The sequence below is a fragment of the Streptomyces sp. NBC_01314 genome, assembly GCF_041435215.1.
In the GTDB taxonomy this organism is placed as follows: domain Bacteria; phylum Actinomycetota; class Actinomycetes; order Streptomycetales; family Streptomycetaceae; genus Streptomyces.
In genome coordinates this window covers 4,023,107-4,484,479 of the sequence record NZ_CP108394.1, presented here as the reverse complement: position 1 = coordinate 4,484,479, position 461,373 = coordinate 4,023,107, and the positions used below count along the sequence as shown (strand labels likewise).

Sequence of the window (461,373 nt, the reverse complement as noted above, 5' to 3'; positions counted from 1 at the left end):
CGACCTCGGGCTGCGCCCGGTGATGCGGCTCAGCGCCTCGCTCGCGCTGGTCAAACACGTCTCCGGGGGCCACGGCGTCAGCTACGGGCATCACTACGTCACGCCCGGCGCCACGACCCTCGGCCTGGTCCCCGTCGGCTACGCGGACGGCATCCCCCGGCACGCCTCCGGCACCGGGCCCGTACTGGTCGGCGGCAAGTGGCGGACTGTCGCGGGCCGGGTGGCCATGGACCAGTTCGTCGTCGACCTGGGCGGGGACGAACCCGCCGCCGGGGACGAGGTCGTGCTGTTCGGGGCCGGTGACGGCGGCGAGCCGACCGCCGAGGACTGGGCGCAGGCGGCCGGGACCATCGCGTACGAGATCGTGACGCGCATCGGAACCCGCGTTCCGCGCGTCTATGTCGACACGGGTGAGTGAGCGGGCGCGTGCGACCCGGGCCCGTGAGTGAGTATGTGACCCCGGGACCTGAACACGAGTAAGCGCACGAGCGTACGAGCCAGTACACGAGCCAGTGCACGAGTAAGTGAAAGACGAACCAGACGGGTAACTCCGTACAGGTGTGCGGAGCGACAGCGAGACCGGACATGTCGGCGATGAGGAGCGGGATGTGAGCGAGAGCAGCGCGGAGGCCGTGGAGGCCGTCGCGAGCGCGGCCGCCGCCTCGGCCGCGTCCGGCGACGGGATCTGGCGCAGAGCCGGTGTCGCGGGAGCGGCGATAGGCGTGGTCGCGGCGGGAGCGGCGGCCGGCGTCGCCATAGAGCGGCTCACCGTCGGGCGCGGCATGCGCAGGAAGGCCCAGCTGGCGCTCGACTCCACCGGCCCGTACGGGGCGCTGCGCGGCACCCCCGGCAAGGCGTACGCCGACGACGGCACCGAGCTGTACTACGAGGTCGACGACGTCGAGCCGGAGGCCGCGCTCTCACCCCGCAGGCGCCGGCTCTTCGGCCGCAAGGCACCGGCCCCGGTCACCGTCGTCTTCAGCCACGGCTACTGCCTCAACCAGGACTCCTGGCACTTCCAGCGGGCCGCGCTGCGCGGTGTCGTACGGACCGTGCACTGGGACCAGCGCAGTCACGGCCGTTCCGGCCGGGGCGCCCAGGTGCAGAACGGGCTGCCGGTCACCATCGACCAGCTCGGGCGCGACCTCAAGGCCGTCATCGACGCGGCGGTGCCCGAGGGGCCCGTCGTGCTCGTCGGCCACTCCATGGGCGGCATGACCGTCATGGCGCTGGCCGCGCACGACCCGGAGCTGATCCGCGAGCGGGTCGTCGCCGTCGCGCTGGTCGGTACGTCGTCGGGGCGGCTCGGCGAGGTCAACTTCGGGCTGCCGGTCGCCGGCGTCAACGCGGTGCGGCGGGTGCTGCCGGGTGTGCTGAAGGCGCTGGGGCAGCAGGCCGCGCTGGTGGAGCGGGGGCGGCGGGCGACCGCCGAGCTGTTCGCCGGGATCATCAAGCGGTACTCGTTCGCCTCGCGGGACGTCGACCCGGCGGTCGCGCGGTTCGCCGAGCGGATGATCGAGGGCACGCCGATCGACGTGGTCGCCGAGTTCTATCCGGCGTTCACCGAGCACGACAAGACCGAGGCGCTCGTGGCCTTCACCGAGCTGCCGGTGCTCGTGCTGGCCGGGGTCAAGGACCTCGTCACGCCGAGCGAGCACAGCGAGGCGATCGCCGATCTGCTGCCGGACGCGGAGCTGGTGCTCGTACCGGACGCCGGGCATCTGGTGATGCTGGAACACCCCGAGGTCGTGACCGACCGGCTCGCCGACCTTCTCACCCGCGCGGGGGCCGTTCCGGCGGGGGCTACCGTAAGTGGTTATGGAAGCGCCAGCAGCACCGCACGTCCCGGGTGAGTCCGGCACGTCTCTGCGGATCACCGTAAATTCGCCCGACCAGATGCTGGAGCTGGGCCGTCGCCTGGCCAAGCTCGTGCGCGCGGGCGATCTCGTGATGCTCAACGGGGAGTTGGGCGCCGGGAAGACGACCCTGACCCGGGGGCTCGGGGAGGGGCTGGGGGTGCGGGGTGCGGTCACCTCGCCGACCTTCGTCATCGCCCGGGTGCATCCCTCGCTGGTGGAGGGGCCGCCGCTCGTCCACGTCGACGCGTATCGCCTGGGCGGCGGGCTGGACGAGATGGAGGACCTCGATCTCGACGTCTCGCTGCCGGATTCGGTGATCGTCGTGGAGTGGGGCGAGGGCAAGGTCGAGGAGCTGACGGACGACCGGCTGAACGTGGTCATCCATCGGGCTGTCGGGGACACCACGGACGAGGTACGGCAGGTGACCGTCACCGGGCTGGGCGAGCGGTGGGCTTCGGTGGAGCTGGGTGTGCTATCGGCCTGACCCGGTCCTGATCCGGTCCTGTGTGGGTTCCGACAAGGTGTCGGCAACGTGTTGCGTTCGGCGTTCCGGCGTGGTCACATGGTAACCAGTCCTTGGTTAGGTCTACCTAACTTGGCTCGCCGGTGGCATCAGGAGGCGTCCATGTCGACAGCGGAACGTAAGCCGACGCCGTCCGGGGCGGGCGGGGTGTCGATGCGGGATCTTCTGGCTTCCTGTGCGGCGGCGAAGGCGATTTCCACGCCCCCGGCTCCGCCCCTGGCTCCGCCGGTGAAGGTGGAGGGGCGGCGGCCTGCGGGTGATCGGCGCTCCAGGGCTGCGTAGCGCCCCGGGAGGGGTGCCTGGGGTTGTGTCGGCGGCCGCAGGTGGGTGGGGGCTGGTCGCGCAGTTCCCCGCGCCCCTGAAAGACCATCGTCCCCGGTGCCCTGAAGTGGCCCCTTACTCGACCACGACCACCTTCGTGCCGATGCCGGCGAACTCCCACATGGCCTTGCCGTCCTTGCGGGCCTCGCGGATGCCGCCCGTTTTGGTGGTGGGGTCGGGCTCGGGGGTGGAGCCGTCGACCGCCGCGCTGAAGCCGATGGAGACGCCGTCGACCGTGGCGAAGCGGACGACGTTCTCGATGGGGGTGCCGTCCGAGCCGGTGACGGCGGCGGAGCGGGACGAGACCGTGTAGGTGGCGGGGGTGGGGTCGACCGTGCTGGGGGTGACCTCGAAGGTGCGGGTGACCTTCTCGTTCGCGCCGACCAGCCAGACGCGGTCGTCGTCGAGGGAGTAGACGACGCGTTCGCCGGCGCCCGAGTCGTCGGGGAGGACCTCGTCGGTGTCCTTCTCCCGATCGCCGGGGGCCTTGGACTTCGGAAGTGCCGAGGACTTGGAGGGGGACGGCTTCCCGAGGTCGTCGGGCACGTGCGCCGATGCCTGATAGGTGAGGAAACCGACTGCGGCGATGGCCGCCGCGGTGAGCCCGGCCACGAATACCGAGCTGCTACTGGCCACCTTCTGAGTCCACCTCTCGTACCCACGTACGCCCTTGAAGCACGTCTGTGCTGTGACGGTAGCAGCAGAGGGGACCTGCACCGGGTCGGCCGTGGCCCGGCCCGAAGCGCCGTAGGCTGTTTGCGTGCTCTTGCTCGCTCTGGATACCGCCACCCCCGCCGTCACCGTCGCGCTGCACGACGGGACGGACGTCGTCGCCGCGTCGAGTCAGGTGGACGCGCGTCGCCACGGGGAACTGCTGCTGCCCGCCGTCGACCGGGTCCTCGCCGAGGCGGGCACCCGCCTCGACGCCGTCACCGGCATCGTCGTGGGCATCGGTCCCGGCCCGTACACCGGGCTGCGCGTCGGCCTCATGACCGCCGACACCTTCGGCCTCGCCCTCGGGGTCCCCGTCCACGGCCTGTGCACCCTCGACGGGCTCGCGTACGCGGCCGGTGCCGAGGGAACGGTCGGGGGACCGTTCGTGGTGGCGACCGACGCCCGGCGCAAGGAGGTGTACTGGGCGCGGTACGAGGACGCGCGGACGAGAGTCACCGAACCGGCCGTCGACCGGCCCGCCGACATCTCCGACGCGGTGGCCGGGCTGCCCGTGGTGGGAGCCGGGGCGGTCCTCTATCCCGACGCCTTCCCGGACGCCCGCGCGCCCGAGCATGTCTCCGCGGCCGCCCTGGCGGCGCTGGCCGCCGAACGGCTCGCGGCGGGCGGGGAACTGGAGGCGCCCCGGCCGCTGTATCTGCGCCGGCCCGACGCCCAGGTGCCCAAGAACTACAAGGTGGTCACCCCCAAGTGACGACTCCGGTGCTGCGCGAGATGCGCTGGTGGGACATCGAGCCCGTCCTGGAGCTGGAGAAGGACCTCTTCCCCGAGGACGCCTGGTCCCGCGGCATGTTCTGGTCGGACCTCGCCCACGCGCGCGGGCCCCAGGCGACCCGGCGGTACTACGTGGCCGAGGACGTCGGCGGTGACGGCGGGGGCAGGCGGATCGTCGGCTACGGGGGCCTGGCCTCCGCCGGGGACGTCGCCGACGTCCAGACCATCGCCGTCGCCCGGGAACACTGGGGCACCGGCCTCGGCGCGCTGATCCTCACCGAGCTGTTGCGGGTCGCCACCACGTTCGAGTGCGCCCAGGTGATGCTCGAATGCCGGGTCGACAACGTCCGCGCCCAGAAGCTCTACGAACGCTTCGGCTTCGAGGCGATCGGCTTCCGCCGCGGCTACTACCAGCCGGGGAACGTGGACGCCCTCGTCATGCGCCTCAACGACCCTTCCGCATCCGTACAAGGAACCGAGATCAATGGCTAGGTCAATGGCTGACGAACCGCTGGTCCTGGGGATCGAGACCTCCTGCGACGAGACCGGCGTCGGCGTCGTGCGCGGCACGACACTGCTGGCCGACGCGATCGCGTCGAGCGTCGACGAGCACGCCCGCTTCGGCGGTGTGGTGCCCGAGGTCGCCTCCCGCGCGCACCTGGAGGCGATGGTCCCGACGATCCACCGCGCGCTGAAGGAAGCGGGGGTGAGCGCGCAGGACCTCGACGGCATCGCGGTCACCGCCGGGCCGGGGCTGGCGGGTGCGCTGCTGGTGGGCGTCTCGGCCGCGAAGGCGTACGCGTACGCGCTCGGCAAGCCGCTGTACGGCGTCAACCACCTCGCCTCCCACATCTGCGTCGACCAGCTGGAGCACGGGGCGCTGCCCGAGCCGACGATGGCGCTGCTGGTGTCGGGCGGGCACTCGTCGTTGCTGCTGTCCACGGACATCACGTCGGACGTACGGCCGATGGGTGCGACGATCGACGACGCGGCGGGCGAGGCCTTCGACAAGATCGCGCGGGTGCTGAACCTCGGGTTCCCGGGCGGCCCGGTCATCGACCGGTACGCGAAGGAGGGGGACCCGAGCGCGATCGCGTTCCCGCGCGGGCTCACCGGGCCCCGCGACGCCGCCTACGACTTCTCCTTCTCCGGTCTGAAGACCGCCGTGGCCCGCTGGATCGAGGCCAGGCGGGCGGCCGGGGAGGACGTGCCGGTGCGGGATGTCGCCGCGTCCTTCCAGGAGGCCGTGGTGGATGTGCTGACGCGCAAGGCCGTGCGGGCCTGTCGCGACCAGGGGGTGGATCATCTGATGATCGGCGGTGGCGTCGCCGCCAACTCCCGGCTGCGGGTGCTGGCTCAGGAGCGGTGCGAGGCAGCCGGGATCAGACTCCGGGTGCCCCGGCCCAAGTTGTGCACGGACAACGGCGCGATGGTGGCCGCGCTGGGCGCCGAGATGATGGCACGGGGGCGGGCCGCATCGGACTGGGACCTGTCTGCGGACTCGTCGCTGCCGGTGACGGATCCGCATGTGCCGGGGCGCGCCGCCGGGCACGGCCATGGACACGGTCATGCGCACGACCACGATCACGTGCACGAGCCGGCGAAGGACAACCTGTACTCGTGACGACCGTCGCGTTGATGTGGGAGGCGCGGGCGGTGGCCGGGCGCGGGGAGGAGCTTCTCGCCTGGGCGCGGACCCAGGAGCTTCCCGTACGGCCGCTGCGGCGGGAGACGCTCCGGGCGCCGCAGGACCGGGTGCTGGTCATCACGTGGTGGGACGCGGAGTGCGACGCGGAGTTGCCCGAACTTCCGGAACCCGGCGGGGAGTTGGTCAGTCGGGCGGTGCACCGGTGGAGGTTCGAGTCACTGGGTGGGTGAGGCGGCGGTTGCGACTCTCGCCGACGCGGTCCAGGACGAGGAAGAAGACGGCGAGGCAGAGCAGCGGGACGCCGCCGAGCAGCAGGAGCGTGTGCGTCGGCCGGTCGGTGAAGACCAACCCGGTGGTGAGGACGAACATGACGGCCGCGACGACCAGGCTCGCACGGCCCGCCCGCCGCACAGCGCTGCGCCGCCGCGTTCCTCGGGCGATGCGCTCCTCCACCTCGGGCCGCGTCTCCAGGGACGTGAGCCCGAGCCCCAGGGCCGTGGCGCACAGGTCGGCGACCTCGGCGATCGGGTCGGTCAGCTGGTACTCGTCGAGGTGGGGGAGGCGGACCCGGCGGCCGTCGGTGGCGTAGAGATACCCCGACCAGTGAGGGGTGCTCCCCTTGTTGTCCTCGACCCGGATGCCGTAGATGTCGGACCAGGCCCAGCTGCGGGTGCGTATCGTTCCGCGGACGGTGACCCCGTCGGCCGTGACGAACGTACGCGCCCGCAACTGCTCCAGCGCGCCCCGGCCGGCGACGGTCAGCCAGGTCGCCACGGCCAGCACCTCCCAGCCCGACGGCCCGAGCGTCGCCATCGCGTCCAGCGCGCCGGCGGTGACCAGCCCCGCCGCGGCCAGCGTGATGAGGAACGCGGGCGGTACGCCCCGCCGTCTGCCGTACTCCCGCTCGATGCTGTCGCTCATGGGGCCGTTATAGACCGTCTCGGTGAACGTGCGGTAAGGGCGCTGCGGCGCGTACCGAGGGGGGAGTACGTGGCTGCTCGCTGGACCACGGGTGGACACACCACCCGCCCCCACCTCCACCTCGGACCCTCCGCCTGGACCGTCTTCGTCGCGCGCGCGGCGGCCCAGGCGGACTGACCGAACGGCTCAGCTCTCCACGGCCTGGACCTCCGTCTCGCAGTGCAACCGGCGGTCCGGGCCGACCTCGCGGACAGGGCCCGCGAGTGTCAGCCGCACCCGGTGGCGTACGTCCACGCTCGACGCGGCCAACCGCAGTTCCAGGGCCCCCGGTTCGACCGTCCGCCGCCCCGAACGGTCCGTGAAGGACGACACGTCCGGGTGGAAGCGGAAGGTCACCCGCCGCGCCTCGCCCGGCTCCAGTTCCACGCGCCGGTAGGCGATCAGGCGTACGTCCGGGCGGGTCACCGAGGCCACCGGGTCGTGCAGGTAGAGCTGGACGACCTCCGCGCCCGCCCGCTCCCCCGTGTTGCGGACGGTCAGCGAGACGTCGTACGTGTCGTCCCCGTCCGTGGCGATCCCGGCGCCCTCTTCCTCCGCGTCCGTGAAGTCCGTCCACTCGAACGTCGTGTACGAGCGGCCGTGCCCGAAGGGATACAGGGGGGTCGGGTCGAGGTTGCTCGCGGCGCCCAGAAGACCCAGCGGCGGCTGGAGGTACGTCCACGGCTGGCCCCCGGGCCGGTGCGGGACGCTCACCGGGAGGCGGCCGGACGGGGAGACGCGGCCCGACAGCACTCCCGCCACCGCCGGGCCGCCCTCCTCCCCGGGGAAGAACGCCTGGACCACGCCCGCCAGTCGTCCGTGCCAGCGGCCCAGCGCGTAGGGGCGCCCGGTGAGCAGGAGCGCCACCACCGGTGTGCCCGTGGCGATCAGCGCGTCCAGGAGTTCGGACTGGACCCCCGGCAGGCGGAGGTCCTCCGCGTCGCAGCCCTCACCCGAGGTGCCCCGGCCGAAGAGGCCCGCCCGGTCGCCGAGCACAGCCACGCAGACGTCGGCCTCGGACGCCCGCGCCACCGCCTCCGGGAACCCTCCGGTGTCCGCGCCGTCCACGTCACTCCCTGCCGCGTACGTGATCTTCGCGTCGGGAAGTTCGGTGCGCAGGGACTGGAGGACGGTCGGGATCTCGATGCCCAGCGGGGTGCCGGGGTGGGCCGGGAGGACGTGGGAGGGGAAGGAGTAGCAGCCGAGCATGGCGAGGGGGTCGTCGGCGCGGGGGCCCACCACGGCGATGCGGATGTCGGGGGCCAGCGGCAGTACGTCGTCCGGGTTGTCCAGCAGCACCACCGACTCCTCGGCCAGGCGGCGCGCCAGGGCGCGGTTGGCCGTCGAGTCCAGGGAGATGCGGTCGACGGCCGGTTCCGGGTCCCAGCCCTCGTCCAGCATGCCCAGCTCGCACTTCTGGAGCAGGACCCGGCGGGCGGCCCGGTCCACCAGGGACTCCGGGATCCCGCCCGCCCGTACCGCCTCCAGGAGGGGCTTGCCGTAGCAGCGCAGGGTCGGCAGTTCCACGTCGAGGCCCGCAGCCAGGGCCGCGTGCGCGGCCTCCGCGCGGCTTCCCGCCACGCGGTGGTTCGTCTCCAGGAAGCCGACGCCGAAGTAGTCGGAGACGACCGTGCCGGTGAAGCCCCAGTCCTCGCGCAGGAGTTCGGTCAGCAGATGCGGGTCCGCCGAGACCGGGACGCCGTCCGTCTCCGTGTAGGCGGCCATGACCGAGCGCGCGCCGCCCTCGCGCAGCGCCATCTCGAAGGGGGGAAGCGTCACGTCCGCGAACTCCCGTACCCCGGCCCGCACGGGCGCGTGGTTGCGGGCGCCGACGGACGCGGCGTACCCGGCGAAGTGCTTGAGCGTGGCCACGATGCCGGCCGACTCAAGGCCCCGTACGTACGCCGTGCCAACCGTGGCCACCAGGTACGGGTCCTCGCCGATCGTCTCCTCGACCCGCCCCCAGCGCGGGTCGCGGACCACGTCCAGGACGGGGGACAGGCCCTGGTGGATGCCGACGGAGGCCAGGTCGTGGCCGATCCGCCGGGCCATCTCCTCCACGAGCGCGGGGTCGAAGGTCGCGCCCCAGGCCAGGGGGACCGGGTAGGCGGTCGCGCGCCAGGCGGTGAAGCCGGCCAGGCACTCCTCGTGGGCGACGGCGGGGATGCCGAAACGGTTCGCGGCCATGATGCGGCGCTGGGCGCGGGCCAGTGCTCGCGCGCCCAGCGCCGGGTCCACGGGGGCCGTGCCGAAGACGCGGGTGAGCTGACCGAGGCCCCGGGTGATCAGCTCGTCGAAGTCGAACGACTCCGTCATGCCCTGCTCGTCGGGGGCGATGTCCTCGCCGTTCGCGTCGCTCTTCACCCACACGCCGTACAGCTGGGCGGTCTTCTCCTCCAGGGTCATCCGGGAGAGAAGGTCGTCGACCCGGGCCGCTGCGGGCAGGGCGGGGTCACGCCAAGGGGCCGTGGTCATGAAACTCCTGTCATGGGTTGGTGAGTTTCAGTGGCAACGATGTGGTGAGGTCTCACTTGCCTCCCACCCCCATCAATCCGCCCACCAGCGCCCGTCGCGCCACCAGGTACACGGCGAAGATCGGGATGCCGGAGAGGACGACCGAGGCGAGCAGGGCGGGGATGTTGATGCCGAACTGGCTGACGTAGTTGAAGAGTCCGAGGGTGAGGACGCGCGGCTCGTCGGACTGGGTGAAGATCAGCGGGAAGAGGAAGCCGTTCCAGGCCTGGAGCGCGGAGAAGATGACGACCGTGCTGATGCCGCCCTTGGCCAGCGGGATCGTCAGCTGGAAGAGCATCCGGAGCGGGGACGCGCCGTCCAGCGCCATCGCCTCGTACAGGTCTTCGGAGACGTCCCGGAGTGTGCCCACCAGGACCAGGACCGAGACCGGCATCGCGAAGGCGGCCGTCGGGAGGATGACGGCCAGGAGGGTGTCGTAGAGGTCGAGTTTCGCGATCAGCAAATACAACGGGACCACCACCGCCTGCGCCGGGATCGCCACGCCCAGGAGGAAGAGGCGGAAGGCCGCGTTCGACCAGCGGTCGCGGGTGCGGACGGTGACGTAGGCGAGCGGGATGGACAGGGCCAGGACGATGCCCACGACCGATACCGCGACGATCGCCGTGTTGCTCAGCAGGTGGCCGAAGCCGGTGGTGAGGACGGTGTTGTAGTTGTCGAGGGTCGGGTCCGAGGGGGGTTTGAGGGGGTTGCCCGTCAGGGCCTTGTCGGCGCCCGTGAGGGAGGCCGACAGCATCGCGTAGATCGGGATCAGGACGATGACCAGCCAGATGAACGCGCCCAGGCCCGCTACCGGGTTGGGTCGTCTGGTCCAGTGGCGTCGGCGGCGCGAGGCGGTCACGCGCTCGCGCGAGGGCTCGTCGGTCTTCGTGGGGCGCGCCAACGTGTCGTGTGACATTCCGGCCCGTCACATCCCTTCGCGGGTGCTGCGCATGGCGCCGAATCCCGTCAGCCGGACCAGGATGAGCGAGAGGCCCGTCGCGGCGATGACCAGGAAGGACGCGATGGCGCTCGCGTAGCCGAAGTCGTACGTCTTGAAGCCCGCCTCGTACATCAGGTAGGGCAGGATCGCGGTGTCCGTGCCGGGGCCGCCCTTGGTGAGGATCAGGACCGTCTCGAAGTACGTCAGGGAGCCGACGACCATCAGGACCGTGGACGTGGTGATCGTGTGGCGCAGCTGCGGGAGCGTGATCGAGAAGAACTGGCGGTAGCGGCCGGCACCGTCGATGGCGGCGGCCTGGTAGAGGACGTCGGGGATCTGGCGGGCCCCGCCCTGGTAGATCAGGGTGTGGAAGGGGATGAACTGCCAGCCGCCGACGAAGACGATCGCGAGGAACGCGCCGCTCTGCGAGCCCAGGGTGTCCTTCTGGATGATGCCGAAGTTCGGGTCGAGGAGGGCGTAGAAGAGGATCGCGATGGCGGTGGAGGAGAGCAGGAACGGGACGAAGAAGACCGCGGAGAGGATCGCGCGGTTGCGCTGGCGGCCCGCCGCCCAGACGCCGAGCAGCAGGGCGACGACCGTCTGGAAGACCCAGCTGGCGACCGTCAGGACGACGGTCAGCCACAGGGACTGCGCCATCCGGGGGTCGTCGAGGAGCTTGCGCCAGTTGTCGAGGCCCACCGGCCGCGGGTCGCCGAGGCCGTCCCAGCTGGTGAAGGAGAGATAGAGGGCCAGGGCCATCGGGACGACCGCGAAGAAGGTGAAGAAGAGGACGCCGGGGAGGGCCCAGGCGGCGTGCGGGCGGCCGGTGCGGCTCGCGTGGTGCGCCGGCCCCTTCCGCGCCGTCGGGGTCTTCTCGACCGTGACGGTCATTTCAGGCCCTTGCACGCCGTCACGAAGTCGCTCGGCGAGGACTGGCCCGCGAACAGCTTGCCTATCTCCGTGTGCATCTTGGTGCCGAGGCCGTCGCCGAGCGCCTGGTCCCAGGAGAGCGTGAACGCGGGGGCCTTCTGCACCATGTCGTACTGGAACTTCGCGTACTCGGGGTTGGGCGCGGACGTGAGGAGGTCGGCCGCGTTCGAGGTGGTCGGGACGTCGCCGTTGTCGACCAGGGCCTGCGCGTACGCCTGGGAGGCGCAGTCCTTCAGGAAGCCGACCGCCAGGTCCTTGTTCTTCGTGCGGGCGTTGACGGACCAGTAGTTGGTGGGGTTGCCGACGACGTTGCGAACGTCGCCCGTGCCGCCCTCGACGGTCGGGAAGGGGGCCCAGCCCAGGTCCGCCTTGGCGAAGTCCGGGAATTTCCCGAGCTGTGTGGAGTACTCCCAGGAGCCCATCAGGTGCATGGCGGCCTTGCCGCGCGCGAAGACCGCGGGGGCGCCGCCGTTGACGTACGACACCGAGGTGAACTTGGAGCCGAAGGCGCCGTCGTCGATGAGTTCCTTGACCAGCTCGGCGGCCTTGAGGACCGTGGGGTCGCCCCAGCCCTCGGCGTCGCCGTCCTGGATGCGCTTGAAGACCTCGGGGCCGCCGATACGGTCGACCAGGTACTCCAGCCACATCAGCTCGGGCCAGACGTCGGAGCCGCCGAGGGCGAAGGGGGTGATCTTCGCCTTCTTGAGCTTGACGTTGTTGTCGAGCAGCTGGTCCCAGGTGGTGGGCGGTTGCAGCTTGTGCTCGGCGAAGACGGCCTTGTTGTAGAAGAGGATCACCGGCTGCATGCCGCGCATCGGGATGCCGTAGTGGCGGCTCTTGAGATCGCCGGCGGCGAGGACCGAGGGCAGGAAGCCGTCCTTCAGGACCGGGTCGCCCTCGATGATGTCGGTGAGGTCGACGAGCTTGCCCGCCTCCTCGTACGGCTTGATCGAGCCGCCGCCCCAGTTGAAGAAGACGTCCGGGGCGCTGGGGGAGCCCATCGCCGTGCGGAGCTTGGGGGAGTAGTCGGAGCCGGGGACCTTCTGCAGCTTGATGGTGCCGCCGGCCTTCTTCGCCGCGGCCGACTTGTTGAACCGGTCGACGCCCGCCTGCTGGACCTTCACCGCGTCGTCGCCGTAAACGAACGCGGTGAGCGTCTTGCCGTCCCCGCCGCCCGCTCCGCCGCCGGAGCCGCAGGCGGTGAGGCCGGTGCCGAGTCCCGCGGTGAGCAACGAGGCGGAACCGGCGCCGAGGAACCAGCGCCTGCTGAACGGCCGGCCGCCCGCGCCGCCGCCGGTGACCTGACCTCTACTCGACTCCATGACAGCACCCTTCACGAATGTTCGGACGTACGAATGTTTCGGATGGCACTTCGAATGTTCCGGGAACGTATGGCCGTCGAAAGGGTTCGTCAAGAGGTCGCGCAGGGATACGATCCCGCTCATGAAGCCCGCGAAGCCAGAGGAAACCCAGACAAGAGCGCGTACGCCGCAGTCCACGCAGACCGCGACGCTCGCCGAGATCGCCCGTCAGGCCGGCGTCTCGGCTCCGACTGTTTCGAAGGTGCTCAACGGCCGTGCGGACGTCGCACCCGCGACCCGCACCCGCGTCGAGGATCTGCTGCGCGCGTACGGCTACCGCCGCCGGCGCGCCGAGGCGACCCGCTCCCCCCTCATCGACCTGGTCTTCCACGAGCTGGAGAGCGCCTGGGCGATGGAGGTCATCCGGGGCGTCGAGAACACCGCGCGGCAGGAGGGCCTGAGCGTCGTCCTCTCCGAGAGCGCGGGCCGGCTCACCCCCGGCCGCACCTGGGCCGACCAGGTCGCCGCGCGCCGCCCGCACGGTGTCGTCCTCGTCCTGTCCGGGCTCGACGAGTCCCAGCGCGCGTTGCTGACCAGCAGGTCCATCCCGTTCGTGGTGATGGACCCGGCCGGCGACCCCGGCGACGACGTGCCCTCGATCGGTGCCACCAACTGGCAGGGCGGCCTGGCCGCCACCCGCCATCTGATCGAACTCGGCCACCGGCGCATCGGCGCCATCAGCGGGCCCTCGCGGATGATGTGCAGCCGCGCCCGGGTCGACGGCTACCGGGCCGCGCTGGAGACCGCCGGGCTGCCGGTCGACCCGGGCCTGCTCAGGGCGGGCGACTTCCACCACGAGACCGGCTACCGGCTGGGCCTGGAGCTGCTGCGCCGCCCCGACCGCCCCACGGCCGTCTTCGCCGGCAACGACCTCCAGGCGCTCGGCCTCTACGAGGCCGCCCGCGAACTGGGCCTGCGCATCCCGGAGGACCTGAGCGTGGTCGGCTTCGACGACCTGCCGGTGGCCCGCTGGGTGGGGCCGCCGCTGACGACCGTACGGCAGCCGCTGATGGAGATGGCCGAGGCGGCGGCCCGGCTGGTGCTCGACCTCGGACGCCAGGAGGGTTCCTCGGCGGCGACCAGGGTGGAGCTGGCGACGAGCCTGGTGGTGCGGAGCAGTACGGGGGCGCCGCCGGCCGCGCCACTCTAGGGGCGCGGGGCCGTACCGACGTGCGGCTCCGCCGCGTGGGTGCGGTAAGCCACGGGGAGGCGGCAGTCGGCCCCGGACCGAACCCGGCGGACGGGTGTCCGGCACGGTCGGGCGCCGCCGGCGACGCACATGGCCGGAAGTTGATGTATTGACGGGTGAGGCAACCCCCTCCACACTCCTCCGCAGTCAATCGGTTGCACAACCGAAACTTTCGGAGGCCCCCGCAATGAGAACCTCCAGATCCCCCCTGCGTTCACGTCTCGCTCGCCTGTTCACCGGCGTGGCCGCCCTCGCCGCCCTGCTCGTCGCCGCCCCCGCCGCCCATGCGGCCGACCCGCCCCTGCGTGACCTCGCCGCCGCCAAGGGCAAGGGCATCGGCACCGCGGTGACCGGCTCCAAGCTCACCGGCACCTACGGTGAGATCGCGGGCCGGGAGTTCAACTGGCTCACCCCCGGCAACGCCATGAAGTGGGGCTCCGTCGAGCCCACCCGCGGAACCTTCAACTGGACCGAGGCCGACCAGATCGTCGACTTCGCCGAGGCCCACGACCAGGACGTACGCGGACACACCCTGGTCTGGCACAGCCAGAACCCGAGCTGGCTGGCGAACGGCACGTGGACGCCGGCGCAGCTCAGTCAGCTGATGAACGACCACATCGCGCTCGAAGTCGGCCGCTACAAAGGCCGGTTGGCCGCCTGGGACGTCGTGAACGAACCCTTCAACGAGGACGGCACCTACCGCCAGACCCTCTGGTACAACGGCCTCGGCGCCGACTACATCGCTCAGGCGCTCACCGCCGCCCGCGCCGCCGACCCGGCCGCCAAGCTCTACATCAACGACTACAACGTCGAGGGCGTCAACGCCAAGAGCACGGCCCTCTACAACCTGGTCAGGGACCTGAAGGCACGCGGCGTCCCGATCGACGGGGTCGGCCTCCAGGCGCATCTGATCCTCGGTCAGGTCCCGTCCACCCTCCAGCAGAACATCCAGCGCTTCGCCGACCTGGGCGTGGACGTCGCCATCACGGAACTCGACATCCGGATGCAGCTTCCGGCCACCGAGGCCAAGCTGGCCCAGCAGCGCACCGAGTACGACGCCGTGGTGAAGGCCTGCGTGGCCGTGACCCGCTGCACCGCCGTCACCGTCTGGGGCTTCACCGACTCCGACTCCTGGATCCCGGACACCTTCCCGGGGCAGGGCGCGGCGACCCCGTACGACGAGAACTACGCACCGAAACCCGCCTACCACGGCATCGTGACTGCGCTCGGCGGCACGGTGACCGAGCCGCCGGTCCCGGCCGGCTGCTCGGCGGTGTACAGCGTCGCCAGCCAGTGGAACACCGGCTTCACCGGCAATGTGACGATCCGTTGTGCCGCCGGGTCCTCGCTCTCCTCCTGGCGGGTCGGCTGGACGTTCGGTGCCGGACAGCAGGTCGGCCAGGCCTGGAACGCGACCTGCACCCAGACCGGTACGACCGTCAGCTGTGCCAACGCCTCCTGGAACGGCGGCGTGTCGAGCGGTGGCTCGGTGAGCTTCGGCTTCAACGGCACCTGGAGCGGGAGCAATCCGGTCCCGAACGTGACGATGGGCTGAGAAGTCTGAGAATTTCCGAAGGAAAGCCCGCAGGTTATTTCTCGCCGTAACAATTCGGACGTACGTTCATTCGTGTGACTGGTGAAGGAAACGCGTGCGGGGACGACAACGGGGGCGCGGGCAGACGGCGGCGGCTGAAAATCGCCGGGTTCGCGCTCGCCGGCGTCCTCGTACTCGGGGCGAGCGGGGCGGGCTGGGCGTTCTGGCGGCTGAACGACAACATCAAGAGCGTCGACATCAACAGCGCGCTCGGTGACAACCGCCCCGCGAAGATCCAGGCGACGGCGTCGCCCGAGGCGTCGGCCACCGCCGAAATCCTGCCGAGCGGCGCGCTGAACATCCTCGTCCTCGGCTCCGACTCCCGCAGTGGCAAGGAGAACGCCGAACTGGGGGGCGGCGGTGAGGACTCGGGCGCCCGATCCGACACGGCGATGGTCGTCCACATCGACGAGGGCCGCACCGAGGCGACGGTCGTCAGCATCCCCCGCGACACCCTGGTCACCCGCCCGTCCTGCCCGCTGGAGTCGGGCGGTTCGACGACGGTGGCGTACAACGTGATGTTCAACAGCGCGTACGCGGTCGGCGGCCCGATCTGCGCGGTCAAGACCGTCGAGTCGATGACGGACGTCCGCATGGACCACTACGTCGAGATCGACTTCTCCGGCTTCGCGAAGCTCGTCGACGCGCTCGGCGGTGTCACGGTCACGGTGGACGAGGACATCGACGACGACGATTCGCACCTGAAGCTGGAGGCCGGCACCCACCACCTCGACGGCGAGCAGGCCCTGGCCCTGTCCCGCACCCGCCACGGCATCGGCGACGGCAGCGACCTCGGCCGCATCGGCCTCCAGCAGAAGCTGGTGAAGGCCCTGCTGGACCAGATCTCCTCGACCGACCTCCTCACCGACCCCGCCCAGCTCTACAAGGCCGCCGACGCGGTCACCGGCAGCCTGACGACGGACACCGGCCTCGACTCCCTGACCGAACTGATGAGGCTGGGCCGGAGCCTGAAGGGCCTGTCCTCGGACGGCACGAAGACCGTGATGATGCCGGTGGGCACGGCCCCCTACGACAGCAACCGGGTGGTGGCGGACGAGCCGGAGGCGAGCGAGCTGTGGGAGTCGCTGAAGTAGCGGCGAAAAACTTCTCCCAGAAATCCGGCGACCGTGTCGATCCGGGGTGCGGCCGTTCGACGCATGGGTGAGAGTCGGGGAGAAGCCCCGGCCGCCGACGCACCTGGAGTCACCATGCCGCGCTATCTGTCGATGGTCCGGATCGACGAGACGACCGCGCCCGCCGAGGGCCCGAGCCCCGAGCTGATGCAGCGGATGGGGGATCTGATCGAGGAGATGACGAAGGCCGGGGTGCTGCTGGACACCGCCGGGCTGACGCCGACCGCGCAGGGCACGCGGGTGCACTGGGAAGGCGGGAAGATCTCCGTCACCGACGGGCCGTTCACCGAGTCCAAGGAGGTCGTGGGCGGGTACGCCATCGTCCAGGCCAAGGACATGGCCGAGGCGATCGAGTGGACCAAGCGGTTCCTGAAGGTGCACGAGGAGCACTGGACGGTGACGTGCGAGGTGCGGGAGATCATGGAGGGCTGAGCCTGCTTGGCCGGGGGCGCGCTCCGGGTGTCTGATGGTGGGCTGTGACCCCACAGCCCACCCCGGCATCAGATCCCGCTCCCGCAGCAGACCCCGCACCCGACTCGGGCACGGCCATCGCAACCGGTACGGCCACCGACTCCGGCACGGCCATCGAAACAGTCTTCCGCATGGAGTCGCCCCGGCTCATCGCCGGGGTCGCGCGGATCGTGCGGGACGTCGGGATCGCCGAGGAGCTGGCTCAGGACGCGCTGGTGGCGGCGCTGGAGCAGTGGCCGAGGGACGGGGTGCCGGACAACCCGGGCGCCTGGCTGACGGCCACGGCCAAGCACCGGGCGATCGACCTCGTGCGCCGCCGGGAGCGGTACGCGCGCAAGCTCGCGGAGGTGGGCCGGGATCTGGAGGCGGCGGGGCCGTATCTCGATCAGCCGTCCGACCCGGACGACATCGACGACGACCTGCTCCGCCTCGTCTTCACGGCCTGCCACCCCGTGCTCTCCGCCGAGGCCCGCATCGCCCTCACCCTCCGCCTCCTCGGCGGCCTGACCACGCCCGAGATCGCCCGCGCCTTCCTGGCCCCCGAGACGACGATCGCCCAGCGCGTCGTCCGTGCCAAGCGCACGCTCGCGACGAGGAACGTCGCCTTCGAGGTGCCGTACGGCCCCGACCGCGAGGCCCGCCTCGACTCCGTCCTCGAGGTCATCTACCTGGTCTTCAACGAGGGGTACGCGGCCACCGCCGGCGACGACCTGCTGCGCCCCGCCCTGTGCGAGGACGCGCTCCGACTGGGGCGCGTGCTGGCCCAGTTGATGCCCAAGGAACCCGAGGTGCACGGCCTGGTGGCCCTGTTGGAGCTCCAGGGGTCACGGGCCGCCGCCCGCACGGGCCCGACCGGCGAACCGGTCCTGCTGAAGGACCAGGACCGCCGCCGCTGGAACCGCCTCCTCGTCGCCCGGGGCTTCACCGCCCTCGGCCGCGCCACCGCCTGCGCGACGGGCGCCCCGGGCCCGTACGCCCTCCAGGCCGCCATCGCCGCCTGCCACGCACAGGCGTACGCCTATGAGGAGACGGACTGGCCGAAGATCGCCACCCTGTACGCCCTGCTGGCCGCCCGAGCCCCGTCCCCCGTGGTGGAGCTGAACCGCGCGGTCGCCGTCTCCATGGCCGAGGGTCCGGGCCCCGCCCTGGAGATCGTGGACGGCCTCGCCGCCGAACCCGCCCTCCGCGACTACCACTTGCTGCCCAGCGTGCGGGGGGATCTGCTGCGCCGGTTGGGCCGTACGCAGGAGGCCCGCGCCGAGTTCGTACGGGCGGCCGGGCTGGCGCGGAACGAGCGGGAGCGGGCGTTGCTGCTGGCGAGGGCGGAGGAGGGGGAGTGAGACCAGGGGGCAGGCGGCGCTAGACCGGGTGCCCGATCAGCATCGTCGGGGCTCCCGCGACGCGGGTCAGGAAGACCGTCGCCGAGTTGCGGCCCTGAGGCTTGACCTTCCTGCGCAGTTCCTCCGGCTCGACGGCGGACCCCCGCTTCTTCACGGTCAGGATGCCGACCTCGCGTTCCCGGAGCAGGGCCTTCAGCTTCTTGACGCCGAAGGGGAGCCGGTCGGTGATCTCGTAGGCGGTGGCGTACGGGGTGACGTGGTGTTCGTCGGCGGTGATGTAGGCGATCGTGGGGTCGATCAGAGCGCCCTCCAGGTCCTCGGCGACCTCGGCGACCAGGTGGGCGCGGATGACGGCGCCGTCGGGCTCGTACAGATACCGGCCGACCGGGCGGACCGGCGGGTCGGGCAGCATGGTGTCGGGGGTGGCCCGGATGCCGGCCTCCGCGGGCAGCAGCATCGCGCTCCGTGCCCCCGGTGTCCCGTTCTCGCGGAACCACAGCACGGCCTCCTTCACGTCCCCGCCGTCCGAGATCCACTCGGCCTCGGCCGCCGGGGGGATCGCCTCGTGCGGGATGCCTGGCGCGATCTTCAGCGCGCCGAGGGGGGCCTTCAGCGCGGCCGACACCGCCCAGGACAGGGGCGGGGAGTAGGCCTCCGGGTCGAAGATCCGGCCGCGCCCGGAGGACCGCCGGGCCGGGTCGACGAACACGGCGTCGTACCCGGCCGTGTCCACCTCGGTCACATCCGCCTCGCGCACCTCGATCAGCTCGGCGAGGCCGAGCGCGTCGGCGTTGGCGCGGGCCACCGCCGCCGTCAGCGGGTCGTGGTCGACGGCCAGCACGCGGATCCCGGCGCGCGCCATCGCGACCGCGTCCCCGCCGATCCCGCAGCACAGATCGGCGACCGACCGCACGCCCATCGCCCGGAAGCACTCGGCCCGGTAGGTCGCCACGGTCGTCCTGGTCGACTGTTCGACGCCGTTCGGCGTGAAGAACATCCGCCCCGCGTCCGCCGCGCCGAACTTCGCCGCCGCCCGCTGGCGCAGCCGCGCCTGGGCCAGGGCCGCCGACACGAGGGCCGCCGGGTGGTCGCGGCGCAGCCGGGTCGCCACGGCCAGTTCCCGCGCCGGTTCGGTGTCGCGCACCTCGTCGAGGAGGGCGCGGCCCTCGGGGGTGAGCAGAGGGGCGAGGAAGACGTCGGGGTCCAGGGCGTTCACCGGGCCATTGTCGGTCAGGGGGAGGGGGCGTGGGCCAGTCGGTGGACGGTGGGGGCCGGGTGGCGGTGTCGGGGCCGTGGGCCGGGGCTCCCCTGCGAGGATGTGGCGCCATGCGACTCGTACGACAAAATGATGGAAAGAGTGCGAAGCGGGCGAGTTTCTGGAGAGGGAGCGGCGGTGTCCGGTGCGGCGTCGCCGTGCTCGCCGCCGCGGTCATCGTGTCCGGGTGTGCTGGGGGTGGCGCCGAGGAGGCGTCGGAGAGGGGATCCGAAGAGCGGCGGGGCACCGAGGAGCCGGTCCACGGCCAGGAAGGCGGTCAGCGGCTCCTCGACGCGCCCGGCGCCCGTGCCCTCGACGCGTACGCCGGGAACCTGCGCCGGGCGCACGCCGCGCGGGTCGCCGCCGCGAAGCGCTGGGGGCTGGCCGAGGTGCCGCTGCTCGCGCCCGCGCCTCCGGAGGAGAAGCCGGTGCTCAGGACGCGTAAGGGATTCGAGGTCGACCGCCACGAGCAGGACGGACTCCCCCCGGTCTTCACGACCGTCCCCACCCGCCACAAGGTGGTCTTCCTCACCATCGACGACGGCGCCGAGAAGGACCCCGCGTTCCTGCGGATGACGAGCGAGCTGAAGATCCCGTACACCGCCTTCCTCAGCGACTACCTGGTCAAGGAGGACTACGGCTACTTCGCTCGGATGCGGGACCGTGGCGTGGTCCTCAACAACCACACCCTCCACCACCGCCACCTGCCCGCGCTCTCCTACGCCGCCCAGAAGCACGAGATCTGCGGCATGCAGGACGTGATCGAGAAGCGGTACGGCAAGCGGCCCACGCTCTTCCGGCCGCCGTACGGGAGTTACGACCGGGACACCCTCCGCGCCGCCAAGGCCTGCGGCGTCAAGGCCGTCCCCCTCTGGAACGAGGAGGTCTTCGTCGACCGCTGGGACTACCGCGAAGGGGACCGCGAACTCCGCCCCGGCGACATCGTCCTCAGCCACTTCCGGGGCGAGTCCGACTGGAACGGCTCCATGCCCGACATGGTCCGCCGCTTCCTGAACCTGGCCACCGCCGAGGGCTACGCGGTGGCGAGGCTGGAGGACTACCTGTGAGGGCCGCCGCGGGGCGCTGGGCGCACGGGAGGGGTGAAGCGCGGGGACGGCGGAGGGCGCGGCGTGACGCACGCCGGGGGGCACGGGTCGACGCACGCCGGGGGGCGCGGGTTCCGGCGGCCCGTACCTCGGCGGCCCGCGCCCTGGCCGCCCTCGCCGCTCTCGCGGCCCTCGCCGTGCTGCCCGTCGCCGGATGCGCCCCCGATCACCCCGAGCGGGCCCGCCCCGCCGACGGCACCGCCCGCGCCCTCCCCCCGCCCCCACACCGCCGCTGGGGCCTCGCCACCCCCCTCGCCCCCGCGCCCGATCGTCCCGACAGGCCGTCGAAGCCCCGCGCGTCCGGGCCCGGACTGCCGCCCGTCGTCGACCGCGTTCCGACCCGGGACAAGGTGGTCTTCCTGACGTACGACGACGGGGCCGAGAAGGACCCGAGGTTCGTCGACATGGTGCGTGAGCTGCGGCTGCCGGTGAGCATGTTCCTGACGGACAGTGTCGTGGGGCCGGGATACGGCCACTTCGCGCGGCTGCGGGCCGTCGGCGCGACCGTGCAGAACCACACGCTCGACCACACCGCCCTGCGCGGCCTGCCGTACGCCGGACAGCGCGCCGAGATCTGCGGCCAGCAGAACAAGCTGAAGCGGCTCTTCGGCGTCCGGCCGACCCTCTTCCGCCCGCCCTACGGCGTCTACGACACCGCCACGCTCCGCGCCGCCGCCGACTGCGGCATCACGGCCGTCGTCCTGTGGCGCGCGTCCATACAGATCAACGACCTCCGCTACGCCGTCGGCGACCGCCTCCGCCCCGGCGACATCGTCCTGGCCCAGTTCCGGGGCCCGGACCAGCTGAAGGGCTCCACACTCACGGAGATGACGACGCGGCTGCTGCGCCGGATCCAGGAGCAGGGCCTGACGGTGGGCCGCCTGGAGGACTATCTCTGAGCACTCGCCCTCGGGTGCGCCCGACGTCCGACACCCCCGCGCGACGCCTTCGCGATCGGCCGCGCGACGACTCGCCGCGACTCACGCGATTAGCAGTCCGCTTGACCGAGTGCTAATCGCGGTCATAGTCTCAGGTCTGGCACTCCCCCCTGGAGAGTGCCAACTAGCGACGGGCAGGTCCGGCACCCGCGACGACGGATCCACCTGGTCGCCACCTCAGACAGTTAACCCCGTGAGATCTCCGAAGGGGGAGGTCGGATCGTGACGACCACCAGCTCCAAGGTTGCCATCAAGCCGCTCGAGGACCGCATTGTGGTCCAGCCGCTCGACGCCGAGCAGACCACCGCCTCTGGCCTGGTCATCCCGGACACCGCCAAGGAGAAGCCCCAGGAGGGCGTCGTCCTGGCCGTGGGCCCGGGCCGCTTCGAGAACGGCGAGCGCCTGCCGCTCGACGTCAAGACCGGCGACATCGTGCTGTACAGCAAGTACGGCGGCACCGAAGTGAAGTACAACGGCGAGGAGTACCTCGTCCTCTCGGCTCGCGACGTCCTCGCGATCATCGAGAAGTAAGGGGCTCCGGGGGTCACCCCGGAAATCCTGCACCCGCTTCCACGGAAGCACATTGCATGTGAGCTGCGCCCCGGGCCCCCGCGACCTTATGAAGCCGGGCGTTCGGGGCGCAGTTCGTTTCACCCACGTTTTCCGAGAGGGCTGAACCGCTCCCATGGCGAAGATCCTGAAGTTCGACGAGGACGCCCGTCGCGCCCTCGAGCGCGGCGTCAACAAGCTTGCCGACACGGTCAAGGTGACGATCGGCCCCCGCGGCCGCAACGTCGTCATCGACAAGAAGTTCGGCGCCCCCACCATCACCAACGACGGTGTGACCATCGCCCGTGAGGTCGAGGTCGAGGACCCGTACGAGAACCTCGGCGTCCAGCTGGTGAAGGAGGTGGCGACCAAGACCAACGACGTAGCGGGTGACGGTACGACCACCGCCACCGTGCTGGCCCAGGCGCTCGTCCGCGAGGGCCTGCGCAACGTCGCCGCGGGTGCCTCCCCGGCCGCCCTGAAGAAGGGCATCGACGCCGCGGTCAAGGCCGTGTCCGAGGAGCTCCTCGCGACCGCCCGCCCCATCGACGAGAAGTCCGACATCGCCGCCGTCGCCGGTCTGTCCGCCCAGGACACTCAGGTCGGCGAGCTCATCGCCGAGGCGATGGACAAGGTCGGCAAGGACGGTGTCATCACCGTCGAGGAGTCCAACACCTTCGGTCTGGAGCTGGACTTCACCGAGGGCATGGCCTTCGACAAGGGCTACCTGTCGCCGTACTTCGTCACGGACCAGGAGCGTATGGAGGCCGTCCTCGACGACCCGTACATCCTCATCCACCAGGGCAAGATCAGCTCCATCCAGGACCTGCTGCCGCTGCTGGAGAAGGTCATCCAGACCAACTCCTCCCGGCCGCTGCTGATCATCGCCGAGGACGTCGAGGGCGAGGCCCTGTCGACCCTGGTCGTGAACAAGATCCGCGGCACCTTCAACGCGGTCGCCGTCAAGGCCCCCGGCTTCGGCGACCGTCGCAAGGCGATGCTGCAGGACATGGCGACGCTGACCGGCGCCGAGGTCATCTCCGAGGAGGTCGGCCTCAAGCTCGACCAGGTCGGCCTGGACGTGCTCGGCTCCGCCCGCCGCGTCACCATCACCAAGGACGACACCACGCTCGTCGACGGTGCCGGTGACTCCGGTGCCGTTCAGGGCCGAGTCGCCCAGATCAAGGCCGAGATCGAGAACACGGACTCCGACTGGGACCGCGAGAAGCTCCAGGAGCGCCTCGCGAAGCTGGCCGGCGGCGTGTGCGTCATCAAGGTCGGCGCCGCCACCGAGGTGGAGCTGAAGGAGAAGAAGCACCGTCTGGAGGACGCCATCTCCGCGACCCGCGCCGCGGTCGAGGAGGGCATCGTCTCCGGTGGTGGCTCCGCGCTCGTCCACGCCGTGAAGATCCTCGAGGGCAACCTCGGCAAGACCGGCGACGAGGCCACGGGTGTCGCCGTCGTCCGCAAGGCCGCCGTCGAGCCGCTGCGCTGGATCGCGGAGAACGCCGGCCTGGAGGGCTACGTCATCACCTCCAAGGTCGCCGAGCTGGACAAGGGCCAGGGCTTCAACGCCGCCACCGGCGAGTACGGCGACCTGGTCAAGCAGGGCGTCATCGACCCGGTCAAGGTCACCCGCTCCGCCCTGGAGAACGCCGCCTCCATCGCCTCCCTCCTCCTCACGACCGAGACCCTGGTCGTCGAGAAGAAGGAAGAGGAGCCGGCCGACGCGGGCCACGGTCACGGCCACTCCCACTGACGTTCACACGTCGGTAGGCCACAGGTGAGGCCCGGCACCCCCGTTCGAGGGGAGCCGGGCCTTCCCGCGTCGCTGCCCGCTCCGGCGGATGCTTCAGGGCGCGCCGCCTACTTCTCCAGATCGTCGAGGGCGCCCAACTGCCCCATCAGCCCGAGCCGGTCGTACTCCCACCACCCCTCGGTGATCTTCCCGTCGGAGGAGCACCGGTGAATGATCGTCCCCGTCATCCGGACCGACCGTCCGCTGGCCGGGATCCCGAGAAAGTCCCCCTTGTGGGTCGCGTTCCAGGTCCACCGCGTGCACACCCGGTCACCCTGGGCGATCTGGTCCTCCACGGTGAACTCGAAGTCGAACCCGCCCCGCCACTCCTCGACGGTCCGCCTGAACGCGTCCATCCCGATGGCGTCCGGCTCCTCGGAGGGAACGTGGTCGTGGTAGCCCTCCGTGAGCAGATCGTCGAGCGGCGGCAGCTCGCCCTTGGTGGCGATGGTCGCCAGGAACCGTCGCGCCGTCCCGGCGTACAGCTGCTCGTCCCGCACCACATCCAGATCCGTGAACGTGGGCATCGCGTCGCACAGCGCCACCATCTCCTGGAAGATCCGCTCCGTCTCCGGCAGCCCGGAATTCCGCATCGCCTCCTCGTACGACGGGAACTCCACGATCTCCACGAAGTGCGAGCCGTCGGACCGGTCCTTCCCGATCACGCTGTGCGTCGCCGTCCGCTTCCCCTTGGTCTGCTCGACCCATGTGTCCATCAGCCGGTTCATCTCGTCGAACCGACTCGTCCTGCAGTCGATGAGCTGCACGAATGTCATGAGACCGCCTCCGGCCCCCCTGGCTCGGGTGGAACAGTTCCATTGTCCCCCGCCGCCCGCTCCCTCTCACCCTCAGGCGCCGCCGCGCCCACGGCTACCGCGGCCCGTACTTCCGCCCCGTCTTCGAGCTGATCCCGCCCAGCAGCCCTCGCGGCACCACCTTCACGACACCCATCAGGGCCTTGTACCGCGGGTCCGGGATGGAGACGGTCCTGCCGCGGGACAGGTCGGCCAGAGCCGCCGCGACCAGCTTGTCCGCGTCGAGCCACATCCAGGACGGGACGCCGTCGGTGCCCATGCCGGCCCGGTCGTGGAACTCGGTACGGACGAAGCCGGGGCACAGGGCCATGAGGCGGACGCCGGTGCCGGCCAGGTCGCGCGCGGCACCCTGGGTGAACTGCACGACCCAGGCCTTCGACGCCCCGTACGTGCCGCGAGGCAGGAACGCGGCGACCGACGCCACGTTCACCACGCCGCCGCGACCGCGCTCGCGCATGGCCTCGGTGGCCGCCGAGGTGAGGCGGAGAACCGCCTCGCAGTGCACCTTGAGCATCTTCAGCTCGTCGGCCATGGAGACGTCGAGATAGCTGCCCTTGTTGCCGAAGCCGGCGTTGTTGATCAGCAGGTCGACCGGGCTCTTGCGGTCGGCCAGCCGCCGCGCCACCGCCTCGATGCCGTCGTCCGTCGCGAGGTCCGCCGTCAGCACCTCCGCCTCGATGCCGTGCCGGTCGTGCAACTCGGTCGCCTGGTCCCGCAGCCGCTTGGTGTCCCGCGCCACCAGCACCAGGTTGTGCCCGTCCGCCGCCAGCCGCCGCGCGAAGGCGGCACCGATCCCCGCGGTCGATCCCGTAATCAGAGCCGTTGTCATGGCGCAAGCGTAGTGACCGGGACTGTGCGGGCCCGTCCGCTCCACCGCACGTTCACCAGCGGCTTCGCCGACACCTCGGTGAACACCCGCACCGGCGTGGCACCTTCACGGGCACCCTCCTGCGGACCCGCCCGTCACCCCTGCGCCGACACGTACTTCCGCGCGGTCTCCAGCACCTCCGGATGCAGCGCCTCGCCCGCCGCCAACAGCCGTGGCAGCAAACCGTGTTCGTTCATCGTGGCGCGGAAGGCGAGGGACACGGTGATGTCGTGGTCGGGGCGGTGCACGATCTCGATGGGGTCGCCCGCACGGATCTCGCCGGGCCGGATCACCCGGAGGTACGCGCCGGGCGCGCCCTCGCGCGTGAAGCGCTTCACCCAGCCCCGTTCGCCCAGATGCCGCTGGAAGTTGAGGCAGGGGATACGGCCGGACGTGATCTCCAGGACCACCTCGGAGCCGATCCGCCAGCGCTCGCCGATGAGGGCGCCGGAGACGTTGAGGCCCTCGGTGGTGAGGTTCTCGCCGAAGACTCCGCTGGGCAGGGTGCGGCCCAGCTCGCGCTCCCAGCCGTCCAGGTCCTCGCGGGCGAACGCGTAGACCGCCTGGTCGTCGCCGCCGTGGTGCCGCGTGTTGCACACCGCGTCCCCGGCCACCCCGCTGCCGCCGACCCCCTTGGGGCCGGGCGCCGCCACCCGCACCGGCCCGTCCACCGGCCGCTTGTCGATACCCGAGACGCTCTTCGACTCCTCCGCGACGTCGACGGCCTCGGCCCGCCCCACATTCAGTGAAAGAAGCTTCATACAGGCACGGTAGGCGGACCGGGGTCAAAGCGTCGACGCGATATTCGGCACCCTGCCCAAGCCCCGCTTATGCTCGACGCCGTGATCGAGGCCCGTCATCTCCGTGTCCTGCGCGCCGTCGCCGCCACCGGATCCTTCTCGGCGGCCGCACGCGAACTCGGCTGCACCCAGCCCGCCGTCAGTCAGCAGATGAAGGCGCTCGAATCCTCCGTCGGCACCCCGCTGCTCGTCCGCGGCGGCCGCGAGATGCGGCTGACACAGGCGGGCGAGGCCCTGGTGCGGCACGCGGCCGGCATCCTTGCCGGGCTCACCGCGGCCGAGGAGGAGGTCGCCGCGATCGCCGGTCTGCGCGCCGGCCGGGTCCGCCTGGTCTCCTTCCCCAGCGGCAGCTCCACCCTCGTCCCCACCGCCCTGGCCGCCCTGCGCGCCGCGCACCCCGGCACCCGGGTCTCTCTGGAGGAGGCCGAACCGCCGCGCTCGGTCGAGATGCTCCGCGAGGGCGACTGCGACATCGCGCTCGCCTTCCGCTACGAGGGCGCGGCGGGCGCGGAGGAGGGGGAGTGGGACGACCTGGTCGTCCGGCCCCTGCTCACGGACCGGCTCGTCGGGCTCGTGCCGCAGGGACACCGGCTGGCCCGTACGGGGTCCATCGGCATCGGGGAACTCGCCGGGGAACCCTGGATCGCCGGCTGCCCGCGCTGCCGGGGGCAGCTGGTGCGGGTCTGCGAGAGTGCGGGCTTCACGCCCCGCATCGACTTCGCGACCGACGACTATCCGGCGGTGGTCGGCCTGGTGGGCGCGGGCCTCGGGGTCGCCGTCCTGCCGGAGCTGGCCATCGAGTCCGTACGCGCCAAGGGGGTGCGGACGGTGATGGTCGAGCCCGCGGTGCGCCGGGAGATCGTGGCGCTCACCCTGCCGGACCTGGCCCGGGTGCCCACGGTCGCGGCGACGCTGGACCGGCTGGCCGGAGCGGCCGCGCGCTGACGCCGGACGGCCCCGAAGCGGTGCCGCACGGTTCGGTGAAAAGATCTTGAAGAAACGTTCCTTCAGGTGTTCGCGCCGGTGTCGTCCCCCGGCGCGGACGCGGACGCCGTCACCAGTCGGTGGCGCGCCCTGCCCATGAGCTCCTCGCGCTCGTCCTCGGTCAGCCCGCCCCACACGCCGTACGGCTCGCGCACCGCGAGGGCGTGGGCCGCGCACTGTGCGCGGACCGGGCATCTCATGCAGACCTCCTTGGCCGAGTTCTCACGAGCGCTCCGTGCCGCACCGCGTTCTCCTTCGGGGTGGAAGAAGAGTGAGCTGTCGACCCCACGGCAGGCCGCGAGGAGCTGCCAGTCCCACAGATCAGCGTTCGGTCCGGGAAGGCGGGAGAAATCTGCCATTACGTGTCCCCTTGTTGCCGTTCTGGGCGGAGATGTTGCCCATGACCGTACATCGACTATCTAAGGAGATGAAAATATGACTCATTGCGAATCTAGCCTCAGACACCAATAAATGGGAAGAAAAACGGCTGAATGGGGCATGGGTTGTGGTGAAACATTGAGGGTCCGTTGTGCAGGTCTGCACCGTGTGCGCGCCCTCACGTAGAGTGCCGAAGGTAGCCAGCCATCCCGTAACTCTTTCGAGTGACCGTCGTTGAGACGGGCGGAGGCGGTTGAGAGAAAAGCGCTCGGGCAGGTGTTCGTGTCCGCTCGTGAGTATCGACCGCACAGGTGACGATTTCGTACCAGCCTGGAGGCTCAAGGTGACGCGCATCAGCTGCGGAGGGCGGCCATGACATCCGTCCTCGTCTGCGACGACTCCCCGCTTGCCCGAGAGGCGCTGCGCCGCGCGGTGGCGACCGTGCCCGGCGTCGAGCGCGTGACCACGGCGGCCAACGGCGAGGAAGTCCTCCGCCGCTGGGGGGCCGACCGCTCGGATCTGATTCTGATGGACGTACGCATGCCCGGACTGGGCGGCGTCGAGACCGTACGGCGGCTGCTGTCCGCCGACCCCGGGGCGCGCATCATCATGCTCACCGTGGCCGAGGACCTGGACGGCGTGGCCCTCGCGGTCGCCGCCGGCGCGCGGGGCTATCTGCACAAGGACGCCTCCCGTGCGGAGCTGCGCGCCACGGTGACGCAGGCCCTGGCCGACCCGACCTGGCGGCTCGCCCCGCGTCGGCTGCGCTCCGCCGAGATGGGCGCCGCGCCGACGCTCACCGCGCGCGAGATCCAGGTGCTGGAGGGCATGAGCCACGGTCGTTCCAACGCCGAGATCGGTCGCGAGCTGTTCCTCTCCGAGGACACCGTCAAGACCCACGCCCGGCGCCTGTTCAAGAAGCTCGGTGCCTCGGACCGCGCGCACGCGGTGGCGCTCGGCTTCCGCTGGGGCCTGGTTCGCTAGGTGAGCCGCGACGGGGGCTCGGGAATCCCCGCCTGCCGCGAGGCGGGCGGGGGCGCTTACCGCCAGGTGAGAGGGGTCGAGCGGGTGCCCGCTGCTCGTTTCGCCGCGGATGCCGCATCCTTGAGGTGTGGAGTTCCTCGGGGAGCAGTCGAACGAGCGGGAGGGGAGGGCGCAGGAGATGAGTTCCGGCGCACCTGCTCATAACGCTTCGGTGCACAACCATGGACGTGGCGCCACGGACCGGACGGCCGCAAGGCACCATGGACCGATGCGCGACGACGAGACGACAGTGATCGGTGCGCTCGTGCATCGCGCGGTCGACGGGGACGAGCAGGCCACGCACGATCTGCTCGCCCATGTCCACCCCTTGGCGCTGCGCTACTGCCGCACCCGTCTGTCCCGGCTGCCGGGTGACGCGCGGCACTTCGTGGAGGACCTGGCGCAGGAGGTCTGCGTCGCCGTCCTCCTCGCGCTGCCGCGCTACAAGGACACCGGACGGCCGTTCGAGGCGTTCGTCTTCGCCATCGCCGGCCACAAGGTCGCCGACCTCCAGCGCGCCGCGATGCGCCACCCCGGGTCGACGGCCGTCCCCTCGGACGAGATGCCGGAGCGCCCCGACGACTCGTTGGGTCCCGAGGAGCGCGCCCTGCTCAGCAGTGACGCCGAGTGGGCCAAGAAGCTCCTGGCCAACCTCCCCGAGAACCAGCGGGAGCTGCTGCTGCTGCGGATCGCGGTGGGGCTCACGGCCGAGGAGACCGGACAGATGCTGGGGATGTCACCGGGCGCGGTCCGCGTGGCACAGCACCGGGCGCTGAGCAGGCTCCGGGCGCTGGCGGAGCAGTAGCCGTACGGGCTCCCAGGCACCCCGCATGAACACGCGGGGTGCCTTTTCCGTACGAACATACGAAGCCCGGTATCACTTCGTACCGTGGAATGTGTGCCCCACGCTTCCCGTTAGCATGGACATCCGCACCGATCAAGGCCATTTGGGGAAGGTGTCATGACTGCAAACGTCGACGGAGTGCCCGACAAATTCGCGACGCTCGGGCTGACCTACGACGACGTGCTGCTGCTGCCGGGCTCGTCGGACATGGCGCCTGACGAGATCGACACCGCCTCGTACGTCTCCAGGAACGTGCGGGTGAACATCCCGCTCCTCTCGGCCGCGATGGACAAGGTCACCGAGTCCCGGATGGCCATCGCCATGGCCCGCCAGGGCGGCGTGGGCGTGCTGCACCGCAACCTCTCCATCGAGGACCAGGCCAACCAGGTCGACCTGGTGAAGCGCTCCGAGTCGGGCATGGTCGCCGACCCGATCACCGTGCACCCGGACGCCACGCTCGGCGAGGCCGACGCGCTGTGCGCCAAGTTCCGCATCAGTGGTGTGCCCGTCACCGACGCCAACAAGAGGCTGCTGGGCATCGTCACCAACCGTGACATGGCCTTCGAGTCGGACCGCTCGCGCCAGGTCCGCGAGGTCATGACGCCGATGCCGCTGGTCACCGGCAAGGTCGGCATCTCCGGCGTCGAGGCCATGGAGCTGCTGCGCAAGCACAAGATCGAGAAGCTTCCGCTGGTCGACGACTCGGGCATCCTCAAGGGCCTGATCACGGTCAAGGACTTCGTCAAGGCCGAGAAGTACCCGAACGCGGCGAAGGACGGCGAGGGCCGGCTCCTCGTCGGCGCGGCCGTCGGCGTCGCCGGTGACGCCTTCGAGCGCGCCCAGGCCCTCATCGAGGTCGGCGTCGACTTCATCGTCGTCGACACCGCCCACGGCCACTCCCGCCTGGTCGGCGACATGGTCGCCAAGATCAAGTCGAACTCGTCGGGCGTCGACGTCATCGGCGGCAACATCGCCACACGCGACGGCGCCCAGGCCCTCATCGATGCCGGCGTGGACGGCATCAAGGTCGGCGTCGGCCCCGGCTCCATCTGTACGACCCGTGTCGTCGCCGGCATCGGCGTCCCGCAGGTCACCGCCATCTACGAGGCCTCGCTCGCCGCCAAGGAGGCCGGTATCCCGGTCATCGGCGACGGTGGCCTGCAGTACTCCGGCGACATCGCCAAGGCCCTGGTCGCAGGTGCCGACACGGTGATGCTGGGCTCGCTGCTCGCGGGCTGCGCCGAGTCGCCGGGCGAGCTGATGTTCATCAACGGCAAGCAGTTCAAGTCGTACCGCGGCATGGGCTCGCTGGGGGCCATGCAGTCCCGCGGCGACCGCAAGTCCTTCTCCAAGGACCGCTACTTCCAGGAGGGCGTCGCCTCCGACGAGCAGCTCGTCCCCGAGGGCATCGAGGGCCAGGTGCCCTACCGCGGCCCGCTCTCCTCGGTCGTCCACCAGCTGGTCGGCGGCCTGCGTCAGTCGATGTTCTACGTCGGCGGCCGGACCGTCCCGGACCTCCAGGCCAACGGCCGCTTCGTACGGATCACCTCCGCGGGCCTCAAGGAGAGCCACCCGCACGACATCCAGATGACGGTCGAGGCGCCGAACTACAGCCGTAAGTAGACAGCGGACCTCGTCACGCTGCGGCCAGGGCGGCCCCGGTGCATCCGGGGCCGCCCTCGTCGTGCCCGTCGGCGATACTGGTAGACGCTGAACGCATCAGGGAAAGGCCACAGACGTGACTGAGATCGAGATCGGGCGCGGCAAGCGCGGCCGCCGGGCGTACGCCTTCGACGACATCGCCGTCGTCCCCAGCCGCCGTACGCGGGACCCGAAGGAGGTCTCGATCGCCTGGCAGATCGACGCCTACCGCTTCGAGCTGCCCTTTTTGGCCGCTCCCATGGACTCGGTCGTCTCCCCGGCCACCGCGATCCGCATCGGAGAGCTGGGCGGCCTCGGTGTCCTGAACCTCGAGGGCCTGTGGACGCGGTACGAGGATCCGCAGCCGCTGCTCGACGAGATCACCGGGATGGCCGACGAGGCCGCGACCCGCCGCCTCCAGGAGATCTACGCGGCTCCCATCAAGGAGGAGCTGATCGGGCAGCGCATCAAGGAGGTGCGCGACTCCGGTGTGGTCACCGCCGCCGCGCTCTCCCCGCAGCGCACGGCGCAGTTCTCCAAGGCCGTCGTGGACGCGGGCGTCGACATCTTCGTCATCCGCGGGACGACCGTGTCGGCGGAGCACGTCTCCGGTTCGCACGAGCCGCTGAACCTGAAGCAGTTCATCTACGAGCTGGACGTGCCGGTGATCGTGGGCGGCTGCGCCACGTACACGGCCGCCCTGCACCTGATGCGCACCGGCGCGGCCGGCGTCCTCGTCGGCTTCGGCGGCGGCGCCGCGCACACCACACGCAATGTGCTGGGCATCCGGGTCCCGATGGCCACGGCGGTCGCCGACGTCGCCGCCGCCCGCCGCGACTACATGGACGAGTCCGGTGGCCGGTACGTGCACGTCATCGCCGACGGCGGTGTCGGCTGGTCCGGCGACATCCCCAAGGCGATCGCCTGCGGCGCCGACGCGGTGATGATGGGCTCCCCGCTGGCCCGTGCCACGGACGCGCCCGGCAGGGGCAACCACTGGGGCATGGAGGCGGTGAACGAGGAGCTGCCGCGTGGCAAGAAGGTCGACCTCGGGACCGTGGGCACCATCGAGGAGGTCCTCGCCGGGCCGTCTCACACGCCCGACGGCTCCATGAACCTCTTCGGTGCGCTGCGGCGGGCGATGGCCACGACCGGGTACAGCGAGCTGAAGGAGTTCCAGCGTGTCGAGGTGACGGTGGCGGACTCGCAGCACATGCGGTGACGCCGCGCTCGGTTTGAGCGTGGGTCGGGGCTCGGTTGCCTGAGGGCGACCGGGCCCTTTTCTGTGCCCAAGTGGACTGGTGGGGGCGTGAGTTGTGGGGGTGGGGCGCCTGGTTGTGTTTGGGGCGAATGTGGGCCGAACGGGCGGATCCGGGCGATAGCGTTCGTGTTCGGCGCCCCAGTTCGGCTGGGAGCCCCCTTCCAAGGACATGGTCCGGACCCCGCCCTCGGGGCCCGGCCCGATTTCCAACGGACCGCCTACCGGGCTATCGGCGGCGTCGTGGAAGGGGGCGCCCATGGGACGTCACCGCAAGCCCACCCGCTGGGACCGACTCCGTCTTCGGATGGTGCAGTGCCGGAGGAGGTGGATCTTGCGGTTTTTCGGATGGTGAGCGGCCGCCCCCACACCAACTAGGGGCGGACACTCCGTGAACCATCCAGGAGCCTGCCGCAGTATCCCGCTGCGGTGGGCTCCACCTTTTTTTGTACGGTACCGGATTCGCCGTGGGGCGGCCCGGTGCCGGAGGAGGTGGATCTTGCGGCTTTTCGGATGGTGAGCGGCCGCCCCCAAGCCAAATAGGGGCGGACACTCCGTGCACCATCCAGGAGCCTGCCGCAGTATGCCGCTGCGGTGGGCTCCACCTTTTCTGGAACCCGCCGCACCGCCGGGGCGGCAGCGGCGGGTTCCGCTTCGTACGCTACTGACGTACGGCAGCCCGGCGCCACCATCCCCCGAGGCCCAGCCATCCACGCGCCCCCCTTCACAACCGATGCGCCGCCCCCGTAGGCGTGGCCCCCCGGGTGTCCAGCAGGAGTTGGGCCTTCACCGACAGGCCCTGGAGGTCGTAGGTGCGGTGCTGCTGGAGCAGGATCGTCAGGTCGGCGTCGGCGGTGGCCTCGTAGAGGCAGTCGGCCCGGGGGATGGGGCGGTCGAGGACGCTCCAGGTGGGGATGTGGGGGTCGTGGTAGCTGACGTGGGCGCCGAGTTCGATGAGGCGGCGGGCGATCTCGTCGGCGGGGGTGCCCTGTTGGTCGGGGACGTCGGACTTGTAGGTGACGCCGAGGAGGAGGACGCGGGCGCCCCGGGCCGACTTGCCGTGCTCGTTGAGGAGGGTGGCGGCGCGCTGGACGACGTACTGGGGCATGCGGTTGTTGACGCGCTGCGCCAGTTCGACCATGCGGAGCGAGCGGGGGGCGTGGCCCGACAGGTCCTGGGGGAGGGCGTGGCCGCCGACGCCGGGGCCGGGGCGGAAGGCCTGGAAGCCGAAGGGCTTGGTCTCGGCGCAGCGGATGACGTCCCACAGGTCGACGCCGAGGTCGTTGCAGAGCGCGGCCATCTCGTTGACGAGGGCGATGTTGACGTGGCGGTAGTTGGTCTCCAGGAGGTGGACCGTCTCCGCCTCGCGAAGGCCACGCGCGCGGACCACCTTGTCGGTGAGGCGTCCGTAGAAGGCGGCCGCTGATTCCGTGCAGGCGGAGGTGAGGCCGCCGATCACCTTCGGGGTGTTGGCGGGGCCGAAGTCGCGGTTGCCCGGGTCGACGCGGGCGGGGGAGTAGGCGACGTGGAAGTCGCGGCCCGCACGCAGGCCCGAGCCCTCTTCGAGGAGTGGGCGGAGGAGTTCCTCGGTGGTGCCCGGGGGGACCGGGGACTCCAGGATGACCGTGGTGTGCGGGCGCAGCCGGGCGGCCAGGGTGCGGGCGGCCTCCTCGACCTGGGAGAGGTCGAGGGAACCGTCGGCGCTCGGTGAGGTGGGGGCGCAGATGACCGCCGTACGGACGCGGCCGAGTTCGGCGGGGCTGGTGGTGGGCTTGAAGCCGCGGGCGAGCATGCGGCGCAGTTCGCCGGGGGTGAGGGAGCCGGAGTCGGGACCGATGCGGTAACCGAGCGTGGGGATGCCGGCGGCGACGGCGGCCTGGGCCAGCGGCAGCCCCAATTGGCCGAGTCCGATGACGGCGAGATCTGCGGGCATGGCTTGTGGCCGTCCTTCCCAATAACCGAAGCGGGACAGGCGCGCAAGCCCTGTGGACTGGACGAGCGAGCGCAATGTAACACTAGGAGTAAATATGACCGATATGCGGGATTGGGAAATTGTTTTTCTGTGCGCGTCCTGCGGAGTTATCCACAGGCTGGGGGCTGGTGGTGGCCGAAGTCGGGCAACACGGTCAGAATTTCGGGCAGGGGGATGTGAACCGGGTCTTGCCTGACGGGCATGGACAGGTGAGGCCGGCGCGACCGACAGCAGGAGGCAGCGGTGAGGACAGCGGCACTGGGACCGGCGCAGCGCGCCGAGTCACTGGCGGGTATGGCCGAGCGCGAGCTGGATGTGCTGGTCGTGGGTGGTGGCGTGGTCGGTGCGGGCACGGCCCTGGACGCCGTGACACGCGGTCTGTCCACGGGCCTGGTCGAGGCACGTGACTGGGCGTCGGGCACCTCCAGCCGGTCCAGCAAACTGATCCACGGCGGTCTGCGCTATCTGGAGATGCTCGACTTCGCCCTCGTCCGGGAGGCGTTGAAGGAGCGAGGGCTGCTGCTGGAGCGGCTGGCCCCCCATCTGGTGAAGCCCGTGCCGTTCCTCTATCCCTTGCAGCACAAGGGCTGGGAGCGGTGGTACGCGGGCTCGGGCGTCGCCTTGTACGACGGGATGTCGATGGCGCGCGAGCATGGCCGGGGCCTGCCGGTCCATCGTCATCTGACCCGCCGCCACGCCCTGCGCATCGCGCCCTGTCTGAAGAAGGACGCCCTGGTCGGGGCGTTGCAGTACTACGACGCGCAGATGGACGACGCCCGTTATGTGGCGACGATGGTGCGCACGGCCGCGTCGTACGGGGCGAAGGTCGCCAACCGCGCGCGTGTCACCGGCTTCCTGCGTGAGGGCGAGCGGGTGGTCGGGGCCAGGGTGCAGGACGTCGAGGGCGGCGGGGAGTACGAGATCCGCGCTCGGCAGGTGGTGAACGCCACCGGGGTGTGGACCGACGACACCCAGGCGATGGTGGGTGAACGGGGGCAGTTCCACGTCCGGGCGTCCAAAGGCATCCATCTGGTCGTACCCAAGGACCGGATCCACTCCACGACCGGGCTGATCCTGCGGACCGAGAAGTCCGTGCTGTTCGTGATCCCCTGGGGGCGGCACTGGATCGTGGGGACGACCGACACCGGCTGGGACCTCGACAAGGCGCATCCGGCGGCGTCCAGCGCGGACATCGACTATCTGCTGGAGCATGTGAACTCGGTCCTGGCCGTGCCCCTGACCAGGGATGACGTGCAAGGGGTCTATGCCGGGCTCCGGCCGTTGCTCGCCGGGGAGTCGGACGCCACGAGCAAGCTCTCGCGGGAGCACATCGTGGCGCATCCGGTGCCGGGGCTGGTCGTCGTGGCCGGTGGCAAGTACACGACCTATCGGGTCATGGCCAAGGACGCGGTGGACGCGGCCGTGCACGGGCTGGATCAACGGGTCGCGGAGTGCGTCACCGAGGATGTGCCGCTGCTGGGGGCGGAGGGGTACCGGGCACTGTGGAACGCGCGGGCGCGGATCGCGGCGAGTACCGGGCTGCATGTGGTGCGGGTGGAGCACCTGCTGAACCGGTACGGGTCGGCGACCGAGGAGTTGCTCGAGCTGATCGCGGCCGATCCGTCGATGGGGGAGCCGTTGCAGGCCGCGGACGACTATCTGCGGGCCGAGGTGGTGTACGCGGCTTCGCACGAGGGGGCGCGGCATCTCGATGACGTGCTGACGCGGCGGACGCGGATCTCGATCGAGACCTTCGACCGGGGGACGCGCAGTGCGCGGGAGGCGGCGGAGCTGATGGCTCCCGTGCTCGGGTGGGACGAGGACCAGATCGAGCGGGAGGTTCAGCACTACGAGAAGAGGGTGGAGGCGGAGCGGGAGTCGCAGCGGCAGCCGGACGACCTGACGGCGGATGCGGCTCGGTTGGGGGCGCCGGACATCGTGCCGTTGTAGGGGGCTGGGTGTGGCCGCCGGGTGCGGCGGGGCGTTGTTCTCGCCCCCCGCCGCGCCTACCCGGTCCCCTCCCCTGGGGGCTGCGCCCCGGACACTCGCTGTCGCCCTTCGGGCTCGTCCGCGAACGCCGGAGGGGCTGAATGTCTTCGGGCTGTGTGTCCCTGAACCCGCCTCAGCTGCCGGCGTGGCTGGTTGAGGGGGGCCCTGGGCGTGGGGCGGTTGGCGGGTGGGTGACAATGGAGACTCTGTCAGGGCGGGTTGCATGAGGGGACGCATGTCGGAGGCGGAGCGGGCTGGGGAATCCCGTCAGGACAAGGACGCACGTCTCCTCGCCGGGCGGTACCGGCTGGGAGGGGTGCTCGGTCGCGGCGGCATGGGCACGGTGTGGCGTGCCAAGGACGAGACGTTGGGCCGTACGGTCGCCGTCAAGGAGCTGAGGTTCCCGTCGAGCATCGACGAGGAGGAGAAGCGGCGGCTGATCACGCGCACGCTTCGCGAGGCCAAGGCCATCGCGCGGATCCGTAACAACGCCGCGGTGACGGTGTTCGACGTCGTGCACGAGGACGACCGGCCGTGGATCGTGATGGAACTCGTCGAGGGCAAGTCGCTCGCCGAGGCCATCCGTGAGGACGGGGTGCTCGAACCGAGGCGGGCCGCCGAGGTGGGGCTCGCCATTCTCGACGTGCTGCGGGCCGCGCACCGCGAGGGCATCCTGCACCGGGACGTGAAACCGTCGAACGTGCTCCTCGACAAGCACGACGGCCGGGTCGTCCTCACCGACTTCGGTATCGCGCAGGTCGAGGGCGACCCCTCCATCACTTCGACCGGCATGCTTGTGGGCGCGCCCTCCTACATCTCGCCGGAGCGGGCGCGCGGCCACAAGCCCGGGCCCGCGGCCGACCTGTGGTCGCTCGGCGGTCTGCTCTACGCGGCGGTCGAGGGGGTGCCGCCCTACGACAAGGGGTCGGCCATAGCCACGCTGACCGCGGTGATGACCGAGCCGGTGCCGGAGCCGAAGCGCGCCGGGCCCCTCAAGGACGTCATCTTCGGGCTGCTGACCAAGGACCCCGAGCGGCGGCTCGACGACGCCGGTGCGCGGGCGATGCTCAACACCGTGATCCACGCGCCCGACCCGAAGGACGTCGAGCCGGTGGACGCGACGCGGGTCGTGCCGTTGCCGCCCGTGCCGGAGGAGCGCCCGAAGAAGGGTGGTTCCGGCGGTGCCGGGGCCAAGGCGAGCGGCGGCCAACGGTCGCGTGCGCCTCGGTGGTCCATGCGGAAGGGCGCGGCCGCGGCGGGTGCCGGAACCGTGGGTGCCGGTGCCGGTGCCGGTGTCGCGCGGGGTGCGGCCGGTGGGACTTCCGGTGGGGCCGGCCCGGCGTCTCCGGCCGCGGCTCCGGCGGTGGTGACGACGAGGTCCGCCTCCGTCGGGGTGGCATCGGGTGCCGATGCCGCGAAGGCCGGCAGTGGCTCGGGACAGACCGCGGGCACGTCGGCGCCGGGGGTGCCGGGGCCGCGCGCCGCCGGTGGCGGTGTGGGCGCGGGCGACGGGACGGGGAACCCCGTTCCGGCGAAGCGGACTTCCGGGTGGCCCCAGGTGCCGCCGCCGGATCTGCCGCCGCGGCCGGTGCCCAGGGCGCCGATCACGGACGTGGTCTCGCGGCGGACGCTGGCCGTCATCGCGGTGGCGGTGGTGCTGGCCGTCCTCGGGACCGTCCTGGCGCTCACCCTCGGCAATGACGACGGCAGTTCCAACAAGAGCAAGGGTGCGGACGTCAAGGCGGCGGCGTCCAGCGGGTCGGCGTCGGGGAGCGACGCCGACAGCGAGGACGCCGACGCGGACAAGGGCAAGAACACGGACAAGGGGTCCGACCCCGTTCCGGACGGTGACACGACGGAGAAAGCCGACGGTTCGAGCGGGTCCGGGGGCAGTTCGCCGAGCCCTTCGGGCAGGTCGAACGGGTCGGTGAACGGTGACGGCTCCGGCGGCTCGGGGAACATCGCGACCGAGACGTACAAGAGCGGTCAGGGGTTCTCGATCGGGCTGCCCGACGGGTGGAAGTACCAGTCCACGGGCGCAGCGGGCGCCCGGTTCTCCGGCCCCGACGGGCAGCGGCTGCTCGTCGGGTGGATCACCACGCCGAAGAACGACCCGGTCGCGGACTGGAAGAACCAAGAGCAGTACATGGCGCGTTCGCAGTACAAGCGGATTCGAATAGAGGCGGTGAGCTACCGGGGCTGGAACGCGGCCGACTGGGAGTTCACCTACGTGGAGAGCGGAACGAAGTACCGGTCGATCGACCGCGGATTCGTCGTCGACTCTCAGCAGGGATACGCGCTGATGTACACCGCGAAGGCGTCGAAGTGGAGCGGTGAGCTGCGCAAGGACACGTGGCGGACGTTCACGAAGACGTTCGAACCGAAGTCGTGAGGCGCCGGACGCCCCACCCGTGACGCTGTGCGGGGGCGCGCGCGGGTGGGGTGTTGTGCGCCGGTGCGTTCGGGGCTGTGGCTGTGTGCGGTGTCGTGCCTCGGCTCGGGGTGCCCGACGGGGGCGTGAGGGGGCGTTGGTCGGGGTGCGTTCCCTCGACGTGAGCTCGGCTTCGGGAGTTGTGCCCGCCTGGTGAGTTCGGGGACGTGCCTTCCGGGGAAGATCGAGAGCGTTCGAGCGCATTCGAGACGAACGAGATATCGCATCGAGTCAATGTGAGTTGCCTCCGGCACGTATCGTGTAGGGCTGCGGACCGTATGCATCCAGACCGGAACGGGACGCAAGGCGAACGGAATTGACCGACCGGGCGGCTGGGGGAGGGCATCGTGGACGCATACGCGGGGCGTGTACTCGCCGACCGCTACCGCCTGCCGCTGCCGCCTTCCGACGAGTACGAGATCGCCCCCGAGAGCCGGGCGTTCGACACCTACAGCGGGCAGGAAGTCCTGATACGGCAGGTGCCGTTGCCCGAGGTCGTCGAGGCGGAGATGCTCGACGCGGACGGGCTGCCCGAGGGTTATGTGGCACGGGACGGCGGAGGGCGCCGGAGTGCGGCGCGGACCACGCGCCGGTCCGCGGACCCGGCCGTACGGCGGGCCATCGAGGCCGCGCAGGCCGCCGCGCAGATCCCCGACCATCCACGGCTCGACCAGGTCTTCGACGTGTTCGCCGAAGGCGGCTCGCTGTGGATAGTGAGCGAACTGGTGTCCGCACGGCCCCTCACGGCGCTGCTCGCGGAGCAGCCGCTGACCCCGTACCGGGCGGCCGAGATCGCCTCCGACGTGCTCACCGCCCTGCGAGCGCTGCACGCCCACGGCTGGGTCCACCGGAACATCACCGCCCGCACGGTGCTGGTCTGCGACGACGGCCGGGTGATGCTGACCGGGCTGGCGGCGGGGGCGGCGGAAGAGGCGTTGTGCGGATACGACCCGGTACCCGCGCGGGAGGTCGAGGACAGTCCGCCCGGGGCACCCGGCGGCGGCACGGGAGTGCCCGCCGTGGGGCCCGGTGGAGGTCGGGTCTCGCGCCATGACCCGGTGCCGCCCGGTGGTGTTCCCGCGGCGCGCGGGGCGTCGGCGCCCGGGAGCGCTCTGCCCCGGGGCGCGGACGGGGGCACGTTCGGCGGTTCCCGTGGCGGCGGGCCCGGCGGCGCGGTCGAGGACCCCGAAGCCGCCCGGCGGGCCGCGATAGAGGCGCGGGCGGGAAGCGCGACGGCGCCGGGCGCGGACCCCTCCGGGGGGCAGCGCGCGCTGGAGGCCGGCGGGGACGCTCGGGCGGCACGGGCGGGTGCGATCGCCGCGTACCGGGCGGGCGCGCGGGCCGCGGCCCGGGTGCAGGACGACCAAGGGGGCGGGCCGGGTGCGGGGTTGCCCGCGCAGCGGCCGGCGCCGCAGGACGGTACGGCGGCGGGAGCGGGACGGGACGGCGACCCGGCTTCCGGCGCGGGTACGCGCCCGGTGCCGCTCGGCCAGATCGCCGACCCCTACGGTGTCCTCGCGCACGGCGGCGCCACGAGCGCCTGGCACGGCGCACTGCCGCGCGGCGGGACGGCCGCGCCCGGCGGCAACGACCGGGGGACTTCGGCGCCCGGCGACTCCTCGCCGTACGGCGGCGGTCCACTCGGTGGTGCGCCAGGTGAGGTGGGCGGTCACGGCGACACCTTCGACGCCGACGGCACCGGCACCCACCCGGCACCAGAACACGGCGCGCGGCGCGACCCCGGGTACGGCGACTCCGCCTACGACCCCGGTACGCACGACAACCCCGCGTACGGCCGCGGCGGGCACACCGGCTCCGTGGGAAACACGTCTGCCCCGCACCCCACCGGCGTCGCGGACGCAGACCCCTGGGACGGCGCCGGCGGCGGGGCCGTACCCCGGCGAGGGCCCGCGACCGCGCTCGCCGCCGAGCGGGCGCGACAGGCGCGGATGGCTGTGATCGGGCCGGTCACCGAGCGGTGGGCGCCGGAGCAGGCCGGGCCGGTGCACGAGAACTGGCAGCTGGCGGCGCCGATCGGGCCGTCGACGGATCTGTGGGCGCTCGGGGCGCTGCTGTTCCGGGCGGTGCAGGGGCACGCGCCGTATCCGGAGGAGAACACCGCCGAGCTGGTGCAGATGGTGTGCGCGGAGCCCCCGGCGTTCGCCGAGGAGTGCGGGCCGCTGCGGCCGGTCGTGGAGTCGCTGCTGCGTCAGGACCCCACCGAGCGGCTGGACTTCGAGGAGCTGCGCGGCTGGCTGCGCTCCCTCGTGCGGTCGGCGCCCGAGCCCGAGGCCGGTGCGCATGTCGTGCCGGCGCCGCCCGTGGACGCGAGCCGGCTGCCGATCGTACGGCGGCGGGGCGAGCTCGTCCGCAGACGCCGGGCCGGGCTGCCCGCGACGAGCGCGCACGCCCGTCACAAGCGCACCCGGGAGAAGCCCCCGCAGCCCCGCAAACTGGGCCGGAACCTGATCCTGCTGATCCTGCTCGCGCTGGTGGCGGCGGTCACGTACGCCATGGTGTTCATGCCGAAGGCCGCGCCGAGCAGTGAGGGCGGTGACACGAGCAGCCGTACGGACCGTGCCGGGCAGCAGAGTTCGGCGCCGGCGGCGAGCAGTGAGCCCCGGCCCGACCGGAACTCCACCTCGCCCGACGGCGGCGAGGAGGGGCAGAGCGGGGCGAGCCCGTCGAAGTCGTCCGGTGCGACGCAACCGCAGACCGGTGACTCCGAGGTCGCCCAGGGGTTCACCCTGCGCAAGGACCCCGAGGGGTTCCAGGTCGCCGTCGCCACTGGCTGGGACCGCGCCGCCAAGAACGGGCGCGGCCAGATCGTGTACTCCCAGGGCGACTTCGAGCTGATTCTCGTTTCCGGGCGGGACAGCACGGCGACGTACGGCAGCGATCCGCTGAAGTACCAGCGGGAGGACGAGCGCGAGTTGCAGCCGTTCCGTGACTCCTCCTGGGCCACGTCCACCGGGATGCGGTTGATCGAGGTGGGCGGGGTGACCTCGGCCGAGGGGCAGTTCACCTGGCAGGACTCCGAGGGCCGCGGCGTCTACGTACGAAACCTCGTCATCCTCCTCGACGGGCGGTACCACGTGGTGCAGTTGCGCGGGCCGGAGGCGGAGCGGGACGAGGTCACGCGGCTGTACGAGCAGGCGGCGGACACGTACAAGGCGACCGGCTGAGCGGCGGTTCGGTCCGGCGGCGGAAGGTTGCGCTCCGGTCGCGGAAGCGAGAACCGTCACAGTGCTGTCCCTGTGCGGCCCGGCCGGTTCCCCGGGCGGCGAGCCGCTCCCTAGTCTGAACCTGTCAAGAACATTGCGGGGCAACGTGAATCAGATGCAGGGGCTGCTCCTCGCGGGGCGCTACCGGCTCGTCGACACGATCGGCAGCGGTGGCATGGGACGGGTCTGGCGTGCGCACGACGAGGTGCTGCACCGGGCTGTCGCGATCAAGGAGTTGACGGCCGCGCTCTATGTCTCGGAGAGCGAGCAGGCCATCCTGTTGCGGCGGACCCGGGCGGAGGCGCGCGCGGCGGCACGGATCAACCACTCGGCCGTCGTCACCGTGCACGACGTGCTGGAACACGACAACCGGCCGTGGATCGTCATGGAGTTGGTCGAGGGCGTCTCGCTGGCCGACGCGGTCAAGGAACGGGGGCGCGTCGAGGCACGCGAGGCGGCGCGGATCGGGATGTGGGTGCTCCGCGCGCTGGGCGCCGCCCACCGGGCCGGTGTACTGCACCGCGATGTGAAGCCGGGCAACGTACTGCTCGCCGAGGACGGCCGGGTCATGCTGACCGACTTTGGCATCGCGCAGGTCGAGGGTGACACGACCATCACACGGACCGGCGAGATCGTCGGTTCCGTCGACTACATAGCCCCCGAGCGGGTGCGCGGCCACGACCCAGGGCCCGCCTCCGACCTGTGGTCGCTGGGCGCCACGCTGTACACGGCGGTCGAGGGCAAGTCGCCGTTCCGGCGCACCACACCGCTCACCACGATGCAGGCCGTGGTGAGCGAGGAGGCCGCCGAACCGGTGGACGCCGGGCCGTTGGGGCCCGTCATCACCGCGCTGCTGTGCAAGGACCCGGCCGTACGGCCCGCTGCGGACGAGGCGGAGCAGATGCTCGCCGAGGCGGCGGAGGGGCGTCGGCCACGGGTGGCGCAGGCGTATGTGCCGACCCGGCAGCAGCAGGGGGGCGCGGGGGACGGTACGGGTGGTGTGGCCGGCCCCGGTGGTGCGGGTGGTGGGGGCGAGCGTGGCGCAGAGGGCGTGCACGGTGGACGTGGTGCGCGTGGTGCGTATGCGGGTGACGCGCAGGTGCCGGGGCACCCCACCGGGGGTGCGGCCTTCGCCGGGGGCCACGTGTCCGCTACCGGTGGCTTCGGCACCCCGGCTGCTCCGATGGCCACCGAGTATCAGCCCGCCTCCGTTGCCCCCGTCGTCCCCGCCGAGCCCACCGCCAAGCGGCGCCGGGGGCGTACGGTCGCGCTCGTCCTCGCGCTGGCCGTGCTGGTTGCCGGTGGTGGTGCCGTCGCTGCGCACTACGCGGACGTCTGGCGTGCGGGGAACGGCTCCGCCACGGGTGGGGCGGACGGGGCGGACGAGTCGGCGGACACGGTGCCCGAGGGGTGGGAGCGGGTCGAGGACCCGGAGGGTTTCAGCCTTGCCCTGCCCAAGGGGTGGAAGCGGCAGGTGAAGGGGACACAGATCGACTACACCCCCGACAACCGTGAGCACTTCCTCCGGGTCGCCGTGGACGACTCGCCCGACTTCGACAGCCCGTACCACCACCAGCTCGACCTGGAGGAGCAGGTGCGGACGCGACCCGAATACCGGCAGGTGAGCTTGGAGGAGAACATCTACCGCGACCGGCCGGGCGCCCTGTGGGACTTCACCTGGACCGCGCCGGCGAAGGACACGGACTTCCCCGGGCCGCGCCGGGCGATCGAGCAGATGTATCTCTCCCGGGACGGTGTCGAGTACACGATCTACATGTCCGCGCCCGCGGCGGACTGGGACACGGCGGAGAAGCAGTTCTACGCGGTGCTGCGCAGCTGGAGGCCGGCGCAGCGGTGAGCCGACGGTGCGGCATCGGTCGCCGATGGCGCGACAGTGGTGACCGGTGCGGCGCCAGCGGTGATCAGCGGCGCGCCAGCGGTGACCAGCGGCGCGGCATAGGGCAGGCGCCGGTGAGGCTTCGGGGAGGCATGGGGAAAGGCGGAGTGCGGCGGGGCTGAGGCGGGACTGAGGGCGGGGTGCCTCAGGCGTGAACCGCGAAGAACCTCGCCGCCCATACGCGGGCCCACGTGGGGCCTCACGCGTGAGCCTTCCGCACGGCGCTCGTGAGGCGCCCGTCAGTCGTGCGTACGTCGCTTGTCGGCCAGGCCGTCACGCGGCACCGGAGGGTTTCGGTCCGGTGCGGCATGATGGGGCGTATGGGGACCGAGGGGGAGAACGTCCGTCTCATTGCGGGGCGTTACCGGCTGGAGGCCAGGATCGGCCGCGGCGGGATGGGGATCGTGTGGCGCGCCACCGACGAGCTCCTCGGTCGGCAGGTGGCGGTCAAGGAGCTGGCCCTCGACGACTCGCTCCCGGAGGAGCGGTCCCGCCTGCGGCGCGAGCGCACCCTGCGGGAGGCGCGCGCGGTCGCCCGGCTCAGCCACCCGCACATCATCGTCGTGCACGACGTGGTCGAGCAGGACGAACGCCCGTACATCGTCATGGAGTTGATCGACGGCGGCTCGCTCGCGGAGCGGATCGGGGCCCAGGGGCCCGTGGACGCGCGGGAGGCCGCGCGGATCGGGATCGATCTGCTGGGCGCGCTGCGGCGGGCGCACGACGCCGGGGTGCTGCACCGCGATCTCAAACCGGCGAACGTCCTGCTGGAGACCGGCACCGACCGGGTCGTCCTCACCGACTTCGGCATCGCCCAGGTCGCCGGCGCGACCACGCTCACCGAGAGCGGGGCCTTCGTCGGCTCGCCCGAGTACACCGCGCCGGAGCGGATGTCCGGGGACCGCACCGGGCCGGAGTCCGACCTGTGGTCGCTGGGCGCGCTGCTGTGTGCCGTGCTCAGCGGGGAGTCGCCGTTCCGGCGGGACTCCTTGGGCGGCATCCTGCACGCGGTCGTCGTCGACGAGATCCGGCCGCCCCCGCAGGCCGCGCCGCTGCTCCCCGTCGTACGGGGGCTGCTGGAACGCGATCCGGACCGGCGGCTCGACGCGGCGGAGGCGGAGCGGCTGCTGAGGGCCTTCCGGGAGACCGGGCGCACACCGAGGACGACGAAGACCCCGCGGACGTCGACCGGGTACACCCCGACCCGGCGGGACGTGCCACGCCCGGGCCGGGACGCGCAGCGTACGGCCGCTGCCGGGGCCGACGCCCAGGACGCGTCGGCAGCCGGGCAGCCGCGGTCGGGGCCGCCCGCTCCAGGTCCGGAGTCGGCCCTGCCGGAGCAGCCCGCGCAGCAGGGGCAGCCGCGTTCCACCCGGAGCGTGCTGGTCGCCGCCGCGCTGGTGGCGGCGATGGCCGGGGCGGGCGTCTCGGCGGCGGCGCTGCTGATGCAGGACGGAAGCGGCGGCGGTGGCGGCGACACGCCGAGCAGTTCGGCACCGCGGACGCCGGGCGAGTCGCGTACGACGGGTGCTCCGACCCCCTCGGGCGCATCCGGCCCGTCAGGCGGCGCGTCCGGCACGTCGACGGACGACACACCCGGCACGTCGACGGACGACACGCCGGGTACGTCGGCCGACGCCACGCCCACCGTCACACGCTCACGGGCGGCCACCGCGCCGACCGTGCCCTCGGGGTACCGGCTCGCCGAGGACGACCAGGGCTTCAGCCTCGCCGTGCCGGACGACTTCACGCGGGAGCCGCAGGGGGAGCGGGTCTTCTACATGTCGCCGGGGCACGTGATCCGCATCGGTATCAAGCTCGACGACCCGGAGGAGGGCGGGCCGGCCGGGGTGATGCGGCGCGCCCATGAGAAGGGGCCCTCCACGAACCCCGGCTACCGCGACGGCCGGGTCGCCGAGACCACGCACGACGGGGCGCCCGCCGCGCTCTGGGAGTTCACCTGGGACGGTTTCAGCGCGGCGGAGGGGCCCCGGCACACGTACGACCTGTGCTGGGAGCAGGACGGGCGGCTGTACGACGTGTGGGTGTCGGCGCCGGTCGGGAAGGTGAGCGAGGCGAAGGAGTACTTCGACGTGGCGGTGGATACGTTCGTTCGTAACTAAAGCGGAGATAAGTGGTGTTCCGCGTCACGGGTCTGTGACCGGAAAGCGACGGGGGTGGATGCCGGAGCGCTTGCCGCGATACAGATGAACGTATGAGCAGCAACGGGGGCGCCCCTTACGGAACCGGCCAAGGTTCCGGTCAAGGATCTGGTCACGGATCTGGTCACGGATCTGGTCAAGGGTCCGGCTACGGGCCGGATGAGCCGACGAGTTTCGGACTGCAACCGCCGCAGCCGAGTGTGCCGTACCCGGGGAACCCGTACGCGCAGCCCACGCGGGTGGTGGCACAGTCGGCGCCGTCATCACCGGCACAGCCGCCGGCGCGGCAGCCGCAGGCCTCGCAGGAACCCGGCACCGGGCGGCTGATCGCCGGTCGGTACCGGCTGCTCGCCAAGCTCGGCCATGGCGGTATGGGTACGGTGTGGCGGGCGAAGGACGAGACGGTGGATCGTGAGGTCGCCGTCAAGGAACCCCGCGTACCGGACCATCTTCCCGAGCGTGAACGGGACAACGCCTTCGAGCGGATGCGCCGCGAGGCCCGTGCGGCGGCCCGGCTCGACCATCCGTCGGTCGTCAACGTGCACGACGTGGCGGTCGTGGACGGTCAGCCGTGGATCGTGATGGAGCTGGTGCGGGGGCGTTCGCTGGGCGACGCGCTTCAGGAGGGCACCCTCGGGGTGCGTGACGCGGCGAGAATCGGGCTCGACGTGCTCGGCGCGCTGGAGGCCGCGCACGCGGCGGGCATCCTGCACCGTGACGTCAAGCCGGACAACGTCCTCCTCGGCCGCCACGACCGGGTCGTCCTCACCGACTTCGGCATCGCCCAGATCGAGGGCGAGACGAACCTGACGGACACCGGCGGCTTCGTCGGCTCGCCCGAGTACATCGCCCCCGAGCGGGTGCTGGGCCAGCGGCCCGGCCCCGCGTCGGACCTCTGGTCGCTCGGTGTCGTCCTCTACGCCGTCACGGAGGGCGTGTCGCCGTTCCGGCGCAGCAACACGCCGGCGACCCTGCAGTCCGTCCTCAACGCCACGCCGGCGGCGCCCGCCTCGGCCACGGGCCCGCTCGCCGAGGCCATCGACGGCCTGCTGCAGAAGGACCCGGCGCGCCGCCCGACCGCCGCCCGCGTTCGCGAGCTGCTGGAGACGGCCGCGAACCCGCCGGTGCCCGCGCCCACCCAGGTGGTCCAGCGGATCGCCGGGCCCCCGGCCGGAAACTCCAAGGGCATCCGCGTCGGCGCCAGGACCTTCGCCGGGCTCGGCGCGGTGGTCGTGGCAGCGGCGGTGACGGCGTACCTGGTGATCGCCGACCCCTTCGCGGGACCCCTGCCGGACGGCTGGAAGCAGCGGGACCTCGGTTCGAAGGTCGCCGCGAGCGTGGGGGTGCCCGGGGACTTCGTGAAGGACACGTTCGAGCCGGACGTCACGGACGGCACGTTCGCGCAGTACAGCGACCCGAGCGGGCTGATCCGGATCAACATCGACCGGGACGTCAAGAAGGACGACAAGGAGAACGAGATCCCGGGCGTCGCGCTGGACGAGGCGTACGCCGACTGGGAGCTGGTCAAGGACGGCGAGTACACGCTGGACATCGCCGACGATCCCGCGCCGAAGGGGCGGCCGCAGGAGACCAAGTTCGAGGACCGTGAGGCCGCCGGGAACACCATCGTGTACACGACCACGAACAGCCAGGCCCCGCGCCTGCGTGAGGCACGGGTCCTGTACTACAGGGCGGGCAACGGCGACATGTACCGGGTCTGGATCGACTATCCGGGCAAGGGGCACTTCACCGAGCAGGGCCGCGAGATCGCCCGTACGGCCATCGCCAACCTGGAGTTCGACCACATGTAGGCCCGCCTCAGGAGCCTCAGGAGCCTCAGGAGCCTCAGGAGCCTCAGGAGGGCGACGGCCGGGTTCAGGGCCGAGCGGGCGGTGGCGGGCGCGTGGTGGAGCGGGGAGGGGCGATCTTCGTGGCGCTCAGTACGTCCTCTCGGCGATCCAGGCCAGGACCCGGTCGGCCACACCCGGCTCGTCCAACAGCGCTCCGCCGTGCGAGGAACCCGCCACCGTCTTCACCGTGACCCCGTTGGCGGGCATGTTGTGGTCGGCCTCCTCGGCCGCTTCGAGGTCGAGCGAGTGCCGAACGGGCACGGGGTCGCCCTTGGAGTGGAGCAGGTACATGGGGGCGTCGTCGGCACCGGAGGCGCGGCTGTTGGCCGCCATGTCGTTCCAGGTCTCCCGGCAACCGGGGGGCGTGACGGCGTCGGTGTCCGTCGCGTCGGGGGCGCAGCGCGCGAGAATGACGGCGTTGTCGCGGAGCCGGCGCTGCCCGTCCGTCGCGGTGCCGGCGTTGCCGTCCTGCCAGGCGCGGTACGGGGAAACGACGGGAGACAGCGCCACCACGCCGTCGAGTCCGTAGGCGCCGGAGCGGTAGGTCGCGACCGTGGTCGCCAGCTGGCCGCCGGAGGACGAGCCCAGGAGAACCAGCCGGTTGGTGTCGAGGTCGAAGTCGGTGGCGTGCTCGCGTATCCAGTCGAGCGCGGACAGGGCGTCGGTCCGCTGGGCCGGCCACGGGGCGTCGAAGTTCAGCCGGTAGTCGACGGCGAAGACGGCGTATCCGGCGTCCGCGAAGGTCCGTGCCCAGGTGGCCCAGCCGGTGTCCTCGGACCAGTGACCGCCGTGCAGGATCACGATGCCCGGCTGTGTCCCGTTCCGTTCCTCGCCGGCGGCGTTCCAGTAGGCGTCGAGGGTCTGCCGGGTGTGCGAACCGTAGGAGTACGTGGCCTCGTTGCGGTCGGCCGCCGCGCTGTCGCGCGTGTCCGAGATGAGGAGGGCCGCGACTGTCGCAGCGCAGATGATCAGACAACCCCAGAGCCGACGCACGGCCACCTGTCCTTCGAACGATCCGACGGCAGGCGATTGTCGTCCCCGGGCGTGGGATCCGGCCGGAACGTCCGCGACGGGGGAGCGCCCGCACGGCCTGCTCGCGCGAGCAAGCCGGACTATAGGCGGCTCGCTCTAACAAATGCCAAGCGGGGTAAGGCAGTTGGGGAGAAATGACCGGATCGAAAGCATTCATGGGATTTTCTGGCCGTGTGTCGCCCTTCGCTGTGTGGTGAAGACGGCCGAGGGGGGACGTGGCCGGTGTCCGGGAGCCATCGCCTTGTGCGGCCTCTTGCGCCTAACATGCCGTGTCAAGTGCATGATCGGCGCGAAGGGCGAGCGAGCGTGGGCATCGAACACCTGGACGTGCGGGCTCACGCGAGACAGCGCTGGGCGGCCAGGGCCGCACTCGGCTGCGCCGTGCTCGCCGTACTGCTGCCGCTCGGCTCCGCACGCGAGGCGAGCCTCCTGCTCGTCGCCGGCGTCGTGCTGGGCGCCGGCCTCACCGTGGCCGCGCTGTGGTGGGTCCTGGTCCACCGCGGCGCCGTCCGGATCGCGGCGGGCGCGCTGGCCGTGGCCGCGCCGGTCGGCGTCATCTGGTGGTTCGCCGCCGTCAACCTGCTGTGGGTCGTGATCGTCTCCGCCGCCCTGTGGGCCGTCGCCGTCTGGTCCGGCAAGTTCGCCCTCAGCAGCACCAAGTCCCACCAGGTGCACGTGCCCGAGCACCGCACCCCCGCCCCCACCCGCCCCTTCCTCATCATGAACCCCAGGTCGGGGGGCGGAAAAGTCGGGAGCTTCCGGCTGAAGGAGAGGGCCGAGCGACTCGGCGCCACGGTCCATCTGCTCGACCCCGCGCACCACGAGGACGTCGCCGTACTGGCCCGCGACGCCGTCAGGAACGGCGCCGACCTGCTCGGCGTCGCGGGCGGCGACGGCACCCAGGCCCAGGTCGCCGCCATCGCGGCGGCGTACGACGTCCCCCTCCTCGTGATCTCCGCCGGCACCCGCAACCACTTCGCCATGGACCTCGGCCTCGACCGCGACAACCCCGCCGCCTGCCTCGACGCCCTCACGGACAAGGGCGTCGAACTCCACGTCGACCTCGGCTACGCCAGCGGCCATCCCTTCGTCAACAACGCCTCCTTCGGCGCGTACGCCGCCGTCGTGCAGAGCCCCGCCTACCGCGACGACAAGGTCCGCACCACCCTGCAGCTGCTGCCCGAACTGCTCACGCACCAGCGGGGACCGCGGCTCACCGCCCGCATCGGGGATGCCGTCATCGACGCGCCCCAGGCCGTCCTCGTCAGCAACAACGTCTACCGCAGCGACGACCTCGTCGGCCTCGGCCGCCGCGAACGGCTGGACGCCGGGGTACTGGGCGTCGTCGGCGTCCGTGTCGACAGCGCCGCCGAGGCCGCGGGGCTCGTGCTCGGTCCGAACGCTCCAGGGCTCAGCCTCCTCGTCGCCGACGAGATCGTCGTCGAGGCCGACCGGCCCGAGATCGAGGTCGGCGTCGACGGCGAGGCGCTCCTCCTGCCCACCCCCGTCCACTGCCGGGTCTCGGCGAAGGCCCTGCGCGTCCGCGTGCCCCGCGACCGCCCCGGCGTCCCCGAGCCCAAGCCGCCCCTGGACTGGCGACGGCTGCGCAAGCTCGCCGCCGCGGTCGGCCGCACGGCCCTGCCCAAGCACCGCGAACGGTACGGGTGGGCCCAGCGGTTGTGGGACCGGTGGCGTTAGCCGTCCGGTCCACCGGCCGGCGGTGAGGGGCATGAGCGACGACGGCGAACAGCCGCACGACGCGCATCGGTACGACAGCGGGGTGTTCGCGGGCGCGCGGGCCGGCCGAAGCTCCGTGAGCAGGGGAGCGGCCGAAGTTTCGAACGGGGTGATCGACGCCGCATTCGCGCCCGCACGGCACCGCCCGCCGCGCTGATCAGCGACTTCGTTGCCAGCGATCACTGGCGCGGTGTGTGCGCCCGGCGAATCCCTGTTACCGCCGGGTACCCAAAGTCGTCCGGTCCGGAATACCCTGCGCGTCATGACGGACTCGCAGGCCCCCGAAAAGACCGGCACGGCACGGACGACCGGCACCAACCCCCTCGCGGCGGCGCCGCAGGGCGCCCGTACCGCCGCCGACGTGGTCACTCCGGAACTGGTCGCCCAGCTCACCAAGGGCGTGGCCGGCTCCGGCCGGACCGCCAACCACACGCCGTTCACCGGCGAGAAGCTGGCCGACCTGCCGGAGTCCACCCCCGAGGACGTGGAGAAGGCCTACGAGCGGGCCCGCGCCGCCCAGGCCGTCTGGGCCCAGCGTCCCGTGCGCGAGCGGGCCGCCGTCCTCCTCCGCTTCCACGACCTGGTGCTGGAACGCCAGGCCGAGGTGCTCGACCTCATCCAGCTGGAGACCGGCAAGGCCCGCCTCCACGCCCACGAGGAGGTCCAGGCCGTCGCGGTCGCCGCCCGCCACTACGGGCGCAAGGCCCCCTTCTACCTGAAGCCGAAGCGGCACACCGGCGCCGTACCGACGCTCACCAAGGTCACCGAACTCCGCCACCCGCGCGGTGTGATCGGTCAGATCGCCCCCTGGAACTACCCGCTCGAACTCTCGGTCGGCGACGCGATCCCGGCCTTCGTCGCGGGCAACGCGGTCGTGATGAAGCCCGACACGGAGACCTGCCTGACCGCCCTGTGGGCCCGTGACCTGCTCATCGAGGCCGGGCTGCCCGCCGATGTCTTCCAGGTCGTCCTCGGCGAGGGCCCCGTCATCGGCCCCGAGGTCGTCAGGCACGCCGACTACGTCTCCTTCACCGGCTCCACCCGCACCGGCCGCGAGGTCGCCCAGGGCGCCGCCGCCCGACTCGTCGGCGTCTCCCTCGAACTCGGCGGCAAGAACGCGATGCTGGTCCTTCAGGACGCCGACATCGAGAAGGCGGCCGCGGGCGCCGTCCGCGCCTGCTTCTCCTCCGCCGGCCAACTCTGCATCTCCATCGAGCGGTTGTACGTCCACGAGTCCGTCGCCGACGCCTTCCTGGAGCGCTTCGCCGCCCGTACCAAGGCCATGCGCCTCGGCAAGTCCCTCGCGTACGGCGCCGAGATGGGCTCCCTCGTCGGCGAACGCCAGCTGGAGACCGTCACCCGCCACGTCGACGAGGCCGTGGAGAAGGGCGCGAAGGTCGTCGCGGGCGGCGTGGCCCGCCCCGACATCGGCCCCTACTTCTACGAGCCCACGATCCTCGACGGCGTCACGGAACCCATGTCCGTGTGCACGGAGGAGACCTTCGGTCCGGTCGTCTCCATCTACCGCTTCACGGACGAGGACGAAGCCGTCGCGGAGGCCAACTCCACGGCGTACGGCCTCAACGCCTCCGTCTGGACCAAGGACGGCCGCCGCGGCCGCGAGGTCGCCTCCCGCGTACGCGCCGGCACCGTCAACGTCAACGAGGGCTACGCCTCCGCCTACGGCAGCGTCCAGTCCCCGATGGGCGGCATGAAGGACTCCGGCCTCGGCCGCCGCCACGGCTCCGAGGGCATCCTCAAGTACACCGAGGCCCAGACGGTCGCCCAGCAGCGCCTGCTCCCGATGGCCCCGTCCCTCGGCATGGACGACGAGAAGTACGCCCAGTTCATGAGCCGCAGCCTGAGGGTGATGAAGGCACTGAGGCTGCGCTGAAGGCGCGCCCCCTTTCGGGGGCGCGGCACGGGGAACGGCGCGAGCGACCACGGACGGCCCGCACGGACACTCAACGAGGAGCAAACGTGCCTCAAGACGCTTACGACTACGACGTCATCGTGGTCGGATCGGGCTTCGGCGGTTCGGTCACCGCCCTGCGCCTGACCGAGAAGGGTTACCGAGTCGGCGTCCTCGAAGCGGGCCGCCGCTTCACCCGCGCCACCCTCCCCAGGAACTCCTGGGACCTGAAGAACTACCTGTGGGCCCCGGCCCTCGGCATGTACGGCCTCCAGCGCATCCACCTGCTCGGCAACGTCATGGTGCTGGCGGGAGCCGGCGTGGGCGGCGGCTCCCTCAACTACGCCAACACCCTCTACGTACCGCCGAAACCGTTCTTCGAGGACCCGCAGTGGAAGGACATCACCGACTGGCAGGAGGAGCTGAAGCCGTACTACGACCAGGCCCGCCGCATGCTCGGCGTACGGCTCAACCCGACGATGACCCCCTCGGACGTGCACCTGAAGGCCGCCGCCGAGCGGATGGGCGTCGGTGACAGCTTCCACCTCGCCCCGGTCGGCGTCTTCTTCGGCGACGGCGAGGACGCCGACGGCAAGGCGAAGGCGGTCCCAGGCGACCAGGTGGCGGACCCCTACTTCGGCGGCGCGGGCCCCGCCCGCAACGCCTGCACCGAGTGCGGCGAGTGCATGACCGGCTGCCGCCACGGCGCGAAGAACACCCTCAACGAGAACTACCTCCACCTCGCCGAGAAGGCGGGCGCGGTCGTCCACCCGATGACCACGGTCGTCGCCCTCACCGAGGACTCGCAGGGCGGCTACGCCGTCACGACCCTCCCGACCGACAAGCGCCGCAAGGGTGCCTCCCGGGTGCTGAAGGCCCGCCGCGTCGTCCTCGCGGCCGGCACCTACGGCACCCAGACCCTGCTGCACCGTATGAAGGCGAACGGCCAACTGCCGCACATCTCGGACCGGTTGGGCATGCTGACCCGCACCAACTCGGAGGCCCTGGTCGGCGCCCAGACCGACAGGCGCCGCTACCGCAAGGCCCACGGCGCGCCCGAGGTCGACTTCACCCGCGGCGTGGCGATCACCTCCTCCATCCACCCCGACGAGAACACCCACATCGAGCCGGTCCGCTACGGCAGGGGCTCCAACGCGATGGGTGGCCTGTCGATCCTCCAGGTCCCGTACGCGGGCGGCACCGCGTCGGACGCCTCCCGCGTGCTCGGCTGGCTGGCGCACGCCGCGAAACACCCCTTGCTGGTGGCCCGTTCCCTCTCCAATCGCCGCTGGTCGGAGCGGACCATCATCGGCCTGGTCATGCAGTCTCTGGACAACTCCCTGTCGACGCATCTGAAGCCGAAGGGCCTGGGCAAAGGCCTGTTGACGGCACGTCAGGGCCATGGCGCGCCCAACCCCAAGCAGATCGAGGCCGCTTCGACGGCCGCCTCCACCATCGCCGCGGAGATCAACGGCTTCGCCGGCAGCAATGTGGGCGAGCTGATGGGCACCCCCCTCACCGCGCACTTCCTCGGCGGCTGCCCCATCGGTGCCACCGCGGCCGACGGCGTCATCGACCCGTACCACCGCCTCTACGGCCACCCCGGCATCTCCGTCGTCGACGGCGCGGCCGTCTCCGCGAACCTGGGCGTGAACCCGTCCCTGACCATCACCGCGCAGGCCGAGCGCGCGATGTCGTACTGGCCCAACAACGGCGAGCCCGACCACCGCCCCGCCCCCGGCGCCGGCTACGAACGTCTCGGCCCGGTGGAGCCCCTGCACCCGGCGGTCCCGGCGGACGCCTTCGGCGCGCTGCGGCTGCCGCTGGTACCGGTGCCGACGGTGCCGCCGCGATCGGCACAGGAGAAGTGACAGCGGAGAAGGACCCGCACCCCCCTCCGAGTGCGGGTCCTTCTCTCGTGTGCCAGGTGTGACTGGTGAGTCGTGTGAAGGGTTGCCCTTGCGATCACAGTTTTTTCGCGTGACGTGAGTCACATGTCGCTGAGGCTGAAGTGATACCCGAAACCGGTTGTGGCACCCCGTCGCGCACATGATCTGATGTGGCCTGTGAGGCCTCTGTGGGGCATGTGATGAAAGCCGTAAGGGTGGGGGACGTGAAGGTGGGGGACATGAAGTCGAAGATGTCGCGGGCGGCGGTGGCCGTCTCGGTCGCGGCCGCGCTGGGGTTCACCGCGGCCTGTGGTGGGGGCGGCGACGAGGGCGCGGACGCGAAGCCGTCGGTCGCCGGCACCGCCTCGGCCGCCGGGGACGCGAAGGACGAGCAGGACGGGGCCGGGAAGGCCGCGCTGACCGAGGCCCAGCTGAAGGAGGCCGCCCTCACGAAGGGTGACGTCAAGGGCTACAAGATCAGCGACATGTCCGCGGAGGAAATGCCCGCCGAGGCCGTTCCCGCGGAGCCGGCCGCCTGCCAGCCCCTCGCGAACATGTTCTTCTTCACCTCCGACCCGCAGGCGAAGGCCCGCGCGGGACTCCGAGTCACCTCGGTGGACGAGCTCTCCGCCAGCGTCATCGCCCTCGCCCTCGCCGCGCACGAGCAGAGCGACGCCGAGAAGGTGATGGCCGACCTGCGCAAGGCGACGGAGAGCTGCGACGGATACGAGCACGTCGGCAACAAGTACACCGAGATCGAGACTCTCACCGCCCCCGAGCAGGGCGACGAGGCCGTCTCGTACAAGCTGAAGGGCGACATCGAGGGTGCGAAGATCCCGATGTCCTTCACGGTGGTGCGCGTCGGCTCGACGCTCATCGAGTTCTCCTCGATGAACATGCTCGACGCGGACAAGGCCGAGGTGCCGGCCGAGATCCTCGACGCGCAGGTCGCGAAGGTGGAGAAGCTCGCCGGCTGAACGGGCCACGGCGTGACGGAGGGCCCCGCGGGACGGAAGCCGCGGGGCCTTTCCGCGTCAGCACCGACGTCAGGGCGGCGCCGGTGCCTCGAAGCGGCGCCGGGGGATCGCGCCGCTGGTCCGGAAGGTGGATCCGGGGTCGGCGCCCCGGTGCACCGGGGGCGGGCGCCCGGTGTCGGCCCCAGGGCGGTCGGTCGCGGACCGTTCCGCGTCGTGAGGGACGGCCACGGCGTCCGTAACCGCTTCGACCGCCCCGGAACAGATTCCGCCGGCCGGCCCCGGGCGTCCCCGGAGCCGACCGTTCTCTCGCGTGACCGGGCCGCTGTCCCCTGCCGTCCGGTCACAAGCCTGGAGCGAGGTCCCACGGCGCACGGCACGATCCGTACGCCTCATCGCTCCAGCGGAGCCACGCGTGGTTCTTTCGGGCCCGGACCTGGCCGGCCCGGACACCGACACCAACGAAGCGTGTCGTGCGACGGTCACGCGCCGTGCGGGTGAGAAGGCGGACGTACGTACGCGCGCCGGTCAGATGCGACCCCGGCACAGCTCCAGCAGGGTCATGGCGAGCGCGGTGCCGGGCTTGCCGAGGGCGTCCCTGTAGTGGGCGAGGATCTCCATCTCGCGGGAGAGGTTCACCCGGCGGCCGCCGGAGTCGATCCGGGCCTCCTGGATCACGGCGGAGACCGCCACCCGTTCCTGGATCAGGCCGATGATCCGGTCGTCCAGCGCGTCGATGCGCTCACGGGCACCGCTGATCACACCGGCCGCCTCGGAAGTTCGGGCGCCGGTCTTCTCGGTGGAGGTGATGGTCATCTCTGGGCTCCTCGTCAAAAGTCTGCGGAAGCTCCCCGAAGCGGCAAGACCCGGAAAACGCCAGACGCCCCGGACCTTGTCGGCCCGGGGCGCCTGGGGAAGTCGCTAGTCAGTAGCTCAAGCAACACGACCATGGCAGCCGGTGGGCCGGTTGCCATAGGTAAAGACGAAGGTCGGGTGCGTGAGCATGGGGGTCAGTATGCCATGGCTTTCCAGCGGTGTTCTCTCCTCCTCCGAGAGAGTCGAACGGCGGTGGGCGAAGGTCCTGGGGGCCGGGCGCGGAGCCGCCAGTGGCCCGCCCCACGTGACGGCACCCCGGTAGACTCGACCGCACAGACCCCCGCCCGACCGCCGGAAGGCACCCCGTGTCATCAGCGAACCCCGCTGCCGCCGTCCCCGACACCGTCCTGGTCGTCGACTTCGGCGCCCAGTACGCCCAGCTCATCGCCCGACGGGTCCGCGAGGCCCGGGTCTACAGCGAGATCGTGCCGAGCACCATGCCGGTCGCGGAGATGCTCGCCAGGAACCCGGCGGCGATCATCCTCTCCGGCGGCCCCTCCTCGGTCTACGCCGAGAACGCTCCCCGCCTCGACCGCGCGCTCTTCGAGGCCGGTGTCCCCGTCTTCGGCATGTGCTACGGCTTCCAGCTGATGGCCACGACCCTCGGCGGCACGGTCGACAACACAGGGGCGCGCGAGTACGGCCGTACGCCCCTGCACGTCTCCAAGGCCGGCAGCACCCTCTTCGAGGGGACCCCCGACGAGCAGTCCGTGTGGATGTCCCACGGCGACGCCTGCTCCGCCGCCCCCGAGGGCTTCACGGTGACGGCGTCCACCGACGTCGTACCGGTCGCCGCCTTCGAGAACGACGAGAAGAAGCTGTACGGCGTCCAGTACCACCCGGAGGTCATGCACTCCACGCACGGCCAGCAGGTCCTGGAGCACTTCCTCTACCGGGGCGCGGGCATCACCCCGAGCTGGACCACCGGCAACGTCATCGAGGAGCAGGTCGAGGCCATCCGCGAGCTGGTCGGCGACAAGCGCGCGATCTGCGGCCTGTCCGGCGGTGTGGACTCCGCGGTCGCCGCGGCCCTCGTGCAGAAGGCCATCGGCTCCCAGCTGACCTGCGTGTACGTCGATCACGGTCTGATGCGCAAGAACGAGACCGAGCAGGTCGAGAAGGACTTCGTCGCCGCGACCGGCGTCCAGCTGAAGGTGGTGGACGCGGAGGAGCGGTTCCTCACGGCGCTCGCCGGGGTCTCCGACCCCGAGCAGAAGCGGAAGATCATCGGCCGCGAGTTCATCCGCGTCTTCGAGCAGGCCCAGGCGGAGATCATCGCCGACGAGGGCCCCGAGGTGGCGTTCCTCGTCCAGGGCACCCTCTACCCGGACGTCGTCGAGTCCGGCGGCGGCACCGGCACGGCCAACATCAAGTCCCACCACAACGTGGGCGGCCTGCCGGAGGACCTCGAGTTCAAGCTGATCGAGCCGCTTCGCCAGCTCTTCAAGGACGAGGTCCGGATGGTCGGCCAGGAGCTGGGGCTCCCGGAGGAGATCGTCCAGCGCCAGCCCTTCCCCGGTCCCGGCCTCGGCATCAGGATCGTCGGCGAGGTCACCAAGGACCGGCTCGACCTGCTCCGCGAGGCCGATGCCATCGCCCGCGAGGAACTGACGGCCGCCGGCCTCGACCGTGACATCTGGCAGTGCCCGGTGGTGCTGCTGGCGGACGTCCGGTCCGTCGGTGTCCAGGGCGACGGCCGCACCTACGGCCACCCCATCGTCCTTCGCCCCGTCTCCTCCGAGGACGCCATGACCGCCGACTGGTCCCGGCTGCCGTACGAGGTCCTCGCGAAGATCTCCACCCGCATCACCAACGAGGTCGCGGACGTCAACCGGGTCGTCCTCGACGTGACGAGCAAGCCCCCGGGGACGATCGAGTGGGAGTGAGCCTTTAGAGGCTCAGGTCCGCTAGAGGCTCAGGTCCGCTAGAGGCTCAGGTCCGCTTGAGGGTCCGCACCGGCTCTCCGGGCTTCCAGACTTGGACCACCAGGTACTTGTCGTCCTCGACGTAGGTCCGTACGACCTCCGTCAGCTCGGTGCGGAAGAGGTGGAACGGCTCCGGCGGTTCCACCTCTTCGCCGTACGCCGCCTTGACCGCGGGGTCGTCGACCTCGACCGCCCGCCCGCTCACCCGTACGTCACCGCCGCCCATCCCCGTTCCGGGACCCGGGTTGGCCTGCAGCGAGAAACGGGGATCGCGGCGCAGATCGCGCGCCTTGCGCGAGTCCGGCATCATCCCCAGCCACAGCTCCCCGTTCACGAACCGGACCTCCAGCCCGGTCGTACGCGGGAAGCCGTCCCTGCGGAGGGTGGCGAGGACGTGATGGGTGAAGGCGCCGAAGCGCCCCTCGACAGTCTGCGCGAGCTCGGGTTCGGCGGCGACGAACGCGCCCCAGTTCGAAAGTTTCTCCGGCATACGTCGAGTCTCGCGCGGATACCCGACAACCACTGTCCGGTTACCCCGAGCGACGTACGGCGAACAGTTCGACCCCAGCGAACGGCATGCGGCGTGGCGCGCTTCCCTGACTTGCGTAACGGTTGCGCACTCTCTTCACGGGACGGGCCTGTTCTGCCAGGCGCACCGACGGTAACTTCCGCTTCGTAAAGGAAGTCACTCTGGAGGACACATGCACGGGCCCACACCGCCCCTGCCCCTACCCACCGACCAGCTCCGGTTCGCCATGCCGCCGATGCACGAATCGGCGGAGGACGAGCGGCGCCACCGCAAGGAACGGCTGGCCGGAGCCCTGCGAATCTTCGGGCGGCAGGGGTTCGAGGAGGGCGTCTCGGGGCACATCACCGCACGCGACCCGGAGTACAGCGACTGTTTCTGGGTCAATCCGTTCGGGATGCCGTTCAAGCACGTCACGGTGAGTGACCTGGTCCTCGCCAACCAGGACGGCCAGGTGATCGAGGGCCGCTACCACGTGAACCAGGCCGCCTTCACCGTCCACGCCCAGGTGCACGCCGCCCGGCCCGACGTCGTCGCGGTCGCGCACTGTCACTCCGTGCACGGCCGCGCGCTGGCCGCGCTCGGCGACCTGCTCGACCCGATCACCCAGGAGTCCTGCGCGTTCTACGAGGACCAGGCGCTCTACGACCACTACACGGGCGTCGCGGTGGACGCGGACGAGGGCCGCCGCATCGCCGGCGTGCTCGGCAGCCGCAAGGCGCTCGTGCTGCGCAACCACGGCCTGCTGACGGTCGGCGACTCGGTCGACGCGGCGGCGTGGTGGTTCCTCTCGATGGAACGCTCCGCTCAGGTGCAGCTCACCGCGAAGGCCGCGGGACGGCCGCTGTTGATCGAACACCGGCTGGCGGCGGCGACACGGGAGCAGGCGGGCGGTGACCTGGTGGCGTGGATCAACTATCAGCCACTGTGGCAGGACATCAGCAGGAGCGAGCCGGACCTGCTGAGCTGACTGCGGGAATCCGACCGCGGGAATCCGACCGCGGGAATCCGACTGCGGAGGTCTGGCCGCCGCGCCTGGTCTTCGGCCGCTGGCTCGTCGTGGCCGGTCGCGCCGTTCCACACCCCTTTCGGGGCGCCGATGCCGGTCAGAAGTCGCGAAGTACGGCCGCCTTCGTGGTGGCGAACTCCTCGTCCGTCAGGACACCGTCGCGGTGGAGTTCGCCCAGCTCACGTAGGCGGCGGAGAGGATGTCGTGGTGGTCAGGGGCGGGTGGTGGCTAGACGGCGGGCTCCGCGCACCGGCGGGCGCCCGGGTCGTCGGCCGTGCCGCGGGTGGACGGATGGGGGAGCCGCGCCGTGACCGCTGTGGCGAGGAGGGCCGTGAGGAGGTCTCGGCGGGTGCTGCCCCACAGGCCGAGGGCGAACGGGTCCCGCTCCGGCGGCAGCGACAGCGCCACGGAACGGTGCAGGCCCGGCGTGATCCGGACCGTGCTGCCGTCGAAGGCCCAGCTCCCGTCCCGCTGGATGATCTCGGCCATGAGGAGATTCCCGAAGCCGGGTCAACACGGGCACCGGGACATCACCCCGCGCTTCTCTTGCACGGAGTGGACCTGCCGGACGCGGGCCGTGTTCCGTACGGCACAATTCGCTGTCATTACAGTGCACTTGTACGGCCGCACGGCTGTGGTAGTGAGCGGACATACTTACGACGCCCGGCGACGACTGCGAAGTCGTCCACGAAGGTGCCGATGACGGCACTGACAAGGCACTGACACGGCACTGACAAGGCGCGCTGACGAAGGCGTCTACGACGGCCATGACGACGGCAATGACGACGACGGCAATGACGACGACGGCAACGACGATGGCGGCGATGCCGATGGACGCGGACGCGGTGGCGGACGCGCGCGGGAAGGCGGGACCGGGCGTGGCGGTGCAGGAGGCGAGAGGGGGCATGGGCGCGGGCGCCCATGAAGGCAGGTGCACGTGCGGGGACTGCCCGCACGGGGCGCGTGCGGGACACCGGCGCGCGGTCGCCGAGTTCCTGCTGAAGCGGGAGGCGTTCGCGTCCGGGCAGGGGCTGCCGGCGGCCGTCGCGCACTCCGCGTCCGCCTCCCGGCAGTGGGTCTCCGACGAACTCACCCAGTCCGCGGCCCTCGTCGCCGAACGTGGCCGGGTCGAGGGCGAGGCCTGGCTGGCCCGCCTGTGGCTGCGCACGGCGATCGTCGTCTGGATCGCCGTCGTGACCCTCCTCCTCGTTCAGTCCCTCACCGCGATCGGCGCGGGCTGGACGGCCGCCCGCACCGCAGGGCTGCTCGCCGCCCTGCTGGTGGCCGCGGCGCTGACGGGCGCCGGATATCTGCACCGCGCACGCGGCGGCGCCCTCGCCCCCGTCATCGGCGAGGACAACCGTCTCTCCACCTCCCGTGCGATCGCGGCCGGTTGGGTGCTCTTCGTCGTCTTCGCGATCCTCGTCCTCGTCGGCCGGCTGGCCGCCGCCTCCGACCACCGCGAACGCGACACCCTCATCGCCGGCCTCGACCTCGCCCGCGGCGCGGGCATCGTGACGGTCCTGGCCGTGGTCTGCGGCATCGCGGTCCTGGTTCGCCGCGTCGTCGGCCTCCGCGTCCTGTCGCAACGCCTTCAGAAGGTCCGCGCCCACCGTCCCCGCGCCGCCGACCTCCTCACCGACGACTCGGGCCGGGGCAGCTTCACGGACATCCAATACGTGATCATCTGCGCCGTCGCCCTCACCTTCGCGGCGGTCCGCTTGGCTCGCCGCCCCGACCAACTCCCCGACCTCCCCTGGGGCCTGGCCCTCCTCGTCCTCGTCTCCGCCGCCACCTACGTCGCCGGCAAATACGCCGAGGGCGGCCGCCCCGTCATCCTCTCCGTCGTCCGTGCCCGTGAGGCCGGCGACCTCGACGCCCCCATCCGCAACGGCGACGACATCGAGATCCGCGGCGCCGGCTTCGTCCCGCCCGGCGCCCAGACCGCCGACAGCCTCTCCCGCATGGTCGTCCGCATCGGCCCCGTCCACGTCCACGTCCCCCTCGTCCCCGTCGCCGGCGGCTTCAACAACCCCACCGACGCCGTTCTCACCGCCCCCGTCCCCGCCGACGTCGAACCCGGCAAGGTCGACGTCCAGGTCGTCACAGCCGCCGGAGTAGAAACCAACCGCTACACGATCGAGGTCTCAGCGGACTGAGCGACCGCCACACGGCGGGGGGCCTCGGCGACACCAGCTGGGGCGACGGCACGAAGTCGATCGTCCGGGGGCTGGGGGTTGGGAACAGGGGGTTGGAGGCCGGGGTCGGGGGCTTCGGTTCGGGAGGCCTGAGTCCGTGGGGAAAGGGCGGGGCTCGGGAGGCCTGAGCCTGAGGGAGAGACTTGGGTTCGGGAGGCCTGAGTCCGCGGGGAGAGACCCGGGCCGCCGGGGGGCCTGAGTCCGCGGGAGAGGGACATGAGTCGGGAAGCTTTGGGAAGCTCGCACCTCGGGGCCACGGCCCGACCACCGAAAAGGCACTCCAACCCGGAAAAAACACGCCCGACCCATTGAGCACCCCCACCCCTCCGAACGTATCGTCTGTCGAGGGGTCAACGGCACGGCGGACAAGAGGCGGCGCAGACCATGACTCACGACATTCGCACGGGCTCCCACACTCCCTACCTCGACGATGGCCCCGACTGGCGGGACACAGCCACCCGCTACGCCCTGCTGCCCCTACGCGTCTTCCTCGCCGTCACCTTCATCTACGCCGGCCTGGACAAACTCACCGACAGCGCGTTCATGGCGGACTCCGGCTCCGGCTCCATCGGCGACATGATGAGCGCCGCCCGAGACTCCTCCGCCATCCCAGCCATGATCGACATGGCCCTCAACAACCCCGTCGGTTTCGGCTACGCCATCGCCCTCGGTGAACTCGCCGTCGGTATCGGCACCCTCCTCGGCCTCCTCACCCGCCTCGCCGCCTTCGGCGGCGCCCTGATTTCCCTCAGCCTCTGGCTGACAGTCAGCTGGGCGGCTTCCCCGTACTACTACGGCAACGACCTCCCCTATTTCATGGCCTGGATCCCCCTGATCCTCGCCGGCGCCCCGGTCCTGTCCGTGGACGCGGCCATCCGCTCCCGCCGCCACGGCGGCAGCAGGCACCGCGCGGGCGCCTACCGCTGAGCATCTGCAGGCCCGCACCGCTGAGCCCCTCCGGGCCCGCACCGCTGAGAGGCCTCGTGGGCGTCCTTGGCCGAGCCCCCACAGCGCCCCGACCACGGCTCATCGCCGCCACCCGTCACAGCTATGCAGTACAGCTATCTGGGGCAGCTACGCAGCACAGCTCGGCCACGACGGCCTCAGCCACAGCGCCTCTGTGATGTCGGCTGATCCCGCGCCTGTGCCATGCGTCCGGGCCTCGCCTCAGGGCAGACCCCGGCCGGGCTCCCGATGGAGGTCAGCCCTCGAAGTCCCCCCGCAGCGACAACCACCAGGGCGCGCCCCTGCCCGCGTAGCCCTACCAGCCGGTAGGCGCCCAAGCCGCGCGTCCCGCCCCAGCCGTCGGGCAGCTCGTCCCCGTCCCGCTCGCGCTGGCACTCCAGCTCATCCCGCCGCCCCGCTGGGCCCTCGGCCGCTCCAGCTCATCCCGCGGACCCTCTCGGTCCTGTCACCCCCTCCGAGCCCGTCGCACCCGCATTCCCCGCCGCTCCTGTCGGTCCCGTCGCATCCGCTGGCCCTGTCGGCCCCGTTCGTCCAGACGCCCGGAGTCCACGTATCGCGTGGTCCAGGAAACCCACCGCCCCCGCCAGACACAGCCCTCCGACGACGAGCGGTATCACGACGAACCAAGGAGTCTCCCAGGCGTCTCCCGCGTCGCCGAGATACGCGACACCGGCGGCGCTGAGGGAGAGGCCGGCTATGAGCTTGCCCGGACGGAACTCATGACGCAGCACGGGCCACCTCCGCCTGTCCCAGACCGACTTCGAGGTCGATGGTGAGCACGCCGCCACTGTCCGAGCCCTTTTCGGGGGACAGCGTCAGCCGATCGCTCTTGTCCGGTGCCACGTCCACGTCCTCCTTGTCGTCACCCGGCAACTGGATGTCACCGAGGCCCACTTCGACGTCGAGCCGCACGGTGACGTCATGCGGGACCACCACCTTCACCTTGCCCGCGCCCACCTCCACGCTCGTCGTCAGCGTTTCCCCCTTCGGTATGTCCACTTCGGACAGGTCCAGCGTGCCCACACCGGTCCCCAGCTCGTACCGGGCCGCCACACTCTCCGCGTTCCTCGGTGTCCACTCCGTACGGACCCAGTCGGTCGTGATGCTCGTCGGGAGCGCCGCCGCGCATGCCAGGAGTCCAGCCGTGACCACGGCCAGGAAGATCGATCCCGCTCCCGTACGGCCGAGGAAGGCGCTCAGTGCTATGCCCAGGCCGAACACGGTCAGCGCGCAGGCCAGGCCGGTCTGCAGGCTGGTGGCGAGAGTGCGGTCCTCCCAGGTCACGCCGGTGCCGAGACCGCCTGCGAGTAGCGCGAGCAGGAAGATCCAGCCGCCTGTCCAGCGCGGGCCTCGCGGCTTGGGCGGGCGCCCGGCGTATTTGTCCTGGCGGGAGGGCGGCACGCCCCGGGCGATGTTGACGGCTGCCGCTATGTCGCGGTCGCGGCTCCCCCACGGTCCCCACAGATAGCCCGTGCCGCCCACGTGTGTTCCGTCTTTGATGATCGGGTCGCGCCACCAGGAGGGGTAGGCGGAGGCCACGGGCGGCGCCTGGGCCTCCGGTGGGGCGTCGGCCACGGCCTGTGCGGCCAGCGGATCGGGGTCGGGGGCGCCGCGCTGCTGCGACCAGTACCCCGCGCCGGCCAGGAGCAGGGAGACGACCACCGAGAAGGTCAGGACGGTCGTGTTGCTCAGCATGGTGAGGAAGACGCCGCAGCCGACCAGCGCGAAGAGCACGGCCGTGAGGGCCTGGCCGTCGACCCGGCCGGTCAGCAGCTTGCGTACTTCGTTCTCCTCCTCGTCGTCGTACGGCACGAACAGCCAGGCGAAGCCGTAGAAGAGGAGGCCGAAACCGCCGGTCGCGGAGAGGACCGCGAGCACCACCCGGAAGATCACCGGATCCATGTCGCACTGCCGCCCGAGCCCGGCACAGACACCGCCCAGCATCTGGTACCGCCGGTCGCGGCGGAACTTGTGCGGGGCGGCGGGCCCATCGGCCGGATCGTCGGAGGCCGGGTGCCCCATGGCACCGGGGGTGGATGGGTCTGCCGCGCCGGGCGAGCGACGGCCGGGAGCTCCGGCGGGGTCGGTCGTGGCCGCTTGATCCGCGGGTGGGCCCGCGTCCGCCTGCGGGCGCGTGCCCGCACCTGTGTGCGTTCGCGGGCCCGGCCGCGTCCCCGCCTCCGTGTGCGGGTGTGCGCCCGCGTCCCCGTGCGCGCGCGGTTCCTCTGCCCCCGTGCCCGGTGGGGGCACGGCGTCCTGCGGCTCGGTGGTGGGCCGCAGGGCGTCCGGACCCGAGCCGGGGACCGGCTCCGCTGCCGCGTGCTCGTGATCCGTCATGCGTCCATCGTGACGGCCGAGCCGGTCCGATGGCAGTCGGGATGACCCTGGTCGAACCCTGATATCCGCCCGGGGATGTGTTCGATCATGGCTGGGCCGGAGATCAGGGGCGTCTCGGGGGTCGACCCTGATGCCTCGATCCGCCGTGCGTGTGAACATCGATGGCATGCCGGAAGCCGCAGCACTGCCAGTCGACACTCCGCGGCCCCCGCGCAAGCTCTACCGCAGCAGCGACGGACGCTGGCTCGGGGGCGTGGCGCGAGGGCTCGCCGGACATCTCGGCCTGCCCGTGACCTGGGTGCGGCTCGTGTTCGCCGGCCTCTTTTTGGCGGACGGCCTCGGCGCCCTGGTCTACGCGGCCTTCTGGTTCTTCGTCCCGCTCGGTGTGGGAGGCGTCGACAACCAGCGGTCCCCGTCCATCGCCACCGAGACCTCTCCCGACGGCCGCCGCAGACTTGTGGCCCGCAAGCCCGACCGCGGCCAGATGGTCGCTCTCCTCCTCATGGTCGTCGTGGCCATGGTCTTCGTCGGCAATGTGGACCTCGGCGAGGCCGCCAGGGCCTATCTCTGGCCGACCGTGCTCGTCGCGGCCGGCGTCGCCCTGGTCTGGCGTCAGGCGGACAACGCACGGCGGGCCCGGTGGGCCGAGGTCGGCCGTCGGCGGCGCACGATCACGCTGCTGCGCTCCGTGGCCGGTGTCCTGCTGGTCACCGCGGGCGTGTCCGGGATATTCGTCCTGCAGGGCTCGGCCGCCCACCTCGGCTCGGTACTGCAGGCCGCGCTCGCGGTCCTCGTGGGCATAACGCTGCTGGCCGGCCCGTACCTCGTCCGTATGACCCAGGACCTCTCCGAGGAGCGACTGATGCGCATCCGCGCCCAGGAGCGCGCGGAGGTCGCGGCCCACGTCCACGACTCGGTCCTGCACACGCTGACGCTGATACAGCGCAACGCGGACAGTCCGAACGAGGTCCGCCGCCTCGCTCGCGCCCAGGAGCGCGACCTGCGGAACTGGCTGTACAAACCCGAAGGCACCGGAAAGGACGAGGACGACGAGCCCGGCACCCTCGCCGAGGCCGTGCGGCGGAACGCCGCGGAGGTCGAGGACAAGCACGGCGTCCCGATAGAGGTGGTGGTCGTCGGCGACTGCCCCCTCGACGAAGGACTGACCGCGCAGATGCAGGCCGCGCGCGAGGCGATGGTGAACGCCGCCAAGTACGGTGGCGAGGGCGGCGCCGTACAGGTCTTCGCCGAGGTCGAGGGAAGGACGGTCTTCGTGTCCGTCCGCGACCGCGGTCCCGGCTTCGACCTCGACGCGATACCCGCCGACCGCATGGGCGTCAGAGAATCGATCATCGGTCGCATGGAGCGCAACGGAGGTACGGCACGACTCCGCGCCGTACCGGACGGCGGCACGGAGGTCGAGTTGGAGATGGAGAGGGCGGAGACGACGTCATGAGTGACGCGAACGGGGCGAACGACCTTGCCGCACAGAGCGGTTCGGGCACTGGCCCGGACAGGGACCAGCGAGGTCCGACCGCGCGGGGCACGGATGCGGCCGAGGGCCTGCCCAACGAGTCCGGGAGGTCCGATGCGCCCGACAAGGCCACCACGTCCGGCGATGCCGGCGTGACCGTCGTACCCGGGAAGTCCGCCACGGCCGGCCCGGCCGCTGCGGCAGGGGCTGAGGCCGATGCCGGTGTCTCTGGGCCCGGGCGGCACGTCCGGGTCGTGCTGGTGGACGATCACCGGATGTTCCGTACGGGAGTGCGGGCCGAGATCGGGCAGACGGACCATACCGGCGTGGAGGTCGTCGGGGAGGCGCCCGACGTCGACCAGGCGGTGTCGGTGATCACTGCCGCACGGCCCGAGGTGGTGCTCCTCGATGTGCATCTGCCCGGCGGCGGTGGTGTCGAAGTCCTGCGCCGCTGCTCGGCGTTGATGGCGGACGCCGAGCAGCCCGTCCGGTTCCTCGCCCTGTCCGTGTCGGACGCGGCGGAGGACGTGATCGGCGTGATCCGGGGCGGAGCGCGCGGCTATGTCACCAAGACGATCACCGGTTCCGACCTCGTCAACTCCATCTTCCGGGTGCAGGAAGGCGACGCGGTCTTCTCTCCGCGCCTGGCCGGCTTCGTCCTCGACGCCTTCGCCTCCACCGACGCCCCGCCCGTCGACGAGGACCTCGACCGGCTCACCCAGCGCGAGCGCGAGGTGCTGCGTCTCATCGCCCGCGGCTATGCGTACAAGGAGATCGCCAAGCAGCTCTACATCTCGGTGAAGACGGTGGAGTCCCATGTCTCCGCCGTGCTGCGGAAGTTGCAGCTCTCCAACCGGCACGAGCTGACGAGATGGGCGACGGCACGACGCTTGGTGTGAGGGTGGGCACTGGTGCCGATGCCGGGTCCCTGGTGCTGCCGTCGGGCAGCGGCTGATGTGTGCTGGTCGGCCCGAGCCACCCGGCTTCGGACAGCCGGCCACCGTCACCCAGCTCAAGGCGCCCGGCCTAAGGCACCCAGCCCAAGGCCCAAGGCGCCAGACCGATGCACCCGCAACCACGGCACCCGCGGCCACGCCGCCCGGTTCAGGCCACCCGTGTGGCCCCCACGTACGGCATCTCGTCGAGGGGTGCCACGCGTACCGGGGCCGAGGGGTTCGGGGCGTGGATCATCTGGCCGTTCCCGATGTAGATCCCCACGTGGCTGATCCCGGAGTAGTAGAAGACGAGGTCGCCGGGGAGGAGTTCGGAGCGGGCGACGCGGCGGCCGGCGTTGATCTGGGAGTAGGTGGTGCGGGGGAGGGAGACGCCGGCGGCGCGGTAGGCCGCCAGCGTGAGGCCGGAGCAGTCGAACGCGCTGGGGCCGGTGGCGCCCCAGACGTACGGGCTGCCGAGCTTGGAGTATGCGTAGGAGACGGCCGCGGCGGCTCGGGAGTCGGGGGCGTCGGCGGTGGCCGAGGCGGGGGAGACCGGGCCGGTGAGGCTGCGCCGGGACGAGGTGGAGGAGCGGGAGGCGTGCCCCGCGGTGCCCCCCGCGACGTCATACCGCGCGCGGTCCTCGGTGGTGAGCAGGCCGAGCAGCTGCCGTGCGTCGGTCAGCTTCGAGGTGACGGTCTTCTTGTGCCGCTTCAGCTCCGTCTGCCGGGTCTTGAGCGTGCCCAGTTCGACGCGGGCGGCCCCGCGCAGCCGTTCGATTTCCAACAACTGCTTCCGGACGCTCGCCACGTCCGCCGACTGTCGGCTGCCGACGCGCTCGGCGAGGGCGGCGCCGTCCAGGTACTGGTCCGGGTCGGCGGAGAGAGCGAGCTGCCAGGAGGGGTCCATGCCCCCGCCCCGGTACTGCGCCGCCGCCAGTGAACCGAGTTCGTCCCGCGCCGAGTTGAGTCGTTCGGTGCGGCGGGCGGCCTGGTCGCGCAGCTCTTCGAGGTTCTCCCGCGCCTTGTCGGCCTTCTCCTTCGCGCCGTTGTACTTCTCGGTGGCGACCTCAGCCTCTTGATACAGCTTGTCCACTTTCGCCTTGACCTGGTCAGGCGTGAGCTGTGGATCGGCGTGGCCGGTGCCGTCGAAACCGGTCGCGGTCGCCGCGCCCGCGAGGGCGAATGTCGCGGCCGTGCGGACCGTGTGGCCGCCGAGTGAGCGCTGTCTGGGCTTGCGGTGCGCTGCCACGTGGAGTCCATGTCCTCTCCGTACGACCGCCGTCCGCAGTACGAACATCGTCTGTCCGTACGGGCCGCCTGGGGGGAGCGGTGACGCGTCCGGCGACGGCCCGCACAGGGGGGAGCGGGACGCCGCCGGACCTTCTCGGCGGTGGTGTCCGACTGCCGCCCCTGGCCAGGGCGGCGGTGGGGAGCCGGTCACCTGAGAGGACGCTAAACCTGGCCGTGACCGCACCGTAACGCGTTGTGCGGAAGTGGCGGGCACCGACCGCGAGGTGACCGTATGTGACCGCGATCCCGTCCTGGCGCCGCCGACTTCACGCTGCGCTATGACCGATGCGGCCATTTCGGACCGGAAGAGGGTGCGATGGTGCTATACGGCGCATATATGCAAGATCATCACGGGTTTCTCCGGACGCCCGGGGCGCTCCGAAGCCCCATTCACCGGCCCCGCGGTTCGCTGCTGCGCTCGCCCCCGGTACCGGCGGAACGCAGGCCTCTCATTAGGCTCCGCGCATGGACGTACTCATCCACATCCTCGTCGCCCTCCACATCATCGGCATCGCCTCCCTCCTGGGCGGGTTCCTCACCCAGATGAAGGCCATGGGCCAGGGCACCGCCCGCTTCGTCCCGGCCATGCTCCACGGTGCCTTGACCATGCTGGTCACCGGAGTGCTCCTGGTCGGCCTCAACCAGGCCGACGATCAGCCCGTCGACAACATCAAGATCGGCGTCAAACTCGCGCTGCTGATCGTGATCCTGGGGCTCGTCTACGTGAAACGGGACGAAGAGACGGTGGAGAAGCCGCTGTTCGGCCTGGTGGGCGCGCTGACCGTCGCGAACATCTTCATCGCGGTGCTCTGGACCTGACGGAAGCTGGGGTGTGAACGCTCGGTGGCCGCGATGATGAGGAGATGCGGTACGGGGGGCGCCTGAGATGGCTTCTCATGGGTTTGTGGGTCTTGGCTGCCATCGCGTTGGGCTATGGCGTATGGACGGGCGGGCCGGCCCAAGTGGGTCGGGTTCTGCTGGCGCTGGTGGCGGTGCCGCCCTCCGTCGAGATGATCCGAGCCCTTTCGGGGGCTGCTGGGGGGAGTCCGTCCGGAGACAGGCCGGCTCCACCGTCGAAGCCGCCTCGATACTCTGCGCGCCGCGTGGACCTCCCGGCTGCGGTCGGGAGACGGGTTGGGCGGCGCGGGGCGGTACTGGCTCGGAACCCTCGGGCTCGCGAGTTGCTGGAGCTGCGGGGAGTGTGGTTGCCGGAGCGGTTCCTGTGGCTGTGCCAGTTGCTCTCCGGCGGGCTGCCCCATGATCTGTTGCGCGTGGTGATGAGCCTGGTGACCGCCAAGTCGCTGCGCGGGCTCAGCCGGCTTCCCGATCTCACCCTGGAGCTGATCCGTACTGACGCGGCCGCCGTGCTCACCGCGCAGACCCGCTTCACCTCCTCGCTCGGTGGAGACGGGGCCCGGGAGGCCCTGCGCTGGATGGCCGGGGCCTCCCAGGCGCCCGTGCTCCCCGACAACTGGGAGCGGTTGATCCGCCGGGCGCCCGACCTGTCGACCACGGCCGAGTACGGGACGGTGCGCGCCGTGGAACAGGTCCGGGCCTACCGGTACCTCGGCGCGACTGTGCTGCGCACCTGCACCGGACCCGCCGCCGACACCGCCCTCACCCACCTGTGGGAGACCTCCCCCGAGTGGCTGGACCGGCCGGCACCCGCCCGCGCGCAGCCGGCGACCGAGCCCGAGGTGGCGTGGGCGGCGGTGCACCAGTTCCGTGAGGGGGTACGAGGGCTGGAGCCGCTGGTGCTGTGAGGGTCTACGCCGGCCGCACCACGCTGTGGATCGACGACTCCCCGTCGGAGAAGACCGACTCCTCGCGGACGTACGCTCCCGGCTTCGGGGAATGGATCATCATGCCGTTGCCGATGTAGAGGCCGACGTGGCCGATGTTGTCGTAGAAGAAGACGAGGTCGCCCGGTCTGGCGTTGGCGAGGGAGACGGTCGCGCCCGCGGTGGCCTGCTCGTAGGTGGCACGGGGGAGGTCGACGCCGGCGGCCTTCCAGGCGGCCTGGGTGAGGCCGGAGCCGTCGTAGGAGCCGGGGCCGGTGGCGCCCCAGACGTACGGCTTGCCGATCTGCGCGCGGGCGAAGGCGAGGGCCTTGGCGGCCTTCGAGGCGTAGGTGGAGTCCTCGGCCGGGGCGGTCGTCCTGACGGCGGTGCCGGTGGACGTCTCGGTGCCGGAGGAGGCCTCCTCCCGGGTTCCCTGGCCTCCCTGGGTGCCCTGAGCTTCCTGGGTCTCCTGAGTCTCCTGGGCTGCCTGGGGCGCCGTCTGTGCCGCCTGCTGCCGCGCGAGTTCCTCGGCGGCCTCGCGGTCGGCCTCCTCCTGCTCGCGCTGTTCGATCGCGGCGAGCCGGGCCTTCTCCTCGGTGGTGAGGGTGGAGAGCAGGGTGCGGGCCACGGCGAGCTTCGCCTGGACCTTGGCCTTGCTGCTCTTGAGGGTGTTCTGTGACTCGGTGAGCTGTTCGAGGCTGTCGCTCGCCCCCTGACGCTGCTCCGTCGACTCGGCCTGCTGGGTGACGTACGTGTTGTCGACGGCGTCCTGCCGGCGATCGGTCAACCGGTCCGTCAGCTGGTTCTGGTCGAGGTAGCCCTGCGGGTCGTCCGCCAGGAGCGGCGAGGCCTGGTCGGGGGCGGCGGCGCCCGCGAGGTACTGGGCCGCGGCGGACGAACCGAGTTCCCCCGGCGCCCCGTCGGGTTTCCCCGTGCGCTTGGCGACCCCGTCGGGGAGGGTGTCGACCTGTTTCTTCGGCCTGGTCGTCCTCTCCTTGGCCGCGCTGTAGTTCTCGGTCGCCGAACCGGCCTTGCGGTAGAGGTCGTCGACCTTCTTCTCGACTTCCTCCAGGCTCGGCTTGTCGTCGGTCGAGGGCGCGGCGGCGGCCGTCTGGGAGAGCAGGGCCACGGAGGTGAGGGCGGCCGTGGCGAGAGCGGGGGTGCGTATGCCCGCGCGCGTTCCGGCCGGACGCGGCTTGCGGTGCGGCGCCATGGTTCGGCGTCTCCTTCCGTTGTCCGCCTACCGGGTTAGCTGTCGGGTTCGGGCGCAAGCTTCGGAAGGTTTGCCCTACGACCCTTGCCGCGTGCGGCGGTCGGGTCGATTCACCCCAGAGATCGGTGGGTCCCCGGCTCCGGCGGCCTCGGGAGGCATACCGGACTCGGCGGAGGCTGTGCGGCCCGGCGACGTTCGCCGGTTGGGTCGTACGGCCCTAAGGAAAAAGCTAGCCAACTCGTGTGGCCCGTGTGAAGGTTGATGTGCGATATGCCCGATACGTTTTCGTGACCTTAGCCTCTTCGGCGCGACAAGCGGTACGCTCGATGGCTCACCGTCGCACGGCGGTCGCGGTGAGTGTCGGGTGCGGACTTCCCGGGGCGGCCTCTCGCTGTCAGTGGGGGCGCCTAGACTCGGAGAGCGATGAGCAGCCTCTTTGACGACAGCTTCCTGGCGGACCTCCAGGCCCCTCGCGGCCACGCGGAGGAACCCCCGCCGCCGCCCGAGGACGATCACGTACCGGAGCCGCTTCCGGACGATCTGTTCGGTGGGAAGTTCGACGCGCCTCCGGACCGGGACGCCTACTACCGCGACGGCGCCCCCCGCCCGGCGATCGACGCGGCGGCGCTCCTGGACGGGCTGAACGAGAACCAGCGCGCGGCCGTGGTCCACGCGGGCTCGCCCCTGCTCATCGTGGCCGGTGCCGGCTCCGGCAAGACCCGGGTGCTCACCCACCGCATCGCGCATCTGCTCGGCGAGCGGCAGGTCCACCCGGGCCAGATCCTCGCGATCACCTTCACCAACAAGGCCGCGGGCGAGATGAAGGAGCGCGTCGAGCACCTCGTCGGACCGCGCGCCAACGCGATGTGGGTCATGACCTTCCACAGCGCGTGCGTACGGATCCTGAGGCGCGAGTCGAAGAGACTCGGCTTCACGTCCTCCTTCTCGATCTACGACGCGGCCGACAGCAAGCGGCTGATGGCGCTCGTCTGCCGTGACCTGGACCTCGATCCCAAGCGCTTCCCGCCCAAGTCCTTCAGCGCCAAGATCTCGAACCTGAAGAACGAGCTGATCGACGAGGAGGACTTCGCCGCCCAGGCCTCCGACGGTTTCGAGAAGACCCTCGCGCAGGCCTACGCGCTCTACCAGTCCCGCCTCCGCGAGGCGAACGCGCTCGACTTCGACGACCTGATCATGACGACGGTCAATCTGCTGCGTGCCTTCCCGGACGTCGCCGAGCACTACCACCGCCGCTTCCGGCATGTGCTCGTCGACGAGTACCAGGACACCAACCACGCCCAGTACGCCCTGGTCAGAGAGCTGGTCGGTACCTCCGAGCACCCCGTTGGCGTACCGCCCGCCGAGTGGGACGTACCCCCCGCCGAGCTCTGCGTCGTGGGTGACGCGGACCAGTCGATCTACGCGTTCCGCGGCGCGACCATCCGGAACATCCTCCAGTTCGAGGAGGACTACCCGGACGCGACGACGATCCTGCTGGAGCAGAACTACCGCTCCACCCAGACCATCCTGAGCGCGGCCAACGCCGTCATCGAGCGCAACGAGTCCCGCCGCCCCAAGAACCTGTGGACGAACGCGGGCGCGGGTGCGCAGATCACCGGCTATGTCGCCGACACCGAGCACGACGAGGCCCAGTTCGTCGCCGACGAGATAGACCGACTGACGGACGCGGGCGACGCGAAGGCCGGCGACGTCGCCGTCTTCTACCGGACGAACGCCCAGTCCCGAGTCTTCGAAGAGATCTTCATCCGCGTCGGCCTGCCCTACAAGGTCGTCGGCGGTGTCCGCTTCTACGAGCGCAAGGAGGTCCGGGACGTCCTCGCGTACCTGCGCGTTCTCGCCAACCCGGAGGACTCTGTCCCGCTGCGCCGCATCCTCAACGTGCCCAAGCGCGGCATCGGCGACCGCGCCGAGGCCATGATCGACGCTCTCTCGCAGCGCGAGAAGATCAGCTTCCCGCAGGCCTTGAAGCGCGTCGACGAGGCGTACGGCATGGCGGCCCGGTCGACGAACGCCGTCAAGCGGTTCAACACGCTGATGGAGGACCTGCGGACCGTCGTCGAGTCCGGCGCCGGACCGGCCACCATCCTGGAGGCGGTCCTCGAACGCACCGGCTACCTGGCCGAGTTGCAGGCGTCGACCGACCCGCAGGACGAGACCCGCATCGAGAACCTCCAGGAACTCGCCGCCGTGGCACTGGAGTTCGAGCAGGAGTCCGGGGCCGCGGAAGGTGAGGGCGAGGCGGCGGCCGCGACTCCCGTCGGGCTCCCCGCCTTCCTGGAGCGGGTGGCGCTGGTCGCCGACTCCGACCAGATCCCGGACGACGAGGAGGACGGCTCGGGCGTCATCACGCTCATGACCCTCCACACCGCCAAGGGCCTGGAGTTCCCGGTCGTCTTCCTGACCGGCATGGAGGACGGCGTCTTCCCGCACATGCGCGCCCTCGGCCAGGCCAAGGAACTGGAGGAGGAGCGTCGCCTCGCGTACGTCGGCATCACCCGCGCGCGTGAACGGCTGTACCTCACCCGGTCCTCGCTCCGCAGCGCCTGGGGCCAGCCCTCGTACAACCCGCCGTCCCGCTTCCTGGAGGAGATCCCGGCCACGCACCTGGAGTGGAAGCGCACGGGCGCCTCCGCACCGGTGTCCTCGGGGCCGGCCGCCGGGATCGCGTCCTCACTGTCCTCGTTCCGTTCCCGCTCCTCTGCCTCCGGCGCGTCCGGCTTCGCGACCCGCCGCACCAACGAGAAGCCGGTGGTCTCGCTCGCCGTGGGCGACCGCGTCACCCATGATCAGTTCGGCCTCGGCACGGTCGTCGGCGTCAACGGCACGGGCGCGAACGCGGAGGCGACGGTCGACTTCGGCGACACCAAGCCGAAGCGGCTGCTGCTGCGGTACGCGCCGGTGGAGAAGCTGTAGCGAGCCCTGCGCGGCGAGCGTTCCGGCCGCGGTGAGACGGAATCGGGCCCCTGCTCGGCAGGGGCCCGGTCTTCGTTCTCCGTGTCCGCGACGGGAGGCGTCGCGGCGTCGGCTACGTCGGGTCCAGCCCGTGGCTGCGCAGCCACGGCAGGGGGTCGATGGCGGAGCCGCCCGCCGGGTGGACCTCGAAGTGCAGGTGCGGGCCGGTCGAGTTGCCCGAGTTGCCGGAGAAGGCGATGGTGTCGCCGGCCTGGACGGTCGTACCGGAGGCGACCTTGTACGTGGAGAGGTGGCAGTACCAGGTCTCGGTGCCGTCCTTGGCGGTCACGATGACCATGTTGCCGTAGGCGGGGTTCCACTGCGTGCGCACGGTGCCGTCGGTCGCCGCCATCACCGTGGTGCCGTACGAGACCGGGAAGTCTATGCCGGTGTGCAGGGACATCCAGTTGACGCCGGACTGCCCGTAGTACGCGCTGAGTCCGTGCCTGGCGACCGGCAGCGCGAACTTCGGCCGCAGTCGCTCCTTGCGGGCCGCCTCGGCCGCCGCCTTCTTCTGCTCCAGCTCCTGCTGGGCCTTGAGGTCGATGCGCTCCTGCGTCCGGCTCGCCCGGTCGGCGAAGTCGTCCGCCTCGGCGGAGAGGCTCTCCAACTGGGTGTCGAGCTGGTTGTTGGCGGTGGACGGCTTCACGGCGGTGGCGTCCGACTTGACCGACGCCGTCGTCTCCGTGTCGTCCGACGTGGCGCCGACCGAGGCCGCGGCGATGCCCGCGACACCCATGACGCAGGCCGACGGAACGGCCACGGTCAGCAGGGCGGAACGTTTGGCCGGAGCCTTCCGACGCGACCGCGAGGCCGCACGGGTGGCCGCCCGACCGGGGCTCGTGCTCCCGGTGGCCGCCGGAGTGGCCTCCTCCTCGCCGTCGAGGAGCGCCGCGCGGTCCGCGCCGTCGGTCTCGAACTCGCCGTCCGAGGGGAGGTGTTCGTCCTGGTCGTACGGGGCGATCTGCTCGAAGGTGGCCGTCGCCTGCTGGTGGAAGTCCGAGGCCTCGGCCGCGGAGAGGTTCACCACCACGGTCTGCGGATGCTCGTGGGAGTCGTAGGACTCGTGGGCGCTGCCGCCGTGTTCGTACGAGTCCCCGGCGGAGCCACCGTGCTCGTCGCCGACGGGGGTGCCGTCGCTGTTCCACTGCGTGGCGTCGAACGCGCCCGTTTCGAAGTGCTGGGTGCCGACCCACTGCTGGGTCTGGTCGGACTGCCCCGACTGGCGTGCCTCGTCGGCCTGTTCGGCCTGCAGCCACCCGCTCGCGTCCCACTGTCCGCTCGCGTCGGAGCCCGTCGACTGCGTCGGGACCTGGGAGAGGTGTTCGTAACCGGCCGACCAGGACGTCGTTTCGTAACTGCCCGTGTCGTACGCGGCCTGGTGCTGCGCGGCGTACGGGTCGTAGTTCAGCGTCTGGTGGCTGCCCGTCGACCACTGCGAGGCGTCGTAGGAGCCGGTGCCGGCGTCATTACCCGGCAGGTCGCCGAAGAGGGGGTCGGTCGCGAAGGTTCCGGTGGCGGCGTGGGCGCCGGTGCCGGAGTCGAAACCGGTGGCGGGATAATCGCCGTACGTGGTGAAGTCACCATGGGTGGCTTCCTGGTGGCCGTACGACGCGTAGTGCGCCGGGTCGGCTTCGGAAGCCGGAGCCGGGGGTGTTGCGGTCCCCGACGGGTGACGATCGTTCACCAACTTCTCTTTCGCCTCGACGACAGGGGCTGGCAGAGCAGTGCGGTGACTGTACCCGGCGGTATGCGGGCGCGACAATCTTCAACGGGTTTCACGCGCGCAGGAAACGGGCATTCGAGCGTCTTTCGGCGGTCTGTGGGTACGACTTTGGCCTTGCGTTCGAAGGTTGTTCGATAGTGGGCCGCTGTGTGGGGGTTGTGGGACGCCCGCGCCGGCAGGGGTGAGTCGTTTTCGCGGGGTGATGGCATGCCGGGGGTGGGGCGCGTTGTCGCCGTCGGGAGGGTGTCGCGAGCCGGGTGCGTGACGGGGGCGCATGGGTGTGCGCCGCGTTTACCGCCTTACGTCCTGGTTTCGCCCCCTGTGGCGAGCGTCACTGGGCTGTCGTCGGCGGTCGCGGGCTCACGCCACGGTCAGGCCGCCGGGGCGGGCGGCGGCGCGTGCCCCTGTCCGCGGGGTGTCGAGGGCCTCGCGTATTCCGGTGGCGACGGCGGGGTGCACGGGCAGGGCGAGGTGGCCGATACCTGTGACCCGGATGTTCTGTGCCATCAGGTCCGGGTGGTCGACGCAGGCGGTCTCCGGCGGATCCATCACGTGGTCGAGGTCGCTCCAGAACGCCACGAAGTGCGTGCGGCAGCCCGGTGCCGGCTCCCGCAGTTCCTCCAGCACCTTCGAACCCGGCCGCATCTGGCGGACGATCGGGTGCGCGTCCGCCAGTGGCACGGCCCGGGTGCCGCCGTGCGGGGTGCCGAGCGTGACGAGCGTACGGACACGCTGGTCACCGCCGAGCCGCTGCACGTAGTACCGCGCTATCAGTCCGCCGAGGCTGTGGCCGACGACGTCCACCTGCTCCTGGCCCGTGCGCTCGCAGATGTCCTCGATGTGCCGTCCGAGGAGCTCGGCGGCGGCGCGGATGTCACAGGTGAGGGGCGAGTAGTTGAGCGACTCGATGTGCTGACCGCCGTGCTGCGCCAGAAAGCGGCGCAGCAGGACGAAGACCGAGCGGTTGTCGATGAAGCCGTGCAGCAGGACGACCGGGGGCTTCTGCTCGGTGGGGAGCCTGGGGGCGTCGGCCGGGGGGAGCGGGGGGGTGATCCGGCGCTCCTGGGTCATTCCGGACGGATAGAGCAGCAGATGCCCGGCGAGGATCGCCAACTCCAGCGCCGTCGCCTTGAGTAGGGCCACGGAAAGGCCTGCCAGGCTGGTGGGCAGGAGCCGCTCACAGAGCGGAAGAAGGGGCGTGACCGCCCTGGTGACCTTCATGCCCGACCTCCCGTCGGCAGACGGGTGGACGCCTCTGTCCCCCGTGTGCCCTAGTGGCGAGCCGCGGATGCGACGGCGGACGGCGGGTGCGATGCGACGTGACGCGATGCGCGTGGCGTGCGTGACGTGCGATGCGTGTACGACGCGTGAGGCGCCGATCGCGCGACGGGGGTTCGGCACTCCTGACTCCCCGCTGCCCTGCCCTCTGCCGTCCGCGGTGCCGATCCGTCCCGTCGCCGCGGTCTCCCTCGGCGGTGGGTCGGTGCGGCGTCCTTCCGACGACTCTCCTTGCGCACGCTACCCCGTGGCGCGCACACCGCGAGGGCCTGTGGCAGGCGACCCGGAAACAGTCCGGATGCCGCGATCACCTCCGTGATCACCTCGGTCCCCGCGACGCGTGAGCCGCGGAATCCGGGAGCAGTGCGCGGCGAACGTGTCCCACCGTGTGATTTCCCCCTCGCTCTCCACCGCGAAACTGCCGGTTACGGGATGCTGGAGATAACGGTCGTTCACTTTCCCGGCGCGCGGTGTGGGTAGGTGTTCTATGGGCCTGAAGCCGTGATGTGCGTGGTTTGCGCGATTCGCGCGACATGTGTGGCTGTGTTCTGTTACGGGTTGGTGTAGTCGTTTCATGGAGGCAGTGATGGGTGTGGCAGCCGGTCCGATCCGCGTGGTGGTGGCCAAGCCGGGACTCGACGGCCACGATCGCGGGGCCAAGGTGATCGCGCGGGCGCTGCGCGATGCCGGTATGGAGGTCATCTACACCGGCCTCCACCAGACTCCCGAGCAGATCGTCGGCACCGCGATCCAGGAGGACGCCGACGCGATCGGCCTCTCGATCCTCTCCGGCGCCCACAACACGCTCTTCGCCGCCGTCATCGAACTCCTCAAGGAGCGCGACGCCGAGGACATCCTCGTCTTCGGCGGCGGCATCATCCCCGAGGCGGACATCGCGCCCCTCAAGGACAAGGGAGTCGCCGCGATCTTCACGCCGGGGGCGACGACGACGTCGATCGTGGAGTGGGTGCGGGCGAACGTCCGGCAGTCGGCGGGGGCGTAGGCCGGTTCCCTGGCGCCGGGGTTCTGGGACAGCCGCCCCCCGACCCCGCCCCCCGACCCCGGCCCCTGGACCCCGCCGGGTGTTCGGGGGCGGTTCGGTGGGTTGTTCGGCTGCGGGCGCGTGGGGAGCTGCGCGAGCGATCACGACGCACCCGCACTCGCCGCCGAACCCCCAACCCCCCGAGTCTCACGCGGCCTCCGGTGGCGCCGCCCCCGGCGGTTCCAGCTCGCCGCGCATAGCCGCCCGCAGCCGCAAGGTCGTTGCGAGCCGCTGAAACGCCTCGGCCCAGTACCCCCCGGCCCCCGGCGCCGAGTCCTCCATGTCCTCCGGCGTCGCCGTGAGCGGCTGGAGCCGCACCGCCTCCGCAGGGTCCAGACACCGCTCGGCCAGCCCCATCACCCCACTGAAACTCCATGGATAACTCCCCGCGTCCCGAGCGATGTTGAGCGCGTCCACCACGGCCCGCCCCAGCGGCGGAGCCCACGGCACCGCGCACACCCCGAGCAGCTGAAACGCCTCCGAGAGTCCGTGCGTGGCGATGAACCCCGCCACCCACTCGGCCCGGTCCCCGCCACCCAACGTCGCCAGCAGCTTCGCCCGCTCGGCCAGCGACACGGCCCCCGGCCCGCCGGCCTCCGGTATGGAGGGTGCCCCCAGCAACGCCCGTGACCACTCGGGATCCCGCTGCCGCACGGCCGCCCGACACCACGCCCCGTGCAGCTCACCCTGCCAGTCGTCCGCGACCGGCAGCGCCACGATCTCCTGCGGCGTACGCCCCCCGAACCGCCGCGACCACGCCCCGAGCGGCGCCGCCTCCACCAACTGGCCCAGCCACCACGACCGTTCGCCCCGCCCGGCCGGGGCCTTGGGCAGCACACCGTCGCGCTCCATGCCGGGGTCGCACTCGGGCGGGGCCTCGACCACGAGCGTGGGTGTTCCGGCAGCCGTCGACGTGCCGCCGGGGCGGTCGACGGCCACACACGCGGTCGCCCGCTTCGCCATCCGCCCCGCGAGCGCCGAGTTGGGCAGGGCGGACAGCAACTCCGCCGCCGTGGCCCGCACATTCCGGCTGCGATCGGCCAACGCCGCCTCCAGGAAGGGTTCGTCCGCCGCCTCCAGCCCCGTGCGGAGCGTGTCGAGGAACATGAGCCGGTCCTCGGCCCGCTCCGTCGACCACGTGGCTGACAGCAACTCGCGTGCCGAGGCGGCATCCCGGGCCCGTATCGCCGTGAGCAGTGCGACACGCTCCGCGAACAGGCCCTCCCGCCAGAGCCGCTGGACCCGCTCGGGATCGTCCGGACCGGGCAGGGCCGCGCCACCGCCGGGCGCGGCACGCAGCGCGAAACGCCAGTCCGTGTTCAGCCGGGCCAGCCACAGCGCACGGGCGCCCGCGAAGGCCAGGACGGCGGGACGCAGATCGGTACGGCCACGCGCCGCGTCCAGCAGTGCGGGCAGGACCTCCGGGGGCGCCGCGTAACCGTGTGCGTTGGCCAACGCCAGCCACTGGGGCAGCAGTTCCATCAGATCGGGCGCTGTGCCCCGGCGCCCTCCACCGGTGCCGGGCCGGTCGGCCAGCAACGTCGTCAGTCTCCGCCTCGCGGCGGGCGGCAGCATCGCACGCCGGTCCGGCGCCACCGGCTCCGGCCGCGCCACCGCCCGCACCGGCCGAATCCCCGCCCTGCGCCGTACGGTCTCCGCGGCCGCCGCGTCCAGCAACGTCACGGGCGCCTCCCGGCCCGGCACCGGACCGGCCGGCGTACGACGATCCGTCCCGAGCAACGCGGTCGTGACCAGCTCCTCCCAGGAGAGGCCCGACGTGGCCGCCGTAGCGGATGAAGTGCCTGAAGTACTGGTCACGCGGGGTTCCTTCCGTTCAGGGACGATCGCGGGTGACGAACCGCCGCTCCAGGAGCCGCCTCGCCGGCCGCCGTCTCTCCTCACCACAGCGTCACCGCCTGCCCGGCCGGTCCCCGCACACCCTGTGGCTCATCAGCCCACGCCGTCAGCGGTGTGAAGCCCCGGTGGCCGCACTCGCCGAAGACCGTGACGGGTGTGCCGCCGGAGAGGGCCATGAGACGCCACAGGCCGGGGCGGGAGCGCGCGGACGGGGTGAGGGGGAGCGCGAGGTCGCCGTCGGCGTCGGCCAGTTGCCAGGAGTCGCCGTCCGGGCAGGGGACGACACGGGTGAGGGTGACCGGGACGGAGTCCAGCCAGGGGTCGTCCTGGAGGGCCGCGCCGTAACGGGCCGCCGCTTCGGACGGAGTGATCCCCGGCGGTCGTACGGCGGTGGGCTCGGGCGCGGTGAAGCGCTCGCCCAGAGCCGCGCGTAGCTGACCCGCGCCCGGGTGGGCCGACACCTTGGCTTCGAAAGCCAGCCCGACCGGCAGCGACAGCTCGGGCGCGCGGCCTGCGGCCCCGTAGGAGAGGAGCAGCGCCGTACGGCCCGACTCGGTGCCGTGCAGCCAGATGCGGCGGGTGGTGAGATGGGCGTCGGACGTGTCGTACTGGGCGAGGGTGAGCCAGCGGTCGCGGACCGGTGGGCTGTCCGGGGAGCCGGGCAGGCCGATCCGGGAACGAACCGTGGCCGCGAGGCCGTCCGGGAGGTGATCGCGGCGCAGCCAGCCCTGGTCGAGGAGATGGAGAAGCGCGCACTCCTCCAGGAGGCGGACCGGCCAGCCGGGGCCCGAGCCCGGTATCGCGCCCAATTCCCTTACCCGCGCCGCCAGTCCGGGGGCCTGGGCGTCGACCATGCGGGCCGCCGTCTCCTCCCACAGCCCGTACCCCGCCTGTTCCGCGGCGGCCAGGCCGCCGCGGAACAGGTCGGTCAGGCGCTGTTCGAGCTCTGCCGCGCCCGCGGTGATCCGGTCGGCGCGCCGCTCCGCCCGGCGACGCGCCGCCTCGGGGTCAGCGGACGTGGCCCCAGATGCCGCGTCCGTCCTCGTCGTCCTCTCCGCTGCGCGCGTGCGGCGGCCTGACAGCCACTGCTGCGCCCAGTCCGGAGCCTGTCCGGTCGGCACCGCGGCGTCGTCGCCCGCCCAGAGCAGGAGCAGCCCCAGCGCGTGCTTGCACGGGAACTTCCTGCTCGGACAACCGCACTTGTACGCGGGCCCGGTGGAGTCCGCCACGTCGATGATCGTCTGATACGGCTTGCTGCCACTTCCTTTGCACAGTCCCCACACCGTCCCCTCGTCCGAACTGCCAGCACCCGACCACGGCCCGGCCGCGGCGAGTTTGCTTCCGGCTTTGCGCGACGCTGCGTCAGGTGCCAATGCCAGCACCTGCTCAGCCGTCCAGCGCACCCCCTGCTGAGTCATGTTCTGAAGGTAGATCCCACCACTGACAATTGGCTTGCGCGATCCAATTTCCGCAGGTCAGACTGGATTGTCAGTGGCGTGGTGCAGTGTGGTCACCAGATCCGAACCGGCCGAGCTGGAGGGGGACTCAGCCATGCCTGCGTCCGTTGGAACGACCACTGTCGACCCGAGCCACAACCAGTCCGCGCCCGCGAACACGCGTACGGGCGGAGAGGTGCTTCGGGCGCATGCCGAGCACGCCTTCGCCGATGAACTGGCCCTGCTGGCCGCCCAGGACGACCGGCCCCGGCCGGCCCGCTGGAAGCTCTCGCCGTGGGCCGTCGCCACGTATCTGCTCGGCGGGACACTCCCGGACGGCACCGTGATCACACCGAAGTACGTCGGGCCGCGCCGCATCGTCGAGGTCGCCGTCACCACTCTCGCCACCGACCGCGCCCTGCTCCTGCTCGGCGTGCCCGGCACCGCCAAGACCTGGGTGTCCGAGCACCTGGCGGCGGCAGTCAGCGGCGACTCCACGCTGCTCGTGCAGGGCACGGCGGGCACCCCGGAGGAGGCGATCCGCTACGGCTGGAACTACGCGCAGCTGCTCGCCCACGGCCCGAGCCGCGACGCCCTCGTGCCCAGTCCCGTCATGCGGGCCATGGCGGAGGGCATGACGGCCCGCGTCGAGGAGCTGACCCGGATCCCGGCCGACGTCCAGGACACGCTGATCACGATCCTGTCCGAGAAGACGCTGCCGATACCGGAGTTGGGGCAGGAGGTGCAGGCCGTCCGTGGCTTCAACCTCATCGCCACGGCCAACGACCGCGACCGCGGTGTGAACGATCTGTCGAGTGCCCTGCGCCGCCGTTTCAACACCGTGGTGCTGCCGCTGCCGGAGAGCGCCGACGCCGAGGTCGACATCGTCTCGCGCCGCGTCGACCAGATCGGCCGCTCCCTCGACCTGCCGGCCGTGCCCGACGGCGTCGACGAGATTCGCCGCGTCGTCACGGTCTTCCGCGAGCTGCGCGACGGCGTCACGACGGACGGCCGTACGAAGCTGAAGTCGCCCAGCGGCACACTGTCCACCGCCGAGGCGATCTCCGTCGTCACGGGCGGGCTCGCCCTCGCCGCCCACTTCGGCGACGGCGTCCTGCGCGCATCCGACGTCGCAGCCGGCATCCTCGGCGCCGTCGTCCGCGACCCGGCCGCCGACCGCGTCATCTGGCAGGAGTACCTGGAGGCGGTCGTCCGCGAGCGCGACGGTTGGACGGACTTCTACCGCGCCTGCCGCGAGGTGAGTGCGTGAGCGGGAGGGCGCCCTCCGGAGCGGAGATGTACGGCGGGGCGGATGCGATCGGTGCTGCGGAAGCGAGCTGTGGTGCGGAGGTGCATGCCACGGCGCACGTTGCCGGCGGGGTGCGGGTGCCCGGTGGTGGGCCGTTGCTGCTCGGTGTGCGGCATCACGGGCCGGGGTCGGCGCGGGCCGTGCGGGCCGCGCTGGACGCGGCCCGGCCCCGCACCGTGCTGATCGAGGGGCCGCCGGAGGCGGACGCGCTCATCCCGCTCGCCGCCGACGAGAACATGCGGCCCCCGGTCGCCCTTCTCGCCCACGCCGTCGACGAGCCCGGCCGTTCCTCCTTCTGGCCCTTCGCCGAGTTCTCCCCGGAGTGGGTGGCCATCCGCTGGGCCCTGTCCCACGGCGTACCGGCCCGCTTCATCGACCTGCCCGCCACGCACACGCTGGTCTGGGGGAGGGAGGAAGCCGCCGCCGAGCCGGGCGGTCCGACCTCGCAGCAGCACGAGGTGACCGAGGAGACGACACCGGGTGAGGAGGCGGTCCTGGCCGAGGGGGTGGCGGAGGAGGCTCTTCGGGGTGATCCGCTCGCCGCGCTCGCCGAAGCCGCCGGGTATGACGACGCCGAACGGTGGTGGGAGGACGTGGTCGAGCACCGGGGGACGGGCGGGGACGTCTTCGCGCCGTTCGCCGTGCTGGAGGAGGCCATGGGGGCGCTGCGGGAGGTGTACGGGGCCGGGGGGCGCGACCGGGATCCGGTGCGCGAGGCGTACATGCGGTTGCAGGTGCGGGCCGCGCAGAAGGAGTTCGGGGACGACCGCGTGGCCGTCGTGTGCGGGGCCTGGCACGTGCCCGCGCTGAGGGAGAGGCGGACCGTGGCCGCCGACCGGTCGTTGCTGAAGGGGCTGCCCAAGGTCAAGACCGACATGACCTGGGTGCCGTGGACGAACCGGAGACTGGCCCGGGGCAGCGGTTACGGGGCGGGGATCGACTCGCCGGGCTGGTACGGGCATCTGTTCGGCGCGCCCGACCGTCCCGTGGAGCGCTGGCTGACCAAGGTGGCGGGGCTGCTGCGCGAGGAGGACCGGATCGTCTCCCCCGCGCATGTCATCGAGGCGGTACGGCTGGCCGAGACGCTCGCCGCGATGCGCGGGCGCCCGCTGCCGGGGCTCACGGAGACCACCGACGCCGTACGCGCGGTGATGTGCGACGGATCGGACGTACCGCTGTCGCTGGTGCAGGACCGGCTGGTGGTCGGCGACGTCCTGGGAGAGGTGCCCGAGTCGGCGCCGGCGGTGCCGTTGCAGCGGGACCTCACGCGGCTCCAGCGGCGGCTGCGGCTCAAACCGGAGGCGCTGCAGCGTGAGCTGGAGCTCGACCTGCGGAAGGAGAACGACGCGGAGCGCAGCCGTCTGCTGCACCGTCTGCGACTGCTCGGCGTCGAGTGGGGCGAGCCGACGACCTCGCGCGGCAGCACGGGCACGTTCCGCGAGACCTGGCGGCTGCGCTGGGAGCCGGAGCTGTCGGTACGGGTCGCCGAGGCCGGGGTCTGGGGGACCACCGTGCTCTCCGCGGCGACCGCCAGGGCCGAGGCGGACGCCGTCACGGCCGGGTCGCTCGCCGACATCACCGGCCTCGCCGAGCACTGCCTCCTCGCCGAACTCCCCGACGCCCTGCCCGTGGTGATGCGCGTGCTCGCCGACCGCGCCGCTCTCGACGCGGACGTCGGCCACCTCGCCCAGGCACTCCCGGCGCTGGTCCGCTCCCTCCGCTACGGCGACGTCCGCGCCACCGACACCCGGGCACTGGCCGAGGTCGCCGCCGGCCTCGCCGAACGGGTCTTCGTCGGACTGCCGCCCGCGTGCGCCGCGCTCGACGCGGAGGCGGCACAGGAGATGCGCCGCCATGTGGACGCCGTACACGGGGCGGTGGGCCTGCTAGGCGATACGGCCCCGGGGGAACACACGGCACGGAGTGGCGAAAGCCGGACCGGGATACGGGGCCGTTGGCACTCGGTGCTCCACGTCCTCTCCGGGCGGGACACCGTGCCGGGTGTGATCCGGGGGCGAGCCGTACGACTGCTGCTGGACGACGGGGAACTGGCGCAGGACGAGGCGGCACGGCTCATGGGGCTCGTGCTGTCGCCGGGGACGGCACCGGCGGACGCGGCGGCGTGGATCGAGGGGTTCGTCGGCGGCGGTTCCGGCGGCGGAATGCTGCTCGTGCACGACGAGCGACTCCTCGGCCTGGTGGACGCCTGGCTCACGGGCGTGCCCGGGGACGCGTTCACGGACGTACTGCCGTTGCTGCGGCGGACGTTCTCGGCGTACGAGCCGGGGGTGCGCCGGACACTCGGCGAGCAGCTGCGGCGCGGGCCCGGGCGACGGGGAAGCACGGCGGCAGGCCGGGTCGGCATACCCGGCTTCGCCGACGACCTCGACACCGACCGCGCGGACGCGGTGCTGCCGGTGGTGCGGCTGCTGCTGGGCCTGGACGGCGACGGTCGGCCGGCTGCCGACGACAACGACCTTGTGGGGGTGGCGGGATGACGACCGACGGACTGCGCAAGCCGAGACGGGTCGCCGAAGCGGTGGCGGCCAGGGACGGGCACGGGCACGGCCATGGACACGGGTCACGGACGGGCGACAGCCCGGCGTCCGTGACGGTGATGCCTCTCTGGGCCCGGCCTCGTGCGGGGGTGCGTGGATGACGACGACAGAGGCAGAGGCAGAGGTGGACGCGGGCGGGCGCGTCGCCGACGAGCGGTTGCGGCGCTGGCGGCTCGTGCTCGGCGGGGACTCGGCGGACGGTACCGGGTGTGCGCTCGACGGGCGGGACGCGGCGATGGACCAGGCGTTGAGCGCGCTGTACGGGAAGGGGGACAAGGCGCGGGCGGGGCAGGACCGTTCGGCGGGGCTCGGTGCGTCGGCGCCGTCCGTCGCGCGGTGGCTGGGGGACATCCGGACGTACTTCCCGTCCTCCGTCGTCCAGGTCATGCAGCGGGACGCCATCGACCGGCTCGGACTGTCCGCGCTGCTGCTGGAGCCGGAGATGCTGGAGGCGGTGGAGGCGGACGTCCACCTCGTCGGCACCCTCCTCTCGCTCAACAAGGCCATGCCGGAGACGACGAAGGAGACCGCGCGAGCCGTCGTACGGAAGGTCGTCGAGGATCTGGAGAAGCGGCTCGCGACCCGCACCCGGGCCACCCTCACCGGCGCCCTCGACCGCAGCGCCCGCATCAACCGTCCGCGCCACCACGACATCGACTGGAACCGCACGATCGCGGCCAACCTCAAGAACTACCTGCCGGAGTACCGGACGGTCGTGCCCGAGCGGCTCATCGGGTACGGGCGGGCCTCGCAGTCGGTGAAGAAGGAGGTCGTCCTCTGCATCGACCAGTCGGGGTCGATGGCGGCGTCCGTCGTCTACGCGTCCGTATTCGGGGCCGTGCTGGCGTCCATGCGGTCCATCAGCACCCGGCTCGTCGTCTTCGACACGGCGGTCGTCGACCTCACCGACCAGCTCGACGACCCGGTCGACGTGCTCTTCGGCACCCAGCTCGGCGGCGGCACCGACATCAACAGGGCCCTCGCGTACTGCCAGTCGCAGATCACCCGGCCCGCGGACACCGTGGTCGTGCTGATCAGCGACCTCTACGAGGGCGGGATACGGGACGAGATGCTGAAGCGGGTGGCGGCGATGAAGGCGTCGGGGGTGCAGTTCGTGACGCTGCTCGCGCTCTCCGACGAAGGGACGCCGGCGTATGACCGCGAGCACGCGGCGGCCCTCGCGACGCTCGGCGCACCGGCGTTCGCCTGCACGCCCGACCTGTTCCCGGAGGTGATGGCGGCGGCGATCGAGAAGCGGCCGTTGCCGATACCCGACAGTTCGTGAAGGGAAGGGCAGAGAAGGGAAGGGCAGGGGCGGAGCGTTCGGCCGTGCCCTGGTGTGCCGTTCTCGGCCGTGCCGGTTGGGTGGCTCGGCCGGGGCGCAGGTGATGGTGACCGCGACCGTCGCGGGAGTCGGTAACCGGACAAGGGGGGTTGAAAAGAGGACATGACCACGCGTCGGTAACAGGGGGCTTGCGCGACGGCGGGAGTCCCGTGCGAGGATCGGCACCGCTTCACAGCCTTCACACGGGTGTTCGCATTTCGCGCATCTTCGACCCATACTCCGCCGTTCCGCCGCACGGGAGGGTTCTCCCCGTCTTGACTTCAGCAGCCGCGCTTCCCGGTGCCGGTGCCGTCCTGCGTGTGGTGCGCGGGGCTGCCACCGGGCGCCGTCTGGTGCGGGTGGCGCTGTTGGCGGGCGGGCTCTTCGTGCTGGGCGTTCTCTGCGGGGCGCGGGCGAACGCGGCGGACCAAGTGCCGACTTCGCCGCCCCTCCCGTATGCCGTCACCGCTGCTGTCACCGAAGTCACCGAAGTCACCGGTACGGTCGGCCACGCGGTGCCGCCGCTCGACGGACATGCCGTCGAGCCGGTCGCGCGGGACGTGGTCGAGCCGATCGCCGAACGGGTCGCACGGCCGGCCACCGACCAGGTTGCTGGGCCGGTCGTCGAACATGTCGTGCAGCCGGTCACCGATCCGGTGCTGCGGCCTGTCACCGAGCGTGTCGTCGTGCCGGTGGGGGATCTCGTGGAGTCGGTCACCGAGGGATTGGCCGGGGTGCCGTCGCAGCTTCCGCCGGTGAGCGGGGTGCCGTCGCCGCCCGGGATGCCAGGGCTTTCGGAGTTGCCGGAACTGCCCGGGTGGATCACGTCGCCGGTGGAGACGCCGCCCGTCGCTGTGACGCCGCAGGAGCCGGGGCGGGCGGGGGCCGCGAGGCCGGGCCCGGCCGTGGACGGTGACGGCGGGAGTGACGGCGAGCGGGCTACTGGCCCGGCTTCCGTCGTGTACGGGCCGGATGTCGCCGTGTACGGGCCGGGTGCCGCCGTCGGCGGTGCGGTGGCCGTATCGGCGCCGCACCGGGACGCCGGTGTCGGGGAAGCGCCCGTCGTGCTGGTGCCCGCGCAGCAGAACCCCGACGGTCTTCCGGCGAGCGCCCTCGGCCGGCACCGCGCCGTCGACAACGGCGGGCCTCGGCACGCCGAGCCGCACGCCGTCGTCTTACTCGACCGGGCGCCGCCGAGCCTCGTGCCCGGCGCCCCCGCGGCCGACTCCGCGAACGGGACCCGGGACCGACGCGGGAGCATCCCGGAGTTCCCTGGCTAGGCCGGTCGGCCTTCTTTCCCCGCCGGACCTGTGGCGCGGGGGCGGACCAGGTCTGCCCGCCGTCCGGGTGCGCCTCGGACTGCCGGACTGCCGGACTGTCGGAGGCCCGGTTTCCGGAGGCGCACATCAGCCTCCCGGAGCCGTATCCACGACCTCGCCGCGGTGACGGCTCGCGGTAGGGACACCCGGACCACCCAGTCACGGCACGGCCGCTCTCGTGACGGCCGCTCTCGTGACGTCGGTCTCGCGACCGTCGCGCCGACGCCCGGCCGTGCCCATGTGTCCTCTGAGATCGAACCCATAGGGGCGGCGGTCACGGACAACCGACCCACCGGCTGAAACCCGGACGGCCGAAAGCCGTCGGCCCGGTCCGGGCGGGAGTCGGGGGGCGGTGGCGGGTGGTCTCCCCTGGGGAGGAGATCACCCGCCGGGGGCCCTTCGCAGGCAGTGAAGGGCCTCGCAGGGACCTCACCGGACGTACCCCCGTCCGGTGAGGTCCCGCATACGCGGCACGCGGTGCCAGTGAGCACGGCATCATGTGACAGGTATCACCGCTCAGGTGTGACCCGCGATTTAGGGGCCTCCGGGTAGCAGCGATAACCTGCGGGACGGACATGCCGCGCGCTCGGACACCGTGTGCGCCTCCCTTGTGACTCACGGCGGACGTCACGTTGCCCTTCGCGGCACGCCCACGCATCCAACGAACCGCTAGCTCACTGATAGGGACGGACGCGCGTGGACCTGTTCGAGTACCAGGCGAGGGACCTCTTCGCCAAGCACGATGTACCGGTGCTGGCCGGTGAAGTCATCGACACGCCTGAGGCCGCCCGCGCAGCCACCGAGCGTCTCGGTGGCAAGTCCGTAGTCAAGGCCCAGGTGAAGGTCGGCGGCCGTGGCAAGGCCGGTGGCGTGAAGCTCGCCGCCACCCCGGACGAGGCCGTCGCCCGTGCGACGGACATCCTCGGCATGGACATCAAGGGCCACACGGTCCACAAGGTGATGATCGCCGAGACGGCCCCGGAGATCCTGGAGGAGTACTACGTCTCCTTCCTCCTCGACCGCACCAACCGCACCTTCCTCTCCATCGCCTCCGTCGAGGGCGGCATGGAGATCGAGGAGGTGGCGGCCACCCGCCCCGAGGCCGTCGCCAAGACGCCGATCGACGCCAACGAGGGTGTGACCCCCGAGAAGGCCCGCGAGATCGTCGAGGCCGCGAACTTCCCGGCCGAGGTCGCCGACAAGATCGTCAACGTCCTGGTGACGCTGTGGAAGACCTTCATCGAGGAGGACGCCCTCCTCGTCGAGGTCAACCCGCTGGCGAAGGTCGCCTCCGGCGAGGTCATCGCCCTCGACGGCAAGGTCTCCCTGGACGAGAACGCGGACTTCCGCCACCCCGACCACGAGGAGCTCGTCGACCACGCGGCCGCGAACCCCCTGGAGGCCGCGGCCAAGGAGAAGAACCTCAACTACGTCAAGCTCGACGGTGAGGTCGGCATCATCGGCAACGGCGCGGGTCTCGTCATGAGCACCCTCGACGTCGTCGCGTACGCCGGTGAGGCGCACGGTGGGGTCAAGCCCGCCAACTTCCTCGACATCGGCGGTGGCGCCTCCGCCGCCGTCATGGCGAACGGCCTGGAGATCATCCTCGGCGACCCGGACGTCAAGTCCGTCTTCGTCAACGTCTTCGGCGGCATCACCGCGTGCGACGAGGTCGCCAACGGCATCGTGCAGGCGCTGCAGCTGCTCGCGGACAAGGGCGAGGAAGTCTCCAAGCCCCTCGTCGTCCGTCTGGACGGCAACAACGCCGAGCTGGGTCGCAAGATCCTCTCCGACGCCAACCACCCGCTGGTCCAGCGAGTGGACACCATGGACGGCGCGGCCGACAAGGCCGCCGAGCTCGCGGCTGCGAAGTAAGGGAAGAGGGACAGAACAGCCATGGCTATCTTCCTGAACAAGGACAGCAAGATCATCGTCCAGGGCATGACCGGTGCCACGGGCATGAAGCACACCAAGCTCATGCTGGCGGACGGCTCCAACATCGTCGGTGGCGTGAACCCGCGCAAGGCGGGCACCTCCGTCGACATCGACGGCACCGAGATCCCGGTCTTCGGCACGGTCGCCGAGGCGATCGAGAAGACGGGCGCGAACGTATCGGTCCTCTTCGTACCGCCGGCCTTCGCCAAGGCCGCCGTGGTCGAGGCGATCGACGCGGAGATCCCCCTCGCGGTCGTCATCACCGAGGGCATCGCCGTCCACGACTCGGCCGCGTTCTACGCGTACGCCGTGTCGCAGGGCAACAAGACCCGGATCATCGGCCCGAACTGCCCCGGTCTCATCACCCCGGGCCAGTCGAACGCCGGCATCATCCCCGGTGACATCACCAAGCCGGGCCGTATCGGCCTGGTCTCGAAGTCCGGCACGCTGACGTACCAGATGATGTACGAGCTGCGCGACATCGGCTTCTCGTCGGCGGTGGGTATCGGTGGCGACCCGGTCATCGGCACCACGCACATCGACGCTCTGGCCGCCTTCGAGGCCGACCCCGACACCGACCTGATCGTGATGATCGGTGAGATCGGTGGCGACGCGGAGGAGCGGGCCGCGGACTTCATCGCGAAGAACGTGAAGAAGCCCGTCGTCGGTTACGTCGCCGGCTTCACCGCGCCCGAGGGCAAGACCATGGGCCACGCCGGTGCCATCGTCTCCGGCTCCTCCGGTACGGCCGCCGCCAAGAAGGAGGCCCTTGAGGCCGCCGGCGTCAAGGTCGGCAAGACGCCGACCGAGACGGCGAAGCTCGCGCGCGAGATCCTCGGCGGCTGATTTCAGCTCGGCCGAGCCTTTTGCGGGCCCGTTCCCCTTGTCTGGGGTGCGGGCCCGCTGGCGTTTCCGGGGTAAGGCTCGGCTGTGCGGCGCCCGGCGTGTGGTCTGGGGTAAGGCTCGGCCATGCGACGCCCGGCGTGTGGTTCTGGGCGGGGGTTTCGCTCACCGGCGCTTGCCGGGTGCCGCCGCGCCCACCCGAGCCGCCCTCAGCGGCCGGCACGACGCCCCCAGGTCAGGACCGGCCTCAGCGGCACGACGGCCCGCAGCCTTGAGGGGCGAAGCCCGCGACGGCGTGCGGCTCAGTGGGCTTCCGGGTGCAGGCGTTCCGGGCCGGCGGCTGTTTCCGATCGCAGCTTGGCGCGGAGTTTTTGCTGGGGTTGGGAGAGAGGGCCGGGGGCCGCTCTCGGGGGGATGCCGTGGATCGGGCTGCCTGCGGGGATCGGGGGTTCGTAGTGGTCGGGGGCGGTGTGGAGGGTGAGGGCGGTGGTGGTGAGGAGGAGGGCGATGAAGGCGATGGCGGCGTGGATCCAGCGCCGGGCGCGCAGGTCGGCTCGGGCGCGTAGGGCGGGCGGTTTGGTGGGGCCCGGGCGGATGTCGGAGGGGAGCGCGGCCAGGAGGCGCCTGAGGTCGTCGGCCGCGACCGGCTCCGGGAGGCGCTCGGTGACGATCGCGCGGGCGTAGAGCAGCCGGCCGGCCGCGGCGGGCGTGCTGGACTCCGTCTCCGCGGCCGTGTCGGGCAGATTGAGGCCGACACCGTCGTAGAGGAGCAGGGTACGGCGGTACGGGGGCGGCAGTTCGAGCAGCGCGGTCAGCAGGGCGCGGCCGGTGGGGTCGGCCGGCTGCCGTTCGTGGTGCCGACGGGGGAGGGGGCGCAGCCGGTGCCAGGGGGAGAGGGCGTACTCGTGGGCCGCCGCCCGCACCCAGCCCGCGGGGTCGCGGTCGGCGGCCACCTCCGGCCAGCGATGCCAGGCGAGCTGGAAGGCGTGCTCCACCGCCTCGCGCGCGAGCCGACGCCGCCCGGTGAGCAGATAGGCCTGCTGTACGAGGGCGGGGGCGCAATACGCGTAGAGGGTGTCGAAGGCCTGGCCGGGTGTCAGGGGTGGTGGGGTCGGATCCGGACCGGCGGCGTCGGCGTCCGCGTCGAGCGGCTGCTGGTACCACTCGGTCCCGCTACGGGCGGATGGCGCGCCGGACGTCTTGGCTCCGGCGCCGGTTCGGGCTCTGGTTCCGGCTCCGTTTTCGTCTCCGTTTTTGTCTCCGGCCCCGGCCCGGGCCCCAGGCCCGGTCACAGGATCGCCTCCCGCAACAGCGAACTCTGTTGGACCAACCTTCCTACAAAAAAGCACATAAGAACATATTGGGCGACACGTGCATGAATCCTCCGTTACGCCAGTAAAGCGCGTGTCGTTGGGAGCATGGCCGACGTGACACACGCGACCGACCCGAACGACCCGAACGCGGGCCCCGGCCGGCACCCCGCCGACCATGGATGGCCGGCATCCCCCACGGCACCCGGGGCGCCCATGAGGCCAGTGGCGTCCACGCCTTCCCTGTACTCGTCGTCGCCACGTTCTCCGCTGTCGCCGCTGCTCAGGCGGGCGCGCCGGAGGTCCTCCAAGCTCGTCGCCGGGGTGCTGGGCGGGGTCCTGGCGGCAGGGCTCGGACTCGGGGCTTTCGTCGCCCTCGTGACGATGCTGTGGATCAGTTCGCCGTACCCGGACAGCGGGCCCGGCGGGGCACTGCACTTGGCGGCGGCACTGTGGCTGCTCTCCCACGGCGTGGAACTCGTCCGCACCGACACGCTCTCCGGCGCCCCCGTCCCGGTCGGCCTCGTCCCTCTCTTCCTGCTCGCCCTGCCGGTGGTCCTGCTGCACCGATCGGCCCGCGACCACGCGGGCGACGGTTCCGGGGTGAGCGCCCGTGCGACATGGGCCGGGCTCGTCATCGGCTACGCGACCGTCGGCGCGGCGGTCACGTCGTACGCCTCGGGTGGGGTGCTGCGGCCGTCGTGGTGGTGGGCCGCGCTGTGTGTACCGCTGCTCGCGGCGCTCGCGGCGGGTACGGGGGTGTGGGCGGCCCGCGGGCGCCCCCGGCTGCCCCTGCCCGCGCTCCTCGGCGGCGCCCCGAGGACGGAAGGCCGGCGGCACGTCGCGGCCGCCGCCGCACGGGCCGCCGGGGCGGGTGTGCTCATGCTGGCCGGCGGCGGCGCCCTGCTGGTGGCCGTGTCGCTGGTCTGGCACGGAGGCGCGGCCCGCGACTCCTTCCTCCAGCTCACCGAAGGGCTGTCCGGGCGCTTCGCCGTACTGCTGCTCTGTCTCGCCCTCGTCCCGAACGCGGCGCTGTGGGCGGCGGCCTACGCCCTCGGCCCCGGCTTCGTGCTGGGCGCCGGACACACCACCGCACCACTGGCCGCAGCCGCTCCGGCCGCCCTCCTGCCCCCGTTCCCCCTGCTCGCGGCCGTCCCGGCGGGCGGGGGCACGCCGGTGTACTGGGCGGTGGGCGCGGTGCCGCTCGCCGCGGGGGTGACGGTCGGCTGGTTCACCGGGGTGCGGGCCGCCGCCGACCGTACGGCGCCGTGGTCCGCGTGGCGCACGGTCGCCGCGGCCTTCCTCGCGGCCCTCATGGCCGCCACCGCCTTTGGCCTCCTCACCCTCCTCTCCGGCGGGCCCCTCGGCGTCGCCGCCCTGACCGCTTTCGGACCGGTGTGGTGGCAGGCGGGCGGCGCGGCCGGGGCCTGGGTGGGTGTGGTGGGGATGCCGGTGGCGTTGGTGGCGCGGTGGTGGGGGATGTGGGCCCGGAAGCGAGCGGAGGTCGGCCAGGGGGCCGGGCGGAAGAAGGCGTCGGCGGCGCCTGTGGCCAGGGAAGCCGGCCGGGGGACGAGGTCCGGGATGTCCGTGGGCGAGGGGACCGGACAGCGGAAGCGGTCGATGGTGGCCAGGGTGTTCCGGCGTGGGGCGAGGGCGACCGGGGGTGGCGAGGTTCCCGGCGACGTGCGGAAGGGAGTCGCCAAGGCCCCCCGGGGCGCGTCCGGCGGCCAGGACGTGACGACGGGCGGCACATCGGGCGGGCCCAGAACCGGGTCCCGAGCCGCCGAGCCGTCAACGGCGCAGACCTACCGGGCGCAGCCTCAGCCTCTCCCGAAACGCTCCCGCCGCGTCCCCGCGTGGCTGTCCATCGCGAGGCGGCATCCGGTCGAGCGGCCGACCCCGGCAGGCTCCTCGCCCGCCGCCAACGCCAACGCCGGTACCGGATCCGGCATCAGAGTCAGCGCCGCTCCCGGCCCAGTTCACGGCGCCGGCGCCGGCCTCGGCTCCCGAAGTGGTCCCGCCGACGCCCGCGCACCATACGACGCCCTCGACCCGTACGCCTGCCGGTCCACCGCCCCCGTACCCCCGCCCGTCTGGGACCCGGACTCCCGCGCGGCACGCTGGGCGGCGTTGCGCGAGGCGTCTGCGACGGACCGGGACGAGCGCGAACGCACCCCCCGCTCCGGCTCCGCCTCGGGCCACAGCCCGGCTCCCGGCCCCGGCCACACCCCCGACGCCCCTTCCGGGGAAGCCGTCTGACGGCGCGAAGGCGCGCCGCCGGTGGTATCGGCGACGCGCCTTCACTCTCGTTTTGCCGCGACGCCCCTACTGCGCGCCCAGTACGTCCCGCAGCAGCCCCTCCGGCAGAAGCTCCTTGCAGGACTTCGCGGAGGTGGTGGTGAGGGAGTCGTTGACGCAGGTGTAGTAGTCGCGGTAGACGAACTGGGCCGTGAAGGTGATGGCGACGATGGCGAGGGCGATCGTGGAGGTCACCAGGCCGCTGATGGCCGCCGTCTTCTGGGGACGGCCACTGGGCGCGGGGGGCGCCGGCCGGTCCGGGTCCGGGGCGCCGGGCTTGGCCCGCAGGGCGCTGACGGCCCAGTACACGGCCAGGGAGCCGAGCAGCAGGGCGACGTACGGCCAGGCGAAGAGGGCGAAGAAGAAGGCCCACATGCCGCAGAGCAACGAGTACCGCGCACGACGCTGGGAGGGGTCCGTCGGGTCCCAGCGAAGTCCGCTGCCCGGACCGCGCTCGGGGCCCTGGCCGGCACCGCCCGGTCCACCCGGTCCGCCCTGGCCGTTGGGGCGCTCGCCGAAGGGTCCGCCGGACGAGCGGCCGGGCTGCCGGTCGCTCCACTGACTGCCCCATGGCGAATGACCACCACCGCGCCCCGCCTCATCGTCGGAACCCCGGCCGTCGGGCCGGCGCGGCCGCCACGGCCGGTCAGGTGTGCCCTCGGGCGGGGGCGCGAACGGGTTGTCGTCCGAGGAGTCTGATCCCTGGCCCCGCCCGGGCTGCCCGGGCTGCTCGGGGGTGTCCTCGCTCTCGCGCGGAGGCGTGTGCGGGGAACTCCGCTCGCGCAGCAGGAGCGAAGGAAGGCGGAGGCTGCGGTCCGGCATCAGGTGTGCGTCTTCCCCTTGGTGATTACGACGGTGATTACGGCGGTGAACTCGACGATGAGTTCGGTCGTGATCCCGGGCGTGACTCTGCGGTGTTCCCGTAGCGATCCCGGCGGTGAAATCTACTGGTAGCCATGAGCTGTCACTCCGTGAACGCCCCACACACCGACCGCGTTCCCGAGCCCGCTCCTCGCAGACGCTACCTCCCGGCCACGCCCCCGTCCCACGGGGGCCGTCCGGTGTGCCGGTATCGTTGCTGACGGTCGGCCGCTTCGTAGACTTCCCCGTATCGGGGGACGCGAAGCATTTGTATGAATGCACAAGTGCACATTCGGCAGACCTGAACGTTCCCCGTAGAACCCGTAGAACCCGTAGAACCCCTAGAACCCGCAGAACCCGCAGAACCACGTAGAAAGGGCCTCACCGTGGCCGCCAAGCCCGTGGCCAAGCGCCTCGTCGTACTGGTCTCCGGATCCGGCACCAACCTCCAGGCGCTGCTGGACGCCATCGGCTCGACCGGCGTCGAGGCCTACGGCGCCGAGATCGTGGCCGTCGGAGCCGACCGCGGTGGCATCGAGGGGCTCGCCCGTGCCGAGCGCGCCGGGCTGCCGACCTTCGTGTGCCGGGTCAAGGACCACGAGACGCGTGACGAGTGGGACGCGGCGCTCGCCGAGGCCGTCGCCGCGTACGAACCCGATCTCGTCGTGTCCGCCGGGTTCATGAAGATCGTGGGGAAGGAGTTCCTGGCGCGGTTCGGTGGGCGGTTCGTCAACACCCACCCGGCCCTCCTCCCCAGTTTCCCGGGGGCCCACGGGGTGCGGGACGCGCTCGCGTACGGCGCCCGGGTCACCGGCTGCACCGTCCACTTCGTCGACGACGGCGTCGACACCGGACCGATCATCGCGCAGGGCGTGGTGGAAATCCGGGACGAGGACGACGAGAGCGCTCTGCACGAGCGCATCAAGGAAGTCGAGCGAAGGCTGCTCGTCGATGTCGTGGGGCGGCTCGCCCGCAACGGCTATCGCATTGAGGGACGAAAGGTAGTTATCCAGTGACCGCCGACAGCACTGTCACGGCCGAGAGCGGCAAGCGGGGCATCCGTCGCGCGCTCGTCAGCGTCTACGACAAGACGGGCCTCGAGGACCTCGCGCGCGGCCTGCACGAGGCGGGCGTCGAACTCGTCTCCACCGGGTCCACCGCCGGGCGCATCGCCGCTGCCGGCGTCCCCGTCACCAAGGTCGAGGAGCTGACCGGCTTCCCCGAGTGCCTGGACGGCCGGGTCAAGACCCTGCACCCCAAGGTGCACGCGGGGATCCTCGCCGACCTCCGGCTGGAGGACCACCGGCAGCAGCTCGCCGAGCTGGGCGTCGAGCCGTTCGACCTCGTGATCGTGAACCTCTACCCGTTCCGGGAGACCGTCGCCTCCGGGGCCTCCCCCGACGAGTGCGTCGAGCAGATCGACATCGGCGGCCCGTCGATGGTCCGCGCCGCCGCCAAGAACCACCCCTCCGTCGCGGTCGTCACCAGCCCGGCCCGGTACGCCGACGTGCTCGCGGCCGTGCAGAACGGCGGCTTCGACCTCACCACCCGCAAGCGGCTCGCGGCCGAGGCCTTCCAGCACACGGCCGCGTACGACGTCGCCGTGGCCTCCTGGTTCGCGTCCTCGTACGCGCCCGCCGACGACTCGCAGTTCCCCGACTTCCTCGGGGCGACCTGGGAGCGCGCGCACACCCTGCGCTACGGCGAGAACCCGCACCAGCCCGCCGCGCTGTACGTCTCCGGGACCGGTGGCCTGGCCGAGGCCGAGCAGCTGCACGGCAAGGAGATGTCGTACAACAACTACACGGACACGGACGCCGCGCGCCGTGCCGCGTACGACCACGACGAGCCGGCCGTCGCGATCATCAAGCACGCCAACCCCTGCGGGATCGCGGTCGGCGCGGATGTCGCCGAAGCGCACCGCAAGGCGCACGCGTGCGACCCGCTGTCGGCGTTCGGCGGTGTGATCGCGGTCAACCGCCCCGTCTCGAAGGAGATGGCCGAGCAGGTCGCCGAGATCTTCACCGAGGTCATCGTCGCGCCCGACTACGAGGAGGGGGCTCTGGAGGCCCTCGCCAAGAAGAAGAACATCCGGGTGCTGAAGGCGGCGGGTGCGCCCGCCGCCCCGGTCGAGCTGAAGCCTGTCGACGGCGGTGCGCTCCTCCAGGTGACCGACCGGCTGCAGGCCGACGGCGACGACCCGGCCAACTGGACCCTCGCGACCGGGGACGCCCTCTCCGCGGCCGAGCTGGCCGAGCTGGCGTTCGCCTGGAAGGCCTGCCGCGCGGTCAAGTCCAACGCCATCCTGCTCGCCAGGGACGGCGCCTCGGTGGGCGTCGGGATGGGGCAGGTCAACCGCGTCGACTCCGCGAAGCTCGCCGTCGAGCGTGCCGGGGCCGAGCGCGCGCGGGGCTCGTACGCTGCCTCCGACGCGTTCTTCCCCTTCCCGGACGGGCTGGAGATCCTCACCGGGGCCGGCGTCAAGGCCGTCGTGCAGCCGGGCGGATCGGTCCGTGACGAGCTGGTCGTCGAGGCCGCGCGGAAGGCGGGCGTGACGATGTACTTCACCGGGACGCGGCACTTCTTCCACTGAGCCGCACCACCGATGACGTAGGACGAAGGGCCCGTCGGACACACCGACGGGCCCTTCGCCGTACGCGTCCCGGGCGGGGCCCGCGCGGGCAGCTCTCTACGTCGTACCGCGCAGCGCCGCCCAGGTGTCGGGGCCGACCTGGCCGTCGACCTCCAGCCCTTTGGCGCCCTGGAACTGCTTGACCGCCGACTCCGTCTTCTTGCCGAACTTGCCGTCCACGCCCGTGCCGCCGACGTTGTAGCCGCGCCTGTCGAGCATGCACTGCACCTGAACGACCCGCTGGCCCTCGTCGCCGCGGTCGGTGAGTTCGGTGCCGGAATAATAGGTGCACTGGGAGATCCAGGCCGGCGTGGCGGGCTTTGTCGCCGCCTCGGTGGGTGTAGGCGTGGAGGTCGTGGCGCTGTCGCCGCCGTCCGATGAACCGCCGTCGTCGGAGGTGGGGTCGGCCGTGCCGCTGGGGCTGGGACCGGCCTTCTCGAGCGTGGGCGAGGCCTCGGCGGACGGGCTCTCGTCGCCCCCCTTCTTCTCACTGGCGGAGGGGGACGCCGAGCCGGAGGGTTCCGGCAGTGGCGCCGCCGCCTTCCCGTCGGGCGCCGTCGTGGCACCGGCCGTGGGCGTGGCGGACGCCGAGTCGTCGGCCGCCGGACGCGTGGCGAAGAACGCCCCCACGGCCACCGCACACACCGCCAAGGCGGCCACGACGACGAAGTACGGCGTCTTCCGCCGGGCCTTGACCGAAGAAACCTGCACCCCACCCGCCCAGGGAACCGACGGTGCCCCATGGGCGACCGGCACCGGCACCGGCGCCCCGTACGCCCCAGCCGGTGTGGACACCCCAACCCCATACACACCGGCCGCCGTCGAAGCTCCATACCCACCCGGCGGTGTCGGCGTGCCCTGCTCGCCCGGCGGTTGCGACGCCCCGTACGCCCCCGCCGGTGTGGCAGGGCCGAAGCCCGGGGGTGGGGGCGTGGCTTTCGCGTGTGGTGCGGGTGCGGGTGCGCGGAAGTGGGATGGCTGGTGGGTGGTCGTGCGGGCCAGTAGGTCGCAGGCCTGTCGGCGGCCGAGGAGGCGGGAGTCGAGGGGGGTGGGCCAGGGGGCGTTGGGGGTGGGGGCGGCCTCGGTGAGTCGGGAGGGGGTGGGGCGGGCGGTGGGGTCCTTGGACAGGCAGGTGGTGAGGAGGGCGGCCAAGGCCGGGTCGGCCGAGGCCACTTCGGACATCAGGGACGGCTTGGGCTCCTCGAAGGCGACCCGGTGCATGACGTCGACGCCGGTCCCGTCGCCGAAGGGCGCGTGGCCGGTGACGGCGTACACGAGGGTCGCGGCGAGGGAGAAGACGTCCGAGGCGGAGTCGCAGCGGCCGTCCCGGAGGTACTCGGGCGACATGTACGCGGGAGTGCCGACCCGGTTCCCGGTCGTCGTGATGGCGCTGCTGTCCACGGCCTGAGAGATGCCGAAGTCGATGACGTGCACGCCGTCGGAGGAGAGCAGGACGTTGGAGGGCTTGAGGTCGCGGTGGACCACTCCCGCGGCGGCCAGTGCCGACAGGGCGCGGCCGAGTTCGCCCACCAGGCGCCACGCCCCCGCCGGCGGCAGCGTGCCGCACTCGCGGACCGCGTCGGTGAGATTGAGTCCGGGCAGGTACTGCGTGGCCATCCACAGCAGTTCGTGCCCGGCCTCGTCCTCGGGCTCGAAACCGGTGCCGAGCAGCCGTGGCGCGTACGGCGTACGGACCCGGTCGTGCACCCCCGCCTCACGCTGGAACCGGCGCCGGAACTCCGTGTCCTCGGCGTACTCCGGCCGGATCACCTTCACGGCCGCGAGCCCGGGGACGTTGTCGGCGGACCGCGCCAGATACACCCGGCCCATTCCGCCGCTGCCCAGCAGCCCCAGCGGTACGTACCGCCCGAGGCGTCCGGGGTCCGAGGGTCTCAGCGGGGCCGCGCCCGCCTGCTCCAGGGCGGCGTCATGCGACGCCCGGGAGTACGGCGGCGGTTCGGGCCGCTGGTCTGACATGGGTCCCCCGGGTGGTGTTCTCTCTCGTCGTGCGCTGCCTCAACTGTCCCCTTGGCAACACAAGTTGACGAGAGACTACCGTGCGGCGAAATCGGGAACGGCCCGCCGGAAGAAGGCCCTCATTGCGGCGAGAGCGTGCGGAATGGCCGATATCCCGGTGCAGAGGCGTGCGTTCCGCTGCGAGGGTCGAGGGGTCCACCCAATCGACAGGGACTCAGGGGGTCGGTCATGCGCAACAGGTCGAGTCGGTTACGCCGGATCGCGGCCGTCGGGGCGGTGCTCGCCGTCGCGCTCGGTACGGGATGGAGCGGCGCGGCGAGTGCGGGCGCCGCCGAGGACGAGGCGGTGGTGTCCTGTCTCCACGGGTACGTGTGTCTCCAACCGTTGTTCGGCGCTCAGCCGGTGCTGGTGAAAGAGGGGGACCGGGCCACCTACAGCCCCGCTCTCCGTGTCTCCGCGGTCGTCAACGCCACGAACACGGCCTACTGCATCGGCGGCAGCCTGAGCTATCCGCTCGGACCCGGCCAGACGCAGACCTGGGACCACGGCGTGAACTACGTGTCGCCGGCCACCGGGGGCTTCTGCCCGCTGTGACACGCCGAGGGCCGTGCCCCCTCGTAGGGAGGCACGGCCCTTCGGGTGCGGTGCTCGGTCGCTCAGTAGCGCTGGCGGTTGAACCACTGGCCGGCGTCCTGCTTGGAGCAGAACACGATGATCATGACGCCGAGGGCGAGGCTGATCAAGGCGAAGAGATTGGCACCCAGGATGCTGATCGCGCTGAACAGCGTGACGAACGAGGCGTAGACGATCGCAGAGATCCGGATGCCCCCGCGCCCGGTGGAGAACTTCGCCGCGGTGAGGATTCCCCAGACCGCGAAACCGATGGTGAGCACGCCGAAGGCGATGAACACGCCGGCGCCGACGTTCGCGATGGTGTCCGCGTCCGCCGAGGAGACCGAGCCGTCGGACGTGGCACTGTCCGAGAGGTAGTCGGCGAACCAGGCGCTGGCCACCATCAGCGCCACGCCACCGATCGCCTGGAAGGCGCCCAGCACGTACAGCATGATGCGCGAGGCCTTCACCCCGCCCGGGATGACCGCGGGCGCGTCCGGGTAGCCGCCGCCGTATCCCTGGGAGACCGGCGGGGCGGCCGGGTAGCCGTACCCCGGCTGCTGGGGAGGGGTCTGCTGCGGGTAGCCGTAGCCCTGGGCGGGCGGCTGCTGCTGGGGCGGGCCGTACGGGTTGTTCGGGTCGCCGAAACTCATGGCGGGGTTTCCTCCGTTGCCTGGTGCGGGGACGCGCGGCACGGGTCGGAGGAATGCCCTGGATCTTTGGAAATGGTCACGCCCCCCGGCAGTGCCCGCGGCACTGTGACCCAATCGTTTTATACGTCCGGCCGGATGTCCAGGGAGATTCATCGGGTGTTGTGCAAGTGCAACACATCCGATCTTGTCGGGCGCGGGTCGCCGCCCTGTCGGGTACTGCCTTTTAGGGCAGGGCCCTGTCGGTACGGCGCTGTCGGCACGGCACTGTCGAGAACGACCCGCCGCGTGTCCGGAAGCGGGCGGAGGGCGTGCGGAAGTGGGCGGAGGGCGTCCGTCAGGTGACCGGATTGGAACCCGGCGCCGGTCATCCGCGAAGATTGGGGCCATGAGCGCCCAGATTCTCGATGGCAAGGCCACCGCAGCCGCGATCAAGTCCGAGCTGACCGCCCGCGTGGCGGTGCTGAAGGAGAAGGGCGTCACGCCCGGACTCGGCACGATCCTGGTCGGCGAAGACCCCGGAAGCCAGAAGTACGTCGCGGGCAAGCACCGCGACTGCGCGCAGGTCGGCATCGCCTCCATCCAGCGCGAACTGCCCGCGACCGCGACCCAGGAGGAGATCGAGGCGGTGGTGCGGGAACTCAACGAGGACCCCGCCTGCACCGGCTACATCGTTCAGCTCCCACTCCCCAAGGGCATCGACGAGAACCGCATCCTCGAACTGATGGACCCCGACAAGGACGCGGACGGTCTGCACCCGATGAACCTCGGGCGCCTCGTCCTCAACGAGCCCGCCCCGCTGCCCTGCACCCCGAACGCTGTCCTGACCCTCCTCCGCCAGTACGGCGTCGAGATCAAGGGCGCCGACGTCGTGGTCGTCGGGCGCGGTGTGACGATCGGGCGCCCGATGCCGCTGCTGCTCACCCGGCGCACCGAGAACGCGACGGTGACCCAGTGCCACACCGGCACGCGTGACCTGGCCGCGCACCTGAGGAAGGCGGACATCATCGTCGCCGCGGCCGGCTCCGCCCACCTCGTCCGGCCCGAGGACGTGAAGCCGGGCGCCGCCGTCCTCGACGTCGGTGTCTCCCGCTCCGCCGAGGGCAAGATCGTCGGCGACGTCCACCCCGGCGTCGCGGAGGTCGCCGGATGGATCTCCCCCAACCCCGGCGGCGTCGGCCCGATGACCCGTGCCCAGCTGCTCGTCAACGTGGTCGAGGCGGCGGAGCGCAGTGCCGGCTGACGGCAGGGCGGAGGGCGCTTCGAGGGTGCCGCGGGCGTCGGGGGCGTCCGGGGCGTCGGGGAAGGTGACCGGGCCGGGAAAGCCGGAGGGGTCGGTGAAGCCCGGGGCTTCGGGGGCGCCGACGGGTTCTTCGGCAGCTGCCGGCGCGGGGGAGAAGGGCGAGCCGCCCGGGGAGACGACGACTGACGGGCCGGAGGCCGCGGAGCGGTCCGGGACGACGGACAGGGCTGCGGACGGGGCTGCGGCGTCGGAGAGGGCGAAGATGTCGAGGTCCGCGGGGACGACCGGGACGGCCGAGGCGGCTGGGGCTGCCGGGACGGCCGGGGCGCCCGAGGCTGCTGGGGCGACTGAGGTGGCTGGAGCTACCGAGGCTGCTGGGGCGACCGAGGCCGCTGACGGGATCACGGTGCGGGATCACATCAGCGTGCCCGATACCGAGGGCAAGCCCGTTCGCGGTACCCGGCGGTTCCCGATGTTCACCAAGGACACCGCGCGGCCCGAGGGTGGTGGCCGGGCGGCGCGGCGTGAGGCGCCCGCGCCCGTCCGCCAGTGGCCGATCCTCGCCGTGCTGTCCACCGTGGGGCTCGGGCTGCTGCTCACCGCGCTGGACGTGTTCCGGGTCGGCACGATCCTGATCGGGGCCGCGCTGCTCGCCGGCGCGGTGCTGCGCTGGGCCGTCCGGGACGTCGGCATGCTCGCCGTCCGCTCCCGTTTCACCGACATGGCCACGTACATCGTCCTGGGCACCGCCATCGTGCTCCTCGCGCTGATGGCCCAGCCGAACCCGTTGCTGGAGATCCCGTTTCTCAAGGACACGCTCCACTTCACGGTGGGCGACGAGGCGGGCTGAGGCCGTTCCGCCCCGCCCCCGGTCCCGAGTGCACGCGACGGCGGTCCGTCCCCTCCCCCGAGTAAGGACGGACCGCCGTCGCACTCCACGGTCCAACACGGCGAACGCCCCGTTCAACACCTGTCAGCCCGCTGTGGCACGGAAGTGACCATTCCGCCAAGGTGTCCGCACCGGGCGACGACGACGGCACCCGGACGTCATCACGGCATGCTGTCAAGGCATGCCGTCATGGTGTTCGGGTGACACTCGGAGGGCATCCGGAAGCCGGGGCGTGGGCGCCTGCAAGCGGGGGTGCGGGTCGCCTCACGCGCCCCCTCGTCGCACCCTTCGCTTCGCCTCACGAAGCCGTCCGCGTCACTCCTCGCGCTGTCCGCCCGCCCACGCCGCCGGCGTCCGTACCGGCGGGAACCGGATCACCCACGACCGTCGTCACCTGCTCAGACCCGCTCCTGAACCGAGGAGGCAGCCGATGAGCGCCTGGCAGCCGCTGCCGGACGAACTCCCCCCGGAGGTACAGCATTTCGTCGAGCAGTTGCGCCTGCTGAAGGACCGCACGGGACTCAGTCTCGTCGCGCTCGGCGCGCGCACCGCGTACAGCAAGTCCTCCTGGCAGCGGTACCTCAACGGCACCCAGCCCCCGCCCCGGCAGGCGGTCGCCGCCCTGTGCCGGGTCGCAGGGGAGGACACCGAGCGCTTCGGGGTGCGCTGGGAACTGGCCGTACGGTCCTGGCCACGCCCGGCACCCCAGACGGTGCCCCCGTCCCGGCCGCCGCACCCCGTGGGGGCCGGGGCAGGGGAGCGGGCCGGGGCGGAGGCCGACTCGGAGGCGTACGAGGACGACCCCACGCTCCCCTGGTGGGACACCCCCGCCGACGAGCCGAACCCCCGCCCACCCGGCCGCATCGCCCTCTACGCCGCCCTCGCCGTGCTGCTCGCCCTGGCCCTCGTCGGCGCCGCGCTGATCGGGGCCGTCACGCTGCCGTGACGGCCCCTCGCCCAGCCCTCGGTCCTACCGGTCGCCCCGGCCGGGCGACCGGCGTCGGCGCCATCCGCCGTCACCGGCCGGAGCCGACGCCGACATGCTCCTCAGCCGCGCCAGTCGTACGCGGCGACCTTCCACGTCGAGCCGACCTCGACGTAGTACTCGCCGTCGAGCCGCTTGAAGGTCACCTCGTGCTCCAGGCCGGTGTAGGTGACCTTGCCGTCGCTGTACGGCCCGTCCAGGAAGCCGTCGGCCTGCCCGAAGGTCTCCTTGCCGACGATCCCGTCGACGTCCTCCAGATCCTCCTGCGCCTGCCAGTACTTGGTCGCGGAGCGGGTCTTCCAGCCGAAGATCCCGTCGATGTCCCCCTGACCGAAGGTGTGCGGATTCCCGCTGGAGTCCTTCCACTTGGCGCCGTCGGCGTACAGGACGCTCTGCCACAGCCGCGTCGCGTTGCTCTTGGAGTGCGAGTTGACGGACAGCGTGCCCTCGTCGCCCCAGTCGTTGTGCGCGGCGCCGGAGCCGTCCACGACGTACGGCCCGGAAGCGGTGGCGAGCGGAGCGGCGACGCCGAGCGCGAGCCCGGCCGAGGCCGTCACGGCGACGGCCCCGAGCAGCAGCCTGGCCTTGAGTTGCATTTTTTGATCCCCCTGGTCCCCGTTGACCTTCCGACATTCACTGACGCACACGGTCCGCACGGCCCCGGCCGATCCGACGAGCGGGCGAGCGGGCGAGCGGGCGAGCGCCGTGGCGCTCGCCGAGGTGTACGAGGTGTACGAGCCCCTGTTCGACTCGCGTGACTGTGCGTGTGTGGCCGTTGTGTCGATGTGTTGACAAGTTCGAGGATTTGCCATCGGCCCGCTCAACACCAGGGCTAATGTGAGTATTTGGGACGGTCCGGGATGTCCCGCGTGTGGACCTGCCATTGCGCCCGGCAATCCGGGATCCCGATGGGACACTGGACCGCAAGGCTGTTGGGGGGCGCGCAGTGGCGCGCGATCGCGCCCGAAATGCTCCCACACGCCCCTTTCCAGGGAACTGGCATCCCGACCGGGCGCATCCCAGTGGGTAGGCCAGAACGGGGCTCCGGAGCGGGCTTCGGGCCAGGTCCCGGACCAGGATTCAGCGAGGGCATCATGCGTGGCACAGGCACAGGCACAGGCACAGGCACAGGCACAGGCGCGGGCACGGACATAGGTACAGACACAGACGCAGGCATAGGCATAGGTACAGGCATAGCGGGCGCGGGGGGAAAGTGCAGAGTCGTACGGGGGGAAGAGGGGGGAAGTAATGCCTCGTTGGAGGGCCTTGCCCGATGAGCTCGATCCACAGGTCAGGGAGTTCGCGGGCCAGTTGCGCCGGCTCGTCGACCGCGGTGGGCTGAGCATCGCCGCGGTGGCCGACCGCACGGGCTACAGCAAGACGTCCTGGGAGCGGTATCTCAACGGCAGACTGCTCGCGCCGAAAGGCGCGATCGTCGCGTTGGCCGAGGTGACCGGTACCGATCCCCTTCATCTGACCACCATGTGGGAGCTGGCCGAGCGTGCCTGGAGCCGTTCGGAGATGCGCCATGACATGACCATGGAGGCGATCCGTATCTCCCAGGCGCGCGCCGCCCTGGGGGAGACGGGCGGTCAGTCCACCGTCAAGGGCGGCAGGAACGGCAGGGGAAGCCGGAGCGCGACCGCGACACCGGGTGTGGCGGGCCCGGCGGGCGTCTCGCCGTCGGTCCCGGTGCAGCCGCGCTCGTCGGGCGGCGACCGCGCCTCGCGTCCGCCGTACGGGGGTTCGGCCACGCCGTCCACCTCGTCACCGTCCTCTTCCTCCTCCTCGTCCCCCTCTTCCTCCGTCCCGCCGTACGGCGGTGGCGGTGCGGGGGCGATCGCCGGCGGCGCGTCGCGCATCAGTTGGGGTACCACGCCTTCGTCGGCCCCGTTGACGCCGTCGCCGTCGCCTTCGTCATTGGGCCTGGCCGGCGGGTCGCCCTCGTCGGTTTCCTCGACGTCGTCGGCGTCCTCGTCCCGCGTAGCGGCCGGTGCGTCGGTCTCCGGTGGTGCCCAGGGTCCCGGTAGCGCCTCGATGCCGTCCGGAGTCTTCGGCCCGCCGCCGGGCGGCGGCGGGCGTTCCGACGACGGCGATTCCCAGCCGAAGCGGCGCGTGACGATGTTCCTCGCGGGAGCCGTCGGTGCGCTCGTCGTGATCGCGGCGGCCTTCTTCCTCATCAATGGTGACGGGAAGGGCCAGGCGGAGGACAAGCCGCCGACCTCCCCGTCGACCTCGATCGGTACGAACCCCGACCTCCCGGCCGGAGTGAAGTGCAGCGGCAAGGACTGCGACGGCAAGGACCCGGAGACCATGGGGTGCATCGGCAATCTCGTGCGGACCGCCGACGAGGCCACGGTGGGCACGACGAGGGTCGAGGTCCGCTACAGCAAGACCTGTCAGGCCGCGTGGGCCCGCATCACCGGCGCCGCCCAGGGTGACGAGGTCCAGGTCGCGGTCGGCAGGACCAAGCAGACCGCCGCCATCGAAGCGGTCGGCGACAACATCGCCTACACCCAGATGATCACGGTGAAGGACGCGGGCGAGGCCACGGCCTGCGTGACCCTGGCCTCGGGCCAGAAGGGCTGCACGGGGTAGGGGAGTCGGAAGGGCGGTGGGGGCGCCCCGGCGCGCGCGCCCCCACGGGGGTTCGGTGCACTGCGCGCCCACCCCCGCCGGCCGCCACGTACATGACGCACCGTGATCGCCATTTCGTAAAAGTAATCACGGCATAAGTGGAATGCCCGCCGAACTCCGGGGCATGCGGACAGTACCCCCACGGGAGACCGGTCCGCCCGGGAGATCGACACCCCCTCCCTCCCGGCCCGGCACCCCCACAGAGGCGGCCGTCGGTCCTCCCCCCGGACCGGCGGCCGCCTCTTCATGCCGCCCTCTCCGTGGAGCGGCAGCGCGGAGCAACTTGTGGGCTGGGCCACACGAACCCCGGCCGTCCGGGATCCCGGATGCGCGATAGCCTGACCACCGATCTCTCTTGACGCCAAGAGATCGATCATTTGTACGTCCCACGGGGCGGGGACGCCCCACCGCCAGCTGTCATACGGAGAACGCCATGACCCGCACTCCCGTGAACGTCACCGTCACCGGCGCGGCCGGCCAGATCGGTTACGCCCTGCTCTTCCGCATCGCCTCCGGCCAGCTGCTCGGCGCGGACGTGCCGGTCAAGCTCCGCCTGCTGGAGATCACTCCGGCACTGAAGGCCGCCGAGGGCACCGCCATGGAGCTCGACGACTGCGCCTTCCCGCTCCTTCAGGGCATCGACATCACGGACGACCCGAATGTCGCCTTCGACGGCGCCAACGTGGGCCTGCTCGTCGGCGCCCGCCCCCGTACCAAGGGCATGGAGCGCGGCGACCTCCTCGAGGCCAACGGCGGCATCTTCAAGCCGCAGGGCAAGGCCATCAACGACAACGCCGCGGACGACATCAAGGTCCTCGTCGTCGGCAACCCGGCCAACACCAACGCCCTCATCGCCCAGGCCGCCGCGCCGGACGTCCCGGCCGAGCGCTTCACCGCGATGACGCGCCTGGACCACAACCGCGCGCTGACCCAGCTGTCGAAGAAGACGGGCGTCCCGGTCTCCGAGATCCAGAGGCTCACGATCTGGGGCAACCACTCCGCGACCCAGTACCCGGACATCTTCCACGCCACGGTCGCCGGCAAGAACGCGGCCGAGGTCGTCAACGACGAGAAGTGGCTCGCCGAGGACTTCATCCCGACCGTCGCCAAGCGCGGCGCCGCCATCATCGAGGCCCGTGGCGCCTCGTCGGCCGCCTCCGCCGCCAACGCGGCCATCGACCACATCTACACCTGGGTCAACGGCACCGCCGAGGGCAACTGGGCTTCCATGGGCATCCCGTCCGACGGTTCGTACGGTGTGGCCGAGGGTCTCATCTCCTCCTTCCCCGTCACCGTCAAGGACGGCAAGTACGAGATCGTCCAGGGCCTGGAGATCAACGAGTTCTCCCGCGCCCGTATCGACGCCTCGGTCCAGGAGCTGGCGGAGGAGCGCGACGCGGTCCGCGCGCTCGGCCTCATCTGAGCCGTCCCGCCGTCGACGTCCGCAGAACCGATGTCGTGCTGACGCATGCATAGGTGACGTTCTGCCGACGTCTCGGAGCTGACGTCCTGCTGACGCCTTATAGCTTGCTCTCGCAGGCCCTGTCCCGGTTTCGACCAGGACGGGGCCTGTTCGGCGTGTACGCCGCTATCGTCGGTGCACGCACGTCGTGAGAACGCCGACGGCGGCAAGGGGGGCAACATGACGAGCTGGGACCCGCACCAAGGACGCTGGGTCGACGACCCTCCCGGAACTCCCGGAACTCCCGGAACTCCCGGAACTCCCGGGCCTCCTGGGCGCGGCAACCCGTGGTCGCGCACGACCGCCGTCATCGTCCTCGCGGCCCTGCTGGGCGGCGCCGCCGGTTTCGGGGTGTGGACCCTGTCCCGGGACGACGGCACGACCCGTACGACCTCCAACAGCTCCTCCCCGTCGACACCCCCGCCCTCCGTCTCGGCGGCGGGCCCGGAGGACGACGGGAACACCGGCCCGGCCACACCGAAGCAGTCGGGCACGGACGCGGGCCCGAGCGGCGCCCCCGGCTATGTGCGCTCCGACGATCCGGCCGGCTTCACCGTCGATGTCCCCTCCGGCTGGAAACGCACCGCGAAGACGCCGAGCGACAAGCCCACGGTCGTCACGTACGACTCGCCGGACGGCAGCCGGATCCTCCAGCTCTTCCTGGTCAGCGAGGGCACCCCCGCCGAGTCCATGGACCTGGCCGAGAACGAGAACTACGGCTTCGCCCGCCTCCCCGGCTATCGCGTCCTCGACCGTTCCGCCCCGGACGACAGCTACTCGGAGGTCGTCTACCGCTTCGACGGCGAAGGCGATCTGGGCCCCCGTCAGGTCATCGACCACCGCTTCCGCACGGCCGACGACAAGATCTACGGAGTCCGCCTCAGCGCCCCCGAGTCGACCCCGGTCGACGATCTCCGCGAACCGGTCACGATGGTGGTCACATCCCTGTGCCCGACAGGGGCGACCTGCGTACGGGGTTGAGCGCGCTCGCCGTACGAGGCCGACCCGGCGTCGACCCTCGACCGATGCCGATGCCGATGCCGATGCCGATGCCGAAGACGAACCCGGGGACGGGTGCGGGCGCAGACCGCGTTACCGCCGCCTCCACCGTCACCGTCACCGTCATCGTGGTGTCGCGAGCCTCTTCTCGAAGAAGTGCGCCCCGTACACGTCGTCGTTGTACCGGGGGATCTCCGTGTACCCGCACGCCCGGTACATCGCCCGCGCCTCCGTCAACGAGGCATGCGTATCGAGCCGTACGACGCCGAAGCCGCGCTCGGCGGCCTCCCGCTCCAGCTCGCCGAGCAGACGCCGGGCGAGCCCGAGCCGTCGGGCCCCGGGGTGCACCCACACGTGCTTGATCTCCCCGACCCGGGCACCGGGATCGAGCGTGCGCAGCGCCCCGCACCCCACGGCCCGTTCCTCCTCGTAGGCGATCAGGAAGGCCCCCGAGGCCCCTGAGACCTCATGGGGTGGCACGAGGGTGGCCGGGTCGTACCCCTCGGGAAACCGCTCGTCGATGTCGGCGGCGTAGGCGTCGAGGGAGGCGCGGGCGTCCTCCGATCCGCCGTCCACGGCCTCGACCCGGATCGCGGCGAGCCGCAGCAGCCGCCGCGCGGACCCCAGCGCATCCGTCAACTCGCCCCGCTGCGCCGGACTCAGCCCCCGCAGCAGCCCCTCGGCCAGCGCGTCGGCCCGCCGGTTCTGCTCCGTGACCTCGGAACGCCCCGCCGACGTCAGCGCCGCCACCCGTACCCGGCTGTCCCCGCCATGCACCCCCACCCGGACCAGCCCCTGCCCCTCCAACGCCTTGACCATCCGGCTCAGATACCCGGCGTCCAGCCCGAGCCGGGCCCGCAACTCACGAAGCGAAGCCCCCTCCCCGCCTTCGCCGGCCTCCCCGATCTCGAAGAGCAGCCGCGCCTCCCCGAGCGGCCGGTCCTGCCCGAGGTACTGATCGTCCAGCGCCCCGATACGGCGAGTGAAGTACCGGTTGAATCGCCGCAGGCTCCGTACATCCCGCACGGCTACCGGGTCGGACTGCTGCCTGGTCTCCATAATTCTTTGACTTTAGTCAAAAGAATGACGGGTGTCGATGGCTTCCTGAGGCGAACGGGAGCTCAGGGTCTTCTCCGGCTCGGTGCTGTGCCCCTCCCTCCGCAAGCCGCCCGCCAGGGTCTTCAGCGACTCCGCCATCCGGCGTGATCACCCGTTCGCGTCCCCTACCCCGCCCCCGAACCCACCGCCGCCCTGTGTGCCCGGGCGCCCCGCATTCTGGAAGCGATCCGCCGTCCGCAGCCACGCCTCCGCACCCGGTTGGCTCCTTCGGAGAGTCGATCACTAGTCTGAGCGCCGATAAAGCGCACATAAGGCGGCGGCCGGTCATCGCGTACCGCATCGCGAACCGCATCGCGAACCGCATCGCGAACCGGCCCCGATACAGCAGGGCCTGTGGGCCCGACGGGGGAGCACACATGGGAGAACAGCGCAGGCGGCTGCGGTCCAGCACGGTCGTACTCGGTGGGATGGGCGTCGTCGCGGCAGCCCTGACCTCCTGCGGATCCGATCCGGACCGGCGTTGCGTGGACCGCGACAGCTATGACTACGCCAACGGGTACAAGATCATCGCCGATCGGAACTGCAATACGAGCTCCGGCTCCTCGTCGTACGGAAAGAAGAGCAAGAGCAACAGCAGCGGTAACCGTCAGCAGGCCGGTTCGGTCGACGCCGCCTGGTACTACGACGCGGACGTCAGCGGCAGCTGGGCCGACGACGGCACCTTCAGCCGCAGCGAGGCCGTCGACCGGGACGGCTTCGGCTGCTCGGGTGACGGCGACGGCTCCGGCTCCAGCGGCGGCTGACCCGGCGGACGAGGCAGAACCATGGAACGCCGCACCATCGAACCCCGGCCGGGCTGGCAGGAGACCGTCGAGGGTCAGGGGCTCATCTACCCGCTGACGCGCCACCCGGACGGTTCCCTGCGCCCGTACTGGGACGAGAGCGCGTACTACGTCTTCTCGCTCCCCGAGGTCGAGGCACTGGAGGAGGTCGTCGAAGAACTGCACGGCATGTGTCTGGCGGCGGCCGCGCACATCGTCGAGCAGGACCGCTTCGCCGACCTCGGCATCACCGACCCGCGCCTCATCGGCCTCGTCGCCGAGGCGTGGCGCCGACGGGCTGAACTGCCCTCCGTGTACGGCCGCTTCGACCTCCGCTACGACGGGGCCGGCCCCGCCAAACTGCTGGAGTACAACGCCGACACCCCGACCTCGCTCGTCGAGGCGGCCGGCCCCCAGTGGTTCTGGATGGAGGAGCGCTTCCCGGGTGCTGACCAGTGGAACTCCCTCCACGAACGCCTCGTCGACGCCTGGAGGAAGCAGTCCCCGCTCCTCCCGCCGGGCAGCCCCCTCTACTTCGCGCACTCCGCAGGTGACGAGCTCGGTGAGGACCTGATGACGGTCGCCTATCTGAAGGAGACCGCCGAACAGGCCGGCCTGGAGACCGACTGGATCTCCATGGAGGACATCGGCTGGGACCGCCTCTCCGGCCGCTTCGTCGACAAGAAGCTCCGCTTCATCCGCAGCATCTTCAAGCTCTACCCCTGGGAGTGGCTCACCACCGACCGCTTCGCCCCCCACGTCCTCGCCACCCTCGACAACGGCGGTGGCACCGGGACCACGATGTGGATCGAGCCCGCCTGGAAGATGCTCCTCAGTAACAAGGCCCTCCTCGCCGTTCTCTGGGAGCTGTACCCCGGCCACCCCAACCTCCTCCCCGCCTATCTCGACGGCCCCCGTGAACTGGCCACCACCACCGGCTACGTCGCCAAGCCCCTCCTCGGCCGCGAGGGCGCCGGCGTCACCCTCCACGAACCGGGCACCGACCCCGTCCTCCGCGAAGAACCATGCTGCTACCAGGAGTTGGCCCCCCTCCCGGCCTTCGACGACCACCACGTCGTCCTCGGCGCCTGGGTCGTCGAGAACGAGTCGGCGGGCCTCGGCATCCGCGAGTCCTCGGACCTGGTCACGGACGAGTACGCCCGTTTCCTCCCGCACGTGATCCTCTGACGTCCGCACTCCCTTCCTCCTCTCGTCCTCCTCCACTCTCGTCCTCCTGCTCTTCTCCTTCTCCTTCTTCCGTCCTCTCCTCGTCGTTTCGTCGTTCGTATGGTGGACGCCCGGGCGCGGGCGTCCACGGCGCCCGATAGGGTGACCGGCGGGCCGTGACTGGCGCGCTGGGATGGGACGGACCATCGGGGAGCGGCTCGGGAAAGATGAGTGCCGTGCGCCTGGGCCGTACCGTGAACGCTGAACGCAACGTCCGGAGGTCCCCATGTCAGCCGAGCCCCTCTCCCACGAGTCCACCGCCTTCCGTGCCGCCCTCGATGTGATCCGCGCCGTCGAGCCGCGCGTGGCCGACGCCATCGGCCAGGAGGTCACCGACCAGCGCGAGATGCTCAAACTGATCGCCTCCGAGAACTACGCCTCCCCGGCCACCCTCCTGGCCATGGGCAACTGGTTCAGCGACAAGTACGCCGAGGGCACCGTCGGCCGGCGCTTCTACGCCGGCTGCCGCAACGTCGACACCGTCGAGTCCCTCGCCGCCGAGCACGCCAGGGAACTGTTCGGCGCCCGCCACGCCTACGTCCAGCCGCACTCCGGCATCGACGCCAACCTCGTCGCCTTCTGGGCCGTCCTCGCCGACCGCGTCGAGGTCCCTTTCCTGGAGAAGACCGGCGTCCGCCAGGTCAACGACCTCTCCGAGGCCGACTGGGCCGAGCTCCGCCAGGCCTTCGGCAACCAGCGCATGCTCGGCATGTCCCTGGACGCCGGCGGCCACCTCACCCACGGCTTCCGCCCGAACATCTCCGGCAAGATGTTCGACCAGCGGTCCTACGGCACCGACGCCGCCACCGGCCTCATCGACTACGAGGCCCTGCGCGCATCCGCCCGTGACTTCAAGCCGCTGATCATCGTCGCCGGCTACTCCGCCTACCCCCGTCTCGTGAACTTCCGGATCATGCGCGAGATCGCCGACGAGGTCGGCGCCACTCTGATGGTGGACATGGCGCACTTCGCGGGCCTCGTCGCCGGCAAGGTCCTCACCGGCGACTTCGACCCGGTGCCGCACGCCCAGATCGTCACCACGACCACCCACAAGTCGCTGCGCGGCCCGCGCGGCGGCATGGTCCTGTGCGACGACTCCCTCAAGGACCAGGTCGACCGCGGCTGCCCGATGGTCCTCGGCGGCCCCCTCCCGCATGTCATGGCCGCCAAGGCCGTCGCCCTCGCCGAGGCCCGCCGGCCCGCCTTCCAGGACTACGCCCAGCGCATCGTCGACAACTCCCGGGCACTGGCGGAGGGCCTGATGCGCCGGGGCGCCACCCTGGTCACCGGCGGCACCGACAACCACCTCAACCTGATCGACACCACCTCCTACGGCCTCACCGGCCGCCAGGCCGAGGCCGCGCTGCTCGACTCAGGCATCGTCACCAACCGCAACGCCATCCCGGCCGACCCCAACGGTGCCTGGTACACCTCCGGCATCCGCATCGGTACGCCCGCGCTGACCACGCGTGGTCTGGGCACCGCCGAGATGGACGAGGTCGCCGGCCTCATCGACCGTGTCCTCACCACCACGGAGCCCGGCACCACCAAGTCGGGTGCGCCCTCCAAGGCCCAGCACGTCCTCGACGCGAAGGTCTCCGACGAGATCTCCCGCCGGGCCACCGACCTCGTCGCCGGCTTCCCGCTGTACCCGGAGATCGACCTCGGCTGACCACCTCGGCGCAGCCGGTCAGGCGTCCAGCAGTTCCTGACGAGGCTCCCGCGGCGGTCCGGACTCGTGCCGGGCCGCCGCGCGGCGCAGCAGGAGCGTGGCGCCCCCGGAGCCGAGGAGCAGGCCCAGGGCCAGGGCGGGTATCGCCCAGCGGGCCCGGTCGGTCAGATCGGGTGCGTCTGCCCCGGCCCGTGCGTCGGCAGCCGTCTCATCGGCGTCGACCCCAGCCCCTGAGAGCGCGTCGGCCGAGGACGGCTCGCTCTGCTCCGGGCTGCCGGAAGCCTCGCCCAGCACCCCGAGTCCTTGAAGCAGCCCGCGCAGCTCCTCCGATTGCTCCGCCTTGTTCCAGACGCCGTCGTCCGAAGCACCGGTGTCCTTCGCGATGTCCAGGTCCGTATGGATCCAGACGTCCTTGGTGTCGGGCGAGGCCGTATACAGCTGGTCCACCCGCCAGGGCGTCACGTCGTGGATCATCCACGTCACGGTGACCATCTCACTGATCTGATCTCCCGCTGTGTCCCCCCTCGCCCACTCCGGAGCCTCCTCCCCGTTCGCGTCGAGGGCGGAGCCCGTGGGGGCCAGGAGCTTCACCAGACGGTCGTACTGCTTCTCTGTGGCGTACAGCGAAGCCGTCCGCCGGCTGGTCGGCGAGACCAGCAGCACGCTGGTCGGCCCGCCCGCCGCCGATGGCGGAGCCCCCAGCAGGAGCAGGGCCAGAGCGGTCATCAACGCGCCCACCGTCGCCGCCAGTTGTCGCAGTTCACGCATCATCCGACATCCCCGATCGATCCCGGTGCGGCCCGTCCGCACTCGCGGTGTCACTCCTGGTACACCGCTCGGACCGCCGGGGTTCCCACCCCGACGGGACCGATCAGTCCAATGACTCCGCGATCTCCCGCGCCCGCGCCTTCGACGCCACGCCCTCCAGCCGCAGCGTGAACTCGTCGTCGTGGACCCACAGCAGGGTGGGCCCCGCGGTGCGCTCGGAGCGGGTGAAGCGGGAGCCGTCCTCGGAGGTCATCCAGAAGCGCAGGAGGTGCGGCTCCGGGAACCACAACGCGTCGTATGCGCCCCCGCCCAGATCGACCCACTCGACGGCCTGCGCACCCGCCACGGTCTTGCCGTACTCGGGTGCCAGCCGAGCGGCGTACTCGTCGAGGCGGACGGTGTGTCCCCGCTCGTCCCAGCAGAGGGTGATCACGAAGCGGTCCTTCGGCGCACGCGTCACGGACACCGCGTCCGGGGCGCCCAGCGCACGCGGCACGAGCGGAGCGAACCCCGCCCGCCGCCCGGCCTCGGCGAGCGGAACCGGGTCCGGGCAGCCCGGCACCCCGGCCCCGGGCGAAGGTGCCGCCGACGGGTCGTACCGCACCTCGACCCCGCCGAAGCTGAACCAGTCGGCCACGGCCGCCCGCACCGGAGGGGTAAGGACGAGCACCGTGAGCAGCCCGCACAGCGCGGTCGTCAGCGCGCGCCAGCGGAGCCCGGCCCACCGGCGCACCGCCCGCAGCCGCTCACCGGCACCCGGCGGCTCGGCCACCGGGGTCGGCACCCTCCCCCACTGCCTGGAGGGCGTGGGTGGTACCCCCACGGCGAGTATCTGCTGCAGGACCCGCTCGACCATGGTCTCGTCCCCGTCGGCCCCCGGCCGGTCAAGCGCCCGCCCGAGCGCCCGCAACTCCTCGGGCAACCGGCCGTCACGACCCTCACCCTCCGTGATCCCGCCGCTCCGGTCTCGCTCCGGCCCCTCGTTCCCGTCAAGCCGGTCCGGCTCACTCACCCCTCTCGCCTCCTCTCCCCTTCCCAAGGGCTTCGCCCGGCTCGAACTCCGGCAGCAGACGGCCCAGCTTGCGCAGTGCCCGGCTCAGGCGGGACTTCACCGTGCCCCGGGGCCAGCCCAGGGCGGCGGCCGTCTCGGGCTCGTCCATCTCCAGCAGGTAGCGGTAGGTGACGACCAGCCGGTGTTCCTCGCTCAGCTTCTCCAGGGCGCCCAGGAGCGCGACGCGGCGCTCTATCTCCAGCGTGGCGACCGCCGGGTCCGCCGAGGGCGGTATCAACGGCTCGGCCTCGACGAAGGCCGCCTCGCGGTCGGCCAGGGACCGCTGGCGCCCTGCTGTCCGCACTGTGTTCCTCGTCTCATTGGCCACGATCGACAGCAGCCACGGCCGGAACAGGGCGCCGTCCCGGAAGCGGCCCAGTGAGCAGTACGCCTTGAAGAAGGCCTGCTGCACCACGTCCTCCGCGTCCGCACCGGCGCCGAGTGCCCGGGCCGCCCGCAGCGCGATGCCCGTGTGGGCGCGCACCAGCTCCGCATACGCCTCCGGCTCCCCGGCGCGTACGCGTGCGATCACCGCGGCCTCATCGACGATGCGGCCCCCCTCCCGCGTTCTCACAAAATTGGTACACCGCCCGAGCCGGATCGGTTCCCGTCCGTGGCAGATCCGTTTACGGTCGGGTTCCGGAGCGGGCCCGGATACCTGAGAGAATGGTGAGCATGGCCTCTGATCGCCCTCGCGTGCTGTCCGGCATCCAGCCCACCGCCGGCTCGTTCCACCTCGGCAACTACCTCGGCGCGGTCCGCCAGTGGGTGGCTCTGCAGGAGTCCCACGACGCCTTCTACATGGTCGTCGACCTGCACGCGATCACCGTCGCGCAGAACCCCGCGGACCTGCGCGCCAACACCCGGCTCGCCACGGCGCAGCTGCTCGCCGCCGGTCTCGACCCGGAACGCTGCACCCTCTTCGTCCAGAGCCACGTCCCCGAGCACGCCCAGCTCGGCTGGGTCATGAACTGCCTCACCGGCTTCGGCGAGGCCTCCCGCATGACCCAGTTCAAGGACAAGTCCGCCAAGCAGGGCGCCGACCGTGCGAGCGTCGGCCTCTTCACGTACCCGATCCTCCAGGTCGCGGACATCCTGCTGTACCAGGCGAACGAGGTGCCGGTCGGCGAGGACCAGCGCCAGCACATCGAGCTCACCCGCGACCTCGCCGAGCGCTTCAACGGCCGCTTCGGCGAGACCTTCACGATCCCCAAGCCGTACATCCTGAAGGAGACGGCGAAGATCTACGACCTTCAGGACCCCGCGATCAAGATGAGCAAGTCGGCGTCGACCCCGAAGGGGTTGATCAACCTGCTCGACGATCCGAAGGTCACCGCCAAGAAGGTCAAGAGCGCGGTCACCGACACCGACACGGTGATCCGCTTCGACACCGCGGAGAAGCCGGGCGTCAGCAACCTCCTGAGCATCTACTCGACCCTGACGGGTACGGGTATCGGGGAACTGGAACAGAAGTACGTCGGCAAGGGCTACGGTGCGCTCAAGACGGACCTCGCCGAGGCCATGGTCGAGTTCGTGACGCCTTTCCGGGAGCGCACCCAGCAGTATCTGGACGACCCGGAGACACTCGATTCGATCCTGGCCGAGGGGGCCGAGAAGGCGCGCGCCGTCGCCGCGGAGACGCTCTCCCAGGCGTATGACCGGGTGGGCTTCCTGCCCGCCAAGCACTGAGCCGCACCACCTCTGCCCCCGAGCGCCGATCGCACCACCCGTCGCACCACCGACAGCGCCGCACATCACTCCCGCTGCGCCTGCCCGGAACACCGCCGTGGCCGTACAGTCGATAGCTGGTGCGACGGACCGCGCCGCCAAAAGGACATACGACAACTCGCATGACACGACGACAGGAGACGACGTGGGGACCGTAACGATCGGTGTGTCGATCTCGGTCCCGGAGCCCCACGGCAGCCGGCTCCAGGAGCTGCGCGCGGGCTTCGGCGACGCCGCGGCTCACGGCATCCCCACCCATGTCACGCTGCTGCCGCCGACCGTGGTCGAGGGCGCCGAGTTGCCGGCGATCGAGACGCACCTCGCCGAGGTCGCGGCGGCCGGCCGGCCCTTCCCGATGCGGCTGTCCGGCACGGGAACCTTCCGCCCGCTGTCGCCCGTCGTGTTCGTGCAGGTCGTCGAGGGGGCCGAGGCCTGCACCTGGCTGCAGAAGCAGGTCCGGGACGCCTCGGGGCCGGTGGCGCGCGAGCTGAACTTCCCGTACCACCCGCATGTCACCGTGGCGCACGGCATCGCCGAGGAGGCGATGGACCGGGCGTTCGAGGAGCTCGCCGGGTACGGGGCCCAGTGGCCCTGCACCGGCTTCGCGCTCTATGAGCAGGGTCCCGACGGGGTCTGGCGCAAGCTGCGCGAGTTCACGTTCCGCGGATCCGTCGTCCCGCCGCAGGCGGGGGCGCCGGTGGGGGACACGGCGACGCTGCCGCTGGGTGGGGCGGGCGCCTGACAGCTCGGAGGTTCGGGCTGTTCGGCGAGTGCGGGTGCGGGTGCGGGGAGGTTGCTTGCGCAGTTCCCCGCGCCCCCTAAAAACGAGGTGCCCCGCCCTCTCAAAGCGGCAGGCGGCGGAAGACCGGCCTCGGTACGTGCCTCAGAGCTGCCATCACCAGGCGCAGCGAACCCGGGACCCAGACGGTTTCCGAGCGTCGGCGCAAACCCAGTTCGATGGCGGCGGCCACCGCCTCCGGGGTCGTCGCGAGGGGGGACTCCGGGCGGCCCGCCGTCATGCTCGTGCGGACGAAGCCGGGGCGGACGAGCATGACGTGCGCGCCGGTGCCGTGGAGGGCGTCACCGAGGCCCTGGGTGAAGGTGTCGAGGCCGGCCTTGCTGGAGCCGTAGATGAAGTTGGAGCGGCGGGCGCGCTCGGCGGCGACGGAGGACAGGACGACGAGGGAGCCGTGGCCCTGCGCCTGCAGGGCCCGCCCGCAGACCAGGGCGGACGAGACAGCGCCCGTGTAGTTGGTCTGGGCGACGCGTGCGGCGGCCACCGGGTCGCGTTCGTCGTTCGCCTGGTCGCCGAGTACGCCGAAGGCGAGCAGGACCATGTCGATGTCGCCCTCGGCGAAGACCTTGCCGAGGATCGCCTCGTGGGACTCGGAGTCGAGCGCGTCGAAGCTGATGGTGTGGGTCTCCGCGCCGAGTCCGCGCAGGTGGACGGCGGCGTTCTCCAGGTCCTGCGAGGGGCGTCCCGCCAGCCACACCGTGCGGGTGCGGCGGGCGATCAGACGGCGTGCCGTGGCGAGCGCGATGTCCGACGTACCGCCGAGGATCAGCAGGGACTGGGGGGTGCCGAAGGCGTCCTTCATGACAGCTCCTGGATGTGGGTGTGGGGACAGGGGATTCGGGGGTCTTCCGCCGGTCTGTGGCCGGTCGGCGGTCGGGGTTCAGCCGGTCGTCGCGGGTGTCTCTACAGGCCCAGGCGGCGGGCCAGGTCCGACACGAAGACCCCGTCAGGGTCCAGCTCCCGCCGCAGCGCGCGGAATTCGGGCAGCCGGGGGTACATCGCGGCCAGCAGGTCCGGCCGCAGCCGGGCGTCCTTCGCCAGGTAGACGCGGCCGGCGGCGGTCGCGACCTCCTCGTCGAGCGTGTCCAGGAAGGCGCCGAGGCCGGGCAGCCCGGCCGGGATGTCCAGGGCGAGGGTCCAGCCGGGCATCGGGAAGGACAGCCAGCCGGGGTCGCCCTCGCCGAACCGCTTCAGGACGGCGAGGAACGAGGCGCAGCGGCGTGCCGAGATCCGGTTCACGATCCCGCGCAGGGCCTCCTCATGGCCGTACCCGACGACGAACTGGTACTGCACGAAGCCGGACCGGCCGTAGATCCGGTTCCAGTGCGGGACCCCGTCGAGGGGGTGGAAGAAGGTGGAGATCCGCTGCAGTTCGCCGGTGCGGCGGTGGGGGGCCCGGCGGTACCAGAGCTCGTTGAACAGGCCCACGGCCGTACGGCCGATGAGGCCTTCCGGGACGAAGGCGGGGGCGGCCGGGAGGCGGTGGGTCCGGAATTCCAGCGGACTGGAGGGCGCGTCTCTCCGGAGTCCGTTCCCACGTGAAAAAGGCCCTCCACGCGCGCGCGTGGACGAGGATCTCGACGGCTCCAGCGCTGCCAGGGGCGCGTGGTCGCCGCGGGTGAGGACCGCGCGGCCCGTCGACGCACCCCTGGCGAGCAGGTCGATCCAGGCGACGGAGTAGCGGTAGTGGCGGTCGGTGGCCGTGAGGCGGCCGAGGAGGTCGTCGAGGTCGCGGGCGCGTTCGGTGTCGACGGACATCCAGGACGTCTCGACGGGGAGGAGCCGTACGGTCGCGGTGAGGATGACGCCGGTCAGGCCCATGCCGCCGGCCGTGGCGTCGAAGAGGGGGGTGCCGGGGACGACCGTACGGATCCCGCCGTCCGCCGTCAGCAGTTCGAGGGACAGGACGTGCCGGGCGAACGATCCGCGGACGTGGTGGTTCTTGCCGTGGATGTCGGCCGCGATGGCGCCGCCGACGGTCACCTGCCGGGTCCCGGGAGTCACCGGCACGAACCAGCCCAGAGGGAGCAGCACCTCCATCAGCCGGTGCAGCGAGACGCCCGCGTCGCACAGGACCGTGCCTCCGTCCGCGTCGATGGCGTGGACCCGGTCGAGGCCCGTCATGTCGAGGACGGTCCCGCCCGCGTTCTGCGCCGCGTCCCCGTAGGCCCGTCCCAGCCCCCGGGCGATCCCGCCGCGCGCCCCGCACGCCCGTACGGCGGACGCGGCCTCGTCGTACGTACGCGGGCGGAGCAGTCGGGCGGCGGTCGGGGCGGTGCGGCCCCAGCCGGTGACGGGGACGGTGCGGCCCCAGCCGGTGACGGGGACGGTGCGGCCCCAGCCGGTGACGGGGACGGTGCGGCCGGGGCTGGCGGGCACGGGACCCGGAGGGGCTGCGGCGGCGTCGGCTGGCATGCTCGCGACCGTATCGCCGTGTATGCGAAGGAATCGGGCGAGTCGGCCCGGCCGCTCTGCCGCCTCACCGAAATGGGTGATTAATGGGATGTCGTTCAAGATTGCCGTAGTTCTTGGATCGCCGCCTAGAAGAGTGGCATCGCATGGATGAAGTTGACGTCGTCGACGGCGTGCGCGGCCTGGACCGGCGGTTGCTCTCCGTGTTCCACGCCCGTGGCGCGGACCCCCGCGTCGCGGCCGCCGCGCGTGGACTGTCCTGGGTGGGGGAGCACGGCCTGCTGTGGCTCGCGTCCGGGCTCACGGGCGCCGCCGTCGACCGGGAGCGGCGCGGCGTATGGCTGCGCGGCACCGCACTGACCGCCGGGGCGCACCTGGCCGGCATGGGCGTCAAGAGAGTCGTACGACGGCCCCGCCCCGCGCATGTCGAGCCCCTGGTCCGCACGGCCGGACGGCTCTCCTTCCCCAGTTCGCACGCGAGTTCGGCGGCAGCGGCGGTGGCCGTCGTGGCCCACGGGACCTCGGGCACCCCGCTCGTGCTCGCTGCCGCCGCCCCGCTCGCCGCCGCGATGTGCCTCTCCCGGCTGGTCGTCGGCGTGCACTACCCGTCGGACGTGGCGGCGGGCGTGGTCCTCGGGGCACTCACGGCGCGGCTGGGCGCACGCTGGGTGGTGAACGGCCGTGGCTGAGCGCACGGTCGTACTGGAGCGGCGGACGGACCCCGGGCAGGCGCCCCCGAAGGCCGGTCTCGCCCTCGGCCTCCTCCGCACCGCCCGCCCCCGCCAATGGATCAAGAACACCCTGGTCGTCGCCGCGCCCGCGGCCGCCGGGGAGCTCTTCACCCCCCGAGCGCTCACCCAACTCCCTCTCGTCTTCGTCCTCTTCACGGCCTGCGCCGCCGCCGTGTACCTCGTCAACGACGCCCGGGACGCCGAGGCGGACCGCGCGCACCCGGTCAAGCGCCACCGCCCGGTCGCCGCCGGGCAGGTGCCCGTACCGGTCGCGTACGGCGTCGGCGGCGCCCTGGCCGTGCTCGCGCCCGTGGCAGCCGCGTGGCTCTGCTCGCCGCACACCTCCGCGCTGCTGACCGCGTACCTGGGACTCCAACTCGCCTACTGCCTCAGCCTCAAGCACGTACTGGTCGTCGATCTGGCGGTCGTCACCACCGGGTTCCTGATGCGGGCGATGATCGGCGGGCTGGCGCTGGGCATCCCGCTGTCACGCTGGTTCCTGATCACCACCGGGTTCGGCGCGCTGTTCATGGTCGCGGCCAAGCGGTACTCGGAGGCGGTGCAGCTGGGCGACCGGGCCGGTGCGACCCGTGCGCTGCTCACCGAGTACACGCCCGGATACCTGCGCTTCGTCTGGCAACTGGCCGCCGGCGTCGCCGTGCTCGGCTACTGCCTCTGGGCCCTGGAGGAGGGCGGCGTACCGACCACGAGCGTCCTGCCCTGGCGCCAGCTCTCCATGGTCGCCTTCGTCCTGGCCGTCCTCCGCTACGCCGTCTTCGCCGACCGGGGCACGGCGGGCGAGCCCGAGGACGTCGTCCTGCACGACCGTGCCCTCACCCTCGTCGCGGCGGTGTGGTTGACGATGTACGGGCTGGCGGTGGCGGACCTTTGACGCGGCGGCCACCACGTCGGGGGTGGTGACAGCCGGAGTGGGCTGTGCGGGCCGGTGCGGGGTACTCGGTATCGGTCGGCGATGAGTGGGGCAGAGTTCGGATCATGGACTGGCTGAAAAAACTCCCCGGGATCGGTCCCCTGGTCGAGCGTCTGATGACCACTCACACATGGCGGTCGTACGAACGGCTGGACCGGGTGAAGTGGACCCGGCTGGCCGCGGCGATGACCTTCATCAGCTTCCTGGCGCTGTTCCCGCTGCTGACCGTGGCCGCCGCCATCGCCGCGGCGACCCTCGGCAAGGACAACCAGCAGGACCTGGAGGACCGGCTCGCCGAGCAGGTGCCCGGCATCTCCGACCAGCTCGACATCGCCGGTCTCGTCGACAACGCCGGCACGGTCGGGATCATCGCCGGCACGCTGCTGCTCCTCACCGGCATCGGCTGGGTCGGCGAGATGCGCGGCTGTCTGCGCGCGGTCTGGGAGAAGCCGGACCCCGACGAGAACCCCGTCCTCGCCAAGGCCAAGGACGCGGGCGTCCTGGTCGGCCTCGGCGGCGCGGTCCTCGTCTCCCTGGCCGCCTCCACCGCCGCCTCCTGGGCCGTCGGCCGGTTCGCCGACCAGCTCGGCATCGACCGCGACGGCTGGGGCGGCATCCTCCTGCGCGTCGCCGCGTTCGCCGTCGCCGTCCTGGCCGACTTCCTGCTCCTCCTCTACGTCCTCACCCTGCTCCCCGGCGTCCATCCACCCCGCCGCCGCCTTATCGTGGCCGCTCTCATAGGTGCCGTGGGATTCGAACTCCTCAAACTCCTGCTCAGCGGCTACATGCAGGGCATCGCCTCGAAGAGCATGTACGGCGCCTTCGGCGTCCCCATCGCCCTGCTCCTGTGGATCAACCTCACCACCAAGCTCCTGCTGTACTGCGCCGCCTGGACAGCGGAGAGCAGCAAGGAAAGCGGGGATACGGAGAATCCTGACCCTCCGCCCGCCGAGGACAGCGCCCCGTAAGGGGCGCGGGGAACCGCGCGATCAGCCACGACGTATCCGCTCCCCGCAGCCGCCATCCACCACGCGGACGCTCCCCGACCGCCCTACTTCCGCAACCGCAGAGGCCACTTCCGGTTCACCAGGAATACCCCACCGGCCAGCAACACCAGCACACCCCCCGTGATCCCCAGCGCCACCCCGATCCCGCTGGCCCCGCCGGACGCACTCGCCGCCACGGACTTGCCCCCCGACCCAACGGGGGCCGTCGCCGTCGCCGTGGCCCCCGCCCGCGCACTCGGCTCAGCATCCCCGCCGGAGGTCTCCGTCCCCTTGGGCGCCACCAGCTCGCCGACCGGTGTCACCTTGCCCGCAGCCTTGAACCCCCAGTCGAGGAGGCTCGCGGTCTCCTTGTAGACCTGGTTGTGCTCGTTCTTCTCCGGGTGCATGACGGTGACGAGGAGGACCCGGTCGCCCCGCTCGGCGACCCCGGTGAAGGTCGCGCCCGCGTTCGTGGTGTTGCCGTTCTTCACACCCGCGATGCCCTGATAGGAGTCGAGGCCGCTGTCCCCGGTGAGCAGCCGGTTGGTGTTCTGGATCTCGAAGGACGAACGGCTCTTCTTGCCGTTCTTGCCCTTCTTCGTCTCGCCCGGGAATTTCGCCCGAACGGTGGAGCAGTACCTCCGGAAGTCCGGATTCCGCAGCCCTGACATGGCGAACAAGGTCAGGTCGTACGCGGACGACACCTGCCCCTTGGCGTCGTAACCGTCGGGGCTGACCGCGTGCGTGTCGAGGGCCTGGAGCTCCTCGGCGTGCGCGTTCATGTCCGCGACGGTCTGCTTCACGCCACCGTTCATGGCCGACAGGACGTGCACCGCGTCGTTGCCGGAGCGAAGGAAGACACCGAGCCACAGGTCGTTGACGGTGTACGTCTCGTTCTCCTTTATGCCGACCATGCTGGAGCCCGCACCGACGCTCGCCAGGTCGGAGGTGAGGACCTTGTGCTTGTCGTCCTTGTCGAACTTCGGCAGCAGCGTGTCCGCGAACAGCATCTTCAGAGTGCTCGCGGGGGCCAGTCGCCAGTGCGCGTTGTGCGCGGCCAGCACCTCGCCGGACTCGGCGTCCGCGACGATCCAGGAGCGCGCGCTGATGTCCTTGGGCAGGACGGGCGCGTCGCCGCCGAGGGTGGCCTGGGTACCCGATTTGCCCAGCAGCTCGCCGCCGACGGTCGACATGGTCGCCGGGGGAGACGCGGACGGAGTGGCACTCGGACTCGGTGACGGCTTCGCCGCGAAGGCCGGGGCGGCCGTCAGCGTCGACAGCGATGTCAGTGAGAGGGACAGCAGGGTGGCTGAGGTGACCAGCAGGGGGCGTCTGGCGGTCTTCTTGGAGGCGGGCACGATCGAGAAAGTACATGGCTCCGACCGGTAAATCCCACCGGAGCGCGCCGTGGCTTGCTCTCTTCTATTCGCGCCCCCGCTCGCACCCCGGCGCGAGGACCCTGCGGGCGGCGGCGATACTGAACGCATGAAGCTGAGCCGCCCCCTCTCCTGGTTCCTGCTCGCCTTCGGGGTGTGGAGCTGGATCATCTGGATCACTTTCATCAAGAATCTGTGGCAGGACGGCAGCGGGCTCGCGTTCGACGACGCGGGTGATCCGACGGCGTACTTCTGGGTGCATCTGACGCTCGCCGTCGTCTCCTTTGCCCTTGGGACGGCCATCGGAGCCATCGGGTTGCGTGGAGTGCGCGCCCACCGCCGGACCGTTTGACCTGGAGTACGACGTGATGATCGTTGTCTTTGTCCTCGTTGCTCTGCTGGTGCTGTGCGCCTTCGGGGCGCTGCACTGGTACGCGTGGCGCCGCCTGGTGCGCGACACGACACGGGGGCCGGGCCTAGCCAGACGCGTGGGCACGGTGGTGTTCATCGCCGGGCCGGTGCTGATGTTCGCCGGCTTCGCGGCCGAACGCGGCGGTGCCCCCTTCTGGCTGCAACAGACGCTGACGTGGCCGGGCTTCATGTGGCTCGCCCTCTCGCTGTACCTGCTGCTGGCCCTGTTGGCGGGGGAGCTCGTACGGCCCCTCGTGCGCCGCCTGGTGGCGCGGCGCGCCCCTGCGCCCGCGCGGCAGCCGGAGCCGTTGGTGCGCGAGCCCGAACCCCAGCCGGTCCCGGCGGGGGCGCAGCCCGCCGAGGCCGCCGAGGCCGGGCAGCCGACATCGCCCGCCGCGACGGAACCCCCGCCCCCGCCCGCCCCCGCGGCCTCGGCCGACCCCTCCCGCCGTCTCTTCGTCTCCCGTGTCGTCGGCGGGGCAGTCGCCGCCGCGGCCGTAGGCACCGTCGGCTACGGCACCTACGGCGTCGTACGCGGCCCCAAGCTCAAGCGGGTCACCGTGCCGCTGGCGAAACTCCCGCGCGCGGCCCACGGTTTCCGCATCGCGGTGGTCAGCGACATCCACCTCTCGCCGATGCTGGGCCGGGGCTTCGCGCAGAAGGTCGTCGACACGATCAACTCGACGCAGCCCGACCTGATCGCGGTGGTCGGTGACCTGGTCGACGGCGACGTGGCCGATCTCGGCCCGGCGGCGGCGCCGCTGGCCGGGCTGAAGGCGCGTCACGGCAGCTACTTCGTCACCGGCAACCACGAGTACATCTCCGGCGCCGAGCAGTGGGTCGAGGAGGTACGTCGGCTGGGCCTCACCCCGCTGGAGAACGCCCGTCGTGAGCTGCCGTATCTCGATCTCGCCGGGGTGAACGACATCGCGGGTGAGGACGAGGGTCAGGGCCCCGACTTCGCCAAGGCACTCGGCGACCGGGACACCTCGCGGGCGGTCGTGCTCATGGCGCACCAGCCCGTCCAGATCCACGACGCCGTCGACCACGGCGTCGACCTCCAGCTCTCCGGGCACACCCACGGTGGCCAGATGTGGCCGATGACGTATGTGGCCGAAGCCGCCAATCCCACCCTCGCGGGCCTGGAGCGCTACGGCGACACCCAGCTCTATGTCAGCCGGGGCGCGGGCGCGTGGGGGCCGCCGGTGCGGGTCGGGGCGCCGTCGGACATCACGGTGGTGCAATTGGCGTCGAAGCAGGCATGACGGGGCGTCAGCGTCCTTTCTCTAACCGGTTCTTAAGCTTTTCGGAAACGTATGGGCAATGCACTTACTAAGTTCTTTCCCAACTGAACAAAACCTGTCTTCCGTCAACACAGCTGACTGTGGTTAGGTGATCCGCGCCACCGCGAAACCACTGTGTGTAGTGGGCCGGGTGGGGTTCTTGGGAGGGGCGTCGATGCGGTCGGTTCGCTTGCGGATTCTCGCGTCGCTGCTGGTACTGGCGGTCGCGGCGATCGGTGGCTGGCAGTTGCTGCCGACCCAGCTCGGCGAGAACAGGACGATCACCGTCGGCACGACCGACACGGTCACCTCGCTCGACCCGGCCGGCGCCTACGACGCCGGCTCCTGGGCCATGTTCAGCAGTGTGTTCCAGTCGCTGCTGACCTTCGAACCGGGCGGCGCCGCACCCGTGCCGGACGCCGCGCGGAGCTGTGAGTTCGTCGGCAACGCCCTCATGGTCTACCGCTGCACCCTGCGCCAGGGCCTGACGTTCCCCAGCGGACGCGAGGTCACCGGCAAGGACGTCAAGTACTCCTTCGACCGGGTCAAGCGCATCAACTCGGACGTCGGCCCCGCCTCGCTGCTCGACACCCTGCAGTCGGTCACCGCGAGCGGGCTGTCCGTCGACTTCCTCCTCTCCTCGCCGGACGCCACCTTCCCGTTCAAGGTGGCCACCGGCGCCGGGTCGATCGTCGACCGCACGAAGTACGCGACGAGCCGACTGCGCACGGACGGCGGCGCCGACGGCACCGGCCCCTACTCCCTGACCTCGTTCACGAACGAGCAGGCCGACCTCACACCCAACGTCGGCTACCAGGGCGTCGCCCGAGCAACCGGCAGTCCCGTCCTCATGCGCTACTACAAGGACTCGGCGGCGCTGCAGAAGGCGTGGAAGGCGCGGCGGGTCGACGTCGTGACACGCACGCTGCCGCCCGCCACACTCGCCGGGCTGTCGCCCAGCGATCCCGACCAGCGGGTCACCGAGGCCGACAGCACCGAGACCCGCAACCTCGTCCTCAACGTGCGGGCGAACTCGCCCTTCCGCGACCGCCAGGTGCGGCAGGCACTGGCCGCGCTGATCAACCGCGAGAAACTGGTCGCCGACGTCTACCAGGGCACCACCGACCCGCTCTACTCGCTCATCCCGGCCGGCATCACGGGCCACACCACCTCGTTCTTCGACGCCAACCCCAAGCCCGACCCGCAGCGGGCCCGCGAACTCCTCGACGAGGCCGGCGTCGGCATGCCCGTGCGCTTCACCTACGGCTACGCCGAGGGCCGGGGCTCGTCCGCCGCCGAGGCCGCCGAGCTGAAAGAGCAGCTGGAGGCGAGCGGGCTGTTCTATGTCACGACCAAGGCGTACGAGTGGACCGCCTTCCAGAAGCGGTACGCCGAGGGCAAGCTGGACGCGTACGGGGTGGGCTGGGTGGCCGACTACCCCGACCCCGACACCTTCGGCGGGCCCCTTGTCGGCACCGGCGGCTCCCTGAACAACGGCTACAGCAACGAGCAGGCCGACCGGCTCATCCAGGACAGCCAGCGCTACGCGGACCGCAGCCGGGCCGCGCCGGACTTCAAGGAACTGCAGGAGGTCGTGGCCCAGGACGTGCCGATGATCCCGCTGTGGCAGCGCAAGGAGTACGTGCTCAGCAGTCAGGAGGTCGGCGGGGCGCAGTACCTGACCGACGGGACCGGGGTCTTCCGGCTGTGGCGGCTGGAATGGATATGACCGTGGACCCGGCCATGACCCGGCCATGACCCGGCCATGGATATGACAGACGCCGCGTGACAGCTGACGCGAACTCGTGGGCCGCATGGGTGTGGGAGTGACACGACGCACTCGCTCCCCGCATCGTCTTGTGCCGGGGGTGTGTTCGGGGTGAGGAGCGAACGTGTTGAGACGCGACTCCTTCCGACTGCCCCGCCATCCGGCGTCCGTGGGCCTCGCCCGGCGCCGCGTACGGGAACATCTGGCCGCCTGGGGGCAGGGGGAGGACTCCCCGGCCCTGGAGGACATCGTGCTCGTCGTCTCCGAGCTCGCGACCAATGTCGTACGCCATGGCCCCTTGCTGGAGAGGGAGTTCGAGGTGGCGGTGACCGCGCTGGCGGACGGGTCCTGCTTCATCGAGGTGTCGGACGAGGGGATGGCCGTGCCCCGGCTCAGGGAGGTGGGGGAGTGGGAGGAGACGGGGCGGGGGCTGTGGCTCGTGGAGCACATCGCGGAGACCTGGGGGGTGTGGAGCCGGGGGCGCCACGGGAAGACGGTCTGGGCGTTGGTGGGGGTGTCGTAGCGCCCGAATGGGCAGAGGCCGGAGTGGGTGGGCGGCCGTGGGTGGTGCGTGGCGGCTCGCGCAGTTCCCCGCACCCCTTCGGCAGCGGCAGCGGCACCGTCACTTTCGAGCCATCGCGCGGGCCGTGGATGCGGAGATCGGGGTACGCGCCCCCGGCAGGGGCCGTGAGGACGTGGCGGCGCTGGTGGCGACGACAGTGATCAGCCCGCCGTTCGTCCCTCGCCCCCCGGATCCGGCAGCACCTTCGTCATTCCCGGCAGGAAGTCCGTGAGCAGTTCGTGGACCTCGCGGACCAGCGGGCGCAGTGCCCGGAACCGGGCGAGTGAGACGCCCCGGGTCGTCAGCCGGGCGCCGCGTTCGGCGAGCCGGTAGCTGCGGGCGCGCCCCTCACTCCGGTCGAAGACCCAGTACAGGACGAGCCCCATCAAAGAGAGCCACATCAACTCGGGGAGGATTCCGCGGAGTTCGTCCGGGACCTTGGCCCTGGACCCGGCGAGCACCTCGCGGTGGATGGCGATGGACTCCTCGCGCGGCCCCTCCGACTCGGGAGAGAAGGGGCTGAGCGGGCTCTGCGGGTCGGCCGCGTTCTTGAAGAACTGCGCCGCGAACTCGTGGTACGGCTCCGCCACGTCCAGCCACGCCTTCAGCACCCCGGCGATCCGCGCCTCCAGATCCTTCTCCCGCTCCAGCACCGGCCGCACCGCCACCAGGTGCTCGGCGCCGATCCGGTCGTAGAACCCCTGGATCAGGTGCTCCTTGCCGGCGAAGTAGTAGTACGCGTTGCCTACGGAGACCCCGGCCTCCTTCGCGATGGCCCGCATCGTCGTCTTGTCGTACCCGCGCTCCTGGAAGAGCCGCAGCGCGGTCTCCAGGATCAGCGCGCGGGTCTGTTCGGACTTGGCGGAGCCCTTGGGGCCGGGTTGCCCGGACCCCGGCGAGGGTTCGGCGCCGGGCTCGTCGGCGCCGGGCTGTGAGCTGGGGACGCCGGGCTGCGGGCTGGGGTCGTCGTTCAGTGCGGGCACGGGCAGAGCCTAACGAGTCGCGCAGGTACCGCTGTCGCAGCCGTCGGCAGGGCGGTGCACCCACCCGTACCGCCGGTCGTACACCCACCCCTGCGACGCGGCCCCGCTTCCCGTGCCGGCCCCGCCCGGCCGCCATTGGGCGCCCCGCCACTTGGCGGCGGCGAGCACGGCGCCGCGCGCGAGCCTGGCCCCGGCCGGCGTGCTGAGCCGGTGAGCGAGCGGCCGGTGCTCACGCAGCGCCCACAGACACACGATCCAGGCGGCGGCCCCCCGGTACACCTGTCCGCCGTCCCCCACGACCGTGATCTCCTCCAGCGTCCCCCCGTGGTCGAGCGAGGGGAACAACCGCCGAGCCTCCTCGGACCCCGCCGCCACGAACTCCAACGGGACCAACTGCCGCTGTCTGCCCAGCCACTCCCGCAGGAAGGCGCACAGCCCGCACCGGGCGTCGTACAGCACGGTGAGCCCGCGGACCGGGACGCGCTCGGCGCCCCGGTCCACGGCGGCCGGCTCGGCCGTGGTGCTCACGCGTGCCCCGTCGGGGCGGCCCAGCCCTGCGGTCCGACCGGCGGTACCTGCTGCTGTTCCATGACGCCCCGCCGCCGGAACTTGTTCAGCACGAACACGTTCCCCAGGTGCAGCGCCCCGAGCACGAGCAGGACCACGCCGAGCTTCGCCGACACCGCTTCGAACACCTCACGCGGGCTGGTGATGGCGCCGTCAGCGTTCAGATACAGCGCCACGAAGCCCAGGTTCACGAGATAGAACCCGACCACCAGCAGGTGGTTCACCGCGTCCGCGAGGTTCTCGTTCCCCCGCAGCACATCCGAGAGGAAGATCCGCCCGTTCCTGCTCAGCGTCCGAGCCACCCACACCGTCAGCCCCACGCTGACCAGCGAATAGACGACATACGCGACGACCGTGAGATCCATGTCTCCACCCCTTACCGACATTCTTGAACGCGTTCAAAGCGTCCTGGGGGAGACTGTAGCCCTGTTTTTGAACACGTTCAAGCGGGGGTCATCCGATGCGGGCCAGCTCCGGCCGCTTGCTGTAGTCCGTGAGCCCGACGACGTTCCCCCAGGGATCCGCGAACTCGACGGTCCACCCGGTGGCGACGGAGAACGGCGCGTCGAGCGAGGCCACGCCCGCCGCGGCGAGCGCACGCGCGGCGCCTCGCGCGTCGGGCACCTCCAGCCACACCCTCGCCGACGCCCACAGGGGCGGCCGGTGCCGCAGTTCCTCCTCCAGCCGCAGCAACAGTCCCGGCGTCTCCTTGCCCACCTTCAGGCCCGCGATCCCGGCCTCGTCCAGCCGGAAGGCCACGGCGAATCCGGCCCGCTCATAGAAGGCGACGGCCTGGGGGAGGTCGCCGACGGGGAGGAGGATGTTGTCGAAGCCGAGCAGTTCGTACGACTCGTGCGACTCGTACGACTCGTGCGACACATGTGACTCTTTGTCTGACATGCCGTCAGATTAGAGCGTCGGTCGGTGTGACTGCGGGAGCGACAGCACGCGCATGCGCGGTCGGGGGACGGCGGGCCCGGGGGCATGGAAAAGGGACCGAACCGCGGCTTTCCGCGGCCGGCCCCTCCCCGTGTTCCGGTCAGCCGATGGCGATCCGGGTCTTCCAGTAGCTCGCTGGTGCGACGATCTCCGTACCCGAGCCCGACAGGACCGTCTTGCCGCCGGCGTAGAACCGGACCGAGCCGTCGGAACGCACGGTCCAGATGTCGGGGATGCCGTCCCCGTTGGCGTCCGGCGTTCCGATGAGCAGCGGGATGCTGGCGTTGGACCAGCCGGCGGAACCGTATTCCAGGTCGGTGCCGCCGGAGGAGTCGGCGCCGGACGACAGGGAGTCCAGGTCGGTGCCGCCGCCGCTCGCCGCGATGCCCTTGCGGAGCATGAGCTGGGAGTGGACGTCCGCGCGGTACACCATGTCCGTCACTCCGTCGCCGGTGATGTCCAGGACGGTGACGATGTCGCGCTCGGTCCAGGCGGAGGCCGACAGGCGGATCGCCTGGTCGATGGTGGCGCCGTGGTAGCCGGTGAGAGCCCAGAGTTCGTCGCCGACAGTGGCGAAGAAGTCGGTGCGGCCGTCGCCGGTGGCATCACCCGTGGACACGATCTGTGTGAACGAGGCGGGGCTGGGAGCCCCCTCGGGGAGCAGGACCTCCACGCGCTTGTCGATGTTGACGGCACCGTAACCGTCGCCGGGATACACCCACAGCTTGCCCCCGACGCGCACCACCAGATCCTGGAGACCGTCACCGCCGTAGATGTCCCCGTTGTGGGTGATCAGCGCACCCTTGAAGTGGCCGGAGGGGGCGCCGACATACGGTGGCAGGTCGTCGCCGTTCGGATCCTTGGCCGGGTTGGACCGGTAGGCGCCGGTCATCGAGTAGTCCAGGTCACCGGAGCCCTTGTCGAGGTCGTTGGTGGCCTGGGAGGGGTAGAGGGCCAGGTTGCCGGCATCGGTGACGACCATCAGGTCCGGGAGCTTGTCCCCGGTGAAGTCGCCGGGTGAGTCGGCCTGGTCACGGGGGCTGACGTAGAAGAAGTACTTCGTGGGTTGTGACACGTTGCCCGCGCCGTCCACGGTCCGCACGTACAGAACGTTGGGTCCGGCAGTGGGCGGCTTGGCGTTGGTCAGAGTTGCGCTGACGGTGGTCGCGGTACCGGCCTTCCGGTCCAGATGGAAGGGATAGCTGGGCGAGTTGAATCCGTACTCGTACCGCACGACGTCCGTGTTGAGGGCGCGCACGGTGAAGGTGCCCGCCGTGCCGAACTTCTTGGTGCTCCACTTCGAGTCGTCGGCGCCGCTGCCGAAGCCGTTCTCGTCGCTGTCGGCGTTGGGGAAGTCGGCGGAGCTGACCCTGGGCAACTTCGGCGCGGCGGTGTCGAGGACGAAACGGCACGGTGTCTTGGCCGGGGAGAACGGGGAGGACGAATCCGCGTCGTCCCAAGCCCGCACCCGCCAGGAGTAGAGGGTGCCGTTGGTCAGCTTGCTCGTGGAGAACTCGTCCGTCGTCCTCAGCGCGGTGCCCTTGTCCTCTCCCACGGTCACTTTGCCGGTCTTGCCGAGAAGATCACCCGTCGTCGCCCATTTGCCGTGCGGCCACAGGTCGAAGTCGAGGTATTCGAGATTCTTGTCCTTGTCGGACGCCTTCGCGGTGAACGTCAGGCTTCCCGATCCCATGCGGGCGTACGGCTGAGTGGTGGTGCATTTGGCGTCGGGGCCGAGGTCGAGCGCGGTGGGAGCGGTGGGCTTGCGGTTGTATTCGAGTTCGAGCACGGGCGGATAGTCCCCGTTGGCCATGAACTTCTTCCACGCGTACTGCGAGTTCTCGTCCCGGGCGCGCATTCCGAACGTGATGGTGTCCCGGCCCTGGTCGGCCTTCTTCTGGGCGGCCGTACGAACGTTGAAGCCTTCCCACGCATCCCGGCAACCGGACTTGTAGCCGTGCGCGAAGCTCTTGGTGGTGATCTTGTTTCCGTCGTGCAGCTTGGGCGCGTTCTTCCAGTTGGTGCGTCCGCTGACCTTGCCGGTGAGATGCACGCTCATCGAACGGGCGCTGCACGACCAGGAGTACGTCTCCAGCATGTACAGCTTCGCCGACACGATCTTCGTGCCCTTGAGGTCCTTGTCGAAGTCGATGTTGAAGTACGAGCGCGAGGTGCCCCAGGTGTCCGACTCGAAGCCGACCCGGGCCTCGTGCGTACCGCCCTTGTTGAAGCCCTTGCCGTTGTAGAACGTGGCGTTGGGGTGCCGGCTGTACGCGGTGGTCCAGTTCTGGACGTGCTTCTTGACCGACGGGTCGACGAAGACCGGGTACGTGGTGGCCGGGTCGCGAAGGAAGTCCTGGTCGGGAGTGAGCAGCCAGTTCGCTCCGGACAGGTCGGTCTCGACCAGCTCGCCGCGGGAGTCGGGGGAGGGGCCGTCGAGACCGGGCAGGCTGAGGGTGGCCGCCGAGCCGGTCTGGGAGGGCTCGGGCGTCGGCTCGGCCGGGGCCGCCGGCAGGGGAGAGTCCGACGGAGTGGGCGCGGGGCCGTCGGTGGCCACCGGGAGTTCTTCGGGGTCCGGATCGATCTGCTCGTCCGTCTCGACGAGCTCTTCCTCGGTGGGGCTCGCGTCGTCGCTCGGCGTGGGGCTGGACGAGTCGACGGGGTCCGGGCTCTCCGCGTCGGTCGGCTGGGCGGAGGCGCCGACCGAGCCGTCGGTGACTGCCGGAGTACCGCTGCTGTCCCACATCAGCGGGGTCGGTGACAGCGCGACCTCTTCACCGTCCGCGTCCTCGGCGGCGAGGACGCCGGTGACCGGGTTCAGACGGAACGACAGGCTCGCCGAAGTGATGCCGTACGTGAGCTGCTTGGCGCGCGGGTCGGCCGCGGCCTGCCGGTTCTTGAGGACCAGCAACTGCGCGAAACCGTCGTCATCGGCCGTCAGCACCAGGTCGGCACCCGGGAAGATCTCCGGGTACAGAGCGCGCGAGCCGTCGATGATCGGAGCGGGGACGGCTCCCGGCCAGGTGAGCTGGATGTCGTGGCCGTCGACGGTGAGGGTGACGAGGGTGCTCGCGTCGGCGGCGGTGGCTGCCTTGAGGCCCTTGATCAGTGAGACGCGGTGCACAGCGGACCGGGAGGTGCGCTGCTTGTCGTCACGCGTCCCCTTGGAGCCGGCCGAGAACACCATCTCGGTGTTGGTGGCCTTCGGCGCCCAGCCGTTCTCGGTGCGGTGGAGGTCGTAGTCGATGTCCTTCCACTTGCCGCCGACCTTGGCCCGGACCGGGGAGGAGTAGAGCTTTTTGGCCATCAGGCCGTCGGGTCGCGCCCATGTGGTGGAGCGCGTGGTGCGTAGCGCTGTGACCTCGACGGACTTCCCGGATTTCGCGGCCCGCGAGAGCGCGGCGGCTTCGGTGACCGGCTTCGCCTTGCGGTCGCCGTTCGACTTGTCATGTGAACCGGACTCGTCCAGGCCGAGTCCGACGAACGTGATGCCGGTGGCGGCGAGCGCCGCGGTGATTACAGCGGCGGTTGTCCGTCCGCCGGGCACGCGACGCCGGTTGCGCTCCTTGCGCGTCATCGGGCGAGTTCCCCTTCCCCCCTTGGAACCGGCGCGGGACAGGGCTCGGCCGGGCCAGCCGATGATGGCTCAAGAGGGCGCTGCCGTCACGCTTCGCAAACGGAGGGAGTCGAATGAGTCGAGCAACAGCGGGAACCGTAAAGAGAGTTGCGAGCGGTCGTCGACAACTGTCCTGGTGAAGAGGCTTCTTGGGGCAAAGTGTTGCAGATCAGCCGCTAACTGCCGTGATTTCATGGGTGTTCGCGGCGGCTCCTGATCAATTGCGTAATTGATCGCAGACGAGTTGCTGCTTCCGGTAAAGCACAGGTAAATGCGGAATAAACTTCACTGACCGTTACCTTGTATTACGCGCCGTGGCGATCATCACATCCCCACAGTCGATCTAGCGGAACTCCACAGAGTCGACACAGAATCTCCGACATCTGATACGCCATCACGCGTGGTCCATTCCTGGCCCCGCCTCGAATGGTCCGGGGGGACCTCGCCGTGTTCGGTCGCTTCTTGCCTGTCCGCTCGCGCCGGCTGCGCCGGGTGCGCGCAGCCGTCGTGCCCACTCTCGGAGCGGCGCTGCTCGTAGGTCTGCTGCCGGCGCAGTCGTTCGCGCTGCCGCCCGACCCGGCCACGGCCGAGAAGGGCCGCGAGACCCTCAAGCTGGAGACCCTCGACCAGGACGAGATCGTCGCCGGAGCGGTCTCCGAACCCGACCTGGAGACTCTGAAGGTCGACGTCCCACCGGACCAGCAGCAGGCCCCGACGGGCACGGTCACCACACCGGCGGCCGGCACGGAGCCGGTCAACTTCGGCTCGGCCGCGAGCACTACTCCCGCATCGGCCCGTATGACCGCGACCGCGCAACAGGTCGGCATGACCCCCGCCGGAAATCTCCCCGTCAGTCTCGGGCAGGCTCCGGACCAGGCCGCGCCCACCGGCACCTGGCAGGTCCAGGTCTACGACCGCGCGGCCGCCGTGTCACAGGGCGTCGACGGCACAGTCGTGAAGGTCCAGGCACCGGCCACCGGATCCGTGCCGATCTCGGTGAAGCTCGACTACGCGAAGTTCAAGAACCTCTACGGCGCCGACTGGGCCTCCCGCCTGCGCTTCGTCCAGTTCCCCGAGTGCTACCTGACCACGCCCGATGACGAGGCCTGCCAGGAGTACGAGGAGCTGGAGACCACCAACGACATCCAGACCCAGTCGATCACCGCCACGGTCGACACGGCGGCGGACGGAACCGTCACGCCCGCTTCGGCGCGGACGACCACGCCCGGCGGACCGTCGGTCGCCCAGGCGTCCTACCGCACTTCGGCCACCGGGGTCACGCCGGTCGCCGCGACCGGCGACGCCGCTGTCGTCGGGGCGGTCGACTCCGGCGGCGGGGCCGGCGGCACGTTCAAGGCCACGCCGCTGGCCTCCAACGGCAAGTGGTCGGCGGGCGGCTCGTCCGGTGCGTTCACCTGGACGTACCCGCTGACGATCCCTGCCGCCCCCGCAGGACCGGCCCCCAACGTCGAGTTCAACTACAACTCCCAGAGCGTGGACGGCCGTACGGCTGTCGCCTCTCCCCAGTCCTCGTGGATCGGTGAGGGCTGGGAGTACGACGCCGGTCACATCGAGCGCCGTTACCGCGCCTGCCAGGACGACCGCAAGAAGATGAAGTCCGGCACCGCCAACAACACGGCCAAGAAGGACAAGACGTCCGACCTGTGCTGGGTGTCGCACAACGCGGTGATGTCCCTGGGCGGCAAGACGACAGAGCTGGTGCGGGACGCCGCCTCCGGCAGCAACCCCGAGACCGACACCGAGATCTACCGCCCCGAGAGCGACGACGGCACCCGCATCGAGCACCGCGTCGGCGGCACCAACGGCGACAACAACGGCGAGTACTGGATCGTCACGACCACGGACGGCACGAAGTACTACTACGGCCTCAACCAGGTCGGCGGCGGTCACGCCGACACCGACTCCGTCTCCACCGTCCCCGTCTTCGGCAACCACCCGGGCGAACCCTGCCACGCCACCGCCTTCGCCGACTCCCGCTGCGGCGCGGGCAAGAAGCAGGCCTGGCGCTGGGGCCTGGACAAGGTCGTCGACGTGCACGGCAACACCCTGGTCGTCACCTGGAAGCAGGAGACGAACCACTACGCCGTGAAGAAGAAGTTCAAGTCCCCGGAGCAGTACGACCGTTACGCCTACCCGAAGACCATCGAGTACGGCATGCGCTCCGACCTGACCAAGCCGTCCGCGACCGTCGAGTTCGGCGTGGCGCAGCGCTGCCTGAAGTCGGCCACGGCCTGCGACGCGGCGAACTTCGCCAAGACCTCCGACCCGGGCGCGTACCGCCCCTGGTGGGACACCCCCGGCAACCTCAACTGCAAGTCGACGTCGAAGCTGTGCCCGGCCTTCCCGTCCTTCTGGACCCAGCTGCGCCTGGACTCGGTCACGACGAAGGCGGCCCGCGCCGGCCAGACCGGCCTGGGCAAGGTGGACACGTACGAACTCCACCAGTCCTTCCCCGAGGACTGGTACTACACCTCCCCCGGCCTCTGGCTGAACTCGATCACCCGCCGCGGCTTCGCCCCCGGCGACACCACCGGCACCCTCCAGCACAAGGACGGCATCAGCTTCGGCGAGTACACGGTCGGCTCCTCCTCACCCCTGAAGGGCCGCCTGAGGGACCGTCAACTCCCCAACCTGGTGCTGAGCGGGCCGAAGGACCAGCGCCCGCCCTTCACCCGCCCCCGCATCGGCACGGTCGCCACCGAACACGGCGGTGACATCGAGATCGAGTACAAGGGCGGCTGCGCGAGCGAGCCGTCGGAGGACAAGGGCAAGAACAACGGCACCTGCTACCCGGTCCGCTGGTCGCCGGACGGCGACGAGAAGAAGCCCGCGAAGTCCTGGTTCAACAAGTACGTCGTCCACTCCGTGACCGAGAACGACAAGGTCACCCCGCGGGGCAAGATCATCCGCACCACGTACGACTACACGGACCCGGCCTGGGCCAAGACCGACGACGAGTTCACCCGCCCGTCCCTGCGCACGCACAGCGTCTGGCGCGGCTACCGCCAGGTGGCGGTCACCAAGGGCAGCAAGACAAGCTCCTCCGCAGCAGTGCCGCAGGCACAGTCGTACTCCGAGACGCGCTACTTCCAGGGTGTCGGCGGCGAGGTCAAGGACTCCACGGGCAAGTACACGCTCGTCACCGATGACGAGCCGCAGTACGCGGGCATGGCGGCGGAGAGTCTCACCTATCTGAACTCGGACAAGGGGACGCCGAAGAAGCGCTCTCTCAACTACCTCTGGTCGAAGCAGACCGCGTCCCGGTTCCGTGAGGCCGAGGACGGCGCGGACATGGATCCGCTGCTCGCCTTCCGCAGTGGTGTGAAGCGTACGGACGAGATCCAGAAGGTCGACGACAGCTGGCAGGCCGTCCGGACCCTGACGACCGTCGACGACACCTACGGCATCCCGGTCCAGGTCGAGACGGCGGTGGTCAAGCCGGACGGCTCCGGCGAAGCCTTCTCCGACCAGATCTGCACCAAGACGTCGTACGTGCACAACACTTCGGCCTGGCTCATCGGCCTGCCCAAGCAGCAGCGCACCACGGGCACCACCTGCGCCGATCACGACAGTGCCGACCCTGCCACGAAGCTGATCAGTGCGAGCCGCACCACCTACGACAACCTGTCGTACGGCGATGCCCCGACGAAGGGGCTGGTCACGGCTGCCGCAGGTGTGGACGGCGCCGGGACCTCGTACTCGGTCGTCACGAGGACGACGTACGACCCGCTGGGCCGGGTCCGTACCGTCGCCAAGCCGGGCGCCGGTACGACGGAGATGCAGTACACCCCGGGCGACTCGGGTGGTCCCGTCACCTCGGTGGATGCGATCAACGCCAAGGGCCACGCGGTCACCACGACCTTCGACCCGGGCCGCGGCCTGGCGCTGACGGTCAAGGACGCCAACGGTCGGGTCAGCCGTAGCGAGTACGACGCACTTGGCCGCTTCGTGAAGGGCTGGTCTCCGTCCCGCTCCTCGGGTGGCAAGTCACCGAACGTCGAGATCGAGTACCAGCCGGCGATCGCCACCTCGAACGAGTCCCGCCCCGCCGCCGTCACCACCAAGTCACTCAAGGACGACGGCACTTACAGCCGTCAGGTGACGATCTACGACGGCCTGATGCGCCAGGTCCAGACCCAGTCGCAGGCACACGGCCCCGGCCGCGTCGTCACGGACACCACCTACAACGACCACGGTCTCGCCGACGAGCAGACCAGCGCGTACCTGGCGAAGAGCGAACCGGCCGCCGAGCTCTTCGCGCCCAAGTCGAAGTCGCTCGTCCCGAGCCGGGTCAAGTTCCGGTACGACGGCCTGGAACGGCCGGTGAGTCAGTCGACGTACCACGACGAGAAGATGGTGCACGAGGCCAAGTCGGAGTACGGCGACACGAGCACGTATGTGGACCCGCCCGGCTCGACTTCGCCGCGGGCGCGGACGTTCACGGACGCGCTCGGCCGCGTCACCTCGATCCGCCACTACAAGGACGACGGGAGCACGGACCAGGGCCGGACGACCGGCTACGAGTACGACGCCCGTGGCTACCGCACCGAGGTCACCGATCCCGCCGGCAACGAGTGGACGTACGAGTACGACGCCCGGGGGCGGGTGACCTCCACCACCGACCCGGACGTGGGCAAGACGGACACCTGGTACGACGAGGCCGACCGGCCGTACAAGGTCACGGACGCGGAGCAGCGGACGACGTACACGGAGTACGACGAGCTGAGCCGGGTCAAGTTCGTCCGCGAGGGCTCGCAGACGAGCAACCCCGTCAAGTCGTTCACGTACGACACCCTGTCAGGCGCCCTCGGCCAGCCGGTCGCCTCCACCAGGCACACCGTGAACGGCGACTACATCAGCCGCGTCACGGGCTACGACACCGAGTACCGTCCCACGGGCTCCGAGACGGTGATCCCCGCCAACACCATGACGACGGGTGTCTCGGGCACGTACCCGTCCAAGTACACGTACACACAGACCGGAAAGCCGCAGACGGTCACGCTGCCCTCGGTGGGCGGCCTGGCCCAGGAGAAGGTCGTCACCCGCTACAACAGCGACGGCCTGACCGAGTCGACCTCGGGTCTCGCCTGGTACACGTCCGACGTCACCTACTCCCCGTACGGCGAACCCCTTCGGACGGTGTCCGGCTCCCAGCCGAACCGCGTCTGGACGACCAACTTCGTCGACCCCTACACCGGACGCCTCCAGCGCACGGTCGCCGACCGGGAGACCGCCGGCCCGCACCGCATCTCGGACAGCTACTACGCGTACGACAAGTCCGGCGTCATCACGTCGAACGCCCGTCAGCTGTCGGATGCTTCGGGCGACACCTGGGACACCCAGTGCTTCACATACGACGTGATGGGGGAGCTGGCCAACGCCTGGACGTCGAACATCGCTCCCGCGGGCAACGGCACGGGCTGCAAGTCTGCGAACGGTACGACGTGGGGCCCGCGCACGGACTACGCGGCTTCGTCGGGCCCGGTGGCCGACGCGCCGGACACGGCGACGGACGGGTCCAGCCCGGACGCCTCCCTCAAGTCGACGCTGGCCGCCACCGCCCCGGCCGCGAGCACCGTCTCCACGGGCGCCACCGCCTACCACCAGTCCTTCACCTTCGACTGGCTGGGCAACCGGGCAACCCTGACCGAGGCCGACCCGGCGGACGCGACCAAGAACGTCACCTTCACGTACGGCTACAACACCTCCAAGCAGCCGCACACGATGACGTCGATCGGCTCCAGCCCGGCGGGGCAGAGCAGCGCCTACACGTACGACGCGGTGGGCAACACGACGGACCGTGACCTGGCCTCCGGGACCCAGGACCTGAAGTGGACCTCGGAGAACAAGCTCGACACGATCACGGTCGGCACCAAGAAGACGACCTACGTCTACGACGCCACCGGAAACCGCATCCTGGAGAACTCCCCCTCCGGTTCGACGCTGTACCTGGGCGAGACGGAGGTGACGACGGGCAGCGCGGGTGCGGTGACCCGTGCCTCCCGGTCCTACGCCCAGCCCGGCGCCCCGATGGTGACCCGCACCGCGACCAGCGGCGCGACGACGGGGCACCAGCTCTCGGCCCTTCTCGCGGACCACCTGGGCACGGCGAACACGGCGGTGGCCCTGGCGAGCGGCCAGGCGGTCACCCGCCGAGCCGCCAAGCCGTACGGCGAACTCCGCGGCCCGAAGCCGGCGTCCTGGCCCAACAAGCGCGGCTACATCGGCGTCGGTATCGACGACACCACCACCGGCCTGACCCACATCGGCGCCCGCGAGTACGACCAGAACTCGGGCCGCTTCATCTCGGCGGACCCGATCATCGACATCGCGGACCCGTTGCAGATGAACGGATACGCCTACTCCAACAACAGCCCGGTTTCGAATTCCGACCCCACGGGGCTGTGCCTGACCTGCGGCGAGGGATTGCCGATCGGAGGAACGGGCTCCAACGGGACCGAGAAGCGTTATGTGGGTGCCCGTCAGGGTGCTTCTCAGGGAGGGGGAGGGGTCGGCGAGCCGAGCCGTACCCCAGAGGCGGAATGGGTAAGGGCCCATACTGTCAGCTCGAACGACGCGCGCCGGGTGGCCGGTCAGTACTTCGGTCACGGAAGCAACAATTTGACCAGCGCCGCGGGTGGCTACTGGTACCCCCAGACCAATGTGTTCGGTAGTCCGGAAACAGTCTGTTTCGGTCGCCTCGGCTGCAATAACGCACGCGCCTACTTTCTCGACCACCCGGATGATGTGGCCGGCGCGAAGAAAATCGCCGCCAACTACTGCGTCGACAATCGGGACAAATGCGTGAAGGACGCTCGTGTCTGGGAGCGGGGGATGGCGCTCGGGGACGAGTTCGTCATGGCCCTGAGTATGGGCCTAGGCCGTCTGGTCGGTGCGGCTGGCCGGAAAGCCGGAGATTGCACGCAGTGCTTCCTCGCCGGTACCGACGTCCTCATGGCCGACGGCACCACCAAGGACATCGAGGACATTGAACTCGGCGACAAGGTCCAGGCCGCCGACCCCGAAACCGGCGAGACAGGAGCGCGTGAAGTCACCCGCCTCATCGTCACCGAGGACGACAAACACTTCAACGAACTCTCCATTGCCACGGAAGACGGCATAGAACAGCTCACAGCGACCTACGAGCACCCCTTCTGGTCGCCATCAGAGAACGACTGGATCGAAGCCGGCGACCTTGATTCGGGCATGACCCTGCTCACCGACGAAGGCGACACAGTCCTCGTCACCGGCAACCGCGCCTACACACAGCACGCCCGGACGTACAACCTCACCGTCGACGACTTGCACACGTACTATGTGCTGGCGGGGGCCACGCCCGTACTCGTCCACAACTCAGGTCGCTGTGAATTCCCGTGGTCGAGCGGTCGAGTGTCAGGAAGCATTCGAGCAATCAATGAAGGTCGAACCAGCGTTACGGTGGGCTCGCGCTCGGAAGCTGAGGAAATCCTCCTGGGAATGTTCCAGGGTGACGGTTACCGCAATGCCGCCGGATTCGATGGCAAGGGCACGCGGCAGTACTTTGGATCGAAGAGTGGAACGTATCATTGGGATGATCAGCTTGGTGCGGACGGCCGGGTGCTAGGGCATGGCGCCGGTAACAGGGACGGCGATCTTCCTCATCTCCAGATTCACACATTTGAGGATTCGAAGTACGGCGGCTCAATCATTCGAATCTTCTGGAAAGGTTAGGTCGTATGCGCACCGAGGTCGCAAACCGCCTCGTAATGACAAGGGCTCTGGTGTCGGCGCGCCGCCATCCCGGCACTCCAGATTCTTACGCCTGGGTGTGGGCCTTTCCTATGAGGGACGGCAAGTTCAGGATCTCGACGGTTGAAATCCCCAAGCTCATCGTGGATGAAGATGCTTGCTTCGGTGAAGAGGACATTGAACGCGTCCATGTGGCTACGGTTGAGACCGTCGAAGAAGTCGATATGGTGGTGCGGAATCTTGGTGTTGATCCAGAAACTCTCGACGCTCCCTGGAAAAATGACTTCCCGCTTTAGGGGGTTTACCACTTGCGTGAAAGGTGGTCGACTTGGTTGCTCCGTGTGGAAATTCCTGCGGTGTATTTTAGCGGTTCGACCGCCTTTTAGGGGAAATGAGAAATGGTCCTGGAGGTCCGTGGGATAATTCCTGCGAGGCCTCCGTTTGATGGCAACGGTGCCGGCCAGTGGACGGCTGCCGTGGCGGGTAGGTCGGAATTGTGGTCGTTGCCCGCGGTAGCGGACGGCCTTGTGAATTTCTGACGGGTGAGGTCAACAACTCGATGCGAGTGATCGTTTGAGGTGGGAGATATGCCTCGCCGCGTCGTGTGGAGCAGGGCGGTGAGTTCCCGGGGCTGGAAGTTCAGAGTGACCGTCGGGTCGTCGGACTCGCGGAGAAGGATCGTTCCGTCGGGGGTGGGGGCCAGCTCTATGCAGTTGCTGGCCTCGCTGCTGAACGAAGACTTCTGCCAATGGGGTTCGGGCATGAGGTGGCCTTTCAGAGGTTTGCGATCAGGGTGTGGATGAAGTCGCGGGAGGGGCCGGGGCCGAGCGACAGGTTCTCCATGCGGCCCATGATCGTCCGGTACTTTACCAATTGAGCCTCTGCGTGCAGGAATTCGGAGCCGTGTTCCGTATCGAGTTGCACGGTGTCCAGCCGGGGATGCGGTCCTTCGGCGATGACCACGGTCTGACCTGCACCGGGGAAGATTCCCGCTGCGAACGGGAGCACGAGGACCGTTACATGCTCACGCTCGCTCATCTCCGCGATGTGCGCCAGCTGTTTGCGCATGACTTCAGGGCCACCGAACTGCATGCGCAGGGCCGCCTCGTGGATGATCCCTGTGTACGGCTTCGGGCCGTCAGCGTAGAGGACGCCTTGGCGCTTGATGCGGTGGGAAAGGCGGTGCTCGATCAAGGGTGGCGATAGCGCCGGGACGTTCTGCTGGAAGATGAGGCGGCCATAGTCTGGCGTCTGGAGTAGCCCTGGCAGGTGTGTGAACTGGACCGTGCGGAGTGCTGTCGCGTGCTCCTCCATTTCCGACAGGTCCAGCAGGACCGGCGGCAGGAGGTCTCGGTAGTCGTCCCACCAGTTGCGGGAGCGGCCTGCGGTCATGGCGGCCAGTGCCTCGACATACGGCTCGTCGTCGCAGTCGTACCCAAGTGCGAACGCTCGAACGCGATCGGCGCTGACGCCGAATCTCCCGGACTCGATGTTGCTGATCCGGGCTGGATCGACGCCCAGTTTCTGACCCGCTGCACGAGTGGACAGGTCGGCGCGCTCGCGTAGTTTGCGCAGCTCAGCGCCTAGTCGTTGTTGCCTGGCGGTTGCTGTGGGCCTTGGTGGCACATCTGCTCCTATTCAGGAAGTTTCCGTGTTCGGTAGCAGTATTGTAGTCGCCTGCTTTACGGTTGGTATCACACCAACTACCTACCGTGACATGACGTTCCCGGAAGTGCACCGCCCCTGCCTGCCCATGCAGAGCAGCGACTCGGCGGCAGAGCCACCGCACGCGTCGCCCGACTGCCGTTTCTCTGTCCCCTATCCAACCCCCGTATCTCAACGAGGAGTTACGGTCATGACCGAACTCGCCCTGAACGCCCACTGCTCAGACTCCCCGCTCGACACCGACTGGGAGTACGCCCTCCGAATCCCCCACTCGCCTCTCGGCCCTGGCATCGTCCGCGCCCATGTGCGAGACGTACTCACCCGCTACCGAGCCGACCCCACCGTCCTCGACAACGCCCAACTCGTCGCCTCCGAGCTGGTCACGAACTCCCTTGTTCATACGAGGGATTCGGTCGCTGTACGGCTTCTACGCGCCGACGGGCGGCTACGGCTGAGCGTGTGGGACAGCAGTCCGTGTCTGCCGCGCGAAAGGCCGGGGCCAGGGCTCGACGCCGAAAGCGGGCGGGGGCTGTTGCTGTCGAGGGCGTGCGCCGACGAATGGGGGCATTACCTCGTCGTCAACGGGCGGCGTAGTGGCGGTGGCAAGGAGGTGTGGGCGGAGTGGCGCGTCCAGGGCGTATAGGCGACGGGGCCGCCCATTCGCGGAGAACGGGCGGCCCCCTCAGGAGCTATGGCTTCGAGATCGGGAGAAGCGTGGTGCTTGGTCCGCTGTGTCAGGTCTCGCCGCCACCCACCCGGCGGCTGCTCACGGCGATGTCATCTATGGGCGACTGGATCGAAGCGGCGACCTTGAGCCGGGCATGACCCTGCTCAGCGACGAAGGCGACACAGCCCTCGTGACCGGCAACGCTGCCTACACGCAGCACGCCCGGACGTACAAGCTCACCGCCGCTGATCTGCACACCTACTATGTGCTGGCTGGGGACACACCGGTCCTGGTCCACAACTCCACTTGCCCGGCGATCTCGATGGACGAAGCCGGGTCGAAGGTGGCCGCCTTCGACGGCGGGAAGGACGGGTTGTCATCTCCGGAAGCGGCGGCCGATCCGCATATTCCGATCGACATGAGCACCGTCAGACGTGGGGACATTCCGTGATTCAGTTTCAGTCGCAGCTCGTCGTCCGCTGTTCCGCGGAACCCGGTGAAGTGGAGGTCTCCGGGAGCGTGCACTCCCTGGAGGAATGGGCGAACGCCCTGACCGGGGGCGACGTGGAGATCAGCACCAGCCCGGGGGATGATCCTTCCCCGTACTCCCGCTGCCTCACGGGCATCCGGGTGCGGTCGACCGCACCCGGGCTGGTGAAGATGTCCGTCGACGCGGACCGGCAGGCCCTGACCTTCACGGGTTCCGGGGAATCCATGAAAGTCCTGGCGGAGAACATCCTGGGCCTGTGCCGGGAAGGCGTGCCGGGGGAACACCTGCACATCGAGTACTTCCCCGACGACTTCTACCTTGCGGAATCGAGGATCTCCCTCGTCGTGGAACGCGCCGACTGACGGTACTGACCGGTCAGGAAGAGCACCCCTCCACCCGCCGGGTGCTCACCGCGATGTCGTCCATGCGCATGTCGTACGACGACGGGGTGGGGCCCGACTGGTACAGCTGCCAGCCCAGCTTCAGCTTGTCGAAGGTGGGGAAGACGAAGTCGTCCGCTGTGCCGCCGTGGTTCTTCGTGGAGACGGTCAGGTCGGGTTGGGGTACGCCGTCGAGGTAGACCGTGACCCGGTTGTCCGTCGCGTCCAGGTGGAATTCCACGCACTGCCACTTCCCGGCGACCGCCGGAGCCGAGGTCTTCCAGTTGGTCCAGTCACCCGTGGGGCCCAGGTCGGAGCCCACGCCCAAGAAGTTGCCCTTGTCGGTGGGGGCGTACTGGCCGCCGAGGGGGCGGACGAGGGTGGGGGAGTCCGCGCCGGAGGCTTCCGCGAGGGTCCAGTGGGCCCAGTCCGGGGCCGTGGGGAACTCGGTCACCCGCAGCCGCATGCGAGCCCAGAAGCTGTTGCCGGCCGGGGCGAGGTCGGACAGGACGACGAAGGCGCGGCCGTTGCCCTCGGTGCGGACGCGGAGTTCGCGGCCGTGGCCGCCCGGGCTGGGCTCGACGGTCAGGGCACCGTTGGACGTGTCGGTGGTCCAGCCCCGGCCCTTGGTCACCGGGCCGAGGGGGAGATGGTTGAAGTTCTCCCGGACGAGCGTGCCGCCGTAGGTGTCCTGGGCGGCGGGCGTTGCCGAGGCTGTGGGGGGTATCGCGATCAGGATCGCGGCCGCGGCTTTCCTCAGGATGATCATGGGGGTCATTTTGTGATCAACGGGCCCCATCAGTCACACAAGTTGGATGCGATCCAGCCAAGCGGCAACGCTCCACGCGTGCGCCCCGGCTACTGCGGGAACCTCGGCTTCAGGTTCAGCTCCGTCACGGTGCCCGTCGTGATCCCGGATGCGCTCGCCCGGAAGAACAGGCTCGTCTCGCGGTTCACGCTCCCGGCGAGGAGGTCCTTGTCGCCGTCACCGTCGCAGTCACCGGTCTCCAGCTCGTTGCCGAAGCTGAGATGGGACTTCGCCTTGATGGGGAGCCGGGTCGCCTTGCTGCCGAGACCGGACTTGGCGCCCCACATGATGGTGACCGCGCCCGCACTGGCCTTCCCGCTCACCTTCTCGGAGCGGTCGGCGACCGCCAGATCGGCGTAGCCGTCACGGTTGAGGTCGGCGGCGGCGAGATCCTTACCGAATCCGTCGCCGTAGCCGCCCGCTTCACCGGCCTCCCCGGGGACGCCGGCACTGTTCTGCGTGAACGTCTTGGTGATGCTGCCAGGTCCCGCGGCGGTGCCGTACGTCACGGTGAACTCACCGTAGCCGGGGGTTTGGAGCTGCTGGCGCTGGAGTGCGTTCAAGGGCGTTCTGGTGAGTGTGGGTGGTCGGTGTCGTGTCGCGTAGCCCGGGCGTGGGGTCCCTATTCAGCAGGGAACTGACGTTCTCTCATCGAATGCGTGACCTTCCTGGGTGGTACTCGTTTCCCAGAGCGACAGGGTTCTTCGGGTGGCATGGGGCGGGGGTGTCGGGATGGGTGAGCTGAGGAGCGTGGCGGCGTCGTTCGTCGCGTCCGGCCCGAGCGGTGTGGCCGTTCGGACCCGCCTGAAGCAGCTGACGCCGGACGATGAGAAGGTGCTGCGTCTGGTGGGCGCGCATCTGGGGTCGCTGGCCTCGAAGGACCTCAAGGTCCGTTGCCGGGACGGCCTGGAGCATTCCGGTGAGACGTGGGCGGTGCGTAAGCAAAAGCTGACGGCGCTGTCGTCGTCGCGATGGGCGGGCAGCATCACCAAGGCCACGCACGACCAGTGGGCGCTGGCCCGCCGTTGCCAGTTGGCGCACATCCAGAACCTGGAAGCCGGAGTGCGCACCATCGAGGACCGGCTGTCCCAGCCGGTCGGGCAGAAGGGCACGAGGAAGGCGCCCGGGGGGTATCGGTCCCGGCGGGAATGGCACGCGAAATCTCGGCGTCTGCGGGTGCTTCAGGACCGGCTGGCTGCCGCGCGGGCCGACCGTGAGGCCGGCCTTGTGCACGTCGTGCGCGGCGGCAAGCGTCTGGCCCGCACCCGCCACCACTTCGACGAGGCCGGGCTGACGGAGTCGCAGTGGCGTGGGCGGTGGGAGGCGGAGCGCTGGTTCTGCCAGGCGGACGGTGAGTCCGGCAAGCGCTACGGCAACGAGACCATCCGCATCAGCCCGGACGGCGAGGCGAGCATCAAGCTTCCCGCGCCGCTGGCGCATCTGGCGAACTCCCCGCACGGCCGGTACGTCCTGGCGTGCCGGGTCGCGTTCGCGCACCGGGGCGGCGAGTGGGCGGACCGCGTCGCGGCCAACCGGGCCATCGCCTACCGCATCCACCTGGACACCGGCCGGGACCGCTGGTATCTGACCGCCTCCTGGCAGATCCCGCCCACCCCCGCCATCCCGTTGGAGGCCGCTCTCGCGCACGGTGTGATCGGTGTGGACATGAACGCTGACCACCTGGCCGCCTGGCGCCTGGACACCCACGGCAACCCGACCGGCAGCCCGCGCCGCTTCTCCTACGACCTGACCGGCACCACCGAACACCGCGACGCCCAGATCCGCCACGCCCTGACCCGCCTGCTGCACTGGGCCCAAGCGTGCGGTGTGAAGGCGATCGCGGTGGAGGACCTGGACTTCGATGCGGAGAAGACCCGGGAGAAGCACGGCCGCAGGAAACGCTTCCGGCAGCTGATCTCCGGCATGCCCACCGGCAGACTCCGCGCCCGACTGGCCTCGATGGCCGACGCTACGGGGATCGCGGTCATCGCCGTCGACCCGGCCTACACCAGCCGCTGGGGCGCCCAGCACTGGCAGAAACCCCTGACTACCACCACCCGTAGGACCACTCGCCACGATGCTGCTGCCGTGGCGATCGGAAGGCGCGCCCAGGGATACCCGGTCCGGCGACGGACGGCACCGCCCCCTGCTCACCGGAGCGATGAGCAGGGGCATCGGACCGTCCAGGCCGGACCAGGCGTCCCTGGGCGTGAGGAACCCCGCCCCCGCATTCCCGGACCACGGACACGATCCGTGCCGCCCGGACGCGGAGCGAACGCGGGCAACCAGAACGCCCAACACCGTCCGGGGCGTTCGGCCGAGCATGAGACCTGGCAACAGGACTCACTCCCGCTCAGCCTTTAGGAACGGTCGCGTAGTCCCGGTACCCGTCGCCGTTGAAGTCGTCGGCGTACTTGGCGGGGGCGGCGCTCGCGGTGCTCGTCGAGAGGGTGAGCAGTCCGCCGGTCAGCGACACGGCAGCGGCCGTCGCGAGCACCAGGCGGGTATTCCTGCGCGTGAACATGCGTCTCCTGCGGTGTGCGCGGGGGCTCACTGGGCGGCCCCGCGCTGGTATGGGTGCCTGCGAGGGCAGAGCGCGTATGAATGATGTCGGGCCCGTGATTCGCCCGAGTCATCGGTGTATCCATGGCTATTGCCGAACAGACGTACAGAAGAGACACGCGTCGAGGCACGAGGGTTGTACGGGACGCCTGGGATTCAGGAATCCCGGACTACGCCACCACGACCCGGGTCCCATTGAAGTTCGCGACGATCTCCAGCTCCCCGCCCAGTGCCTCCACGTAAGCCGCGACGGTTCCCACCTCGGCGGACTGGGTCCTGCCGCGTTCGATGGCGGACACCCGTTCCTGCCGTACGTGCATACGGTCGGCCACCTCACGCTGGGTGAGGCCGAGTTGCCTGCGCATCTCGGCCAACCGGTGCGCACGTGCCTCGGCGACCATTCGCCGGGCACCCGCCATGATCTCGTCCAGGTCCTCGGTGTCGAAGACCTCTTCCTTGACCTCGTCCCATGAGTGGAAGCTGGTCATCGCTTTGTCTCCTTGTGACGGCGTCGGGCCAGGTGGTCCAGCCACTCGGTATAGCGTTCCTCGGCCAAGGGGATCGCGCGGCGGTACCACGCCGTCCATCGCCCCGCCTTGTCGCCCGCGACCAGGAGTACCGCGCTGCGCTCGGGATCGAAGGCGAAGAGAATCCTGATCTCGGTCTCTCCTGCCGAGCCAGGCCGCAGTTCCTTGAGGTGGTGCAAGGTGGACCCCTTGATCCGGTCCACCAGGGGGCGTCCCAGGTCCGGGCCCTCCTCTGCCAGTGCCTGAATCGCCTGGCCCACCAGCCGTGCCGTGGTGCGGTCGTCCTTGCGCAGTCTGTGCAGCCAGTCGCGCACCTCGCCGGTCATTTCAAGATGCCAGGCCATCAGCGATCACCGTGTAGTACGTGTACATACTAGTACTCTGGTGTACTGGCTGCCATCCGGCCCGACAGTCCGGCGCGGATCACCCGATGGAGTGGCCCCTCTCTCGCAGGCCGCTCCCGCCCTGCCTCCATTGCCACCCTCCGGGGCAACTCCTCCGCCGAGCTCAGGGGTTGGTGCAGCTGGCTCCGGCTGTCCGTCGACTGCGTGGCGTCGCCCGCGCGCGGGCTGCCGCAGTGGGGTTGCGGGCGGAGCGCTGGATCCCACGCCCTCTGCCGGGCCTGCGCCTCGTCCCCGAGTCGGCCGTCGGCAACGCGAACGGAAGCCGGAACGGGGGCGGTACGGGGAACGGAACCCCGCAGACCGGCTATCTCCCCTACGAGGGCGACCGTATGCTCGTTGTCATCCTCAGCAAGGCGATGCTGCTCGCCAAGGGCACGGAGATCACGGACCTACGATCCTCGGCCAACTGTGATCGCCGGACTGTGACTCCGCCCACATGCGGGAGTCGGGCCGGGCCCGGCCGAAGTAACAACTTCTCTCCGGGCCCTTCCCTCCTGCAATATGACGGACAGCCCATATTCAGCTAGCCAGCCGCTCAAGCAAACAACACGCAGGAGTCAGTACCGTGACCGAGCAGCCTCAGCAGCCCGCTCAGCCCCCGCAGCCGCCGCAGCCCGGATACGGGTACCCGAGCGCCGCCCCCGGCCAGCCGGGCGCCAACCCGTACGGGGCTCCGCAGGCCGGTGACCCGTACGGCGCTCCGCAAGGCGGTTACCAGCAGCCGGGTGCGGGCCAGCCCGGCTACGGCTACCCGCAGCAGGGCGGTTACCCGCAGGGCGGCGGCTACCAGGTGCCTCCCACGCCGGGCGGCGCGTACACGGGTGACCCCAACGCCCCCTACGGCTACGACCCCTACGGCCGCCCGTACTCCGACAAGTCCAAGATCGTCGCGGGCATCCTCTCGCTGTTCCTGGGCGCCTTCGGTGTCGGCCGGTTCTACATCGGTCACGTCGGCCTCGGCGTCGCGCAGCTCCTCACCTGCGGCGGCCTCGGCATCTGGTCGCTGGTCGACGGCATCATCCTGCTGACCGGCAGCAACACCACGGACTCCAACGGACGTGTCCTGCGTGGCTGAGCGCGGCCTCATCGCTCTCCGGCATCCGGCGGCGGCCCCCTTCGCGGTGGCCGCCGCCGGGCTGGCGGGCGCCGCGTACCTGTACGGCACCAACCCGCACGAGCCCAGCCATCTGCTGCCCCAGTGCCCGTTCCGCTATGTCACGGGGCTGCTCTGCCCCGCCTGCGGTGGCACCCGCATGGTGTACGACCTGATGCACGGCCAGTTCAGCGCCGCCTGGCATGACAACCGCGTGCTGCTGCTCGCCGCGCCCTTCGCGCTCGCACTGCTCGGCCGCTGGGCCGTCGAGGGCCTGCGAGGCCGCCGCTGGCGGCCCGAACTGAAGCCCCGCACCCAGGCCTTGATCCTGGGCATCGCGGTGACGTGGACGATCGTCCGCAACCTTCACTGAGCGCACTGAGCGCACTGAGCGATCCCTGGGCGACCGCTGAGTGGTCGAGTCGGCGCCGCCGAACCCTCCTTTCTTCCCTCGCCCCGCCCCCGTAAATCCCTTACGCCCGCTTTATGTTGCCCAGTTGTCGCAAGTTGGCTGGAATCGGATCACGGAATCGGAACGATCGCTTGGTTCCCCTCCCATCCGCCCCCTGCGTCTCATTACGCTGCAACGGCTACAGGGGGGATGACGGGGGACTACGTCGTGCTCGATCGCTGGCCGGTATTTGCCGTGCCCGATCGCTGCCGGTTCTTGCCGCGCCTTCTCTCCTGGACTCCCCCCGGAGCAATCCGCTTCGGTTATTCAGTCAGTACATCCAGGAGTTACTTCCATGACCGTCCCCACCCCTGACGCTCCCTTCGGCCACGACCCGCAGGGGCGCCCGTACTCCGACAAGTCGAAGATCGTCGCCGGCGTTCTGCAGCTCTTCCTCGGCACGCTCGGCATCGGTCGTTTCTACGTCGGTTCCGTCGGCGTGGGCGTCGCCCAGCTCCTCACCTGCGGTGGCCTGGGCTTCTGGGCCCTGATCGACGGCATCCTGTTCCTCACGAGCAACGACCGCACCGACGCGCAGGGCCGCGTCCTGCGCGGCTGATCGCGCTGAGGATCACCGCCGAGGTGATCGACCGAAGGGCCTCGTCCGCCGCGGAGCTTCCCTCTGAGCTCCGCACGGGGACGGGGCCCTCGTGCTTGGGGCGTGAGGCCTTGGGGCGGTGAGGCCTTGGGGCGTGAGGCGTGAGAACGCCCGCGTACGCCGGGCATGAGGAAGGCCCGCAGGTGAACCTGCGGGCCTTCCTCATGCGTTGCGACGGCGGATCAGAAGCGGCGCGTGATGAGCGCCCGCTTCACCTCCTGGATCGCCTTGGTGACCTCGATACCGCGCGGGCAGGCGTCCGTGCAGTTGAACGTCGTACGGCAACGCCACACGCCGTCCTTGTCGTTGAGGATCTCCAGGCGCTGCTCGCCCGCCTCGTCACGCGAGTCGAAGATGAAGCGGTGCGCGTTGACGATGGCGGCCGGACCGAAGTACTGGCCATCGTTCCAGAACACCGGGCACGAGGACGTGCACGCGGCGCAGAGGATGCACTTCGTGGTGTCGTCGAAGCGCTCGCGGTCCTCGGCGGTCTGGAAACGCTCGCGCGTCGGCTCGTTGGTGTCCTTCGTGATCAGGAAGGGCATCACGTCCCGGTACGCCTGGAAGAACGGCTCCATGTCCACGACGAGGTCCTTGAGGACCGTGAGGCCCTTGATGGGCTCGACCGTGATCGGCTTCTCGGGGTTGATGTCCTTGATCAGCGTCTTGCAGGCCAGACGGTTCCTGCCGTTGATCCGCATGGCGTCCGAGCCGCAGATGCCGTGCGCGCAGGAGCGGCGGAACGTCAGCGTGCCGTCGACGTCCCACTTGATCTTGTGGAGGCCGTCGAGGACGCGCTCCTTGGGGTCGATCTCCAGCTGGAAGTCTTCCCAGGTCGCCTCAGCCGAGACTTCGGAGTTGAAGCGACGGATGCGGAAGGTGACCGTGATGTACGGGGAGTCGGCGAAACCGGGCTCGGGGCTGCCTGCCGCGTCCGTCTTGTCCAGGGTCGGGGTTGCCATCAGTACTTACGCTCCATCGGCTGGTAGCGGGTCTGGACGACCGGCTTGTAGTCGAGACGGATCGACTCGGTGCCGTCGTCGCCGACCTCGCGGTACGCCATGGTGTGGCGCATGAAGTTGACGTCGTCGCGGTTCGGGTAGTCCTCGCGGTAGTGACCGCCGCGGGACTCCTTGCGGGCGAGTGCGGACACGGCCATGACCTCGGCCAGGTCGAGCAGGTTGCCCAGCTCGACGGCCTCCAGGAGGTCGGTGTTGAACCGGCGGCCCTTGTCCTGGATCGCCACGTTCTTGTAGCGCGCGCGCAGCTCGGCGATCTTCTCGACGGCCGTCTTGATCGTCTGCTCGGTGCGGAACACCATGACGTTGGCGTCCATGGTCTCCTGCAGCTCGCGCCGCAGGTCCGCCACGCGCTCGTTGCCCGTGGCCGTGCGCAGCCGCTCGATCTGCTCGACGACCAGCGACTCCGGGTTCTCCGGCAGCTCGACGAAGTCGGCCGTCTGGGAGTAGTCGGCGGCCGCGATGCCGGCCCGCTTGCCGAACACGTTGATGTCGAGCAGTGAGTTCGTGCCGAGACGGTTGGCGCCGTGCACGGAGACACAGGCGACCTCACCGGCGGCGTACAGGCCCGGAACGACGGTGGTGTTGTCGATCAGGACCTCACCCCGGACGTTCGTCGGGATGCCGCCCATGGCGTAGTGCGCGGTCGGCTGGATCGGGATCGGGTCCGTGTAGGGCTCGATGCCGAGGTACGTCCGCGCGAACTCGGTGATGTCCGGGAGCTTGGCGTCGAGCTGCTCCGGCGGGAGGTGTGTCAGGTCCAGGTAGACGTGGTCGCCCTCGGGACCGCAGCCGCGGCCCTCGCGGATCTCCGTGTAGATGGACCTCGACACCACGTCTCGCGAGGCCAGGTCCTTCATCACCGGCGCGTACTTCTCCATGAAGCGCTCGCCGTCCTTGTTGCGGAGGATGCCGCCCTCACCGCGGGCGCCCTCCGTCAGCAGGATGCCCATGCGCCAGATGCCGGTCGGGTGGAACTGGAAGAACTCCATGTCCTCCAGCGGCAGACCCCGGCGGTACACGGCCGCCTGGCCGTCACCGGTCAGCGTGTGCGCGTTCGACGTCACCTTGAAGAACTTGCCGGTGCCGCCGGACGCGTAGATCACGGCCTTCGCCTGGAAGATGTGGATCTCACCGGTGGCGAGTTCGTACGCGACGACGCCCGCCGACTTCTTGACGCCGTCGACCTCGGTGATCAGCTGGTCCAGGACGTAGAACTCGTTGAAGAACTCCACGCCGTGCTTGACGCAGTTCTGGTACAGCGTCTGGAGGATCATGTGGCCGGTGCGGTCGGCCGCGTAGCAGGAACGGCGGACCGGGGCCTCGCCGTGGTTGCGGCTGTGACCGCCGAAGCGGCGCTGGTCGATCGTCCCGTTGGGCGTCCGGTTGAACGGCAGGCCCATCTTCTCCAGGTCGAGGACGGAGTCGATGGCCTCCTTCGCCAGGATCTCGGCGGCGTCCTGGTCGACCAGGTAGTCACCGCCCTTGATCGTGTCGAAGGTGTGCCACTCCCAGTTGTCCTCCTCCACGTTGGCGAGCGCGGCGGCCATGCCGCCCTGCGCGGCGCCCGTGTGGGAGCGGGTGGGGTACAGCTTGGTCAGCACGGCGGTACGGCTGCGCTGCGTGGACTCGATGGCCGCGCGCATACCGGCGCCGCCGGCGCCGACGATGACGGTGTCGTACTTGTGGATCTTCATGATCGGTTGCCTCAGCCCCGTGCCTAGCGGATGTTCGGGTCGAAGGTGAAGATCACCAGCGTGCCCAGCAGGATGGTGAACACCGTGGCGGTGTAGAGCAGACCCTTCAGCCACAGGCGGGTGTTCGGGCGCTCCGCGTAGTCGTTGATGACCGTGCGCAGGCCGTTCGCGCCGTGCAGCATCGCGAGCCACAGCATCAGCAGGTCCCAGGTCTGCCAGAACGGGGACGCCCAGCGGCCCGCGACGAACGCGAAGCCGATCTTGGAGACGCCGCCGTCGAGGACGAGCTGGATGAGCAGGTGGCCGATGACCAGGACGACCAGGACGATGCCGGACAGGCGCATGAAGAGCCACGCGGCCATCTCGAAGTTGCCGCGGGTGGACTTCGGGGTCTTCTTGGTGCGCTTGCGGGGCGGCTCGATGAAGGGGGCCGGGTTGTCGGGGCTGTAGCCCGACAGCTCCCCGGCGCCCTCGACGGGGCCGATGCCGGATGCGGTGGTTTCAGTGGCGGACATCTGTCTCAGCTCCCGAAGACTTCACGGACGGCGTGGCCGAGGACGGGGTACAGGGCCCCGACCATCAGCACGAGCCAGATGCCGACGACGGACCAGAGCATCGTCTTCTGGTGACGGGGGCCGTTCGACCAGAAGTCGACGGCGATGACCCGAAGACCGTTGAGCGCGTGGAAGAGGATGGCGGCGACGAGGCCGTATTCCAGCAGCGCGACGATCGGCGTCTTGTACGTGGCCACGACCTTGTCGTATGCGTCGGGGGAGACGCGGACGAGAGCGGTGTCCAGCACGTGTACGAACAGGAAGAAGAAGATGAGGACGCCGGTGACTCGATGAGCCACCCAGGACCACATTCCTTCCCGGCCGCGGTACAGCGTTCCAGCCGGCACGGAAGAACCCTCCGGGAGCGGGGATTGGGGCCGGCCGGCTTGCTTGTCGGTCTGACCCGGCCGGGTACGGTCCACCGGCCCCGGCCATGGTAGCGACGTCGTTGCACTTGGCTTAAGCCGGGATGGTTGGTGTGATCAAACTGGCATACAAAGGCGCACGTAAGGGTGAGTAGCGGGTGGCATCCGGGGTGGGTGCCGCGTGCGTTGCCAGGCTAGAGGCGGGGCTTCGGGCCGGTCAGGTGGGTGGTGAGGCGTTCCTTGGCCAGGCGGCGCAGTTCTTCTGCCACCACCACCCGTTCCTCCTCCGGGTCGTTCGTGAGGCGGGAGCGGATGCCCTCCAGGGTGCGGTCGAGGAGTTCGTCGGGGTGGGCGCCGGCCTGGGAGATCACGAAGAGGTGGCCGAAGCGGGCCTCGTAGGCGGCGTGGGCGGCGTTCAGGGCGGTGTGAGCCACGCCGTAGGTGTCGTCGGGGAGGGCGGGGAGGGTCTCGCCGGCCAGGGCCTCCGCCAGGTCGGCCGCCGTGAGGTCGTACGCGGCCTCGTCCGACGCGGCGAGGAGCGCGTCGAGGTCGGGGTAGGGGCGGTGGTCGGTGAGGCGCTGGGCCCAGCGGAGACTGCGCAGGCAGGTGAGGAGAGCCTGCCGGGTGAGGTCGGCCGGGGTGTGGTTGAACCGCTCCAGGGCCGACGGGCCGGGGGTGCGGACCTGCTCCGGTATGGCGACCTGGCCGGGGAGGTGGGGGAGACGGTGCGGAGGCAGCGTGGTTCCTCGGCGGTGCGTAGGGGTCGGCTGGGCAGGCTGTGCGAAATGTGCCACCACGTTATCGAGGCGGGTCATGAGCTGTCCGTTCGATGCCCGAAATTCACCCGAACGGGAGAGTTTCGGAACCTGTGGTGGACGGATGGGACGGTGGGACGTCGTAGGTTCGACAAGGGGGCTCGGAAGGGACCGGGAGAAGAGCGGAAGAAGACCGGAAGAAGACCGGGGGAAGGTGCGGGCGAGAGGTGCGTGAGATGTCGTGGATGCTGATCGGGACCGGGACCGGGACCGGGGGCGCGTCGTGAACCGGGGTAGGCGCAGGGCGCCCCGCAGGAAGACGGCGATCACGTCGAAAGGGTTGCTCCTGGGTGCCGGGGTCGTCCTGGCGGGCGGCGCGGTGGCGGCGGCCGTGACCGTGTGGCCGGGCGACGGGAAGCGCACACCCGGCGGGTCGGAGCCCTCGCCGGCGCGGTCGTCCGTGAGCGCCGCCCGGAGTTCGCCGTCCGCGTCTCCGTCACCCTCGCGCTCGTATCCGCTGTCCCAGCAGCCGCGCACCATCCCCGCCGTACGGCAGCACGAGGCCGCCCGTGGCCCCGGCTGGAAGCCCGCCGACGGGGGTCGGGTCGTCGTACGGAACGCGGCACTGGCAGACGAGGGTCGGCTGACCGCCGGGGAGCTGGGGCTGGCCTTCGCGGGGGAGGCGCGGCCCCGGGACGGGGACGTGGAGCTGGCGCTGACCGGGGCGGACGAGCCGAGGTCGGAGGCCTACACGCTGACGGTGAAGGACCGGCGGGTACGGATCGCCGCCCCCGCCGAGGCGGGCGTCTTCTACGGGACGCGCACCCTGAAGCAGGAGGTCCGCGGCGGCGGTACGGCGCCGGAGGGCGTCGTCCGGGACGAGCCGGCCAAGCCGCAGCGCGGGTTCATGCTCGACATCGCGCGCAAGCACTTCACGGCCGGCTGGATCGAGGACCGCGTCCGTGAGCTGGGCGACCTCAAGTACAACCAGCTCGGGCTGCACTTCTCCGACGACCAGGGCTTCCGGATCGAGTCCACGAGCCACCCCGAGGTGGTGTCGGACCAGCACCTCACCAAGGCCCAGGTGAAGAAGATCCTGGACCTCGCGGAGAGCCGGCACATCCAGGTCGTACCGGAGATCGACTCCCCCGGGCATCTGGGCGCCGTGATCGCGGGCAATCCGGGGCTGCAGCTGAGGAACGCCCAGGGCGTGGCCGCGAGCGGAGCCGTCGACATCGCCAACCCGGAGTCCGCCGAGGTCGTGGACGAGCTGCTGGACGAGTACGCCGGCCTCTTCGACGGCGCGTACTGGCATCTGGGCGGCGACGAGTACCGGGCGCTGATGGTGTCGAACCCCGAGGCGTCCTACCCGGGGCTGGCCGCCGCCGCGCGGGCGAAGTACGGCTCCGGCGCGACCGTCGCCGACCTCGCGACCGGCTGGCTGAACGACCGCGCCAAGGTGATGCGCGGCCACGACCGGACCGTACGGGCCTGGAACGACGGGTTCTTCCGGGGCGGGTCGGTGCAGGCGGACAAGTCGATCCAGGTCGCGTACTGGACGGGCAAGGAGATCGGGGCCCGGCCGCCGGTCGAGTATCTGAGCGCCGGGCGGCAGGTGATCAACTACAACGACGAGTACCTGTACTACGTCCTCGGCGAGCCCAACCAGTTCGTCTACCCGACCGGGCAGCGCATCTACGAGTCCTGGACCCCCCGGGTGCTGCGGGGCACGACCGCCGTCCCCGCGCAGTACGACGACCAGATCCTCGGCGGTGTCTTCGCCGTCTGGTGCGACCTCGCGAACCGGCAGACCGAGGCGCAGGTCGCGGCGGGCGTCCGGATGCCGCTGCGGGCGCTGTCGCAGAAGCTGTGGGATCCGGGGAAGCCGGCGCTGAGCTGGGCGGAGTTCCGCGAGCTGGCGGCGAAGGTGAGCTGACCTGCGGGCGGGGACCCGCGCAGGCGCAGGGCTGGGCCGCGCCGAAAGCGAGTGGACGGGGAAACCCAGTGGACGGCGAATCGAGTGGACGGGCGGGGCGGGCGAACCGTATGTTCCGCCTGTTCTGATTGCCGAGCGTGAAGGTCTGGGGAGGGCTTGGCTCGGGTGCGACCACAGGGGGCTCCATCATGTTCTGTACGCGCTGTAGGCATTCCGAAGCGGCGCCCGACGGCATCCTGTGCCGCTCGTGTGAGGCCGGGGGCTACGGAGGTCCGGCCGCCGGCGGGGGCTCGGCAACGGGTTTTCCCGTGGTGACGCCGCACGGGACCGCCTGGCTGCGGTCGCCGGTGGGGCTGGGGCGGGCGGTGGTGATCCTGCTCGGGGCGGTCGCCGCTGCCGACCTGGTCGCGGTGTGGGCGGACCTCTCGCTCCTCGATGTGATGAACCGGATGGCCGCCGACGACTGGGGCGTGGCCCTGGAGCGGGACTACGACCGGGCGGACCGGCTCATCGTCCTGGCCGGTGTCCTCCAGACGCTCACCTACGTCGCCGCGATCGTCGTCTTCCTGATCTGGTTCCACCGGGTGCGGGTCAACGCCGAGGTGTTCGACCCCTTCGGGCATCGGAAGAAGCGGGGCTGGGCGATCGGCGCCTGGTTCGTTCCCGTGGTGAACCTGTGGTTCCCGCGCCGGATCGCGATCGACTGCTGGGACGCGAGCAGTCCGTGGGAGAAGCCCCGGTCTCACGCGCTCGTCAACACCTGGTGGACGCTGTGGCTGCTCAGCCTCTTCGCGGGAGAGGCCGGGGACAGGGCGTACCTCAGGGCGGAGGAGGTCGAGGAATACCGGCTGGCCGCCCAGTGGATGCTGTTCGGGGACTCTCTCGAAATCGTGTCCGCATTGTTCGCTGCCCTCTTCGTCCTCGCGCTCACGCGCATGCAGGACGGCAGGGCGCGGACCGGTCCGCGTGAGCCGGAGTCCGTCAGCGTCTGAGTCCGTCACCGCGTGAGACGGAGTCCGTGACCGTCTGAGTCCGTCACCCTCTGAGACCGTCAGGCTGTGGGCCGTCTTCACGCGACCGTGCGGATTGCCTCATTCCGGGCGCGGACCGCCGTACGGATGTGGTGTATTCCCGGTATGGGGTACTGGGGGTACTACGTCGTGGGCAGAAGCGGGCGGCCCCTCGCGGAGCTGGACGCGCTGGACAGGGCCGAGGGTTTGACGCTGTGTGTGACGGCGGCCGGCGGCTGGCAGGTGTGGGCGTATCCGACGGGCGCGCCCGGTGGCGAGGCCGCGGGGGGCACCGGCGACATCGGGAACATGAACGCGCTGGCCCGCGAGACGGGGGCGCCCGCGCTGTTCGGTTACGTCATGGGCAGCGACTGCGTGGTCGTCGAGGCCGCCGGGCCGGAGAGCGGGGCGTGGACCACGTGTCTCGCGCGGCGTGCGATGGCCGCGTACCTGGGCGACGGCGAAGGGCTCACCGTCGAGGACTACTTCCTCGAACCGCGCGACGCCGCCGAGCGCGCCGTCGGCTGGGCCGCGGAGGCCGGGCGGGCCGTCGGCGCACGGTCGCTGCTCGATGTGTTGAGCTCAGAGCCTGGACCGGCGGACCCCCTGGCTGAAAACATTCTGTTCCGGTTGCTCGACCGGCTCGGGGTCGTCCCTCTGTGACACTCCTGAGTTGTCGCACGCAGTAAGGGGAAGTGCGTGCTCCGTATAACCGGGGTGTGGTCGAGCGGGAGAGAGGGGAGGCGTGATGAGTCTGGTGGAGCTGATCGCCCAGGCCGACGAACGTGGTCTGGCGGCAAGTGGGTTGGCTTGTTTGGACCGTTGCGTACCGCTTCTCGGGGGTGACGACGAGGTTCTGCGTCCGCTGTGGGCGGGTCTGGTGGACGACGGGGAGGGGTGGGGGGAGAGAGTGGCGAAGGTACGGGGCGAACTGGCCCCGGCCGACGCAAACGCCGACGCCGTCTCCGACACGCGGTCCGACGCGCGCTCGGGCTCCGGATCCGACGCGCGTTCCGGATCCGGATCCGACACGCGGTCCGGATCCGGATCCGACACGCGGTCCGGATCCGGATCCGACACGCGGTCCGGATCCGGATCCGGTGGGGGCGAGGAGATCGTCCTGCTGGCCCGTCGGATGCTCGACGGGGTGCCTGTGGAGCGGTCCGGTGACGCACTGCGCGAGTGGGCCGACGTGTGTTCGGTCTCCGCCCTGCGGATCCATCAGCTGCTCGACCCGTTGGACGCCGGGGGTCACGACTCGGTGGCGGCCTGCCGCGCGGGTCGTACCGAGGGCGCCTCCCATCTCGTCGCCGCCGAACTGCGCCGTCAGGTCGTGGTGCTGGAACTGCTCGCCCAGCACGGCGTGGCGGGGGTGCGGCAGGCGCTCGGTGTCTCCACGGAGGGGCGGCGGGTGCTGCGGGCGGTCGTGTCGCGGCGGGCGCGTGGGACGCGGCGGTAAACCTCGGTTTCCTGGCGGGTCCTGTGGGTGTCCTGAGGCTGGTGTGGGGGTCCTGCGCCGGTGTCGCGTACTTGCCGGAAAACGCGAAACGTCTCGCGCGGGGCGGGCGCTTTCCCGAGTGTGAGCGCACAGCAGACATTCAGTTCGGGCAGTGCCCCCAGCATGTCGGGGAACCTCGGGAACCGGCCCGGGAGTGCGGCGAAGCCCCTTCGGTGGGCGGCCGACGCGGTGGCGATGATGCGGGAGGGGGCACGGGTGCGTCTCGACTACTCGACGCAGAGCCTGTGGCGGGTGGACCGGATGATCGAGGAGATACGGCAGGAAGGGGCGCCCTACGCCGCCGTGGAGGGGGCCCTGCGGGGGTTCGGGGCGTACGGGGGTGAGGTCGTCGTGCGCTCGGCCGGGGGTGAGTGGGTCGAGTCGGGCGGGGGTTACTGGGTGCGGACCTGGGACGGCCGCTTCTGGGATCCGCTGGACGAGGCCCGGCGGTGTTTCGCGGGGGACGGGTCGCTGCGGCTGCTGTGCCACGACGCGATGGCCTCCGGCTGACGTAGGGAATTCCTCGCCCCCGCCGCCCTTGCCCGTCCCTCACCAGGGGCTGTGCCCCTTCGACCCCCGTCCGCGCCGTTCGGTGGTGGCTGGTCGCGCAGTTCCCCGCGCCCCCGAAACGCAAGGCAGGGGCTGCGCCCCGCCTGACGGACTGTGACACTTCCGCGGAGCGCGGCGCAGATGACCATGGGGGCTTGGCGGCGGCCGGGACGGTCCCCGGGAACGTGATCCCGGCACTGACTTGGCACTGTCCCGGACAGTTTGTGGCCAGGGAGGGGAACCTCGGCGCGTGCAGGCGTACGACGGGGAACTGGGCGCGGCCGTCGCGCGGGCCCAGGCCGGGGACGAGGCCGCGTTCGCGGTGGCGTACCGACTCGTGCAGCCCGGACTGCTGGGGTATCTGCGTGGCATCGTCGGGGACGACGCGGAGGACGTCGCCTCGGACGCCTGGCTGGAGATCGCGCGTGACCTCGGGCGGTTCAAGGGCGACGGGGCCGGCTTCCGGGGCTGGAGCGCGACCATCGCCCGGCACCGGGCCCTGGACCATCTGCGGCGCCAGAAGGTCAGGCCCCGGGCGACCGCCCTGGAGAACGACCTGCTGGAACTGCCGGGTACGCACAGCACCCAGGACCAGGCCCTGGAGGCCCTCTCCACCGAGCAGGCCCTCGCGCTCGTGGCCCGGCTGCCTCGCGACCAGGCCGAGGCCGTTCTGCTGCGCGTGGTCGTAGGCCTCGACGGCCCCGCCGCCGCCCGTGTCCTCGGCAAACGCCCCGGCGCGGTCCGTACCGCCACCCACCGGGGACTGAAGCGACTCGCCCAGCTCCTCCGGAGCGAGGGTGTGACGGATGACGGCCCCCGGACGCTGGGGGAATCGAGATGACCGACAGCGGCGACAGCGGCGACAGCCTCGGCCGCGACGGCGGAGACGGTGACCCGCGCGGCCATGACAGCAGTGGGACGGACGGCGACAGGGAAGGGCACGAGATGCCTTCGGGCAGGACGGAGCCGGAGAAGGGCGAACGGCGCGACGGCGAACGGCGCGACGGGGAACGCCGCGACAGTGCATGGCGGTGTGGCAGCGGGGGGTCGGACGACGGCCGCCGGTTCATGAGTGATGTCGCCGACGACGACCGCGCTTCCGATGCCCCCGTACCCGATGCCCCCGCCGCCCCTGCAACCGATGGCGCCGCCGGTTCCTCCGTCGATTCCCTTCTCGCCGCCGCCGTACGTGGTGGTACGTCGGCCCACAGTGCGGGCGAGGCGCGGGCAGTGGCCGCCTTCCGGGCTGCACGGGAGATGGGGACGCGTACGGCCCGTACCCGGCGCCGCGACGACTGGCGGCCGAACGCGCGGCGCCGCGTCCAGCTCTCGATACGCACCACCCTGGCCGTACTGCTGGCCAGCCTCGCCCTCGGCGGGGTCGCCTTCGCGGCGATCGGCTCGGCCACGCACGACGACGAGGGCGTCGGCGGGGACCGCGAGGGCCATGGGGGCCAGGACCGCCGTCCCCGCACCACCGACGGAGCTCCCGCCCGCCCCGGCCCCTCGACCGCCCCGCGCACGAATCCCTCGACGGCCGACCGCCTCGACCGGGACGAGGAAGCCCCCGCGTCCCAGCAGCCGGACAAGGCCGACCGGCGGGCCGAAGGCAAGGGCAACAACGGCGGCAGCAACAACGGCGGCAGCAACATCGGCAACGGCAACGGCAAGCACGATGACCAGCCCGGCGGCGGCAGCGACCGCGAGGGCAGTGGCACCGGCGACAGGCAAAGAGAGGCACCGCGTCCGAGCGAGCCGAACGCGTCGAGGCCGAGTGAGTCGCCGAGTGAGTCGACGGCGCCGAACGAACCGGGTGGACCGGGAGCGCCGGACGCCCGGCCGAAGCGAACGGGCGAAGCCCAGGAAACGCGGAACGGAACCCGGGCGCCGTAGAACGGAACCCGTGAAACACGGAACGGAACCCGCGAGGCGCGGAGCGGAACCGGGAGGCGAAGTAAAGGGCCCCGGAAACGAAGTGAGGCCGGCGTGCTCGCAAGACCCCCGTACTCGCAAGACACCCGGCCGACTCCGCCGATGGCAACGGCCGGGGCCGCCACCCCCCACAGGAGAGGCCCCGACCGTCGCGCGGCACGGGCCGCGCGGCGACCCGTACTACCTACAGCGCCGCGCCTGCGTTTTCTGTCACACCTCTGCGCATCACGAGTTAGTTGCATGTTCTACGGACATGGACGGTCAGTGGTTTCAGGCCGTAACGTGCCTTTCGCGCCGGATCGAGGTTGGCGGAAGACCACCGCAACCACAGCGGTCCCGAAGACCGCAACCGTCGATTGAGGAAGCACAAACGGCGAGAACCCGGACCGCGAGAGCGGCACCGGCTGAGGCGCAGAGGGGCGCGTGGGTGCTGGGGGACGACGCGGAGCTGACCGCCGCGGTGCTTGCGGCACAGGACGGGGACGAGACCGCGTTCCGGACTGTGTACCGCTCGGTGCACCCACGGCTGCTCGGGTACGTGCGGACGCTGGTCGGTGATCCGGACGCGGAGGACGTCACCTCCGAGTCCTGGCTGCAGATAGCCCGTGACCTGGAACGGTTCGACGGAGACGCCGACCGGTTCCGCGGCTGGGCCGCGCGGATCGCCCGCAACCGGGCCCTCGACCACATACGCATGCGGGGCCGCAGGCCCGCGATAGGCGGCGACGAGACCGAGCTGACCGGCAAGGCGGCCGAGTCCGACACGGCCGGCGAGGCGATGGAGGCCCTGGCGACCGGCCGCACGCTGTCGCTCATCGCGCAGCTGCCGCAGGACCAGGCGGAGGCGGTGGTCCTGCGTGTCGTGGTCGGCCTCGACGCGAAGACCGCGGCGGAGACGCTGGGCAAGCGTGCGGGTGCCGTACGGACGGCCGCGCACCGGGGGCTGAAACGGCTCGCCGAACTGATCGGGGAGAATCCGGAGACGGCTTCGGAGGCCGACCCGGAATCCGGCGACCCGCTGGACGCCGTACCCCCACCGAGAGGCGCGCGGGTACGCGCGGCCACGTCCGCCGGTGTGACGCATACGCGTTCGCGGACGCAGAAGGATGTGTGATGGCCGACGAGCAGTACAGGTGGCTGAACCGCGACGCTGCGGAGCGGCTGCTGCGTGGGGAGCCGCTCGAAGCCGTCGACGCCGACACCCGCGCCCGTGCCTACCGGCTCACCGAGGCGCTCGAAGCCCTGGCCGCCGAGGTCGTGCCGACGCCTTCCCAGAATCCCGAACTGCCGGGCGAGGAAGCCGCGTTGGCCGCCTTCCGTACGGCCCGCACGGCTCGCTCGGTCCATACGGCCCCCTCCGGTGAGAACGGCCGGGCCGCGGAGCCCGGCCGCGGCAGCCGAACACACACCACCGCGGTGCCCGCCGCCGACGCGGGTCTCGTGCGCCTGGGACGGCCCGCGCGTCCGTCCGCCGTGCCGGTCCGCCGCCGGGCCGGCTGGGGCCGGCCGGCGCGGTTCGGGCTGGTCGCGGCCGTGACCGCCGGGATGCTCGGCGGGGTCACGGTGCTGGCCGGCGGCGGTGCGCTGAGCGCGTTCCGCGACGGCGAACCGGAACCCTCCGCCGGCATCTCCGCCGCCCAGTCGCCGGACCGGCCGCTGCTGTCGCCGTCGCCGAACGCCGAGCAGGGCGAGGGCAGCAGGCGCGGGGCGTGGGGCGAGGAGACGCCCGGGGTCTCCCCGGACACCTCCTCGAAGGGCGACGACCCCACCGGCGGCACCGATGGGGACGAGCAGCCCGGTGACACCGGGCAGAACGAGAACCGCACCCAGGAGTGGTGGGACAACGTGCTCTCCACGTGCCGTGACGTCCGCGACGGCAAGGAGCTGGACGCCGACCGCCGACGCGGCCTGGAGGGCGCGGCGGGCGGCAAGGGCAAGGGGCTGCTGAAGCGGTACTGCGAAGGCCTCCTGGCCGGCGGTGCAGCCAACCCCGGCACGGCGAAACGGCCGGGCACGGGCAACGGAACCGGGACGGGCAAGGGCACCGGGACGGGCAAGGGCACGGGGACCGGCGCGTCGGACTCCAGCGGTCCCGCCGGCGGTGGTGACAGGAACACGCGGTCCGGAAACGACTCCGACGAGGACGACGACTCGGACAGGGGCCAGGGCCGCCGCAACGGCCACGGAAACGGCAAGGGCCGCCACGGGAACGGCAACGGCCCTGGACACGGGAACGGCAAGAACACGGGCGGCAAGAACCAAGGCGACAAGGGCGGGAAGGGCGACAAGGGCGGCAAAGGCAGCGGTCACCGCGGTCGGTTCGCGGCGGTTGACCCGGTCGGCTTCGGCGCCGGCGGTGGCACCGCACCCTCCGAGCGGATGCTCACGCACCCATCCTGACCTGCGCTTTCGCCTCCATTACGAATTCTTTCGCGGAACGGGTAACACTTTCAGCCGCCGCGGCGCAGTAATGAGTGAGCCGACTGGTCATCGGCCGTCGCACAGAGCCGGGGTTCCCCCCGTACCTACGGCTCGTGCACCTCGGCGCGGGCGGGACACGTTCCCCCGGTCCCGCCCGCGCCCCATACCCCGTGATTCCCCCGTGGTCCCCCGTGACCCCGTACTCCCACTGACGCGCCGGACGCCTTCCCGCTATGCGTCATGTGACGCACGTCACTCCACTTGCCGTCGTCACCAGTACACGACCACCTTGTCGCCGTTCCTGACCTGCCCGAACAGCTGCGCGATCTTCGCCTCGTCCCGGACGTTGACGCAGCCGTGCGAGGCCCCGTAGTAGCCGCGGGCCGCGAAGTCGGAGGAGTAGTGGACGGCCTGGCCGCCGCTGAAGAACATCGCGTACGGCATGGGGGTGTCGTACAGGGTCGACACGTGGTCGCGGGACTTGAAGTAGACGCTGAAGACGCCCTCGCGGGTCGGTGTGTACTCCGAGCCGAACCGCACCTCGACCGTCGTCAGCGTCCGGCCGTCCACCATCCAGCGCAGTGTGCGGCTGGTCTTGCTGATGCACAGCACCCGGCCGGTCAGGCAGCGCGGGTCGGGTGACGCCGCCGGCTGCCCGCCGTACGCGTACAGGTCCCACTTGCCGGGCTCCCGCGTCATGTTCCGCAGCCGCGCCCACGTGACGCTGTCCGTCTTGCCGGTCCGCGGCAGCCCCCGCTTGCCCTGGAAGCCCCTGACCGCCTGGACCGTCGGATCGTCGTACGTCCCCGTGGGCCCGGTGAAGAGCCACGCGATCTGCCGCAGCCGGGCCTGCAACTCACGTACGTCCAGCCCTTCGTCACCCTGGGCCCAGAGGACCGTGGGGGCGACGGTGGGGGTGGGAGAGGCGTCGGGCGGCGGGGTCTGCTCGCGGTCCCCCTTGTCGTCACTGTCTCCGTCGGCCTTGTCGTTGTCGCCGCTGCCACCGGCGGCGGCCTGGCCGCCGGCCTCCTGCTTCGGGGTGCCGCTCGGTGTGGCGGTCCCGTCGATGCGCACGGGCTGACGCTGGCCGCCGTGCACCTCGATCCCCTGGGCCGTGCAGGCGCCGGCCATGGCGAGTGCCGCGAGCGCGGCCACTGATCTCCGCATGTCCTTGGTACGCATCGGGGCCCCCGTCGTCTCATGATCCGCCGTGTCCGGTCGCTCTCCCGGTCAGGTTTCCCTGACATGACCCGTCGCGAACAAACAGGCATGGTTATGAGCAAGGTCCCAGCCGAATGCGCTCCATCGGGCGCAGACTCGCCGCTACAGTCCGCCGCGAGGGTCATATTACCGGCTGGTAACAAGCGGGCATCCGGGGCAACCGGGCAAGACGGAGGGCACACACCATGGCGCGCGAGTCGGAGTCCGGACTGCCCATCGAGCAGGTGTACGGGCCGGAGGCGCTGCGGGACTGGGATCCGGCGGACCGGCTCGGCGAGCCCGGCGGGTACCCCTACACCCGTGGTGTCTACCCGTCGATGTACACCGGCCGCCCCTGGACCATGCGCCAGTACGCCGGTTTCGGTACGGCGGTGGAGTCCAACGCCCGCTACAAGCAGCTCATCGCCAACGGCACGATGGGTCTGTCCGTCGCCTTCGACCTGCCCACCCAGATGGGCCACGACTCCGACGCCCCGATCGCGTCCGGTGAGGTCGGCAAGGTGGGCGTGGCGATCGACTCGGTCGACGACATGCGGGTGCTGTTCGGCGGCATCCCGCTGGACCAGGTCTCGACGTCGATGACGATCAACGCGCCCGCGGCCCTGTTGCTGCTGATGTACCAGCTGGTCGGCGAGGAGCAGGGCGTACCGGCCGAGCGGCTCACGGGCACGATCCAGAACGACGTGCTGAAGGAGTACATCGCGCGCGGGACGTACATCTTCCCGCCCAAGCCCTCCCTCCGCCTGATCGCCGACATCTTCAAGTACTGCAAGGCCGAGATCCCCAGGTGGAACACCATCTCGATCTCCGGTTACCACATGGCCGAGGCGGGCGCCTCCCCCGCGCAGGAGATCGCGTTCACCCTCGCCGACGGCATCGAGTACGTCCGTACGGCGGTCGCGGCGGGCATGGACGTCGACGACTTCGCCCCCCGCCTGTCCTTCTTCTTCGTGGCCCGGACGACGATCCTCGAAGAGGTCGCCAAGTTCCGGGCGGCGCGCAGGATCTGGGCCCGGGTGATGAAGGACGAGTTCGGGGCGCGGAATCCCAGGTCCCTGATGCTCCGCTTCCACACGCAGACGGCCGGCGTCCAGCTGACCGCCCAGCAGCCCGAGGTGAACCTTGTCCGCGTCGCCGTCCAGGGCCTGGCGGCCGTGCTGGGCGGCACCCAGTCCCTCCACACCAACTCCTTCGACGAGGCCATCGCGCTCCCGACCGACAAGTCGGCCCGCCTGGCCCTGCGTACCCAGCAGGTGCTGGCCTACGAGACGGACGTGACGGCGACGGTCGACCCCTTCGCGGGTTCGTACGTCATCGAGAAGATGACCGACGACGTGGAGGCGGCGGCGGTCGAACTGATGCGGAAGGTCGAGGATCTGGGCGGCGCGGTGGCCGCCATCGAACACGGCTTCCAGAAGAACGAGATCGAACACTCCGCCTACCGCATCGCCCAGGAGACGGACTCCGGCGAGCGCGTCGTGGTCGGCGTCAACCGCTTCCAGCTCGACGCGGAGGAGCCGTACGAGCCGCTGCGCGTCGACCCGGCCATCGAGGCCCAGCAGGCGCAGCGGCTCGCGAAGCTGCGCGCCGAGCGCGACCGGGCGGCGGTGGACGCGGCCCTCTCCGACCTGAAGAAGGCCGCCGAGGGTACGGACAACGTCCTCTATCCGATGCGCGAGGCCCTGAAGGCCCGCGCCACGGTGGGCGAGGTCTGCAACGCGCTGCGCGAGGTCTGGGGAAAGTACGTCCCCAGCGACGCGTTCTGACCGACACGCAGGTCCGGAATGTCATACCCCCGTGCGACACTCCTTCTCATGTTCGGCGTCACTGACCTTCCCACCTATCTGGCAGGACTCGTCCTGATCGTCCTCCTGCCCGGACCCAACTCCCTCTACGTGCTGTCCGTGGCAGCGCGGCGTGGGATACGGACGGGGTACCGGGCCGCCGCCGGGGTGTGGGTCGGGGACACCGTGCTGATGACCTTGTCCGCGGCGGGGGTGGCCTCGTTGCTGCAGGCCAACGCCGTGTTGTTCGGGATCGTGAAGTACGCGGGCGCGGGCTATCTGTCGTGGCTGGCGGTGGGGATGCTGCGGGCCGCGTGGGCGATGTGGCGGAGCCGGCGTGAGCGGGTCGTCGAGGGGCCGGGGGGCGAGGTCGTCGAGGGGGAGCGGCCGTTCCGCCGGGCTCTGGTCATCAGTCTGCTCAACCCCAAGGCGATCCTGTTCTTCGTCGCCTTCTTCGTACAGTTCGTGGACCCCGGGTACGCCTACCCGGCCCTCTCCTTCGTCGTGCTCGGTGCCTTCGCCCAGGTCGCAAGCTTCCTGTACCTGAGCGCGCTGATATTCAGCGGCACGAGGCTGGCCGACACCTTCCGCCGCCGGAAGCGGCTGTCGGCGGGTGCCACCTCGGCGGCGGGGGCGATGTTCCTGGGCTTCGCCCTCAAGCTGTCGCTGGCGAGCGGCGCCTAGGCGAGACCCACTGCGGTCGCGTACGCGGCGAGTCCGGCCGGACTGTCGCCCGCCCAGCCGACGTAGCCGTCCGGGCGGATGAGGAAGACACCGGTGCCGTAGGCCTCGTACGGCGGGATGTGAGCCGGGCGTACGTTCTTCAGTCGCCGCAGGTCTGACGGTTCTGACGGCTCCGGCAGGCTCGGCCGGGTCGGTATGGCCGTCGGCGCTTCGGTGCCGACCGTGAGCAGGGTCCAGTGCGGGCCGCGGAAGGCGTCGAAGAGACGTACGCCGCCGCGTCGGCCGTCGGGGGCGCGGTCGCCGGCGTGGAGGGCGTCCGGGGGCAGGTTCTCGCGGGTGTCGACGGAGAGGGAGGAGTCCCGGTAGCCGAGGCCGAGTTGCTGGGTGGCCCGGCCGCGGCGTTCCTCGCCCCGGTGGACCCGGGTGGACAGGCCGAGCATGGCCGCGGCCACCGGGCGCCGCTCCTCCTCGTACGTGTCCAGCAGCGCGTCGTCCGTGTCGCCGCTCAGCACCGCGCCCAGCTTCCAGCCCAGGTTGTACGCGTCCTGGACGCTGGTGTTGAGGCCCTGGCCCCCGGCGGGCGAGTGCACGTGCGCCGCGTCCCCGGCGAGGAACACGCGTCCCTCGCGGAAGCGGTCCGCGAGGGCGGCCCGGGGCCGGAAGTCCGAGGCCCAGCGCACCTCCGTCACGTCCTCGGGGGCGAGGTGGGAGCGGGCGGCGACGACCTTGCGGATGGCGTCCGGAGAGAGGTCGACCACCGTGTCCGGGTCCGGGAAGTTGGCGGTCAGCTGGAAGTCCTCGGTGCCGGGGAGGGGGCAGAGAGCCATGAAGCCGTGTTGGCCGGCCGGCGGGAACAGGTGCCAGTTGTCGCGGTCGAGGGCCGGGACGCGGATGTCGGCCACCAGGGTCGGGCTCGGGTCGACGGTCTCGCCGGTCATGCCGATGCCGAGGAGGCGCCGCACGGTGGAGCGGCCGCCGTCGGCGGCCACGGCGTAGCGGGCGTGGACCTCGGGGCCGGTGGTGAAGGACGCCGTGACGCCGTCGGGGTTCTGGGCCAGACCTGTCAGCTCGCGGCCGAAGGCCACATCGCCGCGTAGTTCCCGCAGGCGGGCGAGCAGGATCTCCTGCGTCCGCCACTGGGGGATCAGCCAGGGGCCCTGGTGCGGCTCGGCCTCCGTAGGTTCCGACACGTCGAACATCCGGTGCTCTCCCTGTCGGCTGCCGTCGCTCCAGACCATGCCGACAGGGGCGGGGCCGCCGGCGGCGCGGACCGCGTCGAGTACGCCGAGGTCGTCGAGGACCTCGCGGGTGCGGGGCTGCATCCCCTTGCCGCGTGAGCCGGGGAACAGTGCGGTGGTCCGCTCCACGACCAGGGCGCCTACGCCGCGCCGGGCCAGGTCGATGGCCAGGGCGAGACCGGTGGGGCCTGCTCCGACGATCAGGACGTCGGTGGTGGTGGGGGTGGTGGGCATGGCTTTGCTCATGGGTTCCCTCGCTCCTTAACGGTGTTAAGTGACCCTTGTGCGGCAGCATGCGCTTAACGCCGTTAAACTGTCAACGTGGTTCCCAGAAAATCCCCGAAGCTGGACAAGGCGCAGGTCGTCGAGGCGGCCCTGCGGTTGCTGAACGAGGTCGGCCTGGAAGGGCTGAGCCTCCGGCTGATCGCCAAGGAGCTCGACGTCCAGGCGCCCGCGCTCTACTGGCACTTCAAGAACAAGCAGGACCTGCTGGACGAGATGGCGACCGAGATGATGCGGCGCATGGCGGCGGACTGGGCCGGGATGCCGTCAGGGGGAGACGAGGGCGCCGACTGGCACGAGGCCTTCCGGGCGCGGATGCGGGGGCTGCGCGAGCATCTGCTGCGGTACCGCGACGGCGCGAAGGTGTACAGCGGGACGCACTTCACGGATCTGTCGTACGCGGCGCCCATGGAGGCGAATCTGCGCATGCTGACGGCCGCGGGGTTTTCGTCGGCGGGGGCCGCGCGGGCCTGGTTCACGGCGTACAGCTACACGATCGGGTACGTCATCGAGGAGCAGGCGACGGGGGGTGGCGGGGCCGAGGGGGCGCGGGGGGCAGGGGGCGGCCAAGGGTACGACCTTGATGCGCGGGCCGAGCGGTTGGCGGGGTATCCGTTGGCTGTGGAGGCCGGGTGGGAGATGTTCCGGGATCAGGGGCGCGGGTTCGATGTGGGGCTGGAGGCGGTGCTGGTGGGGATCTCTGTGACGCTGCGGGGGAGTGGCGGGAGCTGAGAACTCGGCGGGGCAGGTGGCCGGGCGACTGCGGGCCGTGTGTGGCCGGCCGCGCAGTTCCCCGCGCCCCTTGCGGGGCCGAGCCCCTCAGGGTGGCGGCCTCTGGGCGCGGGGATGGCCGGCTTCGCGCCGCCTGTCGGCCCTGCGCCGCCTGTCGGCAAATGCGCCGCTCAGGACCTGTGTCGCTACCAGCTCTGCGTCACGACCAGCCGTGCGTCTCAACCGATCCTGTCGTCGTCGACCGATCCTGTCGTCGACCCGGCGTCACGACCGACCCGGCGTCACGACCGACCCGGCGTCACGACCGACCCGGCGTCCCGAGCGACTCGGCGTCACGTTGACCCCTGGGGCCAGACGGGCCCTGCCTGCGTCTCGACCGACCCGGCGATCATGACCCAATTCTCCGGCACGGCCGGTCTCTCTTGTTGTTGTCGCGCCGCTCAATTTGTTGGCCTCTTTCCTGCCCTCGCCTTCCTGATCGCCCTTGTCACCAGTGGTGGGAGGAGGTCCGCGGCCAGTTTGCGGGTGTTGCTCCGTGGGGGCCTGGGCGGGCGGGTCGGGGGCTGCGGGGCGGGGGGCGGAGGCTGGGGTTCTGTCCAGTGGCGGGACTTCGGGAACGCCGGCGCCTTCATGCCCTTGGACTTGAGGCGGATGATGCGGTGGCCGGCCGCCCGCTGCTTGCTGACGTGGCAGTCGTCCCGCTCCCCGACCATCTCCAGGAGGGCGTCCTGGATGGGCCCCGGGTCGTCCCAGGTGCCGTAGAGCTTCTGCGTGCTGAGGCAGACGGGGTTGAGGCCCCGGTTGAGGACGGCCTCCCACGCGGCGATGGAGACACCGGGGGTGTGCTCGGAGCGGAAGTCGTCGAGGACGACCAGACCGCCGGGGAGGAGTGCGTCCCGCGCGGCGGTGATGTCGCCCTCGACATGCTCGTACAGGTGCGAGGCGTCGATGTGTACGAAACGGCAGGAGCGCGGCTTGACCTCGCCGGGAACGACCGAGCTGGGTCCCTGCAGGACACGGGGCAGCTCGTCGTGGAAGGAGAGGTAGTTCGCCTCGAAGGCCCGGCGGGTGAGCGTGGCGCGGTACGACTTGGCGGCCTCCGCCGCGTTGGCGTCGTCCGGTGCGTCGCTCTCGAAGAGGTCGCAGACGGTGTAGGCCTCGCCCTCCCGGAGATGCCGGCCGAGGAAGATGGCGCTCTTGCCCATGTAGACGCCGACCTCCAGCAGGTCGCCCCTCTCGCCCGCGACCTCCTGTCGGCTCAGGAACCAGTCGAAGAGCAGTTGGTCGAGCACCGGGAACCAGCCGGGAACGTCGTCGAGTTCACGGGGAAGTCGGATCGTGCCTTGTTCAGTGGTCATTTCAGAGGTCATTTCAGTGGCCATGAGGACAGAAGACTCTCTTGCGTCGACGAGGCGAACAGGCGAGCAGATGAACGGGCCAGGAACCTATGAGATGGCTTTGGCCTGGTCAAGCATGGTGCGGAGCCTCTCCGGGGAGGTGCTGTCGAATCCTCGGGTCGGATGAACAGTGGGCCAATTTCGCGTTCAACCACGGCGTCCCCCGAGTTTCTGAAGCGATCGTCGAACTCCTCGAACTCCTCGAAGTCATCCCGGGGCTCACCCCAAGGTCGCTCGCTTGAGGGACCGGGCCCGCCGCGCGACTCTTCGTACGGTCGCGTTGCGCGGGATGAAGGCGAGCTGGACGGGGATGCCGCCGGGCAGCCCCAGCGAGGTCAACCGGCGCCGCTTGAAGTACCGCAGGGTCTGTGTGCTCAGATGCCTCGTCAGATACGCCTCGGTGTCCGCGTGCAGCGACGGGTAGATCTTCGGCTGCATCGCGAAACCCACCGCCCGGACCAGGCCGTCGAGGTCCGCCACCGTCGTGCCGGGCCGCTGTGAGGTGACCGCCGCCCGGTCGCCCAGCTCCGGCAGCAGCGCGTCCACGATCGTGACGGGCACCCGGTTGCTGTTCTCGTACGGGGCGAGCCGGTCGAGCAGGGTGCCGGTGCCGACGCGGGCGACCGGCAGGCCGTACAGCGCGGAGGCGGTGAGCAGGGCCGTGGAGAAGCAGCCGACGACGAGAGTCGGACGCATCCGCTGGTACAGCACCTCGGCGAGGACCGGCGTGTCCAGCACGGTCAGGTCGGCGCCGAGCCGCTCCGCCTCCTTCTCCAGGCCGCGCGACCAGCGGGCCGGGGCGCTGGGGTGCGGCTTGAACACGACCTGGGTGTGCCCGAGCGCGACCGCGCCCTTCAGCATCCGTACGTGGAGGTCCTCCTCCTCCTCGGCGGTGAGGATGCCGAGCGCGGAGAGGTACTGGCCGAGCAGCAGCGCCGGCTCCTCGATCGCGGGCAGTGCGCCACCGGTGTCGACGAGTTCCGCCAGCACCTTCACGAAGGCGTCCGTGGGCACGATCTCCGCCTCGACGCCGAACTCGGTGAGCAGCAACGGCTTCAGGTCCGGGACCAGGTCCAGGTGCAGCAGCCGGTCGATGCGGGTGCCGACCAGCGGGTCGATCTTGTTGCGGGTGGGGCCGTAGCTCATCAGGCCGTCCGCGTACACGGTGACGGGGGCGCCGGTGAAGATCTGGGTGAAGCCGAGCGCCGGGTGGACCTGGATGGACTCCACGGCCAGCTCGACGTCGTCGTCGCCCAGGTTCCACAGCAGTCGCAGGTGCCGCTCCCACAGGGGGACGTCGTCCGTACGCGGGGACCAACCACCGGGGTGGAAGGGGGAGATGGTCTCGTTCCAGGAGATCACCTCGTCGAAGCGGCCGCGCAGCCGCTCGAAGCCGGGCATCTCGTCCAGGGCGGGGGCCGTCTCCGGCGTCGCCGCGTTGTTGGAGATCAGCAGGATGCGGCGGGCGGCGGGGCGGAAGCACTCGGTGTCCAGGGCGGCGGCCAGCGTGGCGGTGCCGTACAGCGTGGACGCCATGAAGATCTGCGTGGTCACGCGGCGACCCCCGCGGCGGCGGGACGGCGGCGCAGCCGGCGCAGCCGGGTGGCGCGCTGGACGTCCATGGAGTCGAGGGCCTCGTCGAGCACGTCCTGCGGCATTCGGCGCAGCGCGACCGCGCTCATCGACTTCAGTTTCCGTGCCACCGCCGGCTCGAACCTTTCGATGGATCCCAAATGGTGGGAGATGATCGCGCAATATGTGCGCACGGCCTTGGGGAGAAGTCTGTCCGCGTCCCTGTCCTTCGCCGTTTCCTCGATGACCTGGTCGAATGCGCGAATGAAATCGAGCTGACGTACGTCGCCGATCTGGGTCAGGGAAGAAGCCACCCCGCGCCGGTAGAAGACGCCCAGCAGCCCCACCGTGGCGAAGGAATCGGCCTCCCGATGGAGCTTCCAGATCCACGGCCGGTCCTCCGCCGTGCGCAGCCCGGGGGTGAAGTGCAGCACACCCTTGTCGACCAGCCGGCGGTGGTAGATGCCCGCCCAGGCGTAGGCGTAGTCGACGGAGGTCGAGCGGTCGGCGGGCAGGATCGCGTCCCGCGGGTCCATCACCACGCCCCGGCGCCCGTTGGGCACCCGGTGGACGGAGCGGGCCCGCGCGGTGCACTGGACATGGTCCGTGCGCACGAAGTCGCAGCCCAGGTCCTCGATGGCGCCGAGCAGGCGGGGGTAATGGCCGCGGGCGAGCCAGTCGTCCCCGTCGAGGAACGTCAGGTATTCGCCGCGGGCCCTGTCGATGCCCGTGTTGCGCGCGGTCGCCAGTCCTCCGTTCTTCTCGTGTCTGACATACACCGCCCCCGGCAGCTCGCGCTCCGCGCGCGCGAGGATGTCCGGAGTCCCGTCGCGAGAGCAGTCGTCGACGAGAATGAATTCGAAGTCCTCACGAGCGTTGGCTCTGAGACTCTTCAGGGTGTCGGGCGCGTATTGCTGCACGTTGTAGAACGGCACGATGACGGAGAGCTTGACCACCCCCGTGACGTTAGGGGGCCCTCCGGCATTCGTCTTGACCACCTGCTTGATGTCAGGTGAACGACGCGTGGCGGTACCGTGAACCAGGCTCTTTCCTGTGCCTTTCGCACCCCGATTCGCCATTCGGCGATGTGCTGTTAACCCTTTGTTGCATTCAGGTTGGGCCGCTCAACGGAATCGCTTCCTAGCGTCTTCGGTGTGCCAGCAAGTGCAACGAACGGCCTGCGAGTCGCCGTACTCGCGGATTCCGACACCCGGTGGAAATGGGGCGCGCTCACCGCGAACCGTCTCGCTCCGGAGGGCTCGGACATCCGCCTGGACGGCTTCCTCCTGCGTGGCCGAGCCACCCCCACAGCCCGCCAGCTGCAGGAGATCGGGGTCCGCCCCGACTCCCTGCGTGAGGTGACCGGCCTCGAATTCCTGCGCGCCATGAAGGAGGACACGAAGGAGGACGCGTACGACGTCGTCCTGCTCTCCCTCGTCGGCGGGGGCGTCCAGGCGATGCTGCACGGCCTGCGCCGGGCCTGGGACGGGCGTACGAAGCGGCCCGTGGTCGTCACCGGGTACGTCGGTGTCGTCTACGAGAAGCTCGCCGACGGCCTGCTGCTGCGGCACGGCGCGGACCTCGTCCTCGCCAACTCCCGCCAGGACGCGGACCGTTTCCGGGCCGTGTACGAGGGCGTGGGCGCCGACGCCTCCTCGGTCACCGAGGTCGCGCTGCCCTTCCTCGGCGGTAGGCCCTACGCCGGCGCCGAGGACCCGTACACGGTCGTCTTCGCCGTACAGCCGTCCGTCCCGGACCACCGCGGGGACCGTACGTACCTGCTGAACCGCCTCGTCCAGCACGCGAAGCTGCACCCGGACCGCCAGGTCCTGCTGAAGCTGCGCTCGAAGCCGGGCGAGCACACCACGCACATCGAGGAACTGCCGTACCAGAAGCTGGTGGAGCGGCTCCCCGGCGGCGCGCCCGCCAACTTCCGTCTGGTGTACGGGAACATGGGCGAGGTCCTCGACACCACCGACCTGCTGGTCACCATCAGCTCCACGGCCGCCCTGGAGTCGCTGCACCGCCGGATCCCCACTGTCGTCCTCACCGACCTCGGGATCCGCGAGACCCTCGGCAACCACCACTTCGTGGGCTCCGGCTGCCTCGCCTCCTGGGACCAGCTGGACGCCGGCTACGAGCCGGCGCCGGACCCCGAGTGGGTGGCACGGCAGGGCGTCGTCGCCGGGGGCACCTCCCGGACGAAGTCCGGGGAAGGCTCGTACGCCACCGCCTTCGACGCCGCCCGCGACCGCATCGCCAAGCTCGTCGCGGCCGACGGACTGCCGCCCCTCGCGCCGTACTACACGCCCGTCACCGCGCCCGGCTATCTGCCCGGCATCCTCGCCCGCCACCACCTCGGCCCCGACGGCGAACCGCTGCCCGGGGCGCCCGACGCCGACCGGCAGGCCGGAGCCGTACGGCAGATCGTGCGGCGGGCGGCGCGCGGCGCCTACCGCCACGGAGTGCAGCGCGTGGCGCCCGTCATCCGCCGGATGGGGGAGCTGTGAGCCACCGCCCGACCTCTTCGCAAGCACCGCAAGGAGTCCCACCCATGTCCAACCCGGAAGCGGGCCGCGTGACTTCAGCACGCCGCGTGCTCGCCGTGATCCCCGCGCGCGGCGGCTCCAAGGGCGTCCCCGCGAAGAACCTCGCCCCCGTCGGCGGCGTTCCGCTGGTGGCCCGCGCGGTGCGCGAGTGCCTCGCCGCCCGGCTGGTGACCGACGTCGTCGTCTCCACCGACGACCACGCCATCGCCGCCGCGGGCCGGGAGGCCGGAGCCGAGGTCGTCCTGCGCCCCGCCGCCATCGCGGGCGACACCGCGACCTCCGAGGCCGCCGTCCTCCATGCGATGGACGCCCACGAGGCGCTCCACGGTGCCGCTGTCGACGTCGTGATGCTCGTCCAGTGCACCAGCCCGTTCATCCTCCGCGAGGACATCGACGGCGTCGCCCGCGCCGTCGTGGAACACGGCGCCGACACCGCCCTCACCGTCGCCCCGTTCCACGGCTTCGTCTGGCGGGACACGGCGGACGAGTTCACCGACGACGGCCACGGCGACGGCGACGCGAGCCGCGTCGGTGCGGCGCCCGGTGGAGCCGTGGCGGCGGCAGACACCGGTGTGGCCACGGCCACCGGCACTCCGGCGGGCGCGTTCGGCGGCAACGGCAACGGCAACGGCAACGGCAACGGCAACGGCAACGGCAACGGCAACGGCAACGCGAGCCGCGTCGGTGCGGCGCCCGGTGGAGCCGTGGCGGCGGCAGACACCGGTGTGGCCAGGTCCACCAGCACTCCGGCGGGCGCGTTCGGCGGTGGGAGCGCGGTGACCCGCGCCGACGCGCCGAGGGCCGACCGCGCGTCGGCGGCGCAGGGCGCGCCCGCGTATGCCGCCGGTGGCGTGCGGAGCGGGGCCGGCGCGGCCCGGGCGGCCACCCGGCTCGGCGCCGCTCCGGCGGACGAGTTCGGCGGGGCGGGTGCGGTGACCCGCGCCGATGTGCCGGCGGACGACCGCGCGTCCGCGCCGGGCGGCCCCGGCGGACCGGGCGAAGCAACCGCCACCGCCTCGTCCGTCGCCCTGGCGGGCGACAGCCACGCCACCCCCGGTCCCACCGCCGGAGGCTACGGCGTCAACCACGACAAGTCGTTCCGCCCCCGCCGCCAGGACCGCCCCCAGGACCTGCTGGAGACCGGCGCCGCCTACGCCATGGACGCGGCCGGCCTGCGCAAGCACCGGCACCGCTTCTTCGGCCGTACGGAACTCGTCCGCACCGACCCCGCCCGGGTCCTGGAGATCGACGACCCGCACGACCTCGCCCGCGCCCAGGCACTCGCGCCGCTCTTCGACGCGAACCGGCCGGGCGCCCTCCCCACCTACGACGACATCGACGCCGTAGTCCTCGACTTCGACGGCACCCAGACCGACGACAGGGTGCTGATCGACGCCGACGGACGGGAGTTCGTCACCGTGCACCGCGGCGACGGACTCGGCATCGCGGCCCTCCGCAGGAGCGGCCTGACGATGCTCATCCTGTCCTCGGAGAAGAACCCGGTCGTCGCCGCACGGGCCCGGAAGCTGCAGATCCCGGTCCTCCACGGCATCGACCGGAAAGACCTCGCGCTGAAGCAGTGGTGCGAGGAGCAGGGCATCGCGCCGGAGCGCGTGCTCTACGTCGGCAACGACGTCAACGACCTCCCGTGCTTCGCCCTCGTGGGCTGGCCCGTGGCGGTAGGCAGCGCCCACGACGTCGTACGCGGCGCCGCACGCGCGGTCACCACCGTCCCCGGTGGTGAAGGCGCGATCCGGGAGATCGCCGGCTGGATCCTCGGTCCGTCTCTCGACTCTCTCGACCCCCTCGACAAGTAAGGAACTGGTCCCACCATGAGCACCAACTCCCGTCTGCGCACGTTCGGTTCGAAGACCGCCGGCCCCGGCCACCCCGTCTATGTCGTCGGCGAGATCGGCATCAACCACAACGGTGAGCTGGAGAACGCCTTCAAGCTGATCGACGCCGCCGCCGACGCCGGCTGCGACGCCGTCAAGTTCCAGAAGCGCACCCCCGAGATCTGCACCCCCCGCGACCAGTGGGACATCGAGCGCGACACCCCCTGGGGCCGCATGACCTACATCGACTACCGCCACCGTGTGGAGTTCGGTGAGGACGAGTACCGCCAGATCGACGACTACGCCAAGTGCAGGAACATCGACTGGTTCGCCTCCCCGTGGGACACCGAGGCCGTCGCCTTCCTGGAGAAGTTCGACGTCCCCGCCCACAAGGTGGCCTCCGCCTCCCTGACCGACGACGAGCTGCTGCGCGCCCTGCGCGCCACCAACCGCACGGTCATCCTCTCCACCGGCATGTCGACCCCGAGGCAGATCCGCCACGCGGTCGAGGTCCTCGGCAGCGACAACATCCTGATGTGCCACGCCACTTCGACGTATCCGGCGCAGGCGGAGGAGCTCAACCTCCGCGTCATCAACACCCTGCAGGCCGAGTACCCGAACGTCCCGATCGGCTACTCCGGCCACGAGACGGGCCTGCAGACCACGCTCGCCGCCGTCGCCCTCGGCGCCACCTTCATCGAGCGGCACATCACCCTCGACCGCGCGATGTGGGGCTCCGACCAGGCCGCCTCCGTCGAGCCGGGCGGCCTCACCCGCCTCGTCCGCGACATCCGCACCATCGAGGCCTCCCTCGGCGACGGCGTCAAGAAGGTCTACGACTCCGAGCTCGGCCCCATGAAGAAGCTGCGCCGTGTCTCCGGCATCGTCGCCGAGGCGGAGATCGCGGCGGCGGCGGGCGAGCCGGTCGCGGTCTGAGCCTCCTTTTATCCCTGACCACGGGTCTCCCTCACTACGGGACGGTCACACGTCGATGAGCCCCCGCGCCGGAACCGCCGGCCCCCACACTCTCGCCTTCGTCGAGAGCCCGGTACAGCTGTTGAACGTGCTGGAGTGGGCGCACGCCCATGCCCTCGGCACGCCCGAGGACCCCGGCGCGGGGCCCTTCCGTACAGGCGGCGCGGGACTCACCCTCGTGGTCCTGTCGCCCAACGACCCCATGACCCGGGGCCAGTTGCGCCGAATGGCGGAGCTGGCCCGGGACGAGGGCCACATGGTGCGCTGGGAGGAGGCGCGCGGCGGCACCGCCGCCCCCTTCCGCACCATCGGCGGCCTCGCCCCGCTGCTGCGCGCCGCGAGCCGCATCGTCCTGGGCGACCCCTTCTCCCGTTACGTCCAGCTCCTGCTGACCATCACCCGGGCAGCGGACGTCGTGGTCGTCGACGACGGCACCGCGACCATGGAGTTCGTCTCCCAGCTGGCCCGCGGCGAACGCCTCGTCCGCTGGCACCGCAAGGGCGGCCGTCCCGGCCCCCGCGACCTGATCTTCGCCCCGGTCTCCTCCAAGGCCCGCAAACGCCTCACCCCCACCGCCGGCCGACGCGTCGAGGTCTTCTCCTCCATGCCGATCGACGAGATCCCCGAGGGCGTCTTCGTCACCGCCAACGACTTCGCCTGGACCCGGGCGCGCTTCGGCCCGCCCCGCATCACCAAGAGCGCCGACCTCGTGGGCACCTCCCTCGTGGAGACCGGCGTCGTGGACGGCGGCCGCTACCTCGAAGCCGTCCGCTCCCTGGCGAAGACCCACGGTGCCACCCGCTACTTCGCCCACCGCCGCGAGAGCGCCGACAAGCTCCACACCCTCGCCGCGGAGACGGGCCTGGAGATCGTCCGCCCCGACCTCCCCCTCGAACTCATCGCCCGCCGGGGCCCCATCGGCCGGACGATCCTGAGCTTCCCCTCGACGGTGGTCCACACCCTGCCCCTGGCCCTGGTGGGAACGGACGTACGCGTGGCGGTCTGCGACATCGACCCGAGCTGGCTGACGGAGAACGCCTCCCCCCGCGCCCAGGGCTTCCTGTCCGGGGTCACGGGCACGGCACGGGACGTCCACCGTCTGTCGTCGGTGGCGCCGATCTGAGCCGTCGACCCGAGCCGTCGATCCAAGCCGCGAGCCGTCGATCCAAGCCGTCGATCCGAGCCGTCGAGGTCTTCGCCCCGGGTGTTCGCTCTGGGAGCATCCGGAGCTGTCGCTTCCCCGGGCGGCCCGCGCCTATCGTGCCGCGTGGCTGGGGAAGGTGAAGTGCCCTCCCCGAAGGGGGAGTTGTGACGACGCACGGCGAACGCACCCGGCTCACACCCACGGCGGACGACCACAGGGTCACACCCGCCGAACTCTTCTTCGGCTTGCCTTGGATGGATTCGTCTACGCCATCACCCAGGTCACCGCCCTGATGGCCGCCGACCCCACCGCCCTGAGCCTGCTCGGCGGCATGGTCGTCCTCGCCCTCCTGTGGTGGTGCTGGTGCTGCTTCGCCTGGCTCGGCAACGTCGTACGCGCCGACTCGGGCGGGATGTTCGCGGTGCTGGTGTCCGTGATGGCGGTCCTCCTGATCGTCTCCCTGACGGTCCCCGATGTGTACGTCGACGCCCCGGGCGGCCTGTCCGCCCCCTGGCTGTTCGTGGCCTGCTACGGCGCGGTCCGCGCCCTGCACCTGGTGACGTACTGGCTCTCCGCCCCCGACGACCAGGCCCTGCACGCCACCCTCCGCCGGACGGCCCTCCTCTCGGTGCTCCCGCCACTCGCCCTGCTGCTGGTGGGTGCGGCCTTCGACGGCGTGACCCGGATCCTGATCTGGCTGGCCGCGGTGACCATCGACTACGCGGGCATCTTCGTCACCGGCAGATCGGGCTGGCGGGTGGCGTCCCCCGCCCACTTCTCCGAACGCCACGGCCTGATCGTCATCATCGCGCTGGGCGAGTCCATCGTCGCGATGGGCGTCGGCGTGAACCGCTACCCGGTCTCCGTCCCGGTCGTGGCCGCCGCGGCCCTCGGCCTCCTGGCCACCGCCGCCCTCTGGCGCCTGTACTTCCACGGCGTCAGTGAACCGGCCGAACACCGTCTGGCCCAGCTCACCGGCGACGACCGCACGGTCCTGGCCCGCGACACGTACACCTTCCTCCACCTGCCCCTGGTGGCCGGCGTCGTCATCACCGCCCTCGGCATGAAGAAGACCCTCCAGCAGGTCGCCGACACGGGCCACTACGGCCTGGCCGAGCCCCTCCACGGCATGCCCGCCTGGGCCCTGGCCGGCGGCACGGGCCTGTTCCTGCTCGGCGCCGCCGCGATCCTCCTCCGCACCACGGGCCACCGCGCTCCGGTGCTGATCATCGGAGGCGTGGCCTGTGTGGCGGCGGGCCCGCTGATCGCCCTCGTCCCGGCCCTGGTGGCGCTCGCGGCCCTGGCCGCCACGATCACCACCCTGCTGATCCTGCACGGGCGCACATCGCGCGGGGGTGTGGCCCGCACGGCCGCCGCCGACTGAGGGGGCGCCCGGACGGCGCCCCTGCGCCGGACGCCCTCCGGCCGGCCCCGCGCCCCGCACCGCTCCCGTGATCCCTGTCACCACCGCCACCCCCGCGGCACCCGCCCGCGTTCCGTGGCCCCGACGCCCGATTCACCCGAGCAACCGCAGGCCACCGCCGTCCTGACTCCTGATGCGCCGCCTCCCCGGCCACCCCGGCCAACACAGAGCGTGGCCGGACCGACGCGCGGCGGTGATGGTTCCGAGGCAGTGAGACGGCGCGGACGTGGTATCCGTGGAGTGTGGGAATCGTCCGGGCACCCCTGGACGTTTGAACGATGGGATTCGCGGGCAACCCCGGCACTCCCTTCTCCGAGGTCCGACCCGCCCGCGAAGAGGCGTACGGGTATACCCATCCCTGCCAATACGTATGCGTTGTGCGACCGGAAATCTTCCCCTCACGGGCTGATTTTTGTTGATCGAGGGTGAGAAGGTCGCCCGATCGCCCTACCCTTCAGAGGGTGAACCAACTGATGTCCCGAGAGTCCGAGGCAGATCTGCCAGGGGAAGCCGAAACATCGCTCCCCGGCGCGTTGCCGGAAGCCCTGCGTGCCGAACTCGTCGCCTTCCGCCGCGACTTGCACATGCACCCGGAGCTCGGCAACCAGGAGTTCCGTACGACCGCCGCGATCAAGGCCCGCCTGGAGAAGGCAGGCCTCCGCCCGCGCGTGCTCGACAGCGGAACCGGCCTCATCTGTGACATCGGCGACTGGAACGGCACCGACAGCTCCGCGCTCGCCCTGCGCGCCGACATCGACGCCCTCCCCATCCCGGACACCAAGGTGGACTGCGACTACCGCTCCACCGTCCCGGACCGCGCCCACGCCTGCGGCCACGACGTGCACACCACCGTCGTCCTCGGCGCCGGCCTCGTCCTCGCCGACCTGCACCGCGAGGGCCGGCTGCCCCGTCCCGTCCGGCTGATCTTCCAGCCCGCCGAAGAGGTCCTGCCCGGCGGCGCCGCCGACGTGATCAGGACCGGCGCGCTCGACGGTGTCGGCCGGATCATCGCCGTGCACTGCGACCCGAGGGTCGACGCGGGCTTCATCGGCCTCCGCCACGGACCCATCACCTCGGCCTGCGACCGGCTGGAACTCTCGCTGGACGGGCCGGGCGGCCACACCGCGCGCCCCCACCTCACCACCGACCTCGTCACCGCGGCCGCCCGGGTCGTCACCGACGTGCCCGCGCTGGTCGCCCGCCGCTTCGACGCCCGTGCCGGGCTCGTCGTGACCTGGGGCCGTATCGAGTCGGGCCACGCCCCGAACGTCATCCCGCAGCACGCCGAGCTCTCCGGCACCGTCCGCTGCCTGGACATCAACGCCTGGCGGCAGGCCCCCGACCTGATCCACGAGGCGGTCCAGGAGGTCGCGGTCATGCACCGCGCCAAGCCCGAGATCAACTACATCCGGGGCGTCCCGCCGGTCGTCAACGACCCCGTCGTCACCGAACTGCTGCACGACTCCATGGTCGCCCGCCGTGGCGTCAAGTCCGTCGAGGACACCGAGCAGAGCCTCGGCGGCGAGGACTTCTCCTGGTACCTGGAGCACGTCCCCGGCGCCATGGCCCGCCTGGGCGTCCGCCGTCCGGGCGATCTCACCGTCCGCGACCTCCACCAGGGCGACTTCGACGCCGACGAACACGCCATCACCGTGGGCGTGGAACTCTTCACGGCGGCCGCCCTGCTGGACGCCCGCATGCGCGTCCTCGACGCGGCCGGCCGGTAACCCGCTCCGGTTGCGCCCCGTCCGGCCTCGCGGCAGCCTGGTGCGCGTGTCCGTACGATCACCGTACGGAGCGCGCACCTTCACGCTGAAGTCACCCCATGTGCACGGAACGCGAGGGACGTGAGAGGCGGTGTGTCCCACACATCCCTTTCGCTCCCATGGTTCACGAGGACGTAACGGCCACCGGCACGAATGGATAACGGCCAGTCGAAACCCCGTTCCCAGGAGGGTCTACGCGCGTTAATGTGCGCCGAACTGAGCACCCGGTCGCGGGGCTTTGCAGAAGATGGGGAACTTCAAGATGCGTCGGATTTCCAAACTGACCCGCGTCGCGGTGGGGGTCGCGTCGCTGGCGCTCGCCGCCACGGCCTGTGGTGGTACCAGCAGCGACAGCAACAGCAGCGGTAGCGAGACCAGCAAGGGCGAAAAGGGCCTCGCGCTCGCGTACGACATCGGCGGCAAGGGCGACCAGTCCTTCAACGATGCCGCGTACGCCGGTCTGGAGAAGGCTCAGAAGGAATTCGGGTACAAGACCGAGGACATCGAGCCCACCGAGGGCGAGACTGACGCCGACAAGCAGCAGCGTCTGGAGTCCCTGGCCAAGCAGGGCTACAACCCGGTCATCGGCGTGGGCTTCGCCTACGGCCCCGCGATGGAGGCCGCGGCCAAGAAGTACCCGAAGACCAGCTTCGGCATCGTCGACTCGGTCGTCGAGGGTGACAACGTGGCGTCCCTCGTCTTCGCCGAGCAGGAGGCCTCGTACCTCGCCGGTGTCGCGGCCGCCAAGGCCACCAAGACGAACACCGTGGGCTTCGTGGGCGGCGTGGACATCCCGCTCATCCACAAGTTCGAGGCCGGCTACAAGCAGGGCGTCGAGGACACCAGCGGCGGCAAGGTCAAGGTTCTCTCCCAGTACCTGACCCAGACCGCCGAGGAGGGCGGCTTCTCCAGCCCCGACAAGGGCAAGGCCGCCGCCGAGGGCCAGATCGAGAAGAAGGCCGACGTCGTCTACGCGGCCGCCGGTCTGTCCGGCCAGGGTGTCATCGAGGCCGCCGCCGCGGCCAAGGTCTGGGCGATCGGTGTCGACTCCGACCAGTACAACCAGGAAGCCCTTGCCACCTACAAGGACTACATCCTGACCTCCGCCCTGAAGGACGTCGGCGGCGCGGTCTACGCCCTCGCCAAGTCCGTCGAGGACGGCAAGCCCCTCACCGGTGTCCAGACCTTCGACCTGAAGGTGGACGGCGTCGGCCTGGCCGACTCCAACCCGAAGATGGGCGAGATCGCGGGCCTCACCGACGCGGTGGCCAAGGCCAAGGCGGGCATCACCGACGGCTCGATCAAGGTGAAGACCGAGTAGTCGTCGATCTCCGAGCGCCGCGAGGCCTCCGAGTGACAAGAAGCGGGCGGGTGCACCTGTGCACCCGCCCGCTTCACTCGTATTACGCCGGTTCAGGGCCGCGCCGTCCGCCTTCAGGGGCGCGGGGCCGGCCGCCTCGCGGCTCCGCCGCGCGGGCGCGACCAGCCACAACGAACCCGCGGCCACGACTCGACCGATATCGCCCCGCCCCCTGCGCCCCACACCCCAGCCCCACACCTCCGCCCCACGTTGCAACACGGCCCCATAACAACCCGGTCCACCAGGCTTCACCCAGAGGGTCTACGCGCGTTACTCTGCGGCGAAAGCCATAAAGGCGCCGACGCAGTGAGCATTGCTGAGCAGTACCCCCGGCGCTGTACGACAGGAGCACCAACACATGCGCCGGGTTTCCCGCACAGCGGTCGCAGGCGCAGCGACCGTTTCTCTCGCCCTCGCTCTCTCCGCCTGCGGCGGCACCTCGACGGAGGCCTCGTCCTCCGCCGACGCCAAGGGCGACATGGGCCTCGCCATCGCGTACGACGTCGGCGGCAAGGGCGACCAGTCCTTCAACGACGCCGCGTACGCGGGCCTGGAGAAGGCGGAGAAGGAGTTCGGGTACGAGACCGAGGACATCGAGCCCACCGAGGGCGAGACGGACGCGGACAAGGAGCAGCGCCTGGCCTCCCTGGCCAAGCAGGGCTACAACCCGGTGGTGGGCGTCGGCTACGCGTACGCGACGGCCGTGAAGGCCGCCGCCGAGCAGTACCCGGACACCACGTTCGGCATCGTGGACGACTCCACGGTCCAGCTGGACAACGTCGCGGACCTGGTCTTCTCCGAGGAGCAGGCCTCGTACCTCGCGGGTGTCGCCGCGGCCAGGAGCACCGAGAGCGATGTCGTCGGCTTCGTCGGCGGCGTGGACATCCCGCTGATCCACAAGTTCCAGGCGGGCTTCGAGCAGGGCGTCAAGGACACCAACCCGAAGGTCACGGTCCTCAGTCAGTACCTGACCCAGACGGCCGAGGAGGGTGGCTTCTCCAGCCCCGACAAGGGCAAGACGGCCGCCGAGGGCCAGATCGAGAAGAAGGCCGACGTCGTCTACGCCGCGGCCGGTCTTTCCGGCCAGGGCGTGATCGAGGCGGCCGCCGCGAACAGGATCTGGGCGATCGGCGTCGACTCCGACCAGTACAACCAGGAAGCCCTCGCGAAGTACAAGGACTCCATCCTGACCTCGGCGACGAAGGACGTCGCCAAGGCGGTGTACAACCTGGCGAAGTCGGTCGAGGAGGGTAAGCCCGGGACCGGTATCGTCAGGGGCGATCTGAAGACCGGCGAGGTCGGGCTCGCGGACTCCAACCCGAAGTTCAAGAGCGACACCGAGCTCCAGAAGGCCATCACCACGGCCGAGGAGAAGATCATCAGCGGCGAGATCAAGGTCAAGACCAGCTGATCCAGATCGAGGCCTGCTGACCCAGCTACACCACGAGCAGCCGGGCGGCCCCGGGGGAGTTCAGGCAAACCCGAGGCTGCCAGTAACCGCGGGGTTACGTCCGCTCAACGGGGTACGGGGAGTATCGCTCCCTGTACCCCGTTGTCACGGTGCGTCGCCGCCCGCTTCCGATGCCGTAGGGGCGCTACGCGCGTAGACGACCCCCTTTCCCAGGAGAGTGCGCCATCAACGCGTCCAGCAGCCCTCCGGCCGACGTGGCGGTCAACGGTCAGGTGACCGCCGTCGAACTCGCCGGGATCACCAAGCGATTCCCCGGCGTCGTGGCCAACCACGACATCCACCTCACCGTCCGCAAGGGCACCGTCCACGCCCTCGTCGGGGAGAACGGCGCCGGCAAGTCGACCCTGATGAAGATCCTCTACGGCATGCAGAAGCCGGACGAGGGCACCATCGCGGTCGACGGCGAGCAGGTCTCGTTCTCGTCCCCGGCCGACGCCATCACCCGCGGCATCGGCATGGTGCACCAGCACTTCATGCTCGCCGACAACCTCACGGTCCTGGAGAACGTGGTCCTCGGCAGCGAGAAGCTGTACGGCATCGGCGCCAAGGCCCGCCGCAAGATCAAGGAGATCTCCGACCGGTACGGCTTCGGGGTCCGCCCCGACGTCCTGGTCGAGGAGCTGGGCGTCGCCGAGCGCCAGCGCGTGGAGATCCTCAAGGTCCTCTACCGAGGCGCCCGCACCCTGATCCTGGACGAGCCGACCGCCGTGCTCGTACCGCAGGAGGTCGAGGGGCTCTTCGCCAACCTGCGCGAGCTCAAGACACAGGGCCTGGCGGTCATCTTCATCTCGCACAAGCTGGGCGAGGTGCTGTCCGTCGCCGACGAGATCACGGTCATCCGACGCGGCACGACGGTCGGCACGGCCGTCCCCTCCGAGACCACCCCGCGCCAGCTCGCCGAGCTGATGGTCGGCAGCGAGCTGCCCACCCCCGAGACGGCCGAGTCCACGGTCACCGACCGCCCGGTCCTCACCGTCAAGGACCTCCGCCTGGAGGCCGTCGGCGGCAAGGCGCTGCTCGACGACATCACCTTCACCATCCACGCGGGCGAGGTCCTGGGCCTCGCCGGTGTCGAGGGCAACGGCCAGACCGAACTGGTCGACGCCCTCATCGGCATGAAGTCCGCCGACTCCGGCACGATCGCGCTGGCCGAGGACGACATCACCACCTGGCACACCCGCAGGCGGCGCGAGCAGGGCATCGGCTACATCCCCGAGGACCGCCACCGGCACGGTCTGCTCCTGGAGGCCCCCCTCTGGGAGAACCGTATCCTCGGCCATGTGACCGAGCGGCCCAACGCCAAGGGCGTCTGGCTCGACCCGAAGGCCGCCCAGGAGGACACCCGCCGGATCGTCGCCGAGTACGACGTCCGCACCCCCGGCATCGACGTCACCGCCGCCTCCCTCTCCGGCGGCAACCAGCAGAAGCTCATCGTCGGCCGCGAGATGAGCCACAAGCCGCGCTTCCTGATCGCCGCCCACCCCACCCGCGGTGTGGACGTCGGCGCGCAGGCCCAGATCTGGGACCAGATCCGCGAGGCCCGCCGCGAGGGCCTGGCCGTGCTGCTGATCTCCGCCGACCTGGACGAGCTGATCGGTCTGTCCGACACCCTCCGGGTCATCTACAACGGCAAGCTGGTCGCCGACGCCGACCCGGCCACCATCACCCCCGAGGAGCTGGGCTCGGCCATGACCGGCGCCGCCACCGGCCACCTCGAACACGAAGAGACCCCGCAGCCTCCGGCCGGCGGTCCGTCGAAGACCCTGGACGCCCCGGAAGACGAGGCCCGTTGATGAAGAAGTTCGACAAGGAGCGTGTGCTCCTCGCGGTGGCCGGCCCGGTCCTCGCGCTCGCCGTGGCCTTCGCCCTCACCGCGATCGTGCTGCTCGCCTCCGGGAAGAACCCGGTCGAGCCGTTCACGATCATGTTCGAGCAGGCCACGTTCTCCGACATCCAGGTCCGGATCATCAACCAGGCCTCGCTGTACTACGTGGCGGCCCTCGCGGTGGCCATCGGCTTCCGGATGAACCTGTTCAACATCGGTGTCGACGGCCAGTACCTGCTCGGCGCCATGGCGGCGGCGATCGTCGGCGCCCACGTCGACCTGCCGGCGTTCCTCCAGATCCCGCTGCTGATGCTCACCGCGATCCTCACCGGCGCCTTCTGGGCCGGCATCGCCGGTGTCCTCAAGGTCACCCGGGGCGTTAGCGAGGTCGTCGCGACGATCATGCTGAACGCGATCGCCACCTCCGTCATCGGCTACCTCTGGCTGCCGAACGTCTTCGGTGTCAAGGTCGGCAACAACAACACCACCGGCGAGATGGCCGAGTCCGGCTGGGTGCCCGGCATCGACATGGGCGCGGCCGGTGAGATCTACGGCATGGTTGTCCTCGCCGTCCTGCTCGGCATCGGCTACTGGATCGTCCTCAGCCGTACCCGCTTCGGCTTCGACCTGCGCGCCTCCGGCGCCTCGGAGACGGCCGCCGCGGCCAGCGGTGTCGACCCGGGACGCATGGTGCTCACCGCCATGCTGATCTCCGGCGGCATCGCCGGCCTCGCGGGTCTGCCGATCCTGCTCGGCGACACCCACACCTACAGCCTCAACTTCCCCACCGGCATCGGCTTCCTCGGCATCGGTATCGCCCTGCTCGGTCGCAACAGCCCGGTCGGCATCGCCTTCGCGGCCCTGCTGTGGGCCTGGCTCGACAAGGCCTCGCCCGAGCTGGACTTCCATGACTACGACAAGGAGATCGCGGTCATCATGCAGGGCCTGATCGTGCTCTCGGTCGTCGTCTCGTACGAAACCGTGCGTGAGTGGGGCCTGCGCCGTCAGCAGCGCCGGGTCGGCGCCGAACTCGCCGCGGGCAACGTCCTGGGCGCGGACTCCTCCGACAACCACAACGTCAAGAAGGAGGTGTCGGGCCGATGACCACGAGCACCACCGCGACCGACGTCAACCAGCCCTCGCTGCAGCCGGCCGCCCCGACCGGCCGCAAGCTGTCGCTGCCCGTGCTGTTGCTGGTCATCGCAGGCGTCCTGGCACTCACCTCGATCGTCCGCATCATCACCGGCGCCGACGGCATCACCAACGTCAGCCAGATGTCCACCGCGCTGGAACTGGCCGTACCGATCGGCCTGGCCGGTCTCGGCGGTCTGTGGGCCGAGCGCGCGGGCGTCGTCAACATCGGCCTCGAAGGCATGATGATCCTCGGCACCTGGTTCGGCGCCTGGGCCGGTTTCCAGTACGGCCCGTGGACCGGTGTCCTGGTCGGCATCGCGGGCGGCGCGATCGGCGGCCTGCTGCACGCCTTCGTCACCGTCACCTTCAACGTCAACCACATCGTCTCCGGTGTGGCCATCAACATCCTCGCCCTCGGCGCCACCCGCTACCTCGCCCCCCTCGCCTTCGAGGGCCACCAGGGCGGCTCGGCCAAGCAGTCCCCGCCGGTCGACTCCCTCGGCCAGTTCACGGTGCCAGGGCTCTCGGACGCGCTCCAGACCCTCAACGAGAAGGGCTGGTTCTTCGTCTCCGACCTCGCCGGCCTGCTCGGCGGACTGGTCACCGACGTCTCCTGGCTGACCCTCGTCGCCGTCGCCCTGATCCCCGCCACCTGGTGGATCCTGTGGCGCACCGCCTTCGGTCTGCGCCTGCGCTCCTGCGGTGAGAACCCGGTCGCCGCCGAGTCCCTCGGCGTCAACGTCTACAAGTACAAGTACCTCGCCGTGATCATCTCCGGCGGCCTGGCCGGCCTCGGCGGCGCCTTCCTCGCCATCGTCGCCAACCCCTTCTACCTGGAGGGCCAGACCAGCGGACGCGGCTACATCGGTCTCGCCGCGATGATCTTCGGCAACTGGATGCCGGGCGGCCTCGCCCTCGGCGCCGGCCTCTTCGGCTACACCGACAGCCTCAACCTGCGCGGCGGCTCCGAGAACGTCCACGCCCTGCTGCTCCTCGGTGCACTGCTGCTGGTCATCGGCGCGATCTGGCAGGCCGTCCGCAAGAAGTACGTCTCGGCCGCGATCACCTTCGTGATCGGTGCCCTGGTCTTCACCTGGTACGCGACGACCAACGAGGTCCCCAACCAGGTCGTCGCCGCCACGCCGTACGTCATCACCCTGATCGTCCTCGCGCTCTCCGCCCAGCGACTGCGGATGCCGAAGGCGGACGGCATGCCGTACCGGAAGGGACAGGGCAAGTGACCGCCGTCGACTGGGCCGGGCTTCGTACGGTGGCCCGGGACGCCATGTCCCGGGCGTACGCCCCGTACTCCGGTTACCCGGTCGGCGTCGCCGCCCTCGTCGACGACGGCCGCACCGTCTCGGGCTGCAACGTCGAGAACGCCTCGTACGGCCTCGGCCTGTGCGCGGAGTGCGGCCTGGTCTCGGAGCTGCACCGCACGGGCGGCGGCCGTCTCACGCACTTCACCTGCGTGGACGGCAAGGGCGAGATCCTTGTCCCGTGCGGCCGCTGCCGGCAGCTGCTCTACGAGTTCGGCGGCCCGGACCTCCTGCTGGAGACCCCGGCGGGAATCGTCCCCCTCTCGGAGATGCTGCCCCAGGCCTTCGGCCCGGACCATCTCACCAAGTGACTCCCGTGCGGCCCCTCTGAGTTGCTCAGGGGGGCCGCACACTTTCGGAACCCTCGAAAAGGAAAGCCATGACGTCTCTGTCGATGGATGCCATCTCCGTCATCCGCACCAAGCGGGACCGCGGCGAGCTCAGCGACGAACAGATCGACTGGGTCATCGACGCGTACACCCGGGGCGAGGTCGCCGACTACCAGATGGCCGCCCTCAACATGGCGATCCTCCTCAACGGCATGGACCGCCGTGAGATCGCCCGCTGGACGGCCGCGATGATCGCCTCCGGCGAACGCATGGACTTCTCGTCCCTGTCCCGCCCCACCGCCGACAAGCACTCCACGGGCGGCGTCGGCGACAAGATCACTCTCCCGCTCGCCCCTCTGGTGGCGGCCTGCGGCGCGGCCGTCCCCCAGCTCTCGGGCCGCGGCCTCGGCCACACCGGCGGCACCCTCGACAAGCTGGAGTCCATCCCGGGCTGGCGCGCCCTCCTCTCCAACGAGGAGATGCTGGCCGTCCTCGACGAGGTCGGCGCGGTCATCTGCGCGGCGGGCGACGGCCTGGCCCCGGCGGACAAGAAGCTCTACGCGCTGCGGGACGTGACGGGAACCGTGGAAGCGATCCCCCTGATCGCCTCCTCCATCATGTCGAAGAAGATCGCCGAGGGGACGGGCTCCCTGGTCCTGGACGTGAAGGTGGGCACGGGAGCCTTCATGAAGACCATCGAGGACGCCCGTGAGCTGGCGTCGACGATGGTGGGCCTCGGAACCGACCACGGCGTGAAGACGGTCGCCCTCCTGACGGACATGTCGACGCCCCTGGGCCTGACGGCGGGCAACGCGCTGGAGGTCCGTGAGTCGGTCGAGGTCCTGGCCGGCGGCGGCCCGGCGGACGTCGTCGAGCTGACGATCGCCCTGGCCCGCGAGATGCTCGACGCGGCCGGCGTGAAGGACGCCGACCCGGCGAAGGCGCTGGCCGACGGCTCGGCGATGGACGCCTGGCGCCGCATGATCACCGCCCAGGGCGGCGACCCGGACGCCGAGCTGCCGACCTCGCGCGAACAGCACGTGGTGAAGGCGAGCGCCTCCGGCGTCCTGACCCGCCTCGACGCGTACGACATAGGCATCGCCGCCTGGCGCCTCGGCGCGGGCCGCGCCCGCAAGGAGGACCCGGTCCAGGCCGGCGCGGGCGTCGAGATGCACGCCAAGCCCGGCGACACGGTCACGGAGGGCCAGCCCCTCCTCACCCTCCACACCGACACCCCGGAGCGCTTCGCGTACGCCCTGCAGGCCGTGGAGGGTTCGTACGACATCGCGGACGCGGGTACGCCGTTCACGGCGGCGCCGGTGGTGCTGGAACGCATAGCCATGGCCTGAGCTCGCGTGGCGGAGTACGTGCGCAGGGGGCCGGAACCTTCGGGTGCCGGCCCCCTGCCGCGCGGCCGGGGTCAGCCGAGTGGCCGGAGTCAGCCGAATGGTCGGCGTCAGCCGAGGAGTGTCGCGACCACCACCAGCACCGGCACCGACAACACCGTCGACAGCAGGATCGAGTCCCGGGCCAGCCGTTCGGCCACGCGGTAGCTGGAGGCGTACGTGAAGAGGTTCTGGGCGGCGGGGAGTGCCGAGGTCACCACCACGTCGAGCAGTTGGTGCCCGCGCAGCCCGAAGACGCCCACCGCCAGCGCCCAGGCCACCGCGGGCTGGCCCACCGACTTCAGCGCGACCGACAGCAGTACCGGGTGACGGTCGGGGCCCCGGCCCGGCATCGTGCTGCCGCACAGGGAGATACCGAAGGCGAGCAGGACCGCCGGCACCGACATGTTGCCGATCAGTGTCAGCGGGTCCATGACGGGCGCGGGGACGCGCACGCCGATCGCCGAGACCGCGACCCCGGCCAGCGAGCCCACCGCGATCGGATTCCTGAGCGGCGTCAGCAGTCGCCGCCACAGCGAACCCTTCGCACCCTCGCCGGTCAGGTCCAGGACCGTCAGCGCGATCGGGCTGAGCACGATCAGCTGGAACAGCAGCACCGGTGCGACGAGCGAGGCGTCGCCCAGGACGTACACCGCGATCGGGATGCCGAGGTTGCCGGAGTTCACATAGCTGGAGCAGAGCGCGCCGATCGTCGTACGGCCCACGCCCCAGCCCCGCACGACTCCCACCGCGACGAAGACCCCGGCCACCGCGGCTGTGCTCAGCGCGGTCACCAGCAGCCGGCTGGAGAAGACCGTCGAAAGGTCGGCCCCCGCGAGCGTGGTGAACAGCAGCGCCGGTGACGCGACATGGAAAGCGAGCTTGGTCAGCACCTCGCGACCGTGCTCGCCGAGATGACCGGCGCGTCCGATCGCGTACCCCACCCCGATGACGACCGCGATGACGGCGAAGCCCGTCAGTACCCCCTGCACGACGCCACCTCGACGACGGGCCCGAGGTGGCAGTCGGGTATCCAGGGCGGTGCAGATGCATGGGGCATACAGGCAACCCTCCGGGGCGGGAGGGGCACGGGTCAAAACGGTCCCGACGGGCGGACACCTGAGCGGGCTTCCGTCGTGGGCCGGTACCGATGAGTTACAACCGCCCGGCGGGTCTACCGTTCGTGGACGCCAAGACACCCGCTGTACTCGTGCCGGCCGGCCCCGTCACCCGTGACGAGGTGGCACGGCTCTGCGAAGACGTGCGGGTACTTCTCGACGCGACCGGGACCGGGGTGGTGGTGTGCGATGTCGCCGGGATCGGCCCACCGACTCTGGGCGTCATCGACGTACTGGCCCGGTTGCAGCTGGCGGCGAAACGGGCCGGGGGCCGGATACGACTGCGGGACCCCGGCCCGGCGCTGTGCGCGCTACTGCGCCTGGTCGGGCTTGCCCTCGATGTGGAGGGGCAGGCCGAAGAGGGGGAACCAGCGGGCGGTGTCCAGGAAGCAGTGGAATCCGGCGATCCGGCCCTCTGAGATCTCCAGCGCCTGCACGGCCCACGCGCTGAAGCCGCCCTTCTCCGGGTCCGGCTTGTACTGGGCGAAGCCCGGCAGGCCATTCACCGCGACCGGCACGAGGTGCGAGCCGGCACAGGCCGCGCCGAGCGTGGTCATGAACCCGGTGATGTCGCCCGTCCCGGTCAGCCACAGGTCGAACGGCGGCATCGTCATGACCGCGTCCTCGTGCAGCAGAGCCGTCAGCGCCGCCATGTCGTACCCCTCGAAGGCGGCCACATAGCGCTCCAGGAGCTTCTGCTGCTCCTGGTCCAGCGGGTCGGAGACATCGGCCGCCGCGATCTGCCCGTCGCCCTCGGCGAGGGTCGCGCGGGCCCGCTGCAGGGCGCTGTTCACCGAGGCGACGGACGTGTCGAGCAGCTCGGCGACCTCGCTCGCCCGCCATGCCAGCACCTCACGCAGGATGAGCACCGCACGCTGCTTCGAGGGCAGCTTCTGCAACGCCGCGACGAACGCCAGCCGCACGGACTCCTTGGCCACTGCGGCCTCCGCCGGATCGTCGGTCGTCGGCAGCACCCGGGCGTCCGGCACCGGCTCCAGCCAGGTGTTGTCGGGCCGGGGGGAGAGGGCGGCGTTGGCGAGCGATGTGGACTCGGTGAGGTCCATGGGCCGGGCTCTCTTGTTCCCCGCGGTCAGCATGTCGAGACACACGTTCGTGGCGATGCGGTACAACCACGATCGCAGCGACGATCGCCCCTCGAACTTCTCGTAACTCCGCCAGGCACGGATCATCGTGTCCTGCACGGCGTCCTCCGCCTCGAAGGACGAGCCCAGCATCCGGTAGCAGTACCCGGTCAGCTCGACCCGGTGCCTCTCCAGCCGGACATCGAGCTCCGCCGTCGCTGTCGCCGTACCGTCACTCATGGCCAACCCACCCCTGTGGCGTACCTGTGCGTACCAACACCTCGGAAGCTACCGCAGCCCACTGACAATGGCCTGCGGGAGGAAGGAAGGGGCAGGTCAGGGGCGGCGAGGGCGAAAAGCGAGCTCAGTGAACCGGTACCGGCCCACGCCGAGCCGCATGGGACCCCACCACGGTGATCCCCATCACCCCCAGCACGGCCAGCAGCCCCATCGACACGGTCCCGCCCCAGCCCCCCGCATGGAAGGCCACCGCCCCGAGCGTGCTTCCCGCGCTGGACCCCACGTAATAAGCCGACTGATACAGGGCGGACGCCTGCGCCCGCCCCTCCTTCGCCGTATGACTCACGGACGACGAGGCGACCGCATGCCCGGCGAAGAACCCGGCGGTGATGAGCACCAGCCCGAGCAGCACCAGTACCAGCGAGTCGGACAGCGACACCACCAGCCCGGCGGTCGTCGTACCACCCGCGAGATACAGCGCACCCCGCCGCCCGAGCCGCCCCACCAGCCTGCCGGCGGTGGACGCCGACACCGTACCCACCAGGTACACGAGGAAGATCGACCCGATGACCCCCTGCGGAAGGGAGAAGGGGGCGTCGGTCAGCCGGTAGCCGATGACCGTGTAGACGCCGCCGAAGACCGTCATGAACAGCGCGCCGATCGCGTACAGCCGGCACAGCAACGGATTCCCGAGGTGCGCCCGCACCGTCCGCGCCAGCACCCGCGGCCGCGGCGACCCCGCCGCGAAGTGCTTCGGGGCCGGCAGCAGCAGCCGGAAGGCCACCGCGCACCCCACCGCGATCACCCCGAGCACCGCCAGCGCGACGCGCCAGCCCCACTCCTGGGCGACCCACCCGGTGACGACCCGCCCGCTCATGCCGCCGACGCTGTTGCCGGCGACGAAGAGACCGATCGCGGTGATGAGCGCCTTGGGCCGGACCTCCTCGGCGAGGTACGCGGTCGCCGAGGCCGGCACCCCGGCCAGCGCGGCGCCCTGCACGGCCCGCAGTACCACCAGCGCCCCCAGCGAGGGCGCGAAGGGGATCAGCAGCCCGACCGTCACCGCGACCGCCAGCGACGCCGTCATCAACGTACGCCGCCCGAACCGCTCCGACAGCGCGCTCATCGGCAGCACGAACAGCGCCAGCGCACCGGTCGCCGCCGACACCGTCCAGCTCGCCGCGCTCGCCGTACTTCCGAAGCCGTCCGAGATCAGCGGCAGCAGAGCCTGTGTGGAGTACAGGAGGGCGAAGGTCGCGACACCCGCGAGGAACAGCGCCAGACTCATCCGGCGGTAGCCGGGCCCACCGGGGGCCACTCGGGAGTCGGCGGCGGACGAACGGTCGGAGGTGGCTGCTGCGGCGCCCACGGTCGTGGACGCCTCGGTACTGGCGTAAGGCATGCCTCGAAACTACGTACGCCGCAACTCATCCGTCCAATGCATGGAACCCCCATAATCGTTCCCGTGATGCATGAGCAGAGGTCAGAGCCGTACCTGTCACCGTCCGGTGACACAGAAGACATCGAGGACATCGTCCTGAGCCTGGCCCCCCGCCTCGCCTACTTCGCCGGAGTCGCCCGCACCGAGCACGTCACCCGGGCCGCGCGGGAGATGCGGGTCCCGCAGTCGACGCTGTCGCGGGCGATGGTCCGCCTGGAACAGGACCTGGGCGTCGACCTGTTCGCCCGCCGGGGGCGCACGGTCTCCCTCACCCACGCCGGACGCACCTTCCACGCCTCCGTCGAACGCGCTCTCGCCGAGATCGAGCGCGCCGCCGACGAGGTCCGCGCCGACGCCGACCCCGCCACCGGCAAGGTCGCCTTCGGCTTCCTGCACACCATGGGTGCCGAGACCGTACCCGGCCTCCTCCAGGCCTTCCGCGCCGAACACCCCCGCGTCCGCTTCAGCCTCGTCCAGAACTACGGCGAGGCCATGCTCGAACGCCTGCGCGCGGGCGAACTCGACCTCTGCCTCACGTCCCCCGTCCCGGACGCCCCCGACCTGGTGGCCCGCCGCCTCGACGAGCAGAAGCTCCGCCTGGTCGTCCCCGCCGACCACCGCCTCGCCGCCCGCAAACGCGTCCGCCTCGCCGAGGCCGCCGACGAAACCTTCGTCACCCTGGAACCCGGCTACGGCATGCGCCGCATCACCGACGACCTGTGCAAGGAGGCCGGCTTCAAACCCCGCATCGCCTTCGAGGGAGAGGAGGCGGAAACCCTCCGGGGCCTGGTCGCGGCAGGCCTGGGCGTAGCCCTCCTGCCACCTCCGGCCGTCCCCAGACCAGGAGTCGTCGAACTGACGGTCACCTCCCCGAGAGCAGCCAGGGAAATCGGCGTGGCCTGGCTCGACGGCCACCCGGACACACCCCCGGTGGCGGCCTTCAAGAAGTTCCTGCTGTCGAGAAGGGGCAACCTGCTGGGCAGCTGAGCCGCAGCGACCCAAGGGACGCGGGGAACCACGCCCAGGGACGCGGGGAGCTGCGCCCAGCGACCCAAGAGACGCGGGGGGAACTGCGCGACAAGCCCCCACGCACCCGCAGCGGCGATACGACGCCTCAGACGCCCCTCCGTGAGCGAGCCATCCCGAACCCGGAAGCGAGCGGCATACGCAACCCCAACGGCGGCGGAGCGGCCAGCGCGTCCTCCACCGGCCGCGCGAACGCCCTCCCGAACAGCACCCCCATCACGAAGTCCGAAGCCAGTGCGTGCACCTCGTCGCGGTACTGCGTCAACCCGTGCCGGTCCGCGTGCACCTCGAACCGGCAGATGTCGGGGTTGGTCTTCTTCGCCCGCGCCGCGAACCGGAACGACAACTCGGGATCCACCCGCTCGTCATTCGTCCCGTGCACGATCAGCACCCGCCGCCCCGACAACTGCTTCACCGGTTCGGGCGGCGCCGCCACATCCTCCTCGGGCAGCCAGGGAGCGATGGCCAGCACGGAGTTGACAGCCTCGTGCCCACCCGCGTGCAGCGCCGCCCGCGCCCCCATGTGGAGCCCGGCGAGACACACCGGCACGTCCCCGTAGCGCCGGACCACCTCGTCCACCGCCCACTCGGCGTCCCGCGCGAGCCGCGCCTCCGTGCCGTTCCAGCCCCGGTAGCGGTAGTGCACGACATGGGTCGCCAGCCCCTCCGTACGGCCCGCGCGGGCGAGCCGGCGGCCGAGGGTGCGCACCGAGGCCGTGGCCATCATGGGAGAGGGTCTGCGGGTGGATGCCTCGTCACCGGCAGGGAGCAGCAGGACGACCCCGCTGACCGTGCTCGGCTCCGGGCCGAGCGTCCGCCCAAGTCGGGGCGTACGGACCGGCATTGCTTGCTGCGCCATGACAGAACAGTGTCAGAAGAGAGGGTGTACGCCACCCGTCCTGTGGGTCACCGTTGGATATCGACGGGATCACCCGACAGGCGCTCTACGCGCGTAGGCGTTATCGTGCGAAAATGACGAACCAGACCGACCCGACCGGTAGCACCCCGGACTCGGACCAGATCCGCCGGGCGCCCAAGGTTCTGCTGCACGACCACCTCGACGGCGGGCTGCGCCCCGGCACCATCGTCGAGCTCGCCCACACCTCGGGCTACGCCCCCCGCCTCCCGGAAGTGGACCCCGACCGGCTCGGAGTCTGGTTCCGCGAGTCCGCCGACTCCGGCTCGCTGGAGCGGTACCTGGAGACCTTCTCGCACACCGTCGGCGTCATGCAGAACCGCGACGCGCTGTTCCGGGTCGCCGCCGAGTGCGCCGAGGACCTCGCCGCGGACGGCGTCGTCTACGCCGAGGTCCGCTACGCCCCCGAACAGCACCTCGAAGGCGGGCTCAGCCTCGAAGAGGTCGTCGAGGCCGTCAACGAGGGCTTCCGGGAGGGCCAGCGGCTGGCCAGGGCCGACGGCCGGCGCATCCGCGTCGGCGCCCTGCTCACCGCCATGCGGCACGCGGCCCGCGCCCTGGAGATCGCCGAACTCGCCAACCGCTACCGCGACCTCGGCGTCGTCGGATTCGACATCGCGGGCGCCGAGGCCGGCTACCCGCCCACCCGCCACCTCGACGCCTTCGAATACCTCAAGCGCGAGAACAACCACTTCACCATCCACGCAGGGGAAGCCTTCGGGCTCCCCTCCATCTGGCAGGCGCTGCAGTGGTGCGGCGCCGACCGGCTCGGCCACGGCGTCCGCATCATCGACGACATCCAGGTCCACGAGGACGGCTCCGTGAAGCTCGGCCGCCTCGCCTCCTACGTCCGCGACAAGCGCATCCCGCTGGAAATGTGCCCGAGCTCCAACCTCCAGACCGGCGCAGCCCGTTCGTACGCCCAGCACCCCATCGGGCTGCTGCGGCGACTGCACTTCCGGGCCACCGTGAACACCGACAACCGGCTGATGTCGCACACGAGCATGAGCCGTGAATTCGAGCATCTTGTCGAGGCTTTCGGCTACACGCTCGACGACATGCAGTGGTTCTCGGTCAATGCTATGAAGTCAGCATTCATTCCTTTCGATGAACGACTGGCCATGATCAATGACGTCATCAAGCCCGGTTACGCCGAGTTGAAATCCGAATGGCTGTTCCGGCAAACGGCTTCCACCAGCGGTTCTGTCGACGAACGGAGCTGAACGGCGACTTCGGGAAGCGGTCACGCGGACGGCGCGCGGCCGCTTTTCGATGTTTGCCTCCGGCGGGACTTTGGTGTTTACGTTTCGACACCGCTCTCCACCCGTCAAACGCATTCCAAGGACGCATTCAACATGAAGCAGTCTGCTGCCAAGACCCTCGGTGTCGCCGTCGTCGGCGCCGCCATCGCCGCTGCGGGCGCGGGCGCCGCGAACGCTGCCCCGAGCGCACCGAGTGCCCCCGAGGCCTCCCAGGCCCTCGGCACCGTCACCGGCGCTCTCGCCCAGGGGCAGAGCACGCTCGGTGCCGGCCTGAAGGCCGCGCAGCCCGCCGCCCCCAACGTCCTCGCGGAGGGACCCACCGCCCCCGTCGCCGGACTGCTCGGCGGCCTCCCCGTCGGCAAGACCCTCCCCGCCAAGGGCCTCGGCGTCAGCGGCCTGCCCCTCGGTGGCGGCGCCTGAGCCACACCACGACGTCAGGACGGGGCGCACCCCTGGAGGGTGCGCCCCGTCGCTGTGCGCGTCATCGGCCGTGCGCGTCACCAAGCCATGCGGGCCTTGCCCTCCGAGGGGAACAGGATCCAGAGGGCTATGTAGAGCAGGAACTGCGGGCCCGGAAGCAGACACGACACGAGGAAGATCACGCGCATCGTGGTCGCGGAGGTGCCGAAGCGCCGTGCCAGCGCGGCGCACACTCCGCCGATCATCCGGCCTTCGGTGGGGCGGGCAAGGCGGCTCATGAGGGCTCCTTCGTCAGCGTAGAACGCCGGCCGCGGGCCGACGGTGGGGTGGGGCCTCCTGACGGCCACCGCTCTCGTTTCCACACCTTCGACGCTACGGTGACGAAGCGGACGAAGCGTCCCTCTACGGAGCCATCCCGACCCTGGGAATCGTCGGGGTCCGACCCTGAGACAACTCCTCCCGGCGCAGACGCGCCGCCCGCACCCGGGTCTCCGCCCTCCGCCGCAGCGCCGACCTGACCCCCGGTACCACCGCGATGTGGGCGAGGCCCACCCCGACCGAGTTCAGCAGGATCGAGTCGATGTCGACGACCTGCCCCGGCACCCCGGTCTGCAACAACTCGATGGCCAGCGACAGCAGCGCCCCGGCCGCCACCGACCGGGCCAGCGACGCGAGCGGCGACACGGCCAGTCTTCCGTTCACCATCGGCAGCAGGACGCCCAGCGGAGCGAGCAGCGCCAGCCCCTCACCGATCCGGTGGGCCGCCTCCGGCCACCCCAGGGTCAGATCCGCTCTGATCCCTGCGAACGGCCGCAGATTCGCGGGACTCATCCAGGTGACGTCCAGCGGACGCAGCGTGATCCAGGCAACGACCGCGAGATGTACGGCGAGGAGAACACCCCCCGCCGCACGGACACGGACCTCGGCGCTACCGCCGTTCGTACCTTGAGGCTGCACGCCCCCCAAGACGCGGCCCCCGGCACGATCGGTTGCAGTCTGTTTTTTTGGGCTCGGTTCGCCTCCGGGGCGCAGAAGCCTGGGCCGGGAGCGCGACCGTGCTCGACCCCTCCTTCGTCGGGGCCTCCGCGCTCCCCCACTCTCGGCTTCGCTCGAGCGGGAGGGACCCCCATGCGCTCCCGGCACAGGCGCGCCCCTTCGGCTCACTCGCCGGCCCTGTCGCGGTGGCCCGGGTGGTGGGACCTCGGCCGTGAGGCGCCGGGCTCAGGAACCCTCGGCCGCCCGGCTCAGGAGCCGTTGACCCCCGTCGAAGGCGGGCCGCCCGCGCCCGGGGACGACTCGGTCTCCGGGGTGCACTCGTAGCGGCGTAGCGACTCGGCGCTCGTGCCGCCCAGTACCACCGAGCCGTTGTCGCCGGCGGCCGTGGAGTCTGCGAAGGTGCAGACGATCTGGGCGAGGGCGTCCTTGGGGAGGGTGTCCGGGGCGGTGGACAGGCGGAGGGTGTCCTCGGGGTCGCCGGGGGTGGGTCCCGTCACCGTGAGGCCGGCCGGGACGGCGGTGCTGTAGCCGGCCTCGTCCTCGACGTCGGTGGGGTCGCCCGCCAGGGCGTCCAGCAGGCCCTGTGCGACGCGGACGCGCCGCTGGGCCTCCTCGGTGCCCTCGGCGACCTCCACCGAGCGGTTGACCCGCACGAGCGCCCCGGAACAGAGGAGGAACACGTCGACCGGCATGCCGGAGGGGGTCGTCTGTGTCGCGATGTCCGTCACCGACAGCTCGCAGGGCACCATCGAGGGCGCCGGGCCGAAGTCCGTCGGCACCTGCGTGGCCCGGATGCCGCAGCCGGCGAGCAGCCCGGCCAGCGCCCCGGTGGCGGCCAGGACCCGTATGCCTCGCGCGCGTGAGCCCCGTATGTGTACGTCCGGCACTCGCACGCCCCGTGCTCTCCCGTCTTTCCGTCCTCGTGCGCCTCGTATCGTCACTGACCGGCCCCTTCGGTGCCCTGCGGGCCGTCGTCGCCCTGGTCGCCGTCCCGTTCCTCCGCGATCAGCGAGGCCGCGTCGCGAGGCAGGCGGAGGGTGAAGACCGCGCCGCCCTCGGGGGAGTTGGCGGCGGTGATCCCGCCGCCGTGGATGTGGGCGTTCTCCAGGGCGATGGACAGGCCGAGGCCGCTGCCCTCGGAGCGGGGGCGGGAGGCGCTCGCCTTGTAGAAGCGGTCGAAGACGTGCGGGAGGACGTCCTCGGGGATGCCGGGGCCGTGGTCCCGCACCTCGATCAGCAGGTCCGCGTCGTTCTTGTCGCCTTCGCGCACCGAGACGCGCACCGGCGAGCCGCCGTGCTTGAGCGCGTTGCCGATCAGGTTCGCCATGATCACGTCCAGGCGGCGCGGGTCGAGGTTGGTGATGATGCCGCGCTCGGCGTTCAGGTCCACCGCGTCCAGCCAGGCGCGGGCGTCGATGCAGGCGGTGATCTGGTCGGCGATGTCCACGTCGTCGAGGACGAGGCGGGCCGTGCCCGCGTCGAAGCGGGTGACCTCCATCAGGTTCTCGACCAGGGTGTTGAGGCGCAGGGTCTCGCTGACGACGAGCCGTACGGCCGGTTCGATCATGGGGTCGAGGCTGCCCGTGTCGGCGTCCAGCTCCTCCTCCAGCACCTCCGTGACGGCGGTGATCGCCGTCAGCGGCGTACGGAGCTCATGGGACATGTCGGCGACGAAGCGACGGGACGCCTCCTCGCGGGCGCTCATGTCGTGGACCTTCTTCTCCAGCGACTCCGCCGCGAGATTGAACGTCCGTGAGAGGTCGGCCAGTTCGTCCGTGCCGGAGACGCGCAGCCGGGTGTCGAGCTTGCCCTCGCCGAGACGCCGGGCGGCGACACCGAGGCGCTGCACCGGCTTGAGTACGGTCGTGGCGGCGGCCTGCGCGAGCAGCGCCGAGCCGATCAGCGACAGACCCGTGGCGATCCCGAGCGACCAGGCCAGCGAGTTGAGGTCCTTCGCCTCCTCCGCGAGGGACTTGCGTACATAGCCGGTCGGCCCGCCGCCGATCATCTTCGCGCCGCCCACCAGATACGGGGTGTCGCCGTCGATGACCCGCTGCCAGTACACGTGGTACGCGTGCCGGTTGCCCGAGGTGATCTTCTGCCGCTTGTTGACGGCCTTCTGGAGGGACGCAGGCACGTCGTCCAGTGAGAAGCCGGTCAGCGCGTTGTCGGCCGAGGAGCCGGAGACCGTCCGGCCGTCGGCGCCCTCGGCGAGGAGCAGCACGCTGGAGCGCTCACCGCCGTCCGCCATCTTCCGTGCCGCGATGCGCAGCTGGTCCTGCGTCGGGGTCGGGCGGAGCGTGCTCACATGGCTCTGCATCTCCCGCTCGAAGTCGTTGAGCGCCGCGTCCTGCGCGCGCGTCTGCACGGCCTCGCGGTTGAGCCAGTACGCGATACCGGACGCCGACACGGCGGCCGTGAGCGCCACCAGACCGAAGACGACCACCAGACGCAGTCGCAGACTGGTGAAACGGATCCGGGACTGCACTGCCCTGCGAGCCGCGGCCCAGCCGCGGATCCCCCCTTGAGCCTTCGTCACTGAGGAGTGTCCAACCGGTAGCCCACGCCGCGAACGGTACGGATCAGGGTCGGCGACGACGGTACGTCCTCGACCTTGGCGCGCAGCCGCTGCACACACGCGTCCACCAGGCGGGAGTCGCCCAGGTAGTCGTGCTCCCACACCAGACGCAGCAACTGCTGCCGGGACAGGGCCTGTCCCGGGCGGCGGCTCAGCTCCAGGAGCAGCCGCAGCTCGGTGGGCGTCAGCTGGAGGTCCTCGCCGTTCTTCGTCACGGTCATCGCCGCACGGTCGATCACGAGGGAGCCGAAGGTCGCCGCGTCGTTGGCCTCGCGCTCACCGCGCCTCAGCACCGCGCGGATACGGGCGTCCAGCACCCGCCCCTGCACGGGCTTGACCACGTAGTCGTCCGCGCCCGACTCCAGGCCCACCACGACGTCGATGTCGTCGCTGCGTGCCGTCAACAGGATGATCGGCAGCTGGTCGGTGCGCCGGATCCGTCGGCACACCTCGAAGCCGTCGATTCCTGGCAGCATCACGTCCAAAACGATCAGATCCGGCCGCTGTTCGCGCAGCAGCTTGAGACCATCCTCGCCGGTGGCGGCGGTGGCGACACGGTGCCCCTGGCGCGTCAGTGAGAGCTCCAGGGCCGTGCGGATGGCGTCGTCGTCCTCGATCAGCAACAGGGAAGGCACGGGCTCATTCTGGCCCATGGCATGGCGCCGAATCGACCGTTGGAGCGCTCCCATCCGACACCCGCACACGATCGTGCCGTTCGCGTAGCCGTACGACTCTTCTCTGTGATCAACCTGTGCCCCGACTGGGCCCGATCCCTGTGACAGGTCTGTGACAGTCGGCGGACACGGCCATGAAGGTGAACGGGCAATCTTCTCGGCACAGGCAAGGAAACGCCGCCCGACAGCACGAAGGGGCGGAGCCGGGGAAGTACGAACGAGCACCACGGCACAGCACCACAACCGGAACTCCACGACGGGGGGCGCGAGATGAACACGCTGCACAGCACCAGCACTAGCGCAGTAGTCACGCGGCTCCATGACGTCGTCCGGAACACGGAGAAGTCCGGTGCAGTGAGCGGGCGGGGGTGCGCTCGCGGCACCGGGCGTCAGCACACCACATTCATGTCGGTGGTCGACGCGCATGTGGGGGGAAGCAACACGGGGGTAACGGGGGTCACCCACGGGGGAACGGGGGCCGCGTACGGGGAGGGCACGGGGGAACGCCGGTCTGTGTCGGAGGCGGAGTTCACCGCCTACGTCCAGGAGCGTCGTGCCTCCCTGTACGCAACCGCCTACCACCTGACCGGGGACCGCTTCGAGGCCGAGGACCTGCTGCAGAGCGCGCTGTTCTCGACCTACCGGGCCTGGGACCGGATCAGTGACAAGGCCGCGGTGGGGGGCTACCTCCGCCGCACCATGACCAATCTGCACATCAGCGCGTGGCGCCGCCGCAAGCTGAACGAGTACCCGACCGAGGAGCTGCCGGAGACGGCCGGCGACACGGACGCGATGCGCGGCACCGAGCTGCGCGCCGTCCTGTGGCAGGCGCTCGCCCGGCTCCCCGAACTCCAGCGGACGATGCTGGTCCTCCGTTACTACGAGGGCCGCACCGACCCGGAGATCTCGGAGATCCTCGACATCAGTGTCGGCACGGTGAAGTCCAGCATCTGGCGGTCGCTCCGCCGGCTGCGTGAGGACGAGGTCCTCAGCTTCGGCCGTGACGAGGAGGAGTCCTTCGGGGAGCTTGTCGCCTGAAGGTCTGTGGGGGGAAGTAGGTAACGGGGGAAGGGAAAACGGGGGGAGCACGGGGGAGCGGGGGACGTCACGGTGGCGCGGGGGAGCGCCTATGTGACGGCCGGGGGGAAAGCCGACGGGGGTCCGGGGGGACCACGACGGTGCTGCACGGGGGATCACGGGGGAAGCGGGACTGGAGGGCCGGGGGGTCCGTCCAGTCCCGTTTTCATGTCCGCCTTCAGGCGGTCGTCCTCGCGCAGTGGCCCGCGGTGGCCGCCGCCAGACGGCCCAGCGCCTCGTCCCTGTCACAGGGGTGGGCGCCCAACTCCGTCTGCCGGGCCACGATCGAACGCTCCAGACGCATCAGCCGCCAGCCGCGCCGCAGCAGGAACGGCACCGACTTGCGGCCCTCCCTCAGATCGCGCAGGAAGCGCCGGCGGAAGGTCTTCACCGGACCACGGGTCAGGCACAGCGCGTCCGCCAGAAGGCCGAGTTCACGGCAGCGCCCGACGATCTCGGCGGCGAAGATGCCCTCGGCGATGAACACCGGTGTCCGCCCGATGTGCAGGGCCTCCGCACCGGTACGCGCGCTGAGCGAGATGTCGTACGCCGGGACGGTCGTACGGCCCGTGCGGCACAGCTCCTCGATCGCCGCGACGGCGGTGTCCGCGTCCCACGACAACGGGTGGTCCCAGTCGATGTCCGTACTGCCCGCCACCTGCGGCAGCGTCGGGTCGTCGCCCTCCTTGTAGAAGTCGTCGAGCCGCAGCACGGGCAGGCCGGAGCGGGCGGCGAGGAGGGATTTGCCTGAGCCGGAAGGACCGGAGAGCAGGACGACCCGGGTCGGTATCGGAGGATGCGCACTCACGAGAGTCCAGTGTGCGGCATCGAGCGGCTCCAGCCGAGTCGGCGGGTCGCCCTTGGAGTGCACATCACACCTCAACTACCGTACGTATCTCTATGATTACTTTCCGAAGTGGAAACGCATAGGGAAAGGCGGCATCACTGATGGCTCGACACGCGGCCCCCCAGACCTCCGGCGCCCGGCGCGCGTTGCTGGCCGTCACCACCGCGGCGGCGGACGGCGCCGCCCCGGTCGTCGACGTGCTGCGCACCCGGCCCACCTCGCTCGGCCAGGTCGACCCCCAGGCCGACTTCCAGCCGCTGACGTCGACGGCCCTGACGGGGCCGGTGGCGCAGGCGCCTTCGATCGGGAGCATTCCGGTGGTGGGGTCCGTGGTGGGCGGACTGAAGGGCTGAGGGAGTGAGGGACTGAGGGGCGGCGAGGGTTTCGGGGGCTGCGCGGTCCGTGCGGAGGGCGTGGGCCGTCCGTGGCCGGTCGCGCAGTTCCCCGCGCCCCTTACGGAGCGCTTGTCCTCAGCGGTCCTCAGCGATCCTCAGCGGTCCTCGGTGATCTTCAGTGATCCTCAGTACGAGGAACCCGACGCGCCCAGCGATCCCGTCGGGTGCCACACCGTCTTCGTCTCCAGGAACGCCGTCATGCGGTCGATGCCCGGCGTGGCCGACCAGTCGTCCACAGGCTGTGGACGGAGGACGCGCTTGAGGTTGTCGGCCGCGGCGATCTCCAGCTCCTTCGCCAGGACCTCGTCCGCGCCGGCCAGGTCGATCGCGTTGACGTCCTGGTGGGCGGCGAGGGGGGCCGCGATCTCCGCCGTACGCCCGGAGAGGACGTTGACCACGCCGCCGGGGACGTCGGAGGTGGCGAGGACCTCGCCGAGGGAGAGGGCCGGGAGGGGGGACTTCTCGCTCGCGATCACGACCGCCGTGTTGCCGGTGGCGATCACCGGGGCGACGACCGAGACCAGGCCCAGGAAGGACGACTCCTGGGGGGCCAGGACCGCCACCACGCCCGTCGGCTCGGGGGAGGAGAGGTTGAAGTACGGGCCCGCCACCGGGTTTCCGCCGCCGACCACCTGGGCGATCTTGTCGGTCCAGCCCGCGTACCAGACCCAGCGGTCGATCGTCGCCTCCACCACGGCGGCGGCCTTCGACTTCGACAGGCCCTCGGCGTCGGCGACCTCGTGCACGAACTGGCTCTTGCGGCCCTCCAGCATCTCGGCGACGCGGTAGAGAACCTGTCCGCGGTTGTACGCCGTCGCGCCGGACCAGGCGCCGAGGGCCTTGCGCGCGGCGACGACCGCGTCACGGGCGTCCTTGCGGGAGGAAAGGGGCGCGTTCGCCAGCCACTTGTCCCTTGAGTCCGTCACCTCGTACACCCGGCCGCTCTCGGAACGCGGGAACTTCCCGCCGACGTACAGCTTGTAGGTCTTCAGCACGGAAAGTCGGTCAGACATCGAGGTACCCCTCCAGGCCGTGGCGGCCGCCCTCGCGGCCGAAGCCCGACTCCTTGTAGCCGCCGAACGGCGACGTCGGGTCGAACTTGTTGAACGTGTTGGACCAGACGACGCCCGCGCGGAGCTTGTTCGCGACGGCCAGGATCCGGGAGCCCTTCTCGGTCCAGATGCCCGCCGAGAGGCCGTACTGGGTGTTGTTGGCCTTGGCGACGGCCTCGTCCGGGGTGCGGAAGGTGAGCACGGAGAGGACCGGGCCGAAGATCTCGTCCCGCGCGATCGTGTGCGCCTGGGTGACGTTCGTGAAGAGCGTTGGGGCGAACCAGTAGCCCGCGGAGGGCAGTTCGCACGCCGGGGACCAGCGCTCGGCGCCCTCCGCCTCGCCGCGCTCGACGAGCGAGGTGATGCGGGTGAGCTGCTCCTCGGAGTTGATCGCGCCGATGTCCGTGTTCTTGTCGAGGGGGTCGCCGAGGCGGAGCGTCGACAGGCGGCGCTTCAGCGAGTCGAGCAGCTCGTCCTGGATCGACTCCTGGACCAGGAGGCGGCTGCCCGCGCAGCAGACCTGGCCCTGGTTGAAGAAGATGCCGGTCACGATGCCCTCGACGGCCTGGTCGATGGGGGCGTCGTCGAAGACGATGTTCGCGCCCTTGCCGCCCAGTTCGAGGGTCAGCTTCTTGCGGCTGCCCGCGACCGTCCTCGCGATCTGCTTGCCGACCGCCGTGGAGCCCGTGAAGGCGACCTTGTTGACGTCCGGGTGCGCGACCAGGGCTGCGCCCGTGTCGCCGTAGCCGGGGAGGATGTTGACGACGCCCCTCGGCAGGCCCGCCTGGCGGCAGATGTCCGCGAAGAACAGCGCCGACAGGGGAGTGGTCTCCGCCGGCTTCAGGACGACCGTGTTGCCCGTCGCGAGTGCCGGGGCGATCTTCCACGCGAGCATGAGGAGCGGGAAGTTCCAGGGGATGACTTGGCCCGCCACGCCGAGAGGCTTCGGGTTCGCGCCGAAGCCGGCATGGTCGAGCTTGTCGGCCCAGCCCGCGTAGTAGAAGAAGTGCGCGGCGACCAGGGGGAGGTCGGCGTCCCTCGTCTCCTTGATGGGCTTGCCGTTGTCCAGGGTTTCGAGGACGGCCAGTTCGCGGCTGCGCTCCTGGATGATGCGGGCGATGCGGAAGAGGTACTTCGCGCGCTCCGCGCCGGGAAGCGCGGACCACTTCTCGAAGGCCCTGCGTGCCGCCTTCACCGCGCGGTCCACGTCCGCCTCGCCCGCCTGGGCGATCTCGGAGAGGACCTCCTCGGAGGCCGGGCTGACCGTCTTGAAGACCCTGCCGTCGGCGGCCTCGGTGAACTCGCCGTCGATGAACAGGCCGTAGGAGGGGGCGATGTCGACGACCGCCCGGGACTCGGGGGCCGGTGCGTACTCGAATGCGGAAGCCATGGGGATCAGTCCACCGTCACGTAGTCGGGGCCGGAGTAGCGGCCGGTGGCCAGCTTCTGGCGCTGCATCAGCAGGTCGTTGAGGAGCGAGGACGCGCCGAAGCGGAACCAGTGGTTGTCCAGCCAGTCCTCGCCGACGGTCTCGTTGACCACGACGAGGAACTTGATCGCGTCCTTGGTGGTGCGGATGCCGCCGGCGGGCTTCACGCCGACCTGGACGCCGGTCTGGGCACGGAAGTCGCGGACGGCTTCCAGCATGAGGAGGGTGTTGGCGGGGGTGGCGTTCACCGCGACCTTGCCGGTCGAGGTCTTGATGAAGTCCGCGCCCGCGAGCATGCCGAGCCAGCTGGCTCGGCGGATGTTGTCGTACGTCGAGAGTTCGCCGGTCTCGAAGATGACCTTCAGACGGGCCGCGGAGCCGCATGCTTCCTTCACGGCGGTGATCTCGTCGTGGACCTTGAGGTAGTTCCCGGAGAGGAACGCGCCGCGGTCGATGACCATGTCGATCTCGTCGGCGCCGGCGGAGACGGCCTCGTGGACGTCGGCCAGCTTCACAGCGAGGGGGGCGCGGCCGGCCGGGAAGGCGGTGGCGACGGAGGCGACCTTGACGGTGGAGCCCGCGACGGCGGCCTTGGCGGCGGGCACCATGTCGGGGTAGACGCAGACCGCGGCCGTCGAGGGGGCCGTGCGGTCGCTGGGGTCGGGGAGGACCGCCTTGGCGCCGAGGGACCGGACCTTGCCCGGGGTGTCCGCGCCTTCCAGCGTCGTCAGGTCGACCATGGAGATGGCCAGGTCGATGGCGTACGCCTTGGCGGTCGTCTTGATGGAACGGGTGCCGAGCGAGGCGGCGCGGGCCTCCAGGCCGACCGGGTCGACGCCGGGCAGCCCGTGGAGGAAGCGGCGCAGCGTGCTGTCGGACGCGGTGACGTCGGCGAGAGCGTGGGGTGCAGCTGTGGACATGGTCACCAGACGAGCATATCTACGCGCGTAGCAGGTGTACAGCCCCACGATTGTTTGCGCGGAGAGCGGGAGGCGCGCTGTGGGCCGGGCCCCGCCCGGCGCCGGCGGGTTCGGGGCGTCGGGCAGAATCGGACGTATGAGCACCTCGGATCAATCGTCGCCCGAGCCGGAGCACACGTCGGCGGCTCGCAAGCGTACGGAGGCTGGGACGGCTTCGGAGACCCCGAAGGCCGAGCAGGCTCCGGTGGCTGCGGCGGCCTCCGCGTCGAAGCCCGACAAGCCCGTGTACAAGGACCGGGTGTACCGGTCGCCCGCCGGGCTGATGGGCGGGGCCCTGCTGCTCGGGCTGTTCGCGTGGCTCGGTGGGGACGCGGTCGTGTCGGGGGAGGGCAGTACGCCCTGGCTGGCGTTGGCCTCGATGCTGGTGGCCGTGCCGGTGGTGGTGGCCTTCTCGGTGCGGCCGGCCGTGTTCGCCAATGACGACCGGTTGCGGGTGCGGAATCCGTTCCGGGTGATCGAGCTGCCGTGGGCGAGCGTCGTGTCACTGCGGTCCGGTTACACCAACGAGGTGATCGACGGGAGCGGCGCCAAGTACCAGCTCTGGGCGATCCCCGTTTCGCTGCGTGGCCGCAAGAAGGCCGCTCGGCATCAGGCCCGGGAGGCGCATCGGGCGGCCAAGGGCGAGCGCGGGGCGCGTACGGCCTCGGCCGAGCGGCCCGCGCGGGCGGAGACCGATCAGATCATGGCCGATCTGCGGGATCTGTGCGAGGCACGGGCGAAGGCGGTCGATTCGCAGGGTGAGCCCAGCGTGCGGTGGGCCTGGGAGATCGTGGCGCCCGCGGCGGCGGGGGCCGTGTTGCTGCTGGTGCTGATCGCGCTCGGCTGACCTCGCTCTGCCGGGCTCTTTCAGGAAACGGCTCAGGACATCTGTTCTATGGTGGCCTGAAACGCGCCGGACGAGACGTCCGGGAGCATGCGAGAACCCAAACCGCCCTTGACCAAGGGCTCGTTGGGCCAGAACGTGCCCGTGCGTCCCGCCTTCACAGCTTGGTCCGCTTGGATCGCGTCGGATCGCGCGCGACGAACGGCGTAACCACGACGGCGGCCGGAGTGTCCACAGAACGATGAGTACGAACCTTGAGCCCCGGCCTCGGCCCGGGTCCCCGCTCCCACCCCCGCGCCGGCTGCCCGCGACCGCCGTGCCCGAGGGCTGCGTCGCCTGGACCGGGGAGAAGCTGGAGGCCTGGGCGCGGACCCGGCCGCCCGTCTGGGTGCCGACCCGGACACGCCCCCTGCACCTCCTCGCCGTGGTCCCGGGCGGCCTGATCGTCGGCTTCTGGCTGGCGAACTTCGCGGAGGTGCCCGCCGCCCTCGCCGTGCTGGTCCCGCTGCAACTGGTGTGGACCCTGGTCAGGCCCGAGGTCGTACGGTTCTCGGCGCCCGCGCTCCTGCTCCTGCTGAGCTGGTACGGGAAATCGCACGATGTGCCGACCCTGCTGGGCCTCACCGCCGTGACCTGCACCTGGGCCGTGGCCGAAATCCGGCTGAGCAAGCGCAGGCTCCAGCGGCAGTGGGCCCTGGCGGCTGCCGAGGGGGCGACCGCCACGGTGCCGGACGAGGCGGGACCGTTGCGGCGAGGCCGCTTCCTCATGGGGCTCGGCTTCGTGCTGACCGCACTCGGAGCGGGGCTGCTCTCCCTCGCCTCCGGCTGGGACGTCGCCACCGACCGGCACGAGGTCACGCTCGTCGGATGGTTCGTCGTCGGCTGGGGGCTCACCACACTGCTCTCCGGGTGGCTGGGGCGCCGCCGGGCCGCCGCGCTGCGGGGCGGCCCCGTGCCGGTGCTGCGGGTGCTCGTACGCGACGGCGCCGACGGGGACGCCGAGGTCTTCGCCGCCGACGACGCGGACGCACTGCGGCCGCTGTTCACCGTCGCGGCCGAGGAGTGGTACGACGACAGCGACGAGGAGGTCGAGGAACGCATCGGCCGGGAGGAGCGGGACGAACTCCTCGACGCCGTCGAGGACGTCGGCGATGACGACGAACAGCCCGGCCCTCTGCGCGAGGCCGTGCTGTACGGGCCGCCCCACGAGGGCGCCGAGATCGTGATCGTCAGCGCGGCGGAGAAGCCGGAGGAGACGGAGTACCAGGGGCCGGTGGACCTGGAGAAGCCGGGAGAGCCGGACGGCACCGACGGGGCCGAGGACGCGGGTGGTTCGCCCGCGGAACTGATCGTCGAGTCGTCGAGCGGGCCGGTGCGACCCCTGTCCGACCGGGCCGTACGGCGTTGGGGCGCCGCGCAGCGGGTCAGGGCGAGACGGAGCACGGTCCACGAGGAGCTGCGTGCCAGGGCCGTCACGGAGAGCAGGGCGCGGCTGGGCGACGAGCCGGTAGCCGTACGGCGCTGGCGGGCGGGGTGGGCCGACTGGACCGCCGCCCTCTTCATGATCGCCGCGGTCGCCGCCGTCGGGCTGTACCCGGACGGGCTGACGCAGTACGTCCTCGGTGGCGCCATCGGCGTCTTCGGAGTCCTGGTGCTGCCCCAGATGCTGGCCTGGCGCATCACGGCCGACCGCTCGGGCCTGTGGCTGAGCGGCTGGAGCCGGACCCGGCACATCGAGTGGGACCACCTCATGACCGTCCGGTGCGCCGGTACCGTCCTGACGGTGGACAGCAGCCAGGAGTCGTTCACGGCCTGGTCCGTCCGGGCGGAGCGCTGGCGAGGGCTGGAGCGGAAGCTGCGCCTGGTCCACCCGTACGAGAGGACCGCCGCCGAGATCACCGCCATGTGGCGGGAGCCCGCGCTGCGGCCCGAAGGGGAGTACAGCGGCCGGGGGAGGCCGCTCTGGCCGCTGGGTGTGGTGCTGGCCGTGGTGTGGGCGGCGGCGCTGGTGCTGTTGCCGTAACCGGTCTCCGGTCCGCACATCCGCAGGCCCCGGCCGGTGATCAGTGGTGATCCGGCCAGGGCCTCCGTGCGTACGGAAGGGGTGGGGAGCGGTCAGATGCCCGCCGCCGCCGACAGGTCCCGCTTGATTCCGGCGAGCAGACCGGCCGCCTTCGTGCGGGCCTCCGGGAGACCGGCGTGGTCGGCGACCGGCACCACGACCTCCAGGTAGCACTTCAGCTTGGGTTCCGTGCCGCTGGGGCGGACGATCACACGGGCACCGTCGAGGGTGTAGCGCAGGCCGTCCGTGGGCGGGAGCCTGTCCGTGCCCCGCGTCAGATCCTCGGCCCTGGTGACGGCCAGGCCGGCGAGGGCGGTCGGGGGCCGCTCGCGGAGCCGCTCCATCGCGCGGGCGATGAGGGAGAGGTCCTGGACGCGGACCGAGAGCTGGTCGGTGGCGTGCAGGCCGTGCTCGACGGCGATGTCGTCCAGCAGGTCGAGGAGGGTGCGGCCCTCCTCCTTCAGCTGCGAGGCGAGTTCCGTGATGAGGAGGGCCGCCGTGATGCCGTCCTTGTCGCGGACGCCCTCGGGGTCGACGCAGTAGCCGAGGGCCTCCTCGTAGCCGTAGCGCAGGTTCTCGACGCGGGCGATCCACTTGAAGCCGGTGAGGGTCTCCTCGTAGGGGAGGCCCGCCTTCTCGGCGATACGGCCGAGGAGGGAGGAGGAGACGATGGACTCGGCGAACGTGCCCCGCACTCCGCGCGCGACCAGATGGGTGGCGAGGAGCGCGCCCACCTCGTCGCCGCGCAGCATCCGCCAGTCGGCGCCGTCCTTGACCGCCGCGGCGCAGCGGTCGGCGTCGGGGTCGTTCGCGACGATCAGGTCGGGGTCCGTCTCGTGGGCCTTCGCGAAGGCGAGGTCCATCGCGCCGGGCTCCTCCGGGTTGGGGAAGGCGACCGTCGGGAAGTCCGGGTCCGGGTCCGCCTGCTCGGCGACGAGGACGGGCTCCGGGAAGCCCGCGCGCGCGAAGGCCGCGAGCAGGGTGTCCCTGCCGACGCCGTGCATGGCCGTGTAGACCGTGCGGGCGGTGCGGGGGGAGCCGGGCGCGAGGACCGCGTCCGTACGGGCCAGATAGGCGTCCAGGACGCTGTCGTCGAGGGTGTCCCAGCCGACGTCGGGGCGGGGGACGTCGTCGAGGGACCGTACGGCGTCGATCTCGGCCGCGATCCCGGCGTCGGCCGGGGGCACGATCTGCGAGCCGTCGCCCAGGTAGACCTTGTAGCCGTTGTCGCGCGGCGGGTTGTGGCTGGCGGTGACCTCCACGCCGGCGACCGCGCCCAGGTGCCTTATGGCGAAGGCCAGGACGGGCGTGGGGAGGGGGCGGGGGAGGACGGCCGCGCGCAGGCCCGCACCGGTCATCACGGCTGCCGTGTCACGGGCGAAGTCGGCGGACTTGTGGCGGGCGTCGTAGCCGATGACGACGAGGCCGCCGGTGGCGCCCTTCTTGTTCAGATACGCGGCGAGGCCCGCGGCGGCGCGGATGACGACCGAGCGGTTCATCCGCATGGGGCCGGCGCCGAGTTCGCCGCGCAGGCCCGCGGTGCCGAACTGGAGGGTGCCGGAGAAACGGGCGGTCAGCTCCGCCGTGTCCGCCGCGTCGATCAGCCTGCCGAGTTCGTCCCGGGTCTCCGGGTCGGGATCCTCGGCCAGCCACGCCTTGGCGCGGGCGATCAGGTCGTCGTGCACGGGGGTCAACCTCTCGTTCTTTGTTCGTGCGGGTCCCTGAGGACCCGGGAGGTGCGGGGTGCGGGTCCGATTGTCCTCGCCCCCGCCGCCCCTACCCGTCCCTGTCCCCAGGGGCGCTGCCGCTTCGACCCCGGGGGTATTGGCTGCTTGCCAAGGAGTGCGTGTGAGGTCGAGTCGGCTCGATGGTGTGGTGGTCGGTTTCCGGGCTTGCGGTGTCCTGGGCCGTTCGGGTTGGTGTGATCGTGCGATCTGGGACGCCCGGGCCCGGACCACGCACAGGATGCGTGTCGCCAATCGGGGTCGAATACGCCGGGGACCAACTCGCCCAGGACCGTTCGGGGCGCGCGGCTGAACGGACTCACTCCCGCTCGGTCCACAGGAACGGTGAGTTCTTCGTCCGCGGGTGGGCGGGGGCTGGTCGCGCAGTTTCCTGCGCCCCAGAAGACGAAAAGCACGGGGCACAGCCGCTGCTTTTCAGGGGCGCGGGGAACTGCGCGAACCACCACGACGAACCCGCACTCGCCAACGAACCGAACTCCCGGGCTCGTGGGTGCTACAGCCGGTCCAGCACCTGCGTCAGCAGCGCGCCCATGCGCGTCGCCGAGTCGCGGCCCGCCTGCAGGACCTCTTCGTGGTTCAGGGGCTCGCCCGTCATACCGGCCGCCAGGTTCGTCACCAGGGAGATGCCCAGGACCTCGGCGCCGGCCTCGCGGGCCGCGATGGCCTCCAGGACCGTGGACATGCCGACCAGGTCCGCGCCGATGACGCGGGCCATGCGGATCTCCGCCGGGGTCTCGTAGTGGGGGCCCGTGAACTGCGCGTAGACGCCCTCCTCGAACGAGGGGTCGATCTCCTTGCACAGGGCGCGCAGGCGCGGGGAGTAGAGGTCCGTGAGGTCGACGAAGTTCGCGCCGACGATCGGCGACGCCGCCGTCAGGTTCAGATGGTCGCTGATCAGGACCGGCTGGCCGGGACGCATGCCCTCGCGGAGACCGCCGCAGCCGTTGGTGAGGACGATCGTCTTCACACCGGCGGCGACGGCGGTACGGACCCCGTGCGCGACGGCGGCGACACCGCGGCCCTCGTAGTAGTGGGTGCGGCCCAGGAAGACGAGCGCGCGCTTGTCACCGATCTTGTACGAGCGGACCTTGCCGCCGTGGCCCTCGACCGCCGACGGCGGGAAGCCGGGCAGCTCGGTGACCTGGAACTCGGCCTCGGGGGCGCCGAGCGCGTCCACGGCCGGGGCCCAGCCGGAGCCCATCACAAGCGCGACGTCGTGGGTCTCGGCGCCCGTCAGCTCGCGCAGGCGCGCGGCGGCGGCGTCGGCGGCGGCGTACGGGTCGCCCTGGATGTCGTCCGGAAGAAGAGATGCGTTCACGCGACGAGGGTATCCGGTTCCAGCCTACGCGCGTAGATGATGAGCTCACCGGATCGGGATCGTTGTCTTGTCGTTTCCGACAGCGGGTCCGGGCGCGCGACGTGCCTCGCAGCCCCCTGACCGACTCCCTCAGCAGGGGCGTTTGCGCAGTTCCATCACGTAGTCGTGGGGCGCGCCCGCCGACTCCGCCGCGTCCGCGACCTCGCCCAGGTAGCGGGCCGAGGGCAGGCCGCCCTCGTAGCCGTTGAGGACGTAGACCCAGGCCGCTTCCTCGCCGTCCAGGGTGTGTACGCGGACCCGCATCCGGCGGTATATGTCCAGACCGACGCCGACCCAGCGGTCCATCGCGTCCTCGTCCATGGGGGCGATGTCGTACAGCGCCACGAAGACCTGCGAGCGCGGCGCCTCGACGACCGTGGCCAGCGCGCCCTCCCAGCCCATGTGTTCGCCGCCGAAGGTCAGCCGCCAGTCGTTCAGCCAGCCGGTTGCGCGCAGCGGGGAGTGGGGGGCCCGGCGGGACATCAGGCGCGAGTCCATGTTGCCAGCGTAGGCGGCGTAGAGCGACATGGGGAGAGGGTACGGGAGCGCTCCGCCCGCAGGGCCGGGCGTCTGATGGCTCCGGGGCTCGGCGCGTTGGCGGGTGCGCGTGTGTCGTGGCTGGTCGAGCGGTTTCCCCGCAGCCCCCTGCGGGACCCCGTACCCCGGCGCGGTGGCATCGGCCGTCGTACGGGACAATGGAGTACGTGACTCGGATCGTGATCATCGGTGGCGGACCCGGCGGCTATGAAGCGGCGCTGGTGGCCGCGCAGCTCGGCGCGGAGGTGACCGTCGTGGACTGCGACGGTCTGGGCGGGGCGTCGGTGCTGACCGACTGCGTGCCGTCGAAGACCCTCATCGCGACGGCCGAGGTGATGACGACCTTCGACTCCTCGTACGAGGAACTGGGGATCATCGTCGCCGACGACACTCCGCACATCGACACGCCCGCGCGTGTCGTCGGGGTGGACCTCGGCAAGGTCAACCGGCGTGTGAAGCGGCTCGCGCTGGCGCAGTCGCACGACATCACGGCCTCGGTGACGCGCGCCGGCGCGCGGGTCATGCGCGGGCGCGGGCGGCTGCAGGGGCAGCAGGATCTCGACGGGTCGCGCAAGGTCGTGGTGCGCGCCGCCGACGGGTCCGAGGAGACGCTGACCGCCGACGCCGTACTCATCGCCACCGGCGCTCATCCGCGTGAGGTGCCCGACGCGCAGCCCGACGGGGAGCGGATCCTCAACTGGACGCAGGTCTACGACCTCGACGAGCTGCCCGAAGAGCTGATCGTGGTCGGGTCCGGTGTGACCGGTGCCGAGTTCGCCGGTGCCTATCAGGCGCTCGGGTCGCGTGTCACGCTCGTATCCAGCCGTGATCGCGTGCTGCCGGGTGAGGACCCGGACGCTGCCGAAGTCCTGGAGGACGTGTTCCGGCGGCGTGGCATGAACGTCATGGCGCGCTCCCGCGCCCAGTCCGCCAAGCGGGTGGGGGACCGGGTCGAGGTGACGCTCGCGGACGGACGGGTGATCAGCGGCTCGCACTGTCTGATGGCCGTCGGCGCCATCCCCAACAGCGCGGGGATGGGCCTGGAGGAGGCCGGGGTCAAGGTCAAGGAGTCCGGGCACATCTGGACCGACAAGGTTTCCCGGACGAGTGCGCCCGGCGTGTACGCCGCAGGTGACGTGACCGGTGTCTTCGCGCTCGCCTCCGTGGCCGCCATGCAGGGCCGTATCGCCATGTACCACTTCCTCGGCGACGCCGTGGCCCCGCTGAACCTGAAGACCGTGTCGTCCAACGTCTTCACCGACCCCGAGATCGCCACCGTCGGCTACACCCAGGCCGACCTGGACGCCGGGGCCATCGACGCCGTCGGGGTGAAGCTGCCGCTGCTGCGCAACCCGCGCGCCAAGATGCAGGGCATCCGGGACGGCTTCGTCAAGATCTTCTGCCGGCCGGGCACCGGCATCGTGGTGGGCGGTGTCGTGGTCTCCCCGCGCGCCTCGGAGCTGATCCACCCCATCTCGATCGCGGTCGACAACAACCTGACCGTCGAACAGATCGCGAACGCGTTCACCGTCTACCCGTCCCTGTCGGGTTCGATCGCCGAGGTCGCGCGCCAGCTCCACACCCGCAAGTCCGGCGACGGCGTCTGACGACGGCGTCTGACGACGGCGTTTGACGACGGGGTTTAGCGACGGGGTCGGACGACCGACTGGCGGCTTCCGTCCCGGATGGCCCCTATATCACTTCTCGCCTCACCGTGCGAACAACTTCTGCTATTCGGCGCAAACTGCTGAAAGCAGATGGTCGTTGGCGTTACTGTCAGTTTCGTGTTCGCTGCAGAACGTCGTCAATTGATCCTCGAAATGGTGCGGGCCAACGGAGCCGTGTCGCTCCGTGAGCTCGCTCGCGTCGTCCAGACCTCCGAAGTGACCGTACGGCGGGACGTGCGCGCTCTGGAGGCAGAAGGACTCCTCGACCGCCGGCACGGCGGTGCGGTATTGCCGGGCGGGTTCACGCGAGAGTCCGGCTTTCCGCAGAAATCTCATCTCGCGACCGCCGAGAAGACGGCCATCGCCGACCTCGCCGCGAGCTTCGTCGAAGAGGGCGAGGCCATCGTGGTCGGGGCGGGGACCACCACGCAGGAGCTGGCACGCCGGCTCGCGCGGGTCCCCGGGCTGACCGTCGTCACCAACTCCCTGTTGGTGGCCCAGGCGTTGGCCCATGCCAACCGTGTGGAGGTCGTGATGACCGGCGGCACCCTGCGCGGTTCCAACTACGCCCTGGTCGGCTCCGGCGCCGAGCAGTCCCTCCAGGGGCTGCGTGTCTCCAAGGCCTTCCTCTCCGGGAGTGGACTGACCGCAGAGCGCGGCCTGTCCACGTCCAACATGCTGTCGGCGTCCGTCGACCGCGCGCTGGTCCAGGCCGCCGCCGAGGTCGTCGTCCTCGCCGATCACACCAAACTCGGCACCGACACGATGTTCCAGACGGTGCCGACCGACGTGATCACCCGGCTGGTCACCGACGACCCGCCCGGCCACGACGACCGCGCGGTCACCGAGTTGCAGGCCCTGGCCGATCAGGGCGTGCAGATCGCGGTGGCCGGGGCGGCGAGTGGCGGTGGTACGGGAGGCGATCCCGTCCCGGCGCGCCACTCGCGCCGGGACGTGCCCCTTCCGGGACCCCGCCGCAACCAGGTCCACGGCACGGCGCCACAGTTGCGCACCGCCACGGTCCTGGGGGAGCAGCCGTCGGCCGGTGACCGGGAGCGGGAGCGAGCGGCCCGCGTCGCGGACCTGCGGCGCCGGTAGCACCGCGCACGTACGTCCGGGTAGCGCCGCGCGTACGTTCGCTGCCTGGGTAGCGCCGCGCGTACGTCCGCCGTTCGGGCAGTGCCGCGCGTACGTCCGCCGGGGTTTCTCGGCGGTCATGTCGGCCGGTTGCCCGCCGGTCAGGCCGGCAGGGGCTTCGCGCCCGTCACGGCTTCAGGCCGCGCACGGTCAACGTCAGCAGGCGGTCGGCCAACTCCGGGTCGTCCGGGGTTTCCTCGGCCGCCAGCGCGATCGCGTGGGTGAGCTGGAGCAGGTCGCCGATGGACACGTCGTCGCGTACGGCGTGGGCGTGCTGCGCCCGCCGGAGGAGGGCGGTGCCCGCCTCTCGGATGGGGGCGCAGCACCGGGCCAGGTCCGAGGGGTCCTCGTCCGCGGCGCGGGAGTCCGCGTAGGAGACCGTCATCAGGGCCTGGGCGAGGCCTCGGTATTCGCCCGCGTGGGTGATGATGTCGCGCAGCCAGGAGACGAGTGCGGTGCAGGGTCGGGCCGCTTCGAGCTGCTCCCGCGCCCGGGCCAGCAGGTCGCCGACGGCTTCCTCGAAGACCGCGCTCAGGAGGGCCTGGCGGTTGGGGAAGTGGCGGTAGAGGGTGCCGATGCCCACGTCCGCTCGGCGGGCGATGTCCTCGAGCGAGGCGGTGGTGCCGTGGGCCGCGAAGGCGAGGCGGGCCTCTGTGAGCAGGCGGTCGCGGTTGCGGCGGGCGTCGGCTCGCATCGGGCGGGGCCCTGCCGGGGGCTGGGCCGGGATGGGGCTCACCGTGGTGTCACCTGCTCTCTTTCGCTGGGGGCGTTCTCAGCCTAAGAGCTCGGGTGATCGCGGGAGTTGCGCGGGTACGGTCGATACAGCCCCGCGCCCCTGAGAAACGTCGGGGCGCGGGGGTGCTGAGCGTGGGTCAGTCCTTGATCTCGCAGATCGCCGCGCCCGAGGTGATCGAGGCGCCGACCTCCGCGCTCAGGCCCTTGATGGTGCCGGAACGGTGGGCGTTGAGGGGCTGTTCCATCTTCATGGCTTCGAGGACGACGACGAGGTCGCCCTCCTTGACCTCCTGGCCCTCCTCGACGGCGACCTTGACGATGGTGCCCTGCATCGGGGAGGCGAGGGTGTCACCCGAGGCGACCGGGCCGGACTTCTTGGCGGCGCGGCGCTTGGGCTTGGCGCCGGCGGCGAGACCGGTGCGGGCCAGGGTCATGCCGAGGGCCGCCGGGAGGGAGACCTCCAGGCGCTTGCCGCCGACCTCGACGACGATCGTCTCGCGGTCCGTCTCGTCCTCGGCCTCGGCGTCGGCGGGGGCCGCGAAGGGCTTGATGTCGTTGACGAACTCGGTCTCGATCCAGCGGGTGTGGACCGTGAAGGGGTCCGTGGAGCCGGTGAGTTCGGGGCCGAACGCCGGATCCCTGACCACCGCGCGGTGGAAGGGGATCGCGGTGGCCATGCCCTCGACGGTGAACTCGTCCAGGGCGCGGGCCGCGCGCTGCAGGGCCTGCTGCCGTGTGGCGCCGGTGACGACGAGTTTGGCCAGCAGGGAGTCCCAGGCCGGGCCGATCACGCTGCCGGACTCCACGCCCGCGTCGAGGCGGACACCGGGACCGGTGGGAGCGGTGAACGTGGTGACCGTGCCGGGGGCGGGCAGGAAGCCCCGGCCGGGGTCCTCGCCGTTGATGCGGAACTCGAAGGAGTGGCCGCGCAGCGGCGGGTCGTCGTAGCCGAGCACCTCGCCGTCGGCGATGCGGAACATCTCGCGGACCAGGTCGATACCGGTGACCTCCTCGGTGACCGGGTGCTCGACCTGCAGGCGGGTGTTGACCTCGAGGAAGGAGATCGTGCCGTCGACACCGACCAGGAACTCCACCGTGCCGGCGCCGACGTAGCCGGCCTCCTTCAGGATGGCCTTCGACGCCGCGTACAGCTCCGCGTTCTGCGCCTCGGACAGGAAGGGGGCCGGAGCCTCCTCGACCAGCTTCTGGTGACGGCGCTGCAGGGAGCAGTCACGGGTGGAGACCACGACCACGTTGCCGTGGGAGTCGGCCAGGCACTGGGTCTCCACGTGGCGGGGCTTGTCGAGGTAGCGCTCCACGAAGCACTCGCCCCGGCCGAACGCCGCGACGGCCTCGCGGACCGCCGAGTCGTACAGCTCGGGGACCTCTTCGAGGGTGCGCGCGACCTTCAGACCGCGGCCACCGCCGCCGAAGGCCGCCTTGATCGCGATCGGCAGACCGTGCTCCCGGGCGAACGTCACGACCTCGTCGGCGCCCGAGACCGGGTCGGGGGTGCCCGCGACGAGCGGGGCACCCGCGCGCTGGGCGATGTGGCGGGCCGCCACCTTGTCACCCAGGTCACGGATCGCCTGCGGGGGCGGGCCGATCCAGATCAGGCCGGCGTCCAGGACGGCCTGCGCGAACTCCGCGTTCTCCGAGAGGAAGCCGTAGCCCGGGTGGACCGCGTCGGCGTCCGCGTCCTTCGCCGCCTGCAGGACCTTGCCCATGTCCAGGTAACTGGTCGCCGGCGTGTCACCGCCCAGGGCGAACGCCTCGTCCGCGGCCCGCACATGCAGCGCGTCCCGGTCCGGATCGGCGTACACGGCCACGCTCGCGATCCCGGCGTCCCGGCACGCCCGGGCGACGCGGACAGCGATTTCGCCTCGGTTGGCGATCAACACCTTGCGCACGATGGCTCCCTCTCCTTGAAACAAGCCGAGTTTAGGGACTGCCGACACGGCGTTTCGACCCGTCCACAGTGGTGAGCTTGCCCACACGGAGCGTGAACCGAGGCTCGCTCAACCCGTGAAATCCCTTGTCGCACAGCATTGCGCAGGACTCCATGCGGAAACCCTAGCCCTCTGATGTGGTCAAGGTCTCTGTGCGGCCGTGCTGCGGCCGGTCGGGTTTCTTTGTGGAGTCCCTACTAATGGCCCAACGATTCTTTGCTCTCGTGAGAACCCTTGTCCCGGGGTTTACCCGTTAGTAGCGTTCGCGATGTCTCGAACGCCTACCTGGGGTAACGACGTGGGCGTGCGTGGCGCTGAGAGCAGCAGGACGAGAACGGAAGTGGGTGGGGCCGGTGATCCGCAGACCGGTGGCGGTGGTCACGGCGATCGTGCTGTTCGCGGAGGGGCTCGGGATCGCCGGGCTGCAGTGGTTCCTCGGCACGGTCGTCGACCGGCAGAAGATGTCACTCGCCGGGCTGGATCCGGACGCGATGTCCGTCTCCACGAAGGCCGGGGGTGTCGTCTTCGGCCTCTACTTCGTCTTCTGCGGGGTGATCGCTCTGCTCGTCGCGCTGCGCAACCGGCCCGCCGCCGGACTCGGGAGGATCCTGCTCATCAGCGTGGCCGTCGTGCACGGGCTGCTCGGGGCGCTCACCGTGGGGCTGGTCGGGTGGGGCGCGTTCGCGTTCATGATGGTCGTGCTGGGGCTCGTGCTGCTCACGCTGATGACGTACGACGGGCAGGACGGGGTTGCCGACGCGGTGCCGGGTGGGTCCGGTGGGTCCGGTGCTGCGGGTGGGCCCGGTGGGCCGGAGCAGGCTGCTCCGGCCGTTCCTCCGGCGCCCAGCGCTTCGTGACGGTGCCCGTCACTTCAACGGGTCGGGTCACTTCTCGCGGGGCGTCCACAGCTCTGTGATGCCTACGCCCAGTTGGGCCAGCAGGCGGCGGAGCAGGGGCAGGCTGATGCCGATGACGTTGCCGTTGTCGCCCTCGATGCCGTCGATGAACGGGGCCGAGCGGCCGTCGAGGGTGAACGCGCCCGCGACGTGGAGGGGCTCGCCCGAGGCGACGTACGCGGCGATCTCCTCGTCGGTGGGGTCGCCGAAGTGGACGACGGTGGAGGCGGTCGCGGAGGTGTAGCGGCCGGTGGCCGTGTCGTAGACGCAGTGGCCGGTCTGGAGCGTGCCGGCGCGGCCCCGCATGGACTTCCAGCGGGCGGTGGCCTCCTCGGCGTCCGCGGGCTTGCCGAAGGCCTCGCCGTCCAGGTCGAGGACCGAGTCGCAGCCGATGACCAGGGCGCCCTTGACCTCGGGCTTCGCGGCCACGACCGAAGCCTTGGCCTCGGCCAGGGCGAGAGCGAGGTCGGCGGGGGTGGGAGCGGTGACGGCGTCCTCGTCCACCCCGCTGACGATCACCTCGGGGGCGAGGCCGGCCTGCCGCAGCAGGTTGAGCCGGGCGGGGGACTGGGAGGCGAGCACGAGGCGGCGGGGCTGTGGGGCGGTCATGGGGTCAGGGTATTGCCTCCGGCGGTTGGCCGGTTCGGGTGCGGGGGCCCTTCGGTGGTTGGCCGGTTCGGGTGTGGGATCCGGGTTTTCAGGCGGCCTGGATTGGTGTGGTGCGCCTGTTCGCCGTGGGGGCGCGAGTGGTGTGGCGGGTGCGGGTGGTGTGTGGTTGTTCGCGCAGTTCCCCGCGCCCCTTTGGGGCGGGGCCCCGGCTGGTTGTGGGTCGGGTGCGCGTCGGGGGGTCCGCCCCCTTCTCGACTTACGCGGCTGTCTCGCCGTCGGGCATCTCGTCCGTGGCGGTCAGAGGATGCCCAGGACGAGCATGGCCAGCAGCATGGCTACGGCCAGGAGCACGCTGAGCCGCCGAAGCATGGCCTGCGTGTCGCGCAGTTCCTTCGGCGGCTCGTTCTCAGGGTCGGACCAGAGCATGGTGCGATGGTGCATCGCCCAGGGGGTCGGGCGCCTGAGTACGCGTACTCAAGTCGGTAGGAGAGGTTCCGCTCAGCCGGGCCAGTAGGTGCGGCCCCAGGTGGTGGGGCCCGGGGCCGGCAGGCGGTGGGCGGCGATGCGGGACGGGTCGGACCACGAGTCGCGGGGTGCGGGCGCGCCGGGCGGCTCGGTGGCCGCCGCCGCGGCGCGGGCCCGGACCACCGCCAGGGCGGCGGCGAGCTCCTCCGGGGTCGGGTTGCCCCGTACGACCTTGATGGTCATGTCGGCTCCCAGCAGGCTAGAGGTGGCTAGAGGGGGATGTTTCCGTGCTTCTTCGGGGGGAGGGATTCCCGCTTGGTGCGGAGTTGACGCAGGCCGCGGATGAGGTGGCGGCGGGTTTCGGAAGGGGTGATGACGGCGTCGACGTAGCCGCGTTCGGCCGCGGTGTAGGGGTTGAGGAGGGTGTCCTCGTACTCCTGGATGAGGCGGGCGCGGACTGCCTCGCGTTCGTCGTCGGGGGCGGCGGCGATGGTGCGGCGGTGGAGGATGTTGACCGCGCCCTGGGCGCCCATGACGGCGATCTGGGCGGTGGGCCAGGCCAGGTTGAGGTCGGCGCCGAGGTGCTTGGAGCCCATGACGTCGTAGGCGCCGCCGAAGGCCTTGCGGGTGATGACGGTGATGAGGGGGACGGTGGCCTCGGCGTAGGCGTAGATGAGCTTGGCGCCGCGGCGGATGATGCCGTCGTGTTCCTGGCCGACGCCCGGGAGGAAGCCGGGGACGTCGACGAAGGTCAGGACGGGGACGTTGAAGGCGTCGCAGGTGCGGACGAAGCGGGCGGCCTTTTCGGAGGCGTCGATGTCCAGGCAGCCCGCGAACTGCATGGGCTGGTTGGCGACGATGCCGACCGGATGGCCCTCGACGCGGCCGAAGCCGGTGAGGATGTTCGGCGCGAACAGGGCCTGGGTCTCGAAGAACTCGGCGTCGTCCAGGACGTGTTCGATGACCGTGTGCATGTCGTACGGCTGGTTCGCGCTGTCCGGGACGAGGGTGTCCAGTTCGCGGTCCTCGTCGGTGACGGTGAGATCCGCCTGTTCCGGGAACGCGGGGGGCTCGCTGAGGTTGTTCGAGGGGAGGTAGGACAGGAGTTGCTTGACGTACTCGATCGCGTCCTTCTCGTCGCCCGCCATGTGGTGGGCCACGCCGGAGGTCGCGTTGTGGGTGCGGGCCCCGCCCAGTTCCTCGAAGCCGACGTCCTCGCCGGTGACCGTCTTGATGACGTCCGGGCCGGTGATGAACATGTGCGAGGTCTGGTCGACCATGACCGTGAAGTCGGTGATCGCGGGGGAGTAGACCGCGCCGCCCGCGCAGGGGCCGACGACCAGGGAGATCTGGGGGATGACGCCGGAGGCGTGGGTGTTGCGGCGGAAGATCTCGCCGTACATGCCCAGGGCCATGACGCCCTCCTGGATGCGGGCGCCGCCGGAGTCGTTGATGCCGATGAAGGGACAGCCGGTCTTGAGGGCGAAGTCCATCGCCTTCATGATCTTCTGGCCGAAGACCTCGCCGAGCGAGCCGCCGAGGACGGTGAAGTCCTGGGAGAAGACGGCGACCGGGCGGCCGTCGACGGTTCCGTAGCCGGTCACGACACCGTCGCCGTAGGGGCGGTTGTTCTCCATGCCGAAGTCGGTGGAGCGGTGGCGGGCGAACTCGTCGAACTCCACGAACGAGTCGTCGTCGAGGAGCAGTTCGATGCGCTCACGGGCCGTCAGTTTGCCCTTGGCGTGCTGCTTCTCCACCGCGCGCTCGGAGCCGGCGTGCGTCGCCTCGTCGATACGGCGCTGCAGGTCCGCGAGCTTCCCCGCGGTCGTGTGAATGTCGATCTCTTCCGGCTCGGACATCGGGATGCGGCTCCCTGCCTGCTCATGGGGACGTGACGGATCAGTACGTGCTTCTCGGTGCGTACTTGGTCGTGCTTGGCCGTGCTGGGTACGTGCTCAGAAGTGTGTGGGGTTACTCATCCGTAGCGTAGTGCTGCGCCTATGGTTCGGCAGTGCGGCGTTTACCACATCTAGGCTGGGTTGCATGACGCCGCGAGATGCCTCAGACGACGCTGACAACGCTGACGACAAGCCAGGCAGCCGGTGGTCCGACCTGGACCGGCCACCCCTCAACTCCGCCTCCCTGCGGCGGGCGCTGATCCGGGAGGGCGGGCTGTGGAGCTCCCTGGACGTGGTGCCGGTCATCGACTCCACCAACACGGACCTCGCGGGGCGTGCCGACCGGCTTCCCGAGGGCGCGGTGCTCATCGCCGAGGAGCAGAAGGCGGGCCGCGGCCGCCTCGATCGCAGCTGGACCGCGCCCGCGCGCTCCGGCCTGTTCTTCTCGGTGCTTCTCAAGCCGGGCGAGGTGCCCATCGAGCGCTGGGGCTGGCTGCCCCTCCTCTCCGGCGTGGCCGTGGCGACCGGGCTGTCCCGGGCCGCCGGGATCGATACGGCACTCAAGTGGCCCAATGACCTGCTGGTGACTGTCGGTGGGCAGGAGCGCAAGGCCGGCGGCATCCTCGCGGAGCGAGCGGGTGCGGACGGGGTGGTGATCGGTATCGGTATCAACGTCAGCCTGCGGGAGGACGAGCTGCCGGTGCCCGCCGCCGGGTCCCTGGTGCTCGCCGGAGCCGTGAGCACGGACCGTGATCCGCTGCTGCGGGCCGTGCTGCGGGCGCTGGAGGACTGGTACGGGCGGTGGCGTGCGGCCAAGGGCGACCCGTCGGCGAGCGGACTCCAGGAGACCTACGCCGCCGGGTGCGCGACCTTGGGGCGGAAAGTGCGCGCCGAGCTGCCCGGGGACCGGTCGATCGTGGGGGAGGCCGTGGCGGTGGACGGGGACGGCCGGCTGGTTCTCGCCACGGAGGACGGGGTGCAGGAGCCGGTGGGGGCGGGGGACATCGTGCATCTGCGGCCTGTGTGACGTGGCGTGACGTGTGACGTGTGGGGGTGGTGGGGCTTGGGCACTCGGGGCGCGTATACGGATTCCAAGCCCGTCCGGCGTTTGACGACGAGCCCGGAGGACGACAGCCGGGGTCTGGTGGGCGTGCCCCAGGGGTGCGCGCCCACCCCGGGTGCCGTCCCCCGGACGGGGTACGCACCCTTCGGCTCACCTCACGGAGTGAGCTGGCGCACACCTGCCGTAGAGTTGAGGCCGGTCGAGTACGTGACCGCGGGAGATCGGAAGGGCAGCAGGAGTGAGCGTCGAGGACACGGGCTCCGGCACGGACGCGGATGACCGCGTGGAGCCGCCCCCCCTCTCGGCTTCGCTCGAGCGGGGAGAGCCCCACGGCGTGGACGCCGAGGAGGAGGACCCGCTGGCGCTGCGGCTCGAAGGGCTGATCCTCGGGGCCGAGCGCCGGTACACCCCCTTTCAGGCGGCGCGCAGCGCGGGCGTTTCCATGGAACTGGCGTCCCGTTTCTGGCGCGCCATGGGCTTCGCGGACATCGGCCAGGCCAAGGCGCTGACCGAGGCGGACGTCCTCGCGCTGCGTCGGCTCGCCGGTCTCGTGGAAGCGGGGCTGCTGAGCGAGGCCATGGCGGTGCAGGTGGCCCGTTCGACCGGGCAGACCACGGCGCGGCTCGCCGAGTGGCAGATCGACTCCTTCCTGGAGGGGCTGACCGAGCCGCCGGAGCCGGGGATGACCCGGACCGAGGTGACGTATCCGCTGATGGAGCTGTTGCTGCCGGAGCTGGAGGAGTTCCTCGTCTACGTCTGGCGGCGTCAGCTCGCCGCCGCCACCGGGCGGGTCGTGCAGGCCGCGGACGACGAGGAGATGGTCGACCGGCGGCTCGCGGTCTGCTTCGCCGACCTCGTCGGGTTCACGCGTCTCACCCGTCGTATGGAGGAGGAGGAGCTCGGCGAACTGGTCGAGGCCTTCGAGACCACGGCGGCGGACCTCGTGGCGGCGAACGGTGGCCGGCTCATCAAGACCCTGGGCGACGAGGTCCTCTACGCCACGGACGACGCGGGCGTCGCCGCCGAGATCGCTCTTCGGCTGATCGAGACCATGGCCAACGACGAGACCATGCCCGAGCTGCGTGTCGGCATGGCCTTCGGCACGGTGACGACCCGGATGGGCGACGTCTTCGGGTCGACCGTGAACCTCGCGAGCCGCCTCACCTCGATAGCGCCGAAGGACGCGGTTCTCGTCGACGGAGCCTTCGCCGAGGAGCTGACCCGTACGGCCGAGGCCCCCGCCTCCGAGGCCGACGCCGCCGAAGCCGCGGCCGCCGCGGAGAAGGAGGGCGAGGAACCCCCGACCTACCGCTTCGCCCTCCAGCCGATGTGGCAACGCCCGGTGCGCGGCCTGGGCGTGGTCCAGCCGTGGCTGCTCACGCGGAGGCCGGGCAAGGCGTGAGGGCACGCCGCCTCAGGTAGTCGGTACGGGGCGTGGGGCTCTGTGGTGCCTGGGTCTGCGGTGCGTGACAGCCGTGCCGCCGCCTGTGTGCTTATGCGGCTACCTGCCCAGGGCGTCGTCGACGCAGAGGCCGACGATCGGGACGCACAGGCCCGGCTTCGCGGGGGCTGTCGAGTCGCCGGGGGCGTTCGGTGAGTCCGGGGAGTCGGGGGTGGTCGGCTGCTGCGGGGCTGCCGCTGGTGGCTGAGTGGGCGTGGGTGGCGTGGAGCGGGGTGCGTCCGAGGTGCGGGCCGCTGAGGGCCTGTCCGGGGTGGGCGGGGTCCTGGGGAGGTCGCGGGCGCCGGCGTCGGAGGGGAGCTCGACACCGATGGCCGGGGCGGGCGGGAAAGTGGAAGGGCTCGGCGTGGGGGCGGTGGCTCCCGGTGACGGTGGCCGGGTCGATGCGGTGTTTCCGCCGCCCATGGGGGCGTCGGCGGTCGGGGTCCCCGCGTCGGCCGAGGGCTCGTCTCCCGCCGTCGCGCCGGCGTCGGTCGCCTCGTCCGTGACCTCGTCCGCCGCGCTCGGTGCCGGGCCCGCCGTACTGGCGCCGCCGCCGGCCGGGTCCGACGCCACCCGCAGGAGACTCAGCGCCCCCGCCGCCAGCGCCATCCCACCCACCGCGAACAGCAGCTTCCGGGGGCGGGGCCGCCGGTGCCGACCTCGCGGCCGGGGCGCGGGCTGGTCGGATACGCCCCCGGCCTGGTCCGAAGGCCCGGATACGAGGGGTGAGAACGGCATGTCCGGCCGCACCGGGGTCGTCGACGGCCTCCAGGGAGCCGAGGGCGTCCCAGACCCCGTCGGAGTTCGCGAGGTCTGCGACCTCGGAGACCCCGTCGGTGTGGAAGCCCCGGAAGCCATGGGTGCCATGGGCGTCGTAGGTGTCGTCGGTGGCTCCTGTGGCGCTCGTGGTGTGGTCGGCGTTGGCCTGGTGGCCGTGTTCGTCGTCATGCTCTTCCCTCCCCTGTGCGCCCGTGTTCCCCGTGCGCCTGTGGCGGAGCGCAGATTATGCGCCGGGGTGGGCGGTGTGGCCGGAGAAGGCCTGGATGTCACCCGTACGTGGAAAAGGTCGCCGGGGTCTGTCAAGGGACCACCTTTCGGGGGCTCTCGTTGGGGTGGGCGAGGGGCGGGCGGATGACGCCGCCGTCAGGCGCTGCCGGCGCACGCTTTCGCCGAACTCGTCCGCCGGTCTGGGCCCGTGGCACGGCCGCATGGGCCCACGTGTGATCCCGCCCACCCGCGAACCGTGCGGCAGTGGACCGGCGGATCGGCTGTGGCCTGCCCGGGGTTTCGTCGGCGGGGAGTGGCTGCGATGATCGGGGCGGCAGGAGTTAACCCGCGTTAACCGGGAGGGTTCTATGGGCGACGGTGCGGCAGTGGAGCGGCGGTTCGGGGAGTTCGTTGTCGTGCGGCGGCACGGGTTCGTCGCCGAGCTCGCGCTCGACCGGCCCAAGGCCATGAACGCCGTGTCGACCGACATGGCCCGTTCCGTCGCGACGGCGTGCGGGGCGCTGGCCGCCGACCGGGACGTACGCGTGGTCGTGGTGACGTCGACGCATGAGCGGGCGTTCTGCGTGGGGGCGGATCTGAAGGAGCGGAACTCGTTCAGTGACGCCGACTTGATGCGGCAGCGGCCCGTCGCGCGGGCGGCGTACACCGGCGTACTGGAGTTGCCGATGCCCACGATCGCCGCCGTGCACGGCTTCGCGCTGGGCGGCGGCTTCGAACTCGCCTTGTCCTGCGACCTGATCGTGGCCGACCGTACGGCGGTCGTGGGCCTGCCCGAGGTGTCGGTGGGGGTGATCCCGGGCGGCGGGGGTACGCAGTTGCTGCCGCGTCGGGTGGGGGCCGCGCGAGCCGCCGAGCTGATCTTCACGGCGCGGCGGCTGGAGGCCGAGGAGGCGCGGGAGTTGGGGGTGGTCGACCAGGTGGTGGAGGAGGGGCGGGACCGGGCGGAGGCGCTGGCTCTGGCCGCGCGGATCGCCGCGAACTCGCCCGTCGGGCTGCGTGCGGCCAAGCGTGCGCTGCGGCTCGGGCAGGGGCTCGACCTGCGGGCCGGGCTGGAGGTCGAGGACGCGGCCTGGCGTTCGGTGGCGTTCTCGGGGGACCGGGCGGAGGGCGTGGCCGCCTTCAACGAGAAGCGGAAGCCGGACTGGCCGGGGGAGTGATCCACGGGGTTCGCCCCGGCCGGCTTCGGGCGGCTGGGGAGGAAGGGCCGCTCCCGGGCCCCCGGGCGGCGCCCCACCGGGCCGGGCGACGCAGGGAACCCGTCGCGAGCCCTGGGGGAGGGAGGGTGGCTGTGGTGCCCCCGCCGTCGGCGTCCTGTGTGCCCGCGCCCGCTGCCGGGGCCTGTACCCCCCTGTTCGCTCCACCAACGTCCCAAATCGTCTCAAAGCTCCCTAGCCTGGGGTGATGGGAGAGGACAGGCGGCTGAGGGCCGTGGTGGCGTTGGCGCGCGGGATGGCTGGGGCGCGTACGTCGCGGGAGACGTGGTGGGCGGCCGCGGACGGGTCGTGTCGGGCCCTGTCGGGCAGCTTCGCCGCGCTGTCCGTGTGGGAGCGGGAACGTGGGCTGCTGCGGGTGCTCGTCAACGTGGGGAACCGGACGGCGGACGAGGACGAGTTCCCGGAGGACGAGACGTACCCGGTGTACGAGTTCCCGGAGATCGCGGAGTTTTTGCACGAGCGATGGCTGGAGGGCGGTGAGCCCAACGCCTGGGTGGAGACGGCGGCCGGGCCGGTCGCCGGGCGGCGTCCCGGCGGCTACTGCCACCAGCGGGTCGCCGCGCTGCGCCGGCGAGGCCGCGGCTGCTGTGTGGTGGCGCCCGTCGTGCTGAACGGCCGGGCGTGGGGCGAGCTGTATGTGGCCCGGCCCGCCGGGGCGCCCGTCTTCCACCGCGACGACGCCGCGTTCGCGACCGTGCTCGCCTCGGTCGTGGCGGCCGGACTCGCGCAGTCCGAGCGGCTGGAGGAGGCCCGGCGCCTCGCCTTCACCGACCCTCTCACCGGGCTCGGCAACCGGCGCGCGGTCGATCTCCGGCTCGACGAGGCGATGGAGGCACACCGGCGCGACGGCACGGTGATCAGCCTCGTCGTCTGCGACCTCAACGGTCTGAAGAAGGTCAACGACTCCTTGGGGCACGCGATGGGCGATCAACTGCTGGAGAGGTTCGGTTCGGTGCTGTCGAGGTGCGCGGCCGAGCTGTCCGGGGTGCTGGTCGCGCGGCTCGGCGGGGACGAGTTCTGTCTGCTCGCGGTGGGGCCGTCGGCGGACGAGGTGGTACGGGTCGCCAGTGATCTCTGTGTGCGGGCGAGGGAGCTGGAGCCGGGTGACGGGGTCGCCTGTGGCGTCGCGTCCACCGGGGATCGGATCGGGCCGTTGCGCTCGGCCCGGCGGCTCTTCCGGCTGGCCGACGCGGCGCAGTACCGGGCCAAGGCCGCGGGCTCCGTCGAGCCGGTCGTCGCGGGGCGTGAGGGGGAGGAGGGCGAGGACCCGGTGGTCAGTCTCGCCGACCGGCCGCCCGCGCCGGTCGATCCCGCGCACCCGGGGGACCGGCGCCGCATTCGAGGGCGCCGGTCCTAGGGCGGGCCGCGCTGCGGGTCGAGTCGCGCGCGTCCCTGGGCTGCCCACGGCCAAGGGGGGAGTGGGCCGTGGGCCGGTCTGGGGTCCGGAAGGGGCAGGGAGGGAGGGCGGGGGAGGCTCTGGTAGGAGCGCGGTTCCCGCCGTCCGGTATATCGACCCTACGCGCGTGTACGGGCCCCCAAGTCTCTGACCTGGTGATTCTGATCAACCTCGGATGGTTCTCTGATCGTATTCTGATCAGTTTCTGATCTACGCGGATAGCTGCGGGCCCTGTTGGTGGGGGTTCGTGGTCGGTTCTCGGTGCGGTCGTGCGGCGAGGTAAGGAGCTCCTCCCGTCCGCGGTCGTGACATTCGGCGATTCAGTCCCTACGATCCTGAATATGGATATGCACTCTGTGGACACGGTGGTCCTCGGGACGTCCGGGGTCACCGCGGCCGACGTCCTCGCCGTGGCGCGCGCCGGCGCCCGGATCGAGCTCTCCGACGAGGCGGTGGCCGCCCTTGCCGCGGCCCGCGAGATCGTGGACGCGCTGGCGGCCAAGCCGGAGCCCGTCTACGGGGTCTCCACCGGCTTCGGCGCCCTGGCGACCCGGCACATCAGCCCGGAGCTGCGGGCCCGGCTCCAGCGCAACATCGTCCGCTCGCACGCCGCCGGCATGGGGCCGAGGGTGGAGCGCGAGGTCGTCCGCGCGCTGATGTTCCTGCGGCTGAAGACGGTCTGCTCCGGCCGCACCGGCGTACGGCCCGGGGTCGCGCAGACCATGGCAGACGTCCTCAACGCCGGAATCACCCCCGTCGTCCACGAGTACGGCTCCCTCGGCTGCTCCGGCGACCTGGCGCCGCTGTCCCACTGCGCGCTCACCCTGATGGGCGAGGGCGACGCGGAGGGTCCGGACGGGGTCGTACGGCCGGCCGGTGAGCTGCTCGCCGAGCACGGCATCGCCCCCGTCGAGCTGCGCGAGAAGGAGGGACTGGCCCTCCTCAACGGCACCGACGGCATGCTCGGCATGCTGGTCATGGCGCTGGCCGACCTGGACATGCTGTACACCTCGGCCGACATCACCGCCGCGATCTCCCTGGAGGCCCTGCTCGGCACGGACAGGGTCCTCGCGCCCGAACTGCACGCCATCCGCCCGCACCCCGGGCAGGCGGCCTCCGCGGCCAACATGCTCGCCGTACTGAAGGGGTCGGAGCTCACCGGGCACCACCAGGACGACGCACCCCGCGTGCAGGACGCGTACTCCGTGCGGTGCGCTCCGCAGGTGGCCGGGGCCGGGCGCGACACTCTCGCGCACGCGCGGCTCGTCGCCGAGCGGGAGCTGGCGGCGGCGGTCGACAATCCTGTGGTCCTGCCGGACGGGAGGGTCGAGTCCAACGGGAACTTCCACGGTGCGCCGGTCGCCTACGTCCTCGACTTCCTCGCCATCGCGGTGGCGGATCTCGCGTCGATCGCGGAGCGGCGGACGGACCGGCTGCTCGACAAGAACCGGTCGCACGGGCTGCCGCCGTTCCTCGCGGACGACGCCGGGGTCGACTCCGGGCTGATGATCGCGCAGTACACGCAGGCGGCGCTGGTGAGCGAGCTGAAGCGGCTCGCCGTGCCGGCGTCGGCCGACTCGATTCCGTCCTCCGCGATGCAGGAGGACCATGTGTCGATGGGGTGGTCGGCGGCGCGGAAGCTGCGGACCGCCGTGGACAACCTCACGCGGGTGCTGGCCGTCGAGTTGTACGCCGGGACGCGGGGCGTCGAGCTGCGGGAGGGCCTGGTGGCCGCGCCAGCGACGCGGGCGGTGGTGGAGGCTGTGCGCGGGGCCGGGGTGGAAGGACCGGGGGCGGACCGGTTCCTCGCGCCCGATCTGGCGTTGGCCGACGCGTTCGTACGGGACGGGCGGTTGGTGGCCGCGGCCGAGTCCGTGACCGGGCCGCTCGCCTGAGGGCTCTCGCCCCCGTGGAGCCTGCCCGTTCCGACCTCAGGGGCGGTGCCCCTTCGACCCCTGAGGGTGCGGGTGGGCGGGCGGGTGCGGGTTGTCGTGGTCGCTCGCGCGGTTCGCCGCGCCCCTGAAAGCACAGAACCCGCTCACCCACAGAACCCGCTCATCCGCGGACGACTACGCGCTCTCCAGCATTTCGTAGTCCTCGCGTTCGCGGCGGATCGAGTAGGCGACGAAGGCCGCGCCGAGGCCGAGCATCGCGGTGCCGCCGATGACGTAGGGGGTGGTGTTGGGGCTGCCGGTGTCGGCGAGTTCGCGGTTGTCGCCGGTGGTCGTGCCCGCGTCGGTCGTCGTGGTCGTCTGCTCGCGTATGGCCGCCTCCTGGGTCGCGTTGGCGGACGGCACGAACCAGAGGGCGCCCAGCAGGGTGCCCGCGGCGGTGGCGGTCAGCAACGATCGGCGGGCGGTGGACGACGCGCGACGTGCGACGGACACGGAATATCGATCCCCTTGTGACGCTGGCGAATTGGTTGTAGAGAGCGATGCTAATGAAAGGCGCGGGTCGTGGGAAAGTCACGTGACCTGTGAGCCGTACGCTCCGGAGCATGAGCACAACGGAGACATCACAGTTTGTCCGGCTTCGCGTTGAATTGGTGGTGGAGGTCGAGAACGTGGAGGCCATCACCGGGGCCGCTCTGCGGCGGATCGCGAACGACTCCGATATGCCCGCCGATGAGCGGGTACACGCTGAGAGCGCGGTGGCGGAGGACACGGCGGAGGCCCTCGCCTATCTGGTCGACCCGTTCGACCTGGTCGGAGAGGTGCCCGGGGTCGAACTGGCCCAGGCCTCCTGGAGCAGTGAGGGAATCGACTACGACCCCGATTCGCCGGAATGGGGTCTCGACGAGGATGATGAGGGCGAGGACGAAGAGGAAGAAGAGGAAGACGCGCGCGGCTGAGCGGCTGGGGAAATTGATTGCCCCGGGCGGCAACCGCCGCCCGGGGTTCTTTCGTCTCACGGAGCGCACCAGTCACTTGTGCACCGCCGCCGGGTCGCAGTCGATCCGTTGCGGGTGGAGTGGCGTATCCCACATATCCGCGAGAGCGGAACGGCTCAGTGTCGTAGTGGTGTTTAAGTGCTTACGGGGATCTTCGGGGTTTTGGGGATTCGGCAACGATGGAGAAGCGTGTGATGACGAACAGTAAGCGGCGCAGGGGCCTGACGGTCGCGTCCGCACTGCTCGGCGGGGTGCTGGTGCTCTCTGCGTGCAGCGGAGGCGACGGCGACAACGCGTCCGGGAACGACGGCGGGGACTCCTCGCAGGCCAAGGTCGACGAGGCGGCAGCCGAGAAGACCTCCGAGGCCGATATCAAGATCACACCGAAGGACGGCTCCGACAACGCCTCCATCAACAACTCGGCCAAGGTCACCGTGAGCAAGGGCACGCTCACGGACGTGAAGATGACCACCTCCGAGGGCACCGCCGTCACGGGTGAGATATCCGCGGACAAGAAGAGCTGGGCGCCGAGCACCCAGCTGGAGCGGTCCACCGGCTACAAGATCACGGCCGCCGCCGAGGACTCGGAGGGGCGCGAGGCCCACGAGAACGCGGCGTTCACGACGGTCTCGCCCGCCAACAGCTTCATCGGCAACTTCACGCCCGAGGACGGCTCGACCGTCGGCGTCGGTATGCCGGTCTCGATCAACTTCGACAAGGCGATCACCAACAAGGCCGCCGTGCAGAAGGGGATCACCGTCTCCAGCACCTCCGGCCAGGAGGTCGTCGGACACTGGTTCAACGCCAACCGCATCGACTTCCGCCCCGAGGACTACTGGCAGGGGAACTCCACCGTCACCCTGAAGCTCGCGCTCGACGGGGTCGAGGGCGCCGAGGGTGTCTACGGTGTGCAGCAGAAGACCGTGACCTTCAAGATCGGCCGCAACCAGGTCTCGATCGTCGACGCCAAGACGAAGACGATGAAGGTCACGCAGGACGGCAAGACCGTCAAGACCATCCCGATCTCCGCCGGCTCGCCCGAGAACAAGACGTACCAGGGCGTCATGGTGATGTCGGAGAAGTTCAAGGAGACGCGCATGAACGGCGCGACCGTGGGCTTCACCGACGACGACGGCAAGGGCGAGTACGACATCAAGGACGTGCCGCACGCCATCCGACTCACCACCTCCGGGACGTTCATCCACGGCAACTACTGGGGCGCCGACTCGGTCTTCGGCAACGTCAACACCAGCCACGGCTGTGTCGGTCTGAACGACACGAAGGGTGCCAACGACCCCGACACCGAGGGTGCCTGGTTCTACGACAACTCGATCGTCGGTGACGTCGTGGACATCCGGAACACCGGTGACAAGACGGTCGCCCCGGACAACGGCCTCAACGGCTGGAACCTGAGCTGGGCCGACTGGACGGCCGGCTCGGAGGCCTGATCGGCCGTGACCGACCGTCAGCCGTGATCGACCGTCAGATGTGACCGGCCATCAGCCGTGACCGACCATCGGCTGTGATCCACCGTCAGTTGCGAATCACCGATGCCGCCCCTGTGACACTCAGGGGCGGCATCGGTGTTTCCGGGGCTGAGCACAGGGTTCTCATCAGGCTCTCGGCGGGGACTTATCCCTTCATCGAGAACCTCCGAGGAAAGCCCGGCCTTCAGGCCGGGGAGGATTCGGACTCCTGCGGAGCAGGACGGGGGTAGTAGGGGAGTCGCCGTCAGGGCGTTTCGCCGTCCGCCGCCAACGACCTGCCAGGAAGTCACAAGCTGATGTGATAGTTCGTGAATCATGGCCACTCACGTGAAGCGGGCGTTCAAGTACCGCTTCTATCCGGACGATGCGCAGGCGGCGGAGCTGTCGCGCACGTTCGGGTGCGTGCGCAAGGTCTACAACCTGGCTCTCGAAGCCCGGACCATCGCGTGGTACCAGCGCCAGGAGCGGGTCAACTACAACGTGACCTCGGCGATGCTCACCGCGTGGAAGAAGACCGAGGAACTCGCCTACCTCTCCGACGTGTCTTCGGTGCCGTTGCAGCAGTGCCTGAGGCATCTGCAGGGCGCGTTCACCCACTTCTTCGAGGGCCGGACGAAGTACCCGCGGTTCAAGTCGCGCAAGAAGTCCCGCCGTTCGGCGGAGTACACCAGCTCCGCGTTCCGTTACCGCGACGGTGCCCTGACACTCGCCAAGATGCGCGAGCCGCTGGACATCGTGTGGTCGCGTCCGCTGCCCGAGGGCGCCCAGCCGTCCACGGTGACCGTGTCCCAGGACGCGGCGGCGCGCTGGTTCGTCTCCCTGCTCTGCGACGACACGATCCTCCCGGCACCGGCCACCGCCTCCGCTGTCGGGATCGACGCGGGGATCACCTCCCTGGCGACCCTGTCCACGGGGGAGAAGATCACCAACCCCCGGCACGAACGCCGGGACCGGGCCCGCCTGGCGAAGGCCCAGCGGGAGCTGTCCCGCAAGGAGAAGGGCTCGAACAACCGGGCCAGGGGCCGGGTGAAGGTCGCCCGCATCCACGCCAGGATCACCGACCGCCGCCGCGACTTCCTGCATGAACTGACCACCCGTCTCGTCCGTGAGAACCAAACGGTCGTGATCGAGGACCTCAGCGTCCGCAACATGGTCAAGAACCACACCCTGGCTCGAGCCGTCTCGGACGCGGCGTGGACCGACATGCGGTTGATGCTGGAGTACAAGTGCGCCTGGTACGGGCGCGAACTCGTCGTGATCGACCGCTGGTTCCCCAGCTCCAAGCTGTGCGGGTCCTGCGGCGCGGTTCGGGCGAAGCTGCCGCTGCACGTCCGTGAGTGGACGTGCGGCTGCGGTGCCGTGCATGACCGCGACGTGAACGCGGCGAAGAACATTCTCGCGGCCGGGCTGGCCGTGTCTGCCTGTGGAGGCGGTGTAAGACCTCAACGGGAGTCCTCCCGGACGGGGCGGTCGTCGATGAAGCAGGAACCCCAGCGGGCGACTGCTGGAATCCCCCGCCCTTAGGTGGGGGAGGAAGCCAACATGGTCACCCATGACTTCGGCGGCGCTGGCGAAGAAGGCCCCTCGGGTCGCGACGATCCGCAAAGGGCGGATCTCGGTGAAGGAGAACGCCGGGGCGTGAGTGCCCAGGGGTGATATCCGGTGCGAGCCCCTGGGCGCGGAGGCGGGGACGGGGCGGGGCGCGTTGGTGTGGAGTCCGGGCGCGTGTGGGTCGTGAGTGGCCCGGCGTTCGCCGCTTTGCGCCCAGTCGCGAGGTATGTGACACGAGTTGACCCCCGGTCATACTGCGTAGACCGGGGGAAATTTACGTGTATGTGTGCGGAAACTCCCCTGGCCGGATGAACCGGATCAAGGGGGAGACTTGCGCAGACATGCGAAAAGCGCGTGCACGGCCGGGATCGCCATGGTGTCCGCCCTGGCACTGACGGCGGGACCGACCAGCCCGGCGTCCGCGATATCCGAGCGCGCGACCGGCACCCTCGGCATCACCGGCACCCTCGGCATCACCGACACCACTGGCATCACCGGCGTCACCGACCCCGCCGGCGCGACCGTGGCGGACCTCAAGGGCCTTACGGCCGGCGGTGGCGCGGGTGTCACGCCGAGCCACCGCATCACCCTCGTCACCGGTGACCGCGTGCTCGTCGACGCAGAAGGCCGTGTGCTCGGTCTGGAACGGGCGAAGGGCCGTGAGGGTGTCCCGGTGCAGCTCCGCGAGGCCGATGGCCACACCTATGTCATACCGGCCGACGCGGCCCGGCTGATCTCCGCCGGCCGTGTCGACCAGCGGCTCTTCGACGTCACCGTGCTGAACAGGTCGGCGACCCGCACCTCCCACAAGCAGGGCCTGAAGCTGATCGTCGGCTACGCGGGAACCGCCGCCGACGCCCGGGCCGACGTACGGGACGCGGGCGACACCAAGGTCCGCCGCACCCTGAAGATGCTGAACGCCGACGCGGTGCTCACCCCCGGGGACGACGTCGCCGCGCTGTGGAAGGCGATCACCGACGCCGACGGCACCACCGCCACCGGGGTCGCCCACATCTGGCTGGACGGCGTCCGCAAGGTCAGCCTCGACAGGTCCGTCGCGCAGATCGGCGCCCCGAAGGCCTGGAAGGCCGGCTTCGACGGCAAGGGCGTCACCATCGCCGTACTGGACACGGGCGTCGACGCGACCCACCGGGACCTCAAGGGCCAGGTGAAGGCCGCCAAGAACTTCTCCACCTCGCCCGACACCACGGACAAGTACGGCCACGGCACGCACGTCGCCTCCATCGCGGCGGGCACCGGAGCCCGCTCCAAGGGCACGTACAGGGGCGTCGCGCCCGGCGCCAAGCTGCTCAACGGCAAGGTGCTGAGCGACGAGGGCTACGGCGACGACTCCGGCATCATCGCGGGCATGGAGTGGGCCGCCGAGCAGGGCGCCGACATCGTCAACCTCAGCCTGGGCGGCGGCGACACCCCCGAGATCGACCCGATGGAGGCGGAGATCAACAAGCTCTCCGCCGAGAAGGGCATCCTCTTCGCGGTCGCCGCCGGGAACGAGGGCGAATGGGGCGAGCGGACCGTCGCCTCGCCGGGCAGCGCGGCCGCCGCGCTCACCGTCGGCGCGGTCGACGACAAGGACGGACTCGCCTCGTTCTCCAGTCGGGGCCCCGGTACGGACGGCCAGATCAAGCCCGACGTGACCGCGCCCGGTGTCGCCATCACCGCCGCCGCGGCTCCGGGCAGCGTCATCGAGCGGGAGGTCGGCCAGAAGCCCGAGGGCTACCTGACGATCTCCGGCACGTCGATGGCCACCCCGCACGTCGCGGGCGCCGCCGCCCTCCTCAAGCAACAGCACCCGAAGTGGACGTATGCCGAGCTGAAGGCCGCCCTCGTCGCGTCCGCCAAGGGCGGCACGTACACGCCGTTCGAGCAGGGTGCCGGCCGTATCCGCGTCGACAGGGCGATCAGGCAGACGGTCGTCGCCGACCCCGTCTCGGTCGACTTCGGCGTCCAGCAGTGGCCGCACACCGACGACAAGCCGGTGACCAGGAAGCTCACCTACCAGAACGTCGGCACCAAGTCCGTCACCCTCGACCTCGCGGTGACCGGCATCAACCCGAAGGGCAAGCCCGCCCCGGCCGGCTTCTTCAAGCTCGGCGCCAAGAAGGTCACCGTCCCGGCGGGCGGCAGAGCCACCGTCGGCCTGATCGTGCACACCAGGCTCGGCGGGAACCTCGACGGCGCCTACTCCGCGTACGTCACCGCCAAGGGCGGCGGCCAGGGCGTACGCACGGCGGCGGCCGTGCAGCGTGAGAGGGAGTCGTACGACGTCACGCTCAAGATGGTCGACAGGGACGGCAAGCCGGCCGTCCACCACATGCTCGACCTCACCGGCATCTCCGGGCTCGCCGACGGCGAATGGTTCACGCCGTACGACAAGGACGGCACGGTCGAGCTGCGGGTGCCGGAGGGGACCTACATCTTCAACGCCGGGATGGTCGTGGACCCGGAGGACTACAGCAAGGGCACAGACTGGCTGTCCCGGCCGACACTCACCGTCGACAGGAAGATCTCCCTCACGCTGGACGCCCGCACGACGAAACCGGTGGACATCACCGTGCCCGACACCGCCGCCGAACCGGCCCTCGCGGCACCGGAGTTCGCCCTGACGGTGGGCGAGAACCGCTACTCCTTCGGCTGGCTGCTCGACACCTACGAAGGGTTCCGTACCGCGCACCTCGGCCCGAGGACCACCGGCGGCAGGCTCACCCAGAACTGGGCCGGCCAGTGGACCAGGGGCGACGCCGCGCAGTACGCCACCGCCACCGGCGGCGAGGTCGAGAAGCTCGCCACCGGCTACGCCAAGCGCTGGAAGAAGGGCGAACTGGCCACCGTGAAGACCGGCCTGGGCGCCTCCAGCACCGGAAGGAAGGGCGCGGTCCTCGCCTGGGCCCAGCTCCCCGGCAGCTCCGGCTCACTGGCCGTGGGCGTCCCGCAGCCGTTGCCCGGCGAGCGGACGCTGTATCTGTCCGCGACGAACGCGGTGAAGTGGACCCTCGACTTCGAGCAGTACGGCGCGGAGGACGAACAGGGTTTCCCGGTCCTGGACGCCTACTACACGACAGGCGACAGCCGGACCTTCAAGGCGGGCAGGACGTACGCACAGACCTTCAACGTCGGCGTCTTCGGCCCGCAGATCGCCGGGTTCTACGGCATCCGGCGTGACGGCGCCCACCTGTACGGCCTGCTGCCGATGTTCGCCGACGGCCGGGGGCACGCCGGGGCGTCCTTCTACGACAAGGTCACGACCACCCTGTACCGCGACGGCGAGAAGTTCGCCTCGGGCGAGGACGCGTTGGACGGGTCGGGTCAGTTCAAGGTCCCGGCGGGCCTCGCCACCTACCGTCTGACGACGTCCATCTCCCGGTCCGCCGAGCTGGCCAGGGCCTCGTCCCGGATCGACGCGAGCTGGACCTTCAAGTCGAAGAAGACCGGGAGGGACAAGAAACTACCGGTCTCCACGGTCCGCTTCGGAGCCCCGTTCCTGGGCCTCGACAGCACGGCCCCGGCGGGCCGGAAGGCCACCGTCCGCGTCACCGTGCAGGGCGCGGCGGCCGGCAAGAACCTCAGGTCGCTGTCCGTGTACGTGTCGGGCGACGGCAAGAAGTGGACCGAGGTCGCCGTGAAGAAGGGCAGCTTCACGTACGGGACTCCGGCGAAGGGGAAGAGTGTGTCGCTGCGTGCCGAGGTGACCGACAAGAAGGGGAACAGATCGACGGTGACGATTCACGACGCCTACTTCGGCAGGTGAGCCGAGGGAGCCTCGCCGGGCGTTGTGCCGGGCGTCGTTGAGCCGGGCGGGCGTCAGGGCGTGAGTTCTGCCGGGCGTCCGTGACTACGACGGCCCGCCGGGGTGCTGTCTCCCTCCGGCGGGCCGTCTCGCCTACGGACGCACCGACGGCGCGCGGGTCGCGTCCGTGCCCCAGCTGGCCAGGAGGCGGAGGGCCTCGGCGGAGGGGGAGCCCGGTTCGGCGTGGTAGGTGATCAGGGTCTGCTCGTGGTCGTCGGGGAGGTGGAACGTCTCGAAGGAGAGGGTGAGGTCACCGACCAGGGGGTGGCGCATGTGCTTCAGCCCGTGGCTCTTCTCCTTCACGTCGTGCGTGGCCCACAGCCGCCGGAACTCCTCGCTCTTCACCGACAACTCGCCCACCAGCGCCGACAGCAGCGGATCGTCCGGATGGCAGCCCGCGTCCATCCGCAGATAGCTGACGATGTCGGCCGCCTTCTGCTCCCAGTCGACGTACAGGTCCCGGTACTCGGGCCGCAGGAACACCATCCGCGCCCAGTTCCGCTCGTTCGCCGGCAGCTCCGACCAGTCGCCGAACACCGCCGCCGCCATCCGGTTCCAGACGAGGATGTCCGAGCGTCGGCCGGTGACGTACGCGGGGAGGCCGTCCAGGGTGTCGATCAGCTGCCGCAGGGCACTCCGCACCTGCTGGGGACGGGCCGACCGCTTCTTCTTGTGCGCCTTCGGCTTCGCGAGGTGGGTGAGATGGGCGTGCTCGGCGTCGTTCAGCCGCAGGGCGCGCGCGATGGCGTCGAGCACCTCCGCCGACACATTGCGCCCGTTGCCCTGCTCAAGCCGCGTGTAGTACGCCACGGACACACCCGCGAGCTGCGCCAGCTCCTCCCGGCGCAGCCCGGGAACCCGCCGGTGCCGCCCGAACGTCGGCAGCGCCACGTCCTCCGGCTTCAGCCGGGCCCGCCGGGTCCGCAGGAACTCGCTCAGCTCGGCACGCCGGTCCAGGGCCCCCGCGGTTCCGGCCTCGCCGAGGGGCGGCTCTCGCACTGCTTCGGGCTGTTCGTCCATATGGCAAGTATTCACGGTCGTACGCCTGGGAGCCTGACCCCGCCAGTGGTAGGACCAGCGGACGTACGCAGAACCGTGACCTGGGTGAACCCTGTGACTTCGGGCAGGCTGGTAGGCGCACCCGGCCGGAAGGCAGGCCGGATGCGGGACGACGATCAGGAGAATCCCGGCATGACCACCACTGTTGCCGCCTATGCGGCGCCCGCCGCCAAGGCTCCGCTGGAGCGCACCACCATCGAGCGCCGCGAGGTCGGTGAGTTCGATGTTCTGATCGACATCAAGTACTCCGGTATCTGCCACTCGGACATCCACCAGGCCCGTGAGGGCTGGGGCGAGGCGATCTTCCCGATGGTCCCGGGTCACGAGATCGCCGGTGTCGTCGAGGCGGTCGGCTCCGGCGTCACCAAGTTCACCGTCGGCGACAAGGTGGGCGTCGGCTGCATGGTCGACTCCTGCCGCGAGTGCGAGAACTGCGAGGCGGGCCTGGAGCAGTACTGCCTCAAGGGCAACGTCGGCACGTACAACGCCATCGGCAAGGACGGCGAGCCCACCTACGGCGGCTACGCGGAGAAGATCGTCGTCGACGAGGCCTTCACCGTACGCATCCCCGACGGCATCGCCCTCGACGAGGCAGCGCCCCTGCTGTGCGCCGGCATCACGCTGTACTCCCCGCTCAGGCACTGGAACGCAGGCCCCGGCAAGAAGGTCGCCGTCGTCGGCCTCGGCGGCCTCGGCCACATGGGCGTCAAGATCGCGCACGCGCTGGGTGCCGAGGTGACGGTGCTCTCTCAGTCCCTCCGCAAGAAGGACGACGGCCTGAAGCTGGGCGCCGACCACTACTACGCGACCAGCGACGAGGCGACCTTCAAGGAGCTCGCGGGCACCTTCGACCTCATCCTGTCGACCGTCTCGGCCCCCCTGAACCTCGACGCGTACCTGTCTCTCCTGAAGACCGACGGCGCCTTCGTGAACGTCGGCGCCCCCGAGGAGCCCGTCGCCCTCAACCTCTTCTCGGTCATCGCCGGCCGCAAGACCCTCGCGGGCTCCGGCATCGGCGGCATCCAGGAGACCCAGGAAATGCTCGACTTCTGCGCCGAGCACGGCCTCGGCGCCGAGATCGAACTGATCCGCGCGGACCAGATCAACGAGGCCTACGAGCGGGTGCTGGCGAGCGACGTCCGCTACCGGTTCGTCATCGACACGTCGACGATCTGACCAAGGCAGGCCGCGCGGTTCCCCGCGCCCCTACAGGGCCGCAGGCCCTTTCAAGGGGTGCGGGGAACCGCGTGAGCAACCCCCACCCACCCGCATTTGGGGGTAGAGGGGACCACCGCCTCTTCGGATGGGACGGGTAGGGGCGGCGGGGGCGAGAAATCAGCGCTCCCCACGGGCCGCCCCAGCAACCACGACAAATACAGCCCCGGACCAACGACATCAGTGCCCCCTGCCCCCACCGGAATCCGGTTCCAGTGGGGGCACGAGCGTCCGCGCCGGCCGCGACAACACGACCGCCCGGATGCGGGGGCGGCGGGACGGCCGGACGATGGAGGAGGGGAGAAGCAGGCGCGGCCGTGGCGCGATCACCACCAGGGGGTATCCGAGGTGTGAGCGACATGCCCCTACAGAAAACCCGACCGGGCACGGTCCACCAGGTCCGCCCGGACATCAGCGTTCTGGCCGACAGCCTGGAAGTCCCGGGAATCGGACACCTCCCGGTGAACGCCTTCGTGCTGCTGGCCGCCCAGCCGCTGGTGGTCGACACCGGCCTGGGCCTGCCGGACCGGAACTTCGTCGAGACGCTCGGCACGGTGCTGGACCCGGCGGACGTGCGCTGGATCTGGCTCACCCACCCCGACCGCGACCACACGGGCGGGATCTTCGACCTGCTGGCGGCGGCGCCCGAGGCACGCGTGGTGACGACCTTCGTCGGTGCCGGCATCCTCTCCTGCGAACGCCCCCTGCCCCTCGACCGCTGCTATCTCCTGAACCCCGGCGAGACGATGGACATCGGCGACCGCACGCTCACCGGCTTCCGCCCGCCGCTGTTCGACAACCCCGCCACCGTCGGCTTCTTCGACGACCACTCCGGGGTCTGCTTCAGCTCCGACTGCTTCGGCGCGCCTCTCCCCACGGCCGAGCTCGCCCTGGCCGACGACGTCCGTGACGTGCCCATCGACGACCTGCGCACCGCCCAACTGCTGTGGGCCACGGTGGACAGCCCCTGGGTCAGGACGGTCGACATGGACAAGTACCTGGAGACCTTCCGCCCCCTCAAGGACCGCAATCCTGACCTCGTCCTCTCCACCCACCTCCCCCCGGCCACCGGCATCACCGGCTCCCTCCTCGACACCCTCACCACCGCCCCGGACGCCCCACCCTTCACGGGCCCGGACCAGGCGGCGCTGGAACAGATGCTGGCGGGGTTCGAGCCGAACGGGGGCGGTCACGTCCAGTGAGGGCAAGCCCTCTGACCGGGAACCCCGAACGGGGAGCCCGGAGGGGTCAGCCCTCGGCCTTCGCCACGCCGATCGGGCAGGCCACACCCGTCCTGGTGAGTGGTTTCCGCGTCGGACAGCGGCGCCCGGCTCCTGCGCATCGTGACCAGGACGTCGAGGACGCGCTGACGGCGGCGGAATCGCCTGGAACCCTCGTGCGTTGAGCGGAGTGGGCATGGGATGCCGGCGGTGTGTAGGCCGAACAGCCCGAGTGACCGAGCTGACAGATATTGGAGGGGCTGCAATGGCTGCGCAGACGCAGAGGGCCGTGCTGGCCGGTGGATGCTTCTGGGGGATGGAGGACCTGATTCGCCGACTCCCGGGCGTGACGGCGACCCGGGTCGGATACACCGGCGGGGACGTGCCGAACGCGACGTACCGTAACCATGGCACGCACGCGGAGGCCATTGAGATCCTTTTCGACCCCGCGGGGACCGACTTCCGCGCGATCCTGGAGTTCTTCTTCCAGATCCACGACCCGAGCACCAAGAACCGCCAAGGCAACGACATCGGCCTCAGCTATCGCTCCGCGATCTACTACGTGGATGACGAGCAGAAGCGGATCGCAGAGGACACGATCGCGGACGTGGACGCCTCCGGACTGTGGCCGGGCAAAGTCGTCACCGAGGTGGAGCCGGTCGGCCCCTTCTGGGAGGCCGAGCCCGAGCATCAGGACTACCTGCAGCGTTACCCGGACGGCTACACCTGCCACTTCCCGCGCCCGGGATGGCGGCTACCCGCCCGCGCGGAGGGCTGACCGCGAGGTGGCCCGGCGGAAGGCGGAGGCTGACTGGCTGAAGCCCCGCAGCCGGGCCTGCTCGCGCTTGCGGGACCGGCCATGCCGCGCTGTGGATGAAGGGTGTTGCCGACGGCCGGCCACAGTCGGGTAGGGGGACCGTAGTCAGGGACCGCAGTGCTGAAACCGTGCTTCTCGGCCGCCGGCCGTGGCGACGCCAGGCGGGCAGGAAGCTCCCCAGTCGGCGGCGGGCAGTTGGGGCGTGCGGGCGGTACCAGGGGAACCAGGTACCGCCCGCATTCCGCCCCGCGTTTCCGCCGGCTCAGTCCTTGGCGGACGCCGACGCCACCGCCTGCGCCGACGAGTTCCGGATGCGGCAGTAGTACGCCGCCATCGCCTCGCCGTCGCCCTGATAGCGCCACGGCAGGGCGTTGACGTACCCGTCGACCAGCCTGAACTGTTCGAGCGCGGCGTCGTCGCGGTCCTGGAGGGAGAGGTAGTAGGCGAGGAGGTGCCGCAGTTCGGGGAGGCGGGGGTGGGTCGGATCCGCCGCGGCGGCGTCCGCGAGACCGGCGTCCACGCGGCCGATCATCCTCGGCGTACGGTCGACGCTGTTGTCGTCCGACGTGTCGTGCTCGAAGTGCGCGATGAGCGGGAACGCGGTGAGCAGGCTGCCCAGCGGTGCCTGCGCCGCCGCGCGCTCGGCGAACTCCGTCGCCAGCTTCTCCGAACCCCGCCACTTCGCACACCAGTACTGCAGCGCCGAGAAGTGGGCCTCGTAGTGGTGCGGAGCCCTGGCCGTGATCTCCGACCACAGCTTGTCCATCTCGGAGTTCGGGTAGCCGAGCCCGAGCGCGACCCAGATCTCGGTGATGTACGGCGTCGGGTCGTCGGGGTTGAGCGCCGCGGCCCGGCCGATCTCCTCGCGGGAACGTTCCAGCATCCGGTGGAAGCCCACGAACTGCTCACCGGTCGTGTACTTGGCCTTCTTCCCGCCGCGCAGGTTCCAGGCCAGGATCACGGTGCTGCGGGCCCGTACGACGGCCGCGTCCGGGTCGTCGGGACGGTCCGTCTCCCAGGCGAGCAGCCAGTCGTCCTCCTTGGCCGCGATCTCGGCCAGCAGATACGCGGCCGAGGACCGGCGCTCCCAGTCCCGGCCGGTGTCGTGCATCATCTTGGCGGCGGCCTTCCAGTCGCCGCCGCGTACGGCGGCGAGCGCCGACTCCTGGCCGGCCGGGAGCGGACCCGGGAGTCTGCTGTTCTGCCGCTCCGCGGGCAGCAGCCCCATCGCCTCGGCGACGTCCGGGTCGACGTCGGCGCTGGGGAAGAAGAACTCCTTGAGGAAGACCCAGGCCATCCAGAGGCCGAAGAGCAGGGTCGGTACCGCCAGGACGGCCAGTATCCACAGCAGTACGGTCATCGCGGTGCGTCCGTTTCTCGGTTCGCGGGGCCTTGGGGCGCGGGCAGCAGAGCCCGCAGCGGGCCCGTGTCGGGGTGGTCGGCGACCGCCGCGGCGATCGCGGCGCCGAGGTCGGTCTCCGTGCCGTCCGGCGCGGGCGGCAGCCGCACCACGGCCGGCTCCGCCCAGGAGAACTCCCAGCGCAGCCGCGAGTGTGCGCTCAGTTCGGCCAGCACCATGCCCTGCAGCGCGTCCGCCAGCGCGGGCCGCACGAACTCACGGAAGGCCCGGCCCTGCGCCTCGGCCGCCTGGTCCGACAGCGGCAGCCGCCGCGCCAGCTGCCACAGCTGACCGTCGTCGATCACCTTCAGCAGCGCGGACAGGGACGGGTGGTCCTTGGTGTACATCGCGAGCGCCCGGTGCAGCGCGGTGTCGAGCAAGGCGAAGTTCGCGACCATCGAGCCGTCGAGCAGCTCCTGCCAGTCGCCGGCGCGCCGGAACCGCAGGACATCCTCGCTGAGGACCGCGTCCTCCAGTGCCGCCAGAGTCCGGTCCGGGTCGGCCAGCAGACCTGGCGCCGCGCCCCTGGCCTCGTCCGCGCGACCGTCGGCGGGCAGCGCCTCGATCCGCTCGACGCGGTCGGCGATGGGCGGGTGCGAGTCGTACGGCGACGTCGGCTCGGTCGCCAATTCGGTGCGCAGACCGATCAGTTCGAGCTGGCGGGCGGAGAGCAACCGCCCGTAGCCCCCGAAGAACTCACCGCGCGGCGGCAGCAGCCGGGCCTCGGAGCCGAGCGTGGCGTAGCTGTTCATGTAGAAGTCGAACGCGGCGTCCAGCGCCGGTAGCTCGCGCAGCGCCGACGCGGTGGCGTCGCGGCCGGCGATCCGGGCGGCCGCGGCGTCGGCGGCGTACTCCTGCCGGCGTGAACCGGCGAGCGTGGCGCGGATGTACAGCTTGGCGTAGCCGGTGTAGATCCGCGCCATCACGCGGTACGTGAAGCCCGCGTGCTCGGCGTCGATCTCCTTGGTCTTCTTCCCCTTGGCCGCGGCCCTGGCGTTCTTCTTCTCCTGCCGGGCCCGCTCACGTCCGGCGGACCTGTCGGCCCGTTCCTCGAAGTGCCCGATGGTGCGCAGCACCTGGGCCCGGCCGCGCACGGTGATCGCGGCGAGCCGGGTGTCGGCGTTCGAGTAGTGGCCCAGCTCATGGGCGAGGACCGCGCGCAACTGCGCCTCGGTCAGGCCCTGCAGCAGCGGTACGCCGAGGTAGAGGTGGCGGGGGCCGGCCAGCAGGCCGAGCAGCCGGGCGTCCTCGCTGACGGCGGCGTTGACGTCGGCCGTCAGGACGATCCGGGAGGGCGCCCGGGTACCGACCGCGTCGGCCAGTTCCCTTACGGTGCGCCACAGTTCGGGCTCGTCGGCCTCCGTCACCGGCAGGCCCGGCAGGTCCTCGCCCTTCGGCGTCCGCAGCATGAACAGACCGCGGACCAGGGGGATCGCGAGCAGTACGGAGACCAGGTACAGCTTGGCGGCGAGGCTGGACGGCGCGTAGAGGGAGAGCAGGTAGTCGGTGCCGGCGAGCGCCGCCAGCAGGATCACGCCGAGCAGATAGAAGCCGGCGAGCAGCACGAGGGCGCGCAGTGCGCGCAGGGTCGCGCCCATTGGGCAGAGTTCCCCCCACGGGAAAGATCGCGAACGATCGTTCAAACGGTGAAATCGGTTGGAACGGTGAAATTTGGATGGCCTGGGGCGTGTCCATGACCAAAAGGTGTGAGGGGCGGAGTATTTCGCACGGGTGTGCGGGGTTGCAAGGGCTTGCTGGAGGGCCGGGCGCCTTGGGTGGCTGTGTCGTGGGGGCGGCGGCTGCGGGCTCGTCGTGGCCGGTCGCGCCCACGCGGCGGAGCCGCATATGCCACGGCCCCGCACCCCCTCAGCCCCGCACCCCCTCAGCCCCGCACCCCCTCAGGGCTTCGCCCCTTCAGGCCCGCGTCAGTGCAGCAGCGTCGCCGGGCTCCCGCCGTTCGCCTCGTAGCCCGCCACCGCCAGGGCCCGGTAGATCGCGTAGTCCGCGGCCGGGTCGGAGGTGAGGGTCCAGGGGAGGGCGCCCACGTGGCCGTCGGCGTGCACGAGCTGGTCCATGGCCTCGGACCAGCGCTCGGAGCGGACCAGGAAGAAAATCAGCAGATGGCGGACATGGGCCGGCATCGGGTCGTCCGGCCGCGCCGCGTGCACCGCGAACAGGGCGCCGTGGACCGCCTTGGTGACGACCTCGCTCTCGTAGAAGCCCTGCACCAGGTTCACCTCGGGCAGGTGCTCGAACACCGCGAAGAGCGGCATGGCCGCGAGGAGCGACCCCCGCGGGGCGCGGGCCGCCGCCGCCTCGGCGAAGGAGTACGCCAGCTCCCGCGAGCCGTGCCACTTCTCGCACCAGTAGTGCAGGGCCGCGAGGTGGGCGCCCATGTGCTCCGGCGCCCGGTCCAGGATCTTCAGCCAGAGCTGCTCGAACTCCTCACGGGAGTACGCCAGCCCGCGCGCCACCGACAGCTCGATGATGTACGGGATCGGGTCACCGGGGGCCAGCAGCGCCGCGTCGCCGCACGCCGATCTGGCCTCCTCCATGATGATCCGGAAATCGTCCGTGCCCGGCGTCGACGTCCGCCACGCCTGCTGCACCAGGAACTCCGCGTGCACCGCCGCGCCGCCCGCGTCCTTGGGCGCCTCCGCGCGCCACACCCGCAGCCACTGCCCACCGGGCGTCTCGCCCACCCCGCCGGGCCGCTGCGCCAGCTCCAGCGCCGCCGCCCCCGCGAACGCCTGCACCCGCTGCCACCGGACCTCGCCAACCGCCTCCGTACCGGCCAGCAGCTGCTTCGCGGCCCGGTAGTCCTGGGACCGCTGCACCACATCCAGCACGTCCAGCAGATCCTGGTCGGGCGCCGGCATCCGAACGTCCAGCAGCTCCTGCCGCACGAACCCGTAGTCCGCCGGGTCCGCCGCGTCCGGATGCCCCGCCTCCACCTGCTGAATACCGGCCCTGCGGCGCGCCAGGATCGGCCACGCCACGAAGCCGACCATGAGCAGCGCCATCAGCACCCAGAGAATCTCCATGCGACAAGGGTTCCAGACCCGGCCGACAATTGCCCAACCCGGCCGGTGGCCTGTGGACAACTCCGGACCGGCGCACCATGGCAGAGGCGCGTGATGGTGACCTGTGCGGCTCCACCACGTGGGCGCGACCAGCCACGACGCACCCGCGGCCGCCACATCCGCCACACCCGCAACGCACCCCACCCCATGAGGCCTCCGGCACCCAGCGAAGCCACAGGGCGCCCCGAACCCTCCTGACCATTTAGGCTCGACAACCATGAGCGACACCCACATCAGCCAGCACTTCGAGACCCTCGCGATCCACGCGGGCAACACCGCGGATCCCCTCACCGGCGCGGTCGTCCCGCCGATCTACCAGGTCTCGACCTACAAGCAGGACGGCGTAGGAGGCCTGCGCGGCGGTTACGAGTACAGCCGCAGCGCCAACCCCACCCGCACCGCGCTGGAAGAGAACCTCGCAGCCCTGGAGGGCGGCCGCCGCGGCCTCGCGTTCGCGTCCGGACTGGCCGCCGAAGACTGCCTGCTGCGCACGCTGCTCAGCCCCGGCGACCACGTGGTCATCCCCAACGACGCCTACGGCGGCACGTTCCGCCTCTTCGCGAAGGTCGTCTCCCGTTGGGGCGTGGACTGGTCGGTGGCCGACACCAGCGACCCCACGGCCGTACGGGCCGCCGTCACGCCCCGGACGAAGGTCATCTGGGTGGAGACCCCCTCCAACCCGCTGCTCGGGATCACGGACATCCCGGCCGTCGCCCAGGTCGCCCGCGAGGCCGGCGCGAAGCTGGTCGTCGACAACACCTTCGCCACCCCCTACCTCCAGCAGCCGCTCGCGCTCGGCGCGGACGTCGTCGTGCACTCGCTCACCAAGTACATGGGCGGCCACTCGGACGTCGTCGGCGGCGCCCTGGTCGTCGGCGACCAGGAACTGGGCGAGGAACTGGCCTACCACCAGAACGCGATGGGCGCGGTCGCCGGCCCCTTCGACTCCTGGCTGGTGCTGCGCGGCACCAAGACGCTCGCCGTCCGGATGGACCGGCACAGCGAGAACGCCACCAAGGTCGCCGACATGCTGACCCGGCACGCGCGCGTGGCCGGCGTGCTCTACCCGGGCCTGCCGGAGCACCCCGGGCACGAGGTCGCCGCCAAGCAGATGAAGGCGTTCGGCGGCATGGTGTCGTTCCGGGTCGCCGGCGGCGAGGAGGCGGCCGTCGAGGTCTGCAACCGCGCCAAGGTGTTCACCCTGGGCGAGTCCCTGGGCGGCGTCGAGTCCCTGATCGAGCACCCGGGACGCATGACGCACGCCTCGGTGGCCGGCTCGGCCCTGGAGGTACCCGCCGACCTCGTACGCCTCTCCGTGGGCATCGAGAACGTCGACGACCTCCTGGAGGACCTCCAGCAGGCCCTGGGCTAGACCCGGCCCCGGGCGCTCACCAGCCCGTCATCGGTGGAGTCGTCGTAGACGGCGGCTCCACCCAGGGGCGGGCCATCAGCGCCCACACGAAGAACGCGACCACGGCGGCCGCCAGCACCAGCCACATCAGATGCCGGGCCGCCGTCCGGCGCCGCAGCATGCGCCCGCCGCGCCGCACCGCCGCCGCGCACAGGTCGGGCGGCACCGGCGGGGGCCTGCGCTCCAGGATCCGCCGTACGGCCGCCTCGCGGTCCCGCAGACTCATGACGGCGCCACCTCCGCCACCTTCTCGGGGGCCGCCTCGCGCGGGGGATGCAGGACCGTCGCCATCGCGCGCAGACAGATCGTCGTCACGCGCTCGACGGGCAGCCCGAGCAGCGCCGCCGCCTGCTCCTCGGCGACCCCCTCGTAGAGCCGCAGGACGAGGATCAGCCGCTCCTGCGGGCTGAGGACGGCCAGGGCGCCGCCGGGCGCGGGGCGGAAGAGGCCGTGGTGGTGCCAGGCCTCGCGCGCGAAACGGACGGCCAGCCGCTGCCGGGTCCGGTCGTACGGGTCCTCGCCGCGCAGCCGGTCCCAGGTGGCGTACGTGTGGGCCAGGGCATGGGTCAGCAGCCGTCGCGCGCGCGGGTTGTCGTCCGGCGGTTCCGCCGTGAGCAGGGTGGCGGTCTGCAGAAGCCGCCCCGCCGCGCCCGCGACGAACGCCTCGAACTCCCTGGCCCGGTGGGCGCCTTGGGCCACATGCCGATCTCGCACCACGCCTCCCGCCTGAGGCCGACCCTGAGCGAACGGGACCCGGCCGGGTACGGATCGGTCCGCCGAGTGCGGAGCGTCCGCCGCGTACGACGAGGGCCCGGTCTCATATGAGGCCAGGAGCAGGGGCGCGGTCAAGGGTCAGGAGGGTGACGGTGCCTCCGGCGCCGCCGCCATGCGGGTCGAGAGCGCGGTGTTGAAACGGGTGAGGAGCGAGCAGAAGGCCTCGCGCTCCTCGGGGGCCCAGTCCTGGGTGAGTTCGGCCATCAGCAGGCGCCTGGAGGAACGTACCTCCTCAAGGCGGGACAGCCCGCGCGGCGACAGCTGGAGCACCACGGCGCGGCCGTCCTCCGGGTGCGAGGTGCGCTTGACGAGTCCGGTGTCCACGAGCGGCGCCACCTGACGGGTGACCGTCGAGGAGTCGATCCCCATGCTCGCCGCGAGCGCCTTGACGCCCATCGGGCCTTCCTTGTCGAGGCGGTTGAGCAGCAGGTACGCGGCACGGTCCATGGAGTTGCGCACCTGCCCGACGCCGCCGAGCCGGGTCTGTTCGGCACGGCGGGCGAACACCGCGACCTCGTGCTGCAGCGTGTCGAGAAGACCGTTGTCACCGACGGTCGTCATGTCCATCGACATTTCAGGTGTTGTGGGCATGGCCAAAGGCTCAATTCATGCGTGGGGCGCTGGGTTGGGGGACAGAGTACGCGGACCGGGCGTGGGGTGTACGGGCCCCGCTGAAACACGGTCCCGCCCCTTGGTCACACCCGTCTTCGCCCCCTGTGAACTGCGAGACTGGCGGTCATGAGCTACAGCACGGCTGACTCCTTTCCACGGGTGACGCTCGACGACGTGCGAGGCGCGCAGAAGATGCTTACGGGCATTTCACGTGTCACCGCCATGGAGGGCAGCAGGCATCTGTCGCAGCTCGTCGGCGCGCCGGTGCACCTCAAGTGCGAGAACCTCCAGCGGACGGGCTCGTTCAAGCTGCGCGGCGCGTACGTCCGTATCGCGGGTCTGCTGCCCGAGGAGCGGGCCGCCGGCGTTGTCGCCGCGAGCGCGGGCAATCACGCCCAGGGCGTCGCCCTCGCCTCCTCGCTGCTCGGCGTGCGCTCCACCGTCTTCATGCCGAAGGGCGCCCCACTGCCGAAGATCAGCGCGACCGAGGAGTACGGAGCCGAGGTGCGCCTGCACGGCACGGTCGTCGACGAGACGCTGATCGCCGCCCAGGAGTACGCGGCCGAGACCGGCGCGGTGTTCATCCACCCGTTCGATCATCCTGACGTCATCGCGGGCCAGGGCACGGTGGGTCTGGAGATTCTGGAACAGTGCCCCGAGGTGCGCACGATCGTCGTCGGCATCGGCGGCGGCGGGCTCGCGGCGGGTATCGCGGTCGCGGTGAAGTCGCTGCGGCCGGACGTGCGCGTCGTCGGCGTCCAGGCGGAGGGCGCGGCCGCGTACCCGCCCTCGCTGGCCGCCGGTCTGCCCGTGGCCGTGAAGAACCCGGCGACGATGGCCGACGGCATCAAGGTCGGGCGGCCCGGCGACGTGCCGTTCGGGATCATCGCGGAACTGGTGGACGAGGTCCGTACGGTCTCGGAGTACAACCTCTCCAGCGCCCTGCTGCTCTGCCTGGAGCGGGCCAAGCTGGTCGTGGAACCGGCCGGCGCCAGCCCCGTCGCGGCCCTGCTGCGCGACCCGGAGTCCTTCGAGGGCCCGGTCGTCGCGGTGCTCTCCGGCGGCAACGTCGACCCGCTGCTGATGCAGCGCATCCTGCGGCACGGTATGGCCGCCGGTGGCCGCTACCTGCAGGTATGCCTCCGCCTGACCGACCGCCCCGGTGCTCTCGCCACACTTCTCGGGGTGTTGTCAGCGGTCGACGCTAATGTCCTCGACGTGAGCCATGTACGGACCGACCCTCGACTCGGGCTCACGGAGGTGGAGGTCGAACTGCACCTGGAGACGAGGGGACCGACGCACTGCGGCGAGGTCAACCACGCCCTCCGCGAGGCGGGTTACACCGTCATCGACTGAGGTCGGCGGCCCGTCGCCAACCGTCTGTCACTCGTTCGGGCAAGTCCATTGAGAGACGCGATACATCGCGTTATGATGTGTCTCGTGTTCGTTCGGCGATGTGGCCCACGTCACCGGCCGGGCAGAACGAAAAGTACGAACCCCGGGCTTTGCGAAGGAACCCCAAAGACGTGGAGATATCACATGCCAGGCGCCATCCATGCCGAAGGCCTGGTGAAGACCTTCGGTGATGTAAGAGCCCTCGACGGTGTCGACCTCGATGTACCCGAGGGCACCGTCCTGGGTCTGCTCGGGCCGAACGGCGCGGGCAAGACGACCACCGTCCGATGCCTCACCACCCTGCTGCGGCCCGACAGCGGCAGGGCCGTCGTGGCCGGCATCGACGTGCTGAAGGACCCGGACGCCGTACGGCGCTCGGTCGGCCTCTCCGGCCAGTTCGCCGCGGTCGACGAGTATCTGACGGGCCGCGAGAACCTGCAGATGGTCGGCCAGCTCTACCAGATGCGGGCCAAGGACGCGAAGGCGCGCGCGGGCGAGCTGCTGGAGCAGTTCCATCTCGCCGACGCCGCCGACCGGCCCGCCAAGACGTACTCCGGCGGTATGCGTCGCCGGCTCGACCTGGCGGCCGCGCTGGTGGTGTCGCCACCGGTGATGTTCATGGACGAGCCGACCACCGGACTCGATCCGCGCAACCGCCAGCAGCTGTGGGAAGTGATCAAGCAACTGGTCTCCGGCGGTACGACCCTGCTGTTGACCACCCAGTACCTCGAAGAGGCCGACCACCTCGCGCACGACATCGCCGTGGTCGACCACGGCCGCGTCATCGCCCGCGGCACCTCCGACCAGCTCAAGGCCCGCACCGGCGGCGAGCGCGTCGAGGTGGTCGTGCACGACCGCGAGCGCATCCCGGCCGCCGTCGAGGTGCTGACCGGATTCGGCAAGGGCGAGACCACCGTCGAGGAGCACACCCGCCAGCTCACCGTGCCCGTGACCGGCGGAGCCAAGCTCCTCGCCGAGGTCATCCGCGAGCTGGACACCCGCGGTATCGAGATCGACGACATCGGCCTGCGCCGTCCCACCCTGGACGACGTGTTCCTCTCCCTGACGGGACACCTCGCCGAGGCGAAGGGCGAGGCCGAGGTCGAGGGGCGCGGCGAAGTCGCCGACGCCAAGGGGCGGGGCCGAGGGAAGGAGGGCGCCAAGTGAGCATCGTCAAAGGCGCCGTGCGGGTCGTGCCGCCCGGCAATCCGATCACCCAGTCCATCAGGGACTCGCTGGTCGTCGCCAAGAGAAACCTGATCAGAATGTCCCGAATTCCAGAAATGGTAATTTTCGGGCTCATTCAGCCTGTCATGTTCGTGGTGTTGTTCAGCTATGTCTTCGGCGGCTCCATGAATGTCGGCGGCACCACGGATCCCGCCGTCTACCGCGAGTTTTTGATGGCCGGCATCTTCGCGCAGACCGTCACCTTCGCCACCGCCGGCGCCGGAGCGGGCATCGCCGACGACATGCACAAGGGGCTCATCGACCGCTTCCGCTCGCTGCCCATGGCGCGCGGGGCCGTGCTCACCGGACGGACCCTCGCGGACCTCGTCCAGACGGCGCTCACCCTGGCCGTCCTGGCTGTGGTCGCTCTGCTCGTCGGCTGGCGCACCCACACCAGCATGGGCGAGGTGCTCGGCGCCTTCGGCCTGCTGCTCCTGCTGGGGTACGCGTTCACCTGGGTCGGCGCGCTCATCGGCCTTTCGGTGCGCACCCCCGAGGCGGCGACCTCCGGCGGGCTGATCTGGCTCTTCCCCGTCACGTTCATCTCGAACGCGTTCGTGGACTCCAGCCGTATGACGCCCTGGCTGCAGCATGTCGCCGACTGGAACCCGTTCAGCGCCACCGTCCAGGCCTGCCGCGAGCTGTTCGGCAACCCGGGAGTGTCGCCGTCGGGCGCCTGGCCCATGCAGCACCCGGTGTGGGCCTCGCTGATCTGGTCGGTGCTCATCATCGTCATATTCCGGACCCTGTCCGTACGCAAGTACCGCTCGGCGTCGGCGTGAGCGGCGACCGGCCCCGGGCATGACCGAGCCCCCGGCGCCGCAGGGGCGCCGGGGGCCATGGGCCGAGCGGAGGGTCAGGCGTTCAGCTCTGGTAGGGCACGGCCTTGAGGATCTTCACCGAGGCCAACTTGCCGTTCGGCAGCTCGTACTGCGCGTCCTGGCCGACCTTCTTGCCGGTCACGCCCGAGCCGAGCGGGGACTGCGGCGAGTAGGTCTCGATGTCGGAGCTGGCGTACTCACGGGACGCGAGCAGGAACGTCACGGTGTCGTCCTCGTCGCCGTCGAAGGCGATCGTCACGACCATGCCGGGCGCCACGGCGCCGTCCGCCGACGCGGGCGCCTCGCCGACCTTGGCGTTCTCCAGGAGCTGGGTCAGCTGGCGCACACGGAGCTCCTGCTTGCCCTGCTCCTCCTTGGCCGCGTGGTACCCGCCGTTCTCGCGCAGGTCGCCCTCCTCGCGCGCGGCCGCGATCTTGGCGGCGATCTCCGTGCGCGCAGGACCAGACAGGTGCTCCAGCTCGGCCCTGAGCTGGTTGTACGCCGCCTGGGTCAGCCAGGTGACGTTCTCGCTGGTCTGGGTCACAGGTGCTCCTCGTAGGTACTGGGAATACAAAGCATCGCCCTACCCAGAAGAATGTTCCTTCACGAGTGGGCGAAACCACGAGCCTAACAATTCAGCGGCGGGAGGGGGAGGACATAAACCACAAGCATTACGTCGACGCAGGTCAGGGCGCCGATTCGGAGAGCCGGGGGGTCCAGGAGGGGCTCGGAGTCGGGGTTCAGCCGGCGTGACAGCCGAGGAGCTCGGCCGTGGTGCCGCGCGAGGTCGTCTTCAGGGTGAAGACCTCGTCGATGTCCGTGGTGGCGGCGGCGAAGCGGAAGTCCGCGCGGCCGACCTCGGCGCCGGACTCGGCCTGGGAGCGCACGGTGCAGTAGCCCTTGACGCCGGCGTCCTTGTCGCCCCTGAGGTGCACCTTCACGGAATTCGCCGAGGTATCGAAGGTGTAGATCTCGACGCTGATCTTGTTACCGGCGACGTAGTGGTAGGCGAACCAGCCGATGAGGACGAGGAGGGCCGCGCCGAGGGCGCTGCCGATGACCTTGAGCCTGCGGTCGGCGCGCTCGTCCGCGGAGCGGCCGTAGCGGCCCTCGGGAAGCCGCGTGCTCGCCGTGCTCATGGTCGTCCTCCCAGAAATCGGAAAGGGGGCGGCGCCGGGAGCGTGCGCCCGGCGGGGGCGTCCCACGCTCTGGACCGGGAATATCCCGCCCCCCGATGCCGTCACTATAGAAGCCCCCCGCCCAGCGCCTGACGGCCACCCCACACGGGTGTCCGAGCGGGACGGCAGTATGGACTCTCCGGATCGCGCCGGGCCGAGTCACCGAAGTTCAGGCCGGGCGCCGAGTTACGAGGGAATGAGTCTTGACTGACCAGCTGCGACTGATGGCCGTGCACGCACACCCCGACGACGAGTCGAGCAAGGGTGCGGCCACCATGGCGAAGTATGTGTTCGAGGGGGTGGACGTGCTGGTCGTGACCTGCACGGGCGGTGAGCGCGGCTCCATCCTCAATCCGAAACTGCAGGGCGACAAGTACATCGAGGAGCACATTCACGAAGTACGCAAGAAGGAGATGGACGAGGCCCGCGAGATCCTCGGCGTCGGGCAGGAGTGGCTGGGCTTCGTCGACTCCGGTCTCCCGGAGGGCGACCCCCTCCCGCCCCTTCCCGACGGCTGCTTCGCCCTGGAGGACGTCGACAAGGCGGCCGGCGAGCTGGTCAGGAAGATCCGCGCGTTCCGTCCCCAGGTGATCACCACCTACGACGAGAACGGCGGGTACCCGCACCCCGACCACATCATGACCCACAAGATCTCGATGGTGGCCTTCGAGGGCGCGACGGACACCGAGAAGTACCCCGAGGCCGAGTACGGCCCGGCGTACGAGCCGCAGAAGCTGTACTACAACCAGGGCTTCAACCGCCCCCGCACCGAGGCGCTGCACAACGCCCTGGTGTCGCGCGGCATGGAGTCCCCGTACGGCGACTGGCTCAAGCGCTGGGACGAGTCCGAGCACAAGGACCGCACCCTGACCACGCACGTGCCCTGCGCCGACTTCTACGAGATCCGTGACAAGGCCCTCGTCGCCCACGCCACGCAGATCGACCCCGACGGTGGTTGGTTCCGGGTGCCGATGGAGATCCAGAAGGAGGTCTGGCCCACCGAGGAGTACGAGCTCGCGAAGTCCCTCGTGGACACCTCGCTCCCCGAGGACGACCTCTTTGCGGGCATCCGCTAGCCCTGGGGGACAATGCCAGACATGAGCGTAAGCCTGGCAGTCACACACCTCGTCCCCCTCGCCGAGGAGCTGGACAAGGACAAGGTCACCCCCGGCGTCCTCGGCTTCATCGTCTTCGCGGTGATGGCTCTGGCCGTCTGGGGCCTGATGAAGTCCATGAACAAGCACATGGGCAAGGTCGACTTCAAGGAGTCGCCGGACGCGGACACCTCCGTCGAGGAGACGGCGACGGAGGCGAGCGGCAAGGCGGCATCGGCGAAGGGCTGAGCGGCGACGCGATGGCTTGACAGCATGATTCCGTGATGCCTTATGGGTATCATGGAGTCATGCTGTATCGCACCCCTGCTCTCACCTCGAAGGACCGCGAGGTGCTGGAAGGCATCGAGAAGATGCGCCACGAGCTGCGTCACCAGGTCCTGCAGACGCCGGTCAAGTGGACGGCGGGGCTGCGCAAAACGCTGACGGCCGATGCCATCGCCGGTTCCAACAGCATCGAGGGGTACAAGGTCGACTCCGCGGATGTCGAGGACCTGATCGACGGTGAGCAGGAAGTCGCCGCGTCAGAGGAGAACAAGGCGGAAACGCTGGCGTACCAGAACGCCATGACGTACGTCCAGTCGCTCCACGACGCGCCTGGCTTCACCCACTCGGTGTGGCTGCTCAACGCCCTGCACTGGATGCTTCAGGGGCAACACCACCCGCGCAAGGTCGTGGGGCAGTTCCGCAGGCGAGGCGTGTGGATCAATGAGCCGGGCGCGCCGCAAGAGGTCGCCTACACGGCGCCCGACGCCGACGTGGTGCCCGACCTCATGGACGAGCTGGTCGTTTGGCTCAACGACGGGGACCTGGACACCCCCATGCTGGTGCGCGCCGCGATGGCCCACCTCAACCTCGTCAAAATCCATCCGTGGGCGGACGGCAACGGCCGTATGTCCCGCTCGTTGCAGACACTGCTGATCGCTCGCGGTGGCACGCTGGCGCCCGAGTTCTCGTCCATCGAGGCGTGGTTGGGCAAGCCGAAGAACACCTGGGAGTACTACAAGGTCCTCGGCCAGGTCGGTGGCCGCGAGTGGACTCCCGACCGCGACACCTCCCCCTGGATCCGCTTCAACCTCCTCGCCTACCACCAGCAGTCCCAGTTCGTGAAGTACCGCATCGACCGTTCCAACCGCTGCTGGATCGACCTCACCGACCACGCGGAACGCCACGGCATCGACGAGCGCCAGATCACCGCCCTCCACGACGCCGCGCTCGCCGGCCGAGTGCGCCGGGCTCGTTACCAGCGCGCCGAGAACCTCAGCAATCAGCAGGCCGTTCGGGACATCCGCGCCCTGAGCGAGGCGGGCCTCCTCGTGGCCGTCGGCAACACGAAGGCGCGGTACTACGTCCCGGGCCCGGACTTTCCCGCGGACGTCCTGGAAGCGGTCCGACGGCCGGTCCGGCTGATGGATCCGTACGAGGACTGAGTCTGCTCGGACCTGGATCCCGTCGCTCCTAGTGGCCCGTCACCGGCACTCCCATCACCTCTCGTGCGTGCCGGTTCGGGACCATGCCCAGGGTCCAGGCTCGCCAGCCGCTCTCCAGGTTCACGCCTCGTTCGAGCAGCAGCTCGTACGCCTCGATGTACTCGGTGAGTTTCTCGTCGCGGAGGGGGTGGGTGGTGCGGGAGAGGTGGGCCAGGTCCTCCTGGGCCACGGCGGTGCCGATCTCGACGCCGCCGGGGGCCGCGTACGGCAGCAGGGTGCACTTCAGGAAGCGGGCCCAGTCCTCGCCGCGGCGGTCGCCGTAGGACGTGAAGAGACGGGTCGCCTCCTCGCAGAGGGCCAGGGCCTGGGGGGTGCGGGTGTTGCCCGCGTCCACCACGGCCAGTTCCAGGCAGGTCCAGGCCTCGCCGTGGGCGACACCGATGCGCTGGAAGTCGGCGCGGGCGTCGACGAGGAGCTGGCGGGCGAAGCCGGAGTTGCGCAACGAGCCGGTCTGGACGGCTCGCTGGTCACGGGTGACGCGGGCCGAGTGGTGGCGGGCACAGGCCAGGCCGTAGACGTCGCGCATGCGGGAGAACATCGTGCGGGAGCGCTCCAGTTCGCGTACCGCGTGGTCGAGGTTGCCGGTCTCCTCCAGGGCCTGCCCCAGGTAGTAGCCGCTCCAGGCCTCGCCGCGGACGTCCTCGTTGTCGCGGTGGCGGGAGAGGGCCTGGCGCAGGCCGTCGACGGCGGCGGAGGGGTCGCCGGCCACGAGGCGGGCGCGGGCGAGCTGGGTCATGGACCAGGCCTGGCCCCGGGCGTCGCGGGTGCGGCCGAACAGGTCCAGGGCGGTGCGGAGTTCGCTCTCCGCGCGCGGCACCTCACCCATGCGCAGCATCAGCTGACCCAGCTGGAAGTACGCCCAGCCCTCACCGTGCAGGGACTCCTGCTGGCGGTGGATGACCAGGGCGCGGGTCAACAGGTCCAGGGAGTCCGCCAGATGGGAGCGGTCGCGTTCCACCGCCGCGAGGGCGTGCATCGTCCACGCGCGGTCCGCCGCCAGCTCGGGGGTCGACTGCATCTGCAGGGCTTCCAGGAGTTTCGCCGCCGCCTCGGTCAGGTTGCCCTGGTGGTGGAGGGTGATGCCCAGGGAGCACAGGGCACGGGCGGCGCCCGCGTCGTGGTTGGTCTCCATGTAGAGGTCGACGACCGAGGCGAGCGTCGTACGGGCCTTGTCCAGCTCGCCCAGCTGACGGGCCGCGATACCCGTACGCCACTGGACCGAGCGGGTCAGCAGGCCCTGGTCCACCGACTGGGCCAGCTCGCTCAGCTCACCGAGACGGTAGAGGTCGCCGCGCAGCAGGCAGTAGTCGCACAGGGCGCCGAGGAGGCTGAGGACCGCCGCCTGGTTCACGCCCTCCGCGTGCCGGAGCGTGGAGGTGATGAAGCTCGTCTCGTCGTCCAGCCAGCGCAGCGCCTCGTCCAGGGAGACGAAGCCGTGCTGCCCGAAGCGGTCCGAGCGGGTCGACATGTTGCCGTCGACCAGGCGCAGGACGGAGTCGGCGAGGTCGGCATAGGTGACGATCAGGCGTTCCTGCGCGGCCGTGCGCTCGCTCGGCTCCTCCTCGTCGAGGAGGCGGGCGTGGGCGAAGGCGCGGACCAGGTCGTGCAGGCGGTAGCGGTTGCCGTGGACGTGGTCGATGAGGCCCGCGCGGGCGAGCGCGGTGAGGTGGCGGTTCGCCTCCGTCTCGTCGGTGGCGAGGAGCGAGGCGGCCGCCGCCGCGCCCAGGGAGGCGCGGCCCGCCAGCGCCAGGCGGCGCAGCAGACGGCGGGAGGGCTCCGACTGGTCGGTGTAGCGGAGCCACAGGGCCCGTTCGACCGGCTCGACGGGGCCGTACGCGCCCAGGTCCGTGGCCAGTCGGTCGGGCGTACGCGGGCCCAGGGAGGAGCCGGCGATGCGCAGGGCCAGGGGGAGGCCGCCGCACAGGTGCCCGATCCGGGCGACGGATTCGGTGTCGTAGGAGACGGACGCCGTGGCCGCGGACGCTCCGGTCGGTTCCCCCGCGGAGACGCCGAGCGGTGAACCCGTCGATGCGCCCGCCGGCGCCCGCGTGGACGCCGCCCCCGCCGACAGCACCGCGCGGTCCTGCGCCGCCGTGCTCAGCAGTTCGTGTGTGCCGTCGCCGTCGAGCGCGTCGACGGGGAGCTGATGGACCCAGGCGGGGAGGTCGGCGGGCAGGGCGAGCGGGGAGCGGGCGGTGACCAGGACGAGGCTGTCGGAGCGTTCGGGGACGAGGACGCGGACCTGCTCGGGGTCGGACGCGTCGTCCAGGACGATCGTCACCGGCAGGGACGTCAGGTGCTGGTGGTACAGCTCGCTGAGCCGTTTGACCTGCTGGTCCTGGGAGGTGCGCTCACGGAAGAGGAGCTGGTCGCGGGGGGCGCCGAGACGATTCAGCAGATGCATCAGCGCGTCCCGGGTGGAGAGCGGGGTCTCCTCCGGGCTGTCGGCGCGCAGATCGACCACGCAGGCGCCGCGGAAGTAGTCCCGCAGCTCGTGGGTCGCGCGGACGGCGAGGGCGGTACGGCCGGAGCCGGGCGCGCCATGCAGCACGACGACCGTCGGCCGGGTCTCGGTCTCGGCGCGGGCCGCCTGCACCCACTGGCGGATCCTCCCCATCTCCGTGCGCCGGCCGGCGAACCGGTCGTCGGCCTCCGGGAGTTGGGCGAACGACTGCTCCAGCACGTTGCGCCGCCGCGCCGCCGCGCTCTTGTCGGCACCGCGCAGCTGGGGCGCCTTCTTCTTCGGCGTGGACGCGGCGAGTACGCGCTGCTGGTCCAGGAACGGCCGTATCCCGCGTACCTCCAGCGCCGTCAGCCACTGCAGCCGCAGCTGCTCGTGGCCGCCGGGCTGGCCCAGGGCGCCCGCGCGGTGGTGGGCCGCGGGCACATGGGAGGCGGTGACCTTCAGGACCGTGGCGACGGCGCTCGCGATGCCGACGATCAGACCGGTGCTGACGGCGGTGCCGGCGTCGACGCCGAAGGAGAGGTCGGCCACGACCGCCGTGCCGGCCGCAACGGCCGCGACCAGCAGAGGAGTTCCGGAGCCCTCCTTGGCGTAGCGCTGGCCGAAGGTGAGGCGGCCGACCTCCGACTCGTCCAGTGCGCGGGTGTACGCCTCGTACTCCTCGGCCGCGTTGCGCGCCATCGTGTCCAGCGCGGCACGGGCGCGGCCCAGCAGCACGACCCCGTCGGTACGGCCGCCCGACCTGCGGACCTCCTCCTCGACCGCCCGGACCAACAGCCCTTCGGCCTCCCCCCGGTGGCTGTCCCGCATCACACGTCCCCCTTCGCCGAAACGGCTGCCTCCGGCAAGTGTGGAGCGATCGGGGCGCGTTAGCGAGAGGGCGATTCCGCTGCGCGGGGCTTGACCGGGCTTGGAGGGTTCGTCGTGGAGAGAGGGGTTGTGCGCCGGGTGAGGGTGCGGGTGCCTCGTGGTTTGTCGCGCCTGCGCGACGGAGCCGCGTTGGACAGCACGCATCCCTTTCGGGGCGCGCCCCGTGCTGAACCGCGATTGCCGGGTACTGGGGAATGATGGTGCCCATGGCGAATCGACTGGCCCACGAGACCTCCCCCTATCTCCTCCAGCACGCCGACAACCCGGTCGACTGGTGGCCCTGGTCGGACGACGTGTTCGAGGAGGCGCGGCGGCGGGGGGTGCCGGTGCTGCTCAGTGTCGGTTATTCGAGTTGCCACTGGTGTCATGTGATGGCGCACGAGTCCTTCGAGGACCGGGAGACCGCCGAGTACCTGAACACACACTTCGTCAGCGTCAAGGTCGACCGGGAGGAGCGGCCGGACGTCGACGCGGTGTACATGGAGGCCGTGCAGGCGGCGACCGGGCAGGGCGGCTGGCCCATGACCGTGTTCCTGACGCCGGAAGGGGAGCCGTTCTACTTCGGGACGTACTTCCCGCCGGCGCCCCGGCACGGGATGCCGTCCTTCCGGCAGGTGCTGGAGGGCGTGCGGGCGGCCTGGACCGACCGGCGGGACGAGGTCGCCGAGGTCGCCGGGAAGATCGTGCGGGATCTGGCCGGGCGGGAGCTGAAGTTCGCGGCGGTCGACGCGCCCGGGGAGGACGAGCTCGCGCAGGCGCTGCTGGGGCTCACCCGGGAGTACGACGCGGCGCGCGGCGGGTTCGGCAGGGCGCCCAAGTTCCCGCCGTCGATGGTGATCGAGTTCCTGCTGCGGCACGCGGCACGCACCGGCTCCGAGGGCGCGCTGCAGATGGCGCGGGACACGTGCGAGCGCATGGCCCGCGGCGGCATCTACGACCAGCTCGGCGGCGGCTTCGCCCGCTACTCCGTCGACCGTGAGTGGGTGGTGCCCCACTTCGAGAAGATGCTGTACGACAACGCCCTGCTCTGCCGCGTCTACGCCCACCTGTGGCGGGCCACCGGTTCCGAACTCGCCCGGCGGGTGGCCCTGGAGACGGCCGACTTCATGGTCCGTGAACTCCGGACGAACGAGGGTGGGTTCGCCTCCGCGCTGGACGCCGACAGTGATGACGGCACCGGTTCCGGGAAGCACGTCGAAGGTGCCTACTACGTCTGGACGCCCGAGCAGCTGACCGAGGTGCTCGGCGAGGAGGACGCCCGGCTCGCCGCGCAGTACTTCGGCGTCACGGAGGAGGGGACGTTCGAGGAGGGGGCATCCGTGCTGCAACTCCCGCAGCACGAGGGCGTGTTCGACGCCGAGAGGATCGAGTCGGTCCGGGAGCGGCTGCATGGGGCGCGTTCGCGCAGGCCCGCCCCCGGCCGGGACGACAAGGTGGTCGCCGCCTGGAACGGGCTCGCCGTCGCCGCGCTCGCCGAGACCGGCGCCTACTTCGACCGCCCCGACCTGGTGGACGCCGCGATCGCCGCCGCCGACCTCCTCGTACGACTGCACCTGGACGAGAAGGCGCGGCTCGCGCGGACCAGCAGGGACGGGCAGGTGGGGGCCAACGCGGGGGTGCTGGAGGACTACGCGGATGTCGCGGAGGGGTTCCTGGCACTGGCCTCGGTCACGGGGGAGGGGGTGTGGCTCGAGTTCGCGGGGTTCCTGCTCGACCATGTGCTCGCGCGGTTCGTCGACGAGGAGTCGGGGGCGCTGTACGACACGGCCGTCGACGCGGAGAAGCTGATCCGGCGGCCGCAGGATCCCACCGACAACGCCACGCCGTCGGGGTGGAGCGCGGCGGCGGGAGCGCTGCTCGGCTATGCCGCGCACACCGGTTCCGAGCCGCATCGGACCGCCGCCGAACGGGCGTTGGGCGTGGTGAAGGCGCTGGGACCGCGTGCGCCGAGGTTCATCGGGTGGGGGCTCGCGACCGCCGAGGCGTTGCTCGACGGGCCGCGCGAGGTGGCGGTCGTCGGGCCGGAGGGGCATCCGGGGACGCGGGAGCTGCACCGGACGGCGCTGCTGGGGACCGCGCCGGGCGCGGTGGTCGCCGTCGGGGCCACGGACAGTGACGAGCTGCCGTTGCTGGCCGACCGTCCGCTCGTCGGCGGTGAACCGACCGCGTATGTCTGCCGCAATTTCACCTGTGACGCTCCCACGACCGATGTCGACCGGTTGCGTACGGCCCTCGGGGTGGCTTCGATCGGCTGAAACTCGCCGGTCAGGGACCGGGGCAAGATCGAACAACTCGCTGGATACGGGCCGGTGTGCGGACACTTCCGACTACATGTTCCCTCGAACGGAAACACGGTTTTTATCGGAAGGGTCCCCAGGGTTCACAGTTTCCCCCTAGTCTCCTCACAGTGACGCGACGGGAGCGATCCCCGTCGCGCCAGGGGGTATTGGTCCGGGGGGATCTAATTTGCTGACGTCTGTCCTCATAGCTGTCGTTTCGCTTGCCCTGTTCTGGATGGCGGCTTTCACCCTGTGGTGGCAGATGCACGCGTGGCGCACGCCCGAAGTGCTCGCCTCCACCCGGTTCAGCAGACCGGACGGCGACGAACATGTCTCGTTCTCACTGCTGTTGCCCGCACGCCATGAACAGGCCGTGCTGGACCACACCATCCAACGACTGCTCGAATCCAGCCACGACGACTTCGAGATCATCGTGATCGTCGGGCACGACGACCCGGAGACCACCGCGGTGGCCCGGACGGCCGAGGAACGCGACCCGCGGGTCCGCGTGGTGGTCGACCACCACGAGAAGAAGAACAAGCCGAAGGCCATGAACACCGCGCTGCCGCACTGCCGCGGCGATGTCGTCGGAGTCTTCGACGCCGAGGACCAGGTCCATCCCGAACTGCTGTCCCACGTCGACCACGCCTTCCGTACGACGGGCGCGGACGTCGTGCAGGGCGGGGTGCAGCTCATCAACTTCCACTCCAGCTGGTACAGCCTGCGCAACTGCCTGGAGTACTTCTTCTGGTTCCGGTCCCGGCTGCATCTGCACGCGCAGAAAGGGTTCATCCCGCTCGGCGGCAACACCGTCTTCGTACGGACCCATGTCCTGCGGGAAGCCGACGGCTGGGACCCCAACTGCCTCGCCGAGGACTGTGACCTGGGTGTACGGCTGTCCAGCGTCGGCAAGAAGGTCGTCGTCGCCTACGACTCGGACATGGTGACCCGGGAGGAGACCCCCGGCAGCCTGATGTCGCTGATGAAGCAGCGCACCCGCTGGAACCAGGGCTTCCTCCAGGTCTACCGGAAGAAGGACTGGAAGCAACTGCCGGGCTTCCGGCAGCGGTTGCTGGCCCGCTACACGCTGATGACGCCGTATCTCCAGGCCTTCTCCGGGGTGGTCATCCCGCTCAACGTGGCCGTCGCGCTCTTCCTCGACGTCCCCGTCGGCGTCGCCTTCATCACCTTCCTGCCGGCCGTCACCGCCCTCGTCACCTTCGTGTTCGAGGTGGTCGGACTGCACGACTTCGGCAAGCAGTACGGCCTCCGTATCCGGTTCGCCCACTACGTCAAGCTGGTCGTGGGCGGCCCCTTCTACCAGGTGCTCCTCGCCTTCGCCGCCGTACGCGCGGTGTGGCGTGAGCAGCGCGGTCGCAACGACTGGGAGTTGACCAGTCACGTCGGCGCACATCTCGCGAACGTGAACCGAGAGGACGTTCCTGCGTGACCTCCACACTTCCCGCGGCGACCAAGACCGAAGTCAAGGTCCCCGCGCAGAGGACAGCTGCGCCCACAGTCGGTTCGACCGGTCGAACGACTGCTTCCGCTTCCACTTCGCCTCCGCCGAACCGGCTGCGGGACTCGCGCTCCGACCTGATCCTCTGCGGTCTCCTCCTCGTCGCGATCATGATCGTGCAGGGGTGGAACATCGCCGACTACCCGACCCTCAGCGACGACGAGGGCACCTATCTCGCGCAGGCCTGGGCCGTGCAGGAGGGCAAAGGGCTCGCGCACTACACCTACTGGTACGACCACCCGCCCTTCGGCTGGCTCCAGCTCGCCGTACTGACCTGGATCCCCGCCCAGCTCGCCCCCGAGTCGATGACCGTCGGCTCGATGCGCGTGGTGATGCTGGGGATCAGCGCGATCAGCGCCGTCCTCGTCTACGTCCTCGGCCGCCGCCTCTCGCTGCCCCGCTGGGCCGCAGGCCTCGGCATGGCCCTCTTCGGACTGTCCCCGCTGTCGGTGGTGCTCCAGCGGGAGATCTTCCTCGACAACATCGCGGTGATGTGGACACTGCTCGCGTTCTGCCTCGCCGCCTCACCGAGCCGTCACCTCTGGCACCACTTCGGCGCGGGGCTGGCCGCCGCCGCGGCCGTGCTCACCAAGGAGACGATGTTCCTCGTCCTGCCCGCCGTGCTGCTCACCATGTGGCGGCACAGCCACCGGGACACCCGGAAGTTCGCCATCACCGGCGCCGTCACCGCCTGCACCCTGATCGGCGCCTCGTACCCGCTGTTCGCCCTGCTCAAGGGCGAGTTGCTGCCCGGCGCCGGCCATGTGTCGCTGTGGGACGGCATCGTCTACCAGATGAGCCGCCCCGGCTCCGGCTTCATCCTCACCGAGGGCACGGGCTCGTACAACGTCCTGCAGTCCTGGCTGTACTACGACCGCGTCCTGCCCCTCGGCGGACTCGCCGGCGCGCTGCTGCTCCTGGTCACCTGGCGCTGGTCGGTGACCGCGCGAGCCCTCGCCGGACCCGCGCTCGCCGTCGCGATCCTCGCCGGAATGGCCCTGCGCCCCGGCTATCTGCCCGCGATGTACGTCCTCCAGGCCCTGCCCTTCCTCGCCCTCGTCCTCGCCGGCGGCACGGCGAGCGTCGCCCACGGCGTCCTGCGCAGATGGCGCGACACGGCCGAGAACCTGGCCCTGACCTGGGCGCGCCGCACGGTCGCCGTCGCCCTCGCCGCCACCGCGGCGGTCTACGTCGTCCCCCGCTGGTACGACGGCAACCACACCGCGATGACGTTCAACGCCAACGCGCCCTACCAGAAAGCCGCCGAGTGGCTCGGCCGTGAGGTCGACGACCCCGCGGGCACCCGTGTCCTCGTGGACGACGCGCTCTGGCTCGACCTCGTCCACGAGGGGTACAGGCCAGGCCTCGGCGTCATCTGGTTCTACAAGGCCGACCTCGACCCGGCGGTGACGAAGACGATGCCGCGCGGCTGGCGCGACCTCGACTACGTGGTCGCCTCCCCGACCGTGCGGCGCGACGCGGTCGACCTGCCCAACGTCAAGGGCGCGATGGAGAACTCGACACCGGTCGCCACCTTCGGCACCGGCGAGGACCGGATCGAGATCCGCAGGATCGAGGCCGCCGGCGGCCACGAACGAGCGCGCGAGACCGAGGCGGCCGGCGACGACGACCGAATCCGCGATACCGAGGCCGCTGGAGGCGACCGATGAACAGCGGAAGGCATGAGTCCACCGCCCCCGAAGAGCTGGGCGACCCAGCCGTGCACGGTGCCACGGCGAGTGAGCGGAAGGGGCGCGCCGGAGGCGAGAGGGCGAACGCGCGGAGGCCCGACGGGCCGAGCACGATCGCCCTCCCGCCACCGGCCCTCGCGCCCCTCGGGCGAACCGAGCCCGCGAACACGGTTCCCGAGCCCGGGGCCGTCACCATCGTCGTACCCACCTTCAACGAGTCCGCGAACGTACGGGAGTTGCTGCACCAGATCACGCTGACGGTGCCCGGGCGGCTGCCCTGCGAGGTCGTCTTCGTGGACGACTCCACCGACGACACCCCCGAGGTGATCAACGAGGCCGCGCGGGACTGCCCGTTCCCGGTGACCGTGCTGCACCGCGACAAACCGGTCGGCGGACTCGGCGGCGCGGTCGTCGAGGGCATCAAGGCGGCAACGTCCGACTGGATCGTCGTCATGGACGGAGACCTGCAGCATCCGCCCTCGCTGGTACCGGAGCTGGTGGCGACCGGGGAGCGGTCGTCAGCGGGTCTGGTGGTCGCCTCCCGCTACATCAAGGGCGGCAGCCGGGCCGGGCTCGCGGGCAGCTACCGTGTGGCCGTCTCACGCGGGGCGACCTGGCTCACCAAGTCCCTCTTCCCGCGCCGACTGCATGGCATCAGCGACCCGATGAGCGGCTTCTTCGCGATCCGCCGCAGCGTGGTCACCGCCGAGATCCTCCAGCCGCTCGGCTACAAGATCCTCCTCGAACTCGCCGTGCGCAGCCGCCCGCGCCAGGTCACGGAGGTGCCGTTCGTGTTCCAGGACCGGTACGCCGGCGAGTCCAAGTCCACCGCGCAGGAGGGCTTCAGGTTCCTGCGCCACCTCGTCGGGCTGCGCACCGCCTCACCGCTGGCCCGCATGACGGTCTTCGGCCTGATCGGCGTCACCGGCTTCCTGCCGAACCTCGCGGGCCTGTACGCGCTCACCTCGGCCGGCATGCACTACGTCCCCGCCGAGATCCTCGCCAACCAGCTCGGGGTGGTCTGGAACTTCTTCCTCATCGAGCACCTGTGCTTCCGCGAGCGGCGCAGGCACCGCAAGGGATGGGACCGCATCGGGCGGTTCGCGTTGCTCGCCAACGCCGACCTGGTGTTGCGCATCCCGCTCATCGCCCTGTTCATCGGCAGGTTCGGGATGGGGGCGCTGTCCGCGACCGCGCTCGCCCTGGTGACGACGTTCGTACTGCGCTTCGTGGGGACCGAGGCGCTGGTCTATCTGCCGCGAAAGACGTCTCGCCGTGGGGAGCACGGCGAGCAGGAGCAGGTCGAGCCGGCAAGGAGAGCCGTGTGAAGAGCCACCTCAAGAGCAGCTTGAAGAGCAGCTTGAAGAGCAGATTGCAAAGCCGCTTGAAGAGCAGCTTGAAGATCCGCATCAGACCCATGCCCAGGCCCAGACCCAGACGAAGAACAGCCCTGCTGGCGACCGGAGCGCTCGCCGCCGGCCTCCTGCTGTTCTCACCCCAGCCCGCGTCCGCCGCCAACCTCATCCAGAACCCCGGCTTCGAGACGGCCGGCAGTGACGGCATGCCGTACTGCTGGGAGAAGTCCGGCTGGGGCGACAACGACTTCACCTTCACCACCGTGGCGGGCGCCCACTCCGGCACCAAGGCCATGAAGGTCGAGCTGACCCGCAGGGTCTCCGGCGACCGCAAGGCCCTGATCACCGAGTCGGCGGCCTGCGCGCCCTCCGTCACGGTGGGCAAGCAGTACGACCTGGCCCTCTGGTACAGGTCGACGACCCCGGACACGTCCGTCACCCTGTTCCGGCACGACACCACGGCCGGCTGGCAGTACTGGACCGACCTCAAGACGCTGGACATGGCCGGGAGCTGGACCGAGGCGACGGTCCGCACCCCCGAGATCCCGGCGGGCACCGACCGGATCACCTGGGGCGTCTCCGTCTACGGCACCGGCTCCGTCACCACCGACGACTACACCATGGACCAGGTCGCCGACCCCGTCCCCGAGCCGGAGTGCACGGGCACACCGGAGCAGTGCCAGAACGGCCGCTGGGACGTGCTGCCCACCGAGAACCCCGTCCGCTCCATGCACTCCGTCGTCCTCAACAACGGCAAGGTGCTGCTGATCGCCGGCTCCGGCAACAGTGAGCAGATGTTCGAGGCGGGCACCTTCACCAGCGCGGTCTACGACCCGGTGAAGGGCACGTACAAGCAGATCCCCACGCCCGACGACATGTTCTGCGCGGGCCACGTGCAGCTGGACGACGGCCGTGTCCTCGTCATGAGCGGCAACAAGGCGTACCCGGTGGCGGGCGGACACGGCTACGAGGGCTACAAGGACTCGTACATCTTCGACCCGGTCACCGAGACCTACAGCAAGACCAACGACATGAACGACGGCCACTGGTATCCGTCGGCGACGATCCTCGGCAACGGTGACGTCATCTCGTTCGGCGGTCTGCGCGAGGACTCCACCGGTTCGGTGACGGCCGAGCTGTGGTCGGACGCCGAGCAGAAGTGGCTCGAACTCTGGAAGGTCAACCAGACCTGGTCGTACTGGGGCCTGTACCCGTCGATGATCCTCATGCAGGACGGCCGCCTCTTCTACTCCGGCAGCCATGTCTTCGGCAACAACATCCCGGGCACGGGTTCGGCGATCTACGACTACGGCGCCAACACGATCACGTCCATCCCCGGCCTGCAGAACAAGGACCAACGCGACCAGTCCGCGAGCGTGCTGCTGCCCCCGGCCCAGGACCAGAAGGTCCTGACACTCGGCGGCGGCAACATCGAGTCCAACCCCGACGCGAACCGTCTCACCGACGTCATCGACCTGAAGGCCGCGAACCCGGCGTACGTCGCCGGCCCGCCGATCCCGCAGGGCACGGTGAACCTCGGCAACGGGAAGGTCGCCCAGACGGGCAACCAGGGCAAGATGTACGTCTCGGCGGTTCTCCTCCCCGACGGCAAGGTCCTGGAGACGGGCGGCGCCCTGCACAACCGCGCCGACCCGGTGTTCGAGACGTCGCTCTACGACCCGGCGACCAACACGTTCGACCCGGTGGCGACGGATCCCGAGGAGCGCGGCTACCACTCCTCCGCCTTCCTCCTCCCCGACGGCCGCGTCATGACCACGGGCGACAACCCGGGCAACGGCACGTGGAACCACGACGTGTCGATCTACACCCCGCCGTACCTCCTGAAGGGCGCCCGCCCGAAGATCACCTCGGTGATCGACAAGGAGTGGGTCTACGGTGACACGCAGCGCATCACGGTGGACCGCCCCATCGCGAAGGCGGAACTGATCCGCCCCGCGGCGGTGACCCACTCCTCCGACCCGAACCAGCGCTTCGTGGATCTGCCGCTCTCGGTCGACGGCAACAACATCGACCTGAACGTGACGAGCAACCCCAACCTGGCCCCGCCCGGCTGGTACATGCTCTTCGCGGTCGACGCCAACGGCGTCCCGTCGGTCGCGGAATGGGTCCACCTCCAGGGCCCGTCGGCCTTGGCGCAGGCCTCCGGCGACGCCCCCTCGGCCCACGTCCACGACTTCGCGGACGCCCCGAAGGGCAAGACCACCGGCCCGGGAAAGAAGAGCAAGTCCAAGAAGGTAAGCCCCACGATCTCCGGCTGCGACCGCCACTACGGCACGGCCAACGTCTGCGTCCCGACGGCCTTCCCGGCGGAGGCCAAGAAGACGACGGCGTCCCGCTGCGAGTGGCTCAAGGAGAACGACTACGGCCGCCTGAAGATCAACGGCAACGACGACCCGCTGAAGCTGGACCGGAACAGGGATGGTCTGGCTTGCGGGAAGGGGGATGTGAAGCGCGGCTGACGATCCGCGCGGACGGTACGACCTGAGAGGCGCACCGTGGGAACGCGGCCCCGTACCTGGCGACATCGGCCGGGTGCGGGGCCGCGGTCCGGTCCGGAACGACGGGCAAGGCAACCCCCCTTGGAGGCATCGACATCGGTTCACCCCCCCCGCGACCGCACGGCACAGCAGCGGCTGGCTGGGGCGGGCCGCTTTCCCGACAACACGCGGATGTACACCGGGAAATGAGCGACAGAGTCCCCTTGCTAGGGTGCGCCGATGTCATCGATCAAGCAGTTCCAAGTCACCTTCGACTGCGCAGAACCCGAGCGCGTCGCCCGCTTCTGGTGCGAGGTGCTGGGGTACGTCGTACCGCCCCCACCGGAGGGGTTCGCCACCTGGGACGACTTCGATGGCTCTCTGCCGCCTGAGCAGCAGGGTGCGGCGTTCGCCTGCGGTGACCCCTCAGGTGTGGGCCCGCGCCTGTACTTCCAGCGCGTCCCCGAAGGCAAGGTCGTCAAGAATCGGGTGCATCTTGACGTGCGAGCCGGCACCGGGCTCGTGGGCGAAGAACGCCTCGCCACGCTCGAAGCCGAGTGCGCACGACTGGTCGCGCTCGGCGCGACATGCGTGCGAGTGCTGCTGGCCGACGATGACAACGAGTCGTGCATCGTGATGCAGGACATCGAGGGCAACGAGTTCTGTCTCGACTGACCACCCTCCGAGACGGCGAGGTGCACCATAGCGAGTCACGCGTGCACCGGTAAGCCCGGCCCGGCGGCCGGCGGATGTGAAGCGTCGCTGACGATGTGCACGGACGGTACGACCTGAGCGGTGCACGTGGGAACGCGGTCCCGTACCTGCCGACATTCGCCGGGTACGGGGCCGCGTCATGGTTGGTCCTGCTGCGTAGGCGGCGGTTACGCGCGGCCCATGGTGTGCCCGGTGCCGGGTGAGGTCTGGACGGAGTTGCGACAGTCCGGCGCGGCCGGAGGCAGCGGCTGGCCGTCGAGGGCACGGCAGAGGGCGGCGTGCAGATGCTCGGCCTCTGCGAGGGTGAGGGTCATGTCGGTGTCGGTGGGGTGCCGGTCACCGGTCCCGTTCAGCCGTAGCGGCACGGCGAGACGATCGTCGCCGGTGCGACGCACAGGCCGCCCGGGTGTCCGCTCGATGGTCCAGCTCATGCACGATGGCCCTGGGTCGCCGTCCTCAGCCACGCAATCGCCAGGCTCCACGCCCTGCCGAACCCCAACTGCGCAGTCCACCCTTCTGACCGGGTCCAAGGACCTGCGGCTGATCGGCACTGAGACGGTCGACGGCGCCAGGACCACGCACTACAAGGGGACGGTGAACAGCGACGGCCTGATTCGAGAGCGCCTCGATCAGTTCATGCAGCTGGAAGTCTCCGACCCGCTCACCATGGACCTGTGGATAGACGGCGACGACCGCACCAAGCAGTTCCGTATGCGGGCCGAACACAACGACATGCTTGTCGGCACCGGAGACGGGCTGCTCGACCTGACCATCACCTTCCTCGACATCAATAAGCCTGTGGCCATCAAAGCCCCACCGACCAAGGACACCACCCCCCTCGCGGACGACGCGCAGGCAGGCTGAGCGTCACCTGGGCAGAGGAGAACGCCCCCGTACGCAGCCCAACACCCCCCACCACAGTTGGAAGGCAGTGGGCAAGAGGGTGCACCGTGACTGTCGGAACCACTACCCCTGGACGGGAAGATCCGGGTGGGTGGCTAGAAAGATCATGTAGGCGATCGCCGCCGTTCCTCCCAGGAGGGACAACAAACCACCCACTACGGCTCGCGACCTGCTCGCTCGGCCGTGCGCTGACGCCCAGTACTCGACGCAGGCCCGCACAAGGCCGACGAGAGCCATGGGCAGAGCAAGGAAGCAGACGAGCATCCAGAAGGGGCAACAAAACCAGCACGCCACGGACGCCCCGCCGAACCAGACCGCGAGCTCCTTCATCTCTTGTGTCTCGTCCGGTGCGCGAACGGAAGTCATGGGCCGATTCAAGCAGCACCCTGGTGGGAGCTCCGCAGCAGGAGGAGGCACCGTCGGCGACAGTGGTCAGCGCGCCACAACAGACGTGCACCACAAGCGCACCAGATCGAGCGGGGAACAGCGGGGAACCATGGGGAAAGCAGTCAAGCAGCGCCGACGGTGGACCACCAGGCCACAAGCCTGTCCGCCAGCTGGTCAACTTCTTGGGGCTGAGGGGCGAGAGCGAAGTGATCTTCCAGCTCGGACCCCAGGAACTCGCCAATCGCTGCCCGCCCGGCTCCAGCGTGCAGACGGGTGAGGAGGGGAGCGATGAGGCAGTCGTACTGATCCTGGACGAGATCAGCGACGCCAATCGGATCCCACTCGTTAAGCAGGAGGCGCAGATTGCTGTGCACGTCTACGGGCTGCATGCCCTCATCCTGGCATGGAGTCCGTCCAGTTGACTGGCCTTCCGGGGTGTGGGATTGGAACCCACGGTGACTCGCGCCACGACGGCTTTCGAGATCGTCGCAGGCTTGGCTCGACGGACCCTGTCATCGCTGGACGGTGGATCAGAGCCCGGTCAGATCTCGTTGATACGCCAGGCGATCATGCCTGTTGCGCCGGGCTGCCCCTGAACATCCAGTCGGAGAGGGTCCTGCGCTGCGAAGCGTTGGAAGACCACGGTCCCGTCGCAGGGAACCAGCTTCTTCGAACCCGCGGCCGTCGGGGTGAAGACGATCTCCGTGTCCCCCGTGCCAGCGCATACGACAGCAACCCTGTAGGTGACGTCTTCGGTCAAGCCGGGCTGTGTGTGGGCTCCGTCGGAGACCCGCTCGACGCCGGACTCGACCATCGAGCCACCCTGGTCCGTGACGGCGTCAAGGGCCGACTGGACTTCAGCCGTGAGTCTCTTCTCGGTCTTCAGCTCGGTGCTGCGACGGGGAGCGGTCGGTGAGGCGGTGGGGTCGGGTGCGGAGTTGTCGGCAGACGTGCAGGACGTCAGCAGGAGCGCCTGCGCCAGGACACAGCCGACGAGCCATGCGGGCCGGGGCCTCACGGAGAGGTGCTCCAGAACTTCCATCCGGTCTCCTTGGTGGGGAGCGTCGCCGTGCCGCTGTCGATGAGCATCGCTTCGCCGCAGCCGTTCCCCTGACGCCGGCACTTTTCCCACGAGACCTCGTAGCCCCACGAACCATATTGCAGGCCACCGTACTTGGGCTTGAGGATGTTGCGCGTATGGGTGTGCCCCGTCGCGACCGTGACACTGTCGGAGATACGGCACGGAGCCCCCGGGGCCCCGCCCTGCGGCGATCAACTAGCCAAGTTGAGCTGTGTGATGATGCACGAAAGATGACCGGCCCTGGGGAGGGACCGGGTACGTGAGAAGGACGGGGGCCCATGGTGGGCAAGGACGGGGAGTCCATACCGGACGACGAGTGGGAGCGCTTCCTTCGTGACGCCGAAGCGGGGACCAAGGACGCGCCCGAGGAGCCGTCGGCGCGGGCCCGCATGGTGGCGCGGCGGCTGCGGGAGGAGAGTGGCCGGCCGGAGCCGTGGCGGAGTCACCAGCCGGCCCGGCGGCAAGGAGGTAAGGGTTGGTACGTGGTCGGTCTGCTGTTTGCGGGCGCCCTGCTGGTCGTGGCACTGGATCCGGGGCGGGTCGCTGGATGGTTCGGAGGCGGAGACGGCGAGAGTGCGCCGCTCGCCGTGGAGTCGAAACGTCCGGATCAACCGCCGCCGACGGAACTGGCAGCCCACCGTCCGACCGTGCGGCAGCCGTTCAGGGGGTCGCCCGCGGCTCAGTGGGCTGACGGGACGGCTGGGATCGGCCTGCCCGAGGCACGTGCGACCGGCTGGATGAGCAAGGGGCAGGTCACGCAGGCGCTCGAGAAGTCCCGGGACTTCCTCGCCGCGTCCAGTCTGGATCCTGGTGTGCTGCGTGGGAAGCGGCCGAGCAAGGCGATCGCGTTGATCAATCCTCATCAGCAGGATGTCCAGGACTACCTCGCGACCGCGCTCCGTGCGCCCAGCCGGGAGGATGATCCTCTGCTGCTGTTCAGCCGGTTCAAGGAGGCGAAGGTCCGGCTTGTCGGGGATGTGGTCAAGACACGGGGGCGGATCACGTACCGAGAAGGTAAGCGCGGTGCGGTCGAGGTGACCACCGATGTCACCTACGTATATCCGTCCGTACGCGCTGCGGCGGGAAGCGACGAAGTCGCGCGCACCATCGTGCGCCGCGAGGTCGTGATGAGTTGGGACGACCCGGCGAAGATCGTCATCGAGTCGGGTACGTTCTCCCTCGTCTCCTACAAGGTGGACACCACCAACGGCGGCTGCGATACCTTCGACGGCTACCTCACCCCCGAGTTCATCGCAGAGCGCGATGCCTCGCGCCCGGGAGACGGCCCCGAGGTCGACCCGTACGACCGGAGCACGTCGATGGACACGCGCATGCGGGAGGCCGGCGATGCGGAGTGCGGGGCTGCCACACGGTCGTGAGCGGCAGTCGCGGGGGATGAGAACCGCGCGGTCGGGAGCCTCAAGCGTCGCGGGTCGGTGAGTGTCCCATCGCGTTGCCCGTCAGCGGCACCGGGCGAGCGACTCCCGGCTCACCCCGTACGCATCCTCAGCGCCTCCCGCACGATCGCCTCCAGCTTCTCGTGGTGCGCGCCCTTCCAGTACGCCCGCCCGCACGCGTCGCACTGCGCGAACACGTCGTACGACTTCTGCGTCCCGCCCTCCAGCCGGTCCGCGACCTCCTCCTTCGTCGCCGGCTTCAGCAGCCCGTTGCAGGCGGTGCACCGAGTCCAGGGGTGGAGATCGGGTGCGAACCGGTCCAGCACATCCCGGAGTTGCTCCTCCGGGTGCGTGCTGTAGATGTACGCCCCGGCCCACAACTCACGCCGCCGCAGCAAGCCCCGGTCACGGCTGAGCATCACGCGTCGCTCGGTGGCGGAGAGGGTGGCCAGCGCCGGGTCGCCGAGGTCTGTCGACTCGTACGCCGCGTCCACCCCCAGCAGTCGCAGCCGTCGCGCGAGCGTGCCGAGGTGGACGTCGAGGAGGAAGCGGAGGGGGGCGCCAGGGATGTGCTGGGGGCGGGCGACCGGGCGTACGGTCACCGACTCGCCGTCCGCCGGGATGTGGGAGACCGGGACCTCGCGGCCGTCGACGACGAGTGCGCCCACCTCGGTCAGGGGTACGCCGAGGGACTCGATCACGTGGCCCAGTGTCGAGACGCCGTCGGTGGCCAGCGGGGTCGCGCCCGCGCGGCGGGCGTGGGGGACGAACAGGGCCAGCTCGGGGGCGACTTCGACGTGGATCTCGGGTGCTTTCACCTGGTTAGGATGGCACGGGGGAGGGAGGCGGCCTCAGGGGTTTTCCGTTCGGAGGCCGTGTTGGAGGGTGGCCAGGGTGCGGTCGACGAGTTCGGCGAAGTCGTCACGGTGGTCGTTCTCGGCCCAGTAGAGGGACGTCTCCATCAGGCCGCCGATGAGGGACATCGCCCAGACCCGTACCTCCAGGCTGTCGGGGTCCCGGCCGGTGCGTTCGCCGATGGCGGTGCAGAGCATGCGGCCGGTGACCGACATGCTCTCCATCATGCGTGAGCGCACCGCGGGCACCTGGACCATCAGGTGGGTGCGCAGCCGCGCCACCGCCATGTCCTCCTCGATGCCCGTGCGGACGGCCTCGCGCATCACGTGGCGGATGCTGTCCGTCCAGGGTTCGTCCGCCGGCCGAGCCCGCAGTTCATCCAGGAGGATCGGGTCGTACTCGTCGGTGAGGACGATGTCCTCCTTGGTGGGGAAGTACCGGAAGACGGTCGACGGTGACACCTCCGCCCGGTCGGCGATCTGCTCGATCGTCGTGGCGTCGTAGCCCTGCTCCTCGACCAGTGCGTAGGTCGCGGCGCGGATCGCCTCGCGGGTCTTGATCTTCTTCCGTTCACGGAGTCCGAGCTGCGGGCGATCGGCGGGGGTGGTGGGAGTCGTGGAGGTGGTGGAGGTGGTGGGGCGTGCGGCCGTCATGCCGTCATTGTCGGGCATCGGGCTTGGACGTGGCCAGGTCAGAGCCGGTGCTCCGACGGCTCTGACCACTCTGGCCGCTCCGCTCACTCCGGCCGCCCCGCTCGCTCGGCCCGGTCGGCGTGCTCGGCAGGAAGGCCGCGGCCAGCAGCGCCGCGGCCAGGGCCGCGCCGCCGCACACCAGCAGGACGAGGCCCATGCCGTGGACGTACGAGGCGTTCGCGGACGTCAGGAGGTCGGCCGCGCCCGCCCGCTCCGCGACGAGGTGGGCCGCGACCACCGAGTCCCCGGCGGTGTCGGCGGCCGACGCGGGCAGCGCGGCGGTGTCGAGCCGGTCCCGGAAGGCGCCCGCGAGCAGACTGCCGAGCAGGGCGATGCCGATCGCGCCGCCCACCTGTCGCAGGGTCATCAGCAGCCCGGAGCCGCTGCCGGCCCGGTCGGTGGGCAGGGTGCCTAGGGCGCCGGACATCGCGGGCACGATCGAGAGCCCGAATCCGGCTCCGGCGAACGACAGCCACAGTGCGGTGAACCCGTAGCCGGAGTCGACCGTCGTACGACTGCCGAGGAAGGCGGCGAAGGCGAGCACCACCAGTCCCGCGCTGACCACGGACCGGGACCCGAAGCGTTCGACGACGGGTTGCGCGACCCGAGCGCCGACCAGCAGGCCGCCCATCAGCGGCAGCAGCCGTACGCCGGTGCCCAGGGCGTCGTTGCCGAGGACGGCCTGGAGGTACGGCGGCAGGACGAACATCAGGCCGGACAGGACGAACATGACGAGGGTCGCGGCGAGTGCGTTGAAGAGGAAGCCGCGGTGGGCGAGCAGGCCCATGTCGAGCATGGGGCGCACCGACCGCCGCTCGCGCAGCACCAGTGCGGCGATGAGGACCGCAGCCCCGGCGAACATGCCCAGGACCAGTGGGTCGCCCCAGCCGCGGGTGGGTGCCTCGATGATCGCGTAGATGAGAGAGCCGAGGCCGGCGGCGGTGAGCGCGGTGGAGACGGTGTCGATTCTGGGGGAGGCGGGGTCGCGGGTCTCGGGCAGCAGGAAGACGCAGGCGGCGATGCCGATCGCCGCCATCGGGACGTTGATCAGGAAGACCGAGCCCCACCAGTAGTGGTTGAGGAGCCAGCCGCCGATGATCGGGCCGAGCGGCAGGCCGAGCATGGAGCCCGCCGAGACGATGCCGACGGCCTTGGTGCGCTCGTCGGGCGTGAAGAGCGAGGGCAGTACCGAGAGGGCGAGCGGGGTGACCAGCGCTGCGCCGATTCCCATCACGGCGCGGGCTGCGACGACCGCGTTCACGTCCTGGGCCAGCGCGCCGACGACCGATCCGGCCAGGAAGATCCCCAGCCCGGTGATCAGCATCCGCCGTCGGCCGAACCGGTCGCCGAGCAGTCCGGCAGGGAGCATCAGGGCCGCGAAGACGACGATGTACGCGTCCGCCATCCACTGCTGCTCACCGGTGGTCGCGCCGATCTGCTCGGCCATGGTCGGCAGCGCCACGTTGAGGATCGTCATGTCGAAGCCGAGCACCAGCATGCTCGCGACGAGGGCGCCGAGGGCCCACCAGCGGCGGGGATCGGGCCGGGCGGAGGAAGTTGGAGTGACAGTAGCCATGAAATGAGAGTAGCTGTCAAAATGTAGCCACTGTCAATACGTAGCGCCTCTCATGCGACGTCCGGGTATACGAAAATGGCCACGGCTCGGAAGCCGTGGCCAGGAGGGATCGGGGGAGTGCTATGCGTGCTGGTAGGCGACCATCGAGATGCCCACGTAGTGCACGACGAACGCGGCGAGGGTGAAGGAGTGGAAGACCTCGTGGAAGCCGAACCAGCGCGGTGACGGGTCCGGGCGCTTGAGGCCGTAGATCACTCCGCCGGCGCTGTAGAGAAGGCCGCCGACGATCACCAGGACGAGGACGGCGATGCCGCCCGTGCGCATGAAGTCGGGCAGGAAGAAGACGGCGGCCCAGCCCATGGCGATGTAGCAGGGGGTGTAGAGCCAGCGCGGGGCGCCGACCCAGAACACCCGGAAGGCGATGCCGGCGAGCGCCGCTCCCCAGATGCCCCACAGCAGCCACTGACCCTTGGCGCCGGGCAGCAGCAGCATGGTGAGCGGGGTGTAGGAACCCGCGATGATCAGGAAGATGTTGGCGTGATCCAGCCTGCGCAGGATGCCGTCCATGCGCGGGCTCCAGGTGCCCCGGTGGTACAGCGCGCTCACGCCGAACAGCAGGCAGGCCGTGAGGGCGAAGATCCCGCAGGCGATGCGTCCGCGTGTGGAGTCCGCGAGGGCGGTGAGCACCAGGCCGGCGACCAGTACGGCCGGGAACATGCCGAGGTGCAGCCAGCCCCGGAGTCTGGGCTTGATCTCGTCGGTGATCTGGTGGGCGATCTGATGCGGCAGGGATCGCGCGTCGGAAGGGCGGCTGTCGGCCGGCGTCTCCGGGTGCGCATCGGGGACGGACGCTGTCATGTATCGCATCGTACCTACGGAACCGTAACTTACGGGACCGCGCGGGCTGTTCGTGTCCCCGGAAGTGGCCATCATCTCACGCGGAGCCCCCGACGGGACATTTGAGCGCCCCGCATGGATACCCACGGTGAAGTGGAAGTAACGCAGGGAAACCTCTTGGGGTGACGATCGACGAGTGGTGATGGTCACGATGCTCACGTGTGAGGCCCTCTGGACATATGGGCACTCTCGTCGGATGATCAAATGAGTGCGGTCGGCACCGGATGAGCGCCCAAAGATCACTTTTGTGAAGCATCCGGGTCGCAGCCCCCACGGGGCCTCCAACCCAAAATCCCTCATTTAGGAGCAATCGTGGCGCGCGACATCGCGGCTCCCCCCTCAACCGTCCCGACCACCCACCGAGAACTCGTGGCGTGGGTGAACGAGATCGCCGAACTGACCGAGCCGGACAACGTGGTCTGGTGCGATGGATCCGAGGCCGAGTACGAGCGCCTGTGCGGGGAGCTCGTCGAGAAGGGCACGTTCCGGAAGCTCGACCCGATCAAGCGCCCGAACTCCTACTACGCAGCGTCCGACCCGACCGATGTCGCCCGGGTCGAGGACCGCACGTTCATCTGTTCGGAGAACGAAGAGGACGCGGGCCCGACCAACCACTGGAAGGCGCCCGCCGAGATGCGGGACATCTTCCAGGGCGAGAAGGGGCTGTTCCGCGGCTCGATGCGCGGCCGGACGATGTACGTCGTCCCGTTCTGCATGGGCCCGCTCGGCTCGCCGCTCTCCGCGCTCGGCGTCGAGATCACCGACTCCGCGTACGTCGCCGTCTCCATGCGCACCATGACCCGCATGGGACAGCCGGTGCTGGACGAGCTCGGTTCCGAGGGCTTCTTCGTGAAGGCCGTGCACACCCTCGGCGCCCCGCTGGAGTCCGGCCAGGCCGATGTGCCGTGGCCCTGCAACAGCACCAAGTACATCTCCCACTTCCCCGAGAGCCGCGAGATCTGGTCGTACGGCTCCGGGTACGGCGGCAACGCGCTGCTCGGCAAGAAGTGCTACGCCCTGCGCATCGCGTCGGTGATGGCGCGCGACGAGGGCTGGCTGGCCGAGCACATGCTCATCCTGAAACTGACGCCCCCGCAGGGCGAGTCGAAGTACGTCGCCGCCGCGTTCCCGTCGGCGTGCGGCAAGACGAACCTGGCGATGCTGGAGCCGACCGTCAAGGGCTGGACCGTCGAGACCATCGGCGACGACATCGCGTGGATGCGCTTCGACGAGGACGGACAGCTCTACGCCATCAACCCCGAGGCCGGGTTCTTCGGCGTCGCGCCCGGCACCGGTGAACACACCAACGCCAACGCGATGAAGACGCTGTGGGGCAACTCGGTCTTCACCAACGTGGCGCTCACGGACGACGGCGACGTGTGGTGGGAGGGGATGACGGAGGAGACTCCGGCCCATCTGACCGACTGGAAGGGCAACGACTGGACGCCGGACGCCGAGGCGCCGGCCGCCCACCCGAACGCCCGCTTCACGGTGCCCGCCGCCCAGTGCCCGATCATCGCGCCCGAGTGGGAGGACCCCAAGGGCGTGCCGATCTCGGCGATCCTCTTCGGCGGCCGCCGCGCCACGGCGGTGCCGCTGGTGACGGAGTCCTTCGACTGGAACCACGGGGTGTTCCTGGGCGCGAACGTGGCGTCCGAGAAGACCGCCGCGGCCGAGGGCAAGGTCGGTGAACTGCGCCGCGACCCCTTCGCGATGCTGCCCTTCTGCGGCTACAACATGGGCGACTACATGGGCCACTGGGTCGATGTCGCCAAGGGCAAGGACCAGGCCAAACTGCCGAAGATCTACTACGTCAACTGGTTCCGCAAGAACGACGAGGGCAAGTTCGTCTGGCCCGGCTTCGGTGAGAACAGCCGTGTTCTGAAGTGGATCGTGGACCGGCTGGACGGCAAGGCGGAGGGGGTGGAGACCCCGATCGGCATCCTCCCGACGCCGCAGGCGCTGGACACGGAGGGGCTGGACCTCTCCTCGTCCGACCTCGACTTCCTGCTGACCGTCGACAAGGAGGTGTGGCGGGAGGAGGCCGCGCTGGTGCCCGAACACCTCAATACCTTCGGTGATCACACGCCGAAGGAGTTGTGGGACGAGTACCGGGCGCTGGTGAGCCGTCTGGGCTGACGCCCCTTCGTTTTCGCTCCGCGACCGGCCGGATATGGGTTGCCCTGACCGGCGACGGCTCCTCGGCCGGTCGCGGATTTTTTGTTGCGCCGGACAGCTCGGGTTCTGGGGTTCGCTGGCGGGTGCGGGTTCGGTGGGGCTTCTCGCGCAGTTCCCCGCGCCCCTGAAAAGCAGGGGCTGCGCCCCGTGCCTTTCGGCCCGCAAGGGCCGTAGGCCCTTAGGGGCGCGGGGAACTGCGCGACCGGCCCCCACCGGACCCGCGGCTGGGGGTCGAAGGGGCGCAGCCCCTGGGGGAGGGACGGGTAGGGGCGGAGGGGGCGAAAAGTACTGCCGCGCACGGGATTTCGCGGGACACTCGGGACATCCGCACCGAACCCCGAAATGAGGTGAGCGGGGTGCGTACACCCGTAAGTGACCCCCTGAAGATCGGCCCGTACAAGATAGTCGGCCGCCTCGGATCGGGCGGCATGGGCTGGGTCTACCTGGGCCGCTCACCCGCCGGCCGCGAGGTCGCCGTCAAGGTCGCCCGCCCGGAACTCGCCGCCGAACCCGAGTTCCGTGAACGCTTCGCCCGCGAGGTCGCCGCCGCCCGCGTGGTCAGCGGCGCCTACACCGCCGCCGTGGTCGACGCCGACCCGACGGCCGAACTCCCCTGGCTGGCCACCCTGTACGTCCCCGGCCCCTCCCTCGCGGAAGCGGTCCGCGCGGACGGTCCCCTCCCCGAGACCCAGGTCCGCCCTCTCGGCGCCGGCCTCGTCGAGGCGTTGCAGGCCATCCACGCCGCCCATGTGATCCACCGTGACCTCAAGCCGGCGAACGTCCTGCTCGCCCAGGACGGCCCCCGCGTCATCGATTTCGGCATCTCCCGGGTGGACGGCGCCCCCGGCCTCACCCGCGTCGGCGTCATCGTCGGCACCCCGCCGTTCATGTCGCCCGAACAGATCCGCGGCGACCGGGTCGGCCCGCCGAGCGACGTGTTCTCCCTGGGCGGGGTCCTGGTGTACGCGCTCACCGGCCGCCCACCGCACGGGAGCGGGGAGGGGGTGCGCGTGGAGGTCGTACGGGGAGAGCCCCGGCTCGACGGCGTACCGGCGGGACTGCGGCCCGTCATCGGCCGCTGCCTGGCCAAGCGGCCCGAGGACCGCCCCCGACTCGCCGAGATCCTGGCCGAGTTGGTGGAGGAGGAGGCGAGCGCCGAGGTGTGGCCGCCGCCGCAGGTGGCCCGGACCATCGAGGTGCGGTACGAGGAGTTGCAGGAGCGCCATCGGCGCCGTACGACGAGCGAGTCCGTCCCCTCCTGTCTGCTGCTCCACGCGCAGGCGCTGCTCGACGCCGGGCTGACCGACGCCATGGTCGTCGGGGCGGTGGTCCGTGACAGTGCCTGACTCCTACCCGGGCCGGGATTCCCACCCCGGCCGCGACTCCTCCACCGGCCCCGACTCCTCGACCGGCCGCGGCTCGTACTCCGGGCGTGACTCCTGTCCGGGGGGCAACGCCGAGATCCTCGACCTCGGCACGCACTGGCGGCAGTTGGTGCAGAACTGGGTCGCCCGGCGGAATTACCACACGGTCCACGACACCGTATCCGTGTCCCTGCGTTTCGATCTCCATGAGGCGGGGCGGACGGTCACGGTGAGATTCATGACCACCAAGAAACTTCTCGTGGCGTTCGCGACGGACGGCAAATTCCTGCGGCAGGACCAAATCGCCATCGCCGCGGCTGCGTCGAACGCATGGAATACCGAACAACTGAACCCCATGCTTTCCGTGTGGGATGTACGCGGGCCGCGCCCCTGTCTCGCCGGAGTCTGTGATCTGCCACTGACGTGCCGTATCACGCAGGCGGACTTCGACGTGCTGGCGAATGACTGGGTGGATCGGGCGCGACAGATGTTCAGTCGTTGCCATCAGGTGTTCAAGTTGTAGAAGTGAAAAGCGTACTGATCGTAAATTGACGGAAGTCGCCGTAACTCCACCGGCGGAATACCACAAACCCTTCCGGCCGCCCGGCTGCCTGCTCCACTATTGGATGGGCTTTTTCAGGGCCGCGGGGGCGTGCCTTTCAGGCCACGGGGGGTTGGTTGCGTTGGGTGCGATCGGGCGTTCGCTGTTTCTCGGTGTGCTGGTGGGGTCGCTGGTCGGGTTGGTGCCGATGGGCTCCGCCTCGGCTGCGGAGTCGTGCGAGGGCCCCCTCGCGCCGTGGCTGAAGTGCTGGACGTCGAACGTCGAGAAGGGCAAGCCCTACGTCGTCACGCTCGACAGGCAGTTGTCGCTGACCGGATCCGAGCGGCAGCGGGACGAGTTGCTCAAGGAGGACGTGGAGAAGCGTCGGCATCAGCTGGTGGTGGAGGTGCCGAAGAACGGCCGGACGGGCGACGGCGGCACGGCTCTGCTGGTTCTGGCCGGGGGCCGGATGGTCCACCCCGACTCCAGGATCGACCGGATACCGCGGTGGGCCGTGGAGGAGTTGCGGGGCGCGGGGGTCTGCGTACCGCAGCAGCTGTGCGACCAGATCGTCGAGACGGACGGCCCGGCACCACCGCTGACGGGCCGCCACCTCATCGAGTTGGGGCTCGTCGCCGACCTGTCCACCCACATCGAGGCGATCGCACCCCCCGTCTCGAAGGCCCCCGACCCCGCCACCGCCGGAGCCGACGGCCGGAACGGCGAGGACGGGGCGGACGGCAAGGCGGACAACGCGGCCGAGACCACCGACGGCGAAGCCGCCGGATATGGCGGGGCGGCCTGGACCGCCTTCTGGATGGGGCTCCTCCTCGCCCTGCTGCTGCTCGCCTTCGTGATCGTGATCCGGCGGTCCAGGGGCCCGGTGGCCGTGGGGCACCGGGCACCGGGCCCCGGGTGGGCCTTCGGCGGGCCCGCCCGGCCGGCGCCGGCTCACGCGACACGCGGTGGTGACGGCGGTGGCGGTGATGGCGGTGGGGACGAGAGCACGACGCGGCTGCGGGTCGCGCCCGCGCCGCGGTACGGGCGGCAGGTGGGGGCCCGCCCCCCGCACGCCCGGACCGCGGTCGTACGGACCGAACTGCATCCGCAGGGCTATGTCGAGGTCGACCGGGTGCTGCGCCGGGCGGTGTGGGCCGAGCCGGGGCGGCCGCCGCCCGCGCCCGGCGGTCTCGTCGACGTCACCGACGCACGCGAACGCGACTCCGACGTCCTGTACGCCTTCCCACCGACCGCCGCACGGCATGCGAAGGGCACGCCCAGGTGATCCCGAGAGCCCCAGGCATCAAGCACCAACCGCAACACCAGAGGCACCAGAGGCACCAGAGGCACCAGAGGCACCAGAGGCACCAGAAGCATTAGAGGCACAGGGGGAAGTCCATGCACAGCGAATACCCGCCAACGCTGCCGGCGGAGTACGCCGACATCGAGTTCGAGAACAACGCCCAGCGCATGCCGCTCGTGCTCTGCCTCGACACGTCCAGTTCCATGGCGGGCCAGCCGATCCAGACGCTCAACAACGCGCTCGCCGAGTGGACCCGGGAACTCCACGACGACGTCAGCCTCAGCTACAGCGTGGAGGTCGCCGTCGTCACCTTCGGCGGCCAGGGCGTCGGCGCCTGGCGCGGACCCCAGCTCCTCGACCCGCGCACTCGGACGAGCCCCTTCATACCCGCGCACGCCTTCCAGGCACCGCAGCTCATGGCCGCCGGGGTCACCCTGATGACCGAGGCGCTGGAGCTGGCGATGCACATCGTCGCGGCCCGCAAGAGCGAGCTGCGGGCCTCCGGGCTGCAGTACTACCGGCCGCAGATCTGCCTCGTCACGGACGGACTGCCCACCGACCCGACCGGCCATCTCACCGACTCCTGGCACCGGTTGGTCCCCGTCCTCGCCGAGGAGCAGCGTGCCCGCCGGTTCCGGCTGTACGCGATCGGGGTCGGCGGGATCACGGACATGGGGGAGAAGGTGCTGCGGGCGTTCGCGCCGAAGTTCAACGCACGGTTGCAGGGGTTCCCGTTCCGGGAGCTGCTCCAGATGATGTCCGCCAGCGCCAACGCCGAGCAGAAGGGGGCGGGGGACGAGGTGTTCGAGAAGATCTTCAGCCAGTTCAAGACGCAACGCCCGGCCTGGGAGGCGTGAGGTGACCGCCGCCCCGCCCTGGCGGATCCACGGCCTGAGCGTCGAGGGCTACCGGCACCGGCGCCAGGGCCTGCCCTGCCAGGACGCGTGCGCTGCCATCGCCACGTCCTCCGTCGCCGTGCTCGCCGTCGCCGACGGGGCCGGCAGCCGGCCCCGGTCGGAGGAGGGCGCGCGTCTAGCGGTACAGCTCGCGACGGAGTATTTCGCGCGGCGGGTCGAGGCGGCCGCGGAGGTACGACCGGGGGAGGCCGTGCACGAGTTGCTGCGGGACGCCCTGCACGACGTGAGCAAGGACTTCCTCGACCGGACCGGCGCCGACGCGCAGGACTTCGCGACGACGCTCACGGTGGTGGTGCTCGCGCCCGGCTGGATCGGCCACGTGACCGTGGGGGACGGGTTCGTCGTCGTACGGGCCGGGACGGAGGACGGGGAACGGCAGTTCCATCTGTTGCCGCAGGCCGCGGCGGCGAGCGAGTACAGCAACGAGACGGTGTTCCTGACCTCACCGGACGTGGCGCGCTGGACCCACACCGAGTGCGTCGCGGACGACGGGGTCGACGGGGTGCTCCTCTCCACGGACGGGCTCGCCCAGGCCATGCTCAACCGGTCGGCCGACGGCGCCCCGTCCCCGAACACCTCGTTCGCCGACGCCGTCTTCCGCTCCCTCGACACCGCCCCCGAGGACGACCGCGACCCCAACCTGGCCGCCCTCCTGCGCTCCGACCGTCTCACCGCCCTCAACGCCGACGACAAGACCCTGCTGCGAGCGGTGCGCACGATCCGGCGATGACGGCACTTCAGGGGCGACGCCCCTTCCGGACGCCCCTTTCGGACGTCTCTTCCGGATGCCCCTTTTGGACGACTGGTTGGGACGACTGGTTGGGACGACTGCTCCGGACGACTCTTCAGGACGAAGCTTCCGCGCGGCGACGAACCGCCCGACGAACACCCGGAGGTACGGCCATGAGCGGCCGCACGGTCTTTCTCGACGGTAGGCGGGTCACTCTGGCCGAGTTGCCGTTGAAAGGCGGCGGACAGGCGGCGGTGTTTCCGGTGGAGGGAGACACGGGGATCGTCGTCAAGATCTACCGGGACACACCCGGGCCGGACCAGGAGCGGCGGCTGGCCCGCATGCTCACGATGTCCCCGCTGGCCGCCCGCCCGACGGACGCCAACCAGCCGCCCGAGCTGGCCTGGCCCACCGCGATCGCCCGGGGCACGAACGGCGAGTTCCTCGGCTACGCCATGCGCCGCTTCGGCGAGCCCCAACACGTCCAGCTGGTGGGCCTGTTCACCCGTGTCCAGCGCCTCAAGCTCTTCCCGGACCGGGCCGACTGGCGGTTCCTGCTGGGCGTCGCCTGGAACCTCGCGTTCATGACCGCCCGTATGCACTACGACGACCTGGTCATCGGCGACTTCTCCAGCAGCAACGTCGTCGTCGACGGCAACGGCTTCGTCACCTTCCTCGACTGCGACTCGATCGCCTTCACCGACCCGGTCACCGGCGAACTCTTCCCGTGCCTGATGCACACCACCGACTACTCGTCCCCCGAGCGCCAGGCGGGCGGCCCCGCGACCCGGCAGAGCGACGACTTCGCCCTCGCCGTGCTCGTCTACCAGCTCCTCACCGCCGGCAACCACCCCTTCGGCGGGGTCCCGCACGAGAGCGCCTCCGAATCGACGGTCAAGGACAACATCGCCGCGAGCTGCAGCTATGTGGTCCGTCCCGAGCGGGTCACCATTCCGCGCGGCACGATCGACCCGTCGGTCCTGCCGACCGAACTCCTCATCCTCGCCAGGGCCGCCTTCGGGCCCGGCGTCCAGAACCCCGACGCCCGGCCGCAGGCCGAGGCCTGGCTCCGCGCCCTCGACAAGGAACGCGGCGAGGTGCGCGCCTGCACGGTACGGCCCCTGCACACCTACGGCTCCCATCTGCCGACCTGCCCCTGGTGCACCCGGGCCGCGGTCACCGGCCACGACGTGTTCAACGGCCCCCGTCCCACCTCGACCCCGGTCCCGCCGCCCCCGCCCGACCAGGCCCCGTCCCCGTACGCGGCGCTGAAGGTGCTGGCCGTGGTGCTCGGGGTGGTGCTGCTGATCGTGATCATTGCCAACCTCGGGTGACCTGACGAGCTCCGGCCGGGACGAGCAGCCGACAGCCGGTCAGCCCGACCTGTCCTCCAAGTACCGCGTGTGCGACTCCTGCCGACGGGCCTCGGCATCGCGCAGGATCGCCGCCAGGCGCCCCAACTCCTCCTGCAGCAAACCGAGTTGGCGTTCGAGGTGGCGCTCCGGCGGTTCTGTGCCCGGCGTCAGACGGGTCCACCAGCGCGTGCGTACGAAGGTGTCGACGGCTTCGGGGACGTCCTGCCGTACGGCCCGGGAGAGGGAGTGGATGCCCTCGGGGTCGCGGGCGAGGACCTCGGCGACCCAGCCGGGGTCGAGGAGGGCCGCGAGGAGTTCGGTCAGCTCGGTGAGGCGGCCGGACGCGGCGGGCGGCAGCTCGATGCCGGACAGGTACACGCGGAGGGTGCCGAAGTCGGTGCGCAGCTCGTCCAGTTGGGCGGACGGGTCCGGGAAGTCCGGCAGCGGGGGCCGCTCCGGCGGGGCGACCAGGGCGCCCGCGCCGTACAGCCCGACGACCACGACCGGCCAGTACGGTCCCGCGACGCCCGCGAAGGTCAGCCCGAGCCCGGCGATGCCGAGGGCGCTGCCGGTGAGGTTCTTGCGGGACTCGACGTAGGTCAGCAATCTACTGGTAGCCACGGATCTCCTCGAAGGCGCCGTCGAGGGAGCCCTGCTGGGCGTCGAAGAGACGGCCGCCGGTCAGGTCGGCGATGTGCTCCAGTTCGCCCTTGTCGGAGTCGCCGAAGAGGATCGGGAAGACGGGGATCTGCTGTTGACCGGCGGGCAGCCGACCGTAGAACTCGTCGAAGTCGGCGGGGCTCGCGCCCTCGGTGTTCTCGCCGTCCGTCATCAGCACGATGGAGGTGAAGGTGTCCCGGTCGGTGGTGCCGAGATGTTCGTACGCCTTCCGCAGCGAGGTGTAGATGGCGGTGTCGCCGTCGGCGGACAGCTTCCGGGTGTCGGCGCGGATGCCGTCGAGCCCGGCCTTCGGGTCCTCGGGCCGTACGACATGCGTCCGCACGCTCTTCACGTCCGACCCGAACGGCATCAGCGTGACCTCCTCCCGGTTCCGGAAGTCGCCGGTCAGCTCGGTGAGCGCGGACTTCAGCCGGTCGAGGCGGTCGCCCTCCATCGAGCCCGAGGTGTCCAGGACGTACACGGTCCTGGAGGGGCGGCGCAGCTCGTTCTCGTACGCGTCGAGGAGTCCGTCGGCGACGGACCGGCTGCCGGGGAAGGGGAGTTCGCGGCGGCGGGTGGTGTCGAGGCCGGCCGCCGGCGGGACGGAGGCGACGACCGGGCGGCGCAGCGTCTTCTCGGTGATCAGCCGCTGGATGTCCGGGGTGCGCAGGGCGTCCGTGAGACGGCGTACGTCGTCCCGGACCTCCTTGCTCGTGGACGCCAGCGAGGAGAGCGGGTAGTCGGCGGTGACGACCCCGTCGCGCGGCCGGATCACCGTCAGGCCCTTCTTCCCCTTCAGTACCGACTCGTAGTTGAGGAGCGCGTCGATGTCACCGCGCCGGTCGTACGCCGCCGCCAGCCAGCCCGACGACCCCGACGTCAGCTTCTGGCCGGTGAAGAACTCCTTCAGCCGGGGTGTCGCCCGCGCCACGTCCGCGTCCGTGAGCGCGGACTGGGCGTCGGAGAGCCCGGACGCGACCGAGACGAGCGTCGAGAAACCGGAGTTGGAGCGGGACGGGTCGGTCATGCCGTACGTCAGCTTCCCGTCCGCCACCGCGTTCTCGATGTCCGACCAGGTGACGTTCTCCGGCTTCCACCCCAGCTTCCGCACGGTCTCGTTCTTCACGCCGATCGCGACCGGACTGGACATCACCGGCGTCTCGGACACGACCTGCTTCGCCGCGTCCGGGCGGAGCCGCAGGTAGTCGTTGGAGGACAGCCACACCGCGTCGTACGAGCCCTTCGCTCGCCACTGGGTGAGCAGTTCCACGGCGTCGAGCGTGCCCATGTAGGTGGGCCGGACCTTGATCCCGGTGTCCTTCTCGACCTGCTCCCACACCGGCTTCATATCGGCGAGCTCACTGGAGGCGAGGACCCGGAGGGTGCCGGGGACGTACGTGGTCGCCTCGGCCGGACCGGGCCGCGCCTGGTCCGCGGCGGTGCAGGCGGTGACCAGGAGGGCGGCAGCGGTCGCCGCGGCGACGGCCATCGTCGTACGCGTTCCCGTCCGCGTTCCCGTCCGCTTTCTCCTCGGTGTTCTCCTCGGTGTTCTCATCCGAGGCCCCCTTCCAGTGCTCCCTGGTTCCGGCTCCGCTCCAGGTACCGCGTCGCGTTCTGGAGTTCGGAGGTGAGGGACTCGACGGTGGCGGCCATGGTCTCCGTGGCCTGCACCTTGTAGGTGTCGATGGCGTCGAGGGTGCGGTAGATCTGCTGGAAGGCCGAGCGGAGCGTCTCCGCGCCGACGGCCGGGTCGGCGGCGATGCGCTGGATCTCGCCGCTCTGGGTGGCGAGCATCTCCGCGTTGCCCCGGATGAGGTCCTCGGTGGTGCCGCGCAACGCGTTGACCTGGTCGACGACCTTCTTCTGGTTGTCGAGGGCGGAGGCGAGCATCACGGAGATGCGCAGCGCCGAGACCGTGGTCGTGGCGGCCCGGTCGACGCCCTTGATCAGCTCCTCGTTGTTGCGCCGTACGACGTCCATGGCCAGATAGCCCTGGGCGCAGACGGCCAGCTGGGTGAGCAGGTCCTGGTGCTTCTGCCGGACGGGGAAGAGGACGTCGGCGCGCAGGGTGTCGCCCTGCTGCGGATCGGCCCCGTCGATGTGCGTCTGGATGTGCGTCTGGATGTGTGCCTCGACGGCCGTGTCCAGGGCCTCCGTCAGGACGACGTACTCCTGGAGCTTGCCCATGGTCTCCCACAGCCGGACGCGCTCGGTCTGCAACGCGGCGTTGTCGCGCCGCAGTTCGTCCTGTCCGCCGCGCAGGGACCCCACGATCCTGTTCAAGGTTCCCTGCGCGGAGGCGTACTTGGCGACGTGGTCGCGCAGCCTGTTGCCGCCCGGCAGCCGGGACAGGAACTTGCGTCCCTTGTTCGCCTGCAGATCACGCGGGTCCAGGTCCTCGACCACACGCCGGAGTTCGACGAGCGAGCCCCCGACCTGCGACTGCGCGTCCCCGCCCTTGCTCGGCAGGCTGCGCACCGTCCGTTCCAGCATCCGGTTGGACTGCGCGGCGGCGGTACGCATCTCGCCCGCGCCGAGCGAGGTGATCTCCCCGACCCGGCCGGCGAACTCCGGGGAGCGCGCGTCGAGAGCGGCGAGCCCCCGCACGTACTCCTCGGCCTTGCGGGCCATGTCCGTCCGCACGGACTCCTCGACCGGCACGAGCCCGCCGGCCCTCTCCCGGGGCACGGCCGCGACCGGCTCGGGAGGGGTGAGGGTGAAGGTGGCTTCGTTGCTGTTGAGGCTGCTGTTGCTGTTACTGCTGCTGTCTTCGATGGTCATGTCCGTTGATCCCCCGTCGGCCTACTGGCCCCTGGCCCGGCGCGCCATCTCGTGCAGCACCTCGGAAGTGGGCACGGGCGCCTGCCGGACGGTCAGCTTCGGCATCAGATAGGTGGTGTGGCCGGCGGTCGCCGACGTGAACTCGGTGGCGGTGCCCTGCGGCCGGAAGCCGTGCCGGGCGGCCAGGCCGCGCAACTTCGGGTCGGTGCCGAGGAGTTCGCCCAGCGCGCGGCCCTCGTCCGTGACCGGTACGACGGTGTGGTCGCTGAAGACGGTGGTGTCCGGGTAGAGGACGACCAGGTCGTCGACGCTCTGGCCCTCCGCGAGCATCGCGGCGACCTGCGACTCGTAGACGAGTACGAGCGGGTTGCCGACCCCGCTGACGAAGTCCCGGAACGCCGCGTCGGTGCTCGGCTGCTGGGCGCCCTGCACGCTGATCAGCTCGTGCATCAGGGGCGCGGTCCTGTCCAGGTCCGCCTTGCTCGCGACCACGCGGCCGCCGTTGGCGACGTTGGAGGCGGCGGCGAGGTAGAGCGCGCCCGAGTTGGAGGTGGTCGGATCGGTGGTGGCGATGTACAGGAGCCCCATCAACTCCCCGTACTTCTCGGACCCCTTGAGGTCCTGCCACGTCCTGCCGTCCTCGGCGGCCCGCAGATACGCGTCCATGTCGAGGACGCCCCGGCCCTCGTCGAGGGTGGCGAGCCCGTTCTTCCGCAGCACCTCGGCGGCGCCCCGGTGGGCGACCACGACGACGGGCGAGTAGAAGGGGCGGGGCAGCGGCTCACGGATTTCGTACTTCGCGGCCAGCTCGTCGGCGGGTGCCTTGCTGGACGGGAACGCGAAGTCGTACCCCTGTAGATCGAGGCCGTCCATGGCCCAGGATCCCGACGTCTCCGTCTTCACGGTGTAGCCCTTGGCGGCCAGGGCCTTCACCACGTCCGGGTCGGCGAAGAACTCCGCCTTCTCCGACCCGATCACTCCTCGCACGGTCTTCGTTGCCGTGCTCGTGTCCCCGGTTTCCCGGCCTGCCACGACGGCTGCCACCACGCCGCCGATCAGCAGTACCGCGAGGACGATTCCTGCGATTCGTCTCACACGGGGAGAGTGCTCCCGGAACCCAACGTTCCTCTGCGTTGTGGGTGAACGGGGGGTGAAGCGGTGGTCCCGGAACGCAACGGGTGGGCTCCGCCGGGCCGGGTGGGAGCTCGGGGGGTTCGGGTGGGTTGGCGGGTGCGGGGGTCCGGTGGGGCTTCTCGCGCAGTTCCCCGCGCCCCTGAAAAGCAGAGGCTGCGCCCCTGGCTTTTCGACCGGCAGAGCCGTCGCTTCAGGGGCGCGGGGAACTGCGCGAGCAGCCACAACGCACCCGCAGTCGCCCGATTCGCAGTCGGCCCCGAGCTGTCAGGCGCTCAGGGGAACACCTGCGTGCGCGTCCATCCGCTCCGCTGCCAGAATGGCGGACGCGGTATCCGCACGGGACGCCGCGACGACGAGTGCCCGTCCGGCGAGCGCGTGGGCGCGAAGGTGAAGCGCGGCGATGTCCCCTTTGCCCCCGCCGGAGGCGGAGCGCACCGGCGGAAGCCCGCCCCGCAGCCGGGTGACCCGCGCGGCCAACCGCTCCGCCGCCATATCGAGGTCGTCGGAAGGGGCCAGCGCGCGGAGCTCGTCCGTCGCCGCCAGCAACGCCACCAGATGACCCGCGAGCTGGATGTCCAGCTCTTCCTCACGCGAACGGTGGGGGAAGTCGGAGGAGGTCGTGCCGGCCATCGTGTGGACCGACTTGGTGCGGATCGGCTCGTACATGGGATGGCCTCCAAGCTCTCGGACGGCCACTCTACCTTAGATTTCGTCTAAAGTTGAGTGAGGTCCGAAAGCCTCGGTCGCCATACTCGGCGCGCGCGGTCAGGCCTGCCCGCCGCTGTTAGGCCTGCCCGTATCCGTACGCGCCTGCCCGTATCCGTACGTGCTTGCCCGTATCCGTCTGCGCCCACCCGTATCCGTCTATGCCTGCCCGTACCCGTCCAGGAAGTTCCCGATCCGGGTGATCGCGGACCGCAGGTCAGCCACCGTCGGCAGGGTGACCACCCGGAAGTGGTCCGGCTCGGCCCAGTTGAACCCGGTGCCCTGGACGACCATGATCTTCTCCTGCCGGAGCAGGTCGAGGACCATCTGACGGTCGTCCTTGATCTTGAAGACGTTCGGGTCGAGGCGCGGGAAGAGGTACAGCGCCCCCTTCGGCTTCACGCACGAGACGCCCGGGATCTGTGTGAGCAGTTCGTACGCGAGGTCCCGCTGCTCCTTGAGCCGCCCGCCCGGCAGTACCAGGTCGTTGATCGTCTGGCGCCCGCTGAGCGCGGCGACCACCCCGTGCTGCCCCGGCATGTTCGCGCACAGCCGCATGTTCGCGAGGATCGTCAGACCCTCGATGTAGGAGTCGGCGTGCGCGCGCGGCCCGGAGATGGCCATCCAGCCCACCCGGTAGCCGGCCACCCGGTACGCCTTGGACATGCCGTTGAACGTGAGGGTCAGTAGGTCGGGGGCGACCGAGGCCGTCGGAGTGTGTGTGGCGTCGTCGTAGAGGATCTTGTCGTAGATCTCGTCCGAGCAGACGAGGAGGTTGTGGCGGCGCGCGATGTCCGTCAGGCCGCGCAGCATCGCCTCGTCGTACACCGCGCCCGTCGGGTTGTTCGGGTTGATGATGACGATCGCCTTGGTGCGGTCGGTGACCTTCCGCTCGACGTCCGCGAGGTCCGGCATCCAGTCGGACTGCTCGTCGCAGCGGTAGTGCACGGCCGTACCGCCGGACAGGGAGACCGCCGCCGTCCACAGCGGGTAGTCCGGGGACGGTACGAGGACCTCGTCGCCGTCGTCGAGCAGGCCCTGCATGGCCATCACGATCAGCTCGGAGACGCCGTTGCCGATGAAGACGTGCTCGACGTCCGTCTCGATGCCGAGGGTCTGGTTGTGCATGACCACCGCGCGGCGCGCCGCGAGCAGGCCCTTGGCGTCGCCGTAGCCATGGGCCGACGACACGTTGCGGAGGATGTCCTCCAGGATCTCGGGCGGGCACTCGAAGCCGAACGCCGCCGGATTGCCCGTGTTCAGCTTGAGGATCCGATGCCCCGCCGCCTCAAGCCGCATCGCCTCCTCGAGTACCGGGCCCCGGATCTCGTAACAGACGTTGGCGAGCTTGGTCGACTGGATCACCTGCATGTCCGTGAGCTTACGGCCCGGTAACGCGTTCCGGGTCGTGTTTTCCACCACGTGGACCGTCTGCTATACCCCGAAATGCCCCGCCGCTGTCCCCCCGGCCCTCCTCCTCTCTACAATCCGCCAACAGGTCCGGCCGTCCCCACCGCCCGGTCCTCGACCACGCGACACGTGGTCACAGGGCACGCGACACGAAAGCAGCGGAACGACATGAATGGGGTGGGCGGCGTGGACAGGTCGCACGGACCGGACCGGAACGAGGCCGACCTCCGGAGACCGCCGAACGTGTACCTCCCCATCGACGACTCCCACGGCACCCCCGCCTACGAGGCGTTCACGGACCCCGCCGCCGCCCACGGCTGGCAGAACGCCTACGACGACACCGTTCAACTGGACGAGATCGTGGCGGACGGCCCGGGTGTGGTCGGGGACGGTTCGGGCGGAAACGTTTCTGCGGCAGAGGCGGTGTCGTACGGCGAGGCCGAGGCGTACGCGATCGATGCGCCGTACGTCGAGGGTGCGCCGTACGGGGCGGGCGGGCCGGGAGTGAAGGGTGGGCAGGGTGACCCGGAGGCCCTGGGCGCGGCCGGGCGTCGGGCGCGGCCGGTGGACGGGCGGCGGGTCACGCTCGGGCGGCGCCGGGCCCGGCGGCGCGGCGCGTTGATCGCGGGCGGTATCGGCGTCGCGGTGCTCGTGGGTGTCGCGGTGGCCGGACTGGCCGGGTCCGGCTCCTCGGTCCAGGAAGGTCCGGACGCCCCGGCGCCCCTCGGGTCCACCCCGGCCGCCGCTCGGTCCGGCGCCGCGGAAACGGCCTCCCCGTCAGCCGGCCGATCCGCCGGTACGGGGGCCACGGAATCCCCCGACCCCTCCACGGACCCCTCCTCGACCACCACCCCCGAGCCCTCCGGTCCCACGTCCCCCGCCCCCACCACCTCATCCGCCTCGCCCTCCGCCCCGGCGACTTCCTCACCCCGGGGCAACTCCAACGGCAACCAGGGCAAGGGCCAAGGAGCCACGAAGGGCCCCAGGTAGCCCCAGGAGGCCGCTCGGCGGTGACCGGAGTGGGGGGTGGGGGGAAGCCGCTGGTCGTCGGGGAGTTGTCGTCGATGGGCGGGGTGCGGTCCGGGGGCCAGTGGTGAACCGCGCGTGCCGGTGGACGGAAGGCGCGCGCCCCTGTCGGATGCGCTCGGCGTCCTGCCCGTGCGCCGCGGCACCGCGCCCACCGCCGCCGGGCGGTTCGCAAGGGTGAGGCATGCGGAGTCGCTTCGCCCGTCGGGTCAGCCATATGAAGTGGTCTGGTGAGCGGGCGAGTTGACGCCTCGTTCGCCTCTGTCGCCCTCGCGACGTTCTCACCGCCTCCCGGCACCCGCCTCCCGTCACCTTCACCCGTCGACCCCGATCCCACTCCCTGGCCGAAGATCGCGCGGCCGGAACCAACTCCTTGCTCGTCCCGCACTTCACCTTCACAATGCGCATGACAAACTGCGGGTGGCCGGAAGATCTTCTGTCACCCATGTAGCAAGAGGGGACCCCCACATGAGAAAGCCTCTCGTTGCCGCGCTGTTCGCCCTGGTGATCACCGGAGCGGGCGCGGCACCGGCGATCGCGGCACCGGAGCCCGCGGCGGCGCCCGTGAAAGCGGCGGTCGGAAGTGTCGTCGACACGGCGAACAAGACCGTGGCCGACCTCGCGGCCCCGGCGATCCAGGCCGTCAACTTCGCCGGCACCGTCTCGCTCAGCAACTGTTCCGGCTCGGTCGTCCGGATGCCCGACTCCGAGAACGACGACCCGGCGCTGGTGATGACCAACGGCCACTGTCTGGAGAGCGGTTTCCCGGACGCCGGGGAGGTCATCGTCGACCAGGCCTCCACCCGCACCTTCGGCCTGCTCAACTCCGCCGGCACCCGCGTCGGCACCCTCCGGGCCAACAAGATCGCGTACGGCACGATGACCGACACGGACATGGCGGTGTACCAGCTCACCACCACGTACGCGCAGATAAAGAGCACGTACGGCATCGACGCGCTCGTCTACGACACCGCCCGCCCGGCCGTCGGCAACGCCATCACCGTCGTCTCCGGGTACTGGAAGCGCACGTACAGCTGCGCTGTCGACGGGTACGCGTACCGCCTGAAGGAGGGTGCCTGGACCTGGAAGGACTCCATCCGTTACACCTCCGCCTGCCAGACCATCGGTGGCACCTCGGGCTCCCCGGTCGTCAACGACGCCACCGGCAAGGTCGTCGGCGTCAACAACACGGGCAACGAGAGCGGCGGGCGCTGCACCGACAACAACCCCTGCGAGGTCGACGCGAACGGCACCGTGACCGTCCGCCGGGGCATCAACTACGCCCAGCAGACCTGGCACGTCCCCGCCTGCTTCGGCGTGGACAACAAGCTCGACCTCAGCGCCAGCGGCTGCATCCTTCCCAAGCCGTAGCGACCCCCCTCACGTTCCGCGCCGGATCGCCCGGCCCGCCAGTACGTCCGTCCGCCGGCCGTCCTCGATGACGAAACGGCCGTCGACCAGGACGTACGGGATCCCGGTGGGCAGGGTGCGCGGTGCCTCGTACGTCGACCCGGCGGCCACGGTCGCCGGGTCGAAGAGGACGAGGTCGGCGCGGTACCCCTCGCGGACGCGTCCCCGGTCCGCGAGGCGGAGCCGCGCGGCGGGGCGTGAGGTGAGGTGGGCGACGCACTCCTCCAGGGACAGCACGCCCAACTCCCTCACGTACCGGCCGAGATAGTGGGGGAACGTCCCGTACGCGCGCGGGTGCGGCTTGTCGCCGCGCAGGATGCCGTCGGAGCCGCCGGTGTGGACGCGGTGGCGCATGATGGTCCGCACGTTCTCCTCGTGCCCGACATGCTGGAGGATCGCCGAACCGAGCCGGTCCTCGACGAGCAGCCGGCGGGCGGTGACCCAGGGGTCCTCGCCGTGCTCCTCCGCCGACCGCGCGATCGTCCGGCCCACGTACGACGACAGCGCCGGTTCGGTGACGCCCGAGATCTCGATGGTGTCCCACTCGACGGGCACGCCGTGGCAGCCGTCGGCGCCGACGACCTCCATGTGGTGCCGGACGCGTTCGGCCGTGTCGTCGTCCTTCAGCCGCGCGAGGACCGCCTCGGGACCGCCCTCGCCCGCCCAGCTCGGCAGCAGCGCCACGAGGGTCGTGCAGCCGGGGGTGTAGGGATAGGTGTCGAGCGTGATGTCCGCGCCGGCCGCGAGCGCGTCGTCGAGGAGGGTGAGGAGCTCGGGCGCCCGGCCCTTGTTCACGCCGAAGTTCATGGTGGCGTGGGCCAGATGGAGGGCGCAGCCGGCCTCGCGGGTCAGGGCGACCATCTCCTCGTACGCCTGGAGCGCGCCCGCCCCGTAGGAGCGGTGGTGCGGGCAGTAGTAGCCGCCGTACGACGCCACCACCCGGCACAGCTCGGTGAGTTCGGCGTTCTCGGCGTACATGCCGGGGGTGTAGGTGAGCCCCGACGACATGCCGACCGCGCCCTCGCGCAGGCCCGTCGCCACCGACTCCCGCATACGGTCCAGCTCTTGAGGCGTGGCCTCGCGGTCCTCCCAGCCCACGGCGAGCATCCGTACGGTGCCCTGCGGGACGAGGTACGCGGCGTTCAGGGCGATGCCCTCGCCGTCGAAGCCGTGGTCGAGGCGGTCCAGGTACTCCCCGACCGAGCGCCAGGAGAAGTCGATGTCGTCGCCGTAGCCGTTCCAGCCGGTGATCGCGCGGCGGACCTCTTCGAGGGTGCGCTCGTCGACCGGCGCGTACGACAGCCCGTCCTGGCCGATGACCTCCAGGGTCACCCCCTGCGCCGCCTTCGCGGTGTGCTCGGGGTCCCGCAGGAGCGCGAGGTCGCTGTGGGCGTGCATGTCGATGAAGCCGGGGGCCAGGACCAGGCCCTCGGCGTCCAGCTCCCGCTGGGCCCTCGGCCGCTGGCACCCCGCCGCGGCCGCCTCCTTGACGATCGTCGTGATCCTGCCGTCCGCCACGACCACGTCGGCGCGGTAGGAGGGGTCGCCGGAACCGTCCACGACCTCGGCGTCACGGAGGACCAGGTCCATGTGCGTCACCTTTCAGGGACCGACAGCGGGTGGGAGCGACGGGGGCCGTGCGGGGGCCGGGCGGAGGTTCGGTGGGCTCAGAAGAACGTGCGGACGTAGTCCACGACCGTGCCGTCCGCCTCCACCACCGGAATCAGCTTCCACTTGTCGAACGACGTGCACGGATGCGACAGCCCCAGCCCCACCCAGTCGCCGACCTCCAGCGCGGCCCCGGCCTCGGTGCGCAGCCACGCGTGCTGGTCGGAGAGGCCCGTCACCGTGACCCCCACGGCGTCGCGGACCGCACCCGTGCCCGCGTCCCGCAGCACCTCCACCGTCGGCAGATCCAGGTCGTGCGCGGCGTCGCGCTTGCCCGCGTTGGCGAAGGCCTGGCCGGGGGAAGGGCGGGAGACGATCTGGGCCCAGAGCCGGAAGGCGGGCTCCAGGGTGCCCTCCTCGGGGACGCGGTTGAAGGGGGTCACCCGGCTGTAGTGGCCGGCGTCGTGCGAGACGTACGCGCCCGACCGCAGCAACTTCAGTACGGGCACGGACAGTTCGGGAAGCTCGGCGAACACCTCGGCCACCGTGTCGAACCACGCGCTGCCGCCCGCGCTGACCACGATCTCGTCCAGCCCCGCGAACCGTCCCGCCTTGTCGAAGTCGACGGCCAGCGCGGTGAGCCTGCGCAGCCACGCCCCCACCCGCTCGGGGTCGGCCCCCGGCACCTCGCCCTCGTACCCGGCGACCCCCACCAGCCGCAGCGTCCCGGCCGCGGCCACCGCGTCCGCGACCGCCGCGCACTCCGCCTCCGTACGGACCCCGGTCCGCGCGCCCTCGCCCGCGCCCAGCTCCACGACGACGTCCACCGGGCGGGCGGAGTGCCCGGAATCCCGTAGCGCCGCGTCCATCAGTTCGACACCGCGCACGGAGTCGACGTAACAGACGAACCGGAAGGAGGGGTCCGCCGCCAGTTCGGCGGCGATCCAGCGCAGGGCCGCCGGGTCGACGACCTCGTTGGCGAGGAAGATCCGCTCGATCCCGAACTCCCTCGCCACACGCACCTGATGGGGCACGGCGAGGGTGATGCCCCATGCGCCATGCTCGATCTGCCGCCAGAACAGCCGGGGTGCCATGGACGTCTTGCCGTGCGGGGCGAAGGCGAGGCCATGGCGGGCGGAGTAGGTCTCCATCAGCGCCAGGTTGTGCTCCAGGCGCTCGGCGGACAGGGCGAGGACGGGGGTGGTGAAGCCGCCGGTGAACAGGTTCAGGCGCCGGTCGGCCAACTCGGCCACGGTGAGGCCGTCGGCGTCCGGCGGGAGGCCCTTGAAGCGGTGGTCGACGCGTTCCGCGGCCAGTCGGGCCAGCGCTTCGACACTCTCGACACCCATGAAATCCTCCCTGACGAGGTACGTTGCAAGTAATGCAACGCGCATTGCATATGTCGCTCACAGCTGTCTAACATCCCAGCCACGCCCGGTCAACGGTTGCCGAGCCCGCCCAGCGACGTGACGAGGAGCCTCCATCATTGTGTTCCCCGACATGGATGTCGTCGCGCTCGGAGAGTCCATGGTCACGTTCCTTCCCACCCGCCCCGGGCGCCTCGCCAACGTCCCCTCCTTCGAGCGGGCCATCGGCGGTGCCGAGTCCAACGTCGCGTGCGCGCTGGCGGCGGCCGGGCACACGGTCCGGTGGGTGAGCCGGGTGGGCGCCGACGGGTTCGGGGACCACCTGGTCGAGACGATCGGCGGACACGGCGTGGACGTGACATCCGTCGGGCGGGACCCGCGGCGTCCGACGGGCGTGTACTTCCGTACGGCGGGGGACCGGGCCACCGACGCGCACGAGGTCGCCTACTACCGCGCCGGTTCGGCCGCCTCGGCGATGTCGGCGGGGACCGTGGACCTCGCGGCGGTGCGCGCCGGACGCGTACTGCACCTCTCGGGGATCACGGCCGCCCTGTCCGACGACTGCCTGCGGCTGCTCCGCGAGCTGACGGCCCCCCGCCCCGGCCGCCCCCTGATCTCCTTCGACGTCAACCACCGGCCGGGCCTGTGGCACGACACCGACGGCCCGCACGTACTCCTCGAACTGGCCCGCGCCGCCGACCTCGTGTTCGTCGGCGAGGACGAGGCGGAGGAGGCCTGGGGCGTCACGGGCGGACCGACGGCGGTCCGCACACTGCTGCCGGAGCCGGAGACCCTGGTGGTGAAACAGGGAGCGCGCGGAGCCACCCTGTTCGAACGCTCGCCCGCACCGGCGGATCGGCCGGACGCGGCGGCAAAGGGGTGCGCCAGGGGGTGTCCGCCCGCAGCGGCAGGCGTCCCCCACCGGGCACCCCCCGACACGACGGCACCCGCCGGACCGAGGACGGAGACCCCCCGGCGCGCCCCCGACCCCACCCCCGCCCCGGCCGTCCCCACGACGGGGCGCACCCGGCCGCCCTCGGACGCGACCACCTTCGTCCCCGCCCTCCAGGTGGACGTGGTCGCCCCGGTGGGCGCCGGCGACGCCTTCGCCGCCGGCTTCCTGTCCGCGACCCTGCGCGGCCTCACCGCCCGCGCCCGCCTCCGCCACGGCCACCTCATGGCGGCCGCGGCCCTCACGGTCCACGGCGATCTCGCCACCCCGCCGCTCCGCGACCGCGCCGATCGCCTGGCGGCCCTGTCCGACGAGGCGTGGGGGAGACTTCGACTCGGCCCCGGCTGGACGCAAGCCGATCAGGCCCCCGAGGAGGTACGCATCCCATGAGCCAGACCGTCGACCGCGCGCTGAGCATCCTGCCGCTGCTCGCCGAGGGCCCCGCCGACCTCGGCAAGGTCGCCGACCGCCTGGGCGTCCACAAGTCCACGGCCCTGCGCCTCCTGCGGACCCTCCACGAACACGGCCTGGTCTACCGCCAGTCCGACCAGCGCTACCGCCTCGGCGCCCGCCTCTTCGCCCTCGCCCAGGAGGCCGTCGAGAACCTCGACATCCGCGAGATCGCCCACCCCCACCTCGTACGCGTCAACGAACACTGCGGCCACACCGTCCACCTCGCCGTCCACGAGGAGAACGAGGTCCTCTACATCGACAAGGTGGAGAGCCGCTACCCGGTCCGCATGTACTCCCGCATCGGCAAACCGGTCGCCATCACGGTCGCCGCCGTCGCGAAGCTGCTCCTTGCCGACCTCCCCGAAGCCGAGCGCCGGGCCCTCGCGGAGAAGCTCGACTACCCCCTGTACACACCCCATTCGACCCCCAACGCCTCCGCCTTCCTCAAGGAACTGGCGCGGGTCCGTGAACAGGGCTGGGCCACCGACCTCGGCGGCCACGAGGAGTCCATCAACTGCGTCGCCGCGCCCATCCGGGGCACCGACGGGCGGGTCGTCGCCGCGATGTCGGTCTCCGCGCCCAACGTCGTCGTCACCGCCGACGAACTCCTCACCCTGCTCCCGCTGATCCGCCGCGCCGCGGACGCGATCAGCGGCGAGTACTCCGGCAGAACCGTTCCCACAGACTGAGCGGGAGTGCGTCCTGTTGAGGTGGGGGTCCTTGATGGCCCAGGCGGCGAGGCGGTCGTCGTTCATGTCTATGTCACTCAGTACAACGGCCAGTACAACGGCAGCAGTCCCCATCCCCAACCCCAGTGAAGGACTCGTATGACCGACAAGATCGCGCTCACCCCGAAGACCCACACCGCCCCGCCCGCCAAGTTCTCCCACGGCGTACGGAAGGGCAACATCCTCCAGGTCGCCGGCCAGGTCGGCTTCCTCCCGGCCGTCGAGGGCAGGCCCCCGACGCCGGCCGGCCCCACCCTCCGCGAGCAGACCCGCCAGACCCTCGCCAACGTCAAGGCGATCCTGGAAGAGGGCGGCGCCACGTGGGACGACGTGCTGATGATCCGCGTCTACCTGACCGACGTGGACCACTTCGCCGAGATGAACGCGCTCTACAACGAGTACTTCGAGCAGCACCTCACGGCAGTCCCGGCAGCCCGCACCACGGTGTACGTCGGCCTTCCGGCAGGCCTGTTGATCGAGATCGACGCGCTGGCGGTACTCGGCGATTGAGTCCGACACCCGCGCCCTTCAGGGGCGTGGGTGAACCACCCCCGGGCTTCGCGCCGGCGGCCGTCCTGAGCCTGTTCGTACGGACGTGTCCGTATGGCGGAGGGCGCCAGGGGCGAAGTCGTGAAACTCAGATACGGACATATGCCTGGACCGACTGTCCCCGGCACAGGGTCGTCGACCATACTGCCCGCTGTGGAGCAGCGCATCGGTTCGAACAACCAGCCCCTGGCCGCCGCCGCGGTCGACCCGTCGCACATCCCCGGACTCACGGCACCGGTGTCCGTGAAGAAGGAGAAGCAGGAGGAGCCGGAGGACATCAAGCCGACGGAGCCCGTCGAGCCGACGGAGACCGAGGAACCGGACGAGGCCGCCCCGGAGCGGGACGAGCCGGCTGCCGCCGAGAAGCCGTCGAAGACGCCGAAGCCGTCGCTGGAGAAGGCCCCCGAGGGGAAGACCTCGGCCGACGACGAGACGGACTCCGAGGACGACAGCGAGGACGAGGAGGCGGAAGCCGACGCGGAAGCCGAAGCCGATTCGGACGCGGAATCGGACGCGGACTCGGACTCGGACGAGGCCGAAGACGCGGCCGACGGTCCCGTCTTCGAGGCCTCCGACCGCCGCGCGAAGATCGTCGCCGACAGCCATGGCGTACAGCTGCGTCTGGACGACCAGGAGTGCGAGTTCGGCTGGGACGAGATCGGCGCGGTCGAGACGGAGTCCCCGCGCTTCGGCAAGCGTTTCACGGTCACGGTCCACACCTCCGACCGCCGCTGGTACCCCATCGAGATCGAGGCCAAGGCCAGGTCCGAGCACGCGGCCTGGGAGAAGCAGATCGACGAGGTACTGGACGCGTACTTCGACGACGGTACTGACGACGGTCCTGAGGAAAAAGAGGCCGAGGACAGCGCCCCCTGAGGGGGCGCGGGGAACTGCGCGACCAGCCACATACGGTCCGCAGTTCCCCCCTCACGGAAGTCCCCGAGCTCTCATCGGCTCAAGCGGCGCAGCCTAGGCGCAGTACTGCGCCTCCTTGCCGATCGACCGGTACATGCAGTCCGAGTTCTCCAGCAACTGCAACACCGCGTCCCGGTTCCGCGCGGTCTCCCGGGCGATGACCTCGTCGGGCGGGTAGAACCCGCCGCCCCCGGCCGAGGACGGATACATCTCGAACGTGTAGGCGAAGATCTTCTGGTTGCCCCACAGCCAGTCGTCGATCGACCCGTCCGTGATGTAGAGGTCACTGGACTGTTCCGGCGTGTAGCCGTTGCTCGCGGCCATCTTCCCGCCGACCGTCGCGAACGCGTTGCGGTCGTCCGTCGTCATCCCGGTCGCCGTGTCGGCGGTCGTGTACCCGAACGGCCACAACACCAGCTCGCTGTACGTGTGGAAGTCGACCCCGGTTTTGATCTGCTGGACCCCGCCGACGACCCGGCTGCGCACGAAGTTCGCGACGACCTTCACCTCGGGCGCCGACTCGGCGGCCGTACCCCGGTAGGTGTCCGAGGACGCCGACCCGGACGAGCCGCCGCAGCAGCCCCAGCGGTAGTTCCAGTTGCGGTTGAGGTCGGTGCCGACGTACGACGAACCGCTGTTGGGCTGCCGGTTCTTGCGCCACGACCGGTACGAGCCGGTGGCGACGTCGTACTCGCCGCCGTCCGGGTTGATGTCCGGGATGATCCAGATCTCGCGGTTGTTCACCATGTTGGTGACCCGGGAGTCGGTCCCGTAGTCGGAGGTCAGCTCGTTGAGCAGGTAGAGCGCCATCTCGACGGTGAGGTGCTCACGGGCGTGCTGGTGGTGGGTGAACAGCACCTCGGGCTCGGCCTCGTCCGTGCCGACGTTGTCGCTGATCTTGATGGCGACGACGTTCCGCCCCTGGTACGTCGTGCCGATGACCCGCTGACTGGCGATCGAGCTGTTGGCCGAGACCACGGAGTTGATCTCGTTCGTCATCTCCGCGTAGTTGTGATAGCGGGAGTCGGCGGACGGGAAGTCGAAGAGCCGTACGTCGTCCTCGCCGTTGGAGCGGTCCGGCACCGCGCCGAGCGCCGTGACCTCGTAGCCCTGCTGCTTCAGCTTCTTGATCTGGTCCGCGCGCCCGGAGATGAACACCGAGTGGTCGTCGGAGTCGTCCACGGTCACGCCGGCCTGCTGCAGTGCCGTGCGGGACTTGCTGTCCGAGTGCATGTGGACCTCGTACTGGCGGATGTCGTCCGCCGAGGCCTTGGGCCGCTCGGCGCTCGTCGCCGTCGCGTCCGTGGTCGTCGCCGCGACCGGGGCGGCGAGGGCCAGCGCCAGCAGGGTGGCGAAGGTGGCGGTGCGGCGGCCTGATCTCCTGCCCGTGCCGCCGGGCGTCGCCGACCTGCCGCGTATGCGGAGTCGCATGAAGTCTCCTATTTTCTCCAGGAATTCCGGGGTCTCCGGAAGTGGGGAGTGGAGCGGGGGGTGGATCCTTGCGACGTGCCTCGGGCCTGGCCGACGACCGTAAGGACGCCCGGCAGGCCCTGGTGCGGGTGTGGCGCTCATGGTCCGGGTCTGGCATGACCAGGTCAAGAGTGGGGGTGGCGGGCGCGAGGCCGGCGTGGCCGGAACCGACGGGAACGGGCCGCGGTGGGGCGGGAAGCGGCCAGGGAGAGCGTAAGCCGCGCACAACCGCGTAAGGGTGCGTCAGGTGTCATACGCGCCCAATAGGGGACGTAACCGGGCGGGAAGCAGGTATATGCACGGCCCGAAACGGGTATTCCTCCCCGTGTGCCGCGTACGCGCGGCGGCAACGCTGGAAGCATGGTGCAACTCTCCGGGGGTCTCCTTCCGGATTCCGGCCCCCACTTCGCCTCGTACCCTCAACCACCCATGGGTGCGGGCCACTTGAGCGTCGAGTACGACCCCCGTCCCACCGCCGCCGCACAGGCCCGCGCGCAGGTGCGCAGGCAACTGGAGGGATGGGGACTGCTCGACCAGACCGATACGGCGGAGCTGCTGGTGAGCGAGCTGGTCACCAACGCCCTGGTGCACGCGAAGAGCCGGCTGAAGCTGACTCTGTCGGCCTCGCACGGCGTACTGCGCTGCGAGGTGTCGGACACGGACGGCCGCCCGCCCCGGGTGCGCCGGGCGACGCGGATATCGGAGAGCGGCAGAGGGATGTTCCTGGTGGACGCGCTCGCCCGGCGCTGGGGCTGCCACCAGGACGGGCCGGGCAAGACCGTGTGGTTCGAGCTCGGTACGTGCGGGTCGGACGGCTGCGGTTCCGCTCCGCCGGGTTGAGCGGGTTCGGCGGGGCCGGTGGCTTCGGTGGCATCCGCTGCTGAAGCCGCCGTTCGCTGAGGCCGCCGGTCGTCCGCGGCGCCGTCGTGGCTGGTCGCGCCCCGCGGCGGAGCCGCAAATCGATGCAGCCCCGCGCCCCTATGAGCAACCGGGGCACACGCCCTCTTGTCGGCCGGGGGGGCTTTGGGGTTTCTTGACCTGCATGGCGGACACCACGGGAAACCCCACTGACACCCCGGCAACATCCGACATCAACCCCCCACCCCGTAAATCCAGTTGGAAGTACATCGGCCCCGGCATCGTCGTCGCCGCGACCGGTGTCGGCGCCGGCGACCTCGTCGCGACGCTGATCGCGGGCAGCAACTTCGGCTACACCCTGCTGTGGGCGGCCGTCATCGGCTGCCTCGTCAAGATCTCCCTCGCCGAGGCGGCCGGCCGCTGGCACCTGTCCACCGGCCGCACCCTCTTCGACGGCTGGGCCAGTCTCGGCCGCTGGACGACGTGGTTCTTCGTCGTGTATGTCGTGATCTGGGGCTTCGTGTACGGCGCGGCCGCGATGTCGTCCAGCGCCCTGCCCCTGCAGGCGCTGTTCCCGGACGTCATGGACCTCAAGTGGTGGGCCGTCCTGTGCGGCCTGAGCGGCCTGGTCTTCGTCTGGTTCAACAAGTACGAGGTCTTCGAGAAGGTCATGACGGTCCTCGTGGGCGTCATGTTCGTGGTGACGGTCTACCTGGCGATCAGGGTCACCCCCAACCTCCCGGACGCCTTCGCCGGCCTCCTCCCCGTCCTGCCCGACGAGAAGGACTCGGTCCTCAACACCCTCGGCCTGATCGGCGGCGTCGGCGGCACGATCACGCTGGCCGCGTACGGCTACTGGGTCAACGCCAAGGGCTGGACCAACACCGGCTGGATGAAGGTCATGCGCCTCGACAACCGGGTCGCGTACATCACCACCGGCATCTTCGTGATCGCGATGCTCTTCGTCGGCGCCGAACTGCTGCATTCCGCGAACATCGCCATCGCGAGCGGCGACAAGGGCCTGATCCAGCTCAGCGACATCCTGGCCGACGAGTACGGCACGGCCACCGCCAAGTTCTTCCTGATCGGCTTCTTCGCCACCTCGTACACCTCACTCATCGGCGTCTGGCACGGCGTGAGCCTGATGTTCGCGGACTTCGTGGAACGCTTCCGCCGGAAGGGGGCGGTGACGGGCGAGGAGGTCGCCTCCGGCCGCCGGGAGAAGTCCTGGCCGTTCCGCGCGTACCTGCTCTGGCTGACCTTCCCGCCCATCGTCCTGCTCTTCCAGGGCCAGCCGTTCCGCCTGATCATCCTCTATGGCGTCCTCGGCGCCGCCTTCCTCCCCTTCCTCGCCGGCACCCTCCTCCGGCTCCTCAACTCCTCCCGCACGCCCCGCGAATGGCGCAACGGCATTCTCAGCAACGCGATGCTGGCGATCGCGGGCCTGCTGTTCCTGGTCCTGGCCGTGAAACAGATCTGGGACCAGCCGTGGGCGGACTTCCTCTGACGCCTGCGAGGAGGAGCGGGGTCGGCTAGCCGAGCTCCTTCCACCTCTCGCTGGTGACGATCTCCTTCAGCTGAGCCATGGAGAGCGCGGGGGTCTCGCGGGTCGCGGCCGTGTGCTGGGCGCCGGAGTTGAAGGCACTGATCACGACCCGCAGCCCGTCGGCGCGGAGCGTGTCCACGGTCCACATGACGACCCCCTCGCCGCCCTTCTCACCGGGGCCCTGCCGCGTGACGACCTTCGTGCCGTCGGGCAGGGTCTCGGCGTCGGCGCCGAACAACGAGTCCGCGAGATCCGCCATGCCCGGCTGCACATTCACCTGCACCAGGCTCTGCCCCTTGCCGTCGTCGAGGACGACATAGGCGAAGTCCGACTCCAGCTCCTCCTCCTTGCTGACGATCTCGACGTTCTCGGGGAGGAGGCCGATGAGTGTCCACCGGATCGCTTCGCCGCCGACCATCGGGGGCGCGGCGGGGTCGTCCGGCCTCTCCGTCGACGCGCTCTCCTTCTCCTCCTGATCCTCTTTCTCCGCCACCTCCGGAATGGCGTCGACGACCGTCCGCCACTCCGGGGCGGTGACGATCGCCCTCAGATGCGCGGTGGGCAGAGGCGGTTCGGCCCGGGTGACCGGCGAGTCCTTCTGCGCCCTGGCGTTCCACTCCATGACTCTGACTTCGAACCCCGCCGGGTCGACCACCTGCGCGTACCAGTACTTGGTGTCCACACGGCGGTCCGGGGACTCGTACCCCTCGAAGAGCAGCAGCCGCGAGCCGTCCGGCCGGGTGCTCTCCTTGCAGGAGTCGTACTCGACGATCGTCTTGTCCGGGCAGTCCGTCAGCTGCCGGGCGTGCTCACTGCCGGGGTCGATCCGCCCGAGCCCGAGCTCTACCGCCGCCGCGCCCTTGCCGTCGTCGTACACGACCTGGGCGTACGGCCCCTGCTCCGTGTCCGTGCCACGCGCCGACTCCCCGCCGAACTTCCCCTTCGGCAGCAGATCCTTGAGCCGCTGGACCATCTCGGCGCCGGACACCTCGCCGTCGTCGTCCCTGACCGTCTGCTCGCCGGACCGCTCCGCCGCCACGGACTGCTTCCCGCCGCCGCCCCCGCCGCCGATCCCGGGCAGCAGGACCGCCCCGCCCACTCCGACGAGCGTGATCCCGGCGACTCCGCCCAGCATCGCCGCCCGCTGCCGGAACAGCAGCCGCCGGCCGCGTACGGCTCCGCCGTTGACCATGGATTGCCCGTCGGTCTCGAAGGAGTCTCCGGCCCGGCGCAGGGCGTTCCCGAACCTGCCCTCGAAGGGGTCTTCGTGCTGGTCAAGGGGCATGACGAACCGCCGTTTCTGTGAGTGGTGCGGGTGCTGGCCGGTGTCGCGTCGTTCGATGTCCTGCAGGCGCTGGGGGCTCGGGGGCTCGGGGCGCTCAGGGGGTGACGTACTCACCGATGGTGTCCCCGAGGAGGACGCGGAGTCGGGCGAGGGCGCGGACGCATCGGGTGCGTACCGCCGCCGAACTCGCGTTCATCGCGGCGGCGGTCTCCTCGATCGAGCGGTCCTCCCAGTAGCGCAGGACGACCACCGCCCGGTCCTTGGGCGGCAGTTGGGCCAGCGCCTCGACGAGGGTGAGCCGCAGGGACGAGTCGGAGCCGGGCGCGGCGGGCACGTCCGGGATCACATCCGTGGCCCGTTCCCTGCTGCTGCGCCGCCGCTGATGGGCGAGAAAGGTCCTGGTCAACACGGTCTGCGCGTACCCGGCAGGGTTGTCCGCCCGCTGCACCCGCCCCCACTTCACGTACAACCGGCCGAGTGTCTCCTGCACGAGGTCCTCGGCGAGATGCGTGTCCCCGCCGGTGAGCAGACACGCGGACCGGTAGAGATGCCTCGCGCGCGCCGAGGCGAACTCCTGGTACCCGTCCGCGCGGACCTGTCTCATTTCCGGCTCCCCCTGAACGAGCTCGCGTAGGCCGTGGCCGCTTCTTCGCGTCGCCGCCTCTCACCTCATTGATGCGGTGGCCCCGGGGAATGTTTCACGGACGGGGGAGGGGTGAACAACAGTCGCATTTTTCATCAGTAGTTATCTGTCTTCATCAGTCTTTATCCTGATGGTGTGAAGCTTTCCGAGTGGGCGGCGCGCAACGGCGTGCACTACCAGACCGCGTGGGGCTGGGCGAAGGAGGGCCGTATGCCGGTCCCTGTCGTGCAGACGCCGTCCGGTATGTGGCTGGTCGAAGAGTCCACTCCCGAGATCGTCGGGCGGACGGTGGCGTACTGCCGCGTTTCGTCCGGCGACCAGAAGGCGGATCTTGACCGGCAGGTCTCCCGTGTCGTCCAGGGAGCAGGCGGGCTGGGGCTCGCCGTTGCCGAGGTGGTGACCGAGGTCGGGTCGGGACTGAACGGGAAGCGGCGGAAACTGCACCGTGTCCTGTCGGACCCGGCCGTTGCCGTCATCGTCGTGGAGCATCGCGACCGGCTGGCCCGTTTCGGTGTCGAGCATCTGGAATCGGCATTGTCGGCTTCCGGCCGGCGCCTCGTGGTGCTCGATCCGCAGGAGACGACCGGCGACCTGGTCCAGGACATCACCGAAGTTCTCACCTCGATGTGTGCCCGACTGTATGGGCAGCGAGCGGCGAAGACCCGGGCCGCACGCGCTGTCGCTGAGGTCATCGCCCCGGCGGCGGAGACGACCGGGTGAGCGGGGCGGAGCCTGCCGGGAGCGGGCAGAAGAAGCGCCGTGGGTTCGAGGCGCGGCCCGGCTTTCACGTCGTGGGCCGCAGACTCGCCCTTGATCCCAACGCGTCCGCCCTGCAGACTCTGGCCTCGCATTGCGGGGCGGCGCGGGTCGCCTACAACTGGGCGGTGCGGCATGTGCTGGCGAGTTGGTCGCAGCGCGCAGCGGAGGAGACCTACGGTGTCCCCGAGGCAGAGCGCGTTGCGTGGCGGTCGTGGTCGTCGCCGTCGTTGCGGAAGGCGTTCAACGAGGCCAAACACACGGATGCGTTCCTGCGGGAGTGGTGGGCGGAGAACTCCAAGGAGGCCTACAACACCGGCCTCGCGAACGCTGCCGTCGCGTTCGACAACTACGCCAAGTCCCGGCGTGGCGAACGCAAGGGCGCCCGGATGGGCAGGCCCCGTTTCAAGTCGAAGCGGAAGGCTCGCCCGGCGTGCACGTTCACTACCGGCGCCATCCGCCTCGATGACCGGCGTCATATCGTCCTGCCCCGCCTCGGCCGGATCCGCCTCCACGAGGACGTCCAGCCCCTCGCGGACGCGATCACCGAAGGCGGGACACGGATTCTGTCGGTGACGGTACGGTTCGATCGGGGCCGCTGGTTCGCGGTCCTGCAGACCGAGGAACGCAACACCATCGCCCCTGCCACCCGGCCCGGCACGGCGGTCGGGATCGACCTCGGTGTGAAGACTCTCCTCGTCATGGCGGACTCGGCCGGCGAGGTCCGCGAGGCCGCGAACCCCAAGCACTACGACCAGGCACTCACGCAGCTGCGGAAGGCCTCCCGGACCGTCTCCCGCCGACGCGGCCCCAACCGGCGCACCGGACAGGCCCCGTCCCGTCGCTGGGAGAAAGCCAACGCGGTCCGTAACCGGGTGCACCACCGGGTGGCGAACCTGCGGGAGAACCATCTCCACCAGGCCACCGCACGTATCCCCGCCGAGTACGGCACCGTCGTGGTCGAGGACCTCAACGTGAAAGGCATGGTCCGCAACCGGCGTCTGTCCCGCCGTATCTCCGACGCGGCGTTCGGGGAACTGCGGCGCCAGCTCGCTTACAAGACCCAGCGCCACGGTGGACGTCTGATCGTTGCCGACCGCTGGATGCCCTCCTCGAAGACCTGCTCCCGCTGCGGTGTGGTGAAAGCCAAGCTGCCCCTCGGCGTGCGTGTCTTCGAGTGCGACGCCTGCGGACTCGTCCTGGACCGGGACGCGAACGCAGGCCACAACCTGGCCGCCCTCGCGGCGGCCAACCGAAATACGGGTACCGGAGTGGCCGGAGACCCGGGCCCCGCCCTGGCGGTGGTGCCGAAGTCTCGTGGAGCCAAGCAGAAGACCTGCACCGCCCGAACCCGCAAGGGGACGGGTACGCGGGCGGCTGGCGCAACACCCCTCCGGGGGACGGAAGCGAGAGATCGTCGACAGGACACCAGGCGCGAGCAACTCGCGCTCTGGTGACACCGTCACGAACCTTCCGGGCGGAAGCCCGGAATACTGAGAGTCGTTGAGACTCGAAGCAACGGATACGGTGCGGTACGGGTCACCACGACGGGGCAGAGGGACGATCAGCCATGGACCAGCCGGAGCAGGGCCACCAGCCGCCACCACCGCCACAGCCCTGGGCACCGCCTGGCGGCCAGGGTGGCGAGGGCGGCCAACAGGGCTTCGGCCCCCCGCCCCCGCCGTACACACCCCCGGTCCAGCCTCCGCAGCCGCCGTACGCGCAACCGCCGCAGCCGCAGGGCCAGCCGCCGTACGCGCAACCGCCGCAGGGCCAGCCGCCGTACGCGCAGCCGGCACCGCCTCCCCACCACCCGTACCCCCAGCCGCAGGCGGCCCCCGGAGGGGCGGCGGGCGGCGTTCCGGCCCAGGGCCCGGAGTTCCTGGCCGTGGACCGTCACAACTCCGTCGTCGTCGACATCAACGGCGTCGCCTTCGAGGACCACGGCATCTCCGTCGACTTCCCCTGGCCCGAGATCCGCAGCGTCCACTACAAGGCGAGCGGCAACGGCAAGGCCCTCATGGTCGCTGTCATCCACGTCGACGGCACCTTCTTCGAGTGCACGGTCGAGGCCAGGCCCCGGGAACGCCTCCACCAGTGGTTCGCCCACCTGGCCCAGGTACTCGGCCACTACCGCCCGATGGGCTGACGACGGCCGCCGGGACCCTCAGAGCGAGCGATCCGCCTTCCCGCCCTCCGGCGGGCCACTCCTGAAGGGGTCGGCGAACGGCTGCTCCTGGCCGTCCCACCTGAACTCGTAGTCGCCCGACGTCGCATCGAACGCCGCACCCACATCGTTCATGGGCAGCTCGAACTCTCCGCGAACCCACTGGTTCATGGCCAGGGCCGCCACTTCGGAGCGGTAGCTGCTCAACGACGCCTCGAGGGCGATGACCTGAATCGTGATTCCCTCGGGGAACCTCTCGGCCAACGCCCGCGCGCTGAGGGCCACGCCGAAGGACAGCCAGGCGACGTCCTTCCAGTAGAGGCCCCCGAGTGGAAGCCCGAGGCACACGTTGCGATGAATCCGCACACCCGGAGAGTGGGGTTCGACGGCAGGCCGACGGACGGCTGTGAGATCGGCCGCCAATCCGCCGGCCGGATTCCGCAGCCGATAGGCGACCGTTCGAGTCATGTCCCCTCCGTGTCCCCCGGCTCGTGCGGAGCCGTCTACGAGACCGGCCGCTCGCGGTACTCGTCGACGACGGCCCGCTCCAGTACGGCGGTCTCGCTCACGATCATGCCTTTCTCGCCCATCTTGCTGTCCGCGGCCAGGTAGCTGCGGTCACCCAGGTACGTGAGATCGTTCCGGTCGAACACCCACTCGGTGGCCCACGAAGCCCGCTCGTCGACCCGGCGGATGCCGACACCGTGCCGGCCGGCGGGGTCGACCGCGTCCTCGATGCGGGTCACTCCGGGGATCTTCGCGGCGGCCTCGTACAGGGCGGCGGCCGTCCTCGGCGGCATGACCGTCTCGCCCAGGAGTTCGCCGATCTTGTCGAAGACGGCCTGATCCTTCTCCTGGCCCTCCCATGTCCTCGTCAGGCGAGTGAGCTCGGCGAGGAGTTCGTCGGGGTCGGTGGGCAGTGCGGCCAGCCACTTGTACGTGGGGCGGTCGATGCCGGCGGGGACGCCCGGCGAGCCGGGCGGCAGCAGTTCCCTGAGCGGGGAGTAGTCGCCGTCCTCGTAGTGCAGGGCCAACTGTTCGACCGGGCCGGGCTCCTGTGACACCCACACCTCCCGCTGGTGTGGTTTTGCGGGCTCGTACGGACCGTCCTCCACGGCCTCCGCCCCGGCCGTCAGGCTCTTCACATAGACCAACTGGTCGTCGCGGACCGGCTCGACCTCCGTCTTCGCGGCGACGTCGGCGATGCGGTCGAGCAGGACGACGGCACTCTCGCCGTCGGACTGCCGCAGACCGTAACCCGAGTCCGTGGTCGTGACCAGGCCGACAGTCAGCGCCCCGGCCAGCGTGAGCGCCGCGGCGGGCAGCCACAGCGCCGGGCGCGGCATCCTGGGGCGTGTACGCGGGGCCGCGGTGGTGGCAGCGGTGGGGGGCGTGGCCCGGTCGTCGTCGATGAGTCGCATCAAACGGTCCTTGTGGTGGGCGAGGCGATCAGGCGGAACGTCCCGTTCGGGCGGGGGCGGCAGCAGTCGGGCCGGCTCCTCGTTCATCGGGATCCCTCCTGAATCTCCTTGAGCGGAAGGGCCGCGAACACGGCCTCGCTCTCTACCTCTCCGCGACGACGCCCCGGTTCCCACTGTTTTGCACTGGTTTCCGATGAGCCGTGCGCGCGACCCTCCGCCCGCTCGCGCAGGTGCCCCTGCTCGCGCCCCTGCTCGCGCTCCCGCTCCCGCAGGCGCTCGTCCGTGAGGCGGCCGAGCCGCGCCCGCGCCCGCGAGAGCCGCGACCGTACGGTCCCCACCGGGACGCCCAGCGCCTCGGCCGCCTGCCCGTAGTCGAGTCCGGACCACACGCACAGCGCCAGCACATCGCGCTCCCCGCGCCGCAGCCGGCCGTACACCTGGCGTACGGCGGCGAGCCGGCGCGCGTCGTCGAGGCGCCCGGCGGTCTCGTCGGCGAAGTCGGCCACGGGGGCCAGGGCGGGGCGGCGTGCCAGGAAGGCCAGGCGGCGGCCGAGACCGCGGTTGGCGTTGCGGGCCTTGTTGGTCGCCATGCCCAGCAGCCACGGCTTCAACGAGCCGCCGTCCGGTTCCAGTCGCTCCCGGGTGCGCCAGGCGTCCAGGAAGGTGTCCGCCATCACCTCCTCGGCGGTCGACCAGTCGCCGGTCATCCGGTAGGCGTGGTTGTAGACGGCCCGCGCGTACGCGTCGTAGATCTCCGCGAAGGCCTCCCGGTCCCCGGCCCTTATCCGCGCCCGCGCCGCCCTTTCGGGGTCACTCATCTCGTATGCACCTCTCCCACCTCACACCCTTGTCTCTCCGTGAGGCGGGGGAGGGTTCCGGTGACCTGCGCCACAGCCGGACGCGTGCCCGGTCGGGGCCACGTGTGCCCGGCCGGGACCACGCGTTGCCCGCCGTGGCGTCCCCTTGCGCGCGTCGGACAGTCGAGAGGTCAATGCTCCCGCGCGAAAGCCGTTCACCCGTACGGGTGCTCCAACCCCCTTCGGCATGTGCCTAGTTGAGGCATATGCGTCTCACTCTGTGTGGATACGGCCGCACCTTCCGTGAGTTGATCAAGAAGATTCGGTGTTGATCGGGCCATGCCGTGGATATGGTGCTGATGCAAGACGATGCAGGAGGGGCGGCCCAACAGGACGTCGTTCCTCACAGGGGCCGTCTGAGGCGGTGGTCGACCACTCCGCCGAAGTGAACGGGGTGGTGTGCAGCGTGCCGACCGCGATAGCCGTCACCAGTTCCGACCTGGTGCTCCCACCGCACGACCGGCAGACCCCGCCCGCAGTCGTCCAGCCGCAGGAGACCCTCGAAGCCTCCCTGTTCGGCATGCACGCGCTCGTCGAGCAGCACGGCTATGTCATCGTCCTCCACTCGGCCTCCGACGCGTCGGCCGTCACCCGGCGGCTGCACACCGTCCGTTCCGTGCTGGAGAGCGACCGCATCGCCCTGCTCGGTGTGGACCTGCCGCCGCTCGGACTCGCCCTGCTCGCCCAGCAGTTGCGGCAGCTGTCCGTGTGCGACTTCAGCCCGGGAGTGCTCGCCTCCTCCGTACGCCTCCTCGCGCACTACATCTACGCCGGCGCCCACCTCGGCTCCGTCGCCAAGCTCGACCGGGTGCCGGTCACGCTGAAGTCGCACGCCAAGTCGTGGCTGCCGGGCGCGCAGTTCGCCGTACTGGCCAACCCCCGGCCCCAGCTCGTCCGGCTCAACACCGCCGGCCAGGAGCCCCTCGCCGGGCCCGAGTTCGGCACCCGGCTGCTCGTCGCGCAGGGGCCGCAGCCGCCGTCCGACTGGGTCACCGCGACACTCGCACCGGACTGGCAGGTGCAGGGGTCCCTGCCGGTGCCCCTGCCCCAGGAGTCCGTGCGCTGGTGGGGGACCGGCAAGCTCGTCGAGTTCGCCGCCGGGCTCTCCGACGTCTCCGTGCTCTACCAGCTCGTGTCGTCCGTACGCCGCGAGACGTGCCACTGGTGCGGTCTCGAACTCATCGGCGACCGCTGCGGGTTCTGCGCGGCCCCGCTACGGGAACCGGAGCCCACCGACGACTCGGTCCGGGCGGCCCTGCCCCGAGGGGTCACATGACAGCCGTACGGCGACTCCACGGCCCGCGCGGCCACAGAAAGAGCAGGCTCGCTCAAGTGTCCGGCACGTTCCCACGAGGTGAGATGTAGTGAACTCGCGCCAGCGCCGCGGCGTCCTCCTGCTGGTCCTCTCGGCCCTGTGCGCCCTGGCCGCCTTCGCGGGGGTGCTCTCGGTGATCCGTGACGTGAACGCGAAGGTCGGGCCCGAGGTGACGGCGTACCGGCTGAAGGACGACATAGCACCCTACAAGGAGCTGTCGGCGGGCCAGTTCGAGAAGATCTCGATGCCGGAGCGGTGGCTGTCCGGCACGGCCGTCACCGATCTGTCCGAGATCCGCGGGAAGATCGCCGTCACCCAGCTGAGCAAGGGCTCCCTGCTCCAGTCCGACATGATCGTCGACCGGCCGGAACTCGAATCCGGGCAGCAGGAGATCGCGATCCTGATCGACGCGTCCACCGGTGTGGCGGGGAAGATCAACCCGGGGTCGCTGGTCAACATCTACGCCACGTTCGAGGAGAAGGACAGCGACTCCGGCAAGGACACGTCCAAGCTGATGGTCGCCGACGCCCGCGTCATCGACGTCGGCAAGCTGACCCCCCTCGAATCCGGCCAGTCCAGCAGCGACCGCCGGCGCACGGCGACCGAGGCCGTCCCGATCACCTTCGCGCTCGACACCGCCGACGCCCAGCGCGTCGCGTTCGCCGAGTCGTTCGCCGAGCACGTCCGCCTCGCCCTCGTCGGGGGCGGCGAGGCCACCGTCGTCGTACCGGACGACCGTTCGTACACCCTCGACGAGGACAAGTAGGAGGCCCCGCGATGAGGTCGGTCCGGAACGTCCGTACGCGGATGCCTCGAACGGGGGTGCGTCGAACGTCGCTGCGGGTGGGCGTGCCGAGGGTGGGCATGCTGAGGGGGGTACGGCGAACGACGGTGCCGTGGGCGGCGAGTGGGCCGCGGGTGCCGAGTGAACCCTGCTGGTGCGAGGCCGCCGAGCCCCGCACGTCCGCGACCGGAACGGGGCCCCGCCGATGACCATCCGTATCCTCCCCGTCGCCGGGGACATCGACTCGGCGCGTGCCCTCACCACCCTGCTCGGCCAGCTGGCCGACGCCGAACCGGCACCGCACGTGTCCGACTCCACGGCCCTGCTGGACACCCTGGCGCGGCTGGCCGCCGACTCGCTCGACGAACTGCCGGAAGTGGTACTGGTCCACGAACGGATCGGCCCGGTACCGGCGTTGGACCTGGTCCGCGATCTCGTCCTGCGCTTCCCGGCGGTCGGCGTCGTCCTCGTCACCTCCGACACGAGCACCGGCGTCCTCACCGCCGCCATGGACTCCGGCGCCCGCGGCATCGTCAACCTCCCCCTCTCCTACGAGGCGCTCGCCGAACGGGTCCAGGCCGCCGCCGCCTGGTCGGCCGGCATGCGCCGCCACCTCGGCAGCCGCACGCCGGAGCTGTACGCGGGCCCCGGCGGCACCGTCGTCACCGTCAGCGGCGCCAAGGGCGGCGTCGGCGCCACGGTCACCGCCGTCCAACTCGCCCTCGCGGCCCGCGCGTCCGGCCGCACGGTGGCCCTCCTCGACCTCGACCTGCAGTCGGGGGACGTGGCCTCGTACCTGGACGTGCAGTTCCGCCGGTCGGTCGCCGACCTGGCCGCCATCACGGACATCAACCCCCGCGTCCTGCAGGAGGCGGTCTACGCCCACGACACCGGCATCGCCCTGCTCCTCGCCCCCGCCGAGGGCGAGCGCGGCGAGGAGGTGACGGACCGGGTGGCCCGCCAGGTGGTGGCCACGCTCCGCTCCCGGCACGACGTGGTCGTCGTCGACTGCGGTTCGCAGATGAACGCGGCCACGGCGGCGGCCGTCGAGATGGCCGACCACGCCCTCCTGCTGGTCACCCCGGACGTGGTGGCGGTGCGCGCCGCGAAACGCATGGTCCGCCTCTGGGACCGCCTCCAGATCCGCAAGGCCGAGGAGACGCTGACGGTCGTCAACCGCCTGTCGCGCGGTACGGAGATCCAGCCGTCGCTGATCGAGAAGGTCACCGGCACGAAGGTCGCCCGCGCCGCCGTCCCCGCCGCCTTCAAGGAACTCCAGTCCGTCGTCGACGCGGGCCGCCTCCAGGATCTCGACGCCCGCTCGGTCGTCAAACAGGCACTGTGGGCGCTCGCCGGGGAACTGGAGCTGGTCGCCGCGCCGGAACACGGGCACGGCGGCGGCAGGCGCCGCAAATCGTCCGGCGACCGTGGCGCCCTCGTCCTCCGCCGCAAGGGCGGCGACCGGGGTTCGGTGACCCTCGAATTCGCCGGGATGTTCCCCCTGCTCCTGATCACCATGACGATCCTCTGGCAGGCCGCCCTCTACGGCTACACCTACTCCCTGGCCGGCAACGCCGCCGACGAGGCCGCTCGCGCCGCCACCGCCGCCTACGCGGTCGACGGCGACGTCGCCGCCGCCTGCGAAGCCGCCGGCACCCGGAACCTCCCGGGCGCCTGGGACGACACCTCCATCGACTGCGCCCCCGCGGGCCCCGTCATGCGCGCCGAGGTCCAGGCCAACGTCCCCCTCTTCTTCCCGGGCTTCGACGCCGGCTGGACCGTCGACGGCGAGGCGGGGGCGGCGCTGGAGGGGGACCCGCAATGACGCCGACCGGCGAGACCGCCGACGATGCGGCATACCCCGTACGGCGGGAGGACGGCGTACGCACGAAAGCCGAGGCCGTTGTGGCACAGCCCTCACGGCGGGTGAGCCGCGTACGGCGCGAAGGGGGCGTGCCGGGGGGTGTCCGCCCGCAGCGGTTGGCGCGTCGACCCGTCCAGCCTCTCAGCCAACCGATTCCGCGCCGTTCCGAGGACGGACACCCCCCGGCGCGCACCCGACCCACCCACGGCCCCCGGGCGAGCCGCCCACCGACGGGACAGCCGCCCCACGACCGCCGCTGGAACGACCGAGGTTCCTCCATCCTGGAGTTTGCCGGCTTCCTCCCGATCCTCCTCCTCGTGGGCATGGCCGCGATCCAACTGGGCCTGATCGGCTACGGCATCAGCCAGGCTGGCTCGGCGGCACGGGCGGCGGCCCGCGCCGAGTCGCTCGAACCCGGTGCCGGCGCGGTCGCCGGCGCAGCCGCGGCGAGCGCATGGCTGAATCCCGCGGTCGACCCGGGAGGAGGCGGCACGGACACCATCACCGCCACGGTCACGGTCACCGTCCCCTCCGTGGTCCCCCTCTTCGACCCGGTCACCGTGGAACGCTCCGCCACCATGCCGAACGACCTCGACCCCTGACCGACCCCTCGCCCCGCGACACCCCACCCCCCGAGAGGAGTTGACGACAAGATGAGCCTGCGATCCCGTATCGCCGCCCCCGACGAAGGCGGCACCGGACGCGAGGACGGACACCTCGTGGCCGTCTACCGCGCCAAGCTCCTCGAAGAGATCGACCTGGCCGAGATGTCGGCCCTGACCGCGGCCGACCGCAGGGCCCGACTGGAACGCGTACTCGGCCACATCATCAGCCGAGAGGGCCCGGTCCTCTCCTCGGCCGAACGCTCCCAACTGATCCGCAGGGTCGTCGACGAAGCCCTCGGCCTCGGCGTCCTCGAACCCCTCCTCGCCGACGCGTCGGTCACGGAGATCATGGTCAACGGCCCCGACTCGATCTTCGTCGAACGAGCCGGCCGCGTCGAACAGCTGCCGTTGCGGTTCGCCTCCACCGACCAGCTCATGCAGACGATCGAACGCATCGTCTCGACCGTCAACCGCCGCGTGGACGAGTCGAACCCCATGGTCGACGCCCGCCTCCCCACCGGCGAGCGCGTCAACGTGATCATTCCCCCGCTCTCCCTCACCGGCCCCACCCTCACGATCCGCCGCTTCCCCCGCGCGTACACCCTCCCGGAGCTGATCGACCTCGGCTCCCTCGACGAGCAGATGCTGATGCTCCTCGCCGCCTTCGTCCGCGCCCGCTTCAACGTGATCGTCAGCGGCGGTACCGGCACCGGGAAGACCACCCTCCTCAACGCCCTCTCCGGCCTGATCCCACCCCGTGAACGCATCATCACCATCGAGGACTCGGCGGAACTCCAGCTCCAACAGGAACACGTCATCCGCCTGGAATCGAGGCCCCCCAACATCGAGGGCAAGGGCCAGATCACCATCCGTGACCTGGTCCGCAACTCCCTGCGGATGCGCCCCGACCGCATCATCGTCGGTGAGGTCCGCGGCGGCGAGACCCTCGACATGCTCCAGGCCATGTCGACCGGCCACGACGGCTCCCTCGCCACGGTCCACGCCAACTCCGCCGAGGACGCCCTGATGCGGCTGCAGACCCTCGGCTCGATGTCCGAGGTCCTCATCCCCTTCGAGGCCCTCAAGGACCAGATCAACTCCGCGGTGGACGTGGTCGTCCAGCTCACCCGCTTCGCCGACGGCTCCCGCAAGGTCACCGAGGTCGCCCTGCTCGTCTCGCACGGCCGCGAACAGTTCCGCATCGCCACGGTCTCCCGCTACGCCCCGGCCCCCCTCGGCGCCGACCGCGTCGTCCACGGCCGCTTCGAACACCTGCCGATACCCCGCTCCGTCGCCGAGAAGCTGTACGTGGCCAACGAGCCGCTGCCCCCCGCGTACGGCGTGGCCGAGGCCATCGACCCGCTCAACACCCGCCAGGCCATCGGATAGCCCGAGAGCCCCGAGGAGGTAGGACCGAACATGGCGACAGCCCTGGCAACCCTGGCCCAGGCACCTCTGGACCTGGACAACACCACCCTGCTGGCCCTCGGCGCCACCGTCCTCTGCGGCACCCTCGCCGTCGCGGGCGCGCACACGTACGTCTCCGGCCGCGCCCAGCGCCGGGCCCTGGCCGACCGTCTCGCGGGCAGCCAGGGCGGCCCACCGCGCACGTCGGCGGGACGCGTACGACGCTTCACGGCCGTCGACCGCCGACTGCGCCGCACCCGCCTCGGCCGCGCGATCCACCTCCGGCTGACGACGACGGGACTCGACCTGACGGCGGGCGAGTTCGCCTCGTACGTCGCCATGGTCGTCGTCGCCCTGTGGCTGATCGCCGCCGGCACCCTGGCCCCCTTCTTCGGCCCGATCGCGGGCGCCGTGGGCGTGTGGGCCGCCGCCATCTTCCTCAACTGGCAGCGCCAGAAACGCATCGAGGCCTTCATCAACCAGCTTCCCGACGTGGCCCGCCTCCTCGCCAACGCCACGGCCGCCGGCCTCGCCCTCCGCACGGCCCTGGCGATGGCCGCGGAGGAGCTGGAGGCCCCGGCGGGCGAGGAACTGGCCCGGGTGGCCGATCAGCTGGCGCTCGGCCGCTCGATCGACGACGCGCTCGGCGAGCTGGCCGAACGCCTCCCCTCCCGCGAACTGATCGTCCTCGTCACCACCCTCGTCCTGTCCAACAAGGCGGGCGGCACGGTGGTGAGTTCGCTGCGCAACCTGACCCAGACCCTGGAGGACCGGAAGGAGACCCGCCGCGAGGTCCGCACGATGCTCTCCGAGGTCAACGCGACGGCCTTCACCGTCCCCTTCCTGGGCCTCGGCTCCCTCCTCCTGATCAACTCCTCGAACGACGGCGCCCTGGCCCGGGTGACCGGCTCCCCCCTCGGCCAGGCCCTGGTCCTGATCTCGGTCGGCCTCTACACGGTCGGCTTCTTCGTCATCCGCCGCCTCGGCAAGATCGAAGTCTGAGAAGGGGGCCGTGACCTGACATGACGACATCGATACTCCCCCTCCTCCTGGCCCTCCTGACGGCCGTCGCGGTCGCGGGCGCCCTCCTGGGCATCCGCATGATCCGCGCCGACGCCAAACTCCCCAGCGACCTGGCCCTCGCCCTGGAGGTGGGCGCCACCCGCGTCTCGAAGGCCGGCTCGGCCGTCGACCGCCTGGGCATGCGCTTCGCGCCCCTCGTCCTGCGCCTGATGGGCCCCCGCCGGGTCGAGGCCAAACGCCACCGCATCGACATGGCGGGCAACCCCGGCGGCCTCACCCTCAACCGCTACGCCGCCCGCCGAGCCGTCTACGGCTTCTTCGGCGCCTTCATGGGCCTGGTCTTCCTCACCAGTGACCGCCCCCTCTTCGCCGCCTTCACCTTCGCCTTCGGCCTGCTCGCCGCCGACGCGGCGATCTGGCAGGCCATCCGCGACCGCAAGGACGTCATCGACCGCACCCTGCCCGACTTCCTCGACGTCCTCGCGGTCGTGGTCTCGGCCGGCCTGGGCTTCCGGCAGGCCCTGGACCGGGTGGCGGAGAAGTACGAGGGCCCCTGGGCGGACGAACTCCGCATCACCCTCCGCCAGATGGACATGGGCGTGAGCCGCCGCCAGGCCTTCGACGAACTCCGCAGACGCAACTCGTCCGAACAGGTCGCCCAGTTCGTCTCGGCGCTCCAGCAGGGCGAGGAGCTGGGTTCCCCCATCGCCGAGACCCTGATCCAGCTCGCGGCGGACATGCGCCGCACCGACGCCCAGAACGCCCGCCGCCGAGCCGCCCGAACCATCCCCAAGGCAACCCTCGTCACCCTGATCTTCATGCTCCCGGCCACGATGATCCTCATCGCCACGGGGATGTTCCTCGGCTCGGGAACGAACTTCGGCGACATCCTGGGCCGCTGATGACCCGCCTACGGTCTACTCGCCGCTCTCTCCACCCGTTTCGACTGCGGGCAATCGTGCCGCTGGGGCGATGGGGGTCCCCCCGGTCGAGCGAAGCCGAGAGTGGGGGAGGGTGGGCGCAGCGGCACCCGGCAAGCGCCGGTGAGCGAAACCCACCGCCGCCCGGCCCCGGCGAGGGCGGACGCACCCCACCCCTGCCCACCCCTGGCGAAGGCCGACGCACCCCACCCCCGCCCGCCCCCAGCACCGGCTACCTGGCGGACGACGCCACACCCCCCGCCACCCTCCGCCTCCAGCTCAACGCCCTCCAGGCCCTGGCCCGCCAGACCTTCGCCGTCCGCCTCGTCACCCTCACCATCGGCACCCCCTTCGCCATGGCCAACACCACGGACGGCCCCCCGACCCACGCCGTACTCATCGCCGCCGTCCTCGGCATCACCATCTCGTACGCCATGCTCAGGGACTGGGACCGCTTCGCCCCCCGCCTCCTCGCCCACCCCGCCCTCATGGCCCTGGACCTCCTCTTCGGCGCGGTCCTCCTGCTCACCGCCTCCCCGGCCTCCCCCCTCGCCTACGCCACGGTCTGCACCCCGCTCCTCTCCGGCCTCCTCTACGGCTGGCGCGGCGCCGGCGTTCTCACCGGCCTGCAACTGGCCGTCCTCCTCACCGTCCACCGCGCCTGGGAACACCGTCCCGGCGCCGACGTCAGCACCCTCCTCGTCGCCGGCTTCTGCGTCGCGGCCGGCATCATCGGCGTAACCCTCCGCAACCTGATGTTCCGCTTCGGTACGGCCACCCAGGCCCTCTCCGAAGCCACGTCCCGCCTGGCCGTCGCGGAGGCCGTGGAGTCGGAACGCGCCCGCCTGGCCCGCGAGCTGCACGACTCGGTGGCCAAGACCCTCCACGGCCTGGCCCTCGCCGCGGAAGCCCTGGCGACCTCGGCGGACCGCCCCGCCCCCGACCCCGCCCTTCTGAAACGACAGGCCACCCTCGTCGCATCGGCGGCCCGCCGGGCCGCCGCCGAGTCCCGCGACCTCCTCACGGACCTACGCCACCACACGGACCTGACGGCGACCCCACCCGCCCCTCTCGGGGCCGAGCTGGCCACCCGTACAGCGGACTTCGCGTCCCGCACCTCCCTCCCCACCCACCTCACCCACACGGGCGAGGCACCCCCACCCCTCCCACCGGAAACGACCCACCACCTCCTGACGATCACGTCGGAGGCCCTGGAGAACATCCACCGCCACGCGCACGCGACCACGGCGGAGGTGTCCCTGGAGATCACCCCGGACACCCTCCACCTCACGATCAAGGACGACGGCGTAGGCCTCCCGCCCGCCCTCACCCTCGAAGAAGCGCAAGAATCCGGCCACTTCGGCCTCCTGGGCATGGCGGAACGCGCGAACCGCACCGGCGCGGCCCTGCACCTGCGATCGGGCCCCACCGGTACGGAAGTGGCCCTGACCCTCCCGCTCCCCGCCCCTCCCACCGCCCCCGAAGCCCCCCGACAGGAGGCCGCACATGCCTGACCAGCCCCAGGCACGCCCCGGCCCACCCCTCCGCGTACTCGTGGCGGACGACAACCCGGTGGTCCGCGCCGGCCTCACGGCCCTCCTGGACACGCACCCCGACATAGAGGTGGTCGCCCAGGCCACGAACGGTGAGCAGGCGGTGGACGAGGCCCGCCGACACCGCCCGGACGTCGCCCTCCTCGACGTCCGCATGCCCGGCACGGACGGCCTCACCGCGCTCCCCGAACTGACCGCGCTCTGCCCCGTGATGATGCTGACCTACAGCACGGAACCCGAGGTCGTGACCGAGGCCCTGCGCCGGGGAGCGGTCGGCTATCTCGTCCACGGCGAATTCACGGCCCCCGAACTCATCGCGGCGGTACGGAACATGAGGGAGGGCCGCCCGACGATCTCCGCGACCGTCTCTCCGGCTGGCTGGACTTCGCTCGGCGTTTCCTACGAACCTTCACACGAAAGTCACGACCACTCTTCGCAGCTGCAACCATTTATGGCACAGTCGTCAGAGACTCGCCCCGCCCGTGCGTCGGCGCTCCGCCGCCGCATCCTCAACAGCGCCAACCGACCGCCCTTCGGCCTGAGTTCAAGGGAGGCGGAGGTGATGGACCTCATCGCGTCCGGCATGAACAACCGCCAGATCGCCGCCACCTGCTTCATCAGCGAGAAGACCGTCAAGAACCACATCAACCACATCTTCGCGAAACTGCACAGTTCAACCCGCAGCGAAGCCATAGCCCACTGGCTGGGCACGACCCCCGAGGGGTGGCCCCGATGACCCGCCCCCCCAACGGAAGTTGGGCCCCCGGACCCACCCCCGGTACGGGCCTTCTCACGTACGGTGATCCTGTTGGCGTCGACATCGCGCGGGAAGGCAACCGCCATGAAGGTGAAGCACCGTTTCGAGACCTGGAAAACCACCGTCGTCTCCCGCATGCGCGGAAAGGGACGGGACTCGGGCGCCGGGTTCGTGGAGTACGCGGGCATCATGATCATCGTCGCGGGGATCTTCGTGATGATCGACCAGCTGGGTCTCGACGGCCTGATTTCCACGGCGATCGGCGACGCCGTGCGGGACGTGGTCGGTGGCGGTGGCTGACGCCCGGCCCACTGGGCAGTGACCGGGGCTCGACCCTCCCCATCTATATCTGGCTGACGACGATCCTGCTCTTCACGGCGTTGGCCTTCTTCGCGTTCGCCCAGGCGGCATCCGCCCGCAGTGGCGCCCAGTCGGCGGCGGACGCTGCGGCGTTGGCGGCGGCACAGCAAGCGCGGGACGAACTGTTGCTGGAACTCGGCGACGCCATCGACGCAGGCAACAGCGACTGGCTGGACGGGCTCGACCTGGCCGGAGGGGGACTTCCGGTAGAAGGGGCCGACGCCGCGGCCGCAGAGCTGGCTGCCCAGAACAATTCGACGCTCGAAGGCGGCGCCCAACTCACGGAGGTGGAAGGTGCTCCGGGGTTCCAGGTCGATGTCGTGACGGACTACACCGTGGGCGATTCGATCATTCCCGGCACTGAGAGTTTGACGGCCAGGGCCCAGGCGGTCGCCGTCATCCAGCCGCGCTGCGATTTCGATCCGACCGCCGACCCCAAGAAGCCCGTCACTCTGGACTGCGACGGCGTGCCCGTGGACATCGACCCCGGAAACTTCAATCCGGGCAACCTTCCCGACGCGTCCGTGATGTTCTCTGTGTATCTGGCCGAGTGAGAGGAAGCCGTACCGATGAACCTTCGGCACACCATGAAGGGCCGCAGGGCAGTGACCGCGGTGGCGATCGCGACCGGGCTGGTCCTCACGGTTGCCGGTTGCGGGGGAGGGGGCGACGACGACGCCAAGGAACCATCCTCCTCTTCGTCGGCTCCTACGAAGGGCGACAACGGTGACGACAAGAACACCGAGTCGCAGCCGTCTGCGTCCAACGAGGTCCTGGCCACGGCCAAGGATGGCGACATCTCGGTCAGTATTACCTCCGCAGTACGCGACGGTGGCGGCTTCGTCACCGTGTCGGGGACGGTGAAGAACGACGGCAGCCAGTCGTGGCTCGGCGCCAACTGGGCGAGCGACGAGCGCGAACTGAGGTCCAATGGCGGATCCCTGTCGGGTGCCAGCCTTGTCGACAACGAGGGCAAGAAGAAGTACCTCATCCTCCGGGACACCTCGGGACGCTGCCTGTGCACGAAGTTCAACGGCCAGATCACGCCCGGCGGTACAGCCAACTGGTACGCCCAATTCCCCGGCCCCCCCGAGTCCACAACCTCCGTAGACTTCCAGGTCGGCTCCATGCCCCCCGCCACGATCGAACTCTCCGAGGACGAGTGACGTGACGATGACCGCCCCCACCCCACGTGCCGCGACGACGGGCACCGCGGCGCTGGCCGTAGCCGTGGCGGTCCTTGCCGCCCTCACCCTCGCGACGCCCGCCCATGCCGCGGACGACCCGAGCGAACCCCCGGGCACCGTCGCCACCTCCCCACCCCCGGAGGTGGACGCGAACAGCCCGGGGCTGAAGCTGGCGCAGGGGGCCACGCTCGCCCCCGCCAAGGTCCTGGACATCAAGTCGGTCGTGGAGGACCTGGGCGGTGAGGAGCGCCGGGAGGACACGAACGAGAACGTGACGTTCGCGCTTCAGGCGGAGGTTCTCTTCCCGAAGAACAGCGCGAAGCTCAACCCGCAGGCCCGCTCCCGCATCCAGACGATCGCGCAGGAGATCAAGACGCAGAGCGCCGGCACGGTCCGCGTCTTCGGCTTCACGGACAACCTCGGCTCGTACGCCCACGGCCTGACCCTCTCCAAGAAGCGCGCGGAGGCCGTCCACGACATCCTCGCCGCCGACCTGGGCGGCAACGTCACCTTCGAGGTACGCGGCTACAGCGAGGACTACCCCATCGCCGACAACTCCTCCGAGGAAGGCCGCAAGAAGAACCGCCGGGTGGAGGTCTCGTTCCCGAGGACCTCTTGAGCCGATGGGCCGGGCCAGGCAGCGGTTGAATAGCTATCTCGGCGATGGAATCCGAGAGTTGCGCCCCACGCTCGATGGTGCTGCCATACGCATCACGTACTGGCTCACACCGAACCGCGCCGCTGTCCTCCTGACAGTCTTCCGCAAGACGAGGATGCGGGAGGAAGGGGAAGTCAGGCGCGCCAAACTCGCACAGAAGGTCTGTGAGGCCGAGCACGGTCCGGCCCACGAGGAGTTCGTTCGGGTCATCGAGGAAGGAGAGGTGGAGCAATGAACCACAGTCGCTGGAAGACTTTGCGAGAGCGCAAGCTCACCGAGGGGTTCACCGAGCCTGAAGACGTGTCCGAGGCGCGTCGCGAGATCCGTATGTCCATGGCCCTCGCGCAAGCCGTGTACGACCGACGCACCGAGCTCGGCCTCAGTCAGACCGAACTGGCTGCCCGCGCGGGCCTTACGCAAGCGAAGATCTCCCGTATCGAAGGCTCCGACACCGTCCCCACCCTGCCGCTCCTCGCCAGGTTGGCTGTGGCCCTGGACGCCACCCTGAACATCGCCCTCGACGACGAAGACACCCGAGTCGAGTTCACCGCACATCGCACCGAAGCGGCCTGAACAGGCCGGGCGGGGAGGGCTGGGCGACCGCGCCCGATCAGCCCGCGCGGGGGCGGGGGCGTCGCACGGCCCGTGAAACCTCCGGAAGGCGTCGCCGCGCGTGAACAGATCCGCGAAGCGAGCGGATACGCGCAGGGAACCGGGGACGGCTCAGGTGCCTGCCCCGCCATCCGGGCCGACGTCGCCGGACTCCCCGTCCTGCGGGTATGCGACGAAGGTGCCCTTCGCGGGGAGGGTGACCACGAGGCCGCGTTCGCGTAGCTCGCGGATAGCGCGGCGGGCAGTCAGGTATGCGACTCCGTACTCCGCGCCGAGATCCCGCTCGCCGGGCAGCCGTGCTCCCGGCCTCAGCGCGCCCGAAGCGATCTGGGCAGCAATGTGGTCGGCCACCTGCATGTAGACGTACGCGATTTTGCTGGGATCGATCGGTGAATCGCCTGGGTCTGCTGCCATAGCAACCACCGTAAAACAGTCATGAGCTGCAGCGATTGATGCGAAGCTGCGTACTGCTATGCACTGACATGCGCAGCAATGTAGGCTGACGGACGTAAAGACCCCGGCGACGGAGGGAAGCCGTCCCGGGGCACGGCCGAACGCTTCGAAGGAGCGCTGACAATGCTGGACTTTACCGTCCGAGCCCTGACCTGGGTGCTGAGCGTCTGCATGCTCAGCCCGCGAGGCCGTCACCGCGCGGAATCCGTCCCCGCCCCACCAGCCCCCGCCACCAACGTCACCGCATCACCGCGCCCACCTCGCTCCACCGAACGCCTCGGCGGCAGCCCGAACGCCACGGCCCGCCCCCGTACATCCACCCTCACCCATGCATCCACATTCACGCTTGAGGAACGCCACCGCCGCCGCGCGACCCGCGGCCTACGTGAACGACGCCGTGCCCTCTACCTGGCGAGCCTCGGCTTCGACACCGAGCCGCCCGTATTCGTGCGAGCCCAGGGGCTGGCCGGCCACGCGGTAGCCGCCCGATGACCGACCACGATCATGAGGCAGCCCGGCGTCGTCCGATCCGTATGTGCGCCCGCTGTGAACGCATCACGGAGGCACCCATCCTGGTCCACGAGCACCACGCCGCCACGGGTCCGGGCTTCAACGTCTACGCCTGCCCGGAGTGCGCCGCGCACTACCCGCCGCAGGCGAACGCGATGGATCTGCTCGCCCCCGTCTCGCACTAGGAGTTGAGAACGGTGCAGCGCCTCGCTCCGGCGGGGCGCTGCCTTCATGTGCCGGTATCCGGTTCCGCCTCCGGCGTTGAGCGCGCCGGAGTAGTGCTGGGTCGACCGACCCGCGCGCCCGACCCGCGCGCCCGACCCGCGCGCCCGGCCCGCCCGACCGGCTCGGTTAACCCGCGCGCTCGTGCTCGTCCGCGTACGCCCGCAACGACCCCACCACCGTGTTCGTGACCGCGACCAACGGCACGGCCACCACCGCGCCTCCGATGCCCGCGATCATGCCACCGGCGGCGACCGACAGGACGACGGCCAGGGGGTGCACCCGTACGGCCCGCCCGAGGATGAACGGCTGGAGGATGTGCCCCTCGATCTGCTGGACGGCGAGCACGACGGCCAGCGTCATGACGGCCGTGAAGACGCCCTGCGTCACCAACGCCACGACCACCGCCAGCGCGCCCGAGACGACCGCACCCACCAGCGGGATGAAGGAGAACAGGAAGATGAACACGGCCAGCGGGACCGCCATCGGCACGTCCAGGAAGTAGATCCCCAGGCCGATGAAGATCGCGTCGATCAGTGCCACCACCACCGTGCCGCGCACATACGCCGTCAACGTCTGCCAGGCGCGCGGCCCCGCCGCCGAGACACCCGGCCGGGCCGCCGCCGGCACCAGCTTGAGGGTCCACTGCCAGATCCGCTTGCCGTCGTAGAGGAGGAACAGCGTGGAGAACATCGTCAGGAGGATGCCGGTGAGCGCCTCGACGAGGACCGTCACGCCCTCCAGACCCGCCGAGGTGATCGTGTCCGTGTTGTCGCTGATGGCCTCGCGGAGGTTCTTGGCGATGTCGTTGATCTGGTTCTCGGTGACGTGGAACGGGCTGTCGAGCAGCCAGCGTTGCAACTCGTCGACGCCGTCCTGGATCTGGTCGGAGAGGTCGTCGATGTTCTCCATGACCTGCCAGGTGACGAACCAGCCGATCAGCCCCATGACGACGAAGCCGAGGACGGCGGTCAGCGCGGTGGCGAGGCCGCGCGGTACGCCGTGCCGGGTCAGCAGTGCCACGGCCGGCTGGAGCAGGGCGGTGATGAGAAGCGCGGCGGTGAACGACAGCACCAGCAGTTGTACGGAGCTGATGACCCGCATCAACACCCAGACGGTGCCCGCGAGCACGAGCAGCCGCCATCCGGCCTCGGCCGCCACCCGCATGCCCCAGGGCACCGCCGACGCGGGGTCGGGGCGGGTATGGAGAACCGGGGTGGCCGTCCGGCCCCGAGCACCGGCGGGGGAGTCCGGAGCATCATCCGCACCGCTTTCGACGCCCCCGCCCCCGCCCCCGACCCCGCTCCCGGCCTCCTTCGCGACTCCGACGCCGGTAGCCCCCTCGAAGTCCCCGGAGCCGGAGCCGGAGCCGAAGCCGGGGCCGTCCGCGTCACTGTCGCGCCGGCGTCCCGCCGCGGCATCCCTGCCGTCGTCCGGACTCGCCGCCTCCGACTCGATCTCGGCCCGGCGCCGTTCCAGCCGTTCGCCCCACCCGCTCAGCCCGGCGCCGACCCGGCCGAGCCATCCGGGAACTCGCGACATCATCCGCTCTCTTCCCCCGTCACCTCTGCTGGTCATCACTCCTCCCGGAGGACTCCATTCCTCTCGGTGACTTCGACCGTACATGGCCGCGGCCCCCCACCAAAGGACGGTGGAGGGCTGCGGAAGGTTGAGCGGCGGACGGTCGGCCTCTACGGCCTACCGGCCTAGTACCAGTGGTTGGCCTGCCAGAACGACCAGGCCTCACACGGGCTGCCGTAGCGCGAGTCCATGTAGTTGAGGCCCCACTTGATCTGCGTGGCCGGGTTGGTCCGCCAGTCGGAACCGGCGGAGGAGTACTTGCCGGCGGGCAGCGCCTGGAAGAGACCGTAGGCACCCGAAGACGGGTTGACGGCCTGATAGTTCCAGGTGGACTCGTGGTTCACGATGTTGCTGAAGCACGTCCACTGGTCGCTTGCCACGACCGCCTTCGCCATCGCCTGGATCTCGGCGACGGTGTACGAGCTCTGCGTGGGGATGTCACCGAGCGAGCCGGCGGCCTCGGACTTCGACTCGGCCTCGGCCTGCGCCGCTTCCTTCGCCTTGCGCTCCTGCTCGGCCTTCTCCGCGGCCTTCTGCTTGTCGATCGCGTCGCGGGCCGCCTTCTTACGGGCGGTCTCCTCGGCACCCTTGCGGGCGCTCGCGTCGGCAGCGATGGCCTGGGCGTCGGCCTGAGCAGTCAGGGACGCGGTCTGCACCTGGGCCTGCTGGCCCACGGGTATGTCGGCGAGCAACGTGGTGTCGTTCGCGACGGCCTCGGCGTCGTCAATGGTCGTCTGGGCGGTGCTGCCAGAGGCAACTCCGACGACACTGCCGACTGCGGTGACCGCGGTGGCCGAAGCCACTGCGAATCCCCGGACCGAAATCCGGCTCACACGGTTTCCTTCCAGCATCGCCCGCCTCGGTGACCCTGGCGGACGCAATCGTGCCCCTGACGCTGGCCTCCCAACTGCGGGGTCACGGAGGCACGGGCCCGGTGGGCAACTCCCTTGCGAGGAGTGCCACGAGATGCTCGGGCGGCATACGACGAAGCTATGGAGTTGACCTGGTGTCGCTGTGGTTCCGTACCGCTGGGGGTACAGGTGTGTCGTATGCGGGGTCTGACAGGAGTGAGACTCTGCCGTAACCCGACACCGTGAGGCAATCCAGTGGTGAGTGTGAAAGCTCACACCTCGTTTGAGGCAGGAGATGCAAGGAAAGCCACACACGCCAAGGCGCCGCCCGGCTAGGCTCATCGCCTTTGCCGGACGGCGCCCATGGGATCCAAGGGATCGGTGGCCGACCGAAGTTGACCAAACCGGTTGAGACCGGCCGAGACCGGTCGAGACCGGCCGGGTCCCGTCAGATCTGTCCGTCCTCCAGCATTTCGGTCACCAGGGCCGCGATCTGGGACCGTTCGGACCTCGTCAACGTGACGTGGGCGAAGAGCGGATGGCCCTTCAGCTTCTCGACCACGGCGACGACACCGTCGTAGCGACCGACGCGCAGATTGTCGCGCTGGGCCACGTCATGGGTCAGGACGACACGGGAATTCGACCCGATCCGGGACAGAACGGTCAGCAGGACGTTCCGCTCCAGCGACTGCGCCTCGTCCACGATCACGAAGGCGTCGTGCAGGGAACGGCCACGGATGTGCGTGAGCGGCAGGACCTCCAGCATCCCGCGTGCGGTGATCTCCTCGATGACCTCGCGGCTGGTGACCGCGGAGAGCGTGTCGAAGACCGCCTGCGCCCAGGGGCCCATCTTCTCGGACTCGGAGCCGGGCAGATAGCCGAGCTCCTGCCCGCCCACCGCGTACAGCGGCCGGAAGACCATCACCTTCTTGTGCTGTCGCCGTTCGAGCACGGCCTCCAGGCCCGCGCACAGCGCGAGCGCCGACTTGCCGGTGCCGGCCCGGCCGCCCATCGACAGGATGCCCACGTCCGGGTCGAGCAGCAGATCCAGCGCGATGCGCTGCTCCGCGCTGCGGCCCTTGATGCCGAATGCCTCCCGGTCTCCCCGCACAAGCCGGATGTTGCCGTCGGGCGTCACCCGGCCCAGTGCCTTGCCGCGCTCCGACGTGATCGTCAGGCCGGTGTGCACGGGCATCGTGCTCGCCTCGGGAACGTAGATCGTCCCTTCCTCGAAGAGGATGTCGACCTGTTCGCCGGGCAGGGTCAGCTCGGACATCCCGGTCCACCCGGAGGCGCCCGTGATGGCGAGCTCCGCGCGGTACTCCTCGGCGAGGAGACCCACGGACGACGCCTTGATCCTGAGCGGGAGGTCCTTCGACACCACCGTGACGTCGAAGCCCTCGGCCTGCAGATTGCGGGCCACCGCGAGGATGCGGGAGTCGTTGTCCCCCAGGCGGTAGCCGCTCGGAAGCACGCTGGGATCCGAGTGATTGAGCTCGACCCTCACGGTCCCGCCGAGTTCCCCGATCGGGATGGGGGCGTCGAGGCGGCCGTGCCGGACCCGGAACTCGTCGAGCAGGCGCAGGGCCTGCCGGGCGAAGTAGCCGAGTTCGGGATGGTGCCTCTTCGCCTCCAGCTCCGTCACCACGACGATCGGCAGCACGACTTCGTGCTCGTCGAAGCGGATCAAAGCATTCGGGTCGGCCAGCAGGACGCTGGTGTCGAGGACGTAGGTGCGCCGGTCTGGCATACGGCGCTTTGTGCTGGTCACCACGGAAGGACGTACCCCCTCGGATGAGGTCGGGGAGCGACGGGTTCGAACTGGGCCGGTCGTCGGCGCCGTTGCACGGGCCGGTGACCGGCCCTCCGCTGCTTCGTCCGTGCTGTGACCGCACGATCGGGCTGGTGCAAAGGGCCTCCCGGGCGGACGGCCCCGAGCCGCCCGCTGAGATCCGACACCCGTGGTTCGGGTGTCGACCTGACTGGCTTATGCCCTCGAACATGCGCCGCCATGCCAAGCGGTACGACGGCGTCCCGGTGAACTCCTCGTTACTTCTGTCCCGATGGGGCCAGTGCGCCCCTCACCAGCAATACGGAGTCTCAGCCTCCGTAACGTCGGCCTCGCACCGCGTAGTCGCGCAGGGCGCGCAGGAAGTCCACCTTCCGGAAGGCCGGCCAGAAGACGTCGCAGAAGTAGTACTCGGAGTGCGCGGTCTGCCAGAGCATGAATCCGGACAGCCGCTGCTCGCCGCTCGTACGGATCACCAGATCCGGGTCGGGCTGGTCGACGGTGTAGAGATGCCGGCCGATCATGTCGATGTCGACGGACTCGGCGAGTTCCTCCATCGAGGTGCCCTTGTCCTGCGCCTCCAGGAGCATCGAGCGCACCGCGTCGGCGATCTCCTGCCGTCCGCCGTACCCGATGGCGACGTTGACCAGTATCCCGTCGACGTCCGACGTGGACTCCTCGGCCTCCTTGAGCGCGCGCTGCATCCCGGGGGACAGCAGATCCAGCGCCCCGACATGGTGCACACGCCAGCGGCCGTCGGCGGCGAGGGAGCGGACGGTGTCCTCGATGATCCCGAGGAGCGGAACGAGCTCTTCCTTCGGCCGGCCGAAGTTGTCGGTGGAGAGCAGCCAGAGCGTGACGACCTTGACGTCCGTCTCGGTGCACCAGCCGAGGAATTCCTCGATCTTGTGGGCGCCGGCCTGGTGGCCCTGCATCGTGGTGGAGCCCGCCGCCTTCGCCCAGCGTCGACTGCCGTCCACGATCACACCGATGTGCTCGGGCACCTGGGCGTGGTCGAGGTGGCCCTCGACCCTGCGTGTGTAGACCCTGACCAACAGGCCGCGCAGTGTGTCGCGCAGGTTCACGTGTTCCAGCCCCTCCGGTGCGGTGGCGTCCCCTTGGTTGGCAGAGCCTACCGGGGCTGGAGGCCAACTCCGCCAAGGGGTGTGCGGGGTTGGGGCGGGCCCGGGGCCGAGGGAGCGGCCACCCGGAGGGCCGACTTCCGGGCAGAAAAAACGGGCCGGTCCGTGGGGGGGAGACGGACCGGCCCGAGGGGGGGTTTCCACCATAACCCTTCGTGAGTGATGCTGCGTGCATCGGCGTGCCACAACTACTCTCCGGAGTCGAACGACAGCGTGGCGGTGAGTGTGGAAGCGCTCATTCAGGGTGCGATCGAGGGGTGATCATGGCCGAATCCCGGCGAATTCGAAGGGGGAAAGGGGGAATCCCGGCGGGAATGTGGGGTTTGCGCGTCGTTGTGCGACTTCCGAGGAGAAGCGGCCCGACGCCCTCGTACGGGTGAAGCGCGGGTGGAACGCGCGCTTGACGCCGGTGGTGGGGCGCACGGCTTCGCGCAGCCCCCTCCACTGCACGATGCCGTACTGCGCAGATTTGCTCGCGCGAACTGCCTTGGTCTGAACCTACGCGAGTAGACCCGCAGAAACCAAGCCGTGGGCGATAACGATGTGGACACCGCTGGGCAGCCCGTGCAGCCCCTGCCGCCCCGTATAGCCCGCGAGGGTCAGGTCGGTCACCTGGGAGCGCGCGAGTGGAGCCGCAGGAGAGCGGCTGTTCCCGGGGCGGCGTACGACCGTCACGGTGGAGCCGCTCGGGCGGCAGAACGCGCGGCAGGAGCGGGGGTTGGGGGGAACAGGGGGAGCGGGTGGGCGGAGCGCTTCAGGCGCGAGCCGGGTTGGCGATCGGGAAGGTCACGGTCGGCCCGCCCGCATGAGGCGTGCCTCACACGGCTGCCGGCTTGCGGGCCTCGAAGAGCTGGCGGGCGCTGTGCGCGACGAAGGGGCCCTCGCTCTCGATCCGCTCGTGCAGGGAGCGGAGCTGCGGGAGATACGCCTCGACGGTGAAGCCGGGCACCATCCAGACGACCTTCTTCAGGAAGTGCACGACCGCGCCGATGTCGTGGAACTCCATCCGCAGCCGCTCGGCCCGCAGGTCCACGATCTCCAGCCCGGCAGCCTCGGCGTCGGCGCGCTCGCCGTCCGGGTGGCGGCCGCGGCGGGTCTCCTCAGGCAGCGGCCCGGTGAAGTGCTCGACCAGCTCGAAGACGCTGCTCGGCCCCACATGCTGCGCGAAGTACGTGCCACCGGGCCTGAGTACCCGGGCGATCTCCGTCCAGTGCGGGCTCACCGGATGCCTGCTGGTGACCAGGTCGAACGCCCCGTCCGCGAACGGCAGCGGCGCGTCCTCGGCATTGGCCACCACCACCGCGCCCCGGGGGTGCAGCAGCGTGGTGGCCTTGGCGACGTTCGGCGGCCACCCTTCCGTGGCCACGGTCACCGGCGGAAAGCGCGGAGCGGAGTCGAGTACCTCACCGCCCCCGGTCTGGATGTCCAACGCCGCCGAGGCCCGCCCCAGCCGCTCACCCATCGCCCGGGCGTACCCCCACGACGGCCGGGCCTCCGTGGCCCGCCCCTCGAACCACGAGAAGTCCCACCCGTCGGTGGGCACGGCATCGCCTTCGGCGACGAGGTCTTCGAAGGTGGGGGAGGAGAGGGAGGTCATGGGGATGGATTTTCCCCAGTGGGAGATGGGGCCGCGACTGATTTTCCGGGCCCCGCGAGCGAGGGGCGACGTCCCTGTCCTTCAGGGACGCGGGAACCGCGCGATCAGCCACAACCGACCCACAATCGACCCACAACCGACCCGAGGCCGCCCCGCGGCCCCACCCTCCCGAGCTCCCCGGCGATTCCAGGCCATCGCCCGCAAGGCCTACTCGGAGAGAATCGCCTCCGCCTCCAACGTGACCCCCACCGCCTGAATCACCGACGCGATCCGGAACGCCTCCTGCACGGTCTCCCGCCCGACCCCCGCCCTGCGGAGCGCCTGCTCGTGGGAGTCCAGACACAAGCCGCACGCATTGATCGCGGACACGGCCAACGACCACAGCTCGAAGTCGACCTTGTCGACCCCGGGATCTCCGAGGACGTTCATCCGCAGACCCGCCCGCAGACGGCCGTACTCGGGGTCGGACAGCAGATGCCGCGTCCGGTGGAAGACGTTGGTCATCGCCATGACCGCGGCCGCGGACCGCGCCGCGCCGTACGCCTCCGGCGACAGGTTCGCCCTGGCCTCCGGCGCCAGCTCGCGCAGCACGATCGCCGAACGCGAGGCGATCGCCGTGGCCAGCACGGTGCCCCACAACTGCTGCGCCGACAGCTTCGAGTCGCCGAGGACGAACTCCAGATTCCGGCGGAGATCCTTGGCATAGTCCGGAATGGCGGACCTCAAGCTGTCGAGCGACATGGCGTCCTCACTCCCGGGTGAGCGGTTGACGGGGTCCAGTGTGGCGGTGCCGCGGGGCCGCCGCGGCACCGGCCTACTCCGTACGCAGCCCCTCCGGCCGCATCAGCCGCACCAGCGGCGGCATGCTCAGCATCGTGACCAGGACGACGATGCCCGCGCCGATGCCCGTCATCGACAGCACGCTCGGCCAGTCCACGGCCACCGGGAAGCCCGTCATCTTCAGCAGGACCGCCCCCAGGGTCAGTCCGACCGTCGACGCGAGGACGAGGCCCAGCGTGATCGGGATCGCCGTCTGCCACAGCACGGACAGGCCGAGCGTGCGGCGCCGGGTGCCGAAGGCGACCAGTGCCGACAGCAGCTTCCTGCGTTCGCGGAGCTGCTCCAGCTGGGAGACGAGAAGGCTCGCGCCGATGAGGACGAGCACGGCGGAGGCGCCGACCAGCAGACCGGTGCGGATGTCCGCGAACTGGTCCACCCGCCTGGTCGACGTCCACTCCCAGGTCCTGATGAGCGGATCGACCGCCACGGCGGCGTTGCGCACCTCGTCGAGCGCGTCCGGAACCCGGGGATCGGTCCGTACGTAGATGCTGCTGGAGAACCCGGCCTCCGCCTTGGCGGGCAGGGCGCCCGGAGTGGCCAGCATCCCCGCCGTCCCGGGCCGCAGCGTGTCGGCGCGTTCGGACACCTTCGTCAACTCGTCCGGCAGCTTCCAGGCGAGCTCGGCGCCCGGCTCTTCTCCGCTGTAGGACGCGCCGAAGTACACCGTGTTCCCGGCGGCGGCGAGCTTCGTCGCGGTCGGGTCCCTCCGGTCACCCAGTACGAAGACGTCGCCGTCGCGGCACGCGGAGATCTTGGCGAGTTCGCGCAGCGCGGCGCAGTCTCCGACGGTCACCGCCGCCCACTCCTCGGGGTCCTTGGCGGTGGCGGATACCTCTGTGGCGGACAGCACCGCGGTGGCCTCCGCGCCCTTGGGCCCCTTCAGTTCCTTGCCTGCGACGCTCACCGAGAGGTCGTCCGGCAGGGTCAGCTCCATCTGGGCCCGCGTGGTGTCCTTGCCGGTCGTCTCGGTGAACCTGTTCTCGACCCCGGCGAACAGCATCTGCAGGGCGATCGCGCCGGCCACCGCCACCGCGATGCCGTTGACCATGCGGGCCGCCGAGCCACTGCTCAACTGGAGCCTGCGGACGGCAAGTTGCCAGGAGACGGCGCCGGAGCCCAGCCGGGCGACGAACGCCTCGACGACCCACGGCAGCAGCGCGGTGATGCCGACGAGCAGCAGGACGACACCGCCGGTCACCATGTACTCGTTGAACTCCCCGTTCTCCGACCCCTGGCCGACCATCGGGTAGAGCAGGGCGAGACCGCCGAGCGGCAGCAGCAGCCGCCACCAGAGCCTGCGCCGCGCGGGCTTGGCCGTACGGACCACGCCGAGCGGTTCGATGACGACGCCACGCAGCGCGAACAGGGTGACGAGGACGGCGGCCGCCGGCACCGCGAGCGCCACCAGCAGGGCGAGGCCGGGGGAGGGGTCGAGGTAGCTCGGGAACACACTGACGTCGAGCACCTCGACCGAACCGGCGACCTCCCGGCCGAGCAGGAAGAACCCGGTGCCGAAGAGCAGCCCCAGCACGGCGCCCGCGAGGGCCTCGCCCGCCGCGATCCGGCGTGTCATCCGTCCGTCGGAGCCGACCAGCCGCAGCGCCGCCAGCCTCCGGTCGCGCCGCTCGCCGCCGAACCGTACGGCCGTGGCGATGAAGACGGCGACCGGCATCAGCAGCACCACGAAGACGACCAGCGTGAGCAGGAGCAGGATCGGGTCCATCTCCTCCGCGGGCTGCTCGCCCGCCCCGAACCGGTCGATCCGGGCCACCACCGAGCCGTCGAGCCGCTGGGCGAGTCCGTCGGCGCCGGCGTAGTAGGCGAGTTCCCCCGGGCCGATCAGCCCGGTCTCGCCGATGGTGCCCACCGTCTTGTACGGCAGCCGGCCGCGCAGGAGTTCCCCGGCGTCCGACTTCAGCAGTTCGGCGAGGGCGGGGGAGACGACCATCTCGCCCGGCGCGGGGAACTTCCCCAGCCCCGGCGGCGGCGGCGCGTCCACGCCCTCGGGTTCGAGGAGCTTTCCCCTTATCTCCTGGTGCCGGTACTCGGTGTCGGTGTCGGCGACGAGCAGGCTCCTGTCGGTCGGCTTGGACCTGCTGTTGTCCTCCAGGTAGCCGATCCCCCGGTCCTGCCGGGCCTCCTCCCGGGCGCCCCGCGTCGCCAACGCGTTCGGTATGGCCGCGGTGAGCAGCAGCAGCGCGACCCCGAGACCGACGCCGACCGCGGTGAGCAGGGCGCGCACCCAGCCCTCACGGCCCCCGGTGAAGGTGAACCGGACCCCCATCGCGAGGTCCCGGTACCACTGGCGCACGACGGGGGAGCTCATACGACGCGCTCCATGTCCCGCGACTTCCCGTCCCGTACGACGATCTCGCGGTCGGAGTACGCGGCCACCCGAGCCTCGTGCGTGACCAGGACGACGGCGGCGTTGGTGGACCGGGCGGCCTCGGTGAGCAGCTCCATCACCCGCTCGCCGTTGAGCGAGTCGAGCGCGCCGGTGGGCTCGTCCGCGAACAGCACCCGGGGGTTGGTGACCAGCGCCCGGGCCACGGCGACCCGCTGGCCCTGACCGCCGGAGACCTCACCGGGACGCTTGCGCGAGAGGTCGTCGACCTCCAGGCGCTCCATCCAGCCGAGGGCGGTCCGCTCGGACTCCTTGCGGGAACCGCCGTTCAGCCGCAGCGGCAGCGCCACGTTCTCCACACACGTCAGCTCCGGCACGAGCTGGCCGAACTGGAAGACGAACCCGAACTCGCTGCGGCGCAGCGCGCTGCGCTGGGCGTCGTTCATGGTGGCCATCTCGCGGCCGTTGTACGTGATCGAGCCCGAGTCGGGCGGCACGATCCCGGCGAGGCAGTGCAGCAGCGTCGACTTGCCGGAGCCGGAGGGGCCCATCACCGCGACGACCTCGCCGGGGTGAATGGAGAACTCGGCGCCGTCCAGGGCGTTGGTCGGCCCGTAGGCCTTGCGCAGATCGGTCGCGACGAGCAGGGAGCCGGCGGGAGGCTGCGTCATCACCGGATCACCGCCTCGGCCAGTTTGCCCAGTCGGGCGGCGGTCAGCTCCAGCCATCGCAGATCGGCCTCCAGGTGGAACAGGGCGTGGTCGCAGATCAGCTGATCGGCCAGGTCGCCCTTGCGTTTGCGGTCGGTGAGGATGCGCATCATGCGCAGGTGCTCGGAACGCTGGGTGTCGAGGATGTCGGCCGCGTTCCGGCCGGTGAGCAGGGCGAGGACGACCTTCGTGTAGAGGGTCGACTGCAGATACGGCTCGGGCTTCTCGGGCGTCGCGAGCCACCGCTGGACATCCGTGATGCCCGCCTCCGTGATGGCGTACCGCTTGCGCTCGGGGCCGTCGCCGGGCTCGATGCCGTCGACCTCGACGAGGCCGTGCTTCAACAGCCGCGACATCGTCGAGTAGACCTGGCCGTAGTGCAGCGGCCGGTCGTGACCGAACTTCTCGTCGAAGGCCCGCTTCAGGTCGTAACCGTGTCGGGGCCCGGACTCCAGGAGTCCCAGGAGGGTGTGACCGATGGACATGAACACGACTGTACACAGGGGGTATACACCGCACGTATACCTGCCGTGTATAGGTCGCCATCCGGTGTGGAGGGGGCGCAGGTCAGCCCCGATTGTCACGGTTCTGTCACTGCGTTCGGCGCCCATCGGGCGACAACTCATGGGCCGGGTGGGGCAACCATCGGCCCTGTTGGAACGTCCGTTCCGGTGGGATGAGGTCTATGGACACGCGTGGCGCGTGCGCATTGTCACGCCGCCACTGAGCGGACCGACTCCCTCTTGTCATAGTCCTCGGTGTTAGCTTGCTGAGCTGACATGACCTGAGTGACGTATGAGACCGAGCAGAAGTCGGAGCGGACCGGAGCCATGGGACGAGCGGATGAAAGACGAGCGCGGCAGCGCGGCGGTCGCCGCGCGGCGCCCCAGCGCTCGTCCGGGGGCGAAGCGGGCGCGACGACGACCGTCATAGGCGCGCCCGAGGGCGGCGGCCGGGCGGCGGCGAGGATCGCGGCCAAGGGCGGTGGCGCCAAGGGCGGCGGCAAGAAGCAGCAGAAGAGCTTCCTGCGCCGCCTCTTCACCTGGAAGAAGATCCTCGGCACGTTCTTCGGTGTCTGCCTGCTCGGCATGGGTGCCTTCGTCGTGCTCTATATGACGATCGAGGTCCCCGAGGGGGGTAACCCCCAGGCGACCCAGGAAAGCAACGTCTACAAGTACTCCGACGGCAAGAAGGTCCTCGCCCGCCTGGGCAAAACCAACCGCGAGATCGTCGGGCTCGACCAAATTCCCCCGGGCGTCCAGCAGACCTTCGTCGCCGCCGAGAACATGACCTTCTACTCGGACCCCGGCGTCGACTTCAAAGGCATGACCCGAGGCCTTCTCAACACCCTGTCCGGCAAGGGCAAGCAGGGTGGCTCGACGATCACCCAGCAGTACGTCAAGAACTACTACCTGACGTCGGACCAGACGGTGACCCGCAAGCTCAACGAGCTGGTCATCTCCCTGAAGCTGGAGCGCGAGAAGTCCAAGGACTACATCCTCGCGGGCTATATCAACACCAGCTACTACGGCCGCGGCGCCTGGGGCATCCAGGCCGCGGCCCAGGCGTACTACCGCAAGGACGCCAAGGACCTCAAGGTCCAGGAGGGCGCCTACCTCGCCGCGCTGCTCCAGGCCCCCAGCCAGTACGACCTGGCCACCGCGACCCCCACGGGCCGGAAGTTGGTCACGGACCGCTGGAACTACGTGCTGGACAACATGGTCGAGATGAAGAAGCTGACCGCCTCGAAGCGGGAGGGCATGAAGCTCCCCAAGCCGAAGGCGCCCCAGGCCGCTCCCGACATGGCGGGCCAGAACGGCTACCTGGTCGAGGCCGCCAACAACCAGCTGGCCAGGCAGCTCGTGGCCGAGGACAAGGCGGACAACGTCGAGGAGGCCAGGACGAAGATCGAGGCGGGCGGTTACACCGTCACGCTGAACATCAACTCGAAGAAGCAGGCCGCGCTGGAGAAGGCCGTCAAGCAACGGCTCACCAGCAACCTCGACACGAAGAAGCGCAAGGTCGACAAGTACATCCAGGCCGGCGCGGTCTCCGTCGACCCGAAGACCGGCAAGGTCGTGGCCATGTACGGCGGCGTCGACTACGTGAAGCACTTCACGAACAACGCCATGCGCCGGGACTACCAGCCCGCCTCCACCTTCAAGCCGGTGATCCTCGCCGCGGCCGTCGACGGGGCGGCCGAGACGCAGGACGGCGATCCGATCACCGCCAGCACGGTCTACGACGGTGACAGCAGGCACAAGGTGATGGACAACGGCACCGCGGTCGGCTTCAACCCGCCGAACGAGGACAACGTCAACTACGGCGACGTGACCGTGCAGACCGCCATGAACAAGTCCATCAACTCCGTCTTCGCGCAGATGGGCGTCGACGTGGGCATGGAGAAGGTCATGGAGGTCGCCGGGAAACTCGGCATGGACACCGAGGACATGGAGGCGGTGCCCGCCCAGACCCTGGGCTCCATGGGCGCCAGCCCGCTGGAGATGGCCGGCATCTACGCCACCCTCGACAACCACGGCAAGAAGGTCACCCCGACCATCATCGCCTCGGCCACGCACCGGGAGGGTCCGGTCACGTTCGACGACCCGATCGGCGAGCAGGTCATCAGCGAGGAGGCCGCTGACACGGTCACCTCGGTCCTCACCGGCGTGGTCGACGACGGTACGGCCAAGACGTCGGTCCGCGACAACCCGTCCCGCGACGGCCAGCAGGTGGCCGGCAAGACGGGTACCTCCGACAAGAACCGCTCCGCCTGGTTCACCGGCTACACCCCGAACCTGGTGACCTCCGTCGGCCTCTTCGGCGAGGACATGAGCAAGAACGGCAAGCACGTCCCGATGTACGGCGCGGCCGGCGTCCCCCGGGTCAACGGCGGTGGCTTCCCCGCCCAGATCTGGGCCACCTACACCTTCGGTGTCATGGGCGAGCCCACCAAGTTCAAACTGGACACCAAGCAGGGTGCCGCGGTCGCGCCCACCGATACGCCGACCCCCTCGGACACCCCGAGCGAGACCCCGTCCGAGACCCCCACCACCGAGGAACCGACGAGCGAGGCCCCAACGACCCCGGAGACGACCCCGGAGACCACCCCGGAGACCACCCCGGAGACCACCCCGGAGACGACCCCGGAGGCGACCCCGTCGGACGACGACGGCGGCATCGAGTTCCCGACGGATCCGAACGATCCACAGGCGGACGACTAGCGCACGGCAGCGCAAGACGGAGGGGGCGCCCGGTGATTACCGGGCGCCCCCTCCGTCTTTGTCTTTTGCTTTTAAGGGGCGCGGGGAACTGCGCGACCAGCCACATACCCCCCGCAGTCGGCTGTCACGCCTGATTGAGCTCGAACCAGACAACCTTCCCCGCACTCAACCGAGTGGCTCCCCACCGCTTCGCCAGCCGATTGACCAGGTAGAGCCCACGGCCCCCCTCGTCCGTCGCCCGAGCCTGCCGAAGCCGAGGCAGCTGCGGCACGTCATCGGTCACCTCGCACCGCAGCACATCGGTCCGCAGCAACCGCAGGGTGACCGGCCGCGTCGCGTACCGCACCGCGTTCGTCACGACCTCGCTGATGAGCAACTCGACGGAGTCGGTCAACTCCTCCAGCCCCCACCGCGACAGGGCATGCCGAGCCAGCCGACGCGCCCGCCCCGGAGCCATCTCCTCCGGCTCCAGGAACCAGTACGCGACATCGCTGGGAGCGATCCCATCGAACCGTGCGGCAAGCAGCGCGATGTCGTCGTCCCGGTCCCCCGGGCCGAGCATGTCGAGCACCTCGTCGCACAGCGCTTCCAGTGGCGGCGGATGATCCGGCCCGGTCAACTGCGCGGTCGCGGCCAGCTTCTCCCGCAACTGCTCTATCCCGGTCCACACGTCCCGGAGCCGGGACTCCACGAGCCCGTCGGTGTACAGCAACAGCGTGCCACCGGCCGGCGCGTCCAGCTCGACCGCCTCGAAGTCCACGCCGCCCACACCGATCGGCGCACCCGGCGGCACCCGCAGCACCTCGGCACGCCCGCCCAGATGCAGCAGCACCGGCGGCGGATGCCCGGCGTTGGCGATGGTGATCCGGTGCGAGACCGGGTCGTACACGGCGTAGAGACAGGTCGCCATACGATCCGTACCGAGCCGCTGAGCCTGCTCGTCGAGGTGGTGCAGCACCTCCTGCGGCGGAAGATCCAGGCCCGCCAACGTCTGCGCGGTGGTCCGCAGCTGCCCCATGATCGCGGCAGAGGTCATCGAATGACCCATCACATCACCCACCACCAGCGCGACCCGGCTCCCCGGCAGGGGAATCGCGTCGTACCAGTCGCCGCCGACCCGCGCCGTCTCGGCAGCCGGCAGATACCGGTGCGCGAGCCGTACGCCGGTGCACTTCGGCAGCGCCTCCGGCAGCATTGTGCGCTGCAGCTCGTCGGCGATGTAGGCCTCGCGGCCGTACAGCACCGCCTTGTCGATGCCGAGCGCGCTGTGCGTGGCGAGCTGGGCGGCGACCAGCAGGTCGTCCTGCTCGAACGCCATCCGCTCCGGGCGGCGGAGGAAGACCGCCGCGCCGATCACCCGGCGCCGGCCGCGCAGCGGGGCGAGGATCGCCCGCTGACCGGTCGGTACGGTCAGTTCGGCGTCCGGCCCCAGCAGTTCGGGCAGCGCGTCGTGCGCGGCGGGAGCGTCCGCGAAGACCGGCCGTACGCCCCGCAGCACCTCGGCGAGCGCCCCGCCGGGCCGTACCTCGCACTGCTCGGCGGTGACGACCGCCAGATCGACGGGCTGTTCGGGCTGGAGCGCGGGCATGAAGCCGCCCTCGGTGTCCCGCTCCTCGGGGATCCGGTCGGTGCGGCGCAGCCGCAGCACCATGGGACCCGTGGGCCGCTCGTCGCCGACCGGCAGCGGCTCGCGCAGGTACACGAGGATCGCGTCCGAGAACGTCGGCACGGTGGCCCGGCACAGACCCATCACGATCTCGTCCAGGTCTATGCCCCGGGCGATCCGTCGGGTCGCGGCGCCCACGAACCGCAGGCGGTCGCCGTCCCGCCGCATGGGCATGGGGGCGCCGGGCGCCACTCCCTGCCCGCTGCGCCGCTCCAGGCTGCCGACGGTCCCGCCGGACCGGTCCGGTTCACCGCCGGGCTGCGCCGGGATGGTCTCCGGCGCGGGCCGCGGGCGGTGCGGGTCGGGCTCGGTGGCCGCGGGCTGGGAGTGCTCGGAGAGCGCCGGCTGGGCGTGCTCCGAGGGCGCCTGGCCGCTCTTCGGGCATGGGGCCGCGGTGTCGGGCTCGGCCTGTGCGTCACCCATGCGTGCCTGAGCGGGTAAAGCCGCGGCGGGCGCGGTTCGCAACGGCTCCTGGGTACGCAGGAGCGCCCCGCGGGGATCCGTGGGGCCGGCGCCGCTTTGCGGGCGCTCGTGGGAGGTGGGGTGCTCCGTCACGCGTGTCGAATCCATCCGTCCGGGACTGCGCGTTGTGTGCGCAGTGCGTCCCGCAAACCCGATACTTCGTCTCGCAGAAAGGCCGATACCCGGATTACGTGTCCTGGGAACGGAATTCCCACGTGGTCAGAGGCAGTTCCTGTGCCACACACGGTACCGGTGGTCTCGCCGAACGACAGTACTGCCCGTCCGTCAGGCCGTCTCCGGCTCGTTCCGGTGTAACCCTCGTACCCCTTGATCACGTCTTGCCGCCCCTCGGTGACGTACGGTCAAGCTCTGTCCGAACTGCGGGAGTTGCCCCAGTGAACTCTTGCGGAGGACGATCCTACGGTTCCGGACCGGGGGCGTAACAAGGGTCTCACGAGGACAAGTGAGCGGGCGTACGGTCCCAGTCGTCCGGGAGAGACGGTACTCCCCATGCCGGATTCGGGCGCCAGTGCTGCCAGCCGTCCGAGAACGGCGGGCCCCACGCGCGGATCACCTCCACCGCCGAACGACCCGCCTCCCTGACCCGCTCGGCCGCGTGAGCGTCCATCAGGCCGTCCTGCTGGGCCTGCGTGAACTCGTCCTCGTCGAGCCAGTTCCAGGACCGGTCCGGGTACACGCAGACATCCAGGAAATGATCCTCGGAGTCCACGCCGCCGTCCCAACGGGCCAGCGGCGTCTCCAGATTGACGTACCAGTTCTTGAAACGCCAACCCTGCTCCCAGAACAGCCACACGGACCACGGCTCGCCCGGCCGCGCCAGTTTGAGCACCCCGGTGCCCGACCAGCGGCCGAGCCGCACGCTGCGCGGCTTCTTGTACCGGGACGCGAGCGGTTCGGAGTTCAGCGAGGTGCCGTCCGCCAGCACGGGCCGTACACACTCGGTGCCGGGCGCCATCCACACGGCCAGCAGTTCCTCGTCGTCGCGTACGACCGTGACGGGGCGCGCGATATGGAAGCGTTCGCCGCCGTTCTCCCGGTAGCGCCACAGGATCTGACTTCCCGGCTTCCAGAACGCCGTCGCCCCGCCCGCTTCCGCTCGTCTCACCACTCCGTCGTCTCCCATGCGCAGATATTAGGTGTCATGCACATATGACGCTGCGGTACCGGTCATGGTTCACGCCTTGGCGGGAATCGGTTACCCGCACGACACCCACGACGGCTTGAACTCGCCGTCCGGTCACGGCCTTGTCATCCGCAGGACATCCAGCGCCTCGTCGAGCTGTTCCAGCGCCAGGTCGCCGCGCTCCACGTACCCGCTCTCCAGAACGACCTCCCGGATGGTCTTCCGCTCCGCCAGCGCCTTCTTGGCGACCTTGGCGGCCTCCTCGTACCCGATGTACTTGTTGAGCGGGGTGACCACGGACGGCGAGGACTCGGCGTACTCGCGGGCCCGTTCCCGGTGGGCGACGATCCCGTCGACGGTCCGGTCGGCGAGCAGCCGGGAGACGTTGGCGAGCAGCCGGACGGACTCCAGGACGTTCTTGGCGATGACGGGCAGCATGACGTTGAGCTCGAAGTTGCCGGACGCGCCCGCCGTGGTGACCGTGACGTCGTTGCCCGTGACCTGCGCGGCGACCATGAGCACGGCCTCCGGGATCACCGGGTTGACCTTGCCGGGCATGATCGAGGACCCGGGCTGGAGGTCCGGGAGGGAGATCTCCGCGAGACCGGTCCTCGGCCCCGACGCCATCCACCGCAGATCGTTGGCGATCTTCGTGAGGGACACGGCGATCGTACGGAGCTGACCGGACGTCTCGACGATCCCGTCCCGTGCGCCCTGCGCCTCGAAGTGGTCCCGGGCCTCGGTGAGCGGCAGCCCGGTGTCCCGCGCGACCTCCGCGATGACGGCGGCGGAGAACCCGGGCGGCGTGTTGATACCGGTCCCCACGGCCGTACCGCCCAGGGGGAGTTCGGCGAGCCGGGGGAGCGAGGCCTCCAACCGCTCGACGCCATACCGCACCTGGGCCGCGTACCCGCCGAACTCCTGGCCGAGAGTGACCGGTGTCGCGTCCATGAGATGCGTACGGCCGGACTTCACGACGTCGGCGAATTCCGCCGATTTGCGCTCCAGGGCCGAGGCCAGATGCGCCAGGGCGGGGATCAGGTCACGGGTGACGGCGGCGGTGGCGGCGATGTGGATGGATGACGGAAACACATCGTTGGACGACTGCGAGGCGTTGACATGGTCGTTCGGATGCACGTCCCGGCCGAGCCGCTCGCTCGCCAGGGTGGCGATCACCTCGTTGGCGTTCATGTTCGACGAGGTCCCGGACCCGGTCTGGAACACGTCCACCGGGAACTGCTCGTCCCAGCGCCCCTCGGCCACTTCCCCGGCCGCCTCCCGGATCGCCTCGGCGATGTCCTTGTCGAGCACGCCCAGTTCGGCGTTGACCGTCGCTGCGGCGCCCTTGATCCGGGCCAGGGCCTCGATGTGGGCGCGCTCGATGCGCTGCCCCGAGATCGGGAAGTTCTCGACCGCCCGCTGTGTCTGGGCCCGCCACTTGGCGTCCGCCGGCACGCGGACCTCGCCCATGGAGTCGTGTTCGACGCGGTAGTCACTCATGTCCGGTACAGCGTCCGGGCCGGTCGTGGTGTTCCCGGCCGTACCCCGTGCGGGTGAGAGTAAATTTCCGCACGCCGGTCAGCGACGAGTGGGCGCCCGTCGCGTACGCCATGGACGGCTCGGCGACGGGCAGGGGTGATGGTCAGGGGCGACAGGCAGGCGCGGCGGGGGGCGAGAAAATCGCTCCCCGGCCACCCGAACCCACTACCCACTACCCACTACCCACGCCCCACGACCCGCTACGCCAGCCCCGGCCCCCGCACCGGAATCGACGTGAACGTGGGCGCGGGCGCCGGGTCCTTGAAGAAGTCGTTGCCCTTGTCGTCGACGACGATGAACGCAGGGAAGTCCTCGACCTCGATCTTCCAGACGGCCTCCATGCCGAGCTCCTCGTACTCGACGACCTCGACCTTCTTGATGCAGTCCTGCGCGAGCCGGGCCGCGGGCCCGCCGATCGAGCCCAGGTAGAACCCGCCGTGCGCTCCGCACGCGTCCGTGACCTGCTGCGACCGGTTCCCCTTCGCCAGCATGACCTTGGAGCCGCCCGCCGCCTGGAACTGCTCGACGTACGAGTCCATGCGCCCGGCGGTCGTCGGACCGAAGGAACCGGACGCGTACCCCTCGGGGGTCTTCGCCGGGCCCGCGTAGTACACCGGGTGGTCCTTCAGGTACTGCGGCATCTCCTCACCCGCGTCGAGCCGCTCCTTGATCTTGGCGTGCGCGATGTCACGGGCCACGACCAGCGGCCCGGAGAGCGAGAGCCGCGTCTTCACCGGGTACTTGCTCAGTTCGGCGAGGATGTCGTCCATCGGCTGGTTGAGGTCGACCCGCACGACGTCGGACGCCTCGTCGAGGTGCTCGTCCGTCGTCTCCGGGAGGAACCGCGCCGGGTCCGTCTCCAGCTGCTCCAGGAACACACCCTCGGCGGTGATCTTCGCGACGGCCTGCCGGTCGGCCGAGCAGGACACGGCGATCGCGACGGGGCACGAGGCGCCGTGCCGCGGCAGCCGGACGACCCGCACGTCGTGGCAGAAGTACTTGCCGCCGAACTGCGCGCCGATCCCGATCTTCTGCGTGAGCTCGAAGACCTTCTCCTCCAGCTCCTTGTCCCGGAACCCGTGCCCGAGCGGCGACCCCTCGGCCGGGATCTCGTCCAGGTAGTGCGCGGAGGCGTACTTCGCGGTCTTCAGCGCGTACTCGGCGCTCGTACCGCCCACCACGATCGCGAGGTGGTACGGCGGGCACGCGGCCGTGCCCAGCGAACGGATCTTGGCCTCCAGGAACTTCATCATGGAGGCCTCGTTCAGAACGGCCTTCGTCTCCTGGTACAGGAACGACTTGTTCGCCGAGCCGCCGCCCTTGGCCATGAACAGGAACTTGTACGCGCCGCCGTCGGTGGCGTACAGCTCGATCTGCGCCGGCAGGTTCGACCCGGTGTTCTTCTCCTCCCACATCGTGAGCGGAGCCATCTGCGAGTAACGCAGGTTCAGGTTCAGATACGCGTCGTATACACCCTTGGACAGGGCCTTCTCGTCCCCGCCCTCCGTGAGCACGTTCTGCCCGCGCTTGCCCATGACGATCGCCGTACCCGTGTCCTGGCACATGGGCAGCACACCGGCGGCCGCGATGTTCGCGTTCTTCAGCAGGTCCAGGGCGACGAACTTGTCGTTGCCCGACGCCTCGGGGTCGTCGATGATCCGGCGGAGCTGCGCGAGGTGCGCCGGCCGCAGATAGTGCTGGATGTCGTGGATCGCCTCGGCGGCCAGCTTGCGCAGCGCCTCCGGCTCCACCTTGAGGAACGTGCGCCCGTCGGCCTCGAAGGTGGAGACACCCTCGGAGGTCACCAGCCGATACGGGGTGGTGTCCTCTCCCATGGGGAGCAGATCGGTGTACTCGAACTCAGGCATGTCGCCCATTCCTCACTCGACAAGACAGCACGCTGGCCTTCATCGGCAGCGCCCACCAGCGTAGAACCTGGCCGGGAGGGTGGGCTTGTGAGGTAAGGCTCAGTTCGTCTGCCGACGAGTTGTCCACACCCCTGGTCGCGATCTATCGCGAGTGGGTAATCTGCTGTCGTGGACCTTCAGAAGCGCCCCACCCAGGAACCTCCGTTGTCCTCTGCCGAGCTGCGCGCCTCCGACGCCGACCGCGACCGGATCGCCGACCTCCTGCGCGACGCCCTCGCCGAGGGCCGCCTCACCGCGGAGGAGCACTCCGAGCGGGTCGAGGGCGTGCTCGCCGCGAAGACGGTGGGCGAGCTGGACGTCTTCGTACGGGACCTGCCGGCCGGCCAGGCCCGCAAGGCGGGGCCGGCGTATGTGCCGCCGGTCTCCTCCGTGCCCAACCGCCCGACGCCGGGCGCCATCCCGATCGACCCCGACGACCGCCTGATGGCCGTCTTCAGCGCCTCGATGCGCAAGGGCCGCTGGCGGGCAGGCCGCCGCATCCACGCGTACGCGATATTCGGCAGCGTCGAGATAGACCTGAGCGAGGCGCTCTTCGAACACCGCCAGGTGATGATCAAGGCGATCTCGGTCTTCGGCAGCGTCGAGATCCGCGTTCCGGAGAACGTCTCGCTGCGCGGCAGCGGCGTCGGCATCCTCGGCAACTTCGAGGTGCACGCGCTGGATTCGGGTGAGAGCGACGCCCCCGTGGTCTATGTGGACGGGCTGGCCGTCCTCGGCAGCATCGAGGCGAGGCCCAAGCGGGGCAAGGTGATCTCCGACCTCCTCGGCCGGGTCACCGACCATGTCTCCCGCAGGGTGGACGATCATTTGCGCAAACACCTGGATCGTTGACGCTTGTGAATTCGACCACGCCCGGACACTGCCCGAAGGGATCCGATCCGGTTGTGGGCGCATGGTGTTGACGGCGAATCCCAGCGGATCGGGACTCGGTGCATAGGCCCGCGCACAGCGGGTAGGCCTTGCTGCATCGTCTCTCGCTCGCGAAGCCGTCGTCAGGAGTAGACCGTGCTGCATCCGCCGCATTCGTCCCTGCAGGTCGCTGCTGTTCCGCCCCAGCGGGTGCCAGTGCGCGACAGGGATCAGGACGCCCCGTGGCATACGGAGGCCGTGTGCCGGCGTGACGAGGCCGGGCTGTTCTTCGCCCCCTCCAAGGAACCCACCGCGTCCAGGCTCTCCCGAGAGGAAGCCGCCAAGCGCGTCTGTGCCCGCTGCCCCGTCATGGTCGAGTGCCGAGAACACGCACTCCTGCAACCCGAGCCCTACGGAGTCTGGGGCGGCCTGACGGCAGCCGAACGCAGAGTGGTCCTCGCCCGCCGACGTCGCCGGGATGTGGAACTGCAGAAGGCGGCGAGGACGACGGGATCGATAGCGGCCGCCGGCTGACACCACCGATACGCACGAGAAAGGCGCCCTCTCCGCACAAGAGGGCGCCTTTCCGGCGCCGGTTGGCCGCGCATTCAGGGGCGCGGGGAACCGCGCGATCAGCCACTACGAACCCGCAGCCCAAAACGGACCGCGGTCCCCAGCTCCCCCTGGCCAGCCGGCGGAGCTACTTGGCCTTCTCGAAGTCGATCGAGCTATAGGCCCGCAGCTTGCTCAACCGGTGCACCGAATCGATCCGCCGCACCGTCCCGGACTTCGACCGCATCACGATCGAGTCGGTCGTCGCGGTCTCCGAGCGGTACCGCACACCGCGCAGCAACTCCCCGTCCGTGATCCCGGTCGCCACGAAGAACACGTTCTCCCCGGACACCAGGTCATCGGTCATCAGCACCCGGTCGAGGTCATGCCCCGCGTCGATCGCCCGCTGCCGCTCCGCGTCGTCCTTCGGCCACAACTTGCCCTGGATCGTGCCGCCGAGGCACTTCACCGCACAGGCCGAGATGATGCCTTCGGGCGTACCGCCCACGCCGAGCAGCAGGTCGACACCCGTGCCCTCCCGCAGCGCCAGGATCGAGCCCGCGACATCCCCGTCGGAGATCAGCCTGATCCGCGCCCCGGCCTCCCGGATCTCCTTGATGATTCCTTCGTGCCGGGGCCGGTCCAGGATGACCACGGTCACATCGTCCGGCGCGGACCGCTTCGCCTTGGCGACCCGGCGGATGTTCACGGAGATCGGCGCGTTGATGTCGACGAAGTCCGCGGCCTCCGGTCCGGTGACCAGTTTGTCCATGTAGAAGACGGCGGACGGGTCGAACATCGTGCCCCGGTCGGCCGCCGCGAGTACGGCGATCGCGTTGGTCATGCCCTTGGCCGTCAGCGTCGTGCCGTCGATCGGGTCCACGGCGATGTCGCACTCCGGGCCGGTGCCGTCACCGACGCGCTCGCCGTTGAAGAGCATCGGGGCCTCGTCCTTCTCGCCCTCCCCGATCACGACGACGCCGTTCATCGACACGGTGGAGACGAGGGTCCGCATGGCGCGCACGGCGGCTCCGTCCGCCCCGTTCTTGTCCCCGCGGCCGACCCAGCGACCCGCGGCCATGGCGGCAGCCTCGGTCACCCGGACGAGCTCCAGGGCGAGGTTGCGGTCGGGGGCCTCGGAAGGGACTTCGAGCTCGGACGGCAGTTGGTGATTCTCGGTCATCGGAACGCACCTTTCTGATACGGCGACGGCCGGATGAGGGTTTAGCCCGACTCTATCGTCAGTCCGACAAAATGAGCAGGGGACCCCACGGATGAGCGGACCGGTGCACCTGCGACGATGAGGGCGTGGCAGGTACGAAAGGCAAGCAGACCGTTCGCGACATGGTCCTCTCCCTGGGGCTCATCGTGCTGGCGGCATGGGTCATCTATCTCTTCATCCCGCATGACGAGACCAGGCAGGAAGCCAAGCGCGTCGACTACCGCGTCGAGCTGCTGACGGCGCGTCGCGCGGCCTCCTACGCGGTGGTTGCCCCCGTGGGTCTGCCCGAGACCTGGAAGGCGACCTCCGTCCGCTTCCGGGGCGACGAGTCCGACCACTGGCACCTCGGCTTCCACGACCCCGACGGTCAGTACGTGGCGATCGAGCAGTCCGCCGAGAAGCCGTCCCGGTTCATCGCGGAGGCCACCCAGGACGCGAAGAAGACCGGGACCACGCAGGAGATCGGCGACGAGACCTGGACCCGCTACGAGGGCGAGCGCTACGACGCCCTCGTCCTGCAGGGCACGGGCTCCACGACCGTGGTCGCGGGCTCCGCTTCGTTCGACCGGCTGACGAAGATGGCTCAGGCACTCAGGACGGAGTGACCGGAGCGATCCACTCAGGACGGAGCGATCGGAGTGACCGCGCGGCGCGCGAGCCCGCAGCGAGACGAGCGCGGCGGTACGCACCTGCCGTGAACGCACGAGGGCCCCGGCGAGGTCGCCGGGGCCCTTCGTCACGTGTGGCTGCGGTGGGACTCAGACCGTGGTGACGACGTGGTCGAAGTCCAGACGCGGGGAGCGCGGGCGGGAGGCGCCCTCGCCGGGCCTGCCGATGTTGACGACCATCAGCGGGGTGTGGTCGTCGTCCAGGAACTCCTTCTGGACACCGGCGAAGTCGAATCCGGTCATCGGGCCGGCGGCCAGGCCGGCGGCCCGGACACCGATGATGAAGTACGCGGCCTGCAGGGCGGCGTTCATGCCGGCGGCAGACTCGCGGGCCGTGCGCTCGGCGAAGAAGAGGTCCTTGACCTGCGGGAGCGCCGGGAACAAGGTCGGCAGCTCCTCGTGGAACTCGTTGTCCGCGGCGAGGATCGCGACCAGCGGGGCGGTGGCCGTCTTGGCCCGGTTGCCCTCGGCCAGGTACGGCAGCAGGCGCTCACGGGCCTCGGCGGAGCGGATCAGCACGATGCGCAGCGGGGTCTGGTTGAACGCGGTCGGGCCGTACTTGACCAGGTCGTAGATCGCCTGCACCTGCTCCTCGGTCACCGGCTCGTCGGTGAACGTGTTCGCGGTGTGGGCCTCGCGGAACAGCAGGTCCTGGGCGGCGGAATCGAGAACGAGGGACATGGGGCAACCTTCGGGCGATGTCGGGGGTGTACGTCCTCGACCGTACGCGAGTGAAGTTCAATCTTCAACAAAAAGCGGGTCTGGTGATCCGCTTCACAGTGCCCGTTCACCGTGCACGCTTGCACGGGTCACGCGTTCTTGCCGTCCCGTCACGCGGTTTTGCCGTCCCCCTCCGCGTCCTCCGTCAGCGCCGCGTCCAGCCGTGCCCGTGCCCCGTCCAGCCAGCGGCGGCAGACCTTGGACAGCTCCTCGCCGCGCTCCCACAGGGCGAGGGACTCCTCCAGCGTCGTACCGCCCGCCTCCAGACGGCGGACGACCTCGATCAGCTCGTCCCGCGCCTGCTCGTACCCGAGGGCCCGGTTGGCCTCGGAGGCCCCGGCCGCCCCGGTCGTCCCGTCGGCCTCGCTCACGTTGCTGGTCATGCGACTCACCTTATGCGTCCCCTCCGACAGTCCCTGTGCCGTCGACGGTCCCTGTTCCGTCGACCCGGACGACGAACTCGCCCTCGGCCACCCGCGCCCGCAACGGCTCCTCCGGCCCGACCTCGCCGGGCGCGCGGACCACGTGCCCGTCGGCCTTCTGCAGTACCGCGTACCCCCGCTGGAGCGTCGCCGCGGGGGAGAGGGCCACCACACGCGCGTGCGTGTGAGTCAACTCCGAGACGGCGCGGTCCAGATGGTGCCCGAGGCAGCGGCGGCCCCGGTCGAGCAGCGAGGTCACATGGTCGGCGCGCTCGTCGATCATGCGGTGCGGATCCTCCATCGAGGGGCGCGCGAGAGCGTGCGCGAGCCCCCGCTCCTCCCGCTCCACGAACGACTCCACGCACCGCCGCGCCCGGTCCCGCAGCCACCGCACCCGCTCGTACTCCTCGCCCACGTCCGGCACGACCTTCTTGGCCGCGTCGGTGGGCGTGGACGCGCGCAGGTCCGCCACATAGTCCAGCAGCGGGGTGTCCGGCTCGTGCCCGATCGCCGACACGACCGGCGTACGACAGGACGCGACCGCCCGTACGAGCTGCTCGTCGGAGAACGGCAGCAGGTCCTCCACGCTGCCGCCGCCGCGCGCCACGACGATGACGTCCACGCCGTCCAGCGCGTCCAGCTCCTTCACCGCCTGCACGACCTGCGGCACCGCGTGCACACCCTGCACGGCGACGTTGCGCACCTCGAAGCGGACGGCCGGCCAGCGGCGCCGGGCGTTCTCCAGCACGTCCCGCTCGGCCGCGGAGGCCCGGCCGCACACCAGCCCGATCAGCTGCGGCAGAAAGGGCAGCGCCTTCTTCCGCTCCGGGGCGAACAGCCCCTCCGCGGCCAGCGACTTCTTCAGCTGTTCCAGCCGGGCCAGCAGTTCGCCGACCCCGACCGGCTTTATCTCGGTGGCCCGCAGCGACAGTTGCCCGCGCGGCGCGTACCACTCCGGCTTCGCCAGGACGACGACCCGCGCGCCCTCGCTCACCACGTCGGCCACCGTGTCGAACACCTGCCGGTAGCAGGTCACACCCACGGAGATGTCGTGCGACGGGTCCCGCAGCGTGAGAAACACGACGCCCGCGCCCGGACGCCGCGACAACTGCGTGATCTGCCCCTCGACCCACACGGCACCGAGCCGGTCGATCCAGCCACCGATGAGCCGGGACACCTCGCCGACGGGGAGGGGGGATTCGGCGGACGTGTTGAGAGCCATGTGGGGAGCGTAGCGGGGGGTGCCGACAAGGCCGCCCCACAGCTCGGGGGTTCGGGTGCGTCGGCGGGTGCCGGTCGTCGTGGTTGTTCGCGCAGTTCCCCGCGCCCCCGAAAAGCAAGGGCTGCGCCCCAGCTTTTCGGGCCCGCAGGGGCCTGGTCCTTGAGGGGCGCGGGGAACTGCGCGACCAGCCCCCACCGGACCCGCACCCGCCGACGAACCCAACCCACCACCCCCTCACCCGCTCCCACCGGCGGAGCCCGACGCGGGGGAACCCCTACGATGGAAGACATGACCGCTTCGCCTGGCCGCCGCCGTGTCCTCCTCGCCGCTCCGCGCGGCTACTGCGCGGGTGTCGACCGTGCAGTGATCGCCGTCGAGAAGGCCCTGGAGCAGTACGGGGCCCCGATCTACGTCCGCCACGAGATCGTCCACAACAAGTACGTCGTGCAGACGCTGGAGAAGAAGGGCGCCATCTTCGTCGAGCAGACGGAGGAGGTCCCCGAGGGGAACATCGTCATGTTCTCGGCGCACGGCGTGGCCCCGACCGTCCACGACGAGGCCGCACGCGGCAAACTCGCCACCATCGACGCGACCTGCCCACTGGTCACCAAGGTCCACAAGGAAGCGATCCGGTACGCCAAGGACGACTTCGACATCCTCCTGATCGGGCACGAGGGGCACGAAGAGGTCATCGGCACCTCGGGCGAGGCGCCGGACCACATCCAGCTGGTCGACGGCCCCGAGGACGTCGCCAAGATCGAGGTCCGCGACCCGTCCAGGATCGTCTGGCTCTCCCAGACCACGCTCTCCGTCGACGAGACGATGGAGACGGTCGGCGCGCTCAAGGAGAAGTTCCCGCTGCTCGTCTCGCCGCCCAGCGACGACATCTGCTACGCCACGCAGAACCGTCAGCTCGCCGTGAAGCAGATGGGCGCCGATGCGGAGCTGGTCATCGTGGTCGGCTCCCGCAACTCCTCCAACTCGATCCGGCTCGTCGAGGTCGCCAAGCTCGCCGGCTCCCGCGAGGCCTACCTCGTGGACTTCGCGAGCGAGATCGAGGAGGCGTGGCTGGAGGGCGTGGAGACCGTCGGCGTCACCTCGGGAGCCTCCGTGCCCGAGGTCCTCGTCGAAGAGGTCCTGGAGTGGCTCTCCCAGCGCGGCTACGAGGACGTCGAACTGGTCAAGGCGGCCGAGGAGTCGATCACTTTCTCCCTGCCGAAGGAACTCCGCCGCGACCTGCGCGAGGAGGCTGCGTCCCTGGTCGCCGAGCGCACCGGCCAGGACACCTGACCGTCTGACCCCCTGACCACACGCGTACGGCCCCGGAACGTGAAGGTTCCGGGGCCGTACGCGTTCCAGGACGTGAGGGTTCCGGTACCCGGCGGCGGTCGGGCACCTCGGCAACGTGACTGTCTGTCGTACGACGTAACGTAGGGCCATGCACATCTTCGGCGTGGACATCGGTGGTTCGGGGATCAAGGGCGCTCCCGTGGACCTGGACCTGGGCGACCTGACGGACGAGCGGCACAAGGTGCTGACCCCGCACCCGGCGACGCCCGACTCGGTCGCCGACGGGGTCAAGGAGGTCGTCGACCACTTCGGCTGGACCGGCCCGGTCGGCATCACCTTTCCCGGTGTGGTCACGGGCGGCGCCACGATCCGTACGGCGGCCAACGTCGACAAGAGCTGGATCGACGTCGACGCGCGCGCCCTGCTGAGCGAGCGGATCGGCGGTCTTCCGGTGACCGTCGTGAACGACGCGGACGCGGCGGGCGTCGCCGAGGTGCAGTTCGGTGCCGGGCGCGCCCGTCAGGGCACGGTCATCCTGCTCACCTTCGGCACGGGCATCGGCAGCGCCGTCTTCTCCGACGGCGTCCTTGTCCCGAACACGGAGCTGGGCCACCTGGAGCTGCACGGCCACGACGCCGAGACCCGCGCCTCCACCAAGGCCAAGGACGACCACGAACTGACCTGGGAACACTGGGCCAAGCGCGTCACCAAGTACCTCGCCCACGTCGAGATGCTCTTCTCGCCCGAGCTGTTCATCATCGGCGGCGGTGTCAGTCGCAAGTCCTCGAAGTTCCTCCACCTCATCGAGGACATCAGGGCGGAGATCGTCCCGGCCCAGCTGCAGAACAACGCGGGCATCGTGGGCGCGGCGATGCGGGCCGCGAAGGCTGGCTAGGACAGGACGGCCCCGAGGGCGGGGCCAGGGGACGGGCCGGGGGCCGGGCCGGGTAACGGCAGGCTCAGGACCAGGGCAGGCTCAGGAGTAGAGGAAAGCACGCTCAGGGGCGGACAGGCCGGTGAGCTGGAGTTCCGGTGACGTCGGCCGACATCTCCGGCGGCTTCGGCTAGTGACCTCGGGGGGCGGTGCGGCGGGGCCGGGCCTGAGGCCTCGGCGTCCGGGGCCCGACCGGCCGGTGGTCGTACGGGGGCAGGGCCTGGACACCAGGTGCCCGGACCAGACCCTGCCTACCTTGCCCACCGACCCGCGCCCGCGCCTCCCAGTTCCCCCGCTCCCGCTTCCTCTCCCGCTCGGCCGCCCGGCGGGCCATCAGCCGGAGCTTGCGCACGGTCACGATGACCCCGGCGACGAGCGTGCCGCCGTACAGCCAGCCCGCCTGCGTGGCGAGCGCGGTGACCAGGGCCATCAGATGCCCGGCGAGCCCGCCCTCGCCCTCGGCGAGCAGCGGCAGGCCGAACGCGAAGGCGATCGGCACGACGACGGGGGCGCTCGCCAGGTCGCCACCCCGCACCCACACCGCAGTCAATGCGCTGACCAGCAGGAACAGCACCCCGTACAAGACGGGGGACGCGCCGAACAGCAGCCGGTCGAGGCAGGCGAGCGCGAACATCGACACCCCGCAGAACACCCCGCAGCCCAGGTCGGTGAGACGTGGACTCGGCATCCGGCGCACGGTACGCGCGATGCTTCGCACGGCTCGGACCGGCGGCGGTACGGGCCCGCGCGCGACCGGAGCACGACGCGGCACGCTCGCGCCGGCGACCCGGCCCCCTCTGCCCGCCTGCGGGGGAAGAGGAGATGTGCCGCGCTGCGGCCCGGTCCGAGGGAGATACGGGGGATGCGTCCTTTGCTGCTGCTCCACTCGACCAACTTAGGTCGGTTAATGTGCCGAATGGGTTCAGAGACACGCTGTTGAGCGGACCTTGGCCAAGCGTTCGATACCTCGCCGGACCGGGTGTCGGCACGCCGTAAACTGGGGGACCGGCCGGCCTTCCGGCCGCTGGGGCACGATCCGCCGGACAGGTCTCAGGCCTTGCCGCTCCAGCCTCCCCCGGCCGCCTGGCCCTCCTACATACGGGAAGTCGCAAACGTGTCGCTCACGATCGGAATCGTCGGTCTGCCCAACGTCGGCAAGTCGACCATGTTCAACGCCCTGACCAAGAACGACGTGCTGGCGGCCAACTACCCGTTCGCCACGATCGAGCCGAACGTCGGTGTGGTCGGTGTCCCGGACGCGCGCCTCGCGAAGCTGGCCGAGATCTTCGGCTCGCAGAAGATCCTTCCGGCGACCGTCGACTTCGTCGACATCGCGGGCATCGTGAAGGGCGCCTCGGAAGGCGAGGGGCTGGGCAACAAGTTCCTCGCGAACATCCGTGAGTCCGACGCGATCTGCCAGGTCATCCGCGCCTTCCAGGACGAGAACGTCGTGCACGTCGACGGCAAGGTCTCGCCGAAGGACGACATCGAGACGATCAACACCGAGCTGATCCTCGCCGACCTCCAGACGATCGAGAAGGTCCTGCCGCGCCTCCAGCGGGAGTCGCGCATCAAGAAGGACATCGGGCCGAAGGTCGCTGCGGTCGAGGCGGCGAAGGAGATCCTGGAGAAGGGCGACACCCTGTTCTCCGCGGGGATCGTCCAGGGCTCCGGCAACGAGGAACTCCTCCACGACCTGCACCTCCTCACCACCAAGCCCTTCCTCTACGTCTTCAACGTCGACGAGGACGAACTGGTCGACGAGGACTTCAAGGCCGAGCAGCGCGCCCTGGTCGCCCCCGCCGAGGCGATCTTCCTCAACGCCAAGCTGGAGGCGGACCTCGCCGAGCTCGAGGAGGAGGAAGCGATGGAGCTCCTGGAATCGGTGGGCGTCGAGGAGCCCGGCATGGCGACCCTGGCCCGCGTCGGCTTCGACACCCTCGGCCTGCAGACCTACCTCACGGCCGGCCCCAAGGAATCCCGCGCCTGGACCATCAAGAAGGGCGCCACCGCTCCCGAGGCCGCCGGTGTCATCCACACCGACTTCCAGAAGGGCTTCATCAAGGCCGAGGTCATCTCCTTCGCCGACCTCGTCGAAACCGGCTCCGTCGCGGAGGCCCGCGCCAAGGGCAAGGCCCGCATGGAGGGCAAGGACTACGTGATGCAGGACGGGGACGTCGTCGAGTTCCGGTTCAACGTGTAGTGGGTGGCACACCACCACGTCACTGATCTGGCAAATACCCAGCTCAGAAGGGGTCCGACTCTTTGGGGTCGGGCCCCTTGGTTCTTTCCCTTGCTGGGATAGTGCCGGGATGCCATTGAGGCTCCCGTGCTGGTTCGTGGGCCGCAGCGCCGGGGGCCTTAGCGACAACTGGCGCGGGCTACCTACTAATGTCTATGTTAGTAACCTTGTCGTTAGTATCATGCGTGGAGGTCGGTGGCCATGGTGGACTTCGTAGGTCGTCGGCCGGAGCTGGCGACATTGGAGCGAGAGCTGCAGAAGGTGGCGGCAGGGGTTGGCGGGGAGCGGCCCGGTCGGTGCGTGATGTTGCGTGGGCGGCGACGGGTGGGCAAGTCGCGACTGGTCGAGCGGTTTGCGGAGCGCTCCGGAGCCCCGTTCTTGTTCTACGCGGCGACCGGTGCGTCCCCCAGGGATGATCTGGCACGGCTGGCCCGGGACGCCCAGGCGTCGACGCTGCCGTTGGCGGGGCTGGTGGGCGCCGCGCGGCCGGAGAGCTGGGACGCCGCGTTCGATGTGCTGGCTGCGGCGCTGCCCGCTGACCGGGCGAGCGTGCTGGTCATCGACGAGGTGCCGTATCTGATGGACGTGGAGGGCGCCTTTGAGGGGATGCTGCAACGGGCCTGGGACCGGGTGCTGGAGACCAAGCCGGTGCTGCTGGTCCTCATCGGCTCCGATCTGTCGATGATGGAGGCACTGAACAGCTACGGACGCCCCTTCCATCAGCGCGGCCGGGAGATGGTGCTGGGACCACTGAACCCCGCCGAGGTGGGCCAGATGCTCGGGTTGGAACCGGCGGAAGCCTTCGACGCCGCGCTGGTCACCGGCGGGCTGCCGCTGATCTGCGCGGAGTGGCCGCGAGGTGCGGGGTTGTGGGACTTCCTCGACGAGGCGCTGAGCGACCCGGTCTCGGCCCTGCTGGTGTCGGCCGAGCGCTCGCTGGCTGCCGAATTCCCTCCGCAGGCTCAGGCGCGTACGGTGCTGGCGGCTATCGGCAGTGGCGAGCGGACCTTCACCAACATCGCCCGTGCAGCCGGCGGGATCGGGGCCACGCCCCTGCAGCGAGCGCTGGAGCTGCTTACGGGCAAGCGGATCGTCGCTGCGGAGCTGCCCGTATCGCTGCGTCCGTCGAAGGATCGCCGCTACCGGGTGGCAGATCCCTACCTGCGGTTTTGGCTGCACCTACTCGGCCCGTCCATGGAGGAGATCGAGCGGGGGCGGGGCGATCTGACCTTGGCGCGTATCCGGGAGAACTGGACCAGCTGGCGCGGCCGAGCCGTCGAGCCCCTTGTCCGCGAGGCCCTGGCGCGGATACTGCCCGATGACAGGCTGCCCGCGGCCCCCGCAGTGGGCGGCTACTGGACGCGTACCAACGACGTCGAGATCGACATCGTCGGGGCGGACCGCGCCCCCATTGCCAAGGAGCTGCTCTTCGTGGGCTCCGTCAAGTGGCTGGAGCAGTCACCCTTCGACCGGCACGACCTGGCAGCTCTCCATCGACACCGGGCCGCCCTCACCGGCGAACCCGTTCCAGTCGTGGCGGTCTCGCGCAGCGGCGTCGACTGCCCGGGCCTCGATGCCACCTACGGCCCCGGCGATTTGCTGACCGCTTGGCCGCTGTGAGTGGTGGGTCGTTCCAGGTGTGGAATTCGGACGAGCGTCCGGGCGGCGACGCCGGCGACTTTCCTGCCTCGGCGCGTGAGGACCCTGGGCACGTCGTCCCGGTCGGCTCGCTCCACGACCTCGGCCAGGTGAGCCCGGACATCGCGGATGGACTCTATGGGCGGATCGGGCGTTTCCCCGGAAGTCCGGTCCTCGGGTACTTCACGTGTCGGGAACATGGGGGTTTGGGGGGTGTCGATCTCTCGGGGTGGGAAGCCTTGAACAGGCAGGCACATCAGGTTGGGGGAGGGGCACCGCATGTGGGTGGCATTGGCGATACTCGGCGTGCTCGTCGTGTTCAACGGTGAGGTTCGTGTGCTGGCGGTCGCCGCCGGAGGGCTTCTGCTGTGGGTCGGGCACAAAAGCGGGAACATGCTGCTGGCGGCGGTCGGCGCCGGGTTCCTCGCGCTGATGCTGTACGCGGCGTACTGACGCCGACCCCGGTTCTGCCGTTCGCCGACCCCGCCGGAGACCCCTCAGCTCCCCGCCAACCCCGTCTTCAACCCCGCGCCGCACAACGGCACCACCGCCGTGCGCGCCCCCAGTACCCCTTCCCGTACGGCCGCCCAGCAGGCCACGCCCGTGGACTCGACGTACAGACCGCGGGAGGCCAGGTCGCGTTGGGCGTGGCGGAGCTGGTCCTCGGTCACGGTGAGGAAGGCGCCGCCGGAGCCGCGGACGGCGCGAAGGATCTGGCGGGCCCGGGGCGGGTGGGGGATGGCGATGCCCTCGGCGAAGGTGGGGGCCGCGGGGGTGGTCCCGACGAGGTCGTCGGCGCCCTCGGTCCAGGCGCGGGCCAGGGGCGCCACGGCGGCTGACTGGACGGCGTAGAGGGCGGGGCGGCGGTCGATGAGGCCCGCCGCGTGCAGCTCGGCGACGGCGAGGGCCGCGCCCAGCAGCAGCGTGCCGTTGCCTACGGGGACGACGATGACCTCGGGGAGGCGTCCGCCGAGGTCCTCCCACAGTTCGTGGACGTAGGTCTTGGTGCCGTGCAGGAAGTACGGGTTGTAGACGTGCGAGGCGTAGAAGACGCCGTCCGCGTCCGCCGCCTCCCGGGCCGCGCGGGCCGTGGCCTCGCGGTCGCCGTCGATGATGTGCAGCTGCGCGCCGTGCGCCCCGATCTGCTCCAGCTTCTTGTCCGACGTACCGGCCGGGACGTACACCGTGCAGGGCAGCGCGGCCCGTGCGCAGTACGCGGCGACCGCCGTGCCCGCGTTGCCGCTGCTGTCGGCGATCACCCGGCGGGGGCCGAGCCGCAGGGCCAGCTCGGCGAGGAGCACCGCGCCCCGGTCCTTGAAGGACAGCGTCGGCATCAGGAAGTCGAGCTTGGCCCGGACGCCCTCCTTCAGATCGACGAGCGGGGTGCGGCCCTCGCCCAGCGAGACCGTGGGCGCCGCCAGGGGGAGGCATTCCGCGTAGCGCCAGAGGGAGTTCACGCGGCCGGTCAGGGATTTGAGCGGTGCCGGTGTGGGCGCGAAGTCCAGGTCCAGGGGGCCGCGGCAGGCCGGGCAGCACCAGGCGAAGGAGGCGGCGGGGACGCGCGTGCCGTCCGTCGGGCAGAAGCGATCCGGCAGAGGGGTCATGAGCGAAGGTTAGTTGGGTGGGGATGGCCGGGATGGTTGGTGACGGTGCGTCATGGTGGGTTCAGGCGGGCGGCGCACTTCCGACTGCGAGTTCCTGACGGCGAACCGATCATCCGGGGAGGGTCCCCGTGCCGTGCGCCGCCCCGTCCCGTGCCCCACCCTGCCTCGTTCCGAGTCCCGCCCCGCCCCGCGTATCGCCCACCCCCCTCACCCGCTTACCATGCGCCCAGTCGTACGTCAGTTCCCACTCCGCTCGGCGCAAGGAGCATGTGTACCTGTGGCCACACCCCCGCCCCTCGGGCCCCAGCCACCTCATGGCGGTGGCCAGTTTCCGCCCCCGGGGCAGCCGCGGGCCGGGGCCGGGCAGCCGTATCCGTACCAGGTGCCTCCTCAGGTCCTGGGGCAGGCGTGGGGGCAGAGCTGGGGACAGGCGTATCCGGCGCCGCTGCCGGCCCCGCCCGTCAACGGGCCCGCGATCGCCGCGCTCGTGCTCGGGGTGCTGTGCTTCCTGCCGGGCGTCGGCCTGCTGCTGGGGATCGTCGCGCTGGTACAGATCCGGAAGAAGGGGGAGCGCGGCAAGGGCATGGCGGTGGCCGGAATCGTCCTCTCGATGATCGGCGCGCTGCTGATGACGCTTGCGTTCACCACGGGCGGCGCGCGCGACGCGTGGGACGGCTTCCGCGACGTGGCGAGCGGTGCGGGTGGCACCTTCTCGGTGGCCAGGGGCGAGTGCTTCGACTCGCAGAGCGGCTCCCTGGAGGGATACGCGTACGACGTCGACATCGTGCCGTGCGCCGGTGAGCACGACGCGGAGGTGTTCGCCGAATTCTCGATGCCGGACGGCGCCTACCCGGGTGACGAGGCGGTCACCGACGCCGCCGACGACCGGTGCTACGCGCAGTCGGAGCTGTATGCGATGGATCCCTGGGCGCTCCCTGCCGACGTCGACGTCTATTACTTCACGCCCACCCGGCAGAGCTGGCGGTACGGCGACCGCGAGATCACCTGCATGTTCGGCAACGTGGACCCCGAGGGCAGCCTGACGGGCTCGCTGCGGCAGGACGGCACGACCCTCGACGACGACCAGTTCGCCTTCCTGGAGGCCGAGGCGCTCCTGGACGACGCCTTCGACGGGGTACCCGACACGGAGTACGTCGAGGACGACCTGGCCGGGCACAAGGTGTGGGCGTCGAAGGTGGTCCACGCCCTGGAACAGCAGACGTCCGCGTTGCGCGCGCACGACTGGGAGCCCTCCGCGGAGCAGGCGGTCACCGACTACGCCGACGCCCTGGACCGGGCGCGCGAGGAGTGGGAGGCGGCGAACAAGGCGAGGAACGCCGGGGACTTCTCCGACCACTGGGACAAGGCGCACCGGCTGACCGACGGAGCGAAGGCGGTCACCGCCCGCGAGGCTCTGGGGCTGGCCACCGAATCGCCGACATTCGACGACGAGAGCACCGGCGAGGGCGGTGGCGGGGACGGCTCCGACGCGGAGGTGTGACGGCACCCATAGTGGGGAGAAAGTGCCTGCGTAAAGCCCTTACCGGACCCAAGTCATCACATCGAGTGATTCTCTGGCCTTTGCTTGCAGGCGGAACCCACGGTTGCCACGCTGTTGCTGTCTGTACAAGCTGATGGGAGCGGCCAGTGACTTTCGGTGAGCAGCCGGCGTACTTGCGTGTCGCGGGTGATCTCCGCAGGAAGATCGTGAGCGGTTCGCTGCCACCGCACACCCGCCTCCCCTCCCAGGCCCGCATTCGGGAGGAGTACGGCGTTTCGGACACGGTCGCGCTGGAGGCCCGCAAGGTGCTCATGGCCGAGGGGCTGGTGGAAGGCCGCTCCGGTTCGGGCACATATGTGCGAGAGCGCCCGGTGCCGCGTCGGGTCTCCCGCTCCGGATTCCGGCCCGCGGGCGGTGCCACGCCCTTCCGGCAGGAGCAGGCCGATGTCGGGGCGCGCGGCACCTGGGAGTCGCGCAGCGAGCAGGTCGAGGCGGGCCGGACGATCGCCGAACGGCTCGCGATCCACACCGGCGACCGCGTGATGTGCACCAGGTACACCTTCCGGGACGCGGGGGAGGTGATGATGCTTTCCACCTCCTGGGAGCCCCTCGCCCTCACCGGCCGCACACCCGTGATGCTTCCCGAGGAGGGGCCCCTCGGGGGCATGGGTGTCGTCGAGCGCATGGCGGCCATCGACGTCGTCGTCGACAACGTCACCGAGGAGGTCGGTGCCCGCCCCGGCCTCGCCGAGGAGCTGCTCGCCCTCGGTGGCGTCCCCGGACATGTCGTCCTGGTCGTCCAGCGCACGTACTTCGCCTCCGGTCGCCCGGTGGAGACGGCGGACGTGGTGGTCCCGGCGGACCGCTACCAGGTGGCGTACCACCTGCCGGTGAAGTGAGCGGCGGGTGGCGCTCGTTCGGGAAACCGGCAGATTTAGCGTGTACGGGACCGTGACGCGGGCATGGGTCAATTGGTCTTTGCCGGAGGGAAGTTGGACTTGTCGGAGCCTCGGCGGTTCGTCCGAACGTAGTTCGAATTTCGGTCGTTCTTGCCGTCGGGTCACGATGAGGCCTGGTAGCGGCCCGTTTCGTACGAACGGCGCAGGACCGCTGCTCGTCGGAGCGCTGGGGGGCGTGCGAGTAGTGATCGGCGGCGCGTTCGACGGGGTGCGCCCCCCTCGTCTTGGCTGGTTGCGTACCTCTTTGTAAAAAGACGGATTCGCTGCGTAAAGGTTAGGCGTACGCTCGGGCATATGCGGAATGCGGTTTCCTTAGGTGACGGGGCGCGGCGGCATCCGGGGGTGGGGCCTGGGCGAGCCGGGGCGGGAAAGGGCGGTGGGGGTCGATGAACGACAGCACGATCACTCTTCCCTGGCTCGTCGTGCGGCAGGACGACAACGGCAATCGCTACCGGGTGGGCAGGTATGCGACGCGTGCCGAGGCGCAGAAGATCGCGGACGGTCTCGACAGCCGCGGCCACAAGCAGCTCTACTGGGTCGAACGCGTCGGGCAGAACGGCCAGAACGGGCAGAGCGGGAGTAACTGACTCACCCCGCCCGGCATCCGGGGACGCTCCCGTAGGCTCCCGCGCATGACCGAACCGATCGTGGTGGTGGGCGCCGCTCTGCTGAGTGGCGGGCGACTGCTCGCCGCCCGCCGCAGCGCGCCGCCTGAGCTGGCCGGACGCTGGGAACTGCCGGGCGGCAAGGTGGAACCCGGTGAGCCGCCCGAGCAGGCACTCGTGCGTGAGCTGCGGGAAGAGCTGGGTGTCGAGGTGAAGTCCGCGGAGCGGGTGCCCGGTGAGTGGGTGGTGCGCCCCGGATATGTGCTGCGGGTCTGGATCGCGCATCTGCTGTCCGGTGAGCCTCGGCCGCTGGAGGACCATGACGAGCTGCGGTGGCTGACCGTGGACGAGGTGTGGGATGTCGACTGGCTGGAGCAGGATGTGCCGGCGGTGATGGAGGCGGCGCGGGTGGCTTGGGGCGACGTCGGCTGAGTGGGGCCCCGGCTGCGATGCGGTCGCTGCCGGGGCATCTTTGGTCCCGGACTGCCTCTGGGGGCCCGCCGCTTCCGCGTCGCGGCTCCCGAGCTTCCGCGTCCCCGCTCCCGAGCTCCCGAGCTCCCGCCCTCGATCCCCTTCCCCCGCCCGGCCGGTGGGGTAGGTGTTCTGGCTGCGGTGCGGGTTGAGTGCGGCTGGTCGCACAGTTCCCCGCGCTTCTGACGGGACCGTTGCGGGGCCCCGCACTTTTGTTGAGGATGGCCCTTTCCCTATGCGGCTTCCTTGTGCGTTCCTTATGTGGCTTCCCTGCGCGGCACGATGCGCCTCCTACGCCGTTCGTGCCACAGTGCGCCCTCGTGCGCGGTACTACGGGATGGATATCGGGTATGTGCCCATTAACCCCATGAAACCGGACAGGGCCTGCTTCTGGACTGGGAAGTGATCGGCGTGATCGACAGCGGAGCCGACTGCGCCGAGTGGACCTTTCCGGCGGAGCCGGGGGCGGTGCGGGACGCTCGTGCGGTGGTGCGAAGGCAACTGCGTGAGTGGGAACTCGATGTGCTCGGGGACATCACCGCCCTGTTGGTGAGCGAGCTGGTGACCAACGCGCTGCGGCACGCGACGGGGCCCATCGGGGTACGGCTCGTGCGTCCCGCCGGCCCCTCGGGCGCTCTCCTGGTCGAGGTCTCCGACCCCCTGCCCGACCCGCCGCGCGAACGCGCGGCCGATGTCGACGACGAGAGCGGCCGGGGTCTGCAGTTGGTGGCCTGTTCCTCGCGAGCCTGGGGTACCCGCCCCGGCGAGGCGGGCAAGACGGTCTGGTTCGAGCTGGCGGTTCCCGGCTGAGCGGCTCTGTCGACGTACAGGGCGAAGGTCCTGATGCACGGCGGGCGTTCACGGCGTACGGCCCGGGGGAGGGGGCGGCTCCCCGGGGCGTGCGTGCGACCGACTGGTTCAAGCCAGTAGGGCTGGCAGGAGTCTTTGATTCGAGAGGGCACCGCCTGGTTAGAAGACTTGGGAGTATGTTCCGGCCGGTCCAAAAACGATCGGGACCGTGCTGTGATCGTGAACACCGTGTTGTGCGGCGCCGTAGTGCTGGATACTGCGGGCAGCCGCCCCTGGTGACCGAAGCCGGACGCGGTGAGCTGGAGGGGACGGTTCGCGTGAGCGAGATACCAGCGAAGGCCACGGAGTCCACGGGTTCCAAGAACCCGTCGGACCGCGCGAGGCCCGAGGCCGCAGGCCATTCCGGCCTGGGCGGAGCCACTCGCGACAGCGGGGCCACACGCGACAAAACGGGCACCGGTTCGATGGGCCGGGTGTCCGGGAGTCGTGTGCCCGGGAGTCGTGCCTCCGAGGGGCGAGGGTCCGAGGGGCGAGGGTCCGAGGGGCGAGGGTCCGAGGGCCGAACGTCCGGCGCGCGGGTCGGTGAAGCCGACGGGTCCGGCGGATCCGGCAGGTCAGACGGGTCCGACGGTGGCGCGGGTGTCATGGGTGGTCACGGGACCGGTGACTCGATGTGGCAGACCAGCCCGCCGGGATCCATGTACGACTACATCAAGGTCGCTTCGTTCTCGATCGGTCCTGACGGACTCGTCGACCAGTGGAGTCTGCGTGCCGAGCAGTTGTTCGGCATAGCGGCGGAGCGGGCCGTGGGGATGGACCCCATCGAGGCGTTCATCGACCCCGACCGGCGTGAAGAAGGCCAGCGGAAAATGGCCGAGGTCCTCGACGGCCGGGAGTGGACCGGGGTGGTCCCCTTCCGTGTGCCGGGTCCCGACGGGGTGGAGGGACTCGCCGAGGTCTATGTGATGCCCACCACCGTGGAAGGTGGCGAACGGGCCGCCGTCTGCATCGTCGTGGACGTCCGGACCCTGCGCCGGATAGAGACCGACCTTGCCGCTTCGCAGGCTATTTTCGGCCAATCTCCGTTCGGGTTCCTTCTGATAGACACCGATCTTCGGGTAAGGCGCGCCAACCAGCGCTTCGCCTCCATCTACGGCGGCGAGGTCGACGACCACCGCGGCCGGGGCGTCCACGACTACCTGCAGTCCCCGGAGGCCGAGCGGGTCGAGGCCACCCTGCGCCGGGTCATGGAGACCGGTGAGTCGATCACGGACATGCACATCACGGGCTTCGTGCCCGGATCCGAGGACCGCCGCCACTGGTCCATCAACCTCTACCGCGTGCACAGCGGTACCGGCCGCCCCATCGGCATCGCCTGGCTCGGCACCGACATCACGGCCCGTCGCTCCGCCGCCCGCGAGGCCGCCGCCGCCCGGCGCAATCTCGCCCTCCTCAACGAGGCCGGCTCGCGCATCGGCAACTCACTCGACCTGGAGACCACCGCCCGCGAACTCCTCGCCGTCGTCGTTCCCGGCTTCTGCGACCTCGCCACCGTCGACCTCTACCAGGGCCTCCTGGTGGGCGACGAGGCCCCGCCCGGACTCGCCGACGGCAGCGCCGAACTGCGCCGGGTCGCCTTCGCCAGCGCCGTCTCCGACGCGCCGTTCGTCGGTGGACCCGCCCCCGTGGACGTCGGCGCGGTCCACCACTACCCGTTCAACTCGCCCTGCGCGGACGCTTTGCGCACCGGCCGCCCCCAGCAGGTGCCCGAGGACGGCAGCCTCATCCAGTCGACGCTCGCCGTGCCGATGGTCGCGCACGACACCGTCGTCGGACTCGTGCAGTTCTCCCGCACGAAGGGCAGCGAGCCGTTCGGCGGAAGCGACCGGGACCTCGCCGTCGAGCTGGCCGCACGCGCCGCCGTCTGTATCGACAACGCGCGCCTCTACCGCCGCGAACACGAGCGCGCCCTCATCCTGCAGCGCTCCCTCCTGCCGCCGGGCGACCCCGAGGCCTCCGGGCTCGACATCGCCTGCCGTTATCTGCCGGGCAACGCGGCCACCGAGGTCGGCGGCGACTGGTTCGACGTCATCGAACTCCCCGGTCACCGCACGGCACTCGTCGTCGGCGACGTCATGGGCCGCGGACTGCGGGCAGCGGTGGCGATGGGCGAACTTCGTACGGCCGTTCGTACGTTGGCCCTGCTGGACCTCGAACCCGCCGAGGTTCTCTCGGCGCTCGACGAGATCGCCCGTGGCCTCGGCACCCCCGGCGGTGGCCAGTCGGCCTCCCGCACCTCAGCCAGCCGGCCCCGCGACAAGGACCTCGCCGAGGTCTACCTCGCCACCTGCGTCTACGCCGTCTACGACTCGGTGACCCGCCGCTGCACCTTCGCCAACGCGGGCCATCTGCCGCCGGTGCTGGTCGAGCCGGGCGAGAGCGCGCTGATGCTCGACGTGCCGCCCGGCATGCCGCTCGGCGTCGGCGGTGAGCCGTTCGAGGAGGTGGAGGTCGAACTACCCGAAGGCGCGCTGTTGGCGCTCTACACGGATGGACTGGTCGAATCCCGCCATCATCCCCTCGACGAGGGCCTGCAGGCGTTCGTCGGCGCGCTCACGGACCCTGCCCAGCCGCCGACCGCCCTGCGCGCCGACACCCCCCGGTCGCTGGAGGACGTCTGCGACCACGTCCTCAACACCCTCGACACCCACCACGGCGAGGACGACATCGCGCTGCTGATGGCTCGTGTCCAGGGACTGCCGGAGGACTCCGTCGGCGACTGGACCCTGCCTCGTGAGCCGCGCAGCGTGGGCCGCGCCCGCGAGTACGCCCGCACCCGGTTGCAGGCCTGGGACCTTGAGCCCCTCATCGACACGGCGGAACTGCTGGTCAGCGAGCTGGTCACCAACGCCCTGCGGTACGGCGAGGGTGAGATTCGGCTCCGGCTCCTCCTCGACAGAACACTCGTCTGCGAGGTGTGGGACGCGGGTCTTGTGCAGCCCCGCCGACGCCGGGCCCGCGACACGGACGAGGGCGGGCGTGGGCTCCAGCTGGTCGGCCTGCTGTCCGCCGCGTGGGGGTCCCGCCGGACGCCTCGCGGCAAGACGGTGTGGTTCGAACTGCCGCTGCCGGGTGGGGAGCACGGGCTGACGGATCCGGCGGAGGCGTTGCTGAGCCTGTTCTAGGGCGGGGCACCGCTGGTGCGTCGTGGCTCGTCGCGCGGGTTCCCGGCGCCCTGACCGGCGCGCGGGGGTGGGACCTGTGCAGTCAGAACTGGCCGCCCGCTGTTCTGCGGGCGCGGGTCGCCGTTCCGCCGTAACAAGCGGGGCCTCGCAGGTCGGCTCGGCCGCCGCCGTCGGGGGGCTCGCCGAGGATGATGCCGCCCAGGAGGGCGCCGGCCAGACCGTCGCCGACGGGGCCGCCGTACGGGTTGCCGTACGCCCTGACGTCCTGCTCGGCCAGGTGCCGGGCCTCCTGGGCGAGAGCGTGGGCTCGTTGAGTGTGCCGGGTGTTCTCGGCGGTCCCGTCGCCCTCGTCCCGCTCGGCGGAATCCGCCGGAATCGCCTGCGCCAAGTGCCGTTCCGCCTCCGACAGCCGGCTCCTGGCCTTCGCCCCGACCGCTCCCCGGTGCGTGGTGACGAAGTCGGCCGCGGCGGCGACCGCGCTGCGGGCCGGGAAGAGCCAGCGGCCCTGGCGGCGGAGGGCATCGAGGGGGTCGTCGTACGGGCCGGTGGAGGGGGCGGTGGAGGGGGCGCCCTGCTTGGCGCTCCCAGCCGCATGCAGCAGTTCGGTGGCGAGGCGCTCCACCCCGGTCACGAACAGGTCAGCCTGGTCGATCGCGCCCTCGGCGGCCCGTAGGTGTACGGCCGCGGTGTGCAGGTCGCCCGGGTAGGCGGCCTGACGGGACCGGTTGAGCTCGGAGGTGGCGAAGACCAGGCGGTCCTTGGCCTGTTCGACGTAGCCGGTGACGGGGAGGGAGGCGGCCGGGGCGAAGCCGTCGCGGAGGGCGGTGAGGGTGGTGGCCGCGGTCGCCGTACGGCCGGTCAGCTCGCGGAAGCGGGACTCCGCGAACTTCAGGGCCGGGATGATGTCCCATTCCAGAGCACGGAGTTGATCGAAGGCGGGCGTCGCCGTGTCGAGCCTCCGCTGTGCGGTCGTGCACCGGGTGAGGATCTCCTCCAGTAGCGCGCGTTCCTCGTCGGGGGACAGAGCATCGCGCTCCTCGTCCAACCGCAGACCCACCCGGCAGGCCCCCACCAGCTCCCGCCGCGCATCCGCCAACGCCTCCACGAACGGCTGCACCGCGTCCCGCGCCGCGGGCGTCTCCGCGAAGGCCATGGCCGGGTCGAGCACGACCGGCGCCTCCGCGCGCGGCCCGCCCGATCCAGCGCCCGCCGACTTCTCCGGATGCGGCTGGGGAGCACTGTGGTCGGCAGGGTCGGCAGGGTCGGCAGGGTCGGCAGGATCGGCAGGATCGGCAGGATCGGTGGGATCGGTGGGACTGGCAGGACCGGCGGAACCGACTGCGGATGGTTCGGGCTCGTCGTGGCCGGCCGGGCTCTCCTCCTGCGGCTCCGCTTCTTCGCGAACTGCCGACTTCTCCAGGTGCGGCTGAGGATCACTGTGGCTGGCAGGGCTGGCAGGGCTGGCAGGGTCGGCTGTGGGTGGCTCGGTTTCGGCAGGGCTCGCCGGGCCTTCCTCGTGCGGCCCGGCGTCTTCGCGGTCCGTCTGCCCGTCCGTAGGCGGCTCGGCGGCATCGTGGCCCGGCCGGGCCGCCGCGAAGCGGAGTTCCTCGGTGCTGGTGCGGACGCTGTCGTCGGTCTCGACGAGGAGCCGCTGGGCCCGGCGGTGGAGGTCGGGCAGCGCGGTGGTCGGCGGTTCGAAGGTGCCGGTCGGGGGCGTGTGCAGCTGGGCGCGGCGCCGACGTCGTACGAGGGAGTACGCGGCCACGGCGACAGCCGTACCCGCCGCGGCCACCGGCAGGATCAGATCCGCCCCGAAGGTATCGCCGTCAGCGGGGGCAGCACCGCCGACAGCGGGAGCCACGGACTGTGCGCCGACGACCGGAGTCGCAGGTCGCCCGCCGATGGCCGGGACCGTGGACCGGCCGAGGTCGACCGGATCCGCGGGCGGTCTGCCCACCGGCGGGACCACGAGTGGCTCGTCCACGGCCGGGGCCATGAACAGCTCGCCGCCGACCGGAGTCAGGGGCTGCCCGCCGACGGTCGGCCGGACGGCCGTCCCGTCCACGGACCGCTCGTCGGCGGGCGGCTTCGCGGCCTGGCTCTCGGCCGGCTCCGTTGCCGTGGGCAACAGGAGCCAGGCCATGGCTGCCAGCCCGCCGAACGCGGTGTGGGCCAGCCGCACGGCTATGTGCGACGTGGCGCCCCGCGCTCGGTTCCTTCTCAGACGCGACGTCACATTTGGGAGCGTATGGCCGGTGTCGCGCGGTCGCGAGTGGGGTGCGGCGGAGTGGGGGAGGCGGAGGCCGGTCCCGGTGGCGAGGGCATGCCATGATCGCCTCGTTCGCAAGGGGGGAGGCGGGGACATGCTGACGACCGTCGGGATCGGGTTCCTCGCGGCGGCCATGGTGGCCACGACCGTGTTCGGTGTCGTCGCGATCCGTACGGAGTGGATGTTGCCGTGGCTGCGGCGCAGCACGCCGCGGCCGGTGCTGTGGGGCTGTGCCACGCTCAGCGGCAGTGCGGGGCTGGGCCTGTGGTGCGTAGCCATGGCGACCGAACGCGCGGACGTGTTCGGTCTCGGCCTGATCCTCATCGTCACCCACACCGTGCTGTCGTACCTCGCGACCCGCCCCGGCCGCGTCACCACCCCGTGACGGCCCCGCGCCCCGTGACCGCCCCGCGCAGACCCTCACCCCGCTGAGGAACGCCTCCTGATCTTCGAGCCCAGCCACACCAGTGGGTCGTACTTGCGGTCGACGGCACGTTCCTTGAGCGGGATCAGCGCGTTGTCCGTGATCTTGATGCCTTCGGGGCAGACCTCGGTGCAGCACTTGGTGATGTTGCAGTAGCCGAGACCGTGCTCGTCCTGGGCCGTCTTCTTGCGGTCCAGGCCGGTTTCCTCCGCCGCGTCCAGCGGGTGCATGTCCAGTTCCGCGACGCGCATCAGGAAGCGCGGGCCCGCGAAGGCCGGTTTGTTCTCCTCGTGGTCGCGGACGACATGGCAGGTGTCCTGGCAGAGGAAGCACTCGATGCACTTCCGGAACTCCTGCGGGCGGTCCACGTCCTCCTGCATCATCCGGTACTCGCCGGGGCCGAGCTTCTCCGGCGGCACGAAGGCGGGGACCTCACGCGCCTTGGCGTAGTTGAAGTTGACGTCAGTGACCAGGTCACGGATCACCGGGAAGGCCCGCAGCGGGGTCACGGTGATCGTCTCGTCCCGCTCGAACACCGACATCCGGGTCATGCACAACAGCCGGGGACGGCCGTTGATCTCGGCGGAACACGAACCGCACTTGCCCGCCTTGCAGTTCCAGCGGACGGCGAGGTCGGGGGCCTGGGTCGCCTGGAGGCGGTGGACGATGTCGAGGACGACCTCGCCCTCGTTCACCTCGACCTTGAAATCCTCCAGACCGCCGCCCCGCTTATCGCCCCGCCACACCTTGAAGCTGGCCTCGTAGCCGCTCATGACCGCGGCTCCTCGTAGCTGCTCACTCGTACAGCTCCTCTTCGGCGAGGTACTTGACCAGCTCCTCCTTCTCGAAGAGGGCGAGCAGGTCGGGACGGATGGCTTCGGTGGTCTCACGGGTGAGGGCGATCCGGGCGACGACGGGATCCCAGTTCTCCGGCCCGCCCGTCGGATCGGTGAGCCGGCACAGCAGGTTGATACGGCGCCAGTCGCGGTCCATCGTCGGATGGTCCTCGCGGGTGTGGCCGCCGCGCGACTCGGTGCGCTCCAGCGCGGCCCGAGCCACGCACTCGCTGACCAGCAGCATGTTCCGCAGGTCGAGGGCGAGATGCCAGCCGGGATTGAACTGCCGGTGCCCCTCCACACCCGCCCGGCGCGCCCGCACCCGCAGGTCGGCCAGCTTCTCCAGCGCCTGCTCCATCTCGCCCTCGCGGCGGATGATGCCGACCAGGTCGTTCATGGCCTGCTGCAGCTCCTGGTGGAGGGTGTACGGGTTCTCCGGCGGCCGACCTGCCTCCGGGCCCGGCGCCGGGCCCTCGGCGGAGAACGGCCGCAGCGCCTCGGCGGCGGCCGTGTCGACCTCGACGTCGTCCACCGGGGGCCGTGCCCCGGTCAGTCCCGCCGCGTACCCGGACGCGTGCTGTCCCGCCCGGCGGCCGAACACCAGCAGGTCGGAGAGGGAGTTGCCGCCCAGCCGGTTGGAGCCGTGCATACCGCCGGCCACCTCACCGGCCGCGAACAGGCCCGGCACCCCGCGCGCCGCCGCCGTGTCCGACTCGACCGCGATACCGCCCATCACGTAGTGACAGGTGGGCCCGACCTCCATCGCCTCCGCCGTGATGTCGACGTCCGCCAGCTCCTTGAACTGGTGGTACATGGACGGCAGTCGGCGGCGGATGGTCTCCGACGGCATCCGCGTGGACACGTCCAGGAAGACCCCGCCGTGCGGCGAGCCCCGGCCCGCCTTCACCTCGGAGTTGATGGCTCGCGCGACCTCGTCGCGCGGGAGCAGTTCGGGCGGGCGCCGGTTGTGGTCCGGGTCCTCGTACCAGCGGTCGCCCTCCTCCTCGGACTGCGCGTACTTCTCCTTGAACACGTCCGGGATGTAGTCGAACATGAACCGCTTGCCCTCGGAGTTCCTGAGCACCCCGCCGTCACCGCGTACGGACTCCGTGACGAGGATGCCCTTGACCGACGGCGGCCAGACCATGCCCGTCGGATGGAACTGCACGAACTCCATGTTCAGCAGCGGCGCGCCCGCGAGCAGGGCCAGCGCGTGCCCGTCGCCCGTGTACTCCCACGAGTTCGACGTCACCTTGAACGACTTGCCGATGCCACCGGTGGCGATGACGACGGCGGGCGCTTCGAGGACGAAGAACCGGCCCGACTCGCGCTCGTAGCCGAAGACGCCGGAGACCCGCGCGCCGTCCTTCAACACCCGGGTGACCGTGCACTCCTGGAAGACCTTCAGCCGGGACTCGTAGTCACCGGTCTCCTTGTGGTCCTCCTGCTGGAGGGCGACGATCTTCTGCTGGAGGGTGCGGATCAGCTCCAGGCCCGTACGGTCGCCGACGTGGGCGAGGCGTGGGTACTCGTGGCCGCCGAAGTTGCGCTGCGAGATGCGGCCGTCCTTCGTACGGTCGAAGAGGGCGCCCCAGGTCTCCAGCTCCCACACCCGGTCGGGTGCCTCGCGGGCGTGCAGCTCCGCCATCCGCCACTGGTTGAGGAACTTGCCGCCCCGCATGGTGTCGCGGAAGTGGACCTGCCAGTTGTCACCGGAGTTGACGTTGCCCATGGCGGCGGCGATACCGCCCTCGGCCATCACCGTGTGGGCCTTGCCGAACAGGGACTTGCAGATCACGGCCGTACGGGCGCCCCGCTCGCGGGCCTCGATCGCGGCACGAAGCCCGGCACCGCCGGCGCCGATCACGACGACGTCCCACTCCTGCCGTTCGACCACGGACATCAGAACAACCTCGGATCGTCGAAGGCGCCGGACGCGACCAGATACACATAGAAGTCGGCGAGCGCCACACTCACCAACGAGGCCCAGGCGAGCTGCATGTGACGGGCGTTGAGCCTGCCGACCCACTGCCACAGCCGGTAGCGCACGGGATGCTTGGAGAAGTGCTTGAGCTTGCCGCCGACGATGTGCCGGCACGAGTGGCAGGAGAGGGTGTACGCCCAGATCAGCACGATGTTGACGAGGAACACGAGGGTGCCGAGGCCCATGTGGCCCCACTCGTAGTTCTCGTCGCGGAAGCTCAGGACCGTGTCGTAGGTGAGGATGCCGGCGACCAGCAGGGCCGCGTAGAAGAAGTACCGGTGGAGGTTCTGCAGGATCAGCGGGAACCGGGTCTCGCCCGAGTACTTCTTGTGCGGCTCGGCCACCGCGCAGGCGGGCGGGGACGCCCAGAAGCCGCGGTAGTAGGCCTTGCGGTAGTAGTAGCAGGTCAGGCGGAAGCCGAGCGGGAAGATCAGGATGATGATCGCCGGTGAGATGCCCCACCAGCCACCGAGGACCTCCCAGTTGGGGCCCCCGCGCATGGGCTCGCAGCGTTCCGCCAGACAGGGCGAGTAGAACGGCGAGACGTAGGGGGCCGCGTAGTAGTGCTCGTCCGCGAAGGCCCGCCATGTCGAGTACACGATGAAGGCCAGCAGTCCGGCGGCCGTGGCGGCCGGGGCCAGCCACCAGCGGTCGGTGCGCAGATGCGGGGCGGAGATCGCGGCGCGCGTACGGGTCCGTACGCCGCCGCGCTGTGGATGGGGTTCTGTTGCCGGTGGTTCCGTACCAGTGGCCAACGGGGGACTCCCGGTCGGGTTCTTGGCTTGTCGGGCTTGTCGGGTCGGTTGTCGTTTCGTTCGTCTACGTCGATTCAGGGTGCGCGGCGGTCGCGGGCACCGAGGCCTTCGTCGTCCGAGTCCGTCCACAGGGAGCTGTCGTACGGAGTGTCGGAAATGGGGACCAGGTCGGGGCGGCGCGGCTTGGCCAGGCCGGGGGCGGCCTCGCCGAGCAGCGCGATGCTCTCGCGCAGGTGGTCGGCGTCGGTTCGGACGCGGCGAATCTCCAGGCCGTTGCCGCCGAGTTGCTGTTCCAGGCGGCGTACGGACCGGGTCAGCTCGTCCAGGCAGCGCCGGACGGCCGTCAAGTCGTCGTGCACGGACATGACTTGCCCTCGCTTTCAGGGGGTGGTGGGCCCCAGGCGGCAATGTTCATGCGCCTGCGAGTGTCGCGCGTCACACCTGCCGGTGGGAAGCGGTGTGCGGTGTTCTTTTGCGTCGGGGGAGCTCGCGGGCCGGTGGGAGTTCTTTGTGCGCGGGTGGGTGGGGGCGGGTCGCGCGGTTCCCCGCGCCCCCTGAAACACGGCCCTGCGGGCCGACGTACAGCAGGGGGCGCAGCCCTTGCTTTCCAGGGGCGCGGGGCACCACGTGAGCAACCACAACCCACCCGTACCCGCCACGCAACCGGAACCCCCCGAGCTCCAGGCGTCCGAACGGGTGGGTTCCAGGGCGCCACCCGTCGTGTCGGCGGCTCTGGAAGAACCCCGTCCTCTTCAGTGGCCGCATCCGTCTGATCAGCTCCATATACCGCCGAACGTGATCAGAGCCACCCCCGTCCCCGTTCTCCCACCGCGGAGCGAGGAGGTCGCAGTGATGCCGATTCCCCACGACCGCGTTCGACCGCGCGCCCTGCGCCGTTCCCTGGCGTTCCTGGTCGCCGGAGTGCTCACGATGCCCGTGCTGAGCGGATGCAGCGAGGAGGATCCGGCGGGCAGGCCCGTCGCCGGGCAGGACATCGCGCCCGCCGCGCGGAACCTCGTCGCCGACGGCGGCACCCTGCGCTGGGCCGTGGACGCCGTCCCGGAGACGCTGAACACGTTTCAGTCGGACGCCGACCCGGCCACGGCACGGATCGCCGGCGCGGTCCTGCCGTCGATGTACCGGCTCGACACCAGCGGACGCCCCCAGCTCAACCCCGAGTACCTGGAGTCCGCGAAGGTCGTCGATCGCGAGCCCCGGCAGGTCGTCCTCTACAAGCTCCACCAGGAGGCGGTGTGGAGCGACGGCCGGGAGATCGGCGCCGCCGACTTCGCCGCGCAGTGGCGCGCGCTGTCCGGCAAGGACTCCGCGTACTGGACCGCCAGGAACGCCGGCTACGAACGCATCGAGAAGATCGAACGCGGCGACAACGACCTGGAGGTCCGGGTCACCTTCGCCCGCCAGTACGCCGACTGGAAGTCGCTGTTCTCGCCGCTGTACCCGAAGCAGGTGATGGGCACCCCCGACTCCTTCAACGACGGTGCCCGCAAGAGGCTCAAGGTCACCGCCGGGCCGTTCACGCTGAAGGACGTCGACCGCAAGGGCGGCGAGGTCACGCTCGTCCGCAACCCGCGCTGGTGGGGCCGCCCCGCCAAGCTCTCCGAGCTGGTGCTGCGCGCCGTACCGCGCGCCGAGCGCGCCCAGGCACTGGCCGAGGACAAGGTCGACATCGCCGAGGTCGACTCGGCACAGGCCGAACGGATCATGCTCGCCTCCCGTGACAAGGCCTCCCGCGACAAAACCTCCCGCGACAAGGAGGACTCGCGGGGCGCCGGGCCGCTCTCGCGGAGCGGTTCCCTCGCCGAGCACGGTCCCGTGGCCCCGGACGGCTCCCTCGCCCAGGGACCCGGCTCCGCCCTGACCCCCGCGAAGTCGTTGCGGTCCTGGGCCATCGCGCACGGCTCGGACGAGAAGGCCGCGAACGACGAGCTCAGCGCCCGGGAGAAGCGGCGCGCGGCGATCGCCGAGTACACCGCCCAGCAGTCGGCCCTGCGCGGTTTCGCCCTCCGCAGGTCCCTGGAACCCGCGTTCACCCAGCTCGCCCTGAACGGTTCCGACGGCCCTCTCGCCGACGAGCGCGTCCGCCGCGCCGTGGCCCGCGCCCTCGACCGCGAGAAGCTCGCCGCCCTCGTTCTGGAGCCCCTCGGCCTGCCCGCCGTCCCCGTCGGCAGCCACCTCGCCCTCGCCGGCCAGGCCGCCTACGCCGACAACAGCGGCGCCCTCGGCGACCATGACGCCGACGAGGCACGTGCCCTGCTCGCCGACGCCGGATGGGAGCAGGGCGGCCCTGTCGAACCCCGCGAGCCCCTTGGGGCGAGCAAGAAGGCGGCCGGCGCGGAAGGGGAGAAGACCAGGACGAAGGACGACTCCGGCTCCGACAAGCCCGGCTCCGGTTCCGCCAAGCCCTCCGCCTCCGGTTCCGCCAAGCCCGGCTCCGGTGAATCCGGCTCCTCCGAGGACGAGAGCACGAACATCGTCGGCGACAACAAGCCCTACGACGCCGACGCGAACCTCGCTCAGGACGGCAAGCAGTTCAAGCCGGGCGGTGCGCCCGGCGCGTACGCGCCACAGGGGACGCGGGCGCCCGCCGATGCCGCGCGGGGGCCGCTCGCCAAGAACGGCAAGCTGCTGACCCTGCGGTTCGTGCTGCCGTCGGGGCCGGGGACGGAGTCGCTGCGGGTCGTCGGTGAGCGGATCGCGGTGATGCTGGAGCGCGTCGGGATCCGTACGGAGATCACGAAGGTCGCCGACGAGAGCTACTTCAAGGATCACATCGCGAACGGGCAGTACGACCTCGCGCTGTACTCCTGGCCGACCTCCGCGTACCCCGCCACCGACGCCCGGCCGATCTACGCCAAGCCGGTGCCCGCGGCGGACGGCTCGCTGAGCGTCGAGCAGAACTACACGCGCGTCGGCACGGACCGGGTCGACCAGCTCTTCGACCAGGCCATGTCCACCCTCGACGAGTCGAAGACCCGCTCCCTGATCCGCAAGGCGGACGCCCGGATCTGGGCCGCCGCCGGGTCCATCCCGCTCTACCAGCGCCCCCAGCTCGTCGCCGCCCGCACCACCCTCGCCAACGCGGGTGCCTTCGGCTTCCAGACCCCGGTCTACGAGGACATGGGCTTCCGGAAGAAGGGCGCGAAGGGACCGGCGCGGCCCACAGGAAAGTAGAGGATCAACCCTCGCGGACTCCGGCCGCTGCCCTGTACGACACGGGGCGGCGGCCAGGCGCACGATGGAGTGAACCCGGGGCCGATCGATCTCGGGCGGGCCTCCTGTGGCCATAGCGTCGATGCTATGGCGTGGGGTACGGTCGAACTTGAGCCGGAGGTCGCCGAGTGGCTTGGCGGACTCGACGACAAACGCTGGGCGCAGGCGCTCATGCACCTTGACCTGTTGGAACAGCGAGGAGTCCACCTCGGCGAGCCGTACACCCGTCAGCTCGACGGCAAGCTCAGGGAACTGCGCTTCTACTGTGGCGCCGCGCGCGTACGGATCACGTACTGGATCGCCACCGGGCGCCGCATCGTCATGCTCACCGTGTTCGCGAAAACGAGGATGCGTGAGTTCGCCGAGGTGGAGCGGGCTCGCCAGGCGATGAAGAAGTGCCAGGCCGAAGGCCACACGGTGGACGAGGAGGAGCTGTGACGGAAACCGGGCGAACCAGCCTCACGGATGCCCGCCGGGCCCGGCCCATGACTCACGAGATCGAGGAGGAGTACGCGGCCGCGCAACTGCGTTTCACTCTCGGTGAGGCCGTGCGCGCACGGCGACAGGAGCTCGGTCTTTCGCAGCGGGAAGTCGGTCGCCGAGCGGGCATGACCCAATCGGCCGTGGCCCGCTTCGAGGGCGGGGGCACCGTACCGACCTTCCCCGTCCTCGACCGTCTCGCACGGGCTCTGGGTCTCGAACTGAGGGTGGAACTGTCGCCGCAGATCAGGAGTGCCTGAACCGGCCCGGAACCCTGCGGAGGCCGTCCCCCCGGCAGCCCCGTACCATGGGGTGAGGCCGTGGCGTGTCCAGCCCGGCAGGGTCCGCGCGACACAGATGTCAGCGCAGGCCGTCCTCACACCCGGGAGAAGCGCCTCACTATGGCCACGCGCCACGACATCCGCAACGTCGCCATCGTCGCCCACGTCGACCATGGCAAGACCACCCTGGTCGACGCCATGCTCAAGCAGGCCGGTGCCTTCGCCGCGCACGCCGCCGAGTCGCTCGACGACCGCATGATGGACTCGAACGACCTGGAGCGTGAGAAGGGCATCACGATCCTCGCCAAGAACACGGCGGTGAAGTACCACCCGAAGGATGGCGGCGACGTCATCACCATCAACATCATCGACACCCCGGGCCACGCCGACTTCGGCGGCGAGGTCGAGCGCGGTCTGTCGATGGTGGACGCCGTGGTTCTGCTGGTCGACGCCTCCGAGGGGCCGTTGCCGCAGACCCGGTTCGTACTGCGCAAGGCGCTCCAGCAGCGCCTGCCGGTCATCCTGTGCATCAACAAGACCGACCGTCCGGACTCCCGGATCGACGAGGTCGTCAACGAGACCTACGACCTCTTCCTGGACCTGGACGCGGACGAGGAGCAGATCGAGTTCCCCATCGTCTACGCGTGTGCGCGTGACGGTGTCGCCTCGCTGACCAAGCCGGAGGACGGCACCGTCCCGGCCGACAGCAACAGCCTGGAGCCGTTCTTCTCCACGATCCTGTCGCACGTCCCGGCCCCGTCGTACGACGAGGAGGCCCCGCTCCAGGCGCACGTCACCAACCTGGACGCCGACAACTTCCTCGGCCGTATCGCGCTGCTCCGCGTCGAGCAGGGCGAGCTGCGCAAGGGCCAGACCGTCACGTGGATCAAGCGTGACGGCACGATGTCCAACGTCCGCATCACCGAGCTGATGATGACCGAGGCGCTCACCCGCAGGCCCGCCGAGATGGCCGGCCCGGGTGACATCTGTGCCGTCGCCGGTATCCCGGACATCATGATCGGCGAGACCCTCGCCGACCCCGAGAACCCGATCGCGCTGCCGCTCATCACGGTCGACGAGCCGGCGATCTCCATGACCATCGGTACGAACACCTCGCCGATGGTCGGCCGCGGCGGCACCGGCAAGGGTGCCGAGAACAAGGCCGTGGTCAAGGACCGCAAGGTCACCGCCCGTCAGGTCAAGGACCGTCTCGACCGCGAGCTGGTCGGTAACGTCAGCCTCCGTGTCCTCGACACCGAGCGTCCCGACGCCTGGGAGGTCCAGGGCCGTGGTGAGCTGGCGCTCGCCATCCTGGTCGAGCAGATGCGCCGTGAGGGCTTCGAGCTGACCATCGGCAAGCCGCAGGTGGTCACCCAGGAGATCGACGGCAAGGTCCACGAGCCCGTCGAGCGCATGACGATCGACGTGCCCGAGGAGCACATGGGCGCGGTCACACAGCTCATGGGCGTCCGCAAGGGCCGGATGGACAACATGTCCAACCACGGTTCCGGCTGGGTCCGGATGGAGTTCGTCGTGCCCTCCCGCGGGCTCATCGGCTTCCGTACCGAGTTCCTCACGGGCACGCGCGGCACCGGTATCGCGCACTCCATCCACGAGGGCCACGAGCCGTGGTTCGGCGTGCTGGCGACCCGTAACAACGGTTCGCTGGTGGCCGACCGGTCCGGCGCCGTCACCGCGTTCGCGATGACGAACCTCCAGGAGCGCGGCGTGCTGTTCACCGACCCCGGCACCGAGGTGTACGAGGGCATGATCGTCGGTGAGAACTCGCGCTCCGACGACATGGACGTGAACATCACCAAGGAGAAGAAGCTCACGAACATGCGGTCCTCCTCGGCCGACTCGTTCGAGGCGATCGTCCCGCCGCGCAAGCTCTCCCTGGAGCAGTCCCTGGAGTTCTGCCGCGACGACGAGTGCGTCGAGGTCACCCCGGAGGCCGTTCGCATCCGCAAGGTGAACCTGGACGCCCGCGAGCGCGCCCGCTCCGCCAGCCGCGCCAAGCACGGCTGACGGACAGGGATTTGGCCCGGTTGCACGCGTCCGCGGGTGACCGGGCCAGGCCATGTCCGGTGGTCGCGTGCGCCACGCGTAGGAGCACCATCCGGCGCCCGTCGTGGCAGCAGAGGAGCGGACCGGCTGTCCCGGGATCGGCCGGTTCAGGGCCTCCTCCGGACCCTGCTACGCGTGTAGACTCCGAACGGCAGCGCATACCGGAGTGTCTGTCGACGCTTCTGTCGAAGTGTCAGCAAGCCCCGGTTCTCCACCTCGTGGGGAGGACCGGGTCTCAGGTGTATCCGCATACAGGGAGATCCTGTGGGGATACTGGGGATTCCGGGAAGGGTGCGAAGGGTGTGCGGGGGAGGCTGGACTTCCTCCGTGGTGTCCGGGTGGCTGTCTGGGAGCTGTGAAGCGCTGTTCGGATATCGGTGTTCCGGCGATCAAGTTTCGGACATGTAAACAAAAATCGTACCCTGAATGTCCGCTTCGCCGGAGTCCCTTACTGCCTGTCAAGCGCGACCAGGTGTCAATCTTTGCAATTTTTGCTCAAAATATAGACGGTAGGGAGATCCCTATGCCTTCCGCCCTTGACGCGCGTTGACCCATTTGGCGAAAGTTCCCCCAAACCACAGAACCTGCCGGTAACTGTGCTGCGCTCAACTCTCCAACCCCCCGGGGGAAGAACAGACATGACCAGTCCAACCAAGGCCGAGGGCTCAGGGTCCACGGTCGCCTTGGACCCCGAGCTGGCGTCGACCAGCGAGAAGGTCGAGCCCAAGAAGCTCGAAGGCCGCTCCCCCGGCCAGCTGATGTGGCAGCGCTTCCGGCGCGACCGTACCGGCATGATCTGCGCCGGGGTAGTGATTTTCTACTTCGTGCTCTCACTGCTCGCTCCGCTCGTCGTCGCGATGAGCGGGACGAACCCGTACACGCTGTACGGGCAGGACCCCACGTACGTGGACGTCAATCCGGTGCTCGACGAGTTCGGCCTGCCGCTCGGCTACTTCGGTGGTGTCTCCGGGGACCACTGGTTCGGCGTCGAGCCGCAGTACGGCCGTGACCTGTTCGCCATGCTGATGTACGGCATGCGCACCTCGCTCTTCATGGCGCTGGGTGTCACCGTGCTGCTGATGATCACGGGCGTCGTCATCGGTCTGATCGGCGGCTACTTCGGTGGGCGTACCGACTACTGGATCGGCCGCGTCACCGACTTCTTCCTCGCCTTCCCCCAGCAGTTGTTCTTCATCGCCTTCATGCCCGTGGTGACCGCGTTCTTCGTGGACCCGCAGGAAGAGACCCCCACCTACTTCCGTGCGGTGGCGATCCTGATCGTGCTGTGGCTGCTGGGCTGGATGGGCATGGCCCGACTGGTCCGCTCCACCGTGCTGTCCCTGCGTGAGCGGGAGTTCGTGGAGGCCGCCAAGGTCTCCGGTGCCTCGCCCTGGCGGATCGTCCGCAAGGAGATCCTGCCGAACGTCGTGTCGCCGATCCTGGTGCAGTTCACGTATCAGCTGCCCAGCACGATCCTGACCATCGCGTTCCTCTCCTTCGCGGGTGTCGGCTTCGTCGAACCCACCCCGGACTGGGGACGGCTGTTCGCCGCCGGCGCCAAGTACGCGGAGCAGGACCCCGCGTTCATGTTCTTCCCGGGCGTGGCGCTGGTGATCTTCATCCTCTGCTTCAACCTTCTCGGAGACTCCGTACGGGATGCCTTCGACCCCAAGTCCGGGCGCTGAATCGTCCATTGGTGGGGGGTGACTGCCGCCCCCGCGTCGGCCTACCAGCCGCGTCAGGCAGTACTCATGGATAACAACCGACAGGTAGGTGCTTACGCCACATGAAGTCCCTCAACTCGCGCAGAGCTCGCGCCATAGTCGTCGCGGTCGCGGCCGGCTCCCTCGTGCTCACGGCGTGCTCGGAGAACAAGGGCAACACCTCCGGGACCGACTCCAAGAAGGACCAGAAGGAGGCGGCCGTTCAGTCGAAGGCCGTCACCTACGCCGACGCTGCCGCGTCGGAGGGTCCTGCCGCGGACGTGGCCGGCGCGAAGAGCGGCGGCACCGTCGAGGTCTACCAGGAGGCGGGCCTCTCGCACCTGGACTCGGGTCAGATCTACGTCTCCGACGGTGGCCAGGTGTCCAACCTGATCTACCGTGGGCTGACCAACTTCCAGGAGGACGACAAGGGCAACATGTCCGTCGTCGGTGACATCGCCACCGACTCCGGCACGTCGTCCGACGGCGGCAAGACCTGGACGTACAAGCTCAAGGACGGCGTCAAGGACCAGAACGGCAACGAGATCACCTCGGCCGACGTCCGCCACACCGTCGAGCGCATGTACGCCGAGTTCATCTTCGACGGCCCGAACTACCTGCAGACCTGGCTGAGCGGGGCCAAGTACCGCGAGGCGCTGCCGGACGGCGGCTACGGCAAGAAGCACCTGCCGGACTCCGTCCTGGAGACCCCGGACGACAAGACGGTCGTCTTCCACTTCGACACGGCGCGTCCGGACCTGCCGCAGACGCTGGCCATGTCGGGCTACTCCATCGTCCCGGAGAAGACCGACACCAAGGAGAAGTACGACAAGGCCCCGGTCTCCCTCGGCCCGTACAAGATCTCCGAGTACAAGGTCGGCAAGTCCCTCAAGCTGGTCAAGAACGACCAGTGGGACGCCGAGACCGACCCCGTGCGCCACCAGTACGTGGACGGCTGGAACTTCGACTTCGGTGTCACCGAGTCGACCCAGACCAAGCGTCTGATCGCCGACCAGGGTGCCTCCAAGAACGCCATCCAGTTCACCGGCAGCGTCGAGTCCACCCAGATCCAGAACGTCATCACCGACCCGGCCGTCAACAAGCGCACGATCAAGGGCTACCAGCCCTACGTCATGGTGCTGAACTTCAACCTGGACCGGGTGAAGAACAAGGCGGTCCGTGACGCCATCACCTACGCGGTGAACTCCAAGTCCCTGATCGCCGGTGAGGGTGGCGCCTACGGTGGCGACCCGGCCCCGAACCTGTTCGCCCCGACCCTGCCGGGCTACGAGGCCAAGTACGACCCGTACGGCCGTCTGAAGACGCCGTCCGGCAACATCGAGAAGGCCAAGGAGCTCCTGAAGGACGTCCCGGCCGCCGAGAAGAAGATCGTCTTCGCCTACCGCAACAACGAGAACGAGCAGAAGCGCAAGGTCGCTCTCGAGGACGCGCTGTCCAAGGTCGGTATCGAGGTCGTCGGCAAGGAGATCGACGCCGCGAGCTTCTACGAGCAGATCGGCAAGATCAAGAACCCGTACGACGTCTACATCACCGGCTGGGGCCAGGACTGGCCGTCCGCGGGCACGGTCGTCACGCCGATCTACGACGGTGACCAGCTCGCCGACGGTTCGCCGAACTACTCGCACGTGAACGACCCGAAGGTCCAGGAGCTGATCAAGAAGGCCCTCAGCGAGGAGCCGACCGCGGCCCAGAAGACCTGGCAGGAGGCGCACCACTACATCCTGGAGAAGATCAACCCGGCTGCTCCGCTGTGGTACGCCAAGCAGTTCCAGCTCTACGGTTCGAACATCGGCGGTGCCCGTTACAGCACCGAGTCGAGCTACATCGACGTGAACAACCTGTTCCTGAAGTCGTAACTCTCTACGGCTGATCGCGGGGGTGCGCACCAGGCGGAGCGCACCCCCGCGGTTCCGTGAAACCGTCCACCCTCTCTGCAGAGAGCAGCCTCCCCGCCATGCTTCAGTTCATCATCCGGCGCCTGGCCGGTGCCGTCGTCACCTTGTTCCTCATCGGCGCCGTCACGTTCTTCCTCTTCATCGCCGGGCCGTCCGACTACGCCTCTCTGGCCTGTGGCAGGGACTGCTCCCCGACGAGAATCGCGGACATCCGCGAGGCGCTCGGTCTCAATCTGCCGATCGCGACCCAGTTCTGGCAGTTCATGTCCGGCATCGTGATGGGCCGTGACTTCCCGGACGGCCACTGTGCCGCCCCCTGCCTCGGCCAGTCGTTCTACTCGGGCGACATGGTCTGGGACACCATCATGGACCGCTTCCCGACCACCCTCACGCTGACCGCGGGTGGCGCGGTCTGCTTCCTGATCTTCGGTGTGGGTGCCGGCATGATCGCCGCCTACCGGCGCGGTTCCACGCTCGACAAGGTCGCCACGGGCTCGTCGATGGTGCTCAGCTCCTTCCAGATCTACTTCCTCGGCCCGATCGCGCTGACGGTCCTCGTCTACAGCACGGGCTGGATGGAGGACCCGCAGTACGTCCCGATCACCGAGGATCCGGTCGGCTGGTTCATCGGGTTGTCCATCCCGGTGGTCGTGATGGCCACCATCTTCACCGCGCAGTACACGCGTATGGCGCGCGCTTCGATGATCGAGCAGCTCGCGGAGGAGCACGTGCGCACCGCCCGGGCCAAGGGCATGTCGAAGAAGTTCGTCTTCTTCCGCTACGCCTGGCGCGGTTCGCTCATCCCGATCGTCACCGTCCTGGGTATCGACATCAGCTCCATGCTCGGCGGTGCCGTCGTCACGGAACTCACCTTCTCCCTCCAGGGCATCGGCCGCCTGGCTGTGAACGGAGCCCAGACCAAGGACCTTCCCCTGACGATGGGCGTCATGATGTTCGGGGCCTTCTTCATCCTCATCGTGAACATCCTCACCGACATCGCGTACGCCTGGATCGACCCGCGCGTCCGGCTCTCCTAGGAAGAACGAACCACCGTGACCACACTGACCAAGACCGAGGACGCCCCGGCCCCGACCGGGCCCGAGAGCTTCCTCTCGGTCCGTGACCTGCGGGTGCAGTTCTCCACCGAGGACGGCATCGTCAAGGCCGTCGACGGACTCTCCTTCGACGTCGAGCGCGGCAAGACCCTGGGCATCGTGGGTGAGTCCGGCTCCGGGAAGTCCGTCACCAACCTGACGATCCTGGGCCTGCACAACCCGCGCACCAGCACCGTCGACGGTGAGATCCTCTTCGACGGCAAGGAACTCGTCACCGCCACCGAGAAGGAGCTGGAGCAGCTCCGCGGCAACAGGATGGCGATGATCTTCCAGGATCCGCTGACGGCCCTGTCGCCGTACTACACGGTGGGCCGGCAACTGTCCGAGCCGTTCATGAAGCACCGCGGCGCCTCCAAGAAGGAGGCCAAGGAGCGGGCCATCCAGATGCTGGAGAAGGTCGGCATCCCGCAGCCCAAGGTGCGCTTCGACGACTACCCGCACCAGTTCTCCGGCGGCATGCGCCAGCGCGCGATGATCGCCATGGCGCTGATGTGCGACCCCGACCTGCTGATCGCCGACGAGCCGACGACAGCGCTCGACGTGACCGTGCAGGCCCAGATCCTGGACCTGCTCAAGGATCTCCAGCAGGAGTTCGGCTCCGCGATCATCTTCATCACCCACGACCTCGGCGTCATCTCGAACATGGCCGACGACCTGCTGGTGATGTACGCGGGCCGAGCCGTGGAGCGCGGCAGCGTCAAGGAAGTGCTGCGCACCCCCAAGCACCCCTACACGTGGGGCCTGTTGAGCTCGATGCCGCGCCTGGACGGCGACATCCACGAGATGCTGACGCCGATCCCCGGCTCCCCGCCCTCGCTGCTCAACCCGCCCACCGGCTGCGCCTTCCACCCGCGGTGCGCGTTCACCGGCGAAGTCGCCGGCACGCTGTGTACCGACACGCGGCCCTCGCTGGGCGAGGGACGCGCCTCCGCGTGCCACTTGACCGCGGAGCAGAAGCAGACCATCTTCATCGACAAGATCCAGCCCCGGCTGCGCTAGGGAGAACCGAGATCATGAGCGACAACCTCACCCTCCCCGCACAGCAGGGCTCCACCGACTCCGTGAAGGAAACCCTCCTCGAGGTTCAGGGCCTGACCAAACACTTCCCCATCTACGGCGGCTTCCCGATCAAACGCAGGGTCGGCGCCGTGCAGGCGGTCGACGGCGTCGATCTGACCGTCGGCGTCGGCGAGAGCGTCGGCCTGGTGGGCGAGTCGGGCTGCGGCAAGTCGACGACGGGCCGGCTGATCACGCGGCTGCTGGAGCCGACCGCCGGGAAGATCACGTACGCGGGCCAGGACATCACGCACGCCTCGCGCAGGCAGATGGCGCCGGTCCGGTCCGAGATACAGATGATCTTCCAGGACCCGTACTCCTCACTGAACCCCCGGCAGACGGTCGGCTCGATCATCAAGTCGCCGATGGAGGTCAACGGGATAGAGCCGGAGGGCGGCCGGGAGAAGAAGGTCCGCGAGCTCCTGGAGCTGGTCGGCCTCAACCCCGAGCACTACAACCGCTTCCCGCACGAGTTCTCCGGCGGCCAGCGCCAGCGCATCGGGGTCGCCCGCGCGCTGGCCCTGAACCCGAAACTGATCGTGGCGGACGAGCCGGTCTCGGCGCTGGACGTGTCGATCCAGGCGCAGGTGGTGAACCTGCTGCAGAAGGTGCAGCAGGAGCTGGGCATCGCCTTCCTGTTCATCGCCCACGACCTCGCCATCGTCCGGCACTTCTCGCAGCGTGTCGCCGTGATGTACCTCGGCAAGATCGTGGAGGTCGGCGACCGGGACTCGATCTACAACCGGCCCCGCCACCCCTACACCCACGCACTCCTCTCCGCGGTCCCCGAGGTCGAGCTCGCCGAGGAGAGCCAGGACAAGCAGCGGATCCGGCTCTACGGCGACGTGCCCTCGCCGATCTCGCCGCCGTCCGGCTGCCGCTTCCGGACCCGCTGCTGGAAGGCGCAGGACAAGTGCGCCGCGGAGGAGCCCCCGCTGCTCCAGATCTCCGGCAACCGCGACGGCCACCTGACGGCCTGCCACTTCCCGGAGGACCCGACGACGGAGGCACGCGGGGAGGATGTCGTGCTGGATCCGGCGCTGAAGGCGCTGGAAAAGGCCGCGGAGACGGAGACGAAGGTCCAGAAGAGCTGACCGGCGCGCGACCCCGTAGGAGAAGCGCTCTGGTACACGCATCTGAAGACAGAGCGTCTTCCCGGAAACGAACGGCCAGTGCCTCCGGCGCTCAGAGCAATTCCACTCCGAGCGCCGGAAGCACTGGCCATTCCTCTACTGCACGTCGCCCGTTCCGGGCTTGTCCTCTGTCGCTGCCTCGCCGCGACCGACCGTCATGGACCATTGGACGGTGGAGGGCGCTTCGACGGAGACGGTTCCCTTTTCCTTGGCACCGAACCGCCACGATCAGCTGGAATGGCGCACAGCAAAACTCCTTGGTCATGGGAGACGTGGGCTGTTGCGGTTGGTTGCTCGCTCGCAACTGATGCGATCATGTCAGCAAGCTGAGTCAGGGGAACGGGAGTTACCCGGGTTCTGAGGTAGACCTGAGGTTCCGCATTCGGTGGTTCGTTGTGTGTGCCGTAGTAGGGCCAAGTCGAGTGGACCAGTCGCCCGTCGTCTGTGCGGCCGCCCTCGATATTCGCCGAGTTCGTCGAGCGTCCACGTGGCTGATCCCGTATCGCGTAGCGTTTCGGGGTGTTGCAGGACTCGGTCGGTTCGGGACGGGCGGGCAGTCGGGGGGCGAGTGGTGGGCGACGGGGCGATGGCCGCAGTCCTCTTCGACGTGGACGGCGTGCTCATCGACACCGCCGACGCGCACGGCCGGGTCTGGCGGGCCTGGGCGCGGGCGCGGGGTCTGGACCCCGAGGCCGTGTGGGTGGCCACGCAGGGGCGGCGGCGGGCGGACATCCTGCGGCTGGTGGCGCCGGATCGCGATCCGGCCGACGAGCACCGGGCTTTGGACCGGTTGATGGCGGCGGAGGAACCCGGCTTCTGCGCCTTCGACGGGGCTGCCGAGTTGCTGGGGGCGTTGCCGCGGGGCCGTTGGGCCGTCGTCACCTCCAGTCGGGCGGAGCCCACCGCCGCGCGGCTCGCCCGTACGGGGCTGGTGGTGCCGGAGGTGCGGGTCTGTGCCGAGGACGTGTCCGCGGGCAAGCCGTCACCGGAGGGGTATCTGTATGCCGCCGCCCGGCTGGGCGCAGACCCGGCCCGCTGCCTGGTGGTCGAGGACGCGCCGGCGGGTATCGCGGCGGGGCGCGCGGCCGGCTGCATGGTGTACGCGGTGGCCTCCACGCACCGACCCGGGGAACTCCGGGACGCACACGTGTGTTTCGGGTCGCTGAGGGAGGCGGCGGGGGCGGTTCTGCGGGCCGTGGGCGAAGGAGGAATCCGGGCTGGAGACGGAACCGGCGGCTAATTCGGTGGCGGGGCCGTGGCAGGTGGCGGGACCCTGGCCGGGGGCGGAACCGTGGCCGGAGGCGCCGACGTGGTGGAAGAGGAGGCCGGGGTGGAAGAGGCCGTCGGCCCGATACGCCGTACCCGCGTCACCGAGGAGTGATCCGTACATGCCCGACCCCGATGATCTGCGCAGCCACGACCTCTCCGTACTCTCCGAGCGGTCCGCACAGGACCTGGACTCCGCCGAGGGCATCCTCGGGCTACTGACCGGCTGGGCGGCGGAGCGGCTGCGGCTGGCCCGAGCGGCGGCCGAGCCGGATCCGGAAGGGGTCGCGCGCTGGACGGCGGAGAGCGAACGGTACGCCGAACTACTCCGCCGAGTGGGGAAGTTGACCCCTGAAGAGCTGCGGCGCGTGGTCGAGGAGCTGGGCCCGTTGGCCCGGCGGGCCGTGGAGGAGGGGCGGTGACGGGGGAGGAGCCGGGGAGAGCCGAGGGAGCCGGAGCGGGGCCTCGGTCGCGGGCTTCGGGTCCCGGGGCGCAGCCCACGGCGCCCGAACCACCGGCCCCCGACCCGTTACGGCACGCCCTCCCGCCCGACCGGCACCGGCAGGTCTACCGGGAGGTGATCGCCCCGGCCGTGCTGGTCGGGGAAGTGTCCGAGCGGCCGAAAGTGATCGTGCTCGGCGGACAGCCGGGCTCCGGGAAGTCCAATGTCGCCCGGGCCCTCGTCGGCGACCGGGACCCAGTGAAGATCTCCAGCGACGGCATTCGCGAACTGCACCCCAAGTGGCCGGAGTTGCTGCGCGCCGACGACACCACGGCCGGCTTCTACACCCATCACGACGCCCGTGCCTGGGTGGAGACCGCGATCGGGGACGCCGTCGACCGGCGGCTCGACGTGCTGTTCGACACCGCCCAGGACGATCCCGAGCGCACCCGGCGGCTGCTGAACGGGTTCCGTGAGGCCGGGTACGAGATCGACGTGGTGTTCGTCGCCGGGGGCTCCGCACTGAGTCGGCTGGGGGTTCTGGAGCGGTACCACACCGACCGGCTGGCCCAGGGCGGCGCCCGCTTCGTCGAGAACCCCGACCGCTCGTTCCCCGGTGTCCTCGCCAGCGCCCGTGTCATCGACGAGGAGCGGCTCGCGGACTCGGTGACGGTCTACCGCCGCGACGGCACCGCCCTCTACCGCAACACCCTCGGCCCCGACGGCGACTGGACCCTGCCCGCCGGCACGGACACCGCCCTGCGCACGGAACGCGAACGTCCGTGGACCCGGGCCGAGTCGGAGTGGTTCGCCACGACCGCTGAGAAGCTCGCCGGGGTCAAGCCGGAGGAGCTGGGCGAACCGATCCAGCCACGTTGGCGGGGGCTTGTCTCGGAGGCGATCGCCGCCGCCCAGCCGTACGCCGACCCGTCGGTGGCCGACCGGCTGCACCGCCTGCGAACGGCCCTCCAGCAGCCGGCACCGGGGGCGGCCGCAGGGCCCGGTGTCTCCTCGGCGGCGACGATGCGGTCGTCGGGCGGGGCCGCGAGCCGTACGCCGGGCACTCCTGGGACCCCGGGGCCGCACCGGACCCCGGGCCTCCCGGCGGCTCCCAACCGCCCTCCCACGAACCAACCGCCGAACAACAACAATCCCGGCCCGACCCGGAATCGTTGAATCACCTGCCTCACCGAGTTACCTGACGCACCCACTCACCACTCACCCACTCACCGACTCATATGGAGACCCCAGTTGAGCCCCAAGCCCCCCACCATCCACAGCCTCACCTTCGACTGCACCGGCGACCCGTACGACCTCGGCCTCTTCTGGAGCGAACTGCTCGGCCGGCCCTTGGCCGACGACGACAAGCCCGGTGACCCGGAGGCGCTGATCGTGGACCCGGCCGGTGGACCAAGGCTGCTGTTCGTCCGGGTCCCCGAGGGCAAGTCGGCGAAGAACCGGCTCCACTTCGATCTGAAGCCGCACGGCCGCACCCGTGCCGAGGAGGTCGAGCGGGCGCTCGCGCTGGGCGCCCGGGTGATCGCGGATCACACCCGCCCCGACGGCGGCGGCTGGGTCCTCATGTCCGACCCCGAGGGCAACGAATTCTGCGTGGAGCGGGGAGAGTTGGGCTGAATGGCCGCAGCAGTGACCCGGTCAGCGCGTCAGGTTGAGCTGTTTCCCGCCTTGCCGTAGCGGCGGAATGCGGAGGTCTCCACCGTCCATGCGCCGAACGGCACCTTGTCACCGAAGATGTACGGATCCTTGCGCGAGTAGCGTCCCTTGCACGGTTCGGAATGCACCTCGATCGTGCCCGTGCGAGGGTCGACGATCATGTAGTGGGCGATCCCCATGGCGGGGTACTCGGTGAGCTTCTCGCCGTAGTCGTTGTCCGGGTTGGACGGTGAGACGATCTCGATGACGGCCAGGACCTGGGTGGCGTCCACGGTCAGGCCTTCCTCGTCGAGCACCTCCTCCGGGATGACGACGGCGTCCGGGCGTCGCATGCGGCCGATCGACGGGTGCTCGATCTCCGGGCCGTTCTCGCAGATGTAGCCGGGGTGGGTGGCGGGAAGTTGCGCGTTGAGTTGATCGCGGATGCGACGCACCGTGCCCTCGTGGCGTTTGGACGGGCTCATCATGGCGAGGAAAGGTCCGGAGGGGCCGATCTCCACCTTCCATGATCCTTCGAGATGCTCGGCGTAGACCATGAGCTCCTCGGCGATCGCGCGCATCTTCGCGTACTCCATGTCCCGAGAGTAGCGAGCGGGCGTATGCGGCGCCTCATGCCCGATCCCCTCTTCCTCGGGCCGCTTCACGCCTCCTCCTTCGGCACCACGCTGAACCACACCGCCTTGCCGTACGGGTACTCCCGTACGCCCCACTCGTCCGCGCACGCCTCGACGATCCCGAGTCCCCGCCCGGACTCGGCGTCGTCGCTCGGCTGCCGGGCCTCGCTGGAGGCAGGGGTTCCGGGGCCGTGGTCCCAGACCGAGACGGTGAGAGTCTGCGGTGTGCGCTCCACGCTCACGTAGGCGTCGGCGGGAGAGTGGCGGTACGCGTTGGCGACCAACTCCGAGGCGAGGAGTTCGACCGTGTCGGCCACGCAGCCGAGGCGGGTCGCGCGGAGCAGTGCGCGGAGGGCGGCTCTGACGACGGAGGCGGCACGCGGGTCGTGGGGGATGAGGAAACCGTACGACCAGTGGGGGGCGGGGGGTTCGGTGGTTTCGGGCGTGCGCATGTGGCAGCCTCCGGAGTGAGGTCATGCAGTGACTGTCTCATCACTCACCGTAGGTTAGGTGGTGTGAGATATTCAACCTGGTTGGCGGAATGGTGATGGGTGGATGAGTGAGGTGGGGGAACGTGGGGCTGCGGGTTGATCCGACGTACCGGCAGAGGCGTTTCGGCGCGGAACTGCGCAGGCTACGCGAGAGGGCCAGGCTGTCGTCGACTGAGGCTGCTGCTCTGCTCGGTATGAGGCAGCCTCAGCTCAGTAGTGTCGAGGCGGGGAAGACTGGTCTCTCCGTGGAACGCGTCCAGCAACTCGCGCGTGCTGAAGGTGTAAGTTCTCAAACCTTTGTTCAGGCGTTGATAGATCTCGGGCAACAGTCGGGCAAGGGATGGTGGAGCGACTACCGGGCGGTGCTGAGTTCAGCGCACTTGGATCTGGCGGAGTTGGAGGACGGGGCCCGCTCCGTGGTCACCTACGAGCCGATGTTCGTCCCCGGCATCCTTCAGACGCGCGACTACGCGGAAGTCATCCACCGGGCCGGATATCGGCCGATGGGCGACGAAGGGCGGGCGGCTGCCGTCCGTTTCCGGGTGCGACGTGGTGGCTTGGTGACGGGTGAGCGTCCGCCGAGTCTCCATGCCGTGGTCCATGAGGCCGCGCTCTGCATGTCGCTGGGGGAGCCCAAGGTGATGCGTGATCAGTTGCTCTATCTGATCGAGCTGGCCCGCCTGCCGCATGTGACGATTCAGATCCTGCCGTCCGACGGCCCCATCCCGTTCGGTACGGGATTTGTGCTGCTCACGCCCCAGGTGCGGGAGTTGGGGACTGTCGTGGTCTCCCACATCGAGAAGTCGCTCTACCTTGACGACGCGGAGGCGCTGTCCAGATATCGCGACTGGTTCGCTACGTTGGCCGGATCGGCGTTGCCCGCCGTCGACCCGGATGCGGCGCCGTCGGCCCGTGGGGCCAAGGGGTCGCTCGGCCTCCTGCAGCGGATCCTCTATCCCCTCCTGTAGAAAGGGGCTCGCATGTTTGACCTCGGTTGGCAGAAGTCCAGCTTCAGCGAAGGTGGCGCCGCGAACTGCGTCGAAGTCGCCACTGATCCCCGCACCCGCCCCCACCTCCGCGAAAGTGCCACCCCCGCGACCGTCATAGCCACCACGCCCGCGGCCCTGCACGCCCTCCTCGGCGGAATCAAGCGCGAGGCCTTCGGTCGGGCCGCGCGGCGCGTGGGCTGAAGGCGGGGCTCCTCCACCACGCCAGGGGCAGTGAGTGCGTACATCCGGATGGAGACAGTCACCCGGACGGGCCGAGCGGTGTGCGCTATGTGTGCGATCGGTTGATATTGACCGGTACCGGTAACGGAACAGCGCACCCCGCGCTGGAGCCCTGCGCACACCCGCGCACGTACGAGGAGGCACCCCATGCGTGGAGCCACGCACGCCCGATGGATCGCCGGCGCGGCGGCGGTCGCTCTCGCCGTGACCGCCTGCGGGGGCGGGGGCGGGGACGACGACAGCGGCGGCAGCAGCGGCAGCGGTGACAGCGGCGGGGTGCTCAGCTCGTCGTGGGGAGACCCGCAGAACCCTCTGGAGCCGGCCAACACCAACGAGGTGCAGGGCGGCAAGGTGCTCGACATGATCTTCCGCGGGTTGAAGCGGTACGACCCCAAGACCGGTGAGGCGAAGGACATGCTCGCCGAGAAGATCGAGACGACCGACTCGCAGAACTTCACCATCACCGTCAAGGACGGCTGGACCTTCAGCAACGGCGAGAAGGTCACCGCCAAGTCCTTCGTGGACGCCTGGAACTACGGGGCGAGCCTCAAGAACAACCAGAAGAACGCGTACTTCTTCGAGTACATCGAGGGCTACGACAAGACGCACCCCGACGACGGCAGCAAGCAGACCGCCGACACCCTCTCGGGGCTGAAGGTGGTCGACGACAACACCTTCACGGTCAAGCTCACCCAGAAGTTCTCGACCTTCCCCGACACTCTCGGCTACAACGCCTACGCCCCGCTGCCGCAGTCGTTCTTCACCGACCACGACGCCTGGCTGAGCAAGCCCGTCGGCAACGGCCCGTACGCCGTCGACTCCTACACCAAGGGCTCCCAGCTGTCGGTGCGGAAGTGGGACGACTACCCCGGCGAGGACAAGGCCCAGAACGGCGGTGTGGACCTGAAGGTCTACACCGACAACAACACCGCCTACACCGACCTGATGGCGGGCAACCTCGACCTCGTCGACGACGTCCCCGCCGCCCAGCTGAAGAACGTCAAGACCGACCTCGGCGACCGGTACATCAACACCCCGGCCGGCATCATCCAGACCCTGTCCTTCCCGTTCTACGACGAGGACTGGAACAAGGAGGGCTCGGAGAAGGTCCGCGAAGGGCTGTCCCGGGCGATCGACCGCGACCAGATCACCGACACCATCTTCCAGAAGACCCGCACCCCCGCCACCGACTGGACCTCCCCGGTCCTCGGCGAGGAGGGCGGTTACAAGAAGGGCCTGTGCGGTGACGCCTGCGAGTACGACGCGGACGCCGCCAAGAAGCTGATCGAGGAGGGCGGCGGCCTCCCCGGCGGCCAGGTCAAGATCACGTACAACGCGGACACCGGTTCCCACAAGCAGTGGGTCGACGCCGTCTGCAACTCCATCAACAACGCCCTCGACAACGACAAGGCGTGTGTCGGCAACCCGGTCGGCACCTTCGCCGACTACCGCAACCAGATCACCCAGCGGAAGATGAGCGGCCCGTTCCGCGCCGGCTGGCAGATGGACTACCCGCTCATCCAGAACTTCCTGCAGCCGCTGTACTACACCAATGCCTCCTCCAACGACGGCAAGTGGTCCAACGCCCAGTTCGACAAGCTCGTCGACCAGGCCAACGCCGAGTCCGACACGGCGAAGGCCGTGGAGACGTTCCAGAAGGCCGAGGAGGTCGTCCGGGACAACATGGCCGCCATCCCGCTCTGGTACCAGAACGGCAGCGCGGGCTACTCGGCGCGCATCTCCGACGTCTCCCTGAACCCGTTCAGTGTGCCGGTGTACGACCAGATCAAGGTCGGCTGACCTTCCGTGGGACGGTACGTCGTCCGGCGCCTGCTCCAGATGATCCCGGTCTTCGTGGGCGCCACCCTCCTGATCTTCCTGATGGTGAACGTGATGGGCGACCCCATCGCGGGCCTCTGTGGCGACCGGGAGTGCGATCCGGCGACGGCCGCCCAGCTACGCCGCGAGTTCGGCCTCGACAAGCCCGTCTGGCAGCAATACCTGACCTACATGGGCAACCTCTTCACCGGCGACTTCGGCACCGCGTTCAACGGGCAGGAGGTCACCGAGCTGATGGCCTCCGCCTTCCCGGTCACCATCCGGCTGACGATCGTCGCGATCCTCTTCGAGATCGTCATCGGCGTCGCCCTCGGCGTCGTCACCGGCCTGCGGCGCGGGCGGCCCGTCGACACCGGGGCGCTCGTGGTCACCCTGGTCGTCATCTCGGTCCCCACCTTCGTCACCGGCCTGCTGCTCCAGCTGCTGCTCGGCGTGGAGTGGGGCTGGATCCGCCCGTCGGTCTCCTCCGAGGCGCCGTTCGGCGAGCTGATCGTGCCGGGGCTCGTCCTCGCCTCCGTCTCCCTGGCGTACGTCACCCGTCTGACCCGGACGTCCATCGCGGAGAACGCCCGCGCCGACTACGTCCGCACCGCCGTCGCCAAGGGACTGCCGCGGCACCGCGTGATCCGTAAGCACCTGCTGCGGAACTCTCTGATCCCCGTGGTCACGTTCATCGGCACCGACATCGGGGCCCTCATGGGCGGCGCGATCGTCACCGAGCGGATCTTCAACATCCACGGCGTCGGCTACCAGCTCTACCAGGGCATCCTCCGACAGAACACCCAGACCGTCGTCGGCTTCGTGACCGTCCTCGTGCTGGTGTTCCTGATCGCCAACCTGCTCGTCGACCTCCTCTACGCCGTACTCGACCCGAGGATCCGCTATGCCTGAGCCGCAGCCCCCGGAGCCGCACGTCTCGGGCGGCCAGCGCGCCGCCGAGAACGGGGCGATCGCCGCGACGGGGCTGGACGGCACCATGGACCTGGCCACCACCGAGGGGGAGACCCTGGAGAAGCGACTGGGTGACGACCCGACGGGTGGCGGCCCGTCCGACAAGGCCCGCAGCCTCTGGTCCGACGCCTGGCGAGACCTGCGCCGCAACCCCGTCTTCATCATCTCGGCGCTGGTGATCCTCTTCCTGGTCGTCATCTCCCTCTGGCCGTCGCTGATCGCCTCAGGCAACCCGCTCAAGTGCGACCTGTCCAAGGCCCAGGAGGGCTCGCAGCCCGGCCACCCCTTCGGGTACGACGGCCAGGGCTGCGACGTCTACACCCGTACCGTCTACGGGGCGCGGATCTCCATCGCCGTCGGCGTCTGCGCCACACTCGGCGTCGCGCTCCTCGGGTCCGTGCTCGGCGGGCTCGCCGGGTTCTTCGGCGGCTACTCGGACTCGTTCCTGTCCCGGATCACCGACGTCTTCTTCGCGATCCCGGTGGTGCTCGGCGGCCTGGTGCTGCTGTCCGTGGTCACCAGCAACAGCATCTGGCCGGTGATCGGCTTCATGGTGCTGCTCGGCTGGCCGCAGATCTCCCGCATCGCCCGGGGCGCGGTCATCACCGCCAAGCAGAACGACTACGTCCAGGCGGCCCGCGCCCTGGGCGCCTCCAACTCCCGCATGATGCTGCGGCACATCACCCCGAACGCCGTCGCCCCGGTCATCGTCGTGGCCACCATCGCCCTCGGCACGTACATCGCCCTGGAGGCGACCCTGTCCTACCTCGGCGTCGGCCTCAAACCCCCCAGCGTCTCCTGGGGCATCGACATCTCCGCCGCCTCCCCGTACATCCGCAACGCCCCCCAAGCGCTGCTCTGGCCCTCGGGAGCCCTCGCGGTCACCGTCCTGGCGTTCATCATGCTGGGCGACGCGGTGCGCGACGCCCTCGACCCGAAGCTGAGGTGAGCGGTGGTCATGTCGCCGGGGTCGCGTGGTCCGTGGGTGGGGTGGCCGGGGCGGTGGCGGGTGGGTCCACGTGCCGCTGTGGCGCTCCGAGGCGCCGACGGGACCCCGTCCTGGCGTTCGTCATGCCGGGCGACGCGGTGCGCGACGCCCTCGACCCGAAGCTGAGGTGAGCCGCCGTCATGTTGCTCGAAGTGCGTGGCCTGCACGTGGAGTTCCGGACGCGGGACGGGGTCGCCAAGGCGGTCAACGGGGTCGACTACGGGGTGGACGAGGGGCAGACGCTGGCCGTGCTCGGCGAGTCCGGTTCCGGGAAGTCGGTCACCGCGCAGGCGATCATGGGCATTCTCGACATGCCGCCCGGGAGGATCACCGGCGGCGAGATCCTCTTCAAGGGCCAGGACCTGCTGAAGCTCAAGGAGGAGGAGCGCCGGAAGGTCCGCGGTGCCGAGATGGCGATGATCTTCCAGGACGCCCTGTCCTCCCTGAACCCGGTGCTGAGCGTCGGCGACCAGCTCGGCGAGATGTTCGTCGTGCACCGGGGCATGTCGAAGAAGGACGCCCGTGCCAAGGCGGTCGAGCTGATGGACCGGGTCCGCATCCCGGGTGCCAAAGAACGCGTACGGGACTATCCGCACCAGTTCTCCGGCGGCATGCGCCAGCGCATCATGATCGCCATGGCGCTGGCCCTGGAACCCGCGCTGATCATCGCCGACGAACCCACGACCGCGCTGGACGTCACCGTCCAGGCCCAGGTCATGGACCTCCTGGCCGAACTTCAGCGTGAACTCCGCATGGGCCTCGTCCTCATCACCCACGACCTCGGAGTCGTCGCGGACGTCGCCGACCGCATCGCCGTGATGTACGCGGGCCGCATCGTGGAGTCCGCCCCGGTCCACGACATCTACAAGGCCCCGGCCCACCCGTACACCCGGGGCCTCCTCGACTCGATCCCGCGCCTGGACCAGAAGGGCCAGGAGCTGTACGCGATCAGGGGTCTGCCGCCCAACCTCATGAACATCCCGCCCGGCTGCGCCTTCAACCCCCGCTGCCCGATGGCCCGCGACGTCTGCCGTACCGACGTACCCCCGCTGTACGACGTGGAGCCGTCGGACGGGATCCGGATGAGCGCCTGCCACTTCTGGAGGGAGTGCCTCGATGACCACGACAGCCACGACAGCCACACCGGCTGAGCCGATCCTGGAGGTCAGCGGCCTGGTCAAGCACTACCCGCTCACCCAGGGCATCCTCTTCAAGAAGCAGGTCGGGGCGGTGAAGGCGGTCGACGGCGTCGACTTCGCCCTCGGCCGGGGCGAGACCCTCGGCATCGTCGGCGAGTCAGGCTGCGGCAAGTCCACGGTCGCCAAGATGCTGGTCAACCTGGAACGGCCGACCGCCGGTTCGATCCGCTACAAGGGCGAGGACATCACCAAGCTCTCCGGCAAGGCCCTCAAGACAGTCCGCCGCAACATCCAGATGGTCTTCCAGGACCCGTACACCTCCCTCAACCCCCGCATGACCGTGGGCGACATCATCGGGGAGCCGTACGACATCCACCCCGAGGTCGCGCCCAAGGGCGACCGCCGGCGCCGGGTGCAGGAACTCCTCGACGTGGTCGGGCTCAACCCCGAGTACATCAACCGCTACCCGCACCAGTTCTCCGGCGGCCAGCGCCAACGCATCGGCATCGCGCGCGGGCTGGCGCTCCGCCCCGAGATCATCGTCGCCGACGAACCCGTCTCCGCCCTCGACGTCTCCGTCCAGGCCCAGGTCATCAACCTGCTCGACCGGCTCCAGGGCGAACTGGGGCTGTCGTACGTGTTCATCGCGCACGACCTGTCGATCGTGCGGCACATCTCCGACCGGGTCGGCGTGATGTACCTCGGGCGGATCGTGGAGATCGGCCGCGACGCCGAGATCTACGACCACCCGACGCATCCCTACACCCAGGCGCTGCTGTCCGCGGTGCCCGTCCCGGACCCCGAGGCCCGCGAGCACCGGGAGCGGATCATCCTCTTCGGCGACGTGCCCTCCCCGACGAACATCCCGTCCGGGTGCCGCTTCCGCACGCGCTGCTGGAAGGCCCGGGAGCGGTGCGCGCTGGAGGTGCCGCTCCTCGCGGTCCCGGCGGAGTTCCGGCTCAGGAGCGGCCCGGCGGCCCATGACTCGGCCTGCCACTTCGCGGAGGAGAAGCAGGTGGTGCCGCCGGAGGAGCCGCCCGGCGACCCGACCGGCGACCCGTCCGAGGTGGCGGCTGACGAATCGGCTGACGGATCGGCTGAGGGGTCGGCCGGGAAATCCGTGGACGATCATGTGGATGGGGCGGAATAAGCGTACAAATATGCACCAAACGCGTTAACACGCAGGCAACTTGGCTGACGTCGTTCCGATATACGGACGCGCGAATCTAAATCGCGTACGGCCGTGCGGGTGCCGTAAACGGGCCGGGGCTCGCCATGTAGCCCCGGCCCGTTGCCGTGCCCGCCCGCCCCTATGCCAGTCCCAGCGAACGCTTCAGGAAGTCCACCTGGAGCAGCAGCAGGTTCTCCGCGACCTGTTCCTGGGGGGTGATGTGGGTGACCCCGGAGAGCGGCAGGACCTCGTGGGGCCGGCCGGCCGCGAGGAGCGCGGAGGACAGTCGCAGGGCGTGGGCGAACACGACGTTGTCGTCGGCGGTGCCGTGCACGATCATCAGCGGGCGGTGCGGCTCGGCGGGCGAGGACAGCCCTTCACCCGTGATCAGCGAACTCTTCGCGTACGCCGCCGGGTCCGTCGTGGGATCGCCCAGGTACCGCTCGGTGTAGTGCGTGTCGTACAGCCGCCAGTCGGTGACCGGGGCGCCCGCGATGCCCGCGTGGAAGACGTCCGGGCGGCGCAGCACGGCGAGGGCCGCGAGCCAGCCGCCGTACGACCAGCCGCGGATCGCCACCCGGGACAGGTCCAGCGGATGCGACTGGGCCAGGTCGTGCAGCGCGTCCACCTGGTCGTCCAGGGAGAGCGTGAAGTCGCCGTCGATCTCCTTCTCCCAGGCGGGCGAGCGGCCGGGGGTGCCGCGCCCGTCGGCGACCACCACCGCGAAACCCTGGTCGGCGAACCACTGCGAGGTGAGGTGCGCGTTGTGGGCGGCGAGCACCCGGGGGCCGTGCGGACCACCGTAGGGGTCCATGAGAACCGGCAGGGGTGTGACCCCGTCGTAGTCCCTCGGCATAAGCAGGGCGCACGGTACGCGGCGTGCGCCCCCCTGTGTAAACCGTACGCGCGGTGACATACCGGGGTCTTCCGCGCAAGACGCCACAGTCGCCACCTTCCCCCAGCCTCCGGCCGGGGGAACCCCCAGCTTCCTCCGGTCGCCGTCCCGCAGCACCTGTACTTGGGTACCCGGCCTCTCCGGAACGGCCGAGACCAGCACGGTCACGCCCCCGGCGCGCACCGCCGAGTGCACGCCGGGCTCCTGCGAGACGCGCTCCATGCCCAGCTCGTTCACGCGGTAGACGTGGATCTCCCCGATCTCCGGATCGGCCGCCGCCGCACCGGCCGACGCGGAGATCAGCACGTCGGCGTCGGCCACGTCCAGAACGGCTCGGACATGCAACTGCGGCCCCGTCAGCGGGCGTTCGCCGACCGCCAGCACCCGCGCGCCGCCCTCGTCCGCGACACGCACGAGTTGCCCCGACGGACTCCACGAGGGCACCCCAGGGAAAAGATCAAGCCAATGTGGATCTTCGTCGGCGTGCACCATCCGGGTCGCACCCGAGTCCGGGTCCACGGCCAGGAACAGCTGGCTGCGCTGATCCCGCGCCTGCACCAGAAGCAGCGGCGCACCCGCCCCTGACCAGTGCACATGCGCCAGATACGGGTAGCGCGCCCGGTCCCACACGACCTCCGTGCGGGTCCCGGACAGGTCGATCACGAAGAGCCGTACGTCCGCGTTGGCCGTCCCGGCCGCCGGGTACGCCACCCGCTGCGGGTCCCTCTCCGGCTGCGCGGGGTCGGAAATCCACCAGCGCCGCACCGGCGTGTCGTCCACGCGCGCCACCAGCAGGCGGTCCGACTCGGGCGACCACCAGAAACCACGCGAACGGCCCATCTCCTCGGCCGCGATGAACTCCGCCAGACCATGGGTGACGTTCTCCGGTCCCTCCTCCGCGAGCGCCAGGTCGTCGCCGCCCTCCGCCCCGACGACCCGCAGCGCGCCCCGGGCGACGTACGCGACGTAGCGGCCGTCGGGGGAGGGGCGGGGGTCGATCACCGGTCCGGGAACGGCCAGTTCACGTGCCGTGCCGACCCGCAGCTCGGCCACGAAGAGCCGCCCCGACAAGGCGAAGGAGGCCAGCTCCACGGCCGCGTCGGTGGCGTAGCCGACGATCCCGGCGCCGCCCTCGCGCAGACGCTCACGGCGTGCGCGCTCCTGCGCGGACAACTTCTCCGAGGAACCGGCGAGCAGTGCGCCCGGGTCGGCCGCCACCCTCTCCCGGCCCTCGGCCGGGGGAAGCCCCGCCCCGCTTCCCCCGACGCCGTCCCCGAGGTCCAGCACCCACAGCTTGTTCGCCCGCTCGGTGCCGGCGGAGGACCGCAGAAACACCACGCGGGAGCCGTCCGGGGCGATGGAGAACGCCCGTGGCGCGCCGAGGGTGAAACGTTGTGTCCGGGCGTGTCGGCGGGGAAATGACTCGGGCTGGGTCGTCATGGTCCGACCATATTGGCCATGCGCCCCCTTGTGCGGCCGTGCGCCGATCGATGCGCGCGTATGGATAGTTATGATCACTACCGCTGGGTGGGTATGAACCTGCTGGCCGCTGTATGGATTCACAACTGCGTCACCCACGTCACCGGTTGACGACGGCTCCGCCGTCAGCCTTCGACAACTGCTTCGCTCCCCAGGTCCCAGGGAACTTTTGGAGGTGAGCCGCCGTGGCACTCTCGATTTCGGCGGTGGTGCTGCTGGCGATCATCGTCTTCATCCTGATCAAGAAGTCAGGGTTGAAGGCACCACACGCGATCATCTGCATCCTGCTCGGTTTCTACCTCGCCTCCTCGACCATCGCGCCGACGATCAGCGAGCTGACGACCAACATCGCGGGCATGATCGGCAGTATCAAGTTCTGACGCCTCCGGCCGCCGGGGTCTTCCCGGGCCTGTCCCACCGGGCCCTCGACCCTCGCGGCCGGCCGTTCCTGTGAATGACCGCGCCCGGCACAGGGGCGGGCCGGGGGCCTCGTAGGGTGGGCCCATGACGGATCTGCCCTCCCCCAACGCTCGGCCGGGGGGACCCCCATCTCGCTCCGTTCACCGACTGCTCCTGGTGCACGCGCATCCGGACGACGAGTCGATCAACAACGGCGCGACCATGGCCAGGTACGCGGCCGAGGGAGCCGGGGTGACGTTGGTGACCTGCACCCTCGGCGAGGAGGGCGAGGTCATCCCGCCCCGTTTCGCGCACCTTGCGCCCGACCGTGACGACACGCTGGGCTCCCATCGGGCGGACGAGCTGGCCGAGGCCATGAAGGAACTCGGAGTCACCGACCACCGTTTCCTCGGCGGCCCCGGCCGCTACCGTGACTCCGGGATGATGGGCGTCGAGCAGAACGAGCGCCCCGGCGCCTTCTGGTCCGCCGACGTCGACGAGGCCGCCGCCCACCTGGTCCGGGTGATCCGCGAGGTCCGCCCCCAGGTCCTCGTCACCTACGACCCCAACGGCGGCTACGGCCACCCCGACCACATCCAGGCCCACCGCGTCGCCATGCGCGCGGCCGACCTGACCCCCGACCCGGACTTCCGCCCCGACCTGGGCGAGCCCTGGGACATCGACAAGGTCTACTGGAACCGGGTGCCGCGCGGGGTGCTCCTGGAGGGCTTCGGCCGGCTCCGCCGCGACCTCGCCGAGCCCGGACGGCTGCCGTTCAAGCAGGCCGCGAGCGTCACCGATGTGCCCGGAGTGGTGGACGACCACATCGTCACGACCGAGATCGACGGCACCGGCTTCGCGGCAGCGAAGGCCGCCGCGATGCGCGCGCACGCCACCCAGATCGAGGTCGCCGAGCCGTACTTCGCCCTCTCCAACGCGCTGGCACAGCCCTTCCTGAGCACCGAGTACTACGAGTTGGTACGCGGCAGACGCGAAGGGGGGAGCCGGGAATGTGACTTGTTCGAGGGGATTCCCGGCATTTCTTTCGAGGAACGGCAGAACGGAACGGCCCTGTGATGCGTACGCATGTGTATGACAAACGAGTGGTGCGTTCGCCCGACCGCCGAGCGGCGGTCCGGCGATGAAGCGGACGGACCGGCCGACGGGCGGGCAAGGCGGCGCGCTCGCCCAGCCGTTGACGTTTCCCCCGCTGGCGCGCGCCGCCGCCCACCTGGGGCTCTTCGTGCTGGGAGCGGTGGTCGGCGTGGCCGGAGGGCTGCTCCAAGCGGCCTGGTTCCCCGGCGGATTGCTGCTCGCGCTGCTGGGCGCCGCCGGGCTCTTCCTGGGTGGCGCGCGGGCGACGGGCAGCCGGGCGGGGGCCGTTGCGCCGGCCTCCGGTTGGATGATCTCCGTCGTCCTGCTGACGTCCACCCGGCCGGAGGGCGACTTCCTGTTCGGCGCGGGAGCCGGCTCGTATCTCTTCCTGCTCGGGGGCATGGCTGTGGCTGTGATGTGCGCCACCCTTGGGTGGGGGCGGCAACCGACCGGGCCCGACGTCCGACTTGGGAAGTGACCACCACTTCGCAGCAGTGCGCGGGTGCGGGTCCGGTGTGGGTTTCCCACGCGGTCGTGGGTTACGCGCCGGAAGTGGCCAGTATGGTGGTGCGCGCCGCCGAGCTGCCCGCTGAGTTGAGGTCGTGAGGGCGGCGGAGCAAACCGGGAGATCCTGCCTTGAGTCGTGAAACTGACACTTCGTCCTCCGGGGCCAATGGGCGCGGTAGCACCGCGTACCCGTCGGGGACACCGCCGTACGGCACGCCCATGGCCACCGAGGCCGGTGCCGAGGCGGCCCGGTCGGCCGCCGGCGAGCGACCGGACGGCCCCAGGACCGAGACCACGCTGACCACGCGGGTCCGGATCAACATCCCCGGCTCGCGTCCGATCCCGCCGGTCGTCGTCCGCACACCGGTCGGCGACGGCGCGGGCGCCGCTGACGGCACCGGGTCCGAGTCGGAGACCACCGGCACCACGGCCATGCCCGTGTTCACGGACACCCCGGCGCCCGGGCCCGACCCGGCCGCGCCGGCCGAGCCCACCAGCGACTGGTTCGCGCCCCGCAGGGGCGGCGCCACGCCGCCCCCCAAGGGCGCCAGCGACGGGGCCGGGTTCTCCACCGGGTCCATCGGTGGCCCGGTCACCGGCGCGCAGGGCGGCCCCGACCCGGGCGCCCGTCCCGGCGGCACGGGCCCGATGGCCGGGGGTCCCGGCGGCACGCAGCCCGGTGGCCCGCGCCCCGGCGCGAGCGCCGGCCCCAGGCCCGGCGGTACGAACGGCGCCGGGCTCGCCGGTGCCACCGGCGGTCAGCCGGTCGCTCCCGGCCACGGCGGCGGCACCGGCTCCTTCGACGTATCGGCCGCGCTGGCCGGCACCAAGCCCGAGCGCGACGACCTGCCGTACTTCTCGGACAACGGCGGCGGCCACCCCGGCGGCCCGAACGGCCGCTCCGGCCCGGCGGGCCCCACCGGCGGCCCCGTCACCGGCGACAGCCCGCTCGGCCCGCCGCCCGGCCAGGGCGGCACCGGCAACCCCGGCTACCAGGGCAACCCCTTCGGCGGCCCCGACGCCGACTTCTCCGCGTCCGGCGGCTACGCCCGCCCCGGCGGCGGCCTCAGCGACGACACCGCGGTCCTCACCCCGCAGCGGCAGGCCCAAGAGCCGGGCGCCCCGGGCTACGGCGGCGGCCCCGGCCCCCACCTCGACAACCCCTCCGGGCACACCCTGACCAGCGGTATCCCGGTCGTGCCCCCCGGCACCCAGGGCACACCGTTCGGCGCGGGCGGCCCCGACGGCGCGGTGCGGCACACCCCGCCGAAGCTGCCCGACCCCGCTCCGCAGGCGAAGTCCGGCCCGGCGAAGAACACGAAGTCCGCCAAGCCGGCCAAGAAGAAGGGCCGCAGCAAGCTCGGCCTGCTCATCGGCGGTGCGATCTTCCTCGGCGGCGGTGTCTACGGCGCCGGTCTGCTGATGAACCACTCCGACGTCCCCAAGGGCACCACGGTCCTCGGCGTCGACATCGGCGGCGGCACCCGTGACGAGGCCGTCAACAAGCTGGACGCGGCCTTCGGCAAGAGCACCGACGCGGCGCTGAAGCTCACCGTCGACGGCGAGACCGTCTCGCTCAGGCCCGACCAGGCCGGACTCCAGTTCGACAAGCAGGCCACGGTCAGCGCCGCCGCCGTCAGCGACTACAACCCCGTCTCCGTGATCGGCTCGCTCTTCGGCCAGAAGCGGGTCGTCGCGCCCGTCATGCCCGTCGACGAGGAGAAGCTGGAGGCCGCCCTGCGGCGCGCCGCCGGCAGCTCCGGCTCGGCGAGCGACGGCACCGTCAAGTACGAGGCCGGCAAGGCCGTCGCCGTCTACGGCAAGGCGGGCAAGGGCATCGACGTCGACGAGTCCACCGACGCCGTCGAGGAGGCCTACCGCACCCAGGTCGAGACCGGCACGGTCACCGCCGTGCGGCTCCCGACCACCACCAAGGAGCCGTCGGTCGACAAGGCCGAGGTCGACCGGTTCATGAAGGAGTTCGCGCAGCCGGCCATGTCGGGCAGGGTGACCGTCCAGACGGACCCCCTGCACAGCGTCCCGATGAGCCCGGAGAACTCCCTCTGGAGGTTCATGACCGTCAAGACGGTCGACGGCAAGCTCGTCGACTCCTACGACGAGAAGGCCCTCAAGGAGCTCTACGGCGGCGCCTTCGACGGAGTCCTCATCACCCGTGGCAACGGTGAGAAGACCCCGGTCACCGTCGAGGACGTCTACAGCGCCCTCCGCCAGGCCCTGAAGAGCACGACGGACCGCACGGCGGTCATCGAGACGGACCCGAGCTAGCCGGTCCCGGAGCGGCGCGGAGGGGGCACCCGGCACACGCCGGGTGCCCCCTCGCCGTATCCCGGAGTCGTCACTGTCACCGTCCCCGGTATGACTTCTGTCATGCCGGGATCAGGACCGCCGACACTGCCGACGGCACCCCCCGCGCGCCGACGATGGTGCACATGACGACCACGACGACGGCCACGACGAAGGCCACCGACTCAGCGGTGGTGGGATTCGACAGGGTGACGAAGGCGTACGGCGACGTGCTGGCCGTGGACGGCCTGACGCTCGCCCTGTACCCGGGGGAGACCGTGGCCCTGCTGGGCCCGAACGGCGCCGGCAAGTCCACCACCCTGGACCTGCTGCTCGGCCTCAAGAACGCCGACAGCGGCACGGTCGGTGTCTTCGGCACGAGCCCGCGCGAGGCGATCGTCGCCGGACGCGTGGGCGCCATGCTGCAGAGCGGCGGGCTGATGGACGACGTCACGGTCGCCGAACTGGTCCGGCTCGCCTGTGACCTGCACCCGAGGCCGTACCCGGTCTCCGACGTCCTCGCCCGCTCCGGCATCACCCAGATCGCCGACCGCAGGGTCCACAAGCTCTCCGGCGGCCAGGCCCAGCGCGTCCGCTTCGCCCTCGCCACAGCCGGTGACAGCGACCTGATCGTCCTTGACGAGCCCACCACCGGCATGGACGTCTCCGCCCGCCAGGCCTTCTGGGCGACCATGCGCGAACAGGCCGACCAGGGCCGCACCGTCCTCTTCGCCACCCACTACCTCGAAGAGGCCGACGCCATCGCCGACCGCGTGCTCGTCCTGCACCGGGGCCGACTGCTGGCCGACGGCACGGCGGCCGAGATCAAGGCCAGGGCGGGAGCCAGGAGGATCTCCTTCGACCTGCACGGGAGTCCGGCCGACGAGGCCCGGCTGCACACCCTGCCCTGCCTGACCACCATCGACGTGTCCGGCCGTACCGTCCGCATCCAGTCCACCGACGCCGACGCGACCGTCCACGCCCTCTACGGCCTCGGCGTCTACCCCCGCAACCTCGAAGTCGGCGGACTCGGCCTGGAGCAGGCCTTCGTCGCCATCACCGCCGCCGAGGAGGCGAAGCAGCAGTCATGAACAGCCTGATCAAGCTGGAACTCATCCGCGCCCTGCGCAACCGCAAGTCCATGTTCTTCTCGGTGCTCTACCCCTCGCTGCTGTTCCTGCTCATCGCGGGCAGCGCGAGCAGCACCGAGAAGCTCGGTGACACCGGTCTGACCCTCCCGACCTACATGATGGTCTCGATGGCGTCCTTCGGCGCCCTGACGGCCGTCCTGATGGGCAACAGCGAGCGCATCGCCAAGGAACGCGAGGGCGGCTGGGTACGGCAACTGCGGCTGACGACTCTGCCGGGCCGCGGATACGTCTTCGCCAAGACCGCGAGCGCGGCCGTGGTCAGCCTGCCGTCCATCGTGATCGTCTTCGTGGTGGCCGCCGCGGTGAAGGGCGTGCGCCTGGACGCCTGGCAGTGGCTCGCGCTCACCGGGGCGATCTGGGCCGGCAGCCTCGTCTTCGCCGCGCTCGGCGTCGCCATCGGCTACCTCGCCACCGGGGACGCGGTCCGGCCGATCACGATGATCGTCTACTTCGGCCTGTCGATGCTCGGCGGCCTGTGGATGCCCACCACGACGTTCCCCGAGTGGCTCCAGGAGATCGCGAAGTGGGTGCCCACCCACGCGTACGCTGCCCTGGGGCAGGCCATCGAACAGAGTCAGGCCCCGCACACCAAGGACGTCGTCGTCCTGGCCGTCTACTTCGCCCTGTTCGCGGGCGGCGCGGCCTGGCTCTACCGGAAGGACACGCGGAGGGCGTGAGCGCCGTCGGTATCGGGCAGCGCCCGCAGAACCGCAGGCAGAGGGCGATCAAGTTCCTCTGGACAGGGATCTGGCTCGCCTATCTGAGTGCCCCTGTCAGCGACCTGCTGCACGGAGGCCACAGCGCCGGTGTCGTCGTCCTCGGCTGGATCGGCCTGGTGGCCTTCGTCACCTGGTACTTCGTCCTTGTCTTCCGCACCGGCCGCCGCGACACCACCCGCATGGTGCTCGGCGCGCTCGCCGTCCTCGCCGTCCAGTCCTCGATCCTCGCCCTCAGCCTCGGCCGTGAGTGGCTCGTCCTCTTCGTCTACGTGTCGGTCGCGTCCGGCGCGGCCCTCCCGCTGCGGCTCGCCCGCTTCACCATCCCGGCGGTGTCGGCCCTCCTCACGGCCATCGCGTTCGCCGTACCGGGCGGCACGGCCTATCTCGCCCCCCTGCTCCTCCCGGCCCTCCTCGGCGGCTTCTCCATGACCGGGGTCCGCGAACTCGTCCGGACGACGAGGGAACTGCGCGAGGCCAGGGCGACGGTCGCCCAGCTGGCCGCGAACGAGGAGCGCCTGCGTCTCGCCCGCGACCTGCACGACCTTCTCGGCCACTCCCTCTCCCTGATCACGCTCAAGAGCGAGCTGGCGGGCCGGATGCTCCCCGGCCGGCCCGAGGAGGCCGCCCAGCAGGTCGCCGACATCGAACAGGTCAGCCGCCAGGCACTGGTCGACGTCCGCGAGGCCGTCACCGGCTACCGGCGCCCCCGCCTGGGCGCGGAACTCGCGGGCGCCCGGGACGCGTTGACGGCGGCCGGCATCACCCCCGAACTGCCCCTCGACCCCCACTCCGCCCTCACCGACGCGTCCGAGGACAGTGAGTCCGTCCTCGCCTGGGCGCTGCGCGAGTCCGTCACCAACGTCGTACGGCACAGCGGCGCCCGCCGCTGCACGGTGGACCTCGTCCGCCGCCAGACCCTCGACGGCCCGATGCTCGAACTGACCGTGGACGACGACGGAACGGGCGCCCCCGACGGCCCGGCCGGCGCCGCCGGCGACGCCCCCGGCAGCGGTCTCGCGGGTCTCGCCGAGCGGTTGGAGAAGGTGGGCGGAACCCTGGAGGCGGGCCGCTCCCGGCACGGCTTCCGCCTGGTGGCCAGGGCCCCCGCCACGCCTTTGGACCCGGACGTAGGATCCGGCGCATGACCCGAACGATCAAGGTTCTGCTCGCCGAGGACCAGTCCATGGTCCGCGAGGCCCTGGCCGCCCTGCTCGGCCTGGAGGACGACATCGAGGTCGTGGTCCAGGTGGCCCGCGGCGACGAGGTCCTGGCCGCCGCCCGCGCCCACGCCGTCGACGTGGCCCTCCTCGACATCGAGATGCCGGGCGCGACGGGCATCGAGGCGGCGGCCGAGGTCCACCGGGCCCTCCCGGCGGTGAAACTGGTCGTCCTCACCACCTTCGGCCGCCCCGGCTACCTCCGCAGCGCCATGGAGGCCGGCGCCGACGCGTTCCTGGTCAAGGACGCCCCCGCCGCCCAACTCGCGGACGCCGTACGGAGAGTGCTGGCAGGAGACCGGGTCATCGACCCCACTCTCGCGGCAGCGGCCCTGGCCGGGGGCGCGAACCCTCTGACCGACCGGGAGCGCGAGGTCCTGCGAGCGGCGGCCGACGGCTCCACGAACGCGGAACTCGCCAAGACCCTCCACCTCTCCCAGGGCACGGTCCGCAACTACCTGTCGACGGCGATACACAAGCTGGCGGTGAGAAACCGAACAGAGGCGGTCCGCACGGCACGGGAAAAGGGCTGGCTGTGACGGCCGGGGCAGCCCGGAGCAGCCGGGAGAACCCGGGGGCGCGGGGCTGTGGCATCGAGTGACTCCGCCGCGTGGGCGCGACCGGCCACAACGCACCCGCACCCGCCGACGCGCAATCGCTCCCACGGCGAACGGGCACCCTCAGTTCAACAGAGCCCGAGCCGCCCCCGCCTGCCTCCGCACCTTCTCGGCCGCCCCGGCGTCCACCCCCGCCACCACCTCCGCATACTCCTCCAACGCGGTGGCACCGCGTACATACTCCCCCCGCTGCACGAGCAACCGGGCCCACTCGTACCGCAGCCGCGCCGGATGCGAGGGCATCGCCAACGACAACTCCAGCGCCCACAACGCGACATCCGTCCGCTCGGGCCGGGCGGCGGCCCACGCCCGCACGTTGTTGAGGATCCGCACCATCACGTCCAGCGGATCGGCCGGAGTCAGCATCCCGGGGGCCAGCGGCGCCCCCGTGGCCCCCGCGACCAACAACTCCGCATCGTCCCCGCTCAACACCCGCCCCCCGTCGAACGGATCGGCGAGCACCTGCTCCTCCTGCGGCCCGAACCCCACCACGAAGTGCCCCGGCAGCGCGACGCCGTACACGGGCGCCCCCGCCCGCCGGGCCACCTCCATCCACACCACCGACAGCAGGATCGGCAGCCCTCGCCGCCGTTCGAGCACCTGATGCAGCAGCGACGACTCCAGTCGCTGGTAGTCCGCGGCGGAACCACGGAACCCGTGTTGACCCCCGAGCAGTTCGGCCGTCGCGACCGCCCACGCACGCGGCCCGCCGGGCCGGTACGGCATCAGCCCGGCCAGCCGGTCGAGTTCGATCTCGGCGGCGTCCAGGCCCGCCTCGTCCGCCGCCCCGTCGCCCGCCGCCCCCACCAGCAGACACAGCAGGGCCAGGTCGGGCCGCTCGGCCCGCGCCGCCTGCGCGAACCGCCGCCGCACCTCGTCGGCCCGCTCCGGCTCAGGAGGACGAGGCGCCGGCACCGCCGGCTGGTGCCCGCTCACGACGATCCGTACGACTCGGAGCCGGAGCCGGGGCCGGGGTGGGAGCCGCCACCGGGACCGGCGTTCTCCGGTTCCGGCTCCCGATAGTGGTGATACGAGTGATGCGCCGCGAAGCCCATCCCCCCGTACAACGCCCGCGCTCCCGAGTTGTCCGTCTCCACCTGCAGCCAGCCGGCCGAGGCACCCTCGTCCAGGGCCCGCTGTGACAACGCCGCCATCACGGTCGTGGCGAGCCCCCGCCGTCGCTGGGCGGGATCGACCTCGACGGCCGAGAACCCCGCCCACCGCCCGTCCACGACGCACCGCCCGATGGCGGCCGGCCCCGCCCCTTCCGCCCCCGGCACGGTCGCGAACCACACCGAGGGCCCGCTCCCGAGCACCTTCAGCGCGACCTCGCCGAGACCCTTGCGCTGGTAGCGGCCGAGCCATGCCTCGTCCGCGGTCCGGGACAGCTCGACCCCGGCCGCCTCCCGGTCCGCGACCGGCGCGAGCGCCCCGATCCACACCTCGGCGGTGACGTCACGGACCCAGCCGCGCTCCGCCACCTCGGCGCAGAGCATCTCGTGGGTGCCTTCGGCGCCCGTGGCCAGCTGTATGAACGCGGGCAGCCCCCGGGCCGCGTACCAGCCGCGTACGGCCGTCAGGGCCTCGTCCAGCGGCATTCCGGGGTCGCCGAGGGGCAGCACCGAGTTGGCGCGCCGGGTGAAGCCGGACGCGGCCCGCAGTTCCCACTCACCGAGCGGCTCCCGCTCGACCGGCTGCCAGGCCCGCGCGGCGACCCGCGCGAGTTCCCCGAACGAGGCGGCGGGGCCACGTCGGCGGGCGGGGGCGGCGGGGACGGTCTTCCCCGCCACCAGCGACGACTCCTCGATCCGTACCCGCTCTCCGTTCCTTCGGGTGATCAGCAGGACGCCGTCGTCCCATGATGTGAGAACACCAACCGTGTCGGTGAATTTCCCACCCTCGGTGGCATCGTCGTCGACGCGCCGCACGGACACGCGTTTGCCCACGTCAGCGGCGGAGACACGGATCTCGAGACGTCCACCGGCAGAGATTTCCACAGGTCCGTCCACCCCTCCTGTTCGGATCATGCCCAGGAACGGAGATACTAGGTGCGGGCATCGACGACGCCGCGCTCCCGCGCGCCAGGCGGCGGAGCCTGAGGAGGCCCGCCGGCGCCCTATCGAGGAGGAACGACAGCGTGACCTACGTCATCGCGCAGCCTTGTGTCGACGTCAAGGACAAGGCATGTATCGAAGAGTGCCCGGTCGACTGCATCTACGAGGGTCAGCGGTCCCTCTACATCCACCCGGATGAATGTGTCGACTGCGGTGCCTGCGAGCCGGTGTGCCCGGTTGAGGCGATCTTCTACGAGGACGACACCCCGGAGGAGTGGAAGGACTACTACAAGGCGAACGTCGAGTTCTTCGACGAGCTCGGCTCGCCCGGTGGTGCCAGCAAGCTCGGCCTGATCGAGCGTGACCACCCCTTCGTCGCCGCACTGCCGCCGCAGGCCTGAGAGCGACGCCGCAGGCCCGGGGCACGGCCCCTGTGGCCCGCATCCGCGCCGCCTCGGTCCCGTACGGCCCGATCACCATGATCGCCGTACGGGGCCGAGGCGTTCGCCGTACGAGGGAACGTACGAGAAAGTGAGCCAGATCCCGTGTCCGCAGTCAGCGACCGCCTCCCCACTTTTCCCTGGGACAAGCTGGAGCCGTACAAGGCGACGGCCGCCGCTCACCCCGGTGGCATCGTGGACCTCTCCGTCGGCACGCCGGTCGACCCGGTTCCCGAGCTGATCCAGAAAGCGCTGGTCGCGGCCGCGGACTCGCCGGGCTATCCGACCGTCTGGGGCACCGTCGAACTGCGCGACGCGATCACGGGCTGGCTGGAGCGCCGCCTCGGTGCCCGCGACGTCACCCACCACCACGTCCTGCCGATCGTCGGCTCCAAGGAACTCGTCGCCTGGCTCCCCACCCAGCTGGGCCTCGGCCCCGGCGACCGCGTCGCGTACCCGCGCCTGGCCTACCCGACGTACGAGGTGGGCGCCCGACTCGCCCGCGCCGACCACGAGGTCTACGACGATCCGACGTCCCTGGACCCGGTCGGCCTCAAGCTCCTCTGGCTGAACTCGCCGTCCAACCCCACCGGCAAGGTCCTCTCCAAGGCCGAGCTGACCCGGATCGTCGCCTGGGCCCGCGAGCACGGCATCCTGATCTTCTCCGACGAGTGCTACCTGGAGCTCGGCTGGGACGCCGACCCGGTCTCGGTCCTGCACCCGGACGTCAACGGGGGCTCGTACGAGGGCATCGTCGCCGTCCACTCCCTCTCCAAGCGCTCCAACCTGGCGGGCTACCGCGCGGCCTTCCTCGCCGGGGATCCGGCCGTCCTCGGCCCCCTCCTCCAGATCCGCAAGCACGGCGGCATGATGACCTCGGCCCCCACCCAGGCCGCGGTGGTCGCCGCCCTCGGGGACGACGACCACGTCCACGAACAGCGTGCCCGCTACACGGCACGCCGTGCGGCCCTCCGCGGGGCCCTGGTCTCCCACGGCTTCCGGATCGAGCACAGCGAAGCCAGCCTCTACCTGTGGGCCACCCGAGGCGAATCGTGCTGGACCACCGTCGCCCATCTCGCCGACCTCGGCATCCTCGTGGCCCCCGGCGACTTCTACGGCCCCGCGGGTGACCACCACGTACGCGTGGCCCTCACGGCGACGGACGAGCGGGTGGCGACAGCGGTGGAGCGCCTGGCCCGGGCCTAGCCGCGGCTGTCCCCGCTTGGGCGATCCGCACGATACGGACACGAAACGAAGGGGCCCGGGGAATCTCCCCGGGCCCCTTCGACGTACGGAAGGTCAGCCGAGCGGCCCTTGCACCGGCAGCTGACCGGTGGGCAGCCCACCCTTCGTGGCCGTCTTGGTCGAGTCGCCCAGAACGGTGCCGGCGGAGCCGGCGGTCTCTCCGGCGGCCTTCTGCGCGACGGGCGTCGTCGTCTTGACGGCCTTCCCGCCGGTCTTGCTCACGGTCGGCAGGGTCTGCTTGGCCGCCTTGCTACCGGCGTCGCTCGCGACCCCGGTGGCGTTCTGCGTCGCGCCGTCCACGGTGTTACCGGCGTTCGCCCCGTCCACGGCGGTCAGGCCGCCGAGGTTCGGGGTGGCCGGGAGTTCGGGCGCCGCACTCGCGGAGCCGGCCGCACCGACCACGGAGGCCGCTCCCGCTGCGGTCAGCAGCGCGGCTCGGGCGATCCGGCGGGTCAGGGGGAGGGACATGGTGCTCCTTTGACGGAAGAGAACGTTGAAGTGTCCGACCGTGCCCGGGAGTTGAGCGTTGGAGTGGATCGTTCCGGGCTCGGACGCAGTGACTACCGCTCGAAGCCCCCGAAGGTTGCGGCGACCCGACGTAAAGAGTTTGCAATGCGTCGCATTATCAAATGCGGATTCAGTCGGACAAACGCCACCCGGTCCGAAAGTCTGCTGAATCCTTACGGCTCTACGGCCCCAAGCGATTCCGCGACGCCGGGGTGAGCAGCCGAAAACCCGCGCGCCCCGTCCACACGGTGCTCCGCGCGTACCCCGCACGGGTGAGGCTCGCGGCCTACTGTCCAGTGACGATTCGGACCTCGGTGGTGGAGCCCGCCGCGTCGCCCGACGTGCCCTCGGCCTCGCGCCACGCGCCGGCCCGGCCCTCGGCGACCCACTCCCGGCCCGCGTACGTGACGCGCTCGACGCCCAGGCGGGAGGAGTTGGCCACGGCCCAGTGCGCCAGTTCCCAGCCGCGCCGCCGGATCTCCCCGGCGTCCTTGGCGTCCGCGAGGGGGATGGTCACGGTCCCGGCGATGGGGGAGACGCTCGGACTCGGCGACGGGCTCGCCTTGGCGGAGGCGGCGCCCTCGGAGCCGACCACCGCCGCGGCGGTCTCGAACGCGTCGTCCCCGAAGTCCCGCGCGAGCGCGCCGCGCACGGCGTCCGGGCCGCCCGCGTAGGCGCTGCCGGTGCCGGTCGTCTCCTGGCGCCCCTCGCACGTCAGCGCGGCCGCCGACCGCCCGGTCAGCGCGGCGGCGAGCAGCGTGGCGTCGGGCTCGTGCTTGGCGTACGCCTCCGGGTAGCCGCTGCGCTGCACCCGCTGGGCGGCGACCGTCAGCGGCAGCCGCTCGTAGTCGTCGACCTTGACGAGGTGCTCGTAGAACTCGCCCGCCGCGTACACCGGGTCCTGGATCTGCCGCTCGGTGCCCCAGCCCTGCGACGGCCGCTGCTGGAAGAGCCCGAGGGAGTCCCGGTCGCCGTGCGGGATGTTGCGCAGGCCGGACTCCTGGATCGCGGTCGCCAGCGCGATCGTCACGGCCCGCTCGGGCAGCTCGCGCGAGGTGCCGACCGCCGAGATCGTCGCCGCGTTCGCCGCCTGCTCGGGCGTGAACTCGTACGACGCCCCGTCGTCCGCCCCGGACACGACCACGCATCGCGGTGTGCCGTTCCCCCCGGTCAGATACTGCACGGTGAGATACGCCCCGATCGCGGCGAGCACGACGAAAGCCGCCATGAACTGCAGCACACGACGGCCGCGACGGCGGGGACGGGGACCTGGGGGGAAGGGGTACGGCTCCGACACGCACTCCAAGGTACTGGAGAGTAACGGCCCTCGTGCAGGAGTTGTGAACAGCGATGTGACCAGTGAGGCAGGAGGGACCGGATCCATCCGCCGGGCGGCCCCGCCCCGGCGGCGCGTTAGGGTCGGGGACATGGCCGAGACCCCCATTGACCTCACGCTGGACGCCGCGCTGCTCACCGCGCAGCTCGTCGACTTCCCCTCAGAGAGCGGCACCGAGAAGCCGCTCGCGGACGCGATCGAGACCGCCCTGCGGGCCCTGCCGCACCTCACGGTCGACCGGTACGGCAACAACATCGTCGCCCGCACGAATCTGGGCCGGGCGGAGCGCGTGGTCCTGGCCGGCCACATCGACACGGTCCCCATCGCGGACAACGTCCCCTCCCGCCTCGACGAGGACGGCGTGCTGTGGGGCTGCGGCACCTGTGACATGAAGTCCGGCGTCGCGGTCCAGCTGCGCATCGCGGCCACGGTCCCGGCCCCCAACCGCGACCTGACCTTCGTCTTCTACGACAACGAGGAGGTCGCCGCGGACCTGAACGGCCTCAAGCACGTCTCCGAGGCCCGTCCCGAGTGGCTGGAGGGCGACTTCGCGGTCCTCCTGGAGCCCACGAACGGTGAGGTCGAGGGCGGCTGCCAGGGCACCCTGCGGGTCCTGCTGACGACCAAGGGCGAGCGCGCCCACTCCGCCCGCGGCTGGATGGGCTCCAACGCCATCCACGCGGCGGCCCCGATCCTGGCGAGGCTGGCGTCGTACGAGCCGCGCTACCCGGTGATCGACGGTCTGGAGTACCGCGAGGGCCTCAACGCGGTCGGCATCTCGGGCGGCGTCGCCGGCAACGTCATCCCCGACGCCTGCGTGGTCACGGTCAACTTCCGCTACGCGCCCGACCGTACGGAGGAGGAGGCCATCGCCCACGTCCGCGAGGTCTTCGCCGACTGCGGGGTCGAGGAGTTCACGGTCGACGACCACAGCCCCGGCGCCCTGCCCGGCCTGTCCCACCCGGCGGCCGCGGCCTTCATCGAGGCGGTCGGCGGCACCGCCCAGCCCAAGTACGGCTGGACGGACGTCTCCCGCTTCAGCTCCCTCGGCGTCCCGGCCGTCAACTACGGCCCCGGCAACCCGCACTTGGCGCACCGCCGCGACGAACGGGTCGACCCGGCGCAGATCCTGACGGGCGAGGAACGCCTGAGGTCCTGGCTGACGGCGTGAAGTGTCCCGGGTGGCAGATCGGGGCGGACACGCTCACGTCCCCCGTCCGTAACCCGTATGGATCTACGCTGAGGTGAACCACCAGCACGGCGGAGGGAGCGGACATGGCGACCGGCAACCCCGAGGGTAAGAAGCAACCACCGGAGGAGCAGCGGCTCGGGCCGGTGCTGCGCAGACGCGGCCAGGTCCAGGCGAGCACGACGGACCAGCGGCTGCTGGACGCGGGCGGTCCCTCGGACTGGGTCCACACGGACCCGTGGCGCGTCCTGCGCATCCAGTCCGAGTTCATCGAGGGCTTCGGCACGCTCGCCGAACTCCCGCCCGCCATCAGCGTGTTCGGCTCCGCCCGCACGCCGGCCGACTCACCGGAGTACGAGGCGGGCGTCCGGCTCGGCCGCGGTCTGGTGGAGGCCGGCTTCGCCGTCATCACGGGTGGCGGGCCGGGCGCGATGGAGGCGGCCAACAAGGGTGCCCTGGAAGCGGGCGGCACGTCCGTCGGCCTCGGCATCGAGCTCCCGTTCGAACAGGGCCTCAACCCCTACGTCGACATCGGCCTCAACTTCCGCTACTTCTTCGTCCGGAAGATGATGTTCGTCAAGTACGCCCAGGGCTTCGTGGTCCTCCCCGGCGGCCTCGGCACCCTCGACGAACTCTTCGAGGCCCTCACCCTCGTCCAGACCCAGAAGGTCACCCGCTTCCCGATCGTCCTCTTCGGCGAGTCCTACTGGAGCGGTCTCGTCGACTGGCTCAGCAACACCCTGATCGCCCAGGGCAAGGCCGCCGAAAAGGACCTGACCCTCTTTCACGTGACGGACGACGTGGACGAGGCGGTGGCCCTGGTCTCGAAGGAGGCGGGTCGCTAGACCGTGGTTGTCCCGCGCCCCGGAAGGGGCGTGGGGAACTGCGCGATCAACTCCGACGAACCCGTACCCGCCCACGCACCCGACGACCCGAGTCGGTGGGCGGGGGTCAAAGGGGCGCAGCCCCTTGAGGATGGGACGGGTAGGGGCGGAGGGGGCGAGAAAAGCCCCTAGGCCCCCCTAGGCAAGCCCCCGCCGGGCCACAGCCGGTGCCCGATGCCCCGCGATGGCCCCCACCATCTCCACCACCTGCCGGGTCTCCGCGACCTCATGCACCCGATACACCTGAGCCCCCAGCCACGCGGACACCGCGGTGGTCGCCAGCGTCCCCACCACCCGCTCCTTCACCGCCTTGTCCAGCGTCTCCCCCACGAAGTCCTTGTTGGACAACGACACCAGCACCGGCCACCCCGTCGCGACCATCTCCCCCAACCGCCGGGTCGCCTCAAGACTGTGCCGCGTGTTCTTCCCGAAGTCGTGCCCCGGATCGATCATCACGGACTCCCGGGGCACCCCCAGCGACACCGCCCGCTCGGCCAGCCCCACGGTCACCCGGAGGATGTCGGCCATCACATCGTCGTACTCGACCCGATGCGGCCGCGTACGAGGCTCCGCTCCACCGGCGTGCGTACACACCAGACCCACCCGATACCGCCCCGCGACCTCCGCGAGCCGGGGATCGACCCCGCCCCACGCGTCGTTGAGCAGATCCGCCCCGGCCTCGCAGACGGCCTCACCGACCTCGTGCCGCCAGGTGTCGACGCTGATGACGACCTCGGGGAACCGCCTCCGCACCTCCGCGACGAACCCGACGGTCCGCCGTGCCTCCTCCGCGGCGGTCACTTCCTCCCCGGGCCCGGCCTTCACCCCGCCGATGTCGACGATGGCCGCGCCCTCGGCGACCGCCCGCTCCACGCGGGCGAGCGCCGGCTCGTCCTGGTAGGTGGCCCCCTGGTCGTAGAACGAGTCCGGGGTCCGGTTCACGATCGCCATGATCACCGGCTCGTGCGGGCCGAATTCCCGCTTGCCCAGCCTGAGCATCCGCTGTGACCTCTCCCAGTACGTCCCGCCGATCGACGGCCTTGCCCAACCGCCTGCGACCTTAACTGTCAGACTCGCATGGCACGATCGGAGCCGAACACACTCGAGGGGACCCAGCGATGTTCATGTTCTTGTTCCTGGTGGTCGCGCTCGCCGTCGTGGTCGCCGCGGTGACGCTCGCCGTCGTGGGCGGCGGCGACAACGCGGTGCTGCCGGAGGCAGAGGGCGAGCGGCTCCAGGACCCGCTTCCGGCGGACCGCCCGGTCAACCGCGCGGACATCGAGGCGCTCCGCTTCCCGGTCGGTTTGCGCGGCTACCGCATGGTGGACGTGGACGACGCCCTCGGCCGCCTCAGCGCCGAGATCGCCGAGCGGGACGCCCGTATCGCCGACCTGGAGTCAGCGCTCGCGGGCGCCCGCTCGTCGACCGTGACCTCGCTGCACAAGCCGGAGGAGGGCGGCCACCAGTGAGCGACGGCACCGCCCTGGTCGGCCCCGACGGCGCGCCGCGCTGCCCCTGGGCCCTGTCCACCGAGGACTACGTCGCGTACCACGACGAGGAGTGGGGCCGCCCGGTCCACGGCGACGACGCCCTGTACGAGCGGCTCTGCCTGGAGGCCTTCCAGTCCGGCCTCTCCTGGATCACCATCCTGCGTCGCCGTGAGGGCTTCCGCTCCGCCTTCGCCGACTTCAAGATCGCCTCGGTCGCCACGTTCACGGAGACCGACCAGGAACGCCTCCTCGCCGACCCGGGCATCATCCGCAACCGGGCCAAGATCGAGGCGACGATCGCCAACGCCCGCGAGCTGTCCGCTTGGGCCCCGGGCGAACTGGACGAGCTGATCTGGTCCCACGCCCCGGATCCGGCGGCCCGCCCGGTCCCGAGGACCCTCGCGGACGTCCCGGCGGTCACCCCCGAGTCCACGGCCCTCTCCAAGGCCCTCAAGAAGCGAGGCATCCGCTTCGTCGGCCCGACGACGGCGTACGCGCTGATGCAGGCCTGCGGCCTGGTGAACGACCACTTGGAGACATGCGTCGCCAGGAGCGCCCCTTAGGGGCGTGGGGAACCGCGCGGCCGGCCGCGACGAACCCGTGGTCCCCACGAACCTCACCGACCCAGGTACGTCGGGTTCTCCTTGTTCACGAAGGCCTGCACGGCGATCCGATGGTCTTCCGACGACCCCGCCCGCGTCTGCAGTTCGTCCTCTTTCCCCAGCGTCTCGGCCAGCGAGTGGGAGAACCCGTACGCCATCGCCTCCTTGATCGCCGCGTACGCCACCGTCGGCCCCTCGGCCAGCATCCGCGCCACCTGCTCGGCGGCGGTGTGCAGAGAGGCCGCCGGCACGACCCGGTTCGCGATCCCCAGCTCGTACGCCTCCTGGGCCTTGATGCTGCGGGGGAAGAGCAGCAGGTCGGCGGCGCGACCGGGACCGATCACGCGCGGAAGCGTCCAGGAGACCCCGGAGTCGGCGGTGAGCGCGACCCCGGCGAAGGAGGTGTTGAAGGAGGCCGTGTCGGCGACCACCCGGTAGTCCGCCGCGAGCGCGAACCCCAGGCCGGCGCCTGCCGCTACACCGTTCACCCCGGCCACCACGGGCTTCGCCATCCCCGTGAGCGCCTTCACCACGGGGTTGTAGTGCTCCTTGACCGTGCTCATGACGTGTCCGGAGCCCTCGACCAGCAGCCCGATGTGCTCCTTCAGGTCCTGGCCCACGCAGAACGCCCGGTCCCCGGCCGCGGTCAGCAGCACCGCCCGTACGGCGTCGTCCCCGGCAGCGGCCTCCACGGCCTCCCGCAGGGCCACCTTGGTCGCGATGTTCAGCGCGTTCATCGCCTCGGGGCGGTTCAGCGTGATCGTCGCGAGTCCGTCGTGCACCTCGTAGAGCACGGTGTCGGCCATGGCGGTTTCCCCTCCGTGTCGCGCCGGCGACGTACTGGTCAGTACGCCCTCGTCACAGCACAGCATGGCGGAGATCACGGGTGTCAGTGGGGGCCGGGCGTGTGACCTGCGTCAAAGAATCACCAATGGCCGAGCGCCGACCTGGCACCGAGTGGTGGCGCAGTATCGCAGTCACATCGCCGAATTGGGTGGTTTTGCTCGCGCGCGTTGCCCAAGCGATGCCGACCGATGTTGGTCATCGGGTCATGAGATGCGGGATAATGGCCTGGAAGCAATGTGTTCGATGCCGGTGTCGCGTGTCCCCTGGTGGGCCCGCGCCTGCCCTCCCGGGCCGTCGGCTTAGGCGATGAGCTGGTTTCAGGAAGGGGTACGAGCATGGCGGCCATGAAGCCGCGGACGGGCGATGGCCCGCTCGAGGTGACCAAGGAGGGGCGGGGCATCGTCATGCGCGTTCCGCTCGAAGGCGGCGGTCGGCTTGTCGTCGAGCTGACCCCTGACGAGGCTGACGCCCTCGGCGATGCCCTCAAGAAGGTCGTCGGCTGACGCGCGAAGCGACCATACCCTTTCAGTTGCCCCGGCACCGCCGCTCCCGGCGGTGCCGGGGCGCTGTTGTGACGGGGGGTGTGCGAGGGGCCGTGCCGGTCTCCGGAGGTGTCCCTCAGCGCTTGACCGCGCACAGCAGGCCGTCGCCCACCGGGAGCAGGGACGGTACGAGCTCGGAGCTCTCGCGGACCGTGCGCAGCAGCTCCCGCAGGCGTATGACCTCGGTCGGCTGAGGGTTCGAATCCACCGTGCGGCCACTGGCGAAGACGCCCTCGAAAGCGACGAGGCCACCGGGTCTCAACAGACGCAACGATTCAGCGAGGTAGTCGAGGCACTCCAGCCGGTCGCCGTCGCAGAAGACCAGGTCGTACCCGGAGTCCGTGAGCCGCGGCAGCACCTCCAGGGCGTGGCCCGGGATGAAGCGCGCGCGGTTGCTGGCGAAGCCGGCCGCGCGGAACGCCTGCCGGGCGAACTGCTGGTGGTCCGGCTCCGGATCCACGGTGGTCAGCACCCCGTCCGGCCGCATACCGTGCAGCAGGTGGATCCCGGAGACGCCGGTCCCGGTCCCGATCTCCGCCACCGCCTTCGCGTCGAGGGTGGCGGCGAGCATCCGCAGCGCGGCGCCCGTACCGGGCGACACCGAGCGCAGGCCTGCCTCCCGGGCCCGGTCGCGGGCCCAGCGCAGCGCCTCGTCCTCGGCGACAAAGACGTCGGCGAACGCCCAGCTCGTCAGCCGGTTGCCGGTAATGGTCCTCTCCTTATGTCCCCGTGGTTGCCTGGGCGTGACTGTATCCGTTGCCGTCGGGAACCTCCTGATGGGACCGGTCGTTTAAAGGGATGAGTGAGTGACGGGGGCCGCGACGGGGGGCACGGGATGGATCGGTCCGACGAGCAGGCGCGGGCTTCGGTGCAGGTGCTGACAGCGCCATATGGGCCGGATCGGCCATATGAACCACATCGGCGCACATCAATTTCTTATAAAACCGCTTATCCGGAGCTAACGGGCGAGGTGGCTATGGTAGGGGCTCCGCTGGACACCACCAGAGCCGACAGGGGAGGTGCGGCTGCGCCTGTGGATCGGGGAGGAGTGCTACGGCGCTTTCTCGGATCGGCGGGCAAGCCGAAATCCGTGAACGACACCGCTGACCACAGCCACGCCGCCGTCGTACAGACCGCGACCTTCACCACGGACGCGCACGCGCAGGCGTGGACTCCGCCCACCTGGGAGGAGATCGTCAGCACCCACAGCGGCCGCGTCTACCGGCTCGCCTACCGTCTGACCGGCAATCAGCACGACGCCGAGGACCTCACCCAGGAAGTCTTCGTCCGCGTCTTCCGCTCACTGTCGACGTACACGCCCGGCACCTTCGAGGGCTGGCTGCACCGCATCACCACCAACCTCTTCCTGGACATGGTCCGGCGCAAGCAGCGCATCCGCTTCGACGCCCTCGGGGACGACGCGGCCGAGCGCCTGCCCAGCCGCGAGCCCACCCCGCAGCAGCTCTTCAACGACGCGCACTTCGACGCCGACGTCCAGCAGGCCCTCGACACCCTGGCGCCCGAGTTCCGCGCCGCCGTCGTCCTCTGCGACATCGAAGGACTGTCGTACGAGGAGATCGCCGCGACCCTGGGCGTCAAGCTCGGCACGGTCCGCTCCCGTATCCACCGCGGCCGCTCCCAGCTCCGTAAGGCCCTGGCGCACCGCTCCCCGGAGGCCCGGGCCGAGCAGCGCCGCGGGTTCACGGTGCCGCGGGTGCCCGTGCTGGGAGGAGGGGGCGCGACCGCGTGAGTGGATCCCGTCCTACACCTGCCGAGCAGCACCTGGGAGACCGTCTCTCCGCCCTCATCGACGGAGAGCTCGGTCATGAGGCGCGTGACCGCGTCCTGGCACATCTCGCCACCTGCGCGAAGTGCAAGACGGAGGCGGACGAGCAGCGCCGCCTGAAGAACGTCTTCGCCGAGGCCGCCCCGCCGCCTCCCTCCGAAAGCTTCCTGGCCCGGCTCCAGATGCTTCCGGCGGGCGGCGACGGCGACGGCGGCTCGCAGCTGCCCGGTGGCTTCGGAGGAAGACTCGGGGGTACGGCCGGCGGGCCGGGCCTGCCCGTCGCCCCTACCGACTCCCGGGACTTCGCCGACTTCGGAATCTTCGGACCCGGCGGCGACTCCTTCGGATATCTCCCGTCGGGACCACACGGCGGCGCGCTGACGCCGTCGGAGAGCCGCGGACTGCTCGGCGGCCGAGGGCTGTCCGGCAGCCGTGGGTTCCTCGGTGACCGCGGCTTCCTGAGCGGGCGGGGCTTCCTCGGCGACCGCAGGGCGCTGGGCGACCCGGGCTTCCTGGGCGGCGGACGCGACCTCTCCGGGGACGCGGACGACCGTGCGGACGGCGAGGAAAGAGCTGCCGACGACACCGGAGTCAGGGGTGACCGCGGCTTTCGGATCCATGACGTGAGCCGGCAGGAGGCCGAGCGATCGGCCTCGCGCGGCATGCGGTTCGCCTTCGTGGCGGCCGGCGCGGTGTCGCTGGCCGCGATCGCCCTCGGTGGCGTGACCAACGGGATGCCCGTCGAGACGGCGGACGCCCGGGGCGCTTCCGGCTCCGGCAGCAATGTCACACCGCTGCGGACGCAGGCCTCGGGCACGGTTCCGACCCCCGAGTCGCAGCGCCGCCGGGGAACCGTCGGGCCGCTGCTCGGGCAGGGGCAGCAGTCCTTGGGCGAGGTGCCCGTCGCCCCGACGGAGATCTCCGCGCCCCTGCTGCCCGGAGTCCCCGCTCCGGCCGGCCAGGACCGTCAGGCCGTACACCCGCTGACCGCGCCCGTGTTGGCCGGCGCGGCCGTCATGTCCCCGCTCATACGTCCGCTCACCGCCGCACCGACGCTGCAGCTGACCGACTGGTCCTCGGCACCCGAACTCGCGGGACCGGGCCTGCTGACGGCTCCCGACACCACCTCGTCTCCCACACCCACCTCGCCCGTCCTGCGCTGACCCCGAGTTCTGCGCACCGGCCCGCGAACCTGGTTGAATCCAGAGTGGGCCGTGTCCGCCGCGGGCCGCTTCGGGCCCGCGGCACTCGGTGAACGGTGGGCGGCGGGCCGGTTCCTGGAACGGCCCCAGGTGTGGGGAGAACATGAACGAGGGGAAGCCCACGAAGGCGAAATGGTGGAGCCGACCCCGAGCGCACGGCGCGGGGGCCGGTACGACGGGGGACGGCATCGGGGCCGCGGGAGTCGACGAACCGGCGGAAGCCATCGGTTCTACGGGGTCCGACGGAGGTGCCGCGTCCCCCGGGCTCGCGGACACCGTGCGCGAAGGAAACCCCGAGGGCGACTTCGAGTTGGAACGCCCGGCAGCGGCAGCGGCAGCGGCATCGGCCCCCGGCGGGGTCGACACCGACGACGGCTCCGACTTCGAACTGGCCCGCCCGGACGCCGAAGCTTCGCTCAGGTCCGGCTCCGTGCCGAGCCCCGACACGGACGGCGACTTCGAGCTGGAACTGCCGGCTCCGACGCGTGTGGGGAGCGACGCCGCGACCGAAGCGGGTTCCTCGGGCGTGCCCGGTTCCACCGGCGCCGCGATCGCCGCCGTGGCCGCCATCACTGTCGCCGACGCCCGTCCGTCCGGTGAGCCGGAGGCCCTGAGCGCCCCTGGAGCGCCCTCTGAGCGCCCCAGGCCGCTGCACGACCCCGATCCCTACAGCACCCCGCCGTACGGCGAGCCCGGCCCCTGGGCGCCCGCTCCGCCGGTCCAGCACCCGGCGACGACTCCCGCGCACGGCACGAACGTTCAAACGGGGACATCGGCGCACGGGGTGCCTGCGGCGGTGGGGGTGCCGACGCATGAGGGGGCGCCCTCGGTGACTGCCCCGACGCACGCCGAAGCGACTTCGGCGGTACCCCCGCCTGTTCCGGTGCCCCCGGCCCATGGCTCCGTCGTACCGCCGATCACTTCTCAGCCCGAGACGGCGGCCCGGTATCCGGACGCACCTCGGCCCGGCGCGGCCCCGTATCCGGAGACGGCACAGTCGGTGGCGGCTCCGCATGCGGACGCGTCCGGGCCGGCGGCGGCTTCGCATCCGGAGGCGGCCCAGCCCGCGACGGCGTCGTACGCGGAGGCGCCCCAGGCTGTGGTGAAGCACTTCCCGGAGGGGCCCCCGCGCGCCGCAGCGCCGTACCCGGACGCGCCCGAGCCCCCCGGGGCCTCCTACGCGTATCCCTCCCAGCCGGGACCGCCGCCTTTCGGAGACTCGGCGCATGCCGTCCCGCCTGCCTACGCGGGCGGGGCTCAGCCCGTGCCGCCTCACCACGCGGGTGGATCCCAGCCCGTGCCGCCCCCGTATGCGGGCGGGGCTCAGCAAGGCCCGCCTCCGCACGCCGACAGGGCTCAGCCCGTGCCGCCCCCGTACGCGGACGCGTCCCGGCCCGCGCCGCCTGCGTATGCCGATCCCGCCCAGCCGCTCCCAGGTGCCCCGCAGGCGCCGCAGGGGCCCTGGCAGAACTACGACCCGTGGGCCGGGTCGGGTTCGTTGCAGCAGAACGGGGCCGCCGTGGGCGACGTGGCGCGGCGGCGTCCGCGCAGGGTGCGGGTCCTGTTGGTCGGGGCCTTGGTGATCGCCGTCGTGGCCGGCGGCATCGGCGGAGCCGTGGGCGCGTACCTGGAGCGGAACGGCGGAGTCGGGGCGGTCGAGCTGCCGCAGGTCAGTGACGGGGTGACGGGGCGGGCGCCCGACAGCGTCGCCGGGATCGCCGCCGGCGCGCTGCCCGGTGTCGTGACCCTGCATGTGAGCGGGGCGAGCGCCCAGGGCACCGGAACCGGGTTCGTGCTCGACGAGCGGGGTCACATCCTCACGAACAACCACGTCGTCGACCCCGCCGGAACGGACGGCGACATATCGGTGACGTTCAGCGGTGGTGACACCGCGAAGGCCACCATCGTCGGCCGGGACACCGGTTACGACCTGGCCGTCGTCAAGGTGTCCGGGGTCAGCGGACTCAGGCCGCTGCCCCTGGGCAATTCGGAGGAGGTGCGGGTCGGCGACCCGGTCGTCGCCATCGGCGCCCCCTTCGACCTGGCCAACACCGTCACCTCCGGCATCATCAGCGCCAAGGAGCGACCCATCACGGCCGGCGGCGAGAGCGGTGACGTGAGCGACGTGTCGTACGTGGACGCGTTGCAGACCGACGCGCCGATAAACCCCGGCAACTCCGGCGGCCCGCTCCTCGACGGCAAGGGCCGGGTCATCGGCATCAACAGCGCCATCCGGTCCGCGGGCAGCGGTTCCGAGTCGGACGGCGGGCAGGCCGGCTCGATCGGGCTCGGCTTCGCGATACCCATCAACCAGGGCAAACGCGTCGCCGAGGAGCTGATAAACACCGGCAAGGCGAGCCACCCGGTGATCGGTGTCACCCTCGACATGGACTACTCGGGGGACGGCGCCCGCATCGGCGACAAGAGCGACGAGGGCGCCGCCGGGGTGACCGCGGGCGGCCCCGCCGACCGGGCGGGCATCCGCTCGGGTGACGTCATCACCGAGGTCGACGGGCAGCGCGTCCATTCCGGCGACGAGCTGATCGTCAAGGTCCGCGCCCACCGGCCCGGCGACCGCCTGGAGCTCACCCTCCTGCGGAACGGCAGGGAGCGGACGGTCACCCTCACTCTCGGCTCGTCAGGCGGCGACTGACCGTCAGCCGGCGGCCGCGACGGCGGGCCGCACTGACAGCAACCTCACAGGCGGAGGGCCCACACCCCCTCCCGCCAGGCAAACAGCTGGGAAAACTCGTCGTTCGGGCGCGGCCGGAAGCCGCCTGACGGTACCGGATCGGAGGGAACGCCGGGTACCTTGGATTCGGCCCGGACCACGGAAGACCTGCCGAGGCCCGAGGATCGGGACCGAGGACATCGCAAGGAGCTTCAGGTGTTCAATGACATAGGTGCGCTGGAGGTGGTGACGCTCGTCGTCCTCGCCGTGCTCGTCTTCGGCCCGGACAAGCTTCCGAAGGTGATCCAGGACGTCACCCGGACCATCCGCAAGATCCGTGAGTTCTCGGACAGCGCCAAGGCGGACATCCGCAGCGAACTCGGACCGGAGTTCAAGGACTTCGAGTTCGAGGACCTCAACCCCAAGACGTTCCTCCGCAAGCAGTTGGACAACGACGAACTGGGGCTGAAGGAGATCCGCAGCGGCTTCGACCTGAAGAAGGAGGTGTCCGAGCTCACTGACGCGGTCCACGGCCGCGAATCGGAGTCCTCGTCCACCTCTTCCGTCGCCGCCATCGCCTCCGTCGCCGCCTCCGAGGGTTCCGCGTCGGGCTCGTCCGGCGGAACGGTCGACATGACCAAGAAGCCCGAGCCTGCCGAGCGTCCGCCGTACGACATGGACGCCACCTGAGCCGTACATCCGGCCGCCGTACGCCCGCTCACCGCCCGTACCGCCTCCGACCTGCCGTTGTGTGCCGTACGCCTGTATGCCACAGCGCCCCCGTACGTGATGCGATTCATACCGTCACGCACCCTCGTTCGGCCTGAACCCGCCAGTACGCCGTCCTACGCGCCGGGCGCTTTCCCTGCTGCTCGTAGACCTGTGGCTATGCTGCCCAGTTGTTGTGCGGACCGTATGGAGAGCGAGCGACGACGCCCGTGGGGGGCGGGCCGCTCCGGTCCGTCGAGAGCTAGGAGGCGTCCGGGCATGGAGACGACGAGTCGGGTAGGCGCGCAGGCGTCGGCCGCGGAGGGCGGACAACAGGTCCCCTCCGCCCGCCGCGCGGTCGATGGTTACCTGCTGGCGCCCTTCCCTTGGTACGGCCTCGACGAGGCCTTCACGGGGCCGCGCTGGCTGATGCAGGTCGGTACGTCGGCGGAAGGAGCCGTCGAGCACGGTTCGATCGGACACGGCGACGAGCCCTCGGTGCGCAACGAGTACACCGCCGGGGCGGACGACGAGGTCAAGGAGCGGTTCGCGGTCGTGGTGACCGTCGCGTCGAACGACGTGCGCCGCAGCGCGGACGGCGCGGGTGTGCTGGAGGCCACGTCGGTCTCCTCGGCGGCGTGGCTCGCCGGGGTCGGGCTGCTGTCCTTCACCTGGCCGGGGCAGTTGGACCACACCCGGCGGGACGACTGGTTGGACCAGCAGACCGAGACGGCGTGGGTCCTGGCGGACGACCTGGCCGGGTCGCACTGGTCGACGCTGTCCCTGCCGGTGGACGGGGTGCCGACGCCGTTCCACTACCGCGAGTCCGAGTTCGGGTGGGTCCTCGCGGGGTCGACCTCGCAGGGGGTGCATGTGGGGGCGTACGGAAGAGGGATGAGCGCGTACGGTCTGGGCTTCGCGATGATCAAGGACATCGAGGCGTACGCATAGCGCGAAGGGCACCGCCGTGTTGTGCTGCGGTGCCCTTCGTCGTGGCTGATCGCGCGGTTCCCCGCGCCCCTTCAAGGCAGAAGCCGACAAGCAGAAGCCAGAAGCAGGAGTCCCGGCGCCCTCAGTCGCTCAGCCGCCCTAGAACTTGTTCCTCGGGGTGATTCCCAGGCTCATGCCCGACAGGCCCCTCTGGCGGCCGCCCAGCTTGCCCGCGATGGCTCGGAGGGCGGAGCCGGCGGGGGAGTCGGGGTCGGAGAGGACGACGGGGCGGCCGTCGTCGCCGCCTTCGCGGAGGCGGACGTCGATGGGGATGCTGCCGAGGACCGGGACGGTGGCGCCGGTGGTGCGGGTGAGGCCGTCGGCGACGCTCTGGCCGCCGCCGGTGCCGAAGACGTCGACGATCTCGTCGCAGTGCGGGCAGGGGAGGCCCGCCATGTTCTCGACGACGCCGACGATCTTCTGGTGGGTCTGCACGGCGATGGAGCCGGCACGCTCGGCCACCTCGGCCGCCGCCTGCTGGGGGGTCGTCACGACGAGGATCTCGGCGTTCGGGACCAGCTGGGCCACCGAGATGGCGATGTCGCCCGTGCCCGGCGGAAGATCGAGGAGCAGGACGTCCAGGTCGCCCCAGTAGACGTCCGAGAGGAACTGCTGGAGGGCACGGTGGAGCATCGGGCCGCGCCAGACCACGGGGGTGTTGCCCGGGGTGAACATGCCGATCGAGATGACCTTCACGCCGTGCGCGGACGGCGGCATGATCATGTTCTCGACCTGGGTGGGAAGGCCGTCGGCGCCCAGCATGCGGGGCACGGAGTGGCCGTAGATGTCCGCGTCGACCACGCCCACCTTGAGGCCGTCGGCCGCCATCGCCGCCGCGAGGTTCACCGTCACCGAGGACTTGCCGACGCCGCCCTTGCCGGAGGCGACGGCGTACACGCGCGTGAGGGAACCCGGCTTGGCGAACGGGACCTCGCGCTCGGCCTGGCCGCCGCGCAGCGCGTTCGCCAGTTCCTTGCGCTGTTCGTCGCCCATGACGTCGAGCTCGACGTCGACACGGGTGACGCCCTCGACCGCCGAGACCGCGTCGGTCACGCGCTGGGTGATGGTGTCGCGCATGGGGCAGCCGGAGACCGTCAGGTACACGGCGACCGCGACCGCTCCGTCCGCACCGATCTCCACGGACTTCACCATCCCGAGTTCGGTGATGGGGCGGTTGATCTCGGGGTCGTTCACCGTCGACAGTGCTTCACGCACCGCGTCTTCCGTAGCCATAGGACGATGGTACGGCGCCCCGCGTGGCGCCTGGGAGTCCCGTCAGCGGTCGCCCATGTCACGTCCGCGCGGGTGATCGGGCGGGAATACGGTCCGCGCCCCGCGCGGCCGGTCGCCGTCGTGCTCGTGCAGTTCCCTGACCAGGTCCTGGAGCTCGGAGCGCAGCCAGTCGCGGGTGGCGACCTCACCGAGGCCGATACGCAGCGCGGCGATCTCCCTGGTCAGATACTCGGTGTCGGCGATCGAACGTTCGTTCTGCTTGCGGTCCTGTTCGAGGTTGACCCGGTCGCGGTCGTCCTGGCGGTTCTGCGCCAGGAGGATCAGCGGGGCGGCATACGAGGCCTGCAGGGAGAGCATCAGGGTCAGGAAGATGAAGGGGTAGTTGTCGAAGCGCAGGTCACGCGGGGCGGAGACGTTCCAGACCACCCAGAGGATGACGGCGACGGTCATCCAGACGAGGAACGTGCCGGTGCCCAGGAACCGCGCGATCCGCTCCGAGAGCCGTCCGAAGGCCTCCGGGTCCCACTCGGGCAGGAACCTGGCCCGGCGCGGCAGCGGCAGGTCGAGACGCGTACGCGGGCGGGCGGTGGCCCCGGAGGGCGTGCGCTCCCGCTGAGGCGCCCCGGAGGGCGACGTGCGCTCGCGTGTGCCCGCACCGGAGCGCGCCCGCTCACGCCCCACGTGGCGCCCGTCACGCCCCACATGGCGCCCGTCACGCCCCATGTGGCGCGCGTCCCGCCCTCCCGGTCGTCCGTCACGCCCTCCCGGTCGTCCGTCACGCCCTTCGCGCCCGTCCCGCTCAGGAGCCATCGGCGGTCCCCTCGTCCCCGGCGGCGACGCCGTTCTCCTCGTGGAGATGGAACTCCGTCTCCCGCCAGTCCTCGGGCAGCATGTGGTCCAGTACGTCGTCCACGGTCACCGCGCCGAGCAGCGAGCCGCTCTCGTCGACCACGGGCGCCGCGACCATGTCGTACGTCGCGAAGAACCCGGCGACGGCGCGCAGCGCGGCCTCCGGGTCCAGCGGCTGGAGATCGTCGTCGAGGATCGAACCGACCAGGGTGTACGGCGGATCCCGCAGCAGCCGCTGGAAGTGGACCGTGCCCAGGTACTTGCCGGTCGGGGTCTCGTCCGGCGGCCGGCACACGTACACCTGGGCGGCGAGCGCGGGGGACAGGTCGGGGTTGCGGACCCGGGCGAGCGCGTCGGCGACGGTCGCGTCCGGGCGCAGCACGATCGGTTCGGTGGTCATCAGACCGCCGGCGGTCTTCTCCTCGTACGCCATGAGCCGCCGTACGTCGGCCGCGTCGTCCGGCTGCATCAGCGTCAGCAGCCGCTCCTGCTCGTCCTCGGGGAGTTCGGCTAGGAGGTCGGCGGCGTCGTCCGGGTCCATGGCCTCCAGGACGTCGGCGGCCCGCTCCTCCTTGAGCTTGCCGAGGATCTCGATCTGGTCGTCCTCGGGCAGCTCCTCCAGGACGTCGGCGAGCCGGTCGTCGTCGAGGGCGGCGGCGACCTCGGCGCGGCGCTTGGGGGAGAGGTGGTGCAGCACGTTGGCGAGGTCGGCCGGGCGGAGCTGTTCGAAGGTCGCGAGGAGGCTCTCGGCGCCCTGCCCCTGCTCCTCCAGGGAGAACCCGGTGACCGCCGACCACTCCACGGTCAGCGTCTCGCCCTTGTGCCGCCGGAACGCCCCGCCCTTGCCCTTGCGGACGAACACCCGGTCGATCTCCCAGTCCCGGCGGGCCGGCAGCTGCTGGACCGAGATGTCGCGGACCGTCACCTCCTCGCTCGTCTCCACGAGCTGTACCCGGCGGTCCAGCAGTTCCCCGATCACGAGGCGCTCGGTGGGGCGCTGCTCGAACCGGCGCACGTTCACGACACCGGTGGTGATGACCTGGCCGGACTCGACGCCGGTGACCCGGGTCATGGGCAGGAAGATCCGGCGGCGGGTGGACAGTTCGACGACCAGACCGAGCAGTCGTGGGGGCTTCCGGCCCACCCGGAGGATGGCGACGAGGTCGCGGACGCGGCCCACCTGGTCGCCGCTCGGGTCGAAGACGGCGACGCCGGAGAGGTGGGAGACGAAGATCCGGGGCGCCACCGCCGCCATGAGCCGCCCCTTTCCTTCCCGTCGAGAGGGGATTGTCCGCCGAGGAGGGCTTCAGGCTAGCCCGTCCCGATCGGATATGCCCTGGTGAGCGGTGCGGACGGACTGGCTCCGTGGTGTGCCGGGAGCCCCGGTACTCTGCGGTACGCCTGGACTCCCCACGAAGAGGTGCATCGCCTGTGACTGTGATTCCCCGTACCCGAAGGGCCGCACTGGTGAGCGCCGTCTGCACTCTCGTGGTCAGCGGGCTGGGGCTCACCGGATGCAGTGAGGATCCCGACGAGGGCACGAACGGGGTCGGCAAACTGGAACCGGCGAAGATCCAGAGCAGGACCAGGGCGGCCGCCACGGCGGCGGACACGGTCCGGCTGTCCGGGGCCGTGGTGAGCAACGGCAGGACCTACAAGCTGGACATGCGCCTGAAGGAGGACGGCGGCACCGGTTCGGTGACGTCCGAGGGGGCCACCTTCCGGCTGCTGAAGGTCGGCGAACACCTCTTCCTCAAGGCCGACAAGGACTTCTGGGACCACCAGGACTCAGGGAAGAACGGCGGGGACCACGAGAATTCGGAGACGGCCGCAGCGGACAAGCTGGACGGCATGTATGTGAAGGTGCCGACCGGGGACCCCGCCTACAAGCGCTTCAGCGGGTTCACGGACAAGGACGTCCTCCTCAACAGCCTGCTGACCCTGCACGGCTCGCTGTCCACGGACGGCCACCACGAGCAGTTCGGCACCCGCACCATCCGCATCACCGGCGACAAGGGCTCCGGCGGCACCCTCGACGTCTCCCTGGAGGGCACCCCCTATCCGCTCCGCCTCGTCCGCGCCGGCGACGCCGGCACCATCCTTCTCACCGACTGGGGCAAGAACTTCTCCCTGGAAGAACCGGACGAGAAATCGGTCGTCGACTACGGCCAACAACTACCGACGTCGTAACGAGAAGCGACCCGAGCCGGGAGCCCGGCGACCCGAGGCGCGCGCCCAGCGACACGAGACGCGCGCCCTGACGACGCGAGGCGCACGCCCAGCGGAGCCTTTCGGCGCGACGCGCGCGGAGACGGCGAGCGCCTCCCCGTGTCCATCTTGTCCACCGCGACGGTGGTCCACCGCGACGGTGGGTTTCGGCGGTGCCGAGCAAGCCGCGCCACGACCGGCGGCCCGGTCCCGAGCGGCGGTTCGGTCCCGACCGGCGGCCCGGTCCCGAGCGGCGCCGCATGGTCGGCCCTGGTCAGGAAGTCGGCCCTTACTGCTTCCGCTTGCGGCGGCCGAAGAGCAGGCGCGGTACCGCCGCCGGGATCGGCTGACGGGTCGTCGCGGGCGTCGGGAGCGGCGCCTTGGCCAGGTCGCCGTCGGGCAGCGGCAGCGTCGACCCCGTCGGCTCAAGGCGGAGCACCCGGCACTCGCGGGCCCAGCGGCCCGGCATCGCCTCGCCGTCGGGGGCGTTGAGACGCTTGCCCTTGAGCTCGGCCACGGCGGCCTCCCACTCGGGGGAGTCCGGGACCAGCTCGACTACGTTCGCGGCCCAGCTGACCAGTCGCCCACCCTTGTCCTTGCTGCGGACGGTCACCACGGCCGAGCCCCCGTCGACCAGCCCCGGCAGCGGCTGCTCACCGGTCCCGTCCCCGACCACACACGCCGCACCCTCGTGCCAGACGTGCCACAGCGCGCGCGACGGCACACCCGGCCCCCGCACCCAGACGAGCCCGGACTTCTTGGTGGCCTCTTCGACAAGGGCCTTGTCGAGCAGCGCGTCGGGCGTCAGCGCGTCGGAGGTCGACGAGTCGGCGGTCAACGAGCCGGAGGTCGACGAGTCGGCGGTCATGGGGGCAGCCTAGCCGCGCCCTCTCGAACCGTCCGTGCCCGACTGAAGACCCCCGGCCCGCTGCGCCGGCCCGCGGCGGCCTACAGCCACCCGTTGCGCTTCAGCGTGCGGTGGATGGCGAGGCAGAGCGCGACCGTGACGCCGAGAACCACCGGGTAGCCGAACTTCCAGTGCGTCTCCGGCATGTAGTCGAAGTTCATGCCGTAGACGCCACACACCATCGTCGGCACGGCGATGATGGCCGCCCACGACGTGATCTTGCGCATGTCCTCGTTCTGCGCGACGGAGGCCTGCGCCAGGTTCGCCTGCAGGATCGAGTTGAGGAGCTCGTCGAAGCCGACGACCTGCTCCTGGACGCGGGCGAGGTGGTCGGCCACGTCACGGAAGTACTTCTGGATGTCCGGGTCGATCAGCCGCATCGGCCGCTCGCTCAGCAGCTGCATGGGCCGCACCAGCGGCAGCACCGCGCGCTTGAACTCCATGACCTCGCGCTTGAGTTGGTAGATCCGGCCGGCGTCGGTACCCCGGGGCGTGCCCTTGCGCCCGGGGGAGAACACCTCCGTCTCCACCTCGTCGATGTCGTCCTGCACGGCGTCCGCGACCGCCACGTACCCGTCGACGACGTGGTCGGCGATGGCGTGCAGTACGGCCGAGGGGCCCTTGCCGAGCAACTCCGGGTCGTCCTGCAGGCGGTGACGCAGCGCCCGCAACGACCCCTGCCCGCCGTGCCGGACGGTGATGAAGAAGTCCCGCCCGGTGAAACACATGACCTCGCCGGACTCGACGACCTCGCTGGTGGCGGTGAGTTCGTCGTGCTCGACGTAGTGGATCGTCTTGAAGACGGTGAACAGGGTGTCGTCGTAGCGCTCCAGCTTCGGCCGCTGGTGGGCGTGGACCGCGTCCTCCACGGCGAGCGGGTGCAGCCCGAACTCGGCGGCGATACCGGAGAATTCGGCCTCGGACGGCTCGTGCAGGCCGATCCAGACGAAGCCGCCGTCGCGGCGCACCTGACGGATCGCCTCGTGCGGGGTCAGGTTGCGCTCGAAGGCGACCCGCGCCCCGTCGCGGTAGACGGCACAGTCCACGACGGCCGTCACCGCCTCCGCCGGACGCGTGGCGTCGTACACGCCGCCGTCCTTGCGCAGCGACAGACGCGAGGGACGGGCCGGGCGGACCGCGGCACGCAGGTTGTGGATCATCGACATGAGCTGGCTCCTTCGCAACGAAAGGGCCGCCGACGACGGTTGGAACTACCCGGAATGGGGACGTTTTGACTTTGAATGTTTGGCACGTCCACAAAGCGGGGAGCACCGCACCGTCGCGGTGACAGCTTCGCTTGATTCAGATCAGGAGACGTCCGGCCGGGTACGGGTCGGCGACTTCTGATCGGCGATTCGGATCAAGACGGGAAAGAAGTGCTCTTCCGATGTGCGACGAGTGGCACGACGCGAGTGAGGGTGGTAGCCGACGGAGCGAGAAGTACGGCTACGACAAGAGCTACGGAACTCGGCGAGCGGAAGAGCGGGTGGTACTGCCAGGTCGACTTCGGTCCATCGCAGCCCCACCTCCTCCGGCCGGTCCCCCGTGAGGGACGTTCCATACCCCGTTCGGGGTTCCCCGTAGGGGAGTCAGTCTTCTCGGTTCGGGACGCGAAGGCGTGAGAAGCCTTGAGTGCGAGGCTTCTGCGTGCTGCCCGCGTGCTGTCCCGACCGGCGCCCCAGACTAACAGTCGGTTGAAGTGTCAAGGCGCCCGTTTGCCGGTTCCTGACGAGTTCTATGCTCGGATCATGGCTGATGTTCTTCCGTTGGTGGAGGCCCGTTTGCGCACCGCGCTGGGCGAACCGGACGCGCGCGCCGCGGTCACCTTCCTCGGCACGGACCGCATAGAGGTGCTCCGTTTCACCGACGGCGACGTCGTCCGCTACGCCACGCTCGGCATGTCCGCCCAGCCGATGGCCGACCCCACCGCGGTGCTCGCCGACCCCGTCAAGGGCCCCCGCGCCGAGCTCGTCCTGTCCGTGCGGCACGGCATCGCCGACACCGACAAGGTGCTTCGCCCGCTCGCCGTGCTCGCCGCGTCGCCGCAGGTCGAGGGTGTGATCGTGGCCCCCGGCGCCTCACTGGACGTGGGCGGTCCGCTCTGGCCGGGTGCCCCCTTCACCTCCGTTCTCGTCGCCGAGTCCGGAGGTCTGGTCGAGGACCTCGAACTCGACGCCCCCGCCGACCCCGTTCGGTTCCTGCCCCTCCTCCCGATGACCGCCAACGAGGCCGCCTGGAAGCGGGTGCATGGTGCCCAGGCCCTCCAGGAGCGCTGGCTCACCCACGGGACCGACCTCCGCGACCCGGTCCGCAGGTCGGTCCCCCTGGACTGACCGGACCGCCCGGCGCAACTTCCTCGTGTGACGGACGGCACGCCGTGCGTGACCGGTGGGTGTTCGGCGGCTGGCCGAAAATCGCCGCTTCCCTTGGCCGTGTGGGTAGTTGATTCCGTTGGTCGGTCCGCCGGGCCGTCCATCGTCCGCAGGCCGGTGTTCGTGCGCGGAATGTGACGCGCACACGCCGGACGGGTGATCGTCCTTGACGCGAGGAAGCACGGGGAGGACCGTTGGGCCCTATGAGGGGCGAACCCAGTTGCCCGAAGTGTGGTGGCCGGGTCAGGGCTCCCGGCCTCTTTGCCGACTCCTGGCAGTGCGCCGCGCACGGGACGGTACACCCGCTGCAGCCCGTGATCCCGCCCAGCGTCGAGGCCCTCAGCGTGGTGGTGCACCGTGCCAGGGTGCCGGTCTGGATGCCGTGGCCGCTGCCCGTGGGCTGGCTGTTCACGGGTGCCGCCTTCGCCGGGGACGACCGCAGCGGCGGGCGCGCCACCGCCGTGGCCTGTTCCGGTCCCGGCCCGCTCGGGGGCGTCGGAGAACTCGTCCTCATCGCGGAGGAACTCGGCGTCGGTCTCGGTGCGCGGTACGCGGGCATCGACGGGCCCGATCCCGGGCCGTATCTGAGTGTCGAGAAACCGCCCCAGGCGAAGGTGCTCGCCGCGGGCCGGCCGACGCCGCTGTGGCATGTCACCGGTACGCCGGACGACCGCGCGGTCTTCGCGGGGGAGGCGCTCGGTCTGTGGCTGTGGGCGGTCGTGTGGCCCGAGCAGACGGGGCTGCTGATGTACGACGAACTGGTGCTGACGGACCTGCGGGACGCGGGCGCGGAGGTGGATCTACTGCCGTGCGGGGCGCTCTCGCCGCGAATCCTTGAGCCTTAGGCGCATTCTTCCGTCTCCGTACGTGTAGGGGGCGCCCCTGGGTTTCGGGTGTGACAGGGAGGGCTCGGAAGGGCGTTATCCTTGACCGTCCGCTTCCGTTTCGCCTGCGCCTGGAGTCCGAGTCGTGCGTATCGATCTGCACTGCCACTCGACGGCCTCCGACGGTACGGACACCCCGGCGGAGCTGGTGCGGAAGGCGGGGGCGGCCGGGCTGGACGTCGTCGCGCTGACCGACCACGACACGACGCGCGGGCACGCCGAGGCGATCGCCGCGCTGCCGGAGGGGCTGACGCTGGTCACCGGCGCCGAGCTGTCATGCCGTCTCGACGGCGTCAGCTTGCACATGCTGGCCTATCTGTTCGACCCCGAGGAGTCCGAGCTGCTCGCCGAGCGCGAGCTGGTCCGGGACGACCGGGTCCCGCGCGCTCGCGGGATGATCGCCAAGCTGAACGAACTGGGTGTGCCGGTGACCTGGGAGCAGGTCGCGCGGATCGCCGGTGGCGGTTCCGTGGGGCGCCCGCACGTGGCCACCGCCCTCGTCGAACTCGGCGTCGTACCGACCGTGGGCGACGCCTTCACCGGGCAGTGGCTCGCCGACGGCGGCCGCGCCTACGTCGCGAAGCACGAGACGGACCCGTTCGAGGCGATCCGGCTGGTCAAGGGGGCCGGTGGCGTCGCCGTCTTCGCCCATCCCGCCGCCGTCAAGCGCGGCCGGACGCTACCGGAATCCGCCATCGCCGAGCTGGCCGCCGCCGGGCTCGACGGCATCGAGGTCGACCACATGGAGCACGACACGGCGACCCGGGCGCGACTGCGCGGCCTGGCGAAGGAACTGGGGCTGCTGACCACCGGGTCCTCGGACTACCACGGCAGCCGCAAGACCTGCGTGCTCGGCGAGTACACGACCGACCCCGAGGTGTACGGGGAGATCACCCGCCGGGCCACCGGAGCCTTCCCCGTCCCGGGGACCGGCGGAGTCCGCTAGCGCCGTCCCCCGCGCTCAGTCTGCGTCTGAGTCTCCTTCTGCGTTGCACGGCACCCGGCTGTCGCCGGCCGTGCCCATCAGTTCCGCACTGCGGAACGATTGCCCACAGTGGTTACCGGCCATCACACTGGGCTGCCCTCTCTCCTCCGCTCTTCACTCCCCCTCAAGGCACTCCTGTGTTCGATCTTGCCGTTTTCGGTTCGCTCTTCCTCACCCTCTTCGTGATCATGGATCCCCCGGGAATCACCCCGATCTTCCTCGGACTGACCGCCGGGCGGCCCGCCCGGACGCAGAAGCGGATGGCGTTCCAGGCCGTCTGCGTGGCCGGTGGCGTGATCACGGTCTTCGGGCTGCTCGGGCACCAGATACTGGACTATCTGCATGTGTCCGTACCCGCGCTGATGATCGCGGGTGGGCTGCTTCTTCTGCTGATCGCGCTCGATCTGCTGACCGGCAAGTCGGACGAACCGACGCAGACGAAGGACGTGAACGTCGCGCTCGTCCCGCTGGGGATGCCCCTGCTGGCCGGACCCGGTGCGATCGTGTCGGTGATCCTCGCGGTCCAGAAGGCGGACGGCGTGGCCGGCCAGGTGTCCGTGTGGGCCGCCATCCTGGCGATCCATGTCGTGCTGTGGCTGACGATGCGGTACTCGCTGCTGATCATCCGGCTCATCAAGGACGGCGGGGTGGTGCTGGTGACCCGGCTCGCGGGCATGATGCTCTCCGCGATCGCCGTCCAGCAGATCATCAACGGCGTCACCCAGGTCGTACAAGCCTCCTAGTCCGCGTCGGGTCCAGGTGTTGCAGAGCCCCGTACGGCATCGATGCCGTACGGGGCTCTGAAGTGTGAACGGAACCGCGTACTACGAGGCGGTCACGTCGGCCGGTCGGATCCAGAGTCGCTGCCCGATGGCGGCGGCCTGCTGCACGATCCGGTTGACGGAGGCGGCTTCCACGACGGTGCTGTCCACGGGCGTGCCGCTGACATCGTCGAGTCGCAGGATTTCGAAGCGCATGGGCTTCTCCCTTCGTCTGGTCATCCTCCTGAGGAGAACTACTGGTGGTGGTTCGCGGGTCATCGGTGCCCGTGTTCCATGAGGATTCAACGGTATGCATGTTACAAACATTCCTTACGCTAAGGAAAATTTTCGAGAAGCTAATTACTAGCCGGTAAGTGGTGTGGGGGGTATGTCTACCGGCAGGCAGGAAGACTGATTGGGACCGGTTGTGTTCGCAGCGTGACCGCCGGGACAATGGAAGCGATGAACGACGACCTCACGGCGCTCGGCGCCGGCATCGACCGTACGAACGAGCTGTTGCACCGCATGCTCGCCGAGGTGGCGAAGACGCCCTCGACACACGCGATCTTCGTCGATGCCGGGTATCTCTACGCGGCCGTGGGACGGCTCGTCGCGGGGACGGAGGACCGGCGGTCCTTCGACCTCGAGGCGGAGGGGCTCATCGACGCGCTGATCGACAAGGCACGCACGATCTTCGCGGACAGCCGGCTGCTGCGGGTCTACTGGTACGACGGGGCACGCCGCCGCATCCATACGGCCGAACAGCAGTCGATCGCCGAACTGCCGGACGTGAAGGTGCGACTCGGCAACCTCAACGCCAACAACCAGCAGAAGGGCGTCGACTCCCTCATCCGCACCGACCTGGAGTCCCTGGCCAGACACCGCGCGATCAGCGACGCGGCCCTCATCGGCGGCGACGAGGACCTGGTGTCGGCGGTCGAGGCCGCGCAGGGATACGGGGCGCGGGTCCATCTGTGGGGCATCGAGGCTCCCGAGGGCCGCAACCAGGCCGATCCGCTGCTCTGGGAGGTCGACAGCCAGCGCACCTTCGACCTCGACTTCTTCAAGCCGTACGTGTCGCGGCGGGCCGCCGCCACCTACGAGACCCCCACCGGCCCTCGCCCTCCCCGTGAGGACGTCCGCTTCGTCGGCGCCCAGATCGCCGCGAAGTGGCTCGCCTCCCGCGGCCGGGAGCCCCTGCAGGAGCTTCTCCACAGCCACCCGTACCTCCCCGGCTCCGTCGACCAGGACCTGCTCGTCGAGGCGGAGGGACTGCTCCAGTACTCGCTGCGGGGGCAGGCCGACCTGAGGCGGGCCCTTCGGGACGGCTTCTGGGAGCACCTGCGGGCCCAGTACTAGCCGCACCGAGGAAATCAGTGCGACATCAGTGGCCCTGCCGGCGGGTCAGCCGGTGGTGATCCGGTCCCAGAAGCCGGTGAGGGCGTCCGCCGTCGCTTTCGGCTGATCGGTGTTCGGGGAGTGCTCGGCGTCACGGATGACGGTGCGGTGGGCGTGCAGACGTACGGCCATGTCGTCGAGGAGCGGGATCGGCCAGGTGTCGTCGCGTTCGCCGGACAGGACGTGCTTGGGCAGTTCCACGGCGGCGAGTTCGGCGACGCGGTCGGGTTCCTCGCAGAGCTGGCGGCCCGTGGCGATGAGCTGGGCGGGGCTGGTGGCGAGCCAGCGGCGGCGCAGGTCGGCGCGGTCGTCCAACCCCTCGTCGAGGGCGCCGGTCTCGGTCTCCTCCGGTTCCGGCGCCTCCATCGCCTGGATGGCGTCCCACACCTGCTCCATGTCCATCACGGCCAGGGCGTCCCGCAACAGCTTCACACGCTGCTGCTGGCCGGCCGAGATCCGGGCGGGGCCCGAGGCCATGAGGGTGAGCGAGGCGAAGGGAGAGGCGTCCACCAGCAGGGCGGCGCGGGAGATCTGGCCACCCAGGGAGTGGCCGACGAGGTGCAGGGGGGTGCCGTCGCGCACGGCTGCCGCCTGGGCGAGCAGATCCTTCGCCAACTCCGCCTGCGCGTACGGCGCTTCGTCGTCCTCGGCCCCCGGGCTCTCGTGCTGCCCGCGTCCGTCCACCGCCACCGAACGGTACCCGGCCTCCGCCAACGGCTCATGCAGCGCGATGAAGTCCTCTTTGCTCCCGGTGAACCCCGGCACGAGCAACACGGTCCCCTTCACCGCCGTCCCCGCCTCGATCACGGCGAACTCCCCACGAGGGGTACGCAGAAGGTGGGCCCTGGCACCGGTGGGCGGGGTGAAGGTCGGGGGACGGCTCATGGGGGGAGGGTAACCGGCACGTGAACCCGACGGTCGCGCCACCCCTGCGACCGCGGGTCGGCTGTCGGCTGTCGGGTGCCGTGTGGCCGGGGCTGGTCGCAGCATGGGTCGCGTCCCCGGTTTCCAGGGGCGCGGGGGAACCGCGCGATCAACCTGGACGGGTAGGGGTGGCGGGGGCCAGGAACCCCTTGGAACGCCGAAGGTCCGGCCCCTGGAGAGGGACCGGACCTTCACTCGGCTGATCGGGCTCAGCTCTCCGCGGCCTCCACGGCAGCCGCGGCCTTCCGGGCACGGCGACGCGGAGCCGGAGGCGCAGCCGCCTCCTCGGCGACGGCCGTAGCCGCAGCCTTACGCGTACGACGCGGCTTCGTGGCCTGCTCCTCCGTCGGCTGGGCCGGAACCGCGCCCTCGGCCGTAGCCACCGCCTTGCGGATGCGGCGGCGCGGCTTCGTCTCCTCGACGGTGTCGACGGTGGCCTCGGCGGCGCTGTCGGTCGTCTCGACGACGGTCGCGGCGGTCTTGCGCGTACGGCGTCGGGGCGTGGCCGGGGCCTCCTCGGCGGCGGTCTCCTCGACCACGGCTTCGACCGGCGCGGCGACCTTGCGGGTGCGGCGACGCGGTGTGGCCGGGGTTTCGGCCACCGGCTCGGCGGCGGACACACCCTCGGCCGTGTCGAGCGCGACCTCGGCGGAGGGCGCCACGGCCTTGCGGGTCCGGCGGCGAGGCGTGGACGCGGCCGCCTCGGCGACAGTCTCCACCGCGCTCTCGGCGGCTTCCGCCACGCTCTTGCGGGTGCGGCGGCGCGGCTTCGTCTCCTCGACGGTGTCGACGGCGGCCTCGGCGGCGCTGTCGGTCGTCTCGACGACGGTCGCGGCGGTCTTGCGCGTACGGCGTCGGGGCGTGGCCGGGGCCTCCTCGGCGGCGGTCTCCTCGACCACGGCTTCGACCGGCGCGGCGACCTTGCGGGTGCGGCGACGCGGTGTGGCCGGGGTTTCGGCCACCGGCTCGGCGGCGGACACACCCTCGGCCGTGTCGAGCGCGACCTCGGCGGAGGGCGCCTCGGGGGCCTCCACCGCCTTGCGGGTGCGGCGGCGACGCGGCTTGGCTGCCTCCTCGACCGACTCGGCAGGTGCGCCCGCGACGGTCTCGACGACGGCCTCGGCCCGCTCGGCCGACGTGCTCTCGACCGTCTCGACCGCGATCTCGGCGCCGGGATTCACTCCGGCTCCGGCTCCGGGGCCGGAGCGGGTACGGCGGCGACGGCGAGGCGTACGCGACTCGGACTCGGCGGAGCCGGTACCCGGGGTCTGCGCGGCCTCAGAGGGCTTCGTGACCGCGGCGGCCTCCGGGGACGCCCCGTCGGCGTGGGAACCACCGCGCGTACGGCGGCGACTACGTGGCGTACGCGCCGGACGCTCGCGCTCGCGTTCGCGCTCGGCGGTCGACGGGCCGGCGGATCGGCCGCCACGACCGCGCGGACCACGCCCGCCCGGCTCGCCGAGGTCTTCCAGCTCCTCGGCCTCCAGCCCGGCCCGGGTGCGCTCGGAGCGCGGCAGGACACCCTTCGTGCCCGCCGGGATGCTGAGCTCCTCGAAGAGGTGCGGGGAGGTGGAGTACGTCTCCGGCGGGTCGCTGAACCCGAGGTCCAGCGCCTTGTTGATGAGCTGCCAGCGCGGGATGTCGTCCCAGTCGACGAGGGTGATCGCGATGCCCTTGGCACCCGCGCGGCCGGTACGGCCGATGCGGTGCAGGTACGTCTTCTCGTCCTCGGGGGACTGGTAGTTGATGACGTGGGTGACACCCTCGACGTCGATCCCGCGGGCGGCGACGTCGGTGCAGACGAGGACGTCCACCTTGCCGTTGCGGAAGGCGCGCAGGGCCTGCTCGCGGGCGCCCTGGCCGAGGTCGCCGTGGACCGCGCCGGAGGCGAAGCCCCGCTGCTTGAGCTGGTCGGCGAGGTCGGCCGCCGTGCGCTTCGTACGGCAGAAGACCATGACCAGTCCCCGGCCGTCGGCCTGCAGTATGCGCGAGACAAGCTCGGGCTTGTCCATGTTGTGCGCGCGGTAGATGTGCTGCGAGGTGTTCGCGACCGTCGCGCCCTCGTCGTCCGGGGAGGTGGCGCGGATGTGCGTCGGCTGGGACATGTAACGGCGGGCCAGACCGATGACCGCGCCCGGCATGGTCGCCGAGAACAGCATCGTCTGGCGGCGCGCCGGAAGCATGTTGATGATCTTCTCGACGTCGGGCAGGAAGCCCAGGTCGAGCATCTCGTCGGCCTCGTCGAGGACCAGGCACTTCACGTGCTTCAGGTTCAGCTTCTTCTGGCCCGCGAGGTCGAGGAGCCGTCCGGGGGTGCCGATGACGACGTCGATGCCCTTCTTGAGGGCCTCGACCTGGGGCTCGTAGGCGCGGCCGCCGTAGATCGCGAGGACGCGCACGTTGCGCACCTTGCCGGCGGTCAGCAGGTCGTTGGTGACCTGGGTGCACAGCTCGCGCGTGGGGACGACGACGAGCGCCTGCGGGCCGTCGACGAGGTCCTCGGGCTTGGCGCGGCCGGCCTCGACGTCGGCGGGAACGACCACGCGCTCGAGGAGAGGGAGGCCGAAGCCCAGCGTCTTGCCGGTGCCGGTCTTGGCCTGGCCGATGATGTCGGTGCCGGTGAGGGCGACCGGGAGAGTCATCTCCTGGATGGGGAAGGGATTGACGATGCCGACAGCCTCAAGGGCCTCGGCCGTCTCGGGAAAGATTCCGAGATCTCGGAAGGTCGTAGTCAGGGTGCTGCCTCTTCTGTGTACGCGGTGTGAGGCGAGCGCGGGGGTCGTGTCGGGACCGTGCCGGGGACGTCGGCCGCCTCACGGGCGGACCGTGTGGCACGGGACCACTGCCGACGCTCTAGCGCTCATACCGCTGAGGGGTTCCCTCCGGACGCCGTACGCAGAGTGCCGTACGGAAAGGGAGGGCTGTCGGGTCGGAGCCGATCGGGCCACCGACCGGGCATCCTCATGCGTGCGGCCTGTCGAGACACGGTCGAACTACGTCGACGTACCAGCAGGCGCATTACCACCATACCCCGGAATCGCGCATATGCGATGGCCGATTTGGTGACGTAGTCGTTGTCACACTGAATGACACACTGAGTGACCAGGCCCTTCCGCCTTGCGCGGAGCGGGCTATTGTGCGCTGCATGACCACGTCTGACAAGCCTGACAACGCAACCGGCAGCGACACCGCCGACACCGCCGAGGTCACCGGGATCGCCGCCCAGGACTGGGCCCGGGCCTCCGCCGACCCGCAGTACCGCGCCGCGGTGGTGGATCTGCTGGGCGCGCTGGCGTACGGGGAGCTGGCGGCGTTCGAACGGCTCGCGGAGGACGCGAAGCTGGCGCCGACCCTCGTCGACAAGGCGGAGCTGGCGAAGATGGCGGCGGCCGAGTTCCACCACTTCGAGAGGCTCCGGGACCGGCTCGCCGAGGTCGGCGAGGAGTCGACGCGGGCCATGGAGCCCTTCGTCGACGCGCTCGACGGCTTCCACAAGCAGACCGCGCCCTCGGACTGGCTGGAGGGGCTCGTCAAGGCGTACGTCGGCGACTCGATCGCCAGTGACTTCTACCGGGAGGTCGCGGCGCACCTCGACTCGGACACGCGCGGGCTGGTGCTGGCCGTGCTCGACGACACGGGACACGCCGGGTTCGCCGTGGAGAAGGTGCGGGCCGCGATCGACGAGGACCCGCGGGTCGGTGGCCGACTGGCGCTGTGGGCACGGCGGTTGATGGGGGAGGCGCTGTCGCAGTCGCAGCGGGTGGTGGCCGACCGGGACGCCTTGTCCACGATGCTCGTGGGGGGTGTCGCCGACGGGTTCGATCTGGCCGAGGTGGGGCGGATGTTCTCGCGGATCACCGAGGCCCACACCAAGCGGATGGCCGCGCTTGGCCTCGCGGCCTGAGCGGGGGCGCCTGAGCGGAGGTGCCTGCGCGGGGGCGCCTAGTCGCCGTGGGGTGACCCGTCGTCCGGCGGGTGCGGGTGCTTCGTGGCTGGTCGCGCGGTTTCCCGGGCCCCTGGATGAGGCTGCGCGCCTGTCCGATCCATCCGCCCTGTCCGCGGTTCCTCAGGCCGTCGCCGAGCTGCTGCGTCGAAATCGCTCCGTCGGGCGCAGGAGCAGGGACAGGGAGGCCGCTGCCATGACCAGAGCGCCGGTGAGGATCAGCGGGTAGTTCGCGGAGCCCAGTGCCGTGTGGGCGAGGAAGGCGCCGAAGAGGGCGCCGGCGGTGCCGGTCGGGAGGACCAGGGTGCGGGACGGCAGGCGGTGCGGGAGACGGTAGGCGGCGGCGCAGGCCAGGGCGAAACCGAGGAGTGCGGATCCGAGTGCTTCCAAGAACATGATCGGGTTCCCTCCCGCACGGCCTGGCCTGGGCAAATCGGTCGTAGCCGGTACTACCCGCGAGTCGTGGAACGCAATCATCGTCGGGGGATGAGATGCGGTCGCTCTGTGCGGTTAGGCCCGTGGGCGCCATGAGGAACGGGTGTGCGGAGGGGCCCGGTGGTTTTCACACCACCGGGCCCCTCCGCACGTCTCCTGTGCCTCGTGACTACAGCGCGCTGAAGCCCACCTTGCGGACGGCCGACTCGCCGATGTCGATGTAAGCGAGACGGTCGGCCGGGATCAGCACCTTGCGGCCGTGCTCGTCCGTGAGGCTCAGCAGCGCCGACTTGCCGGTCAGCGCCTCGGCAACGGCACGCTCGACCTCCTCGGCACTCTGACCGCTCTCCAGAACGATCTCGCGGGGCGCGTGCTGCACGCCGATCTTGACCTCCACGGCTATGTCCCTCCGACGGTCAGTGAAGTGCGCGGGCTTCCGCGCCGTACGCAGCACACATTAGCCCGGTGAGGGGACGTACACGCTCCGCCTGAGAACGCCAGGAGCGAACAGCGGATGGGAACAGAACCCCGGACGAGGGTCGACTCGCGGTGGCAGTGCCGTGCCAGGCCCGGGGTCGCTCGGTCGGCGCCGTCGACGGTGCCGACGATCGGAGTTGTCGATCGGCGCTGTCGATCAGTGCTGGTCGATGCCGTGCAGGGGGAAGCCCGCGATGCCCCGCCAGGCCAGCGAGGCCAACAGCTGGACCGCCTGCTCGCGCGGGACGCTGCGGTCACTGTGCAGCCAGGACCGCGCCACCACCTGGGAGAGACCGCCCAGGCCCGAGGCGAGGAGCATCGACTCCGCGCGTGAGAGACCCGTGTCCTCGGCGATGACGTCGCAGATGGCCTCCGCGCACTCGTTGGTGACCTTGTCGACGCGCTCGCGTACGGCGGGCTCGTTCGTCAGGTCCGACTCGAAGACCAGCCGGAACGCGCCGCCCTCGTCCTCCACGTACGCGAAGTAGGCGTCCATCGTGGCCCGGACGCGCTGCTTGTTGTCGGTCGTCGACGCGAGCGCGCCGCGTACGGCCTGGATGAGCGACTCGCAGTGCTGGTCCAGCAAAGCCAGATAGAGGTCGAGCTTGCCGGGGAAGTGCTGGTAGAGCACCGGCTTGCTGACTCCGGCGCGCTCGGCGATGTCGTCCATCGCGGCCGAGTGGTAGCCCTGGGCCACGAAGACTTCCTGGGCGGCGCCCAGCAACTGGTTCCGTCGGGCTCGGCGCGGCAGGCGTGTGCCCCGCGGGCGCGCTGCCTCTGTCTGCTCGATGGCTGTCACGCCGCCTCCCAAGATCGTCCACATGCGGGTGTGCGCCGCGCCGCCATCGTACTTTTCGGTAACCCGGGTGTGCGCGGTGCGAGCGCAGAATTTCACGGACCGGACACCGGGGGAAGTGCCGCGAACCGCGCCAAACAGGGGCATGACGGGCAGGGGGGAAGCCCTTTCTCGCCAACGGTCGTCGTCCCTGGTGGGAATCGGGTTACCGGTAGTCCTCCTCGTCGAGGGAGACCACGCGGGCCTGTTCCGCCAGGTCCGCCTCGTTGGCGGCGTCCGGATCGGCGTCGGTCAGCGGGTCGTCCCGGTTCTGGGTCACGTCCGTGCGCTGCTCGGCGGCATCTGCCTCGGGGGCCTCGACGTCGTCGAGCTCCGCGGAGTCCTCCTCGACGAAGGTGTCGGGTTCGGTCGGGTCTGCGGCCATCGTGGGTTCCCCTTCCTGGTGCTGCCCTGGTGCCGTCGGTACGTCCCCGAAGGCGCGGGGGCCACGTACGGGTGCCCTGTTCGCGGGTCTGGATGCCCGGCTTATGGGCCTTCGCGAGTCTGGATGCCCTGTTTGTGAGCCTAGGAGAAGGGTGATCGTGGCGCTATGCGGCCCTGGCGCGGTCCGCTGCGGCCCGGCGGCGAGTGCTCCCCGTCCCCCGACCCCATGCCAAGTGGCCGATTTGCGTCCAGACCTGTGACGCCGAACACATGAGCCACTGCGTGATCGTCTCGTAACATTGCCCGCATGTCTTCGACCGAGTTGCCGTCTCTGCTGACCGCCACCGCGTCGCCAAAGGCGAGTGCCGTGCGTGTGGCACCCGGGGAGCGGCTGAGGTCGGTCAGGCTGCCGGGGATCACGCTGTCGCTGCGGTCGAGACCGCCGGCGCGCGAGGGGCTGCCGCCGGCCCTCTACGTGCACGGGCTGGGCGGTTCCTCGCAGAACTGGTCCGCGCTCATGCCGCTGCTCGACGGTCTCGTGGAGAGCGAGGCGCTCGATCTGCCCGGCTTCGGTGACTCTCCGCCGCCGGACGACGGCAACTACTCCGTCACGGGACACACTCGCGCGGTCATCCGTCACCTCGACGCCGCCGGGCGCGGCCCTGTGCACCTCTTCGGCAACTCGCTCGGCGGCGCGATCACGACCCGCGTCGCCGCCCTCCGCCCCGATCTCGTCCGCACCCTGACCCTCGTGTCGCCCGCCCTGCCGGAGCTGCGCGTGCAGCGGACCGCCGTGCCCACCGCGATGCTCGCAGTGCCGGGCATGTCGGCGCTCTTCACCCGCTTCACCAAGGGCTGGAGCGCCGAGCAGCGCGTACGGGGCGTCACGGCGCTCTGCTACGGCGACCCCGGCCGCGTCACGGACGAGGGCTTCCGCAACGCCGTCGAGGAGATGGAGCGGCGCCTCCAACTGCCGTACATGTGGGACGCGTTGACGCGTTCCGCCCGGGGGCTCGTGGACGCGTACACCCTGGGCGGGCAGCACTCGCTCTGGCGTCAGGCCGAGCGCGTCCTGGCCCCGACCCTCCTCATCTACGGTCGCCGCGACCAACTTGTCGGCTACCGCATGGCCCAGCGCGCCGCCCGCTCCTTCCGCGACTCCCGCCTCGTGTCCCTGCCGGAGGCGGGACACGTGGCGATGATGGAGTATCCGGAGGCCGTTGCCGCCGCGTTCCGTGAACTGCTCGCGGATACGGGGAAGTCGGGCGGCGGGGCGGATCCGGAGTCGATCGATCCAGCGTCGATGGGGGCGGAGTCGATGGGTTCGGGACAGGGGGGCTGGGATCTGGACGCGGGTTCGCCTCCGGATTCGCCGAGGTCGACCATCGCTGGTGCTGGTGCTGGTGCTGGTGCTGGTGCTGGTGCTGGTGCTGGTGCCGGTTCCGGTTCCGGTTCCGGTTCCGGTTCGGCTTCGGTGGACGATTCGAGTGAGGGTGGTTCGGTGGGCGGCGGTCGCTTGGCCGACGCCGACGGTGTCCGCTCGGCCGCTGAAAAACCTCCGTCGGGCTCTCCGGGCGCAGGGAGCTGAGGCGCGGCGTGGGACGGCACAGCCGCAAGGGGCGGGCGCCGAAAGGCGACACAAACGAAATGAGGACAGCCCGGACCGTGACGTCCGCCGGGGCCGGCGAACGCGGACCGGCGGCGCAGAGAGCACCGGAGGCCCAGGAGATCCAGGGGGCGGGGGGACCGGCTTCTCCGGCCGCCAGGGGCGCTTCGGGGGCGGCGTCGGCGGCAGGAGCGCAGCCGCCGGGCGGCCCTGTGCCGCCCCACAGGTACGACCAGGCTCCGGGTCGGGGGACGCCGCGGTTCACCGGAAGTGCGCCTGGGCAGCAGGGCCCGCGTTTCCCTGACGGCACCCCCGCGCATGGCTTCCCGCGTCTTCCGGACGGGACCCCCGCGCACGGCGGCCCCCGATTCGCCGATGGCACGCCGGCGCACGGTTTTCCTCGCCTTCCTGACGGGACTCCGGCGCACGGGATGCCGCTTCTTCCTGATGGCACGCCCGCGCACGGCTTCCCCCGCATCCCGGACGGAACGCCGGCCCGTGGCTTTCCGCCGAGTCGTGGTGGGCACCCCGAGCAGCGTGAAGCGGGCGGCGGTTGGGGGCACTTGGGTGATGGTGAGCGCCGAACGGGTGCCGGACGCGACGTGGCGCAAGGGGCGTCCGCGGGGGTTCCGTATGGTGTGCCGGGCGAGGCGCCACCCCCCGGTGCCCCGTACGGCGAGCCTCCGGAGCGTTCCGGCCGCCGCATCCCCATTCCCCGGCAGCGGCAGGAGACCATGCCCCCCGGTGGCCCCCGCCAGGCCTATCTGGACGCCTTCGTCGAGGTCGACGACGTCTTCGCACCCGGTCGGACGCACCGTGCCCCGCCGGGTGCCGGTGCCGTCGGCCGGGTTGACGCGGCTCTCGAAGAAAAGCCGCTGACGGAGGAGTCGCCGCAGGAGAAACCGCTCCAGCCGAACGCTTCGCACGAGGACCCTCCGCGCGATGGGGCCGAGGGCGTCGGGACGGCGAAGGGCGGCAAGGGGCGGGCGTTCGCCGGGATCGCGGCCGCCGCTGTCACGACCGTGCTGGCCGTCGTAGTGAGCGGGCAGGTGGCCGGCGGACAGGACGAGACCGCCACGCAGTCGCAGGCCGGCGCCGGCGCCGGGGAGCGTGCCGTCCGCGACGCCTCGCGCAGCGACAACCGGCCCACACCGTCCCGTCCGCCGAGCCCGAGCGCGACCCCGCTGTCGTACGACCAGAAGATGGGCAGGATGTACGCGCTCGCCGCGGACCTGGAGGGCGGCGGGAAGTTCGAGGCGGTCAGGGGCTTCGACAAGGCGCCGGGGGCGGGGCAGAAGTACCGCTACCGGGTCGATGTCGAGAAGGGCCTCGGGCTGGACGCCGAACTGTTCGCCGAAGCAGTGCAGAAGACCCTGAACGACGAACGGAGTTGGGCCCACAGCGGCGGCCGTACGTTCGAGCGGATCTCCTCGGGGGCGCCCGACTTCGTGATCACGCTGGCCAGCCCCGGAACCACCGCGACCTGGTGCGCCAAGTCGGGGCTCGACACGACCGTGGACAACGTCTCCTGCGATTCGGCCGCCACCGAGCGCGTGATGATCAACGCATACCGCTGGGCCCAGGGCTCGGAGACGTACGGCGATCAGATTCACGCGTACCGGCAGATGCTGATCAACCACGAGATCGGCCACCGCCTTGGCTACAGCCATGTGACCTGCGACAAGGACGGCGAACTCGCGCCCGTCATGCAGCAGCAGAGCAAGTTCCTGACGCAGGACGGGATCACGTGCAAGGCCAATCCCTGGCCGTATCCCGGAAGCTGACGCGAGCCCGGGCGTGACCCACGCGAGCTGACGAGGCGTGATCGAGTGATCCCTTAGCGCGACAAAACGCGTACCGCTAGGGAAAGTTACGACCGTTCACCCCTTTTGGTGGTGCGATGGACAACCGTCCGTCGCACCACCGCCTCGTCCGCATACGTTCGTCCCGCTGCGAGCCGCCGGGTGAACGGTGGCTTCTCAAACGGGAGATCGGGGGTGCACACGTGCGCATCGGACTGCTTACGGAGGGTGGCTATCCGTATGTGAGCGGTGACGCCAGGCTCTGGTGCGACCGACTCGTACGTGGGCTGGAGCGACACGAGTTCGACATCTACGCGCTCAGCCGGAGCGAGCGACAGGAGGATGAGGGCTGGATCCCGCTGCCGCCGCAGGTCAGCCGGGTCCGTACGGCACCGCTGTGGACGGCGGAGGACGACGGGGTCGTCCACGGACGCCGGGCGCGGAGGCGCTTCGCTGAGGCGTACGGCGAACTGGTGGCGTCGGTGTCCTCGGGCGGAGTGGGCCCGGTCCGCGGTGTCGCTGGTGGGGCCGGGTTGCTCGACGGGTCCAGCCGGTCCGGCGGGGCAGGGGAGCCTTCCGAAGGTGGGGCCGACGTCGAGGCGGACCGTTTCGGCAACGCGCTGTACGGGCTTGCCGAGCTGGGCCGCGACGAGGGTGGACTGGTCGGCGCGCTGCGCTCCGAGGTCGCCGTGCGCACACTGGAGCGCGCTTGTCGCGCGCCGGGCGCACTGCGAGGGGCGCGCGAGGCCCGCGTACCGGATCTGCTGACCGTCGCCGCACATCTCGAACGCGCCCTGCGCCCCCTCTCACTCGACTGGTACGAGGACGACGGACTCGGCTCGGTCGACCTGTGCCACGCGGCGGCGGGCGGCTCGGCCGCGCTTCCGGGGCTGTTGGCGCGGCACTTCCACGGGGTTCCGCTGCTCGTCACGGAGTACGGTGTGCCGCTGCGGGCGCACTACCTCGGGGCCTCGGGCGAGGCGCCGGTGCGCGCCCTGCTCGCGGCCTTCCACCGGCGACTGACCGCCGAGGTCTACCGGCAGGCCGCCTGCCTCACCCCCGGCAACACCCACGCCCGGCGCTGGCAGGAGCGCTGCGGCGCCGACCGCGCCAGGATCCGGACGGTCTACCCCGGTATGGACGCCGCCCGCTTCGCGGAGGTGGGCGAGTCACCGGAGTGCGCGGATCCGTACACGCTGGTCTGGGTCGGCCGTATCGAGCCCGCCAAGGACCTGATCTCCCTGCTGCACGCCTTCGCCGAGATCCGCCGGGCGGAGCCCAAGGCGCGACTCAGGATCGTCGGAGCGGCAGCGGGGTCCGAAGCCACCGCCTATCTGGGCCACTGCAAAGGCCTGGCCGCACAGCTCTTCCCCGACGAGGCGGACGGCGTCCACGCGGTCGGCGACAACCCCGTCTCCTTCGAGGAGATCGGCGACCCGGCCGTCCCCGACCTTGCCGAGGCCTACGCGGCGGGTGCGGTGGTCGTGTTGTCCAGCGTCGTCGAGGGCTTTCCGATCAGCCTGGTCGAAGCCATGTTCTGCGCCCGGCCGACGGTCTCCACCGACGTGGGCGCCGTCGTGGAGGTCATCGGCGGCACGGGCCTCGTCGTCCCGCCGCGCAATCCGCGGGCGCTGGCCGAAGCGTGCGTGGCGCTGCTGCGGGAACCCGGGCGCCGTGCGCGCCTGGGCGCAGCCGCCCGCGCACGCGCCCTCGAACTCTTCACGGTGGAACAGAACGTCGCGGCATTTCGTGGCATCTACCTTGAGGTCGTTTCCCACGCCCCGGTACGCAGAGTCGTCCTCGACGCCACCGGCGAACCACTGCCCTTCGGGACCCCCGCCGAGGCCCGGGTGCCCGGCCGCTGGACCGATTCCCGGCTGGTGGCGGGGGGCCTCGGGGTCGCGGGGGTCGCCGGTGTGGCAGGAATCGCGGGGGTCGCCGGTGTCGCGGGCCTCGGCGGGGGTGCCGTCGGGCGGCCGCAGTGGGCCCTCGGCGCGCCTGTGCGAGCGACGACGCCCGGGCGAGCCACGGCATCGGTGCCGGTCACGACGCCGGCTTCGGCTCCTGCACCTGGCTCGGCACCGCGTTCTCCATCTGACCCGGCGCAGGGTCCTGCGACTGCTGCGGTTCCGGCGGCGAAAGCTGCCACGGCTTCGGCTTCGGCTTCGGCGTTGGCCTCGGATCGGGTTCGGGCTACGGAGAGGTCTCCGGGCACCGCGGCCGGGGAGCCGGTGCCCGCGGGGGAGGGGGCGCGATGAGCGAGCTGCGGTTGGACGGGCTGGATGGGTTCGACGGGTTGGAGCGCTCGGACGTCATGGACCGAGTGGACGGACTGAACCGCGTGGATCGACTCGACCGCGTGGCCGGACCGAATAGGTCGGACGGGCTCGGCGGGTCGGAAGGACCCCGTGGTGCGTCGGACGGGCTCGGCGGGTCGGAAGGACCCTGTAGTGCGTCGGACGTATCCGGTGGGTCGGCCGGACCCGGCGGATCGGCCAAACCCGGTGGGTCGGTTGAGGCGAGCGCGGCGCGTTCGGCGGAGCGGTCGGGCGACCCGGGCCCGGGAAGGCTGTCCGGTGAGCCCGGCGTCAAGGGATCGCCCGGTTTGAAGCCCCTGCTGGATGCCATGACTCCGGCCGACCTCCTGCCATCACATGACCTCGTCGGTCTGCCCGCCCCGCCCCTCCGGCAGGGCGACCACGACCCCGCCCCAGCCGCACCCGAGTCGGCCCCCCGACAAGGTGAGGTCGACCCCGTGAAGGCTCTGATGCACCGGCACCGGGACCTCTGCGAACGGGCGGTGGATTCCTTGGAGATCGCCGCCGGGCTGGAGGCGCACGGGGTGACCGACCGTACGGCTGCCCGCTTCCGGCACCGGGACGTGTTCTCGCTCGCCGAGGAGATGTACGCGCGTGTGTCGCGTGACGGGGAGGAGTCCACGGAGCGCGAGCCGGTACCGGGCGCGCCCGGCGCACGCGGCGGTTGGGCCGTGCTCGCCCTCCTGCCCGGCGCCCTCTGCGCGGCGACCGTCGTCGGAGTACGCCTCACCGACGGCCAAACCCGTCTCTTGGCCGCCGGCCTCGGCGCCCTCGCGGTGGCACTCGGCCTCCGTGTGGCTCTCGCCCGGGGCCCACTGCGCGTCCCGGCGGACATGGCGGGCCGTACCCGCGCCTGGGCCTGCTGGTTGATCGCGTACGCCCTTCTCGGCGACGGCCTGCTCGCCGCCGGTCTCGACGGCGGCCCCCACGGCCTCTGGTCCCTGGCCGTCGCACCCGTACTCGCGCTCGCCCTGTCCTGCGCCCCCGCCATCTGGTGCGCCCACCTCCTGTCCGTACGCGCCCGCCGCAAACTCGCCGCCAGCCGAGGCCTCGCGGAGTTCGCCGACTCCGTGCAACCCCTGATCCTCGGTGTGTTCGCGCTCCACCTCGGTGCCCTGGTCACCCTGCTCGCGCTGTGCGGCGCGGTTCTGGACGAGTCCGCCGGGTACGCCGGCGGGGGTGCCCTCGGCGCTCTCCTCCTGCTCGCCCGTCTGCTCACCGCCCACGGGTTCGCCCAGGCCCCGGCCGTCGCCCTCCGCGCAGCCGCCCTGGCCGAGGCGCTCGCGCTGGGCACGGTCTTCGCGAGCCGCCTGCCCGGCTGCTCCCTCCTGGCCGTCCCTGTCCGGACCGTCGCCGGCGCCTGGGGGGCCGGGGCCGTCCCCGCCCTCATGTGCGGCGCCGCCGCGCTCTCCCTGCTCGTCCACGCCACCCGCACGCTGACCCGGGCCTCGGCCCATGCCCTGCCCTCCGGGGAGACCTGACCCTCGGCCCTCGCACGGCGGTACACAGCCGTGCGAAGTCCGAGCCCGACCGATGCGCGGGACTTCCGTCCCGGGCGTCCGTCCCCTCCCGCGGGGCCGACACCGCGGGCCCCACCTCATCACCCACGGCACACCCCATAAGGAGAACGCCAGATGATCACCTCCCGAACCGGAGAACCCGCCCCGGGAGCCGCCCGATGAGGGTCCTGCTGATCGGAGCCAACGGCTATCTCGGCCGCTTCGTCGCCGAACGCCTGCTCGCCGACCCGGCCGTGCAGCTCACCGCACTCGGCCGCGGCGACGACGCCGACGTACGGTTCGACCTCGCCACCGGCAGCCCCGGCGCGCTCACCCGGTTTCTGGACGCCGTCCACCCCGGAGTCGTCGTCAACTGCGCGGGCGCCACCCGCGGCGGCGCCCGCGAACTCACCCGGCACAACACCGTCGCCGTCGCCACCGTCTGCGAGGCCCTGCGCCGCAGCGGCTGCGGGGCCCGTCTGGTGCAGCTCGGCTGCGGTGCCGAATACGGGCCCAGCCAGCCCGGCTCCTCCACCGCCGAGGACGCCGTGCCCCGCCCAGGGGGCCCCTACGGCGTGAGCAAGCTCGCCGCCACCGAACTCGTCCTCGGCTCCGGCCTGGACGCCGTGGTCCTCCGCGTCTTCTCGCCCGCCGGACCCGGCACACCCGCCGGCTCCCCGCTGGGCCGCCTCGCCGAAGCGATGCGCCGCGCCATGCAGTCCGGCGACGGCGAACTCAAGCTCGGCGGCCTCGGCGTCCAACGCGACTTCGTCGACGTCCGGGACGTGGCACGCGCCGTCCACGCCGCCTCCCTATCCGCGGCCCAAGGCGTGATCAACATCGGCTCGGG

Annotated in this window: 401 protein-coding genes, 7 pseudogenes and 1 riboswitch (2 of these 409 only partly in view); of the genes and pseudogenes, 248 read left to right on the top strand and 160 right to left on the bottom strand. The window is 70.6% G+C overall.

What is annotated here, in order from left to right; genetic code table 11:
* From alr to tsaE, 3 genes are all read left to right on the top strand, one after another.
* Positions 1–418: the end of an alanine racemase gene (alr, locus tag OG622_RS19580; RefSeq protein ID WP_371577660.1), read on the top strand. It extends 743 nt beyond the left edge of the window; 418 of the gene's 1,161 nt are visible here — the last part of the coding sequence; its start codon lies off the left edge, out of view; it ends in the stop codon at positions 416–418.
* Between the two features lie 190 nt (positions 419–608).
* A complete protein-coding gene (locus OG622_RS19575; RefSeq protein ID WP_371577658.1) occupies positions 609–1,853 on the top strand; it encodes an alpha/beta fold hydrolase in 1,245 nt (414 codons plus the stop codon).
* Positions 1,819–2,343 (top strand): tRNA (adenosine(37)-N6)-threonylcarbamoyltransferase complex ATPase subunit type 1 TsaE, encoded by a 525-nt coding sequence (gene tsaE, locus OG622_RS19570; protein ID WP_371577656.1) that lies wholly within the window; start codon positions 1,819–1,821, stop codon positions 2,341–2,343. Before OG622_RS19575 ends, tsaE begins: the two co-directional genes overlap by 35 nt.
* 435 nt (positions 2,344–2,778) lie before the next feature.
* Here the strand turns inward: tsaE and OG622_RS19565 are convergent, their stop codons facing one another.
* Positions 2,779–3,339: a L,D-transpeptidase gene (locus OG622_RS19565; RefSeq protein WP_371577654.1), complete on the bottom strand. Its 561-nt coding sequence runs from the start codon at positions 3,337–3,339 to the stop codon at positions 2,779–2,781.
* A gap of 124 nt (positions 3,340–3,463) precedes the next feature.
* On the opposite strand from OG622_RS19565, the gene tsaB reads away from it, so the two are divergent.
* Genes tsaB through OG622_RS19545 form a run of 4 tightly spaced genes read left to right on the top strand, consistent with a single transcriptional unit; the run spans position 3,464 to position 6,027 of the window.
* The gene (tsaB, locus tag OG622_RS19560; RefSeq protein WP_371577652.1) at positions 3,464–4,129 is read left to right on the top strand and encodes a tRNA (adenosine(37)-N6)-threonylcarbamoyltransferase complex dimerization subunit type 1 TsaB; all 666 of its coding nucleotides are present in this window, start codon (positions 3,464–3,466) and stop codon (positions 4,127–4,129) included.
* On the top strand, positions 4,126–4,641 hold the full coding sequence (gene rimI, locus OG622_RS19555; protein WP_371577650.1) for a ribosomal protein S18-alanine N-acetyltransferase: 516 nt from the start codon (positions 4,126–4,128) through the stop codon (positions 4,639–4,641). Before tsaB ends, rimI begins: the two co-directional genes overlap by 4 nt.
* A 4-nt stretch (positions 4,642–4,645) precedes the next feature.
* A complete protein-coding gene (gene tsaD / locus OG622_RS19550; protein ID WP_371577648.1) occupies positions 4,646–5,773 on the top strand; it encodes a tRNA (adenosine(37)-N6)-threonylcarbamoyltransferase complex transferase subunit TsaD in 1,128 nt (375 codons plus the stop codon).
* 14 nt (positions 5,774–5,787) lie between these two features.
* Entirely contained in the window at positions 5,788–6,027 is a 240-nt protein-coding gene (locus OG622_RS19545; protein ID WP_371584150.1) for a hypothetical protein, read from the top strand.
* On the opposite strand, the gene OG622_RS19540 is transcribed toward OG622_RS19545, so the two are convergent.
* From OG622_RS19540 to OG622_RS19520, 5 genes are all read right to left on the bottom strand, one after another.
* Positions 5,981–6,718, bottom strand: a complete 738-nt coding sequence (locus OG622_RS19540) for a PH domain-containing protein (RefSeq protein ID WP_371577646.1) — start codon at positions 6,716–6,718, stop codon at positions 5,981–5,983. The two genes, OG622_RS19545 and OG622_RS19540, sit on opposite strands and share 47 nt — an antisense overlap.
* Positions 6,719–6,904: 186 nt before the next feature.
* Positions 6,905–9,232, bottom strand: a complete 2,328-nt coding sequence (locus OG622_RS19535; protein ID WP_371577644.1) for a glycoside hydrolase family 3 N-terminal domain-containing protein — start codon at positions 9,230–9,232, stop codon at positions 6,905–6,907.
* A gap of 52 nt (positions 9,233–9,284) precedes the next feature.
* Positions 9,285–10,187 carry a carbohydrate ABC transporter permease gene (locus tag OG622_RS19530; protein WP_371577642.1) on the bottom strand — a complete coding sequence of 301 codons (903 nt, stop codon included), beginning with the start codon at positions 10,185–10,187 and terminating at the stop codon, positions 9,285–9,287.
* Between the two features lie 9 nt (positions 10,188–10,196).
* Positions 10,197–11,102 carry a carbohydrate ABC transporter permease gene (locus OG622_RS19525; RefSeq protein ID WP_371577640.1) on the bottom strand — a complete coding sequence of 302 codons (906 nt, stop codon included), beginning with the start codon at positions 11,100–11,102 and terminating at the stop codon, positions 10,197–10,199.
* The gene (locus OG622_RS19520) at positions 11,099–12,463 is read right to left on the bottom strand and encodes an ABC transporter substrate-binding protein (RefSeq protein WP_371577639.1); all 1,365 of its coding nucleotides are present in this window, start codon (positions 12,461–12,463) and stop codon (positions 11,099–11,101) included. The genes OG622_RS19525 and OG622_RS19520 overlap by 4 nt, the downstream gene beginning before the upstream one ends.
* Positions 12,464–12,584: 121 nt before the next feature.
* Between OG622_RS19520 and OG622_RS19515 the strand changes: the two genes are divergently transcribed.
* The 5 genes from OG622_RS19515 (at position 12,585) to OG622_RS19495 (ending at position 18,229) form a co-directional block, all read left to right on the top strand.
* Positions 12,585–13,652, top strand: a complete 1,068-nt coding sequence (locus tag OG622_RS19515) for a LacI family DNA-binding transcriptional regulator (protein WP_371577637.1) — start codon at positions 12,585–12,587, stop codon at positions 13,650–13,652.
* Positions 13,653–13,878: 226 nt separating this feature from the next.
* Positions 13,879–15,246, top strand: a complete 1,368-nt coding sequence (locus OG622_RS19510; RefSeq protein WP_371577635.1) for an endo-1,4-beta-xylanase — start codon at positions 13,879–13,881, stop codon at positions 15,244–15,246.
* A 68-nt stretch (positions 15,247–15,314) separates the two neighbouring features.
* Positions 15,315–16,379 carry an LCP family protein gene (locus OG622_RS19505; protein WP_371584149.1) on the top strand — a complete coding sequence of 355 codons (1,065 nt, stop codon included), beginning with the start codon at positions 15,315–15,317 and terminating at the stop codon, positions 16,377–16,379.
* 114 nt (positions 16,380–16,493) lie between these two features.
* A complete protein-coding gene (locus OG622_RS19500) occupies positions 16,494–16,850 on the top strand; it encodes a YciI family protein (RefSeq protein WP_371577633.1) in 357 nt (118 codons plus the stop codon).
* A gap of 44 nt (positions 16,851–16,894) precedes the next feature.
* The gene (locus OG622_RS19495; RefSeq protein ID WP_371577631.1) at positions 16,895–18,229 is read left to right on the top strand and encodes an RNA polymerase sigma factor; all 1,335 of its coding nucleotides are present in this window, start codon (positions 16,895–16,897) and stop codon (positions 18,227–18,229) included.
* Positions 18,230–18,248: 19 nt separating this feature from the next.
* On the opposite strand, the gene OG622_RS19490 is transcribed toward OG622_RS19495, so the two are convergent.
* Entirely contained in the window at positions 18,249–19,445 is a 1,197-nt protein-coding gene (locus tag OG622_RS19490; protein ID WP_371577630.1) for a methyltransferase domain-containing protein, read from the bottom strand.
* Between the two features lie 110 nt (positions 19,446–19,555).
* On the opposite strand from OG622_RS19490, the gene OG622_RS19485 reads away from it, so the two are divergent.
* From OG622_RS19485 to groL, 4 genes are all read left to right on the top strand, one after another.
* Complete coding sequence (locus OG622_RS19485; protein WP_371577628.1) at positions 19,556–20,551, top strand: polysaccharide deacetylase family protein; 996 nt, start codon at positions 19,556–19,558, stop codon at positions 20,549–20,551.
* A 143-nt stretch (positions 20,552–20,694) separates the two neighbouring features.
* Positions 20,695–21,489 (top strand): polysaccharide deacetylase family protein, encoded by a 795-nt coding sequence (locus tag OG622_RS19480; protein WP_371584148.1) that lies wholly within the window; start codon positions 20,695–20,697, stop codon positions 21,487–21,489.
* Between the two features lie 261 nt (positions 21,490–21,750).
* Complete coding sequence (gene groES / locus OG622_RS19475) at positions 21,751–22,059, top strand: co-chaperone GroES (RefSeq protein ID WP_003998759.1); 309 nt, start codon at positions 21,751–21,753, stop codon at positions 22,057–22,059.
* A gap of 154 nt (positions 22,060–22,213) precedes the next feature.
* A complete protein-coding gene (groL, locus tag OG622_RS19470; RefSeq protein ID WP_371577626.1) occupies positions 22,214–23,836 on the top strand; it encodes a chaperonin GroEL in 1,623 nt (540 codons plus the stop codon).
* A 107-nt stretch (positions 23,837–23,943) separates the two neighbouring features.
* Here the strand turns inward: groL and OG622_RS19465 are convergent, their stop codons facing one another.
* From OG622_RS19465 to OG622_RS19455, 3 genes are all read right to left on the bottom strand, one after another.
* Complete coding sequence (locus OG622_RS19465; protein WP_371577624.1) at positions 23,944–24,651, bottom strand: ester cyclase; 708 nt, start codon at positions 24,649–24,651, stop codon at positions 23,944–23,946.
* Positions 24,652–24,745: 94 nt separating this feature from the next.
* Positions 24,746–25,519, bottom strand: a complete 774-nt coding sequence (locus OG622_RS19460) for an SDR family NAD(P)-dependent oxidoreductase (protein WP_371577622.1) — start codon at positions 25,517–25,519, stop codon at positions 24,746–24,748.
* A gap of 134 nt (positions 25,520–25,653) precedes the next feature.
* A complete protein-coding gene (locus OG622_RS19455; RefSeq protein WP_371577620.1) occupies positions 25,654–26,319 on the bottom strand; it encodes an MOSC domain-containing protein in 666 nt (221 codons plus the stop codon).
* A gap of 81 nt (positions 26,320–26,400) precedes the next feature.
* Here OG622_RS19455 and OG622_RS19450 point away from each other — a divergent pair, with 81 nt between their 5' ends.
* Positions 26,401–27,303: a LysR family transcriptional regulator gene (locus OG622_RS19450; RefSeq protein WP_371577618.1), complete on the top strand. Its 903-nt coding sequence runs from the start codon at positions 26,401–26,403 to the stop codon at positions 27,301–27,303.
* 62 nt (positions 27,304–27,365) lie between these two features.
* Here the strand turns inward: OG622_RS19450 and OG622_RS19445 are convergent, their stop codons facing one another.
* Positions 27,366–27,701 carry a WhiB family transcriptional regulator gene (locus OG622_RS19445; protein ID WP_371577616.1) on the bottom strand — a complete coding sequence of 112 codons (336 nt, stop codon included), beginning with the start codon at positions 27,699–27,701 and terminating at the stop codon, positions 27,366–27,368.
* Positions 27,702–28,092: 391 nt separating this feature from the next.
* On the opposite strand from OG622_RS19445, the gene OG622_RS19440 reads away from it, so the two are divergent.
* The 4 genes from OG622_RS19440 to OG622_RS19425 all read left to right on the top strand — a co-directional run bounded on the left by OG622_RS19440 (position 28,093) and on the right by OG622_RS19425 (position 32,450).
* On the top strand, positions 28,093–28,704 hold the full coding sequence (locus OG622_RS19440) for a response regulator transcription factor (RefSeq protein ID WP_003948568.1): 612 nt from the start codon (positions 28,093–28,095) through the stop codon (positions 28,702–28,704).
* A 268-nt stretch (positions 28,705–28,972) separates the two neighbouring features.
* The gene (locus tag OG622_RS19435; RefSeq protein ID WP_005481141.1) at positions 28,973–29,548 is read left to right on the top strand and encodes a sigma-70 family RNA polymerase sigma factor; all 576 of its coding nucleotides are present in this window, start codon (positions 28,973–28,975) and stop codon (positions 29,546–29,548) included.
* Between the two features lie 156 nt (positions 29,549–29,704).
* A complete protein-coding gene (gene guaB, locus OG622_RS19430) occupies positions 29,705–31,210 on the top strand; it encodes an IMP dehydrogenase (protein WP_371577614.1) in 1,506 nt (501 codons plus the stop codon).
* A gap of 115 nt (positions 31,211–31,325) precedes the next feature.
* Positions 31,326–32,450 (top strand): GuaB3 family IMP dehydrogenase-related protein, encoded by a 1,125-nt coding sequence (locus OG622_RS19425; protein WP_371577612.1) that lies wholly within the window; start codon positions 31,326–31,328, stop codon positions 32,448–32,450.
* A 760-nt stretch (positions 32,451–33,210) separates the two neighbouring features.
* Here OG622_RS19425 and OG622_RS19420 read toward each other — a convergent pair.
* Positions 33,211–34,419, bottom strand: a complete 1,209-nt coding sequence (locus tag OG622_RS19420; RefSeq protein WP_371577610.1) for a nucleotide sugar dehydrogenase — start codon at positions 34,417–34,419, stop codon at positions 33,211–33,213.
* A 282-nt stretch (positions 34,420–34,701) separates the two neighbouring features.
* Between OG622_RS19420 and OG622_RS19415 the strand changes: the two genes are divergently transcribed.
* The 6 genes from OG622_RS19415 to OG622_RS19390 all read left to right on the top strand — a co-directional run bounded on the left by OG622_RS19415 (position 34,702) and on the right by OG622_RS19390 (position 47,972).
* The gene (locus OG622_RS19415; protein ID WP_371577608.1) at positions 34,702–36,408 is read left to right on the top strand and encodes a glycerol-3-phosphate dehydrogenase/oxidase; all 1,707 of its coding nucleotides are present in this window, start codon (positions 34,702–34,704) and stop codon (positions 36,406–36,408) included.
* Between the two features lie 274 nt (positions 36,409–36,682).
* Positions 36,683–38,839 (top strand): serine/threonine-protein kinase, encoded by a 2,157-nt coding sequence (locus tag OG622_RS19410; protein WP_371577606.1) that lies wholly within the window; start codon positions 36,683–36,685, stop codon positions 38,837–38,839.
* Positions 38,840–39,225: 386 nt separating this feature from the next.
* Positions 39,226–42,063, top strand: a complete 2,838-nt coding sequence (locus tag OG622_RS19405; protein WP_371577604.1) for a protein kinase — start codon at positions 39,226–39,228, stop codon at positions 42,061–42,063.
* 154 nt (positions 42,064–42,217) lie between these two features.
* Entirely contained in the window at positions 42,218–43,960 is a 1,743-nt protein-coding gene (locus tag OG622_RS19400) for a serine/threonine-protein kinase (RefSeq protein WP_371584147.1), read from the top strand.
* Positions 43,961–44,319: 359 nt separating this feature from the next.
* Positions 44,320–46,122, top strand: a complete 1,803-nt coding sequence (locus OG622_RS19395) for a protein kinase (protein WP_371577603.1) — start codon at positions 44,320–44,322, stop codon at positions 46,120–46,122.
* A 92-nt stretch (positions 46,123–46,214) separates the two neighbouring features.
* Entirely contained in the window at positions 46,215–47,972 is a 1,758-nt protein-coding gene (locus OG622_RS19390; RefSeq protein WP_371577601.1) for a protein kinase, read from the top strand.
* A gap of 126 nt (positions 47,973–48,098) precedes the next feature.
* On the opposite strand, the gene OG622_RS19385 is transcribed toward OG622_RS19390, so the two are convergent.
* Positions 48,099–49,004 carry an alpha/beta hydrolase gene (locus tag OG622_RS19385; RefSeq protein ID WP_371577599.1) on the bottom strand — a complete coding sequence of 302 codons (906 nt, stop codon included), beginning with the start codon at positions 49,002–49,004 and terminating at the stop codon, positions 48,099–48,101.
* Positions 49,005–49,349: 345 nt separating this feature from the next.
* On the opposite strand from OG622_RS19385, the gene OG622_RS19380 reads away from it, so the two are divergent.
* The 4 genes from OG622_RS19380 to OG622_RS19365 all read left to right on the top strand — a co-directional run bounded on the left by OG622_RS19380 (position 49,350) and on the right by OG622_RS19365 (position 55,558).
* The gene (locus OG622_RS19380) at positions 49,350–50,741 is read left to right on the top strand and encodes a diacylglycerol kinase family protein (RefSeq protein WP_371577597.1); all 1,392 of its coding nucleotides are present in this window, start codon (positions 49,350–49,352) and stop codon (positions 50,739–50,741) included.
* Positions 50,742–51,042: 301 nt separating this feature from the next.
* Positions 51,043–52,674 (top strand): succinic semialdehyde dehydrogenase, encoded by a 1,632-nt coding sequence (locus OG622_RS19375; protein ID WP_371577595.1) that lies wholly within the window; start codon positions 51,043–51,045, stop codon positions 52,672–52,674.
* Positions 52,675–52,760: 86 nt separating this feature from the next.
* Entirely contained in the window at positions 52,761–54,563 is a 1,803-nt protein-coding gene (locus OG622_RS19370) for a GMC family oxidoreductase N-terminal domain-containing protein (RefSeq protein WP_371577593.1), read from the top strand.
* 257 nt (positions 54,564–54,820) lie between these two features.
* Positions 54,821–55,558, top strand: a complete 738-nt coding sequence (locus OG622_RS19365; protein WP_371577591.1) for a hypothetical protein — start codon at positions 54,821–54,823, stop codon at positions 55,556–55,558.
* 525 nt (positions 55,559–56,083) lie between these two features.
* Here the strand turns inward: OG622_RS19365 and OG622_RS19360 are convergent.
* The gene (locus OG622_RS19360; RefSeq protein ID WP_371577589.1) at positions 56,084–56,371 is read right to left on the bottom strand and encodes a chorismate mutase; all 288 of its coding nucleotides are present in this window, start codon (positions 56,369–56,371) and stop codon (positions 56,084–56,086) included.
* Between the two features lie 365 nt (positions 56,372–56,736).
* Here OG622_RS19360 and guaA point away from each other — a divergent pair, with 365 nt between their 5' ends.
* Positions 56,737–58,317: a glutamine-hydrolyzing GMP synthase gene (gene guaA / locus OG622_RS19355; protein WP_371577587.1), complete on the top strand. Its 1,581-nt coding sequence runs from the start codon at positions 56,737–56,739 to the stop codon at positions 58,315–58,317.
* 46 nt (positions 58,318–58,363) lie between these two features.
* Here guaA and OG622_RS19350 read toward each other — a convergent pair whose 3' ends face one another.
* Positions 58,364–58,846, bottom strand: coding sequence for a pyridoxamine 5'-phosphate oxidase family protein (locus OG622_RS19350; protein ID WP_371577585.1), 483 nt, complete (start codon positions 58,844–58,846; stop codon positions 58,364–58,366).
* Between the two features lie 211 nt (positions 58,847–59,057).
* On the opposite strand from OG622_RS19350, the gene OG622_RS19345 reads away from it, so the two are divergent.
* Positions 59,058–59,852 (top strand): class II aldolase/adducin family protein, encoded by a 795-nt coding sequence (locus OG622_RS19345; RefSeq protein ID WP_371577584.1) that lies wholly within the window; start codon positions 59,058–59,060, stop codon positions 59,850–59,852.
* Positions 59,853–59,988: 136 nt separating this feature from the next.
* Here OG622_RS19345 and OG622_RS19340 read toward each other — a convergent pair.
* Positions 59,989–60,302 (bottom strand): annotated as a pseudogene (locus tag OG622_RS19340) (SHOCT domain-containing protein); the annotation flags it as partial.
* A 494-nt stretch (positions 60,303–60,796) separates the two neighbouring features.
* Here OG622_RS19340 and OG622_RS19335 point away from each other — a divergent pair.
* Both OG622_RS19335 and OG622_RS19330 read left to right on the top strand, forming a co-directional pair.
* The gene (locus tag OG622_RS19335; protein WP_371584146.1) at positions 60,797–62,050 is read left to right on the top strand and encodes a hypothetical protein; all 1,254 of its coding nucleotides are present in this window, start codon (positions 60,797–60,799) and stop codon (positions 62,048–62,050) included.
* A gap of 423 nt (positions 62,051–62,473) precedes the next feature.
* Complete coding sequence (locus OG622_RS19330) at positions 62,474–63,016, top strand: DoxX family membrane protein (protein WP_371577582.1); 543 nt, start codon at positions 62,474–62,476, stop codon at positions 63,014–63,016.
* A gap of 756 nt (positions 63,017–63,772) precedes the next feature.
* Here the strand turns inward: OG622_RS19330 and OG622_RS19325 are convergent.
* Positions 63,773–65,392 carry a PspC domain-containing protein gene (locus tag OG622_RS19325; RefSeq protein WP_371577580.1) on the bottom strand — a complete coding sequence of 540 codons (1,620 nt, stop codon included), beginning with the start codon at positions 65,390–65,392 and terminating at the stop codon, positions 63,773–63,775.
* Between the two features lie 166 nt (positions 65,393–65,558).
* On the opposite strand from OG622_RS19325, the gene OG622_RS19320 reads away from it, so the two are divergent.
* Positions 65,559–66,848, top strand: coding sequence for a PspC domain-containing protein (locus OG622_RS19320; protein ID WP_371577578.1), 1,290 nt, complete (start codon positions 65,559–65,561; stop codon positions 66,846–66,848).
* A 170-nt stretch (positions 66,849–67,018) separates the two neighbouring features.
* Positions 67,019–67,765 carry a LuxR C-terminal-related transcriptional regulator gene (locus tag OG622_RS19315; protein ID WP_371584145.1) on the top strand — a complete coding sequence of 249 codons (747 nt, stop codon included), beginning with the start codon at positions 67,019–67,021 and terminating at the stop codon, positions 67,763–67,765.
* Positions 67,766–67,970: 205 nt separating this feature from the next.
* On the opposite strand, the gene OG622_RS19310 is transcribed toward OG622_RS19315, so the two are convergent.
* On the bottom strand, positions 67,971–69,050 hold the full coding sequence (locus OG622_RS19310; RefSeq protein ID WP_371577577.1) for an NlpC/P60 family protein: 1,080 nt from the start codon (positions 69,048–69,050) through the stop codon (positions 67,971–67,973).
* A 506-nt stretch (positions 69,051–69,556) separates the two neighbouring features.
* On the opposite strand from OG622_RS19310, the gene OG622_RS19305 reads away from it, so the two are divergent.
* Positions 69,557–69,910, top strand: coding sequence for a hypothetical protein (locus OG622_RS19305; protein WP_371577575.1), 354 nt, complete (start codon positions 69,557–69,559; stop codon positions 69,908–69,910).
* 386 nt (positions 69,911–70,296) lie between these two features.
* Complete coding sequence (locus tag OG622_RS19300; RefSeq protein ID WP_371577573.1) at positions 70,297–70,854, top strand: hypothetical protein; 558 nt, start codon at positions 70,297–70,299, stop codon at positions 70,852–70,854.
* A 4-nt stretch (positions 70,855–70,858) separates the two neighbouring features.
* Here the strand turns inward: OG622_RS19300 and OG622_RS19295 are convergent, their stop codons facing one another.
* Positions 70,859–72,085, bottom strand: coding sequence for a C40 family peptidase (locus tag OG622_RS19295; protein ID WP_371577571.1), 1,227 nt, complete (start codon positions 72,083–72,085; stop codon positions 70,859–70,861).
* A gap of 8 nt (positions 72,086–72,093) precedes the next feature.
* Positions 72,094–72,267, bottom strand: a riboswitch (cyclic di-AMP (ydaO/yuaA leader).
* 241 nt (positions 72,268–72,508) lie between these two features.
* On the opposite strand from OG622_RS19295, the gene pcrA reads away from it, so the two are divergent.
* Positions 72,509–75,019: a DNA helicase PcrA gene (gene pcrA, locus OG622_RS19290; RefSeq protein WP_371577569.1), complete on the top strand. Its 2,511-nt coding sequence runs from the start codon at positions 72,509–72,511 to the stop codon at positions 75,017–75,019.
* 112 nt (positions 75,020–75,131) lie between these two features.
* Here the strand turns inward: pcrA and OG622_RS19285 are convergent, their stop codons facing one another.
* The gene (locus OG622_RS19285; protein ID WP_371577567.1) at positions 75,132–76,745 is read right to left on the bottom strand and encodes a M23 family metallopeptidase; all 1,614 of its coding nucleotides are present in this window, start codon (positions 76,743–76,745) and stop codon (positions 75,132–75,134) included.
* 399 nt (positions 76,746–77,144) lie between these two features.
* Positions 77,145–78,005, bottom strand: coding sequence for a lipase family alpha/beta hydrolase (locus tag OG622_RS19280; RefSeq protein ID WP_371577565.1), 861 nt, complete (start codon positions 78,003–78,005; stop codon positions 77,145–77,147).
* Between the two features lie 643 nt (positions 78,006–78,648).
* Here OG622_RS19280 and OG622_RS19275 point away from each other — a divergent pair.
* Entirely contained in the window at positions 78,649–79,065 is a 417-nt protein-coding gene (locus OG622_RS19275) for a cobalamin B12-binding domain-containing protein (RefSeq protein WP_371577564.1), read from the top strand.
* A 186-nt stretch (positions 79,066–79,251) separates the two neighbouring features.
* On the opposite strand, the gene OG622_RS19270 is transcribed toward OG622_RS19275, so the two are convergent.
* The gene (locus OG622_RS19270) at positions 79,252–80,922 is read right to left on the bottom strand and encodes a DUF5691 domain-containing protein (protein ID WP_371577562.1); all 1,671 of its coding nucleotides are present in this window, start codon (positions 80,920–80,922) and stop codon (positions 79,252–79,254) included.
* A gap of 80 nt (positions 80,923–81,002) precedes the next feature.
* On the bottom strand, positions 81,003–82,379 hold the full coding sequence (locus OG622_RS19265; RefSeq protein WP_371577560.1) for an SWIM zinc finger family protein: 1,377 nt from the start codon (positions 82,377–82,379) through the stop codon (positions 81,003–81,005).
* 133 nt (positions 82,380–82,512) lie between these two features.
* Here OG622_RS19265 and OG622_RS19260 point away from each other — a divergent pair, with 133 nt between their 5' ends.
* From OG622_RS19260 to sucD, 6 genes are all read left to right on the top strand, one after another.
* Positions 82,513–83,667, top strand: coding sequence for an AAA family ATPase (locus OG622_RS19260; RefSeq protein ID WP_371577559.1), 1,155 nt, complete (start codon positions 82,513–82,515; stop codon positions 83,665–83,667).
* Between the two features lie 26 nt (positions 83,668–83,693).
* Positions 83,694–86,204: a DUF5682 family protein gene (locus tag OG622_RS19255; RefSeq protein ID WP_371584144.1), complete on the top strand. Its 2,511-nt coding sequence runs from the start codon at positions 83,694–83,696 to the stop codon at positions 86,202–86,204.
* Between the two features lie 157 nt (positions 86,205–86,361).
* Positions 86,362–87,549 carry a VWA domain-containing protein gene (locus OG622_RS19250; protein ID WP_371577558.1) on the top strand — a complete coding sequence of 396 codons (1,188 nt, stop codon included), beginning with the start codon at positions 86,362–86,364 and terminating at the stop codon, positions 87,547–87,549.
* A gap of 314 nt (positions 87,550–87,863) precedes the next feature.
* Complete coding sequence (locus OG622_RS19245) at positions 87,864–88,868, top strand: hypothetical protein (protein WP_371577556.1); 1,005 nt, start codon at positions 87,864–87,866, stop codon at positions 88,866–88,868.
* 735 nt (positions 88,869–89,603) lie between these two features.
* A complete protein-coding gene (sucC, locus tag OG622_RS19240; protein ID WP_371577554.1) occupies positions 89,604–90,782 on the top strand; it encodes an ADP-forming succinate--CoA ligase subunit beta in 1,179 nt (392 codons plus the stop codon).
* Between the two features lie 21 nt (positions 90,783–90,803).
* On the top strand, positions 90,804–91,688 hold the full coding sequence (gene sucD, locus OG622_RS19235) for a succinate--CoA ligase subunit alpha (protein WP_371577552.1): 885 nt from the start codon (positions 90,804–90,806) through the stop codon (positions 91,686–91,688).
* A 299-nt stretch (positions 91,689–91,987) separates the two neighbouring features.
* Here sucD and OG622_RS19230 read toward each other — a convergent pair whose 3' ends face one another.
* Positions 91,988–92,977 (bottom strand): RNA polymerase sigma factor, encoded by a 990-nt coding sequence (locus OG622_RS19230; RefSeq protein ID WP_371577550.1) that lies wholly within the window; start codon positions 92,975–92,977, stop codon positions 91,988–91,990.
* Between the two features lie 126 nt (positions 92,978–93,103).
* Between OG622_RS19230 and OG622_RS19225 the strand changes: the two genes are divergently transcribed.
* Entirely contained in the window at positions 93,104–95,254 is a 2,151-nt protein-coding gene (locus OG622_RS19225; RefSeq protein WP_371577548.1) for a DUF6350 family protein, read from the top strand.
* 66 nt (positions 95,255–95,320) lie between these two features.
* Here OG622_RS19225 and OG622_RS19220 read toward each other — a convergent pair whose 3' ends face one another.
* A complete protein-coding gene (locus OG622_RS19220) occupies positions 95,321–96,115 on the bottom strand; it encodes a hypothetical protein (protein ID WP_371577546.1) in 795 nt (264 codons plus the stop codon).
* Between the two features lie 425 nt (positions 96,116–96,540).
* Between OG622_RS19220 and purN the strand changes: the two genes are divergently transcribed.
* Positions 96,541–97,170 carry a phosphoribosylglycinamide formyltransferase gene (gene purN / locus OG622_RS19215; RefSeq protein ID WP_371577544.1) on the top strand — a complete coding sequence of 210 codons (630 nt, stop codon included), beginning with the start codon at positions 96,541–96,543 and terminating at the stop codon, positions 97,168–97,170.
* Entirely contained in the window at positions 97,167–98,747 is a 1,581-nt protein-coding gene (purH, locus tag OG622_RS19210) for a bifunctional phosphoribosylaminoimidazolecarboxamide formyltransferase/IMP cyclohydrolase (RefSeq protein WP_371577542.1), read from the top strand. The genes purN and purH overlap by 4 nt, the downstream gene beginning before the upstream one ends.
* A gap of 96 nt (positions 98,748–98,843) precedes the next feature.
* Here purH and OG622_RS19205 read toward each other — a convergent pair whose 3' ends face one another.
* Entirely contained in the window at positions 98,844–100,763 is a 1,920-nt protein-coding gene (locus OG622_RS19205; RefSeq protein WP_371577541.1) for a protein kinase, read from the bottom strand.
* Positions 100,764–100,991: 228 nt separating this feature from the next.
* On the opposite strand from OG622_RS19205, the gene OG622_RS19200 reads away from it, so the two are divergent.
* Positions 100,992–101,357 carry a hypothetical protein gene (locus OG622_RS19200; protein WP_371577539.1) on the top strand — a complete coding sequence of 122 codons (366 nt, stop codon included), beginning with the start codon at positions 100,992–100,994 and terminating at the stop codon, positions 101,355–101,357.
* 62 nt (positions 101,358–101,419) lie between these two features.
* Here OG622_RS19200 and OG622_RS19195 read toward each other — a convergent pair whose 3' ends face one another.
* Positions 101,420–102,028, bottom strand: a complete 609-nt coding sequence (locus OG622_RS19195) for a hypothetical protein (protein ID WP_371577538.1) — start codon at positions 102,026–102,028, stop codon at positions 101,420–101,422.
* A gap of 385 nt (positions 102,029–102,413) precedes the next feature.
* On the opposite strand from OG622_RS19195, the gene OG622_RS19190 reads away from it, so the two are divergent.
* From OG622_RS19190 to OG622_RS19180, 3 genes are all read left to right on the top strand, one after another.
* Positions 102,414–103,268 carry a bifunctional methylenetetrahydrofolate dehydrogenase/methenyltetrahydrofolate cyclohydrolase gene (locus tag OG622_RS19190; RefSeq protein WP_371577536.1) on the top strand — a complete coding sequence of 285 codons (855 nt, stop codon included), beginning with the start codon at positions 102,414–102,416 and terminating at the stop codon, positions 103,266–103,268.
* A gap of 262 nt (positions 103,269–103,530) precedes the next feature.
* Positions 103,531–104,118, top strand: a complete 588-nt coding sequence (locus OG622_RS19185) for a DUF3017 domain-containing protein (protein WP_371577535.1) — start codon at positions 103,531–103,533, stop codon at positions 104,116–104,118.
* 469 nt (positions 104,119–104,587) lie between these two features.
* Positions 104,588–105,103, top strand: a complete 516-nt coding sequence (locus OG622_RS19180) for a helix-turn-helix domain-containing protein (protein WP_371577533.1) — start codon at positions 104,588–104,590, stop codon at positions 105,101–105,103.
* 101 nt (positions 105,104–105,204) lie between these two features.
* On the opposite strand, the gene OG622_RS19175 is transcribed toward OG622_RS19180, so the two are convergent.
* On the bottom strand, positions 105,205–105,738 hold the full coding sequence (locus tag OG622_RS19175) for a peptidoglycan-binding protein (RefSeq protein ID WP_371577531.1): 534 nt from the start codon (positions 105,736–105,738) through the stop codon (positions 105,205–105,207).
* A gap of 652 nt (positions 105,739–106,390) precedes the next feature.
* Here OG622_RS19175 and OG622_RS19170 point away from each other — a divergent pair.
* The 3 genes from OG622_RS19170 (at position 106,391) to OG622_RS19160 (ending at position 110,222) form a co-directional block, all read left to right on the top strand.
* Positions 106,391–107,740, top strand: a complete 1,350-nt coding sequence (locus OG622_RS19170) for a DUF2690 domain-containing protein (protein WP_371577530.1) — start codon at positions 106,391–106,393, stop codon at positions 107,738–107,740.
* A 472-nt stretch (positions 107,741–108,212) separates the two neighbouring features.
* A complete protein-coding gene (locus tag OG622_RS19165) occupies positions 108,213–109,202 on the top strand; it encodes a malate dehydrogenase (RefSeq protein ID WP_371577528.1) in 990 nt (329 codons plus the stop codon).
* A 219-nt stretch (positions 109,203–109,421) separates the two neighbouring features.
* Positions 109,422–110,222: a hypothetical protein gene (locus OG622_RS19160; protein WP_371577526.1), complete on the top strand. Its 801-nt coding sequence runs from the start codon at positions 109,422–109,424 to the stop codon at positions 110,220–110,222.
* A gap of 141 nt (positions 110,223–110,363) precedes the next feature.
* Here the strand turns inward: OG622_RS19160 and OG622_RS19155 are convergent, their stop codons facing one another.
* A complete protein-coding gene (locus OG622_RS19155; RefSeq protein WP_371577524.1) occupies positions 110,364–111,299 on the bottom strand; it encodes a GNAT family N-acetyltransferase in 936 nt (311 codons plus the stop codon).
* A gap of 416 nt (positions 111,300–111,715) precedes the next feature.
* Between OG622_RS19155 and OG622_RS19150 the strand changes: the two genes are divergently transcribed.
* The 3 genes from OG622_RS19150 to OG622_RS19140 all read left to right on the top strand — a co-directional run bounded on the left by OG622_RS19150 (position 111,716) and on the right by OG622_RS19140 (position 115,019).
* Positions 111,716–112,102, top strand: coding sequence for a hypothetical protein (locus OG622_RS19150; protein WP_371577523.1), 387 nt, complete (start codon positions 111,716–111,718; stop codon positions 112,100–112,102).
* 21 nt (positions 112,103–112,123) lie between these two features.
* Complete coding sequence (locus tag OG622_RS19145; protein ID WP_371577522.1) at positions 112,124–113,308, top strand: glutathionylspermidine synthase family protein; 1,185 nt, start codon at positions 112,124–112,126, stop codon at positions 113,306–113,308.
* Positions 113,309–113,573: 265 nt separating this feature from the next.
* Positions 113,574–115,019, top strand: coding sequence for a glycine hydroxymethyltransferase (locus tag OG622_RS19140; protein WP_371577521.1), 1,446 nt, complete (start codon positions 113,574–113,576; stop codon positions 115,017–115,019).
* An 18-nt stretch (positions 115,020–115,037) separates the two neighbouring features.
* Here the strand turns inward: OG622_RS19140 and OG622_RS19135 are convergent, their stop codons facing one another.
* The 3 genes from OG622_RS19135 to OG622_RS19125 form a co-directional block, all read right to left on the bottom strand.
* The gene (locus tag OG622_RS19135; RefSeq protein WP_371577519.1) at positions 115,038–115,787 is read right to left on the bottom strand and encodes a hypothetical protein; all 750 of its coding nucleotides are present in this window, start codon (positions 115,785–115,787) and stop codon (positions 115,038–115,040) included.
* A 103-nt stretch (positions 115,788–115,890) separates the two neighbouring features.
* Positions 115,891–116,799 (bottom strand): hypothetical protein, encoded by a 909-nt coding sequence (locus OG622_RS19130; protein ID WP_371577517.1) that lies wholly within the window; start codon positions 116,797–116,799, stop codon positions 115,891–115,893.
* Positions 116,792–117,412 (bottom strand): RNA polymerase sigma factor, encoded by a 621-nt coding sequence (locus tag OG622_RS19125; protein WP_371577516.1) that lies wholly within the window; start codon positions 117,410–117,412, stop codon positions 116,792–116,794. Before OG622_RS19125 ends, OG622_RS19130 begins: the two co-directional genes overlap by 8 nt.
* Before the next feature lie 101 nt (positions 117,413–117,513).
* On the opposite strand from OG622_RS19125, the gene trpS reads away from it, so the two are divergent.
* Together trpS and OG622_RS19115 are read left to right on the top strand one after the other, a co-directional pair.
* Positions 117,514–118,527 carry a tryptophan--tRNA ligase gene (trpS, locus tag OG622_RS19120; protein ID WP_371577514.1) on the top strand — a complete coding sequence of 338 codons (1,014 nt, stop codon included), beginning with the start codon at positions 117,514–117,516 and terminating at the stop codon, positions 118,525–118,527.
* A 184-nt stretch (positions 118,528–118,711) separates the two neighbouring features.
* On the top strand, positions 118,712–119,308 hold the full coding sequence (locus OG622_RS19115) for a 2'-5' RNA ligase family protein (RefSeq protein WP_371577512.1): 597 nt from the start codon (positions 118,712–118,714) through the stop codon (positions 119,306–119,308).
* Between the two features lie 100 nt (positions 119,309–119,408).
* Here OG622_RS19115 and OG622_RS19110 read toward each other — a convergent pair whose 3' ends face one another.
* A complete protein-coding gene (locus OG622_RS19110) occupies positions 119,409–120,164 on the bottom strand; it encodes a decaprenylphospho-beta-D-erythro-pentofuranosid-2-ulose 2-reductase (protein ID WP_371577510.1) in 756 nt (251 codons plus the stop codon).
* A gap of 101 nt (positions 120,165–120,265) precedes the next feature.
* Complete coding sequence (locus OG622_RS19105) at positions 120,266–121,777, bottom strand: FAD-binding protein (RefSeq protein ID WP_371577509.1); 1,512 nt, start codon at positions 121,775–121,777, stop codon at positions 120,266–120,268.
* A gap of 143 nt (positions 121,778–121,920) precedes the next feature.
* Here OG622_RS19105 and OG622_RS19100 point away from each other — a divergent pair, with 143 nt between their 5' ends.
* The 3 genes from OG622_RS19100 (at position 121,921) to OG622_RS19090 (ending at position 124,404) form a co-directional block, all read left to right on the top strand.
* Complete coding sequence (locus OG622_RS19100; RefSeq protein WP_371577508.1) at positions 121,921–122,463, top strand: phosphatase PAP2 family protein; 543 nt, start codon at positions 121,921–121,923, stop codon at positions 122,461–122,463.
* Positions 122,456–123,397: a decaprenyl-phosphate phosphoribosyltransferase gene (locus OG622_RS19095; RefSeq protein WP_371577506.1), complete on the top strand. Its 942-nt coding sequence runs from the start codon at positions 122,456–122,458 to the stop codon at positions 123,395–123,397. The genes OG622_RS19100 and OG622_RS19095 overlap by 8 nt, the downstream gene beginning before the upstream one ends.
* Positions 123,398–123,501: 104 nt before the next feature.
* On the top strand, positions 123,502–124,404 hold the full coding sequence (locus OG622_RS19090) for a YihY/virulence factor BrkB family protein (protein WP_371577504.1): 903 nt from the start codon (positions 123,502–123,504) through the stop codon (positions 124,402–124,404).
* Between the two features lie 83 nt (positions 124,405–124,487).
* Here the strand turns inward: OG622_RS19090 and OG622_RS19085 are convergent, their stop codons facing one another.
* Positions 124,488–125,780, bottom strand: coding sequence for a D-alanyl-D-alanine carboxypeptidase family protein (locus tag OG622_RS19085; protein ID WP_371577502.1), 1,293 nt, complete (start codon positions 125,778–125,780; stop codon positions 124,488–124,490).
* A gap of 127 nt (positions 125,781–125,907) precedes the next feature.
* Here OG622_RS19085 and OG622_RS19080 point away from each other — a divergent pair, with 127 nt between their 5' ends.
* The 4 genes from OG622_RS19080 to OG622_RS19065 all read left to right on the top strand — a co-directional run bounded on the left by OG622_RS19080 (position 125,908) and on the right by OG622_RS19065 (position 129,783).
* Positions 125,908–126,150 (top strand): SCO4848 family membrane protein, encoded by a 243-nt coding sequence (locus OG622_RS19080; RefSeq protein ID WP_371577501.1) that lies wholly within the window; start codon positions 125,908–125,910, stop codon positions 126,148–126,150.
* Positions 126,151–126,166: 16 nt separating this feature from the next.
* Positions 126,167–127,474, top strand: coding sequence for a metallophosphoesterase (locus tag OG622_RS19075; protein ID WP_371577500.1), 1,308 nt, complete (start codon positions 126,167–126,169; stop codon positions 127,472–127,474).
* Positions 127,475–127,667: 193 nt separating this feature from the next.
* On the top strand, positions 127,668–129,221 hold the full coding sequence (locus OG622_RS19070; RefSeq protein WP_371577498.1) for an ABC transporter substrate-binding protein: 1,554 nt from the start codon (positions 127,668–127,670) through the stop codon (positions 129,219–129,221).
* Between the two features lie 163 nt (positions 129,222–129,384).
* Positions 129,385–129,783, top strand: a complete 399-nt coding sequence (locus OG622_RS19065; protein WP_371577496.1) for an ATP-binding protein — start codon at positions 129,385–129,387, stop codon at positions 129,781–129,783.
* Positions 129,784–129,983: 200 nt separating this feature from the next.
* On the opposite strand, the gene OG622_RS19060 is transcribed toward OG622_RS19065, so the two are convergent.
* From OG622_RS19060 to OG622_RS19040, 5 genes are all read right to left on the bottom strand, one after another.
* Entirely contained in the window at positions 129,984–130,796 is an 813-nt protein-coding gene (locus OG622_RS19060; RefSeq protein WP_371584143.1) for a TetR family transcriptional regulator, read from the bottom strand.
* Between the two features lie 18 nt (positions 130,797–130,814).
* Positions 130,815–131,333, bottom strand: coding sequence for a thiol-disulfide oxidoreductase DCC family protein (locus OG622_RS19055; protein WP_371577495.1), 519 nt, complete (start codon positions 131,331–131,333; stop codon positions 130,815–130,817).
* On the bottom strand, positions 131,330–131,737 hold the full coding sequence (locus tag OG622_RS19050; protein WP_371577493.1) for a hypothetical protein: 408 nt from the start codon (positions 131,735–131,737) through the stop codon (positions 131,330–131,332). Before OG622_RS19050 ends, OG622_RS19055 begins: the two co-directional genes overlap by 4 nt.
* Before the next feature lie 88 nt (positions 131,738–131,825).
* Positions 131,826–132,272 (bottom strand): VOC family protein, encoded by a 447-nt coding sequence (locus OG622_RS19045; RefSeq protein WP_371577492.1) that lies wholly within the window; start codon positions 132,270–132,272, stop codon positions 131,826–131,828.
* A 139-nt stretch (positions 132,273–132,411) separates the two neighbouring features.
* On the bottom strand, positions 132,412–135,888 hold the full coding sequence (locus OG622_RS19040; RefSeq protein WP_371577490.1) for a DNRLRE domain-containing protein: 3,477 nt from the start codon (positions 135,886–135,888) through the stop codon (positions 132,412–132,414).
* A gap of 486 nt (positions 135,889–136,374) precedes the next feature.
* On the opposite strand from OG622_RS19040, the gene OG622_RS19035 reads away from it, so the two are divergent.
* Positions 136,375–143,658, top strand: a complete 7,284-nt coding sequence (locus OG622_RS19035; RefSeq protein ID WP_371577488.1) for a polymorphic toxin-type HINT domain-containing protein — start codon at positions 136,375–136,377, stop codon at positions 143,656–143,658.
* Positions 143,659–143,663: 5 nt separating this feature from the next.
* The gene (locus OG622_RS19030) at positions 143,664–143,972 is read left to right on the top strand and encodes a hypothetical protein (protein ID WP_371577487.1); all 309 of its coding nucleotides are present in this window, start codon (positions 143,664–143,666) and stop codon (positions 143,970–143,972) included.
* An 86-nt stretch (positions 143,973–144,058) separates the two neighbouring features.
* Here OG622_RS19030 and OG622_RS19025 read toward each other — a convergent pair whose 3' ends face one another.
* Together OG622_RS19025 and OG622_RS19020 are read right to left on the bottom strand one after the other, a co-directional pair.
* Positions 144,059–144,439 carry a DUF397 domain-containing protein gene (locus tag OG622_RS19025; protein ID WP_371577485.1) on the bottom strand — a complete coding sequence of 127 codons (381 nt, stop codon included), beginning with the start codon at positions 144,437–144,439 and terminating at the stop codon, positions 144,059–144,061.
* An 11-nt stretch (positions 144,440–144,450) separates the two neighbouring features.
* Positions 144,451–145,302, bottom strand: coding sequence for a helix-turn-helix domain-containing protein (locus OG622_RS19020; RefSeq protein WP_371577483.1), 852 nt, complete (start codon positions 145,300–145,302; stop codon positions 144,451–144,453).
* A gap of 229 nt (positions 145,303–145,531) precedes the next feature.
* Here OG622_RS19020 and OG622_RS19015 point away from each other — a divergent pair, with 229 nt between their 5' ends.
* The 3 genes from OG622_RS19015 to OG622_RS19005 all read left to right on the top strand — a co-directional run bounded on the left by OG622_RS19015 (position 145,532) and on the right by OG622_RS19005 (position 146,860).
* Positions 145,532–145,984, top strand: a complete 453-nt coding sequence (locus OG622_RS19015) for an ATP-binding protein (protein WP_371577481.1) — start codon at positions 145,532–145,534, stop codon at positions 145,982–145,984.
* Positions 145,985–146,072: 88 nt separating this feature from the next.
* Complete coding sequence (locus OG622_RS19010) at positions 146,073–146,459, top strand: polymorphic toxin-type HINT domain-containing protein (RefSeq protein ID WP_371577479.1); 387 nt, start codon at positions 146,073–146,075, stop codon at positions 146,457–146,459.
* Positions 146,456–146,860 (top strand): hypothetical protein, encoded by a 405-nt coding sequence (locus OG622_RS19005; RefSeq protein WP_371577478.1) that lies wholly within the window; start codon positions 146,456–146,458, stop codon positions 146,858–146,860. The genes OG622_RS19010 and OG622_RS19005 overlap by 4 nt, the downstream gene beginning before the upstream one ends.
* Before the next feature lie 13 nt (positions 146,861–146,873).
* Here OG622_RS19005 and OG622_RS19000 read toward each other — a convergent pair whose 3' ends face one another.
* On the bottom strand, positions 146,874–147,647 hold the full coding sequence (locus OG622_RS19000; protein WP_371577476.1) for a hypothetical protein: 774 nt from the start codon (positions 147,645–147,647) through the stop codon (positions 146,874–146,876).
* Positions 147,648–147,736: 89 nt separating this feature from the next.
* Entirely contained in the window at positions 147,737–148,249 is a 513-nt protein-coding gene (locus OG622_RS18995; protein ID WP_371577474.1) for an FG-GAP repeat protein, read from the bottom strand.
* Between the two features lie 169 nt (positions 148,250–148,418).
* Between OG622_RS18995 and OG622_RS18990 the strand changes: the two are divergent.
* Positions 148,419–150,050, top strand: a pseudogene (locus tag OG622_RS18990) (IS200/IS605 family accessory protein TnpB-related protein).
* Here OG622_RS18990 and OG622_RS18985 read toward each other — a convergent pair.
* From OG622_RS18985 to OG622_RS18975, 3 genes are all read right to left on the bottom strand, one after another.
* Positions 150,040–150,210 (bottom strand): hypothetical protein, encoded by a 171-nt coding sequence (locus OG622_RS18985; RefSeq protein ID WP_371577473.1) that lies wholly within the window; start codon positions 150,208–150,210, stop codon positions 150,040–150,042. The pseudogene OG622_RS18990 and the gene OG622_RS18985 overlap by 11 nt on opposite strands.
* Positions 150,211–150,418: 208 nt before the next feature.
* Entirely contained in the window at positions 150,419–150,736 is a 318-nt protein-coding gene (locus OG622_RS18980) for a helix-turn-helix domain-containing protein (RefSeq protein WP_371577471.1), read from the bottom strand.
* Positions 150,733–151,119, bottom strand: coding sequence for a type II toxin-antitoxin system RelE/ParE family toxin (locus OG622_RS18975; protein WP_371577470.1), 387 nt, complete (start codon positions 151,117–151,119; stop codon positions 150,733–150,735). Before OG622_RS18975 ends, OG622_RS18980 begins: the two co-directional genes overlap by 4 nt.
* Before the next feature lie 625 nt (positions 151,120–151,744).
* Between OG622_RS18975 and OG622_RS18970 the strand changes: the two genes are divergently transcribed.
* The 3 genes from OG622_RS18970 (at position 151,745) to OG622_RS18960 (ending at position 153,282) form a co-directional block, all read left to right on the top strand.
* Positions 151,745–152,254, top strand: coding sequence for a TM2 domain-containing protein (locus OG622_RS18970; RefSeq protein WP_371577468.1), 510 nt, complete (start codon positions 151,745–151,747; stop codon positions 152,252–152,254).
* The gene (locus tag OG622_RS18965; RefSeq protein ID WP_371577467.1) at positions 152,247–152,645 is read left to right on the top strand and encodes a DUF2752 domain-containing protein; all 399 of its coding nucleotides are present in this window, start codon (positions 152,247–152,249) and stop codon (positions 152,643–152,645) included. Before OG622_RS18970 ends, OG622_RS18965 begins: the two co-directional genes overlap by 8 nt.
* A gap of 373 nt (positions 152,646–153,018) precedes the next feature.
* Positions 153,019–153,282, top strand: a complete 264-nt coding sequence (locus tag OG622_RS18960; protein ID WP_318812909.1) for a TM2 domain-containing protein — start codon at positions 153,019–153,021, stop codon at positions 153,280–153,282.
* Between the two features lie 221 nt (positions 153,283–153,503).
* Here the strand turns inward: OG622_RS18960 and OG622_RS18955 are convergent, their stop codons facing one another.
* From OG622_RS18955 to OG622_RS18935, 5 genes are all read right to left on the bottom strand, one after another.
* The gene (locus OG622_RS18955) at positions 153,504–154,283 is read right to left on the bottom strand and encodes a succinate dehydrogenase iron-sulfur subunit (RefSeq protein ID WP_371577466.1); all 780 of its coding nucleotides are present in this window, start codon (positions 154,281–154,283) and stop codon (positions 153,504–153,506) included.
* Positions 154,283–156,037, bottom strand: a complete 1,755-nt coding sequence (sdhA, locus tag OG622_RS18950) for a succinate dehydrogenase flavoprotein subunit (protein ID WP_371577464.1) — start codon at positions 156,035–156,037, stop codon at positions 154,283–154,285. Before sdhA ends, OG622_RS18955 begins: the two co-directional genes overlap by 1 nt.
* 23 nt (positions 156,038–156,060) lie before the next feature.
* The gene (locus tag OG622_RS18945; RefSeq protein ID WP_371577462.1) at positions 156,061–156,552 is read right to left on the bottom strand and encodes a succinate dehydrogenase hydrophobic membrane anchor subunit; all 492 of its coding nucleotides are present in this window, start codon (positions 156,550–156,552) and stop codon (positions 156,061–156,063) included.
* A gap of 5 nt (positions 156,553–156,557) precedes the next feature.
* Positions 156,558–156,938 carry a succinate dehydrogenase, cytochrome b556 subunit gene (gene sdhC, locus OG622_RS18940; RefSeq protein ID WP_371577460.1) on the bottom strand — a complete coding sequence of 127 codons (381 nt, stop codon included), beginning with the start codon at positions 156,936–156,938 and terminating at the stop codon, positions 156,558–156,560.
* Positions 156,939–157,150: 212 nt separating this feature from the next.
* Entirely contained in the window at positions 157,151–157,771 is a 621-nt protein-coding gene (locus OG622_RS18935) for a 2-oxo-4-hydroxy-4-carboxy-5-ureidoimidazoline decarboxylase (protein WP_371577458.1), read from the bottom strand.
* A 223-nt stretch (positions 157,772–157,994) separates the two neighbouring features.
* Between OG622_RS18935 and OG622_RS18930 the strand changes: the two genes are divergently transcribed.
* The 9 genes from OG622_RS18930 to OG622_RS18890 all read left to right on the top strand — a co-directional run bounded on the left by OG622_RS18930 (position 157,995) and on the right by OG622_RS18890 (position 167,036).
* Positions 157,995–159,647 (top strand): glycoside hydrolase family 20 protein, encoded by a 1,653-nt coding sequence (locus OG622_RS18930; protein ID WP_371577456.1) that lies wholly within the window; start codon positions 157,995–157,997, stop codon positions 159,645–159,647.
* A gap of 188 nt (positions 159,648–159,835) precedes the next feature.
* A complete protein-coding gene (locus tag OG622_RS18925; RefSeq protein ID WP_371577455.1) occupies positions 159,836–160,639 on the top strand; it encodes a DUF4328 domain-containing protein in 804 nt (267 codons plus the stop codon).
* A 144-nt stretch (positions 160,640–160,783) separates the two neighbouring features.
* The gene (locus OG622_RS18920) at positions 160,784–161,320 is read left to right on the top strand and encodes a hypothetical protein (RefSeq protein WP_371577454.1); all 537 of its coding nucleotides are present in this window, start codon (positions 160,784–160,786) and stop codon (positions 161,318–161,320) included.
* Between the two features lie 85 nt (positions 161,321–161,405).
* The gene (locus OG622_RS18915; RefSeq protein ID WP_371577453.1) at positions 161,406–162,116 is read left to right on the top strand and encodes a hypothetical protein; all 711 of its coding nucleotides are present in this window, start codon (positions 161,406–161,408) and stop codon (positions 162,114–162,116) included.
* A 162-nt stretch (positions 162,117–162,278) separates the two neighbouring features.
* Positions 162,279–162,665 carry a hypothetical protein gene (locus tag OG622_RS18910; RefSeq protein ID WP_371577452.1) on the top strand — a complete coding sequence of 129 codons (387 nt, stop codon included), beginning with the start codon at positions 162,279–162,281 and terminating at the stop codon, positions 162,663–162,665.
* A gap of 289 nt (positions 162,666–162,954) precedes the next feature.
* Entirely contained in the window at positions 162,955–163,545 is a 591-nt protein-coding gene (locus OG622_RS18905) for an RNA polymerase sigma factor (protein WP_371577451.1), read from the top strand.
* Positions 163,542–164,597, top strand: a complete 1,056-nt coding sequence (locus tag OG622_RS18900; protein WP_371577449.1) for a hypothetical protein — start codon at positions 163,542–163,544, stop codon at positions 164,595–164,597. The genes OG622_RS18905 and OG622_RS18900 overlap by 4 nt, the downstream gene beginning before the upstream one ends.
* Positions 164,598–165,063: 466 nt before the next feature.
* Entirely contained in the window at positions 165,064–165,750 is a 687-nt protein-coding gene (locus OG622_RS18895; RefSeq protein ID WP_371577447.1) for an RNA polymerase sigma factor, read from the top strand.
* Positions 165,750–167,036, top strand: a complete 1,287-nt coding sequence (locus OG622_RS18890; protein WP_371577446.1) for a hypothetical protein — start codon at positions 165,750–165,752, stop codon at positions 167,034–167,036. Before OG622_RS18895 ends, OG622_RS18890 begins: the two co-directional genes overlap by 1 nt.
* A 291-nt stretch (positions 167,037–167,327) precedes the next feature.
* Here OG622_RS18890 and OG622_RS18885 read toward each other — a convergent pair whose 3' ends face one another.
* Positions 167,328–168,239, bottom strand: coding sequence for a L,D-transpeptidase family protein (locus OG622_RS18885; protein WP_371577444.1), 912 nt, complete (start codon positions 168,237–168,239; stop codon positions 167,328–167,330).
* 224 nt (positions 168,240–168,463) lie between these two features.
* On the opposite strand from OG622_RS18885, the gene OG622_RS18880 reads away from it, so the two are divergent.
* Positions 168,464–170,044, top strand: a complete 1,581-nt coding sequence (locus OG622_RS18880; protein WP_371577443.1) for a methylmalonyl-CoA mutase — start codon at positions 168,464–168,466, stop codon at positions 170,042–170,044.
* Between the two features lie 48 nt (positions 170,045–170,092).
* The gene (leuE, locus tag OG622_RS18875) at positions 170,093–170,746 is read left to right on the top strand and encodes a leucine efflux protein LeuE (RefSeq protein WP_371577441.1); all 654 of its coding nucleotides are present in this window, start codon (positions 170,093–170,095) and stop codon (positions 170,744–170,746) included.
* Here the strand turns inward: leuE and OG622_RS18870 are convergent.
* Positions 170,743–172,230, bottom strand: a complete 1,488-nt coding sequence (locus OG622_RS18870) for an FAD-dependent oxidoreductase (RefSeq protein ID WP_371577439.1) — start codon at positions 172,228–172,230, stop codon at positions 170,743–170,745. The two genes, leuE and OG622_RS18870, sit on opposite strands and share 4 nt — an antisense overlap.
* A 75-nt stretch (positions 172,231–172,305) precedes the next feature.
* Between OG622_RS18870 and OG622_RS18865 the strand changes: the two genes are divergently transcribed.
* Complete coding sequence (locus OG622_RS18865) at positions 172,306–172,998, top strand: TetR/AcrR family transcriptional regulator C-terminal domain-containing protein (RefSeq protein WP_371577437.1); 693 nt, start codon at positions 172,306–172,308, stop codon at positions 172,996–172,998.
* 440 nt (positions 172,999–173,438) lie between these two features.
* Here the strand turns inward: OG622_RS18865 and OG622_RS18860 are convergent, their stop codons facing one another.
* From OG622_RS18860 to OG622_RS18850, 3 genes are all read right to left on the bottom strand, one after another.
* Positions 173,439–174,356, bottom strand: a complete 918-nt coding sequence (locus OG622_RS18860; RefSeq protein WP_371577436.1) for a class I SAM-dependent methyltransferase — start codon at positions 174,354–174,356, stop codon at positions 173,439–173,441.
* Between the two features lie 258 nt (positions 174,357–174,614).
* Positions 174,615–175,949, bottom strand: a complete 1,335-nt coding sequence (locus tag OG622_RS18855) for an alpha-2,8-polysialyltransferase family protein (RefSeq protein ID WP_371577435.1) — start codon at positions 175,947–175,949, stop codon at positions 174,615–174,617.
* Positions 175,946–176,923 carry a glycosyltransferase family 2 protein gene (locus OG622_RS18850; RefSeq protein WP_371577433.1) on the bottom strand — a complete coding sequence of 326 codons (978 nt, stop codon included), beginning with the start codon at positions 176,921–176,923 and terminating at the stop codon, positions 175,946–175,948. The genes OG622_RS18855 and OG622_RS18850 overlap by 4 nt, the downstream gene beginning before the upstream one ends.
* A gap of 198 nt (positions 176,924–177,121) precedes the next feature.
* Between OG622_RS18850 and OG622_RS18845 the strand changes: the two genes are divergently transcribed.
* From OG622_RS18845 to OG622_RS18780, 14 genes and pseudogenes are all read left to right on the top strand, one after another.
* Positions 177,122–178,477, top strand: a complete 1,356-nt coding sequence (locus OG622_RS18845) for a DUF6716 putative glycosyltransferase (RefSeq protein ID WP_371577431.1) — start codon at positions 177,122–177,124, stop codon at positions 178,475–178,477.
* A gap of 44 nt (positions 178,478–178,521) precedes the next feature.
* Positions 178,522–179,031, top strand: a pseudogene (locus tag OG622_RS18840) (cytidylyltransferase domain-containing protein); the annotation flags it as partial.
* A gap of 546 nt (positions 179,032–179,577) precedes the next feature.
* Positions 179,578–180,333: pseudogene (locus tag OG622_RS18835) on the top strand (HAD hydrolase family protein); the annotation flags it as partial.
* 15 nt (positions 180,334–180,348) lie between these two features.
* On the top strand, positions 180,349–181,287 hold the full coding sequence (locus OG622_RS18830; RefSeq protein ID WP_371577429.1) for an N-acetylneuraminate synthase family protein: 939 nt from the start codon (positions 180,349–180,351) through the stop codon (positions 181,285–181,287).
* 55 nt (positions 181,288–181,342) lie between these two features.
* Complete coding sequence (locus OG622_RS18825; protein WP_371577427.1) at positions 181,343–182,449, top strand: hypothetical protein; 1,107 nt, start codon at positions 181,343–181,345, stop codon at positions 182,447–182,449.
* 271 nt (positions 182,450–182,720) lie between these two features.
* On the top strand, positions 182,721–183,854 hold the full coding sequence (locus OG622_RS18820; RefSeq protein ID WP_371577425.1) for a low temperature requirement protein A: 1,134 nt from the start codon (positions 182,721–182,723) through the stop codon (positions 183,852–183,854).
* 512 nt (positions 183,855–184,366) lie between these two features.
* Positions 184,367–185,620: an amidohydrolase gene (locus OG622_RS18815; protein WP_371577423.1), complete on the top strand. Its 1,254-nt coding sequence runs from the start codon at positions 184,367–184,369 to the stop codon at positions 185,618–185,620.
* 301 nt (positions 185,621–185,921) lie between these two features.
* Entirely contained in the window at positions 185,922–186,980 is a 1,059-nt protein-coding gene (locus OG622_RS18810; RefSeq protein WP_371577421.1) for a BMP family protein, read from the top strand.
* Positions 186,981–187,377: 397 nt separating this feature from the next.
* Positions 187,378–188,430, top strand: coding sequence for a BMP family protein (locus OG622_RS18805; protein ID WP_371577419.1), 1,053 nt, complete (start codon positions 187,378–187,380; stop codon positions 188,428–188,430).
* A 272-nt stretch (positions 188,431–188,702) separates the two neighbouring features.
* Complete coding sequence (locus tag OG622_RS18800) at positions 188,703–190,283, top strand: ABC transporter ATP-binding protein (protein ID WP_371584142.1); 1,581 nt, start codon at positions 188,703–188,705, stop codon at positions 190,281–190,283.
* Entirely contained in the window at positions 190,283–191,419 is a 1,137-nt protein-coding gene (locus tag OG622_RS18795) for an ABC transporter permease (RefSeq protein ID WP_371577417.1), read from the top strand. The genes OG622_RS18800 and OG622_RS18795 overlap by 1 nt, the downstream gene beginning before the upstream one ends.
* A complete protein-coding gene (locus tag OG622_RS18790) occupies positions 191,416–192,690 on the top strand; it encodes an ABC transporter permease (RefSeq protein WP_371577415.1) in 1,275 nt (424 codons plus the stop codon). The genes OG622_RS18795 and OG622_RS18790 overlap by 4 nt, the downstream gene beginning before the upstream one ends.
* A complete protein-coding gene (locus OG622_RS18785) occupies positions 192,687–193,079 on the top strand; it encodes a cytidine deaminase (protein WP_037694471.1) in 393 nt (130 codons plus the stop codon). The genes OG622_RS18790 and OG622_RS18785 overlap by 4 nt, the downstream gene beginning before the upstream one ends.
* Positions 193,080–193,162: 83 nt before the next feature.
* On the top strand, positions 193,163–194,446 hold the full coding sequence (locus OG622_RS18780) for a thymidine phosphorylase (protein ID WP_371584141.1): 1,284 nt from the start codon (positions 193,163–193,165) through the stop codon (positions 194,444–194,446).
* A 107-nt stretch (positions 194,447–194,553) separates the two neighbouring features.
* On the opposite strand, the gene OG622_RS18775 is transcribed toward OG622_RS18780, so the two are convergent.
* Positions 194,554–195,474, bottom strand: coding sequence for an AEC family transporter (locus OG622_RS18775; RefSeq protein WP_371577413.1), 921 nt, complete (start codon positions 195,472–195,474; stop codon positions 194,554–194,556).
* A gap of 158 nt (positions 195,475–195,632) precedes the next feature.
* Between OG622_RS18775 and OG622_RS18770 the strand changes: the two genes are divergently transcribed.
* Positions 195,633–196,019 (top strand): STAS domain-containing protein, encoded by a 387-nt coding sequence (locus OG622_RS18770; protein ID WP_371577412.1) that lies wholly within the window; start codon positions 195,633–195,635, stop codon positions 196,017–196,019.
* Here OG622_RS18770 and OG622_RS18765 read toward each other — a convergent pair.
* A complete protein-coding gene (locus OG622_RS18765) occupies positions 195,912–196,922 on the bottom strand; it encodes a sigma-70 family RNA polymerase sigma factor (protein ID WP_371577410.1) in 1,011 nt (336 codons plus the stop codon). The genes OG622_RS18770 and OG622_RS18765 overlap by 108 nt on opposite strands.
* 124 nt (positions 196,923–197,046) lie before the next feature.
* Positions 197,047–198,324 carry an MFS transporter gene (locus OG622_RS18760; protein ID WP_371577408.1) on the bottom strand — a complete coding sequence of 426 codons (1,278 nt, stop codon included), beginning with the start codon at positions 198,322–198,324 and terminating at the stop codon, positions 197,047–197,049.
* A 66-nt stretch (positions 198,325–198,390) separates the two neighbouring features.
* Here OG622_RS18760 and OG622_RS18755 point away from each other — a divergent pair, with 66 nt between their 5' ends.
* The gene (locus OG622_RS18755; protein ID WP_371584140.1) at positions 198,391–199,350 is read left to right on the top strand and encodes a LysR substrate-binding domain-containing protein; all 960 of its coding nucleotides are present in this window, start codon (positions 198,391–198,393) and stop codon (positions 199,348–199,350) included.
* A gap of 127 nt (positions 199,351–199,477) precedes the next feature.
* Here OG622_RS18755 and OG622_RS18750 read toward each other — a convergent pair whose 3' ends face one another.
* Complete coding sequence (locus OG622_RS18750) at positions 199,478–200,248, bottom strand: prolyl oligopeptidase family serine peptidase (RefSeq protein ID WP_371577406.1); 771 nt, start codon at positions 200,246–200,248, stop codon at positions 199,478–199,480.
* A 113-nt stretch (positions 200,249–200,361) separates the two neighbouring features.
* On the opposite strand from OG622_RS18750, the gene OG622_RS18745 reads away from it, so the two are divergent.
* Both OG622_RS18745 and OG622_RS18740 read left to right on the top strand, forming a co-directional pair.
* Complete coding sequence (locus OG622_RS18745) at positions 200,362–201,528, top strand: adenosine deaminase (RefSeq protein ID WP_371577404.1); 1,167 nt, start codon at positions 200,362–200,364, stop codon at positions 201,526–201,528.
* Between the two features lie 132 nt (positions 201,529–201,660).
* Entirely contained in the window at positions 201,661–201,987 is a 327-nt protein-coding gene (locus tag OG622_RS18740; protein WP_371577403.1) for an ATP-binding protein, read from the top strand.
* Positions 201,988–202,064: 77 nt separating this feature from the next.
* Here the strand turns inward: OG622_RS18740 and OG622_RS18735 are convergent, their stop codons facing one another.
* The 5 genes from OG622_RS18735 to afsQ1 form a co-directional block, all read right to left on the bottom strand.
* Entirely contained in the window at positions 202,065–202,265 is a 201-nt protein-coding gene (locus OG622_RS18735) for a PspC domain-containing protein (RefSeq protein WP_371577401.1), read from the bottom strand.
* A gap of 124 nt (positions 202,266–202,389) precedes the next feature.
* Positions 202,390–202,944 (bottom strand): VanZ family protein, encoded by a 555-nt coding sequence (locus OG622_RS18730; protein WP_371577399.1) that lies wholly within the window; start codon positions 202,942–202,944, stop codon positions 202,390–202,392.
* A gap of 287 nt (positions 202,945–203,231) precedes the next feature.
* Positions 203,232–203,870 (bottom strand): hypothetical protein, encoded by a 639-nt coding sequence (locus OG622_RS18725; RefSeq protein WP_371577397.1) that lies wholly within the window; start codon positions 203,868–203,870, stop codon positions 203,232–203,234.
* Between the two features lie 50 nt (positions 203,871–203,920).
* Entirely contained in the window at positions 203,921–205,522 is a 1,602-nt protein-coding gene (locus OG622_RS18720; protein WP_371577395.1) for an ATP-binding protein, read from the bottom strand.
* Complete coding sequence (gene afsQ1 / locus OG622_RS18715; protein WP_013001223.1) at positions 205,519–206,196, bottom strand: two-component system response regulator AfsQ1; 678 nt, start codon at positions 206,194–206,196, stop codon at positions 205,519–205,521. Before afsQ1 ends, OG622_RS18720 begins: the two co-directional genes overlap by 4 nt.
* Positions 206,197–206,505: 309 nt before the next feature.
* Here afsQ1 and OG622_RS18710 point away from each other — a divergent pair, with 309 nt between their 5' ends.
* A complete protein-coding gene (locus OG622_RS18710) occupies positions 206,506–207,273 on the top strand; it encodes a SigE family RNA polymerase sigma factor (RefSeq protein WP_371577393.1) in 768 nt (255 codons plus the stop codon).
* Between the two features lie 217 nt (positions 207,274–207,490).
* On the opposite strand, the gene OG622_RS18705 is transcribed toward OG622_RS18710, so the two are convergent.
* Positions 207,491–208,120, bottom strand: coding sequence for a uridine kinase (locus OG622_RS18705; RefSeq protein ID WP_371577391.1), 630 nt, complete (start codon positions 208,118–208,120; stop codon positions 207,491–207,493).
* 140 nt (positions 208,121–208,260) lie between these two features.
* Here OG622_RS18705 and OG622_RS18700 point away from each other — a divergent pair, with 140 nt between their 5' ends.
* Positions 208,261–208,512, top strand: coding sequence for a hypothetical protein (locus OG622_RS18700; RefSeq protein WP_371577390.1), 252 nt, complete (start codon positions 208,261–208,263; stop codon positions 208,510–208,512).
* Positions 208,513–208,679: 167 nt separating this feature from the next.
* Here the strand turns inward: OG622_RS18700 and OG622_RS18695 are convergent, their stop codons facing one another.
* From OG622_RS18695 to deoC, 3 genes are read right to left on the bottom strand one after another with little or no spacing between them, the layout of a single operon-like run.
* The gene (locus OG622_RS18695) at positions 208,680–209,567 is read right to left on the bottom strand and encodes an aldehyde dehydrogenase family protein (RefSeq protein ID WP_371577388.1); all 888 of its coding nucleotides are present in this window, start codon (positions 209,565–209,567) and stop codon (positions 208,680–208,682) included.
* Positions 209,560–210,996 (bottom strand): aldehyde dehydrogenase family protein, encoded by a 1,437-nt coding sequence (locus tag OG622_RS18690; RefSeq protein ID WP_371577386.1) that lies wholly within the window; start codon positions 210,994–210,996, stop codon positions 209,560–209,562. Before OG622_RS18690 ends, OG622_RS18695 begins: the two co-directional genes overlap by 8 nt.
* Before the next feature lie 5 nt (positions 210,997–211,001).
* A complete protein-coding gene (gene deoC / locus OG622_RS18685; protein WP_371584139.1) occupies positions 211,002–211,955 on the bottom strand; it encodes a deoxyribose-phosphate aldolase in 954 nt (317 codons plus the stop codon).
* Positions 211,956–212,091: 136 nt separating this feature from the next.
* Between deoC and OG622_RS18680 the strand changes: the two genes are divergently transcribed.
* Complete coding sequence (locus OG622_RS18680; protein WP_371577384.1) at positions 212,092–212,841, top strand: PH domain-containing protein; 750 nt, start codon at positions 212,092–212,094, stop codon at positions 212,839–212,841.
* Between the two features lie 238 nt (positions 212,842–213,079).
* The gene (locus OG622_RS18675; protein ID WP_371577382.1) at positions 213,080–214,861 is read left to right on the top strand and encodes a hypothetical protein; all 1,782 of its coding nucleotides are present in this window, start codon (positions 213,080–213,082) and stop codon (positions 214,859–214,861) included.
* A 92-nt stretch (positions 214,862–214,953) separates the two neighbouring features.
* On the opposite strand, the gene OG622_RS18670 is transcribed toward OG622_RS18675, so the two are convergent.
* The 3 genes from OG622_RS18670 to OG622_RS18660 form a co-directional block, all read right to left on the bottom strand.
* Positions 214,954–216,585 carry a phospho-sugar mutase gene (locus tag OG622_RS18670; RefSeq protein WP_371577380.1) on the bottom strand — a complete coding sequence of 544 codons (1,632 nt, stop codon included), beginning with the start codon at positions 216,583–216,585 and terminating at the stop codon, positions 214,954–214,956.
* A gap of 553 nt (positions 216,586–217,138) precedes the next feature.
* Positions 217,139–217,963 (bottom strand): purine-nucleoside phosphorylase, encoded by an 825-nt coding sequence (locus tag OG622_RS18665; RefSeq protein WP_371577378.1) that lies wholly within the window; start codon positions 217,961–217,963, stop codon positions 217,139–217,141.
* Between the two features lie 129 nt (positions 217,964–218,092).
* Positions 218,093–218,530 carry a gamma-glutamylcyclotransferase gene (locus tag OG622_RS18660; protein ID WP_037694514.1) on the bottom strand — a complete coding sequence of 146 codons (438 nt, stop codon included), beginning with the start codon at positions 218,528–218,530 and terminating at the stop codon, positions 218,093–218,095.
* A gap of 167 nt (positions 218,531–218,697) precedes the next feature.
* On the opposite strand from OG622_RS18660, the gene OG622_RS18655 reads away from it, so the two are divergent.
* Complete coding sequence (locus OG622_RS18655) at positions 218,698–220,146, top strand: NAD(P)H-quinone dehydrogenase (protein WP_371577375.1); 1,449 nt, start codon at positions 218,698–218,700, stop codon at positions 220,144–220,146.
* 150 nt (positions 220,147–220,296) lie between these two features.
* Positions 220,297–221,304: a DeoR/GlpR family DNA-binding transcription regulator gene (locus tag OG622_RS18650; RefSeq protein WP_371577373.1), complete on the top strand. Its 1,008-nt coding sequence runs from the start codon at positions 220,297–220,299 to the stop codon at positions 221,302–221,304.
* A 166-nt stretch (positions 221,305–221,470) separates the two neighbouring features.
* On the opposite strand, the gene OG622_RS18645 is transcribed toward OG622_RS18650, so the two are convergent.
* Both OG622_RS18645 and OG622_RS18640 read right to left on the bottom strand, forming a co-directional pair.
* Positions 221,471–222,037, bottom strand: a complete 567-nt coding sequence (locus tag OG622_RS18645; RefSeq protein ID WP_371584138.1) for a TetR/AcrR family transcriptional regulator — start codon at positions 222,035–222,037, stop codon at positions 221,471–221,473.
* A gap of 178 nt (positions 222,038–222,215) precedes the next feature.
* Entirely contained in the window at positions 222,216–223,988 is a 1,773-nt protein-coding gene (locus OG622_RS18640) for a biotin carboxylase N-terminal domain-containing protein (RefSeq protein ID WP_371577371.1), read from the bottom strand.
* 392 nt (positions 223,989–224,380) lie between these two features.
* On the opposite strand from OG622_RS18640, the gene OG622_RS18635 reads away from it, so the two are divergent.
* Positions 224,381–224,884 (top strand): hypothetical protein, encoded by a 504-nt coding sequence (locus OG622_RS18635; RefSeq protein WP_371577369.1) that lies wholly within the window; start codon positions 224,381–224,383, stop codon positions 224,882–224,884.
* Between the two features lie 27 nt (positions 224,885–224,911).
* On the opposite strand, the gene OG622_RS18630 is transcribed toward OG622_RS18635, so the two are convergent.
* The 4 genes from OG622_RS18630 to OG622_RS18615 form a co-directional block, all read right to left on the bottom strand.
* Positions 224,912–225,532 (bottom strand): nucleoside triphosphate pyrophosphatase, encoded by a 621-nt coding sequence (locus OG622_RS18630; protein ID WP_371577367.1) that lies wholly within the window; start codon positions 225,530–225,532, stop codon positions 224,912–224,914.
* Positions 225,533–225,829: 297 nt separating this feature from the next.
* Entirely contained in the window at positions 225,830–225,958 is a 129-nt protein-coding gene (mmpB, locus tag OG622_RS18625) for a morphogenic membrane protein MmpB (RefSeq protein WP_371577365.1), read from the bottom strand.
* 72 nt (positions 225,959–226,030) lie between these two features.
* Complete coding sequence (locus OG622_RS18620) at positions 226,031–226,240, bottom strand: acyl-CoA carboxylase epsilon subunit (protein ID WP_371577363.1); 210 nt, start codon at positions 226,238–226,240, stop codon at positions 226,031–226,033.
* 26 nt (positions 226,241–226,266) lie between these two features.
* On the bottom strand, positions 226,267–227,856 hold the full coding sequence (locus OG622_RS18615; RefSeq protein WP_371577361.1) for an acyl-CoA carboxylase subunit beta: 1,590 nt from the start codon (positions 227,854–227,856) through the stop codon (positions 226,267–226,269).
* Between the two features lie 184 nt (positions 227,857–228,040).
* Here OG622_RS18615 and OG622_RS18610 point away from each other — a divergent pair, with 184 nt between their 5' ends.
* Positions 228,041–228,922 (top strand): biotin--[acetyl-CoA-carboxylase] ligase, encoded by an 882-nt coding sequence (locus OG622_RS18610; protein WP_371577359.1) that lies wholly within the window; start codon positions 228,041–228,043, stop codon positions 228,920–228,922.
* A 274-nt stretch (positions 228,923–229,196) separates the two neighbouring features.
* A complete protein-coding gene (locus OG622_RS18605) occupies positions 229,197–230,360 on the top strand; it encodes an adenylate/guanylate cyclase domain-containing protein (protein ID WP_371577357.1) in 1,164 nt (387 codons plus the stop codon).
* Positions 230,361–230,459: 99 nt separating this feature from the next.
* Here the strand turns inward: OG622_RS18605 and OG622_RS18600 are convergent, their stop codons facing one another.
* Positions 230,460–231,008, bottom strand: a complete 549-nt coding sequence (locus OG622_RS18600; protein ID WP_371577355.1) for a hypothetical protein — start codon at positions 231,006–231,008, stop codon at positions 230,460–230,462.
* A gap of 746 nt (positions 231,009–231,754) precedes the next feature.
* Between OG622_RS18600 and OG622_RS18595 the strand changes: the two genes are divergently transcribed.
* The 3 genes from OG622_RS18595 (at position 231,755) to hutH (ending at position 235,912) form a co-directional block, all read left to right on the top strand.
* Positions 231,755–232,564 (top strand): enoyl-CoA hydratase/isomerase family protein, encoded by an 810-nt coding sequence (locus OG622_RS18595; protein WP_371577354.1) that lies wholly within the window; start codon positions 231,755–231,757, stop codon positions 232,562–232,564.
* A 244-nt stretch (positions 232,565–232,808) separates the two neighbouring features.
* Positions 232,809–233,978, top strand: coding sequence for a diguanylate cyclase domain-containing protein (locus OG622_RS18590; RefSeq protein ID WP_371577352.1), 1,170 nt, complete (start codon positions 232,809–232,811; stop codon positions 233,976–233,978).
* Between the two features lie 395 nt (positions 233,979–234,373).
* Positions 234,374–235,912, top strand: a complete 1,539-nt coding sequence (gene hutH, locus OG622_RS18585) for a histidine ammonia-lyase (RefSeq protein ID WP_371584137.1) — start codon at positions 234,374–234,376, stop codon at positions 235,910–235,912.
* A 174-nt stretch (positions 235,913–236,086) separates the two neighbouring features.
* On the opposite strand, the gene OG622_RS18580 is transcribed toward hutH, so the two are convergent.
* Positions 236,087–236,404, bottom strand: a complete 318-nt coding sequence (locus OG622_RS18580) for a hypothetical protein (RefSeq protein WP_371577351.1) — start codon at positions 236,402–236,404, stop codon at positions 236,087–236,089.
* 110 nt (positions 236,405–236,514) lie between these two features.
* Here OG622_RS18580 and OG622_RS18575 point away from each other — a divergent pair, with 110 nt between their 5' ends.
* From OG622_RS18575 to OG622_RS18555, 5 genes and pseudogenes are all read left to right on the top strand, one after another.
* Positions 236,515–236,868 (top strand): hypothetical protein, encoded by a 354-nt coding sequence (locus tag OG622_RS18575; RefSeq protein WP_371577349.1) that lies wholly within the window; start codon positions 236,515–236,517, stop codon positions 236,866–236,868.
* A 218-nt stretch (positions 236,869–237,086) separates the two neighbouring features.
* Positions 237,087–238,355: an Ig-like domain-containing protein gene (locus OG622_RS18570; RefSeq protein WP_371577347.1), complete on the top strand. Its 1,269-nt coding sequence runs from the start codon at positions 237,087–237,089 to the stop codon at positions 238,353–238,355.
* 354 nt (positions 238,356–238,709) lie between these two features.
* The gene (locus tag OG622_RS18565) at positions 238,710–239,918 is read left to right on the top strand and encodes an RNA-guided endonuclease InsQ/TnpB family protein (RefSeq protein WP_371577345.1); all 1,209 of its coding nucleotides are present in this window, start codon (positions 238,710–238,712) and stop codon (positions 239,916–239,918) included.
* Positions 239,919–239,955: 37 nt separating this feature from the next.
* Positions 239,956–240,036, top strand: a pseudogene (locus OG622_RS18560) (ABC transporter ATP-binding protein); the annotation flags it as partial.
* A 282-nt stretch (positions 240,037–240,318) separates the two neighbouring features.
* Positions 240,319–243,714: a S8 family serine peptidase gene (locus tag OG622_RS18555; RefSeq protein ID WP_371584136.1), complete on the top strand. Its 3,396-nt coding sequence runs from the start codon at positions 240,319–240,321 to the stop codon at positions 243,712–243,714.
* Between the two features lie 132 nt (positions 243,715–243,846).
* Here OG622_RS18555 and OG622_RS18550 read toward each other — a convergent pair whose 3' ends face one another.
* Positions 243,847–244,773, bottom strand: coding sequence for a helix-turn-helix domain-containing protein (locus tag OG622_RS18550; protein WP_371577344.1), 927 nt, complete (start codon positions 244,771–244,773; stop codon positions 243,847–243,849).
* 171 nt (positions 244,774–244,944) lie between these two features.
* On the opposite strand from OG622_RS18550, the gene OG622_RS18545 reads away from it, so the two are divergent.
* The 3 genes from OG622_RS18545 to msrA all read left to right on the top strand — a co-directional run bounded on the left by OG622_RS18545 (position 244,945) and on the right by msrA (position 248,025).
* Positions 244,945–245,988 (top strand): NAD(P)-dependent alcohol dehydrogenase, encoded by a 1,044-nt coding sequence (locus OG622_RS18545; protein WP_371577342.1) that lies wholly within the window; start codon positions 244,945–244,947, stop codon positions 245,986–245,988.
* Positions 245,989–246,386: 398 nt separating this feature from the next.
* Positions 246,387–247,229: an MBL fold metallo-hydrolase gene (locus OG622_RS18540; RefSeq protein ID WP_371577340.1), complete on the top strand. Its 843-nt coding sequence runs from the start codon at positions 246,387–246,389 to the stop codon at positions 247,227–247,229.
* Positions 247,230–247,512: 283 nt separating this feature from the next.
* Positions 247,513–248,025, top strand: a complete 513-nt coding sequence (msrA, locus tag OG622_RS18535) for a peptide-methionine (S)-S-oxide reductase MsrA (protein ID WP_319763471.1) — start codon at positions 247,513–247,515, stop codon at positions 248,023–248,025.
* A gap of 301 nt (positions 248,026–248,326) precedes the next feature.
* On the opposite strand, the gene OG622_RS18530 is transcribed toward msrA, so the two are convergent.
* From OG622_RS18530 to OG622_RS18520, 3 genes are all read right to left on the bottom strand, one after another.
* The gene (locus OG622_RS18530; RefSeq protein ID WP_371577338.1) at positions 248,327–249,424 is read right to left on the bottom strand and encodes a hypothetical protein; all 1,098 of its coding nucleotides are present in this window, start codon (positions 249,422–249,424) and stop codon (positions 248,327–248,329) included.
* A complete protein-coding gene (locus OG622_RS18525; protein ID WP_371577337.1) occupies positions 249,421–251,061 on the bottom strand; it encodes a M48 family metallopeptidase in 1,641 nt (546 codons plus the stop codon). Before OG622_RS18525 ends, OG622_RS18530 begins: the two co-directional genes overlap by 4 nt.
* Before the next feature lie 327 nt (positions 251,062–251,388).
* Positions 251,389–252,507 carry a hypothetical protein gene (locus OG622_RS18520; protein WP_371577335.1) on the bottom strand — a complete coding sequence of 373 codons (1,119 nt, stop codon included), beginning with the start codon at positions 252,505–252,507 and terminating at the stop codon, positions 251,389–251,391.
* A 256-nt stretch (positions 252,508–252,763) separates the two neighbouring features.
* Here OG622_RS18520 and OG622_RS18515 point away from each other — a divergent pair, with 256 nt between their 5' ends.
* The gene (locus tag OG622_RS18515; RefSeq protein WP_371577334.1) at positions 252,764–253,918 is read left to right on the top strand and encodes a cystathionine gamma-synthase; all 1,155 of its coding nucleotides are present in this window, start codon (positions 252,764–252,766) and stop codon (positions 253,916–253,918) included.
* Between the two features lie 16 nt (positions 253,919–253,934).
* On the opposite strand, the gene OG622_RS18510 is transcribed toward OG622_RS18515, so the two are convergent.
* The 3 genes from OG622_RS18510 to OG622_RS18500 all read right to left on the bottom strand — a co-directional run bounded on the left by OG622_RS18510 (position 253,935) and on the right by OG622_RS18500 (position 255,304).
* A complete protein-coding gene (locus OG622_RS18510) occupies positions 253,935–254,183 on the bottom strand; it encodes a hypothetical protein (protein ID WP_371577332.1) in 249 nt (82 codons plus the stop codon).
* Positions 254,180–254,671: a sigma factor-like helix-turn-helix DNA-binding protein gene (locus tag OG622_RS18505; protein ID WP_371577331.1), complete on the bottom strand. Its 492-nt coding sequence runs from the start codon at positions 254,669–254,671 to the stop codon at positions 254,180–254,182. The genes OG622_RS18510 and OG622_RS18505 overlap by 4 nt, the downstream gene beginning before the upstream one ends.
* Before the next feature lie 138 nt (positions 254,672–254,809).
* Complete coding sequence (locus OG622_RS18500) at positions 254,810–255,304, bottom strand: MarR family winged helix-turn-helix transcriptional regulator (RefSeq protein ID WP_371584135.1); 495 nt, start codon at positions 255,302–255,304, stop codon at positions 254,810–254,812.
* A gap of 165 nt (positions 255,305–255,469) precedes the next feature.
* Between OG622_RS18500 and ilvA the strand changes: the two genes are divergently transcribed.
* The 3 genes from ilvA to OG622_RS18485 all read left to right on the top strand — a co-directional run bounded on the left by ilvA (position 255,470) and on the right by OG622_RS18485 (position 258,747).
* Positions 255,470–256,699, top strand: a complete 1,230-nt coding sequence (ilvA, locus tag OG622_RS18495; protein WP_371577329.1) for a threonine ammonia-lyase — start codon at positions 255,470–255,472, stop codon at positions 256,697–256,699.
* A gap of 183 nt (positions 256,700–256,882) precedes the next feature.
* Complete coding sequence (locus OG622_RS18490; RefSeq protein WP_371577327.1) at positions 256,883–257,905, top strand: ATP-binding cassette domain-containing protein; 1,023 nt, start codon at positions 256,883–256,885, stop codon at positions 257,903–257,905.
* On the top strand, positions 257,902–258,747 hold the full coding sequence (locus OG622_RS18485) for an ABC transporter permease (RefSeq protein WP_371577326.1): 846 nt from the start codon (positions 257,902–257,904) through the stop codon (positions 258,745–258,747). Before OG622_RS18490 ends, OG622_RS18485 begins: the two co-directional genes overlap by 4 nt.
* Positions 258,748–258,829: 82 nt before the next feature.
* Here OG622_RS18485 and greA read toward each other — a convergent pair whose 3' ends face one another.
* Complete coding sequence (greA, locus tag OG622_RS18480) at positions 258,830–259,330, bottom strand: transcription elongation factor GreA (protein WP_371577324.1); 501 nt, start codon at positions 259,328–259,330, stop codon at positions 258,830–258,832.
* Between the two features lie 196 nt (positions 259,331–259,526).
* Positions 259,527–259,925 carry a DUF4307 domain-containing protein gene (locus OG622_RS18475; RefSeq protein ID WP_371577323.1) on the bottom strand — a complete coding sequence of 133 codons (399 nt, stop codon included), beginning with the start codon at positions 259,923–259,925 and terminating at the stop codon, positions 259,527–259,529.
* 263 nt (positions 259,926–260,188) lie between these two features.
* On the opposite strand from OG622_RS18475, the gene mca reads away from it, so the two are divergent.
* Genes mca through OG622_RS18460 form a run of 3 tightly spaced genes read left to right on the top strand, consistent with a single transcriptional unit; the run spans position 260,189 to position 262,506 of the window.
* Positions 260,189–261,040 carry a mycothiol conjugate amidase Mca gene (gene mca, locus OG622_RS18470; protein ID WP_371584134.1) on the top strand — a complete coding sequence of 284 codons (852 nt, stop codon included), beginning with the start codon at positions 260,189–260,191 and terminating at the stop codon, positions 261,038–261,040.
* Between the two features lie 21 nt (positions 261,041–261,061).
* Positions 261,062–261,307 carry a hypothetical protein gene (locus OG622_RS18465; RefSeq protein ID WP_371577322.1) on the top strand — a complete coding sequence of 82 codons (246 nt, stop codon included), beginning with the start codon at positions 261,062–261,064 and terminating at the stop codon, positions 261,305–261,307.
* Positions 261,308–261,366: 59 nt separating this feature from the next.
* On the top strand, positions 261,367–262,506 hold the full coding sequence (locus OG622_RS18460) for a Fic family protein (RefSeq protein ID WP_371577321.1): 1,140 nt from the start codon (positions 261,367–261,369) through the stop codon (positions 262,504–262,506).
* A 28-nt stretch (positions 262,507–262,534) separates the two neighbouring features.
* Here the strand turns inward: OG622_RS18460 and OG622_RS18455 are convergent, their stop codons facing one another.
* The gene (locus OG622_RS18455; protein WP_371577320.1) at positions 262,535–265,840 is read right to left on the bottom strand and encodes a tetratricopeptide repeat protein; all 3,306 of its coding nucleotides are present in this window, start codon (positions 265,838–265,840) and stop codon (positions 262,535–262,537) included.
* A 266-nt stretch (positions 265,841–266,106) separates the two neighbouring features.
* On the opposite strand from OG622_RS18455, the gene OG622_RS18450 reads away from it, so the two are divergent.
* From OG622_RS18450 to OG622_RS18425, 6 genes are all read left to right on the top strand, one after another.
* Complete coding sequence (locus OG622_RS18450) at positions 266,107–268,155, top strand: thioredoxin domain-containing protein (RefSeq protein ID WP_371577318.1); 2,049 nt, start codon at positions 266,107–266,109, stop codon at positions 268,153–268,155.
* 211 nt (positions 268,156–268,366) lie between these two features.
* On the top strand, positions 268,367–269,629 hold the full coding sequence (locus OG622_RS18445; RefSeq protein WP_371577316.1) for a glycosyltransferase: 1,263 nt from the start codon (positions 268,367–268,369) through the stop codon (positions 269,627–269,629).
* Positions 269,626–271,368 carry an ArnT family glycosyltransferase gene (locus OG622_RS18440; protein ID WP_371577314.1) on the top strand — a complete coding sequence of 581 codons (1,743 nt, stop codon included), beginning with the start codon at positions 269,626–269,628 and terminating at the stop codon, positions 271,366–271,368. The genes OG622_RS18445 and OG622_RS18440 overlap by 4 nt, the downstream gene beginning before the upstream one ends.
* On the top strand, positions 271,365–272,717 hold the full coding sequence (locus OG622_RS18435) for a glycosyltransferase (protein ID WP_371577313.1): 1,353 nt from the start codon (positions 271,365–271,367) through the stop codon (positions 272,715–272,717). Before OG622_RS18440 ends, OG622_RS18435 begins: the two co-directional genes overlap by 4 nt.
* An 89-nt stretch (positions 272,718–272,806) precedes the next feature.
* The gene (locus OG622_RS18430; protein WP_371577312.1) at positions 272,807–275,224 is read left to right on the top strand and encodes a galactose oxidase-like domain-containing protein; all 2,418 of its coding nucleotides are present in this window, start codon (positions 272,807–272,809) and stop codon (positions 275,222–275,224) included.
* Between the two features lie 258 nt (positions 275,225–275,482).
* On the top strand, positions 275,483–275,917 hold the full coding sequence (locus tag OG622_RS18425; RefSeq protein WP_371577310.1) for a VOC family protein: 435 nt from the start codon (positions 275,483–275,485) through the stop codon (positions 275,915–275,917).
* 206 nt (positions 275,918–276,123) lie between these two features.
* Here the strand turns inward: OG622_RS18425 and OG622_RS18420 are convergent, their stop codons facing one another.
* Entirely contained in the window at positions 276,124–276,387 is a 264-nt protein-coding gene (locus OG622_RS18420; RefSeq protein WP_371584472.1) for a hypothetical protein, read from the bottom strand.
* On the opposite strand from OG622_RS18420, the gene OG622_RS18415 reads away from it, so the two are divergent.
* Both OG622_RS18415 and OG622_RS18410 read left to right on the top strand, forming a co-directional pair.
* On the top strand, positions 276,269–276,820 hold the full coding sequence (locus OG622_RS18415; protein ID WP_371577308.1) for an LppX_LprAFG lipoprotein: 552 nt from the start codon (positions 276,269–276,271) through the stop codon (positions 276,818–276,820). The genes OG622_RS18420 and OG622_RS18415 overlap by 119 nt on opposite strands.
* Before the next feature lie 632 nt (positions 276,821–277,452).
* Complete coding sequence (locus OG622_RS18410; RefSeq protein WP_371577306.1) at positions 277,453–277,668, top strand: hypothetical protein; 216 nt, start codon at positions 277,453–277,455, stop codon at positions 277,666–277,668.
* 119 nt (positions 277,669–277,787) lie between these two features.
* Here OG622_RS18410 and OG622_RS18405 read toward each other — a convergent pair whose 3' ends face one another.
* Positions 277,788–278,288: a hypothetical protein gene (locus tag OG622_RS18405; protein WP_371577304.1), complete on the bottom strand. Its 501-nt coding sequence runs from the start codon at positions 278,286–278,288 to the stop codon at positions 277,788–277,790.
* A 320-nt stretch (positions 278,289–278,608) separates the two neighbouring features.
* Between OG622_RS18405 and OG622_RS18400 the strand changes: the two genes are divergently transcribed.
* Entirely contained in the window at positions 278,609–279,706 is a 1,098-nt protein-coding gene (locus tag OG622_RS18400) for a hypothetical protein (RefSeq protein WP_371584133.1), read from the top strand.
* A 110-nt stretch (positions 279,707–279,816) separates the two neighbouring features.
* Here the strand turns inward: OG622_RS18400 and OG622_RS18395 are convergent, their stop codons facing one another.
* From OG622_RS18395 to OG622_RS18380, 4 genes are all read right to left on the bottom strand, one after another.
* Positions 279,817–280,542, bottom strand: a complete 726-nt coding sequence (locus OG622_RS18395) for a Mut7-C RNAse domain-containing protein (protein WP_371577302.1) — start codon at positions 280,540–280,542, stop codon at positions 279,817–279,819.
* 33 nt (positions 280,543–280,575) lie between these two features.
* Complete coding sequence (locus tag OG622_RS18390; protein ID WP_371577301.1) at positions 280,576–281,232, bottom strand: TetR/AcrR family transcriptional regulator; 657 nt, start codon at positions 281,230–281,232, stop codon at positions 280,576–280,578.
* Between the two features lie 4 nt (positions 281,233–281,236).
* Positions 281,237–282,847 carry a DHA2 family efflux MFS transporter permease subunit gene (locus OG622_RS18385; RefSeq protein ID WP_371577299.1) on the bottom strand — a complete coding sequence of 537 codons (1,611 nt, stop codon included), beginning with the start codon at positions 282,845–282,847 and terminating at the stop codon, positions 281,237–281,239.
* Positions 282,848–282,967: 120 nt separating this feature from the next.
* Positions 282,968–283,705, bottom strand: a complete 738-nt coding sequence (locus tag OG622_RS18380; protein WP_371577297.1) for a hemolysin III family protein — start codon at positions 283,703–283,705, stop codon at positions 282,968–282,970.
* A gap of 351 nt (positions 283,706–284,056) precedes the next feature.
* Here OG622_RS18380 and OG622_RS18375 point away from each other — a divergent pair, with 351 nt between their 5' ends.
* From OG622_RS18375 to OG622_RS18345, 7 genes are all read left to right on the top strand, one after another.
* Positions 284,057–285,883: a phosphoenolpyruvate carboxykinase (GTP) gene (locus OG622_RS18375; protein WP_371577296.1), complete on the top strand. Its 1,827-nt coding sequence runs from the start codon at positions 284,057–284,059 to the stop codon at positions 285,881–285,883.
* Positions 285,884–286,278: 395 nt separating this feature from the next.
* Positions 286,279–287,268, top strand: coding sequence for a serine/threonine-protein kinase (locus OG622_RS18370; RefSeq protein ID WP_371577295.1), 990 nt, complete (start codon positions 286,279–286,281; stop codon positions 287,266–287,268).
* Positions 287,255–287,809: a hypothetical protein gene (locus OG622_RS18365; RefSeq protein ID WP_371577293.1), complete on the top strand. Its 555-nt coding sequence runs from the start codon at positions 287,255–287,257 to the stop codon at positions 287,807–287,809. Before OG622_RS18370 ends, OG622_RS18365 begins: the two co-directional genes overlap by 14 nt.
* Positions 287,810–287,969: 160 nt before the next feature.
* Positions 287,970–289,112 carry a hypothetical protein gene (locus tag OG622_RS18360; RefSeq protein WP_371577291.1) on the top strand — a complete coding sequence of 381 codons (1,143 nt, stop codon included), beginning with the start codon at positions 287,970–287,972 and terminating at the stop codon, positions 289,110–289,112.
* A 113-nt stretch (positions 289,113–289,225) separates the two neighbouring features.
* On the top strand, positions 289,226–289,987 hold the full coding sequence (locus OG622_RS18355; protein WP_371577289.1) for a VWA domain-containing protein: 762 nt from the start codon (positions 289,226–289,228) through the stop codon (positions 289,985–289,987).
* Position 289,988: 1 nt separating this feature from the next.
* Positions 289,989–290,777, top strand: a complete 789-nt coding sequence (locus tag OG622_RS18350; RefSeq protein ID WP_371577288.1) for a PP2C family serine/threonine-protein phosphatase — start codon at positions 289,989–289,991, stop codon at positions 290,775–290,777.
* A gap of 173 nt (positions 290,778–290,950) precedes the next feature.
* Complete coding sequence (locus tag OG622_RS18345) at positions 290,951–292,111, top strand: hypothetical protein (protein ID WP_371577286.1); 1,161 nt, start codon at positions 290,951–290,953, stop codon at positions 292,109–292,111.
* A 39-nt stretch (positions 292,112–292,150) separates the two neighbouring features.
* Here the strand turns inward: OG622_RS18345 and OG622_RS18340 are convergent, their stop codons facing one another.
* The 6 genes from OG622_RS18340 to OG622_RS18315 all read right to left on the bottom strand — a co-directional run bounded on the left by OG622_RS18340 (position 292,151) and on the right by OG622_RS18315 (position 298,783).
* Positions 292,151–292,753 (bottom strand): hypothetical protein, encoded by a 603-nt coding sequence (locus tag OG622_RS18340; RefSeq protein ID WP_371577285.1) that lies wholly within the window; start codon positions 292,751–292,753, stop codon positions 292,151–292,153.
* A complete protein-coding gene (locus OG622_RS18335; protein WP_371577284.1) occupies positions 292,740–294,281 on the bottom strand; it encodes a substrate-binding domain-containing protein in 1,542 nt (513 codons plus the stop codon). Before OG622_RS18335 ends, OG622_RS18340 begins: the two co-directional genes overlap by 14 nt.
* 62 nt (positions 294,282–294,343) lie before the next feature.
* Positions 294,344–295,573 carry a toxic anion resistance protein gene (locus OG622_RS18330; protein WP_371577282.1) on the bottom strand — a complete coding sequence of 410 codons (1,230 nt, stop codon included), beginning with the start codon at positions 295,571–295,573 and terminating at the stop codon, positions 294,344–294,346.
* A 21-nt stretch (positions 295,574–295,594) separates the two neighbouring features.
* The gene (locus OG622_RS18325) at positions 295,595–296,668 is read right to left on the bottom strand and encodes a hypothetical protein (RefSeq protein WP_371577280.1); all 1,074 of its coding nucleotides are present in this window, start codon (positions 296,666–296,668) and stop codon (positions 295,595–295,597) included.
* Between the two features lie 303 nt (positions 296,669–296,971).
* Positions 296,972–297,373, bottom strand: coding sequence for a hypothetical protein (locus tag OG622_RS18320; RefSeq protein WP_371577278.1), 402 nt, complete (start codon positions 297,371–297,373; stop codon positions 296,972–296,974).
* A gap of 198 nt (positions 297,374–297,571) precedes the next feature.
* Positions 297,572–298,783 carry a pyridoxal phosphate-dependent aminotransferase gene (locus OG622_RS18315; RefSeq protein ID WP_371577276.1) on the bottom strand — a complete coding sequence of 404 codons (1,212 nt, stop codon included), beginning with the start codon at positions 298,781–298,783 and terminating at the stop codon, positions 297,572–297,574.
* Positions 298,784–299,008: 225 nt separating this feature from the next.
* Between OG622_RS18315 and OG622_RS18310 the strand changes: the two genes are divergently transcribed.
* Both OG622_RS18310 and OG622_RS18305 read left to right on the top strand, forming a co-directional pair.
* Positions 299,009–299,812, top strand: coding sequence for a hypothetical protein (locus OG622_RS18310; protein WP_371577275.1), 804 nt, complete (start codon positions 299,009–299,011; stop codon positions 299,810–299,812).
* A gap of 504 nt (positions 299,813–300,316) precedes the next feature.
* Positions 300,317–301,219: a serine protease gene (locus OG622_RS18305; RefSeq protein WP_371577273.1), complete on the top strand. Its 903-nt coding sequence runs from the start codon at positions 300,317–300,319 to the stop codon at positions 301,217–301,219.
* Positions 301,220–301,228: 9 nt separating this feature from the next.
* On the opposite strand, the gene OG622_RS18300 is transcribed toward OG622_RS18305, so the two are convergent.
* Both OG622_RS18300 and OG622_RS18295 read right to left on the bottom strand, forming a co-directional pair.
* Complete coding sequence (locus tag OG622_RS18300; protein WP_371577272.1) at positions 301,229–302,848, bottom strand: amidohydrolase family protein; 1,620 nt, start codon at positions 302,846–302,848, stop codon at positions 301,229–301,231.
* Between the two features lie 77 nt (positions 302,849–302,925).
* Positions 302,926–304,215: an amino acid deaminase gene (locus tag OG622_RS18295; protein ID WP_371577270.1), complete on the bottom strand. Its 1,290-nt coding sequence runs from the start codon at positions 304,213–304,215 to the stop codon at positions 302,926–302,928.
* 151 nt (positions 304,216–304,366) lie between these two features.
* Between OG622_RS18295 and OG622_RS18290 the strand changes: the two genes are divergently transcribed.
* The 4 genes from OG622_RS18290 (at position 304,367) to OG622_RS18275 (ending at position 307,791) form a co-directional block, all read left to right on the top strand.
* Positions 304,367–305,575 carry a sugar kinase gene (locus tag OG622_RS18290; protein ID WP_371584132.1) on the top strand — a complete coding sequence of 403 codons (1,209 nt, stop codon included), beginning with the start codon at positions 304,367–304,369 and terminating at the stop codon, positions 305,573–305,575.
* Entirely contained in the window at positions 305,572–306,327 is a 756-nt protein-coding gene (locus OG622_RS18285) for an IclR family transcriptional regulator (protein ID WP_371577268.1), read from the top strand. Before OG622_RS18290 ends, OG622_RS18285 begins: the two co-directional genes overlap by 4 nt.
* A gap of 138 nt (positions 306,328–306,465) precedes the next feature.
* Positions 306,466–306,876, top strand: coding sequence for a RidA family protein (locus tag OG622_RS18280; protein ID WP_371577267.1), 411 nt, complete (start codon positions 306,466–306,468; stop codon positions 306,874–306,876).
* A gap of 192 nt (positions 306,877–307,068) precedes the next feature.
* Complete coding sequence (locus OG622_RS18275; RefSeq protein ID WP_371577266.1) at positions 307,069–307,791, top strand: hypothetical protein; 723 nt, start codon at positions 307,069–307,071, stop codon at positions 307,789–307,791.
* A gap of 93 nt (positions 307,792–307,884) precedes the next feature.
* Here the strand turns inward: OG622_RS18275 and OG622_RS18270 are convergent, their stop codons facing one another.
* Complete coding sequence (locus OG622_RS18270; RefSeq protein WP_371577264.1) at positions 307,885–309,261, bottom strand: M14 family metallopeptidase; 1,377 nt, start codon at positions 309,259–309,261, stop codon at positions 307,885–307,887.
* Positions 309,262–309,729: 468 nt separating this feature from the next.
* On the opposite strand from OG622_RS18270, the gene OG622_RS18265 reads away from it, so the two are divergent.
* The gene (locus OG622_RS18265) at positions 309,730–310,140 is read left to right on the top strand and encodes an ATP-binding protein (RefSeq protein WP_371577263.1); all 411 of its coding nucleotides are present in this window, start codon (positions 309,730–309,732) and stop codon (positions 310,138–310,140) included.
* A 202-nt stretch (positions 310,141–310,342) separates the two neighbouring features.
* A complete protein-coding gene (locus tag OG622_RS18260; protein WP_371577261.1) occupies positions 310,343–311,665 on the top strand; it encodes an Nramp family divalent metal transporter in 1,323 nt (440 codons plus the stop codon).
* Positions 311,666–311,690: 25 nt separating this feature from the next.
* On the opposite strand, the gene OG622_RS18255 is transcribed toward OG622_RS18260, so the two are convergent.
* Together OG622_RS18255 and OG622_RS18250 are read right to left on the bottom strand one after the other, a co-directional pair.
* Entirely contained in the window at positions 311,691–312,989 is a 1,299-nt protein-coding gene (locus tag OG622_RS18255) for a hypothetical protein (RefSeq protein WP_371577260.1), read from the bottom strand.
* Positions 312,990–313,083: 94 nt separating this feature from the next.
* Positions 313,084–313,593, bottom strand: coding sequence for a SigE family RNA polymerase sigma factor (locus OG622_RS18250; protein ID WP_319318556.1), 510 nt, complete (start codon positions 313,591–313,593; stop codon positions 313,084–313,086).
* A 174-nt stretch (positions 313,594–313,767) separates the two neighbouring features.
* On the opposite strand from OG622_RS18250, the gene OG622_RS18245 reads away from it, so the two are divergent.
* Together OG622_RS18245 and tnpB are read left to right on the top strand one after the other, a co-directional pair.
* The gene (locus OG622_RS18245) at positions 313,768–314,352 is read left to right on the top strand and encodes an IS607 family transposase (RefSeq protein WP_371577258.1); all 585 of its coding nucleotides are present in this window, start codon (positions 313,768–313,770) and stop codon (positions 314,350–314,352) included.
* Positions 314,349–315,845, top strand: a complete 1,497-nt coding sequence (gene tnpB / locus OG622_RS18240; RefSeq protein WP_371577256.1) for an IS607 family element RNA-guided endonuclease TnpB — start codon at positions 314,349–314,351, stop codon at positions 315,843–315,845. The genes OG622_RS18245 and tnpB overlap by 4 nt, the downstream gene beginning before the upstream one ends.
* A gap of 107 nt (positions 315,846–315,952) precedes the next feature.
* On the opposite strand, the gene OG622_RS18235 is transcribed toward tnpB, so the two are convergent.
* On the bottom strand, positions 315,953–316,288 hold the full coding sequence (locus OG622_RS18235) for a hypothetical protein (protein WP_371577254.1): 336 nt from the start codon (positions 316,286–316,288) through the stop codon (positions 315,953–315,955).
* On the opposite strand from OG622_RS18235, the gene OG622_RS18230 reads away from it, so the two are divergent.
* Positions 316,277–316,537: a hypothetical protein gene (locus OG622_RS18230; RefSeq protein WP_371577252.1), complete on the top strand. Its 261-nt coding sequence runs from the start codon at positions 316,277–316,279 to the stop codon at positions 316,535–316,537. The genes OG622_RS18235 and OG622_RS18230 overlap by 12 nt on opposite strands.
* Before the next feature lie 18 nt (positions 316,538–316,555).
* On the opposite strand, the gene OG622_RS18225 is transcribed toward OG622_RS18230, so the two are convergent.
* From OG622_RS18225 to OG622_RS18215, 3 genes are read right to left on the bottom strand one after another with little or no spacing between them, the layout of a single operon-like run.
* Positions 316,556–317,023, bottom strand: a complete 468-nt coding sequence (locus OG622_RS18225; protein WP_371577251.1) for a hypothetical protein — start codon at positions 317,021–317,023, stop codon at positions 316,556–316,558.
* 35 nt (positions 317,024–317,058) lie between these two features.
* On the bottom strand, positions 317,059–318,063 hold the full coding sequence (locus tag OG622_RS18220; protein ID WP_371577249.1) for a CU044_5270 family protein: 1,005 nt from the start codon (positions 318,061–318,063) through the stop codon (positions 317,059–317,061).
* A complete protein-coding gene (locus tag OG622_RS18215; protein WP_371577247.1) occupies positions 318,060–318,794 on the bottom strand; it encodes an RNA polymerase sigma factor in 735 nt (244 codons plus the stop codon). The genes OG622_RS18220 and OG622_RS18215 overlap by 4 nt, the downstream gene beginning before the upstream one ends.
* A 445-nt stretch (positions 318,795–319,239) precedes the next feature.
* Between OG622_RS18215 and OG622_RS18210 the strand changes: the two genes are divergently transcribed.
* From OG622_RS18210 to OG622_RS18140, 15 genes are all read left to right on the top strand, one after another.
* A complete protein-coding gene (locus tag OG622_RS18210; protein ID WP_371577245.1) occupies positions 319,240–320,109 on the top strand; it encodes a hypothetical protein in 870 nt (289 codons plus the stop codon).
* An 88-nt stretch (positions 320,110–320,197) separates the two neighbouring features.
* Positions 320,198–320,914 carry a Flp pilus assembly protein CpaB gene (gene cpaB, locus OG622_RS18205; protein ID WP_371577244.1) on the top strand — a complete coding sequence of 239 codons (717 nt, stop codon included), beginning with the start codon at positions 320,198–320,200 and terminating at the stop codon, positions 320,912–320,914.
* 223 nt (positions 320,915–321,137) lie between these two features.
* Positions 321,138–322,757 carry a CpaE family protein gene (locus tag OG622_RS18200; protein ID WP_371577242.1) on the top strand — a complete coding sequence of 540 codons (1,620 nt, stop codon included), beginning with the start codon at positions 321,138–321,140 and terminating at the stop codon, positions 322,755–322,757.
* Complete coding sequence (locus OG622_RS18195) at positions 322,754–323,398, top strand: TadE family protein (RefSeq protein ID WP_371577240.1); 645 nt, start codon at positions 322,754–322,756, stop codon at positions 323,396–323,398. The genes OG622_RS18200 and OG622_RS18195 overlap by 4 nt, the downstream gene beginning before the upstream one ends.
* A gap of 51 nt (positions 323,399–323,449) precedes the next feature.
* A complete protein-coding gene (locus tag OG622_RS18190) occupies positions 323,450–324,790 on the top strand; it encodes a CpaF family protein (RefSeq protein WP_371577239.1) in 1,341 nt (446 codons plus the stop codon).
* A 30-nt stretch (positions 324,791–324,820) separates the two neighbouring features.
* Positions 324,821–325,810: a type II secretion system F family protein gene (locus tag OG622_RS18185; RefSeq protein ID WP_371577238.1), complete on the top strand. Its 990-nt coding sequence runs from the start codon at positions 324,821–324,823 to the stop codon at positions 325,808–325,810.
* Between the two features lie 20 nt (positions 325,811–325,830).
* Positions 325,831–326,733, top strand: coding sequence for a DUF5936 domain-containing protein (locus tag OG622_RS18180; RefSeq protein WP_371577237.1), 903 nt, complete (start codon positions 325,831–325,833; stop codon positions 326,731–326,733).
* Between the two features lie 56 nt (positions 326,734–326,789).
* Positions 326,790–328,265 carry a sensor histidine kinase gene (locus tag OG622_RS18175; protein ID WP_371577235.1) on the top strand — a complete coding sequence of 492 codons (1,476 nt, stop codon included), beginning with the start codon at positions 326,790–326,792 and terminating at the stop codon, positions 328,263–328,265.
* Entirely contained in the window at positions 328,258–329,040 is a 783-nt protein-coding gene (locus tag OG622_RS18170) for a response regulator (protein ID WP_371577233.1), read from the top strand. The genes OG622_RS18175 and OG622_RS18170 overlap by 8 nt, the downstream gene beginning before the upstream one ends.
* Positions 329,041–329,145: 105 nt before the next feature.
* Positions 329,146–329,361 (top strand): hypothetical protein, encoded by a 216-nt coding sequence (locus OG622_RS18165; protein WP_371584131.1) that lies wholly within the window; start codon positions 329,146–329,148, stop codon positions 329,359–329,361.
* The gene (locus OG622_RS18160) at positions 329,358–329,975 is read left to right on the top strand and encodes a pilus assembly protein TadG-related protein (protein ID WP_371584130.1); all 618 of its coding nucleotides are present in this window, start codon (positions 329,358–329,360) and stop codon (positions 329,973–329,975) included. Before OG622_RS18165 ends, OG622_RS18160 begins: the two co-directional genes overlap by 4 nt.
* Positions 329,976–329,990: 15 nt before the next feature.
* On the top strand, positions 329,991–330,587 hold the full coding sequence (locus OG622_RS18155; RefSeq protein WP_371577231.1) for a hypothetical protein: 597 nt from the start codon (positions 329,991–329,993) through the stop codon (positions 330,585–330,587).
* Positions 330,588–330,594: 7 nt separating this feature from the next.
* Entirely contained in the window at positions 330,595–331,227 is a 633-nt protein-coding gene (locus OG622_RS18150) for an OmpA family protein (protein ID WP_371584129.1), read from the top strand.
* Positions 331,228–331,231: 4 nt separating this feature from the next.
* Positions 331,232–331,501 (top strand): type II toxin-antitoxin system RelE/ParE family toxin, encoded by a 270-nt coding sequence (locus tag OG622_RS18145; protein ID WP_371577229.1) that lies wholly within the window; start codon positions 331,232–331,234, stop codon positions 331,499–331,501.
* Positions 331,498–331,839: a helix-turn-helix domain-containing protein gene (locus tag OG622_RS18140; protein WP_371577227.1), complete on the top strand. Its 342-nt coding sequence runs from the start codon at positions 331,498–331,500 to the stop codon at positions 331,837–331,839. Before OG622_RS18145 ends, OG622_RS18140 begins: the two co-directional genes overlap by 4 nt.
* A 150-nt stretch (positions 331,840–331,989) precedes the next feature.
* Here the strand turns inward: OG622_RS18140 and OG622_RS18135 are convergent, their stop codons facing one another.
* On the bottom strand, positions 331,990–332,292 hold the full coding sequence (locus OG622_RS18135) for a winged helix-turn-helix domain-containing protein (RefSeq protein WP_371577225.1): 303 nt from the start codon (positions 332,290–332,292) through the stop codon (positions 331,990–331,992).
* Between the two features lie 162 nt (positions 332,293–332,454).
* On the opposite strand from OG622_RS18135, the gene OG622_RS18130 reads away from it, so the two are divergent.
* Both OG622_RS18130 and OG622_RS18125 read left to right on the top strand, forming a co-directional pair.
* Positions 332,455–332,823 (top strand): hypothetical protein, encoded by a 369-nt coding sequence (locus OG622_RS18130; protein ID WP_371577224.1) that lies wholly within the window; start codon positions 332,455–332,457, stop codon positions 332,821–332,823.
* A complete protein-coding gene (locus OG622_RS18125) occupies positions 332,820–333,026 on the top strand; it encodes a hypothetical protein (protein ID WP_371577222.1) in 207 nt (68 codons plus the stop codon). The genes OG622_RS18130 and OG622_RS18125 overlap by 4 nt, the downstream gene beginning before the upstream one ends.
* Before the next feature lie 166 nt (positions 333,027–333,192).
* Here the strand turns inward: OG622_RS18125 and OG622_RS18120 are convergent, their stop codons facing one another.
* The 9 genes from OG622_RS18120 to OG622_RS18080 all read right to left on the bottom strand — a co-directional run bounded on the left by OG622_RS18120 (position 333,193) and on the right by OG622_RS18080 (position 344,402).
* Entirely contained in the window at positions 333,193–334,605 is a 1,413-nt protein-coding gene (locus tag OG622_RS18120; protein ID WP_371584128.1) for an AI-2E family transporter, read from the bottom strand.
* A 164-nt stretch (positions 334,606–334,769) separates the two neighbouring features.
* Complete coding sequence (locus OG622_RS18115) at positions 334,770–335,495, bottom strand: transglycosylase SLT domain-containing protein (RefSeq protein WP_371577220.1); 726 nt, start codon at positions 335,493–335,495, stop codon at positions 334,770–334,772.
* Between the two features lie 448 nt (positions 335,496–335,943).
* On the bottom strand, positions 335,944–337,269 hold the full coding sequence (locus OG622_RS18110; protein WP_371577218.1) for a PhoH family protein: 1,326 nt from the start codon (positions 337,267–337,269) through the stop codon (positions 335,944–335,946).
* 326 nt (positions 337,270–337,595) lie between these two features.
* The gene (locus OG622_RS18105; protein WP_371577216.1) at positions 337,596–338,369 is read right to left on the bottom strand and encodes an isoprenyl transferase; all 774 of its coding nucleotides are present in this window, start codon (positions 338,367–338,369) and stop codon (positions 337,596–337,598) included.
* Positions 338,370–339,243: 874 nt separating this feature from the next.
* Complete coding sequence (locus OG622_RS18100; RefSeq protein ID WP_371577214.1) at positions 339,244–340,023, bottom strand: class I SAM-dependent methyltransferase; 780 nt, start codon at positions 340,021–340,023, stop codon at positions 339,244–339,246.
* Between the two features lie 207 nt (positions 340,024–340,230).
* Positions 340,231–340,764 (bottom strand): alkyl hydroperoxide reductase, encoded by a 534-nt coding sequence (locus OG622_RS18095; protein WP_371577213.1) that lies wholly within the window; start codon positions 340,762–340,764, stop codon positions 340,231–340,233.
* Between the two features lie 73 nt (positions 340,765–340,837).
* The gene (locus OG622_RS18090; RefSeq protein ID WP_371577212.1) at positions 340,838–343,189 is read right to left on the bottom strand and encodes an ABC transporter permease; all 2,352 of its coding nucleotides are present in this window, start codon (positions 343,187–343,189) and stop codon (positions 340,838–340,840) included.
* Positions 343,186–343,878: an ABC transporter ATP-binding protein gene (locus tag OG622_RS18085; RefSeq protein ID WP_371577210.1), complete on the bottom strand. Its 693-nt coding sequence runs from the start codon at positions 343,876–343,878 to the stop codon at positions 343,186–343,188. The genes OG622_RS18090 and OG622_RS18085 overlap by 4 nt, the downstream gene beginning before the upstream one ends.
* Entirely contained in the window at positions 343,878–344,402 is a 525-nt protein-coding gene (locus tag OG622_RS18080; RefSeq protein WP_371577209.1) for a PadR family transcriptional regulator, read from the bottom strand. The genes OG622_RS18085 and OG622_RS18080 overlap by 1 nt, the downstream gene beginning before the upstream one ends.
* Positions 344,403–344,747: 345 nt before the next feature.
* Here OG622_RS18080 and OG622_RS18075 point away from each other — a divergent pair, with 345 nt between their 5' ends.
* Positions 344,748–347,141 carry a transglycosylase domain-containing protein gene (locus tag OG622_RS18075; protein WP_371584127.1) on the top strand — a complete coding sequence of 798 codons (2,394 nt, stop codon included), beginning with the start codon at positions 344,748–344,750 and terminating at the stop codon, positions 347,139–347,141.
* Positions 347,142–347,265: 124 nt separating this feature from the next.
* On the opposite strand, the gene OG622_RS18070 is transcribed toward OG622_RS18075, so the two are convergent.
* From OG622_RS18070 to OG622_RS18055, 4 genes are all read right to left on the bottom strand, one after another.
* Entirely contained in the window at positions 347,266–349,377 is a 2,112-nt protein-coding gene (locus OG622_RS18070; RefSeq protein ID WP_371577207.1) for a SpoIIE family protein phosphatase, read from the bottom strand.
* 343 nt (positions 349,378–349,720) lie between these two features.
* The gene (locus OG622_RS18065; protein ID WP_371577205.1) at positions 349,721–350,413 is read right to left on the bottom strand and encodes a DUF402 domain-containing protein; all 693 of its coding nucleotides are present in this window, start codon (positions 350,411–350,413) and stop codon (positions 349,721–349,723) included.
* Between the two features lie 114 nt (positions 350,414–350,527).
* Positions 350,528–351,913, bottom strand: a complete 1,386-nt coding sequence (locus tag OG622_RS18060; RefSeq protein WP_371577204.1) for a class II fumarate hydratase — start codon at positions 351,911–351,913, stop codon at positions 350,528–350,530.
* A 239-nt stretch (positions 351,914–352,152) separates the two neighbouring features.
* Positions 352,153–353,820, bottom strand: a complete 1,668-nt coding sequence (locus OG622_RS18055; protein WP_371577203.1) for a fumarate hydratase — start codon at positions 353,818–353,820, stop codon at positions 352,153–352,155.
* Between the two features lie 168 nt (positions 353,821–353,988).
* Here OG622_RS18055 and OG622_RS18050 point away from each other — a divergent pair, with 168 nt between their 5' ends.
* Both OG622_RS18050 and OG622_RS18045 read left to right on the top strand, forming a co-directional pair.
* Entirely contained in the window at positions 353,989–354,711 is a 723-nt protein-coding gene (locus tag OG622_RS18050; RefSeq protein ID WP_371577202.1) for a DUF1707 domain-containing protein, read from the top strand.
* Positions 354,712–354,885: 174 nt separating this feature from the next.
* Positions 354,886–355,263, top strand: a complete 378-nt coding sequence (locus OG622_RS18045; protein WP_371577201.1) for a WhiB family transcriptional regulator — start codon at positions 354,886–354,888, stop codon at positions 355,261–355,263.
* Positions 355,264–355,429: 166 nt separating this feature from the next.
* Here the strand turns inward: OG622_RS18045 and glpX are convergent, their stop codons facing one another.
* Positions 355,430–356,464, bottom strand: coding sequence for a class II fructose-bisphosphatase (gene glpX, locus OG622_RS18040; protein WP_371577199.1), 1,035 nt, complete (start codon positions 356,462–356,464; stop codon positions 355,430–355,432).
* A gap of 125 nt (positions 356,465–356,589) precedes the next feature.
* Between glpX and OG622_RS18035 the strand changes: the two genes are divergently transcribed.
* Positions 356,590–357,108, top strand: a complete 519-nt coding sequence (locus tag OG622_RS18035) for a DUF4245 domain-containing protein (protein ID WP_371577197.1) — start codon at positions 356,590–356,592, stop codon at positions 357,106–357,108.
* Between the two features lie 153 nt (positions 357,109–357,261).
* Here the strand turns inward: OG622_RS18035 and OG622_RS18030 are convergent, their stop codons facing one another.
* From OG622_RS18030 to xseA, 3 genes are all read right to left on the bottom strand, one after another.
* A complete protein-coding gene (locus tag OG622_RS18030; RefSeq protein WP_371577195.1) occupies positions 357,262–357,852 on the bottom strand; it encodes a malonic semialdehyde reductase in 591 nt (196 codons plus the stop codon).
* A gap of 149 nt (positions 357,853–358,001) precedes the next feature.
* Positions 358,002–358,274 (bottom strand): exodeoxyribonuclease VII small subunit, encoded by a 273-nt coding sequence (locus tag OG622_RS18025; RefSeq protein WP_371577193.1) that lies wholly within the window; start codon positions 358,272–358,274, stop codon positions 358,002–358,004.
* Between the two features lie 10 nt (positions 358,275–358,284).
* Positions 358,285–359,535: an exodeoxyribonuclease VII large subunit gene (xseA, locus tag OG622_RS18020; protein WP_371577191.1), complete on the bottom strand. Its 1,251-nt coding sequence runs from the start codon at positions 359,533–359,535 to the stop codon at positions 358,285–358,287.
* A gap of 279 nt (positions 359,536–359,814) precedes the next feature.
* On the opposite strand from xseA, the gene OG622_RS18015 reads away from it, so the two are divergent.
* Positions 359,815–360,825 carry a 4-hydroxy-3-methylbut-2-enyl diphosphate reductase gene (locus OG622_RS18015; protein WP_371577189.1) on the top strand — a complete coding sequence of 337 codons (1,011 nt, stop codon included), beginning with the start codon at positions 359,815–359,817 and terminating at the stop codon, positions 360,823–360,825.
* A 148-nt stretch (positions 360,826–360,973) separates the two neighbouring features.
* Positions 360,974–361,720, top strand: a complete 747-nt coding sequence (gene ppgK / locus OG622_RS18010; protein WP_371577188.1) for a polyphosphate--glucose phosphotransferase — start codon at positions 360,974–360,976, stop codon at positions 361,718–361,720.
* 169 nt (positions 361,721–361,889) lie between these two features.
* On the opposite strand, the gene OG622_RS18005 is transcribed toward ppgK, so the two are convergent.
* Entirely contained in the window at positions 361,890–362,447 is a 558-nt protein-coding gene (locus tag OG622_RS18005; RefSeq protein WP_371577186.1) for a DUF6542 domain-containing protein, read from the bottom strand.
* A gap of 426 nt (positions 362,448–362,873) precedes the next feature.
* Here OG622_RS18005 and ychF point away from each other — a divergent pair, with 426 nt between their 5' ends.
* Positions 362,874–363,962 (top strand): redox-regulated ATPase YchF, encoded by a 1,089-nt coding sequence (gene ychF, locus OG622_RS18000; protein WP_371577185.1) that lies wholly within the window; start codon positions 362,874–362,876, stop codon positions 363,960–363,962.
* 240 nt (positions 363,963–364,202) lie between these two features.
* Positions 364,203–365,621, top strand: coding sequence for an ATP-binding protein (locus OG622_RS17995; protein WP_371577183.1), 1,419 nt, complete (start codon positions 364,203–364,205; stop codon positions 365,619–365,621).
* A 26-nt stretch (positions 365,622–365,647) separates the two neighbouring features.
* Here the strand turns inward: OG622_RS17995 and OG622_RS17990 are convergent.
* Positions 365,648–365,839: pseudogene (locus tag OG622_RS17990) on the bottom strand (type II toxin-antitoxin system prevent-host-death family antitoxin); the annotation flags it as partial.
* 79 nt (positions 365,840–365,918) lie between these two features.
* Between OG622_RS17990 and OG622_RS17985 the strand changes: the two are divergent.
* Positions 365,919–366,092 (top strand): hypothetical protein, encoded by a 174-nt coding sequence (locus OG622_RS17985; RefSeq protein WP_371577181.1) that lies wholly within the window; start codon positions 365,919–365,921, stop codon positions 366,090–366,092.
* 44 nt (positions 366,093–366,136) lie between these two features.
* On the opposite strand, the gene OG622_RS17980 is transcribed toward OG622_RS17985, so the two are convergent.
* Positions 366,137–367,243 (bottom strand): pyridoxal-phosphate dependent enzyme, encoded by a 1,107-nt coding sequence (locus tag OG622_RS17980; RefSeq protein WP_371577179.1) that lies wholly within the window; start codon positions 367,241–367,243, stop codon positions 366,137–366,139.
* A gap of 277 nt (positions 367,244–367,520) precedes the next feature.
* On the opposite strand from OG622_RS17980, the gene OG622_RS17975 reads away from it, so the two are divergent.
* From OG622_RS17975 to OG622_RS17950, 6 genes are all read left to right on the top strand, one after another.
* A complete protein-coding gene (locus OG622_RS17975; RefSeq protein WP_371577178.1) occupies positions 367,521–368,744 on the top strand; it encodes a DUF4190 domain-containing protein in 1,224 nt (407 codons plus the stop codon).
* Positions 368,745–368,890: 146 nt separating this feature from the next.
* Positions 368,891–369,643 (top strand): GntR family transcriptional regulator, encoded by a 753-nt coding sequence (locus tag OG622_RS17970; protein WP_371577176.1) that lies wholly within the window; start codon positions 368,891–368,893, stop codon positions 369,641–369,643.
* 446 nt (positions 369,644–370,089) lie between these two features.
* Positions 370,090–370,290, top strand: a complete 201-nt coding sequence (locus OG622_RS17965; protein ID WP_371577174.1) for an SPOR domain-containing protein — start codon at positions 370,090–370,092, stop codon at positions 370,288–370,290.
* Positions 370,291–370,335: 45 nt separating this feature from the next.
* On the top strand, positions 370,336–370,740 hold the full coding sequence (locus OG622_RS17960) for a (deoxy)nucleoside triphosphate pyrophosphohydrolase (protein ID WP_371577172.1): 405 nt from the start codon (positions 370,336–370,338) through the stop codon (positions 370,738–370,740).
* A gap of 441 nt (positions 370,741–371,181) precedes the next feature.
* On the top strand, positions 371,182–371,589 hold the full coding sequence (locus OG622_RS17955; RefSeq protein ID WP_319763640.1) for an ATP-binding protein: 408 nt from the start codon (positions 371,182–371,184) through the stop codon (positions 371,587–371,589).
* 275 nt (positions 371,590–371,864) lie between these two features.
* On the top strand, positions 371,865–374,774 hold the full coding sequence (locus OG622_RS17950; protein WP_371577168.1) for a SpoIIE family protein phosphatase: 2,910 nt from the start codon (positions 371,865–371,867) through the stop codon (positions 374,772–374,774).
* An 82-nt stretch (positions 374,775–374,856) separates the two neighbouring features.
* Here OG622_RS17950 and OG622_RS17945 read toward each other — a convergent pair whose 3' ends face one another.
* On the bottom strand, positions 374,857–377,010 hold the full coding sequence (locus OG622_RS17945) for a hypothetical protein (protein WP_371577166.1): 2,154 nt from the start codon (positions 377,008–377,010) through the stop codon (positions 374,857–374,859).
* Between the two features lie 127 nt (positions 377,011–377,137).
* Between OG622_RS17945 and OG622_RS17940 the strand changes: the two genes are divergently transcribed.
* A complete protein-coding gene (locus OG622_RS17940) occupies positions 377,138–377,428 on the top strand; it encodes a hypothetical protein (protein WP_371577165.1) in 291 nt (96 codons plus the stop codon).
* A gap of 35 nt (positions 377,429–377,463) precedes the next feature.
* On the opposite strand, the gene OG622_RS17935 is transcribed toward OG622_RS17940, so the two are convergent.
* The 4 genes from OG622_RS17935 to OG622_RS17920 all read right to left on the bottom strand — a co-directional run bounded on the left by OG622_RS17935 (position 377,464) and on the right by OG622_RS17920 (position 381,407).
* Positions 377,464–378,240, bottom strand: a complete 777-nt coding sequence (locus OG622_RS17935) for a succinate dehydrogenase/fumarate reductase iron-sulfur subunit (RefSeq protein WP_371577163.1) — start codon at positions 378,238–378,240, stop codon at positions 377,464–377,466.
* 22 nt (positions 378,241–378,262) lie between these two features.
* Positions 378,263–380,206, bottom strand: a complete 1,944-nt coding sequence (locus OG622_RS17930) for a fumarate reductase/succinate dehydrogenase flavoprotein subunit (RefSeq protein ID WP_371577161.1) — start codon at positions 380,204–380,206, stop codon at positions 378,263–378,265.
* Positions 380,206–381,042, bottom strand: a complete 837-nt coding sequence (locus OG622_RS17925; protein ID WP_371577159.1) for a hypothetical protein — start codon at positions 381,040–381,042, stop codon at positions 380,206–380,208. The genes OG622_RS17930 and OG622_RS17925 overlap by 1 nt, the downstream gene beginning before the upstream one ends.
* 74 nt (positions 381,043–381,116) lie before the next feature.
* Complete coding sequence (locus OG622_RS17920; RefSeq protein WP_371577158.1) at positions 381,117–381,407, bottom strand: hypothetical protein; 291 nt, start codon at positions 381,405–381,407, stop codon at positions 381,117–381,119.
* Positions 381,408–381,894: 487 nt separating this feature from the next.
* Between OG622_RS17920 and OG622_RS17915 the strand changes: the two genes are divergently transcribed.
* The 14 genes from OG622_RS17915 (at position 381,895) to OG622_RS17850 (ending at position 397,367) form a co-directional block, all read left to right on the top strand.
* The gene (locus OG622_RS17915; RefSeq protein WP_371577157.1) at positions 381,895–384,234 is read left to right on the top strand and encodes an ABC transporter substrate-binding protein; all 2,340 of its coding nucleotides are present in this window, start codon (positions 381,895–381,897) and stop codon (positions 384,232–384,234) included.
* A gap of 126 nt (positions 384,235–384,360) precedes the next feature.
* The gene (locus OG622_RS17910) at positions 384,361–384,711 is read left to right on the top strand and encodes a type II toxin-antitoxin system RelE/ParE family toxin (RefSeq protein ID WP_371577155.1); all 351 of its coding nucleotides are present in this window, start codon (positions 384,361–384,363) and stop codon (positions 384,709–384,711) included.
* Entirely contained in the window at positions 384,708–385,013 is a 306-nt protein-coding gene (locus OG622_RS17905) for a helix-turn-helix domain-containing protein (protein ID WP_371577153.1), read from the top strand. Before OG622_RS17910 ends, OG622_RS17905 begins: the two co-directional genes overlap by 4 nt.
* A gap of 141 nt (positions 385,014–385,154) precedes the next feature.
* Positions 385,155–387,062, top strand: coding sequence for a translational GTPase TypA (gene typA, locus OG622_RS17900; protein WP_371577151.1), 1,908 nt, complete (start codon positions 385,155–385,157; stop codon positions 387,060–387,062).
* Positions 387,063–387,739: 677 nt separating this feature from the next.
* The gene (locus OG622_RS17895) at positions 387,740–388,786 is read left to right on the top strand and encodes an ABC transporter permease (protein WP_371577150.1); all 1,047 of its coding nucleotides are present in this window, start codon (positions 387,740–387,742) and stop codon (positions 388,784–388,786) included.
* 101 nt (positions 388,787–388,887) lie between these two features.
* A complete protein-coding gene (locus tag OG622_RS17890; protein ID WP_371577148.1) occupies positions 388,888–390,681 on the top strand; it encodes an ABC transporter substrate-binding protein in 1,794 nt (597 codons plus the stop codon).
* Positions 390,682–390,779: 98 nt separating this feature from the next.
* Positions 390,780–391,757: an ABC transporter permease gene (locus tag OG622_RS17885; RefSeq protein ID WP_371577147.1), complete on the top strand. Its 978-nt coding sequence runs from the start codon at positions 390,780–390,782 to the stop codon at positions 391,755–391,757.
* A 15-nt stretch (positions 391,758–391,772) separates the two neighbouring features.
* Positions 391,773–392,834, top strand: coding sequence for an ABC transporter ATP-binding protein (locus tag OG622_RS17880; protein WP_371577145.1), 1,062 nt, complete (start codon positions 391,773–391,775; stop codon positions 392,832–392,834).
* Between the two features lie 14 nt (positions 392,835–392,848).
* Positions 392,849–393,985: an ABC transporter ATP-binding protein gene (locus OG622_RS17875; protein WP_371577144.1), complete on the top strand. Its 1,137-nt coding sequence runs from the start codon at positions 392,849–392,851 to the stop codon at positions 393,983–393,985.
* A 625-nt stretch (positions 393,986–394,610) separates the two neighbouring features.
* Positions 394,611–395,264: an HAD-IA family hydrolase gene (locus OG622_RS17870; protein ID WP_371577142.1), complete on the top strand. Its 654-nt coding sequence runs from the start codon at positions 394,611–394,613 to the stop codon at positions 395,262–395,264.
* Between the two features lie 15 nt (positions 395,265–395,279).
* On the top strand, positions 395,280–395,405 hold the full coding sequence (locus tag OG622_RS17865) for a hypothetical protein (RefSeq protein ID WP_371577140.1): 126 nt from the start codon (positions 395,280–395,282) through the stop codon (positions 395,403–395,405).
* A gap of 7 nt (positions 395,406–395,412) precedes the next feature.
* On the top strand, positions 395,413–395,712 hold the full coding sequence (locus tag OG622_RS17860; protein WP_371577138.1) for a hypothetical protein: 300 nt from the start codon (positions 395,413–395,415) through the stop codon (positions 395,710–395,712).
* On the top strand, positions 395,709–396,908 hold the full coding sequence (locus OG622_RS17855; protein WP_371577136.1) for a zeta toxin family protein: 1,200 nt from the start codon (positions 395,709–395,711) through the stop codon (positions 396,906–396,908). The genes OG622_RS17860 and OG622_RS17855 overlap by 4 nt, the downstream gene beginning before the upstream one ends.
* A 75-nt stretch (positions 396,909–396,983) precedes the next feature.
* Positions 396,984–397,367, top strand: a complete 384-nt coding sequence (locus tag OG622_RS17850) for a VOC family protein (protein WP_371577134.1) — start codon at positions 396,984–396,986, stop codon at positions 397,365–397,367.
* Positions 397,368–397,396: 29 nt separating this feature from the next.
* Here the strand turns inward: OG622_RS17850 and OG622_RS17845 are convergent, their stop codons facing one another.
* Positions 397,397–397,981 (bottom strand): Uma2 family endonuclease, encoded by a 585-nt coding sequence (locus OG622_RS17845; RefSeq protein WP_371577133.1) that lies wholly within the window; start codon positions 397,979–397,981, stop codon positions 397,397–397,399.
* A 65-nt stretch (positions 397,982–398,046) separates the two neighbouring features.
* Positions 398,047–398,472, bottom strand: coding sequence for an ATP-binding protein (locus OG622_RS17840; RefSeq protein ID WP_371577132.1), 426 nt, complete (start codon positions 398,470–398,472; stop codon positions 398,047–398,049).
* A 107-nt stretch (positions 398,473–398,579) separates the two neighbouring features.
* Here OG622_RS17840 and OG622_RS17835 point away from each other — a divergent pair, with 107 nt between their 5' ends.
* From OG622_RS17835 to OG622_RS17805, 7 genes are all read left to right on the top strand, one after another.
* Positions 398,580–399,479, top strand: a complete 900-nt coding sequence (locus OG622_RS17835) for a Scr1 family TA system antitoxin-like transcriptional regulator (protein ID WP_371577130.1) — start codon at positions 398,580–398,582, stop codon at positions 399,477–399,479.
* A 12-nt stretch (positions 399,480–399,491) separates the two neighbouring features.
* Positions 399,492–399,701: a DUF397 domain-containing protein gene (locus OG622_RS17830; protein WP_371577128.1), complete on the top strand. Its 210-nt coding sequence runs from the start codon at positions 399,492–399,494 to the stop codon at positions 399,699–399,701.
* A gap of 186 nt (positions 399,702–399,887) precedes the next feature.
* Positions 399,888–401,540: an ABC transporter substrate-binding protein gene (locus OG622_RS17825; protein WP_371577126.1), complete on the top strand. Its 1,653-nt coding sequence runs from the start codon at positions 399,888–399,890 to the stop codon at positions 401,538–401,540.
* 6 nt (positions 401,541–401,546) lie between these two features.
* Positions 401,547–402,470 (top strand): ABC transporter permease, encoded by a 924-nt coding sequence (locus OG622_RS17820; RefSeq protein ID WP_371577124.1) that lies wholly within the window; start codon positions 401,547–401,549, stop codon positions 402,468–402,470.
* Positions 402,463–403,479, top strand: coding sequence for an ABC transporter permease (locus OG622_RS17815; protein WP_371577123.1), 1,017 nt, complete (start codon positions 402,463–402,465; stop codon positions 403,477–403,479). The genes OG622_RS17820 and OG622_RS17815 overlap by 8 nt, the downstream gene beginning before the upstream one ends.
* Before the next feature lie 179 nt (positions 403,480–403,658).
* Positions 403,659–404,669: an ABC transporter ATP-binding protein gene (locus OG622_RS17810; protein WP_371577121.1), complete on the top strand. Its 1,011-nt coding sequence runs from the start codon at positions 403,659–403,661 to the stop codon at positions 404,667–404,669.
* Complete coding sequence (locus OG622_RS17805; protein WP_371577120.1) at positions 404,635–405,807, top strand: ABC transporter ATP-binding protein; 1,173 nt, start codon at positions 404,635–404,637, stop codon at positions 405,805–405,807. The genes OG622_RS17810 and OG622_RS17805 overlap by 35 nt, the downstream gene beginning before the upstream one ends.
* A 160-nt stretch (positions 405,808–405,967) precedes the next feature.
* Here OG622_RS17805 and OG622_RS17800 read toward each other — a convergent pair whose 3' ends face one another.
* Positions 405,968–408,163, bottom strand: coding sequence for a prolyl oligopeptidase family serine peptidase (locus tag OG622_RS17800; RefSeq protein ID WP_371577119.1), 2,196 nt, complete (start codon positions 408,161–408,163; stop codon positions 405,968–405,970).
* Between the two features lie 224 nt (positions 408,164–408,387).
* Between OG622_RS17800 and OG622_RS17795 the strand changes: the two genes are divergently transcribed.
* The 8 genes from OG622_RS17795 to OG622_RS17760 all read left to right on the top strand — a co-directional run bounded on the left by OG622_RS17795 (position 408,388) and on the right by OG622_RS17760 (position 416,133).
* Entirely contained in the window at positions 408,388–408,582 is a 195-nt protein-coding gene (locus OG622_RS17795; protein WP_005480627.1) for a hypothetical protein, read from the top strand.
* A gap of 124 nt (positions 408,583–408,706) precedes the next feature.
* Positions 408,707–409,678, top strand: coding sequence for an N-acetyl-1-D-myo-inositol-2-amino-2-deoxy-alpha-D-glucopyranoside deacetylase (mshB, locus tag OG622_RS17790; protein WP_371577118.1), 972 nt, complete (start codon positions 408,707–408,709; stop codon positions 409,676–409,678).
* 64 nt (positions 409,679–409,742) lie between these two features.
* The gene (locus OG622_RS17785; protein ID WP_371577117.1) at positions 409,743–410,174 is read left to right on the top strand and encodes a DUF6113 family protein; all 432 of its coding nucleotides are present in this window, start codon (positions 409,743–409,745) and stop codon (positions 410,172–410,174) included.
* Positions 410,175–410,422: 248 nt separating this feature from the next.
* Positions 410,423–412,489 carry a hypothetical protein gene (locus OG622_RS17780; RefSeq protein WP_371577115.1) on the top strand — a complete coding sequence of 689 codons (2,067 nt, stop codon included), beginning with the start codon at positions 410,423–410,425 and terminating at the stop codon, positions 412,487–412,489.
* Between the two features lie 155 nt (positions 412,490–412,644).
* A complete protein-coding gene (locus OG622_RS17775; RefSeq protein WP_371577114.1) occupies positions 412,645–413,598 on the top strand; it encodes an ABC transporter ATP-binding protein in 954 nt (317 codons plus the stop codon).
* A complete protein-coding gene (locus OG622_RS17770; RefSeq protein WP_371577113.1) occupies positions 413,595–414,335 on the top strand; it encodes an ABC transporter permease in 741 nt (246 codons plus the stop codon). The genes OG622_RS17775 and OG622_RS17770 overlap by 4 nt, the downstream gene beginning before the upstream one ends.
* Positions 414,332–415,522 (top strand): sensor histidine kinase, encoded by a 1,191-nt coding sequence (locus OG622_RS17765; RefSeq protein ID WP_371577111.1) that lies wholly within the window; start codon positions 414,332–414,334, stop codon positions 415,520–415,522. Before OG622_RS17770 ends, OG622_RS17765 begins: the two co-directional genes overlap by 4 nt.
* Complete coding sequence (locus tag OG622_RS17760; protein WP_371577109.1) at positions 415,519–416,133, top strand: response regulator; 615 nt, start codon at positions 415,519–415,521, stop codon at positions 416,131–416,133. The genes OG622_RS17765 and OG622_RS17760 overlap by 4 nt, the downstream gene beginning before the upstream one ends.
* 141 nt (positions 416,134–416,274) lie before the next feature.
* Here the strand turns inward: OG622_RS17760 and OG622_RS17755 are convergent, their stop codons facing one another.
* Positions 416,275–417,147 carry a transglutaminase-like domain-containing protein gene (locus OG622_RS17755; RefSeq protein WP_371577108.1) on the bottom strand — a complete coding sequence of 291 codons (873 nt, stop codon included), beginning with the start codon at positions 417,145–417,147 and terminating at the stop codon, positions 416,275–416,277.
* Positions 417,144–418,208 carry a GNAT family N-acetyltransferase gene (locus tag OG622_RS17750; protein ID WP_371577107.1) on the bottom strand — a complete coding sequence of 355 codons (1,065 nt, stop codon included), beginning with the start codon at positions 418,206–418,208 and terminating at the stop codon, positions 417,144–417,146. The genes OG622_RS17755 and OG622_RS17750 overlap by 4 nt, the downstream gene beginning before the upstream one ends.
* A gap of 140 nt (positions 418,209–418,348) precedes the next feature.
* On the opposite strand from OG622_RS17750, the gene fdxA reads away from it, so the two are divergent.
* The gene (fdxA, locus tag OG622_RS17745; RefSeq protein WP_005480604.1) at positions 418,349–418,666 is read left to right on the top strand and encodes a ferredoxin; all 318 of its coding nucleotides are present in this window, start codon (positions 418,349–418,351) and stop codon (positions 418,664–418,666) included.
* A gap of 144 nt (positions 418,667–418,810) precedes the next feature.
* Positions 418,811–419,911 (top strand): bifunctional succinyldiaminopimelate transaminase/glutamate-prephenate aminotransferase, encoded by a 1,101-nt coding sequence (locus tag OG622_RS17740; RefSeq protein ID WP_371577104.1) that lies wholly within the window; start codon positions 418,811–418,813, stop codon positions 419,909–419,911.
* Positions 419,912–420,004: 93 nt separating this feature from the next.
* Here the strand turns inward: OG622_RS17740 and OG622_RS17735 are convergent, their stop codons facing one another.
* Both OG622_RS17735 and OG622_RS17730 read right to left on the bottom strand, forming a co-directional pair.
* The gene (locus OG622_RS17735) at positions 420,005–420,418 is read right to left on the bottom strand and encodes an ATP-binding protein (protein ID WP_371577103.1); all 414 of its coding nucleotides are present in this window, start codon (positions 420,416–420,418) and stop codon (positions 420,005–420,007) included.
* Between the two features lie 325 nt (positions 420,419–420,743).
* Positions 420,744–421,685, bottom strand: coding sequence for a heavy metal transporter (locus OG622_RS17730; RefSeq protein WP_371577102.1), 942 nt, complete (start codon positions 421,683–421,685; stop codon positions 420,744–420,746).
* Between the two features lie 199 nt (positions 421,686–421,884).
* Between OG622_RS17730 and dapE the strand changes: the two genes are divergently transcribed.
* Complete coding sequence (gene dapE, locus OG622_RS17725) at positions 421,885–422,964, top strand: succinyl-diaminopimelate desuccinylase (protein ID WP_371577101.1); 1,080 nt, start codon at positions 421,885–421,887, stop codon at positions 422,962–422,964.
* A gap of 104 nt (positions 422,965–423,068) precedes the next feature.
* Positions 423,069–423,827, top strand: coding sequence for a TIGR00730 family Rossman fold protein (locus OG622_RS17720; protein ID WP_371577099.1), 759 nt, complete (start codon positions 423,069–423,071; stop codon positions 423,825–423,827).
* Between the two features lie 177 nt (positions 423,828–424,004).
* Here OG622_RS17720 and folP read toward each other — a convergent pair whose 3' ends face one another.
* Positions 424,005–424,865, bottom strand: a complete 861-nt coding sequence (gene folP / locus OG622_RS17715) for a dihydropteroate synthase (RefSeq protein ID WP_371577097.1) — start codon at positions 424,863–424,865, stop codon at positions 424,005–424,007.
* 119 nt (positions 424,866–424,984) lie between these two features.
* Between folP and OG622_RS17710 the strand changes: the two genes are divergently transcribed.
* Together OG622_RS17710 and OG622_RS17705 are read left to right on the top strand one after the other, a co-directional pair.
* Positions 424,985–425,335: a DivIVA domain-containing protein gene (locus OG622_RS17710; RefSeq protein ID WP_371577095.1), complete on the top strand. Its 351-nt coding sequence runs from the start codon at positions 424,985–424,987 to the stop codon at positions 425,333–425,335.
* Complete coding sequence (locus OG622_RS17705) at positions 425,332–425,919, top strand: DNA-3-methyladenine glycosylase I (protein WP_371577093.1); 588 nt, start codon at positions 425,332–425,334, stop codon at positions 425,917–425,919. The genes OG622_RS17710 and OG622_RS17705 overlap by 4 nt, the downstream gene beginning before the upstream one ends.
* Positions 425,920–425,972: 53 nt before the next feature.
* Here the strand turns inward: OG622_RS17705 and OG622_RS17700 are convergent, their stop codons facing one another.
* Positions 425,973–426,764 carry an enoyl-CoA hydratase/isomerase family protein gene (locus tag OG622_RS17700; RefSeq protein WP_371577091.1) on the bottom strand — a complete coding sequence of 264 codons (792 nt, stop codon included), beginning with the start codon at positions 426,762–426,764 and terminating at the stop codon, positions 425,973–425,975.
* Between the two features lie 375 nt (positions 426,765–427,139).
* Here OG622_RS17700 and OG622_RS17695 point away from each other — a divergent pair, with 375 nt between their 5' ends.
* On the top strand, positions 427,140–427,307 hold the full coding sequence (locus OG622_RS17695; protein ID WP_003966491.1) for a DUF3117 domain-containing protein: 168 nt from the start codon (positions 427,140–427,142) through the stop codon (positions 427,305–427,307).
* A gap of 115 nt (positions 427,308–427,422) precedes the next feature.
* Here OG622_RS17695 and OG622_RS17690 read toward each other — a convergent pair whose 3' ends face one another.
* Positions 427,423–428,124: an O-methyltransferase gene (locus OG622_RS17690; RefSeq protein ID WP_371584126.1), complete on the bottom strand. Its 702-nt coding sequence runs from the start codon at positions 428,122–428,124 to the stop codon at positions 427,423–427,425.
* A 270-nt stretch (positions 428,125–428,394) separates the two neighbouring features.
* Here OG622_RS17690 and sigE point away from each other — a divergent pair, with 270 nt between their 5' ends.
* The 5 genes from sigE to OG622_RS17665 all read left to right on the top strand — a co-directional run bounded on the left by sigE (position 428,395) and on the right by OG622_RS17665 (position 434,664).
* Positions 428,395–429,096 (top strand): RNA polymerase sigma factor SigE, encoded by a 702-nt coding sequence (sigE, locus tag OG622_RS17685; protein ID WP_371577089.1) that lies wholly within the window; start codon positions 428,395–428,397, stop codon positions 429,094–429,096.
* Positions 429,093–430,295, top strand: coding sequence for an anti-sigma factor (locus OG622_RS17680; protein ID WP_371577087.1), 1,203 nt, complete (start codon positions 429,093–429,095; stop codon positions 430,293–430,295). The genes sigE and OG622_RS17680 overlap by 4 nt, the downstream gene beginning before the upstream one ends.
* A 955-nt stretch (positions 430,296–431,250) precedes the next feature.
* Entirely contained in the window at positions 431,251–432,987 is a 1,737-nt protein-coding gene (locus tag OG622_RS17675; RefSeq protein ID WP_371584125.1) for a trypsin-like peptidase domain-containing protein, read from the top strand.
* Between the two features lie 234 nt (positions 432,988–433,221).
* Positions 433,222–433,695: a sec-independent translocase gene (locus OG622_RS17670; protein WP_371577086.1), complete on the top strand. Its 474-nt coding sequence runs from the start codon at positions 433,222–433,224 to the stop codon at positions 433,693–433,695.
* 297 nt (positions 433,696–433,992) lie between these two features.
* On the top strand, positions 433,993–434,664 hold the full coding sequence (locus OG622_RS17665; RefSeq protein WP_371577084.1) for a hypothetical protein: 672 nt from the start codon (positions 433,993–433,995) through the stop codon (positions 434,662–434,664).
* A gap of 138 nt (positions 434,665–434,802) precedes the next feature.
* Here the strand turns inward: OG622_RS17665 and OG622_RS17660 are convergent, their stop codons facing one another.
* From OG622_RS17660 to OG622_RS17650, 3 genes are all read right to left on the bottom strand, one after another.
* Positions 434,803–435,936, bottom strand: a complete 1,134-nt coding sequence (locus tag OG622_RS17660; protein ID WP_371577082.1) for an Mrp/NBP35 family ATP-binding protein — start codon at positions 435,934–435,936, stop codon at positions 434,803–434,805.
* Positions 435,937–435,978: 42 nt separating this feature from the next.
* Positions 435,979–436,659: a DUF1003 domain-containing protein gene (locus OG622_RS17655; protein WP_371577080.1), complete on the bottom strand. Its 681-nt coding sequence runs from the start codon at positions 436,657–436,659 to the stop codon at positions 435,979–435,981.
* Between the two features lie 76 nt (positions 436,660–436,735).
* Complete coding sequence (locus OG622_RS17650) at positions 436,736–438,040, bottom strand: magnesium transporter MgtE N-terminal domain-containing protein (RefSeq protein ID WP_371577079.1); 1,305 nt, start codon at positions 438,038–438,040, stop codon at positions 436,736–436,738.
* 176 nt (positions 438,041–438,216) lie between these two features.
* On the opposite strand from OG622_RS17650, the gene OG622_RS17645 reads away from it, so the two are divergent.
* Entirely contained in the window at positions 438,217–438,975 is a 759-nt protein-coding gene (locus OG622_RS17645) for a hypothetical protein (protein ID WP_371577077.1), read from the top strand.
* 307 nt (positions 438,976–439,282) lie between these two features.
* On the opposite strand, the gene OG622_RS17640 is transcribed toward OG622_RS17645, so the two are convergent.
* Both OG622_RS17640 and OG622_RS17635 read right to left on the bottom strand, forming a co-directional pair.
* Entirely contained in the window at positions 439,283–439,861 is a 579-nt protein-coding gene (locus tag OG622_RS17640; RefSeq protein WP_371577076.1) for a hypothetical protein, read from the bottom strand.
* An 80-nt stretch (positions 439,862–439,941) separates the two neighbouring features.
* A complete protein-coding gene (locus OG622_RS17635) occupies positions 439,942–441,066 on the bottom strand; it encodes a magnesium and cobalt transport protein CorA (protein ID WP_371577074.1) in 1,125 nt (374 codons plus the stop codon).
* A gap of 582 nt (positions 441,067–441,648) precedes the next feature.
* Here OG622_RS17635 and OG622_RS17630 point away from each other — a divergent pair.
* The 4 genes from OG622_RS17630 to OG622_RS17615 all read left to right on the top strand — a co-directional run bounded on the left by OG622_RS17630 (position 441,649) and on the right by OG622_RS17615 (position 444,884).
* Positions 441,649–442,233 carry a suppressor of fused domain protein gene (locus tag OG622_RS17630; protein ID WP_371577072.1) on the top strand — a complete coding sequence of 195 codons (585 nt, stop codon included), beginning with the start codon at positions 441,649–441,651 and terminating at the stop codon, positions 442,231–442,233.
* 242 nt (positions 442,234–442,475) lie between these two features.
* On the top strand, positions 442,476–443,117 hold the full coding sequence (locus OG622_RS17625; protein WP_371577071.1) for a DUF6758 family protein: 642 nt from the start codon (positions 442,476–442,478) through the stop codon (positions 443,115–443,117).
* Between the two features lie 124 nt (positions 443,118–443,241).
* Positions 443,242–444,102, top strand: a complete 861-nt coding sequence (locus OG622_RS17620) for a PHP domain-containing protein (protein ID WP_371577069.1) — start codon at positions 443,242–443,244, stop codon at positions 444,100–444,102.
* Positions 444,103–444,278: 176 nt separating this feature from the next.
* Positions 444,279–444,884, top strand: coding sequence for a MarC family protein (locus tag OG622_RS17615; protein ID WP_371577067.1), 606 nt, complete (start codon positions 444,279–444,281; stop codon positions 444,882–444,884).
* A gap of 81 nt (positions 444,885–444,965) precedes the next feature.
* On the opposite strand, the gene OG622_RS17610 is transcribed toward OG622_RS17615, so the two are convergent.
* Complete coding sequence (locus OG622_RS17610) at positions 444,966–445,118, bottom strand: hypothetical protein (protein ID WP_020113966.1); 153 nt, start codon at positions 445,116–445,118, stop codon at positions 444,966–444,968.
* 237 nt (positions 445,119–445,355) lie between these two features.
* On the opposite strand from OG622_RS17610, the gene OG622_RS17605 reads away from it, so the two are divergent.
* On the top strand, positions 445,356–446,261 hold the full coding sequence (locus OG622_RS17605; RefSeq protein ID WP_371584124.1) for an NYN domain-containing protein: 906 nt from the start codon (positions 445,356–445,358) through the stop codon (positions 446,259–446,261).
* A 45-nt stretch (positions 446,262–446,306) separates the two neighbouring features.
* Here the strand turns inward: OG622_RS17605 and OG622_RS17600 are convergent, their stop codons facing one another.
* Together OG622_RS17600 and OG622_RS17595 are read right to left on the bottom strand one after the other, a co-directional pair.
* Positions 446,307–447,185, bottom strand: a complete 879-nt coding sequence (locus tag OG622_RS17600; protein WP_371577065.1) for an alpha/beta fold hydrolase — start codon at positions 447,183–447,185, stop codon at positions 446,307–446,309.
* Positions 447,186–447,433: 248 nt separating this feature from the next.
* Positions 447,434–449,866 (bottom strand): DEAD/DEAH box helicase, encoded by a 2,433-nt coding sequence (locus OG622_RS17595; RefSeq protein ID WP_371577064.1) that lies wholly within the window; start codon positions 449,864–449,866, stop codon positions 447,434–447,436.
* Between the two features lie 494 nt (positions 449,867–450,360).
* Here OG622_RS17595 and OG622_RS17590 point away from each other — a divergent pair, with 494 nt between their 5' ends.
* Positions 450,361–451,128: a ferritin-like fold-containing protein gene (locus tag OG622_RS17590; protein ID WP_371577061.1), complete on the top strand. Its 768-nt coding sequence runs from the start codon at positions 450,361–450,363 to the stop codon at positions 451,126–451,128.
* A 162-nt stretch (positions 451,129–451,290) separates the two neighbouring features.
* Here the strand turns inward: OG622_RS17590 and OG622_RS17585 are convergent, their stop codons facing one another.
* From OG622_RS17585 to OG622_RS17570, 4 genes are all read right to left on the bottom strand, one after another.
* Complete coding sequence (locus tag OG622_RS17585) at positions 451,291–451,563, bottom strand: hypothetical protein (protein WP_371577059.1); 273 nt, start codon at positions 451,561–451,563, stop codon at positions 451,291–451,293.
* 208 nt (positions 451,564–451,771) lie between these two features.
* Positions 451,772–451,999: a DUF3107 domain-containing protein gene (locus OG622_RS17580; RefSeq protein WP_371577057.1), complete on the bottom strand. Its 228-nt coding sequence runs from the start codon at positions 451,997–451,999 to the stop codon at positions 451,772–451,774.
* Positions 452,000–452,236: 237 nt separating this feature from the next.
* Positions 452,237–452,878 (bottom strand): TetR/AcrR family transcriptional regulator, encoded by a 642-nt coding sequence (locus tag OG622_RS17575; RefSeq protein WP_152171547.1) that lies wholly within the window; start codon positions 452,876–452,878, stop codon positions 452,237–452,239.
* Positions 452,879–453,080: 202 nt separating this feature from the next.
* The gene (locus OG622_RS17570; RefSeq protein ID WP_371577055.1) at positions 453,081–453,299 is read right to left on the bottom strand and encodes a hypothetical protein; all 219 of its coding nucleotides are present in this window, start codon (positions 453,297–453,299) and stop codon (positions 453,081–453,083) included.
* A 306-nt stretch (positions 453,300–453,605) separates the two neighbouring features.
* Between OG622_RS17570 and OG622_RS17565 the strand changes: the two are divergent.
* From OG622_RS17565 to OG622_RS17545, 5 genes and pseudogenes are all read left to right on the top strand, one after another.
* Positions 453,606–454,563, top strand: a pseudogene (locus OG622_RS17565) (alpha/beta fold hydrolase); the annotation flags it as partial.
* 331 nt (positions 454,564–454,894) lie between these two features.
* Entirely contained in the window at positions 454,895–456,688 is a 1,794-nt protein-coding gene (locus OG622_RS17560; RefSeq protein ID WP_371577053.1) for a DUF3152 domain-containing protein, read from the top strand.
* A 221-nt stretch (positions 456,689–456,909) separates the two neighbouring features.
* Positions 456,910–458,964 (top strand): DUF3492 domain-containing protein, encoded by a 2,055-nt coding sequence (locus OG622_RS17555; RefSeq protein ID WP_371577051.1) that lies wholly within the window; start codon positions 456,910–456,912, stop codon positions 458,962–458,964.
* A 368-nt stretch (positions 458,965–459,332) separates the two neighbouring features.
* Positions 459,333–460,505 carry a hypothetical protein gene (locus OG622_RS17550; RefSeq protein ID WP_371584123.1) on the top strand — a complete coding sequence of 391 codons (1,173 nt, stop codon included), beginning with the start codon at positions 459,333–459,335 and terminating at the stop codon, positions 460,503–460,505.
* Between the two features lie 197 nt (positions 460,506–460,702).
* Positions 460,703–461,373, top strand: partial view of an NAD-dependent epimerase/dehydratase family protein gene (locus tag OG622_RS17545; RefSeq protein ID WP_371577048.1) — the 5' portion only. 289 nt of this gene lie beyond the right edge of the window; only the first 671 of its 960 coding nucleotides appear in the window; it begins with the start codon at positions 460,703–460,705; the stop codon falls past the right edge of the window.

Bases quoted from the DNA above. Each gene is read 5' to 3' on its own strand.
- OG622_RS17655 (WP_371577080.1), bottom strand. From the start codon at position 436,659: ATGGGGCGTGACGGGCGCCATGTGGGGCGTGACGGGCGCCACGTGGGG.
- OG622_RS18675 (WP_371577382.1), top strand. From the start codon at position 213,080: ATGAGTACGAACCTTGAGCCCCGGCCTCGGCCCGGGTCCCCGCTCCCA.
- OG622_RS19265 (WP_371577560.1), bottom strand. From the start codon at position 82,379: ATGACTCAGCAGGGGGTGCGCTGGACGGCTGAGCAGGTGCTGGCATTG.
- OG622_RS18100 (WP_371577214.1), bottom strand. From the start codon at position 340,023: ATGACCTCCCTCTCCTCCCCCACCTTCGAAGACCTCGTCGCCGAAGGC.
- OG622_RS18690 (WP_371577386.1), bottom strand. From the start codon at position 210,996: ATGGCTTCCGCATTCGAGTACGCACCGGCCCCCGAGTCCCGGGCGGTC.
- OG622_RS17760 (WP_371577109.1), top strand. From the start codon at position 415,519: ATGACCCGAACGATCAAGGTTCTGCTCGCCGAGGACCAGTCCATGGTC.
- guaB (WP_371577614.1), top strand. From the start codon at position 29,705: ATGACTGCAAACGTCGACGGAGTGCCCGACAAATTCGCGACGCTCGGG.
- OG622_RS19345 (WP_371577584.1), top strand. From the start codon at position 59,058: ATGCACGGGCCCACACCGCCCCTGCCCCTACCCACCGACCAGCTCCGG.
- OG622_RS17885 (WP_371577147.1), top strand. From the start codon at position 390,780: ATGCTTCAGTTCATCATCCGGCGCCTGGCCGGTGCCGTCGTCACCTTG.
- OG622_RS18540 (WP_371577340.1), top strand. From the start codon at position 246,387: ATGCCCCTACAGAAAACCCGACCGGGCACGGTCCACCAGGTCCGCCCG.
- OG622_RS18530 (WP_371577338.1), bottom strand. From the start codon at position 249,424: ATGACCGTACTGCTGTGGATACTGGCCGTCCTGGCGGTACCGACCCTG.
- OG622_RS18565 (WP_371577345.1), top strand. From the start codon at position 238,710: ATGGCCACTCACGTGAAGCGGGCGTTCAAGTACCGCTTCTATCCGGAC.
- OG622_RS18595 (WP_371577354.1), top strand. From the start codon at position 231,755: ATGGGCGACGGTGCGGCAGTGGAGCGGCGGTTCGGGGAGTTCGTTGTC.
- OG622_RS18680 (WP_371577384.1), top strand. From the start codon at position 212,092: ATGAGCACCTCGGATCAATCGTCGCCCGAGCCGGAGCACACGTCGGCG.
- OG622_RS19410 (WP_371577606.1), top strand. From the start codon at position 36,683: ATGTCGGAGGCGGAGCGGGCTGGGGAATCCCGTCAGGACAAGGACGCA.
- OG622_RS19445 (WP_371577616.1), bottom strand. From the start codon at position 27,701: ATGGCAGATTTCTCCCGCCTTCCCGGACCGAACGCTGATCTGTGGGAC.
- OG622_RS18710 (WP_371577393.1), top strand. From the start codon at position 206,506: ATGAACACGCTGCACAGCACCAGCACTAGCGCAGTAGTCACGCGGCTC.
- OG622_RS19030 (WP_371577487.1), top strand. From the start codon at position 143,664: ATGCGCACCGAGGTCGCAAACCGCCTCGTAATGACAAGGGCTCTGGTG.
- OG622_RS19275 (WP_371577564.1), top strand. From the start codon at position 78,649: ATGGGTGTGGCAGCCGGTCCGATCCGCGTGGTGGTGGCCAAGCCGGGA.
- OG622_RS17890 (WP_371577148.1), top strand. From the start codon at position 388,888: ATGAAGTCCCTCAACTCGCGCAGAGCTCGCGCCATAGTCGTCGCGGTC.
- OG622_RS18120 (WP_371584128.1), bottom strand. From the start codon at position 334,605: ATGTCGCGAGTTCCCGGATGGCTCGGCCGGGTCGGCGCCGGGCTGAGC.
- ilvA (WP_371577329.1), top strand. From the start codon at position 255,470: ATGAGCTACAGCACGGCTGACTCCTTTCCACGGGTGACGCTCGACGAC.
- OG622_RS19510 (WP_371577635.1), top strand. From the start codon at position 13,879: ATGAGAACCTCCAGATCCCCCCTGCGTTCACGTCTCGCTCGCCTGTTC.
- OG622_RS17995 (WP_371577183.1), top strand. From the start codon at position 364,203: ATGGTGGACTTCGTAGGTCGTCGGCCGGAGCTGGCGACATTGGAGCGA.
- OG622_RS18290 (WP_371584132.1), top strand. From the start codon at position 304,367: ATGGATGTCGTCGCGCTCGGAGAGTCCATGGTCACGTTCCTTCCCACC.
- OG622_RS17630 (WP_371577072.1), top strand. From the start codon at position 441,649: ATGGCTGATGTTCTTCCGTTGGTGGAGGCCCGTTTGCGCACCGCGCTG.
- OG622_RS19295 (WP_371577571.1), bottom strand. From the start codon at position 72,085: ATGGCGCCGCACCGCAAGCCGCGTCCGGCCGGAACGCGCGCGGGCATA.
- OG622_RS18090 (WP_371577212.1), bottom strand. From the start codon at position 343,189: ATGAGCTCCCCCGTCGTGCGCCAGTGGTACCGGGACCTCGCGATGGGG.
- OG622_RS18330 (WP_371577282.1), bottom strand. From the start codon at position 295,573: ATGACCATCGAAGACAGCAGCAGTAACAGCAACAGCAGCCTCAACAGC.
- OG622_RS18460 (WP_371577321.1), top strand. From the start codon at position 261,367: ATGCTGTATCGCACCCCTGCTCTCACCTCGAAGGACCGCGAGGTGCTG.
- OG622_RS19000 (WP_371577476.1), bottom strand. From the start codon at position 147,647: ATGATCATCCTGAGGAAAGCCGCGGCCGCGATCCTGATCGCGATACCC.
- OG622_RS19250 (WP_371577558.1), top strand. From the start codon at position 86,362: ATGACGACGACAGAGGCAGAGGCAGAGGTGGACGCGGGCGGGCGCGTC.
- OG622_RS19015 (WP_371577481.1), top strand. From the start codon at position 145,532: ATGACCGAACTCGCCCTGAACGCCCACTGCTCAGACTCCCCGCTCGAC.
- OG622_RS18030 (WP_371577195.1), bottom strand. From the start codon at position 357,852: ATGTCCCTCGTTCTCGATTCCGCCGCCCAGGACCTGCTGTTCCGCGAG.
- OG622_RS18135 (WP_371577225.1), bottom strand. From the start codon at position 332,292: ATGGCAGCAGACCCAGGCGATTCACCGATCGATCCCAGCAAAATCGCG.
- OG622_RS19455 (WP_371577620.1), bottom strand. From the start codon at position 26,319: ATGAAGCTTCTTTCACTGAATGTGGGGCGGGCCGAGGCCGTCGACGTC.
- OG622_RS18575 (WP_371577349.1), top strand. From the start codon at position 236,515: ATGAGCACAACGGAGACATCACAGTTTGTCCGGCTTCGCGTTGAATTG.
- OG622_RS18700 (WP_371577390.1), top strand. From the start codon at position 208,261: ATGGCTCGACACGCGGCCCCCCAGACCTCCGGCGCCCGGCGCGCGTTG.
- OG622_RS19365 (WP_371577591.1), top strand. From the start codon at position 54,821: ATGAAGTCGAAGATGTCGCGGGCGGCGGTGGCCGTCTCGGTCGCGGCC.
- OG622_RS19165 (WP_371577528.1), top strand. From the start codon at position 108,213: ATGACCCGCACTCCCGTGAACGTCACCGTCACCGGCGCGGCCGGCCAG.
- typA (WP_371577151.1), top strand. From the start codon at position 385,155: ATGGCCACGCGCCACGACATCCGCAACGTCGCCATCGTCGCCCACGTC.
- OG622_RS19500 (WP_371577633.1), top strand. From the start codon at position 16,494: ATGCCGCGCTATCTGTCGATGGTCCGGATCGACGAGACGACCGCGCCC.
- OG622_RS17785 (WP_371577117.1), top strand. From the start codon at position 409,743: ATGAAGCGGACGGACCGGCCGACGGGCGGGCAAGGCGGCGCGCTCGCC.
- OG622_RS18190 (WP_371577239.1), top strand. From the start codon at position 323,450: ATGAGCCTGCGATCCCGTATCGCCGCCCCCGACGAAGGCGGCACCGGA.
- OG622_RS18525 (WP_371577337.1), bottom strand. From the start codon at position 251,061: ATGGGCGCGACCCTGCGCGCACTGCGCGCCCTCGTGCTGCTCGCCGGC.
- OG622_RS18880 (WP_371577443.1), top strand. From the start codon at position 168,464: ATGGCGCGCGAGTCGGAGTCCGGACTGCCCATCGAGCAGGTGTACGGG.
- OG622_RS17595 (WP_371577064.1), bottom strand. From the start codon at position 449,866: ATGACTCTCCCGGTCGCCCTCACCGGCACCGACATCATCGGCCAGGCC.
- OG622_RS19530 (WP_371577642.1), bottom strand. From the start codon at position 10,187: ATGTCACACGACACGTTGGCGCGCCCCACGAAGACCGACGAGCCCTCG.
- OG622_RS18870 (WP_371577439.1), bottom strand. From the start codon at position 172,230: ATGAGCAAAGCCATGCCCACCACCCCCACCACCACCGACGTCCTGATC.
- OG622_RS18745 (WP_371577404.1), top strand. From the start codon at position 200,362: ATGACGAACCAGACCGACCCGACCGGTAGCACCCCGGACTCGGACCAG.
- OG622_RS18765 (WP_371577410.1), bottom strand. From the start codon at position 196,922: ATGAGTGACGGTACGGCGACAGCGACGGCGGAGCTCGATGTCCGGCTG.
- OG622_RS19025 (WP_371577485.1), bottom strand. From the start codon at position 144,439: ATGCCCGAACCCCATTGGCAGAAGTCTTCGTTCAGCAGCGAGGCCAGC.
- OG622_RS17940 (WP_371577165.1), top strand. From the start codon at position 377,138: ATGCTGACGACCGTCGGGATCGGGTTCCTCGCGGCGGCCATGGTGGCC.
- OG622_RS18125 (WP_371577222.1), top strand. From the start codon at position 332,820: ATGACCGACCACGATCATGAGGCAGCCCGGCGTCGTCCGATCCGTATG.
- OG622_RS19535 (WP_371577644.1), bottom strand. From the start codon at position 9,232: ATGACCACGGCCCCTTGGCGTGACCCCGCCCTGCCCGCAGCGGCCCGG.
- OG622_RS18270 (WP_371577264.1), bottom strand. From the start codon at position 309,261: ATGCGACTCCGCATACGCGGCAGGTCGGCGACGCCCGGCGGCACGGGC.
- OG622_RS18555 (WP_371584136.1), top strand. From the start codon at position 240,319: ATGGTGTCCGCCCTGGCACTGACGGCGGGACCGACCAGCCCGGCGTCC.
- OG622_RS18285 (WP_371577268.1), top strand. From the start codon at position 305,572: ATGAGCCAGACCGTCGACCGCGCGCTGAGCATCCTGCCGCTGCTCGCC.
- OG622_RS17915 (WP_371577157.1), top strand. From the start codon at position 381,895: ATGCCGATTCCCCACGACCGCGTTCGACCGCGCGCCCTGCGCCGTTCC.
- OG622_RS18805 (WP_371577419.1), top strand. From the start codon at position 187,378: ATGCGCCGGGTTTCCCGCACAGCGGTCGCAGGCGCAGCGACCGTTTCT.
- OG622_RS19150 (WP_371577523.1), top strand. From the start codon at position 111,716: ATGGGAGAACAGCGCAGGCGGCTGCGGTCCAGCACGGTCGTACTCGGT.
- OG622_RS19145 (WP_371577522.1), top strand. From the start codon at position 112,124: ATGGAACGCCGCACCATCGAACCCCGGCCGGGCTGGCAGGAGACCGTC.
- OG622_RS17930 (WP_371577161.1), bottom strand. From the start codon at position 380,206: ATGTCCGTGGTCGAACGGCAGGAGTGGGACGTCGTCGTGATCGGCGCC.
- OG622_RS18980 (WP_371577471.1), bottom strand. From the start codon at position 150,736: ATGACCAGCTTCCACTCATGGGACGAGGTCAAGGAAGAGGTCTTCGAC.
- OG622_RS18780 (WP_371584141.1), top strand. From the start codon at position 193,163: ATGGATGCCATCTCCGTCATCCGCACCAAGCGGGACCGCGGCGAGCTC.
- OG622_RS18960 (WP_318812909.1), top strand. From the start codon at position 153,019: ATGACCGTCCCCACCCCTGACGCTCCCTTCGGCCACGACCCGCAGGGG.
- OG622_RS18280 (WP_371577267.1), top strand. From the start codon at position 306,466: ATGACCGACAAGATCGCGCTCACCCCGAAGACCCACACCGCCCCGCCC.
- pcrA (WP_371577569.1), top strand. From the start codon at position 72,509: ATGAGCAGCCTCTTTGACGACAGCTTCCTGGCGGACCTCCAGGCCCCT.
- OG622_RS17585 (WP_371577059.1), bottom strand. From the start codon at position 451,563: ATGTTCTTGGAAGCACTCGGATCCGCACTCCTCGGTTTCGCCCTGGCC.
- OG622_RS18060 (WP_371577204.1), bottom strand. From the start codon at position 351,913: ATGAGTGACTACCGCGTCGAACACGACTCCATGGGCGAGGTCCGCGTG.
- sucD (WP_371577552.1), top strand. From the start codon at position 90,804: ATGGCTATCTTCCTGAACAAGGACAGCAAGATCATCGTCCAGGGCATG.
- OG622_RS18085 (WP_371577210.1), bottom strand. From the start codon at position 343,878: ATGACGCAGCCTCCCGCCGGCTCCCTGCTCGTCGCGACCGATCTGCGC.
- OG622_RS17920 (WP_371577158.1), bottom strand. From the start codon at position 381,407: ATGTCCGTGCACGACGACTTGACGGCCGTCCGGCGCTGCCTGGACGAG.
- OG622_RS19400 (WP_371584147.1), top strand. From the start codon at position 42,218: ATGCAGGGGCTGCTCCTCGCGGGGCGCTACCGGCTCGTCGACACGATC.
- OG622_RS19545 (WP_371584150.1), top strand. From the start codon at position 5,788: ATGTGGGAGGCGCGGGCGGTGGCCGGGCGCGGGGAGGAGCTTCTCGCC.
- sdhA (WP_371577464.1), bottom strand. From the start codon at position 156,037: ATGAAGATCCACAAGTACGACACCGTCATCGTCGGCGCCGGCGGCGCC.
- OG622_RS18810 (WP_371577421.1), top strand. From the start codon at position 185,922: ATGCGTCGGATTTCCAAACTGACCCGCGTCGCGGTGGGGGTCGCGTCG.
- OG622_RS18145 (WP_371577229.1), top strand. From the start codon at position 331,232: ATGGGCCGGGCCAGGCAGCGGTTGAATAGCTATCTCGGCGATGGAATC.
- OG622_RS18490 (WP_371577327.1), top strand. From the start codon at position 256,883: ATGCCAGGCGCCATCCATGCCGAAGGCCTGGTGAAGACCTTCGGTGAT.
- OG622_RS19320 (WP_371577578.1), top strand. From the start codon at position 65,559: ATGCCGGAAGCCGCAGCACTGCCAGTCGACACTCCGCGGCCCCCGCGC.
- OG622_RS18740 (WP_371577403.1), top strand. From the start codon at position 201,661: ATGAAGCAGTCTGCTGCCAAGACCCTCGGTGTCGCCGTCGTCGGCGCC.
- OG622_RS18260 (WP_371577261.1), top strand. From the start codon at position 310,343: ATGGCGGACACCACGGGAAACCCCACTGACACCCCGGCAACATCCGAC.
- OG622_RS18265 (WP_371577263.1), top strand. From the start codon at position 309,730: ATGGGTGCGGGCCACTTGAGCGTCGAGTACGACCCCCGTCCCACCGCC.
- OG622_RS19360 (WP_371577589.1), bottom strand. From the start codon at position 56,371: ATGACCATCACCTCCACCGAGAAGACCGGCGCCCGAACTTCCGAGGCG.
- OG622_RS18315 (WP_371577276.1), bottom strand. From the start codon at position 298,783: ATGCAGGTGATCCAGTCGACCAAGCTCGCCAACGTCTGTTACGAGATC.
- OG622_RS19180 (WP_371577533.1), top strand. From the start codon at position 104,588: ATGAGCGCCTGGCAGCCGCTGCCGGACGAACTCCCCCCGGAGGTACAG.
- OG622_RS17895 (WP_371577150.1), top strand. From the start codon at position 387,740: ATGACCAGTCCAACCAAGGCCGAGGGCTCAGGGTCCACGGTCGCCTTG.
- OG622_RS18225 (WP_371577251.1), bottom strand. From the start codon at position 317,023: ATGACTCGAACGGTCGCCTATCGGCTGCGGAATCCGGCCGGCGGATTG.
- OG622_RS19185 (WP_371577535.1), top strand. From the start codon at position 103,531: ATGTCGAGGTCCGCGGGGACGACCGGGACGGCCGAGGCGGCTGGGGCT.
- folP (WP_371577097.1), bottom strand. From the start codon at position 424,865: ATGCTCAGGCTGGGCAAGCGGGAATTCGGCCCGCACGAGCCGGTGATC.
- OG622_RS18130 (WP_371577224.1), top strand. From the start codon at position 332,455: ATGCTGGACTTTACCGTCCGAGCCCTGACCTGGGTGCTGAGCGTCTGC.
- OG622_RS18935 (WP_371577458.1), bottom strand. From the start codon at position 157,771: ATGACCCGCCTCGATAACGTGGTGGCACATTTCGCACAGCCTGCCCAG.
- OG622_RS18645 (WP_371584138.1), bottom strand. From the start codon at position 222,037: ATGCGAGCCGACGCCCGCCGCAACCGCGACCGCCTGCTCACAGAGGCC.
- OG622_RS18005 (WP_371577186.1), bottom strand. From the start codon at position 362,447: ATGCCGAGTCCACGTCTCACCGACCTGGGCTGCGGGGTGTTCTGCGGG.
- OG622_RS18925 (WP_371577455.1), top strand. From the start codon at position 159,836: ATGTTCTGTACGCGCTGTAGGCATTCCGAAGCGGCGCCCGACGGCATC.
- OG622_RS18055 (WP_371577203.1), bottom strand. From the start codon at position 353,820: ATGCCTGAGTTCGAGTACACCGATCTGCTCCCCATGGGAGAGGACACC.
- tsaE (WP_371577656.1), top strand. From the start codon at position 1,819: ATGGAAGCGCCAGCAGCACCGCACGTCCCGGGTGAGTCCGGCACGTCT.
- OG622_RS18345 (WP_371577286.1), top strand. From the start codon at position 290,951: ATGAGCGGCCGCACGGTCTTTCTCGACGGTAGGCGGGTCACTCTGGCC.
- OG622_RS18815 (WP_371577423.1), top strand. From the start codon at position 184,367: ATGTCCCGAGAGTCCGAGGCAGATCTGCCAGGGGAAGCCGAAACATCG.
- OG622_RS19520 (WP_371577639.1), bottom strand. From the start codon at position 12,463: ATGGAGTCGAGTAGAGGTCAGGTCACCGGCGGCGGCGCGGGCGGCCGG.
- mshB (WP_371577118.1), top strand. From the start codon at position 408,707: ATGACGGATCTGCCCTCCCCCAACGCTCGGCCGGGGGGACCCCCATCT.
- OG622_RS18915 (WP_371577453.1), top strand. From the start codon at position 161,406: ATGAGTCTGGTGGAGCTGATCGCCCAGGCCGACGAACGTGGTCTGGCG.
- OG622_RS18455 (WP_371577320.1), bottom strand. From the start codon at position 265,840: ATGCGGGACAGCCACCGGGGGGAGGCCGAAGGGCTGTTGGTCCGGGCG.
- OG622_RS18015 (WP_371577189.1), top strand. From the start codon at position 359,815: ATGGAAGACATGACCGCTTCGCCTGGCCGCCGCCGTGTCCTCCTCGCC.
- OG622_RS17860 (WP_371577138.1), top strand. From the start codon at position 395,413: ATGCCCGACCCCGATGATCTGCGCAGCCACGACCTCTCCGTACTCTCC.
- OG622_RS18945 (WP_371577462.1), bottom strand. From the start codon at position 156,552: ATGTCCGCCACTGAAACCACCGCATCCGGCATCGGCCCCGTCGAGGGC.
- OG622_RS17625 (WP_371577071.1), top strand. From the start codon at position 442,476: ATGAGGGGCGAACCCAGTTGCCCGAAGTGTGGTGGCCGGGTCAGGGCT.
- OG622_RS17960 (WP_371577172.1), top strand. From the start codon at position 370,336: ATGACCGAACCGATCGTGGTGGTGGGCGCCGCTCTGCTGAGTGGCGGG.
- OG622_RS18695 (WP_371577388.1), bottom strand. From the start codon at position 209,567: ATGTCTGACCGACTTTCCGTGCTGAAGACCTACAAGCTGTACGTCGGC.
- OG622_RS18660 (WP_037694514.1), bottom strand. From the start codon at position 218,530: ATGTCGCTCTACGCCGCCTACGCTGGCAACATGGACTCGCGCCTGATG.
- OG622_RS18435 (WP_371577313.1), top strand. From the start codon at position 271,365: ATGAACAGCGGAAGGCATGAGTCCACCGCCCCCGAAGAGCTGGGCGAC.
- OG622_RS17650 (WP_371577079.1), bottom strand. From the start codon at position 438,040: ATGGCGGCGGTGGCGCCCCGGATCTTCGTCTCCCACCTCTCCGGCGTC.
- OG622_RS18430 (WP_371577312.1), top strand. From the start codon at position 272,807: ATGCCCAGGCCCAGACCCAGACGAAGAACAGCCCTGCTGGCGACCGGA.
- OG622_RS17550 (WP_371584123.1), top strand. From the start codon at position 459,333: ATGACTCCGGCCGACCTCCTGCCATCACATGACCTCGTCGGTCTGCCC.
- OG622_RS19110 (WP_371577510.1), bottom strand. From the start codon at position 120,164: ATGAAGGACGCCTTCGGCACCCCCCAGTCCCTGCTGATCCTCGGCGGT.
- OG622_RS18415 (WP_371577308.1), top strand. From the start codon at position 276,269: ATGTCGGTGTCGGTGGGGTGCCGGTCACCGGTCCCGTTCAGCCGTAGC.
- OG622_RS17840 (WP_371577132.1), bottom strand. From the start codon at position 398,472: ATGCGCACGCCCGAAACCACCGAACCCCCCGCCCCCCACTGGTCGTAC.
- OG622_RS19100 (WP_371577508.1), top strand. From the start codon at position 121,921: ATGGATGAAGTTGACGTCGTCGACGGCGTGCGCGGCCTGGACCGGCGG.
- OG622_RS18140 (WP_371577227.1), top strand. From the start codon at position 331,498: ATGAACCACAGTCGCTGGAAGACTTTGCGAGAGCGCAAGCTCACCGAG.
- OG622_RS19190 (WP_371577536.1), top strand. From the start codon at position 102,414: ATGAGCGCCCAGATTCTCGATGGCAAGGCCACCGCAGCCGCGATCAAG.
- OG622_RS18985 (WP_371577473.1), bottom strand. From the start codon at position 150,210: ATGTTCACGCGCAGGAATACCCGCCTGGTGCTCGCGACGGCCGCTGCC.
- OG622_RS18590 (WP_371577352.1), top strand. From the start codon at position 232,809: ATGGGAGAGGACAGGCGGCTGAGGGCCGTGGTGGCGTTGGCGCGCGGG.
- OG622_RS18155 (WP_371577231.1), top strand. From the start codon at position 329,991: ATGAACCTTCGGCACACCATGAAGGGCCGCAGGGCAGTGACCGCGGTG.
- OG622_RS18570 (WP_371577347.1), top strand. From the start codon at position 237,087: ATGGAGAAGCGTGTGATGACGAACAGTAAGCGGCGCAGGGGCCTGACG.
- OG622_RS17700 (WP_371577091.1), bottom strand. From the start codon at position 426,764: ATGGCCGACACCGTGCTCTACGAGGTGCACGACGGACTCGCGACGATC.
- OG622_RS19155 (WP_371577524.1), bottom strand. From the start codon at position 111,299: ATGGAGACCAGGCAGCAGTCCGACCCGGTAGCCGTGCGGGATGTACGG.
- OG622_RS18825 (WP_371577427.1), top strand. From the start codon at position 181,343: ATGAGCCCCCGCGCCGGAACCGCCGGCCCCCACACTCTCGCCTTCGTC.
- OG622_RS17735 (WP_371577103.1), bottom strand. From the start codon at position 420,418: ATGTCCCTCCCCCTGACCCGCCGGATCGCCCGAGCCGCGCTGCTGACC.
- OG622_RS17770 (WP_371577113.1), top strand. From the start codon at position 413,595: ATGAACAGCCTGATCAAGCTGGAACTCATCCGCGCCCTGCGCAACCGC.
- OG622_RS18300 (WP_371577272.1), bottom strand. From the start codon at position 302,848: ATGGACCTGGTCCTCCGTGACGCCGAGGTCGTGGACGGTTCCGGCGAC.
- OG622_RS17640 (WP_371577076.1), bottom strand. From the start codon at position 439,861: ATGACCGCCGACTCGTCGACCTCCGGCTCGTTGACCGCCGACTCGTCG.
- OG622_RS19440 (WP_003948568.1), top strand. From the start codon at position 28,093: ATGACATCCGTCCTCGTCTGCGACGACTCCCCGCTTGCCCGAGAGGCG.
- OG622_RS18790 (WP_371577415.1), top strand. From the start codon at position 191,416: ATGACCACGAGCACCACCGCGACCGACGTCAACCAGCCCTCGCTGCAG.
- OG622_RS17635 (WP_371577074.1), bottom strand. From the start codon at position 441,066: ATGTCGATGATCCACAACCTGCGTGCCGCGGTCCGCCCGGCCCGTCCC.
- OG622_RS18170 (WP_371577233.1), top strand. From the start codon at position 328,258: ATGCCTGACCAGCCCCAGGCACGCCCCGGCCCACCCCTCCGCGTACTC.
- OG622_RS19375 (WP_371577595.1), top strand. From the start codon at position 51,043: ATGACGGACTCGCAGGCCCCCGAAAAGACCGGCACGGCACGGACGACC.
- OG622_RS17910 (WP_371577155.1), top strand. From the start codon at position 384,361: ATGGCGTGGGGTACGGTCGAACTTGAGCCGGAGGTCGCCGAGTGGCTT.
- OG622_RS19335 (WP_371584146.1), top strand. From the start codon at position 60,797: ATGGGCGCGGGCGCCCATGAAGGCAGGTGCACGTGCGGGGACTGCCCG.
- OG622_RS18955 (WP_371577466.1), bottom strand. From the start codon at position 154,283: ATGGCAACCCCGACCCTGGACAAGACGGACGCGGCAGGCAGCCCCGAG.
- OG622_RS18095 (WP_371577213.1), bottom strand. From the start codon at position 340,764: ATGTCGCTCGACAGCTTGAGGTCCGCCATTCCGGACTATGCCAAGGAT.
- OG622_RS18755 (WP_371584140.1), top strand. From the start codon at position 198,391: ATGCATGAGCAGAGGTCAGAGCCGTACCTGTCACCGTCCGGTGACACA.
- OG622_RS18255 (WP_371577260.1), bottom strand. From the start codon at position 312,989: ATGCCCCTTGACCAGCACGAAGACCCCTTCGAGGGCAGGTTCGGGAAC.
- OG622_RS17980 (WP_371577179.1), bottom strand. From the start codon at position 367,243: ATGACCCCTCTGCCGGATCGCTTCTGCCCGACGGACGGCACGCGCGTC.
- OG622_RS18750 (WP_371577406.1), bottom strand. From the start codon at position 200,248: ATGGCGCAGCAAGCAATGCCGGTCCGTACGCCCCGACTTGGGCGGACG.
- OG622_RS19460 (WP_371577622.1), bottom strand. From the start codon at position 25,519: ATGACAACGGCTCTGATTACGGGATCGACCGCGGGGATCGGTGCCGCC.
- trpS (WP_371577514.1), top strand. From the start codon at position 117,514: ATGGCCTCTGATCGCCCTCGCGTGCTGTCCGGCATCCAGCCCACCGCC.
- xseA (WP_371577191.1), bottom strand. From the start codon at position 359,535: ATGGCTCTCAACACGTCCGCCGAATCCCCCCTCCCCGTCGGCGAGGTG.
- OG622_RS18165 (WP_371584131.1), top strand. From the start codon at position 329,146: ATGAAGGTGAAGCACCGTTTCGAGACCTGGAAAACCACCGTCGTCTCC.
- OG622_RS18215 (WP_371577247.1), bottom strand. From the start codon at position 318,794: ATGAGTGACCCCGAAAGGGCGGCGCGGGCGCGGATAAGGGCCGGGGAC.
- OG622_RS18545 (WP_371577342.1), top strand. From the start codon at position 244,945: ATGACCACCACTGTTGCCGCCTATGCGGCGCCCGCCGCCAAGGCTCCG.
- OG622_RS17875 (WP_371577144.1), top strand. From the start codon at position 392,849: ATGAGCGACAACCTCACCCTCCCCGCACAGCAGGGCTCCACCGACTCC.
- OG622_RS19485 (WP_371577628.1), top strand. From the start codon at position 19,556: ATGCGACTCGTACGACAAAATGATGGAAAGAGTGCGAAGCGGGCGAGT.
- OG622_RS18885 (WP_371577444.1), bottom strand. From the start codon at position 168,239: ATGCGTACCAAGGACATGCGGAGATCAGTGGCCGCGCTCGCGGCACTC.
- OG622_RS18620 (WP_371577363.1), bottom strand. From the start codon at position 226,240: ATGACCATCAAGGTCGTACGGGGCAACCCGACCCCGGAGGAGCTCGCC.
- OG622_RS19040 (WP_371577490.1), bottom strand. From the start codon at position 135,888: ATGACGCGCAAGGAGCGCAACCGGCGTCGCGTGCCCGGCGGACGGACA.
- OG622_RS19070 (WP_371577498.1), top strand. From the start codon at position 127,668: ATGCGGTCGGTTCGCTTGCGGATTCTCGCGTCGCTGCTGGTACTGGCG.
- OG622_RS17665 (WP_371577084.1), top strand. From the start codon at position 433,993: ATGGAGACGACGAGTCGGGTAGGCGCGCAGGCGTCGGCCGCGGAGGGC.
- OG622_RS19195 (WP_371577538.1), bottom strand. From the start codon at position 102,028: ATGAGTTTCGGCGACCCGAACAACCCGTACGGCCCGCCCCAGCAGCAG.
- OG622_RS18450 (WP_371577318.1), top strand. From the start codon at position 266,107: ATGGCGAATCGACTGGCCCACGAGACCTCCCCCTATCTCCTCCAGCAC.
- OG622_RS17845 (WP_371577133.1), bottom strand. From the start codon at position 397,981: ATGGAGTACGCGAAGATGCGCGCGATCGCCGAGGAGCTCATGGTCTAC.
- OG622_RS18220 (WP_371577249.1), bottom strand. From the start codon at position 318,063: ATGAACGAGGAGCCGGCCCGACTGCTGCCGCCCCCGCCCGAACGGGAC.
- OG622_RS18860 (WP_371577436.1), bottom strand. From the start codon at position 174,356: ATGACCACTGAACAAGGCACGATCCGACTTCCCCGTGAACTCGACGAC.
- OG622_RS18075 (WP_371584127.1), top strand. From the start codon at position 344,748: ATGGGACGAGCGGATGAAAGACGAGCGCGGCAGCGCGGCGGTCGCCGC.
- OG622_RS18180 (WP_371577237.1), top strand. From the start codon at position 325,831: ATGACGACATCGATACTCCCCCTCCTCCTGGCCCTCCTGACGGCCGTC.
- OG622_RS19220 (WP_371577546.1), bottom strand. From the start codon at position 96,115: ATGCCGGACCGCAGCCTCCGCCTTCCTTCGCTCCTGCTGCGCGAGCGG.
- OG622_RS18610 (WP_371577359.1), top strand. From the start codon at position 228,041: ATGACGCCGCGAGATGCCTCAGACGACGCTGACAACGCTGACGACAAG.
- mca (WP_371584134.1), top strand. From the start codon at position 260,189: ATGGCCGTGCACGCACACCCCGACGACGAGTCGAGCAAGGGTGCGGCC.
- OG622_RS19200 (WP_371577539.1), top strand. From the start codon at position 100,992: ATGCGCAACAGGTCGAGTCGGTTACGCCGGATCGCGGCCGTCGGGGCG.
- OG622_RS19350 (WP_371577585.1), bottom strand. From the start codon at position 58,846: ATGCCGGAGAAACTTTCGAACTGGGGCGCGTTCGTCGCCGCCGAACCC.
- OG622_RS19225 (WP_371577548.1), top strand. From the start codon at position 93,104: ATGGCCGACGTGACACACGCGACCGACCCGAACGACCCGAACGCGGGC.
- tsaD (WP_371577648.1), top strand. From the start codon at position 4,646: ATGGCTGACGAACCGCTGGTCCTGGGGATCGAGACCTCCTGCGACGAG.
- OG622_RS19160 (WP_371577526.1), top strand. From the start codon at position 109,422: ATGACGAGCTGGGACCCGCACCAAGGACGCTGGGTCGACGACCCTCCC.
- OG622_RS17610 (WP_020113966.1), bottom strand. From the start codon at position 445,118: ATGCGCTTCGAAATCCTGCGACTCGACGATGTCAGCGGCACGCCCGTG.
- OG622_RS17605 (WP_371584124.1), top strand. From the start codon at position 445,356: ATGGAAGCGATGAACGACGACCTCACGGCGCTCGGCGCCGGCATCGAC.
- OG622_RS17815 (WP_371577123.1), top strand. From the start codon at position 402,463: ATGCCTGAGCCGCAGCCCCCGGAGCCGCACGTCTCGGGCGGCCAGCGC.
- OG622_RS18830 (WP_371577429.1), top strand. From the start codon at position 180,349: ATGAGCACCAACTCCCGTCTGCGCACGTTCGGTTCGAAGACCGCCGGC.
- OG622_RS19395 (WP_371577603.1), top strand. From the start codon at position 44,320: ATGGGGACCGAGGGGGAGAACGTCCGTCTCATTGCGGGGCGTTACCGG.
- OG622_RS18320 (WP_371577278.1), bottom strand. From the start codon at position 297,373: ATGTACGAGCCGATCCGCACCAAGTCGGTCCACACGATGGCCGGCACG.
- OG622_RS18650 (WP_371577373.1), top strand. From the start codon at position 220,297: ATGGTCGTTGGCGTTACTGTCAGTTTCGTGTTCGCTGCAGAACGTCGT.
- OG622_RS18335 (WP_371577284.1), bottom strand. From the start codon at position 294,281: ATGGCCGTCGCCGCGGCGACCGCTGCCGCCCTCCTGGTCACCGCCTGC.
- ppgK (WP_371577188.1), top strand. From the start codon at position 360,974: ATGCACATCTTCGGCGTGGACATCGGTGGTTCGGGGATCAAGGGCGCT.
- OG622_RS19170 (WP_371577530.1), top strand. From the start codon at position 106,391: ATGCCTCGTTGGAGGGCCTTGCCCGATGAGCTCGATCCACAGGTCAGG.
- OG622_RS19420 (WP_371577610.1), bottom strand. From the start codon at position 34,419: ATGCCCGCAGATCTCGCCGTCATCGGACTCGGCCAATTGGGGCTGCCG.
- OG622_RS19075 (WP_371577500.1), top strand. From the start codon at position 126,167: ATGATCGTTGTCTTTGTCCTCGTTGCTCTGCTGGTGCTGTGCGCCTTC.
- OG622_RS18115 (WP_371577220.1), bottom strand. From the start codon at position 335,495: ATGCTGGAAGGAAACCGTGTGAGCCGGATTTCGGTCCGGGGATTCGCA.
- OG622_RS19330 (WP_371577582.1), top strand. From the start codon at position 62,474: ATGACTCACGACATTCGCACGGGCTCCCACACTCCCTACCTCGACGAT.
- OG622_RS18070 (WP_371577207.1), bottom strand. From the start codon at position 349,377: ATGGATTCGACACGCGTGACGGAGCACCCCACCTCCCACGAGCGCCCG.
- OG622_RS19175 (WP_371577531.1), bottom strand. From the start codon at position 105,738: ATGCAACTCAAGGCCAGGCTGCTGCTCGGGGCCGTCGCCGTGACGGCC.
- OG622_RS19435 (WP_005481141.1), top strand. From the start codon at position 28,973: ATGCGCGACGACGAGACGACAGTGATCGGTGCGCTCGTGCATCGCGCG.
- OG622_RS19105 (WP_371577509.1), bottom strand. From the start codon at position 121,777: ATGCCAGCCGACGCCGCCGCAGCCCCTCCGGGTCCCGTGCCCGCCAGC.
- OG622_RS18600 (WP_371577355.1), bottom strand. From the start codon at position 231,008: ATGGCGCTGGCGGCGGGGGCGCTGAGTCTCCTGCGGGTGGCGTCGGAC.
- OG622_RS18920 (WP_371577454.1), top strand. From the start codon at position 160,784: ATGGGGTACTGGGGGTACTACGTCGTGGGCAGAAGCGGGCGGCCCCTC.
- OG622_RS19525 (WP_371577640.1), bottom strand. From the start codon at position 11,102: ATGACCGTCACGGTCGAGAAGACCCCGACGGCGCGGAAGGGGCCGGCG.
- OG622_RS17965 (WP_371577174.1), top strand. From the start codon at position 370,090: ATGAACGACAGCACGATCACTCTTCCCTGGCTCGTCGTGCGGCAGGAC.
- OG622_RS17710 (WP_371577095.1), top strand. From the start codon at position 424,985: ATGTTCATGTTCTTGTTCCTGGTGGTCGCGCTCGCCGTCGTGGTCGCC.
- OG622_RS17660 (WP_371577082.1), bottom strand. From the start codon at position 435,936: ATGGCTACGGAAGACGCGGTGCGTGAAGCACTGTCGACGGTGAACGAC.
- OG622_RS18520 (WP_371577335.1), bottom strand. From the start codon at position 252,507: ATGGAGATTCTCTGGGTGCTGATGGCGCTGCTCATGGTCGGCTTCGTG.
- OG622_RS17985 (WP_371577181.1), top strand. From the start codon at position 365,919: ATGTGGGTGGCATTGGCGATACTCGGCGTGCTCGTCGTGTTCAACGGT.
- OG622_RS18515 (WP_371577334.1), top strand. From the start codon at position 252,764: ATGAGCGACACCCACATCAGCCAGCACTTCGAGACCCTCGCGATCCAC.
- OG622_RS18080 (WP_371577209.1), bottom strand. From the start codon at position 344,402: ATGTCCATCGGTCACACCCTCCTGGGACTCCTGGAGTCCGGGCCCCGA.
- OG622_RS18510 (WP_371577332.1), bottom strand. From the start codon at position 254,183: ATGAGTCTGCGGGACCGCGAGGCGGCCGTACGGCGGATCCTGGAGCGC.
- OG622_RS18795 (WP_371577417.1), top strand. From the start codon at position 190,283: ATGAAGAAGTTCGACAAGGAGCGTGTGCTCCTCGCGGTGGCCGGCCCG.
- OG622_RS19260 (WP_371577559.1), top strand. From the start codon at position 82,513: ATGCCTGCGTCCGTTGGAACGACCACTGTCGACCCGAGCCACAACCAG.
- OG622_RS18385 (WP_371577299.1), bottom strand. From the start codon at position 282,847: ATGGCTACTGTCACTCCAACTTCCTCCGCCCGGCCCGATCCCCGCCGC.
- OG622_RS17805 (WP_371577120.1), top strand. From the start codon at position 404,635: ATGACCACGACAGCCACGACAGCCACACCGGCTGAGCCGATCCTGGAG.
- OG622_RS19205 (WP_371577541.1), bottom strand. From the start codon at position 100,763: ATGTCAGACCAGCGGCCCGAACCGCCGCCGTACTCCCGGGCGTCGCAT.
- OG622_RS18065 (WP_371577205.1), bottom strand. From the start codon at position 350,413: ATGGGAGACGACGGAGTGGTGAGACGAGCGGAAGCGGGCGGGGCGACG.
- OG622_RS18655 (WP_371577375.1), top strand. From the start codon at position 218,698: ATGGAGTACGTGACTCGGATCGTGATCATCGGTGGCGGACCCGGCGGC.
- OG622_RS19140 (WP_371577521.1), top strand. From the start codon at position 113,574: ATGTCAGCCGAGCCCCTCTCCCACGAGTCCACCGCCTTCCGTGCCGCC.
- OG622_RS18890 (WP_371577446.1), top strand. From the start codon at position 165,750: ATGGCCGACGAGCAGTACAGGTGGCTGAACCGCGACGCTGCGGAGCGG.
- OG622_RS18615 (WP_371577361.1), bottom strand. From the start codon at position 227,856: ATGTCCGAGCCGGAAGAGATCGACATTCACACGACCGCGGGGAAGCTC.
- OG622_RS18250 (WP_319318556.1), bottom strand. From the start codon at position 313,593: ATGAGACAGGTCCGCGCGGACGGGTACCAGGAGTTCGCCTCGGCGCGC.
- OG622_RS18500 (WP_371584135.1), bottom strand. From the start codon at position 255,304: ATGTCGATGGACATGACGACCGTCGGTGACAACGGTCTTCTCGACACG.
- OG622_RS18735 (WP_371577401.1), bottom strand. From the start codon at position 202,265: ATGAGCCGCCTTGCCCGCCCCACCGAAGGCCGGATGATCGGCGGAGTG.
- OG622_RS18770 (WP_371577412.1), top strand. From the start codon at position 195,633: ATGAGTTACAACCGCCCGGCGGGTCTACCGTTCGTGGACGCCAAGACA.
- deoC (WP_371584139.1), bottom strand. From the start codon at position 211,955: ATGTCCACAGCTGCACCCCACGCTCTCGCCGACGTCACCGCGTCCGAC.
- OG622_RS18760 (WP_371577408.1), bottom strand. From the start codon at position 198,324: ATGCCTTACGCCAGTACCGAGGCGTCCACGACCGTGGGCGCCGCAGCA.
- msrA (WP_319763471.1), top strand. From the start codon at position 247,513: ATGGCTGCGCAGACGCAGAGGGCCGTGCTGGCCGGTGGATGCTTCTGG.
- mmpB (WP_371577365.1), bottom strand. From the start codon at position 225,958: ATGCTCTGGTCCGACCCTGAGAACGAGCCGCCGAAGGAACTGCGCGAC.
- OG622_RS18975 (WP_371577470.1), bottom strand. From the start codon at position 151,119: ATGGCCTGGCATCTTGAAATGACCGGCGAGGTGCGCGACTGGCTGCAC.
- OG622_RS17800 (WP_371577119.1), bottom strand. From the start codon at position 408,163: ATGACGACCCAGCCCGAGTCATTTCCCCGCCGACACGCCCGGACACAA.
- OG622_RS18295 (WP_371577270.1), bottom strand. From the start codon at position 304,215: ATGGGTGTCGAGAGTGTCGAAGCGCTGGCCCGACTGGCCGCGGAACGC.
- OG622_RS19090 (WP_371577504.1), top strand. From the start codon at position 123,502: ATGGACTGGCTGAAAAAACTCCCCGGGATCGGTCCCCTGGTCGAGCGT.
- OG622_RS19305 (WP_371577575.1), top strand. From the start codon at position 69,557: ATGGACGTACTCATCCACATCCTCGTCGCCCTCCACATCATCGGCATC.
- OG622_RS19540 (WP_371577646.1), bottom strand. From the start codon at position 6,718: ATGAGCGACAGCATCGAGCGGGAGTACGGCAGACGGCGGGGCGTACCG.
- OG622_RS18900 (WP_371577449.1), top strand. From the start codon at position 163,542: ATGACCGACAGCGGCGACAGCGGCGACAGCCTCGGCCGCGACGGCGGA.
- OG622_RS19045 (WP_371577492.1), bottom strand. From the start codon at position 132,272: ATGTCAGACAAAGAGTCACATGTGTCGCACGAGTCGTACGAGTCGCAC.
- OG622_RS19080 (WP_371577501.1), top strand. From the start codon at position 125,908: ATGAAGCTGAGCCGCCCCCTCTCCTGGTTCCTGCTCGCCTTCGGGGTG.
- OG622_RS18630 (WP_371577367.1), bottom strand. From the start codon at position 225,532: ATGACCGCCCCACAGCCCCGCCGCCTCGTGCTCGCCTCCCAGTCCCCC.
- OG622_RS18185 (WP_371577238.1), top strand. From the start codon at position 324,821: ATGGCGACAGCCCTGGCAACCCTGGCCCAGGCACCTCTGGACCTGGAC.
- OG622_RS18025 (WP_371577193.1), bottom strand. From the start codon at position 358,274: ATGACCAGCAACGTGAGCGAGGCCGACGGGACGACCGGGGCGGCCGGG.
- OG622_RS17825 (WP_371577126.1), top strand. From the start codon at position 399,888: ATGCGTGGAGCCACGCACGCCCGATGGATCGCCGGCGCGGCGGCGGTC.
- OG622_RS19050 (WP_371577493.1), bottom strand. From the start codon at position 131,737: ATGGATCTCACGGTCGTCGCGTATGTCGTCTATTCGCTGGTCAGCGTG.
- OG622_RS18465 (WP_371577322.1), top strand. From the start codon at position 261,062: ATGAGCGTAAGCCTGGCAGTCACACACCTCGTCCCCCTCGCCGAGGAG.
- leuE (WP_371577441.1), top strand. From the start codon at position 170,093: ATGTTCGGCGTCACTGACCTTCCCACCTATCTGGCAGGACTCGTCCTG.
- OG622_RS18425 (WP_371577310.1), top strand. From the start codon at position 275,483: ATGTCATCGATCAAGCAGTTCCAAGTCACCTTCGACTGCGCAGAACCC.
- OG622_RS17730 (WP_371577102.1), bottom strand. From the start codon at position 421,685: ATGGCGGCTTTCGTCGTGCTCGCCGCGATCGGGGCGTATCTCACCGTG.
- OG622_RS19515 (WP_371577637.1), top strand. From the start codon at position 12,585: ATGAAGCCCGCGAAGCCAGAGGAAACCCAGACAAGAGCGCGTACGCCG.
- OG622_RS17775 (WP_371577114.1), top strand. From the start codon at position 412,645: ATGGTGCACATGACGACCACGACGACGGCCACGACGAAGGCCACCGAC.
- OG622_RS18150 (WP_371584129.1), top strand. From the start codon at position 330,595: ATGACCGCCCCCACCCCACGTGCCGCGACGACGGGCACCGCGGCGCTG.
- OG622_RS17600 (WP_371577065.1), bottom strand. From the start codon at position 447,185: ATGAGCCGTCCCCCGACCTTCACCCCGCCCACCGGTGCCAGGGCCCAC.
- OG622_RS18420 (WP_371584472.1), bottom strand. From the start codon at position 276,387: ATGAGCTGGACCATCGAGCGGACACCCGGGCGGCCTGTGCGTCGCACC.
- OG622_RS18910 (WP_371577452.1), top strand. From the start codon at position 162,279: ATGTCGGGGAACCTCGGGAACCGGCCCGGGAGTGCGGCGAAGCCCCTT.
- OG622_RS17935 (WP_371577163.1), bottom strand. From the start codon at position 378,240: ATGAGCGGCTACGAGGCCAGCTTCAAGGTGTGGCGGGGCGATAAGCGG.
- dapE (WP_371577101.1), top strand. From the start codon at position 421,885: ATGGCCGAGACCCCCATTGACCTCACGCTGGACGCCGCGCTGCTCACC.
- OG622_RS19465 (WP_371577624.1), bottom strand. From the start codon at position 24,651: ATGACATTCGTGCAGCTCATCGACTGCAGGACGAGTCGGTTCGACGAG.
- OG622_RS18195 (WP_371577240.1), top strand. From the start codon at position 322,754: ATGACGCCGACCGGCGAGACCGCCGACGATGCGGCATACCCCGTACGG.
- OG622_RS17830 (WP_371577128.1), top strand. From the start codon at position 399,492: ATGTTTGACCTCGGTTGGCAGAAGTCCAGCTTCAGCGAAGGTGGCGCC.
- OG622_RS18475 (WP_371577323.1), bottom strand. From the start codon at position 259,925: ATGAGCACGGCGAGCACGCGGCTTCCCGAGGGCCGCTACGGCCGCTCC.
- glpX (WP_371577199.1), bottom strand. From the start codon at position 356,464: ATGACCGAGAATCACCAACTGCCGTCCGAGCTCGAAGTCCCTTCCGAG.
- groL (WP_371577626.1), top strand. From the start codon at position 22,214: ATGGCGAAGATCCTGAAGTTCGACGAGGACGCCCGTCGCGCCCTCGAG.
- OG622_RS18390 (WP_371577301.1), bottom strand. From the start codon at position 281,232: ATGACGGCCGCACGCCCCACCACCTCCACCACCTCCACGACTCCCACC.
- OG622_RS19255 (WP_371584144.1), top strand. From the start codon at position 83,694: ATGTACGGCGGGGCGGATGCGATCGGTGCTGCGGAAGCGAGCTGTGGT.
- OG622_RS19390 (WP_371577601.1), top strand. From the start codon at position 46,215: ATGAGCAGCAACGGGGGCGCCCCTTACGGAACCGGCCAAGGTTCCGGT.
- OG622_RS18380 (WP_371577297.1), bottom strand. From the start codon at position 283,705: ATGACAGCGTCCGTCCCCGATGCGCACCCGGAGACGCCGGCCGACAGC.
- OG622_RS17780 (WP_371577115.1), top strand. From the start codon at position 410,423: ATGGCCACCGAGGCCGGTGCCGAGGCGGCCCGGTCGGCCGCCGGCGAG.
- OG622_RS17720 (WP_371577099.1), top strand. From the start codon at position 423,069: ATGGCGACCGGCAACCCCGAGGGTAAGAAGCAACCACCGGAGGAGCAG.
- OG622_RS17870 (WP_371577142.1), top strand. From the start codon at position 394,611: ATGGCCGCAGTCCTCTTCGACGTGGACGGCGTGCTCATCGACACCGCC.
- OG622_RS18405 (WP_371577304.1), bottom strand. From the start codon at position 278,288: ATGGAAGTTCTGGAGCACCTCTCCGTGAGGCCCCGGCCCGCATGGCTC.
- OG622_RS17810 (WP_371577121.1), top strand. From the start codon at position 403,659: ATGTTGCTCGAAGTGCGTGGCCTGCACGTGGAGTTCCGGACGCGGGAC.
- OG622_RS19280 (WP_371577565.1), bottom strand. From the start codon at position 78,005: ATGAAGGTCACCAGGGCGGTCACGCCCCTTCTTCCGCTCTGTGAGCGG.
- OG622_RS19325 (WP_371577580.1), bottom strand. From the start codon at position 65,392: ATGACGGATCACGAGCACGCGGCAGCGGAGCCGGTCCCCGGCTCGGGT.
- OG622_RS18550 (WP_371577344.1), bottom strand. From the start codon at position 244,773: ATGGACGAACAGCCCGAAGCAGTGCGAGAGCCGCCCCTCGGCGAGGCC.
- OG622_RS18200 (WP_371577242.1), top strand. From the start codon at position 321,138: ATGACCATCCGTATCCTCCCCGTCGCCGGGGACATCGACTCGGCGCGT.
- OG622_RS19135 (WP_371577519.1), bottom strand. From the start codon at position 115,787: ATGCGTGAACTGCGACAACTGGCGGCGACGGTGGGCGCGTTGATGACC.
- OG622_RS17570 (WP_371577055.1), bottom strand. From the start codon at position 453,299: ATGGCCGCAGACCCGACCGAACCCGACACCTTCGTCGAGGAGGACTCC.
- OG622_RS17695 (WP_003966491.1), top strand. From the start codon at position 427,140: ATGGCGGCCATGAAGCCGCGGACGGGCGATGGCCCGCTCGAGGTGACC.
- OG622_RS18305 (WP_371577273.1), top strand. From the start codon at position 300,317: ATGAGAAAGCCTCTCGTTGCCGCGCTGTTCGCCCTGGTGATCACCGGA.
- OG622_RS18355 (WP_371577289.1), top strand. From the start codon at position 289,226: ATGCACAGCGAATACCCGCCAACGCTGCCGGCGGAGTACGCCGACATC.